The sequence below is a fragment of the Chitinophaga sp. genome, from assembly GCF_017745275.1.
In the GTDB taxonomy this organism is placed as follows: Bacteria; Bacteroidota; Bacteroidia; order Chitinophagales; family Chitinophagaceae; genus Chitinophaga.
In genome coordinates this window covers 57,672-519,044 of the sequence record NZ_JAGHZS010000010.1, presented here as the reverse complement: position 1 = coordinate 519,044, position 461,373 = coordinate 57,672, and the positions used below count along the sequence as shown (strand labels likewise).

The window sequence follows — 461,373 nt, the reverse complement described above, 5'->3', positions numbered from 1 at the left end:
GTCCTACTGTTCCTATCATTTCGAGTGCAACCCCCAGGAAGCCTCGTCCGGCCCACCATAGATACTCCGTGGAAGTAGTGAGACTGGCAAACTTTTCCGGTTCCAGGTCCGCTTTAAAAATTACGTTCTCCTGGTCGATCAGGAGATCACCGAAGGCAAAAATAAGCCCCCCTATCCCTAAACAGCATAGGGATGCTACGATTCTTTTTTTCATATGTGTGTTATTGTATTACGCTATAGGAAGATACCAGTGAATAAACAGGTTATTGGGGTTGGAAGGATCCGGCATGGTGTCGAATTTAAAGTAAGAAACGCCGTGCCGGTGTTGTATAGCGGCCTGTTGTGCCAACGAGGTATTAACTTCAGTACTTACGGCTTCGTAGTCCTGTACTTTACTGCAAAAATTGAATTTGATATATTTTCCCTCCAGGACTTTTGCCTGGAGAAAGGGATCTGCCGGCAACTCAAAACCTTTGGGAACAATGGCGGCGTCATACCTGCATGCTCTGTCTCCGGTGAGATGCGGGCATTCATGTAAAATAGCGTAGTGATCAAAGTCTTGCGGCGTTTTATCAATTGCCTGGATATAATCGGCTACTTCCTGCCATATGGCATATATATCTTCCGAAAAATAATTTCCGCGGGAAGCAAACACCCTGGCTGTTTGCGGGCTCTCTTTACTGATTACACCATTGGTGGAAATATACCGGGATGCCTGCAGGGGAACCGCCTGCTGGCATTTCAGCGACTTCCGGTACTGGAGAGGTGACACCTGGTATACTTTCTTAAATGCCCGTCCAAAGGCACTGTTGTCCTCAAAGCCTACCAAATCTTTTATTTCATCCAAAGGCAACCTGGTTAATGCCAGGAAATAGGCAGCAGTATGTAATCGCTGGTTTTGTATATACTTCCCCAGGCTGGTGCCCAATTCCGCGCTTAGCTTTCTGTGCAGGTGAAAAGGGGAATACCCGGTCACTTCTGCCAACAGCTCTAACGTAATTTTACTATCCAGGTGATTATTGATGTATACAAGCACTTCGCTGGTCATTATTCGTTTCTTTTACGCTACAAATGTAATAAGCGGGTGTGAAACGAAATGTGCAGTTCTTGCGGTAGCGTTGAAATGGACAGTGCGGAACGTTGGCAATAACTAATGCCGCAAATTAAACACCCTGATACATAATGGGATCAACCCTATAGATACCGCCATAAAAATAGCGACCCGGATATAGTTGAGCATTTGCCAGCGGGCCGTTTTATCTGCCAGCCCGGCTATCACTTCATTGGAGATGGCTATCTTCTGAAAATTGATGATGTTAGGCGCAAAATACGCCAGGGTCCATACTCTTACGGCAAAGTGAATAGCGAATAAGATGAGCAGCCAATTCCTGGCCATATCTATTTTCCAGCAAAAAACAATGGCCAGCAAAAACGTTACCTCATGTATAGAATGAAAAACGATCCAGAAGTTTTTAAGACTGGCGCCATGGCCATCCAGTAATAATTTGAAATTCGCTGGCGGCGCATCCGTCCACCTGGGAACAAATACCAGCGTTTCAAATATCTGTGCACCATTCATTAAAAAGTAAATCAACGTGGTGATATACAACCAAAGCTCCGCCCTGTTGAGATAACTGGTAGTAATAGTATTCATGTCAGTGTTTTTAGCAGATATGTATTTATATCGTTTTCGTCTTATTAATAATTAAAAAACATCTATTTCGATACAAATATAGGGCAAAAGTATTCCCAAACAAACCATTTCAACTGTTTAACACTATATTTACATCGAATTCGATATAAATCATGAGTGAACTGGTAAAACTTATTAGCGCCTGGGAGGAATACGCGCAAAAGAATACAACTACATCTGCCCTGGAATTTTGTATGTATTTTTTGGCGAAAGAAAGTAACAGCCAGTTGTTCAGCGGGCTGACACCGCCCGACCTGAATACGGTATTTGCAAAGCTGGTAGGGCGACTGGCGGCGATGCAAACCGCTTATTCCAAAATGGCATTACAGGAAATTCCGGGGTTTGAGCTGGATTGGTTTTATTATTTAAATGCGATCCTTCATTTTAAAGAGGTAAGGAAAACTCAGATTATCCAATATAACTTCACGGAGCAAACCACCGGCATCGACATTTTAAACAAGCTGAAAAAACTGGGATATATTGCGGAGAGAAGCGATCCGGATGACAAGCGGGCCAAGCTTGTACGCCTAACTGCGGCAGGTGAAAAAATCCTGTACAAAGTATATCCGCTGCTGGATAAATCCACCCAGTTGATGTATAGTAATATTGATAACACGGATAAACAGGTAATCATTAATTTACTCAAAGACACAGAACGTCAGCACCAGTTGCTGTTTTCCAACTCCCGTAACAAATCGCTGGATGATTTGCTGGTAGAGGTATTGGGAGAAGAAAAGATAGCGCAGATGGAACGGGAACAGAAAAAAAGAGCCGCTGATTTTCAGGCGGCCAAACGTCATCACAAAAAGTAAGAAACAGGGCATGTAATGGCTGCTCTTATCAATATCATTTTTCCTGTAGTATTTTATTTCCTTTCCCAATCATCATTGTGCCGTAAAGGGATGTGGCGATGGCACAACCGATGCTAACAACGGGAGTAGTCACCGCGGTAGCATATCCTTTGCTGAGTAGTACAAACCCGGCTATTGCCACGAGGCAAACGAATACGCCCATATAATAATCGAACTTCCGGTTAAACACTTTGGCCAGCGGGAAAAAGTGCAGGCCTACAATTAATGCGACGCCGGGAAGGAACCAGTCATCGCATCCGATATTCACCAATACATTTTTCAATATCAATATCCCTGCACCTTCGGCGATAAAAATATAGATAAATCTTTTGCTCTTTTTCTGATCTTCAGTGGCTACGGCTTCCGCGGCGGGCAGTTGCTTTGTCGCCTTCTGAAACCTGGCATAAAAGGTTAGAAACGCTATTACAATCCCTGCAAATAAAACACCGATGAGCCAGTAGTCCCGGCCATGCAAAGCTATTTCACCGACGGTTGTCCATCCCAGTGTGTTGAGGATCATGAATGATAGTCCGGCTAAAACGCTTTGGAGCTGTTCTTTTGTAGGGTTGACTGTTGTTGAATATTCCATAGTAAAGGGAGTCTTACAATAATTATCAAGCTGTAAACATAGCAAAAAAAACCACTTCCTCAACCGTCACAAAATTATCATAGAAATATTTATATCTTTCTATATAATTTTTTACTACCTTTACACCGGAATAAATTTGTTGTTGCAAATGGACAATAAAAAATTTGAGAAAATATCCCGTGCACTGAGTGATGCCAGCAGGATTACGATCTTGCAGGAAGTCCGTAAGAAGCAGGAATGTATGTATTGTGCAGAGATCACCGATATGTTGGACCTGACCCAGCCCTCCGTTTCCCACCACCTGAAGCAATTGGTAGACGCCGATTTGCTGATATCAGAAAAAGAAGGAAGGAATATTAAGTACCTGTTGAACCAGGACGTCCTTGCTGCGTATATTGATCGCCTGAATGAGTTAAGGAAATAAATTTTTTATAGAGAAGATTACCTGTTTGTTGTTGTCTTAATTATATCGAATCATTTAAATATTCAAATCAATTTAACTAATGAAAAAGTCAATATACGCAATGGCGCTGGGAGCCTTTGGCATTATTACCACCGAATTTGGCGTTATAGGTGTACTCCCTAATCTTGCCCAGGTGTTTGATGTTTCCCTGGAAACGGCAGGATGGCTACTGAGTGCCTTTGCGCTGACGGTAGCCGTATCTTCTCCATTTATCACGGCGCTGACCCGCAACATCAACCGGAAGCTGTTGATGAGTTCTGTGCTGGGTATTTTTGTGCTATCCAACCTGCTTTCAGCCTTCTCTCCTAACTTCACGGTACTGATGATTGCCCGTGTTTTGCCGGCTTTCCTGCATCCGTTGTTCTGGAACATATCGTTGGCTGCTGCCTTCAAGGAATCGGGCAGCAAAGCGGTATCGGTGGTAATGTCGGGAGTGAGCATTGCTACGGTAATGGGCGTACCGATGACGACCTACGCTGCTGAATTTTTCAACAATTGGCAGGCATCCTTTTTCCTGGCCAGCTTCATCAGCCTGATCGCATTTACCGGCATGCTGTTGTATGTGCCTTCAATGCCGGCCGCTAAAAAAGCAGCAGGGAACAGTCAACTGTATGTACTGAAAAATCCGCAGCTGTGGCTTAATCTTACCTCCACTATCCTGATGCTGGCGGGTATGTTTTCCAGCTATGGCTACCTCGCAGCCTATCTGGAAAAGGTGACGCACATGAATGGCGCGCAAATCAGTGCTATGTTGCTCTTATTTGGCGGTATGGGTGTATTGGGTAACTGGATCATTGGTATCACTATCAGTAAAAACGTGATGCTGGTGACCCGCATATTTTTTACTTCACTGATACTCATCCAGGTGCTCGCTTACTTCTTTGGTGGCATCTTTACGCCGATGGTGATCGTTCTTTCTATCTGGGGCGCCATCCATACCGGTGGATTTTTAATCGGTAATATCCGCAGCACGCGTTCCGTACCACATCATGCATTGGAATTTGTGAACAGCCTGCTCACCTCCTGCTATAATATCGGGATATCACTGGGTACCATGCTGGGCGGTATTATTATCGCCAACTATGGCGTACATAATGTGGTGTGGATGAGTATAGGATTGCTGGCAGCCAACCTGGCACTGAGCTTTGTGACCTTCGAGCAAAAACAGCCGGCCACCGTAGAAGTGCCGGTAACGGAAGAAGAACTCGCCGCCCGCATGATGCATGCTTAAAACAATCATTGGTCAGTTGCGCTATCTTAAAGAAAGAAGTACTGGCTGATCATGCCCTATAAACTACAAAGCTTGATACATCTTTCAGAAAGATGTATCAAGCTTTCTTCATTTTATTAATGCTAACTGCAAGCTGGCTTCTGTTTCAACTTCCGAATCATTTTATTCGCAAGTTCCCTGTTTTCAGGAAGCAACACTTTCCCGGAGAGCTCGTCTAAATACTTATCCATCCTGACTTTCACGCCCAATGCAGACGTTCCGTTTAATACTTTCTTTGCTTTCATAATGATATGTTGATAGATGCACAATCATTCCATGATACTGTTTAATCCTTTATAGTCTCCTTGTATAACGGGGATTCAAATATAAATTAAGCAATTGCTGGTATTATTTTACCTGCAGACCAAAAATTGTCACGGGCAATATTATTTATTATATAACTTCCTGTTATTGCCCGGTAAAAACAAGTTTATGTTGCAGCCTACAAATTCCATTTCCACGCGGGCGCCGTTATGTGTCATTGAAAAACGTGCCGACAGCTGTAGTCAACAGGCGCTCTATTATAAGCAAGCAAACCGATTTTTTAACTTATAAACTGTAGTACTTTTTTTTATCACTGATAATGCAAACGATTGCATAAAATATTCCACCAAACATCGATTCACGTTAAAAACCACATTATGAAAAAGGACCACGAATGAAGAAAATTCAGGTAGTTCCTACTGCCTAAAACTACTTTATCCCATCACAGCTAACAACCAAAAAATCGTTTTATGAGAGTAACAGGGAAATTAACTATTGTGATCATTCTCACGCTCTGTACTGCATTTATTCAATCTTACGCACAGAACAACACCGGCAGCGTAAGCGGTACTGTGGCGGATCAGGGAGGATCTCCACTGCCCGGCGCCACCATTGAAGCATCCGTCAACGGTAAACGCGTAAATATTGCCATCTCCGATAGTATCGGGAAATTTGTGTTCAAAAATTTACCGGCCGGCAGCTATTCTTTTAACGTGCGTATGATTGGATACGACACCAAATCCTTTGCCGGATATAAAATAGTTCCGGGACATAATACAACGCTATCGTTTGCAGTAACCTCTACTGTAAGTGAACTGAGCAGCGTTGTCGTGATCGGATACGGTACCCGAAAAAGACAGGACGTCACCGGCGCTGTAACCAAAGCCGACCTCCAACTACAAAAACAATCGCCTAACGCCAACGTGATGTCGTCTTTACGGGGCACTGTTCCCGGGCTCACCGTAGGACAGGTAACCAAAGCCGGCACCGACCCTACCCTCATGGTACGTGGCAGAAACTCTATATCCGGTACCACTTCCCCGCTGATTGTAGTAGATGGTTTGATCTACCGGGGATCTCTCACCTCCATCAACCCGGCCGACATTGCCAGCATCGACCTGCTGAAAGACGCCAGCGCAGCGGCTGTATACGGCTCCCAGGCATCTAATGGCGTGGTACTGGTGACCACCAAAAGCGGATCCGGAGGCGTCGACAAACTCACCGTTGATTACAGTGGCGCCTATTCCATACAGGAGATGACCCGGAAAGATATGAAACCCGCTACCGGCGCTCAATACATTGAAAAGCTGGGCGACTGGTACCTCTCTGAAAGCCGGGACCCCAACGATATGACCAAAATGAATCCTAACTGGGACCCCACTACGAAAATGCCAGGCATTGAAGGCGATAACTACAAAGCCGGCTATGAAGCTAACTGGTGGGACCTGATGACCAACAAAACCCCAAGGATACAGAACCATAATATTGGCCTCAGCGGTCGCTCCAAAAAAATCCGCTTCTACCTCGGCTATGGCTACTTTGATCAGATCAACCTGATTAAAAATGATAACTACCGCAGGAACAGCGTTAGAATCAACGTGGAAGCCAAACCTGCCGACTGGATCACCGTAGGCGCCCAGACAGGACTTTCCATCAACGACTACAGCGGCGTTTCTCCTACGTTTTCCGACATCATGCAGTTGAAACCATACAACCTGCCCTTTGATCCCAAAACAGGCAAAATGCTGGAGTTCTACGCGCAAACCACTACACCTACGGCATTGGAAGTATTGAAAAGATCAAGGGACTTTGATCGTAACCTGAATATTTTAGGCAACTTCTTCGTAAGTGTAGATATTCCATATATCAAAGGGTTGAACTACCGCGTTAACTTCGGCAACAACTATATCTACAAAAACCGCTTTAATTACAATGCACCTAACCAGGAAGCCACCGCCTATAAAACTTATATGACGGATTACTTCCTCACGCTGGATAATATCCTGACGTACAAAAGAGATTTTGGAAAGCATGGTGTGGACCTCACCTTGCTATATGGTGCGGAAAAAAATATTCATGATGGCAGCAGAACTACCGCCGGTGGTATTACCAACGGCTCTTTATCATACAACCGCCTCGATGTGGGAGATCCCTCACGGCTTGTTGCGTCCAATGACCTGGACATTCTCCCGTGGCAGGAACAGGCGCTATACCAGATGGCCAGGCTTTCCTATTCTTTCGACAAAAAATATATTATCACGGGTACAGTGAGAAGAGATGGATTCTCCGGTTTCTCTGCGCTCAACAAATGGGCCACCTTCCCTTCTGTGGCTTTTGCATGGCGCATGAAAGAAGAAAAATTCCTGAAGCCTGTCAGCTTCCTCGATGACCTGAAACTGAGATTGTCTTACGGATCTACCGGTAACAGAACCGTAGGCCGTTATCAAACGCTTGCCCAGATGAACGTTGGTTTAGCAAACGGTTACCTCTATGGCAGCTCCGGTGGTGCGCAACTGGGCACTTACCTGAACCAGTTACCTAATACCGGCCTGCGTTGGGAAACAACTCATTCCTTTAACACCGGTGTCGACTTCTCCTTTTTCAACAACCGCCTCTTTGGTTCACTGGACCTGTATTTCTCTAATTCAGAAAACCTGCTGAACTCCCGGGCCACGCCTACTATCACCGGCTTCAACAGCTTCCTGATCAATATCGGGAAAATCCAGAACAGGGGACAGGAGTTGAACATCACGGGCGTACCGGTTAGCAACAAAAACTTCAAATGGGAAGTCACGGCTAACTTCTTCCGCAACCGGAACAAAGTACTGGATATTGACGGTACTAAAAATGACCTGATGAATGGAGCTGACCCCATTTTAAGTTACTTCATCGGTCAACCTTATGGCGTGGTATACGACTACAAAATTACGGGCATGTATCAACTGGGAGAACAAATCCCTGCCAGTCTTGCTGCACAAGGTTTTAAAGCCGGTCAATACAAAATTGACGACAAAAACGGTGACGGACAAATTACTCCGGCAGATAAACAAATACTCGGTAAACTGGATCCCTCCTACAGCCTGGGTATTTCCAACAGCTTCCAGTACAAAGCATTCCAGTTGAAATTCTTTATCAATACTATCCAGGGGGGTAAAAACAGCTATATGGGTGCGCCAGGTATTATGCTGCTCAATCCGGATAACATCAGGAACAACAATGGTTTTGTATACGACTACTGGACGCCTAACAATCCAAACGCCCGCTACAGAAGCGTTGCCGCTTACGTAGCCACGTTGGGTGAAAACTTTGGCCCTTATGTATCCCGGAGCTTTATCCGTTTGCAGGACATCACCCTTACCTATATGCTGCCAGAAGGAGTATTGAGCCGCTTAAAAGTAGTAAAGGCAGCCAGTGTATACGTGAATGCACAAAACCTGCTGACTATCACCAAATGGGATGGATGGGATCCTGAATCCAATCCACCTTCAGACCAGCGGTCGTCATTGGGCCTGAGAATGCCGGGCGGTCTCGGACTTGACCAGAACGGCTATCCCGTGATGAAAAACTTTTCACTGGGCGTAAACGTGACCTTTTAATGCTTCACCCGTAAATTGAAAGAAATGAAAAAAAGAATCTTCATATATCTCTTCGGCATTGGTACGGTGTTATCTTCCTGCAGCAAAAGCTTCCTGGATGAAGAACCACTGTCGATCTATACGCCGGACAACTCCCTGCAAACAGCGATCCAGTACCAACAGGCTACCAACAACCTGTACAATGGCCTCCGGAACATCTACATGGGCAATATGAACCTGGATACCTATTTCGGATTATATTATGCCACCGACTTCGCCTATAATGGCACCGACTATGATCCGGCAGCGAAACTAAACGCCTACAAAGCAACCATGGTGCCCAGCTATTTCATTCCGCAGGGCATCTGGACCGCCTACTATAAAATCATCACCAATGCGAACCTGATCATTGCCGAACTCAATAAGTCCAACAAGCTGAGTGATGCAGACAAAAACAATTTCCTGGGTCAGGCATTATTTTTCAGAGCATATTCCTACAACGTACTGGCGAACCTGTTTGGTGGCGTGCCAATTGAACTGAATGAATTACAGGCGCCACGTTACGACTATGTACGCGCCAGCAGAGACGAAGTATATCAGCAATGTAAAAAGGACCTGCAACAAGCGATCGGTCTATTGTCAGATATTAGCCAGGTGCCTGATGGAACAGTGAACAAACAGATCGCGAAACATGTCCTCACGGAAGTACTCATCTCCCTGAAAGATTATGATGGCGCCATCAGCACAGCCACAGAAGTGATCAACTTTTCCGGCGTATCCCTGATGACCGGCAGGTTTGGCAGGAGAGCCAGTTTACCGGGCGATGCTTACCGCGACTTGTTTGAATACAACAACCAGAACTACAGCACCGGTAACCACGAAGGCTTACTGGTGATACAAACTGCACTGAACAATTCTGCTGCAGTAGGTGATCAAACTGCATGGGCCGTAGTGCCGAGCCTTGGTGGCGTAAGGATCGTGGAATCTACCACTAAAACTAAAATGTCTATCCTCTTCAATGCAAAATTTGTTGACAGTGTTTCTTCCAATGGTATCGGCTGGATACGCCCTACCTCCCACTTCTTCTACGAGATCTGGACACCCGGCGATATCCGCAATTCTTCCTATAACATTGTGAGAGACCTGCGCATTTCCGGTGTGCCTGCTACTTCTCCCGATTATGGCAAATGGTACGTAAAAGATGGTTATAAAGACCAGGTAAAACCGGCAGACTACAGGGATACTATCCGTAACTTTTATCCGGTGATCAGGAAGATGTCGCCATCTGCGGGTGACTTCGTATCTGCAGCCGGACCAGCGATTCTTTCCAATATCACCAATCCCTTCGGCGGCCTTTTGCTGAACGGCGCTTCCCGCCTGTTTATACCGAAATATATGGCGCGCCTGGCAGAAACATACCTGCTCAGGGCAGAAGCCTATCTCGGCAAAGGACAAAAACAACTGGCGGCAGATGATATCAATGTGCTGCGTAACCGCGCACAAACCACGCCGGCCACTGCTGCCGACATCAACATAGATTATATCCTGGATGAACGCTTACGCGAATTGTATATGGAAGAATTCCGCGCAGTAACGCTTACCCGCTTAGGACTGTTGTACGACCGTGATAAAAGATATAATCCCAAATCCGGTTTAACGATTGAAACATATCATAACCTCTGGCCGATACCTACCACTGAAATAACACAGAATACAGGTGCGGTATTGCAACAGAACCAGGGTTACTCCAATTAAATAAAGGATCAGTAAAAAAGCCTTGCAGGAAATTTCCCTGCAAGGCTTTTTGATTTTAAAAATAATCTTACTCAGGTATTGGCTACCAGGAACACTTCTCCGCTGGCCGGCAGCAGGCCATCCATTCTTCCCTTGAAATAACGGTCTGCCATATCTTTTGTAGCAACGGTTTGAATATTTTTCAGCCCCACTTCTGTAGCGAGTGCGATAATTTCCTCTTCTGAAAAAAAGCTAACAAACGGCGTCCCTGCCGCGGCGGCGCCTTTAACAGACATTTCCATGAGTGGCTGATCTTCCGGCTCCAGTAATGCTACCGGCAAATAAAAAGCGATAGCAATAACAGACCCGGATGCCAGCAACATCATTTTCCGGAGGGTGTCTGTAATCGCCTCGCGGGTAAGATAAAGTGTTACACCAGTGCAGGAAACAAAAGCCCGTTGTTGCACATTAAAGCCGCTGCGTAACAGCTCTTCCCACCAGGAAGATATTTCAAAGTTGACAGGCACAAAATGAAGATTGGCGGGGATGGGATATCCAGTCTCACGAAGCCGTTCTGCTTTCCAGGTAAGTGTATCCGGTTGGTCTATTTCGTATATGGTTACCTGTTTGCTCACATCCGTATTTCTCTGTGCAAACGTATCCAGTCCTGCGCCGAGGAGCACATACTGTTGTACGCCTTTGGCGATCTGTTCTTTCGCGAGGTCTTCAATAAAGCGGGCACGGGCTACAATAGAGGCCCGGAGCCGCTTTGTATACTTCATATCCGGGCGTTCCTGCCAGTCGTCAGGGGGTGCTATTAACTGCCACCCGATTTCATCTTCCAGCACATGCGGCTTTGCATCCACCTGTACATGTAAGGCTCTCCATAAAGCGGTCCGCAGTGCGGTGTTGTCGGGCTGTATTGCTTTATTTGTTTCCATAATGCTTGTTGTTGATGCCACAAAATTAGGGCGCCTTCTATTGAACGAATTGTATAAACCCGACAGCACTGTATTTAAACACTAAAATCAGGGAATCGTTCCTTTGCGTCCTGCAAAAAAGCACCAGGTGTAGTACCAGCAAAAAATTTGAAGTCCCTGATAAAATGCGACTGGTCAAAATAATTCTCCAGGTAGGCCAGCTCTGTTAACGACGCTACCGGGGTGGTACGCAATGCTTTCAACGTAGCCTGGAAGCGGCATATCCTGGCATATAATTTAGGAGACAAGCCCACATGTTTTTTAAACATCCGCTCCAGCGAACGCTCTGATATTTGCAGCGCTGTTTGCACCTGTTTTAATTCACCGCCTTGCTGAAACTGCCTAATGGCATATCTTACCTGATCATCTTCGCTTTTACTATTCGCGGTAAGCCGCAGGAAGAACTGCTCCAATGCAGCAATACGCCCAGTAGTAGATGACTCATTCATGAGCTGCTCACTGATACTGGTATACAGGAGATCGTTGAGATCGATATGCCGCTGCGTTAATTCGCTGGCCGCCACTCCAAAAACAGGCTGTAATGCGGTGGGCTGAAAGCTAACGCCAATATTCCGAAAATGTCCCCTGGCGCTCATCTCCAGGTATTGCGTGGCTTGTCCGAATAAAAAAGAGGTGGGTAGTGTTTGATTATCTTTATATACTACAGCAGGATTTTCCTGGAAAACCAGTCCTGGCGCCCCATCCGGAATGACTTTAAATTTCTCAATGATATCGGCACTGTTATTTTCCAACAGCCAAAAGAAACGAATATATTTTCGAAGCGGCGCTACGGGCAATATGATCCTGGCATCCATCTTTGCGTAAAAGTAAAGTGATCAGTATTTATCTTCCTATACTCAAATTTATCAAATTTAAAGACTAGGTAATGAAAGGCGCATTAACCCACTTTCAATGGCTTTACAATGCTATATCCCGCCAAGCGTTTGGCATTCTCTTCTGCAGCAGACATCCGCTCCTGCTTTAAAAAACTAGTCTATTAAATCCTGTTGTTTTAAAAAATCAAAAATCAACTTATCTACTTCAGAGACCTTGTCTTTGTCGGCATACTTTAACCAGCTAAAGTTTTCTATTTCTGCACTTTCTTTTAATATTCCCTTGTAACTGGCGCTGTAGCAGGTCATTTTCACATACACTCCTTCCGGATGCCCGTCTGCCTGTGCCTCAAATGTTCCTATGAATTTCAGTGATGGCACCTCCAGTTCAACACTCAATTCTTCCAGTACTTCGCGGCATATGGCCTGTTCATCACTTTCGTTCTCCTCCCTTTTACCGCCAGGGATATAATATTTTTGTTTCCCAAAAGATTTGGTAGATAGTATCTCCCTGTTTACTATTTCTATCCAGGCAAGTTTGTCAATGACTTTCATATGATTTATTTAAGCGATGGTCGCGCCAAAATTAACAAGTTGACCGAAATGTACCGGGAATTATTTTATCTGTTAAACTAGCTGCTTTGAAAAAAGCAATGTTTTATGTAGCTTATTGTTTTAAGCTTTATATAGTTATCTACATATGAAGACCGGATTAAAAATTCTTATTGCGCTTATCTTTTTATCACATTACTGCAACGGACAGCAAGTAGATACGGCATCTCTCATTAAGAGCAATAACCCATTGAAAACGCCGCTCGATAGCTTAGTGCAACAGGCTGCAGAACATTATCTGCAATCTCCCGTCACCTTTGATTTGTCGATTGGTATCATTCAAAATGGTCAACCGCATCAGTATACCTATCATCGTGGAGCTGGCGCTGTACCTCAAAATACGCAGTTCTATGGGTTAGGCTCCATCGCAAAAACGTTTGTTGGTGTAATGCTGGCACAGGCGGTACTTGACAGGAAAATGCAACTCACCGATGATATCCGTAAATATTTACCCGGCAGCTATCCTAACTTGCAATACCAGGGGCATCCGGTTCGGGTGGTGGACCTGGCCAACCACACTTCCGCATTACCTGTAATGTCCAGGGCATATGATGACAAATATCTTGACAGTGTGACGAAATTAAAACCTTCCGCATTCAGGGATTTCTACAGCAGTTATACGGCGGACAGTTTGTTCCGTGATATGCACCAGTTTACATTGGATACCATTCCCGGCACCAAATATCGTTACAATGGCAACGGCATGATGGTACTGATCGCTATTTTACAGCGTGTTTATCATGTGTCGTACCAACAACTGGTTACTTCGTATTTGAAAAAGCAACTGCGTATTACCAACACCACTCCTTTGCTGACGTCAGCGGAAGAAAAACAATTGCTTCCGGGTCACGACGGGAAAGGCAAGGTATTACCCTTTATTCCTGATAATGGTTTCAGGGCAGCTCCGTCTATGTTTTCAACGCCGGCGGATATGCTAACATATGCAGCCGCAAACCTCAACAAACAAAACACCGTTATTCAACTCAGCCATAAAATTACTTTTACAACACCGGATGGCATGAGTATCGGTTTGAGCTGGATGTTAGATAAGGAAGATAATGGGGTACCTTTTATTATGCATACCGGCAGGGATGGCTGTGGCTTTACGTCGCTGTGCTACCTTTACCCGGATTATAATGCCGCCATTATCCTATTGGTAAATGATAGCAACGGCCAGGACAGATTAGCTGAATTAAAAAATGATCTCCTTTCAAAGCTATTGTAATCACGGGTGTGATCAACAAAAAAGCGCACCGTAGTGCGCTTTTTCTGTTTTATATGCCAAACAACTCTTTTAGTTTTTTCTCTATTTCTCCATCCCCCGCTTCCCCGAATCCAATTTGCTTCATGATTATTTTTCCCTCCGGGCTAACCAGGTAAGCGGTAGGAACAGCCGTTACCGCGAAGTTATTTACTGATATCTTTTTAGTATCCAACACCTGTGGCCAGGGCAATTGTTGCTTTTTCAATTCATTGAGCCAGGCGTTTTTATCGTGATCAATGGAAATGCTGAGCACTTCAAATTTATCACTGCGATACTTTTGATATAACTCCTTCATACGCGGAAAGGAGGCTTTGCAGGGCCCGCACCAACTCGCCCAGAAATCAATCAATATATATTTACCGCGAAAGCTATGAAAGGCCACCGATTGATCCTCCGGTGTATTCAACACGAAATTGGCCACCTCGAAACCGGGTGTCTCATTTTTTATTCCCTGCAAACGGGCCGCTACTTCTTTGCCCTGATCGGAACGTTTTTGTTTCGGAGTCAGCTTATGATAGATCCTTTCCAGGTCTGCCGGTGGTAATATGGACTGATAACGGCCAAGGATAAACGTACCTACATAATCATCTGCATGCGCCTCTATAAAATTGCAGATATAAGGAATCATCCGCGTTTGTACCAATTCCTGTAGAGCCGCGCCCCTGGCAGAATCGGCGGAAGACTTATCCGGGAAACGTTCCTTCAGTGCATTCGTCATTTCCGTACTCACCAGGTGCCGGCCGGCTTCAAACTCCTGGAAGGTAACCGCCGCGCGGCTTCCACGGATCTTTGCGGATCGAAGCCCCCGGGCAGCATCTGCTACGTTGAGGTAAACAGTACCCGGACCTTCCGTTAGCAGCTGCAGTGCTGGCGGCATGGGCTTCAATTTGGTTTCGTATGCTGCGCGAAGTACCGGTGCTGCACCTTTTACCCAGGGAAGACTAATAGAGAATTGGCCATCTTGTATTTCAACAGAATCCTTTTTTTTCCCATCTTCCAATACATATATTTTATGATACCCCTGCAGGTCCCCTTTCACAGTTCCTTTGATCACCATCTTTGACTGGGCTACTACGCTGGCAGCACATCCCAACATGAGTAACACTGAAAATAACTTTTGCATATTCATTCATTAAATGGTTAGTAGGAACGGGTTTCGAGCGGAATGCCCCACTGCGGATTAAACCGCAGCACCACATTACTAATGGGCACAATAAAATCTTTAGAATCGATGGTAGCGGTATAAGTCTGACTGCCTACTTTATGTGTGATCTGTGATTTAGACCAGGGCTTACCGTTTTCCAATGCAAAGCGTTTCAGGTCGAGGAATCTTTTGAAACCACCCACCGGCAGCTCGCGCCTCCTTTCTTCGAGCACTTGCTGAATCACTTCGTCCTGTGTGCCCACGGTCAGCGGAGGTGTACCGGTTTTAAAACGGTATTGACGCAAGGTGTTCAAATCAGCCACTGCCAGGTCCAGCCTGTTTGTTCTGGCATATCCTTCAGCGCGCATGAGCAATACTTCCGGCCAGGAGAAGCCATCGGTCATTTTTGTTTTCCGGAAACGGTAGGTGCTGATGCGCATACCATCGTCAAAGCCGCCACCGAGCGTTGTTTTGTAACCGGGCGCATTGAGAAAGAAAAAGCTGAACCGGAGATCATTGGCCCGGTCATACAATGCCAGTAACTCCGCGGAAGGATAAGACAATGACGCCGCCACGCCTGCATCCCTGTCGGTAGCCCTGTAAAACAACATCTCCCTGCTATTTACCAGGTTAATAAATCCATCCTGGGAACTCACCAGCAGCGAAGTAAGCGGCCGGGAAGGATCTGCAAATTTTATTTTATTGTAATCGTATAACACAGCAGATGGGTTACCAGCCGCAGTCCAGGCCAGGTTGGCATAATATGCCACGCTATCATACTGATGTGTAAAAAGATGGTAGTAAGCCAGCATCGCATGACCGGTAGCCTTACCTGCGCGGGAAGGCCAGGTAGCCCGTACCGGCAGATCCGGTAAGGCTTCATGCAATTCACGGAGTACCCGTGTGGCCACTTCTGCTGTAGTAGATAGCTCAGGAATGGGCTTGTTCACATCTACATCCACAACATAAGGAATGGTTTTGGTGGCGTTGGCCGTACCAGGTTTGTATACAGGTCCGTATATCATATTAGCATTGAAATAGCACCATGCCCTTGCCACTATAGCCTGTGCCACCGAAGTTTTACCTAAGGTTTCTTCTTCCGGTGTTTTTGAGCCAATACCGCGAATGCCTTCAATCACGTTGTTGAAATAGGATACCTGGGGATAGATACCCAATGACCCGGAACTCCAGAATTGATCATCTACATTGGGATTTTTATAAGGCTGACGGAAAATGTGTGCATAGTAACGCTCCACATTAGGATGACTGTTGAGTACAAAGCCTACTTTACCCTGTCCTTCTGTTATTTCAAGGTTATCGCCGAGGGTAGCTAATATAGATCCTTTATTACCATCCAGGAAATTAAGATCTACTGTACTGGTATTATCCAGCAGGTGATCATAGTCGGCTACGGTGGATGGAATCAGCTTCCCTTTGGGCTTTACATCGAGGTATCGTTTACAGGAGCTGGCCAGTAAAGCGGCTGCAATGAGTATAATATATTTCTGATTGATCATAATAATAAGATTAGAGATTTACGGAAAATCCGATATAGAACTCGGGTCTCATAGGAAGCCCTCTCTTAACAGGGAAGCTCGTCACCTGCTCCAGGGTTTCCGGATCTATCCCTACTTTGTTGGCTGTTAGCATCAACAAGTTGCGACCCTGGAAATAAATCCTGGCATTGTTAAGTCCTGTATTGCCCCACATTTTATTGTTGAGCCGATAGGCTAATGTTACATCCCGGAGTTTCACGAAATCTGCTTTTTCTACCATCATAGATGTGTATGGGAAATACCAGGCGTCTGTGTTGAAAGCAGCGAGTTTCGGATAAATGGTATTATTCTCATCGCCTGGTTTGCGCCAGCGCAGCACAGCATCTTTATGATCCAGGTTATCTCCGTTATAAGTATCCCTGCGGAACACGCCTCCCAGTTGCCCGATCACCATAAAGGAGAGATCAAAGCGTTCATAAGTGAAGGTGTTGGTCTGGCTCAATATAAATTTAGGTCTGGCTGTTCCGGTATACACCATGTCTTTCACTGCGAGGTCGTTTCCATATATTTTCTTTCCCCCTGCTGAATAGTATTGTGGTGTACCTGTATTATCCAGTCCTGCAAACTGGTAGCTGAAAATACCGTCGAGTGGATACCCGGTTCTCAATACTGCGCCGCCAGCATTGCTTCCCAATATGGTATTGGAAAATGCAAAGGTCAGGTAGTTAGGACTTGGATAGTCGTAGTTAAATTGTAATACCTTGCTTTTATTATAGCTGCCATTGAAGAAGATATTCCAGCCGAATTTATCTGCTTTCACCACATCAGATTCCAGCGACAGCTCAATACCGGTATTCCTTGCGGATCCTGCGTTCCGGGTAATCATTGCCCTTCCGTAAGTTGGGTCAATAAAATCAGGCGCCAACAGATCTTTACTGAGCTTATTGTAATAATCGATGGTAAGGTTCAATCTTCCATTCAGCAAACGTACATCTGTACCGATATTGGAGATAATGGTACGTTCCCAGCGCAGGTTATTATCCGGCAGAGAGGCTATGCTATAAGGAATGCCTCCGGTAGTAGCAGAGTACTGTGCCGGTGTTACCAATAAGAACGGACCTTGCGTAAAGGAGATATTTCCGTTGATACCGTAGGAACCACGTATATCCAGTTTATCTATCCATGGCACATGAAAGAATTTTTCCTGGCCCAGTTTATACGTTCCACCTACAGACCAATTTGGTTTATACCTGTATTTAGGATTGGTACCAAACAGGTTGCCCTGGTCGATACGCGCACTACCACTCAGGATAAAACGATTATCATATTCATAGGAGCCGTTGGCGTATACGGAGAAGAAACGGTTATCACGCAGTGCATACGATCCATAGCTAATGGTTTTCATACCTGCGGGGAATAGAAAATCTGCGGCATATGCATTGCTGTTGAAATCCTGGTAATTGAAGGGGGCAAAAGTTCCTGCCTGATCATTATAACCTACCTTGCCAGGCACCACGTTATTATCGACCATGTCTTTATTTACCTCGCTACCGGCAATAAATGAAACCCGGTGTATGCGATTCAATGTTTTATTGTAGTTCGCCTGTGCCCTCAGGGTGTACGCTTCGCTCTGGCTACGGGTTTCATTCAATATAGCGCCTTCCGGCAGGTAATGTTTACCCGGGCTGGAAATAGAAGAAGCCGCATTGTAAAGTGACCTTACATAGAAGGAATTAGCCTCGCGCAGGCTACGCAGGATACCGCTTCCGCGGGTCCATGAGCCGCCAACTTCCGCACTTAAGCCATCCACGATATCTACAGCCAGGCTGGCGCCCAGTCGTACCTGGAAAGCCTGGTTCCTGGTGGTAGCCAGTCCCAGGTCGTTCAGTGGGTTGTATTCCATCGATTTAAGGCTGCCGTAATTGGTGTAGCGATCGCGAAGATCTGGTCTTGTTGCAGGAATATTTTGTGGATTCCCGGATGGATCAACGAGATTATAATATGGCTTCATGGTTTTCCAACTGGTGTAATCAAGCATATCAGCGGCATCCATGGGGGCCTTGTTGTTATTGAAGTTGATGTTAGAGAACATTTTAACGGTGACCCGCTTCGCTGGCTTCCAGTCGTTTTTGAGATCGAGAATCAGCCGGTCGCTGTTATTCCCTTTCATGTTGCCCTGGTTGGTAATGTAACGGATAGCTGCATTGGTAGAGAATCTATCTGTGCCGGCGGAAATAGAAAGGTTATGTTGCTGTGTTAAACTTCTCCGGAATAGATAGCGTTCCAGTTGATCCTGGGTATTATTTTTTCTCAGCAGGTCGAGTTCTTTATTCACTTCCGCTTCTGATATCAATCCCTGGTCCTTCATGATCATTAACTGTGTAACGCGGCCATAGGAAGTATTGGCTTCGTAATCCTCGAGGATACTGGCTGCATCGCTGTTGTAGTAATCTATTTCAGCGTCAACATAATCTGCCGCACTGGCTTTATGTAGGTAAGATAATTTTGGACGAAGCGTTACACCCATACTTCCTTTATAGCCTACCTGCAGCTTGCCTTGTTTGGCGGTTTTGGTAGTGATAACGATGACACCATTGGAAGAACGGGCGCCATAAATAGAAGCAGCTACCGCATCTTTTAATACCGTGAGCGTTTCAATATTATCCACGTTCACGGACTCTAATCCGCCGGGGGCCGGAAATCCATCAATCACCACCAATGGGTCGCCATTCGCCAAAAAAGTAGACCGGCCGCGTACCTCCACTTTACCCTCTTTCGTAACAGCTACGCCGGCCGCCTGCCCTTCCAGCATTGTTAGCAGGCTGGGTTGCAATTTGCCTTCGAGTCGCTTTGTTTGTATGGAGGAATAGGCACCCGTCATTCTTTCCCGGGAAATAGACTGGTACCCGGTATTGACTACCGTTACCGCTACTTCATCCAGTTTGGTAGACGCCTGCGCCAACTTCACCGTTAATGCAGGTTGTCCCTCTTTCAGCATTTCTGCCGTCACGGTGATTTCACGGGAGGTATATCCCACATAGGAGAAACGGAGCGTATGCCCTTCGCTGACGTTCACCGAAAAGCTACCATCGGATGCAGTGGCGAGACCTTTTTGTGTTTCCTTCACCTGTATACTCACGCCGGGCAACGGTGTGCCCTGCATATCCGTAACCCTGCCGGTAATCACTTTTACAGGCGCCGGCGCAGCAGTTGCGGCGGCAGGAGCATTGGAAGGTTTGCCGGACAGGATAATTGTTTTTCCCTGCAGCACGTAACCGAGGTCCTGGTCTTTCAACACCAGGTCCAGTACCTTGGTTAAAGGAACATCTTTTACGGCAAGGGAAACGGTTTTTGATCCCGCCAGCAATTCTTTATTGCTAAACAGCACATAGCCTGTTTGCTTTTCGATAACCGCAAATACTTTTTTCAGGGGAAGGTTCTTTCCTGAAAGCGTTACCGATTGGGCAGAAACAGCCGCCTTCACGGAAACCAGGGCCGTGATCAGAAATACAGGTAGCAGCCTCATTACTTTTGAAATTTGTGCCCGCAGCCTGCTTCCCTGGCGCGCAGGGAAATACAGGCCACCGTAAGCAGTTTTTTGCATAACTTGTGACTCATTTTGGTTGTGAATAAAAAGCGGTTTGCGAAACCTTTTATAATCAACTAAAATACCGCCGGAAACGAGGCCAATCGGTTCCGGCTTTTTATTTCAGTGGCATAGTGTCAGGGCATGACAATCAGCGTTCTGCCCTCGAGACGAAAATGAACATTTGATTTTTCCAATGCAATCAACAACCCATTCAGGGGAATATCCCGCGTCATTTTCCCGACAAACTCAATGTCAGGCACGCCGGACTCATATTTAACATCGATATCGTACCATCTTTTTAACTGGCGCATGACCTCATCAATTTTAGCATCTTCAAAATCAAACACTCCATTCTTCCAGGCCATCACCTTCCCGATATCACCCGCTTTGACCACCATGTTGTTTACCATGTCACCGCGCATGGTCAGCATCGCCTGGTCGCCGGGGCGCAATATTATTTGCTGCTTTCCTTCCGGCCGCTTCATAGTCACGGCCACTTTACCTTCCAGCAGCGTGGTATTCAGTGTGGGTTCGTCCGTATAGGCATTCACGTTAAAATGTGTACCCAATACCGTTACCTCGAACCGGTTATCCGCATTCACGATAAAAGGCACTGCCCTCCCTGCTTTTACCATGGAAGCCGCTTCAAAGTAAACTTCGCCGCTGATAGCCACCCGGCGGACATCCTTCGTAAACTGTGTGGGAAACCGAATGGAGCTGGCAGCATTTAACCACGCCATAGTACCATCCGGCAACTGAATTTTAAATTGCCTTCCCTTGGGTGTCACCAGCGTATTAAACGTTTCTTCGCCGGAAGATTTCCCGGCAGTGGTGTATTCAAGTTCACCATTCTTCACTGACAATACCGCCCCGCCCTGTTGGGCTACAATGCCGTTTCCTACGGAGTCCAGCAGGATCTTTGAGCCATCTGCCAATGTAAGAATAGCCCCCTCCTGTCCTGGCATAATTTGTTGCACGACAGTGGATGCAGGTAGACGCTGCACCTTATTTTTTGCCGGCCAAAAGAACCAGGCGCCTGCGGCCAGCAACAATACCGCTGCTGCATAACGGGTCCAGGAACGGCGCAGGAAATGGATACGGGAAATAGGTTCCGCTATTTCCGGCTCCTGCAAATGTTGCCGGTGGAATGCTTCCAGTTCTCCTGTGGCAGCGGCTTTGAAGGCAGCATATTCCTCATTCAGCTGGGAAAGGCCACCACCTTCATTCAGCCAGGTTCGCCATTCTTCGTGCTGCGACTTTTGCCGCAGCCAGGTGGTTAATTCCACCCGTTCTGCCTCCGTTAACTGGTCCAGCTTTTCGTAGGCCGTTAGCTTCGCAGCCCGCAGCAGCGCAGATAAATCATCCTCCGGGATATCGGCATCATTCATCATGAAACAATCGCTATTTACTATAAGACAACAGCCGTGTACCGGATTTGACTTCCCCGGTAACTTTTTTTTAATTTTTTTTGAGAGATGAGTTAATCAGCGAGTAACAGGCTGATAAGCGCCATGCCAGGCGCAATTTTTTCCCGTAATAACCGGATAGCCCTGGCTTTCTGGTGGCTGACCGCCGAGGGAGAAATGCCCAGTTGCTGCGCGATTTCGTTGGTAGAAAATCCTTCGATATTTAATTGCACCACTTTGGTGCATTCAGGGGGCAGGGTTAATATGGCCGCGTGTAACACGCGAATGGTTTCGGCATTAAACACATGCTGCAAAATATCCTCATACGTTTTTTCTTCCAGCTGCTCTTCGTAAGCCTGTTGGGCTTTCTTCTCCTCGCGCTTTTGTTTTTTCAGGTAGTTTAAAGAGCGATTACGCGTGGCTACGTACAGGTAAGCTTCAATATTCTTTACTTCCGGCAGGGATGTCCTGGTTTTCCATAACTGCAGAAAAATCTCGGAAACAATATCTTTTGCCATTGCCTCGTCGCTTACAATCCTGTTTGAGAGCAGACAAAGCGCGGGATACATCTCTATAAAAAGTTGGTCGAATGCCGCTACATCACCATCTCCTATACTCAAAATCAATTCTTTCCCGCTATGTAATTCACTATTTTGCAATACGCATACAACTTTTAGCCTACAGATACCTTTCAAAGATAAAATTTACTTCAGGATAATCAAAGGATGGAAAACTCTCGTGTATAGGCTTTGGCCGGGATGGCGTAAATGTGCAGGTATCTTTTTTACGTTTAGGGCTGATCAACGCCGGTGGTAATGGTATTGATCAGCCCTGCCAGGTAAATTGAAAAAGCGGTTTGTTAGTGCTGCATCACTTTGTCGAGATAGATGGTGAAGTTACCCGCTACTTTTACTTTTTTAGCGCCACAGATATCCGGGTTATACATGGGCATACGGCCGCTGTGGTTGATGCCATCCATGACACAGGCATCGGATTGATTATCCGGGCCATAGGCGGCGTTGTACCTGAACTGCCCTGTTAACTTTAGCAAATTAGCCGTGTCCTTAACCCCGGTAAGCGTCAGATAGGTTTTGCTATTGCTGCTGTTAATGTCGGTTTCGTAGTAGAGGAAATACATCTGGGCGGAGTAACCAACCTGGTTATTTCCGTTTTTCATGGTTACCGAACCGGTAGCCGTTCCGGTTTGTTCATTGCCTGCCTGCAACGCTAATGTCATCAGGCCGGTGGCGGATTCTATTTTGAAACTGCCGTTGCCGTCAGGCACCAAACCTCCCACACTAAATCCTTCCAGGGAAGTTTTTGTAAAATTCAGCAGGGCTACCTGTACATCCTGGCCCCGGGCCTCGATTTTCTGGTTAACCTCCCCTGTTATAGTAACAGAGATGCTGTTCAGGTCTGCCGGATCAGTATCTGCCGGCTTTTCTTTATCTGATTTGCTGCAAGCGGCCATCGCACAGGCGAGTAGCGGCAGATAGATTTTTCTGTAAAACATGGTGCGCAAAAATAGCATACTTTTTTTATCCTGCAACGGACATCCCCCATCACAAACGGAAACGGTTAAACGATGTGAGGGATGTTCTTCCGCATCCGCCATTGGATAGGTGAACTAACCGTAACAACCACCGGGTTATTAAAGCAATTCCAGGTCCAGGTGCTGGTAGGGAGAAAGAAAATGATTATCGGGAGCCAGTTCTGTGATAAGGTAGTTGATGAGGTTAAGGTCGCATACTTTCATCCGCTGAGAAGAGTTTAGTTTTTCTGCGATGCTCATGATGCCTAATTTTTTGGCAGCGCGGATCATGGCTCTTTTCACCTGTACCACTTCCCAATCGGAATCGGTCATACCATCCTGCACGGAGAAGCCGTTGGCACCGAGCAGGCAAAGATCTACTTTAATATCTGCCAACTGGTTGATCACACTTGCGCCCATGTGTACATGTGAGCTGGGAGAAAGCTGGCCACCGATGCTGATAACGGTAAGATTGCGGTGTTCCACCAGTTCCAGTGCCACCAGTGGGCTGATGGTAAAAAATGTGGCGCGGAGGTTTTCGGGGATACTCTTTGCCAGTTCAATCATAGTGGTGCCTCCACCGGTTAATACCACCATATCATTTTTCAGGAGCTTAATGACTTTCTGGGCAATCTGTTGTTTGGCCGACTGCGCATATACGGTGTTATCCGCATTAAACGGATAATGAAAGGAGCGGCCGATAGCGCCGCCATGTACTTTCAGCACCTTTCCTTCTTCCGCCATTTCTTTCAGGTCACGTCGAACCGTGTCTTCTGAAATGCTCAACATCGCGCTGATATCTGTTGACAATACTTTGTTGTGGAGGTTGATCTGCCTCATGATAAAGGCCTGGCGTTCATCTTTCAACATTGGTGGCGAGTGTTTTTAAACGGCACAAATTTAAAAAAAAGTAATCCAATCTGATTATGCGTGTTTTAGCGTGTTTAAATTATAACAAAAACGCGCTTAATCAAAAATTCACATAAAATATCGCATTTGTGTTTTATATTCATGCAATAAAACGCAAATATCTGCAACAAAATTGCGGCTTATTTAGAGTAGAAAGGAATTATGTGACCCGACAAATCTAACTTGTACACAAGCAAAATACTGTAATTCAACCTTTTGTTACCATAATTACTTGTTCAACCAGAAATCAAACCGTCCCAACATGAAAGAAAGGATACTCATCACTTTCGCTTTCCTGCTGTTTTATGCCAGTTCATGGGCCCAACAAATATCAGGAACCGTGGTAGATAAAACCAACCAGGAACCCATTATCGGTGCTACTATTCAGGCGGGTAAAACCGGCGCTGTGACCAATACCGCCGGAAAATTTACCCTGCAAATACCAGCAGGCGTCAGTTCCTTACATGTAACATTTATAGGTTACAAATCACAAACGATTCCATTAACCGGCAGCAATGAATACAGGATCCTGCTGAGCAGCGATGAACATTCGCTGGAACAACTGGTGGTAGTAGGCTATGGCACCCAACGAAAAGCCAATCTGACCGGGGCCGTCACCACCGTGGATGTCGCCAAAACCATGCAAAGCCGGCCGATTACGGATCCGTCCAAAGCCCTGCAGGGAATTGTACCCGGCCTTAACATCACCTTTTCCAATGGAGGACTCACCCAGGCGCCGGCCATCAATATTCGCGGTATCGGTTCTGTCAACGGAAGTGGACGCCCGCTCATCCTGGTCGACAACGTGGAAACGCCCGACCTTACCATGATCAACCCCGATGATATCGAAAGCATTTCCGTACTGAAAGATGCCGCCTCTACTTCTATCTATGGCGCACGTGCCGCCTTTGGAGTGGTATTGATCAAAACGAAATCAGGTGTGCGTAATATGGCCACCCGCGTGCGTTACTCCAACAACTTCGCCTGGAACTCTCCCACCTCCCTGCCCAATTTTGCTGACCCGGTAAAAGAACTCACCGGGCTATACGACGCCGGTGTACGTGCAGGTACTACCTCACCTGAACTATTCGGCATGCAGCTGCTCAAGTTGCGCGACGGCATCAAAAACTGGCAGGAGAAATACGCAAATAACCGCAAAGGCATTGAAATGGTGCCGGGAGAAGATTTTGAAATTGATCCCAATGGCGGCCCCACTTATTTCTACAGGGTATGGGACGCGAAAAATATGTTGATCAGGAAATCTTCCCCGCAACAAATTCAGAACATCAGCGTACAAGGCGGCAGCGAAAAGATCGCCTACTATATGTCCGGCGGATACACCAATACCGGAGGTATCCTGAAAATGAATCCCGACAACCTGAAAAAATATAACATCACCGGTAGCGTCAATGCCTCCGTCACCAAATGGCTGGATATGGATCTGCGCATGATGTACCGCAACTTTGAATACGATTATCCCTACCAATACCAACCCTACTTTCAATACATGTGGCGCTGGGGCGCCTATTTCCCTTATGGTACCTACCAGGGGAAATACTTCCATCACACACCGGGATATCTTGCCAACGCCAATACCAGCACCGTTACCGACGCCTATACCCGCGTAAATCTCGGCGCTACCCTGAAGCTGACAAAAGACTTAAACGTTCGCGCAGAATATACCATCGGTCGCGATAATATTACCCGTCACGAAGTAGGTGGTAAAGTAATGGCCTGGGATTTCTGGAGCGCAGGCATGCCGCTCACCAACATTGCTACCGCCTCCCAGGATGTGGTAGGCTACGCAGCCGGTAACTATAAAGTGAATACGTTTAACCTGTATGCTACCTACGACAAGCAACTGAATGCAGATCATCAGCTGAAATTTATTGCCGGTATCAATGCGGAAGATGAAGATACCCTGAACTTCAGCGCTTACCGCCGCAATCCGTTGGATCCTACCAAAGCAGAAATCCCATTGGCCAGCGGCGACCAGCTCGTAGGAGGCGGTCATCTTGCCAATGCCTATGCAGGATTTTTTGGCAGAATCAACTATAGCTATAAAAATAAATGGCTGCTGGAATTGAATGGCAGATACGATGGCGCCTCTTCTTTTCCACTGGCCGACCGCTGGGCTTTCTTCCCGTCTGCCTCTGTAGGATACCGCCTCACCGAAGAAAAGTTTATGGACCCGCTTAAAAAAGTATTGTCGGATCTCAAGATCCGGGCATCTTACGGTACCCTTGGCAACCAGGACATGGGCGGAAAATGGTACATACCCGCTATGACCACCAATAACCAGGTCAACTGGATGAATGGTGGCAACTACGCTTCCGGTGTAAACGCCCCACGCGCAGTAGCAGCATCCCTCACCTGGGAAAGAGTACGTACCCTCGATATTGGGACTGACATCAGCCTGTTTAATAATCATATAGGCGTTACCGTAGACTGGTACCAACGTAGCACCGACAATATGCTGACCAACAGAGCGGTTCCCGCCACTTTTGGTACAGAGGCTCCCCGTGAAAATAATGGCGCACTCCGCACCCGCGGCTATGAAATTGCAATAGATGCCAATTACAATCTCACGAAAGAATGGGGTGTGTATGGCTCCGTAGCTTTCTGGGATAGCAAAACCATGTTTACAGAATGGAATAACCCCTCCGAATTATTATCACTGAACTATAAAGGAAAAATGCTCGGGGAAATATGGGGTTTTGAAACAGACCGTTATTTTACGAAAGATGATGACCTCACTAAACTACCTGATCAGTCGAAATTATCAGACGGCAACTTCACCTTTGGCCCGGGTGATGTTAAATATAAGGACCTCGACGGCAACGGCGTTATCGATGGTGGAAAGGTGACCCGCAGCAACCACGGCGACCTGAAATTGCTTGGTAACTCCCTCCCCCGCTACCAGTACAGTTTCCGCCTGGGCAGCACTTATAAAGGATTTGATATTGATGTATTGTTCCAGGGTGTAGGTAAAGTAAACTACTGGGGATTGGGCGACATTACCCTGCCCCTGTACCGCGCCGGCGACATCATGTATGAACACCAGCTGGACTACTGGACGCCTACCAATACCAACGCCTACTACCCAAGACCTTATCCCGGTAATGCCAATGGCAAAATCTCCGGCTTACTGTCTGGTGGAAATAACTTTTATCCGCAGTCGAAGTACCTGCTCAACCTCGCTTACCTGCGTTTGAAAAATATTACGCTGGGATATACCCTCCCTGCCAATATTACCAAACAAATTCACCTGCAACGGTTACGCATATACGGCAGCGCACAAAATATCGCCACCATTTCTAACGTAGGTGTACCGCTGGATCCGGAAATCACTACCGGCGAAGGAAATATCCTCGGCAGAACATGGCCATTTCAAAAAACCTGGTCATTCGGATTACAGGTCACCCTCTAAATCAGCAACCCATGAAAAAGCATATATACTTCTCCGTTATATTGACCTGCTTGGTAGCAGGAACCGGCTGTAAAAAATACGTGGACAAAGGTCTCCCTGACCAGTTTGATGACAATACCTTCTGGCGGTCGGAAGATAATATCCGGTCGTACAACTGGCCCTTCTATGAAAATTTCCTGGGCTATGGCAATGGTAACAGCTTTGGTGATTTTTACTTCACCTCCTTTTCAGATGACCAGGCCAGCACCGCTTTCACGAAATTTACGCAAAACGTTCCTGCCAGCTCTTCCTCGTGGAGCTTTAGCGATGTCCGCAAAGCCAACATCATGCTGGAAAGAATAGACCGGGCTCCCATTTCAGACGAAGCAAAAAATCACTGGAAGGGCATTGCACGTTTTTTCCGCGCCCTCATCTATTTTAACCGGGTAAAAGATTATGGAGATGTACCCTGGATAGGAAGATCCACGGATATCAGCGATACCGGCTATATCTATAAATCACGCGATCCCCGCACGGTGGTAATGGATAGTGTACTGGCGGACCTTGATTTTGCTACTACCAATATCCGTATAAAAGACCTGGACAACACCATTAACCGGAATGTTGCCCTGGCACTTAAATCACGTATATGCCTCTACGAAGGAACCTGGCGCAAATATCACAATACCCCGCAACTTCCCGGCGCTGCCAAATTTCTACTGGCTTCAAAAGATGCCAGCGAAAAAGTAATGGCAAGCGGAGCTGTGCTCAATGCCGATTACGTCACCACCTATAATTCGGTGGACCTTGCCGGTAATAAGGAAGTACTGCTTTATAAAAAATATCTCCCGGGATATCTTACCCACTCGCTGATCGGGTATCTTACCAGCAGTACCCCCATGGCAGGGCCCAGCAAATCCGCTATTGACGCATTCCTCTGTTCAGATGGATTACCCATTAAGTTATCCCCGCTTTACAAAGGCGACGATAACCTGGCCAATACCCGCGCGAACAGGGACAAACGACTGCTGCAATCCATCGATACCATCCTGTGCTACAACGGCAACCTGGTTAATGGCCGCAGTAGCAGTACCGGCTATCGCCCTGCAAAGTTCCTGCAACCCGCCGTTGCCAACATACTGGCGCCTTACAACGATACGGACGCGCCTATCTTCTGGCTGGCTGAAATATTGTTAAACTACGCCGAAGCCACAGCAGAGCTGGATGATCTCGGTCAATATAGCTTTTCACAAGCGGATCTCGATAAGTCTGTTAACCTGCTCCGCGTCCGCGCTGCCATCCCTGCCCTTCAATACAAAGGCGCACAACAGGTGGCTGTAAACGGCGCCGCCTATACAGACCCTGCCAAAGATGCCACCGTACCTTCGCTCATCTGGGAAATCAGGAGAGAAAGAAGAACCGAACTATTATTCGATGGTTTCCGCTTCCAGGACCTGATGCGCTGGGCCAAAGGCAGCTACATGAATACCAGCAACAAAGATATCTGGCGTGGCGCAAAAGTTCCCGACAACGGCGCCGTAAAACGGGATGCAGACGGCTATATTATACCTTATACCGCTGCTACTGCCCAACGTACTTTCATCGATCCTAAAAATTATTTCCAGCCGATACCAAGCGGACAAATAGCTTTGTATCCATCCGGTAATTTGTCACAGAACCCGGGCTGGTAGCAGTATACCTCATTAATAAAAACAGCCGTTGCAGACGATTGTCTGCAACGGCTGTTTTTATTTTACACTGCCATTTCAAGGATGAATTACTACTTCACACACTTTTGTACCAGGTTATACTTTCTTCCCGGCTTTCTTAAACACCGTAGGACTTATTTTATGATACTTCTTAAAAATACGGTTTAAATGACTCTCGTCCGTAAACCCCAGCTCATAGGCAATTTCACTCATGCGCATATCACTATGCAGCAACCTGGTTTCTACTAACCTGATTTTATAATGTGTAATATAACTCTGTAATGTTTCGCCGGTTTGCTTTTTGAAATACCTGCCGAGATAATTGTTTGAAATATTAAAATGACGGCTTAGATTTTCAGTTTTAAGTTTCCCGGGTTCAAAAATATTTAGCTGTATATAATTCAATATCTCTAAAATAGGCTCACCAGTATCTTCCTTTATATTTTTCGGCAGTTTTAATGCAATATTCCTGGCCACAACAGTGATGATGGTGCTGATAATCTGTTCTGAAATGCGGGTATAATAGATCTGTTGTTTCGTTTGTTCATCAAGGATGGCGTTTACCAGCGAAAGGATCAGCGGCTTATCAGTTTTATTTTTTAAGATACAACCCGGCCTATGGCTGGCATTTTGTATAATGTACGCTACGTGTGTCACCGTATCCTGATCCTTGCCTGATTTCTCCCTGATATATGATTCATTAAATCGCAAAAAAAAGAAACTGGTTTTTTGATCAATATCAAAGGAGTAGCTATCCTTCGGAGTTAATAAAAATAAATTCCCTTTCCGGTAATTAAACTGGTGGTTATTGACAAACTGCACGCCAGTCCCCTCCATCACGTAGATCAGCTCAAAGAAATTATTGCGTTTAAGCGGCTTTTCGAAATGCTGTAATTCCTTCCATTCGATATCATACTGCTGGTGTAAAGTCCCTCTTCCCATGTTATAAAAATACAAAATAAGCGCAATAATGTACAACAAATACAGTATCTACCTTGTATATTTTTGCCAATACAAATTTGAATCAAATGAAAATTTTAATGATCGGTGCTGGCGGCACCATTGGCAAAATGATGACAGCGGCGCTGCATGGGCATGACGTTATCACCGTAGGAAGAAACACCGGGGCGCTTACGTTTGATATCTCCGAAGACACCGCTGTAGAAAATTTATTCAAACAGGTATCTCCTATTGATGCTATCATTTGTACTGCGGGCGATAGTATGACCACTCACCTGTCGGAAATCAATAAAGCCTCCTTCATGGTAGGTATACAGCAAAAGTTATGGCCACAGATTCACCTGGTACTTTCCGGCATAAAGCATTTGAATGATAATGGTTCAATTACACTGATATCCGGAAAAATGGGTGAGCTTCCTGCCAAAGGCTCATCAGGCAAGGCGTTTGTCAACGGAGCCATCAATAGCTTTGTGATGGCTGCCGCACAGGAAATGCCCCGGGGAATAAGACTGAATGTGATCAGTCCTTCGAAAGCGTCAGATATTAACGAAGCAGACTTAATAGCAGCCTATAAACGCTGCCTTACCACCCCGGTGAATGGAGAAATTATAAGAGTAGGTTATCATCAACAATAATTCAGCATGAAATATATAGCAACGCTCCTCCTTACGATGTCCCTTTCTTTTGCACGAGGACAAGACCATATCCCGCAGCAGTTATGGGGCACCTGGTCGCTGGTCTCGGTTGAAAATATACATACTGATGGCAGTAAAATTTCGCCTTATGGCGAACATCCTGTTGGCATGCTCATTTTTACCAATACAGGCAGCTACGCAATTCAGATATTAAAAGCCAATCGAAGTAAGGTATTGGCCAATGATAAAGATAAAGCCACAGCGGAAGAAAATGCAGCGTTGGTACGTGGAAACAATTCTCATTTTGGCACCTATACCGTTGATGAAAGTAAACAGGTAATTGAATTCCATGTTCAACATGCTTTTTATCCAAATTGGGAAGGGATAACACAGGTGCGTACGTATTCACTGGAGAATAACCTGCTTACGTATACGGTGACTACGCCTACCAATGGGGGCGCTGCTATAGCGAAAGTGGTATGGAAGAAAGATTAGACGGTAGTATATTATTATTATCTTCGCACCTTATGTTAGCAGCATCACATTCTATAAATATCCTTATACCTGCATTTTGCCCGGATGGGCGTGTTTTACTGCCGTTGGCCCGGTTATCTAACCCCGAAGGCTGGCAGTTCAACTATCATTTGCGGGCTAAATCGGTGGAGGATTATTAAACTGATCCTGTTTATCATCCTTTTAACCTTATTAATTATATACTAAAAAATATAATGCAGCATCCGTTAGTCACTATTATCGTTCCTGTATACAACCTGGCTCCTTACCTGCCACGCTGCATAGCAGCACTCTTACAGCAAACATATACCCGGCTTGAACTGATATTTATTAATGACGGTTCTACCGATCGTTCACTGGAAGTATTACAATCCTGGCAGGAACATCCGCAGATAAAAATTATTTCCCGGGACAACGCTGGTCCTGGTCCAGCCAGGAACACAGGACTGGACCACGCACAGGGCGACTATGTGCTCTTTGTGGATGGTGATGACTGGATAGACCCGGAAACTGTAGCCCGGTGTGTGGAAGCTGCCCAGGCGCATGCTGCAGATATAGTTTGTTTTGGTTTCAGGAAAGTTTATCAGCGGGGGGACACATTGGTAGAGGCAGAGCCGTGGATATATGAGCCTGCCAGCTTTAACAGCAGTGATTACATTATTAGCTTTTTTAGCGAAGCCACCCACCGGAAAGATAAGCTGAACACTTCTACCTGGGGAAAATTGTATCTGCGGTCTCTCATTGAAGACCACCAGCTCCGGTTCCGCCAGGCCACTTTTGAAGACTCCCCTTTTTTCCTGGAGGCAGTATATGCTGCCAGTCATATTCATTGCCTGGCAGATACCTTTTACGCTTATTTTATCCAGGAAAAAGATGCGGCCCAGCAGTCCGTTACTTCGGCTCCCATCAATGACCGCAAGATTGCCAGCTTTTATAGTGCTGATGCATTAATGAAACAATTTCTGCTGTCAAAAAACATCTTTGAGAAATATCGTCATTATTACTATGCATACCATAACGCCAGGATACTGCAATATGGTGGTTATATGGACATCTATGTAACAGACAGACCATCACAGGCCGCTGCCTGGCAGATATTTATGGCACAGCTGCAACAACACCGTCACGATCTTACGATGGACCGCAAACGACTGTACAGGGCTTACCGTAAACGAATTGTTGCTTTAAATATCGGCGCTGCCATCAGCCGTGTCAGCGCTCCGATGGCGCACCGTTTTTTTCGTTGGTACGAAAGAACAATGGCCCCAAAATAGTGTCCAGCTGTTCAAAATATCTTTCAATGCCAAATTCAGCTGCCACCTTCCGATGCAGTGTTTCCGGATCTATGGTTGACCTAAAGGTACCTAATATATCGTCGAAGTAAGCCAGCGTGCCCGTATCCGGAGTCTCGCGGTCTTTTTCCCGTAATAAATACACTCCCGGGAAAGGCCGTTTGCTCAATTCCTGTATGGCACCTACGGGGTTACCAATTACGGGTATGCCAGCAGCCAATGCTTCAATCACCACCAGTTCAAACCCTTCAAATCTGGAAGGTAATATGAGCATATCGGCCAGTCCATAGGCTTCGGGACCAATGTTATCGATTAGCAAACCTTCTTTTACCGTGGTATGCGCCAGCCCTTTAAAAGCAGCACTATTAGGAGAGTGATTACAGGCAATCAGCAGTTGCCACTCCGCCGACTGTTCAATGACCGGCGCCAGCTTCAGCAACACATCCATTCCCTTGGGCCCTTCCATCCTGCCTACAAATAAGAGGGTGCGTCTCGTGGTGTCCTTCTTTCCGAATGGGTGAAACTTAGTCGTGTCCACACAATTGTTCAATACCACTATCTTATCGGCCGCTGTATGGTAGTAGTTGACCAGGTCTTCTTTTACCTGTGCCGCTACGGCCACTACCAATTTAGCCATTTTGCAGGCCCGCTGCTGAAGGGCTGCCATACGGCTCAGTCCTGGTGCTGTTCTCCCGTAAGCGACTTCCATACAGTGATAACTGCCATGCAGAAAAGCCACATCTGCCGGGAAAAAAGGCACTGACTCCCCCTGGGAAATCACTACCCGGCCCTGCTTGCGTGTCAGCCAAAGCAAAGCAGAAGTATAACGTGCCAGGTAAATCATTTTACGTTTCTTAAAATGCCGGTACCGGAATAGCTGGTTAAACAACCGGCCAAACAAGGTATGATGAATGAGATACTCCTCATCGATCAACTTTGTTTCAATGCCACGGCTATGCAAATATTCATCCAGGTAATACACAACCCGCTCCACGCCACCAGCATAAGATTTCCCATTAAACGATATTAACCATGCTTTCTTCGGTTTCATGTATTTGCTTTTAGCGTGTAATTCCCATTGCTTTATCCAGTTTCTGATACCCGCTTTCTACGGAAAAGTGTTCTTGAAAATAGGTCTGTCCCTGGCGGCTCAACAATTCATACAATTCTTTATCCGACAATACCTGCTTTATATTCGCCGCAAAAGTTTGCGGGTCATTGGCTAAAAGGCAGCCATTATTAGTTTTATTCGGCAGGCCATCCAGGCCGCGTTCTGAACAAATCACCGGTAAGCCGTGCGACATCGCCTCCACCACTTTTACCTTCACACCTGTACCCGTCAGCATTGGGCAAAGCGCCACCCGCGACCGGCGGTAATAGTCATCCAGGTTATCGGCAAATGGCACCAGCGTAACATTGGGATAATCTTTGCTGATATGCGCCGTAATAACTCCCACCACACAGATTTTAATATCAGCAGGCAACAAGGGATATACTTCTTTAAAAAACCAGGCGGCAGAACGGAGATTATGTGGGTTGTCCGATGCTACATACACAAGGTCAAAGTCTTTATGTGTAGACTCTTTCACCTGCCCGGGCCCTGTCATGATCATCGGAATGTGTTTTACTTTTTCCTTCAGGAATTGTCCGAAGAAATAAGTCTCTTCCGGTGAAATAGCCCATACCTGTTTAAACTGTCCTACCCGGCGCAGCTCATCGCCCAGCGCGGCTCCTTTATCAAAACCAGCATCATGCTGGTGCTGAGAAGCCAGCAGATCATGCGTATCGATGATGGTCATCGCATCTCCTACCAATGGATTATCCCGGATAAAATCCGCCCAGTAAGCGTAGCTGATAATGATATAGTCATATTTCTGCCGGCGCAGGATAGCATCAAATTGCCGGCGCAGGTTCAGCGTGGTATGGTTAGGAAAAGATCCGGGTACATGCTTCAATTTCCGCTCATACAGGATATGCCACAACTTATAGGTGAAGAAATATTTTACCGGGTTGCCTTTCACAGGTTTACGATCCAGGACCCATATATTTTCCGCCAAACCGCTGTCTTCAAAGGCTTTCACGCTTTCCGGCGTGTATTTGCCCCAAACGGACTTCGTAATAAAGTCCACCTTCATGTTCCGTGCTTTAAAATACTTCAGCAGGTGCAAAGCACGGGTCTGACTTCCCCCCTTTTTTTCAACTGGATTTAATGGAAAAAAATAGAGTATCCTTTTCATGTGTTTCTGGTCGTTTTTTAAATAAGGCCGTAAAACTAAGGCTTTTTCCCTAAAGTGGGTTGATACAACCGTATCTGCAAAGACGTAGGATTAAACTTCCTTGTTGAGAACTTTAAATCTTCAGCATTAAAACATACCGCACCATATGATTCATAAAAATTCACCGATTAACTGTAAATTTGGGCGATAGATAAGATTATTATAATTATAATCATTATCATCACTGTACTATCAATTTTGTATACTACACCTGGATATGACTTCATACGCATTTTGTAATAACAAAGGAAGGATTCAATTTCACTTTCCGAATATACGGTTGGCCACTCTACACCTAAAAACTCCACAGCATAGGGATTTTTGACTATATCGTTGGATGATATCTTCTTCATGTTTTGCTCATCCGGTAAAGTAGCGCTCTCATTTTACGTAGATAAAAGCCGTACATAATAGCGTATCTTAATATTACGCACTTGCTGACTTATTCTCCAGGAAATTCAATAATATCATCCACATGGATAAAAATATAAATACTCCCTTAGTAACTGTTTTTATGCCTGCCTATAACGGTGAAGCTTATATTGAAAAGGCCATACAAAGTGTCCTCGACCAAAGCTTTACTAATTTTGAGTTGCTGATTATTAATGACGGCTCTACGGATCGTACGCTTGAGATCATTCGTAAATTTACGGATCCCCGGATTCGTTTGGTTCACAACGATGGTAATAAAGGTCTTACTTTCACCCGTAACCGTGGGATTGAAGAGGCTAAAGGACAATACATTGCCATTCTGGATTGTGATGATATAGCCATGCCTGATCGCCTTAAAGCACAAATCAGTTTCCTGGATTCGAATCCTGACATCGCCTTATGTGGCGGACAAGCCATCACGATTGATGAATCCGGCAAAGAGACAGGAAACTTAAATGTGATAGCCGGAGATAAGAATATATCTCCTGAATTGGTATTTCACAATACCTTTATCAATTCGAGCTTAATAATCAAAAGATCAGCCATGCTTGAGGCAGGTGGCTATAGAGACTTTTCTCCTGCAGAGGATTATGAACTTTCTTACAGAATTGCTTTACGTCATCCGGTAGCAAACCTTAAGGAGGTCCTCGTCGCTTACCGCCTTCACAACAATAACATTTCAAAGGTTCAGCGTGAGAAAATAATCAATGCAGAACTCCGGATCATCGAAAACATCCATACAAACCTGGGTATTCCCAGAAATGAAAATTTAATCCGGATTCATCATGACTACTTCAGTTATCGGCTTTCATCCAGAAGCTCAAAAGAATTCCTACAGGTTTTTGAGGCCTTAAAAAAAGGTAATGCCACCTCCAGGAATTATACTGTCCATATATTCAATGAAATACTCTACAAAAAATGGTTTTCACTGTTAAGATATACAGAAGAAAAAAGCATTCTTCCTTTATTTTTTAAAAGTGAATTATTCGAATGGCAGTTTGTCACTTTTAAGGAATTGCGTAAAGTATTTAAGCAAGCTTTCTTTCGTAATATTCTTTTAAGACGGCGGAGGAAGTAAGCACACCGAATACATTTAAAAGTCCATGTAGTCTTGTGCCTGAGATGCCGGCCACTTTCCGCTAACCGCAATGCGAACTTAATTACGTATAGCCGTTATAGTGGGGAATAATAATAATGAAATATTAAAGCACACTTACCCTTTATAGTAAAATCAACAGCCTGTAAGGGAGTTTAATCCTGTTTCGATAATAAATATTCCTTACCCCATTTCCCAACTAATGCAATACACTAAAACTCTAACCATAAGCAGCATATAAACATTCGTAATAACAAAGTGGGTGATGAGAAGCCCCCGATTTTAGTCCTTGCAACGGAGAAGTCCCCTTGGCGGGTAAATTTTAAATTCCGATGTTATGATTACCACCATTCAACTGCAGCATGCAGGTATCCTTATTTTTTTCTATTTTGCGTAAAATTTCCACAACTATTTACACAGATATTCAATTAACATACGATCGTTTATCCGTACTTACAAAACGACCGAAGCATGCCGAATGATACCAGCCATTATAATGAAAAGGAAGTCCTGGAGAGCGTAGCCGCTTCCAGCGAAGAGGCATTCAAACAACTGTTCGAAGCTCATTATAATAAACTGGCATCATTTATATTACGCCTTACCAGGTCGCACAGTATCACAGAGGAATTGGTACAGGATGTATTCGTAAAGGTATGGCTTCACAGGGCGGAATTGCCTGCTGTTAATAATTTCGATGCCTGGGCCTATGTTATAGCCCGGAACCTCGTATTTAACCACCTGAAAAAAGCGGCCCGTGAACTTCAGCACCACCAGGACTGGCAATATTCCCATCATCCGGAAATTCACGACAGCCGCCAGGACAGCGAACCCGATATTTATGCCGCACTTGAACGGACAATTGAAAAACTCCCCCCTCAGCAGAAAATGATCTACCTGCTGAAACGCCGGAACGGAATGAAAAATGAAGAAATTGCCCGTCAGTTGAAGATCTCCACCGCTACGGTAAAAAAACACTTCAGCCTGGCACTTCGCTTTATTAAAGACCAGGCCAGGCAGGGCTTTGAGATACTCCTGCTGCTATTATTCTTCTTTTTTTAAAAAAATTTTACCCTCCATTACTCCTTTTCTTACTTCCGGTTGTCTGAATAAACAGAAGCATATCTTCAACGCTGAACGATGTGCATCAAACCAAAACTAAATTATGCCCGGTGAAAGAATAAAATATTTACTGGAAGCCTACTTTCAGGGAACAGCCTCCGACCAGGAGGTGAACGAATTGATGCAGCTGATCAGCCAGGACGGCAACGATGAGTCCATGCACCAATTGTTGGATAACCTTTGGAATAATTTTGTCCCGGACGGCCAGATATGGTCAGATGCAAAAAAGTCAGCACTGTTTGCGAACATCACTGCGAAGACAGCCTCCCGGCAGTCACCAGTAGCGCGCCGTTTGCGCACCTGGCACTGGGCGGCTGCAGCTGTTGTGGCAGGCATTATTGCTACCCTTGTGTTTTATCCACGGCAAAACCATACATCCACTCCTTCCGTAGTAGCGGCGGCACAGCATCATGACATTTCGCCGGGGAAAGATCGGGCTATACTCACTTTACAGGGCGGCATCCAACTGGACCTGGACAGCCTGCAGGATAGCAACGCAACCGCCTATGGTTTTAGCAAACAGCAAAATGAAATCGTTTTCAGTCCCGCTGAGCAGCAGGTCACTTATAATACACTTACCACTCCTAAAGGCGGCAAGTACCGGCTAACATTGCCCGACGGCAGTAAAGTGTGGATCAATGCTGCATCCTCCCTGCGGTTCCCCACTGCCTTCCAGGGCAATACCAGGGAAGTTACCTTAACGGGAGAAGCTTATTTTGAAATCGCTCAACAGGCAACGCAGGCTTTCCATGTAAAAGTAAAAGACATGGATGTACAGGTGCTGGGTACACACTTCAACGTAATGGCCTATGATGATGAGGCCACCATCAATACCACCTTGCTGGAAGGTGCGGTAAAAGTATCCCGGGGCGCACAATCCGGTATTCTGAAGGCTGGCCAGCACGCCATAGCAGATAAGCAGGGACAGCTATCCATCGGCACGGCAGATATTGAAGAGGCCATGGCATGGAAAAACGACCTGTTTATATTTAAAGCCTGTGACTTTGCAACCGTCATGCGTCAGATTGCACGCTGGTACGATGTATCCGTTATCTATAAAGGTAAAATACCAGAAGGAAAATACGCCGGCGTAATCGGAAGAAATAACAATATTTCACAGGTACTGAATATTCTCAGGGCTTCAGGCGTATCATTTGAAATCAACAACAACACCATCGTCGTAGAATAACACGTTATCGTATCTTTCTTTTTACTAACACAATTAAAACCAAAACAGCACTCGTTATGAAAATTGGAATCACATAGTTCCGCAACGCACACCTATACACAAAAAAGCCGGAAACGATTGCAGCGTTCCCGGCAAAACGTTTGAATCAAGCCACAAAAGCTGGTAGGCTTTGTAATTGTCTCATCCAAACTTCTCAAAAATATGGAAAATTTTTCCAGGAAAAGTCATGCCTGTATACGAAGGCAATATCAACTAAAACTAATTCGCATTATGAAGGCGACTATTTTTCTGATGGTAGTTGTTTGTCTTCACGTTAGTGCCGCCACCATGGCACAGAAAGTTACTTTATCCGGCAAAAATATGCCGCTGGGAGAAGTATTTAAGGAGATACGCCGCCAGACTGGCTATCAGCTCTTTTTCCGTGACGACCTGATTAACAATGTACCCGCAGTCAATGTAGAAATAAAGGATGTTCCTGTTGAGGAAGCATTAAAACGCTGCCTGGCAGGGTTTCCATTCACTTTTAACATTGTTGAAAAAACGATCGTTATCAAACCAGCCTCACCTCCTGCGGGCAATCAATACCAGCAGGCGATTGAGATTACAGGAACCGTGGTGGATGCTGCCGGCAAACCGGTAGTAGCCGCTAACATTGTTATCAAGGGTACCACTACCGGCGCAACTACTGATGCTGACGGTAAGTTCAGGCTCCGGAGTACTCAGCAAACTGTTACCCTGATGATCAGCTGTGTGGGATACCATCCGCAGGAAGTGGAAGTGCCAGGCAGTCAACAGATCACGGTCGTGCTAAAGGAAATGAATACTGCGCTGAACGAGGTAGTGGTAGTAGGTTATGGTACGCAGAAACGTACAGAGCTAACCGCTGCTGTATCCACCATGAAAGGCAGGGATGTGGCGCTCAAGCCTGTAGCAGATCTTTCCAACAGCATCGTAGGCCGTGTAGCCGGTGTGATTGCTAATCAGGGCAGCGGTGAACCGGGCCAGGACGGATCTACCCTCCGGATCAGAGGTACCTCTACCACCGGCAATGCCGGTCCATTACTGATAGTGGACGGAATACCCCGCTCTTTTTCTCAGCTTGATCCCGCTTCCATCGACAATATATCCGTGCTGAAAGATGCAGCTGCTGTTGCTCCCTATGGCCTGGGTGGCGCCAACGGCGTAATACTGGTAACCACCAAAAAAGGGAAGGCCGGCATCCCAACACTTACCTACAATGGTTATGTTGGCTTTCAGAACCCTACCAGGGTACCCAAAATGGTGAACGCTTATCAGTTTGCGCTATTCCAGAATGAAGCCGCGAAAAACAGCGGCCTTCCTACCCTGCCCTTCACCGCAGAACAGATAGCACAATACAAAAAAACGGTTGACGGCGCTGCCGATGCCAACCCAGACAAATATCCCAACAGCAACGGTATCAGGGACGTGCTGCGCAAAAATGCATTGCTTACCTATCACAACCTGGAACTCAGCGGCGGCGGAGAACGGGTACGGTATTATACCGCGCTGGGCTACACCTCGCAACAAGGACAGTTTAACTCTACCTGGATGAAAAAATATAATGTCACCTCCAGGATTGATGTAAAAGCGACACCTACTACAGACGTATCGCTTTCGCTGATGGGTTATGTAGCAGACTATCACTATGCCGGGAAAATGGACGGCGATGGCTACGCATCTGCCGGAGGAGGCATTATGTACCAGGCTTTCAGAACACCTCCTACGTCTGCTATCTACTATTCCAATGGACTGTGGGGCAGCTATATCGGCCGTTCACTCGTGGGCTACATCGATCACAGTGGCTACGCATTCAATGAAAACACCCAGCTGTATACTACCTTCTCCATAGAGCAACAGCTGCCATTTATAAAAGGACTAAGCATAAAAGGAGTAGCCAGCTATGATCCGAATAATACATTCACCAAAGTATGGCAAACACCGGTACTCTCCTATACTCCCGATTTCTCTGCTGATCCTGTAAAATACAATCCGGTATACAGTGAATTCTCCCAACCTCAGCTCAGTCAGAATACCGGGCAGGGTAAAGCATTCACTTACCAGGGATACCTGAATTATCACAATACCTTCGGTGCGCATGACGTCACTTTTCTTGCAGTAGCAGAAGCGCGAAATGGCAAAAACTGGACGATGAATGCACAGCGCACCTACTTCCCTATCGACATTGATGAACTTGACCAGGGAGGCGTAGGCGCCGGGCAGATGACCAACGGCGGCTCATCATGGAAGAATGCACAGGTAGGATATGTATACCGCCTGGGCTATAATTTCAAACAAAAATACTTTGCAGAACTGGCCGGCCGCTACGACGGACACTATTATTTTGCACCCGGCCACAAATATGGATTCTTCCCATCAGCATCGGTAGGCTGGAACCTTGCGCAGGAAGAGTTCTTCTCCAAAGCCCTGCCTCAGGTGGACCTGCTGAAGATAAGGGCATCGTATGGAGAATCAGGTAACCTTGCAGGCAGTGCCTATCAATATCTTGCAGGCTACGGCACCTACGGCAACGCAGCCATTTTTAATGGCTCACCCACCACAGGCGCATACGAAAACAGTCAACCTAACAAAGACATCACCTGGGAACGCGCCAGGAAATTTGATGTTGGGATCGACGCGTCCATCTGGAATGGGCTCCTCACTATCCAGGCAGACTACTTCTACGAAAAGCGTTCAGACATGCTCGTAAACCCCACCGTAGTGGTGCCGGTGGAATACGGTATATCACTGCCCCAGATAAATGCAGGCGTGATGAGTAACAAGGGTATTGATCTCTCTATCGGAACTTCTCATACTTTTGGGAATGGTCTTCGTATAGACGTAACCGGTAATTTCACCTACGCTCAAAATAAATTACTACAGGTTTTTGAAACCTCATCTACCTATAACAATCCTAACAGACGCCGCACCGGCAGGGCAAATGGCACCCAGTTCGGACTACAATCGCTGGGATTCTTTACACCAGACGACTTTACGCCGGATGGGAAACTGAAACCAGGTATAGCATCTGTACCTGACGCACCGGTACAACCAGGCGATGTGAAATACCGTGATATCAGCGGGCCAAACGGCAAACCAGACGGCATCATTGATGATAACGACGAAACCGTGATCGGCCGCCCCAATGGCAGTCCACAAATTATTTATGGCCTGGCTCCATCCCTCTCCTGGAAAGGGATTGATCTTAACTTCCTGTTACAGGGCGCAGCACAAATCACTTTGCCGGTTGGCGGCAGCCTGGTAACACCTTTCGACCAGCAGGGCTCTGCCACGGCACTTACCTACGCTGAACACTGGACCCCTGCTAACACCGATGCACTTTACCCAAGAGTATATATGCAGCAGCCGGATTATAATGCCAAATGGTCGTCGCTGTGGTTACGCAAGGCAGACTATCTCCGCCTGAGAAGTATGGAACTGGGATACACGCTGCCAACATCCATCAGCCGCAACATCCGTATGCAGCGCCTGCGGGTATATATGGCCGGTCAGAACCTGTGGACATGGACCCCGCATATGAAGGAGTCGCTGGACCCGGAAGCCAGATCTTCCAACGGTCAATATTACTTCCAGCAACGCACCTACTCATTTGGACTGAATGTCACCTTTTAATCACAACCGAAAGTAAAATCATCATGAAGAAAATAAAGATCTATATAGGTTGTATGGCTTTACTGGCATCCGTCTTCACCGCATGCAAAAAAGACTACCTGGAAGTGCCGGCCACCAATTTTGTTTCCGATGAAACCATGTGGGCATCTGCTTCCAATGCCGACCTGTTTCTGAACGACATCTATAATCAACTGCCTAATATCAATGCTGAAACGGAACACCTGGACCAGTACACAGACAACTCCGATGTGGGCGTACTATGGATGTCCGGTTATTCAAGGATTGCAACGGCCCAGATTACACCTACCAACATCCCCGTTGGTCCCTGGGATATGTGGAAATGGGAATCAAATTTCAAGAACATACGCAAATGCAATCTCTTCATTACAAAGGTTTCCGCCTCTGCCCTGCCCAACGATTATAAAACGCAAAGGGTAGCAGAAGCGCGGTTCCTGCGCGTGCTGTATTATCACTGGCTGTGGGCAGCATATGGCGGACTTCCGATTATCACCGTTCCGCTGGACAACCTCACCCAGGGCGATGATATATACAAGCCAAGAGCCAGTGAGAAAGAAACGTTCAAATTTATCACCAGCGAACTGGATACCATCGCGAAAGTGCTGCCGCTGAAAGTTGACCCGAAAGACTACGGACGCCCTACCAAAGGCGCTGCCCTTACGCTTAAAGGCTGGTGTGAATTATATGAAGCCAGCCCGCTGCGTAACCCCGCAGGAGACGTAAGCCTGTGGAAACAGGCCGCTGCCACTAATAAAGCGGTAATAGCACTGGGCGTATATGACCTTTATCCCGACTACATCAATCTCTTCCTCGAAAAAGGTAACAATAGCAGTGAATCTATTTTTGCACGCCAGTATGGCCCTCAGAAAGGATCTCCAATCGAGGGAAAACAAGGTCCTGTACGTAACGCCAACGGAGCCCAGGTGGCATGGGGCAATTTTCAACCCACACAGGAACTGGTAGATGCATTTGCGATGGCCAATGGTAAAGCTATCACGGATGCCAATTCCGGTTACGATCCCTCCCACCCTTATCTAAACAGGGAAGATCGTTTTTATAAAACCATCATCTACGATAGCGCCATCTGGAAAGGCTATGCAGTAACCACCCGCGTTGGCGGCAATAACGCCATTGATCTGGGCTATAGCAGCGATAATACGCACACAGGTTACTATGCACGCAAACGCCTGGATGAATCAAGGAATCCGAGCGACAACTTCACCGGCATCGCCTACCAGAACTATATGTTCTTCCGCTATGCAGAAGTATTGCTCAGCTTTGCAGAAGCTGAAAATGAAGCCAGCGGCCCTACAGCAGAAGTACTGAGCACCATCAATAAAATCAGGGCCAGGGGCAACACGCCTTCAATAGAAGCAACATACGGTAGTGTTTCAAAAGATCAGCTGAGAGAAATCATTCGCCGGGAACGCAGGGTGGAACTATGTTTTGAAGACAAACGCTGGTGGGATGTAATAAGATGGAAGATAGCAGAAAAACAACCAGATGGGACACCAGGTGTACTCAACCGGCCCGAGATAGGGATGCTAATCACCACTGAGGCCAACAATACACTAAAGTATACCCCTACCATCATCCGTAACCGGCTGTTCCTGCCCAAGATGTACCTGATGCCTGTTCCGCAGGCAGTTATTGATCAGAATCCTGCCATTGGCAAACAAAGCGGAACAGATGGCTGGTTGAATGGTCAGAATCCAGGCTATTAATCTCATGCTTCACCACTCATTCTGAAATTATGCACATCATTCACAGATATATAAAAATAGCGCTGATTGTTGCCGCAACTACTGCCTGCCGCAAAGAGCATAGCGAAACGGTATATATGCCGGCTGCCAATAAAACATTGTCACAAATCATATCTATTACAGATCAGCCATATGAACTGAAATTCGTAGTAAGCCTTACCGGCGCCGACTACGCTACCAACAGCCACCTCACGGCTGCAAACGACATATCAGTGAGCCTTGTAGCTGATACCACACTGGTTACCGCCTATAACACGGCTTCCGGTACCAACTACCTGGCGATGCCTGCAGGCTCCTATAATGTACCTGCAACAGCAACGATCAGTAAAGGCAAGGGCATCAGCGATTCCATAGCTATTGTAATTACTGCAAAAGATAAACTGGCATCATTTCAGCCCTACCTGCTTCCGGTAAAGATTACCCAGGTTTCAGGTGCAGCTGCTGATAAATACCAGCAGATATTATACATCGCATTGTCTGGCATTGCAGATGCTGCCAATATTCCATTGTACAACCGTGCCAACTGGAAAGTGACAGCTGTATCAACAGAAGAACCTGCAGAAGGCGGAGGAAATGGCCTTGGAAAATGTGCCATCGATGATAACGCTTCCACTTTCTGGCAATCCAAATGGGCAGGCAGTGAGCCCGGTCCACCACACGACATCACCATAGACATGGGAGAGATCAAAACCCTTCATGGCATAGCACTGATGAACCGGGATTTTTCAGGCAGTTGGGCAACTGATGGCCACGGGCAACCTAAAACTATCAAAATCGCTATCAGCAACGATGGAAGTAACTGGACAGATAATGGAGGGTTCAGCAATCTGCCGCATCCGGAAGGACAACCATTCACCAAATTCTTTTTTTCTACCTACAAAACCTGCCGGTATTTTAAAGTAACGGTAACGGATGTATACGCAACCAACAGTACCAATATTGCTGAATTGGGCGCATTTTAAATATACCTGGATAATCAGATCACTATGCAACGTATTGGAAAAATTTTAACCACACTATTATTGCTAACTTCTATCGCGACCGCACAGCGGGCACCGAAGCCATACGGCCCGGTGCCCAACGGGCGGCAGAAAGAATGGTATAACTGGGAGATGATCGCATTTTTTCATTTTGGGATAAACACCTTCGAAGATTTTGTAAACGAAGGAGAAGGGAAAGTAAGCACCGCCATCTTCAACCCTACAGCACTGGATTGCAGGCAATGGGTAACCACACTGAAAAACGCCGGCATTCCCTGCGGGATATTGGTAGCCAAACATGCCGATGGTTTCTGCAACTGGCCCAGCGCATATACGGACTACTCTGTAAAGAACAGTTTATGGAAAGGTGGTAACGGCGACCTCGTAAAAGAATATACAGATGCCTGTAAAGCACTCGGCATAAAACCCGCACTGTACCTGGGCCCGCACGACAGGCACCAGCATCTCTCTCCTGTTTACAACACCGGCGATTACAGCGATTATTACGCCAGGCAATTGTCTGAACTGCTCCGCAACTACGGCCCCATCTGGGAAATATGGTGGGACGGCGCCGGTGCTGATGAACTAACTACGCCCTTGTATACACGCTGGGCTGATACCGTCAGGAAACTACAGCCCCAGTGCGTAATTTTTGGCACCAAGAATTCCTATCGTTTTGCAGATGTACGCTGGGTGGGAAATGAATCCGGAAAAGCTGGTGATCCCTGCTGGGCCACCATTGATTCTATCTCTATACGCGATGAATCCCAGCATATTCAGGCACTCAACGAAGGCCAGTTAAACGGTAATGCCTATATTCCCGCAGAAACAGACGTATCTATCCGTCCCAGCTGGTTTTACCATAAGGAAGAAGACGATAAAGTGAAAAGCCCATCGGAGCTATGGAATATCTACTGCAACACAGTAGGTCATAACAGCGTATTGCTGCTGAATATTCCGCCGGACAGACGCGGGCTGCTCCATTCTGTAGACTCCTCCAACCTGGTGCAACTGCGTCGCAAAATAGAAAATACGTTTGCCGTAAACCTGCTCACCGGAAGTACCGTTTCTTCTTTGCATCCAAGAGGAAAAAATTACCTGCCGGCCAACCTGACGGATGCCAATGCCGGCAGCTACTACGCCACGCCTGACGGGTACACTACAGACACTGTCACTTTTACACTGAAAGCGCCTGCTACATTCGACTGCCTGATGGCACAGGAAGTATTGGAATTGGGCCAACGCACTACCGGATGGTCTGTAGACTACTCCAGCGATGGTAAAACCTGGACTCCTATTCCAGCCGCCACTAATAAGCAAACTATCGGACACAAATGGATCATCTGTTTTCCGCCGGTGACCGCAAAGAAAGTGCGTTTAAGAATTACCGCAGGCCAGGCCAGCCCTGCCATCCATACTTTCGGCGTATATAAACAGGCAGCGTATGCTGATATTAACCAATAATATTTTCCATGCTTAATAGATTTTTCATTGCCTTGTTGTGCTGTATATGCACAACATTTTACGTCAACGCCCAGCAGGTAAACCCTGCCAGGCTCTATAAAATTTCCACCCCCGCCGGACTGGTGCTTGACAACGACGACAACAACGCTAATGAGGTACAACTGACACTGGCGAAAGACAAGAAAAATGCAGAAGGGCAGGTATGGCAATTAACACCACTGCCAAACGGTTATTATCTCATCAGCAATCCATTTAACAATAAGGGAATTGACAATGACAACAGGCAGGATGGTACCGGTAACCCCGTTATTCAATGGGATAAAAATCCAGGCAACGATAATCAGCAATGGAAGCTGACCATCCTCGGAACAGGAGATTACCTGATAACTCAAAAGGTAAGCAAAATGAACCTGGCCATAGATGGAACAGAAAAAGAAGGCGCAGTGATTTACCAGCTACCGGATCAGCCACAGGCATGGCGTTTAAGGGCCACCTCAATGCAGGCACCAAAAGAAATACAGGCTAAAAAGGGTGTCAATGACTGGGAGAATGAAAACATATTCGCGATCAACAAGGAACCAGGTCATACTACCTATATCCCCTTCCCTGACGTTGAAAGCCTGAAGGCTGATAACTATTTTCAACATCCCTGGGAAACACCGGGTTCCTCCCTGTTTCTATCCCTTAATGGCAACTGGAAATTCAATTGGGTAAAACAGCCGTCAGAGCGGCCATCTAACTTCTACAAACCAGGTTACGACGTATCTGCCTGGAAAGAAATTCCTGTACCGTCTAACTGGGAAATGTATGGATACGGTACACCTATCTATACCAATATTACCTATCCGTTTAAGAACAATCCGCCTTTCATCCAACCCCAAAAGGGCTACACCAATGAAAAAGAACCAAACCCGGTAGGTTCTTACCGCCGTAATTTTACACTGCCCCCCAACTGGAATGGTAAAGAAGTATTTGTTCATTTCGATGGCGCCTACAGCGGTTTGTACGTCTGGATCAACGGTAACAAAGTTGGTTACAGCCAGGGAGCAAATAATGTAGCTGAGTTTAATATCACCAGGTACCTGAAGCCTGGGAACAACACCATTGCCGCCCAGGTATTCCGGTGGACAGATGGCAGCTATATCGAAGACCAGGATATGTTCCGTCTTAGTGGCATCCATCGGGATGTTTTCCTGTTTGCCACACCGGCTACTCACGTGCGCGACTATACGCTAACCGCCGCCTTCCCCGGAAGCGACCTAACACAGGCAACTTTCCAGGCAAAAGTATTCGTACACAATTACGGCCAGCAGGCATCGCAGGCTGTCACCGCAGAAGTTACCCTGCTAAAACCGGATGGCTCAGTAGCAGCGGTGATGTCGCAACAAATACCCAACGTACATCCGGGAGCTGAACACGAAGCTGATCTCACTACAGCTGTGGCCAGTCCGCTGCTTTGGAGTGCAGAGACGCCTGCCTTGTATGACGCTATCATGGTATTAAAAGACAACAAAGGCAATACGCTGGAAGCAATGTCTGCAAAATTTGGATTCAGGAAGATAGAAATAAAAGACAAACGCGTTTGTATCAATAACGAGCAGGTGTTTTTCAAAGGCGTGAACCGGCACGACATCCATCCTCAATTTGGAAAAGCAGTTCCTGTGGCAACCATGATGCAGGATGTGCTGATGATGAAACAATATAACATCAATACCATTCGCACCAGCCACTATCCTAACGACCCAAAGATGTACGCCATGTTCGACTACTTTGGTTTATATGTGATGGATGAAGCGGACCTGGAATGTCACGGCAACCAGAGTATCAGCAATGACCTCAACTGGCTTCCTGCCTTCACCGACAGAATTGTACGCATGATACAACGTGATAAAAATCATCCGGCGGTGATTTTCTGGTCGATGGGCAACGAAAGCGGAAACGGGCAAAACTTCGATTCTCTTTGCAACACTGCACGCAAGCTCGATAGCAGGCCTATTCACTACGAAGGAAAAAGTGAAGCCGCCGATATGGATTCACATATGTATCCCTCTCTGGCTGGAATGTCCAACTACGACCAGGCGCCGTCTGCCCGCCCTTATTTTCTCTGCGAATACGCCCATTCCATGGGCAATGCGATGGGTAACCTGGCCGAATACTGGGACTACATCGAAAATAAATCGCAGCGAATGATAGGTGGATGCATCTGGGACTGGGTAGATCAGGGGATCAATATGAGCGGCCGACCCAGGGAACATTACTACTTCGGTGGCGACTTTGGCGACAGGCCAAATGACTTTGATTTCTCCTGTAACGGTCTTACCACTCCCGACCGCCGCGTTACCGCCAAAATGATAGAAGTAAAAAAAATCTACCAGTATATTAAATCTGAACTACTGGCAGCCAACCCCGCGAAGATAGCGGTCACCAATAAATACGACTTCCTTAATCTGGATCAGTTTACTGCCCACTGGGATCTGCTGAAAGATGGAGTGAAAGTTGAATCAGGCGATCTGGCAGTACCAGGTACTCCTGTAAATAGCCGCACTGTTCTGACCATACCTTATAAGACAAGGCTGGAAAAAGGCAGCGAATATTTCGTCAATCTATATTTCCAGTTGAAACATGATGCTGTTTGGGCGAAAGCAGGACATATCGTTGCGCAGGAACAATTTGCACTGAATGAACGTCAGCCACTGGCTACGCCGGAAATGAATACATCTGCCAAAATTCAGACCATCACACAAGGCAACAATCTCATAATAAGCAGCGATAGCCTGAAAGTTGTTTTCGATACAACCACGGGCATCATGACCTCTCTCCGTTATGCTGAAAAAGAGATGATTTACCAACAGCAGGGATTTGCGTTTAACTGGTATCGTAGTTTCAATAATGATAAATATGTAGATCAGCACTACTACCCTACTGCAATAAACAAAGCCCTGTTTACTTCCCGCATCAGCGACAACGGGAAGAGCATAACAGTGTTGGTGAATGCCAGCGCCATCATTGGTTCCAAAACACCCGTTAATGTACCTTACCTGGTTCGTTATGAGATCTACGCCAATGGTGTAATTGATGTAGATGCTACTTTCAACACGCCAGCCGCCAGGAGTATAGTACATCGCCTGGGCTTACGCGCGGCGCTGACACCTGGCATGGAAAACATCTCCTACTATGGTAACGGTCCATACGAAAACTATTCGGACAGGTTGCAGTCTGCCTTCATGGGAGTATATCAAACCACCGCAACAGGTATGGAAGCAGAACATTACGTGCGTTCACAGAGTATGGGCAACCGTGAGAACATAAGATGGGTAACCATTTCAGACAATAGCGGCACAGGTCTGAAAATCTCAGCAAAAAATCATCTGAGCTTCTCCGCCCTACATCTGACAGATGAGGATTTGTTTCTAAACTCATTGCACGATTTTGAGCTGGAGAAATACCGGAAGCCTCAGATTTTTCTGAACCTTGACTGCCTGCAGCAGGGCGTTGGAAACGCCAGCTGTGGGCCTGAGCCATTACCACAATACACCATACCGCCGAATACAACTATCAGCTATTCATTCAGGATAGAAAAATTAAGATAAAAGGAGGCTGCAGCATAAATACTGTGAGCCTCCATATTGAAGACACCAGGGATATACTTTATTTTTCAGCAAACAATCCTGAATTCATAACGATAGTTCCGCTCTTTGTAAAGCGAGGTAAACCCAGTCGCCAAACAGGATTTTTATAGAGAGAAAAGAGAAGACCTGCATTTAGTGCAGGTCTTCAAATCTTCCAGTGAACCCTATAGTATTACCTGGTCGATACAAAATAGTTCTCCGCCTTGCCCGCTTCGGGAGCTTATCTATTATCTATCCTGTCTTTCTGCTTCCGCTTTTAAATTATTCATCCATGTTTCGAGCGATTGTTCCAGTCCGCGCTGAAACTTTCCCCGCATTAATGAGACCAGCCATCCTTCCATACTTTCTTCAACACGAACTTCCGTACGTTCGCCTATTTGCGTAAATGACCAGTTGTGAATGGCAAAAGCCCCGAATGCTTTACCCGACCAACCGATCCTGGTATAGGGAATGGCTGTATGAATAGTTGAGTGGATGGTTAATCCACCCGATTTCCAGTCGAATGAACTGCCTGCCTGAAATGGACCTTCCAATTTAGGTGACTGTACATCCTTATGCCATTCCGCCCAGTGATCTATCCTGCTCATGATTGTCCAAATTCTTTCGGGCGATGCATGAATGATAATCTTTTTTGTGGTTTGAACGGGGGCATTGGTATTAATTGTAACAGAAGCTTTATATGAAGTGAATAACTCCAATCCTGTTATTAAAAGTGCAACGGCTGCAATGAGCAATACAATACTGAGAATCATCTTTTTCATGTTGTTACTATTATGTTTTGTGAAAATGCTGGTATTTACAGGAGCGTTTCTTCAATAGTTTGCTTAGGTAGATGGTTTAAACTTGCCGCATTAGGATGGGCATAAATAATGAGATGTTTCATTCTTTTTGTTTTTAATAATTGAACAAAACAAAGATAGAATGACAGTGAGCGGCAAAATTGTAAGAAAACGAAAAGGAGTAGAATTACAAGACCATCAACGAAAGATAAAAATGCAGGTTGTGCAAGAATTGCATGTAAAACAATAGGCTAGTCTGTTAAATAGACTGGCCTATTGTTTTACATGCAATGCTTGCACAACAAAAAATAAATCTTATTGCGATGCTAAAGCTGCGAACCTAAAATATGCAACAACTGCTGATAGGATAAAAACTATAATCAACATTGGGAGCATTTTGTATTCCTTCTTTTTGGCGTGAACAAACATGCCTGCCAACATTATTAAGCAAAAGGCCGTTGCTGCCATAGGCGTCAAAATTGGTGCAATGCCTGATAGCCATGGGACTATAATACCGATACATCCTAATAATTCAAGAACGCCTAATATTCTGATTGGTATTATAGAGCTGTTCGATTTCAAATGTCCGTCTGCGACATGTTTTTCTTTACTGCCCGAAATTTTTCCATAACCAGGCATAATAAAAAATGCAGAAAGAAGCCCCTGTATTATCCACAAAATGGTATTCATCTTTTCTTTATGAAGTTAAAAAATAAGCTATTGAAAGCCTTGCTTGATGGGCACAATAAAATACCTTTAAAAATTTCAAGGTTGCGCATCAAAAGGATTTTGCTTAACAAAATCTCTTTATTTTTTACTTCTGACTAACCCTTTTTGGGTTGGTCTAACCAAAGATTAATATCTTCCATTCTATAAATCTATTTGTGGTAAAGTACGTAAAGATAATAAAAGATTATGCCACCAGGGGTATTGCAAAATAACAGGTTTTAATTATCGCTGAACACTTTGTCGCAAATGAAATAATCTTAACACAGGAATTAGAACCAGAAACTACCATGTACTTAAAATCAAAACGTCGTAGGTTAGTATTGACAAGTCAACCCGAATAAAACCAACTACCCACGAATCGCAATTTCGCGCTTTGATAGACTAACAAATAGGTTAAAACAACAAAGCCCGCTCTAAGCGCAGGCTTTGATAATTTCCTGTGATCCCGGCCGGGCAATTCTCGAACCATTTCCTCAAAAATTTAAAGCAATTGGCGGAACTGCTACCATAAAATAATGCACTTTTAAACAAGATCGCCAATTGCATTCTTAGACAACAACGGATAAATCTTAACCTTTAACACTTTAAAGTTTTTTTTAGCAGATTATCTGGATAAATCAATCCGTTTTTCTCAAAACTAAAGAGGGCGTCTCAAAAGTAATTTTGAGACACCCTCTTGTTACGACACAGTATAAATCCTTACCTCAGCATCAGCCTTCAGGTAAGGTTTCTGCGCCATCACAATATCACTGGTTACCGGAATATGCCAGTGTTGCCTTGCTGGTTAGGTGAGTAAAATTGGGAGATGGCACGAGGAAAAGGCTTTAAAGTACCATTTGAGCCGACCTATCAAAATCAGGCCATGTTGTTCCCCTGATTTTAATCAGATGGTATCGGCAGATCATCCGGTTCGGAACAAATACCTTCTTTCCCAGGTCAATATAACATCAAAAGAAATCAATTATTTGAAAGCATTATGATAATGAAACCATTAATTTTAACCCGACTTCTTTTTTTTCGTATGGCAGGCAGGTGAAGAATGGCAAGTTGAATTCCTTCGTATGAATAATCACCATTATAATATATAGGCAGTCTCTTTATAATTTTTTCTGGCATCCCCGGGTGGTAATGACCTAAAAAATCACACTTTAACTATAAGAAGATAATTTCTCTTGAAATGAATTTTAAAATACTTTCCTTATCCATCCTGATCTGCAGCCTGCTCATCCCTCAGTCGCTGGCTGCACAAAGAGACCCGTTAAATGATTACAATGTGCGATGGAATACGCCAGGTATCAACTCACAAGGTTCTATGCCAATCGGGAATGGAGATATAGGTGCTAACTTGTGGGTGGAACCAAATGGCGATCTGGCATTTTATATATCCAAGACTGATGCGTGGAGTGAAATAGGTCGCCTGCTGAAACTTGGTAAAGTTGTCATATCTATCACCCCGAATCGCTTCAATACAGAAACATTTTCCCAGGAATTGAATCTTAAGGATGGTGAAATACTTGTTAATTACGGTGATACCAGGATACGGTTTTGGATTGATGCAAATCATCCTGTTATCCAGGCCGATATAAAAAGCAAGGCCCCTGTTCAGTTAAAAGTAACCTATGAAAGCTGGAGAAGAGAAAAACGCCCCATCCTGGGCGAAGAAGGAAAATCTGTCTGGGGTATCGGACCCACTCAGGTATCTAATGACTGCCTGAAAACTATATACCAGGATGCGGACAGCATTCTTAGCGGAACACACAATCGCATTCTCGCAGTACATCACAATGCCTCCTCCATTTTTGAAAATAATTTGATGGTACAATCGCTATACAAGTATAAGGATAAGATGACAGATCCGATTATGCACCGGAACTATGGTGTAATGATAACTGCCAAAGGGTTGACCAATATATCCGATACTGCAATGATAAGCACAGGAGCAGCTAATAGCTTCCAGGTCCAGGTATTCCCGCTGACCCAAACAGGTACCATTGACGGCTGGGAACAAGGGACACAAAAACAAGCCAGATCAATACAGGCAATAGATATACAAAATCGTATTGCTGCACACAAAAAATGGTGGCATAATTTCTGGGATCAGTCTTTTATTTTTATTTCGGCGCAGGACTCTATTGAAAATCAGAAAGCCCGTACCGTTACTCAGGGATATATTTTACAACGCTACATAAATGCCTGCTCCGGACGAGGTTATTCTCCCATTAAGTTTAACGGAAGTATTTTTACCGTGGATACCTACAAGCGGGATGATCGATTTAAGGGTTTCGATGCCGACTTTCGCATGTGGGGTGGTTGTTATTGGTGGCAGAATACAAGACTCCTTTATTGGAGCATGCTCTACTCGGGTGACTTTGCTATGATGCAACCATTATTCAAAATGTATATGGATGCCCTGCCATTACGCATTGCAGCAACAAAGCAGTATTATCATCATGACGGAGCCTTTTTTCCGGAAACGATGAATTTTTGGGGAACATATGCCGATGGTGACTATGGCTGCGACAGAGACAATCAGCCTGAAGGCTACACAAAAAACCCATACATCCGCTATTATTGGCAAGGCGGGTTGGAACTGTCGTTGTTAATGATCGATTATTATTCTTTTACCGGGCGAACTAAATTTGCAAAGGATACACTGATACCTCTCGTGTCGAACATTCTCCGATTCTATGATCAACATTGGAAAAGGGGTAATGACGGGAAGATCTTCTTTAACCCGGCGATGTCATTGGAAACTTATCACACAGCCATTAATCCGCTGCCGGAAATTGTGGGGATTCACACGGTGGCCGAAAAAATGCTGCAACTTCCCGTGTATCTAACCGGATCTAAAAACAGGACAATGTGGATAAAACTCATCCGCGATTTGCCTCCCATACCGCTTCGAACAACAGCCGGTAAAACCATGCTGGCACCGGCTCATGAATATAGTAACAAAGCTAATTCAGAAAACCCTGAGCTATATGCTGTCTTCCCTTATCGCGCCTATGGTGTTGGAAAGCCTGATTTGCAAGTAGCACTTGAGACATTTAGTCATAGAGTACATAAAGAAAATGGCGGCTGGCAACAAAACTCAATTCAGGCGGCATTACTAGGTTTGACAGAAGAGGCTAAGGATATGGTAGTACAAAGTTTTTCAAGCTGGGATAAAAACTTTCGCTTTCCTGCATTTTGGGGTCCTAACTATGACTGGACTCCTGATCAATGTCATGGAAATGTGGCAATGATTGCTCTTCAACGAATGCTATTACAATGTGAAAACAAAAAAAATATACTTCTGCCCACTTGGCCGAAAGAATGGGATGTGCATTTTAAGCTGAATATCCCATGTAATAAGCAGGTTGAAGGTATATATAAGGACGGGAAGCTGAAAAGTAAAACATTACCAGGATGGAAATAATCAAAAATTCCCTTTCCCATAAATCATATCTTTTGATATCTTATAGTCAGATTCGACTGTCAAAAAAAACGATTTATAATTATCCTCATTAAATCCAAACGACTTGACAGGAGAAATTTCAACATTCTCTATTTCATGAATCATATCTTGGATACAGTAAATTAAAAAATATTACTGTATCCTTTCAGGTTCGTTTGATGTAGTTTACCTTAATATCCTAAAAGCAGAAAAGCCGCGTAAATCTTACGATTTATGCGGCTTTAATTGTCTTTGATATTCTTGTTGTGATCCCCTTGGGATTTCCGATCTATTTCCTAGTCTTACCGCAGATTACTTAAACACGTTCTAAAACGTTGATTTTAAGCATTCTGCAACAGCGAATCGCTTTTCTACTTCTTAACTTTATTAAGGTTGGCCCCACTTTAATAGACTAAAAAATAGACTAGTTATGCTGTTACCTCTTAAATTAGTATGCAAAAGTAGCAAGATTAGGCGCGATGGTACAAGCCTTATTTTTATCCAGTATTGTTACAACTCCGACAAAAGAACATTGTTAAACACAGAAATTGCTATCCCTCCCGCCTATTGGAAACGCTCCCGTATAGCGACAAACCTGCCAGAAGTATTTGGAGATCCTGAAACACTCAACAAAAGGCTTAAAGCTATGTTGCGTGTAGTCGAGGATGTTATCTCCCATGCCGTCCAAAAGAAAATAATAGATGTATTGGCATTCGTCAAGAGTACCTTTAAACCTGACCTAAACCCCGAAACCCTTTCCCCTATGGCAGACCAGATTGCAGACAGACAGCCGGAAACAAACCTGAACTTTTACTTTCAGATAGATGATTACATAAGATGCAAGACCAATAAGGTTACGCCTGGCATGTTGCGGGTTTATAAAAACATGAAAGACCACCTACAGGCATATCAGGACTATCGTAAAGCCATTATTACCTTTAATTGCCTTGACTTTAATTTCTATGAGGGGCTGGTTGATTTCCTGACCTTTGAATATGTCCAGCGTAGGCGCAAGACCGTTACAAAGGGGCTTAAAACAGCCACAGTAGGCAAAACCATTAAACAGCTCCGTATATTCGTCCGGGATAGGGTACGCCGTAAAATCATCCCTCCTATTGACTTATCGGATTTTAAAATACTAAATGAGGATTCGGACGCTATATACCTTTCATGGAAGGAGATAAACCAGATATATAATACTGACCTATCGGATTTCCCCTCCCTCCTTCCCTATCGTGATCTATTTGTCTTGGGATGCCTTACCGGGCTTCGGTTTTCAGACTTTTCCAATATCAAGCCAGAAGATATACGGGAAGGGATGCTCCGAAAAAAACAGGAAAAATCAGACCACTGGGTAGTAATTCCTTTAATGGATGCGGCTAATGAGATCCTTATAAATCGCTTTCAAAGGGTAGTCCCTATCGTAAACAATCCGGATTTCAATGTAAATATTAAAGAAATTGGCCGACTAGCGGGCATTTGCGAACCGGTTAAATTCTCTTATAAGAAGGGCAATCAGGATATTGAGGTGATAAAACCTAAATATGGATGGATAACCTCTCATACCTGCCGGCGTTCCTTCTGTACTAATGAGTTTCTTGCAGGGACGCCTGTAGAGTTAATCATGAAAATCAGCGGTCACAAAAGCTTACAAGACTTTTACAAGTATATCCGTATTAGCCCGGAAGAAGCTGGGAGAAAAATTAAAGAAATATGGGAGAATAGGAATCGAGTTGCGACAACTCCTTCTGTTCAATGAGCAACACTCCTCATAAACAAAATGATCCATATAGTTGTCTTAATATTTCACATAACCAAAATAATCTACAAAACATGAAAAGATTTATCACCCTCGAACACATTCAAACTCTAGGAGGTAAGAAAATTGAGAGCATTACATCTTTCAATGATATCATAATAGTAAATGATGATGGGGCGCAGCCGGAAAGGCTAATATGGTTTTTGAAAACATTAACTGAATATGAATCTCATCAGTTATTGGCCGTTTCAGACCATGAGGGTTCAATTTCATTCTTATGGAGCGACGTTCCCCCAAAATATCAGAAAATACGAGACATAGGAATGCCTGATGGAGACATATGGTCTGTTTACAAAAATTACAATCTTGATCATGACAATCTAATGAGGGAATAATTCAGAACTTAATAACAACGGCGCATGAGAAATCAAGCGCCGTTGTCATTAAGTCCAGATCCTGAGTTTATTTACTTGTTTCCCCGAAAACAGAAGTACGTAGGTTATTGGTAACTTCCTCTGCTATCTCGCGGATTTTTTGCTTTTCAGCGTTACTTAATGCTGGTACCAACTTACCCTCCACACGCTTGTCAATGCCTCTCATTTTCCTGTAAAAGGTTGGAGTGCTATAATTGCATTCCTCGCAGACCCGTTCCCTGAAAAGTAACGCCACATTGGTAAACCCTGCATGAAACGTGAATAAAACATTTGAAGATTTAATACTATTCATCAGTCAATGTTTAATGGTGAATAACGAGCTGCTTACACTTGGTTTGTTCTTCAATATTTAAAGAATGGACCCTCTGAAAGAAAAATTTGAAATGGTTGGCCGCAAACTCGGCTACCTCCTCGTCTACCATGCGCTTTTCTATATTTAGGAGTATCTCCGCGTATTCGTCTATTGTTTTATCAAGATCATCCGCTTCTATGGATGATGCAAATTCCTCCAGCCAATCTAAAGGCTCCGCCAACTCGGTAACTAACTTACTATTGAGATTCGTAACATTGTCCCGGATCAAAGCGTCTTTAACAATAAATACTGCCTCCCCGCATCTGATAAAATACTGAGCGAATAGCATAAAATCATCACGCTGTGTCGAGGTCCAGTTATCCGCTTCTTTACTGGCTATAACCCGGCTTAACGAGTACCAACAAAGGTTTACAAAACTAGTCTTACTAGTGAAGGGGGTGATGTCGCACAGGTTACTTAATAAACTTTCCATAACTTTTTAATTTAAAAAATGATTAAAATGGCTACAGGTCTGATTATGCCAAACAGTTCTCCCTTCCGATCCACATGGATCGGTTAGCTAAACCTTATCATTAAAATCTGAGAAACAACCTAAGCCTGCGGGAAGGGAAAAAGGAAAAGGCGCAGGTACCAACTTTCTCCGCTATAGAGGCCGTAGGAAGCCTGAACACAGATAAGTTGGCCCACGCCTTTATAGCATGAGCCATTCACTTATCACCCTGTGTTCTGAAATTTCCTACGTTTCTATAGCAAGGCAAAAGCGAATTGCTTCAAATTATTTTATTGAAGAATCGCGAAAATATTGATTTTACTTTACAAGTAAAACCAGTTCTATCAATATTTATTCATAGTATGCTTTTTAAAATTCAGATTGTCGGTTTATAATTGACGATACGAAAATAATTAAAATAATGACATATTCGTCATTATTCAGAAAAATATTTAGCCCCATCTTGTACATAAGATGGCGAAGCAAATAAGAAATAATAAGCTGTTAAAGGGAATAGCCGCGATTCTTAAAGAATTACGTGAGGCTAAAGACGTTAGTCAGGAAGAAGTTTATAATGATACGAATATACACGTTGGTCGAATAGAAACGGCCAAAGCTAACCCTACTGTCAGCACACTATCTGCTCTCTGCAAATACTTTGGCATTACTCTCTCTGACTTTCATAAAAGGGTTGAAGAATTATAACTTAACGCAATAAATCTCCTTATTAAGAGCATACTGCGCGTTGTCCAAGATGATTTTTTCGAACATGCCCGGTAGCGAAAAAGCGTTGCAAAAATTATCTTGGACAACGCGCAAGCCCGCGGCAGTAATTTATTTTTCAGCGTCATATTCCCCTTCTAAGCCTTCTTTTTTGCGTCTGTTTCTGATTATTTTCCTGGATTATTTTTTGTAATCCTGCAATGGAAAACTTACGGTCTATCTTACTTCCTTTAAAGCAATAAAGCCCCTTTTTAAAACTAATTCCTTGCAATTCTCTGGTACCTGATTTATACTTATACTGTATATCTATTCCCGATTTAATCAGGCTATCTATTAACCCCGAAAGGCTTCTAGCTAGTTGTAATTTCTTTTGAATAGCGTTGTAAATTTCATAACGAATGGCTTCTTCTGTGTTCAAAGACTCGACATTTGTCAAAGACAAATTTTTCTTTTCAGCCGGAACTAATTGATATCTCATAGTTAGTTCCTGTGCTGCTTTCTTTCCTCGCAACCCGATCCAACTGTCACGAATTGCCTTTCTTTTATTTCCTACAAAGTTGGCTATAATATGCAGGTGCAAGTGTTTTTTGTCGATGTGTTTGGCTATTGCAAACTGCGTATCAGACATACCAATCTTCTCCAGATACTCCCTCGCTATTGTTTCCAGTGCATCATCCGACAAAGATTCTTCTGGATAAAAGCTAAGAATACCATGAAAAACGGCCTTCTTTTTACCCGGTAAATCCTTTCTTTGAGCTTCAAAATCATGGGCCATTAGGCGGTAATCATAGTCCCTTACTCCTTCTGCGGCTAATACTATGGCCCGGTTTTCATCTTCACATATATACCGGCAGCAGCCATAAAAACTACTGCCGGTAATTACCTTACTTATCATTTGTCAACCGGTTTATTAGTTCATCAAACTGCATTCTATACTGTTCAAAGTATAACAAAGCGGCCGCCAGGCCATGCTGGTGAGCTGCTTTTGCCAGTTGATTAATGTTAGAGGCCATGCCTATTAACTGCTTTAGCAGGTGCTTTTCATCTACAGTCAAACGAATTTTAACCTGCCCATTAAGGGCAATTTGCCGGAAGAATACAGTGAGGGAAAAGCCGCTTTCGCGGGCTTTTTCCTTCACTGTATAATACTCTGCCGCTGTAAATCTAACGCTAAACTGTTTCTCTCTCCGAACGGCTTTAGCCGGTCGGCCTCCTTTACCTTTTGGTCTTTGCTCTGATCTCTCCATACGATCTCCGATTTAATCTCCGCTGCATTTCCCCTTTGCGACCATCGGGAGTGAAGGGGCGAGCGGTTTTTGCGAAGCAAAAACACCGCTCGCTAACGGAGCGAAGCCCGTTCCGAATCCGCGAATGGGGTGCCGAAGGCGACCCGTTCAATCTTCGTGGGTAAGGGGCCTGCGTGGAGCAGCCCCTACCCGATCTCCCTGAACTGGTGGCAACGCCGCCGGTTCAATCTCCCGGAACAGATAGCAACGCTGTCTGTTTGATCTCCGCAAATGGGCAGCGAAGCTGAACATTTAATCTTTACTGTCTTGTTTGGGTTGTAATAATTGCTGAATGTCGTTCCAGAGAAAGAAAAGACGAGATTCAATTTTGTAAGGTTTAAGCCTCCCGCGCTCAATCCACTTGTAAATAGTGGGTTTGGTAACCTGAAATAGTTTACAGACTTCTACCAGCTTAAAAAGGGGCTTATAAGTCAATCCAGGAGTTTCATAGACTGGTGGAGTGGATCTATTACTTTCCAGATTAGTAACTTCCTCCCGGATAATAAGCCTTACCTGTTGCCAAAACTGGTTGGGGTCAAAGGGAAACAACATGGGGGTTACAGCTTTTTCAATTTGCACATTTTCTTTCATACACTTACTGTTTTAGCTGACAAACATACGTTTGGAGGCAAGCTAAAAAAAACCAAGTATACTTAACATTGGCACATTATAGCAAAAAGAAGACTATTCTTTCTCCAATTTCTTTTCCAACTCATCTAGTAGGCCAATAGCTGGCGGATGGCCCAATTTTTCAAAGTAAGTCCTTGCAACCGTTATGCCCTTTACTACTTCCGCCCGTTCCTTTGGTGTCAGATTTTTGGGGTGTATAATTCTTCGAAGGTTTTCTTTAATGCTATCTGTATCCACACCGGTTAACCTGTTTAACATCTGGGCAGAAAAGGCATCGGAAGCAATTCTTTCAACACCCGCAGTTTTGAGAAGTATATAAAGGGTAACTGTTAGGGCTGGTATTTTAGATTGCGTTTTAACGCTTTTGGTTTGAGGCTTTTCAACTTGCTTACTTTTATGGTTCGCAATAAGTGTTTCTAGTTGAGGTAGGAAAGAAACGGAAAATAAAGGCAAATAGATAAACAAATAGACCACACCAAAACTTATAGCTCCGATCACAAATAGTACAGACAAGTAAAGTAGATTAAAATAAGGACTGAATGGCGAAATAATTAATAGCCCAATCCCAAACAATATCAGAAAGTGGCAAAGCACATGCTTATACCAATAATAAGCGATTAACTTTCTTCGTGTTCCTTCAATATTCCAATTGTAGACAACCCGCAATTCTTGCTTCTGAATGTTGCGAAGTAATAGCTGGATATATCCAGCATTAAGGGGTAAATCGAAAATGGCAAAGGATGCCAGGCGCCGCAGATTCTTTCTCATACAATATCCTTTTCCTGAATTTACAAAATATCCATGCAAATAAAAAAAATATATTATTTTCCATTGAACAATTAACTGATTAAAGAGTTACATTACTGGTAATCTATTATTTCTGTAAAACACCACAACATTATGGGCAAGTTCCACATCAAAACAGCAAAAGACGGACAACACTATTTTAACTTGAAAGCTGAGAATGGACAAACCATTCTATCAAGTGAAATGTATACCACCAAAGCGGCTTGTAACAATGGCATTGATTCGGTTAAAACAAACGCGCCTAATGATAGCCGCTACGAAAAACTAACCGCTAAAAATGGGCAATATTACTTCAACTTAAAAGCTTCAAATGGGCAGGTAATTGGAACTAGCGAAATGTATGAAGGCACCGCTGGACGTGATAATGGAATTGAATCTGTGAAAAAAAATGCACCTGGGGCCAGTGTTATAGAAGATTAATACATTATAGAGGCAAGCCTTATTCTATCAGCCTTGCCTCTTATTTTTATTTGCAATTTCTTTATTGCAAATTGCTACAATTTGAGTTTGTATAATAACAGCTATCCTGACTTTACTAACAAAAGCCTATATTCACCTTCTTCTCATGTAGTAGGACTGTTTTGCCGCCCCACTGATATTTAATCTATACGCAACCATCTCAACACTTGCATTAAAATGGGTAGCTATGTCGGATTGGCTCATACTCCGCTTTAGGGACCATAACAAACCAGGTTTGGGAAGTTGCAGGGTAGCTCCAAGACATTTTGCTTCCTCTTCTTGAACTTCATCAAAATGTCTCATACCAAAAGGAAGTGGAATATCACGGATTGCTTCATCGACTTCATGTCCACAGATTATATGCGCCAATTCGTGCATTATGTTACTTTGTTGCCGGGGGGCTGAGTGAAATGGGTTATGTATAATTATCCTATTCCCGGCTCCTGTAGTCATTGTTAGGGCACTCCAGCCACAATCACTTCCATTTGTTCCCGAAAGATGGTCCCGTTCGTGCTGTAATGTTAAAAATTCTGTGGCACTATAAATCGGTATCCTTAAATGTTCTGCGAGCTTAAAAGCACAAATTGGCGCGCACGCGTGGAGTTTCAGCTTATCCCTATACTCGATAGCCAGTTGCTCTGCTTGTGCGGGGAAACCACGTTTTAGAATTTTTTTGGGTGCCAATACTTATTATTTTGAAGAGTATGCCAGATCAATCATTTTAATTAGCATATTAACCGTATCTGTACTTAATTCTCTTTCTGCTCTTAAGTGAGCAACAACCTGTTCCCTGTTAGATACTGGACTTGTTTCAGTGTTAGAAATAATAAAAGAATCTGTTGATACTTGTAACCACTTACAAATTTTTATAAAAGTATCGACATCGGGAACTTTCCCTTGTTCAATTCTCGAAAGCGTAGCAGCACTAACCCCACCAATCTCATCAGCAATGGCCCTCAATCCTTTATTCGCCCGTTTGCTTTTAAGCATTCCTGCTAAAAGCTCCGTATTGAGTGTTGATTGCATGTTAATAACTTTTTATTAATAAAACAATGTTGCACTTATGCAACATTGATAAATATCTGTATCTTTGATGCAACAGCCAATCTTATTGTCTTATATATGCAACAAATCTAAGACTAAAACTGATAAATACAATACATATGAGTAAAAAAAATGTACATGTTGTCCCAAATCCCGGTGGTTGGGGCGTAAGAGTTGAAGGGAATGAGAAAAACAGCAAAAATTTCGACACCCAAAAGCAAGCTATTGAATATGGTAGGGAAAAAGCACAGAATAGCAGAGCCGAGCTTCTCATTCACGGGCAGAATGGTAAAATTCGTGAAAAGAACAGTTATGGGAATGATCAATACCCTCCAAAAGGCTAAATCAGAATGACAATGACCGAAAAAAAGAAAAAGTTTACAATACTTTCTATCGATGGTGGTGGCATACGTGGTTTAATCCCGGCAAAAGTACTATCTGACCTGGAAAGAGAATTAAAACGGACTGATCCTGACAAAAAGTTTCATGAGCATTTCAATCTTATCTGTGGAACTTCTACCGGAGCTATTCTAGCTATTGCCATTTCCCTCGGTATCCCCGCTGGTGATTTAGTGGAATTTTACAGGGAAAATGCAAAAGCAATATTCCCTAAATGGTATCTGAGGATAATTCCACGGAAAAGCAGAGCTATTATAACATCCATTTATAGCAACAAAAGTTTACGCAAAAAACTTGAAGAAGTATTTGCCGCTGCAAACAATGGTATACCTCCTTTAATAAATGATTTGAAGACAAATATTTGTATTCCTGTTTTTAATGGAAACGATGGACAGATAAATGTTTTAAAGACCAAGCACCACGAAGAATATATTAGGGACTACAAGCTGCCGGCACATGAAGTAGCTCTTTCCAGTGCTTCAGCGCCAGTTTACTTTCCTCCGCATACGTTTCGCTTCTCAAACGAACATGGGAGTGGTATTAATGTGAATATGATTGATGGAGGAATATTTGCCAATAACCCTTCCCTAATCGGCATATTAGAAGCTACCGAAAAATTAGGATATGAATTTTCCGATATCAGACTATTATCGCTCGGTACTGGAAAGGGAAGACACGTTATCAAAACTGGATGGAAGCCCAAAGACATATGGTATTGGCTATTTCCCCAACCGAGATTATTGGATATCATATTAGATAGTCAGGCGCAAATAACAGAACAGTATATCGCCTTCATAAAAAGGATTGCGGCCAGACAAAATAATGATTTCGATTATCTGCGCGTTCAGTATGACCTAGGGGGGGACACCATTGATCTTAATGCTTCCGAAAAAAAAGACCTGCAAAGATTAGAAGCTATTGGAGATGAATTGTCCAAAAATTATGTTCATAAAATCATAACTCTTTTAAAAAATTAAAACTAACAACTATGGCAGATTGTCACGGCTTATTCCAAAGCTTCCATGAAGAAATATCTATCGGTAAAGCGAAGAAGGATAAAATGATGAACTCTAAAAATGGGTTACGAAGTAGAATCCGAAAATATTTTAAAGAAAATCACCCTGAGTATGAACCTAAATTCTATATACAGGGTTCGTATAAAATGAAATCAGGTATAAGAACCAAAGATGACATTTGTGATCTGGATGACGGTGTTTACTTTTTCCGGGAACCTGATGTTGCCGCAACCACACTTCAAGGGTGGGTTTGGGATGCCGTTAACGGCTATACGGACGCTACCCCAGAGCATCGCAAAAAGTGCATACGGAATATTTTTTCCCACGATTATGAAATCGATAACCCGGTATATTATAAAGTTGATGGTAAAGAATATCAGCTTGCGGTAAAGGGAAATGGATGGGAAGACAGTGATCCTAAGGCAATGGTAGATTGGATTAACAAAAAGAAAGATAAAGAGGGGCGACTCATTCGGAATATAAAATACCTTAAGGGATGGTGTGATAATAAACGTAACAAGATGCCAAGTGGTTTAGCAATGAGTATTCTAGCCGCCAATGCGAAAGATAAGATTGTATTGAATGACAGGGACGATATTACACTTAAAGATATTTTGAATGAAATAAAAAAGGCTCTCAATACAAAATTTGAATGTATTGTGCCAGCGGTTCCAAATGACGATCTATTTGCGGATTATGACAAAACAAGAAAAGAAAATTTCCGCACCGCTTTAAACGAATTCTTGGAAGATGCTGAAAAAGCAATTAAAGAAGATAATCAGTTTAAAGCAAGTAAACTTTGGCGTAAACATCTCGGTGACCGGTTTCCCGAAGGTGAAGACAAAAAAGAAGATTCAAAATTACGATCTGCAGCGGCAATTGGTGCCATAACTTCAAATCCTTGGGGAGAATGAGCAACGGAATTGTAATATTTAAACAAGAGGCTATCACCATCAATAGAGAATTCCCAGACTTGAGCTATTCAGAAGACGAGAATGGTATACCTCTTGTCATTGGGGTATTGAAATTGATTGACCAAAAAGGTAATCTGCTAGATAGTTACAAAATCAGAATCAGTCCGACAGATAGTTACCCTTTACGATTTCCTCATGTGTTTGAAGTTGGCAACAGACTACCTATAAATATTGACTGGCATGTCTTTTCGGATGGTCACTGTTGCATAAAATCAATTCCTGAAGAGATTCTCCTTTGCAGGAATGGGATTACTTTAGCCAGTTTCATTAAAAATGAAGTAATCCCATACTTCTTTAATCAAAAGTTCCGGGAGCTCAATGGATATTTCCTCAATGAACGTTCACATGGCACACAGGGTAATATTGAGTTCTTTGAAGATGTTTTCAAAACCAGTAGTTACACCGAAATAGCAAAAGGACTGATTTATATTTCACAGAGAAAGGAACCATCGCGTGTAAGTGAATGTTTCTGTGGTAGTGGAAGTAAATACAGAAAATGTCATCGAGAGGCATTCCGAATATTAAGCCAGTTTACTAATGAAGAATTGGATTATTATTTTAAAATAATAATATCATCTCCCCGCTATTTGACCGTTTAATTTCTCTGGAAGCCTTCATCTCTGAAGGGCAATAAATATATACAGGATTGACTTAAAAAATTTGTGGAATAAAGGCGAAAAGTTATCTGTATAAAACTAAATAACCCCTAACGCGAATTCGCGACCTAATAGACAAAAAACAAAAACCCGCGCAGCGCGCAGGTTTAAAATTTTCATTGTGATCAATCTTCTTAGGACAACATACTGAGTCAACTCGTAGCAAATCGTTATGCCTCAGATTCAACAGGCGCATTTGGCGCATTGGCTTTAACAGAATTAATTCCATTATCCCGTGCACTTTCAGTTGTATACATCTCACTAGTTCCAATAACTTGTCCATTGCCTGCTTTGAGATTGAAATAAAACGCCCCCCTAAGTGAGGCTAGTTTATCATATCGTGAATCATTTACGGCATTTGTCTTAACAGATGCAATGCCATTATCGCAAGCAGCTCTATTGCTATACATTTCACTAGAAAGAATAATCATGCCATTATCCGCTTTTAAATTGAAATAATATTGATTATTCTGGCTTCTCTTAATTACAAATTTCCCCATGTGATAATCCTATACGGATGATGTTTATTTTTCAAAATTCCAAGATAACTTGCGAAAACTAATGCTATTCGCCTTCCGATTTATCCTTCCTTTTCCAATATTCAGCAAAACCTGAATCTTTAATCGTCTTTATTAACTCTTCTTCCGCATCTACAAGCGCTTTTGACAGATGGACCCCGATCTGTTGGAAAGCATCTGTAATTTTGGTGGTCTTACTATAAATCAATCGACCGGTTCCTCTATGAAAATCCTTACGTAGAAAACTGAAGTTATCGTTGTATGTATTATCTCTTCCAACAAGAATGATATCTTCTTTTAAATTGCTTAAGATAATTTCCCAATTGATCTCATCTCCTATTGAATATTTGTCACTACTTGGAGGATTACCAATTAGTTTCCTTTTTTGAGCCTTGGCTATTATTTCATCAGTTGTATACAGCAATCTATCATTCTTAACCGCTTCATCAGTCAGTTGTTTAAAGGCTGTAGCAACTTTGTCCTTTGAAGGGTCTACTAAGATCTCACGAATGTATGCTGTAATTTCATTTCGCTTAGTTTTGTACTCATTCTGAATAGCGATTAACTCTTTAAACCCTGGATAGTCCTGCAAAAATGAAGAAGAAAAATTTTCGAGCTGAGACTCCTTATCGAAATTTTTTTGAACGTCTCTGATTACCTTTTCTCTTCCGCGCTCAAATTCCTGAATTATCTGGTCGGTAAGAATAATATGTTCACTTTTCTCCAGAATTTCAGTCAATAAATTTAGCCCCTCATTAGTAGAGCGATAAAAATCAAAATATATATTAGTATCAATCAGTATTTTCATTCTTCAAGCAGGATAATAAAAACCAGTACCAAATATAGCAAATAAATCAATATAAATAGACCTAAGTAATATACCACAATGACTATAATACCATCCTTCCATCTGAGGAAGGCAGCTCACCTTATCGCTAGGCGATGCAAACTATTTGCATCTCCTCTTGATTATATACTTTCTATGGTCCTAGTTCCAACAACTACAATAAAAAACTAAAACCGAGATTAACGCAAATTTCTAAAACTAAATATTGTATTTTAGTATAGACAAGTCAACCCGAATAAAACTAAGTAAACCGAAACAGCGCAATCGCACTTTGATAGACTAACAAATAGACCAAAACAACAAAGCCCGCGACTAGCGCAGGCTTTGAAACTCTCCAGTGATCCCCTTGGGACTCGAACCCAAGACCCATACATTAAAAGTGTATTGCTCTACCAACTGAGCTAGGGAATCCGCTACCACCTTCATTGTTAAGGGGATGCAAAAATAGGATTTATCTCATAACCACCAAATTTATTTTCAAAAAAATAAAAATATCTTTCATCCTGTTATGAGAAAATATACTTTACTGTTAGCAATTGCCAGCTTTTCCTATGCCTGCGCACCCACTAAATCATATATTTATTCCCGTGGTGCCGATGGGCAACTCCGTGTACAGGAACATACAGACTACCCCACCAATATTCCCTTAAAAGCCAAGATAAAAAAAAGAGATATTCATCCCACGATCAATTTTGTGGAATCAGTAAAAGAATATCGCCGCACCTTTCATCATTTTCCACAAGATCTCTGGAACCTGCAAAACCTGAACGACAGAAGCAGAAGTGCTTTTAAAGATATGACCGAAATCGGTTTTACGGATCTTCGATTACATTATGTTTACCTGGATTCATTTGTCGTGGCGTTTGTACACAAACCCGTATACGATCCTAAATTAGGAGGGAAAAATTTGGGGAAGGAAGTAGCGGGGAAATTTATTTTTACCTATCAACCCAAAGATTCTACTTTCCTGTACGTTAAGACACTTGACTAGTCAGCGTTTGCAGGGCAGCCATATCTACCTGGCTGCGTTGTGGCACTACCAGTGAGCAAGCCATGTTACCTGCTATCCAGCTAATCGCTTTGTATTGCAGGAAGTGCTGGAATTCAGCCACCATGAAACTACCATTCATGGCAACGGATTTTACATTAAATAGCTCCAGGTCAGTGGTGAAGCCGGTACGTAATACTTTGGAAAGGGCTTCTCTGGCGGTCCAGAGCAGGTAGGTCTGTTCCTCGGAGGTATATGACAGCGGAGCTATCAGCGCTGCCTCTGCGGGCGTTAAAGGAGGTAAAAAACGATCTCCGTCTAACAATTCTATATCTACGGCCATCGGGTGTGCTTCCGGGAAAACCACCGCCATTGCGCTGCCTGCGCTATGGGTGATGCTCACCTGCAGGTTGCTATAACCCGGGCAACTCAACACCGGCTGCCCGAATACACCCGGACGAATACGGATATTATTGGCAGCAACTCCCGTAAAATCAACAGCCGCCAGCTTTGCAGCATGGCGGCCGAGTAAGTAATGATGTTGCTCCGCTCCCTTTGAAACAGCTCGCTCTTCCGGGTGCAGAAAACGACCTAATTGCACCTGTAAGGCAGACAAAGACAATGACGACACTGCCATAAACACCGGGATGGTGTGCCCCTCCCGTGTTACCGTCAATGCCAGGTGATGGCTATTCGTCCATTCCGTCATGATGAGGATCTCCTTTTTCTGTTTTACTGCTGTTAGCCACCAGGGTATTGAGATGATTTACTTCTTCTTTTGTAAAATATCGCCACGAGCCGGGCGCCAGGTCTTTTAATGTCATGTTCATGATGCGGGTGCGCTTCAACGTCACTACCTCATAACCCAGCGCTTCGCACATACGGCGGATCTGGCGGTTCAACCCCTGCGTAAGAATAATACGAAAACGGTTGGGCCCCTCCTGCTGCACAAAACATTTTTGCGTCATCACACCAAGAATACGCACGCCATTGCGCATCGACTTAACAAACTCCAGGTCGATGGGTTTGTCAACGGTAACAATATATTCTTTCTCGTGCTGGTTACCCGCCCGGAGAATTTTATTCACGATATCACCATCGTTGGTCAAAAAGATCAAACCTTCAGAACGCTTATCCAGCCTGCCGATCGGGAATATCCTGCTGGAGAAGTTCACATAATCGATGATATTCGTTTTATCTTTCAGATCTGTTGTACAGGTAATTCCTTTGGGCTTGTTCAGCGCAATATACACGGTAGTTTTTTTCTTCTTCAACGGTTCCCCGTCTACTTCTACCACGTCACCATCTTTAACACGATTGCCTTTGGAAGCGATGTTATCGTTGATCGTTACTCTACCCTGTTCAATATATTTATCAGCTTCGCGGCGACTGCAAAAGCCCGTTTCACTGATGTATTTATTTACGCTTATGTCCATAATTACCGGTTAAAATCAGCTGCAAATTACTTAAAACCGGGCAAAAAATCAGGCAGGGTCCAGGGTGTTACCACGCCCGTTTCCAGGCCCATTACTTTCATTGGGTGCACCAGTACCTGGCGTCCGAAGTAGCTACCAGCAATGCGCCCGCGCATGTAATAGCCCTGCAGGATGTACCGGGGTTCACCGGTGTTGATATCCAGCACAAAATCGGCGCCCCACTCATTGCCTGCTGTAGCGCTGGCACTCACGCAAACCAGCTCCTGGTCTTCTGTTACAAGGATATCGCTGCCAAATATACTCCCGGCGTCATTCCCCATCGCGGAAAAATTCCGTTGCCAGATGGGCCGCAGCTGGTCATCGCAGCACAGCAGGATATTACCGTCCGTCAGCACGAGGTATTGCCGTAGGTCCGCTATATACACCACTTTGTACACCCGGTCGGGGTAAGGCGTTTTCATCACGATACCTGTGAATGTAGCGCCATCTACGGCCAGCCAGGCTTTCTTCTTTTCCAGCGGGAAGTAAAAGGTGTTGGTATGCGGATTAAAAGTTCCAACCGCCAATCGCAGTTCCGGCTTTAGTTCTGCCACTATATCACCGGTAGAAATATTTATCCAGGCTGGTTTTTGATTATATGCTTCCACCAGCAAATGCTGGCCGCTGTTATCAAATACCGCATTGTAATACATATGCCGGTTGGTGCTGAACAGCACTTCCTGTGTAGCCACCCGCATCACTACCAGGTTAGTCACCAGTTTGCGCGCTCCTTTGATCCAGGGAGAATTCAGCACCAACAGGCCGCTGCCTGCATGCCAGGCTACTACACGATAGCCGGGATATTGCGGCCAGGCCTGCACACGGGATTCGTTTACATAATACACCAATGGCGCCATCTCCTTTTCATCATCCCTGGAAAGAAATAATTGCTGGCTTTTATAGTCGGTAATGTTGTTCATTTATTTTTTTTAGGAAGATAAATAACGCAGCAGTGCCTCGGTTAAACAAACAGGTCAACAGGTTCACTGTACGTTGGGTCGCGGCAAAATTAGGTAAAATAATTCTGCTTTGATCTTAAAGGGTAACAATGTAACTTGTTGATGGCTGTCTGTCTGCTACCCGGCTCCCATCATGAAAAGAATACTATGCCTGATCTACGGCCTGTTGTTGCTTCATTTCCGGCTTACAGGTCAAACGTTGCTCCCGTACATACTGAATGGTACCGCTACCCAGCGCACCTGCAACTGCTATGTGCTGACACCGGATCAACAGTTCGCCAGCGGCACCGTATGGAATAAAAATAAGATCAACCTTCAACAGTCGTTCAACTATGTATTTGATGTGAACCTTGGCTGTAAAGACGCTACCGGCGCCGATGGTATTGGTTTCATTCTGCAAACCAAAGGTACCAACCTGGGCGGCACCGGGCAGGGACTGGGATTCAAAGGCATTTCCCCTTCTCTCGGCGTGTTGATAGATACCTGGCAAAACTTCGATGAAAACGATCCTCCTTATGATCACCTGGCCATCCAGATGAACGGCCTCACAGATCATAACGGCCCCGGTAATCTCGCAGGACCGGTGACGGTGATTAAAGACAATGATAACGTGGAAGACTGCCAATGGCACCTGTTCCGGATCAAATGGGACGCGGTATTAATGCACCTGGAAGTAAGCGTTGATAATGAGCTACGCCTTGCGCTCAACAAAGACCTCGTCAATGATATCTTCGGCGGTGACCCCAATGTTTTCTGGGGCTTTGGCGGCTCCACCGGCGGCAGCTCCAACCTGCAACAGTTTTGTGCGGCGCTCCGCCCGGAATTTAACTTTAACCCGCAACAGGTTTTCTGCGATGGTACACCCATACAGTTTAAAGATAATTCCAGTTCTTTCGGGTCCATCACCTCCTGGTGGTGGGATCTGGGAGATGGTACGTATTCTACAGCACCACTCCCTCCTCCACATATATATCCTGCAGCAGGACATTATGAAGTGCGGCTCGTGATCCAGGATAACAGCGGCTGTGAGTCGGATACCCTAAAGGCCCCTTTTACCGTAGGGGCGTACCCGGTAGTCGACTTTGGCCCTTCTACCCTGTGCCTGGGTTCGCAGATGTATATGCAGGATCTTACCACCATCACGGTAGGCACGCTGCAACAATGGGATTGGGATTGGGGCAACGACAGCACTGCCACGGGTGCTAAACCGCTGGCACCTTATACAGCGCCGGGTTCCCACCAGGTACAATTGAAAGTCACTTCTGCCCAGGGATGCAGCAGCAGCCTGGAAAAGTCTATACTGGTGAGCAATACGCCACAAATTAGTGGCAGCGGAGAAAATGTATGCCTGGGTGTTACTACTGATTTTCAGGGGATCAATAATACGCCCAATATTCCTATCGGGCAATGGAACTGGGATCTGGGCAATGGTACCACGCTGCAACAACAGCATGCTGCCTGGCGCTATGCAGACACTGGCTACTACCCTGCACGCCTATACGCTATCAGCACGGATGGCTGCCAGTCAAACACGGTGGACGTGCCCGTCACCGTTACGGCGGTATACGCCCGTGCCGGTGCTGACACCATTGTAGCCAACGGACAACCATTGCAATTACAGGCCGGTTGGATTGACCCTCGGATACGGTACACCTGGTCGCCCGCCATCGGCCTCAACAATCCCTTTATACCTAACCCGGTAGCCATTTTACATAAAGATCAAACCTATCGCCTTACCCTTACCTCCCCGGAAGGCTGCCACAACGAGGACTACATCAACGTAAAAGTGTATGAAGGGCCGGAGTTCTATGTCCCCAACGCTTTCACGCCCAACAACGATGGGCGCAACGACGTATTCCGCGTCATTGCAGCGGGTGTACCTAAACTGGATTTTTTCTGTATCTGGAATCGTTGGGGACAGGAAGTATACCGCAGCACAGACCTCCCCGGTGGATGGGACGGCAACTGGCAAAACAGGCCCGCTCCCGCCGGCACCTACGTTTGGATGGTGCAGGGAGTGGATTATACTGGCAGGCAGTTTAGCAGGAAAGGAACGGTAACGCTTATACGATAATTACACCCGGTAACAAATGGCATTAATATTCATCCCTGCGCCTACAGAAGCAAACAGGATCACATCGCCCGGATGCACCGCCTGATTAGGAATATCGCCTCTTCTTACCATATCATACAATGTAGGCACGGTAGCTACGGAGCTATTGCCCAACACATGAATATTCATAGGCATGATGTCGGCAGGTATCTCCCGGATATCATATAATCCGTAAAATGCCTTGATAATAGCGATATCCATTTTTTCATTGGCCTGGTGGATGAAGATCTTTTTAACATCGCCAATAGGAATATGCCCTTTATCCAGGCAGTCCTTCATCGCTTCAGGTACGCGTTTGAGCGCAAACTCATATACTTTGCGGCCCAACATTTTAATATAACGGATACGTTTATCCACATTTGGGGCATAAGACATCCCCATATTGATATAGTTCAACTCATCAGTTGTAAACGATTGTACGCTGGTACTGATAACACCAGGCGCATCTGCTGCTCCTTCCACCGCTTCCAGCACAACGGCGCCGGCACCGTCGCTAAAAATCATACTATCGCGGTCATATTGATCAATAACACGGCTTAGCGTTTCCGTTCCTATTACCAGTGCTTTCCGCGCCATTCCGGCTTTAAAGAAAGCATCCGCCTGGATCACCCCCTGCACCCATCCCGGGCATCCAAACAATATGTCATAAGGTATACAGGCCGGATTGCGGATACCCAACGCCTGCTTCACCCTGGAAGCCAGTGATGGCACAGCATCCGACTGTATGGTGCCTTGCAAAACATTCCCAAAGTTATGTGCCACTATGATCTGGTCCAGCGTTTCCGGATCTGTACCGGCATCTTTGATCGCTACCAGAGCAGCTGCTACGGCCATTTCCGAAGCATTCATATCTTCATCAGCATATCTGCGTTCACAAATACCTGTTACTTCTTCAAATTTGCGGATAATATCCGCTCCTTCCGATGGTATACGTGTTTGCTTATCACTGAAAAATTCCTGTTGTAAAAAGTCCTTATTCAATTTCTTGTTGGCAGGAATGAAACTACCGGTACCAGTAATAACAGTTCGCATATCGTGAATCATAGTCTGATTTTCAGACCGCCACATGGCAGCCCAGGCTATAAATATACAACATTTGCGCTGGTGCTGTATACCTGCAGGAGAATTACGAATTACAAATTACGAATTACGGATTTGTGGGAAGATGGTAAACGCGAATGATAACATTCGTTATTATCTTCTCACAAATCCGTAATTCGTAATTCTCTCCTACACCAGTTTATCTGCTATTTCGCTCAACAACTTGTAGGAATACAATCGTTCGTCCTGGTCGTAAATATGTGCGGTAGCAATCACTTCATCTACCTGCGTATCGTTCAGGAACTGCTGCAATCCCTTTTGCACGGTATCCGGGCTGCCCATGAAGGAGCAAGCCAGCATACTTTGTGCCTGTGCCGCTTCCAGTTCCGTCCAAACGCCGTCCATGCTATCGATGGGTGGTCCCATTTTGCGCAGGCGTCCGCGAACAATGCCAAGGAACAACTGGTAAAAAGAGGTAGCCAGACGGTTGGCGGCGGCATCAGTGTCTGCAGCAATCACGTTTACACAAGCCATGGTATGTGGTTGCTGTAAAAATTCCGATGGCTTAAAATTCTTCCGGTAAATAGCCAGGGCGGCATGCAGTTGCGCAGGCGCAAAATGGCTGGCAAAAGCATAAGGTAACCCCAGCGCCGCGGCCAGGTAAGCACTGTCGGTGCTGGAACCCAGTATCCAGATCGGGATATCCAACCCTTCACCAGGAATAGCCCGCACCTGCGCGGTATGATTGTCGTAAGAAAAGTATCGTTGTAACTCCAATATCTGCTCAGGGAATTCGTTGACAGCGGCCATACGATCCCGGCGTAAAGCACGGGCTGTGACCTGGTCCGTGCCCGGCGCTCTTCCCAGGCCAAGGTCTATCCGGTCGGGATAAAGTGTAGCCAGCGTACCAAACTGTTCTGCTACTACCAACGGTGCATGATTGGGCAACATAATACCACCGGAACCAACCCGGATCGTTTTTGTACCGCCGGCAATATACCCCAGCAACACTACAGTAGCGGAACTCGCTACACTCGCCATATTATGGTGCTCCGCCATCCAAAAACGATGATATCCTAATTGTTCTACATATTGTGCCAGCCGCAGGCTGTTCTTAAATGATTCGGTAGGTGTTTGTCCTTCCAGTATCGGCGCGAGGTCTAATACGGAGAAAGGACGCTTAGTTCCATGCTTACTCATACTCCTGATATTATGTTGATTCGTTCTTACAAAATTACAACAATCCCGGGGAGGAAACAGGTCGATAACCTGTAGGTTAGCAGGCAGCAGAAAGCAAAGCAAATGAAAACGCCTAGGCCTCCAACAATTGCATGAACGCCATAGCAAAATGATACGCATCGCCCGGCCACCGGGCAGATAAATAATGACGATCCAATACGGTAAAGCCCCTGTGCAGGTGACTGGCATCATCCCTATGCAATGGCAAAGGACCTGGTATAAACTGCCTGGCATCCGCTAAACAGGCCGTTACTTCTGCCTGTACAGTAATGGGATAAGTGAGATAATAATCTTTCAGCCACCACCTGGTAAGACGATAGGCAGTCAGCTCCTGCGACTGCAGCAAGGCGGTGGTGTTATAACCGTGTAATACCGGGGCATTGGTACGGGGATCTTTACTCCGGGCCGCCAGTACTACACCGTGACAAATAGCCCCAACGGGTTGTTGCCTTGCGAAGAAGTCCGCCACAACAGCCTGTAGTTGCGGGGATTCGAGGTATACACGCATTGCTTTATCATGGCCACCGGGCAATAATAAGGCATCAAAATCACCGGGTTGTATGGCCGAATATTTTAACGGATTACAAAACGCATCACTGTTAGACATCTGGTGATAGGCTACCACGGCGTCTTTGCGGGCAGCCAGTAACCATTTCCAAATGCCCAGCCCCGTTCCTTTTAATATCCGCATATCCGCCATACTGCTGTAACCGCGGGGCGTGGCAAACTGCACATCATATCCCTTTGCTGTTAACAGCCACCAGGGGATAGCCGCCTCAGTCGGATCAAAGCCATATTCAGGCAACGGTACCAGCACTTTCTTCATTCATATGCTTTTGGATAATGCAGAGGGTCAGAATAAGAAAGATAGTAAAAAAGATTGAACCCGGGCTGGTAGAACGCCAACGGCGGTTCTTTAAAAGATCAATGCCGTCAGCAGAATAATATAAATCACCAGCTTGATAATCCTCCAGCGATTGGTACGAAAATGCCGGGGACGTGTGAAATCAATATTAATACGCTTCATGAAGTAGCTCAGCTTTCCTTGTCCCATCATGGTTTTAAACATCCCCCACTCATTGCTGCATCTCAGCAACGTCATATAATACCCTACCTTTATTTCCTTAAAGCCCATACCAGCGGCACGGATACAGTTGATCACTATATCAATCAGCGGAATGGCGACCAACAATATCAACCATTTCTGCCAGCTGAGATAAAGAAAAAATAAGGGCGCACTCAATAACGTCAACACAATCCCTTCAACCGGGTTGGGAAATGCATACCAGGTAAACTGTTTGAAGCGCGGCAGCAATAATGCCATCCCTTCTCCATAACGTTCAAAACGCTTGTAGTGTGGTTGCCCGTCATTCCACCATGGATGCGTTACCCGTGCTGCTTTCACACAAGGAAAACGCGCATTGTTACGCAAACAGATCTGCGCCGGCAGATCCACATCTTCCCCACCTCCATTTTTTGGATAAATATCAGGAAAACGTAACTCGCCCATAGCAGCACGACTATACATCATATTGGCCGTTACCCCCCACATAAATTCTTCTTTCCTTTCAGCAATAGTAAAGATGGTGGTTAAACCTGCCGCCGTTAATGCCCGCGTGAAAGTATTCATAGGCGCAGGAAAATCCGTAAGCCCAATAAATCCAATAGCATCTCTGTTACCTTCAATGGCTTTTACATATTCAAACAATAAGTTGTCATCCGCTACAATATCGTCATCGAGAAACAACATCCAGTCACCATTTCCGGCGTTAATCCCTTTATTACGACTTTCTCCCGCGCCTAAATTCACCGGGTTAATAAACAACTGTATCGCTCCTTCTTCTGCTAAACGAAGTATTTCTTTACCAGGTTTTACTTTCGGATTATCTACTACCACGTAATAGTTAAACCGCCATCCATTCGGCTTTGGCAAATGAATCAGCGGTAATAAATATTGTTCATCCAACCGGAAGGAAGGAATGATAATATCGATGGAATTGGAAAATGTTAACATAGTGCGCGAAGATAAATAACATTCTTTTTTGTTTCGCAAGGCGAAAAAAATATATATTTGCGCCCGAATATTTGTTAACCTCGTTAATCAAGCTAACCCAAATGGAACGTAAACTTGCGTCTATCGTAGTAATAGACCACATTGCGCCTATCCCTGGCGCCGACATGATTGAAGTAGCTACCGTAAAAGGATGGAAACTCGTAATCAAAAAACAGGAATATAAAGTGGGCGACCTCGCCATCTACTGTGAAATAGATGCCTTTCTGCCCGTGATTCCCGCCTTTGAATTTCTCCGGAAAAGCTCCTACCGCCAGATAGGCGAAAAGGAAGGATTCCGCCTGAAAACCATCAAATTTCGCGGACAGATTTCCCAGGGACTTTTGTTGCCCATCAGCATGCTGCCCGACATATCTCTGCAACCCGGAGATGATGTAGCGGCACAACTGGGCATCACCAAGTATGAAGCGCCCATACCCGCTGCACTGGCAGGTATGATGAAAGGCGGCTTCCCTTCTTTCATTCCTAAAACAGATGAAGAAAGAATACAGAACCTGAGCGACCAATACGCCACCTACAATGGCGAACTTTGCTATGTCACAGAAAAGCTGGACGGCTCTTCCGTTACCTACTACCACCGCGATGGTGAATTTGGCGTATGTTCCCGCAACCTGGAGCTGCTGGAAACTGCCGACAACACCCTCTGGAAAGTAGCGCGACAACTGGATATCGCTGCCAAACTGGCCGCAACCGGCCGCAACCTGGCACTGCAGGGAGAATTATTCGGCGAAGGCATACAGGGTAATCCGTATGACCTGCGCGGACAAAGCATCCGCTTCTACAATGTATTCAACATCGATAGCGGCGAATACTTTACCATGGCTGATTTCGTTGGCCTGATCCAGGAACTCGGGTTACAGCATGTGCCCATACTGGATAACGCGTTTCAGTTGCCAGGCACCATTGATGAACTGTTGCTCATCGCAGAAGGCGCGTCTGTACTCAGCCCTGCTCATCGCAAAGTGGAACGGGAAGGCCTCGTTATCCGCTCCGCGGATCGACGTATATCCTTTAAGGTTATATCCAATAAGTTTCTCTTAGAGGAGGCTTAAAAGCGCAAGGAAAGGCGCAAAGAAAATAAGCAGCAACGAAAAAATCTTTGCTGCTTATTTTCTTTGTGCTTTTGTTTTTTTGCGAGACCTGACCAAAATCATCCCTCTCCTGACGCGCATCATTCCCCACCTTTCTAACCCGCTGTACTTTTGTGATGTGAGATTGAAACAGTGATAAAAGATTCACAATAAAATATTGAGGTGATGAAACAGGCATTTAGAATCGAACACGATTTTTTAGGTGAAAAAGCCATAGACGACAGCGTTTACTATGGTATTCAAACATTACGTGCAATTGAAAATTTCCATATTACCGGCATACCACTTTCCCACGAACCTATTTTTATCAGGGCACTGGGATACGTTAAAAAAGCTGCTGCCATGGCTAACAGAGACCTCGGTGTACTACCGGCCGATGTAGCAGACGCTATTATTTACGCCAGCAATAAACTGATCAATGGCGCTTATGCTGATCAGTTCCCTACGGATATGATCCAGGGTGGTGCAGGTACTTCTGTGAATATGAATGCTAACGAGGTGATCGCCAACCTGGGATTGGAATACATGGGACATGAAAAAGGGCAGTATGAATTTTTACATCCAAACAATCATGTAAACTGCTCTCAGAGTACGAACGACGCCTATCCTACGGCTTTTCGTATAGCCCTGTACTTTAAGATGAATGAATTTATTTATGCGCTTGATGCCCTGCAGCAATCTTTTGCCGCCAAAGGAAGCGAGTTTGCACCTGTGCTGAAAATGGGACGTACCCAGTTACAGGATGCCGTGCCCATGAGCCTGGGAGATGAATTCAACGCGTTTGCCACTACCCTCCGGGAAGATGTGCAACGCCTGAGGGAAATACAGGCTTTACTTACAGAGGTAAATATGGGTGCTACCGCGATTGGCACCGCCATTAACGCGCCCGCCGGCTATCCTGAACTGGTTACCCAATACCTCGGTGAAATCACCGGTTTACCAATTGTACTCGCGGAAGACCTGATAGAAGCTACTTCCGACACAGGCGCCTTTGTACTGGTATCCGGTATGATGAAACGCACGGCGATTAAGTTATCAAAGATCTGTAACGATTTAAGATTATTATCTTCCGGACCACGGGTAGGCCTACACGAAATTAACCTGCCACAAATGCAGCCAGGTTCTTCTATCATGCCAGGTAAAGTAAACCCGGTGATTCCTGAAGTGGTGAATCAAACCGCCTACTATGTGATTGGTGCGGATTTAACCATCACCATGGCTGCAGAAGCCGGACAACTCCAATTGAACGTGATGGAACCTGTTATTTCCTTCAGCCTGTTCAATATGCTCTCTTACCTGCACCATGCAGTAGATACCCTGCGCGAAAAATGCGTCAACGGTATCACCGCCAACGAAGAAGCCTGTAAGCAAATGGTGATGAACAGTATTGGTATTGTAACGGCACTGAACCCCTTACTGGGTTATGAAGCCTGTGCCGCCATTGCAAAAGAAGCGTTGAATACCGGCAAATCTGTACATCAGATTGTAGTCAGCGAAAAACAATATATCAGCCAGGCACAATGGGATGAAATCTACTCTTTCGAAAACATGATCCATCCCCGGTTTATGAACTAAATACGGCTTAACCAGCATCCTATAAAGTATGAACCGCCTCCTCCGGGAGGCGGGAATTACAAAACAGCAAATCACTTACTAACTGCACCTTGCTTGTTCATAAATAAATGGTATTGCCTGCAAGTGAAGAGGAAAGGCCCGTGAGATTGGTGCAGGTGTGCCTGCAGACCGGTACGTTAAAGCGTACCGGTTTTTGCGTTTAACGGAAAGCGATATCTTCCAGTTTTTCCGCCTCCAGTATCGTGATGCTGCCATTGCGGATGGAGATCAGCTTTTCATTTTTAAAATCACTCAGCGTACGTATCAGCGACTCCGTGGCCGTACCAGCCACCGTTGCCAGTTCTTCCCTGGAAATATTGATCACAAAATTCCGGGTATTGGTTACCTGGTATTTATTACGGAGATGTACCAACGCACTGGCTACTTTTTTACGTAATGTATCATAGGCAATGCCCAGCAAGCGCTCTTCTTTCTCCGTTACATTCTGTGCCAGCATTCTCACGAAACGGGTCACGATATAAGGCGTACGATTAAATATCTCTTCTGCATCTTTCCTGGGTATCAACACAATTTCTGCATCTTCCATCACAACAGCGGTGGCCTTATAAGGCGTTTCTTCCAACAGGGCTACATAACCAAAGAAATCTCCTTTCTTGTAAAGTCCTATCACCAGGTCTTTCCCGTCCTCATGTGTTTTCACCGTTTTCACTTTCCCTTCCCGGATATAATACAGGTAACGGGGCGTGCCCCCTTCTTTGTATACGGTTTCGTGCGCGGCTACACGCATGGTGTTCCTGTTTTCGGTAAACTCGCGGATCAGCTTCTTCAGGTCATGTTCATCTGTGGCTTTCGCGGGGCCGCTCGCCGCTGCCTGGTATTGGTACCGTTGCAGGCGGCTCTCTACTGTCAGCAATAAATCGTTATTGGAAAAAGGTGAAATAAGGTAGTCATCTGCGCCCAGGTTCATAGCGGTCCGAAATAACCGGGCATTGTATTTATCTCCCAAAAAAATCACAGGTACCCGTTCCATCGAAGGATCTTTACGAAGCGTACCCAATACACCTAATCCATCGATTCCATTCATACTCATTTCACAGAGAATCATATCCGGGTGTTGTGCTTGTGCAGCCATGATCCCCGTTTTGCCGTCGGCGGCCTGTATTACGTTGTAGTGATTGAGCAACAATAATTCCCCTATATTCTCCTGCAGTTGTTGAAGGTTTCCTATTAACAGAATTTTTTGCATATTCCAAAAATAAGGGAAATCGCTTACGCATAAAAAAAGGGGTGGTAAGAATACCTCCCCTTTAATATTTTAACCATATCCTATGAAAAACCTGATTCAAAGATATGCTCATCTCCGTTAGTCTCAAACCTTATTTTGTGAACGCATGAAAATCGTATGTGAATGCATGATATTTCCCGATGTTAACCACCGGTTAACAAAAATTAACCCCGTTTTAATTCCCCAGGGTTTTAAGCGCCAGGTAAGACATAAGGCCTGCACCCGTTTCCAGCGCTTTCTCGTCGGCGTCGAAAGTGGCGGTGTGTAACCCGGATTTAATACCCCGGTCTTCATTCCGTACTCCCAACCGGTAAAAGCAGGCATCCGCCACCTGGGAATAGGAAGCAAAATCTTCTGCTGCCATCCAGATGTCGAGGTCTGCTACCTGGTCCGCCCCGAGAAAGTCGATGGCGTGTGCGCGACTGGCAGCAGTGAGTTTATCTTCGTTGATTAGTACAGGATAACCTCTTTCAATTTTAATATCGCAGGAACCCTCCATGCCTTCCGCAATGGAGATGGCCATTTTTTTAATTTTCTCATGTGCCTCGTTCCGCCACTTTTCGTCCAATGAACGGAAGGTACCATCCAGCCTCACTTCATCAGGAATTACGTTGTTGGCACCGTTGGCTATCATTTTACCAAACGATAATACAGATGGCGATAGCGGGTTAGCACGGCGGCTCACAATCTGTTGCAACGCGATCACAATATGACAGGCAATTACCACCGGGTCTATACCCAGGTTGGGCATGGCCCCATGGCCACCTTTTCCTTTTACCACGATGGAAATCTCATCGTTGCTGGCCATATAACGGCCCGAACGAAACCCTACCTTTCCTACCGCCAGTTCCGGCATCACATGCTGCCCCAGGATGTGCGCAGGACGTGGATTCTCCAGTACCCCGGCTTTAATGAGCAAACTGGCCCCGCCAGGAATCACTTCTTCCGCCGGCTGAAAAATAAATTTGACAGTACCCGAAAATTCCGCCTTCATCCGGGTGAGAATACCCGCCACCCCCAACAACGAAGCGGTATGTACGTCATGACCACAGGCATGCATCACGCCTGTATGTTGTGAACGATAAGGCACGTCATTTAATTCTACAATAGGTAAGGCATCTATATCGGCGCGCAGGGCCACCACTTTATCCGATGGCGCTGCACCACCCTGCAATAAAGCAACAATGCCGGTATCAGCCATTCTTTCGTAAGGAATATCCAATGCCCGTAACTTTTCTTCTATAAATACAGCCGTTTGGTATTCCTTATAGGAAAGCTCTGGATAAGTATGCAGGTGGCGGCGATTCGCAGTAGCCTCCTCCAACAGTCCGCTGGCTAATTGCCGGATTCTTTCTTTAAGCATGTAACAACATTTTTTTTATACTGTCCTGTGATAAAAATTCTTTTACAAAAGTATCATCTGCCAGGTGCGGAACAGCAGCAGCTTCCCCGCCCCCCTTATAATCCTCAAGTATACAATTTTTTATCCGGCCAAACAGCCCTTCTTCTTTTTCGGCCCATATGGACCAGAGTACGGAAAAAGCAGCCAATAACAACGCATCCGGTGAGCACAGGCATTAAAAGCCCCTGGACACACCGGTTTACCATCTAAGCCATGGTACAGCCGAAGTATTTCCATCTCTCACATAAAAAAAATAAGTATATTTAGGCAACTCCCCAATTTAAAAACTTATGAGAAAAATTTTCGTACTACCATTACTGTTATCTACCTATTGCTGTTTTAGCCAAACCACTACGAAGGACATTCTGCTGGAACAATTCAAAACCACGCATAATAAAGCCGACTGGTTTGTGCCTGTAAACACCGCCATAGAAGGACTAACAGCCGAACAAGCCAACTGGAAAGACAACAGTGGCAACCACTCCATCGCCCAGCTGACGAATCATCTTATTTACTGGGACCTCGATCAGCTTCGCAAATTCAATGGAGAAACCCCGCCACCTTTCAACGGTGATAATGACGCCACCTTTGCTCCTTCCACACAGGCCGCCTGGGACGGCACCGTAAAAAGAATGGACAGCGTGCTGACCGCCTGGGAACAAGCGATTCAACAGGCTGATGAAAAAACACTATCTTCCCATTATTCCATCATTGCTCATATCAGTGCGCACAACGCATATCATATCGGGCAGATATTATTTATCCGGAAGCAAAAAGGCTGGTGGAACCCGGAAAAAGGCGTGAAATAAAGCACCCGTCGCAATAATGATTTACAGGTAACGGAGCAGCAATTGCTCCGTTATTTGTGGCTGCAAAAACTGATCACATTTAACCAAGTGTATGCTACAACGCGTTTCCCTATCCCTGCTATTCCTTTGCCTTTATGTGGGCGCTGCTGCACAGGACAGCACGCTACAGCAACAAGATTCTCTCCCACGAAAACATTACACCCGATCTGTTGTATGGACTGCACCAGTCAGTAAAAGTACCACTATTAACGGCGTGGCATTGAGTCTGATGACAGTCGTCGATTCATACAAGGATACTTTAGTAGTACAGGGGCTTAACGTTGAAGTAGCGCCCTTACAGGCATTTTTCACGATGTTTGCTATCGCCGGTGGTGCAATAAATCCTTTCGCCAAAGACGAGCCCGGCGACACACTTCACGATACAGATAGCCGGGGAAATGAGCTGGTGAAAGGGCTTTCATTGAGTGCTGGTGGTTTGATGGCAGACATGAAAGGATTGGGTATTAACGGACTAATGACCATGGGTAAACGGACCGATGGTGTACAAATCAGCGGCATCATCAATGCATATAATGTTTCCAACGGCGTTGCAATAGCAGGCCTCTGTAATGCAACCACCACGGGGAAAGGGTTGCAGATAGGATTGATTAATATGGCCAAAGAGGGCCGGTTCGTTCAGATTGGCCTCATCAACCGCATTGGTAAACGCATCATCCCCTTCTTCAACTGCTCACTAAAGAAGAAAACCGTCCGTCCCATCGTCGCCACCACCAGGTAAGTCGCGACAATTCCCGGGATAATCTTTGCAAAAAATCACAGATTCCTTTATATTTAAACCCGGTTTTCACGTTAGCCAATTGCATTTCCTCACCTGTTGCCGCAGGTTTGCCGCTTTCTGCTCCGTTAAAATCTGTTTTTCAAAACTTTATTTTATTACATAAATGTGGATCATTTCCCGTTTTAATACTCAAAATTATCATCAATGGCAGTGAACAGAAGAGCCGCAATCAAGCAATTGCTGTGGGTATCCGCCGGCATGGCCATATTACCAGCCTGCCTGCAACATACTACCAGGGCCTCCCTGGAACTTAAACATATTCAGGTAGACGGCGACCAGGAAAAAATGCTGGCTGAACTCGTGGAAACGATTATTCCTGCTACTACCACTCCCGGTGCCAAAGCACTGTCCGCCCACCTGTTCACCCTGATCATGTTGGACGACTGCTACAAAAAAGAAGACCAGCAACAATGGCTCAAAGGCCTGAAAGCTTTTGAAGCCGCCTGCAAAAAATTGAACGGACATAATTTCCTGGAGTGCACCATTCCTCAGCGGGAAGCGCTGCTCACCAATATGGAAGCCAACCGGGATAACAAAGACGATATTGCCTTCTTTTACAACACCACCAAACGCCTGACCATCCAGGCCTATACCAGTTCTAAATATTTCCTGACCAACGTAAATATCTATGAACTGGTACCAGGACGCTACAAAGGATGCGTACCTCTTAAACCCATTACCCGGAAGATTGCCTAACCCATAACAACATGAGTAATAACAATACCAGCCTGCAAAACCGTACGTTTGATGCCATCGTTATTGGCTCCGGCATCAGCGGCGGATGGGCAGCCAAAGAATTTACAGAGAAAGGACTGAAAACACTTGTACTCGAAAGAGGACGTGATGTAAAACACTTAAAAGATTATCCCACTACCAGCCAGTTCCCCTGGGAGTTTCCGCACCGCGGACAAGTACCGGAAGACATCAAGGCTGCCAATCCTTCTATCAGCCGTTGCTATGCTTTTAAGGAAGACGCTATGCATTTCTTCGTAAAAGATAATGATCATCCTTACGGCCAGCCGAAGCCATTCGACTGGATCCGCGGATACCAGGTAGGTGGAAAGTCGCTGATGTGGGCCCGGCAAACGCAACGCTGGAGCGACTTCGATTTCGAAGGCCCTGCCCGCGATGGTTTCGCCACCGATTGGCCCATCCGGTACAAAGACATTGAACCCTGGTATAGCTATGTAGAAAAATTTGTGGGCATCTCCGGCAATAAAGATGGTATTGCCCATCTCCCGGATGGGGAATTCCTTCCCCCCATGGAACTGAACTGTGTAGAGAATTATTTCAAAGACTTTGTAAAAGCAAATTATAAAGACCGCCACGTGATCTACGCCCGTTGTGCCCATTTAACACAGCCACAACAGGTGCACCTGGATCAGGGCAGAGGACAGTGCCAAAAAAGAGATCTGTGCCAGCGCGGATGCCCGTTTGGCGGCTATTTCAGCAGCAACTCCTCCACGCTGCCCTGGGCGCAGAAAACCGGTAACCTTACCCTGCGTCCTTTCTCCGTTGTGCATTCTATCATCTACGATGAACAGAAAGGAAAAGCCACCGGCGTACGCGTGGTAGATACCAATACCAAAGAAATGATGGAGTATTATGCCAACGTTATTTTCGTGAATGCCGCGGCAGTGAATACCAACCTCATTCTGCTCAATTCTACCTCTCACCGTTTCCCGAATGGGTTAGGAAACGACAGCGGCACCCTGGGCAAGTACTTTGCCTTTCATAATTATCGCGGACATATCTCCGGCCAATATGAAGGTTTCAAAGACAGCACCACTGATGGCAGACGCCCTACCAGCGCCTATCTCCCCCGCTTCCGGAATGTATACAAACAGGAAACAGATTTCCTCCGGGGCTACGCTGCCGGATTTGACGGAGGCAGAGCCTCACATACCGATACCAACGGATTTGGTAAAAGCCTGAAAGACCAGCTCTTCAACAGTCAACCCAATGATACCTGGTATGTAGGCTCCCATATGATGGGCGAAACCATTCCAAAAGAGAAAAGCACTGTTACACTCGATCTGCAACGGAAAGATGAATGGGGCATTCCGGTCATCAACATCGATGTTGATTACGATGATAACGACGAAAAAATGCTGAAAGACTTCTTTGAGCAAATGACAGAAATGTATACCAAAGCCGGCTTCAAAAATATCAGGACCAGCGACTCCAAACAGGCGCCCGGGCTGGATATACACGAAATGGGCGGCGTACGTATGGGATTGGATCCCAAAACGTCTATGCTCAATAAATGGAACCAACTGCATGCCTGCACCAATGTATTTGTAACAGATGGCGCCTGCATGACGTCTACTTCTACGCAGAATCCATCGCTGACTTATATGGCGTTAACCGCCAGGGCAGTGGATTACGCGGTGAAGCAATTGAAGAAAGGAGAGATATAGCTGATTTTAAATAAGCAAAAACGGGTGCTTCTATTAATGGAGGCACCCGTTTTTACTTATTTAAAACTTTTATTCAACTTAACAAGCTTTTTTTAAATATCGTATATATCTTTTCAATAATTAATTTTGCATAAACATTACAACAAATATGTAGCATTGGTAAGACTGGTCCTACCGTTATTTTAAAACCAAACATCTATACCGAGTCCCCTATATAAATATAAAACGATGACAACAAAAAAAATCCTGAAAGTTAGCCTTTGCAGCCTGGCACTTACTACGTTGTTTTCCTGCGGAAAATTACTGGAGCCACCTACACCACCGGTAACCGACTCCATTGGGGGTTTAATCGCCCACTGGCCGCTCGACAGCGTTACCGGAGCAAAAGATATTTCCGGCCACCATCACGACGGTATGCCTTTTAACACCCAGTTTACTACCGACAGATCGGGCAATAAAAACAGCGCGTTTTACTTTAATGGACAGAACGCGTATATCTCCGTTGATGATAAGGCTGATCTCCGTTTAAATAACACCGACTTTACCCTGAATGCCTGGGTGAAACTGGAGAGCTATAATTCCTCCTTTGGGTCCAATATCCTGGGTAAACGTAACAATGACGCCAACGGCGGTTACCTGTTTGCCATAAGGGGAAATAAAGGTTCAACAGCAACGGGAATACTACACTTCGGCCCCGGCGGCGATGATATCAATGCATACGGATCAGAAGTAGTTACCCTTAACGAATGGCACATGGTTACCTGCGTATACAAGCTGGCTCAAAAGAAAATCAGCTTCTACGTAGATGGTGTACTGGATAAAACTGTTATCGGTATATTATCTCCTAATCCACAGGTAGCTATGAAATTGTACATAGGCCGGGATGACATCTACTCTCCTACCAATGGTTATTTCTTCCAGGGTGCTTTAGACGATATCCGGATTTATGGAAAGGCGTTAACTGTGGAGGACATACTGGAACTTTACGGTCCTGCCAATACCCTGAACAACGGTCTGATTGCCTACTGGCCTTTAGATAGCCTCAGAGGAAGCCGTGATATCTCTGGTCATAATCACCACGGTATTATCAACAACGTCACTTATACCACAGACAGCAAGGGTAAGTTCAACGGTGCCTTTTATTTCAATGGCATCAACAGCTTTATCACCGTGAATGATTCTGCTGACCTCCGTTTAACCAATACCAGCTTTGCCGTGAATGCCTGGGTGAAACTGGAAAGTTACAACTCTTCATTTGGTTCCAGCATCCTTACTAAACGTAACAATGCACCTAATGGCGGCTATACGTTTGCAGTAAGAGGATATGCCAGCAAAACAGTACCCGGTGTATTGCACTTCGGCCCCGGTGGAGATGATATCAATGCATACGGCTCCAAAGTAATTACTACCAGCTCCTGGCATATGCTGACTGCAGTATACGACCTGGATACAAAGACAGTAAGCCTGTACATTGACGGCGTACTGGATAATACCAACACTGGTATATTACCTCCTAATGCTCCTGCTACTGTCCAATTATATATTGGCCGCGATGATCCAAATTCTCCTACCAATGGCTACTTTGTTAAAGGTGGCATGGAAGAGATCCGCATCTATGGCAGAACATTGTCTACAAGAGAAATAAAACAGTTGCTTAACCTGAACAATTAATCAATTGTACTAAAAAAGAACGAGGGTATCTCTATTATGGAGATACCCTCGTTCTTTTTTATGCTATACGTTTAACTTTCCGCTTCCACCCGATCCATGTTTAATCCGACCGCCAATGGTATCAACATCAACCCCTGAAACACGATGAACATGGCGTATGCAGGCTTGATATCAAATAACAGTACTGCTCCATCTTTGTACTTATTGAGCAGATAATACGCCAACAGGAGAAATACATAAACCAGGGCCGTGGTAAGATAACCAAACCGTACACCATAACACCTGTCAAATATGATGGTCATAGAGAACGCTACAAAGAAGGAGTTTACCAGGGCATATGGAATTTGGGACGATGGTGAAAAGAACTCCATTACCATCCCGACCGCAAAGGTACCTATCACAAACACTAAATTAGTAGCGATCAACGTAGTGATTAATGCACTTAGTTTTTTCCTGCCCATGCCCCAATATATAGACAATGGTAAAATAAGCAGGAAACCCAGGCTGCTAAGGAAAGAGTGCTCGCTATAGGGTTTGCTGAAGTAAGTCCAGCCGAATGTCCAGCTGGTGGTTAAGACCACAAAAAACACCATTGTCTTAATAAATGCGGCGGTATCAAAGGTTAGCTTATTCATAGGTAACGGAGATAATTACTATGAAGATAACCATCTTTTTTATCACTCCCACTGCAATTAATTGCCCCCCGGCTGCATCTTTTGCTGTAATTTTGCAGCCACAATCAACTTTTTGATGACACGTTACTTTTTTGCTGTTATCAGCATCCTATTGCTATTCCCTGTTATCGTAAATGCACAAATTCGTAAAATGAGACCTTTAAATGAACTGATCAATACAACAGAACCTGGCTGGGCATTGGTACAAGACTGGATTAAACAAGGCAGCAACAAAATAGAAATACTGCCAAAAGATAGCAACCGCGCGGATGAAGCTTTATATCAGATCCAGGTTACTACCCGCTCCCCTATGGGCGCCATAGTATATGAAACCGGCGGGCTGTTGGTAGATAATGGCTGGATCAGGGTGTTAGGCTCCGGTCATGAAAAGCTGGATCGCAGTTTACCTGGCTGGAATAAGGGCAAATCATATACTCAAACAGGGGAACAACCTTCATTTTTGTTGATTGCCGATGATGTACTGGGTGGTTTCTTTGCCATCAATAATGGCGGATTGGCCATGAATGAAGGTATCGGGAGCGTATTTTATTTTGCCCCGGATACATTGGAATGGGAAAACATGGAAATAGGCTATAGTGAATTTATCCGCTTCTGCTGCTCCGGTGATATCGTTGGTTTCTATGAACAGTTTCGCTGGAAAGGCTGGCAACAGGATATCAGCCGCATGAATGGCAACCAGGGTATGAGCTTTTACCCCTTCCTGTTTACCAAAGAAGGAAAAGACCTGGAAAAAGTAAGTAAAAAACCGGTACCGATAGACGAGCTATGGGCGCTACAAATGGAGTTACGCCAACAGGCAGGACACTAATCATCACCTTACCGGATGACGATCACAGACGTGCCGTATAAAAATGTTAAAATTCATCTATGCCGCCGTGGTACGGGAATAATTGCTATACATTTAACCCTTGTAGCAACTGATCATTCACCTAAAACTTTGTCATGGCTCACCACTTATTAAAAGGTAAAAAAGGAATTATTTTCGGTGCACTGGATGAAAAATCCATTGCGTGGAAAACTGCACTATGCTGCGTAGCTGAAGGTGCAGAAATTGTTTTAACCAATGCACCTATTGCTATCCGCATGGGTGAAATCAATGAGCTGGCGCGGCAATGCAACGCCCCTATCATCCCGGCAGATGTAACGAATATGGATGACCTGGAAAATTTGTTCATCAAAACAAAAGAACATTTCGGCGGAGGCGTAGACTTTATCCTGCACTCTATCGGGATGAGCGTTAACGTACGTAAAGGCAACGACTATACGAACCTGAACTACGACTTCATGCATAAGTCGGTAGACATCTCCGCGATGAGCTTACACCGCATGCTGCAGGTAGCTATGAAACATGATGCCATCAACGAATGGGGGTCTGTAGTGGCGCTGACCTTTATTGCCGCTCACCTGGCCTTCCCTAACTACAACGAAATGGCAGACATTAAAGCCATGCTGGAAAGTATTACCCGTAGTTTCGGTTATCAGTATGGTATCAAAAAACATGTACGCATTAATACCGTTTCCCAGTCACCTACCATCACCACTGCCGGACAAGGTATCGCCGGCTTTGATGGATTCGTGAACTATTCAGAAAAGATGTCGCCTCTCGGTAACGCCACCGCTGATCAATGTGCCGCATTTACGGTTAGCCTCTTCTCTGATTACACACGGATGGTGACCATGCAGAATTTATTTCACGACGGAGGCTTCTCCAGCACTGGTGTTACAGAAGCCGTGATACAACAGATGGAGCTGAAAGCATAAAGCAGAAAGCAAAAAGCTATTGTAGCGAATGATTAACGCGAGTAAATAAATTACATATCCGCTTTTATCATTCGCTACAATAGCTTTTTGCTTTATGCTTTCAGCTTACCTAAAGATCCAGTATAGCAAGGCCATCACACCCAGCAATGCTGCAGACAATACTTTATAATTCGCCAGTCCCGGCCAGCCTTTGGCACGCAATGGCGCCAGTGGACTTTCCCAGTATAAGCGGCTTCTTTCTGTAGTATGCTGCATCGGAAACGCCAAAGAAAGCGCCGTCTGCAATAACACACAAACAATAAACAGGTAAAAAGCAACGAGTAAAGGAGGAGTATGACTCAGCGGCCCTTCGGGGTAAAGTTTGCCCGTGAAATATACTACGGCACCCAGGATGGAACCTACCCATAAGGTATACTGCGCTGCAATAGCAGAAGCCTTTTTCCAGAATACGCCTAACAGGAACACACAGGTAATAGGTGGGGCAATATGCGATATAACGTCGTTAATGCCGTTAAAAAGGCTCTCATATTGATTCAACAGGGGTAGCAGGCCAATGGACAGCAACAGCGCCAAACCGGCCGAAATACGGCCCCATTTCACCAGTTGCCGGTCGGTAGCCGCCGGCTGGTACCTTTTGTATAAATCATAACTCACCAGCGTAGCAATGGAGTTCAGCGCGCCGGAAATCTGGCTCATCAAACCCGACAACAACGCCGCTACCAGCACACCCACCAATCCCGGTGGCACCAGTTTGGTAATCATCAGCGAATAAACGCCTTTGGTATGCAGCTTCCCATCTGCCTGTTGCAAGGCACTCAAATCCAGGCCACCCTGTTTGTACAACACATAAGCCAACAGTCCAGGCAAGATAAAAATGAACACCGGCAACACTTTGATAAAACCACAGAACAACGCACCTGTACGGGCATGATTTTCATCCTTCGCTCCTAATACCCGCTGCACAATAGTTTGGTCCGCACACCAATACCAGATACCAATCACCGGGTAGCCAAGGAATACCGCATACCAGGGCAATCCATCCGGATCGCCCGCCGGCCTTAGCATGGAGAGTTTACTCAATTGATGCTGCTCCTGTAATACCGTCATCACCGGCTGCCAGCCGCCTACCTTCCACCACGACAGCACTGTGATGATGATCGCTCCTCCCAGCAACACAACCGTTTGCACGGATTCAGTAACCACCACCGCACGCAAACCGCCAACAATGGTATATGCGCCCGTTACCACGGCAATCAGGATGATGCTCGTAAACATATTGATGCCGAACAACGTTTCCAGCACAATACCTCCTGCCAGGAAAGAAAAAGCAATATGAATGATAATCGCAGATACTACGGATACTATCGCGAGCCAATCGCGGCACGCACGGTTATACCGCCGTTCCAGGAAATCCGGTAAGGTAGCTACGCCGGAACGTATGTAAAACGGGATAAAAAAAAGTGCCAGCAATATCAGCGTGAAAGCAGCCATCCATTCGAAATTACCCGCCAGCAGGCCAGAGTCAAATCCGCTTTGGGCAAGACTTACCAGATGCAAACAGGAAATATTGGTAGCAAACAAGGCCATACCTATCATAGGCCAGCGCAGGGATTTGCCCGCCAGGAAATATTCTCCGGCTTCATTGCTGCCTTTCTTCCCCGACCAGCCGGCCCAGAATCCCAGCAGCACAATAAAGGCCACATAGCAGATGCTGATGATTGTATCTGTTGTAGAAATCATCCGGGAAAAGTATTAAGCGCCACCAAATCACAGCTACTGCCCGGGATCTCAGGCGTGCGGTAAAATCCGCTGCTGATTTCGGCAGGATGCGTGAAATGGGTACGCAGGTGAGGAATGTGCTCCAGGAACAGGGCTTCATGCCCCATACCGATGTGATTAAACAACACCAGGTGCTGATGCAGTTGGCCCATATCGCCTACATGAGGTACTACCGGCACCCCATACTTTTTGCATAACAGGCTTACAGTCAGAAATTCACTGACGCCTCCCACCCTCACGGCATCTACCTGGATAAAGCCCGCACAGCGGGTTTCCAGGTAATTTTTAAAGATCACTTTGTTGGGTACGTGCTCTCCCAACGCCAGTTTCACGGGGTTCAACGCGTCTGCCAATACTTTATGCGCCAGTACATCGTCCGGGTGGGTAGGCTCTTCTATCCAGTAGGGACGGATGTCTGCCAGCCTTTTGCCGATAGCTAATGCCTGCGGGAGGTTCCATTGCTGGTTGGCATCTACCATTACTTTGACAGAATCCCCTACTGTATTTCTTACAATATGTGCTCTTCGTATATCCGTGTCCGGGTCTTTTGCGCCTACTTTTAATTTCAGTGCACTAAAGCCTTTGTCCAACGCCCGTTTGCAGTTGGCTTCCAACTGGTCGTCGGAATAGTTGAACCAGCCTGCCGAAGTATCGTAGGCCGGGTAGCCCGTTTGCAGGATGGCTTCCCGTGAGGTGCGGGAGGGCTGCATGTCCGTTAATAAGGCCACGGCTTCCTCCCGCGGTAATACCTCTTCGAGGTATGACAAGTCCAGCGTATTCACCAACTGCTCCGGCGTAAGGCTCAACAACAGTTGCCATAAAGGCACCTGTTGTTGTTTGGCCCATAAATCGTAGCAGGCATTGGTAACCGCTGCCAGTGCGAGGTGTACCACACCTTTGTGAGGGCCCAGCCAGCGGAATTGTTGCTCGTCAGAACGCAGGCGGAACCATTCGCCGAAAGTGGCCATCACTTCATTAATATCTTTCCCTATCAACTGTTCTCCATAAAACCGGGCGGCCGCACACACCAGCTCATTACCTGCTCCCAACGTAAATGCGAGGCCGGTACCGCAATTGCCTTTGTCGTCGTACAGGCAGGCTACGGCGTATGAGTAAATGGGATTCTGATGTATCGCATCACTGCCGGCACCGCCCGATAAAGGGAAACGGGCATCTTTTACTACGATCTTTTTAATCATTTTATGTTCACTGTTTTTATAGGGGCGATAGCTGCCACTGATTTGTCTGTTTCTAATACAATCACGGTATCATTGGCATCCGGCAATACAGCCGGCAAGGTGAGCGTGATAGCATCATCTGTTTGCTGTAAAGCCACTGCCGCGCCTTTCATCACATAAGCCTTGTTTACTTTCACACCAGGCAGCGCAGGTAGTGTTAATTTTTCTACCGGTTTGAAAATATGCAGGTATACTTTTTTACCACTACGTGTAGCCGCGTACGTATCATTAGGATAATACGGCCCGCCATGGGTATTGTAAACAGCGGCGCCGTATTGCTTCAGCCATTGCCCCATTTCTTTCAAACGTGCTACCTGCGCAGGTTCTATCCGGCCATCGGCACGGGGGCCTACATTAAACAACAGGTTGCCGTTACCACATGCCACTTTCGCCAGGGTTTGCAGGCAGGTGTTTAAGGACTTCATTTTATCATTAGGTTTCCAGGACCATTGTTCACAGATAGTCATGCAGGTTTCCCAGGGTGTGTCCATGTTTAAGCCACCAATACGTTGTTCGGGTGTATCATAGTCACCCAGGAACCTGTCTGTTCCCACCGCTTCGGTACCGGCAAATGTTTTACCCAGGCGGTTGTTGATAATCAGATCTTTCTTCAGCGTTTTGAGATACGTATAAATATCCAGTCCCATAGCTGGTGTCCACGCGGTTTCCCAGGGGCCATCAAACCAAAGCATATAAGGATCGTAGTGAGTTACCAGTTCCTTCAACTGGTTTTTCATATATACCAGGTACTTTTCCATATCCGGCTTTTTCCGTGGATCTTTCGTGGCATCCGTCGTATTATCGAATGGATAGTACTCATTATACCAATCCAATACGGAATAGTAAATACAGAATTTGATATGATATTTTTTGCAGGCTTTGGCCAATAGTCCTACCACATCTTTTTTGAAGGGAGTTGACATAATATTATAGTCGGTATAGGCAGATGGCCATAAGCAGAATCCATCATGATGCTTCGCGGTGATGGTCAGGTATTTCATACCGGCGTCACTGGCAGTTTTCACCCATTCATCGGCGTTAAACAGTACGGGATTAAATGCTTTGTACAAGGTATCATAGTCTGCAGCAGCTACTTCTTTGTGCCGGGACCATCCGATTTCGGTGCCGCGCAGGGTAACGGGTCCCCAGTGGATAAACATGCCGAAACGCAGGTCCATGAACTGATCCATGACGGCTTTGCTGGTCAGTATTTTCGGGTCCAGCTGGGCATTGGTTTGCCCGTAGCTGTTGAACGTCAACAGCATTAAACATAAGATGGCAATACGTTTCATACTTGGGAATTTATAGTGTTCGTTTATAACCTAGTTCGGCGCCGCCGCTCACGGGCATGATAGTGCCGGTTACAAAGCGGGCATTATCGGATAACAGGAACGCACATACGCTGGCAATTTCTGTCGCCTCCGGGCAATAGCCCAGGGCGTGGATTTGGTCCAGGTATTGTTCCATGCGGGATGGATCGGCTTGTTCTTTGTTCCATTGCCGCAGCATGGGCGTCCATACACCTGCAGGCGCTACGGCATTGACCCGTATGCCATATGCGGCGTAATCCAATGCCATCGCTTTGGTAAGCGCATTGACGGCGCCTTTTGTACCTGCATAGGCCGCATGCTGCTCCTGTCCTATTTCCCCTACCAGGCTGCTGGTGTTGAGAATGCAGCCTTTAGTTGCTTTCAGTGCGGAGATGCCGTGGCGGGTAGTATAATAAATGCTGCGGATGTTCACGTTCATCAATAAGTCCCATTCGGCTTCGGTAGTGTCTTCCAGCGGTTTGGCAGGACTGGCAACACCGGCATTATTATGAATGGCGTCAAGCCGTCCGTAAGTTTGTAAGGTTTGTGCTATGGCTGTTTCCACGTCCGTATTGTCTGCTACATTGGCGTTAATAAAGAGGTGGGCATTGCCCAGTTGCGTTTCCATCGCCTGCAGGGCAGTTGCGTCTTTATCGATAACCACCACCGTAGCTCCTTCTGCCACATAATTGAATGCACAGGCGGCTCCTATGCCAGATGCACCTCCGGTGATCAACACTATTTTGTTCTTCAGTATCATCATTCCTATTGTTTCCGTGGAAAATATCCGGCATGCAGGATCAATTAGCATCCGGTTTCAAAAGTAATCATCGATAAGGTAGGTCATCCCCGTGAAATTGACTTAAATAAACACTATTTTGACTTTATTCCTGTTTTTCTCTATTTTACACTGATAATATGAAGCCACTTTTTGCCATACCGGGCGACAAAGCCCTGGAAGAACGTGTATACCAGGTAAAGGAAATTACGCAGCCGTACTTTTCTACTGAGTTTCATTTTCATCATGAATGCCAGTTGGTATATGTGGTGGAAAGCGCGGGCCGCCGCATTATTGGCGACAATGTTGCTTATTTCGACAGCGGGGAACTGATCTTTGTTGGCTCCGGCACTCCTCATGTGTGGCATAATGAACAAAAGTATTTCGAAGTGAAAAATCAGTTGCAGGCACGGTCGCTGGCCATGTACGTTTCGCCGGACTTATTACTGGAGCACCTGGCACCTTTTGGTAATATCAGTCATGTGAAAGCCTGGTTAAAAAAATCGCAGCGGGGCATCGAGTTCTACGGCAAGGCCAAATCGGATATCCTGGCATTGATGCGGCAAATGCTGCAGCAGCAAGACCTTTCACAAACTATCACGTTCATTACGTTGCTACAAACCATGATATCAGCCAAAGAATGCAGGCTACTGGCGAGTCCTAACTACGTGAACCTGTACAATGATAAAGATCAGTCCCGGATGGATGATATCTTCAAATTCATTTTCCGTCATTTCAAAAGAGATATTCCTCTATCCGAGATAGCGGCGGTAGCCGGCATCAATGTGCATTCATTTTGCCGCTTTTTCAAAAGCAGGACCCAAAAATCCTTTACTTATTTTGTGAATGAATTAAGAATTGGCTATGCCTGCAGACTGTTGCAGGAAAAGGAAATGCCTATGATGGAGCTATCGGCCAAATGCGGATATAACAATACCACCCATTTTAATCGCTTCTTCAAAAAAATAAAAGGCAAAACACCCAGGGAGTATAAGAAAGAGGTTTCCCAAATAGATTGATCGAAGCGACTTTTTGCCTGTAAACAGGATTATACTGATTACAGGCAAAAAATCACTTCTATCATTCGCAAACGAGGAAATGTACTATCCTTGTCACTTCCGCCGCATCACCGGTTTCAATGGTGAGGATATGTTTTCCGGGAGCCAGATCATCTCCCAGGACCAGGTACCAGGGCAGATAAAGGCTTTTGCTCCACTGTGTCCTGATATTTTTCGTTTGTACGGGACCGTTATCAATGCGATAGGTGATCACACCAGCATCGGGGCCGGATAACACACTTACGCCAACAGTACGGCCGGTGAATGCAAACGCAACAGTAGCATGGGCTTTCCCGGATACCAGCATTGGTACTTTCACAAAGCCTTCGCGTGTAGGTACATGATCCGTTGGCTCCCATGACTCCGCAACAGTGAAACCATTTTGAGCGGTGGCCCTATGTATATCGGCATAGTTACCTTTTTCATAGTTCAGCGGATCTGCCGGAGCGGGTAGTTTAAATGCCACGGGGCGTTTGGGCACGGGTCTGCTGAATTCACTTTCCAGCAAGCGTTTGATGGCGTTGAAATAAATATTTTGTCCAAAGGGAGATGGATGCAGGTCTTTGAAATCATCCTTCCAGTTAAACTCGCCTGCATCAATGCGGGTGGTCACTTCTTTGGCGAGGTTGATGAAAGGCAGGTGGTACTTTTTGGCGAGATCCTCGTGTACCTGTACTTCCACTGGTATTTTACCGGCGTGGTAGTCCGCCATTTTATCCTCGTCTGCAAAAGCCATCAGCACAATATTGACTTTGGGGTTTGCGCGGAACGCATGGCGGATAATCCCCTCCATGGCGCGGCGTTGGGTGATTTCATTGGTACCGTTCACCCGGTCGTTGACAGCTGCTTCCAGGAAAAGCAAATCCGTTGGCCCTTTATCAGCGACGTCCTGTTTAAAACGGAAGGCATGTGGTAAGCTGCCCAACGACGGGATGCCCGCATTAATATACCGGAAAGCAGTGCCCGGCCAGGCTGCAGATAAGTATTCGCAGACTTTGCCTCGCCAGCCTTCCATATTGGTGATAGAGCCGCCCAAAAAGGTGACGGTGACTTTCCTGCCAGAACTGATGTTATACAGGGCATTGTCAAGATGGCCATAGCTGGTGACAAATGGCTCCTGTGCCTGTGTGGTAACGGTAATGGCTATACTCAGCAGCAGCCATGCGAATATCTTCATAACGGTGAATCTGTTTCGTAAATATAGTTGTCTGGGAGCAGAAAGCATAAAGCAGAAAGCAAAAAGCTATTGGAGCGAATGATTAGCGCGAGTAAATAAATTACTTATCCGCTTTTATCATTCGCTCCAATAGCTTTTTGCTTTCTGCTTTATGCTTTCTGCTAAAACTACTTGCTTCTCACCATCAGCCTGATCTTACGAGATGCTGGCATAGTAGTAGTGTAGCCGTTTACCGCGATATAAGTAAAGATAAACCCGGTTATTTTTTTACTGCGATTTACCCATGGATGGCTGCCAAATAAGCCAGGGCTGCAGTTTTCGATCAGTATATCATCAGGAGTGGTAACATCACGCCAGTTGCCGATACCATACAGGCCTTTGGAAGTGAGCAGTACCTGCGGATATGGAGAGTAGGCGAAGGTGGTAGCATTGCTGGTTTGTGGCTGTTCCATTGCAGCGATAGCAGCTTCAGACAATACTCTTTTGCCATTGGCTGCTACTCCTTTGTTCATGATCATGTACAGGAAAAGCATGTAATCGTCCGGCGAGCTGCTGACACCACCCGCAATTTTCGGATTGCTGCCCAAGCCGTAGCCTGTGTGGGCCATCCCCAGGGGCGTAAAGAGATTTTCATCTGCCAGTACTTTCCAGCTTTTGCCGGATGCCACTTCACAGATGCGGCCTGCAATCTGCATACTCAAACCACCATATTCAAAGGTGGAGCCGGGCGCATATTTCAGCGGCACATTAGCGGCAATATTATTAGCGGCTATTTCCAGCGTAGAGAATCCATCTGACTCATAACCCTGCGCAGATTCGCCCGGGAAACCGGAAGTATGCGAAAACAACTGGGCAATAGTGATGGCGCCCTTCCTGTAAGTGGTAAAAACAGGCAGGTATTTGCCAATGGTATCCGACAATTGCAATTTTCCATCGTCCACCAGGCTCATTAAAACCGCGGCAGATAACCATTTGGAGCAGGAAGCAATCGGTCTGACAGTAGTTGATTCAAATCCACCATAGCCTTTGGAAATAACAGTTTTTCCATCCACCTGGATAATGGCATAGCATTTCCCTCCAAACTCGTTGTTAACAGCATCCGTTAAAACTTTCTCTACATCAGCGTATGACCCGGGAGTAGTAAGCGGAGCGTCTGATTTCCTGGCACAGGATAAGAAGGTAAGAACAGCGCCACTCAGCAGGCAACCAAAAAGTAATTTTTTTTTCATGAGTTCAAAGGAATAAATAAACAGCAGTAAGTTTGGCTATACAACGTCCGCAGGATATATTAAATTGCGATCATGATAAGATATAATAATGTGCTTTTTGACCTGGATGGTACTTTAACGGATCCTAAAACCGGGATCACGAAATCAGTGCAGTATGCGCTGGCAAAAGCCGGGATTGTGGAAACAGACCTGGACCGGCTTATTCCTTTTATTGGACCGCCGTTACAGCAATCGTTTATGAGCTATTATTCCTTCACAGAAGCCCAGGCCTGGGAGGCGGTTCATGCTTACCGGGAGTACTTTAAAGTGACTGGCATTTATGAAAACCAACGCTACGAAGGTATCCCGGAGTTGCTGACCCGTTTGCAACAACAGGGACGCCGCTTATTTATAGCGACCTCGAAACCGACTGTTTTTGCCCAGGTGGTTATTCAGCATTTTGAGCTGGCACCCTACTTCGCCGGCGTTTATGGCAGCGAAATGGACGGCACCCGCGCGGATAAGGGAGAGCTGATCCGCTATGTACTGGATACAGAACAGTTAACACCGGCGAACACGATTATGATCGGGGATCGTAAACACGATATTATCGGGGCACAGAAAAATAATATCGCCTGCATTGGCGTAGGCTACGGTTACGGTAGTACGAATGAGTTAACCGCTGCCGCACCGGATTTTATATTCCATTCAGTAGCGGAATTAAGCGCTGCTTTTTCCTGAGGAAAAAGTTTATTTACTGCGTACCTGTTGCCTTAGCGGCTAACAGCTGCTTTTGCTGCTTCCCATTTTCCGTTCCCTTTCGCAATATCTACATGCTTTTGACCATGAGGGGTCATGAGTCCTGCTGCCAGCAATTTCTCTACCCTTTCCACGTTGGATTTACTCCAATTGCTCTTCGGGCCCCGCGGTGAAAACCGTTGATACCGGCTGTCTTCATCGCGCTTATTAGTCAGGGAGTCGATCCATCCAAAGCAGAGCGCTTCTTCTACCGCTTCCGGATAGCTGACACAGGGTGTGTCGCTGTCTTTTTTGTACAGAATAAGGCAAACTTCCGTTTTGGACTGGCCGTGTTTTTCCAGCCACTGGCGCCATTGTTGCCTGTTTTTGGCATAAAATACTTCCTTCCCTTTATTCGTTTCCATTGTGCAGCAGTTATTGGATGATGGAGAGGGTTTCGTTATTGGTTGGCTTTAGCTGCCAGTATTTCCAGGTAGTGTTTATTGGTCATGATACCGAGGATATTTCCAAAAGGATCTACCACGGAAGCCGTTACAAAGGCGCCTTTACCGCCGCTGCGGTCTGTAATATCATCATACAGTTTAGCACCGGCAGCCAGGAGGCGGTCGAGGGTTCCTTCCAGGTCATCTACGTGCCAGTAGGCAACCGCGCCGGCGCCTGGTGTGGCGGCGCCTGCAGGGGCATATTTGCTATCGATGATACCTAACTCGTGCTGGTAGTCGCCGATGCGGAACTCCGTGTAGCCGGGAACGTTAAAATAAGGTTCCATACCCAGGAAGTCTGCATACCATTTCTTTGCTGCTTCCAGGTCTGCTGCATAAAAGCTGATAGTTGCCAGACCGCGTAATACGGATGATGCTTTCATTTCTACAGGTTTTATAGTTTTTAAAATCCTTGTTTCGTGTTTGATAAGTCAAAGGTATCCGGCGGCTATGACAACCTTATGTCAGCAGTGATTTACTATTTTAAAAAAATTTTGAGGGCTGCTACTACCTGTTATAGGCCCTTAATTGTAAAGAAGAAGGATTCAATACTTTCACGTCTACCCCGGTGGCGGTTAGCAGGCCGGTTTTCGGATGCCGCTTAAACACTACAATGTTGCCGCTGCGTTGGTTGGCGACCAGCAGGAACTTACCGGTGGGGTCAATGACAAAGTTCCGCGGATGTACGCCGCGGGTTGGCTCCTGCCCTACTTTCGTCAGGGTACCCTTTTGCGGATGAATGGCATAAATAAAAGTCATATTGGCATCTTCCCGGGTAGAGGCATATAAAAATTTACCATCCGGGGAGATGTGAATGTCAGCGCTGTTATAGTCCGATGCAAGTGATGGCAGGTGAGCGCTGATACCCTGTATGCTATCTAACCGGCCGGAATGGTAGCGATAGGCAGTCACCATACCACTTATTTCGTTGATGCAATAAGCGTAAGGCAAGGCAGGATGAAATGTAAGGTGACGGGGGCCACTGCCGGGTGCAGTAGTGGTATAAGGCGGCGTTGCCGGTTGCAGAGGAACCGGTTGGTCAGCGAATAGTTCGTATGCCCTGATTTTGTCGGCACCCAGATCAGGGAAAAACGCGTAGTGGTTGTCTGGTGCAAATATGGCAGCATGCACATGTGAGCTCGTTTGGCGGGGCAAAATGCTGCTGTCACGAAATGTGATGGTCTGGCTGGCAGGTGCGATGTGCCCATTTTCCAGCAGCTGAAAAATGGAGAGGCTACCGCCGGTATAATTGGCGCAGAGCAGCCACTTGCCTGCTTTGTCAACGCCCACATAGGCAGGGTTATCTCCACCGCTGTGCTGGCGACTCAGCAGCGTTAATGTTTCATTGGTACTATCGAAGGCCAGGCTGCTGACGCCGCCAATATTGGGCGTTTGTGCTTCCGAGCACGCATAAATATATTTACCATTGGGTGATATAGCCAGAAAGGAAGGATTCAGGATACCTTTCAGCGCATACACGGGCTGCAAGGCGCCGGTATGATCGTTGAAGCGATACAGGTATACCCCGTCTTTTTCCTTATCACGATTATAACTTCCTACAAAAAGGTAATACTGCTGGGCATTGGCCAGCAGGCCTGCTAATAATGCAACGGCAACAAGACAACAAAGTTTACGAAACACGGGCAACAGATTTAAGCGTGAAATGGATACACAAGATACTCATCTCCGGAAAAAATAATAACAGGAGAAATGGCCTGTGATTATTTTTCCTTCATGGTAATACTTCAAGGCAGGCTGTTAAAACAGGGATTTCGAAAGAAGAAAAACAAACTGGTCCCCTCCATAAATAAAATCTGGTCCCCTATCGCTATGAACGCTTGTAATATTTTTGCATATAAATAAGAAAATATGAAAGACTCAATTGGATTTCCTCAATTAATACTGCGCCTGGCGCTGGGATTAGGCTTTATTTTACCGGTAATGGACAGGCTTGGGATGTTAGGCGCCCCGGGAGCGGAAGGGGTGGCATGGGGCGACTGGCCTCATTTTATTGCCTACACAGAAACGATACTCCCTTTCTTGAACAAGCCTTTGGTGAATGTGGCCGGTGCGCTGGCTTCAACAGCGGAGGCGATATTTGGGATTTGCCTGATTATAGGGTTCAAAACCAAACAGGCAGCGTTTGGCAGCGGTGTGCTGACTTTAATTTTTGGCATTTGTATGGCCCTGTTTTTAAATATCCAGGCGCCATTCAAGTACCCGGTATTTGTTTTCGTGGGTGCTGGTTTTGTGCTTTCCGGAGTATCCCGTTTTAAGTGGAGCGTGGATGAATTACTTACTAAAAAGGCGGCCTTAAAATAATAATAGACAAATTTGTCTATTATTATTTTTCTGGTTAGCTTTGTTGCATCATGGCAAGACCAGGTAATCCAAAGGAAAAGATAATGGCCACTGCGGGCCGCCTGTTTTACGAACAGGGCTACAATGCCACCGGCATCAACCAGGTACTGGAAGAAGCCGGCGTTGCCAAAGCGAGTCTTTATACGCACTTTGGTTCCAAGGAGGAACTGGGACTTGCCTACCTGAAGGAAGCCAGGATGCAATGGTTTGCCGCTATCACTGCAGTAGTGGAACAAAAAACGGATCCGGAGGATCGACTGCTGGCCACTTTTGAGTTCCTTGAAAAACAGTTGCCGTTACAGCATTTCAAAGGTTGCCGCTTTATTAATATGCTGGCGGAGATTGGTGATGCACAGCCGGAGATGCAGCAACAGGTGCTGGAACACAAGCGGAAACTAAGACGCTACCTGCATCAGTTGCTTATCGCTATACCCGGACAGGCCGCGGCTGGCACCGCAGATACCATTTACCTGCTGTTTGAAGGCGCTATTGTAGAGAGCAAAATATATAAAGAAATATGGCCGGTAAAAACGGCTAAAAAAACGGTGAAGCGGCTGATCAGCATGGATTAATTACCCGCTCACGACCACCTTATTTTTCAATGCCCGTAGCTACGGGTAATTTTTAAAACTTATTATAGACAAATTTGTCTATAATTAATGATCTAAACGATGAAAACAATATCACCACTCGCCTTAACGGAAGCCCCTGCAGCGGCGCAACCCGTACTTGCCCAGGTAAACCGCCTGCTGGGCCGCGTACCCAACATGTATGGAGTAATGGCCCATTCACCTGCCACCCTCGAAGCCTATGCACAGTTAAGCAACGCCCTTCGCAAGGGTACGCTGGGTGCCTCCATGGCCGAAAGAATTGCCCTTGCCTCCGCGGAATATAACGGCTGTAACTACTGCCTGGCGGCTCACACCTATACAGGCGCCAAAGCCGGTTTGTCTGAAAATGACATCCTGGACGCCCGCAAAATGGATTCCGTTGACCCTAAAGTAAATGCCGGCCTCGCATTTACCCGCCAGTTGCTGGCAGCACCCAACAGCTTATCACCCAACGACATCCAAAGGCTGCAGGAAGCCGGCTATACGGAAGGAGAAGTCCTCGAAATCATTGGTAATGTGGTCCGTAATATTTTCAGCAACTATGTGAACATCGTAGCTGGCACGCCGGTTGACTGGCCCCCTGTTGCTCACCCGTTAAACGAAACTACCCATGAAAACAGATAACATCACCCTGTTGCTGGAGCAGCCCTTTGAAGCGGCACTGTCGCAGGCCAGAACCGCGATCGCCGAAAATGGTTTCCTGCTGCTCCATGAAATCAACCCACAGGCCATCCTGGCCAGCCAGCAAATAGAGATCGGACCGGTGCGGCAATTACTGTTTTTTCACCCGGTATATATGAAACAGTTACTGGACCGGGACCCTACCGCCGTGATTGAAGTACCCCTGAAACTGGTATTGCGGGCTACTGATAAAGGCACTACCCTCAGCTATTTCAATCCGGTGGCGCATTTTGAGGGCTATGAAGGACTGGATGCACTGGGAAAAGAACTGCACCTAAAAGTGGAGCTCATTGTGGCACAGCTCCGGAAAACGGTGTAAAAAGCATCTTTTAGGTAAGGATCACCCATTGCTTCCATCTTACTGAAGAACAACGCGTATACGGGTTTAAATCCGTAAATTTAGGTACCTTATCAATCATTAAAAAAGATGAAACCGATATTTCTTTTAACACTGATCCTGGCTTCGCAGATTGCCTGCCATAGCCAGACGGGCAATAAAGAACCCATGGAAAAGAACCCATATTACTCAAGAACAGACACCCGTAAGCTGCATGTTACCAATGCAGAATGGAAAAAAGTATTGCCCCCGGACCTTTACGCCGTTGCAAGGGAAGCCGCTACGGAAAGACCTTTCACCGGAAAATACTGGGATGCAGACGTAAAAGGCAACTACTATTGTGCCGTATGCGGTAATCCCCTCTTCCGTTCAGATGCCAAGTTTGCCAGCTCATGTGGCTGGCCCAGCTTCTTCGAACCACTGAGGGCCAACAGCGTCATTTATAAAGAAGACAATTCCCTGGGTATGCAACGCACCGAAGTACTCTGCGAACGTTGCGGTTCCCACCTTGGGCATATCTTCGATGATGGTCCACCGCCAACGCATAAACGTTTTTGTATGAACTCTGTTTCACTGGACTTTGAACCAGATCCCGGCGCGCATTGATTTTTTGAGCAGAAAGCTGAAAGCACTAAGCAGCAGGCTATTGTAGCGGGCGACTAAAGCAGATGTTGTCCTGGAACAGCATTAAACTGATTAACTTTTTTTAAATCTTACAAAATCAAAAAAGTTAATCAGTTTAATCCTGCTCTCAGACAAAAAATCGCACTACTCCACAAAATGTTCCAGGAAAGCCTTTGCAAAATCCGACGCATCCAAATGCTTGTTCAGATTGCGTTTGAAAGGACGATAAAATCCCATAGGTCCTACCCGCATAAGATGATAAAAAGGACGACTCAAATCCTGTGAATTAGCCAGTACAATAAAGGTGAGATCTTTCTCCGGCACCTTTACAAAAAGGGCTGAATAGCCGGTCCACCAGCCAGTATGCCACACCACTTTAATTCCTTTATAGCGGCCAATAAACCAGCCCAGGCCATATTGTATGCGTTTCCCTTTTGGCGTTACATAAGGTGTAAATACCTTTTTCCAGGTGGTATCCTGCAGAAATTTTCCATCGTCAATAGCGTTGGAATAAATACCTAAATCAGCTACCGTACTCATGATACCCGCAGCCGGGCCAAATCCGTAACTAAAAGTTACCGGCACCATTTGTCGGTGTTGCCAGTCGTAGGGCTTGGCTACCTGTTGCATAAACGTTGCCTTATCATACCCGGTGAGTGCAAAGTTCAGGCTATCATCTGTGCTGGGGGCGGTATTTTTAAGCGACAGCGGCACCACTATCTCCTTCATCAGCAACTCCCCGAAAGATTCACCGGAAGCCTGCTGAATCACTTTGTCCAGTTGATTGTACCACGCGCCATTATACCGGAATTTATAACCTGGCTTGAATCCATTCAACGTGGTTCCCATAGCCGTATGCGTTAGCAGGTGCTTAATTTTAATTTTCGGATCGCTTCCCCAACGGGCGCCCAGGTTGATTTTGTATTTGCTGATGGGATCATCCAAACTAACTTTCCCTGCTTCCACCTGTTGCATCAGGATAATGGAGCCAAATGTTTTGGTAACCGACGCCACCTGGTAAATAGTATTTTCATCTGGTATCACCTGGTGTTCCCGGTCGGCGTAGCCAAATCCTTTTCTCCAGGCCAGCTGGTGTCCGTTCACAATACCAACGGAGATACCGGGAATGTGATAGTGTTCCTGCAGCCAGGCTATTTTCTTTTCGAAAGCGGTAATGTTGGCAGCGCGCCATACAGTGTCCTGCGGTGTTACTTTGACGGCTGTTACGGGCGTGCGCGTAGCGCGACAGGAAAAAAACAGCACAACGAACAGCAGGTATAAGTCTTTGCGAAATGCGTGGGAGCAATTGATCATGTGAAGAATGGGTTTGCCCACAAAGCTGCATGTTCAGCGGGATTTCACCTACTCATATCCTGATTTGAGCAATGAAAAAGATGGATTTGATTACATCTTCATAGCCGTTTTTCTGAATTCGGAGGGCGACATGCCGGTATGCTGTTTGAATACCCGCTGAAAGGTAGCGGGGGAACTAAAGCCACAATCGTACGCCAACCCGGCAAAGGTGAGTTGCGCCACATCGGCCTGTAATAACTTTTCTTTAAACAGGTTCACGCGGTAGCTATTGACATACTCATTGAAGTTCTTACCCAGGTGTTGATTGAGTACTGCGGATATAGTTTTGGGAGAAAGCCCGGTATGTTCAGCTACCTGCTGCAGGCTAAGCCCGGTATCCAGGTACAGGCGGTCTTCTTCCATGGCTTTTTTCAAAGAGCGCAACGTGGTGTCTACTGTGCCTGCCGGCAAAGGGATATCGCTTTTTTTATCGGTCACCAGTTGCTGATAAGAGATGAGATAGCCACGGATGCCCAACCAATAGATCAGGAGTGTCATGGGTATATAGATAGGATACCAGTTGAAACTATCCAGCATCATATCCGTATAACGCGGGATCACGTAGGGCACCAGGTATACCAGCCATACTGCTGCAAATGCGGCGATCCCGCGGGCAAACTGCCGCAACCACAACCAGCCCGGAGTAACTTTACCGGCGGCCTGGTAACCTGCCAGGTATTTAAGAGAGATATAAGTGTATATCGCTACCGATAACCATCGGGGAATATCTGCGTATACGTTATAGTCGTCAATAAAAGCCCCCCAGGGACCGGGTACATTCTTAATGGTGTTCGTATATACACCGGTAACAAAAATAATGGCTGTTAAAGGCGGCCCCAGGTCAATAATAGCTGGCAGGAACTGTAATCGCTCGCGGCGCCCCAACCTGAATCCCGGTTCCAGGAAAGCGCGGATATAAAAATACATCAGCGGTCCGAATAACATACCGGTGACCAATGGTACAAAGTTAGACAGGAACACCAGCCAATGCGAACCAAACCAGTCTTTAAAACCGGCGTATACCCCGAAGCTGGCCGTAGCCATCAGTAAGATGAAAGTACCCAACAGCCGGTTCGCCAAACGATTATTCGGCGCATAAAAAAGCAATATACTTACGATAATGCCCTGTATCGTTCCCAGTAAAATAATCGTTTGTAATAATCCTTTCATGTGCGTGCTGATCCGGAAAACAAAATACACTAAAAATCTTTGTGTACATGATCCGGGATCTTTCAATCAATTGTTTCCTTATTTTAGACATCTCACCTAATCATCTAAATACCAGTTAAATGGGACATCGTACTTACCTGATTAAATCAAGCCCGGATGCATCAGTGGTGCTGTTTGAGGCTAATAACAGCCTTCCATTTTTCTGGCTGACTTTGATCCGGGAAAAGCACCTGGAACAGGCGGAAAGCGCTATGAGAGAAAGATATGCGGCCATACAGGAAGCAGATGACGATAACTTTCCTGCCGGCTATTCCAATATCCGCATTAACAGGCAGGAGGCGATTACCAACGGCGAAGCCACCTACCCATTTCTGGAAAAATTCTATCCAGCTACTTTGCCTTTATTCCGCGACTTTATCGCCTTCCTTGATAAGAATACTACCTCTCCGGAGGTGTTGGAACTGGATATTTTTGCCCTATCCGGATTTAATGGAATAGACTTTTTCCTGGAAGATCTGCAGGACGACCTGCGGGCACAGGAAATGAATGAGGGAGAAAAAGTATCTGGTTATTTTAGCTATCACGACCTTACCTCGCTGACGGGATATGGAGCCTTCCCTGGAAGCAATGCAGGAAAGTATCACTACAAGCCTGTACAGCAGCCAAGACATGCACCCGTTCTGAAGGCGCCAGCCACAAAGCCATCTATACCCGGATCTATTGGCATCATCCTTATCGGCATTGCTTCGCTGTACATACCTTATCGCGGCTACCAGAAGGAAGGCATTACCTTTACGGTTATCTTCTGCCTGCTGCTGGCACTGGGTGTAATGTACATGGGCTTTAAGCGGCTGGTGGCAGCCATCAGCAAATAGTTAAAAGAATTTCTCTACCGTCAGCCCGTAATTCATCAACAGGTTCTCCCTGTCTGTGCGATTTACTTTGTTATACGTCATAGCCGCTGTAACACTCAGCCAGGAACGGAGCTTAACGGAAAGGCTGTTATTACATTTTATAATATAGTCGTTACTGTGAATGAGTGAATTTTGAAGATAGTTAGATCCTTCCAGCACCACCATATTATTGATCACCCATTTGTAGGATACCCGCAGGGAATTGCGCACCGTTTGATACACATCGGGAATGGTATCCTGCAGGTAAAGGTTACTGGCTTCAAAGAGTACACCATCACTGAGGTTCAGCGTAGCCTGTGCATGATGGATTACATCATAGGCAATACCGCCGCCACCCTGGAAGCGGCTATTGATTTTTAACGAATAACTTTTTTCGAAGTTGGCGAGGCCCCAGTAATAAAATTTCTTCTCTCCCCGGTACACGCTTACATCTGTGGCGGCGGAAATATCGTTGTTGGTCATGCTGTGGTCCTGTTTACCATAAACATAACTGGCCCCGGTATTCATGGTCAGCCGTTTCTTACTGATTTTAAAGCCCAGGTTATTATTTAGCAAGAAAGAATTTCCGTTGTTTGTTCTGTTGATAGAGCCGGTGGAGGCGTATTTCATATAATAATGCACCGAGTCGCTAAACTGTGCAGAGGTGGTCAAACAATAACATAACGACAATAATAGTAGAGTTATTCTCCTCATGATCCGTATTTAAATGCAATTCCCCGCTGCACAATTAACGTGCCTGAAGAATATTCAACAGATTAATTATATTTATGCTATGTTCAAAACATTCACTGGCGCTATTAAGCGCCGTCCATACCATTTATTGCTACTGGCAGCGTTACTGGCATTTGTGCTGTCATTATTTATGTACAATCGCCAGGTAGATATTCATCTTTATGACACTTATATAGTGACATCCGCCACATTTTTGTTATGGCCGCCTATGCTGTTTTTTACGATCATCGGGCTGTTGTATCTAAGCCTCCATCGATTTTTGCCACGTAAAACGCTCACATGGTTACATGTAATACTTACACTGGCCACATTGCCCATCGCCATTATCATCGTTTACTGGTATCAGGAGTTTGCCTCGTCGGCAATAACATTTGTTCAGCCTGCAACAACAACGGCCATACTACTTCAACCACAACAACAACTATTTATTGCTGCCGGCATTGCTTTGGTAATTGTCGGTACACAGCTGATCTTTATTGGTCACCTGATCTATGGCATCACTAATTACTTCCTGAAAAAACAGGCGCTTTAGCATGAAAAAATAAAGAATTTTAGAGATCTTAGCCGCCTGTCACCTGCATAGCAATCATATTGCTATCACCACGTAAAACAACGATATGTCATCAAGAAGGAACTTCCTGTTACAAACTGCCATGGGCATGGCTGCTACTACCATGGCGCCTTTCGCTGCTACCGCCGCCTTTACTGGTAATAAAGAAAAAGGACCACTCGCCGTAGGCATGGCGGGTTACACCTTTGCCAAGTTCGACCTGGACCAGGCCATCGCCATCATGAACCGGGTGAATATTACGAACATCTCTGTGAAGGATATTCATCTTCCCTTAAACAGCACACCAGAGAAAATACAGGAAGTGCTGGGGAAATTTACCGCTGCCGGCATCAAAGTATATGCGGTAGGCGTTATCTATATGAAAACAAAGAAATCAGTAGATGAAGCCTTCGAATATGCCAAACGCGTAGGTGTGCCGTTGATAGTGGGTGTACCAACACCTGACTTGCTGGACTATACCGAAGAAAAAATCAAAGCATATAATATCCGCCTGGCAGTGCATAACCACGGTCCGGAAGATGCATTGTATCCCGGTCCTAAAAACGCCTATGACCTTATTAAAAACCGGGACCCGCGACTGGGATTATGCCTGGATATCGGTCATGCCATGAGAGCCGGTGAAGAGCCTTCCAAAGCTATCCTGGCGTATAAAGACAGGATCTTTGATCTTCACATCAAAGACGTAAGTGCTGCCGCCAAAGATGCTAAAGCCATTGAGATAGGCAGAGGCGTGATCGATTTTAAAAAGCTGGTTACTGCATTGGATAAGATCCGCTACCAGGGTGTATGCAGCATTGAATACGAAAAAGACATGAGCGATCCGCTGCCGGGCATTGCCGAATCAGCAGGCTTTTTCAGGGGAGTGATCCGCACGGTGAACAGCTGAGTTATTTTGTAAGCCGGGAGAATAGGATTAAATTAATGATCTATTTTCTCACGCTCAAAATAACTTTATGAGTTTAATTACTGTGACGGTATACCTGCAGGCATTGGGCGGCAAACTATTGGGTCCCAATGCCTGGAATCCCAACTACAACTCCATCTCCGTGGTTATGAATGTAGGCGGTACGCCCTTCAACTTAAATTATAACGCCAGCAGCAGTATCGATGATGGTAACATCACCCCGTTGGTGAGTGGCCGTACCCCCAACCTGCTACCGATTATCACCCCTGATAATACCAACAGCGGGCAGGTGGATTACCTCGCTACCGACAGCAACTCCGTATGTGGCACGCTCCCGTCGTTCCTGGTGACCACCATGACACCCGCCACCATCACCGCTACCATCCCCTATCCCAACATGGATACACCGATGACCATTACGCAACAGGTAGTGCTTAGTCCCACCCAATCCACGTATACGTATACACTGATAGTGCCGGGACTGCTACTGGAGCAGGATACTGCGTCCTCTCCGTCCCAAGTTGCAGTGTTCGTGAAAATGATGTGTGGCTGCCCCGTAACAGTGAATACCTTCAAAAGTTTCCGGGCGCCGGAAGACTTTGTAGTGACGGCTTACGCCACTTATGGACCAGCTGGCACAGTGGCTTATCCGATGCACTTTGATCCGGCCGCCAATAATTCCTCTTTCATCGCTACTATGGTAGATCCTTCTTATACCAGCATTTACTTTACCGCGCAACAGCGTAGTACCGGCAATTACGGATACCTGCTGGTATCCGGTTCCTGACAACAAAAAGGGACTGCCTCCCTACAGAGACAGCCCCTTTAATTCATCATCTATCAACCTACTTAACGTTTACATGATCGGCGGGCGCATTATCCCTTACTTCTTCGCTGGCAATAGTTACCAGCGTATCGCCTGTATTTAGTTCCCCGAATACTTCTGTTTTCCCTTTTTCGGTACGACCGGTGGTAACGGGTATCCATTTTGTTTTTTTATTTTCAATCTTCACTACATATATGCCTTTCGTGGAATTCAGTATAGCCGTTGACGGTACCAGGAAGTTGCTGGCACTACCGGTCAGCGGAACCGCTACTTCTGCTACCATACCCGGTAACAGGCTTTTATCGTTGTTGGCCACATCAATTTCGATGTGTTGGGCGCGGAGCTTGCGATCCAGCGCACCTGCCAGGCGTATTACTTTTCCTTTAAACTGTTTATCTGCCAGTGATCTCACGGTAAAATTCACTTCACTCTGGTTGTTCAGATAGCTGGTATACGCTTCCGGTACACTCACCACCAACCTCAGTTTCTTTTGTTCCTGTAAGGTAAAGATGGGCAGTTCAGAGCCTTTACCTGAAGGGCCCACATAGGCGCCAGCGCTGACGTTGCGGGCGGTGATCACGCCGCTGAAGGGTGCACGGATTTCCAGGTAATTACGGTTATCACCTATTTCCCGATGTGCGGCTCTGGCGGCCTCCAGTTGTGCCAGGTCTGACTTCTGGCGGGCAAAGGCCACGTCCAGGTCGTTCTGGGAAATGGTACCCGGTGTTTTACTGGTTTCCAGCAGGCGGTCGTAAGTGGCTTTGCTGGATAAATAAATGGCTTCCTGCGACTTCAGCCTCGACTCAGCACCAGATAATTGTGAATTGATTTCCGGCGCTTCCATGGTCACTAATAACTGTCCTGCGGACACTTCACTACCTACGTCCACATTCATTTTTTTCACGAAGCTGTTTACTTTGGCGTAGAGGTCAACCTGCTGGAAAGCGACCAGCTCACCGGGAATTTGTATAGAAGAAGAAAGACTGCCTTTCTCCAGGGAGAAAGCGTCCAGCGCGGGCGCTATTTCAGTGGCGGATGGGTCTTTCGCTTCTTTGGCGCCGGAGGAGCTACAGCTTTGTAGTCCTGCGGTGATCATCATGGCAGACAATAAAGAGAAAGTGATACGGAAACCGCTGTTCATAAAATATATTTTAATAGAAATTAGATGATTATGCTTTTTCGTTTGAAGGAATGTAGTGTATACTGTCTTCATCTCCCGGATGCAATGATACGCTCTGCGTGCCTGCTTTACCCTGTCCCCAGGCAAAAGCCAGCGGCAAGATAAACAATGCAGCGAAAGTAGAGGCGATGAGTCCTCCAACCACCGCGCGGCCTAAAGGAGATGACTGGTCACCCGCTTCTCCCAAACCGCTGGCCATCGGAATCATACCTACCACCATGGCTAACGCCGTCATAAGAATAGGGCGTAAACGCAACGCTGCCGCTTCTGTAGCAGATAACAATGCATCGCCATTATGCTTGCGCAGTTGCTCCGCATTGGTGATCAATAATACCGCATTGGAAATAGATACCCCTACGGACATAATCATCCCCATATATGACTGCAGATTTAAGGTGGAGCCGCATAACATCAACAATGCCAATGAGCCTAACAATACTGCCGGTACGGTGGCCAGCACTACTGCAGATACTTTGAACGACTGGAAATTTGCTGCCAGCATCAGGAAGATCACGACGATGGCTACAATCAAACCACCTTGCAAACTATCCAGCGTTTCTGTGAGGGTACTGCTTAAACCAATCAGTTCCACATTTAAACCACGGGGTAATTTACCCATGGCAGCAATAGCTTTTTTCACATCCACGGCCGCCGAACCAAGGTCTTTATTATTCAGGTTAGCCGTTACCGTTAGTGTGGGCATAGCGCCAAGGTTATCTGCTTCGCCGTAAGTGGTGTCAGTACTCATGTCAGCCACATCGCCCAGTATGGGGCGGGGTGTGTTTTTCAACAGCGGGATCTCTCCTACCTGTTCTTTGCTGGCCATTTTACTTTCCGGCACCTGTACCTGTACACTATAGCTGTATCCTGCTTTTTCATCTACCCATACATTCTTTTCCGTTAAACGTGAAGAGGAGGTAGAGGCGATGAGTGACCGGGAAACGTCGCTCATATCCACGCCCAGCTGGGCAGCGCGAACGCGATCCACTTTAATATTGAGCGCCGGGTATTTAATAGACTGCCCAATCTGCACATCGCGGAGGTAACTGATTTTCTTCAGCTCATCCACCATGATCTGCGCATATTTTTCATTCTGTTTTTTATCGCGGCCGGAAAAGCGCACCTCTACCGGTGTAGGCGATCCCTGGCTGAGAATTTTATCGGTTAATTCAATCGGTTCGAAGGATAATTTCATTTGCGGGTCAATGGATTTGGCACGTGCACGGATCTTATCTTTTAACTCATCCAGGTTAACTTTATAGTGTTCGCTGAGAGTCACCTGTAACACGGATTCATGCGGCCCGGCCATCCAGAGGAAGATAGGGCTGATAGAAAACAGCTGCGGATGCATGCCTACATAAGCGGAGGTGATGTCAACATTCTCTTTTCCAACAATACCTTTAATGCCATCGAGTAACTGCAGCGTTTTCGCTTCTGTGACTTCGATACGTGTACCATCCGGAATCCGCATTCTCACCTGGAACTGGCTACCATTTACTTTCGGTAATACATCGCGGCCAATGGAGCCCAGGAGCAGTGCCACCACAGCGCCTACCAATACCAGGTAGCCAATAACTATAGGCCGGCGATAAGGCATCATGCGCCCTATAAAGCGCAGGTAGCGGTTACGCAGCTTTTCGAAGCCACTCACTTTTCCATCGCGGTTGCTGTCCGCCCGTTCTACCAATACTTTTTTCTGTTCCCACGTATCATGTTCACCGGCACCTGCCAGTCCTGATGCCGCAAATTCTTCTGCATCCGACATATTGGTACCATCGGCTTTTTTGTGGTGCTTTACTTTCATCACCCAGTTGGCCATCACTGGTACAAAGGTTTGCGCCAGGAAGTAGGAAATGATCATGCTAAAGCCAATGGCCAGGGCCAGCGGCAGGAACAGCGAACCGGGGATACCGCCCATGGTGAATGCCGGCGCAAATACCGCGAGGATACAGAACAGGATCAGCAGCTTCGGAAACGCAATTTCCTGGCAGGCATCCCAGATGGCCAGGGCCTTGGGTTTCCCCATATCCAGGTGCTGGTGTATATTTTCAATGGTTACTGTACTTTCATCTACCAGGATACCAATGGCCAGCGCCAGTCCACTCAGCGTCATGATATTGATGGTTTGCCCAAAGAGGTTGAGAAACAGTACCGCTGAAATGATAGAGGTAGGAATGGTGAGGATCACAATCATCGCTCCTCTTGGATCCCCGAGGAAGAGCAGTACCATCAAACCTGTGAGAATAGCGCCGATGGTACCTTCAGTGAGTAAGCTCTTCACGGAGTTGATCACATAGGTGGACTGGTCAAATTCATAGCTCAGCTTCACATCTTCCGGTAGCTGGGCCTGCATTTTTGGAATAGATTTCTTCAGGTTTTGTACTACTTCCCAGGTGGAGGCGTCAGCGCTCTTCGCAATACTCAGGTATACCGAGCGTCTGCCGTTTACCAGTGCATAGCCGGAGGTAATATCCGCGCCGTCTTCCACGGTTGCTACATCGCGCAGATACAGATTTTGTACATCTCCCTTAAACAACGGAATATTTTCAAAATCCTTGATGTTACGGATAGTGGTATTGGCGGAAGCGATATAATTATTATCCCCAATGCGCACATTCCCCGACGGAGCAGTTTGGTTGTTCACGCGCATGGCTTCTACCAACTGATCGGGTGTAAGATTGTGCTGGCGCAGCAATACCGGATCCGCTTTGATCACTACGGTACGCACGTTCCCGCCGAATGGCGGAGAAGCCACCAGACCGGGAATAGATGTAAACGATGAACGTACGTATACGTTCGCCATATCCAGTAATTCGTTGTTGCTGCGTTTATCGCTGCTCAGCACCAGTTGGCCTACCGGCAGCGTGGACGCATCAAAGCGAATAATAAACGGCGGGTTGGAACCAGGTGGAAACGTGGCCTGTATCCTGTTGGAAAACGCACTCACCTCGGCCGCCGCCTGGGCCATGTTGGTACCGGGATAGAAGTTGATCTTCATCAGCGTGAGGCCTTGTATATTCTTGGTTTCAATGCTTTTGATCCCGTTCACAAACAGGAATATGTTGATATACTGTTTGGCGAAAAAGGCTTCCATCTGCACCGGCGTATAACCGCCGAAAGGATGCGATACATAGAGTACCGGCATATCCAGCTTGGGGAAGATGTCGATCTTAATCGTATTGACCGCTTTTATCCCGAAGAAGAACAGGCCGGCAACAAGTACCAGTATGGTAATAGGTTTTTTTAATGCGAAACTGATTAAGTTCATAATAACGACGTGTTGGTAAATAAAGCCATCAATGGCGTCCGTTTAACGAAAGCGATCTGCGCTAGTTTTCAAATATGCTAAAATCTCCTACTGCTGCAGCTTTCAGCAATAAAGCCTGCCACACATTGCTATAGGCGATGTCTTTGTCTGTTTCTGCCCGGATGAGTACATAGAGCGCCTGTGTAACATCTACCAGGTTAGTGAGCCCGTTTTTATACAATACTGATTTCTGGAGATAGGCATCTGATGCAGCTTTCACCTGCACAGGCACTTCCCGGTAGTTATCCAGGGCATTCTTTATTTTGATATCGGAGAGGTCCAGTTGTGCGCGGATCTGCTGACCAGCGAGTTCGTATTCGTATTGTAATCCCTGGCTGATCTGCTGTTGCGCCCTCACCTGCCGGGATATGCGGAATGGTTGTGTGATATTCCAGGTAACGCCTACGCCCAGCAAATAGTTGGTGCGGGTAGGTTTCACGCCATCCCAGTAGTTGTGTGTAAAATCAGTTTGATCGGCTATATAGCCGGCGCCAAAGCCGGAGCCACGTGTCTGCAGTAGTCCTACCAGTGAAAAGGCCGGGTAGTACAGCGTTTTAGCGTACTTCGCCTGTTCATCGCTGAGGGCAATACGGCTTTTATACCATTGCAACAGCGGATGATTATCCGGGTTGAAATTTTGTTGCGGCAGGGCTGGAATACGTGTCATATAGGTAGTATCTACCGTAAATGATTGCGGCGCTACGCCCAGCAGTTGTGCCAGTTGATTGCTTTGTTCCTGCTCAAAATCCTTCGCTTTGGTGAGGGCAATCCTGGCGCTGGAATATTCTGCATTGGCCTGGGAAGAGTCTACACCGGCGATGAGTCCATTCTTCACGCGGGTCACAACTACGCGACGGATCGTATCTGCGCGCTGCAGGTTTTCCTCGTAGGAACGGGTGAGCTGTTGTGCTGCCACGAGGTTTAAATAAGTGGCCGCCACTTTAATTTTGTGCTTAAAAATCTCTTGTTGCCAGTCTTTATCGTTCTGTGTGGCGGCCGCTACTGCCGTTTTCACCTTTTCTTTTGCTCTGCCAAAGGCAAAGAAGTCCCAGTTGATATTAGTAAGGTATAATGCGCCGAAGGCGGCATTCCAATTCTGATGATCGAGCGAGGGTCCGGCTGAAGCGGCGCTTAGTCCTCCAAAGCCGTACAGGGGACCATTCTGGCCGTTGACGGTACCATAATCCTGCTGTACTCCTACATTGACATTCGGCAGGTAATCGCGGCGTGCCTGCGATACCTGTTCCCGTGCAGCCGCCGTATAGCTGGCTTTGGCCTTGATGGTACCATAATTGGCGATGGCGGTATCAATGGCCTGCTTAAGGGTAAACACCTGCTGTGCATTGGCGTTGTAGCCGGCGAGTGTTGTTGTGAACACCGCTGCAAACGTCAACAGGCAATTTTTTTTACTCCACATGAATAACTAGATTTTACGATTGAAATGCCGTTAAGGATATTTCAACCACAAAATGACTGTATCATTTTGAAGTAACTTTGAAGGAAATTCAAAATTGATATTTTTTTAGGGAGATGGATACCTACGCGGGCATCTCCGCCGCTGTGGGCAAGGGTTCGCCGTTCATCACATTTGGCACATCTTCTTTAAAAAAGTAAACATGTATCCTGTGCCAGCCATTGGTATAGGTATAATCAATGGTATAATTACTCACCTCGCAGATTTGCTTTACAATCGCCAAACCCAATCCTATACTGTCACTGCTCTGGTTACTTTTTTTGAATCGCTGGAATAGTTCACTGGTAGGGATCTGCGGCGGCAGGCCGGTATTACTGATACAAAGTTCCCGGTGAGTCAGCAGCACGTCTATTTGCCCGCCATCACGGTTATGCCGGATAGCATTACTCAGCAGGTTATTCATCAGCATCTCTGCCAATGCCGGATGGATGTTCAGTGGTACGGCTTTATCCAGTTGCGTGGACAATTTAATGTCCCGCATCAGGATCCAGTCTTCATAAGTAGCCAGCACCTCTTTGGTAACCCTGCAAAATTTCAGGCTTTCTGTAGTTTTGAATTCCTGGTTTTCCAGCTTGGTGAGCAGGATTAAGGAGCGGTTGATATGCGATAACTTTTCAATGGCATTCTGCATATCTCCTATCAGTGCGGCTTGTGTGCCATCGATATTCGTTTCAGAAAGCAATTCTATTTTGCTGCGGATCACGGCCAGCGGTGTTTGCAGCTCATGTGCTGCATTTTCACTGAACTCTTTCACGGCGGCATAGTCTTCCATGGCTTTATCCGTCATTTTGCGGAGGAAAGCATTCAACTCTTTGAATTCAGTGGTGCTGGTTTCGGGAAGTTGTATCTTCTTTTTTTGTTTCAGATCGAAGCGATGAATGGCTTTCATGGTGCGGCGCAGCGGCAAAAAGATTTTTCCGGAGATGAGCCGTGCCGTCACAGACACCGCAATGGTCAGCAACACTATTTTCCATATCACCGCAGTGAGCATTCCCTGGAATATTTCTTCTGACTTAATTACGTAATTGAAGGAAGAAATTTTATAATGTTGTGCCCCTACTTCATAATAGGAGTTCACGGTAATGCGGCATTCTTTCCGCCCCAGGTCTTCTGCCACATAATTATCCTTGCTGACAGTCACCTTTTCCGCCGGTAAGGTGCCAGGCAGCAGGCTGATTTCAATGGGGCGGCCATGGGTATAACGGTCCGGTTTTTCGCCCGCACGGAGTTGCTGGGCCACCCGGTCGTTAACGGCCTTCATACGCTCTATTTCCGCCTGATCCAGGTGTTTTTTGATATTGTTGCGGGAAATGACCATGGTAATGGGTGTTACCAGCAATACAACACCAATAAACCAAAGCGTTATTTTGTTAAGTAGCTTCATGTTTTGGATGTATTAAACTTATAGCCTAAGCCATATACCGTTTCAATGTAATCTGTTCCTTCCACGGCACTGATCTTTTTTCTCAGGTTTTTTACATGTTGGTAAACGAAATCGAAATTAGCCAGGTTATCGGTATAATCCCCCCAAAGGTGGGCTGCAATAGACTGCCGCGATAATACACGGTTTTTATTGACCACAAAATACAACAATAGGTCAAATTCCTTGCGGGTAACATCCAGCAGCACATCATTCACGGTAGCTTCCACCGTGTCGGTATTGAGTACTATTTCATTGAAGGTGACCAGGTTATTGTTGCTCCCTTCCAGCTTTTTACGGCGGTAAATCGCCCGCAGGCGCGCATGCAGCTCCGGCAGGTGAAAAGGCTTGGTGACATAGTCGTCTGCCCCACCTTCCAGGCCGTTTACCTTATCATCCAGCGCATCTTTGGCAGAAATGATCAGTATCCCGCTATTGATGTTCTCTTTTCGGATATAATTCAGCAACTCCAGGCCATTACCGTCCGGCAGCATAATATCCAGCAGGATACAATCGTAAGAGAAAAGCGACAGCTTTTCCCGGGCTGCTTCGAAGGTGTACGCCAGCTCACAGATATACTTTTCGCCGTTGAGATAATCGGATATCCCGCTGGCCAGTTCCTTGTTATCTTCTACAATCAATACTTTCATAAAAACATACCTGGTGTGAAGGTGCTATGTAAATTTATAGCAATTTTGAAGTTTAGGGAAAGATGGGGGCTCCAAAAACGAAACATCCCCACAGCAAAGGCGCCGCGGGGATGTTTAACAGGTCATAGAATGGCTCAGGAACCAAATATCTCTTTCAATTTCTTATTCATCGCCTCATCATCTTCCCCACCGCCGCCATAGCGGCCAATAATCACGCCTTTAGGATCTATCAGGATCTTGGTTGGCAGCGTATGAATACCGTAATAATCGCTCGTATCTTCAGGATTAGGCAGGTTTTTCTCCCGCTTGCTCCAATCGAGGCCGCGGAGTACATGACGCCAGATACCGATACCATCCTGTGCTACCGCCTTTTTCCAGGCAGCTGGATTGGAATCATCATCTGAGATACCGATGATTTCAAAACCTTTGGCGCTGTACTTACCATACAGCTCTTTCAGGTGCGGATTACCTTTGCGGCAAGGACCACACCAGCTGGCCCAAAAGTCCAGCATCACGTATTTGCCTTTGAGATCAGCGAGGCTAAGGGTTTTTCCGTCGATATCTGTTTTGGTGAACTCGTGTGCAATACTGCCTGGAGAACCCGCCCGCAGGCCGTCCAGCTCTTTTTTAATTTCGAGGCCATCTAAGCTCTGTTGCATGGCCGGTGACATTTTAGCGTAATAGGCCTCTCCTTCTGCCAGCGGCATGCCGCTTACACGGTAACGCAACATCTGAACAGCCGGATAAGCATTGGGATGCTGATCAATGAAGGCCTTATCTATTTTCTCCATTTCGTCATAATACGGCTCCATCTGGTCTTTTATCTTGTCGAGCCTTGTTTTATAGGACTCCAGTACTGCTTCCGGCTTTTTTGCCTTGTGAGCTGCTATGTATTCCTTATTCAGCTTATTGAATTGCTCTGACAGTGGCTTCAGTTTCTTACTTACCGGCGCTTCGGCGGCCGTGAGCAGATCTTTATCTGCCTGCGACTGCGAGCCGGTGAGCTTTGCATCTTTCAGCCTGCCGGTGGCAGATGTCAGCTGCATCGGCGCAGCGTCCATGAAAAAGGAGGTGAAGTCCCCTTCTCCATACATTGCTTCTTTTTTATCGAGGTACATCCTGCCTTCTACGGGCTGAACCAACTGCCCCTGGAAGGTAAACCTGCCATTTTTAGACATTACACTATCGGTCCGGTATTGCTCTGCGCCGGTGGCATAGCTGAGATACACATAGCGGTTAGGTAATCCTTTAATATCTCCCTTCAGGGTAAAAGGTTGCTGTTGTTGCGCCATGGCAGATACCTGCAACAGTACCAGTGGAACGGCGAATAAACTATGTTTCATGGATTTTATTTTGGTGGATTATTATTTAAGTATTTCTGCCAATGCGGTATGCAGCTTAGCGCCTCTTAATTCTTTTGCGATAATGATGCCTTGCGGATCGATCAGGAAAGAACAGGGAATGGCCTGGATACCGTATTCCCGGGCCACTTCATTGCGGAAGCCTTTCAGGTCGGATAACTGCATCCATGGCATGCCATCTTTTGCAATGGCTTCTTTCCATTTGTCGGCTTTATCATCGAGTGATACGCCTACTACGGTGAAGTTTTTGTCTTTGAATTTATTGTAGGCTTTCAGCACATTGGGATTCTCTGCACGGCAAGGGCCACACCAGCTGGCCCAGAAATCGAGCAATACATATTTGCCTTTGAAATCGGATAAGCGCACAGGTTTCCCATTCACATCGGCCTGTGTAAAGTCGATCATAGGCTGACCGATGGCGCTTTTCTTAATTACTGCCAGTCGTGCTGCAATTCGTTTACCCACGGCCGTTTGCCTGGCGGCAGGTGATAGCAATTGGTATACACTGTCTACCGGTGCATATTCTCCAAAGGTGGCCATATCTGATACGAGGCTCAGGCTTACCGGGCTTTCGGGATGTGCTTTAACATAAGCCACAGAACGCGCCCGGTTCTGCGCACGTAAAGCTTCTATCTGGTTTTCCAGTGCCAGTTCAGCAGTATCATTGCCTTGTACCGTCTGGTATTTTGAATAGAGGGTATCGCGCTGCGCGGTAAGATCCTCTATTGATTTTTGGTACGCGGTATACGCATCCTGTGAGGCCGAACCGGTGATCTGCAGCTGATCTACAGAATCGATATTGCCTTTGATCGTCACCGCTGCATTTTCCATGAACAACTCTATATAACGGGAAGAGGTCATGATATAAATTTTCTGTGGTTCTTCGATCTTGCCGGTCCAGGTGAACTGTCCGTCTTTCACCTTAACAGTATCTGACTTAGCAGAATCTGCTACCGGGATAGAAAGATATATGACCGAGTCTTTCAGGCCGGTGATGGTAGCAGTGATGCTGGCAGCGGGCTGCTGTGGCTGGTGACAGGCAACAGCCAGCAAAGCGGCAGCGGAGAGTAGTTTAGTGTGGATCTTCATATTCATATTCATTTTCATTTTTGATAGCCAGGGTTTTGATCTCCAATCGCCGGGTTCGACACAAACTCAGCATGCGGAATGGGCAGGATATATTTGATTGGATCTGCAGCAGTAGGACGCAGTTCCTTTATCAATGCAATGGGAAGCCGCAATAAGGCCATCCACTCCTGTCCGTCTTCAGCCAGCAGGTTCCTGGAGGTTTCCAGGTACAGTTGTTTCAGCATATCCTCTGTGGAGGAAGCATTATCAACAGCAGTAAAATCCGTTACACCGGCATGTGACATGATATTTTTGAGGATACCCCGGGCAGTGGCAATACTACCGCCGCTTCGTACCATCGCTTCTGCTTTCAACAGGTATACTTCTGTTAAACGGAAAGCATAAGCTGTTTCCGAAAGTACGGATGGTTCGTTACCCTCTTTAATATATTTCAGGAAAAAGTAGGTATCATCCAGGTCAGGATTAGCTGAACCAATCATCCACGCGCCGCGGGGGTCGTCCTTCAACAGGTCTTTCAGCGCAGTTTTTGCTATAAACAAAGAAGAAGCACCCGGCCAAAATTGCTTGCTCGTGTTATAGTAGTAGCTTTCCTGGTTTTGCTGTGGTTTGATCCCGAGCATCACTTCCGGGCTGGACAGTCCTTTTACATAAAAAATATCTTTCGTTTGTGGTTCCAGCGTAAATCCGCTATTGAGAATGATGCTGTCGGCAAGGTCAATTACCTTCGTATAATCTGCCTGCTGACCATGGCTCATCAGCACCCGCATCTTCAAGGCCATGGCGGTCCAACGCGTTGCATAAAATACCGGGTTCTTCGCCGGTGCATTAGCAATAGCATCATCAACATCGGCAAGGATAGCCGCATAACTGTCTTTCACAGAACTACGCGCCTTCGATACCCCTTCGACTGTTACAAATTCATCCCGCAGTAAAATACCGAAGCGGCTATTTAAGTCGAACCATTGGCCGAAATAACTCAGCAATTTAAAATTGCTGTAAGCGCGGAGGAAACGTGCTTCTGCCAGGATTTCCTTTTTACGGTTGTTAACAAAGGCTTTATCCTCCAGTGCTGTTACCCCTTTGATAACGCCGTTGGCGGCGTTAATGGTTTGGTAAGAAGGTGCCCAGTAGATTTCTGAGAAAAAAGACCTTGTATAATTATTATTTTCTGCATCATCTTCGCCATAACCATATCCCAGATAGCCAGCGTAGATAGCAGGTCCTACTTCATTGTTTTGCCAATCCGTTACATTTTCTCCGGCATTTACATTGGCAAACCGGTAGTAAACACCGTTGAGCGCAATTTCTGATGTACGCTGATCAATGATGGTATTTCCATCGACCTTTGCATTTTCGGGCAGTTTCCCTAATTCCTTTTTGCAGGACACTCCTGTGATCAACACCGCACCCAGCATTATATATATGATCCTTTTCATAAAATCTTTTTTGTTGTTTTAAAATCCAAAACGAAGGCCGATATTATATTGCTTCGTAGTGGGGAACGTACTCACATCCGAGCTGCCATTAATTAAGCTGTAAGGATTATTACTTACTTCCGGATCAGGACCGGGATAGTTTGTAATGGTGAACAGGTTGGTAGCAGAAGCATACATAGACGCATCGCGGATATGCAGGGAATGCGCTACTTTCACCGGCAGCTGGTAAGTGAGTGTTACAGATTTTAATTTGAGATAAGAACCATCATATACATCGTCGCTGGCAGTTGCACCATAATTTTGTCCCAGTATCAACCGCGGGCGGTCGTTGCTGGGATGCTCCGGTGTCCAGCGGTCTTTAATGCGTGCCCCTCTGTTGGCATAGGAATCGAAAGCTTTGTTTTGAATATCTGCCAGGTAAAGTAATTTTCCGCCGTATGAGAATGTAGTCAGGGTAATCAGGCTGAAATTTTTATAGGTAAAGGTGTTGGTGAAGCCTCCAAAGAACTTAGGTTGGGCCTGGCCAATCACATCGTATTTAGGGAATCCATTGTCCCCTATTTCATACATAGGGTCGCCTATTGCTATGAAAGGCGATAAATATTTGTAGTAGGGATATTCCTTTTTATAGTCAGCCAGTTGCTTATCGTTTTGGATAATGCCTTTGAATTTATAACCATAAAAGAGACCTAATGGTTCCCCCTTTCTTACAATGGAATTTCCCTGCAGATAAGAGTCCGTGCTGCCTGCATTGGTAAAGTCGCTCGTAATATCCATTACTTTACTTCTGTTGCCAGACACATTAATGGCGCCGGTCCACTGGAAATGTTTGTGTTTAATGAAATCCATACGCAGATCCAGCTCCAGGCCTTTGTTATTAATCGTAGCCAGGTTGGAGATTACATTGCTGTAAGAAGAACTGGGTGGCAGTTGTGTAGCCATTAACAAGCCGGTGGTATTTTTTTCATAATAGCCAATCACACCACGCAGCCGGGAACCGAACATTTCAAAATCCAGCCCCAGGTCTTTCTGCAAAGTAGATTCCCATTTGATTTTTTCATTACCCAATTGTGTAGGGACCAGCGCATTTCTCCCGCCATAGGAACCAGGCGTATACAAGGTATAATACAGGTTATCGCCAAAATTCTGTGTACCGGTATAACCAGCGCTGGCTCTCAGTTTCAGCTCATTCAACCAGGTAACGCCTTTCATAAACGGTTCTTCAGAAATACGCCAGGCCACACCACCTGAAGGGAAGTAACCTACGCGGTTATGGGCAGGGAATTTAGAAGACGCATCAGAACGACCCGTGAAGGTAAACAGGTACCTTTCTTTAAAGGCATAGTTAGCGCGTGCATAAAAACTCAGCAGGGAATTCTGCCCGGAGGTACCGGTAGATGGTAAAGTAACTGCAGCGGAGGACAGGTTGTTGAGGTATTTATCATCCGGAAAACCTTGCCCGCTGGCGGAAAAAGAATTAAAACGATATTTCTGCCAGGAAGTACCGCCTAACAAGGTTAACCGGTTGTTTTCATTGAACTGTTTATCCCAGGTGAGGGTATTTTCAAAAAACAGGTTTACCTCTTCTGTTTGCCCCTGTGATCCGGTCCCCCCATTAGAATCACTTACTCCGCTGGAAGAAGCAATCCCGGCTGTACTTGGCACATAGTTCAACTGATGATAGTTGTTATAATTCACTGAAACAGTGGATCTGAATTTCAGGTCTTTCAATACATCATAATCGCCGGAAAGTGATCCCAGCAAAGAGGCTGTTTTTCCCTGGTTAATACCATCCAGCAGGATCAACGGGTTTTGATATCCCTGGTAATCGTATCCCCCAATCTGGGAGCCGAGGAAACGATAGTAAGTGCCATCAGGATTTCGCGCAGGCAAAGTAGGCGGTGCATAAAATGCAGCGGGGTAAATACCGTTGGTGATATTATTTTTAGTGAACCCGTAATCCAGGTTGGTAATGATACGCAGCTTGCTGGTGATTTCGTTGTCCAGGCTTATCTTTCCTGAAATACGGGAAAAATCTGTTCCCAATACCACCCCGTTTTGTTTGTTGTAAGACAATGAAGTATAATAACGGGAACCTGAACCACCGCCACGTACGGAGATGTCCGCATTCTGAGAAGCGGCATTACGCAGTACAAGGCTTAACCAATCGGTATTCGCAGTACCCAGAAAGCTGGGATCATTCAGGATTTGAGTTGCTTTGGGATTGGGTTGACGACCATAAGCCGCCCTGGAGTCGTTTAGGTTTTTAGCTGCTTCTTTCAACAGGGATACATAATCAGCGGCATTGATCAACTTTTCTTTGATAGGACTGCTTACCCCTGCATAGTAGTTCACATCCAGTATAGGCTTCTGGTTCAGCTTCCCTTTCTTGGTGGTGATAATAATCACACCGTTTGCGGCTTTGGAACCGTAGATAGCGGTAGCAGAAGCATCTTTCAGGATGTCGATGCTTTCAATATCATTGATGTTTAAACCAGCAAGACTGTTTAATCCACGGGAAAAGGAACCGGATACCCCACTGTTGCGTTCATCACTACCGCCGCTCTCGATGGGGTTTACTACTTCTGCCTGGTTTTGTATATATCGGTTCTGGATGGTTACCTGTACGCCATCAATGATATACAGCGGATCGTTACCGCCCATCAGCGAGGTACCGCCACGGATACGGATCTTCGCCACACCGCCGGGAGAGCCGTCGGCCTGCGTTACCTGTACACCGGCTGCTTTACCACTGAGCGCCTGATCTATGCTGACAAATGGTACATTCTTCACTTCATCCACATTGACGGAAGCTACCGATCCGGTGAGGTCTTTTCTTTTAGTGCTGCCGTAACCTACTACCACGTATTGATTGAGGTCATCCACTTTTGCATGCAGTGTTATTTCAATCGCCTGTTTACCGCCTGTGTTGAGGCTTTGGGATTCAAAGCCTACACAGGTGATCAGCAATACCGGCCGGGCGCCGGCATTGCGCAGTACAAAATATCCACCCTGATCGGTGATGGCAGCGGCGTCGCCACCTTTCACCCGCACCGTGGCGCCGGGAATCGGCTGTCCTTTGTTGTCCAGGATCCTGCCCCGGATGTCATCGGGTGGCGCCAACTCGTCGCTAAAGTGATTTTCCGGTGCAGGGGTTGCTTTCCGGGAAATAACGATGGTGTTGCCTTCGATGTCGAAACTCAGTGGCTTGTCCTGTAACAACTTAGCCAGCGCCACTTTCAGCGGCATCTCTTTCAGGTTGGCGGATACTGGTGTTACGTCTGATAAGTCTTTGCTCCGGTAAAAAAAGACGTAACCGGTTTGTTGTTTAATGACAGTAAATACCTGCTGTAGCGGCATTTCTTTGCAGGTGACAGTTACCGTTTGTGATACCCCGCTGGCACAAACGTGTAAAGCCAGCACCGTTAATAAAACTGCGGTCATTCTCATTACTCGCCAGATTTTGGTTACATAATCAGTCCCTGGTTGAGGGGACTCGCTTTCAACAAGTGAACCAACCGATTGCGCGGATCTCCCGTGCTGGTTGCGAACAACATTAATTTTCATACCTTAGATTGGTTTTTGGTTGACAAATGTTTCTCACCCACCTTTTACAGGTAGTCGTGAAAAGCTTTCCTAAACAGGGTTAACCACTTTCTAAAACCTGGTGCGGACGCCAATCCTGAGCACCAGGTTTTTTTATGGATGAACATAAGATCTCCGTGTCCGGTGGACCTCATTACTTCATAACATGATTTTACGGATAGTTAATTGTGCGGGCGTTGGTAAGCCCCGTCACATCGTTAGTTTGCTGATATTGGTGGTATCAGCGATGGTTGGTATTTGGTTTAGTTAGATTTTAGTTATGGATAAATAATAATCCGTCTGCCGTCCTCTACTTTAAAGTTTATTTTCGCCTGCGATAAAACTTTCAACAACTGCTCCTGTGTCAAACTTCTTCCTATCTCCCCTGTAAAAGTACCTTCCGGCACTTTGTCGCTATACCGCACTTCTATGTTATACCATCTCGATAATTGTCGCATGACCGTTGGAATATCTGCGTCTTCAAAAGAGAAATAGCCATTTTTCCAGGCAATGGCATTACTGGCCTCCACTTTTGTTACCTCGTTGGTGATGGCGCCCGTTTGGCTTACCCTCGACTGTTTCCCCGGCATCAGCAATTTCGCAGTGCTTCCGGCTCTTACTAACACGGCTCCTTCCAGCAATGTAGTATTGATGGTGCTTTCATCCGCGTAAGCATTGATATTAAAATGCGTACCCAACACCAATACCTCCAGGCGGTTTACTTTCACGGTGAATGCGCGCTCTGCGTCAGAAGCTACTTCAAAGTATGCTTCTCCCGTAATACTTACATTTCTTTCCTTTCCTGCAAAAGCAGTAGGATAAGTGATGGACGAATTGGCATTCAGCCATACATCAGTACCATCCGGCAAGGTAATTTTATATTGCCCGCCACGCGGCGTACGCAGTACGTTGTAAGTGACCCCGGCTGCTGCCGATTCATTATGCTGATACACAATTTGTCCGTGTGTTGTTTTCTCTACTTTGGTGTTCCCCTGCACTGTTAATACGCCGGTACCTACGCTGTCCAGGTTCACCACGGTGCCATCTGCCAGTGTCAGTGTAGCTTTGTCGCCGCCCGGCAAAATGGGCTGTACTTTCTCCACCAGCACGGCTTTGGGCCGATACTGCCAGGCATAAAAACCGATGCCTGCCGATATTAACAGCAAGGCGGCCGCCGCCACTTTCCAGTTGAAGCGCTGCACAGGCACCAGCTTCGGCATTGCTGCGGGCCGTGTAGCTGCGTACAGGCGCTGGCGCATCCGCGCTTCCAGACGGGCCTCCGTTTCGCTATCATCGGCCTGCAGGTGAACGGTGAGCGAATGTTCATCATAGGCATTATACCATTGTAGTAACTGCTCCTTCTCCTCTTCACTAGCTACTCCGGCAAGGTACTTTTTCGATAGTAAAGCCAGTTCGTTTGTGTTCATCCGTGTTTGTGATTTACAGGTGCTATATAGTTAAGTCTGGGAAAAAGGGAGCTACCCTACCTCCGTAGAAAAAAAAATTAAAAAATGGGGGATCCTGCTCAGAACAGGGCATGAAAATAATTCCGGAATTGAAGGCGCAGGCGCTGCAATGCTTTACTGATATGCTTTTCCACGGCTTTCTCAGAGATATTTAATTCCGTGGCTATTTCCCGGTTAGAGAGCCCTTTATTGCGGCTATAGTCAAAAACAATCCTGCATTTTTCGGGCAACTGTTTCAACTGCTCCTGCATTGATTGCTGCAGGAAATGGAGTTCAGCGGTATCATCTGCAACCGCCTGGATGGCTTCCGGCAAGGCTTCCATGTTGGTTACCGGTATCAGTTTGGATAATTGGGTAAAAACAGCATACCGGCTGGCAGTGGCGAGATAGGCGGGTAACGACCGGATAACGGATTGCCCCCTGCGCTGCCACAATCCTGTGAGCACATCCTGAACTACATCTTCCGCCAGCTCACGCGAGCGTAAACGATCATATGCCAGCACATACAGGCGTTTCCAGTACCTGTTATAAATTTCTGTAAAGGCGTTATGATCATCACCGCTCATCAGCTGTACCAGCGTATCGTCTCCATAATGGGCATAATCGGTCATCATCTCCAGCGTAATACTAATGATTGGTTGATCCTATAATGTTCACCTGATACCTCAAAGCTAAGGTTTCATCTAAAGAGAAACAAGCACCTGACCCTGTAATAATACGATTTATAGTGGAAAATATTCATGAAAAAGCCCCCGCAGCAGCATACTACGGGGGCTATCTTTATAAAATATTACTTACCTGATTTCTGCCAGCATCTCTTTCACTGCTGCTTCCAGCTGTGCATCCTCACCTGCCAGGAATTCTTCATAGCGGAGAGGTACGCGGATATCCGGTTCCACCTGTAAATTTTCGGTAGGACGGCCTTCATTACCGATGGTAGCTACCATTGGAATACCAAATACCAGTGTCGGATCTATCTGGGTTTCCCACCATACCGCGGTACCAGTACCTGGTACAGGCATACCAATGAGTTTACCTATTTTCCCTTGTTTGTATACATATGGGAAGATGAATGCATCGCTGTAGTTTCCTTCACTCATCAGCACGCAGCTCGGCGCCTGCCATTTGGTACCAGGTTCTCCCCTGTCGAGTACATGGCCCTGTGGTGCAAATTTCAGGTAGCTTTTACCGCTGAGGAAATGATACAGGTCGTCGTGCAACCATCCACCACCATTGAAACGGGTATCTACAATCAGCGCTTTCTTATCGCGGTTGCGTCCCATGGCATCATCGTATACCGTGCGGAAGCTGGCGTCGTTCATGCCTTGCACATGTACATATCCTACTTTGCCGTTGCTCAGTTTATCTACCATAGCGCGGGTACGGGCTACCCAGCGTTTGTACATCAGTGCATTTTCGTCACCACCGCTGATAGGTTTCACAGTTTCTTCCCAACGCGTTTTGGTATCCGGATTGTAAATGCTTACCAGCACGTTACTGCCTGTTTTACGGTTCAACAGTGCTGCCCAGTCGGATTTGTCCGTAATACTTTCGCCATCTATTTTTTCGATGATGTCGCCTTTCTTTATTTTGCTGCTGGCTTTATCAAACGGACCACCAGGGATCACGTCTTCTACTTTCAGTCCATCCGCTGTGGAAGCTTCATTGTATAACAATCCGAGCGACGCGGTATTGTCGCCATTCACAGGCTGTGGCGAATAACGGCCACCGGTATGAGAGCCATTCAGTTCACCCAGCATTTCACTCAGCAGTTCTTCGAAATCGTAGTTGTTGCTGATAGAAGGCAGGAAACGGGCGTAGTTATCGCCATACATTTTCCAGTCCATATTGCGGAGCGTAGGATCGTAAAACTTCTCTTTCACCTGTTTCCAGGCATGCCAGAAAATATATTTACGTTCTTCTTCCTGGTTAAGCGACAATTCCGTGTTGATAGATACCGGGGTTATTTTTCCGCTGCCGGTTTCCACTTTCACTACGCTGCCCTTGTTGCTGACAAAGAGGGTATTACCATCTTTGCTGAGGGCAATACTGCCGGGAGTACCGCCCAGCTTGGCGAGGATCTTGGTTTCACCTGTTCTCGGTTCTGTTACCCACAGGTCGTATCCTTTTTCAAAAGCGGCCATGTAATATAGCTTGCTGGCATCCTTGCTCAGCACATAATCGGCGATGGAAGCGCTGTTGATGGTGAGTTTTACTTTCCTGTTTTCCAGGTTATTGAAATCTGGCTGGAAACCTTTTTTGGTGTCGGCAGAATCTTTGGCTTTCAGGGTAGAATCTTTGGCCGCTTTACCACCGGTCGCTTCTTTTTCTTTCAGCAGGTTAAATTCATCTTTCGACAATTTATATTTATCATATGCGTCCTGGTCGAAGAATACGCCGAAGATGTCTACTTCGCGGCTGCCCTGGTTGGCGAGTGATTTACGTCCTTCACGGTCGCTGGTCCAGGTGAGCATTTTACCTTCTGCGGCCCATTTAGCGTTGCTTTCTCCGAATCCGCTACGTACCGGGTATACAGACGCTCCTTTTCCATCGGCGGGTATCAGCGCCGCATTGGAGTAAAAGAAATTGCCCTGTGCATCGTCGGCCAGTATCCATTTGCTGTCCGGGCTCCATTCAAAGCTCCAGTCGCCATCCGAATAAGAGTAGTTATGTCCTTCCGGTAGCAGCGTGCGTGTTTTGCCAGACGCGATGTTAAATACTTTCAGCACGTTGCGGTTTTCGACGTAAGCGATTTCTTTGCCATCCGGCGAAAACAGGGGCTGGAATTCTTCCGCTGCCGTAGCGATAACGGGTTCTTCTTTCAGCAAGGTAGCCGTAAAAAAGTAAGGTTCTTCTTTGCGTACCTTAGTGGTTTGGTAGATATCCCAGTTGCCGTTACGTTCCGCTGCATAAATGAGTTTCTTTCCATCGGGCGACCATGCCACCATTCTTTCCTGTTGGGGGGTATTGGTGATACGCTTGGTAGTATTGCCTTCTACGCTGGTCACGAATACTTCGCCACGGGCAATGAAGGCCATTTCCTTGCCATCCGGGCTCATGGCAAATTCGGTGGTATTGCCGTTCACGGGTACATTTTTCACGATGGCACCACGGCCATCATTGAAAATGTTGATGGCCAGCTTACGGGGTTGTTCCCCTTCTTTCAGCGTATATATTTCCCCGTTATAAGTAAAACACAGGGTATTATTATCTGCTTTAGACAGGTTCCGCACCGGGTGTTTGGTAAAATTGGTCAGCTGTTGCATGCTGCCGTTACCAGCCAGGGATGCTTTAAAAACGTTTTGTGAAATACCGCCTTTTTCGCTGAGATAGTAGATATCGTTACCATTACCGAAAACGGGCTCCCTGTCTTCTCCTTCGTAAGGAGATACTTTTTCATAGGTGCCTTTGACTACATCCATTACCCAGATGTCCCTGGTAACAGCGGATACGTGGTGTTTACGCATCGGATCTTCATAACCTTTGCGGTCCTGGAAAATAATTTTGTTACCGGCTTTGTTGTAGTGGGCCACATCTGCACCGGCCGCACTGACCAGTACAGAACGTCCGCCTGTAACGGGTACCGTGTACATGTTCCTGAAAATGCGATAGGGAAACCTTACGCTGGCAGCAGGCGCATTACGGACACTGCCGAAAAGCACCTGTTTGTTATCTGCGGTAAAATCGTACGGATAATCCGGGGCACTGTTGCTGGTTAATCGAACCGGCGTACCGCCGGTAGCGGGCATTACAAACACATCAAAGTTACCGTACCTATCGCTGGCGAAGGCGATATACTTACCATCGTGGCTCCATACAGGCAGCATATCGTGGGCTTCATGGATGGTCAGTGGTACAGCCACCCCACCCTTTACGTCTACCCGGTAAATATCGCCTTTATAGCCGAATGCAATGGTGTTGCCGTCTGGCGATATAGTGGGATTTCTAAGCCACAAGGCATTTTCCTGGGCATAGGCAGTGGCAGCCATCAAAAAGGCGGCGCACCCAAATAAAAGTTTCTTCATAAGCGCTTTCTTTAGTTCTGTTGCTTAACGTAACGGCGTAGTAAGCCGGTACCCAAAGTAAAAAAAAGCGCTGCGCTTTACAAACATCATAAGGACAAGTGGGCGGAAACAGTTGTCGAAGGCGGAAAGCGTAAAGCAGAAAGCATAAAGCTATTGCAGCGGATGATAAACGCGGAGATTAGCGGAACATGGTACCGAAAACCCGGTCCCATAGCGTGGAACTGACTCCGAAGCCCAGGGCTTCGTTTTTATAGTGATGCAGGTGATGATTGCGCCAGAGGGGCTTCAGCCATTTAAAGGGAGGCGACCAGGCATGGATGGCATAGTGCATGCTGCCATATGCCAGGTAGCCGGAAATAAAGCCGGGAAAGAACACAAAAGCATTTTGCCGCATGAGTCCATAAAATACGGTGAACAGGAAGGAAGAAATGATGACACTGGGTACGGGCGGCATAAACAGCCGTTGTTTGTCGCGTGGATACTCATGGTGATTACCATGCATCGTATACGTAATTTTACGGGCTACCGGGTGATCGCTCACCCAATGGAATAAAAAGCGGTGGGCGATGTATTCGAAGAGCGTCCACCCCAATACCGCCAGCAGGTATATTACTGCAATGCGGCCATAACTATATCGCAAAGATGTTTTGCTGTAGTATAACATATAACCGATCACCGGCAGGTACATCCCGAAGATCACCACGGGATGGGTTTTGGTCAGAAACTCCAGGTATCGGTTGCTAAAGATCTGTGCCTGTCCTTTATTATGTATTTTCTCAAACTTCATAGCAGCGGGTTTGATAGCTGGTACAAAATTGTATTCCCTGCGGGATTTAGCCAGCCAATTTCCAATGAGTTGTTGGATTAGGGAGATGAGTTGCAGAAAAAAGACATTTACCTGCAGGTCGTTTGTCCTATTTTCCTTTACATTTGGAAGGCATAACTTTGAGAGATGAAAGCGAAAGAAACCGTTTCAGAATTTTTTGAGTTACATGGACAGGCGCATTCCGGGGAATTATTTACAGTGAACCGGCTGGAAGAATTTGGTTGCAGCGATACCAACCTACCCTCGGGCAGGCGTGACTTCTACAAGATTTCGCTGATCATCCAAGGTGGGGGCACCTTATCGTATGCGGACAAATCGCTGCATATGACAGGTCCCGCCCTTTCGTTTATGAACCCAATGATTCCCTATTCCTGGGAGCCGGATGTGGCGCATCAAACAGGATATTTCTGTCTCTTTCCTGAAACTTTCATCGATCAGCATTTAAAAAATGGTGGGCTCGCGCAATCGCCCCTGTTTAAGGTAGGCGGTAATCATGTTTTCTTCCCGGATGCTGAAAAAACTGCCTTCCTGCAAAACATTTTTGAAAGCATGGTCCGGGAAACCAGCACCAGCTATGCCCATAAACATGACCTGCTGCGGAGCTACGTACAAATCCTGATGCATGAAGCGTTGAAAATGGAAGCGCCGGATACCTATTACCAGGCAGGCAATTCCGCCCAACGCATCAGTGATCTGTTCCAGAACCTGCTGGAAAAACAGTTCCCCGCCAATCCGCCGCACCAGGTAATCCGCTTTAAAAATGCCAATGAATTTGCCGCACAATTATCCGTACATACCAATTCCCTGAACCGGGCATTAAAAGAAACCACCGGTAAAACTACCAGTGAATGGATTGCAGATAAAATCAGCCAGGAAGCCAAAGCGTTACTGTTGCACAGCCACTACGATATCGCGGAAATTGGCTATTGCCTTGGATTTGAGCATGCTTCCAACTTTAACATCTTCTTCAAAAAACAAACGGGACAAACACCTAATCAATTCCGGAAAGCCACTGTTTCCATTTCATAACTAGCTGTTTGATTCGCATAATTTCCCGGTCATAGCGCCCGCTATCTTTGTGTCATAAACAAAACGAATATGACACAAGAGATGTTAAAAGACAAAGTATCCCTCATCACCGGCGGTACAACAGGTATAGGTTTAGCCACTGCAGCTTTATTTCTTAAAAATGGTGCGAAAGTAGTGATTGCGGGTCGCCGGGAGAAAGAAGGCCAGGCCGCCGTAGCCCAATTACAATCTATCAGTCCTGATATTCATTTCATAGCAGCCGATGTGTCCCAAAGCAAGGCCGTACAGCAGTTGATAACGGAAACGGTACAACGTTTCGGCAAACTGGATATTGCGTTTAACAACGCCGGTATAGAAGGCCATTTTGCGACTATTACCGATACTACAGAAGAAGAATTTGACCAGGTGATTGCCATTAACCTGAAGGGGGTTTGGTTATCTGCCAAATATGAAATGGAGCAGTTTAAAAAACAAGGTACCGGTGGCGCCATTGTAAACACCTCTTCCTGGCTGGCGCGTGGCGCCGCCGTTGGTTCTGCCGCCTACTCCGCCAGTAAGGCCGGCCTGGATGGCATGGTCCGCTCACTGGCCCTGGAGGGTGGCCCATCCGGCATCCGCATCAACAATATTCAACCTGGCTATATTCATACTCCTATGTTTGATCGCTTCTTCCCGGCGGAAAATGCAGCCGAGCTGATGGCTCCATTCCTGAAGCATGCGCCGGTGGGCCGTTTTGCAAAACCGGAAGAAGTGGCTGAACTGGTGCTGTGGTTAAGTAGCCCCGCTGCTTCTTTTGTGACCGGGGAAAGCATACTGGTAGATGGCGGGTTAGCCATTGGAGGACAAAGATGGTAAACTCCTTCATTTTGATTAAATTTATAACAGCCAGATCCGGCTGTTATAAATTTATTCCGGATGGCCATTCCGCTACCTTTTATTATTCCATCAAACAACATAGGTCATGGCAGCATATCAAAGTGAAGAGAAAGCAAACCAACAACCGGATGCAGAGAATCCTTATGCATTATTGAATTTGCAGCTAACGCCGGTTGAAAAGTGGGCGGCTGGTATTCCCGCTGTGATAGCGGCCATGACTGACCTGGTGGAAGCCAAAGCCTTTTTCAAAGGCAACAGGGCTTTGCTGAGCATGAATCAGTTCAAAGGATTTGATTGTCCGAGTTGCGCCTGGCCGGATCCGGACGACGAGCGCTCCCCTATCGGCGAATACTGTGAGAATGGCGCCAAAGCTTTGGCAGAAGAAGCCACCTCAAAAAAAATCACACCGGAATTTTTCAGGGAAAATTCGGTATATGATTTATCAAAACTGGACGACTATCACATCGGGAAACTGGGGCGACTAACAGACCCTGTTTATTTACCCCAGGGAGGCACTCATTATCAGCCCATCAGTTGGGACGATGCCTTTAAAAAAATAGCCACGCATCTTAATGCGCTTGAAAATCCTGATCAAGCTGCTTTTTATACTTCCGGAAGAACGAGTAATGAAGCATCGTTTGTATACCAGCTATTCGCCAAAGCGTATGGAACCAACAATATGCCCGACTGCTCCAACATGTGCCATGAAACGTCGGGATCTGCATTACGGCCAACTATCGGCATAGGAAAAGGCACCGTTACGCTGGAAGACTTTTATGACGCTGAAGTAATTGTTATCATTGGTCAGAACCCGGGAACCAACGCACCGAGGATGATGAGTGCCCTGGCAAAAGCGAAAGAAAACGGCGCCAAAATCATTGCGGTTAATCCTCTTCCCGAAGCGGGTTTGATGGGATTTCATAATCCCCAATCTATCAAAGGTGCTATTGGCGGTGGTGTAAAACTGGCTGATTTATACCTGCCTGTGAAGATTAATGGCGATATGGCATTGCTGAAAGCACTGGCCCTGCTGCTCCTGGAGCAGGAAGATAAATTTCCCGGGAAGGTGCTGGACCAGGCATTTATTGCCGGCAAAACAGTAGGCTATGAAGCCTATGTAGCGCATTTTAAAAACGGGCACTATCAACTGGATCAACTGGCGGAGCTTTGTGGTGTTTCAAAAGAAGACCTGTACCAGGCCGCCACCATGCTGGCATTCAACAAAAGGATTATATTCTGCTGGGGAATGGGCCTCACTCAGCAGCCCAATGGCGTGGACATGCTACAGGAAATCCTTAACATCGTACTGCTTAAAGGGAGTATCGGCATCCGCGGAGGAGGGCTTTGCCCGGTGAGAGGCCATAGTAATGTGCAGGGAAACCGTACCATGCTGATTGATGAGAAACCCGGCAATGAACAACTCGACCGCCTCGAGAAATATTATGGTTTTAAAATGCCACGCGAACATGGTTATGACGTGGTGAAAGTGATAAAAGCCATTCATGAAGAAAAGGTGAAAGTGATGTGTTGTATGGGTGGAAATTTTCTTTCTGCAACACCGGATACAACGTATACCGCCAATGCGCTGAGGAAATTGAACCTGTTGGTTTGCGTTTCTACAAAACTCAACAGGGGACACCTGGTTCATGGAAAAGAGGCTTTAATTCTGCCTACCTATGGCCGGAGTGATAAAGACATTGTGAACGGCGAAGTTCAGATCGTCAGCACAGAAAACTCCATGGGCGTAGTGCAGGCTTCAAAAGGTGTGCTGGATGCTGTTTCTAAAAACCTGGTGAATGAAACGCAGATTGTTTGCCGGATGGCCATGGCTACACTGGGCTCAAAATCTGTCGTGAACTGGCAGCTTTATCACGATAGTTACGATGAAGTAAGAAATGCTATTGAACAATGTATCCCTGGATTTGAAAATTATAATACCCGTGTTCGTCAAAAAGGTGGTTTTTATCTTCCGAATAATGCCAGGGATGAGCAACGTTTTGCGCAGGAACTCGGGGGGCGGGCGCCGTTTACAATCACGGAGGTACCTGGCAATCATTTGGAAGAAGATGAGTACATGATGGCTACTACCAGGACCCACGATCAGTTCAACACCACTATATACGGCCTGGATGACCGTTACAGGGGGATTAAAAATGAGCGTCGTGTCATTTTTATGAATCAGCAGGATATAGATAAAGCAGGTTTTAAAGCGGGAGATAAAGTAGATTTGTATAATTATGATGATGGCATAGAGCGTATAGCACCTTTGTTTATTATTGTTTCGTATCGTATACCGCTAAAAAATACGGTTACTTACTTTCCGGAAACCAATGTGCTGGTTTCTATTAATAACGTGGTAAAAGGAAGCAATATGCCTGCTTCAAAATATGTAAAAATAAAGATAAGAAAACATGATCCCGGCGTATACCGGAAACTACCACAGTAGCAGTAACAGGATTTTATAGTATGATTATAAGAAATAAGGAACATTGGTTCAGGATGCTTTTTGTCTGGCATGGCTCAGTATTACCACGATTGGTACCCAGGCTTATCCTGTTGTTTTTATTGTCTGTATTGGTGGTGTATCTCCATGGAACCATCTTCTCTTTTAAGGTTCCGTTGAACCCGGCTCCGCTGACCTTATTTGGTTTTGTACTGGCGTTATTCCTGGGCTTTCGCAATAGCGCCAGCTATGAACGCTTCTGGGAAGGGCGTAAGCTGTGGGGATCTTTACTCAATTATGCACGATCACTTACCCGGCAGGCGCTGACGCTGGGCGAAAGATCCGCACCTGTAATGGATTTCGTACAGTTGCTCAGCGCATTTACCTACGCCCTCAAACACCAGTTGCGGGGAACAGATCCCCTGCCCGATCTGCAAACACGCCTGAATGAACAGCAATTCGCCGTAATAGCCGCCGCAAAATATAAACCGGTTGTATTAACCAAACTTATGGCGGAATGGGTGCAGCAGCAACGCCGGGAGAACCGGATAGACACTATTCAACAAGCCCGCTTTGATGAAAACTTCGACAAACTAGAGGAAATTGTAGGAGGCTGTGAGCGGATTCAGTCTACCCCCATACCTTATAGTTACCGCGTATTATTACACCGCACTGTGTATATTTATTGCTTCCTGCTCCCGTTTGGCCTGGTTGACAGCCTGGGCTGGTTTACGCCATTTATTGTAGCTTTTGTGGCGTATACCTTTGTCGCTTTTGAAGCCATCGCAGACGAGATTGAAGAACCTTTCGGAACAGATGCAAATGATCTCCCACTAAACAATATGTGCGCGATGATAGAACATACCATATATGAACTGGCCGGCGCACCATATGATGCCGCTCAAAAGAGTAACCGGCATATTATAGATTAATTTTGCTGAAGATAGATGCCCGGTAAAACACCGCTGATCGTCATTTTACCGGACACCCATTTCCTGCGCTGTTATATCGCCGACGGCGCTACACCATAGGCCTTTTTAAATGCGAAGGAGAAATGTGAGAGGTCTTCAAATCCTACTTCCAGGTATACATCGGAGGTTTTACGATGCTTTTCCTTGATCAGGTAATAGGCTTCCTGTAAGCGTTTTTGCTGTAGCCATCGACTGGGAGAAGTATGGAATATTTTTTCGAAGTCGCGCTTGAAAGTAGCCAGGCTTCTGCCTGTGAGGTAAGCAAATCTTTTCAGCTCCACATTGAAGTGGAAGTTCTGCTGCATAAATGCTTCGAGGTCTATTTTGCCAGGGATACTAAAATCAAATAGCGTGTCTTTCAATTCCGGGTTGCCTTTCAGCAGCAGCAAAATAGCTTCTTTCAACTTCAGTTTCATCAGCGGCTCATTGCCATCGTTGTTCAAGGCGTCGTAAGGCTGTAGCGACTGCATATATCCCGTATAAAGCGGATTAGGCTTCAGTAGTGTTATTACCGGGGCTTCCGCTTGCCTGCCAGCCGTATAGCCGTATTCCATACTAAATTCGCGGAGTGTGTCTTCATCCAGGTATATGGAGATGGTTTTAAAATCTCCGTTCTCCGGTGGCTGCTTCAGGAACTTCACCAGGCTATTCCGCCGGAAAAAACCGAAGTCGCCTTCATTGAGGACAATGGATTGCTGCCCATCATTGAAAGTGATGGAACCGGAGATCTGGTAGTTGAATACATGCACCGGCACAAACTGCTCTCCTTCCCTGCTCCTGTTCACATAACAGGAATATACTATTTGCTTCGACATACTATTACAAGATACTATTTTTTGACGCCTTCACTTATTGCTTTGCGGTAAATGCCCGTCCTACTTCGGTATCCAGGAAATCAACGGCATCGTCATGGTCCGTTGAAGTGGTTACTGCCAGCCATTCTTCGAATTCTGCTTTTCTTGTTTCGTCGGCTTTCTTTAAAATAGTGGCGGCTTCACTGCCTAATACCAGGTGCACCGGAGGGTTCGGATGATCTGCCAGTTGCACCATTACTCTGGCGGCTTTATCAGGATCGCCGATAGGTGTATAGTTGCCGGTTCTTAAAAATTCATTTATCCAATCTACAGTGGATTCATATCCTTCTACTTTGGGGGCGTAGGTCATGGAAGCGCCGCCCCAGTCGGTCCGGAAGCCACCTGGTTCTATAGCCGTAACACGAATGCCCAATGGCGCCACTTCTTTGGCCAATGCTTCCGTAAAGCCTGCCAGTCCGAACTTGGCCGCCTGGTACATGGTTAACCCGGCATTGCCTACTCTTCCGCCGATAGAACTGATTTGTAAAATACGGCCGGAGCGTTGTTGGCGCATATGAGGTAATACCGCCCTTGTGATGGCAATAGGTGCGTATAAATTGGTCTCCAGCTGACTGCGCACCTGTTCTTCTGTATAGGCTTCCGCCGCACCGGAGATGCCGAAGCCGGCGTTATTTACCAGCACATCTATCCTACCAAAGTGCTTAATGGCGGCGGCTACGGCCTGCCGGATATCTTCGTTATTGGTAACATCGAGTTTTAGTACGAGTAATTGCTCACCGTAAGTAGCAACGAGGTCTTGTAATTGCGCGGTGTTTCTGGCAGTGGCGACAACGCGGTCGCCTGTTGCTAATACTGCTTCGGTGAGGCTGCGTCCGAGGCCGCGGGAACTTCCTGTAATAAACCAAATCTTTGTCATGATGATTTCTTTTTTGTTGAGACAAAGGTCGGGAGGAATGGGGAGCGGGGTTTTGTTGAACGGCTCAAATGTGGTTTGTTGGGTGGCTCAGGAAGGAAGGTTATTATTTGTTGCGCTTTCTTATAAATTAATTTTTTACAATTAAAAATAGATTTTCATCATTATCTTCTATGCGCTGATAAACTATCCGCTCTTCCTTCTCCGTAATTAAAATCCAGGAAAATGGGTTCAAACTATTATCGGCTATCAATACCTCTGTTTTAAGTGCTTTACAAATCAGGTCGGCCAGGTATCTCACATCAAATACCATCTTCGTATACACAAACAATTGAGTGCAAAAGTCTCCTTTGATTCCTGAACAATCGAACAATACATCTTCAATTTGATCCCCATTCATATCAAATGGAGCTACGGACACGCCCATCTCTTTAAAAAACAAGATCAAACATTCTTCAATATCATTTAAACTAATTTTGTTCTTAATAATTAAGCTGTACATGCTATTAAAAGAAATACGTGTTTACAAATAAACCCTTACGCACTAAATTCTTCATAAGATCTAATTGCTAAAAATTCCGCCCGCTCCCTGAAAGTCATATTATCATTGTCAATGATTACCTTCCTATCAGCGGGTATCGCATTTACCAGTGTACTGAGTATATCAAAGTAATGGAAAGTACAGGAAAAAATGTTGAAAGCAGCAAAATGCGATGTAACAATTTCCTGTTCCTTTTTCTCCATCAAATTAAATATGTTGTTATCCAATGAAAGGAAAAAATAACCCCGTTCAACATCTTTTAGGTGAAACGAAAGTTCTTTATTATTTACATACTCAAAATCAAGTATCCCCTCTGTGTATAGTTTAAAATCGGACAGGGAAAACTCAGCATCCGTTATGATAAAGGCACTTCTCATAATGCTTATATTACAACGAAAGATAATTAAATAAATATTTCTCCCTGCATTTGTAACTCTTTTTGTAACCCAATGTTTAGACCCAACAACTATTAGCCCCTACTTTCCGGTAAAAGTGTTGGAGAGTGCAGAAAAGCTAAAAGCCTTTCCCAACAAGAGTTGGCTAAACAAATGAAGACTTCTTATACTATCGTAGGGAAGTATGAACGTGATGAGATGTTGCCCTCCATTGAAGTCGCTAAAAATTTAGCCCGACTCCTGGATACAACCGTGGGTTACTTATTGGGTGAAGCTGCCAACAGTAATACATTTAAAGACCCTGCCATGCTACAGCGCCTTAATGAGATCAGCTCATTACCTGAAGAAGATAAACGCTGTATCTTATATACTATAGATAGTTGGTTACAAAACGCGGAACTAAGAAGGCATTTGCACATAGGTAATAAGACATGGTTGTTGACCAGGTCTTATTATCTATGTATTTAAAACATTATTCGGCGATTCTTATCCTGCTCCATTCAATATCCGCTCCTCTACTTTTTCGGCCAAAATCCAGCCCATTTGCCCAAATTCAGAATCATCTAATTCTGATAATGTCCCTAAAACAATAACACTACCGTCTTTAGAATATGAGATTCCATCCTCTTCCTTAAAATCATCTTTATTTATCGGTTTCCAACCATCGGAGATACTACGCAAAACACATCCATCACAATACTTATCCGTTGAATAAAGCATAACATTACACTATCTATTCTTACAATAAGATATCGCTGATTTCAACTCAGCCATAGATACATCAAATTCTTCTAAAAAATCTTTTATACTTTCTCTGACACTAGCATAAAATACCACACTATAAACAGTCAACCTTCTTCCTAATAATACTGGCTGGCCAAACCCTTTAAATGCATTACGTTCTACAAAATTCATAAAAATTCAAAATTTAAGGATTAGCAAGGGATACTAGACGAAGAAAATTATAAGGATGAAAAGGTAATAGAAATACCAGACTTCAATGAATTTATGCAGATGCTCACCCAGCAATTTCCTTACGTTGCCGTAAGCATCCCTTAATTGCTTTCCTTCAAATCATTTTTAACAAGATCCAGCGCCACCGCCAATTGTATCTGCTTACTTTTACTAAGTTTATGCAAATATTGTTTAACCGTAATCGAATCAATTATTGGCGCGACAAGACTATCATGGCTAAGTTCTACATTCACTATCAGTTCATCATTAATTAATACTTCATAAAGATCCTCCTCCTGTTCAGGGATCGAGCTAATAATATATGCTGTTATCATCTGCGGATAGTGTGCCTTCAAAATAGCTATGAGGCCAGCTCCTCTTTCACCAACAGATATGAGATCAGATCCAAATAGCCATTGATGAGAGCTGACAAGCTACTTCCGATACTCCTGCTCTGCCATACTTCCGATCAGTTTCATACGGTCATATAATTTAAAGTCTCCTTAATCAATTAATTACCCAATAATCGTCTTCTGCCTCCTCTGGAAATCGTATATTCTTCACCGCTAAAGATGCTGATACTATTTTATTATCGTCAATAAAAATACGTACATAAAATTCCGATGAACATTGCTGACAACCCTTTTCCGTAATCCCTTCCACGAGTACGATCGACGCTCCCGGGGCTCCGGTATCATTGCCATTCCATCGCAACTCATCGAATAATTGATATTCAAACTGCCAGCAATCTCCATAATGAAATTGAGCGATCCAGTTTTGCGTATGCTGACAATTAAGGCAAACAACATTCTTCAGATGCAGGGTATTATATATGCCCATTTTTAAAAAATTCATTTAAATTAAATATACCCATCGTCTCTATTGCCGCTACAGTCATCTTCAGGGCTCCTACCCTGAAAGATAAAAAAATTCTCCTCCCTAAAAACAAAAAGCTACTGCTACGCCTAAACGCAACAATAGCTTTCCTCATATCTTCTCCGCTCCTACTCCGCTTTCAATGATCGCACCGGGTTCATAGTTGCCGCTCTCAGCGCCAGGAAGCCTACTGTCAGCAGCGCTATCAGCACCGCCGCCAGGCCTGCCAGTCCAAAAGTCCACCAGTGGATATTTACACGATAAGCGAAACCTTCCAGCCAGCGATGCATGCCCCACCAACCCAACGGAGTGGCAATTAATATCGCTATCAGGACAAGTTTTACAAAATCACCGGACAACAACGCCACGATATTGGAAACAGAAGCTCCCAATACTTTGCGGATACCAATTTCCTTGAGTCGTTTTTCTGTGGAATAAGTGGCCAGGCCAAATAACCCCAGGCAGGCAATGAAGATGGTCAGGCTGCCGAAAGCACCGAATATTTGCCCAAAGCGTACATCCTGTTTGTATTGATCGTTGAACGCCTGATCCAGGAAATTATAGCGGAATGGCCGCTGTGGCTCCATCGCATTCCAGGTACGTTCTAATTCCGCAATGGTTTTAGAAAGGTCGCCGGATTTTATGCGCAGGGATATTTTATTCTTGCCGTTGTCTTCTGCCATGCGGATGGTAAGCGGTTCTACTTTTTTGTGCAGCGACTGATAATTAAAATCTTTCACTACGCCTACAACAGTGCCTTTGCGGCCCCATTGTTCAAAATTTTTGCCGACGATACCCTCCGGCTTAGCATAGCCATACTGCCTCGCAGCAGCTTCATTCACAATCAGGGAGTAAGTGGTATCTCCCGGAAACGCCCTGTCATAAGCGCGGCCCGCCGCCATCTTCATTTCGTAGGCTTTGAAAAAATCGTAGTCTACTTCGTAGATAGCCGGATCAAGCTGTCGCATTTCTCCATTGCTGTTGACAATGCCGGTACCGGCATTGGGGAAGAAATCGCCCGGCACAGCGCGGGAGGCGGTAATGGACTGCACTGCAGGATTTTCTGCCAACCTGGCTTTCACGGTTTCTATGTTCTTATTGACAGTAGCATCGCCGCCGTAATCTATCACCAGCATCTGATCCTGCCGGAAGCCCAGGTTGCGGGTCCGCAGGTGATCCAGTTGTGTATATACAATAGCCGTACAGGCAATCAGGGCAATAGACAAGCTAAACTGAAATATTACCAGCCCTCTTCTCAATTGTATGCCTTTGGTAGAACTATCAAATTTTCCTTTCAACACCAGTGCCGGCTTAAAGCGAGCCAGCACCCAGGCAGGATAGATGCCTGCGGGTATTCCAACCAGCAATGGCGTTACCGCCAGCAACAGTCCCATTTTCCAGTTGAGCAAATCTGCGTACGCCAATGGCTTACCGGACAGCTCCCGCACCAGTGGCAGCAACAACACCACCATCGCCAACGCTGCGATAGTAGCCAATGCCGCAATTAAAACAGCTTCTATCAGGTATTGGAAAATAAGCCCCTGTTGATAAGCGCCTACCGCTTTACGTACACCTATTTCTTTTGCCCTTTCCATAGAGCGGGCTGTTGTCAGGTTAATAAAATTAATGCCCGCAATAAACAGGATGAAAGCTGCTACCAGCGAAAAGATATATACGTTGGCCATACTGCCGGTAGGTCCAGGCTGCCGCATGGCCGCGGAATGCAGGTAGGCGTTCTTCAATGGCTCAAAGGCAATAGTGTAGTTACTTTCTGTTGCACCGGGATGATATTGCTTTAAAAATCCGGGTACTTTAGCCTGCATAGCTGTTATATCGGTATGCTCCGGCACCAGGAAATACGTATAAAAATCTACATACCCCCACTGGTCAAAAATGCCCGGACGTATTTTCCGGAAGGTACTCATCGAGATCAGGGCAGAAAATGTAAAGTGAGAATTGGCCGGCACATCTTCCATCACCCCGGATACTGTCAGCGTAAGATCTTCTGCCTTAAACGCTTTCCCAATAGGGTCTGCATCTCCAAAATATCTCTTCGCCATACTTTGGGTCAGCACAATGTTATAGGGATTTTTAAGCGCGGTGGCCCTGTCGCCGGATAATAACTTCCAACTGAAGATATCGAACGTAGAAGAGTCGGCAAACAGCAGGTTGCTTTCCTGGAAGCGCTTGTCGCCATACTCCATCAACACTGTCAGCGGGCTGGTAAACTGCGTTACTTTTAATACTTCCGGAAAATATGTACTCAGTACGGGGCCTACCGGTGCGCAGCCCCAAACCTGGTACTCTTCCGGAGCCGGAGGGGGCAACTCTTTTCCCCCGGGATTGCGGAATGCCTGCACTACGCGGTATATCTCGTTATAATGCTGATGATAACGATCATAGGAAAGTTCGTCCTTTACGTACAACATGATAAGCACGCAGCAGGCAATACCAACTGTGAGGCCGGTGATATTGATCAGCGCGTAAGCTTTACTCCTCGTAAGGCTACGCCAGGCGATCTTTATATAGTTTTTGATCATAAAAAGTATGATTATAACAATACATGATAAAGGTATGCTTCCGTTAGCCAAAAAAATGCCATTTAGCCACCTCTAATACCATAGCGGGGTTGCTGGTATAACAATGCCGGCAGATGTTCAAATACGGACACTTTATCACAGAAATGGACATCCCGGGCAGGAACAAAATTACCTTTTCCGAACATCCCCCTATTATTATTTGTTTAACCTTATAGGTAGTTGTACATCTAATAAAACACGTATTTATGAAAACGATGCTCATACTGACCGATTTCTCCGAGAATGCCTTCCGTGCTGCGGAATATGCCGCGGAAATAGCCGGGGCTTTGGGGATTCAACGCATCCTGTTATATCATGCCTATCAAACGGTGATTGGTGGAACAGACCTGCCTATCGGTAATTCGCAGGGTACACAGGAGATGTATATAGACAGTATTTCCCAACTGGCCATGGTACAGGACCGACTGAAATCTATGGTGAAAGATATTAAAGTAGACCTGCGCACAGAAGACTATCCCCTGCCCAGCTATATCAGCGAGTTATGTAAGCAGGAAGAGATAGATATCGTGGTAATGGGCGTATCGGGCCGGTCTGGCCTGGAGAAGCTGTTGTTGGGCAATACCACTTCCATGATGATTGAAGAGAGTAAAGTACCGGTATTAATTGTACCTAAAGATACCAATATCGGCCGAGGTATGAAATCGGTGGTCTTTGCCACAGACCTGAAAGATCATACGGCAATTCCCGTGCATCAGTTGTATGAAGTGCTGGATGCTTTCCAGGTGCCCGTACAGGTGGTGAATGTACAAAAAGGGGCGCCAGAGAAATATTCGGAAGAAGCGCGGAATACGATGGCGAGTCTGCATAACATTTTTGAAAAGTATGAAGCCACTTTCGATTATATCAATGATGATAATACTGTAGATGGTATTCTCTCTTACTCCGATCAGCACCACGCTTCCATGATTGTGGTGATTCCACGGAAAACCGGTTTCCTCTCTTCTTTATTTAAAAGTAGTATCTCAAAAAAGCTCGCTTATAATTCCAATGTCCCGTTGTTGTCTTTGCCACCGGTTCCTGGTGGAGATGAAACCGCTGGCGAATAATGCCAGCGGTCTTCTATTTAAATGAGTACTTTATTATCTACTGCACATTTAATCAGCATAGCGGTATTACGTGCATTGAATTTGCCAAGTAAATTCCGCCGGTGGCTGTCCACCGTATCCGAGCTGATAAACAGTTTTTCTGCTATTTCATGATTGGTATGTCCGTTGGCAATAAGCGACAATACCTCTTTCTCCCGCTTGGTAATATGTAAATGCCCTATGCCATCTGTTTTAAGGGCTTGTTTTAATGCTGCTGAGAGATAGGTACGTCCGGAATACACGTCGCGTATGGCTTTCAGCAGTTCTGCTTTATCTGCATTTTTCATCAGGCAACCGCTGGCGCCACTGTCTAACATTTCGGCGATACCGCTGTCGTTTTTATCATAGCTTAATCCCAATACGGCTACTTCGGGATAGCGTTTCTTGATATGGGCGCAAAGCGCTGCGCCACTGATATCGGGTAACAGGGTATCGAGTAACACAACATCTGCGGTATGGTGGTCCAGGAAGTGAAGACAGGAAATACCGTTCCGGGTTTCACCCTCCAGTTGAATATCTGCTTCCAGGCTTAGCAGGGATCTTAGTCCTTCTAAAATCAATGGGTGATCATCAACAAAATATAAACGAATCATGGTTTTTCAGTTTGCTGTAACGTTGGTATGCGATGGCATAATGAAGTTGGGCGAACAAGTGAACTCGTCATTAACCAGGTATCTAAGATAGTAAAAAAAACCGTCGGTTCAACGACAAGACAAGTTTAAACCATCAACATACAGGTGCCCCAGTCAGGTTTAATTTCAGGATCTGCAAAACTGATCAGCGACAGGCCGATTCCGGCAATTCCTTCCAGCACATTATGACTGCTGACATAGTTCGGATGATGATAAAATTTAAATCCGGCGGGACCGTCGGCCCAGGTATTCATTTGTAGTGTGGTATGCAGCCATTGCTGCGATGTATCCAGTAATAGGGAATCTCCGGTGGCTAGTCCGGCTTGCTGGAACAGGTGCGCTATGCCGGCGCTGCCATGGCATAAGCACGCATCATGTACGGCACCATTTTTTACATTCCGGTATTGCGCGATGTGTTGCAACATCGTAGTGGCTTCCTGCTGATAATCTTTCCTTTGGAGGCGTTTGCCGGTATTCAGGAGCATAATGGCAATGCCCAGATCGCCATAACACCAGCCCAGGCGGCTGTGGGATTCTCCCACTACCTGGTTCGCGTTGTCTACCAGTGTGGGGAACAGGGAGTGTCCGGGAGGTGCTGTTTGCCGGATACCCAGCAGCCATTGTATACTTTTTTCTATGAGTGGCAAGGTCGTTTCCCTGGCAATTCCTTTTTCATAACAACGGGCCAGTATATCGATGATGGCGGGGATACCATGCGCGAGGCCCAGGTTAAATATATCCTTATCGGGATTGTCCTGGCTGCGGCTGGAAAAATGATCCTTCCAGGCTATACCACCGGGAACAGGCATGGCACTTTTTTCCAGCTGCTGCACCAGCTTCTCCAACTCGGCCTGAGCAGTGGCAGCGGGCAACCTTTCCAATAAATACAGCGCCGATCCTAGTCCCTGGTGTAGAAAATCATTACGTCCATCAGATAATTCTGTACGCATAAATTCCGCTATCTGTGCATCGATATCCGCGAAGCTGTCAGTTTCCCCATCCGCTTCAATAAATCCCATCTGCGTTAAGTGCTGTATACACCAGGATATCCCTGCAATACCGCTGCAGTGAGAACCATTCATAGGATGCTCAGACATGTCCAGCAGGCATTTTTCTATAATGTCGTATACTTTTCCCATATGTGCTTCATCGCCTGTGAGCTGGTAATAATAGGCGTAAAATAAAGCTACCCCTGTATAGCCTCCTAACAGGCTACTATTGGTATCGGTGATGGTAAACCCATCCAGTTCTGTGCAGATCTTTTGTAAGAGGAGCCTTACTTCTTCCTTATGATTCATAAACTGAAATGCCTTTAATATATAATGGCAAAACATGTATTGCTTAGTGCATACATGTTTTGCCATACAGTCAGGTTGAGAAAGCTGTTAGCCATTAGCTGTTAGCTGTTAGCAAATGCAACGAAGAGCATAATATGTCGATATTCGCTGCATTTGCTAAAGGCTAAATGCTAAAAGCTAATCGCTAGTAGCGGCAGGAATCTACGCTGCAAATAGGAGCGCCCTGGCTCATATTATCAGTGCAGATACGCAGGGAGCACAGCACGGAACAGGTGCCTACTGTTGCAACCATTTCATGCTGGTTTGACACCGCTGAAAGGCTGGCTACTTTTATTTTACCCAAACTTAGTTTTTTTGCTGATAGCTTCTTCATAACAAATGATTTTTAGCAGTACAGTAAATGAAATGATCAGAAAAGACAAATGTCAGCGCTGCACATGGGCGAACCCTGGCTCAGGCAAGTGATTTTTTCACTTGGCACACAACGAAGTGATAGCATGAATGCATCTTCATTGGCATTGACTTTACTGAGATCGGCAACTTTTATTTTACCGAGATGTAATTTTTTTGCTGATAGCTTTTTCATCGTGCCATTTTTTAGAAACAGGTATCTTTTGAAATAGGTGGTGGGCATTTTGCCATCAGGCTGCAACCATTGTAAGTAGGTGCTTTTACATCTGCCTGATCCAGGCTGCTGATGCTCAGTTTGGCAACTTTTAATTTACCCAGGGCTAATTTTTTAGCAGGTTCTTTTCTCATAATAGCAAATTTATGTGGTTGAAAAAATAAAGACTATTCTATTGGCAGGTTGTTAAAATAGGGCCATAAAAAAATACAGGTTTTCATCATCGTTATTACAGGTTATGGTAAAAGTAGGTAGAAACTGTTTAACTCCTACTCACGTAAAAACGTGATTTTTGAAAAGCATGTTTAAACATAAAATTTCCCTGTTTTACGTGATACGCATGTATAGAAGAAACTGCTACCTTCAGCACCTAATGTTGACCTGGGCCATGATTAGAGCAGAAAATTTCTATGTTGTAAGAACGCCACTGTTACCAGTGGATACCATTACCAAACTACAACATATTACCAACGATACACTCGCTGACACCATTAAAGCCATCTTCCGGGATGAATACCTGCAGGAAGCCATCTATATTGCGTCACCTGAATTATATATGGAATTGCAGAAGTGGTGGCAGGGCACTTCCGTGAATGAAAAAGATAACTACAAGCTGGCATCGTCGCTCTATCGCTACCTGCTGCGGATGAGTACCCGCTGCACGCCATACGGGCTCTTTGCCGGTTGTGCCACCGGGGAGCCGGCGGACCATACCAATATTCAACTGCAACCTAAACAGGAACATAAAAAACACGGCCGCCTCGACATGAACTATGTGGCCGAACTGGCAGCTGCCATCACCGCTGTTCCCGAAATCAGGGAACAACTCCTGTATTATCCCAACAACTCATTATACGCTACCGGCAAACAATACCGCTACGCCGCCTATACCGTTAAAAATAAAATCCGCAGCTATTACCTCACTGCCGTGAATCAAAGTCCTTACCTGGACAAAATATTACAAACCACCGCACAGGGAGCAACGTTGGCGGATATACGTAATTGTATCGTCAGCGAAGAAGATGATATCAGCGAAACGGAAGCCGACGAATTTATTACTGAACTGCTCGAAAACCAGCTACTGGTGAGCGAACTGGAACCTACCGTTACCGGAACGGAGTTTTTTGTGCACCTTACCCGGCGGCTACAACAGTTGAAAGGAACAGAAGAATTCACCCACCCGCTTTCCCGCATTCAACAATTGTTGCAGGAACAGCATACCAGCATCGACAAATACACCGTGACGCATGCGCTGGTGAAATCCATGCTCATCAACACCAACAGTAAAGACCTGGTACAAACAGATCTTTTCCTTGCTACCCATGCCAATACGCTGAGTCATACCGTTATCAATGAATTGGCTGCGCAAATCGGGCAACTGTGGAAGCTGTCGCCTGTTAACAGCAACGCGGATCTGCAAAACTTCCGCCAGGCATTCCAGCAACGCTATGAAGAACAGGAAGTACCATTGAGCGTAGCACTCGATACCGAAGCCGGCATTGGCTATGGCGCTCACAGCCAGCACAGCGCTGATCATACCCCACTGGTAGATGACATCGTCGCGGCCCCAAAAGGCCCCGCTACCGGCAGCCCCCGCACCAAAATGCAGGAGTTCCAGTTGCAGCAATTGCATCAATGTTTACAAACCGGTCAAAAGGTGATCCAACTCACAAAAGAACACCTCGATACACTGAAAGACCGCGATGTACCTGCCCTCCCACACAGCCTCTACCTGATGGGAAGTATCCTCAGCACCGATGCTACCGCCATCGACAATGGCAACTACCTCTTTGATATGAACGGCTGTAGCGGCCCTTCCGCCGCTAACCTGCTCGGCAGATTCTGTCATGGCGACGAAGCACTCAGCACCCGGGTAAAAGCCGCACTCGCCGCAGAAGAAGCCGCCGACCCGGAAAAAATTTATGCTGAAGTAGTACACCTGCCCGAATCCAGGACCGGCAATATCCTGATGCGGCCACGGCTACGGCCATACGAAATTGTATACCTCGCCAACAGCCTCGCGCCGGAAGCAGATCAGATACTCCTCTCCGACCTGATGGTCAGCGTACAGCGCGGCAAAGTGGTGCTCCGCTCCAAAAAGCTGGATAAAATTATTATTCCCCGGTTAAGTACGGCCCATAACTATCGCAACGGCCTGCCAGTATATAAATTTCTCTGCGACCTGCAAAACCAGGACCACAACAGCGCCATCGCCTGGCAATGGCAGCTTCCCGGCGAAGTGTCCTTCTTCCCCAGGGTGCAATATGGCCATATCATCCTGAGCAAAAGCAGCTGGATACTCCATAAAAAGAACTATCCCGCACTCCATAAAGCTGCGCCTGCTGACTATATGGAAATTTTCGGGGAGATAAGAAAACAACTGGACCTCCCCCGTTATGTGGTCATCACGGAAGGGGACAATGAACTACCCGCAGATCTCGACAATGAAGTAGCCGTACACCTCCTGCTGACACAACTGCTCAAAAAAGAGCAAATTACCCTGCAGGAATTTCTCCATACACCCGATCAATGCTGGATAACCGGACCCGATGGGAAATATACCAACGAATTGATCATACCACTGCGGTATACTTCTCCCGAAAAAATAAAAAAACAACCAGCTCCTTCAACAGCGGCAGTAACGGATATCCCTGCACGTAAATTTATAACCGGCAGTGAATGGCTATACGTAAAACTATACACCGGCACCCGCAGCGCAGAAAACATCCTGAAAGAAGTACTCCTTCCCCTCACGGCACAACTGATAGCGGAAGACGTAATAGATAAATGGTTCTTTATTCGCTACACCGATCCTGAACATCACCTGAGAATCCGCTTTCATCACGGGCAACGCAAAGATTTCTGGAAAATCGTGCTGGAAAGATTATACGATGCCCTGGCACAGTTGCCTGATAATATTTATCGCATACAAACCGATACCTACGAGAGAGAAATTGAACGCTACGGCGCCGCTACCATGACTTTCAGCGAAACCCTCTTCCACTTCGACAGTGCCTGTGTAATACAGGTACTTAACCTGCTGGATGATGAAGAAGGGGAACATTATCGCTGGCTGCTTTCTTTGCGCGGCATAGACACGCTGCTCGATGATTTTGGCTATACCTTGCCTGAAAAATCGGGGTTGCTAAAAATGTTGCAACAGGGCTTTTACGAAGAATTTGGCGGCGGTAAACCTTTGCTGCTACAACTCAATAACAAATACCGCGATGACATGCGGGAAATCAGTAGTATTCTCGACCCGGCACAGGATGCTGCCAACAACCTGGAAGAAGCTGTGTCTTTCTTTGCCACCCGGTCTCAACAAATAAAAGCACATCTGCCCACGCTTACCCCCGCACAACGGGACGATCTACTGGGCAGTTATATTCATATGTTTCTCAACCGGATGTTATTATCCAACCAGCGCAAACATGAGCTGGTACTCTATCATTTCCTCAGCAGGTATTATGAATCAATGTTAGCAATTGCCAAAAAACAACTCAAAGCTGTATCATAAATATTTTTTTATTCACTTAAACAAAATCGTATGAAAAAGAAAACAGAAAAGAAAATGACATTGGGTACCGTTAAAGTAGCGAAATTAAACGTTGCCAACACGCAAATGGGTCAATACCCTACTACTACTGTTTTTACAACAACTACTCACCACACATTTGATTGCTAAACTCATCACAACATCGCTTTGTATGAAAAAGAAAGCTGAAAAGAAGATGAAGCTGGGCGCCATCAAAGTGTCCAAATTAAATGGTGCCAACGAAAAGGCAGGGAAAACCTACCACACCATCACAACACATGTTAGCTTAAACTGCACTGACTTCTGCTAACTCCAACTACCATTAACCTCTGTCAATAGCAAATTAAGAGCACATTTTTTTATCAATTAAAAACAGCTTGTATGAAAAAGAAAATCGGGAAGAAAATGACATTGGGCTCCGTAAAAGTTGCCAGGTTAACTGCTATTAATGACGCAGGTAAAAAAGGTCACACCATCTTCACAACAACGACTCATCGTACGTTTGACTGCTAAAAATTAAATTACCGGGTAGCCTGTTTACTTACTCCTACAGTAGACAAGTTACCCGGTATTTTTATTATTCCGGTATAAACAACACCGCATCAGCCACTACAGCTCCATCAGCTCCACGGCTACTGATTTCCACAAAAGCATTTTTACCCGCTTTCAACTGATAAGTACCGAGATCCACCCATTCTCCGGAAGTTTGCCCTTCTACTTTCACTGACGCAGATAATAAAGGGACTGCTTTCACTGTTTTTCCATCGTTGACACTAATGGCAGTACTGGTAGCATGAGATGCCACCCGTGGCACATAGGTATACACGTGATAACGGCCGCCTTTTTTAATCACCGGTGTAAAGCGTACAAACTTTTCACTGCCATCTTTCGCATCAGCGGTAAGCATAGACGGACCATAGCCGCCCCAGGTGATACGTTGCCAGTTTCCCGTTACAGTTACCTGCTTTGCATCGTCATTGTCTACCAGGATTTCTGGTGTGCTGTGATTAGCCAACGGATTATCGGCCAATTGTTGTTGTACTTTCTTCACATCTACCGTTTGCACGGTGGCTTTACTGTTAATGGCTACCACAGCGGCAGTGGCAGCAGATTGGGCCAACACCATGAATACCGGTTCCATGCGGATAGAACCATACGCAATGTGAGAAGCAGATAAACAAACCGGCACCAACAGGTTTTTACAATCGGCTGCCTGGGGAATGATAGAACGATACGAAACCGGGTATGGGCCAAATCCACCTACCTGTACATCTCCCTCATTTTTCACCATACCATTCACGACTAAACGTTGTGTATTGTGGGAATCCATAGTATAAGCAGCCATCCCAACACCATCGGTGACGGTTTCCTTTCCTTCACAGTTGGCCTGCGTCATCACATAGGCGCCCACCATGCGGCGCGCTTCCCGGATATAGAGTTGCGGCGACCAATGGCCACTGTTCACATATTCATCTTTAGGATAGCCCCAGGTCTGCATTTCCTGGCGCAGATGCAATGGCATACGTTCATCATGACCAATAAAATACAGGAATCCTTTTGTGTATGATTCGTGATCAGCAATAATTTTTTTCCGGGTGGCAGCGTCTCCATCCGGGTAGTCGTAGTTCATACCGATCATATCTGTGGAAAAGGCGCCTTTGTTATTGATATCTGTTTTACCATTAGGCATTTTGCTAATGATAAGCACATCATTGAGGACTTTGGCGTCAATCTTTTTTACGACACGCAGCAGTAGTTCATACCGTGTAGAATCGTAATCCGCCGGCCGGGTGATGGGTATCCTGTTATCCGGCTGATTGGTTAAACAGATCCTGTAATTATAGGCCTGTACTTTTTTATCACCGGTGCCGGGCGCTTCCAGGGTAGCCGGGCTAATGCCCCATAGCAATCCACTTTCCGGTTTGCCTGGTATCTTGTAGGGATCTATGCCATCGGGAAACTGGTGTTCTTTTTTTAACTGTACACCGTTGTAGGTTTCGTGATAAAGGTTGTTGGCTTCACGGCCTACGGTATATGCCACACCGGCCTTTGCCATCAGGTCTCCTTCATAGGAGCAGTCGATGAACATTTTGGCTTTCACCACCTGGTCACCCAGTTGTATTTCCGTGATGTAGCCCTGTTCTTTTTTAACGTTGCTGAGCTGGGCATCATACAGCACGTCGACCTTTCCTTCCCGGATATATTGCTGAAAGGTTTCGCTGGCTACGTGGGGTTCAAAAATCCATTGTTCGAACTTTCCGTAATGACGTCCTATGCGGCGATAAAAATCGCGGGAAATACCGGAAATAGCGGATTTATTGCCGATATCGGTATAGCCTAAACCGCCGGCACTGAGCCCGCCGAGTTGCTTCTCCGGTGAAACCAGCAATACGGTTTTATTGAGTTGCTTCGCCGTATAGGCGGCGATGACACCGGCGGAAGTACCGCCGTATACACAAACATCTACTTCTTTAGGAGTGCCTGCGTGGACCAGGCTGGCTGACAGTAACAGGACGCCAGGGAGCGTCATAATTTTTTTCAGAAACATAGTAGTATTTACTGTTGATGAAAACAGATCAATATACCGCTCATTACGTAAAAAAGGAAATGCTGTTATTTTTAAATTACAACAACACTAATTTATTTAGTATTTCGTAAAAACGAAGAAGCCTCAAACACCACTACAGCATGGCATTTAAGACTTCTCCGCATTATTCATTTGCTTTCTGCTACAAAAATACTAATATTTTTAGTAAAAACAAATCTAATTTTTACTTTTCATCAGGCATATAAATCATGCTTTGTCCAGATCAATGCATCGGTATCATAGCCCAACGCCTCCGCTTTATCCAGGAAGCGTTTTTTTGTCAGTGCCGGGATTGAAGTGGTGCGGGATAATATCCAGAGATATTTCCGGTTGTTGCCTGCCACCAATGCATGTTTATAGTGCTCATCGATATCGATGATGTTATACCCGGCATAAAAGGGTCCAAAAAAAGATACTTTCAGGCGGGCCACATCCGGCGCTTCCACAAATTTGGCGATGCCGGAAGCTTCTTTCCACTGCTGTTTATCCGGCATAAATCCTTTATTGTTTACTTCCAGCTCTCCGTCCTCATTCAGCGTATAGGTAGCTGTTACATTGGTCAGGGTACGTTCAAATCTATCATCCAGCCGGGCAATTTCAAACCAGGTACCCACGTATCTCCGCACATCAAAGGGCGATACTGCCCTGGCGCCGCGGGGAATAGATACTTTAAAGCTATTGTATAAAATAATAGCTGCAGCGGCAGATACGCCCGCTGTTACCGCAATGGCAAGCAACTTTTTGTTATTCATACAGATCTCCGTTTTGTCGATGTATGTATGCAAATACATTGCCTCTACCCGATCCCGCTACTAGCGGGCCCTGACAATAAACCGCCCGGCATTACTGTGGCATTTCTGCTACATTCCGGGGATATTATTTTATCCGACGGTATTTATCTTCCTGTACCAAATTCTACTTCATTGGCCCAATGGGCTTTCCAGTCCGGATGAAATGCCCGCGCATTCCGTTTCGACACACTCCGTTCTTTCGCCAGCTCCATGCAACTCCCCGGCGCGCCGTTGTCGTTAACACGAAACGATAACTTCACCCGTTGTCCTTTATCGATGGCCGCTTTTACATCGGGCAATTCCGCCCAGGGAATGGCGCATTCCGTAATAAGGGTATTCCCTTCCCTGCGGATGACCAACTGGCCGCCTTTCACCGGCCCTTCTCCGGCCGATTTAGGCTGCCGTGGAAAGAAGTGCTTCCGGTTGAGCCCCGGCGCCAGGAGCCGCCATATTTCCGTTCCACCGCCATATTCCGGTGCTACCTGGTTAAAAGCATATTCATAGTCGGTGCATTTATAACCCGTGAAGCGGGGCATGGTGCCAGGCGGACAAGCTATCATCCCATCCTTTCCTTCGGGCAATACGTTAAAAGCTAATAACACGTTATCATATGAGTAGCCCAATCCTGAATTATCCGGCGTTACCGGGTTTTTGCGATAGGTATAATGACGCACGCCGGCAGGCCATACCAGCGGCAGCTTCACGGGCTCCTCCACCACATGCAGTTGTACTCCGGCTGGTAATGCAGGCGTAGTTCCCACAATGTAGTGTCCCGTTTTCCCGTACACGCCTTTCCAGTTACCGCGGGTGTCCAGGTCTTCTTTCACAAAAGGACCGGCGCCCGGCGCGGCGTCATCGAAGAGCAGGGCCCCTAGTTTCACAGCATACCACCAATCGCGGCTGCGCAATACAATCCTTACTTTCCCGGATAGCTGTAACACTTCCCAGGCCCCATTCCACAGATCAGGAACCATCCGTTGCAACAGTTGCTTACCACCACTGTATACTTCCAATGTGACATTCGGTACACGGAGATTGGGCAGGTATAGCGCCACCTGCGCGGGCGTGGGCAGATCCAGGTCGATAGCAAAAGCATTGGTATTGTCGCTGCTTTCCAGGTAATGCATCGTACGCCCGTTGCCGTTAGGCAGCTGCAAAGCGCTGCTATCTGTTGCCGGCACACTGCTTTCTTTACTGAGTAATGCGCGCTGCATATCCATGGCATAGGCGGTATCCGGGTAAAAGAAATCATCATCAGGCCGCGATGCAAACCGGTAAGTGCCGGGATGAGGCGTACTGTCGGCTACCTTGGCTGCAAAGTAAAAGTAATGATCATCATAGGCTACGTAGCCATTGGCATAGCCATTAGCGTTGGTGTCAAAATTTTTGAACGGATACCAGGCGGCTTCCGTGAGGGTAACCGATGCTGCGCCGCTACTGCTCACCGTTTGGGGCAATGCAGTTTTCCAATCGTCCAACTGCCCATCTACGTGTATGCTTAACCGTGAGATTACATTTACATGCATATTTTCGCGGTGCATGGCCACCCCATCCTCCCCGGCATCTAAATGAACCGATAGCGGGTAAGTATTGTTCACGGTGGCTTCCCCGCCGGTTATTTTCACGGGTACCATGCTCGTTTCATGCGGAGCTAGTTTCACCCGGGCCGGGAATTGTAATTGTAATGCGCCTAAGCTAACACGCAGTTGCCCCTGGACCGGCCGATTGAGGATATTCGTCAATTGCAGCATCATCACCGGCTGTTGGGCGATAGGTGCGGTCATATCTTTCGCAATAATTTCCACCGGCTCATAACCTTCTATCCGCGCGGTATCCAGTGCTGCCAGCAGCCGGGCAAAAGATCCTTTTGATCCATTGGTACGTAAAAAATATCCCTGGCTGTTCAATGGCACCGTTAGCCTGCCAGCTACCGGCGGCAACTGGTTCCCGTAAAAATCGTACAACTGAAAATTAGCGGCGGGCAGCACCAGGCGGCCACCGGTAAGCGGTGGATACCCATCTGCCAACTGCTGTCCCAACCCTCTTACACCGCGAAACAGTACCTGCTCCGGCCCAAAGGCTTCCCCGATGTCACCGCTGATTACTACTGTACCATCATCTGCCTGCTGCCGCAAACCGTCAAATACCATGATCCAGGGCAGCCCGTTGGTGAACAACAGGCGGTTAAAATTCCTTTCTCCCACCAGGTGTTGCACTGCTCCCAAAGCGGCGGCGGGCGACCAGGTAGCCGGAATCCGGTCTATCACTTTTACACCACCTGGTGTTTTGATCTGCTGTGTATAATGTTCACTGCCCCTCCCACCGGAGTACATATAACCTGCATAAATGCCCATCGAACGGTCATATCCGGCGGCACGGTTGGTGGCTACGGTGAGGCCTATACGATCATCGGTATTGCCTACCCAGCTTTCGGTATCCCATATTTTCACGCGGCCTCTGGGGGATTTGCGGTTTACCCACTCGGGGTAAATAGCCGGCGACTCCATGCCCTGGTAATGAATGGAACAAAAATCGAAGATGGGCAGGAATGTCATTTTCCCATCTGCAAACAATTTATCCCAGGCATTGGAATTAGAGTCGCCGCCACCTACCAGCACATCCGCCCCTTTTTTGCGCGCTTCCAGTACGGCCGCTGCCATCACCGTATATATTTCGCGATAACGTGGAATATCCGACTGCCAGCCGGAAATAGATAATCCCTCCCAGGGCTCATTCCATAACGACACCGCCGTTACGGGCCCCCGGGGCCAGCCATGCTTTTCACATAGCCGTTGTACAAATGTTTTGAAGTCACCGTCAGATGAAGGCAACCACACATAATCCAGTTTTGTTTTTTTCATCACGCCGGCGGTGTCGAGAAATGACCGGGGCCTGTCCAATGGCTGCGGACCTGTACCCGCACCAAACATCAGTAATACGGTAATATTGCGGCGATTATATTCAGCTAATTTGCGGTCAATGGCCGCCATTTTTTCCGCATAGTCCGGTGCGGTAACCGGCGTGTAATCCACGCCCATGCGAATGGCCTGTACACCTACCCGCTGGAGAAAGTCGGGCCCCATGTCGTCGAGCGACTGCTTCGGATATTGTATCCGTTCAGGATTGGCTTTGAAAGTACGTACCAGGCTGGTGATAAAGCGGCGACCATGTTTACCTAAATCCAGCACCAACGCGTAACCTCCGAAACGGGCAGGTATCTCCGGGGAACTGTCAAGGTTCACATATCCTTTGGGCGCAATATTCACCTTTACCGGGTACGTATGAATGGTAGCAAATTTCTCCATTTCCGGCAGCCAGATATCTCCGGGGCGTCCTTTGGTGCCGTAGCTGATCAGCTCAATATTTCCTTCCGCTACCAGCGGCCCGTTCAACTGGTTTACCACCTGTATAGTATACCTGGGCTGCTCTCCCGGCCACAGCACATTGGTAGGTTCCGTGGCATGTACCAATGCTACGGAGTAATCGTATTGCCGAAGATGATTTCGTACCCCCATCACCGTTTCATAGTTCACCCATTCTTCCGGCGCCTTCATTTGTGCCATAGCATTGCCTGCACTGATCAGTATCAGCGCTATTATCCATCTGTATTTCATTACTTATTGCTTTATAAACTTCGACTGTCCAAACATCCTTGTGTTGGCCGCATCTGTGATCACCAGGATATAGGCATTGGCAGGTAACTGGCTGATATCTATTTTCAATGGCGAGGTACTTTTTGCCGACACCTGTTTTACTATTTTACCATTCAGATCGAAGATGCTGACCAGGCAAGGTTTTGCGCCGGCTACTTTCAAATCCGCATACAATACGTTCCCTACCGGGTTCGGATATACGCGCAGTGCCGGCTTAGCAGTAGCTAACGCATGTAACGGCGATACTGCGGGTGTCCAGATATATAGCACCACCTTGTTACCATTGTAATCATCTTTGGTGATGTAGTACTCCCCAGTGCTGCGATGGTAGGCTTTGATACCATACTGGGAATCCACGTCATTGCCTACATACACAGCAGGATTGCTGCTGTTCATCGTCAACACCAATGCGCCTGTGCTCAAATCAAATACATCTATATCCGGAATGGCATAGTAGCCTACGAAAAGATAGTTGCCGGCGGCAGACATCGACTTGGCCTGGGCGCGACTGAGCGTAATAACGGTATTGGGTACACGATTACCGGCCACCCAGCCCCGGTAAACTTCTATGCGGTTGCCAATCAGTGTCCAGTCAGTGTTTCCGCCCGCCAGCACCATCATATCGCTGGCAGGAATATATTCCAGCCGGTTCAACCGGGCAATAGAGGTGGGTGTTGGTGTGGAAATCACGGGCCCCCAGATAGGTTTGCCATTGGCCGCAAAACCGGTTAACGGGTAATGCTGAATGGCATTGGTTTTATCCTGCGAGATCCAGATATCTCCCAATGAATCCAGACAAAAGCCGTTACGTACTTTTGAAATGGTATCTCCCGGAATAGCAATGTAGCCATCCGTAGCAGGATTAAAGTAGTACGTATAAAACACATCAGCATTCTGGTTATTGGCCACCAGTATACGATGCCCGCCAACATTAGCCAGGTGCCCGAAATGCTCTCCCCGCCCATGATCGCCCCATTGTATGCGTGCATCCTGCGGATAACGGTAGGGATCTACCGTATTGGCTACATAAGTGCCGCCATCTGTACCGGTATAGGAATAGATAAGATTGCCGCTGTATAATAATTGTCCATCGGTACCCGCATCCGCTGCGGCAACGCCTTCAAAATTCAGTGCCTGCAATGTCCACAACAAACTATCGGTAGTGCTATAGCAATGGATATCGGTAGCGCCGTTACGACCCAGGTCCCAGGTACCTCCCCAGGGATTGTTCAGTACATACAACTTACCGGCGGCATCCCGACCAATACCCACCACCCTTGTAAAGCGCTTGTCGCCCGTAGCTCCGCGAATACCGCTGCTCTCATCCAGGTAACCACCTGTTACACCAAAAGTACCGCTTAGTACAGGCGTTCCCGTTAGACCCGTGTAAATTTTGATATTCATATCGGGGCCCTGATCTCCTACCAGCAACTGCCCGCGGGCGCTGTCGGCGTACAGGGCAGACGGACGGGCCGTTGCTCCCATGGAGATCACGGTGCCGGCTATACCGGTACTGTCATAACGCCGGATCAGACCAGCATTCAACTGCGCCACCCATACGGCACCTGCACTGTCTACCGCAATAGCGCCCGGACTGCTCACGGGCCATTGACGGATCAATGCGCCGCTGGTGGTAAACACCGCTACCCGGTTACCGGCAGAATCACTGACAAATACCCGGCCTCCCGCTACTGCAATACCTTGTATTGCATCTGCTGTACCGGCGCTGGCGGTAAACAGCAGGTCACGGGTTTTGGTAGCCCGGTTATAGCGCCCTATTTTGCCATAATTGGGGGCCTGCTGCGCCGTGAATATATGCGTAGCATTTCCACCAATAGCACTGCCCTGCGATTCCTTGTTGCCACCCATAGATCCCAGCGTAGCGGCGTTTTGATAAATGCCAATATTGCGTCCTTTCTCGTCCCACATCGAGGCCGTATATACGATCCCCTCCGGCGACACCCACATAGAACGGGCGCAGTTGCCAACATGATTGGCCACATCCGGAAATGTATTGCCTACCCAGGTGGTAGTATACTGTGCATGGGCTGTACCCACACAGGTTAATGCTGCGATAATGGTAATAATCGTTTTCATTGAAGTTATTTTTGAGAGATGTTAATAGCCATGATTCTGCTCCAGCCGCGGATTACGCCCGATCTCACGTAATGGAATGGGCCACAAAGCCTGATCTTCTGTAATCCCCAACACTGCTGCGGCTCTGCCTGTACGTACCAGGTCATAGAAACGATGACCTTCAAAAGCCAGTTCTTTAAACCGTTCATTTTCGATAGCTAACGCCAGGTTGGTTTCTGCTGCCTGAGGATAATCGTGCGGAGAAGCGGCATCCAACGGCAAGGCAAATGCACGGCGACGAATCGTATTCAACAGGGCAATGGCATCAGCGGTCTGGCCCAGGTGGTCCAGCGCTTCCGCTCTCACCAGCATAATATCCGCCAGCCGCAGCGCAATGATGTTCGGTTCTGTACCATTGCTTAAACGGGTATACTTATTTACATAAGGCAGCGCAGGTGTAGCAGTGCTGAAGGCCAGCGCTGCGCTTTTCCGGATATCCCCTTCTTCATAGGCGCCAATGATTTTATCAGTAGGCGCTACCTGGTAGCTCCCCGGCTGCAAGCCCGCCGGAATGCCATTTACCGGCACATAAAAACTAAACAGGCCATTGCTCTGTGCGGATGCACTTACGTACTGTATTTCAAAAATGGATTCCGTACTGTTTTTGCCGCTGGTAGCAAACATGCCACTATACGCCGCACTCCCGCTTACCAAACTATACACCGGGCTATTTATCACCTCCAATGCTTTGGCTGCCGCTGCATTATAATCCTTTATACTCAGGTAAGCCTTCGCCAGTAACGCTTTGGCGCCGCCTTGACTGGCCCGCCCACGCGTAGATACCGCTGCCGCAAACGTTGGCGGCAACATCGTTTCCGCTAATTTGAGATCCGAAATAATTTGTTTGAAAACGCTGTCTACCGAACTGCGGGGAGCGGTGAAGTCCGCGTTAAAAGAGGTATACGGCTCCAATACCAAAGGCACACCACCATAGGCTTTCACTAGGTTGAAATAAAAATACGCCCTTAAAAAATATGCTTCTCCCAGCAGCTGTTGTTTACGTTCCGGTGCAAACAAGCTGTCTTTCATAGCTGGTACATGTTTCAGCAAATCATTGGCCCGGCCGATACCGGTATAATTATTTTGCCAATACGCCGCTACAATGGCATTATCTACCGGGATACCGTGATTTGTAAACGGGCTATAATTGATCAGCAGTGCCGTAGTAGCATCCGATGCCGCATCAAAGGCGAGCGGAAACTGTTGCGCCAAACTTTGTGCAGCGGGGTAAATGCCTACTGCAGCAGCTTCTGCGTCGTTGCCGGTTTGCCAGAAATTTTCATCCGCAATGGTATACTCCGGCACCTGGTCCAGTACTTTTGAACAGGAAGCAAATAATATCAGGATATAGATGAGTCGTAAATTTTTCATAGCAACTACTTTTAAAAGTTCACATTTAATCCAACGAGGAAAGTACGGGGCTGTGGTTGTACTGCCCAGTCGATACCCAACTGCGAATTCTTCACCGACTGGTTCTGCGACTCCGGATCAAGACCGGAATAATTGGTGACCAGGAAAAGATTTTGTGCGCTCACATACACCCTGGCGCTGCTCATCCGGGCTTTTTTCATCAGGGAAGATGGGAACGCATAGCCGAGCGTAATATTCTTCATACGAATGAACGATCCATCTTCTACAAAACGATGTGATACCTCACCGTTGGTCAGGCTACCCGGTACGGTAGGATCATTGAAAACCGCTTTAGGCACATCGGTGATGGTATTTTGTGGCGTCCACCTGTTGAGCGTACGTACGTCGCCGTTATTGTAGCTGCTCATACGCTCCAGCATACTCCGTGTTTGATTATATACTTTGTTGCCATACGACCAGTATAAAAAAAAGCTGAAGTCGATGCCCTTATAGCCAAAGGTGTTGGTGAGCCCACCGGTATAATCCGGCAACGCATTTCCTAAAATCACGCGATCTGCTGCCGTTATTTTTCCATCTTTATTAATATCATCATACATCATGTTCCCTGTAGCCGGGTCTACCCCTTTACTACGATAGCCAAAGAAAGAACCAACAGGTTCGCCTACACGAAAAATGCTGGTAGGCAAACTGGTGGAGAAAGAACCCGGTAAGCTCTCTGTGAAATCAGAGCTGGAAGGGTCACCGGCAATAGTTTCAGGGAGGCTCGTAATTTTATTCCTGTTGAAGTACAGGTTAAAATTGGTGCTCCAGGTAAACTTGCCCCGGATATTATCGGTGTTGATGGCAATCTCCAATCCTTTGTTCATAAGTTGCCCGATATTGGCACCATTGGTACGTGCAAAGCCAGAGCTATAGGGAAGATCCAGTTTAAAGATCAGGCGGTTGGTTAACTTACGGTAAGCATCTACTGTTACATTAATCCTGTTGTCCAGGAAGCTGACATCGAGGCCCAGGTTGGTAGCTGTAGTGGCTTCCCAGCTCAGGTCCACGTTAGATAAAGAGGTAGCAGCAATCCCGGCTTCTGTGCCGTAATTATACCCGGTAGAATAAGTAGCCAGCGAGGGGAAATCGTTGCCCAACCCTTCGTTATTACCAGTAACACCAATACTGGCCCGCAGTTTCAGGTCGTTGAAAAAGCGTTGCTGCTTCATAAAATTTTCATTGATGATACGCCAGCCGGCGGATATGGAAGGAAAAAAGCCATATCTCTTATTGGCGCCAAAACGGGAAGAGCCATCCGTGCGCGCCACTCCTTCCAGCAGGTAACGATCGTCATAGTTGTAGCTCAGCCTGCCGAAATAAGATACCAGTCCCCACTGCGAGCGGTAGTCTATGGGTGAAGAAAGCGACGTAAACCCGGTAACAGCTTGTATAATATCTGTAGAGTTGGTATTGCCGGATACCCCGATCCTGCGTACGCTGGCCTCTTGTGCGCTTTGTCCGAGCAAAGCGGTTAATTTATGTTTTCCTTTTAGCTTCGGCACATACGATAGGGTATTTTCATTCACCCATAAAAACTGTGTAAATACAGATACAAAGCCGGTAGCAGCGGAGCCATTGTTCACCAGTTTGGACTGGTAGCGATCGTCGGTCACCTGTTGATTGTCGAAGCCCAGGCTGGTTTTAAACTTCAGCCCCGGTAAAATGGTGTATTCTCCAAACACGTTGCCGATATAGCTGTTGACGATCGACTGAAAACGCAGGTTGTTCGCAATCATGACAGGGTTAGTCCACCGCCGGTTGGGATCCGTATAGTAGGTACCGTTAGGATTGTAAATCGGGTCATTGGGGTTTTCAATCAGCGCCAGTGCCAGCACAGACTGTCCCGAAAAGCTGTTGTCCATGCGGTTATTGATAGAGCGTACGCCTGTAAGGTTGACGCCAATCTTCAGTTTATCAGAAGCGGCAAAATCGAAATTCACGCGTGCGTTGTAGCGTTTGAAATGCTGTACCCCCACAATAGTACCTGTTTGATCCAGGTAGCCTAATGATACGTAGTGCGACATTTTACCATTACCGCCGGAGATAGATAAATTATAATTGGAAACAGGCGCAGATCTGAAAATAGCGTCCTGCCAGTTGGTATTACGACCGGTATTCACGATGGCCGGATCGGGCGCCAGTCCGGCATTTACCCGCGATTCTTTAAACAGCTCCACGAACTGTTCTCCATTGAGCAATGGCAACCGTTTGGGAATATCTGCCACGCCGGTGTACATGCTGAAATTAAAACGTGACTTCCCTTCAGTACCTCTTTTAGTGGTGATGAGAATGACCCCGTTGGCGCCACGGGAGCCGTAGATGGCGGCGGCGGCCGCATCTTTCAAAATTTCCACCGATTGTATATCATTGGGATTAATGTTATTGGTGGTGGTAATGCGTTGCCCATCCCCGGAGATGCCATACTGTGCGGCGGGCAGGTTGCTCATGGGCACACCATCGATCACATACAAGGGGCGGTTTTCCCCGAACAGGGAGCCGTTACCACGGATACGGATATACGTTTCATCGCCGGGTGCACCGGAATTCTGTACTACCTGCATGCCGGCTGCTTTTCCCTGCAGGGCTGCATCCAGGTTGGTCACTGCCACACCTGCCAGCTCACTTCCTTTCACGGAGGTGATAGCGGAAGTGACATTCTTTTTTTGCTGGGTACCGTAACCCACTACTACCAGGTCATTCAGCGACGCGCTTTGTGGCTTCAGCACAATACGCAGGGATTGAGATCCAATCACGATAACTTCTTTTGATTCAAAGCCTACATAGGAGCATACCAGTATACTGTTTTCACCGGGAACGGCCAGCGAAAAATTTCCCTGTCCGTCAGTGGTGGCGCCAATGGCGGTGCCTTTTACACGAATGGTTACACCGGGTAAGACCTGTCCTTTTTCATCTGCAATGCTACCCGATACCGTGAGGCGCTCCCCTTCACTTTTATTGGATGCAGGCGTTTCTTTCTTCGTTACCACAATAATTTTATCCGCCACTTCATATTGCAAAGAAAGCTTGTCCAGGAAGGGTTTCAGCACCTGCTGCCAGGGTTCATTCTTACATTCCAGCGATACACTGTTGAGTGCCGGAGATGCTTGTCCTCTCCAGATAAAAGAGTAACCGGTTTGTTGTTTAAACAGGGAGAATACTTTTTCCAGCGGCACATTTTTAACGGCAATGGTAACATTTTGCGCATCGCTGCAAAGGGGCAGCAGTGCTACGATCAGCATTATCCATAGCGATTTGGCCGGCAGTCGCTTTATCACAGCGCACATACCAAGGGTAAGGAACTTCATATTTTTCGGTCGTGGATTTAAACGTTAGTAATCATAACTCGTGGAAGCGGTTAGCATGCTATTCCCCTGCCGAGGGCCCTCAGCACGGTTTTTCAGCTAGCGTATACGTGGTGTATGCTTGCAATAATCAGGTCATGGATTATTTCATTTAGATGATCATTTAATTGGCAGCCTCGTAAGGCAATACAGTTATTACTTTTCCCTGCATCTTAAAACGAACGATTTTGGTTAGTGCCAGTGCTTTCAACAATTGTGGAATCGGTGCGCTGCGGGCAATGATACCGGACAGTTGTACAGAAGACAGATCTCCTTCGTACTTCACTTCCACATCATACCAGCGGGCAATTTCCCGCATAATGCTGCGGATATCGGTTTCGCGGAAATAAAACTCTCCATTCTTCCAGCCCAGTGTTTCGGCCATATCCGGCTGACGCACCTGTAACTGACCGGAAACGCTGTGCCATACGGCCTGTTCTCCCGGATGCAGCAGCATGCTGGCATTTATTTTTACGGCCCCCTGTACCAGGGTGGTTTTTATGGTTTCTTCATCGGCATAGGCCATTACGTTAAACGCGGTACCTAACACCTGTATGTCCATGCCTTTGGTAGCCACGACAAATGGTTTCTTATCATCTTTTGCCACATCGAAGTAGGCTTCTCCCGATACTTCCACTTTCCTCGTATCTGCTGTAAAAGCGGCAGGATAGCGGATGGAGGAAGCTGTGTTGAGCCATACTTCTGTACCATCAGGTAAGGTAAGATGATATTGGCTACCATGGGGCGTTTGCATTGTATTAAACATGGTGGCGCCATCCTGGCCTGCAGCAGCATGGTAAGCTAATGCACCGTTGGCCAGCTTCACTACCTGCGTGTTGCCCTGTTGTGCAATAGTGCCTGTACCGGCACTATCAAGCGATATGCGGGAGCCATCTCCCAAAATCAACACCGGATGATTGGAAGGCAAAGTTTGCCCCGCCAGCACTGGTGTACGGCCTGGCTTGCGTGAAGACCATCGCCAGCTCATCGTAAATATCAATCCAAAGAGGACGGCGGCAGCCGCGTATTTAAACCAGGAACGCGAAATTAATGGTGCTTTCAAACGGTGAATCACCGGGTTCATTGCTTCCTGTTGCCGCACCTTTTCGATAATCTCAGCAGCCATTTCTGCGGCATCATAATCTGCCCGCTCCGCAAATGCAGGATCAGTAAAAGCATTTTGCAGCAATTGCGATAACAACGCCTTATTCTCCGGCAGCATGGCCATGGCCCTGAACTGTCGCAGCGCTTCGGCAGATAACCCGCCGTTCATATATTGATGGAATAATGCTTCAAATGTTTGGTCAGACATACGTGGTGGCAGATTTTAACGACGCCGTAACTTCCCCTCTCCTATAAGGACGAAAAATAAAACAGGGGTAAGACAGTCATCCTAAAAAATAATTTGACAGGAAAAGTAACAAGATAAAAACGCCCTCCGCATGATGGCGCAGGTACTCCCGGATACTACGTAAAGCCCGGACAATATAGGTTTGGGAACTGACTACGGAAATATTCAGTTGTTGGGAGATCTGTACATGGCTCAGGCCATTAAAACGATGCAATACAAATACCTGCTTTACTTTTTCCGGCAGCTCTTCAATGGCAGCCAGCAGCATTTTCTCCAGCTCTTTGTATTCCAGGCTGCTCTGTGCATCGCTGAAAGATACTGTTGCCAGGTGATCCGTCAGCATGTCGAGGTTATCCGTATGCAACACTTTTTTCCGCACATGATCCATGATCAGGTTGCGGGCACACACATATATAAAGGTGCCGGTGTTTTCCACTTCCGGTAGCTTCTCACGGCTATTCCATAATTTCACGAAGATATCCTGGGAAAGGTCTTTGGCCTGCTCCGGTGACCGGGTAAGCCGGAGGGCTGTACCATACACCTGCGGCCAGTATTGCTGTACCAGCACCTGGAAGCTCCGCTCATCTCCGGCTGCAACGGAGAGCAATAATGCCTTTTCATTAGCGTGGATCAATGGTTGTAGCAGTTAGTCATACGGGTAGTAATACATGAAAATAATACAACCGTCGCTAATTTGCAAAACGCTTTTACGCTTTTACGTTTTTGGGGCTAAAAACGTTGTCACTGGCGATCCAGCTGCTCCTGGAAAATTTCCAAGAACTGCCCTACATGATAACCATCCATCAGCGCATGATTTACATGTACAGATACGGGCATTACCTTCCGCCCGTGTTTGGCAGTCATCTTCCCAAAAGCAATTTTCGGGCAGCTATCTTTAAAAGAAAAACTACGGGCATGAGATACGGAAGTAAAATTAATCCAGGGCATAGAAGAATAATGGATCACATTTTCACCGGATACCGCAGGTACCAGGCCGGTGCTGTTCCGTACCCGTTCTGTTTCCCGGGTGCTGTGTAGCGCAAACTCATTAAAATCTTTATAGTAATCCATGTAGGCAAACCCAAAGGTGCCATCCGGGCGGTTAATAGTAGGCGATGCATGTACATCGTCGTATACCCATACGGCATCATCAACGATCCGGTAACGAAAGGGCGTTACTTCATTAGCCGCCACCAGCGATTTATGCAGGTACCACAGAAAAAAGGAGCTATTCGTGGCTTTTGCCTGCTCATAGGCCACCGTTACATCTACTTCTGCACAAACGCCAAAAAAGGGTTCTTCAAAATGGCCAAAGAATTGAAAATGATCTTTCCTTGGCCAGGTATCCAGGTTTAATAATTGTTTCATGCTATTAACTGTGGCAATAGTTCTGTTACCGTGGTAAATTGATAAAAACGGGGATCTTCAATAGTGGCATCCACATGCTCATGTGCCCAGGTGGTATGAAACGGAATATGTACTGCATGGCCCCCGATAGCCAGTACCGGCATCACATCCGACTTCAGTGAATTGCCGATCATCAGGAATTCATCCGGACGGCAATCCAGGTGCTTCAGCAATTTGGTGTAATCCGCCTCTTTTTTGTCGCTCATAATTTCTATGTGATGGAAATAATGTTCGAGACCGGACTTTTTCAACTTGCGTTCCTGGTCTAACAGATCACCTTTGGTAGCCACTACCAGCCGGTATTTCCCCGACAATGCCTGCAATACGCCTTCTATTCCATCCAGTAATTCTATGGGCTTGTTCAGCATTTCCTGGCCGTATTCAATCACCTTATGCAATATCTCCGGACGGGCCGTGTTTTCTGTTACCCGCAGCACCGTTTCTATCATACATAACATGAAGGCTTTAATGCCATAGCCATACAAAGGCAGGTTAGCCATCTCCGTTTTAAATAATTCCTGCGACACGGTATGATGCGGCAGGTAGTCTTCCAGCAGGCTGCAAAAGCGGGCTTCTGTTTCCTGGAAATAAGGTTCATTTACCCAAAGTGTATCGTCGGCGTCAAAGGCGATGACGCTAATATGATTGATCATTGTTATTTTTACATTTTACGGATGCAAAAATAAACCGCACCACTGAATTAAACGGGACAATTGTCCCAACCCGGAGATATGTTACGTACGAATCAGGAATTTTTAAATTTTATGGAAACATATGCCGTCAATAACCCGGCGGTAGTACAAAAATCCTTTGCCCCCGGTGCGCGGCTGATCCGGCAGGGCGATACCATCCGGCATGTATATATGATTCTCGATGGTATCACCAAGTGTTACATAGCAGAAGATAACGGGAAAGACTATATTTTCGAATTCCTGGGTAAAGGAGAAATCACCGGAGAACTGGAAGCGATCAACAAAGGTGCCTGCCTGTGTAATATTGAAGCTATTACACCGGTACAGGCATATGCCATTCCGCATTCCCAATTCGCGGCGCTGGTACAAAACAACCCTACTTTCAACCAACTGCTGTTGCAGGAGCTGGCCACGCGTATCAGTCAAACCTGCATCCGCGCCTCCTATCAGCAACTATACCCCCTGGAATACGCCCTGCTCCGGCTGCTCACCCTGGAAGCCGATCAACATCTGCTGCTGGCCAAGAGAGATATGGCTGCCTACCTGGGCATTTCTGTCAGAAGCTTTAACCGTACCCTGAAAGAATTAAGAGAACGGAACATCATGCATACCACCGGGTTACATATCGATTTAACCAAACAACAACTGGAAAATATTTTAAAACGGTTTGAAGAATAACCGTTCTACCCCACCTGCCATAATCCCGCCATCGGTTGCATAAATATTCCCGAAATTAATTTTGCCAGGTCATAAAAATGACCTTATTTTATTTCACCCAAGTAACACCAGGACCACTCAAAATAACCACTCAAAACAAGTGTCATGAACACCCTTTTGTGCCCCTGACCGGCAACCTGAAAAGCTTTCTACGCTCTCATTATAACCAATAACTACCTACTTCTTATGCAAAGTAACTATCAACGTTTCCTTGGCCCGGTTTTCAAAAGAGCGCAAATTGCCGCACGCCGGGCGGAAATAAAACGACAATCCGCACTCCTCGGAGGAAAGGAAGGATTCCAAACTTTTCTGACAGAAGAAATTCTGGCCGACGAGCAACCCGTTACCATTCCGCCGGAATTTAACGGGAAAGATTATGTGACCTTTCTGCTGCACATAGATGCGGAAATTGAGCATGGGCTGATGCTGCAATACCTCTACGCCGCCTACAGCCTGGGTGGCCCACAGGTGCCGGAAAAATACCGGGACCAGGTGAGCGCCTGGCAGGAAGTGATCCTGGGCATTGCGAAAGAAGAAATGGGACACTTTGTATCTGTACAAAATGTATTGAAACTCATTGGCGCCCCATTGCATTTCGAAAGACAAGATTACCCCTGGGATACGCCATTTTACCCGTTCCCTTTTAAACTGGAACCACTGACCCTCGACTCACTGGCCAAATACGTATATGCCGAAGCACCCGCCAGCTTCATTGAAAGCAATGATCCGCTGGCCGTAGAGATCAGGGACCGCGTACATGCAGAGGTAGCAAACCCTAATACGGTAGGCGCCCTGTTTCATGTGTTGCTGCAACTGATACAGGACCCTAAAGTAATCAGTGATGCGGTATTCCAGGCCGACACCTATCCTTTCCAGGCCAAATTTGATGAATGGGGCCGCGGATATAAAGGCGGGCAAAGAGGCAATACCCGCCATGGCAATCCTGCCGGCGCACCGGATGTACTGGTAATGCCACTGGCCAGCAGGGATGATGCATACGATGCCCTTAATGCCATTGCAGAACAGGGAGAAGATAATACGACGGAATCCGGCGAACCTTCGCACTTTATCCGCTTTAAAAAAGTGTATGAAGAAATGAGCGCGGTGATAAAGGAATCCGGCGGCGCCTGGAGCCCGGCCAGGCCCGTAGCCGTGAATCCTTATATACCCTCCGATACAGACGACGAAAGCGCCGATCCTTCCGAAGGACAAACATCCGACGAAGAACGCGATAAAATCACCAATCCGGAAGCACAAAACTGGGGACACCTCTTTAACCTGCGTTACCGGATGCTGTTGAATTTCCTCACACACAGTTTTGTACTGGAAGATGGATTAAACACCGCCGGTGACATGACACCGAGAGGGCTCATCATTAATTCTACTTTTGGAGAAATGTATAACCTCCGGAGCATCGCTACCGCTATGGTACAAATGCCATTGCACACCGGTGGAAGCAATAAAACTGCCGGACCGCCTTTCCTTACCCCTTACACGCTGGCATTGCCCACCGGAGAACATAACCGCTGGCGTACACACGCTGACCTGCTCCAGGCTTCCGCTACCATCATCCAAACGTTGCTGATGATAACACCAGAACAAAATCACCGCTACCTCTATGCGTTGAAAGAAGCAGATCATAAGCTGTTACACATCATCAAAGACATGCTGGCCGTTAACGCCTGATATTCACGCTAAAATTACTGTTATGAAAATCACTGAAGTTCGCATACTGCCCCCATTTGCCATTGCCCGGCTGGGTTCATCTCCCACTCCCGTAGCGGCATACGACCTGGAAGTACCTGCACACAAACCTTTGGGCTTCCGCAAAATTGTACCTCAACCTACTTTTACCATAGATCCCACTACACATGAGTTAAGTGTGGATACTCCTAATGAGATTATTTTTAAAGATGCCCTCAGCACCACAGATACCAGCGGTACGATCCGCCCGGTAGCGCCTTTCCTGGAAGTGTTTGCCGTTACCGATACCCAACCGGGTGTGCTGATACCACTCACCCCTGCCCTGCTGCAACAGGCAGGACTTAGCCTCGAAGACCTGAAATGGGAAGTACACCTGCACAACTCCAAGATCATGCGCAGGACCGGTGACCCGGATGATAACATCACCGCCAGCGCGGTGATTCAAAATGATTTTGCACCACAAAAAATATATGGGCGGTGTAAGAATTTCATCGAAGGGGCGCGGCTACCACTGGGAACCTTACAGTTCATAAAGCCTTCCTCCCAATTTCCGGGTATCCGTTTCCGTTATACTCCCGGTGGCGGTAAAGTATACGGTGCCTCCCAATATAGCATCAAAGCAGAAGGACAGGACCCTACCCCTGATCCCAATATCAAAAACTCGGCGTATGTGATATATAACCCCGATAAACCCTGGGCCCATTATAGCGAGTCTCCCAACTTCAACCCGAAGTATACCATGCCGGCGCAGATCTTTGCCGGCTACTCCGACAGCGCCGGTAATCAGCATAGCTGGGGTTATATCGATGATGAATGTGACGGTACGGTTAGCGTTACCGTAGGCCCTGGCCTGGTAGCCAGTGCACACGTATGTGCCGGGCCGCCAGCCTTTGCGCCGGATATACTCCCTATCCGCGCCATCTCCGATGAACTGGAACTAATCCTGCTGGGCACAGACAGGGACGGTGAAGTGTCTATTGAGGAAGCAGAAGAAATCGTACGTCGCGCCTTTGAATCCATTTCCCTCATGAATACCGCCGTGATGAACGGCAACCCGATTAACGGCAGATGGAATGTGGCCAGCACCATGGTACGGCAGGACACCAACGACTTTGGCCGCTTATACGAGCCTATCATGGCAGGTTCTATTGTAGACAACCTGGCATTGCAAGCCCTGCATGAACGCGTATTCAACGGACTCAGTACCGGCATGGCCGCCTGGTTTGCAGATGCATTGCGCCGCCCCGACAAAATCGGCGACCTGTCCGACAAAGAACGGCGTAAAATGCCGGGCCTGATGCGGGGCGCCGATGGCCGTGGTTTAACACTCACCTGGCGCATGATCAATACGGTGATAAAAGCAGCCGCTAATGCCATGTTTGAAGACAATAACGTGAACGGACATACGCTAACAACATCCTATAGCACCGGCATCCCGATCAATGACTTCTCCTCTCAAATACATTACCGCGGCGAAGGCAACCCATACAGCGTACTTTCCAGGGCGGCTATCTCCAACTGCTTCCCCGGACTGGAATCTGATTTCAGAAACCTCTGGCGCTATATTTTTGAAGGGCTAACCATCAGCGAAAATGATAACTATGTGCTGGAAGAAACACCGGCCCTGAAAGGATTGGCGGGTCGCCGTATCGTTGGCATCAATGGCAGGCCTACCATGGTAAAGGGAGAAGGACCTGTATTCCCCGGCGGCGATAACGTGGCGCTTACTACCACCGACAACCCCAATGGTGCTGCGTTCATGGAGTGGTCGAACTTCATTGCTTCCCTGGGTCTGAAAGCCGGTGATACGGTTACCCTGCACTTCACTCCCGGCGAAGCCAATCTCCCGGTGCTGGTGACCGCAAAACAACTGGAGAATACCACTAACTTCCCCACCTTCCCCTTTGTGGTCAGGGAGATTTTCACCCACAATACGGCTGCCATTTCACCGGATATGCTTCGTCCCGGAGAGCTCACACAAGGGTTGTGCGCACCGTGGCAAAACGACTACCGCGAATGCGCCTGTTACTACTGGGCCGCCACCCGGCCGGACTACGTAAACATTACTCCCGGCGAAAATGGACTCAGCAAAGGAGATATGTGGCTGGCGAAAAGACGCACCGGCGAATATATACCGGATAACCGGGTAGACAGCCGACTGTTTTCCTACAACGACTTATTCCAGAACTGGGAAGGTGAACTCAATTTTATCATCAATGGTCGCGATGCCCTCAGTAGTGGCATTACCCCGCACATGCCCACTGATGGCCATCACATTGCCGGCGGCGGAGCAGATACCTTCCCCTGGAAGAAGAAAGAACAACAACAGGAGGTTACCACGGATAAACGAAAAAAACAATAATCATGTCTGCTCCTTCTCCCTCAAATACGACCAAACATCCACTTAACATGATTGCCAGGGAACTGGCATTGCAGATAGCCCGGCAATCTTTGCCGGGCTCTTCCCAGATACACATCGTACCATCTACCGGCCGTACGCAGTTACTGGTAAGCAATGGCAGCCGCCTGCACATCATCTCCCCGGAAACAGCCCAATATTTTCAGCAACTCATCGCAGAACAGGATGAACACGGGATTGAGACAGCATTAACGCATTTCGGCTTCCGGCAACCCGCACTGATTGATGATACCCCGCTGAGTAGTCCGCCGGTATACGCACTTTCCCTTGCCATTGCACAGAAATGCAACATGGGCTGTACCTATTGCTACGCCGACCAGGGCGACTTTGGCGGACCCGCGAAAAATATGCAACTGGATACCGCGCTGCAATCCATCGACTTGCTGCTGAAAGATGCCGTGCCCGGAGGCAAGGTACAACTCACCTTCCTCGGCGGAGAGCCATTAATGAACCGTGCTTCCCTGCGGGCCGCCACCTTATACGCCGCCAACGCCGGCGCGAAAAAAAATGTGCAGGTCAATTTTTCGCTGACCACCAACGGTACCCTGCTCCGGGAAGAAGATGCCGCTTTTTTTGAAGAACATGGCTTTGCCGTCACCATCAGCCTGGATGGTATCGGCGCACAACACGATCAGCAACGCCCCATGAAAAACGGCGCCGGATCGTACCAGCGCATCATCGAAAAAATACAACCGCTGCTGGCGTTACAGCAACGGATGCAGGTATCCGCCAGGGTCACGGTAACGCCTACCCAAAAAGATCTGGGTAATACGTTGCTGGAGTTTGTTCAAATGGGCTTTCACAGCGTTGGCTTTTCACCGTTACTTCGCGCTGCCAACGGCCGCGATGAAATGACAAAGCAGGACCTGGAAATAATGCTGGAAGGCATGATTGCCTGCGGGCTACTGTTTGAACAACATGTGATGCAGGGTAAGCGCTTTCCATTCTTGAACATGATCAATGCATTAAAAGAAATCGCCAAAGGCACACACCGCCCTTACCCATGCGGCGCAGGAGCCGGGTACATGGGCGTTTCCGCCGATGGAGACCTGTTTGCCTGTCACCGTTTTGTGAACGAAACCGCCGGCAGCATGGGTAATATCCGCGATGGTGTAGATGCCACGCTGCAAAACAACTGGCTGGCCTCCCGGCATGTACACCAGCAACAGCCCTGCAATAGCTGCTGGGCCAAATATTTGTGCGGAGGTGGATGCCATCATGAAGTACTGGAAAAAGGCCGCCACGCCTGTGATTACATCCGTGGCTGGTTACATTACACCATGCAGGCCCACGAACGGTTAAGCCGGCTGGCGCCTGACTGGTACAAATAGCTACATTATCACTTACATGGAAGTATATGACATCCTGATCATCGGGGCCGGAGCTGCCGGCAACTGTGCTGCATTGCGACTGTTATCACTGGGCTACCGCGTAGCGCTGGTGGAAAGCAGCGTATTTCCGCGGCCACAAATTGGTGAGTCGTTGTCGCCCGGCATTCACGGAATTTTCGACTACCTCGGGGCCAGCAACCTGCTGTCAGCGCCTCATTGTCAGCATCAGTTGCCGGCGGAAATCATCTGGGAATCACAGCAACCGCTTTTACTAACACCGCAAACACGCGGCCACGGCGTGATGGCAGACCGGGGCCTGCTCGATAAAGATTTACTGCAACTGGCCACTTCCCGCGGGTTGCAACTATTTCAGCCAGCCAGGTACGAAAGCAGCCGGCATAATGGCGCACACTGGGAAGTAAACATCCAGCCATATGGCAAAGACGCCCTGTCCCTGCGAGCCCGGTTTATATTGGATGCACGGGGCAGAAAAGCTATACGGCAGCAACAACGCCTGCTCACCGCACCATCTATGGCAGCTATCTGGGCCTATGTACCCGCCTCGCGGATGCCGGCCCATACCTGCGTAGAAGCTATACCCGATGGCTGGATATGGGGCGCCCCGCTCTATGACGGGAGATACCGGATCATTACTTTTGCGGCGGCCAACACCATCAAACGGAAACACCTACACGATATTTACAACGGGCTGTTACAACAGTCTGTTTTGTTCCGGCAAAATAAAGAGTTACATCCTTTACAATCCTGCGCGGTAACAATGTATGCACATACACAACCCTGGCAGGATTACCGGTTGCAACTGGGCGAAGCCGCATTTGCCATTGATCCGCTTTCTTCTACCGGCGTTGAAAAAGCCATGCGCTGTGCCTTACAGGCCGTGATTGCCGTAAATACCATTTTGAAAGGCGGAGATATACAACTGGCTCAGGAATTTTATGAGGATCGGATCATCAAATCGGTGGTGAGTCACACACACTGGACACGGCAATACTATGCACAGGCATGGCCGGGAACTGCCCACTGCTTCTGGCAGGAACACGGCGGTAGTTATCTCCCGGAAAAACATATATCCAACTCCTTCACGGAAAAACTAAGCAGCGCACTGCAGGAAGAAAAACCGGTAACACCACCACCTGCTGAAAAAGCTATCGACATCAATTATGTATTGCAGCAACTCTGGAACGGAAAACCAATGGTATCTCCGGCGATCAGCTATGTCCCCTCTTCCTGTGTGGTGAATGATTGCCTGGAAATAAAAACGGCGATTAAACATCCTAATTTGCCGGGCACCATGGCCTTCCTCGAAACAGTGGAAATATATCCACTGTTGAAAATGGCGGCACACACCCCTACTTTCGGGAGCCTGGTAACCGCCTGGAGCCAGTTGATGCCATTTCAGAAGGCCGCCAAAATGGCCATCTACCTATGGGATAAAAAGGTACTTCTGCCACAATAAAAACATGCGCAGGCTACACTACGCACGTTTCCTTTTATTTACCTGTTATGGCTTTACAGGTGCAATATCCGCGGGCAAAGCACCCAGCGATTGTAAAATCCCGAAACGATCTACGTGCGCATCTACCGTAACTATTTTCCCATTTTTTAATTCGTAGATCGATACGCCATTACCCGTAATCACTTTGCCGGTGGCCGGTACATTACGGAAAACACCCTTGTGCGTACCCGTCCATTTCCAACGGACTACTACTTTATCGCCCTCGCTTACCAGGGTGACTAATGTCCATTGAAGGTCGGGGAAGCCATTGTACAGGGACCGGAACGGGTTCCTGAAGCCCTCCACACCTGTTCCTCCCGGTCCTTCAAACGTATCAGCCACGAAGTCCAGTAATAATTCAAATTGTTGGTTGTTCAGGACTGTTTCATATAATTTTTTTACGATCGCTTTATTGTTTTCCATGGTCGTTGTTTTAGTAGTGGGAAGAAATTTGTTGGTTTGCTGTGCTGCTGCTATTTGTGGTATCATCATACCGGCTAATAGCAGGGATACCTTTATGGTGCTTGTTTTCATCGTTTTTATTTTACACAAAAGTAGCCCGGCATTCCGACCAGGAATTGTAAAAAATCATTGATTTAGGTTGAATTCAAATGAGCAGGAAGCGTGTTAAGATGTGGACGGCAGGAGGAAGTAATGCTACAATCCAGCACCAGGATTAATTACGCCGATAATAACACCAAATTTGCCATCTGCCTGTAACATATCTTTCGCAGGGTAATACATCTGCGAAATAGCACCATCCAGGTATAAGGCATTCTTACAACCCTGTTCTTTAAAAAACAGGGCAAAATCATAGAAGTTAATGGGATCCCTGGAGATAGCAAACAATACACTGCCATCCGGTAAAATCCCTACCCCGTTCCTGATGTTCAGGTTGGTGGAACCTGCTTTAAAAGCAGGATGAATAGCGCCGTCGATCACCAGCATAGGCCCCGACTGTGTGGCATAACGGATATGACCATCGTTATGAAAAGCGGCAGTGATACATACAACGCCCACATTTTCTGTAGTAAGATAAAACACACCATTGGGTTGCATGCCGAAGTTGCCGGTTTCAGAAGTAGTATTTAATGGCGTGATCACCTGTTGCCGCCTGATATACAATCCTACCGGCGAATAATCCGGCTTAAACATGCCTCCATTCATGGCAAAAACCAGGGTATCTTTTTTTGCTGCCACATGTGCCTTTAATTGCTCAATAGTGCTGAATGGCTGCGTTGGTGACAACTTCCAGTAAAAGTGAATAGATTGCTGATTGGTTACACGGTAGGAAATAATCTTGTCCTGGGCCAATGAGGAGAGGCTCACAAGAGAAAGCAGCGCCAGTAGAACAACTTTCATGATAACCTGTTTTGCTCATCTAACGTACTATTTATTCCGGACTCCGCAATAAAATTTTTAGACTAACCAGATAAACATCTGATCATGCACTACCGCTTATCCTCTTTTTTACCACGCTACCTGTGAGATTTATTACTTTGGATCGATACTCAATTTTTGATATAAATTCCATGATAGTTGAAATTGTTTTTCCCGCTGCTCCTATGCAGCCTTACATGTAGCCATGTTTATGCCCAGTCAACCCTTTCAGGAACAGTGAACAGTAACAATGAACCAAAGTTCCCGGGAGCCATTATCAGTATTCAACGTGAACACAGTTCCTCGCCACTAAGGGTGCAAACCGACAGTGCCGGGCATTTCCAGTTCCGCCATCTGAAGGCCGGACTTTATGAAGTAAAAGCTGAATTGATAGGATTTGACCGAGTCACCTTTCCACTCACGTTGACGAAAGACACGGCCATCACTATCTCTTTACGCTCACATGCCACTGAGCAGGATTTGAATGAAGTAGTGGTATCCGCTGCCAAACCAGCTATCAACGACAGTCCTGATAAGTTGGTGTACAACGTATCTTCCAGCGTTACCGCCACCGGTGCCGATGTGTTGACAACGCTCGCTAAAGTACCCGGCGTGAAAGTGAACGACAATGAAATCAGCATTGCCGGCAAGGGCGCACTGAAGGTGATGATCAACGACCGGTTGGTACAACTATCCGGGCTGGAATTGATTCGTTACCTGAAATCGATGTCTGCCAACCAGGTATCGAAAATTGAAGTGCTCAAAAATCCTGGCGCCCGCTACGATGCAGAAGGCAATGCAGGGCTGATTAACATTACCACCAAACAAAGTAAAAAACAGGGCTACTCCGGCAACATACAAGCCAATGGCAAGTATATGCTGTACAGTCCTGCAGAAGCCTTTGGCACCCGTAACTACGAAGCAGCCAACCTGAGCGCCAACCTGCAGTACAACACTACCCGCTGGTCGGCCTATGGCAGTGTGAACCTGGACCAGGATCATCACCTGGAAGGTTTTGAAACCACGCTTAGCTATCCCCGTCAAACCTGGATGCAGGGCGACACCGGCGATTATAAATATCGCAATATTAACGTGGTGGCAGGCGTAGATTACCAGGTCAATAAAAACCTGGCCATCGGTATCAATTACCAGGGCGCTAAAAATGTATACGACGGATCAGATCATGTCCACAATCCCATCTACAATAATAAAAACGGGAACCTGGACTCCGTACTGAGAACGTATGCTACCTACTACCCGGAGGCCAGCAGTAATTCTATTAACCTGCATTCCCTGATTAAACTGGATAGCAGTGGCAGCAAGCTATTACTCAACGCCGATTATATCAACTACTACCGCACTGATAAATCTGATTTTGAAAGTCATAACTATCCTGGCAGCGATTTACAACATCCATTCCGCACCACCCGCTATTACGATAACAACAAACAAAACTTCAACATCTATACGTTCAAAGCGGATGCAGAGATACCAACATCTTTCGCCAAAATCATGTTCGGCACCAAACTGAGTTTCATTGATAACTACAGTAACGCTTTCTACTATAAAAAGGGTCCGCAGGGAGAACTGACCTACGATACTGACCTGAGCAATGAATTTGATTACAAAGAAAATACACAGGCCCTGTACCTTAGCCTGAATAAAGAAGCGGGCAAATGGAAGTATGAAGCGGGCCTGAGAGGGGAATTAACCCAAACCAAAGGCTACTCCCATACACTTGATCAAACCACGGTGAATAGATATTTCCGGTTGTTCCCTTCCCTGTCGGTATCTTACCAGGCCAATACTGATAACAGCCTGGCGCTGACTATCGGAAAGCGCGTGAACCGGCCTTCCTTCTGGAACCTGAATCCGTTTAAATCGTTGTATACGGCGTATAGCTATGGAGAGGGCAATCCATACCTGAACCCGGAATATAGCACCAACTTCGAGGTATCACATACATATAAGAATATGCTGACGTCGGCGCTGTTTTTCAATGTAACCAACAATGGATTCAACAACCTGATCATTGCCAGCGTAGACACCAATCTCGTATATACGAAGCCGTTAAATTTCCTGAGAACCTACCGTTATGGTATTTCAGAAAATATTGCCCTGCAGTTGTTCTCCTGGCTGGATAACAACAACCAGGCTACTTTTTACTATACACAGGCGCAATCGACCCTTCCGTTTATTAAGGATATAAATGGCTTTGGACTGTACCTGGCTACCAACAATAATATCTGGCTCAACAAAAGCAAAACCTTTGCAGCAGCGGTAAACGCGTGGTACCAGTTCCCTGAAGTAGATCATATCGGTAAAGCGGATGCCTATTACAAAGTAGATATGGGGCTGAAAGCATCTGTGATGAAAAAGAAGATGGACATTGCGTTAACGCTGAATGATATTTTCCTGACCAGTGCCAACACGGTAACCTCTACTATTAATGGCGTACCGCAAAAGTTTAGCAACTTCCAGTTAAACAGGTTCTTGTTGCTGGGGCTGACTTATCGCTTTGGCAGCAGCGAACATAAGGAGGTGAACAAGGATACCGGCAATGAAGAGGAAAGAGGCAGGATTCACTAGTGTGAATTACGAATTACGAATTACGAATTACGAATTACGAATTACGAATTACGAATTACGAATTACGGATTACGGATTTGTGGGGAGATGGTAAACGCGAATGATAACATTCGCTATTGTCTCCGCACAGATCCGTAATTCGTAATTCGTAATTCGTAATTCCTATCCTGTAAATCCCGGAAAACTCTGCAGGTTCCTTTTATACGTGGCCCCATTCTCTTTACTGTCTCCTACTGCCCATACCGCCATGGCAAATAATACGGGTTTCAATGCTTCCCCGGCTTTCGTTAAACTATAGGTTACATGCGGCGGTACCACCGGCAAAGCTTTCCGCAATATCAAGTCGTCAGCTTCCAGTTGTTTTAAATGCTGGATCAATACTTTCTCTGTAATAGTGGGAATAGCTTTTCTCAGATCGCTGTAGCGCTTATTACCAGATAACAACTGGAACAGGATGATCGGTTTCCAATAGCCGCCAATCTTTTCCATTACATATGTTACCGGGCATTCCTGGAAGGCGTTCTTCTTATTTTCCTGGATCGTAGAGTTCTCTTTTGTTTTTGTCATAGATACATACTTTAGGGTAAGTACTTGTACAAAAGTAAGTACTGATTTACTTTTGTCAAAGAAAATTTTAAAACATCATTTTATGAACATCACTATTACAGGTTCTTTAGGAAACATCAGCAAACCACTGGCACAACAACTCATCGCAAAAGGCCACCAGGTCACTATTATAAGCCGTCAACCAGAGAAGGCTGCCGCTATAAAAGCACTCGGCGCCATCCCTGCTATCGGCTCCATAGACGACACAGACTTTTTACTGCAGGCCTTCGCCAACGCAGACGCCGTATATATCATGATCCCGCCTGATTACCAGGCCAGCGATATCCGCGGATATATGAAAGCAACAGGTGAACGTTATGCCAACGCCATTAAACAAAGCGGTGTAAAATATGTAGTGAACCTCAGCGCTATCGGCGCCCATAAAGCGGACGGCCCGGGTCCTAACAGCGCCAACTACTATATAGAGCAGCTCTTAAATACCCTGGAAAATACCAACGTACTGCATGTACGCCCGGGGATGTTCTACTCCAACTTCTATGGCGCCATAGAGATGATCCGTCACCAGCACATCATTGGCAATAACTTCGATGCCGCTACCACTATCGTGATGTCGCATCCCGAAGACATTGCCACTGCCATTGCTACAGCACTGGATCGTCTTGATTTTAACGGCAAAACGGTTCGCTATGTAGCCAGCGATGAAAAAACCGGTGGTGAAATTGCAGCTATTCTTGGCAACGCCATCGGCCAACCTAACCTGGCATGGATAGGTTTCTCCGACGATGACCTCCTGCATGGCATGCTACAAAGTGGCATGAGTGAACAAATGGCGAAAGTATACATCATTGAAATAGGCGTGGCTTTAAGAGAAGGCACCCTGTTCAACGACTATCGTCAACATCAGCAACAAACTTTTGGAGAAAGAAGCTTCCATGACTTTGCAAAAGAATTTGCATTCGCCTATAATGGTCACAACTAAGTAGAGCAGAAAGCAGAAAGCTGAAAGCAGAAAGCAAAAAGCTATTGTAGCGAATGATCAGCGCGAGTATTTAAATTTACTGATCCGCGTTAATCAATCGCTACAATAGCTTTTTGCTTTTTGCTTTCTGCTTTCAGCTTTCTGCTATTTTACTGGTATCTCTTTCAGTATCTCCAGCAGATAACCATAGAACCTGCCAACAGAACTAATCTGCACGGTTTCATCGGGCGAATGCGCCCCGTGAATAACAGGCCCGAACGAAATCATATCCAGCTTACCACCGAAGTGGCCATTCAGGATACCGCATTCCAAACCTGCATGACAGGCACCTACTTTAGGTTCATGCGTGAAATGATTTTTGTATAAGGAAAGTACTAAACGGAGAATTTCAGAATCAGGATTTGCTTTCCAGCCAGGGTACGCGCCACCTTGTGTCACTTCACAACCGATATTGGCCAGGGCTGCACCTACCGCAGCAGCCACATCTTCTTTGGTGCTTTCCACGCTACTGCGCTGCAGCGATTGCGTAATGAACTCACCGTCTTTCACAATCACCCGCGCCAGGTTGGAAGAGGCTTCCACCAGGCCGGGGATATCGGGACTCATGCGGAACACACCGTTAGGCAGGGCGTAGATGGCACGCAGTAACTGCGTGAAATAAGCCGGGTCCATCACTTTAGCGGGAACAGGTACTTCGTCGGCCACTATCTGCAAATCTTTTTCGACAGACTGATACTCCGCTTTCAGCACTTCGCGGAAGTCCTGCAGGAAAGCGGTGAATGTTGCGTTATCTGCGGCCGGCAATGTTACAACAGCTACCGATTCACGCGGAATAGCATTGCGCAGGCTACCACCATCTATGCTCACCAGTTGCAGATTTACGGATTGAGTGGCCTTATACAGCAGGCGGTTCATCAGCTTATTGGCGTTGCCGCGGCCTTTATGAATATCCATGCCGGAGTGTCCGCCCAGCAAGCCTTTGATACGGATGCTGTAAGCGATACTGCCGGCAGGAGCTGGCACTTCGCTATAAGTGGCTTTGGTATTAGTATCAAGACCACCAGCGCAGCCAATGGTCAGTTCATCTTCTTCTTCTGTATCCAGGTTCAGGAGAATGGTACCAGTAAAGAGCGATGGATCCAGTTCTTTGGCGCCGGTCATACCGGTTTCTTCATCAATGGTGAACATGGCTTCAATAGCAGGATGTGCCAGGTTGGTAGCTGACAACACTGACATGATAGCTGCTACCCCGATGCCGTTATCCGCACCCAGCGTGGTACCACGGGCTTTTACCCAATCGCCGTCTACATACATATCAATCCCCTGTGTGGCGAAATCAAAATTTACATCGCTGTTTTTCTGATGCACCATATCGAGGTGTGATTGCAGTATCACTGTTTTTCGATGTTCCATTCCTGGTGTAGCGGGCTTCTTAATCACCACATTGCCAACAGCATCCCGGCTGGTTTCCAACCCCAGGCTTTTACCGAAGTGCAGCATGAAGTCAATAACAGCCGCTTCTTTTTTGGAAGCGCGGGGTACCGCATTTAATGCGGCAAAATGCTGCCATAATGGTTGTGGAGATAAATCCTTTAATTCCATCTGTAACGTGTTTATTAGAGATGGCAAAGTATACAAATCATTTCAAACGGTCAAAAAAGGTGGGATGTCAGCAGGATTCAGTATCGGCCGTTTTTGAATGCGGTGCTGTCGCTTGCCACCCATTTACCTCGCAGCAGATGGTAAGTGATATCAAAGCTATCCGTTCGCATCGGTGCTACACCGGCTACTACGGTATAATGTACTTGTACACTGTCGCCCTGCACATTCACCACTGAAGACACACCATGAATAGCCGGATCAGCGGCGTTGCTGCCCATCCAGTACCACTCTGAAACAGGTTGCTGCGCTTCCTGTGCCAACGCAGTTTTAAACAAATACAGCTCACTGGTACACATGGAGGTACCGGTACCGCAGGTTCTCACAAAAAAATAATTACCCATGCGCCCGAAGCCATCAAATGCATGCATCCAGCAGCAATGTGCAACGCCATAATAATAGTGAAAGGATTTCGTGACGGCTCCCCGGGAATTGGTTTCAAACAGTAGTAAATTTTCTCTTCCATCGCCCGTGTAGTGCAATATGCAGGCGAGATAAGTAACTTCATCGTTCAACCTGTAATATTTACCAATGGTGTCGGTATCATTTATATAACTCCAGTCTGTGGTCAGTGTGGTATCAATCAACTTTGCTGCTATGAGATAAGGCCACGCAGGCTTTTTAATGATCACCCCGGAATCTCCTTTAAACACCGCACCATAGCCAGGTGTCTTTAAAATTTTTATCATAACGTGCTGCGGTTTTTGTTTACAGGCAGCAAAAAAAATAGCGCAAAGGGACGTGAAGGTATAGGCATACCAACGGTTAGGGCGTAGCATTAAAGTGAATTGTGATTCAAAGTTCGTTCGTATTTCGATGCAAATATTTATTCATGTTAATAATATTTTTCGAGAGATAAGTTCGCATACTATCCTCATGAAATACAATGCTACTGCCGTTTTTTCGATGACTTTTTTATATGTATCTGTTGAAAACACCCGGCTGTTTTTTCAACAATTGTTTTTGTTTAACTTTATACGGTCATGAATTTTCCTCCTGCTTCTTCGAAAAGAGCACAGGCATTACGCCGGCAGGATTTCAGCAGCGACGATCAAAAAATGTTTAACCATAAAAACATCTCCATATGAAACCCAAAAGAATATGGGCCAATTTCGGCGTCAGCGATTTAGCGCGTACTACCCGATTCTATCAACAGCTCGGATTTAAATCCAACGGTTCATCAGCTCAACTAACCAGCTTCTTCTTTGGCGACAAGGAATTTATCATCCACTTCTTTTTGAAAGAAGTGCTGGAGCCTGCCATGAAAGGGCCTCTCAGTGATGCCAGTGCGGGGAATGAAATTATCTTCACGCTTTCTGCAGATACGCGGGAAGAAGTAGATGAGTGGGAGAAGGCTGTGGAAGCGGCCGGAGGCACCCTTGTTTCAAGGCCCGAAGCTTTTGGAGAAGGCTACTATGGTTTTGTATTTGCAGATCCTGACGGGCACAAGTTTAATGTATTTCAGATGTAGTGCCTCCTTTCATCCGGCAGGCGAGGTATTGGCGCGCTTGTCTGCCGCCACTACAAGCAGTGCTACTATCAGCAGGAAGCTGTACTCGCAACCACCGGTGCCGTGCTCCCCTACAAACCAACCCCGCTCCGCATGTATTAATCCAATCCCGATCAGTAACAGCCCTATAAAGCCTGCTGTTACCCAACGCGTGTAATACCCCAGCGTTAACAAGATACTCCCTCCTATTTCATACACGGTAATGCCCCATACCAGGGCCGTTGCAAAAGGCAGACCTTTACCGGTCAGGAACTCCGCAAAGCGGGGAATGGTACCATAGCCGATTCTTACCAGCGCATGGGCCAGGAATATAATGGCGATGGCTATACGAAGTAGCAGCAACGTTTGCTTTAACGACAGAAAAGGATACTGTTTCATACAGGTGAGGGTTTAGTAGTAAATATAAGGAGGTCCTCCGTGGAAACCATACCCTGAAACGGGTATTTTTCAGTACCGCCTAAAACAAACAACCTCCGGATCTGTTGATCTGAAGGCTGCCTGATCTTTATCACCCTATGCTTCTGTTACCGCAACACCCTATTGACGGCAACATGGCAAAAGTAAGGAGGGTAACGGCATCAGCGCTTAGTAAGACAACGTAGCTTTATAATTCAGTAGTACTACTGATCCATCAAAAAATGGTTTTTATGGAGTGGCGGCAAGTGCGAAATAATCGGCATAAATCGTTAATTTACATTAACCTTACAGTATAACTATAAAAAAATATATCAAATGTGTCCATCCCCGCAATGTTGGCGTGTTATACTGTTTTACAACAATTAAAACTTAAAACCATGAAAGATTTCCTGTTTGTGTACAGAGCTGACCGTAGTGTAATTGCTCAACGTTCTCCTGAAGAAGTACAGATCAACACCCAAAAATGGATGGATTGGATTGGCAGCATTGCTGCACAGAACAAATTAGTGGATGCGGGTAACCGCCTGTACCCTACCGGCAAAGTATCAAGAGGTAACCAGGTAGTGACTGATGGTCCGTTCACAGAGCTGAAAGAAACGCTGGGAGGATATTCATTGATTAAGGCCGATTCCCTGGATGAAGCAGTTGCATTATCTCAAGGTTGTCCCATTTATGAAGCGGGTGGCAGCGTAGAGATCAGGGAAATCCACGCCATGTAATGAGCAGAAAGCTAAAAGCAGAAAGCAAAAAGCTATTTTCGCGAATGATCATTGCGGATATTAATATGCTTTGATCATTCGCGAAAATAGCTTTTTGCTTTCTGCTTTTAGCTTTCCGCTCATTACAAAGGCTTTTATTTTATGGAGAAAAATCAATTGATACCACACCTGTTCAGAACCGAATACACGAAAATCACAGCCGTGTTGTGTAAGTTGTTTGGCTTTGAACATATCGGTGTGGCCGAGGATATTGCCAGCGACACCTTTTTAGCCGCTCATGAAACATGGGGATTAAAAGGATTACCGGAGAATCCCACCGCGTGGTTATATACTGTTGCAAAAAATAAAGCCAAAAACTACCTGCGGCATGAAGCGGTGTTCCGGCAGAAAGTTGCCGGCGAATTAAAACGCGGCACTACGGAAACGGATATACCGGAAATTGATCTCTCCGCGCAAAATATCCACGACAGCCAATTGCAGATGATGTTTGCAGTTTGTCATCCGGCAATTGTAGCGGAAGCGCAGATCGGGCTGGCCCTGCGCATACTCTGCGGATTTGGTATCGAAGAAATAGCTACCGCTTTTTTATCCAACAAGGAAACCATTGCCAAAAGATTACAACGGGCAAAAGACAAGCTAAGGTCCGAACAAATAAAAATCGAATTTCCCGGCAAACCGGAAATCAGCAACCGGCTGGATAATGTACTTACTACGCTTTACCTGCTTTTTAATGAAGGCTATTATTCCAGTAACCACAACACCACGCTGAGGAAAGATCTCTGCCTGGAGGCCATGCGCCTGACGTTTCTGCTCACAGAAAATGAAAATACCAATCAGCCTGTGGTACATGCCTTACTGGCGTTGATGAGCTTTCAGGCCTCCCGGTTTGATGCCAGGATGGATGATGCTGGTGAAATGATTCTTTATAACGACCAGGATGCCAGTCGCTGGGACCAGGCCCTTATTCAGCAAGGCAAAGACTTCCTTGCCCGGTCTGCCAGCGGACCTAAAATTTCCCGCTTCCACCTCGAAGCATGTATCGCTTACGGACATACGAACAAAGCGGATACCCCGGAAAAATGGAATAACATCCTGCAGTTGTACAACCACCTGCTGGCCCTGGAATACTCTCCTATGGCAGCACTCAACAGAACCTATGCTTTATCCAAAGTCAAAGGAAAACAGGTGGCGCTGGAAGAGGCATTGAAATTAAACCTCGGTACCCATCATCTCTACCACGTACTGTTAAGCGAATTATACACCGGCTCCGACGATGCACAGGCGCTCGCATCCCTGAAAACCGCCCTCCACCTCGCCCACTCTCCTGCTGATAAAAAAATCATCGAACAAAAAATACAAGCCCTTACACCTCCCGCCCAGCCGTAACTTTTTTTGTTCAAAGTTGTTTTCCCCCGGAACGACCGGAATGAAAAAATAAATTTGCTAAACCAAATGGTTATATATAATTTTACTAAACCAAATGGTTATGTATTTTTAAACAACAAGGAATGAAAGCTAGAAGAGACGTGTTCCAGGCGATTGCAGACCCAACCCGACGGGCTATCATAGGGCTGTTAGCAAAACAAACCCAAACGTTGAACACAGTGGCGGAGAACTTTAATATGAGTCAGCCGGCGGTTTCCAAACATATGCGTATCCTCACGGAATGCGGTTTGGTGGTGATCGTTAAACAAGGCAGGGAAAGGCATTGCAGCGCCAATTTCCAGGCATTGGAAGAAGTAGCGCGCTGGGCAGAGCAATACCGTTCATTCTGGAACGCGCGACTGGATACACTCGAAAATTTATTGAACGAAGAAGACTAACTATTTCTTACTCCACCATAAACTATGCAACATGGCAAAGCAAACACCCGAAGTAACAGCGCAAATGCGCATCAGGAAGCCAGTAAGCATTGTATTTGATGCTTTCATTGATCCGGAAAAAACGAAACACTTCTGGTTTACCAAAGGCAGCGATAAACTGGCCGCAGGAAAAACGGTGACCTGGGAATGGGAAATGTACCAGGTAAGTACCCCGGCAGTGGTAAAAGAAATTATACCCAATAAAAAAATTGCGGTCGACTGGGGCGAACCCGCTACCGCAGTAGATTTTGAATTTGAAGATCTGGGAGATGGAACCACCTACGTTTCTATTTCTAATTACGGATTTACGGAAAAGGGCGATGACCTGATACGTAAAATCAACGACTCCACTGGCGGCTTTACCACCGTGGTAGATGGACTGAAGGCTTATCTCGAACACAATATAAATCTGGGCCTCGTCGCAGATAAATTTCCAAAACGATAAATCAATTTTTTATGGAACAATTTGGTCGCATTACGTCGCCGGGCACCCTCCGGCTAGAACGTTCCTTGCCCGGTCCCATCCAGAGAGTATGGGCTTATCTCACGGAATCAGAAAAGCGTGGTAAGTGGCTGGCAAAAGGAGAAATGGAACTTTTTGAAGGAGGAAAAGTACACTTGTCTTTCCTGCATAAAGAGTTAAGTCCGCTGCCAGACACGATCCCGGAGAAATATAAAGATATGGAAGAAGGACATGAATTCACAGGCACCGTTTTACAGATCTCCGCCCCTAATTTATTATCATTCACCTGGGGAGGCGGTTCGGAGGTAACTTTCGAATTAGCAGAACAGGGCGACCGGGTACATATGATCATCACGCACCGCAAACTGGGCGATAAGAAATCCCAGCTGCTGAGTGTTGCCAGCGGATGGCACAACCATGTAGGCATCCTTATTGCCAACCTGGAAGGTACCACACCACAACCTTTCTGGAAAACACATGAGCAACTGGAAGCGGCTTACAAGGACATCATATAGATCGAATTTTTCACGCAAAGGCGCAAAGCAGGTAAGTAGCAAAGTAAAATGATATTTGCTGTTCACCTGCTTTGCGCCTTTGCGTGAAAAACTGTTTTTGGGCGCCTCTCTACTCCCCGTTCGGATTTGATGACAACACCTCACTCATGTAATCGAAAAGGGGCCGCATATGCCGGAATGTATCGCTGGCTTCTTTTAAAAATGTTTCACTCAACACTGCTTTATCTGAAAAAGGCCGGATGAGCAAAAACTGTTTGTAGCGCAACAGATCAATGGCCTCATGATCTGCCTCAAAGCCTTTAGGCGCACTTTTCAGTTGCTCTCCTTTCAGGGACTCAAATGTATTGATGAAGGTTTTACTGTTAATTATTTTCCGCAGTGGTGCTGCATCAAAAGCAATATCATCGCGGATCAGTTTCAGATCAGCCGGTGACGGTCCCCAGAAGCCACCGCCAATAAAGCTGTTGCCCGGTTCTATATGAAAATAATAACCTCCCCTGCGGCTTTTGGTTGCCCGTTTGAAACTACCGCTCCAATGGGTTTTATAAGGCGTTTTATCATTCGAAAAACGGATGTCGCGGTAAATACGGTATAAACTCTTTTTGCCGGAAGGCGTTTCTATCAGATCGTGGGCAGACAACTGTTCCAGTAGTCCTTCTGCAAAAATCTCTACCTGCTGTTGCTCCTCCTGGAAACGGGCTTTATGTTCATTAAACCATTCCCTGTTGTTGTGCTGCTTCAGCTGATTCAGAAAATCAAAGCTGGAAGCGGGTATCTGTGCCGGTGCTATTTTTTTAGCCATGGATAATTTTTAAAGACACCGCAAATATAACCTATTGACCACTCACCCGATAATTAGTGAAATATGAAATAATCCGTGTATTTTCCTGCACTATAAATCACAGTGAATGGTGAAACGCAGAAATTTCCTGAAGCAACTGGGCTTGTCAGGCACCGGCTTTTTAATGGCTTCTAATGTTTGGTCTGTTCCTATCAGCCAGCCTTCCGCAACAGGTAAAAAATTACGCATAGGTGTTATCTCCGACCTGCATCACCTGCAATTCGGCAAACCTGAAGTAGCCCGCCTCACCACTTTTATGGATGCGGTGATGAAAGAGCAACCGGATTTCATTATTCAATGCGGTGATTTTTGTCGCCCTAAACAATCCGAAGAAATCATGTTGCAATGGAACCGGTTTGCCGGTCCCAAATATCACGTACTTGGCAACCACGATATGGATGTTTGCGACAAAGCCACTATCATGCAACTATGGGGCATGGAAAAACCATACTATTCCTTCGACCAGGGCGGGTATCATTTTGTGATAATGGATAGAAATTTTTTACGGAGAGAAGATAAAACACTGGAAGACTATAATACCAGCAATTGGGGCCCATTGCCCGCGCCTATGCGGAGTTTTACCGATCAACCGCAGCTCGACTGGCTCAAGCAAGACCTGGCCAACGCCCAATACCCGGTCATTGTATTTATGCATCAACCCGTTTTCCTGAGCGATTTTTTCCAGGAGCTGGGGAATGCCGATGAGATCCTTGCGATCTTTGATGAAGCCAACCTTGCCGCCCAAAATGCGGGTAGCCGTGCCCGTGTGTCAGCTGTATTTATGGGACATGATCACGACGACCGCTACGGAGAAAGAAATGGCGTACATTATTTTCTGTTGAACAGCGCTTCCTACGTATACACGCAATCCGGCGCGCACTACTACAAGGAAGCGCTGTTTGCATTCATCACCCTGGATCCTTCGGGCTGGCTACATATCAGCGGACGTCGTACCTCCTACCGGGACGCGGTTCCTGACAAGGTCAAAGCCCGGTTCCCAACCAGTATCAGCAGCCACAACATCCGGTTATAGCCTGCAAAAATTATTTACTGGTGCCGGGATGGGCTACCATCAGGCCCTGCTCCGGCACATACTTATCATACTCCATGAGTTGCGCAATACGCAACGCTTCCTCCCCGCCTCGTAATTTGGCCACCAAATGCAGCGCCCCGTCAATGCCGGCGGAAATACCTGCCGTAGTGATCACCCGTCCATTATCTACATACCGCACCTGCTGCAATACTTTTGCTGCAGGCACTGTCCGCTGCAGACCGGGAATAGCGCTGTGAAAAGTAGTAACCGTCAACCCATCCAGCAGCCCTGCCTTACCCAGTACAAAGGCGCCGGTACAAACAGAAAAATAGTGGGAAACGGATGCATCCCGCGATTTAATCCAGTTGATCACTTCAGGGTCATCTGCCGCCACCTGGGCTTCGCCACCAAAAACAGCGAAGATGTCGGCTGCCGGCGCATCCTGGATGCTGTAGTCCGGCATTATTTTCAGTATGCCCTGAGATACCAGCGGTGCACGGGTTTTAGCTACTGTAAATACTTTGAATCCGGCATAGGAAAATACTTCCATCGGACCTGCAAAATCCAGCACCTCTACTCCCTCATAGAGATAAAAGCAAATCGTGATCTTTTTATTGCTGGCCGTGTCTTTGGTAATCAGCTCCATGCCGCAATGCGGACACTTGCCCGGCTGATGAAACAACAGCGTATCACAGCGGCCGCATGGCGGACAAACATATAACAAGGAAGGTTTTTGTGCAAAGGCAATACAAGGCAATAATAACAGGAATAAAAAGAATGGTTTCATAAGTGCAATTTATAGCGCAAAGCTAACGGGTAGCACGCATATTAATCGGGACAAGTGTATTACTAAACGGGACAAGACCGGCGGAAGCACTATTAACAATACCCCAAAAAGAAACCCCGGTATACTTTCGCATACCGGGGAGCCTCCTGTTGATAGATACAATTTTATTTTCGTCCGGCTGAAAGCGGTGCTATCTTATACAACCCTGCTCCATGCTGATTAATTTCCGGCGCAAACTCTCCACTAACATTTTCTGATACTTTCCCGGACCAAAGATCTGTTACCTGGCAGTTCCCGTTTAATCCAAGCGCCGATAATTGCACCGCAATACTTTTTTTCCCCGTGTCGCCGGTATTAAAAACAGCGAGGTACTTTGCGCCGGTGCCAGGTTCTTCGGCCATCCAGGCAACTTTTTCGGCTTCTGTAAACAGTGGCTGATTGTGGGTACTTTCATTGAGTACTTTCAGCACGCGCCGGTTGGTGAGCAGCGAAAGGGTAAAGGCATCATTGTCCGGAAGGTTGCCGCCAAACATCAGGGGCGATTTAAAAATGCTCCACAGCGTCATCAGCGTATATTGCTCGTCGCGGGTGAAGCCACTCGCACGTGGATTGCCTACCTCCGCACGGATACCGATACGTCCCAGTGGAAGCATGTCGCCGTCAGGATAGGCGCCATAGGCGCGCCATTTATTCCAGCGTTCAAACACGGCAAAATGTTCTTTCAATTGTGCCCATCTATCCCAGAAATCACCTACGGTGCGCCACATATTGGCGTGTTGTTGTACATGCTCCGCATGTGCAATAGGTGTTTCTCCCGGGGAAGTACTTAATACAATTTTACGCCCGGTACGATCGATGGCCTTCCGGATCATCTCAATTTCTTTTTCAAAGTATATGGGGGACGACAGGTCATCTACCTTTACAAAATCCAGTCCCCAGCTGGCGTACAGCTCAAAGAGAGAATTATAATACTCCTGTGCACCCGGCTTCTCCGGCACAACGGTATACATGTCGTGCAGCCAGCGGCATTGATCCTTCTCCGAGTAAATATCCCGGGCTGTTACCGATGTGCCTTTCACCGGCAGGTTACGTTTTACCGCCTGCACCGGGATCCCCCGCATGATATGAATACCGAACTTCAGCCCTTTGCCATGCAGGTAGTCGGCCAGTGGTTTAAATCCTTTGCCGCCTTCGGCAGATGGGAAACGATTGGTTGCCGGTAAGAAACGTCCGTATTCGTCGAGCACATAGTCCGGGTTGGTTTCATTATAGCCGTGGGCTTTGTCGTTGCCCACATACCAGCGGATGTCGACTACTATGTAATTCCAGCCATAAGGTTTGAGGTACCGCGCCATGTAGTCGGCATTGGCTTTTACTTCTGCTTCTGTTACTGTAGGCCCGAAACAATCCCAACTGTTCCAGCCCATAGGAGGTGTGGCGGCCCAGCTGTGAAATTTTGCTGTCGTTTGTGCCTGCAGGTGCGCCGTTATCAGGAGGAAGCCGGCTACCAGCAAATATCTTGTTACGCTCATTTTTATATGCTTCATATGGTGGCTGACGGGAAACAACGGCACATGATACCGGCATAGTGATTCATGTATTTCACAACCTGGAATTATTACCGCCCGTTCCCTATTTTAAATAGGATACTTTCTGCTCTAAAACTACATCTTTTTTATTAATCGTCAAATTGACAATTATTATCACCGGTTAGCAAATGTTATTCATCTTCCAAAAAAATAAAAGCAGATGCCGGGAGACATCTGCTTTTACATGGCTATTCTATTGTCAACTTAACTTACCATTGGTAAGTACTTCTGGCGGTTCTCAATGATCACCCAGATATTAACGAGGAATAAAATCCCTGCAATCGGTAAACCGGAAGGGGCCTGTAATATGTTGGTCAGCAGCACGCCCACCATCACTGGTAAGATCACCAGCGCGCCCAGCGCCCTGGTTTTCGGGAAAATAAACAGTAAGCCTCCTATCACCTCAGCCACGCCTACCAAAGGCATAAGCCAGCCAATGGTCATAAAAGCGCCCATCACTTTCAGTAAGTTTTCAGGCATGTCTTTCGGCACTGGCATGTAGTTAAAGAATTTGTTGAGCCCTGCATTGATAAACATCAAACCAAAAAGGAGGCACACGACAAATAGAATCTTGTTTTTCATAGTGATAAAATTTATCGCAAAAATACATTTTATTTTGTCGATTCAATAAATGCACACCTAAGCTACCGGCACCTCTTTTTTTACCGGCTTCTTCACCAGCCATTTTTTAATGAGGAATCGCCTTACAGGTTCATCATAAAAGCGCATCACCAAATAGGCCAACACCAGCAACGCTACAATCAGCACACTCACTACCACGTATAAACGTAATCCGGACGGTTTGTATTTAGCGTAGTAATCACCGAAATTCCACACCACAAAAATATGCGTCATATACAGCGGGTAACTCAGGCGCCCAATAAAAACACACAACTGTTTCATCCAGCCGGAAACGCTGGCACCCGCACCTACAGCCAGTAACAGCGGGAAGTAAAACAATACAATGGCCGCCTCTGTGAGCCCGTCCTGTTTGATATGCGGGAAAAAGAAAGCACCCAGCAGTAACAGTCCCAGCCAGGCAAAATTCAACCGGTTTTTAATCCTCAAACCAAACCGGAACACCAACAGCCCCGCGAGAAAAGAATAACTGATACGCGCAACGCCATCTACCCAGGTAGGCGCGTCCCAACCACCAATCAACCATCCCTGCTGATGACCTACCACACACAACCAAACCGCGGCTGCAACAGCCACCGGCACCAGCCACAACCGTTTCATTCTAAATAACAGCAACGCATAAACGATATTGGCGAGATACTCCATCAGCAACGACCATGCAGGAGAATTGAAAGGAAACAATGCCCCCGCCCGGTGAGGTAAAACCGGGTACGGAACCAGGAAAATAGAACTGATGAAGGCGGTGATGACCTTCGCCCCTCCTGCCAGTGTCCAGCCATTAACAAATGGATTACATACATATCCTACCAGCCCCAATACACTCCCCATCAGCACCAATGGATGCAAACGGATTAACCGGTTCCTGAGGAAAGCAACCAGGCCAATCTGGCCAATCCTGTCATCATACGCATACCCGATCACAAAGCCGGACAGGCAGTAGAAAAAGTCGACTGCCAGGAAACCATGTCCCAACGGGTTAATAGCATAATCTGCATAAATCATTTCCATAAAGTGAAATACCAGGATAGTAATAGCGGCGATACCTCTCAGGCCATCCAATACTTCAAAATGCTGCTTCGATCCGGGCAGGGCAATCGTTTGTTGATACATGACAGTCAGAATTGGTTGATAATATTCCTTTAGTTCAACAATATAGCAACAACCCGTTAATATAAATAGGATGATTTGCTCAAATGCTTATGTTATTTTGGCCGCCATTTGCCTGGTGGTGGGCATTACAACAAAGAGACCAGTACGCCGTGGCGTACTGGTCTCCTACATTTTAAAAATGTCTTCTGCACGACCCTGTGTGCAGGAAATTTTATGGACCCGGCCATTACGGCGCTAGCGTCATAACATGGAAAATTAAAAATAACGTGGAACTAAAATGCAGCCCCCCGCCTTCGACGGGAGGGCGAATTGAATGCTATTACAAATAATTATTGATAATGTTCTCTATATACTCTTGTCTGCCGCTCTTCGTAGCTGGTTCACCGTTAGCTACGGCAAAGTCGCGCAGGCTTTCCAGTGTTGCTTTTCCGGCTTCGAAAGATTTTGCTGCCTCGCTATCGAAAGACGCATAGCGTTCCTGGCGGATGTTGCGGTAGGCGCTTTTCTCCAGGATGGCATCTGCGGTAACCAACGCGCGGGCGAAGTTGTCAACGCCACCAATATGTGCATGGAAAAGATCTGCTGCATCAGTGGAGTTTCTGCGGATCTTAGCATCGAAGTTAATACCACCTCCTTTGAAGCCGCCGCCTTCCAGGATAATCAACATAGCTTCGGTCAGCTCATTGAGATTGGTGGGGAACTGATCGGTATCCCAACCGTTCTGGTAGTCTCCGCGATTGGCGTCGATGCTGCCGAGCAGCCCTGCATCAACAGCTACCTGCAGTTCATGCTGGAAAGTATGGCCTGCCAATGTAGCGTGGTTTACTTCAAGGTTGAGTTTAAAGTCGTTCAGCAGGTCGTACTGACGCAGGAAACCAATAACTGTTTCTGCATCGTAGTCGTACTGATGTTTAGTTGGTTCACAAGGCTTTGGCTCAATAAAGAACGTACCGGTAAATCCATTTTTGCGGGCATAATCCCTGGATGCCTGCAGGAATCTCGCCAGGTGTTCTTTCTCCCGTTTCATGTTGGTATTCAACAAGCTCATATACCCTTCACGGCCTCCCCAGAAAACATAGTTCTCACCACCTAATGCAATGGTGGCATCCAATGCGGCTTTCACCTGTGCAGCGGCATGTGTGAGTACATGAAAATCAGGGTTAGTAGCGGCACCATTCATATAACGGCGATGGCTAAACAGGTTAGCAGTACCCCATAACAGTTTCACGCCACTTTCCTCCTGCTTTTGTTGCAGGTATTGCGTCAGCGTTTGCAAACGCTTGTCGTTTTCGTTAATATCGTTGGTATAATCTACTACGTCCACATCATGGAAGCAATAGTAAGGCAGGTTTAACTTGGTGATCATTTCAAAAGCTGCATCGGCTTTATCTTTTGCGCGTGTAATGGGATCCGGGTTTTTGTCCCATTCAAAGATGTGTGTTGCTTCTCCAAAAGGATCGGCGCCGGTGCCGTTGAAAGAGTGCCAGTAAGCTACTGCGAAACGCAGCCATTCTTTCATAGATTTGCCCGCTACTATCCTGTTTTCATCATACCAGCGGTATGCCAGCGGGTTGTCACTTTGTAATCCCTCATATTTAATGGCCGGAATGCCGGCGAAGAATTCTTTCTTTCCTGTAACTATTTTCATAATCGTGCTTTAGTACCGCAAATATTGACCGATTTTAAAGAGTTTGCAACCGCTATTTTTGAAAGAAAATATGCTATCTTATCAAAATTTACTAATAATTAGTAGTTTGCATGATAAAATGAGCCATTTGTCGGGGTATGAAAACAATTCTTCAGAAAATTACCAATGATGCCAGCCAGAGTTTTGCCTGCCGTGTATATCAAACGCCTCAGTTTGAAACCAACTGGCATAAGCATCCGGAATATGAGCTGATCCTCATATTAAAAGGCCATGGTACGGTGATGATAGGTGATTATGTGAGCGACTATTCCGTTAACGATCTTTTTTTTATTGCCGGCAACCTCCCCCACTGGTTTAGAAAAAATCAGCCTAAAATGACCGGGGCCGCACTGGTTATCCATTTTACCAATGACTGTTGGGGAGATGGATTACTGGAAATGGCGGAGATGAAAGCGATCCAATCCCTGTTGCAAAAGAATAACGGGTTGCAACTGGAGAAGGGGCTAAAAAAAGAAATTGCAGAAAGCATGCAGCTGATGCAGCGTAAAAAAGGATTTGAGAAATTGATGTTACTCCTGCAATGCCTGCACCAGATAGGCCTTTCCTCACAATATAAAATTCTGACAGAAGACTTCACGGATGCCGGCCACGTGGTAAATCCCATCATCGAAAAAATTATTGACTTCTCCTTTAAACACTACCAGGAAAAAGTAACACTGGAACAGGTAGCCGCCATGGCTAATATGAGCGTACCCAATTTTTGCCGTTTCTTTAAGAAGAATATCAAGAAAACGTATTTCGATTTCCTGAGAGATCTGCGGATCAGCCACGCCTGTAAATTACTTACTACTACCACCCAACCCATACTGGATATCTGCTATGAAAGCGGGTATAAAAGCTGGGCGCATTTTAGTAAGCAGTTTAAAGACGTAAAGCAGCAAACGCCCAGCCAGTTCCGGAAAATGTATTTGCCTTAAAAGTGATGTAACATGTGGTCAAATCTTTACTTGTATTATGAAATAAGAGGCAGCAGTGACTATAGTCAACAACTACATACCGATATGGTATTGAAGGTATTGGAGAATACTGGTGTGTTAGTAAAGGTAGCGCCCCGGCAGTTCTGTAACATCGATACTTTCCCCTGGATGAATATCACGGCCATTTATACGAAGGATGGTAACTACGGCAGACCGGAAAGCTTTAACAGCAAATGGGTCACTATGTTGGCGATAACCGCCTCTAAATCTGATCCGGAGCTGGAAGCTGTATACGTACAGCTATTGTCTGATATTGCTGCAAAGCTGCACTGGGAGCTAATACTGGAAATGGATGACGAGGGCAACGAAGATGTAATTCTTTATAAAAGCTAAAAACGAAGACATATGGTTTTAGTTAAGGTAATGGAGTAGCGTGTCCATCCTGTTCCAGGAAATTAAACAACGCTACCATCGCTTTTGTTAGGATCAGTTCCACATTTACAGAACACCCTGTTATCGCTTTATACCTTTGAAAGCGCCGCATTGATAAATGCCATTTCAGCGGCGGTTAGTTGTATATCCATTGCTTTGGCATTGGCAATGGCCTGTTCCACATTACGGGATCCGGCCAACACTACGGTGATAGCGGGTTGCAGACTGGTCCAGCGTAACACCAATTGGGAGAGGGTAGCATTTTTATCTGCTGCTATCGGGGCGATGGTGTCCAGGAAAGTTTTTACTTTGCTGGCATCAAACTGTTGGAAATAGCCATTGCGGTGGTCAGTATCTTTCAGTTTGCTATCTTTAAAATACTTGCCGGTCAGCAATCCTCTTTCCATTGGGCTGTATACAATAATGCCCAACTGCTGTTCCAATGCATAGGGCACCAGGTCGGTTTCTATGGCGCGGTTCAGCATACTGTAACTTACCTGGTTACTGGCGATGTTAACCGTTTTTCTTGCTTCGGCTACCTGTTCTACACTGTAATTACTTACCCCTGCTGCACGGATTTTCCCCTGTTGCAAAAGCGAGGCAACAGCTTCTATGGTTTCGGCTATGGGTGTGGTATTGTCGGGCCAGTGGATCTGCAACAAATCAATATAATCTGTTTGCAGGCGTTGCAGGCTTTCTTCTACTTCCTTGATTACATTGGCTTTGGAAGCATATTTATAAATTGGAATTTGTTTTCCGGCTTCTTCGGCGTCAAAAAAATATTCTCCTTTGCCCTGGTTGCTGCCATCCCATACCAACCCAAATTTGGTGAGCAGTTGAATTTTGCTGCGATCGTATACTTTAATGGCTTCCCCGATCATTTCTTCACTGAGGCCAAATCCATAAAAAGGTGCGGTGTCAATGGTAGTCATGCCATGATCGATGGCTGCCTGTATGGAGGCGATGGAATCCTTTTTCTCATTACCACCCCACATGTTACCGCCAATGGCAAATGCGCCGTAGGCAATGGCAGACAGTTGGAGGTCGGTATCTCCTAATTTTCTATATTCCATTTCTATAATTTTTTAGTTAGATAAATCTGAGGTGCTTCCTGTAGCTTTTCGCCGGCCAAAGCGGCAAACTCCAGGATGTACGGTTGTTGCCCGTGGCTATCCAGTCCTTCCTGGTTTTCCCATATCTCATAGAAAACAAACACGTTTTCATCGGTGATTCCCTGGTGAAGGTCGTATTGAATGTTGGCAGCTTCTTTTCTTGTTTCGGTGACCATATTTTGCAATACGGCTAATACTTCATGGCGGTATGCTGATTTTGCTTTGATAACCGCGGTCAGATAGATGTTCATAATAATTGTTTTTCAGTGGTCAATACAGCGTTCAGGTGTTGTAAATATTCGTGGTGGTAGTTGTCTATCCGTTCCTGTGTGGCGTTCTTTTCCAGGTCGTGGAAATGGAAACCGTTGATCCGGTCCATGCCTACAAACTGGTTCATTTTATGAAAACCGAATAACACGCCGTTGTCTACCGATGTCTGCTCAAAAAATTCCCCGGGAAGGGTAAAGGCGGTATCGGGTGCATTCCAGGTGGTGGTTACCATGTATTTTTTACCCTGCATGAGTCCACCGGTGCCGTAGTTGATCGCGGGATTCTTCCTGCTGCGGCCGTCGCTGGCATACATGCCATTCTGATGTCCGGCGGTAAATACTTCATCTATATATTTCTTCAGGCCATAAGGTACCTGGAACCACCAGATGGGAGTATGGTAAATGACCAGGTCGGCCCATTTGAAGTGTTCTACTTCGGCAGCGGGGTCAAAGTCGTGGCTGGCATTTACCACGCGATATTCGTGTCCCTGGGTGATAAGAAAGCTGATGGTCCAGTTGGCGACGGTTTTATTAAATGTGCCGCCTGAATGAGCCATTGCCTGTCCTCCGTTTATGATAAATACTTTCATTTCTATTATTTTTATGATTGATAGTGCAAATTTCCATCAGTTTTTTATATCACACAAATAACTTAACTTGCACCTATCTATCATAAAAATTATAGTTATGCAATGGAATCTGGAATGGCTGAGAACGTTTAAGGCCATATATGAAACAGGAACGCTTTCTGCGGCAGCGCAGTCGCTCTTTATCTCCCAGCCTGGCGTAAGCCTCCATTTGAACTCACTGGAAGCCTATACCGGCAATAAGCTGTTTGACCGTGCCGCAAGGAAAATGGTGCCTACAGAAAAAGGAAAGATCTTATACAACTATATATTGGAGTCGCTCAAAAAACTGGAAGCAGGAGAAGAGGAATTTTATAAACGTGCAGAAGATGAACGGGTAACCATTAGCCTGGGCATGTGCTTCGAAACCTTCCAGTATACACTGGAAGAACATATTTCCAGTCTGCCGTTTAACCTGATCATCAAATTCGGCGACTATCCGCAAATGCAACATGACCTGGACACCGGTTCCCTGGATCTTATCATCACCCCACAAACAGGGAATCAACAAAACATCGCCTACGTTCCATTCTCCAAAGAAAAGATTGTATTGATTGCCGGTAGCAAAACACCTACTTCCGAACTGGAAGCCCTGCTGGCGAAAGGCAAACTGAAAGAAGCCACCAGCATACTGAAACAACAGCGCTGGTACAGCACTGCGGCAGACATGGAACACCTGAAAGGTTTCTGGGTAAAACAATTTGGAGAACATCCGGACTTCAGACCCAACTTTATCGTGCCCAATATCTGTTCTATTATCCGCTGCCTGAGCGATAATACCGGCTTCTCTTTAGTACCTGATTTTCTATGTGCTGACGCGATCGCCGAAGGAAAGATAAAGGTAGTATGGGAAGGCACTACGCCCGTGGAGAATACGCTGCATTTCGGTACCCGGAAAAAAACTATGTACCAAAAGGAAATTGCTCAGCTGGAAACGCTGCTGAAAGAAAAATGGCAGCGTGAGGAGCAGAAGAGCAGAAAGCAGAAAGCAGAAAGCAAAAAGCTATTATAGCGGATGCTTAAAGCGGATTTTTGTTTTTATAGGATTTTAAAAGATGATGGGAGAAAGAAGCTGATACTGGCTTCGATCTCCCATCATCTTTTAAAATCTTATAAAATCAAAAAAGTAAAAATCAGTATAATCAGTTTAATCCGTACAAAAACAAAAATCCGCTTTAAGCATCCGCTATAATAGCTTTTTGCTTTTTGCTTTCTGCTTTCTGCCTCTCAATAGCCTTTATTCTGAATCAGGTTCTTATTCAATGAAATTTCATTATTGGAGATTGGCAAAAACATGAATTTATCTTTGTTATAGCCGTTCGCAAACTTTGTTTCAATCAATCCACCATCTGCACCACGTACTTCAATGGGATAAATATCCGGCCCTATTCCCCAACGTCTTACATCATCCCAGTACAGTCCTTCCAGTGCAAATTCTATTCTTCTCTCGTGGCGTAACTTAGCCCGCGCATCGGCCTGTGATAAATTCAATGGCAGCGCCTTAATTTTTACATCAGTGCGGGAAGTACGAATCTGGTTGATCAACTGCAGCGCCTGTGGAATATCTGTTCCTTTTTCAATCAACGCCTCTGCTCTCGACAGCAGCACATCGGCATAGCGGAAAATGATGAAGTTCAACGGCTCCTGCCCTGCTACCACCTGCTGCGTTTCAATTGTATATTTCCGGATACCGAAACCTACTTTCTGGCCGGTATGATTTTTAATATCCACAGGGTATAGTTGTCCCTGGAAATATGCGCCCGGACGCAGAATAGTGAAATCCAGCCGTGGGTCTCGGTTTACATACGGCGCTGCCGGATTCACCGGCGTTCCGTCGATTGTTTCATATGCATCCACCAGGTTTTGAATGGGCGCTACCGAATTAGATCCATCGATACCATATTTCATGTTCTGTGGCTGCCAGTGACGATCAAAGAAACTACCCTGCTCAAATGGGCCATCCATATATTCCACATCAAACATTACTTCCGCATTGTTTTCGTTTGCCAGTTGAAACAGGCCGTGGTAGCTGGGGAACAAGCTGTACTTCTTCAGTGCATCTATTTTATCCGCATACTCCAGCACTTTATCCCAGTTAGCTTTATAAAGATAAGCCCGCAATTTCATAGCATATGCTGCACCCAGTGTAGCCCTGCCCGTTATTGGTGCAGTTACACCCAAACGTTTAATGGCCTCGTCATAATCGGTATGTACCTGCGTCCAGGTTTCCTCTTCTGTGTTGCGTTTTAACATACGGGCATCATCTGCCGAAATGGTTTTGGTAAACACCGGTACGCCACCGTAGGAATTGGCCAGCAGCGCATAGAATACGCCTCTTAAAAAAAATACTTCTCCCGTCATCTGTGTTTTCAGTGCGCTATCCATCGGCACCTTGCCGATGTTCTCCAGGAAGTTGTTGGCGCGGTTGATACCGGTATAGCATTGTTGCCAGCGGCCACTTACAATACCACCATCATTCGCGGAGATGGTACCATTCCCCACCTGCTTCTCCATTCCTTCCCAGTAAGCCCATTGATACGCATTAGGTGAGCAGGCGTCAAAACCGCCGCCATAGCCATATACAAATGATTCATGCAAAGTATTGTAAACACCATACAAGGCCAGGTTAGCATCCGATTCTCCTGCCCAGAAATTGCTGGTGGTGATACGATCATCGGGAGTTCTTTCCAGGAATGATTTGGAACAGCTGGCCGTCAGTAACACCATGGCGCTGGCTATCAAAAATATATATCTCATAGTCCGTTTTGTTTAGAGTTGCAGATTAATACCAAATGAAGTGATGAAAGGAGTTGGGTACACGGTAGCACCATTTCCGAAAGTGTCCTGCTCAGGATCGAAGCCGATGTATCCTTTTGTGGTAAAGGATGGCAGGTTCTGCGCATTGATGTATACACTGCCGCCTTTGAAACGGATCCTTTCCAGCAGCGCCTTTGGCAACGAATAGGACAACTGGATATTCTTAATTTTGAAGTAACTCATATTCTGTACCCAGAAAGAAGATTCATAACGATTCCAGGTATCATTCACCACAATGCGCGGCATGGTATTGCTATGGTTTTCCGGTGTCCATGCGTCTTTCCAGCGGGTGAGCAGGGTGCCTCCGGAAATGCCCAGTGGCGTAGTCCAGGCGCTTTGATTATAACCATATATGCCTGCCATACCCTGGGTGACGATGTTCAGGCTCCAGTTTTTATAGTTCGCCCCGAGGGTAATGCCGTAAGTGTACCTGGGCAAGGTGTTACCCAGTGATTGTTTATCGTTGAAATCGAGTTTGCCGTCGCCGTTTACATCTTCATACTTTAAATCACCGGCCTTTGGAATATATCCGTTGTTCTTCATGTAGTCGCTGGCTTCCTTATCTGATTGGAAAACGCCGATAGACTTAAAGCCATACAACATTTTATAAGGAACTCCTTCTCTCACCAGCCATAACTGATCCGGTGCATTCGCGCGGAACCTGGTCACTTCGTTTTTAATATAGGTAACATTGGCGCCTACGTTATAGCTGAAGCCGGAGCGATGTTCCGGTGAATGATAGTTCACAGAAAACTCGAAGCCATTGTTACTCATTTTACCAATATTTTGTATTGGTGCGGTAACTTCTCCCAAAGTAGTAGAGATCGGCAACTGAACCAGGATCTTGTCGGTTTTCTTACTGAAGTAGTCTAATTCAAAAGACAGCGCATTGTTAAACAACCCGATATCCAGCCCAATATCAGTACTGGTAGTGGTTTCCCAGCTAATATCCGGATCTACCAGGGAAGTGATGGCGGCGCCGGGTGCAAACTGTCCGCCTACCGTATAGCTGGTACCGTTAGACTGTGTAACGGCGCCAATATAGGGATAGTTGTTGTCCTTGATATTCTGGTTGCCGAGCTGCCCCCAGGAAGCGCGTAACTTCAGTTGGCTGATAGCGGCAACAGGTTTGAGGAACTCCTCTTTCTCCATAGCCCAGCCGGCCGACACGGAGGGGAAATAACCCCAGCGGTTGCCTTGTTTGAAGCGGGAAGAGGCATCAGCACGGAGATTACCTTCCAACAGGTATTTTTCTTTATAGTTGTAATTCAATCTTCCAAAATAAGCCAGCATGGCCCACTCCGTGGTATTACCGGAAGCCTGTAAATTGCTGGTACCCGCATCTACCTCATTCAAGCCGGATTTCGGCGGATCAGATTTTCCGGCGTACATCGATTTCAGTTGACTGGCTTCCGATTGCGTACCCACGATAGCGGAGAAATTATGTCCGCCGCTCAACGATTTCGTATAGTTGAGGGTGTTATAGAATACCCAGTAAAACTCTTCATTATTGGCACGATACGGCGATATCTGCGAAGGATAGTCCAATACCTTGTCCTGCACACCACCGGCGGTATACACATAATTCATCTGGTTGTATTTATCCTGGCGGTTGTTATTAAACTGCCCGGTAAACATTGTTTTAAAGGTCAGGTCTTTCGTGATATTGGCGGTGGCGTTAAGGTTGGCCCTGAAAAAGTTGTTGGCAAACTGGCTTCTGCCATTGTATAAATCCGGTAGCGGATTGCGGGAATCTACGATGGGCGAACCATTGGGCTTCAGCGCCTGCGTAGCACCAAAGCGGCCATCCTTCGTATAAGGCGCAATAAACGGATAGGCGCCGTTGGACATGATATAGTACACACGGTCAATGCCAGCAACCGGGCTGTTGGTGATTTTGCGTGTGATCTGCACGCGGCCGCCTACTTCCAGCCAATCCTTTATTTTATTATTGAGGGAGAAGTTTACCCCATATCGTTTGCTGTCTGTTTCCCTGATAATACCCTGCTGGGAAAGATAGTTGGCAGATAAATAAAAGTTCTGCCTGGAAGAGCCACCTTTTACAGAAATATTATGTTCTGTTATAGGAGCAGTGCGAAATATTTCTTTATAAAAATCGGTGTTCGGGTAGAGATAGGGATCGTGATTGTTGCTGAAGTCGTCGATCACATTTTTAGGGAACAGGGGATCACCGCCGCTATTAACCACAGCGGTGTTCCACATGTTCATAAATTGTACACTGTTATTGATACGGTCGTATTTTCTGCCCAGCTGTTGCAGGCCGTAATAGCCGTTATAAGAGATCACGGGATCCATATTGTAATTACCTTTTTTGGTAGTTACCAGTACGATGCCGTTGGCAGCGCGCGAACCATAAATAGAAGCAGATGCCGCATCTTTCAGGATGGTGATACTGCCTATATCTGCGGGGTTGAGTTCTGCCAGTTTGCCTTCAATACCATCAATCAGGATCAGGGGATCAGTATTGTTAAGGGTTCCGAAACCGCGGATACGTAAGGTAGCGCCATCACTGCCGGGAGAGCCGGAATTCTGGCTCACGAACACGCCGGCTACCTTACCTGCCAGCGCCTGGCTGGGATTAGTGATAGGCCTGTTTTCCAGGGCTTTGTCGTAGTTGATGGTGGCTACGGCGCCGGTTAAGTTAGCGCGTTTTTGGGTACCATAACCTACCACCACTACTTCTGATAATTTATCGGAAGATGTTTTAAGCGTTACCGTGAGTGGCTCCGCTGATGTTACCACAATTTCCGTTGGGCTATACCCGATAAATGAAAAGATCAGTGTTTCACCGGATGCTGCTTTGATACTGAAATGTCCTGCATCATCGGTAGTGGTACCGGTTTTGCCACTTTTCGTTCTTACAATCACACCGGGTAGTGGATTGCCATCTTCTCCCAGCACTTTACCGGTAATAGTTATATCCGGTGCGGTAGCCAGGTTGCCATCCATTAAGTTGGCTACTGGTTTTTCTTTAATAGCAATTACGTTTTTCTCGATGCTATAGGTGAGCACCTGGTTTTTAAAGATGTTGTCCAATACCTGCAAAATATCCTGATTGTTCACTTTGAGTGTTACGCGTTGTGCTTTTTTGAGCACATCCATTTTGTACCAGAAAACATAATTTGTTTTCGCTTCAATTTTCCTGAATACTTTATCGAGTGGTTGATCATATACATCCAGGCTGATTTTGGTAACCTGCTGTTCGGCCATGATGCTGCTGTACAGGCAGGTCAATATACAGGTAAGCAGTAACAAACGTTTATGGACATGACGTCCCATTAAAAGAAATCTTTTTACAGGTAGTTTCATACTTTCCTTATTTAAATTTGAATGATAAAGCCGTTGATGAGCTATCGCAATGCCGTGGCGCAATGATGGCTACTCTACGATGATTTTGGTTCCGTTGAAGGTAAACCGGGCGCCGTTTACTTCCAGTCCGCGCAGGATTTCCGGCAGGGTCATGCCGGGATATACTTTTCCGTGGAAAGATCCCTGCGGGGATGTTCCTTTAAAAATGACTTCCACATCGTACCAGCGTGCAATTTGTCTGAAAACTTCTTCCAGCGGTGTGTCGTCGAACTGGAGATAGCCTTTTTTCCAGGCGGTTACTTCTTCAAGATTTGGTTGCGCTACCGACAGTTGGCCGGTATGATTTAATTGTGCCTGTTGGCCAGGCCTGATTTGTATTTTTTGTTTATTGGTTTTCACCTGTACACTTCCTTCCAGCAAGGTTGTTTTTACAGCCGGTTCATTCGTATATGCGTTAATGTTAAAATGCGTCCCTAATACCAGCACTTCCACTTTCTCTGTAGCCACACTAAATGGCTGATAGTTACTGCCATTGGCTGTCAGCTGTTTGGCCACTTCAAAGTATGCTTCCCCGGTGATCCCCACTTTCCTGCTATTCCCTGCAAATGCAGCAGGGAAGCTGATAGACGACCCGGCATTGAGCCATACCTTTGTGCCATCGGCCAGCACTACCGCGTACTGCGATGATTTAGGCACCGTTAACTGGTTGGTACCCGCTGTTGGTGGTAATTCCCCTCCTGTTACCTGGTACCTGATTTCGTTGGTATCTGTTTTAGAGATAGTTATTGCTCCTACCTGTATTGCCTGCCCGATGGCCAACGTTTCCAACGTTATTTGCTGTCCGTTGAAAAGCGCCAGCATTGCCCTGTTACGGGATACAGGCTCCTTTTTCTGTCGCATCGCTACCGGCTGTACCGGCGATAATTTTCTCCACTGGTAACCCACTATCGCGATAGCACCCAACACTGCCGCCGCTACAGCTACCCGCAGCGCTACTACCCGCCAGTTGCGGCGAGGCGGTACCTCCGGCTCTTCGTAGAGTTGCATCTGCTCCAGCACCGCAGTCTTCGCGGCTTCCCGGTACATCACTGCATCGGGCGACTCTTCCTCCTCAAACAAAGGGGCATTCTCTCCCGATTCGGCCAACCATGCTTCTATGATTAGCTGCTCCTCCGGAGATGCAGTACCATCCAGGTACTTACTTAATATTTTGATATCTATCTTATTATTCAAAATATAAATCCTATCCCAATATTTTTTTCTTACCTATCTATAAACGAACAGAAAAGAAAAGACCGCTATTGCATTTGTGATTTTTTTTTGAGTATTTTTATTCCGCACGTGAACAACAACATGAAGCCGTATTCCAACATCACCGACAGCGATCTGTTCCGGTTACTAAAAGAAGGGGATATTACTGCATTCGAAGCCATTTACGATCGTTACTTCATCCGCTTATTGAATACCGCCTATAAGCTGCTGGGTGACAGAGAAGATGCGCTGGAAGTGGTGCAGGATGTATTTGTCAGGCTATACACCAAACGTGCGGGAATAGAAAATACCGATCACCTCTACGCCTATCTGCAAACCATGCTGAAAAATGGCATGGTTGACCGCTACCGGCAACGGCTGTTACGACAAAAACAATATGCCGCCTTAAAAGAACAGGCACAATATCAATCTGCTCACCCCGGTGAACCAGCTATCGACAGTAAAAAGCTGGAGGAAAAAATTCATTATATCATCAACGGGCTACCTGAGAAATGCAGGGAAGCATTTATCTTAAGCCGGATGCAGTACTTATCGCACCAGGCCATTGCTACCAAAATGAGTATTTCTGTGAGTACGGTAGAGAAGCATATTGTAAAGGCCCTGCATGTATTACGGCAGCAACTGAAAGAGCAATAGCATAAAGGGCAAATTATAGTATGAAGTTTGTGGGAGTGTTCTGACATTATTTATGTTAAAAGATGATGCTATGAAACCTCCCATTCAACACAATCCTGCACATAGCCGAAGAAGTTTCATTGAAAACGGCCTGAAAACAACGATTATCACCGGCATTGCCGGCATAGCCCTGCTACCAGGCTGCGGCAATAAAGAAGAAGATGAAATAAGTCCCCCGGAAGATCTCATGCGTGAGCACGGCATCCTCAACCGCGTATTACTCGTATACGATCACTTCCTGAAAATGCTGGCCTCCAGTCAACCCATTCCGCCGCAACTACTCACCGATGCTGCTAATATCATTCGCACTTTTATAGAATCGTACCACGAGAAGCAGGAAGAAGATTTTCTATTCCCCCGATTTGAAAAAGCGCATAAACTAACAAACCTCGTCCAGGTATTACGGGCCCAGCATCAACAGGGGCGCCTGATTACCGACCAGGTACTGCAATTAGGTAAACAAGCGCAAATCTCCACTGATGGTGATAAAGAGCAACTGGTTCGCCTGCTCACGTCCTTTATTGATATGTACCGGCCCCATGAAGCGAGAGAAGATACGATCCTCTTTCCGGCTATCCGGGATATCGTGAGTAAACATGAATTCGACAGCCTGGGAGAAGACTTTGAAAAACGGGAACATCAACTGTTTGGAAAAGGCGGATTTGAATTGTTTGTAGATAAAGTAGCGGGTATAGAACGGCAATTGGGGATTTATGATCTGGCGCAGTTTACGCCGAAGCTATAAATTAAAAGACACAATATCTTTATAGGTATTCATCACCCCCTGCTATTAATCCGTAACGCAAACACGCGGCCGCTGGAAATATCTGCCTTGACATTCCAGTAGTGCGTACCTCCATCTTCTACCTCGATGATTTGTTTTGCCAGGTTACGCTCATGCTCGTCATCCGGCCAGAGGAAATTTATCCAGATAATTTTCTTACCATTTTCACCGATAAATCCAACATACTGCCGGTAGTAAAAATTCCAATTATCCCTGAGGCTGATTAAGGTTTTATTATTGATCTGCTGCAACTTTTTCCTGACAACTTCTTCTGCACGCCTGGCTTCTGCAGCAGTAGGCGTAAATCTGCCCGTTGCCTCAGGATATATATTTTTACCTGCTTTATAAGTGGCGGGAAATATATGGCTTAAACTCCCTGTTTGCGCCGACACAGTTTGAAAACAACATAAGCCGGCCAACACTATCATTAATATAAAACGATGCATAAATGATATTATAAAGTAATTATCCCTCTCTAAACTGTGTAGGCGTAATCCCTGCCTGCGCTTTAAAGAAATTAGAAAAATATGCGTGATCCACAAACCCCAGTTCAAAAGCGATTTCTTTGATAGAAAGCGCCGTAGTTTGCAACAGCCGCTTGGCTTCCAGCAATACGCGCTGCTGAATCAGTTTAGTGGCAGATACATGCAAATGGTTTTTACACAAAATATTTAAATAATTAGCGGAGATATGCAGTTGGGCAGCATAGAATCCCACCAGCTTTTCCTGCTTGTAAAATTTATCAATCAGCATATTGAATTTTGCAAGCCGGGGGTTCGATTGGAATACTTTCAGGTCTGTAAAAATGTTCTCCGCTTCTTTACTTACAATAGCGGCAATCACAGCGGCTCTGGCAGCAATCACCTCCTGTACGGATTCAGGAGAACTTAGTTCATCCCTGATGGCATCAAATTCATATTTCAGCAACTGAAAGTTTTCATTGGTTAATGGAATCACCGGGTGATTCATATAATTTGAAAACGAATAGCGGAAAAAAGACGCAAATCGTTCGAAGAAGTGCTGCTGTATCATCAGCTGGTAACCGGTTGTATTGGGCTTTATACTCCAGGTATGCACCTGGCCGGGAAACAATATATGCACCTGCTTATTGCCGATGGGATAGTCGTGGAAGTCGATATTATGTACCCCCTTGGCGGATTCAAAGAGGTTAATAATAAAAAAATCATGTTTGTGCGGCTTCTCAATATGCCGTTCACCATGCAGTTCATTAAAGAGGAATTCTTCCCTGCCAGCCAACTGGCCTTTCCTGAATTCCTGTAGCCCCAGAACAGGGATATAGCCGCTGTCGTCATAAATCATCATATCCGCGGATTAAGTAGCCATTGAACCTGTAAAATATGACAATTTATCGCAAAAAAAATGGATTGGCGATAGGCCAATCCATTTTTTATAATAAGATCATGCGATTACTTCTTAGGCTCTGCGTGTGTTGTTGGTGTGTGGATAATGTCGAAGTAAACGGTTTTGTCGTTCGCATTAGGATAAATGCGGTAAGTAAACTCCAATTTGGTCAATACCGTGATATCCACTACACGGGTGAATAATACTTTACCATCTGCATCTTTTGCCACTACGGTGCGGGTTTTCCCATCTGCAGAAACGGTCCAGTCGCCATGCATTTTTGGAGAATCATCCAGGTTGTACATGGTAAAAGTACCATCTGCTTTAAAGTAAGCGAAGCCTACGAAGTTAGATACATTAGCATCGCTCAACACTACCTTTTCGCCTTTATTATTTCTTGCGTTGGTAGTTTCCCAGGGAGTGCTGGCAAGCGTTTCGCCGGGTGTCAATTGCTTTGGTTCAGGATCTTTGTCTTTGCTGCAGCTAAAGAAAAATACGCTACAGAGTGTCAACAAAAGAGCGGCGGTTACTTTTTTTACGTTCTTCATACCAGTTAAATATTTAGGCATTACAAAGGTATCTGCCCCGTATGACGATACTTTGCGTTTTTCATCCCAAAGCTTGTAACATTTATCACGGGGCAGATAACGGGCATTTATCAGAATACAATATTTCCTTTATGCACCAGTGACTTCACCGGTGAAACCCTTGATACTGCTTCGGCAGAGCAGGATGCCTCCAGGAATACCAGGTTAGCATCATTGCCCGCTTTAGGCCACTGCTGGTTACCTTTATCATCCAAAGGCAACACGTACCGGGTAGCAAATCCCAGTGTTCTCGACAGCGCCCATTCAGAGCTATAGCCATACAGCCCGGCAATGAGTTTCGCCTTCTGCAGCATGTGTCCCGGGCCAAAGGTATTCCAGTGATCCTGGATATTATCGTTGCCAATCAGTACTTCTACCCCATGCTTTCTCAGTACAGGAATAGGCATAATAGTACGACCGAATGGTACGGAAGACACAATACCAACGCCGGCTTCTCCCAGTCGGGCTGCTATGCGCTCCGTTTCCACGGCAGACAGATGCCCCAATGCAAACGCGTGGCTTACAAAGGTTTTACCCCGGAGCACCGGGTTTTCATTTGCCTTGTTGATCAGGTATTCAATGGTTTTGATACCGGTTTCCCCTGCTTCATGCAGGTGAATATCAATACCTTTTTGGTGATCAATCGCCAATTGTGTGGTGAGGTCCATCGTTTTTTCGATGCTGCCATCGATAGAATAAGGATCTACACCGCCAATAAAATCGATGTTCATTTTCACCACTTCTTTCAGCAGCGGGGCAGTATCGGTGTAAAACACGCCATGCTGCGGAAAGGCCACCAGCTCTGCTCCTACTGTTTTTTCCTTATTCTTCAGCGCTATTTCCAGGTGCTTCAGGGAGTCGAAACCGGAGGTAGGATCCACATTGAAATGGGAACGAATAAAATGAGTACCGTTAGATTGCAAAAATTCAATCAGCTTTTCAGTCCGCGGTATAGAAGTTTTCAGCCATTCCGGAATCATCTTTTGCTCATATGCAATCTGGTCTTTCACTGTTTTCCTCTTCGAAGAAACTGCCTGCCAGGGCAGGCCATACAGCATTTTATCCAAATGGGCGTGCATATCCTTAAAGGCAGGCAACATCAGCCAGCCTTTTGCATCAATGGCAGGCTTAGAAGGATCATTTGGCATGATGGACTTAATACTGCCTGCTGCTACTTCCACGCAGAACAATGCGGTCTTCGTTTTCACCACTTCTTCTCCATCATACTCAAAGCCTGTTTCCAGCAATACATTCTTAAATGTATAGTGACTATCGCTTGTTATTATATCCATTGGTCCATTTTTTTATTGTCAGATAACTACGGCAAAGTAAGTGGTTAATATCTCCGGAACTTTGTACTATCTATGCAGATGCTTGAAAGATTTATAACTACTTCGGAAATTGTTATAAATCTTTCAAGGCATATCATGAATCCTTCACACAAATAAAGGATACGAATATTAGCTTTGTAAAAAAATGACTGGGACTATGAAGAAAACGGAAATATCCCGCAAGGAATTTATCAGGATGTCCGGATTAGGGATGGCAGGCGTAGCCTTTGCCTCCGGCTTACTGGGATCAGCAACGGCATTTGCCGGCGAGATAACAGGGAATGGCGGCAAAAGCTACCTGTTGAAAAACGTACGACTGGAAACAGGATTTGTATATGAAGAAGGAGAGGTAGTCCACACCAACACTGAATTATTCTGCGTAGAAATCAAAGACGGAAAAATCAGCAACGTTTCCGCCAATAAGCCGAACGACGCCAAAGCCATTGATGCCAAAGGCTGGCTGATGTTGCCTGCCTTCCGGGACATGCATATCCATCTCGATAAAACATTCTATGGCGGCTTCTGGCAGGCTACCCGGAGAGGCCCCGGTGGCGTGAAAGGAATGATTGCCCTGGAACAGAAAATACTTCCGGAAATGCTGAAAACATCCACCTACCGCGCAGAAAAGCTGGTGGAATTACTGCAGTCAAAAGGTACCAACTTCGCCAGAAGTCATGTTAATATTGAGCCTACGTCGAAGTTGCAATCCCTCAACAACCTCCTGAAAGCACTGGACAATAAAAAGAATTCCTTTGGAGCAGAACTCGTGGCCTTCCCGCAGCATGGCGTATTTTATACCGACTCGGTTCCGTATCTCAGGGAAGCGGCCCAAATGGACATCGACTTCATCGGCGGACTGGATCCTTATACCATTGACGGCGCCATCGAAAAAACGATCGACTTCACCGTACAACTGGCGCTGGACAATAAAAAAGGAATTGATATCCACCTGCACGAATCAGGTGAATCCGGGCTGAAAACAGTAGAATATCTCATTAAAAAGGTCAACGAAAATCCGGCGCTGAAAAATAAAACCTTCCTGAGCCACTGCTTTGTGCTGGGAAGAATTGATAGCATTAAACAGGAAGAAATCGCGGAACAATTGGGCGCCGCAGGCATCGGTATCGTTTCCACCATTCCATTTGGCGGTTTGATTATGCCTATACCTACCCTCTACAAGCACAACGTTACTGTAATGACCGGAAACGACAGCATCATTGATCACTGGAGTACTTTCGGATCAGGCAGCGTACTGGAAAAGGCGCATACCATGGCACAGTTATATGGCTACTCCACAGAATTTAAGCTGTCCAGGAGCCTGAAACTGGCTACCGGCAATGTGCTTCCACTAGACGACAAAGGCATACAACAATGGCCTAAAGCCGGCGATACAGCAGATATGGTACTGGTAGATGCCAGCTGCTCCGCGGAAGCTGTATCGAGAATATCACCGGTAAAATCGCTGATTAATAAAGGACAGATCGTATATTAAAGATAATGTGTTGGAAAAAGCCCCGGGGAACATTCGTTTTCCGGGGCTTTTTATTACCTGGAATTTCAAGGCTTTTTACTGTTGTAAGATGTATAAAAATGATCGTTTAATCATCTCCGTTATATAAGTCGATATTTTGTTATTATCGGCGTCATTAAAATTATCAAGTCATCAAAAAATGTAAAGCATACTTGTCTTTTTAAATAGTTTATTTAACTTTAAGATAATTAAACTTAACATCATGCTCAGCAAATCAAAAAGCTTAACCCGGCTATTTATGTTTCAAAAATATGTGGGTATACTCTGCATCCTGGTTGCGTTACCTATCTTCTTCTTTGATACACATAACAACATGTTATTGTTATTGGGCCTCTTCATATTATTTACCGCTCCCGGAAAATATGAAGATGAAAGATCGGTGAGTTTGAAAACTTCTTCCCTTTATTTTTCATTTATACTGTCGTATGTGTTTAAGCTGCTGACAGCCCATCTATCGTTGCCTTTCAACTTAACAGACGTTAATCATTTTATGATATTGGTATTCTCGCTGTCGCTGCTTCTTTACTATATCCGCTTTTATTCTTTCAAATAATTAATGCAACATGACTAATTCAATAAAAGTGGAGCGTGCAAAGAAAAACATTACCCAGGCGGAGCTGGCGGAGCAGGTAAATGTATCGCGGCAAACGATAAACTCGATTGAAATTGGTAAATTCATTCCGTCAACGTTGCTGGCATTGAAGATTGCAAAATTCTTCGACAGCACAGTGGATGAGATATTTAAGCTGGAAAAAAGCGATTTCTAACCTCGTCATACCTTCTATGAAAGATTTACACATCACTTCATCGATTAGTGTCGCTGGTACGCTTCGCCTGGCCATTTATGAGCACTTGCTCGCCGGCGATGCCATAGGATTCAATGAATTACCAGGCATTGGTCCTTTAGATGATGGCGGGAAACGAACCCGTTATTTGCAGTCGCTCGTTTTTGGCAGTCACCCCGGTTATCAATACGCTTATCTTAATAATGTTTTCGATAGCTGGCATCAATTGCAACAACGGCTACACGCACATCCCGTTGATCGTTTAATCATTTGGGCCGGCAGCGATGGGAATGATTATGTTTTCACACGCATGGCTTGTTGGTGGTTAAGAGAGATACCTGTTGATCTTTGGTTAGTGAACGCGCCCACACATGGCGGAAACGACATTGCCAGCTACAATCAGCAGGAACTGGCTTCACTCTTCACGCAAGCCGGACAAATCACCGCCCACACCCTGAACGAACTGGCCAGGGAATATGAAAACATTGCCGCCCGCCCGGAACTATTACGGGAATGTGATGAGAATGGACAACTGCAATTTCTTGATGAAGCAATATACGATGATACTATTTTAGGATACAATAATGACAAACGCTGGATCAGCGCTGTAAGAATTATAGGTCAAATTATAGGATTTAGTGATCGCCGCAATCCAATCAATGAAGTGTTTGCCAGTGGCCGGATTAAAGCACTGGTGGCCGCAGGGAAGCTAAAAGCAAGGGGAGATATGTCTTCTATGAGAACATTTGAACTGAAGCGGGCTAAAGAATAAAAGGCCGCTTTTACGCGGCCCTATTATAACCAAACATGATTAAAGTATCCGTTCATTCTTCTTCTTCCGTTTCGCTCTCTTCTGCTTCCTCTGCTTCTCCGGAGTCTTGTTCCTCCTGTAAATCTGCAGGCTCTGACTGTTCCTGCTTTCCTAAAAGATCCTTCTTTGTAAAGGCTGGATTTGCTTGCTGATCTACCTCTTTATTCTTGTCTTTATCCTGGTCCATAACAAAAATTTTTCTGGTTAAAAATCATGAAAGTATCTCCTGTAATTTTTCAAATCCGGTGCCGGGGCAGACAGGCCCTTGCACATGCATGTGCTATTGTATAATACGGGCGGGAAAACAGCAGGGGCAAGTCATAACGCCCCTTGCAAGATGTGTGGAGTTTTATGCCGCTACTCCCCATAATGCCGTATTTTTTCCCGGGCAGCGTCTGCCGGCGCATTCCGCGGTAACCAATACAGCATCAACGCGACTATCATCAAACAACCAATTCCGGCAATTAATCCATAACGCAATGCGCTGGCATATATCAGCGTATGTTGCTTAGCTTCCAGCACCGCAAAAAATATCCCGCCAATAATGCTGATACCCAGTCCGGAGGCCGTTTGCTGGAAAGTGGAGAAAATACCGGATGCTGCACCCGCATCTTCCACAGGTACATTATCCAACACAATATTTAACAGGAAAGGGAGTACCAACCCATTTCCCAGCCCATATATAGCAATAAACAATACCGTTAGCCACGGACCCGCATCACAAAAAATCTGCGACAGAAAAGCCACCAGGATAATCAATAAACCAGCCTGCAACACACGCTTGCCATACCTTACCAGCAACCGCGACGCCACCACTGACGACAACATAAATAGTAAAGCATGCGGGATAAAACAGGCGCCGCAAGCCAATGCGGAAATGCCCAGCCCATTCTGCAGAAATACCGCCATCATCAACAGGTATGCGGTATGTAACATAAAGTGAAACAACACTGCCAGTAGTCCAATGTTAAAAGCTGGTTGCTTAAATAACCGCAGATTGATCAACGGCATTTCATTTTTTTGTTGTGTATGTATGAAAAAGCGCAACAACACCAATGATAATGCCATTAACCCAAAGCTCCATAACGGCCAGTGCTGCTCACGCCCCTCCGTAATAGCATAAATCAAACACCCCAACGAAGCCGTCAGCACAATGGCTCCCGGATAATCAAATTGCACGTGTGTTACCCTCTCCGTTTCCCGCAAGTAGCATTGAATGGCCCACATAGCCGCCACTCCTACCGGTAGGTTAATGAAAAATATCAGTCGCCACCCGGGTATTATGAAATGTGTTTCCGCCAGATAGCCTCCCAGCATTTGCCCGATGATGGCGGCAATACTCAGCGTGATCCCATACCAGCCAATAGCTTTCGCTCTTTCCGCCGCTACGGGAAACAGTACCTGTATCAACGAAATAGACTGCGTTACCATAAACGCAGAACTTACACCCTGGAGAAAACGGGCGATATTCAACTGCGCCGGCGTTTGACATAATCCACATAAACAGGAGGTCAGCGTAAACCAGCACATGCCCCAGAAAAATACTTTCTTCTTGCCCAGATAATCCCCTGCCCTGCCGCCGATGATTAAGAAACAGGCGCTTCCCAACAGGTAGCCAGCTATCACCAGTTGTACTTCTCCATCCGTAGCATGTAAACTGCTTTTAATAGTGGGAATGGCGATGTTGATAATAAAGATGTCTATCACGTATAACAGTGGCGCCGTAAGGATAATCAACAGCGCAAACCACTTATTGATAGCAATGGAAGAGGTGCTCATATTGTCGGTTTGTTTTATTTACCGACACAAAAGTAGGCGCGCCGTTTGCGGCTGACAACCGGAAAAGCGACAAGTATTTTTTAATGAGGATATTTAAATGAGATGATACTGAAATAACGTTCTAAAGCTGCCCCAGCTTCTTCAATTGCCTGGCAGCACCTTTATGTCCACCATTCCTTGCTTTTTCAAAATAATATATCGTCCAGCGATCGGATTGCGTAACGCCATGACCATGCTTATAACACAATCCTAAATTATAAAAAGCCATCAGATCGTTCTTTCGCGCAGCCCGCTTATACCAGTAAACGGCTTTCCTGTGGTCTTCTTTAACTCCCTGTCCATAAAAATAGGAATACCCTAAATCCCTTTGCGCTTCAGTATCTCCCAGTTTCGCGGCGGCGGTAAAAAGTTTCACCGCTTTTTTGTAATCCTGTTCCACTATTTCACCTTCCCTGTAAAAAAAGCCAATATTATATATCGACTCCATATGCCCCTGACCAGCTGCTTTCAAATACCAGTCAAAAGCTATCGATGTATTTTTTTCAACACCCCGCGCGTGATCATAACAGGTGCCCACATAAAACTGGGCACGTTTATGTCCATTGCTGGCGGCAGCGTACCAAAGCGAAAATATCTTACGCCAGTTCTTCTTCTTTGAGGTTGTTTGAAAGGCAAGCTGATAGCCCAGGAGGAATAGCCGCTGCTGCTCTTTCCTGCTAAGGATGGCTGGCATCGTATATGCTTTAAAATCAAGAAATTTAATTTACTCATCTGCTTCTGCATTCTCAATGCTGTACTCACCATATTCGTTCTTAATCAGTGCTTCGTTTGTAGAGAACAAGTAAAACTCATCTTTTACAAGCATCACTTTCTCAAACTGAAAATCTTTATAGCTTCTTAATTTTCCGTCGTACATTATTTTTTCCGGTACATCCATCAGGTGTGCCTTATAAATTTCATCTTTATGCTTATTGTTCATGACCAGCATATCCAGCCGGTAATATTTCCCGCTTTTACTTTTTCCATTCGAATTAAATGAGGCTTCAAATCCAAACGAGGTTTCAATTTGAATAGTTCTGTCGCTGAGATCCCATTCATAAGAGCAATGGTTGAATTCATTACTGATATAAAACGAATATTTTGGCGGCCCATATTTTTTCCGGAATTCATCCAGGAAATGTGCCCTCAGCCGGGCGGAGTCAAAAGTTGCTGCTGCATAAAAAGCAACGGGCTTCCTGCTTGTATCGGTCAGGGTATAAAGCGTGTTGAAGTAAACATTCCCAAACTTCGCAATGCTATCTATTTCCGGGCTCTTATAAAGGTATCCAAAATCCTTCTGGGGCATCCTGAACTTCATCACATCCGTAATCGTGTTGCTTATTTGGTACTTAAAGGTGGTGTCGGTGATTTTTCCGTCACGGGCACTATCATACTCTATCTCCTCGCCCATCACGTGTTTGGAATATAAGGTCGGCACATCTTCATTGAAAGTTATCTTTTCAATATCAAAACCATAATTCTTCTCCAGTACTTTCGGCAGCGGGACCTGTGGTACCCGGGGTTTGCAGGAAAAAACAACAGGCAACACCAATAACAATAAATTTCTCTTCTTCATCAGCTACATTTAAAATATTACGCTACAATCAGGCAATTGCCTGCCAAGATAGCACTTCCATAGAAATAATGTAACATGATAACTTCTCTGCTATCCAAAGATCTACCTGGTGCATAAATAGCTATAACATACGTAAACGGACCTCCTCCAGGTCGATTTGATATAACTGCCGGCGGATTAACTCTTCATTGATCAAGGGATCATTATTCAATGCGGTAAGATATTGACGCTGACTTTCGAGCGTTTCCAAATAAATGACTTTTATCTTGTCATCCATCCAGTCGTCCTTCTCTGCTTTGGATCTCTCTTCCCAATGCTGCATCATCTTTTGCACACCAACATGATCAGGCAGCTTATGCTCATAATTTTCTTTGAGAAACCGGTAAATATGCTGTTTAAGCCCATGCCTGATCTTCCGGATAGTCTCTTCTTCGGTTTCACCGGCAGTCGCCACAAATACCCGGGAGCGGTTAATCAAATACGGTAATGTAAGTCCCTGTACCACCAATGTAAATAATATCACCACGAACGTGATAAATAAAATCAGGTTGCGTTGGGGGAATGCTACCTGGTTGTAGGTAACAGGAATCGATAATGCAGCGGCTAATGACACTACGCCCCGCATCCCCGACCAACCCAGCACTAGCGGCAATACCAAACGCCCCCGGAGCGTAGTAACCGGCATCACTTTGGGCCGAAAGATCAACGTAGCCACCATGGCGACATATGCACTAACAATCCTTACCAAAATCAGTACAGCCGTTACAATGAGCCCATACCCCATGGCCATGTTTAAAGAGATACCCTCTGATCGCAGTCCACCAACGATTTCCGGGAGATCTAACCCGATAATCAAAAATACCACGCCGTTTAAAATAAATACAAAGTTCTCCCACACGCTATAAGCCTGGATACGGCTTATACTATTTAAGAAAAGTAAACGCTTATTGGACAAATACAAACCACCCGCTACTACTGCCAGTACGCCTGAACTATGCAATTGCTCTGCCACCCAGTACATCATGTAGGGTTCAATAATTGTCAGGGTGATATCTGATGCCGCGTCCGTAGGCAGTCGCCGATGCATCTGTACAAACATCCATCCCAATATCAACCCTATTCCCGCACCACCTACGATCATCCATATAAAGCTGACCGCCGCATCCTGCCAGATAAATTGCCCGGTACCCACTGCTACCAATGCAAAACGGAAAATAATGAGCGCTGAAGCATCATTCAGCAGGCTTTCTCCTTCCAGGATAGTGGCGCTTCCCCACGGAATTTTAACAAACTTCGTAATAGCCCCCGTACTAACTGCGTCTGGCGGAGAAACGATACCACCCAGCAAGAAGCCCAACGCAATAGAAAAGCCCGGAATGAAATAATTAGCCGCAAGCGCCACACTCAGCGCCGTAAAAAACACCACCAGGAAGGCAAAGCTACTGATGATACGCCACCACTTCTTCATCTCTTTAAAAGAAATACTCCATGCCGCCTCAAACAACAAAGGCGGCAGCACCAGGAAAAATATCAGGTTGGGATTTATACGGACAGGTGGCAGCCCGGGGACAAAGCTCAATAAAAGTCCTGCTATCACCAGCAAAATTGGGTAAGCGATCCTTAACCGGGTTGCCAGCATTTCCAATAGTACAATCACGGCAATCATTGCCAGCAGAAAAGGGAGTATCGTATGCATCAGGGGTAATATGTTTGCGCTCACTAAAAATAGGGAAAATCCTGACAAACAAGACGCTTCGTAGCCTCTGCCCAAAAACTTAATCCAGGTTAAGATTGTTTCTTAAACCAGGTTATTGGCCACTCATCCACTTCTTTGCAATTTTACATCATCAATAACAACAACATATGACCAAATATATCTTACATAAAGAAGACAGCAGGCACCATGAAATCAACGACTGGCTGGATAGTAAGAAAACATTCAGCTTCGCGGATTACTATAATCCCAAAAGGATCCAGTTTGGTGCCCTTCGGGTATTTAACGACGATATTGTACAGCCGGGCAAAGGATTTGGCAGACACCCTCACGATAACATGGAGATTATCTCTATTCCCCTGCAGGGAAGCCTGATTCATAAAGACAACCTTGGCAATGAAGGCGTCATCAAAACGGGTGACATCCAGATCATGAGTACTGGCAGCGGTGTTTTTCACAGCGAATATAACTATGAACAAGACCAGGCTACCCGCTTCCTGCAGATATGGATTTATCCGGCCCAACTGAATGTAACGCCACAATACGGCCAGCTTACATTGAACGAGGCCTCCTTCGTTAACCGGTTTGGCACCTTCGTGGCGCCACAGGCAGCCGCCGATACCGCCTGGATCAACCAGGATGCGTACCTGAGCATGGGCAAATTTGCTGCTGATCAGTCGTTCAGCTATGACCTGAAACAAACCGGGCATGGCGCCTATGTATATATCATCGACGGCAGCATCGAAATAGATGGCTATACCTTATCAGCCGGCGACGCACTGGGCATCAGTGATACCAACGGCTTCAAAGGACAGGCTAAAAGCAATAATACTACGGTACTCGTGATTGATGTACCTATGACCATTCAACAGTAATACCATGACCGATAAATCATCATTAAACCTGCTTGCCGTTGGCTATCATACAGAAATCATGGAGGTAGTACACCGCCTGATTAATAAACACGAAGGCTGGACAGGCACTACCGCCGGCTCTTTGTTGGAAGCCCTGGCACTATTGCAGCAGCATCCATACGATGGCATCCTGTTATGTGCAGGGGTCAGCATAGCGGATGAAGCGCAAATAAAACAAGCCGCTGCTGCGCAAAATACCCGCATTATCCGCCACTATGGCGGTGGTAGCGGACTGCTGGAAAACGAAATCCGCATGGCATTTTTCATCTAACTAAAAAAAAATTACTATGGACAATAAAATATTAGGCTTACACCACATCACTGCTATTGCAGGTGATGCACAACGCAACTTCGACTTCTATACCAAAGTACTCGGACAACGGCTGGTAAAGAAAACCGTTAACTTCGATGACCCTGGCACCTATCACTTTTATTTTGGAAATGAACAGGGAACACCTGGTACCATCCTCACCTTCTTCCCATGGGAAGGCATTGGCAAAGGGCGTACCGGTACGGGCATGGCCACAGAGATCACCTACACCGTTCCGGCAGGCAGCCTCGGATTCTGGAAAGAACGCTTTAAACAATTTAACGTTCCTTTCGAAGAAACCATCGAACGACTCGGAGAAAAATATCTCCGCTTCACCGATCCGGATGGACTTCAGCTCAGCTTCGTGGAAACAGTAACGGATACACGTCGCCCATGGATAACTGCAGACATTGCCGAAAATGCTGCTACCAAAGGATTTCACAGCACCACACTCACCCTGAAGGATATTGAGCCTACTGCTAAAATCCTGACTGACATCTTCGGGTATACGCTGCAATCCCAGGAAGACAATCGTTATCGTTTTATCACCAACACGGTAGACAACGCCAATATCATCGACCTGTTAGCGACGCCGAACGGCACTCCCGGTTACAATGCCGGCGGTACCAATCACCACATCGCATTCCGTGTAGCTGATGATAAGGTGCAGATGGAGTTCCGCGAGAAAATTCTCTCTGCCGGGCACCAGATCACCCCTAAAATCGACAGGGATTATTTCTTCTCCCTCTACTTCAGGGAACCAGGAGGCGTACTGTTTGAAATAGCTACTGATAACCCGGGATTCACCGTAGATGAACCGTTGCAGCAGCTCGGTACCGGCTTACGATTGCCCAAACAATATGAGCCAGCCAGAGCCGACATTGAAAAAGTGTTACCGGTATTGAAATAAGTTATCATTCAAAGGCGGATCAGGTATCCGCCTTTGAAAAAAGGAAAGAATATGACACATCAGAAAAATATTATAACGGCCGGCGTGCCATTGGAACAGGCGAAGAAAGCATTGATCATGATCCACGGACGTGGAGGCTCTGCGAGAGATATCATTTCGCTGGCACCGCATCTCAACGTAGCTGACTTTGCGATTGTAGCGCCACAGGCTACCGGGAATACCTGGTATCCACAATCGTTCCTGGCGCCACCATCACAAAATGAACCTTACCTGACCGGTGCCCTGCAACTGCTCACACAGGTGGTAGACGATGTATTAGCCGCAGGCATCTCCAGGGAAAATATTTACTTCCTGGGATTTTCGCAGGGCGCCTGCTTGACACTGGAATTTACCACCCGTAACGCCGCACAGTATGGTGGCATTGTAGCCTTTACCGGCGGCTTAATCGGGGACAAAATATATACAGCAAATTATAAAGGGAATTTTAACCAGACCCCGGTATATATCGGTAGCAGCGATCCAGACTTCCACGTACCTGTTTCCCGGGTACATGAATCCGAAGCTATCCTGCAATCAATGGGCGCAAATGTGACTGCCACCATCTACCCTAACATGGGGCATACCATTACCGGTGAAGAAATCAGCCAGGCCAATAAACTGGTGTTTAAGTAAGTCCATAAGGACTTACTTTTTTTTATGCATAGCACCGCGTACCTTGCTTAAAAACTCCGGTGACACGCCCAGGTAGCGGGCGATCTGATGTTGTGGTACACGTTGTACTATTTCCGGGTACTTTTCTGTAAAAGCGATATACCGCTGCTCAGCGGTCTGCGATACGAGGCTATGGAAGCGGCGTTGCAAGGAAAACAGGGAACGCTGTACCAGCAAACGAAACAGCCTTTCGAACTTGGGGACTTTCTCAAATAAAGCCGTCTTACTTTTATAATCGATCATCAGCAACTCTGAATCCTCCAGTGTTTCAATAAACATATTCGAGGGGGTTTGATCTGTAAAGCTATACAAATCACTTACCCACCAGTTTTCTATGGCGAAGGATAGAATGGTTTCTGTGCCATCCTCACTCAGGAAATAGGTTCTTACACAGCCTTTCACGATGAAGGCTTCAAAATCGCATACCTCCCCTTCCTGTAGCAGGAAAGTGCGTTTACGGATACGTTTTAATTTTAGCAGCGAATGAAAATAGGCACGCTCTTCCGGCGTGAGCTGGATACACTTATCGGCGAATTGATCTATTTGCTCGTACATAGGGGTAAAGATAATATCAATTCTGCTTTTGAGGCAAACATTTATGGTACCTATACCCTGCGCCAGCCTGATGAAACCCTATGGGCATCCGGAATCATTGAGCCTGTGATTCGCGATAAAATATCTTCCCTAAAATAGATACATAGGTAGATTTTAATATAGCCTGCCCTGTGATCATATGTGGGCCATTAGCCAACACTTCCTCCATCTTTCCATCCACGGGCATGATGCGGAGCCGGCATTCCTTTATGTTCAATGGCTCTATTGCCGAAAGATAGCCTGCATACCGTGCCGCAGACTGGTAGCCATTGGCATCTGTTAACAAAATAACCCGGTCGCCGGCGATGTTGTGTGCTGCTATGACACTGCTTACCGTCAATGTGATACCTGATTTTCCAATACTACCTGCTACAGAGAAGGGGATCTTTGTATACACCGGTTGCCTAACCAGTAGCAGCAATGTTAATGGCAACAGGAAAAAAGCACCCAGTAATAAAATAGTCCAGCGATTAATCCAACCGGGGAATGGCTTCGAAAAGCCCGTTGTTGTTGCCTTCGACAGATTTGTGACTGATGCTTCCGCACTTTGCGGAGGATAATTAGTATGAATAACGGTACTTTTCATATTTCTGTTTGTAAAACATCCCTGGCCCCCAGTTCTACCTGGTTTTTCACCAGCGAATAATAACTGCCTTCTGATGCCATTAACTCGTAGTGCGTACCTGATTCTACAATTTTCCCCTGCTCCAGTACAATGATCTGGTCAGCATTTCTGACCGTACTTAAACGGTGAGCTACAATCACCACGGTACGTCCTTTGAAAAAATGCTGCAGATTTTGCATGATAATAAATTCATTTTTGGCATCTAATGAATTGGTTGCTTCGTCAAAAAATATCAGCCGGGGATTCTTGTAAATTGCCCTGGCAATTAGTATCCTTTGCTTTTGGCCATGACTGATGCCAAATCCTTCCTGTCCTATCCTCGTATTATATTGAAGCGGCAATGACATAATAAATTCGTAAATATTGGCCGCTACCGCTGCGTTTAAAAGTCGCTCCGGGTCGGGTTCCCGCTGAAGTGTAATATTATAGGCAATGGAATCCGAGAATATAAAACTATCCTGTAACACAGCTCCGCACTGGCTTCTCCAGCAAGCATTCCGTACATCCTGCAACGGAACATCGCCTACCTTAATCTGTCCCGAAAAATGCGTGTAATATTTCAGCAATAACCTGATTAAAGTGGTTTTTCCACTGCCACTCAACCCAACAATTGCCGTAATCCTATTTTCGGGTATATGAACATTGATGCCCCGGAGCACCTCTACTCCTTCTGTATAACTGAAACGCACGTCCGTTAATTCAAGAGAATGTGCTTCCGGTAGTGTCTCCAGTTTATACGCGCCGGCCACTTCCTCTTCCCCATGCTGATGTACCTCTGCCAGACGGCTCATACTAATCCTTGCCATCTGGGCCGACAGGATAAAATTGATCAGTTGTGTAACAGGCGCATTTAGCTGGCCTGTAATAAATAACACAGACATCATGGTACCCAGCGTCATTTCATGGTGCAAAGCTGCCAGCGCCGAGAAAAATACAATGAGGATGATCTGCAGATAGCCAATGAAACGCGTTCCTCCTTGTTCTACCTGGTTAGTCCTCAGCTTTGCGAGGCTCACACCGAAAAGAGAAGATTGTATTTCCTGCCATTCATTCTTCTTCTCTTCTTCCAGGTTGTTGAACTTTATCTCCTGCATACCAGTAATGATTTCCAGGACTTTGCTATTATCTTTTGCCAGTAATGCAAAAGATTCATAGTCCAACAATTTCAGTTTCCCGAGAAAGAAAAAAATCCACGAAAGTTGAAGTATGGTTCCGCTAACGAAAATGAAAAAAACGGGCAGGCTGAAATAAAGCAGGATACCGGCAAATACCAGCAGGGTGAAAATAGAGAACAGGCTCTTGACCAATGTATCCGTGATAAATTGTTCAATACGCTTATGATCGTTAATACGCTGGGTAAGATCTCCAATGATCTTTGAGTCGAAAAAGCCCACCGGCAGCCGCATTAACTTCGCCAGGAAATCGGATATAATCAATACATTGATCCTGGTGCTCAGATGCATGAACACCCAGGTTCGCATAAACTCAATCCCTGTAGCGCTCAGATACAATACCAACTGGATCGCCAGGATGGCGTATATAAAAGCGCTGTCTGAATAACCAATCCCTTTATCCACGATAGATTGTGTCAGGAAGGGCACCAGTAGCTGGATCAAACTTCCCAGGAACAACCCGAATAAGATTTGCAGTATATTGAGCCGGTAGCTTTTCAGGTAACCAGTAATAAATGGCAGTACGGTGCCAGCCTTAGCTTCCAGCTTTGCATCTGCATGAAAGAACTCCGCGGCAGGCTCCAGCAGCAACACTACGCCCGTATTATCTTCTTCTTCCCTGGATATCCAGCCATCCATAAACCTGGCATGGGAGAGTTTTAATTTTCCTTTTCCGGGATCCGCAATAAAAACATGCGTTGCAGTAATCCTGTAGATCACTACAAAGTGATTCTCTTCCCAATGTACAATAGCTGGCAACGGCGCATTGGAAGCCAGCTTAGAGAAGGTGGTTTGTACACTCAGTGATCTGAAGCCCAATTCAACTGACTTGTTGGATAAACTTTCCAACGACATCCCCTGCCTCGTTAATGCGGTAGTTCCTTTAATTTGTTGCAGGCTTACCGGGCGGCCATAAAAATGGCAAACCATCGCCAGACAAGCAGGTCCGCAATCGGCATGATCATGCTGTTGTATAAAATGAAATTTATCGAACCACAAAGTACGTTTGTTTAATAGTTACTACCCTTCCAATACAATTTTCTTTGCGGCCAGTACCGCATCCACTGTTTCATCCGGCAAACGGATGTCATACTTTTTCCGGATATCATCCAGGTTCAGTGTAGCAAAACCGTTGGTTACAAACTGTAATCTTTTCTTTATCCATTCCTGGTTATACAGGTTATTTTCCCGGGCATACCGCCAGAGATTCCAGATCCCAAACCATACAAACACGGCCTGAAAGTAGCTCCGGATACTCAAACGGTTACCTGACCAGTTGGAAGGCACGCTTATACCTATACGATGAGCATCTGCAACACCAGGCATCCAGGGTCCATGTTCTTCCAGCATATACAATACGGAATGAATAGCTTCATGAACAAACATTTCCGCAATAGGTTCTGCACTCACTACATCCGGATTCATCACGTGCGTTCTGCCAATATAGTAGCCATCTGAACCCGATATGAATGGTTTTTTTCCGTTAGGGTTCTGCTGCTTTTTTACCATGAGTACATTATTGAACAGGCAAATCAACTCATGAAAATTGCTGTTATCTGCCAACGGCAACACCGCATCTTCCAGGTGGGTAAAGATTTGCTCTGCTTCTTCTATGCTATACAGGTCAAATAATGTATGCTGTCCTTCCTGAATTTCTTCAGCAGACAATCCCAGGCAGCAGGGGCTAAAAAAATCTATCGGTACACGCCCGGCTACGCGGGGCGCTTCATATGTTTCGTAGTTTCCGGTATCCTCTTCAGAAGAGATGAGAAAATCACCGTTGGCAGACCAGATACGGCTACCCAGGGCGCTATCATACTTACCCGTTTTCTTTGCCAGGTGGGCCGATAAAGTAAGCAGAAAGAAATCATCTGCGCCGGCCAGTTGCTCATGGTCAAATAACAACCGGTGAGATACTTCCGGTTGCAGCAGGTATTCCACCAGGTTGGGGTCATTCAGCTGACTGGCCAACTGCCTCGTATCATCGGCGCGATATAAATTTGCACCCGCCATCAACGCCTCAAAATTCCTCTTTAAAATAGTAGTAAAAATGGATAACACATTCTTATAAAACGGCAGGTTATCACCTTTATTAAATTGAAAAGGAGTTAATACGGTATATATTCCGCTATCATTATATGTGCCGACCATATCAGTAAATTTTATATCATTAATAGCAGGTCAATATGCTTCCAGTTCTTCAGCAAACCGGGATCCTTCACCGCCGGTTGCTGCTTCTTCCAGTATTTGCAATGCCTCCTCATAGGTGAGCATTGTTACACCGGCTTCCTCCAGCAAGTCCTGGGGCAACTGGCTGATCACCCTGTTCTGAATATGTATGATCAACTTCAGCAAATCATTGCAATAAACTGAAGGATTATTAAAACCATTGGCAGAACTGTAGCGATGTGGCAGGTATCCGCCTCCACAGATTTCACTTACAGGGCAGGCAGCACACTTTGCGCAGATCTTCGTATGACTTAACTGATACAGGTTTGCCAGGGGCGTATTCAGGGCCTCCGTTAATTCATGGGACAAAACGTTGGCATTGTTTTTCGTAAATCCTTCTCCACAGATTTTCAATACATCCAGCGGTTCTATACTGCCATCTGTTTCTATCACCAATACTTCATTATTAGCCGTACCCACCAATTCAGACACTACTTCCCTTCCTAAAATGACATGTATAATTTTCCGGAAATATTGAATGGTCAACCGGCTTTTATCATCAAAAAACCAGGCATCGAAAAGCCGGATCATCCAGTCGGCATAAGGCGTATCACCTGAAAAAGGGCTTCCAGCAGCCGGAGCGGGCGGTAGTTTATCAAAATTAGAATCCGGTAAAAGAAAACTGATATTGTTCACACCAATTTCTTTAAAATGCGTATAAATATCGAGGGGATCTGCATCTATATTAACAACGGATAAAACGCCTGGCTGACTGTTTTTGACGGTGTATTGCTGCGCCAATTTCAGTCCTGCAATAATTTGACGATAGGACCCTCTGCCTGCATGATCAATTCTATATTGATCATTGGCTTCGGGAGTTCCATCCAGGCTCACACCTATCTGAACGCCCCAGGTGTCGAAAAACTCACACCATTCACGGGTCAGTAATGTACCATTCGTTTGCACCAGGTAGGTAATTGTTGCCACACCGGCTAACATGGCATTTGCTTTACTGATAAACCGGATAAAGAATTCTTTCCCTGCCAACAATGGTTCCCCTCCATGAAAAGCGAAATTAAATGACGCTACCCCGTATTGCTGACAATGATTCCTTACTCTCTCCAGCAGTGACTCCACCACTTTATCACTCATCACTTTTGGTTGATTCCTGTAGGTACTGTCACCCATGTTATACATATAGCAGTAGGTGCAGTTAAGATTACATCTGCTGGCTACTTTCAGTACGAGCGTATTACATTTCAGCATTGTCATAAGGTTAAATTCAATATGAGGTTATTAGAGGGATAAGAAATAAAAGCCCCAGGAAAATTCCTTACGGGCTTTTATTGTAATCAGGCTATTATTAAATAGAAGCTGGTTCTTCAACAGCGCTTCTGCTATAGCTCTGAGAATAAGTTCCTTTAGAGTGAGAAGGAACATTACCTCCGAAATAAGATTTAGCTACTTTCTTAACTGTTTCGTTTTTGAAAGCATCGATAGATTTGGCGATCAGTTGCGCCTGATTTGCGTTGAATTTAATTTTCTTTTCCATTTTTTGTAGGATTTAATTAGTTGAAAAAATGCAATTTGAGGCCTCAGAAATGTTCTCACAATTTAGACGAACACATGCTACAAGTCAATAGCAGTAAATGATCTAACTGAAGCCTCTCTTAGCAGAATTCTGCTAACAAGCATTTTGATGAACACGATTTCTCCACTGCATCACATAAGCTACTAACTGACGGTTACTTTGAAGATTCAATTTATTCCTGATCCGTGTTTTGTGATTATTAATGGTATTAATGCTTAAAAAAAGCTCCCTGGCAATTTCACCGGTACTCTTACCTTTCATTACCAGGTTAAGTATTCTGTTCTCCTGTTTCGTGAGGCTGTTATCAGAAAAATCTTTTGCGCTGACACTTTCTATCCGTGATAATTTTTCACGAATATCCCCGCTCATAAAGCGGTAACCTTCATTCAGCAGTTCAAAACATTGCATCAGTTCTTTCAGCGAACAATTGGGAGAAAGATATCCGCTGATATCAAAATGAATGAGAAAATCAAGCTTGAAGTCGTCCGGCTGAATCCGGATCAGGCAATGCGTACGGGGAGAGGTCTTCTTGATGATCCTGGCTACCTCCAAACCGTCTATTCCATCATCTTCCAGGTCTATTAATGCATAATGGTAAACCATTTTCGTCAATTCTCTTCTCACCTCCCCAACGGCGGGAGAAGTTACTGTAACACGGGCCAACCCTTTCTCCATAAGATATTCAGTAAAAATACCGGCATAAGACGCGCCATTCTTCGCAATAATAATACAGTGCATAGCATTAAGGGTTTAACGGTTAATTTCAGATACTTTGGGTTTATCATCGTTGTGCTCTAAATAATCCGGGCCTAACAAAGTGGGTTCCGCGTTAATTGGTGGCGCGTTTTTTTTCGTCCTCATTGGATGTTTTTCTGCTACGTGTAGCGGCAATCTTTTTATTTCCTATTTTATAATTAAAGTTAAGTGTTACAGCGCGCGTATCTGTTTTCTCCCTGAATCCGTTCCGTTGGTTTTCGTAATCAACGTCAATCCTGGAAAAATTACTATAGAAAATATCAGCTACTGAAAGCTGAACACTTCCTTTTCCGCCCCATAACATTTTTCGTACACCAAAGCTAACATCATAGTTAGCGGCTATCCGGTAAATTCCCTGTATACCAGGCGATGCATACCAGGTAGTAATTTCTCCCTTCCAGCCCGCCTTCCGGGAAATTGTAAATGCCTGCGTGAGATTTACATAGGCAAACCAGGTGCTGTAGTTATATTTACTATCCAGGAAACCTGATTTTTCCTTTTTATAAGAAGCTTGTAAAAAAGCATTTATTTCCCACCAGCTGAAAGGGGTATAAGGAATGGTGGCATGCATGCCGGTTTCAAGACTTTGGTTGAGATTCCGCTGTGTATCATAAAAAATATGTTGGGTATTGTCCTGTATAGATATATTACTGAAATAGTCTCTTGTATCGTTATAAAAAAGCGTAATGCTGATATGTTTTTTGAAGGAATATCCTAATTCTATTTCGTTAACAAACGCCGGCCTCAGGTATGGATTCCCTTCCAGGTAGGTATATGGGCTGGTGTAATACCTGAATGGATTTAACCGCCAGTAATCCGGCCGGTTTATCCGCCTGCCGTAGTATGCATTCACCTCATGCTTATCATTGATGGCATAGGTAATAAAAACAGTAGGAAATAGCTTGAAATAATTACGTTCATTCAACAGGTCTTTTGTGACCAGGTAACCGGTTGTCCACGTATACTCTCCTCTAAGGCCGGTTTCTACAGATAGCTTACCAATAGCACCCTGCATATTCACATATAACGCGAGGTTTTTCTCGGTATAGTGAAACTCACTGCTTTTCAGGGTATCATAGTGGGGGATGTTGTTGTCCAGGTTATAAAAACGAAGATCACTTTTGTTAAATGTCCGGTTATACTTAATGCCTGTTTCAAAACGCCAGTCTTTATTCCACTGCTGCGAATAATCTATGCGGCCGGATAAAATGCTGATATCCTGTAGTGACCGGGTATTGTTAACCTCCCTGTACACAGGCCTGCTGCTTTCCGGTTTATAGGAGGCAAAATCTATATCCTGGTTTTTCCGGTTGCGAAAAGGGGAAATATCAACGTCCACATTAATTGTTTTCGTTCCGCCGGTATCCAGCGATCCGCTGTAGTTAAAGTTAACAGACTGCTGGTTGATGGTACTGCCGGTAGTATTGTGTGTGGTGAGCAATGAATCTATCCCCTTAATATCGGGTTGATAAACATCCGTTCGTATGTTTATCGGCCGCTCCCTGTTGCCGGTGGCTCCATCGAGCATAAAGCCTACTACATGGCGGCTATTCACAGCGAAATCAGCTCCCAGTTTATAGGCCACCGTTTCTCCGCGTCGCTGCCCCTCTTTCACTCCTTTCCAATATGAATAGCTGTCCGGCAATCCAAAAACAATGTAATTATCCTCCCGGTAATCTTTCCTGCTGATGTTTCCAGCCAGGCCTCCATACACATTCCACTTCCCTTTCCGGTAGTTGAAATTACTTCCCAGGCGCCCTCCTGTAAGGGCCGATTGTGTAATACCGCCTGAAATCACTGCATTGAGACCACCCGCCAATATTTTCTTTGTGACAATATTAATCACCGCTCCCCCCTGTGCGTCGTAAGATGCAGGAGGATTTACAATCACTTCTATTCGCTGTATATTATCGGCATTTTGCCCCTGCAGGAAGGAGACCAGGTCTTCCCCGGATAAGCGTAGTATCCTGTTATTTATATAAATCACGGCTCCTTTGCCCATAGCAGTAACATTCCCGCCGGTGGTAGTTCTTACCCCCGGCGCCTTTGCCAGGGCCTCCCAGGCAGATCCTCCGCTGGCCATGATACTATTGGGAACATTAAATATAATACGGTCCAGTTTCCGCTCTATTAGTGGCTTTGATCCTGAAATGCTAACTGCAGAAAGCTGGCGGCTCTCTTGCTCCATTACAACCAGTAAGTCGGCGGGAGCCGGTATCGTTACACTGGTAGTGTATATTTTATATCCAATCAGGCTGACTTCCAACTGGTACTTTCCTGCAGGAAGCGATAACAAAAAAGTGCCATCCTGCTCAGATAACCGGGTAGCTATTATCTGAACACTGTCTCGAACGCTGATGCTGGCTAAGGATAACGGCTGTTCCCCACATAACACCCTTCCTTTCACATTGTGCTGCGCACAAAGCATAAAAGGGTACACCAGGGAGAATAGGATAGCAAGGGCTTTCAGCATTCCGCTTAATTTCTTCGAACCTATTATTTTTAAATCTTAAGGGGTGTTAAGATTTGTTAAATAGAGTTAAGTATACAGCTCCCTGAATGATGAAAATTTACTATTTTTAAGGACGAAGCAGATCAGACGTGTTAACCCGGATATACCGACAGGTCCATTGCCCGATCTATCTCAACGATTTTTAAATACCCTGTTTTACCTGCGATAATATGCGCCTTTATCAACCAAAGTACATTTATCATTTCGTAGCGATTTGTATGCTATTATGCTGTACGTTCCAGGCTCTATGGATTCACACTACTTTTCATTCCCAGAAAAAACAATTGAAACAACAACTGGAGAACATTGTAAACGAGGCGTCATTAATATCTATATATCAATCGCTGGGAGGCAGTAATATTGCCAACGAAAGCTTTCGGCAATTCCTACTTTCGCCGCAATGGGGGCAGCTTAGAAATGCCTTTGATAATAGTAAAATCGGAGGCCTAAGAAGTAGTTTCGACTACGATATTACTCCCGACTCCATAGAATTCAGTCTCCGGTTCAAGTTGAAGTCGCACCAGGAGCCGGCATCCAATAAACGGGAAAACTTCCAGGAGCAGGCGTTCCAGAGCCCACAGGATGTGGAGTCACTCCATTTCATGGATTCCCTGATACGGGAAAAGCTGAGCGCTACGGCTAACATTTCCTCTTCCACCTATGCTTTATACAGTTATGGAAAGGATACATTGCTACCTGGCTACCCGCAAAACAATCCGGTTAAAAACGCTGATTTCCGGAGCAATAGTTATTCATACAACTTACATCATTTCGCCAAATACCGGCTCTTCATCCCTTCTCTCAGCATGCCGGTCTGGTATCTGCTCAGGTATTTCCTGCTTTCCAATCTCATTACAACGCTTATCATTTCCTTTGCATTTTACTTCCTGCTTCGCTTCATCCGCCTGCAGCAGCTATTTTCACAGGAACGACTCGGTTTTATCAGTAATATGACCCATGAATTTAAAACACCCGTTGCCACGATATCCGTTGCACTGGAGTCTATTGTTAAATATAAAATGGAAAATAACCCGGAACAGCTCTATGAGTATATACATATGAGCCAGATGGAGTTAGAACGGCTTAACTTCATGATAGAAAAAATATTAAACCTAAAGCCGGAGGAGGGAACTGCACTTACACTTCACATTGAGCCTGTTGATCTGCCACTGTTGATACAGCATGTGATCAATTCTTTAGCGCTCTTACGCCAGAAAAAAAAGGCGACTATTCATTTCGACCCCTGTCAGCAACCCATCATAGTAATGGGCGACCGCATACACCTGGGGAATGTATTCGTAAATGTACTGGATAATGCACTTAAATATACCGAAGAGGCGCCGCAGATCCATATCACCTGCAAAACAAAAGATAGCCGCGTGGTGATATCTGTAAAAGATAATGGAATTGGTATTGCCCCCATCTACCATAAAAAAATATTTGAACGATTCTTCCGGATACCTGACTTCGACGTCCATAACACCAAGGGAAGCGGCCTGGGCTTACATTATGTGAAGGAGATATTACAACAACACGGGGCTACTATTAAGGTACAAAGCAATAAAGGATACGGAAGCACATTTATCATTCAATTCCCGCTGTATGAGGAAATATAAAATAATGTATGCAGAAGACGAACCATTTCTGGCTAAAATTGTCTGCGACGGATTAAAAACAGGCGGTTATGACGTATTGCATATAGACAGTGGCGCGGTCTTTTTTGAGCAATTTACCGCCTGGCAGCCTGATCTTTGCTTACTGGATGTAATGCTGCCAGGAATTAATGGATATGACCTGGCGGGACAGGTAAGAGGCCTGACGAAAGAAATCCCTATTATCTTCCTTAGTGCCAAAGTACAAACGGAAGATATTGTGAAAGGGTTCAGGCATGGAGGAAATGATTATCTCAGAAAGCCCTTCAGCATCGATGAGCTTTTAATCAGGATTGATGCCCTGCTGACGAGATTCAACAACAATGAGGTTACCTCCAAAAGGGAGATCTATCATTTCGGAGCCTGTACGCTGGATACCACACATCAAACACTGATCACTTCCACCAACAGGTTCATCCTCTCTTACAAGGAAACCATCCTGCTGGAGATCCTGGTACTGAATGTTAACCAGATTGTGGAACGCAGTGTACTGCTGCAGAAGATCTGGGGCAATGATGACTATTATACTTCACGTAGCATGGATGTTCATCTCACACAAATCAGGAAACGACTTTCTGCTGAGAAAAATATCAGTATCATGAACCTGAGAGGCATTGGTTATAAACTGCTATTATCTGCAGGATAGGAAATAGTTTATTGGTGGCGATCAGTTCCCGGTAAAGGGAAAATCGCCACCATCATTATAAGTAGGAATAAATACATGCATCGGGGCCCATTCATACAGGATCAGCTACCAGGTCATTGCAAGGCAACGTTACCAGGATATTCCGCCGCATCAGCGTGATCCTTATCAAAATTTTCCGGGTTCCTTTGAACTCTACAATTTCTCCGTAAAGCCCGGTCATTATACCGTCTTTGATCAACACCTGTTTTCCCGGCCGGAAATAAGCATCGGATACCTCTATATCCTGGTCATTTCCTTCTGCCAGTAATAAACGGATATTATGGATCACGGTTTCGCTTACTTTCGCTACTTTATCTCCCGACCGCACATAGTAAAGCGTCCCATTGATGCTTAATGCCCTGTAATATTCATCCAGGTCATTTACATAAATGAAAATATACGACGGAAAAAGTGGTGCGTCAATATTTCTCTTCCTGTCCTTGTATACGCGGAGTGTCTTCAGTGTAGGTAAAAAAAACACAATATTTGCCTGCGATAACTGGACAGCAACTTTCTTCTCATGTCTTGGCCTGGTATAAATAACATACCATCCGGAAATGGGGGTGTTCATACGGAAAAGTTTCAAATAACAGTTTTGTAGATAATAGTTAACAAAGATGTACAGATACCTGTCGGGTCTAAATAACAGCGTAATGAGATACTGCTGCTATAGATGAGATACAGCGGTCGACAATGTGAGTGGTTTCCGGCACATTCTTTAAAATTTCAACTCATTAAAAGCAACATTGGGTTAATTATACGAGCCACATATAATTCAACACAAGGTTTTTGGATAGCATTAACAGTTCTTCATAAATAGTAAGAGGGTCGTTTTTCTGAGGGTTTATATTTTAAATGTTAAAACATACTTCAAGTATTGTTTGATCAAACAATAAACGGCACGGATATCAGTTTTAGGTACATGAAACTAGTGATAATAATTTTATCCATCAAAATAAAACCAATAAAAAATAATTATTAAAAATAATACCGGCCCATCATTATCCAGGAAGTAAAATCCGGTGAAATATAAATGCAGTCGTAAAATCAGCTGATTATTTATACCGGCATTTTTGCTCCCACAAAATCAACCTTCATGAGCGCATATTGATGATGTTTGATATCCGATCCGAAATGACAACTATAATTTTCGAAAACATCCACGGTATTCACATACCACTTACGGCCATCCAGACAAGCTATCTCATTCTCTGCCACATGAAGGGAGGATAATGATAAACTAATACCTCTTCCATCTGCTTTAAGAATCGCTTCCTTTTTTGTCCAGTATTTATAAAAGACTAATTCCGGATCACCAGCGTGTTGAATGTTACACCATTCTTCTGCAGAAAACTGGTTACAATATTCAGCGACCTGGATAGGCGCGTGCATTTCTACATCAATGCCTATCCGGCCGGTAGCACCTACGGCACAAACCACCAGGTGACCGGAATGCGAAATACTAAAATCCGGCATACCAGGAATATATGGGCGGCCATAATTCGTATAGGCGATATTGTTAATTGCCTGCTCACAATTCGCCTTCGCCAGTGCCTGCAATAACAATAATCTGCCCAGGAGGCTCGCATGTGCGTCTTCCCATCTTCTGAATTTGCAGATTTTCTCTCTCATTTGTTCCGGCAGCATCTTCAGCAACCAGGAAAAATGTGCCGCTGGCAATGGCGTATTATAATAAGTATAATAAATAACCGGAGCCGTCTGCTGGATATACATTGCGAACAAAATAATTTCGGCTATAAAGACCAATGGACTATTTTATTATAACAATAAGTACGCCCCCGATCCGATGCCGGGGTGCGTCCTTATGTTCCATCTCCACCAAGAAACAAAAGAATAGACTATTAATTGCCAACAGCCAGGTCAGCATTCACAACGCCCCATCCCAGGGTACCATTCCTATTAGGATAATTGCTGGAAGCGCGCTTCATCCTGGCTACAATACTATCTCTCGGATAAGTAGGATACTTGCTCCATACCAGGGCTGCAATAGCCGAACAACTAGCTGTAGCCACTGAAGATCCTCCCACTGTATTAGGCGCATTGCCGGTTGCAGTAGTGGTAAGTGGGTTAACGCCGGTGCCGGATTTTTCCATGATGATGTCAAAAGCTACCTCTGCTCCGGTGTGGCAATCTTCGCAAGGGGTGATACCGTTATCGGTTACACCTGTTACAGCCTGCACCTGTGGCAAATAAGCAGGATACACTACGCCAATTGCTGAACCCAGTCCTGCGGTGGTAGTACCTGCGGCACAGAACATCAGCTTGCCTTTATTGTATGCATAGTTGATACCATCGGTAATGTGGCCAAAAGCAAAGAGTGTTCCCAGGCTCATGCTGATGATTTTCACATCGGCATTATCACCACCTGCTACGTACGCATCACCCACGCCCTGTACTGTTTCAGTAGACAGGATGATTACATTTTCTGCCGCATGTACTGTTATCAGGTTACTGTTATAAGCAATACCTGCACTGCTGCCGCTCACTCCTCTTGGTGCAGCAATCACACCGGCCATTTTAGTACCGTGACCACATACATCAGCAGGTGTGCCGCCAGGGAAAGTAGCTATTTTTTCTATGGTCCTGCCGGTTGAAGCACCCTGGTTGAAAGCGCTTCCCAGGTTAGCCTGGTCCGGACTTACACCAGTGTCTATCAGCATCACTTTTACATTACTGCCGGTAGATTTGGTCCATGCTTCGGGAATATGATGATAAGCATAGTTCCAGGATTGTTTGGCACCAGGCGTGATGTTTATATAGTCAACACCGGCTACAAGATTAGTTTTAGGCAGATTATCATCACATCCGAAAGTGAGAAACCCTGATTCTGTGTGGGGTGTAGATATGGCGGTACCTCCGCTATTCGTATTCATATACTTTCCATAACCTACCGGCTCCACATAACGCACCAGCTTTGATGCCCGCAGTGCTTTTATGGTTGCCAGGCGGCTTGCTTTCACATAAAAAACAGGCAGCTTCTGAGACTGGTAAGTAACCAGGTTTTCTGCTAACTTACCTGTTTGTTTTTCCTTTTCAGCAATAATGCTTAATACCTGTTGCCTGGCGGCATCCCAGCTCTGGCTGCGGATATCGATTTTATCAATCGTTTGACCAACATTCTGTACGTCAGCAGGCTGGTATCCAACAGATAAAATGCTATCGCCTTGTACCAGTGCACTCCAGGCCACATTATCGCTTACTACTTTCCAGTCGAAGCGGCCGGTTTTGCGCAGTTGTTCGTTGACCGTGGCATTGATCGCAGATTTTGGTATTACTTCCTGTGGGTTGCTATCCGCAGGTGTACTAATCAGCGTTGTTTCCGGTCTGCTACAGGAAACAAATGCTGAAAAGAAAATACCCGCTGCAAATAAATAAGAAATTTTCATGAATAATGATTAAGGGTAAATAAAGAATTGAGTGTTTAACAGGTGTGTTATTCTAATAGTTAAATTGATGGAGAAGATATGATTAAGCAATGCTATGATCTGTTTTGAAAACACGCAATTAATCCGGCATCACTACGCCAATATTCTTTCTAATCGCTTCGTGGTAATAATATCCCCCTATGGCGATATCAAAAATAGCCATGCCCATTGGGTTAAACATTACTACAGCATCGTCCTTTTCTTTCAATACATCCTTACAAACAATATCCGAAATAGACAGGGTATCACTTTTTTCCAATCCCATTACCTTATGCATGTTTTCTATATCTGTATTCTGCCGGCACACTTCTTCCCAGTCATCTACAATCACTACATCCATATGCCTGATCATTTCTACTTTATAATCACGTAAAGAAACATTGAGCTGAAGAGAAGATTTTACCGGGGGCAGATCTACATATGGGGCAGCAGATACCGTACAGGTGATAAAAATATCTGCCACTTTATAGCTGTCCTGCCAGGAATCCACTACTGTTATTTTGCTTCTCAACACCGGGTCCACCTGCGACAGGTCTACCCCATTGATATCATACAATAACACTTTACCTATACGGTTACCTAATATATCGGATACCATTTTCAGGTGCATTCGTCCTATCGGGCCAAACCCGGTAATACCTACTGTAAACTCCTGGTTTGTATTCCGGGTAGCCAGGAATCGCTGTAGTACAACACCGGAAACTGCAGCAGTGCGGATCCCGCTTATGGCAGCAGTATTGATAATACAAAGCGGTATTCCCGAATCATGTTCATTCAAAATAGTCACCGAATGTGCCCGTAACTTGTTCTTGTAAATATTGTCAGGAAAACTGGCGATCCATTTAATACCAGCCAGGGGTAGCTCCCCGCCTACGTATGCCGGCATAGCAATAATCCTGTTTTTCGGATCACCATAACGGAGATAGGGCTTAATCGGTTGGGAATAGTCATTTTCATGAAGTGCTGCAGTAGCGTTGGCAATAACACTGGTTAACTCCTTCCAGTTGATTCCTATTTCATGAATGTGATCCGCGTTGAGATATAGCATAGTTTTACTCTTTTATATTTTAAGCGACGGTAGCAGATTCTAATTTAGCTGCCAGTTGTTCTCCCCATTGCTTATTGTAGATAGTATCCAGGTAAGTATGTCCTTTATCAGGAAAGATCAACAATGACACAGGAGGTATTAAATATGATTTTTCGTTGAAATAGTTTTTAGCTGCCAGGTATACGGCACCGGAAGAAGCACCGGCAAAAATCACCTGTTCATTCAGCAGCTCAAAACAGCCTTTGATGATATCTGTTTGCGATACAATCACCACATCATCGATGCTGGCATTTTTTATAATAGGGGGTACCTGGCTGGCGCCGATACCTGAAATATATCTCTTCACAGGAGGGGCATTAAAAATCACGGAACCTTCCACATCCACCCCGATGATTTTGATATCAGGATTTTTTTCTTTAATACTTTTGGAGATGCCTGTAATAGCACCACTGGAGCTTACTGCCACGAAAACATATTCAACAGGCACAGGGCAACGAAGAATCTCTTCTGATAAGCCATAGTATCCTTTATAATTATTCGGATCGCCATATTGATCGGCGATAAATGAATTTTCCGTAGCAGCATGCAATTTATTTACCGTTTCTATACGGGTTAGCAGGTACCCGCCGGTGCTATCTCTTTCTGTAATTTTCACCACCTTATAGGACAACAGGTTGAGTAATTCCTCATAAGCACTGTTGATATTTGGATCGATCACAGGAATAAATTTCAGGTCGAGCATTTTACAGATGGAAGCCACTGCTATTGCAAGGTTACCAGAGCTGGAGGCGATGATGGTGGTGTTTTCATTAATACGTCCCGACTTGATCCCATTATAAACGATACTATAGCCGGCACGGTCTTTTGAGCTTCCAGAGAAATTGTTGTACTCCAATTTGGCATATAAGGGGGTTCTGGTATTCCTCAGAGACATCAGGGGAGTATTCCCTATAAAAGCGGATAGTTTTTCAAGTTGCTTAAGCATATGCTATTTTTTGGTGTAAAAAAGGAGGAAACCTGCACCTGTGGATAGGTGCAGGTACATAGATCTAACCGCCCCACTGCATTTGCAATGAGATCAATTTATCCATTGGGTCAAATAATGGTTATACCTAATAATCGGGGAGCAAACAATCAGGGGTTAGTATTACTGCAGTTCAGCCGCCAACACTTCTTTCCGGTCGTACAACAGTTCCTTTTCTCCATACAGGCGTTCTGCAATGATACCCCGGGCCTCACACTCTTTTACCAGCTTATTGGATTGAATAATGGGATTAGATTCATCGGTATATTTAATACTGCTGATGAATTCCAGCCACGGCTCCATTCCCATCGCATATACGTAGGCCTCTTTCGGGTTAAAGATATTGACCAGCGCCATTCCTTTTGTACAATCAGATCCGGCCAGGCGACGACTTCCATCCTGATCCCTGGTAATCTTTTTGGTTAACAGCGGGCCATACAGCCAGGTAAGCGGTGCACCATCACATTCCATTCCCAGGAACATGACATCCACATCTCCAATCTGCTGGTGTATATGCTTATAAAGACCAGACTCCACAATCCTGGAATCTGCCAGGAACAATAATTTGAAGCCGCTGATCTGTACCAGGTAGCAGGACTTGGTTTGAATGTTCAAGTCGCTGTGTTCACCGGTAAATGGCAAGCCGGTAATAGTGGTATCAATAAATTCGATGGTTTCCATTTCATCTATTGCCACCACATTGTTGAAGCCTATGTTTTTAAACATGAGTTTCAGATCAGGATCTTCCAGTTTACCACTGCAGGTGCGCGGAACGATCAGGTTCTTAATTTTGTGGCGCAAAGGCAGTAATGTTTCAAACAGGATATGGTCCTGGTGATTATGAGTAATCAGCACATAATCAATAGTATCCGGCAGATCAGCATCAGAGAAGTGTTCGATATCGCTGTCGTATCCGTAGTAGCTGATCAGCGGATCTACCAGGATGCTCACATCCTTTGTTTCCACGAGGATACAGGCATGCCCGAAGTAACGCATACGAATTTTGTCGCCGGTATATTTCTTATACACTGGTGGGGGCGTTTCCGTGAAGAAAGTATCAAACAATGCTTCCTGGTCTGCGGAAATGTTCAGTATTTTCTTAATCTCTGCTAATGAACCACCCCCTCTCTTCATGCGGCTGAGTACATCAATGCCGGCATGGTCGAATGGTATGGGCAGATGAAGTACATCTGGTTCATCCAGCCGGGGCGTACTAAGGCAAAACGGTCTGTGGTCATTATTGGTGATCCACAGCGCAATGCTTTGTGCTTTCTTGTTATAAAACTCGCTTTTATACAGCAGGGATTCAAAAAAGCGAAAATCTGCATTATTGTTGCGATCGTAATAAAGTTCCACGTAGCCTTTCAATATATCCGGTACTTTCTCATACACCGTTTCCAGTCCAAAACCTTTACACTCTGTTGCCAGTATCTTATCCAATTCTTTGGCAGCCTGGGCAAACTGGATCACTTTTTCCTGGCGTTTCAGAATAGTTTCTTTCAATGCTTTCACCTCTGCTACCCGGCCTCCGCCAAAGTCCATGAAGGGACCTCCTTTCATTTTCGGATTCAGGACTGCTTCTGCGTGTATACTGGGATCATCCAGGTAGGAATCCATGATGGTAAGATGCCTTGCAATGGTATTCATGGAAGCGGTTGCCGGAGATATCAGGTGACTCCATGCATACCACCGGTCGTACAATGGTTCCAATACCACGTTGGGTTTGAGGTATACTTTTTTCTCACTCATAATTGATATGATTTGTAATGAACAACTAACTTTTTAGCGATGATCTGAATTATTTCGTAAGGGTATTTAAATATAAAAAAGTGATGACCGGGCATACGTCTGAAGTCGACCGTCATATTAGTTTCTTTCTGCCATAAATGAATCTCCTCCTGTTTCATATTTTCACCGGTACCAGTTATAACGGTCATGGGTATATTAAGCATTCCTTCCCGCAGGTAGTTATAGTTTTCCGACACTTTAAAATCTGCCCGCAAAATAGGTTCAATATATTCCAGCAACTCGTTGTTCTGCAGTATTTCATCAGGGCTTCCATTCAGGCTTCTGACTTCTTCTATAAACGTCTGCTTGTCCATGAGATGCCTTTTCCGTTCTGTCCGCGACGAAGCGGCAGGCCCGGGAGTGCCTGTAATAAACAGGTGCAGGGGCGGCGTTTTACCGTTTTCAATAATTTTCCGGGTCAGCAGATACGCCATTAACCCGCCCATGCTATGACCATAGATAGCATAGGGAGATTGTTCCAACCGGCTTTCTATTTGTGCGTATAAATCAGGTACCAGCTGATCAACATCTTCTTTAAGCGGCTCACTCATCCGGCTCCCTCTCCCAGGGTACTCGAGCGGTACCAGGTTGAGGAAAGACGGTAAATTCTCTTCAAACAACCGGTATGAATATTTGCTTCCGCCGGCAAACGGCAAGCAGAAAAGGTTAATTTTCTCCATTGGATAAAAGTTTCGGCGCGGCAAATGCGCTTTTCAATATTGATAAAGTGATCCCGTTGCCGGAAAGAATATCCCGGCAGCAAACAAATAAAAATGCATTTTGGAAAATTGCTGGCAACAACAAATCAGGTTCCTGCGGATAAAAGGTTAATCACTTTTTACGCCACCAGGATTTTGCATACCTCGGAAGAACACACCAATACGGAGACACATTTCGTCTGATAGCCCCTTCTGATCAATGTTTCAGGCTTCCGGTAAAAAACATATATTTCACGAAAGGTTAAAGCTGTCGCTAATGTGGATGCAAATCTTCCACATCATTTGAAAAAAAATCAATGTACCTGTTTAAATAAACACCTGGGTTACGGCAAAAAAAAGAATTGTTATATAATGGAATTTATCTGGATAGTACTTACTCGGGCTTCATCTATTTCTTAACCGTTGACGTTATTTAAGGGTTTCAGGCTATTCGAGGGATTCAATTAACTATCTATCGTTGTACAAAAACACTTCCCATCAGATCATTAATAATTCAAAAATAGCAAACATATTCAATTCAACAAAAAATCACTTGCAGTATCGTGTGCTTTTTTTTTAGGAAGACTAATAACCTGTTTACAATCATCAAAATAAAAATCTCCCGAAACCCTTTACAACAGGAAGTATCAGCAGATTGCATCCGATTGCGGCAACGAGAAAAAAATTTCAGTGGTGATAATTAATTAATATTAATGATAAAATCTCCCTGATTCCATTGCCAGAAAAAAAAATATACATAACTTTCCAACTGCTGCGAAGCACCATATCCTGTATGGCTTTTACTGCTTCGCATATTCAGCAGATACCCTTACATCAGCTCCAGTAAACCCTTTTACATCATCCAATATTTATCAATGACTGTGCCCTCCTTAACCAGCAACAAGAAAAACAAGTTTGCCAAAACACTGCGATTGTTCAAATACCTTCAACCATACTGGGCAACCATTACCGCAGGTATGTTGTTCCTTTTACTATCCAGCCTGGCAAGCCTGGCATTCCCTGACGTACTTGGCCGGCTAATTGATGCAGGCAAACAGGCAAACACGCGTTCCAACATCAATATAATTGGTCTTGAATTATTAGGCCTGCTAACTATGCAATCGGTCGGCTCATTTTTCAGGACTACACTGTTTATAAAAGCCGCTGAAAGGGCATTGGCCACGCTACGGCAAACGGTTTACAATCACCTGATTCAACTACCTATGAACTTCTTTCTTACGCGACGCGTAGGAGAACTCAATAGCAGGATATCTTCAGACATCACACTACTGCAGGAAACCTTCACTACCACATTGGCTGAATTTATCCGGCAGCTGATTATTATTGTTGGTGGGCTCACCTTCCTGATGCTAACGTCTATCAAGCTGACTATATTCATGCTGGCGATATTGCCGGTGATGGTTATTATTGCGGTGATATTCGGACGGTCTATCCGTAACTTCTCCAGCAAAGCACAGAACCAGGTAGCATCTTCCAGCACCGTAGTAGAAGAAACCTTACAGGGAATATTCAGCGTAAAAGCCTTTGCCAACGAGTTCCTCGAGATGAAGCGCTACCGGGAATGCACCAACGAAGCAGCTAATATTGGTATCCAAAGCGGGAAATACCGGGCAGCTTTGTCGTCCTTCATTATTATGGGCATCTTTGGCGCATTGGTAGCCGTAATATGGAGAGGTGTTATCATCGGAATGGACTCAGGAAAGTTGTTCTCCTTTGTGCTGTACTCCGTATTTATTGGCAGTTCCATTGGCGGACTCACAGAAATATATGCTTCCCTTCAGAAAAGTATCGGCGCTACCGAAAATCTTTTTGCTATACTGGATGAACCTGCCGAGCCCTTATCACCCGTCACTGGTATCGCTAACGAACATGTGCTGCAGGGTGATATCAGTTTCAGGAATGTATCGTTCCGCTACCCGGGAAGAAATGATACCCACGTACTCAGTAAAATGTCTTTTGATGTGAGCGCCAACCAGAAAGTAGCTCTGGTAGGCCCCAGCGGCGCCGGCAAAAGCACTATCGTATCCTTACTGTTACGCATGTACGATCCTTCGGGTGGCCATATTTATTTCGACAAGAAAGAAAATAATTATTTTCCGTTGTCAACGCTCCGCTCACAAATGGCCACCGTACCGCAGGATGTATTCCTTTTTGGAGGCACCATTAGTGAAAACATTGCCTACGGCAAGCAGGATGCTACGGAAGCAGAGATCATTGCTGCCGCCAAAAAAGCAAATGCCTGGGAATTTATTGAACGGCTTCCCCTCGGACTACAAACGATAGTAGGTGAACGTGGCATGCAGTTATCCGGTGGTCAGCGCCAGCGCGTAGCCATTGCCCGCGCCGTATTGAAAGCTCCCCGTATCCTGATCCTCGATGAGGCTACCTCCGCACTGGATGCAGAATCAGAAAGACTGGTCCAGGACGCCTTGAATAAACTAATGGAAGGACGCACATCCATTATCATCGCACATCGCCTGGCTACCATCCGGCAGGCCGATAAAATCATTGTTATCGACAAAGGTACTATCGTAGAAGAAGGTACGCACCATGAACTGGTAAATACTGACTACGGACTGTATAAGAATTTATGTGAGATGCAGTTCACACAATAAAAGCAACAGTTCCCAAAATAAAAAAGCAGCACCGTGTAAAACGATGCTGCCTTTTTTTTGCTATTACTACTATACCTATGAAGTCTGCAATTTCCCCAGCTGTTCTTTCAGGTATGCGGCCAACACCAGCACATTTTCCTCTTCCAGCATGGAGCCGTGATGCCCCGGCACTATGGTTCCTGTTACCGTTTCTGCATATTCCGACCAACCCAGGTGTTCATCCGCTCCACGCCACTGGTTGGCTGCCGCTTTCGCTACTATCAACGGCGTGCTCACTTTCCCGGTGATGGTATAATCCATCGACAGGTTACACCGGTGAACATCTGTTAACCGTAATACAAATTCTATATAGTCATTACTCAGCTTGTCTTTAATGAAATCCAGTACAAAAGGAATCACTTCGGTGGCGGATACTGTTTCCAGGGCTTTGCCCAGATCCCCTACCCATGCCGGATGTGGTACGGAAATGATTTTGTATTGTTCAAAGATCCATACCAGCGATTCAAATACCTCGCCTCCTATCAGTTCCTGTTGTTGCACCCGCTGTTTTACCACTGCCGTAGTATCAAGTATAGCTGCAAATTCCACTTTGTCGCCACTATCCTCCAACTGCCTTACCATTTCATGTACAATATACCCTCCAAAAGAATGGCCCATAAAACGATACGGCCCAACCGGCTGCACTTGTTTCATCCACGTAATATTCTGCGCGGCGATGCTGGCAAAATCCTCAAGGGGTTGCTCCCCTTCAAATATTCCCTGCATATATAATCCATATACCGCGCAGGTATCATTCAATGCCGCCGACAACTGTTCGTAAGCATCACAAAGCCCGATGGCGCCCGGCAACAGGAATACAGGGAAATTCCTCGGTCCTTTATTCAGCAATACAATATGCTGACTGGCAGATGGATCCATCAACAGCGCCTGCCCGTTACTCCGTTCCCATTTTCTGCGTTCATCCAGTACCGCTGCCAGTGAGGCAACTGTAGGGAACTCAAATATTTCCCGGTTGGCGATTTCCACCTGTAATGTTTTTCTGATTGTCCAAACTACACGGACCACCAGCAGGGAATGTCCACCCAACTCAAAGAAATTATCGTATATGCCTATCCGTTGTACCCCCAATAATTCCTGCCAAATAGCGGCAATAGCTGTTTCTGTATCATTGCGGGGAGCTGCATACTTTCCACTCAGCAATTCATCTGCTGCAGGATCCGGAAGTGCTTTTTTATTTACTTTTCCATTGGCCGTCAGCGGCAGATTTTCCATCCCGATCAGGAGTGAAGGCACCATATAATCCGGTAACCTGCTCTTTAGGAAAGCAGTTATTTCATCCCGGTTAAAATGTTCTTCGGGCACCACATAGCCCACCAGCCGTTTCATGCCGTTACTATCTGTTTTGGCTAATACAACAGACTTCTTTACTCCGTTACATTGCTGCAAAATACTTTCCACCTCTCCCAGTTCCACGCGGTATCCGCGGATCTTCACCTGGTCGTCCAGTCTGCCCAGGCATTCTATATTCCCATCAGGCAACCACCGGCCAATATCACCAGTTCTATAAAGGCGGGCTCCCGGTATTTTACTGAAAGGGTCCGGAATGAATTTTTTAGCCGTCAGTTCCGGCTGATGCAAATACCCGTTGGCCACCTGTACCCCGCCGATACACAATTCTCCGATTACACCTCTACCGCAAAGTTCACCGTTAGCATCCAGGATGTACATCGCCACGTTCGCAATAGGCCTACCTATTGGTGGTAAAAACCTGGTTTCAAAATCGGCGGCTTCCACCTCATAAGAGGTGACCACATGCGCTTCCGTAGGTCCGTAGTGGTTATATAATTTTGCGCCGGTATTATCCAGCAGCGCTTTGATGTCATTATCCAGCCGCAGTTGTTCTCCCGCGGTAAATACAGCCTCCAATGAAGCAGGATATAGAGACACCAGTTTTGCATACTCCGCAATACTTTTCAATACCACATAAGGCAGGAACAGGTAATTGATCCCTCCCCTGTCTATCAGGCGTAATAAAGCATCCGTATCTCTCCTTGTATTTTCATCTACCAGGTAGATGGTATTACCAAAGCATAAGGAAGAAAATATTTCCTGGAAGCTCACATCGAAATTCAGGCTGGCAAATTGCAGTATACGTTTGGGTTGTTGTGTGTCGAACTGGGTTTGTTGCCAGAACAACAGGTTAATAGCTGCTGTAGCCGGCATTTCTACACCTTTTGGATTACCGGTGGTGCCCGAGGTATAGAGAATATACATCAACGGTGCGGGCGTTATCTTCCAGGTAACCTTGTCCTGACTTTCTTTTACTATCAAATCCTGGTATGTGTCTATTTCTACTATTGTTGCACCGGGATACAGATCTATTTTGGGTGCACAGGCGCTGCTGGACACGATGACCTTGCCGTCGATATCGTTGAGGATATAACGGATACGGGCTTCCGGATATTCCGGGTCTATTGGTACGTAGGTTCCCCCGGCTTTGAGGATACCCAATACACCCACTATCATATTCAGCGACCGCTCTACACTTATTGGCACCAGTGTACCGGTTGTTACCCCTATGCTTTGCAGGTAGTGCGCCAATTGAGTGGAACGAAGATCCAATTCCTGGTAAGTAAGTGTTTCTTTCCCGGCAACAACTGCTATTTCATTTGGGCAAAGTGCGGCGCGGGTAGTGAATAGTTCCGGCAATGAAACGAGTCCTTCAAAGGCCACCTCTGTGGCATTTAAGGTAGTCAGTAATTCATCACGTTCTGCGGCTGCCAGCATAGGAATTTTTCCGATAGTGGTGTCAGGTGCTTTCACAATGGCCGCTAACAATTGTTCGAAATGCGTTATCAGCCGGTCGATGGTTTCAGCAACAAATAAGTCGGCGCAATATAACACGGTCCCCATCAATCCTTCCGGGCTTTCATCGAAGCTGACCATCATGTCAAACTGCGCGGTGACCCGTTCCACGCCTTCCTGTATCAAAGGCACTTCTCCCAGGCTATGCGACTGTACCTCAGGCGTGTTCTGTAATATAAACATCACCTGGAACAATGGGTGCCGGCTCAGATCACGTTCTTTCACCACTTCTTCCACTATTTTTTCAAAGGGCACTTCCTGGTGTTCATAAGCACCTAAAGTAGTTTCTCTTACCTGTTGCAACAGCCTGGTAAAGGAAGGCTGGTTGCTCAGATCAGAGCGCAAGGCCAGGGTGTTCACAAAAAATCCGATCAACCCTTCTGTTTCCTGTTGCGTTCTGCCGGCAATAGGGCTGCCAATACAAATATCTTCCTGGCCACTGTAGCGATACAACAACACTTTAAAAGCGGCCAGTAATGTCATAAACAAGGTAGTACCCTCCTGCCTCGACAATACCTGCAACTGTGCCGACAACGTTGCAGGAAGTAAAAACCTTTTTGTGGCGCCGCGCATACTTTGCACAGGCGGACGTATAAAATCTGTGGGTAGTTGCAATGAAGTAACACCCGTCAGTTTTTCTTTCCAGTAATTGATTTTTTGCTGTAGTACCTCGCCAGATAAATACTGCCGCTGCCAGATGGCAAAGTCTGCATATTGTATGGGCAATAACGGCAGGTTGGGACTGCGTTTATGCAGGTACGCATCGTACAGCTCTGCCAGTTCCCGCATAATAATACTGATCGACCAGCCATCAGAAACAATATGATGCCAGGTAACCACCAGTAAATGTTCGCCTTTATCCAGTACTACCAGGTGTGCCCGTAGCATATGATCCGCAGACAAATCGAATGGCGTGGCAATGAGTGCCTGTACCAAATGTTCGAGTGCTTCCGGATCATTGATATACTTTTCGTCTTCCACCACCTGCAGCTGCCAGCGGTCCTTTTCTCTTACCTGTTGATATGCCACCCCTTCTTCCGACACCATTACCGTACGCAATACCTCATGACGATTGATCATGGTCTGAAAAGCGTAGGCCAAAGCTTCCCTGTCGGGGTTAGTGCCCAGCCTTAGCACCAAAGGCACGTGATAATGCGTACTTCCCTGGAACTGGTCTATGAACCATAAACGTTCCTGGCTGAATGATAAAGGAATTTTTGCACTACGGTCTCTCGGAACAATGGCCGGCACAGTAGCAGGAACACAGCCTTTCACCTTCTCCGCCAGGAGCTGTATGGTAGGGCTATCAAAAATATCACCGATCTGTACGGCTGCCTGCATCTCTTTTTTAATAGCCGACATCAGTCGTACCGCCAACAAAGAGTGCCCTCCCAATTCAAAGAAATTATCGTATATCCCTACCCGTTCTACCCCCAATAGCTGTTGCCAGATAGCCGCCAGTTGCTGTTCTGTGCTATTGCGCGGCGCAACATAAGCATCCGCCTGCGACAATGCTATATCCGGTGCAGGCAAAGCGCGTTTATCCACTTTTCCATTGGTGGTAAGGGGTAGCTGCTCCAGCGGTATCAACAGCGACGGTACCATATATTCCGGCAAACGGGTATTCAGGTATTGATGAATGCCTTCCCGGTCGAATGAACCGGCGGGCACCACGTAAGCAATCAGCCTGTTATAACTACCGTGTTCATCTTTGCCGGCAATCACTACATTTTGCTGTACCCCTTCGCATGATTGTAACACACTCTCTATTTCGCCCAGCTCTATCCGGTGGCCACGTATCTTCACCTGGTCATCCGTACGACCCATATAAGCGATATTGCCATCCGGCAACCATCTCCCCAGATCACCGGTACGGTATAAACGGACAGTGGTTTGACGATCAAAACTATGCATCACAAACTTCTCTGCTGTAAGTTCCGGGCGATGCAGGTAACCACGCGAAAGCCCTTCTCCACCTACATATATTTCCCCTGGCACTCCAATCGGACATAGTCTTCGACGGCTATCCAGGATATAGGCTACCCGGTTATTCAACGGGCGCCCAACAGGAATGGTATGCGCCAATGCCGCATCATCAATTTCACAGGTCAGGGAGAAAGTCGTATTTTCCGTAGGGCCGTATCCGTTAATCACTATCATATCCGGGTAAGCCTTCCGTATCTTTTCAATGTGTATCTCCGAAAGTTTCTCTCCACCGGCCAATATGGTTTTCAATCCCTTAAATACACTGATATCTGTATCTACCAGTTGATTCAACCAGCTGGCTGTAAACCACATGGTGGAAACACCCCGGCTGCGGATCTCTGCCTTCAGCAAACTACTATCCAGTAAAGTATTTAGTGAACAAAGCACCAGCTGACCACCGTTCAGCAACATGCCCCAGTACTCCAATGTACTGGCATCAAAAGAAGGTGAACCTGTTGACAGCAAAATATCTTTTGGTGTAAGTTTAAGATAAGCTGTTCCCCGTACAAGGCTTACTACGTTATTATTGGTTACCATTACTCCCTTAGGCTGTCCCGTAGAACCGGAGGTATAAATAACATAGGCCAGATTATCCGGCTGTGTACCACTGTCAACCGCTTCTATAGACTCTTTGCTGAGTACCGCCCAGTCGGCCTCCAGGTCTATGATATCCAATGCAGGATTCACTCCCGGCAAAATAGCTTTGGCGGCAGTGTTCCCAACAACAATATGAGCAGCTGTATCTGTCAGCATCCAGGCAATGCGGTCGGCAGGATATTCCGTATCAATAGGCACATAGGCACCTCCCGCCTTCAGAATACCCAGGATACCAACAATTAATTCCAACGACCGGTCCACACAAACAGGTACCATTACTTCCGCTGTTACACCTTTACGCTGCAGGTAGTGCGCCAGCTGATTGGAGCGTTCATCCAGCTCCCGGTAAGTTAAACTCTGGCCTGAAAACGTCAGCGCAATCATGGAAGGAGAAAGCCTGGCCTGTTCGGAAAACAGTGCGGCAATTGTTTTATCCTGTGGATAATCGCTGGCCGTTTCATTAAACGCCCACCGTAGCTGTTTCTGCTCTTTAGGTGTTAACAACTGCAATTCGCTGATGCTTGCAGCAGGGGCATCCACTACCGCACGAAGCAATTGCGTAAAATGCCCCATCATCCGTTCTATTGTTTCCGCAGTAAATAAGTCGGCACAGTACACTACAAATCCATTCAATCCGTCAGGGCCTTCCTGCAGGTACACCGTCAGGTCAAACTTGGCTGCTACTTCTTCCGTGTCCAGCTGCGACATTTGCAATGCGCCCATTTGCAGCGAATCAGCCTCCGGCACATTCTGCAATACAAACATTACCTGGAACAAAGGATGCCGGCTCATATCACGCTCCTTCACTACCAGTTCCACAATTTTTTCATACGGCACTTCCTGGTTTTCATAAGCACTCAGCGTGGTTTGCTTTACCTGGTGCAACAAGGATATAAAAGAAGGATCATCCTGCAGATGGGTACGCAGCGCTAATGTGTTAATGAAGAAACCTATCAATCCTTCTACTTCCTGTTGTGTTCTGCCGGCTATCGGGCTGCCAACACAAATATCTTCCGCACCAGTATAACGGTTGAGCAGCACATTGAATGCCGCCAGCAGCGTCATAAACGGCGTAACACCTTCCTGTTGTGACAGGGCCAGCAAACGTTCTGACAGCGCTTTATCCAGTTTAAATTCGTGGGTATCACCGCGAACACTCTGCACCGCCGGCCGTATATAATCTGTGGGTAACTGTAACGTACTTACCCCGGTAAGCTTTTCTTTCCAGTAGTCTGTTTTTTGTTGTAATACTTCTTCGCTCAGGTGCTTTCGCTGCCAGATAGCGTAATCTGCATACTGCACAGGCAGCACAGGCAACTGTGCCGGTCTGTTTTCCACAAAGGCGGCATATCCTTCTTCCAACTCACGCACCAATATACCGGTAGACCAACCATCAGAAGCAATATGATGCAGGTTAAGCACCAGTACGTGATCTGTTTCACCGAATACCAGCAGATGCGCCCGCAACATATGATCCTGTTGCAGGTTGAAAGGCACATCAATCAATGATTTTATGTAGTCTCTGCATGCATTGGTTCCGGGCCTGAAGCGCAGGTGCTCTATAATGGTCATGTGCCAGCGGTATTTATCCAACACCTGCTGCCAGGCCATTCCATCCTGCTGCACAATAACGGTACGTAATATCTCATGCCGGTTGATGATCAGCTGCAACGCCTGCTCCAGGGCGGGTTTATTGATTTCCCCTTTCAAATGCAGGATATGTGGCGTATGATAATGTACACTTCCTTCCAGCTGATCTATAAACCACAAACGTTCCTGGCTATACGAAAGCGGGATATGTGCGGGTCTTTCCAATGCTACCAGCGGAGGTATCGTACTTTTTTCACTGCCGCCGGTAATTCTACCTGATAAAGCAGCAATAGTGGGATAATCAAATACATCCCCGATACTGATTTCCACTTCCAGCTTTTTCCGGATGGCAGATACCACGCGGATGGCTAACAGCGAGTGGCCTCCCATTGCAAAGAAATCATCATGTACACCTACTTCATCCAGTTCCAGCAATGAGCACCAGATAGCGGCGAGGGCCAGCTCCGTTGGTGTTGAAGGTACTGCTGAAGCGGCGCCCGGGCTGTCCCTGTCGGGATCCGGCAGGGACTTTTTATCTACTTTACCGTTGGCCAGTAATGGAAACTTATCCAATACCACCAACGCCGAAGGAATCATGTATTCCGGCAGGTGCTTTTTCATACCGGCAATAATGGCGGCCGTATCTACCTGGCTGCTTTCCGCTATCACATAACCAATCAAACGCCGGCTGCCACTGTCTTCTCCACGCGCTATCACCACGGCCTGATGCACGGCATCCTGCTGTAGCAAGGCCTTTTCTACTTCTCCCAGTTCCACGCGGTAGCCACGAATTTTCACCTGGTCATCCACACGACCGGCAAACAGGATGTTGCCATCCGGCAGTACCTTTACCAGGTCGCCGGTACGGTATAATTTTGAAGCAGCCGCTCCTACAAAAGGATCTGCAATAAAGCGTTGCGCTGTTAAATCCTTATTATTCAAATAGCCTGCCGCTACCCCCTCACCACCAATGTATAATTCACCCGGAACGCCTACAGGACATAACTTCCCGGCAGCATTCAATACATATACCCTGGTATTGGAAAATGGTTTACCAACCGGGATATGGTGACCATAAGCATCGGTATCATTCACTACATGCAGTAGTTTTCCTATAGTCGTTTCCGTTGGTCCATAGTGATTCACAATGGTGCAGTGGGCGCCATAAGCGCGAATGCTCTTCTCCACGGCTGTTTCCAGCGCTTCGCCTCCGAAAATGAGCAGCTTCTCCGGCAAGAGTAGTCTGCCGGAAGCTGACAGCGCTTTCCAGTGGGAAGCCACAATTTTGATACAATCTATTGGATGAATGGAAAAATAATTACTTAACAATTCACCGTCACTGATCATCTCCTTAGAGAATATGTGCAGCGTTCCTCCTGAAATCAATGGCGGAAATAAAACCGTGTTCCCTAAGTCGGTAGCAATGCTGGAAAGCAATCCGAAGGAGCGGCATTCCTCTACCGGCAGCGCAGCTTTCAATCCATACAGGTAATCCACCAGGTTGCGATGGGTAACGATCACCCCTTTAGGGTTACCCGTACTACCGGAAGTATAAATTACATACAATGGTGCATCCGGTGCAGGTTTACCTGTTGGTTCGGCCACCGGGCAGTTATTGATAGCGGACTCGTCTCCGTCCAGCGTTACCACACGTGCTGTAATCCCTGCAGGCAGCTTTGCCTTACCGGCATTATTACTCACGACAATGTCGGCGCGGGTATCCTCCAGCATAAAGGAGATACGATCAGCCGGGAAATCAGGATCGATAGGTACATAAGCAGCTCCTGCTTTGAGGATGCCTAGTATTCCCACCATCATCTCTGCGGATCTTTCTATATATAACGGTACCAGGGAACCCTCCTTCACGCCCAGGTTACGCAGATAATGGGACAGTTGGTTCGACCGTTCCTCCAGCATACGGTAACTAAGCCTGGTATTATCAAAAATCACGGCCGGCGCGTTGGGACTATATGCGGCTTGCGCAGTAAAAAGATCTATAAATGTTTTATCAGCCGGGTAAGCTACCTGGTGGGAAGATAATAACTGCGCCTGCTCAGCCGCCGTATGCAACTGAATATCCTGTAGCTGCAATGCTTCTTTCTGAATGATCTGTAATAATGCCTGCTTAAAATGACCGGCAATTTTCTCTGCATAAAACGTATCCAGCAGATCACTGTTGTAGCTGAATAACAGGCTTGTTTCTGCACCAATGCCAATGATAATGGTTAAAGGATAATTGGTGTGCGGATGCACTTCTACCTCTGTCACTTTGAGCTGCCACTCCCGGGAAGCCACCACTTCTCCCACCGGGAAATTCTGGAAGGTAATAGAGGTATCAAACAAATCGCCACCCACGGCGGTCCATTGCAGGATATTATTCAGGGCTGTATACTGGTACTCCCTGCTTTGCAGTTGCGTTACCTGCAACTCCCGCAGCCACGCAGCTATTTCCTTTGCCCCGTCTGCATTCGCATACAGTGGCAATGTATTGATGTATAACCCCACCCGTTGTTCCACACCTGCCAGATCTTCCGGGCGCCCGGAAACCGTTACGCCGAAAGCCACGTCGTTGCGACCGGTATAAACCGACAACAGGTAACTCCAGATACCCTGCATCAGTGTATTTGGCGTAATATGCTGTTGCTGCGTATAGTCGTTTATTTTCTCTGTAAGCGCAGCATCTAACCTGATTTTCTCTTCCCTGTATACGCCAACACCTTTTGTACGTGCCGTGGTATCGCCTACAAATGGCAGCAGAGAACCCTCTTCCATGTTTTTCAGATATGCCTGCCAGTAAGCGGCTGCCGCTTCTTTGTCCTGCTGCTCCAGGTAACGGATATAATCTTCATAACGGTCTTCCGCTACTTCAGGCAAACCATTTCCTGCCAGCAATGCTTCATAATTTTCCAGCAATTCCCCAATCAATATCGGTTGAGACCATCCATCCAACAGGATGTGATGCACCGTCCACAATAACCGGTAACGGTCTTCCTCCAACCGGATCAAGGTGATCCTCATCAGCGGCGCTGCTTTAAAATCGAAACCCTGGCGCAGGTCGGCCTCCTCAAATACACGAAACGCCTGTTCCTGTTCCTCCCGGCTTAATCCCCGGTAGTCCAGCTCTAATACAGGTAATTCCACGTCTTTATAAATACATTGTACCGGTATACTCAATTCATCTACATAAAAGGCACTTCTTAAAATACTATGGCGAAGCAATAAATTTTGCCAGGCCTGTTTAAAAGCAACCGGTTGTAAATGCTCCAGTTCACAATTCATTTGTTCTACATAAGTGCCCGACTGCTCATTATACAATCCAAGGAACAACATCCCTTCCTGCAATCCGCTTAACCGGCATAAGCCGGTTAACTGTTCACGTCTTGGTGCGCCGTTATAAGGAGCTTCCAAAAATTTTTCCAGTGCCTCATTGGATACTTCCCTGCCAAGCCCATAGTCAGAAGGAGTATAAACAGGTACCTGTTGTGATATACAATGGGAGATGATTTTTTCGAGATGGGATAAACAGTTGGCCGCCAGCTTTTCTATGGTAGCAGTATCAAAATGTTGAAGACTGAAAGTCCAGTTAAACACCAGTTCTCCGCCTTCTACCATGCTGTTAACAGCAATTTTATCATGCACCGGGAAATCTTCGCCCATCGGCAATCCCGGTGACTCAGACACGCCCGTTAAAACGCCTGCCCTGCTAACGCTGTTATCCAGCTGACCGAGATAGTTAAACACTACCTCCCATGGGTCTTTTTCGGGTAAATAATCTGCCTTGCTGATATATTTCAGCACGCCATATCCGAGTCCTTTATCTGTGACCTGGCGTAATTGTTCTTTAACAGATGGGATCAGTTGTCCTTTCCTTTCATCTGCCGGCACTTCGATCAATACCGGGTAAAGATTAGTAAACCAACCAACGGTACGACTGGTATCTATATCTTTTGTCAATGCCTCCCGCCCGTGTCCTTCCAGCCCAATCAGCACGTTGGGATGGCCATTCCACTCCGCCAAAGTAAGTGCAAGTGCTGTCAGTAACAGGTCGTTTATTTCCGTATGATATGCTTTCGATGCTTCCTGCAGTAAGCTTTTCGTTTGTGCAGATGCCAGTACAGCGGTATGATGTCCCATATCCGCCATAGTGATTTTACCGCTATAGGTTTTATCTACGCGGAGCGGCGTATAACCAGCTGCTACCTGCTGCCAGTATGGTTGTTGCTCCTGCAGGCTACGGCGCCGGCTATACGCTGCCAGCGCGTTATACCATTGACGGTAAGAGCTGCTCTTGGCGCCTAATACTTCCTCTGCTTTTTTGCCGGCATCTTCCTTTAATAATATCTGGAGATCTTCCAGCAGGATGCGCCAGGATACACCATCTACCACGAGATGGTGAACTACCAGCAATAAACGGTTAGTAGCCTCCCCTACTGGTGTCAACATCAATACAGGGCGGATCACGTTGCCCTTACTGATATCCGGGCTTCGCTGCCATTCTTCGCCAACAGCCGTGATCCGGGCGGGTAATTCTTCCGCAGCCGTTTGCTGCAAGTCTACAATTTCCAGCTCACCACTGGCGGTAGCATATTCCTGCGTCCATCCGGCATTAGTATGACGGAATGTAAAACGTAATGCATCATGGTATTCCACCAGCTTCCTGATGGCTGTTGCCAATGTATCTGCTGTTACGCTTTTATCTATTCCCAGCAATACAGACTGATTAAAATGTGCAGAGGTATCGCCGTCTACCAGGTCAAAATACCATTGCTGCACCGGCAGCAACCCGCTTTCGCCGGAGAGGATACCTTGTTCGCCGGTGGCAGCATTATCGCTGCGTCCCTGCAACAGCACCGCTAACCGTTCAATGGTTTGATGAACAAACAGGTCCCGCGGCTGCAATATATATCCTGCGCGCCTCACCCGGCTAACTACCTGGATAGTGATAATAGAATCGCCGCCGAGTTCAAAGAAGTTATCGTATATGCCTACCCGTGCTACTCCGAGCAAGTCCTGCCAGATGCCTGCCAGGGTTTGCTCTATCGGGCTTACAGGCGCTACATACCGCTGCTGCGTCAAGGCTGTGATATCAGGAGCCGGCAACGCTTTTTTATCTACTTTTCCATTTACATTCAGTGGCAACACTTTCATTTCCATGAGGAGAGAAGGCACCATGTAATCGGGTAGTCTTTCCTTGAGGTAAGCAATAATTTTCTCTCTTTCAAATGGGCCCTCAGGAACGATATATCCCACCAATTTGTTATAATGACTATTGTCTTCTTTTTTCACCACTACTACCACCTGGCTTACCCATGGGCAGTTCTGCAGCACACTTTCTATTTCACCCAGCTCAATACGGTAACCCCGCACCTTCACCTGGTCATCGATCCGGCCTGTATACACAATAGTGCCATCTGCCTGCCAGCTAACCATGTCGCCGGTTTTATACCAGCGACCGGGATGACCTTCCAGCGTAATAAATTTCTCCGCTGTAAGACTTTCATTATTAATATACCCGGCAGCAACACCATCGCCGCCGATATATAATTCTCCGTTTACACCTATTGGCACTGGTTTTCCGTGATGATCCAATACCAGCAACTGTGTGTTGGCTAATGGCGCACCAATAGGAATAGTACGCTTCCCGGCTGTTTCATTCACCGGGTAACAGGTAGCATATACCGTGGTTTCTGTAGGCCCATACATATGCACGATCCTGTTGGGTCCTAACAACGACAGGGCACGATCTACGTGTGGTACAGATACCAGTTCACCTCCAAACAACAGCTTACGCAAAGATTGTAATCCACTCAACCTGTTATCGGCAAAATTGTTGAATAGCGCGGTCGTCATGAAGCAGAAGGAAATCTGTTCCCGCTCCATAATGGCCGCCAGTTCATACACATCAGCAGCTGCCGCATCCGGAATCATATGCAGGGCAGCACCTTTCAGGAGTGCGCCATAAATATCATAAGTGGAGCCATCAAAAGCATAATTAGACCATTGCAGTACTTTATCTTCCGGCACAATGGCAATAGGTCCGGGCTCATATACCAGCTTTACAATATTGCGATGGTTCACCGCAATTCCTTTAGGCTTGCCGGTAGATCCGGAGGTGTACATCACGTATACCACGGCATCACTCGTCACATTTACCGCCAGCGCATCTGATTCATAAGACAATGCTCCCGCGATGGGTAACCCCGTTCCTTCCGGTAATTCCAGCGCATCAAATAACTTACTATCTGTATACAGCACATGATTCACACCGGCATCCTCCAATATAGATTTCACCCGCTCTGAAGGATATTCAATATGAACAGGCACATATGCATTGCCACTTTTCAGAATTCCCCATATCCCCACAATCATTTCCAGGCCACGGTAAGACAGCAGGCCTACGTAGTTCCCCTGCCCTGCCCCCTGATCTCTTAAATAATGGGCTACCTGATTGGACCGGTCATCCAATTCCTGGTAGGTAAGCTGCTCTCCCTCATAACTTACTGCGATCGCAGCAGGTTTACTCTTCACCTGTGCCTCAAATAATTCCAGCACTGTTTTTTCTGCAGGATAAACACTGCCTGTAGCATTGAAAACATCCAGCAGCAGTTGTTCTTCTGACTCGCTGATCACAGGCAAGCTACCAATGGCTGTTGACGGCGATTTTACAATAGCCTTTAACAACTGTTCGTAGTTAGCGATCATCCGTTCAATGGTAGCTGCACTAAACACATCCACCCCGTATTCAAGAATACCCGTTAATCCCTCAGGGCCTTCCCGAAGGTTTAATGTGAGGTCCAGTTTAGCCGTATCGTGTTTGATTTCTTCAGTGAAAAGTTGTACGTCGCCTAAGGTAAGATCGGTGCCTTCCGGTATATTCTGCAGGGCAAACATCACCTGGAATACCGGTGTACTGCTCATATCACGATTCTTCACCACCGCTTCCACAATTTTTTCGAAGGGAACATCCTGGTGTTCATAGGCTGCCAACGTTACTTCCTTTACCTGTTGCAGGAGATCTGTAAAGAGAAGATCATCTGTCAACTGGCTGCGTAAAGCCAACGTATTTACGAAAAAGCCTACGAGGTCTTTTACTTCGCGTTCTGCCCTGCCTGCGATGGGACTGCCCACACAGATATCGTTTTGACCGCTATAGCGGTATAACAGCACTTTAAACGCGGCCAGCAGCGCCATGAACATCGTTGCATCCTGTTGGCGCGCCAACTTTCTCAGGGCAGCAGCCAGTTGCTGATCCAGTTTAAACTCCTTCCTGGCACCGCGGGTACTTTGTATAGGTGGCCGTTTATAATCGGCTGGCAACTGCAGCACAGCTACTCCTTCCAACTGCTTTTTCCAGTAGCCCAGTTTTTTATCCAGTACTTCTCCGGAGAGATAACTACGCTGCCAGGCAGCGTAATCTGCGTACTGTACCGGCAATGGCTCCATGCCTGCACTGTGCCCCTCTGTAAAAGAAAGATACCCGGCTACCAGTTCGTGTACAATAATTCCTAACGACCAGCCATCAGCAGCAATGTGATGCAAGGTCACTACCAGTACAAATTCTTCTTCCGCCAGCATTATCAGGTGTGCCCGCAACAGATGATCCGCCGATAAATCAAACGGGATATCTACCAGCGATTTTATATACGCCTGTAGGTCTGTATCCTTTCCGTAATAACTTTTACCATCTTTCACGATCAGCTCCCACCTGTCTTTTTCCTGCACCTGTTGAAAAGCAACACCATCTGTTTGCCAGATGACGGTACGCAACACTTCATGCCGATTCACAATCCACTGCAAAGCTGCTGCCAGCGCTTCCAGGTTCAATTTACCTTTCAGCCGCAATACCGCCGGCATGTGGTATTGTACACTTCCCTCCAGCTGATCAATAAACCATAACCGTTCCTGGTTAAAGGATAGCGGAATACGGGTAGATCCGTTTCTATGAACAGGAATAATTTTCTCATGCCGGGATGTCGTCTCTGTACCCTGTTGATATTTTTGAAAATATTCAACCAGGAATGCTTTATTTTCTTTCAGCTCACTGAGTATCGAGCTGTTAACCGTTTTCTTTTTATCGGTTTTTACAATCAGTTTATCGTTATCGAAAGATACATTAACGCCGTTATCTTTTGCTTTTTCCAACAGGTCAATAATATCCACCAGGTTAAATCCAGGCATCTTTTAATAGTTTAGGTATGAAAAAAGGCAGCTACTCCTGCAACACAATTATCCATTACAACTCTATAATATCTACATCTTCATCTGCCAGCAGTTCCTCCTGCTGTTGTACTTTCAGGTATTTCGCCAGCAATTCCACTGTAGGCAACTGGAAGATGGTTCTAACAGATAGTTCTACCTGGAATTCAGGATTTATTTCTGCAATCAGGCGCATGGCCAGCAAAGAATGGCCACCCAGTGTGAAGAAATTATCGTGTATGCCTACCCGTTCAACACCGAGTAACGACTGCCATATATTGACCAGCTGTTGTTCCCTTTCATCACGGGGAGCAACGTATTCGTATAGTGTTTGCGACAGTGCATCCGGTGCAGGTAAAGCCTGTTTGTCCACTTTCCCGTTTGTGGTCAGCGGTAAAACATCCAGTGCTATCAACCAGGAAGGAATCATGTATTCCGGTAATTTTGCGGCGAGGTATTCCTGTATGCCGGATCTGTCAAACTCCCCGCGTGGTACCACATACCCAATAAGACGATACTGATCCGTATCCACGCTTTTCTGCGCTACTACTACCGCCTGGCTTACATCTTCATGTGCCTGTAATACATTCTCTATTTCTCCCAGCTCAATCCGGTAACCGCGAATCTTTACCTGGTCATCTATACGGCCCAGGTACTCCAGGTTGCCGTCCGGCAACCATCTTACCAGGTCGCCTGTTTTATATAACCTGTTGCCGGCGCCGGGATGGAAAGTATCCCGCACAAATTTTTCCGCGGTTAATTCCGGGCGGTTCAAATAACCACGGGCTACCTGTACACCACCAATATGTAATTCTCCGGCACCCCCTAGCGGTACTATATTTCCGGATTTATCCAACACATATAGCTGTGTATTCGCTACCGGTTTCCCAATCGGAACAATCTTTACATCGTCGTTATTACGGGCCGCATGCCAGTAGGTAACGTCTATCGCTGCTTCCGTAGGGCCGTATAAGTTATACAGTTCGGCTCCCGGTAACTTCTCCCTGAAAGTGAGTACCTGCTGAGGCCTCAATGCTTCCCCGCTGCAGATAACGGTATGCAGGTCCACGCATTCTCCCGCCGTCACATTTTCCAGGAAAACATCCAGCATGGAAGGCACAAAATGCAGCGTAGTAATACCCTGTTGCGTGATGATATTTTTCAGATACCCGGGTTCTTTTTGCCCACCAGGTGTGGCCAGTACCAACTTCGCGCCTACCAGCGACGGCCACAATAATTCCCATACCGATACATCAAAACAGAACGTAGTTTTCTGTAGCACTACGTCAGCACTATCCAGCGCAAAATATTCCTGCGCCCACAACAACCGGTTCACCACTCCGCGATGTTCATTCATCGCTCCTTTTGGTGTACCTGTAGACCCGGAGGTATAAATCACATAGGCCAGCTGGTCTGGTGCCACTACTGTTTTAACCGGAGATATCGGCTCTTTGGAGATTTCCGCCCAGTGCGTATCAAGAGAAACGATGTATTTATTGCCGGCTATCCCCGTCAGCAAAGGAATATGTGTGGCGGTGGTAAGCAGCAGATTTGCTTTTACGTCAGATAACATAAACCGGATCCTGTCTGCCGGATATTCCGGGTCTACCGGTACATAGGCGGCACCTGCTTTCAGGATACCCCATATTCCCACCAGCATTTCAAAAGACCGCTCCAGGCAAACAGGTACCAATGTTTCTTCGCCTACCCCTTTACCAACCAGGTAATGTGCTAACTGGTTAGAACGGTCATCGAGCTCACGATAGGTTAACTGCTGATTTTCAAACACCAGGGCCACTGCTTCCGGCGTACGTTTCACCTGCGCGGTAAAAAAGTCTACCAGGGTCTTATCCGTTGGATATTCTCTCCGCGTATCATTAAATGCCGTCAGCAACTGTTGTGTTTCTGTCGGCGCAAGTATAGATAATTCACTGATGGCGGTTGCCGGCGCTGCTGCTATTGATTCCAGCAGCCGTTCAAAATGCAACACCATCCGTTCAATGGTGGCAGCATCGAACAGGTCAGCACAATAAACAATTTCACCACTGAGGCCATCCGCATCTTCCTGTATGGAAAAAGACAAATCCAGCTGTGCAGTAGAATGCGCTACCCCTTCTTCAGAAAGTGTGGCATCACCTAATCGAAGCTCCGGTGAACCGGGTAAATTCTGCATCGTAAACATGACCTGGAAAAGCGGTGTTCTGCTCAGGTCGCGCACCTTCATTACCTTTTCCACTATTTTTTCAAAAGGTACTTCCTGGTGTTCATAGGCTTCCAGCGTAGTTTCCTTTACCTGTTGTAATAAAGTAATAAAAGATGGATTACCATGCAGATCACTGCGCAATGCCAGTGTATTGATAAAGAAGCCCACCAGTCCTTCCAGTTCCTGTTGTGTTCTGCCGGCTACGGGGCTTCCTACGCAGATATCTTCCTGGCCGCTATAGCGGTACAACAACACCTTGAGGGCTGCCAGTAAGGTCATAAACAAGGTAGTACCCTGTTGCTGCGACAATACCTTCAGCTGGTCTGATAATTTTTTGGAGAAGGTAAATTCCCGGCTGTCACCACGCACCGGCTGTACGGCCGGACGCTTATAATCGGTAGGCAGCTGTAGCGGCGCAATGCCCGCGAGTTTGTTTTCCCAGTAAAGTAACCGGGTAGCCAATGTTTCTGCGGATAAATACCTGCGTTGCCAGATAGCGTAATCTGCATACTGTATCAACAGTGGTGGCAATTCGGCGGAAGCTCCCGCCACACAGGCGTTGTACAACGCAACGAGTTCCCGTATAATAATGCCGGTAGACCAGCCATCCGATGCAATGTGATGCAGGGTAAACTGGAGTATGTATTCTCCTTTTTCCAGCACCAGCAAATGTGCTCTCAGCATATGATCTACAGACAAATCAAATGGCACCTGGAACAAGGAGGCTATTAAAAATTGTTGCGCGCGGAGATCTTTTTTATATGGCGCCATCTGTCTTACATCCAACTGCCAGATATTTTCCGGCAAGACCAACTGGTAAGGCTGCCCTTTCTCTTCCCTGATCACTGTTCTCAACACCTCATGCCGGTTGATAATCGTTTGCAGCGCATATTCCAGTGCTGCAATGTCCAGTTCGCCCTTCAGTCTTAATACAGCCGGGATATGATAAGCCAACGAACCTTCCAGGCGGTCAATGAACCACAAACGCTCCTGGCTATACGAAAGCGGGATATAAGCGGGTCTTTCTTCCGCCACCACCACGGGTAGCTGCAAGCCTTTCTCCTGTTGGCGCAGGTAGGCTGTTTGTGCTGCTACGGTAGGATACAGGAACAACGACCTGATAGACAATTCTGCCTGTAACCGGTTTCGTAAAATGGATATTAACCGGGTGGCTAACAGGGAATGTCCGCCCAGCTCAAAGAAATTATCGTATACCCCTACCCGTTCTACTCCCAGCAGTTCCTTCCATATATTGGCCAGCTGCTGTTCGGCCTCATTACGGGGCGCTACATATTCATTGGCCAGCAATGTAGCGGCATCGGGGTCGGGCAATGCTTTTTTATCTACTTTACCATTAATGGTCAATGGTAAATGATCCAGTTCTACCAGTAACGATGGTACCATGTATTCCGGCAAACGCTCCTTCAGATAAGCGAGTATAGCTGCTTTATCGAAAGTGGCGTTTGGCACCACATATCCCACCAACCGGCTATTGCCGCTATGGTCTGGCCGGTTCAGCACTACCGCTTTACTCACCGCGTCAGATTCCTGTAATACACTTTCTACTTCCCCTAATTCAATACGATAACCACGGATCTTTACCTGTTCATCAATACGACCCAGGTATTCAATGGTGCCATCCGGCAGCCATCGTCCAAGGTCCCCGGTGCGATATAATCTGCCGCCGGAAACAAAAGGATCCGGGATAAATTTCTCCGCAGATAACGCAGCACGGTTCAGATAACCTCTTGCTACACCCATGCCACCTACATATAATTCACCTGCCACACCCACTGGTGCAAGCGACTGGTATTTATTCAGGATATAAGCATGCAGTGTTGGTATTGGCTTACCAATTACGCTCACACTGCTCTCCAGTTGCTCGTCTGTTAACTCCTGGTAAGTTACGTGTACGGTGGTTTCTGTAATGCCGTACATATTAATCAAACGGCAACCGGGATATGCCTGCCTCCAGGGCTTTATCCTGGCAGGGTTCAATGCTTCTCCCCCAAAAATCACATACCGTATAGCCACTGTACGTTCAGTGGCCGTCAGGATATCCTGCAATACATAAAATGAAGACGGTGTTTGGTTAAGGATGGTTACGCCCTCCCGGATTAACAGCTCCGCAAACAGGGCTGTATCTTTGGTCACCTGCTTAGGTACTACCACCAGGCGGCCACCGAAAAACAAGGCACCATACATTTCCCATACAGAGAAGTCGAATGAGAAGGAATGGAACATTGCCCATACATCCTTTTCATTAAAGTTAAACAGCGGGGTATCGGTTTTAAATAACCTCACCACGTTAACATGTTCTATCAGTACCCCTTTAGGCTTACCGGTAGATCCGGAAGTATAAATTACATAAGCCAGTTGCTGGGGTGTGATAATATTATTAACCGGCGCAACAGATTCTTTGCTGATATTTTCCCACTCTTTGTCTACCGCTATTACCTTCAGGGAAGGAGAAGCCTGGTGACATATTTCTATACATGCGCTGCTGCTGACTACAATCGTTGCACTGGTATCTTCCAGTATGTACCGGATCCGTTCTTCCGGATACGTAGGGTCCACCGGCACATATACGCCGCCGGCTTTTAATATGCCGAGTATACCAATGATCATTTCAAGGCTCTTGTCTATACAAACCGGCACCAGCATTTCAGTAGTCACTCCCAGATGTCGGAGATAGCGGGCCAGCTGTGTAGAACGATCATTCAGTTCCTGGTAGGTCAACGACTGATCTTCATACACTACTGCTGTTGCTGCCGGCGTACGCGATACTTGTTCCATAAACAGGTCAACGATCGTTTTATCCTTTGGATAGGCCGTATCATCCGTATTTAATAACTGGTTTAATTCCCGCAGAGAAAAAATATCATTTCTATTTACCGGCGCCTCGTAATGTTCCAGGTAACCGTTGAGTACTGCATCAAAATAGCCCTGCAGCGTTGACAGTGAGTCACCGGATTTGAATTTCCGTTTCAGGGAATTGTTTACCACCAGCTGGTTGCCCGTGATGCTGAGATTGCAGGTGAGGTAAGTATTTACTACGCCATAGCTCAACACATCGTTCAATTCACTTTGTGTTTCTTCTGCCAATCCCTCTTCCATGTTTTTATAGACATGGAAATTGGTGAAATTGAACAGTACATCGAAGAAAGGATTTCCTTCGGAGAAATGTTCGCCGGTAATTTTTATGATTTCAGGAAGACTTACCCGGTCACGCTGTTTCATCTCTACGAGCTTGCTTTCTATTTGTCCGAAATACTTTTTCCAGGTAAATCCGGCTTTATCCTGTTTAAACCGGAAAGGCACTGAATTGAGGAAGCAACCAATCACCTTATCGCCATCTTCTTTCACCGGCCTGCTATTCGCTACCAGGCCTACGGTTACTTCGTCTTCATTGGTAAGCATATTCAGCGCAAATACCATGGCGCCAAACAACAGGCCCTTCAGCGTAATACCATCATCTTTAGTTCGTTGCTGGAGTAATTCCAGGTAAGCTGGTTCGTACTTTGTCACCAATCGCTTATCTTCTGCTTCATGCGTGAAGATGTTCAGTCGTTTGTACTCGTCCAGGTCATTCTTCCAAAACTCCCTGTTTGCCACGTTTCTCTTCTCCACTATATGCGACAGCACATAATCCCTGTAAGTACATTTCAGTGGCGGCAATGGTGGTACGTCTTCTCCTGCTTTTAACCGGAGATACAGGTTATTGAGTTCTGTATTGAAAGAAGCATCACTCCAGCCATCTATGATAGCGTGATGGCACTGGAATAAAAACGCTGAATTATTTTGAAGATTAAACACCGTAGCCCGCCACGTAGGCGCCTTATCCATTTGCAGGGGGCGTGTACGTTCCTCCTTCAGGTAGTTATCGATCTGTATTTTCGCTTCATCATCCGTCAGATGACCATAGTCGAGATAATCCACCTTAACAGGTATTTCCTTATATACAATCTGCAATCCTTCCGTGTGGGAATGCAGGTCAAATGTGGTTCTCAGGATAGCATGCTTTTGCGCCATCATAGACAATGCCTTTTCCAGCACCACCGGATCCAATCCTTTGGTGAGCAGATGCCCCATCTGATCATGGTAAATGCCCAATTCCGGGTTTACTAAAGAAGCATATACCATCCCGCTCTGGATATCACTCATCGGGTAGATGTCTTCTATCAGTGCAGCGTCTGCGCGTACTTTCAGCACTTCATTTTTTAACGCCGTTATTTCGGATTCTACAGCAGTGTATTCATCATTTGTGCTGACAGCTACGGCTTCCGGCTGTGCTACCATCCGTGCAATCTGCTCTACCGTTGGTGTTCCGTATACTTCAAACAATTTAATATCCTGTTCAAAAGCGTCACGCAGGTGTGTTACCAGCGTAATCACCAGGATGGAGTCTCCCCCCAACTTGAAGAAGTCATCGTATACTCCCACACCACTTACTTCCAGCACTGTTTCAAATATCTCCGCTACTTTTTGTTCTACGGGATTGCGCGGCGCCAGCCAGGTGCCTTTCTGCGCACCCATTACATCCGGGTCGGGTAAGGCTTTACGGTCCACTTTACCGCCCGGGGTTAGCGGCATACTTTGTAATTCTACGATCAATGCTGGCAGCATATATTCCGGCAACAGCTTCTTGCCATAGGCTAATATCTCATCCGGGTTAAATTCATCCGCTGGTACTACGTAGGCTACGAGGCGCTTAGTACTATCCTCTCCTTTGGCCAGCACAGCTACCTGGCTTACGAAGTCAGATTGTTGCAGAATATTTTCTATTTCTCCCAATTCAATACGGAAACCGCGGATCTTTACCTGGTCATCCACTCTTCCGAGGTATTCAATGTTACCATCCGGCAGCCACTTTGCCAGGTCACCGGTTTTATACATACTGGCTCCCAGGTTATTACTGAAAGGATTGCTGACAAATTTTGCACTGGTTAACTCCGGTCGTTTTAAATAGCCGCGGGTAAGCCCCACACCACCGATATGCAGTTCACCAGTAACGCCAACAGGAACAGGGTTACCATGACTATCTAACAGGTATACCTGTACGTTAGCCAGCGGGCGGCCTATGGGCAGTGCCTCTGCGTAGCCGGCATTATCTGCGGTATAATGATAGGCGATCGCCGAAATAGTCGCTTCCGTAGGTCCGTAGATGTTATAAAAGTCTACCAGCCCGGTCCATTTCTCTGCAAATACTTTGCGGCAAAGCTCTCCACCAGACACAATCCTTTTAAGGCCTCCATACCTGCCGGGTTTCACATTCACCAGGAAACTGGGCGTAGCCTCTATATGCGTAACCTGTTGATCGGTCAGGAACTGCTCAAACAATGCCATGTCTAATTGTACATCGGTATCCACCAATACCAGTGCTACGCCATTCAGCAAAGCAAAAAATATCTGCTCTACGGAAGCATCAAAAATATAATTAGATAATAGCAGGATGCGTTCTTCTTTCGTGATATTATATACTTTACTCTGGCAGTGGATAAGGTTGATGAGCGATTGTTGTGTGGCCAGCACACCTTTCGGGTGGCCGGTTGACCCTGAAGTATAAATCACATATGCCAGCTGTGTAGCGCTGATATCCGTTGCCAGGGCAGTTTTAGGATATCCTCCTATAATATCATCATTATCCAGCGTTACGATACTGACTGCATGCGTGGTGCTTCTCAGTTTCGCGATAATATTTTCATTGGTAAGAATAATAGTGGCACCGGTATCCGCCAGCATATAATTGATCCTGTCCAGCGGGTATTCGGGATCGATGGGCACATAAGCGCCGCCGGCCTTCAGAATACCCAATATACTAACGATCATTTCCAGTGAACGGTCTATACATATGGGTACCAGTGTTTCTGCCTTTACGCCTTTACCATGCAGGTAGTGTGCCAGTTGGTTGGATCTTTCGTCCAGCTCCCGATAGGTCATGGATGTATTGCCATACACTACGGCGGTGGCGTCCGGAGTATTGGCTGCATGGGCAGCAAAAATACCGGCAATGGTTTCGGTGGCGGGATAGTCCGTTGTGGTATTGTTGAAATCATACAGCAATTGTTGTTCTTCTGCTTCGCTTAACAGCAGCAAAGAACCAATCCTGGTGGCTGGTGCGTTGGCGATAGAACGGAGCAGCTGTTTAAAATGTCCCATCATACGATCGATGGTTGATTTGGTGAACAGGTCAATACAATATTCCACGCTGATGGACAAACCATCATGACCTTCTTCCGTAGTCACCGTCATATCATAACGGGCCATATCCTGCGCTGTTTGTACCGGGGAGAACTGTACATCGCCCAGCCTTAGATCAGGTATTTCAGGCATATTCTGTAATACGAATGCCACCTGGAACAACGGCGGTCTGCTTTGGTCCCTGTTTTCAATAACTGCATCTACAATTTTCTCAAAAGGCACATCCTGGTGGTCATAAGCGCTGAGTGTAGTTTGCTTTACCTGTTGCAGTAAATCAGTGAATGCAGGATTATTGCCCAGGTCGTCACGCAGTACAAGTGTATTGACAAAAAAGCCGATCAGCCCTTCAATTTCTTTACGTGTTCTACCAGCAATGGGGCTACCTACACAAATATCTTCCTGGCCGCTGTAGCGATACAGTAATACTTTAAAAGCCGCCAGCAGCGTCATAAACAAAGTGGTTCCCTGTTGCCGCGACAAGGTGCGCAGTTGCTGTAATAAAGCTTCATCCAGCTTATAACTGGTAGCGGCACCCCTGGCGCTTTGTATGGGTGGACGTGGAAAATCAAGCGGTAACTGCAACGGCGCTACGCCCGTAAGCTTTTGTTTCCAGTAGCCCAGCTGTTCTTCCAACACAGCGCCGGAAAGATGCTCCTGCTGCCAGATAGCGAAATCCGCATACTGCAGCTCCAGGGCTGCCAGCTGCGGTGTACGGTTTTCCAGGTGAGCACTGTACAATTCCAGTAATTCCTGCACAATAATGCCGGCAGACCAGCCATCAGAGGCTATATGATGCAGCGTAACTTCCAGTATATGTTCTTCTGCGCCCAGGATGATCAGGTGAGCCCGCAGCATATGATCTGCGGCCAGGTCAAACGGGGTGTCAATCAATAATTTTATATAGTCCTTCAAGGCTGCCTCATCGGAAATATATCCCGGTTCGTCTACAATAGCCAATTGCCATAAATCCGGCGCCAGGATATGCTGATAGGCTACTCCGCCACGTTGCCTGATCACGGTACGCAGTACCTCATGCCGGTTCACGATGGTGAGTAAAGCATGCTGCAACGCATCACGGTCCAGCTTTCCTTTCAGGCGCAATACCGTAGGTATATGATAAGGCACGCTCCCTTCCAGCTGGTCAATAAACCACAAACGTTCCTGGCTAAACGAAAGCGGGATGACCTGCAATGCTTTTCTGCGCTCCGGATCTATCCTGCCGCCAGGTGTATTGTCGCCGGCACCCTGCCTGGAGGATTTCAGGTAAGCTATTAAATGTGTTTTATGATTTCTCAGCTCATCCAAAAACAATCCGTCTATTTCACGTTCCTTTTCTACCTGCACAATCAGCTCGTTCTCTTCCAGGGATATTTTAATTCCATCCTCATTGGCGCGTTCCAGCAGCGCTATTACGTTAATCAAAGTATGATCAGACATGATTCATGATTTTAGTAGGTTAATGGGGTACCCGATTATAACCGGATCGTTTTTAAGTCCTTTTCAGGGGCAGTAACATCATTCTGAGAAATGTTCAGATGCCTGTTTAATGATTCAATAGTAGGCAGCTGGAATAAAAGGGCTACCGGCACTTCTACCTGTAATGCCTCCCGTATTTCAGAGATCAGCCGCATGGTCAGCAGTGAGTGTCCTCCCAGATCAAAGAAATTATCTTTAATCCCTACACGGGGTACATTTAACAGCCGTTGCCAGATATCTACCAGCACTTCTTCCTGTTTATTGCGCGGGGCTACATATTCGTTGGTCAGTAGTTCTTCTGCCGCAGGATCGGGTAATATTTTCTTATTTACCTTGCCATTGGCGGTGAGCGGTAATTTGTCCAGTCTTACCAGCAGTGATGGTACCATATACTCCGGCAGTTTACTCCTGAGGTAGAACAGAATACCTTCCTTATCAAAAGCGCCTTCCGGTACGATGTAGGCCACCAATCTTTTAAAACCGTTATTATCTGCTTTTGCCAGCACTACCGATTGATTTATCAGCGGGCATTGTTGCAGGATGCTTTCTATCTCGCCCAGTTCTATGCGGTAACCGCGGATCTTCACCTGGTCGTCTATACGGCCCAGGTATTCTATGTTGCCATCCGGCAGCCACCTGGCGAGGTCACCAGTGCGGTACATTCTTGCCTGCGGATGCTGGCTGAAAGGATCTGCCATAAATTTTGCGGCGGTGAGTTCCGGTTGATTCAGGTACCCGTTGGCTACCTGTACGCCGCCGATGTATAATTCACCGCTAATACCTCTGCCCACCAATTCTCCGCGGGTATCCAGTATATACAAGGTGGTATTGCTAATAGGCTTACCAATAGGTGGCAGTAATCTATCTTCGAAGTCGCCGGAGGTTACTTCATAGGAACTTACCACATGCGCCTCCGTTGGGCCGTAATGGTTATACAGCCTGGCCCCCGAATTGTCCAGCAGCGCTTTGATATCAGCACTCAACCGCAATTGCTCACCTGCAGTGAATATAATATCCAGTGAAGCAGGATAAAGCGACATGGCCTTTGCATAGTCTGCTATACTTTTCAATACCACATAAGGGAGGAACAGGTAGTTGATGCGGTGGTTCCTGATTTGCCGCAGCAGCTCACCAGTATCCCTGCGGGTTTCTTCTTCTATCAGGAAAAGGGTATGTCCCAAACACAAAGAAGAAAATATTTCCTGGAAACTAACATCAAAATTCAGGCTGGCAAATTGCAACACCCGTTTGCTGACCGTGGTATCCATTTGCCCCTGCTGCCAGAGCAGCAGATTCACCATAGCGCTGGCAGGCATTTCCACTCCTTTCGGGTTCCCGGTAGTACCAGAGGTATAAATCACGTAAGCGAGAAACGCAGGTGTAATATTGTTGGTTTCGCGCACTGGCTGCGCAACAATCTGTTCCCATTGTGTATCTATCTCTATAATAGTTACTCCCTGCTGTCCGTTTACTTTTTCTACACAATAGCTGCTGGTCAGGATCACCCTGCCACAGGTATCTGCTATCATGTATTGAATACGGGCAGGCGGATATTCAGGATCTATAGGAACATAAGTACCTCCTGCCTTCAGTATCCCCCAGATCCCAACAATCATATTTAACGACCGCTCTATGCATACCGGCACCAGCGATCCTGTCACTACTCCCTGGCTACGCAGATAAGTAGCTAACCGGCCGGAATGTTCATCCAGTTCCCGGTAAGTCAGCTGCTCACCACCCAATACCACCGCTATTGCATCCGGGTGCTTTGTTACCTGTGCGGCAAACAGTTCCATCAGCGATTTTACAGCAGGATATTTTACATCAGTAGCATTAAGAGATGACAACAGGTGATCGCGTTCCTGTTCGCCCATCAAAGACAGGGTATCGATACGCGCCGCCGGCGATATCGTAATGCTGCGCAACAATTCTTCAAAGTGCGCAAATAACTGACGGATGGTTTCTTCTTTAAACAGGTCTGTGCAGTATTCAATATTTACCTGTAGTCCATCGTGATTTTCCGATGCAAAAAAAGTGAGGTCAAACTTAGAAGAGGTATGCGTTATGGCTTCCGGCAGCAACTGCACTTTTGAAAGATAAGGGCTGGCAGTTTCTTTGGTTTCCCATACAAACATTACCTGGAAGATGGGATTGCTGCTGAGATCCCGGTGCCTCACCACGGCTTCCACTATTTTTTCAAACGGTACGTCCTGGTGATCGTAAGCACGCAGGATCGTAGTCCTCACCTCCTGTAACAGCGTGGTAAAGGAGGGATTATCGCTCAGATCACTCCGTAGCGCCAGGGTATTTACAAAAAATCCTATCAGGCTTTCTACTTCCTGCTGCGTTCTGCCGGATACCGGTGTGCCCACGCAAATATCCGTTTGCCCGGTATAGCGGTACAACAACACTTTGAAGGCAGTCAGCAAAGTCATAAACAAAGTACTTCCCTGTTCCTGGCTTAGCTGCAGGAGATGATCTGCTATTTCTTTATTAATGTGGAAAGACCGGAAAGCGCCACGGGTACTCTGAACAGCGGGCCTGGTAAAATCAGCAGAAAAATGCAGCGCGGTTACGCCGGCTAATTTATCTTTCCAATAATCCAGCTTCTTTTCCAGCACCTCACCAGATAAATATTTCCGCTGCCAGATGGCATAATCAGCATATTGTACCGGCAGTGCAGGCAACTGCGGAACAAAGCCATGCACAAAGGCGCCATACTGTTCTGCAAACTCCTGCACCAGGAGACCATGCGACCACTCGTCCGACACCAGGTGATGCAGCGTTAATACCAGGATATATTCATCTTCCGGAAGTGTTACCAGGTGCGCGCGCAGCAGATGATCGGCAGCCAGGTCAAAAGGCTGATCCGTCAGCGTGGTAATAAATGCTTTCAGTTCCTGCGGATCATCTGCGTACTGTCTTCCATCTACTATCGTCAGTTCCCACTGGTCCCGATCCAGGATCCGCTGGTAGGCTGTTCCGCCTTCCTGTGCGATCACAGTGCGCAACACTTCATGCCTGTTTACTGTACTACGCAGGGCATATTCGAGCGCATCCGGCTGCAAAGCACCCTTCATTCTAAGCACAATAGGAACATGGTATTGTACACTGCCTTCCAGCTGATGTATAAACCACAAACGCTCCTGGCTATACGAAAGTGGAATGTGTTCGGGTCTTGCTTCCGGCGCCAGTGGCGGCGTAAGCAAAACATCCGTATTCCCCGATAACCTGTCAGATAACAGGGCAATAGTGGGATAGTCAAATATATCGCCAATGGCCACTTCTACTCCTAACGCCTTCCTGATGGCAGATACCAAACGTATTGCCAGCAGGGAGTGACCTCCCAGCGCAAAGAAGTCGTCATGAAGCCCTACTTTCTCTACCTCCAGCAAAGCAGACCAGGTATTTGCCAACACCTGCTGCAAGGGGGTTTCAGGTGCTACATACCCATCTGCGGCTGCAGAAAAATCAGGATCCGGCAAAGACTTCTTATCTACTTTACCGTTGGCCAATAAAGGAAAACTATCCAATACCACTAAAGCCGAAGGGATCATATAATCCGGCAAATGCTCCGTCAGCCAGGCAGCAATCGCATGCCTGTCTAATGTTTCATCGGCGATCACATAACCGATCAGCCTTTTGCTGCCACCATCATCTCCCCGTGCTACCACCACCGCCTGGTCTACCAGCTCACTACGCAGTAACACCTTTTCTATTTCGCCCAGCTCCACCCGGTAACCGCGGATCTTCACCTGGTCGTCTATACGGCCGGCGAACAGGATGTTGCCATCCGGCAGCAGCTTTACCAGGTCGCCGGTACGATATAATTTTGAAGCAACGGCTCCGGCAAATGGCGCCGTTACAAAGCGGCTCTCCGTTAAGTCCTTATTGTTCAAATAACCGGCTGCCACCCCATCTCCACCAATATATAATTCCCCGGGAACACCCACCGGGCATAACTTCCCGGCAGGATTCAATACATATACCCCGGTGTTGGAAAATGGTTTACCAATGGGAATATGATGACCATACTCCGTGTTATCATTCACCACATGGAGCAGTTTTCCTATAGTCGTTTCCGTAGGGCCATAGTGGTTCACAATAGTACAACGGGAACCATATGCACGGATACTTTTTACGACGGCGGTTTCCAATGCTTCGCCACCGAAAATCAGCAGTTTCTCCGGTAACAGCAGCCTGCCGGAAGCCGACAGGGCTTTCCAGTGCGAAGCAACTATCTTGATACAATCTATTGGGTTGACAGAAAAATAATCATACAACAATTCTCCATCGCTGATCCGCTCTTTAGAAAATACATGTAAGGTACCACCCTGTATCAGTGGTGTAAACAATACCGTATTACCCAGATCTGTAGCGATGCTGGACAGCAACCCGAAAGAACGGCATTCGGCTACCGGCAATGCGGCTTTCAAGCCATACAGGTAATCTACCAGGTTGCGATGAGTAACCATTACCCCTTTGGGATTACCGGTACTGCCGGAAGTATAGATCACATATAGCAGGTCCTTCGGAGCAGGTAAAGTCAGTGTATTTTGGGTATTTACCTCACTGATGAGATGCTGATCTTCATCCAGTGCTATCACTTCCGCAGCGATACCCTTTCCCAGTTGCACCTTGCCGGCACCGTTACTTACTACCACTTTCGCGGCAGTATCTTCCAAAATAAAGGATACCCTATCCAATGGAAAATCAGGATCAATAGGTACATATGCGGCACCCGCCTTTCCAATACCTATTATGCCCACTATCATCGCGGCAGATCTTTCTATATACAACGGTACCAGCGAACCTTTCCGGATGCCCTTCGCATGCAGGTAATGCGCCAGCTGCGTGGCACGTTCGTCCAGCTCCTGGTAAGTCAGTTGTGTATTTTCAAATGCCACGGCTGTTGCCTGTGGCGTTAAGGCTGCCTGTTCGGCAAACAGGTCTATAAATGTTTTATCCTGGGGATAGCTGACAGCCGGATGCGTTAGCGTCTTTTGCAATTGCCCTTCTTCGGAAGAAGACAACATTGGCAGGGCATCTATTTCCTGTGCAGGATTGGCTGCAATCGCCTCCAATAACTGTACATAATGTGCTCCCATCCGTACAATGGTATCTTCTGTAAACAGGTCACTCCTGTATACCGCATTGACATGTAAACCGGTGGCCTCATCGGCAACAAAAAATGTAAGATCAAACTTGGCGGTGGTGATCTCTACCTTTTCCCCCGACCATACTACATCTCCCAAACGCAAATTATCATCTCCCGGCACATTTTGCATCACAAACATCGCCTGGAATAGTGGGCTCCTGCTGGGATCCCGGTCTTTTGCCACCGCTTCCACCACCTTTTCAAAAGGTACGTCCTGGTACTCATATGCATCCAATGTGGTAGCTTTTACCTGCTGCAGCAACGTGGTGAAAGCAGGACGGTTATCCAGGTCGCTGCGTAAGGTCAGCGTATTAATAAAAAATCCAATCAGGTTTTCTATTTCTTCCTGTGGACGTGCAGCCGTAGAACAACCCACACTGATATCGGTCTGGTTGCTGTAGCGATACAATAATACCTTGAACGCCGCCAGCAGCAACATATAAATCGTTACACCCTCCTGCTGTGCCAATGACAATAACTGCGTTTGTAACACCGGGTCTATATGGAATAAAATACTACCCCCGTGAGTAGTTTGTGTAGCCGGACGGACATAATCTGTTGGCAATGCCAGCGGTGTAATACCCGCCAGTTTGTTTTTCCAGTAGTCCAGCTTTTTATCCAGCACGGCGCCCGACAAATAATTTCGCTGCCAGATAGCGTAATCGGCAAATTGTATCTCCATAGGCGCCAGTTGCGCGGTACGGCCTTCCGTATAAGCCGCATACCATTCCATTACTTCGTTTACAATGATGGCAGCCGACCAGGCATCCGCCGCAATATGGTGTATCACTAATACCAGCAGGTATTCATTTTCTGCCTGCACAATCAAATGTGCCCGCATCATATGATCCTCCGACAAATCAAAAGGCGTTTCCATCAGTGATTTTACATAAGCCTGTAAAACAGCCGGATCCTTTTTATACACCGGTTCATCCACAACGGCCAACTGCCACTCCCGCTCCATGATACGCTGGTACGGTACACCTCCTTCTTCCCGGATCACCGTACGTAGCACTTCATGACGCTGCACAATCATTTGCAGCGCATAAGCCAGTGCTGCTATGTTGAGGTTGCCCTTTAATCTTAATGCTTCTGTAATGTGGTAATGGATACTTCCCTCCAGCCGGTCAATAAACCACAAACGTTCCTGGCTATACGACAACGGAATGTGTGGTGGCCTGCTGTAGGCTTTCACCACTGGCAACTGCGTGCTCTTATCAGGTACCTGTTCCTGCAGCCAGTCCGCCAGCTCTGCTACCGTAGGATAAAGGAATAAACATTTAACCGGCAGCTCTACCCCTACTTCCCGGCGAAGCACAGACATCAGCCGCATGGCCATCAGTGAATGTCCTCCCAACTCAAAGAAATTATCGTATATCCCTACCTGTTGTATACCCAGCAATTCCTGCCAGTTGCCGGCCAGTACCTGTTCCAGCCTGTTGCGGGGTGCTGTATAGCTACGTTGTAGCTGTCCGTCGGCAGCAGGTTCCGGCAACGCGTGTTTATCAATTTTACCATTGGGGGTTAATGGCAGCTTTTCCAATTCCATCAGCACCGGCACCATATATTCCGGTAGTCTTTCTTTCACAAAATCCAGCATGGCAGCTTTATCGTATAACTCACCAGGCACCACGTATCCTACCAGGCGTTGATGTCCTTTATGGTCAGGTTTGGCTACTACCACCACCTGTTGTACCCATCCGGATTCTGCTATCACGCTTTCTACTTCTCCCAGCTCAATCCGGTGACCACGTATTTTCACCTGGTCGTCCATGCGTCCCAGGAACTCTATATTCCCATCTGGCAGCCATTTGCCCAGATCTCCCGTTTTGTACATTCTTTGTCCGGGCCGGAACGGATCGGCCACAAATTTTTGCGCAGTTAATTCTTTCAGGTTGAGATAGCCACGCGCTACACCGATACCCGCTACGCAAATTTCACCGGGTATTCCCAGCGGGCATAATTGTTCTTCTTTATCAAGTATATAAATCTGTAAGTTCTGAATAGGTGAGCCCACCGGGATATTAGCCGCAGCAGGTGCTTCATACATGTAATAAAAGCTCACATCATCCGACGCTTCTGCGGGGCCATAAGCATTTACCACCGGGATCTTACCAAAGCGGGGATGGCTGAACCATTCCTGTAATAACTGCCGGGTGACCGCTTCCCCGGTAACCAGTAAGTACTGTAATGCGCTTAACGTTACGTCTGTATGATCATGCAATACCGCCGTAAGATAAGAAGGCACCAGTTGCAGCAAGGTCACCTGCTGTTTATCTGCATCAGCTATCAGCGCGGCAGGATGCAGGATCAGCTGTTGCGGATAAATGATGGTACGGCCACCGCAAATGAACGCATTCAGCATTTGCCATACCGAAATATCAAAGGTATAAGACGCAGTGAACGCTACTACAGCATTGTTATCCATACCAAATTCATCTACCATGGCCAGCAGGTGATTGAGCATTCCCAGATGTTCCACCAGCACGCCTTTGGGCCGGCCGGTTGATCCGGAAGTATAAATCATGTAAGCCAGGTGATGTGGCAACACCCACACAGCCGGCGGCGTACCTGGCTGCTGTTCAATAGTGGCTGCTTCTGCATCCAGCAAAATGAAATCAGCAGTGGTGCCAACAGGTATTTTTTCTTTCGCATAACTACTGGTGACGATCAGTTGTGCATTACTATCCGTGAGCATATAACTGATACGGCTGGCAGGAGACTCCGGGTCAACCGGCACATAAGCACCGCCGGCTTTCATAATACCCAGCACGCCAATGATCATGTTCAAAGAACGCTCTATGCAAATGGGTACCAGCGTATCTGCCTTTACCCCCTTATGGATCAGGTGATGCGCCAGTTTGTTGGACAACACATCCAGTTCCCTGTAGGTCAACTGTGTATCTTCAAATACCAGGGCAATTGCTTCCGGGGTGTCTGCCACCTGCTGCGTAAACAGATCCACAAATGTTTTATCTGTTGGATAAGGTACCGCGGTATCGTTGAACGTATAAAGTAACTGCCTGGTTTCTTCCGGGGTAAGCATATTCAACGCACTGATGCGCGACGCCGGTAACGTTACAATAGCAGCCAGCAATGATTCGAAATGGGTTATCATCCGGGCTATCGTATCCTCCCTGAACAAATCAACCGACCAGGTGACATATCCGCCTATCCCTTCTTTACTGTCGCTGATAGAAAAATTCAGATCAAACTGTGCAGTGGTACGCTCCGCTTCCTGCAGCGATACCTGCAAATCATGCAAGTGCAGGTGCTGTTCTTCAGGGGTACTTTGCAAGTCAAACATTACCTGGAACAATGGCGTTCTGCTCAGTGATCTTTCCGCTACTACCACCTCTACTACTTTTTCAAAAGGCACTTCCTGGTGATCATAAGCGCCTAAAGTAGTTTGCTTCACCTGCTGAAGCAGTGATAAAAAAACGGGATCTCCGTGGAGATCGCTACGCAAGGCGAGTGTATTCACAAAAAATCCAATCAGTCCTTCCGTTTCCCGCTGCGTTCTACCGGCTACAGGCGTGCCTACGCAGATATCTCCCTGCCCGCTGTAGCGATATAATAATACTTTGAAAGCAGCCAGCAAAGTCATAAAGAGCGTGGTTCCCTGCTCATACGAAAATGCTTTTAACTGCTCCGACAATTCCTTTCCCAGCAGGAACTTCCTGCCGGCTCCATCAATACGTTGAATAGCCGGGCGTACATAATCTGTAGGCAGATTTAAAGTAGCCACACCTGATAGCTTATCTTTCCAGTACTGTAATTTTTTCTCCAATACCTCTCCTGCTAACCAGGTACGCTCCCAAATGGCATAGTCGGCATATTGCAACGGCAATGCCACCAACGGTGGCACACGATCTTCCACATAGGCTGCATAACGCTCTGCCAGCTCTTTTATGATGATACCGGCAGACCATAAATCAGAGGCGATATGGTGAATAACGACCACCAGCAGATGTGTTTCTTCTTCCAGCACCACCAGGTTTGCCCGCAACATATAACCGGCAGATAAATCAAAAGGCGCATTTATCAGATCAATGATATGTGACTCCAGCATATCAGCATCTTCCCGGTATACAGGGTCATCTGTTATTATCATTTCCCAGTCGGTCACCTCCCGGATCAGCTGATACGGAATACCTTCGGTGGTAGCAATGACTGTCCGTAATACCTCGTGACGGCTCACGATCGATTGTAAAGCATATGCCAGCGCTGTTCTGTTAAGCTTTCCTTCCAGCCGCAATATGGCAGGTAAATGATATTGTACACTGCCTTCTTCCAGCTGATCTATAAACCACAAACGTTCCTGGCTATAGGATAGCGGGATATGTGCCGGCCTTTCCACTGCTTCTACCGGCGGCAGCTGCACGCCTTTACCGGATGACAGCACATGTGCAGCCAAACCAGCTACTGTTGGATACAGGAACAATGATTTAATAGTCAATTCCGTATCCAGCTCCCGGCGAATGGCAGCTACCAGCCGCATAGCGAGCAGTGAGTGACCACCTATATTAAAGAAATTATCGTATATGCCTACCCGTTCAATACCCAGCAACTGCTGCCAGATACGGGTGATCAGCTCCTCTGTTTCATTACGTGGTGCTACATAAGTAGCCGTCATTAACAGAGACGCATCCGGATCAGGTAATGCCTGCCGGTTGATTTTCCCATTGGCTGTCAATGGTAACTTTTCCATTTCCATCAGCAACGATGGAATCATAAATTCGGGTAACTTATCTTCCAGGTAGTGTAAGATATCATCCCTGTAAAATGGTCCATTGGGTACAATATAACCAATCAGCTTTTTGATACCGTCGTTGTCTGCTTTAGCCTGTACTACGGCCTGGTTTACCAACGGACATTGCTGCAGTACGCTTTCTACTTCTCCCAGCTCGATCCGGAAGCCCCGGATCTTCACCTGCTCATCTATACGGCCCAGGTACTCAATAGTACCATCCGGCAGCCACCTGCCCAGATCACCGGTGCGATACATGCGCGTTCCTGCATCCGGACTAAAAGGGTCCCTGATAAATTTCTCTGCCGTTAATGCCTCCCGGTTAAGATAACCACGGGATACGCCCACACCGGATACACAAATTTCACCGGCAATACCTACCGGGCAAAGCTGCAATACATCATTGAGTATATAGAGATGAAGATTCTGCACGGGCTTGCCCAGCGGTACGTTCAAACCATCCGGCGTGTTCCGCATAATATGATGGCAAATATCATCGGAAGCTTCTGTAGGCCCATAAGCATTTACCACCGGGATAGTACCGAATTGCGGATGCTCAAACCATTGCTTCAGCAGCGGCTGACTCACCGCTTCACCGGTCACCATCAGGTATTCCAACTTCGCGAAACGAACGCCCGTATCTTCCTGCAGCAAAGACGCCAGGTAGGAAGGAACCAATTCGAGTATCGTGATTCCGTCTGCATCAACACGGCGAATAAATGCTGCCGGCTGAAATATCAATTCTTCCGGATAAATAATGGTTTGTCCACCGCAAACCAGCGCCGCAAACATTTGCCATACTGAAATGTCAAAGGTATAGGAAGCATTAAAAGCCAGCTTCGTTTTATCATTGACAAACAGGTCATTTATTTTTGCATACAAATGGTTCAACATACCACGATGCTCTACCATCACGCCTTTCGGCTTACCGGTAGACCCGGAAGTATAGATCACATACGCCAGGTGATGTGGCAATGGCGCCGGCACCGGTACGGAGATACGCTGTTGATCCAGGAGTTGCCTGGCACCATCCAATGCAATAATATGTACGTCGTGTGTTACTGGTAGTTTCTCTTTACCATAGTTGCTGGTCACCACAATAGTAGCATTGCTGTCTTCCAGCATATAGCCAATCCGTGCTGCCGGGTATTCCGGATCCACCGGCACATAAGCGCCTCCCGCCTTCCAGATGCCCAGTATTGCAATGATCATTTCCGGTCCCCGTTCAATACAAACAGGTACCAGTGTATCTGCCGTAACGCCTTTACGCTGGAGATAATGCGCCAGCTGGTTAGAACGTTCTTCGAGTTCCCTGTAAGTTAATATCCTCTCGCCAAACACGAGGGCGGTGGCTTCCGGCGTTTGGCCCGCACGGGAAGTAAACAATGCCGGTAATGTTTTTTCATGCGGATACTCAGTGACAGTATCATTAAAAGTTACCAGCAATTGGTAAGCTTCCCTGGAGGTAAGCATACCCAGCGCACCTATTTTTTCTGCCGGCGATTTTACAATATCCTGTAACAACAATTCATAATGCACCATCATCCGGTCAATTGTTTCTATACTGAACAGGTCCGTGCAGTATACTACCTGGCCACTTATTCCTTCTGCACTTTCTTCCATGGAAAGGGTCAGGTCAAATGGTGAAGTGATCTGTTCCGGTTCTTCCAGCGTCAACTGTAAATTGCCCAGCTGCAATGCCGGTTCATCGGGCACATTCTGCATCACAAACATCACCTGGTACAAAGGATTGCGACTCAAATCCCGCTCCTTTACTGTTGCCTCCACTACTTTTTCAAACGGAACATCCTGGTGTTCATAAGCGCTTAAAGTGGTTTGCTTTACCTGCTCCAGGAGCGACAAAAAAGACAGATGACTATTAACGTCGCTGCGCAGGGTAAGGGAGTTGAGAAAGAAGCCAATCAACCCTTCTGTTTCCTGTTGTGTTCTGCCAGCTATCAGTGTGCCTACACAAATATCTTCCTGGCCGCTATAACGGTACAATAACACCTTAAAAGCCGCCAGCAATGTCATAAACAACGTAGTCCCCTGCTGACGCGACAATGCCTGTAACTCATCAGATAATTCCCTGTTCAACAGGAACCGCCGGGCAGCACCATTGGTACTTTGCACCACCGGCCTGGTGAAGTCTACAGGTAACTGCAGGGTAGCCACGCCCGACAATTTCTTTTTCCAGTAATCTATTTTTCGGTCCAGCACCTCCCCGGATAAATAGTTCCGTTGCCACACGGCATAGTCGGCATACTGGATATCCAATGCAGGTAAGTTCGGAGCGCGATTTTCCAGCGCTGCAGTATATAACGCTATCAGCTCTTTTACAATGATACCGGTAGACCAGCCATCAGATGCAATATGATGGATCACGACCACCAGCGTATATTCCTGCTCTCCCTGCACAACCAGTTGCGCACGCAGCATATAATCCTGCTGCAAATCAAATGGCAGGGCAATAAGCGATTGGATAAAAGACTGTAATGCGGTTGTATTCTCCTTATACAATATTTCATCTGTGATGGTCAACGACCAGTCATCAACAGGTTGTACCCGCTGATAAGCAACCCCTTCATCTTCTGCCAGCACGGTACGCAACACCTCGTGGCGGCTCACAATGGAGCGCAATGCATGCGTTAACGCAGCGATATTGAGCGCGCCTTTTAATTTTATGATAGCCGGTACATGATATTGTATACTGCCTTCCAGCTGATCAATAAACCACAAACGTTCCTGGCTATACGAAAGCGGAACACGCCGCACACTCTCCCGGTCATAAGGTTGTATACCGGTGAGCAATGCCCTGTCTGCATCAGCGGGTTTATGATCTCTGAAATAGGCGATCAGGTATTCTTTATTATCTCTCAGTTTGCCCAGCAAAAGTTCATCTATCTCTTTTTCCTCCTGCATCTGCAACAGCAGTTTATCATTATCAAAAGATAGTCGGATTCCCCTGTCATTGGCTTCCTTTAGCAGATCTATTATACCGGCGAGGTTAGTGTCGAGCATAGTTAAAAATTTAAAAACGAAATGGTTAGCCGATTACAGCGTGATGGTTTTACTCTTCCCAAATTCCTGTTCGGTAAACTCCTGGTTAACAGCTATGTACTTAGCCAGCATAGCGATGGTGGCCAGTTGAAAAAATGTTCTAACTGATACCTGCAACCCGAACTCCTTTTGTACTGCCGCAGCCAACCGCATTACCAGCAGGGAGTGCATACCCAGTTCAAAAAGATTATCGTGTACCCCTATCCGTTCCAGGTTCATTAAACCTTCACAAATAGATGCAAGTATCACTTCTGTAGCATTGGAAGGCGCCACATATACCGTAGACGACAAGGCACTGATATCCGGTTCCGGTAACGCTTTCTTATCAATCTTTCCATTATCGGTCAGCGGTAGTTTATCCATTGCAATCAACATGGCGGGAATCATAAACTCCGGTAACCGTTCCATCAGCCAGGTATAAATTTCCTCCCGGTTAAAGGTGTTCGTGGGAACTATATATGCTACCAGCCGTTTGATACCATCACCATCTGTTTTTGCCAGTACAACCGCCTGATGCACAGCCTTACATTGTTGTAAAACACTTTCTATTTCTCCCAGCTCAATGCGGAACCCACTGATCTTTACCTGTTCGTCTATACGGCCCAGGTATTCAATGGTACCATCCGGGAGCCATCTGCCCAGGTCCCCGGTACAGTACATGCGGGCCTGACTATCCGTGGTAAACGGATCTTTGATGAATTTTTCTGCTGTTAATGCTACTTTATTGAGATAACCACGCGATACTCCCACACCGGCCACACATATCTCCCCGATCACACCTACCGGGCACAGCTGCTTCTTAGTATCCAGCACGTATATACGCAGGTTCTGCACCGGCTTGCCTAATGGCACATTGGCACTCAATGGTGCCTGATGCATGATATGATGACAAATATCATCCGATGCCTCTGTAGGGCCATAGGCATTGACTACCGGGATCTTACCAAATGAAGAATGATTAAACCATTGTTTCAGTAACGACTGGCTCACTGCTTCGCCGGTCACCATCAAGTATTGCAGGGCGCTGGCGTTAACAGTTGTTTTTTCCTGTAAGATAACCGCCAGGTAAGAAGGCACTATTTCCAGTATGCTGATCTTGTTTTCAGCAATAGACTGTAAAAATGCCGATGGCTGGAAGATGAGCTGATTCGTATAGATGACCGTTGTTCCTCCGCAAACAAGTGCGGCAAACATCTGCCAAACGGAAATATCAAAAGTGTAGGAAGCGGTATAGGCTAACCTGGTTTTATCATTGATTTGCAGGTCATTTATTTTGGCAAACAAATGATTCAGCATACCACGGTGTTCTACCATTACCCCTTTGGGCTGGCCGGTAGATCCGGAAGTATAAATCACATATGACAACTGATGCGGTGCCGGCAGGATGGCCGGTGTAGTAACTGGTGCCTGCTGCAGCGAAATACTATCCCCATCCAGTGTTACAATATGTAATCCTTTTTGGGCCGGTAGCTGCGGGCGAAGATCATTAGTAGTAACTACCACGGTAGCGTTGCTGTCTTCCAGCATATAGCTGATACGTTCTGCCGGGTATTCCGGATCCACCGGTACATAAGCACCTCCCGCCTTCATAATACCCAGTATCGCAATAATCATTTCCGGACCACGCGCGATGCAAACCGGCACCAGCGTATCTTCCTGCACACCGTGATGTTGCAGGTAATTCGCCAGTTGATTGGAGCGCTCATCCAGCTCCCTGTAGCTGAGTTGAGTACCTTCAAATGCCAGCGCAACCGCATCCGGGGTATTGGCTGCCTGTTTGATAAAGAGTCCCGGGATGGTTTCTTCTTCCGGCCACGCTACGATGTTATCGTTAAACGTTACCAGCAGCTGTTCTCTTTCTGTAGGTGTCAGCATATCCAATGTGCTGATCCTGGCAGCCGGCGACTGCACCACCGCCCGGAGCAATTGCTCAAAATGAATGATCAGCCTTTGTATCGTTTCCTCCGCAAAGAGATCTTCACAATACATCACCGTTCCCGCTAAACCGGTACTGCTTTCTTCCAGGGAGAAAGTAAAATCAAACTGCGTTGTGGCGGGATCTGTTTTCTCAAGCGATAACTGCAGGTCATCTAACCGTAAGGCTGCATTTTCCGGCACATGCTGTAATTCAAACATCACCTGGAACAGTGGCGTTCTGCTGAGATCACGCTTTTTCACCATTGCTTCCACTATCCTTTCAAACGGCACTTCCTGGTGCTCATAGGCGCCAAGTGTAGTACGTTTCACCTGTTGCAGCAACGTAGCAAAGGAAGGGTCATTACCCAGATCACTGCGCAATGCCAGCGTGTTAACAAAAAATCCTATCAGCGCTTCTGCTTCCTGCTGCGTTCTGCCGGCAATCGGGCTGCCTATGCAGATATCTTCCTGACCGGTATAACGGTACAGCAACACGTTGAATGCAGCCAGTAATGTCATAAAAAGCGTAGTACCCTGTTGCTGCGACAAGTCCTGCAACTGTTGTGACAGGGCTTTGTCCAACTGGAAGCTTTTGATAGCGCCACGGGTGCTCTGAATGGCAGGACGCGGATAGTCTGTTGGGAATTGCAGTGTAGCAACCCCTTGCAGCTTTTCTTTCCAGTAATTTATTTTTTTATCCAGCAATGTTCCCGACAAATGATTCCGTTGCCAGATAGCATAGTCGGCATACTGGATGTTTAAAGGCGTTAGTTCGGCAGTTGTACCGGCTACCCAGGCAGCGTACAATGCCGCTACCTCTTTCACGATGATGCCGGTAGACCAGCCATCGGACGCGATATGATGCAGTGTAAATACCAGCAGATATGCTGCTGGCCCGGTAACTATCAGGTGCGCACGCAACATATGATCTGCATGCAGTTCAAACGGAACAGCCAGCAGCGACTGAACATATGTCTGTAATGCCAGGTGGTCTTCTTTATATATCGGCTCATCTATCACCTGTAACTGCCATCCATCCTTATCCAGCACATGCTGATAAGGGACTCCCCCTTCCTGTAAAATAACAGTACGTAGCACTTCGTGGCGGTTCACAATAGTTTGCAGCGCATCCGCTAATCCCGCAATCTGCAGGTTCCCATTTAATCGCAGTACCGCCAGCGTATGATATTGTACACTACCTTCCAGCTGGTCAATAAACCATAAACGTTCCTGGCTATACGAAAGTGGAATACGTGCAGGGCGTTCATACCTGGCAATAGGCGGAACAGTAGCTGCGTCGGAATGCTCTCCCAGGCGCACCGCCAGCGATACCACCGTAGGATAATCGAATATATCGCCAATGGCCACTTCCACATCAAGTGCTTTCCGGATAGCGGATACTACGCGTATCGCCAGCAGGGAGTGACCACCTAAGGCGAAGAAATCGTCATGCACGCCTACCTGTTCTACCTCCAGCAAAGAGGACCAGATGCCGGCCAATATTTGCTCGGTGTCGCTTACCGGCGCAGTATATCCTGCTGTAGCCCCGGCTTGTTCAGGATCCGGCAGGGACTTTTTATCCACTTTACCATTGGCCAATAGGGGAAAACTGTCCAGCACTACCAATGCCGAAGGAATCATATATTCCGGCAAGTGCGCTCCCAGCTGTGCTAATACCGCTTCACGATCTATGGCTTCTTCCCCGATTACATACCCAACCAGGCGCTTGCCGCCACTGCTTTCCCCACGCGCCACTACTATGGCCTGGCTAACCAGGCCAGTTTGTAGTAACGCCTTTTCTACTTCCCCCAGTTCTACACGATAACCGCGAATCTTTACCTGGTCATCTGCACGACCGGCAAACAGGATGTTCCCGTCCGGCAACATCTTTACCAGGTCGCCAGTACGATATAGTTTCGAAGCAGCCGCTCCATCAAACGGATCCGCGATAAAGCGGTCTGCTGTTAAATCGTCATTATTTAAATAGCCGGCTGATACCCCATCACCACCAATATATAATTCCCCGGGAACACCCACCGGGCATAACTTGCCCGCCGCATTCAGCACATATACCCTGGTATTGGAAAATGGTTTACCAATAGGAATGTGGTGGCCATAGACTGTTTCGTCTCCCACTACATGTAATAATTTTCCTATAGTCGTTTCCGTTGGGCCATAGTGATTCACGATAGTGCAATGAGAACCATAAGCACGGATACTGTTCACCACGGCTGTTTCCAACGCCTCCCCGCCAAAAATGAGCAGTTTCTCCGGCAACAATAACCGGCCGGAAGCCGACAATGCCTTCCAGTGCGAAGCCACTATTTTGATAACATCTATCGGGTGAGCAGCAAAATAATCGCACAGCAATTCCCCATCGCTGATCATCTCTTTGGAAAACACATGCAGGGTACCACCGGTAATCAATGGAGGGAACAGGACCGTATTACCCAGATCAGTGGCAATGCTGGAAAGCAATCCAAAGGAGCTGCATTCCGTTACCGGCAATACGGCTTTCAGCCCATACAGGTAGTCTGTGAGGTTACGATGTGTAATCACTACTCCTTTCGGATTACCGGTACTGCCGGAGGTATAAATTACATACAACGGTCCATCAGGTGAAGCAGCAGCAGCCACTGCTTTCACTTTGCAACGGTCAATTTCCGCGGCATCACCATCCAGTGTCACCACCTGCGCGGTGGTACCAGCAGGTAGTTTGGCCTTACCGGCATTATTGCTCACCACCACCTCTGCACGGGTATCTTTCAACATAAAGGCCATACGATCTGCCGGGAAATCAGGATCAATGGGTACATAGGCAGCACCAGCTTTTACGATACCTAATATGGCCACTATCATCTCTGCGGATCTGTCTATATACAAAGGCACCAACGCACCTGCTTTTACACCCTGCTGACGCAGGTAATGTGCCAGCTGATTTGATTTTTCATTCAGCTCTTTGTAAGTCAGTTGTGTGTCTTCAAATACAACAGCCGTTGCCTTTGGCGTTAGTGCCGCCTGTGCCGCAAACAGTTCCGGGAATGTTTTATCCTTCGGATAACTAATGGCAGCATGTGTTTGCAACTGCCAGACAGTGGAAGGTTTCAGCACGGACAATTCGGATAGCTGATCAATGTTGGCATATGTTATTTGTTGCAATACATATTCAAAATGTGCGGCAATTTCCTGTACATACACCTTATCCAGTAATGCAGCATTATAGGCAAACTCAATACTGGCTTTCTTACCGGGAGTAACCATTACCACCAAAGGATAATTGGTTTGTTCGCTGGTATTAAAGTTGTCAATACGCAAACTCCAGTGATCCGCAAATACTTCATCGCTGATAGGATAGTTTTCAAATACCAGGATGCTGTCAAACAAATCCCCGGTGAAACCAATCATTTGTTGAATCTGGTTAAGCGCAGTGTACTGGTGTTCCCGGCTCCGGCGCTGGCTTGTTTGCAGCTCCTGCAGCCATCCCGCTATGTTTCCTTCTTCCGCTACCTTTACATGCAGCGGCAGCGTATTAATGTATAGTCCTACTCTTTTTTCTACACCCGGTAAATCTTCCGGGCGGCAGGAAACAATAACACCATAAGTAACCGCCTGTTGCGCAGTATAGTTGTGTAACAGGTACGCCCATACGCCCTGCATCAGGGTATTCACGGTAACCTGGTTCTCCAGTGCATATCGCTGGATAGCTTCCGCCAGCGGACCTTCCAGGCTTAATATTTCTTTTTTATAGGTACCAATTCCTTTATTACGGTCGGCGGTGCTGTCAATGAACGGCAACAGGCTACCTGTATCCATCCCCGCCAGGTAATGCTGCCAGTAGTTGGTAGCCACTTCCTTATCACGGCGATCCATATACTGAATATAGTCGCCATAGCGGTCTTCTTCTGCCGGTGATGGTAATGCGGTTCCTTTTACCAACCCTTCATAGGTATTCAGCAGTTCTTCCACCAATACGGCCAACGACCAGCCATCCAACAAAATATGGTGGAAGGTGCAGACCATTTTATAACGGTCTTCTCCCAAACGTATCAGGCCAATACGCAGCAATGGTGCGGCCGAAAAATCAAATCCCTCATTCCGTTCAGCAGCTTCATAGGCAGCTACTGCCAGCTCCTGCGCAGGTCCGCTCAACTGGCGGTAGTCCAGTACTGTTAGCGGCAGCTTCACTTCGTGATAAACACATTGTACCGGTATCACAAAATCGTCGTAATAAAATGCGCTTCGCAGAATACTATGTTGCCGGAACAAAAGCTCCCAGCTTTCCCGGAACAATGTAAGATTCATTTCACCTACACCACAGGTAAACTGATCAATATACCCGCCGGCAGTTTTATCATAGAGGCTATGAAACAGCATTCCTTCCTGCAAACCACTGAGCCGGTATAAGCCGGCTACCTGGTTACGCCTGGGCGCACCCTTGTAGGGTGTATCCAGGAACCTGTCCAGTGCCTCATTGCTGATGACCTGGCTCAATCCATAATCCGCCGGCGTAAAATATGATGTTGTTTGTGACGCGCAATGTGCAATCAGGATGTCCAGGTGATGGAAATATTTGTCTGCCAGCCCTGCTATATCAGCAGGTGCAAAATGCAGCACACTGTATCCCCATTCCAGCACCAGTTCACCCTGTTGTACAATGCCGTTAATAAATAACTTCTCCTGTACCGGATAGCCGGCTCCGGTCATACTGCCGGCTTCTTCGGCTGCTATATTCAGATAGTCGTTAGCGTTAGTGATGTTATCCAGCTGCCCGAGGTAATTGAAGGTGATATCCCAGGGATCCCTACCCTGTAAACCGGCTGCTTTGTTGATGTACTTCAGCACGCCGTAACCAATTCCTTTATCAGCTACTTTGCGGAGTTGCTCTTTTACTTCTTTCAGCAGGTTGCCCGGAGAGCTGTCTGCGGGCAACTGCAGGAGCACCGGATATAAATTGGTAAACCAGCCAACAGTATGGCTGGTATCAATGCCCAGCACGGCATCTTCCCGTCCATGCCCTTCCAGGCCAATGGACACCTCTCCCCTGCCATTCCATTCTGCCAGGGTGAGCGCCAGCGCTGCCAGTAAAATATCGTTGATCTCTGTATGATAAGCAGCAGGTACTTCTTTCAACAGGCGTTGTGTTTGAAGGGCGTTGAGCCGCACCACATGCAAACCGGTATCTGCCATCGTAATCCTACCTTCATAACCAGTAGTGGTGCGCAAAGGAATATATCCCTGTACTATTTGCTGCCAGTAATTGTGCTGGCCCAGCAACCGCTCTTTCCGGCTATACTTCAGCAAGGCGTCATATGCCTGGCGATAAGAGCTGCTCTTTCTTCCCAATACTTCCAACTCATTATTTACGTTGGCCTTCTTTAGCAAAAGCTGCAGATCATCCAGTATAATACGCCAGGACACGCCATCTACTACCAGGTGATGAATCACCAGCAGCAGGCGGTGATGTGATTCACTGGCAGGAGTCAATAACAGGGCCGCCTGTACGAGCTTACCCTGTTTTATATCCAGGCTTCCCTGTATTCTTTCTCCATGCTGATGTATCTGCGCTGCCAATTTCTCCGGTGCAATCGCCTGCAGATCTATGATCTCTACGCTACCTTCCTGCACACCATCCAACTGCTCCCATTCCCCGTTGTTATGCTGGTAAGTATAACGAAGCGCATCATGGTAGCGCGTCAGGGCCGCAACAGCCGCAGATATCCTTGCAGGTACTATCTTTTTATCTACTGTCAGTAAGATGCTCTGGTTGTAATGTGCATCGGTATTATTTTTTCCGAAATACCACTCCTGTATCGGCAATAGCCCGATACTACCTTCCTGCACGGTTTCTGCCTGCGCCACTTCAATACTTTGCTGCGATGCCAGTAACCCTGAAAGCTTTGCAATAGTTGGGTGTGTAAACAGATCTCCTACCTGCAACATGTACCCCAAACGTCTCGCGCGGCTTACCACCTGGATAATAATAATAGAATCGCCCCCGAGTTCAAAGAAATTGTCGTGTATGCCTACCCGTTCTACTCCCAGCAATTCCTGCCAGATACCGGCAATGGCTGCCTGCATCTCATCCTGGGCTGCTTCGTATATGCTGGTACGTGACTCCGTTACATCCGGATCAGGCAACGCCTTCCGGTCGATCTTTCCATTTACTGTTACCGGGAATGCTTCCTGTGGAACCAGTAACGCCGGAATCATATAATCAGGCAGCCAGTCTTTCAGGTAAGCAATGATGCCGGCTTTGTCAAATTCGCCATTAGGAACTATATAACCAATGAGGCGTTTATTCCCTGTATCATCGGCCCTTGCCAATACTACAGCCTGGCTGATCAGTGCACATTTCAACATCACACTTTCTATTTCTCCCAACTCTATGCGATAGCCGCGGATCTTTACCTGGTCATCCTTACGACCGAGGTATTCAATATTTCCATCCGGCAGCCAGCGGCCAAGGTCGCCGGTGCGGTATAACCTGTTGCCCGGTGTATCCCGGAATGGGTTGGGGATAAACTTCTCTGCCGTGAGCTCGTCCCGGTGCAGGTAACCACGCGCCAGGTTTGCACCGCCCACACAAATTTCCCCGGTAACACCTAACGGAGCCAGTCCATCATTGATATCAAGCAGGTATACCTGTACATTGGCTATGGGCTTACCAATCACCACTACATCATTTTCGAGAATAGGTTGGTCTGTAAGACTGGTACACACCGTATTTTCAGTGGGGCCGTAGGCATTGATGAGCCTTACGCCGTCCGACATCATTTCCTTTGCATCTTCCAGCATCATAGCCTCACCGGCAGATACGATGGTTTTTACCGGTCCCAGCACATGTTTGATGGTATGCTGATAAGAAGGCGGTAACGTGACTACTTCTACCTGGTGTTTGTTTACCAGTGCTGCAAAATTTTCTGCAGACAGCAAATCATTTTTTGCAGGTAACACGAGTATACCGCCACTTAGTAAGGTATTGAATATCTCATAGCAGGAAGCATCAAAACCCAGCGATGCAAACTGCAGAGAACGGGTGCCTTCTTTCAGTCGTAATGCTTCCCGTTGACTCAATGCCAGGTTCACCAGGCCCCGGTGTTCAATCATTACGCCTTTTGGCTTGCCGGTAGAACCGGAGGTATAAATCACATACGCAAGATCTTCCGGCCGGAGTACCGTTGCCGGTGAAGTAACCGGGTGTTTTGCTATCAACTCCCGCTCATCTTCCAGGATAATAATGCGTAAAAAATCTTTTACGGGCAGTTTAGCTGCGCAAGCCCTGGAGGTGACCAACACGCTTGCCATAGTATCGTCCAGCACATAACTGATACGGTCTGTTGGATAGTCAGGGTCAATAGGCACATAAGCGGCGCCGGTTTTCATAATCGCCAGGATGGTGACAATCATCTCCAGGGATCGTTCTATGCACACCGGTACCAATGCGCCGGCTTTCACCCCGTTGTGCTGCAGGTGATGCGCCAGCTGTCCCGCCTGCTCATTCAACTGCCGGTAGGTCAGCTTTGCCTCTTCAAACAGCAAGGCTGCTGCATCCGGAATACGGGCAGCCTGTGCTTCAAATAATGCGATCGCTGTTTTATCAGTTGGATAATTAACAGCGGTATTGTTAAACCCTATGGTTAGCAGTTGCTGCTCTGCTGCCGTTAGCATCGGTAATGCTCCGATCCGCTGCTCCGGTGATACCACCACCGCACGCAACAGCTGTTCATAGTGCAGCAGCATCCGGGTGATAGTTTCTTTCTTAAACAGGTCTGTGCAGTATTCTATATTGGCCACCAGCGAACCATCCGGATTTTCCAGTATGTAAAAATTAAGGTCCGCCATCGTGGTGGTTCTACCCAACAACTGCTGCGATAAGGTGGCTTCACCCAGTTTTAATGTAGCAAAGTCCGGGGTTTTCTCCAGCCCGAATATCACCTGCTGTAAAAGGTTCCTGTCCTGCTCCCTGTTCTTCACTACTGCACCTACTATTTTTTCGAAGGGAACTTCCTGGTAGTCGTAAGCAGATAACAACGTTTGTTTCACCTGCTTTAACAATGTGGCGAATGATGGATTATTACTCAGGTCACTACGCAACACCAGGGTATTTACAAAGAACCCTATCAGTTCCTCTTCTTCTTCGCGCATTCTGCCCGCAGTAGGGCTTCCTATACAAATATCTTCCTGACCGGTATAGCGATATAAAAGCACCTTAAAAGTGGTGAGCAATAGCATATATAACGTTACCTCCTGCTGCGGGCAAAGTTTCAATACCTGCTGAATCAATTCCCTGTCCAGCGCCAATGTTACAATGTCTCCATTGGTAGTTTGTATCGCAGGGCGCGCATAGTCAAGCGGTAAATTTATGGGTGATACACCCGCCAGCCGTTCTTTCCAGTAGTTGAGTTTTTCATCCAGCATGGCGGTCACCAACGGAGAACGCAGCCATATGGCGTAATCAGCATATTGCAGGCGTAATGGCGTTAAATTGGTTTTGCTGCCATTGAGATATGCTTCATATAATGCGAGCAATTCCAATAAAACAATGTCGGCCGACAATCCGTCAAACGAGATGTGATGCGCTGTCAGCACCAACAGGTATTCTTCCTCTGAAAAACGTAACAAGTCGCCGCGCAGCATATGATCCTGCTGCAAATCAAAAGGTTGATCTATGAGCGGAGTAATATAAGCAGACAAAGCGCCGGCATCTTCCACATCAAAATCTACATTAGTTATCCTGAGCTGCCAACGGTTTTTATCAAGTATACGCTGTGCTACCTCATCGCCACTGGCATCTATCACCGTTCTCAGGATCTCATGACGGTTCACAATATCCTGTAATGCATAACGCAGCACCCTGGTATTCAGTTTTCCTTTTATCTTCAACAACATCGGAACATGATATTGCACACTACCTTCCAGCAGGTGTACAAACCACAAACGTTCCTGGCTAAACGAAACAGGGATGCGTGCCGGCCGCTGTTGCAGCTTTACCGGTGCGGGCGCGCTATTCAACATCTCTGTGGTTATCTGTGCAGATACCGGTTCGGTGGCCACCGCAGGAGTGGGTAAAAATCCGGCCTGTTGCAGCTCCCGGATACTATCCTTGATAGATCTGGCAATAAAATCAATGTCTTCATCCGAATGGGCATCAGATAAAAAGCAGGTACGTCCTTCCCATATGTACACCCCTTTTTCAAGCAGGTGATAGAAGAACAGATCCATATTAGTGTTGATAGCAAAATAAAACAGGGAGCCAAAACTATGTATCTGTATCGGCACCTGGTTTTCTTCGAAGAAGGCAGATATATCCTGTACCAAACGGGTAGTACGTATATTCAGTTGTTGTTGCAAAGCAGGTCCTCTCCGATCCAGTTCCTGTAGCAATGCCAGCGAGGATGCCATACTCAGCGGATGCTTACAGAAAGTACCAGCAAAGAAAGTAGTGTCTACTGCCGGGTACGAATCATCACCATACTGCCATATACCGCCATCTAATGCATTCATAAAGCGGCTGCTGCCCGCAATGATACCAATCGGTAATCCTCCGCCGGCAATTTTACCGTAAGTAGCCAGGTCGGCTCGTACACCAAAATGCGCCTGTGCACCTCCGGGGTGAATCCTGAAACCGGTGATCATTTCATCAAAGATCAGCGCAACATTTTCTGCTGCCGTCATACTTCGTAACTCATGCAGCAAGGCTTTGGGCTGATACCCGGGACGACGGCTCTGTACCGGTTCCACCACCAATGCCGCCAGCTCGTGCGCATGCGCCCTGATATGTTCCACTACATCCGGATGATGATAATCAAATACCAATACGTCCGCCACCATATTCTCTACAATACCCGGCGCCATCGGTACACCTGCATGGGTTCTTTCCAGGTCCTCGGGTGCAGCCAGCGTACCATCGAAATGACCATGGTAGGCGCCTGCAAAAACCGCGATTTTCTTTCTTCCCGTTACCGTACGTGCCAGCCTGATAGCAGTCATTACTGCCTCTGTTCCGGAGTTATGGAAACTGGCGCGCTCCATGCCGGTAAGCTTTGTTACCAGCGTAGCTGCCTGTCCTGCCAGCGGCGTTTGCGGACCGAGTTGAAATCCCTGTTGTAACTGTTGCTGCAAAGCCGTCATCACGGCAGGTGGACAATGCCCGAGCAGGTCTACTCCAAAACCCATTGCCAGATCAACATACTTGTTGCCATCCACATCCGTAATGGTAGCGCCCTGGGAGGAGGCTGCCAAAATCGGGTATACCAATTCTTTTGTAGAGAAACGGAACCCTGCTGAAGCGCGGTTATCCGCCAGCACCGGCCGGTATTGTTGTGTAAGCGCTTTGGACGTTTTTGTTTTTGCATTATAGCGTTGAATGAAAGCATCCAGGTATGCCTGTTGAGCTGCACTATACCCTGTTTGTCCCGGCTTCTTTTCCATTTTGGGAAAAATGGATGCATGCTTTTTAGGCGCTTCGCCAATCGTTCCGTTTTGTGGCAATGCAACAGTTGCCCTTACAGGGGTCGTATTATTTGCCAATGCAGGTGCGGGAACGGGTACAGGCAACGACACTGCAGGCAGCGGCTGGGCAGTTCCCAACTGTGCAGACAACAATTGCAGCTGCTGCTCTACGATATTAAAAAGACGCTGTGTCAGGGAAGGATCTGTGTTAGCAGCAACAACGGGAGCATTCACCGCCGGTAACGATGCCACTGCAGGCGCCGTATTCACCACCGATGTTACGGGCGCTGCTACTACTGCTACTTCCGGCGCAGGTAGGTTGCCGGAATGTTCCATAATATAGCCGGCCATCAGATCCAGGGAAGTTATGGTTTCGAACAACTGGCGGATCGTAAAATTCAGGCCATACTTCTTTTCTATTTTGCGTACCGCACTGGCCAGTATCAGGGAGTCTGCTCCCAGTTCCAGGAAGCGGGTATTAATATTAATTTCTGCAGGCGGTATTTTAAGGAGACTACCAAATATACCAGCTACATCCGCCAATACAGCTGAACGCTGATCTGCAGGCGCTTGTTTTGTTTCCGTCATAACCGATGATTTATGTGTAGGAGGGGCAGGGAGAGATGGATGCGTTGCTGCCACATCAATCCAGTAAGGTTGCCGGTGAAAAGCATAAGTAGGTAAGGATACCTTCCGGTAACCCGGGCTATCGTAAAACGCAGGCCAGTTAACCGGTATTCCTTTTGTATAGAGCGACATCAGGCAGCGCAACATGGTGCTCCACGAAGATTTGTCCATGTGCATGGCAGGCAACAGGCAATCTTCCTCATAGGAAGCCGATAACTGCACCATCGATAGCAGGTTAGGTTGCGGACCTAATTCCATCAGCACCTGCCCACCCAGGGCATTAATAGTTTGGATACTCTTGAAAAACTGAACCGGTAAAACAATATGCCGGCACCAATAGTCGGCATGGGTCACTTCATTGGTCACCACATTACCCGTTACGTTTGATACCAGTTGCAGGGAAGGCTGATGATACCTGATCGTTGTGGCTACCTCCCGGAATTCTTTCAGTATCGGCTCCATGAGTGGAGAATGAGAAGCATGTGCAATCAGCAGTTCCCGGGCATTAACGCCGGCTTGTTGCAGGGATTGCAATGCAGCGCCGATCGCTTTTTTCTTGCCGGAAATAACGGTGAGCGCCGGACCATTTACTGCGGCAATAGTGAGGTCATTTTCGTAAGGCCGGATCGCTTCCGACACCATCTCTTCTGTGGCAAAAATGGTAGCCATTGCGCCCGGCTCTTTCACAGACTGCATTAGCCTGGCTCTTTCTGTTACCAGTTTCAGGCCGTCATCCAAGCTAAATACGCCTGCCACATAAGCCGCAGCATATTCACCCACACTATGTCCCGCCACTATATCCGGGGTAATGCCCCAGGATTTCCATACGGCAGATAATGCACAGGAAATCGCGAAAATAGCCGGCTGGAAATAGGTCATCTGTAATAAAAGCGTGTTGGCTTCGTCTTTATCTTTTTTATACAAAAGATCTGTTAATGACATGCCCCAGCAGGTTTTCAGATAGCCGTCACAGTGATCAATAATATTTTTAAAGATGGAATTGTTTTCATAAAGGTCGCGCCCCATACCCCAGTATTGGGAGCCACCACCGCTGAATAACCATACCAGTTGTCCCGGTGGCTGGTGTGTATTTCCTGTTACCACCTGGCTGGCAAAAGGATGGGCGATAAAAGCCTGCAACTGCTCCCGCGCCTGCTGCGGATCGGTAACTGCCAGTGCAGCCCGGTGAGGGAAATGCTCCCGGGTGAATGCACTGCTGTAAGAGATGTCCGCTATATCTGCCAATGATCCCGCTAAAAACGTATCATATTTGCCGGCAAGTTCTTTCAGCGCTGCCGGTGTTTTAGCAGACAACAGCAATGGATATGCCGGTCGTACAACTTTCTCCGGCTGAACAGCTGTTGGGGTAACCGCTTCCTCCAGGATCACATGCACATTGGTACCACTTAATCCAAATGAGCTGACAGCGGCCCTTCTACCAGCAACGCCGGGTTCCCAGGCTATTGATTTGTCAACCACTTTCACGGAAATATCCTTCCAGGGAATAAAGCGATTAGGCGTATGATAATTCAATATAGCCGGCAATTGTTGATGCTGCAGGCTTAATACCGTTTTTATAAATCCGGCAATACCGGCAGCAGCTTCCAGGTGCCCGATATTTGTTTTCACCGCCCCGACCAGCAATGGCTGGCCTGCAGAACGGGAACGGCCATAAACCGCGTGGAGCGCCTGTACTTCTACCGGGTCTCCCAATTTAGTGCCGGTACCATGTGTTTCTACATATTGCACTGTGTGCGCAGCAACGCCTGCGTGCTCCAATGCCTTTTCTATCAGTTGCTGTTGTGCAATACCATTGGGAGCAGTAAGCCCGTTGCTGGCGCCATCGTGATTCACCGCCGAACCACGGATCACCGCCAGAATATTATCCCCATCTGCCAGGGCCTTATCATAGCGCTTTAACACTACGATACCTGCGCCCTCTCCTCTCACATAACCATCTGCACTATCATCAAAAGTTTTACATTGACCGGAAGGCGACAATGCCTTCATCCGGCATAAGCGGATACTGGTTTCCGGTGCCAGCATCAGGTTTACACCGCCGGCAAGCGCCACCGAACATTCTCCCAGCAACAGGTGCTGACAAGCCTGGTGTATACTCAGTAACGAAGAAGAACAAGCGGTATCTGACTGCACCACCGGGCCGTGAAAATCCAATACGTATGCCAACCTGCCTGCTGCGATACTTCTTTCCAACCCAAGACTGCTAAATGCATCTTCAAATAATGCGGGCGGAGTATGTTGATGAACAATTTGCTGATAATCATCCGTACCCATTCCAATGAAAATACCGGTGTTGCTGCCTTTCAGCGCAGATGGCTGAATACCTGCATGTTCCAATGCCTCCCAGCACACCTCCAGCAATAAACGTTGCTGCGGATCCATGCCCACCGCTTCTCTTGGAGAGATACCAAAAAACAAGGGGTCAAACTGATCTACCTGGTCTATAAAACCACCGGTACGGGTATACATCTTCCCCAACGCCTCTTCATCACTACTAAAATAGTCGTCCACATTCCAGCGATGTTGCGGTACAACGGTAACGCCACTACGCTGTTCAGACAATAAGTTCCAGAACGCTTCCGGCGTATCTATACCGCCGGGAAAACGGCACCCGATCCCCACTACTGCCACCCTGTTGTCTGTTACTTCAGGAACATCATTTGTTGCTGCTTTTTTGATCACCGGCACTTTTCCGGTGGCAGCAAGGTGCTGGGATAAAGTGGCCACGGTAGAAAAATTATAGATGACTGTTTTATCAACAGGCGCACCCAATAAAGTTTCCAGATCTGCGGCCAATAGAACCGCCTGCATAGAGGTAACACCATACTCTGCAAAAGATCGTTCTGCGGCAATATCTGCGGCAGTGAGCTTAAGTCGCTCTTGCAGCCACTGTATCAGCCATTGGCGGATAACCTTCACCTCCTGCTGACTAACGGCCGGTGCAGCAACCGGTACTGGTACTTCCTCCTGTACCAGTTTGCCCTCCGCTGCTATTTCGCGCAAAACGTCATCGTATACCCCTTTCCGGTAGTCTTCCACAAAAAGGTAGCGTTTTACTTTACCACTGGTTGTTTTAGGTACTTTTCTTACCGGCAGTACATGTTTTACTTCGAGCCCCAGTTTGGCAGCAACAAATCTTTTTACCTGGCCAATAACAGGCAGGAACTTCCGGACAGAAGATTTGTGTAACAGAAATACCACGATAGCTTCTGTCCCTGTTTCTTCATCCGGTACGCCACAAACCACTACTTTACCAGTTTCTATGCCTTCAAGCTGTTCAAGTGTAGTTTCTACATCATGTGGATACACGTTGCCTCCATTGACAAAAATGATATCCTTCACCCGGCCAATAACGAATAAATCACCCTTCAGGAAAAAGCCGGTATCACCGGTATTCAGCCACCCATCCTTTGAGATGGTTGCTTTTGTGGCCGCCTCGTTGTTGTAATAACGACGGGTCACGGCATCTCCCCGGATCCATAGGATACCCATGTGGCCATCCGGCAGTTCTTTTTCCTGTTCATTACAAACACGCACTGCCACGCCATCAATCACATATCCCATGTTCACAATTTCCACACTGTCTTTAATATTTTCATTTGACCGTTGTACAGTTACAGATTGCCCTATTGTCAAAGCATCCCGCTGAACAGTGATCGTCTTTAATGGCTTGCGTAAACCTGGCCAGGTAACTTCCAGCGTAGCCTCCGCCAGTCCATATCCTGCACACATTGCCAGTGGATGGAGTTGAAATGGCCGGAGTGTATCCATGAACGTGCGGCATAATGCTGCAGACACCGGCTCGGCGCCATTCAGCAAGGCCTTCACACAGGAAAGATCCAATCCTTTCCCTTTCTCAGTTGTAAACTGATTCAGGTAATATTTATATCCGAAGTTGGGAGAACAGGTAATCGTTACCCGGTGCTCAGACACTTTCTGCAACCATAACAATGGATTCCTTATAAACAAATCAGTAGGCATGAGATATTGATCCACGCCGATGCCAATGGGGTAAAGATGAAAACCAATCAATCCCATATCATGGGTGAGCGGCATCCAGCTAAGATGACTGTCGTTTTCATTTAGCTGCTGTGCAGCGGTAGCGGCGTAAATATTGGTGACCAGGTTTTTGTGGGTAAGCACCACCCCCTTGGGGTTGCCGGTTGACCCGGAAGAAAATTGCAGAAAAGCAATCGTATCCGGCGTTGCCGGGTATATTTCCCCGGTACCGGTATAACCCTCCAACTCTTCCGCAAACAATACTTTTTCAAAACGATGCTCTTCAACGGTATTATCTGCAAATGCTGTGGTAGTTAGTTTTTCGTGGTGAACAGCGTTTGTAAATAAGGTGGGGTTATTTAAAAACGTGCGTATTTTAAACAGTTTCTGTGCATTTTCACCTTGATAGGTAACTGCTACCGGCACCGGAATAATACCACCCAGGATGCTAGCCCAAAAGATCTGTAAAAATGTTTTATGGTCTTCTATCTGTAACACCAGTTCATCACCGGGTTTCAATCCGCTGTCCTGCAGAAACCCCAGCCAGGATACCGCTTTTGTATACAGCTGCTGATAAGAAAGAAATTCTTCGTTATTACTCCCCGAAATAAAAGTGATGCCTTTCTCTTTAACATCCTTTCTCCGCAATAATATCTCGGGCAACGTTTGGGGTCGCGGTAATTTCTCCATAAAGTACGGCAATTTATTATCTGTGTTTGTGATCTATTATTGTTGTAAACAGCATAGCGCAATCGTTGAGTGGGTCTGTTATTGCGCTGCTACAAGGTTTTCTTTACGTTCATACAGTAATTCCTTCTCTCCATATAACCGCTCCGCTATCATTCCCTTTTCCTGGCAGAGCTTCACGAGCCTGTTGGATTGAATAATAGGATTGGATTCATCTGTATACTGAATACTACTGATAAATTCCAACCAGGGTTCCATTCCCATGGCATATACATATGCCTCTTTTGGTTTGAATATATCTACGAGGGCCATTCCCTTGGAACAATCAGAACCTGCCAGCCTGCGGCTGCCGTCCTGTTCGCGGGTGATTTTCTTTGTCAGCAATGGACCATACAACCAGGTAAGTGGTGCACCATCGCATTCCATCCCAAGAAACATGACATCCACATCGCCGGTTTGCCGGTGAATGTGTTTGTATAATGCCGATTCAACAATCCTGGAATCAGCCAGGAACAACAACTTAAAGTCGCTGATCTGCACCAGGTAACAAGCTTTTGTCAGAATACACAGGTCACTGTGTTCCCCTGTAAAAGGCAGACCTGTAATAGCAGTATCTGCAAACTCAATGGTTTCCATTTCATCTATCGCCACTACATTGTTAAAGCCAACGTTATTAAACATCAGCTTCAGGTCCGGATCTTCCAGTTTACCACTGCAGGTGCGTGGTACAATCAGGTTTTTGATTTTATGCCGTAGCGGTAGTAATGTTTCGAATAAAACGTGGTCCTGGTGATTATGTGTAATCAGCACGTAGTCTATCACATCCGGCAAGTCGGCATCGGAGAAATGTTCCAGGTCTGAATCATATCCATAGTAGCTCACCAGTGGATCTACCAGGATACTTACATCTTTTGTTTCTACCAGTATACATGCATGCCCGAAATAACGCATGCGGATTTTATCGCCGGTATATTTTTTATATGCCGGCGGCGGTGTTTCCGTAAAGAAGCTGTTAAACAAGGCTTCCTGTTCCGGCGCAATCTTTAAAATATCCCTGATGTAGCTGATTGTTTGCGGGGTACGCTTCATTTTAGCCAATGCATCAATCCCCGGATGTTCAAAAGGTATCGGGAGATGTAATACATGGGCATCATCCAGGCGGGGAGTGCTGAGGCAAAACGGGCGGTGATCATTATCTGTAATCCAGAACGCCATACTCTGGGCTGATTTGTTATAAAATTTACTCTTATACAAGAGAGATTCAAAGAAGCGAAAATCGGCGTTATTGTTACGGTCATAATATAATTCTACCAGCCCTTTCAATAACGACGGCACTTTTTCATATAATGCTTCCAGTCCAAACCCGGTAGCTTCCGCAGCTAACAACTTATCCAACTCCTTCACTGCTTTTGCAAACTGGATCACCTCTTCCTGGCGACTGAGGGTTTCAGCTTTTAGCTGCTTCACTGCTTCCAGTTTTTCTGCAGGTATGTCCATGAACGGACCACCTTTCATTTTAGGGTTGGCTACTGCTTCCACATGGATGGATGGCGCCATGATAAAAGAATCGATGATAGAAAGATGTCTTCCTAATACATTCATGGCAGTAGTAGCCGGAGATATTAAATGGCTCCAGGCATACCATCTGTCTACCAATGGTTCAAAAACAACGTTGGGCTTGAGATAAAATTTTTTTTCACTCATGGATAATAAATTATGATTTGAGCAGGCATATTTTCCCTGTTTACACCTGTTCTATCCGATCAGATGTATTATAACTATTACGACTATACGAATAATTATCCCTGGCAGAGCGCTCGCTCTCCTTCGGGTGCAAAACTCCGGTGCAACAAACCGTACTATCGGTTTATTTTACACGGCATCAGTAATTTAAAAGGAATCCGGCCTGCGGGTAGCAGTCCGCGTAAACGCCTGGTAAGGCTGGTTATCGGTAATCAGTTTGGGTTTCAGTTAAAAAATTTATTGATTATTTGAGTATTTGGATAGTAACTTATTTTCGTTTTATCGGGTTTCACCAGGATTAACTATCACACTATCGTTCAGAAATTATGCTCAGAAAAATACACAATAAAGATAATGAAATAATTAATTGGGAGTAAACAAAAACAAAATGTTCATATTCCTTTAACGAGGGATAACATTCAAAACTATTGCTATCAATTATAGCACAACACCTTTTAACCGTTTACCGGAAACTGCGATATGTTGTGTTACGGATTGCTTTATTATATTGAGTGCATCGTCCAGCACCTCGTCTTCAATAGTTAATGCAGGCAATAGTTTTAGCACTTTATCTTCCCTTCCTACACATTCCACTATCAATTGTTTTTCGAAGCAGTCTTTCGCTATTTTCCTGGTTAGTAAGGGATCCTCGAATGAAGAAAAGTCGATACCCCACATCATGCCAATTCCTCTGATGTGAATCCTTTCATCTATTGTTGCCAGTTTTCCGAGAAAGCTGCGGATATAGGCAGATTTTCGTTTAACTTCGGTTTCCAACCCGGTGGACTGTCTGAATTCCAACGCGGCTTTTCCTCCTGCAAATGCCAGCTGATACCCCCGGAAGGTGCCGTTATGTTCGCCTGGCTTCCAGATATCCAGTTCAGGTTTTATGAGCAACATCGCCATGGGCAGGCCATATCCGCTTAAAGATTTTGACAGGATCACGATATCCGGTGTAATACCCGCACGCTGAAAGGAAAAAAAATCACCCGACCTGCCGCAGCCAATTTGAATGTCGTCGCAAATGAATAATATCTGGTGTTGTTCACAAATACTTTTCAATGCTTTCAACCATTGTGGCGAAGCTACATTTACCCCGCCTTCAGCCTGCACTGTTTCAAGAATAACCGCGGCGGGTTTTTCAATACCCGAATGTGTGTCTTCCAGGATCATCCTCAGATAAGCCAGACCGTCTGTATGTTGCGGATGATTGCTATCAAAAGGAATAAAGGTCACGTTATGCAGCCCTATGCCGGCCGCTTTCCGGTGATACTCATTGCTGGTAATTGCGAGACTCCCCTGCGACAGGCCATGATATCCTCCCATAAAAGAAATAACATTGGAACGGCCGGTGTAGTTACGCGCCAGCTTAAGCGCCGCTTCTACTGCATTGGTACCGGTAGGGCCACAGAACTGGAACTTGTAATTAAGCGCCAGTGGTTTCAACAGCAAATCATTAAAAGCATTAATAAATTCGCTTTTGGCTACTGTAAACATATCCAGGCCCTGCATAATATAATCATGCTGCATATATTCCAGCAGCCGTGATTTAATAAAGTCATTATTATGCCCATAATTTAATGCCCCCGCTCCCATCAGAAAATCAATATAAGGTTTTCCGTCCTGTGCATAGAGAAAAGCATTTTTAGCTTTTTGGAATACTACCGGGTATGACCTGGAATAGCTGCGCACATTTGATTCAAATGATTCAAAAACATTAACTGTCATAAGCTTGTTTTTAAGAAAAAACGGGTTTGAATAAATAAAGATCGACAATACATAGCCTGCATGACTCCCACGGTCCGGGTGGAAATAATGTGCTTACCTGAAAAAATTGATCATTACCAGATGTGCTACGGATTCCTGAGGGTATGGCTGTCGCCCCGCTAACTCCGCGTTAGCGCTATCACAATGGTATGCAGTTCAAATAAATGGAAAGAAAGGTTAAACTACAAAGAAGTTTTCATGTCACCAAAAATATAAGTTACCAATGCGATAAAATTGCAGTTGCAATTTTTAATAATAACATCATTAAAATAAAATTCCCTTACCACGCATTGGTGTATTGACTGGCACCTGACGCACAGATAGCAGCCGTTTTGCTGTTTAGAGGAATGAGGCGGCTGTTGGGTGTTATACCAGCGCAGCCGGCGGATCCACCTGGCCTGGTTGGTTAAATTGAGCATATTGATATAAATAAATTATTTGGACGCCAAATTAAATTACAACACCACAACAGACCAACAACCCATCAAACATTCCGACATATTATACTGTTGTAATTCCGACAACGGTTTATCCGTCATCTTTTCATCTCAAAATATATGTTATGCCTTACTCTCCATTATTAATTAAACCATTCAGGGAAGAACTTACAGAGGTTGGCGTTCAGGAGCTCCTGACAGCAGCAGATGTAGACAAAGTTATGGGTCAAAAAGGCACTACACTTATTGTTATCAACAGTGTATGTGGGTGTGCAGCGGGCATGGCGCGGCCTGCCATTAGGAAACTGATGGAAGATGGCTCCCTGAAAAAGCCCGACAAAGTTGTAAGTGTATTTGCAGGGCAGGATCTGGAGGCCACCGCACGATTCCGGAGTTACATCCCGGATATCCCCCCTTCTTCTCCCAGCTTTGCCATTTTCAAAGACAGGGAACTGATTTATTTTGTTCCCAAATTCCGTATCGAAGGGCGGGATGCTAACCTGATAGCTAATGATCTGTCGGGAGCATTGGAAGATGCCGTATCATGATGCTATCGTGAAAATTTACAGGTTTGTTTTTCACTACCTGTATTTCCTTTCGCGGGGAATAAAGATTCCGCTGGGCGTCTTCTAATGGGAAGACGCCTTTTCATTGAATATTGCGGCTCTTTTTACTGATGTTCCTTATTAATAACCGTGCAACCACCTTTCCGTCGCAATTCACCCCTAAAGTTGTCGCTTTTGCACCTGATAAAATTCTGAAATGATTGACATCTTTGTCTTGTCAAATTCACTTACAATATGAAAAACTTATTTAAATCAATACTCATAATCATCATCGTTATGTCAGCAGCACTTCAGTCAGACGCGCAAAACCTGAAACCTTCCGGCAGTGGCTATGCCCCTGTTAATGGCATCAAAGTTTATTATGAAGTATATGGCGAAGGCAAGCCCATCATACTACTCCATGGCGCCTTTATGACCATCAGCAGCAACTGGGGCCAGTACATCCCGGAGCTGTCCAAAACCAGGAAAGTAATTGCTATTGAATTGCAGGGACATGGGCATACCCCTTATACAGACCGGCCACTGTCACATGCTACCTTAGCCAGTGACGTAGAGCAAGTAATGGACTACCTGAAAATCGACAGCGCGGATGTGCTGGGATATAGCTTTGGTGGCGCCATAGCTTATCAGTTTGCGATACAAAGCCCCAAACGGTTAAGGAAGTTAGTCATTATCTCCGCTACCTATAAAAGTACCGGCTGGCTCCCCGAAGTAAACAGTGCATTTAAATCCATGAAACCTGAATTTTTTGCCAACACACCAATGCACACCGCATATGATGCAGTGGCTCCTGATAAAACCGCCTGGACAAAATTCCTGGACCAGATGATTACCTCTGCTAAAATGCCGTTCGACCTGGGTGATGACAATATTGCCAAAATTACCGCTCCGGTATTGATTATATCCGGTGATAATGATGGCCTGGATAAAATTGAATTGATTAAAACGTATAAATTATTGGGCGGTGGAGTGAGCGTTGATATGGGCGCAAAACCTCAATCGCAGTTGGCGATTCTGCCCGGCCAGGGGCATGTGACGCTGATGATGCAGGCACCAACGATCTTGAACTACGTGGAGAATTTTTTAAAGTAACGATCACCTCACCATCCGTCGTGATATTACGTATGTGTAACAATGGCGCTTCCAGATATCCGCTCAAAAGCGCGCCCATGAAAGAACCGGAGATATTTATTCAGACCATGGCTTCTGGTGGCATCTACTTTGAAGAAGGCTTACAGCTGGTGTTGAGTAACCTGGCAGCTGATATACTCAAGTAGATGCCACATATTATCACTCGTCGTGAAAAGTTGGTACGGTGGTTGACCCAGGGACTTAGTTCGGCTAAGGCGCCGTTTCAAACCTCACCTCATAAGGCTTTAACGGATACCCTTCTGCTGACCGGAAAGATCTGTCTGTCATAATAAACCCATACCGGGTGCCAGGTTTTAAATCTACCCGGATAATCACCGACTGCATGTCCGGACTAAATCCCTGCACGGCTTTAATTGGATATTGCAGCGTGGTATCGGCAGAACGACTGATAGAATAACCGTTATCACTCATCTTTAGAGAGAAATCTATTTTAAGCAGTGTATCCGCTGCATGTATGCGTGCCTTTCCTTCCATTGACGCTACGTTAGTGACTACAGGCATTTTTCTTTCCAGTGCTGCCAACAGTTCCGCCTTGTTAAAACCCTCCGGGTAGTAGGCTGATTGCTGAAGAAAATTTTCAATCATGGTACTGTCCTGGAAATTCAGGCCAATGATTTCCTGCACTGCCTGTGTTTTATTTTTTACCTGTTGATAGAACGATTGGCAGATACGATATCCGATAAAGTATCCCAGGTCTGCCACTGTAGACGCCCTCCCACCGTTATACAACCAAGTATCCCACGAATCGCCAAACATTTCAATCTTGAATTTTCGCTTCAGATCGGCCTCTTCTTTTTTACCATAATCCATGTAAGGCAACGGAATTTTCTTACCAGTTACCAGTTCCGTAATAAAGTCGCAAGCGCCTTCGCACAGGCACTGCGACAGCAGGTTATAACCATAATTGGGTTGTTGCGTATGTACGTATTCGTGAATATTCAGCAATACTACACTTTTGAATGGATCAGTGCCGTAATAGCCCGCCAGCCATTTACGGGTCTTTTCGGGCAACTCGCTAACATCTGTCTGAGCATTGCCGGTCACCATTTCCGCACCGATAAGCACCATTCCTGGCTGGGCGGTTCCCCCTGACCGCATTCCCCCGATAGTGAAATAAATAGTAGCTGGCTTGAGCCCGGGATATATCCTTCTGAATTCTTTTATACCTGGTTCAAATTCGCCGGCAATCTTTTTTACTTTAAGCGTATTGGAACGGATACTATTCCAGTAAGCAGGATATTTCCGGATCAGGCTTACATACCCGGCTGCCGTGTATCCTTTTAATTTCATAAATGCCAGCAATCCTGGTGTACCCTTGTCAATATAAAGCCGTTGAATATACTGTAGCTGTTGCAGGCTATCTGATGTACTACGTATACTGTCGTATGCTTCCCAGAAATGATCTATATCAGCGGTAACAACAGTTTTGGGAGCCTGCGCAAACAGGGAAACGGAGAATAAAAGGATCGCGAAAAGCAATACCAGTTGTTTCATAGAAAGATGTTATCTCATAAAAATAAACATCTTATCCGCTATTTATTTGTACCATGAAAAATAATTGGCAGATACTAATCATGATTGGTCATTTGCCAGTACAACTTCAAGGTTCCATCTGGTTCCTTCCGCCAGATATTAATGCTTTTCCCGGTTACCAACCCTTCATGTTCACCGGCTCTCCAGTTTACGCGATAGTAGCCGTTGGCAAGGAAATAGTTTCCTGCCGGCAACAGGCGCGACATGCTGATCTGAACAGCATCAATATGTACGTTAGGACCCTCGTGTACGAGGTAGTATTGATGAATACTATCTCTGCCAATAACCATAGGCATATAATAGGGCATATAAATCGCATCTGCGGTATAATATTTTGCGAAACCGGCGCCGTTACGGGATTTGACCAGTTGTGCAATCTGTCGGTTAATGTTATTGATGGTATTGGCTGCTGCGCTATCAGCCGGCAATACGGGATCTATCCGCATGCGATTATTACTATCTGCCGCCAGTGGCGGCAACGTTGCGCGATCAAAATTATCAGCCGCGCCCCAGATCTCTGAAACCATTGCCAACTCTTTATTTCTGCCGATCCGCCAGATGTGGATATACTTGCCGGAATACTTAGACGGTTGCCTGTCTGAAAAAGTGAAAGTATGTGTGAAATTCCCGCTTTCCAACACATACCCATTGGCTACCATTATAGCATAAATGCTTCGCTGATAACGGTTGTTGCGCGTAGTAGTCAGCCATTGCTGAAAATAGTGATGGATAGCACTGCGACTAAACAGCGTTGGATGATGCTCGGGCATGGCTACTGCATCTGTTGCATAATAACGGAGCATAGCTGGTACATCCCCCGTTTCCAGTGCCTGGGAAAATTGCCGGTTCAGCATTTCTACCTGCGTTCTTACGGCGCTGGTATCAATTGCAAATACCGACATCGAAAAGCCTAAGAAGATGATCAGCAAAGATTTGCGGGGCGAGAAACATTTACCTGGTATCATATCCTGAGCAAGATTTCTGAAATAATAATTTCGCAATTATAGATGGTGGAGCGAAGTTCTCTTTCTACAGTTACCTATTTCTATACCTGGTATCTTATGCTATAAGATAGTTATCCCATCGTTTACCAATATTACAGATAAAGAATTAAACTTCTTAATTAATTCCTGCACAGGCCAGGTCTTATAATATCTGTTTACCCGAACTGGCGGAAAATTGCTGTTGATAACTAATCATGTTCAATCATCCTGGTAAAGGGTCCCAATGATACTAAGCGGAAAATGGATGTAGGTTATTATTCCTCCTGATGTGCTGATAAACTACATGGCTCTGCAAAAAGACCTTTCGTATATCCGGAGAAATATCTATCTGTGAGAATCACAAAAAAAGTCGCTGTAAAAAACGCATAGCCTGATAATAATACAAAATTAGAATACTGGCTGGTCCTGTTTTGAGGTCTTTGCTTTAATATTTAATCATTACCGGGTTCCGGTACAATTGGTAAAAATCATGGATTACCAATTGTTGGCAGTTTATTTCCCCCGTCTGGTACAATTGGCAAAATTTATGGATTTCCAATTGTAGGTAGTTTATTTCCACCATCTGGTACAATTGGCAGAATTGATGGATTGCCAATTGTAGGTAGTTTACGTTCTGGCCCCACCGGAAGAGGGGTAGATGCAGGTTGTTCCTCAGGTGATTTTTCCTCTGCAGCGTTATACTTGTGGTCTTCCATAAAATAGGATTTACTTACATGAAGATAAGATTTTTTAGTCATTGAAAATTTGCGGTAAAATCTCAGCGACGCAAATTGAAAAAATAACAGGTGTCATTTCTTTATCCAGGATTGAATGCCGGTTCGTTTTCGATTGCCGTTCACACAAAGTGTAAGTACCTCAGATTCAATATTATAAATAAACATCATGAATATTCCGGTGAGCGGAATAAGCAGATCTTCCGTTTGGCTACTTCCATTAATTGTCATATAAACATTTAATATTTGTTTTTTGGGAAGAAGTTCATTTAATTTATAACCCGCTACGTTGTTAATCGCGGCTATAATTAATAGTATTCCATATGAAAAGTCCACGTTTTTAAAATTTATTAAATGAAAAGGGGAGGTCTGCTTGTTGCAGCAATGCTTTATGTAGCGGTTACTTTTGCTTCACAGGTTAATTTTGTCAGTCTCAATAATACCTATGCCCTTGCCATCAGGGAAATGGCGTCAGTATGCAAGGATGCAGATGGATTCATCTGGGCATCCTCCCGGATGGGGGTATTGCGGGTGGCAGAACCAGACTGCCGGATTTACCGTTTACCTTATGTTTCGGCGGATGTTATTTCTTTGAAACTAATGTATGGTGCCGGCATGCTGGTAGCCTATTCCAATAACGGTCAACTTTTCAGGTTCAATAAAAGAATGGACAAATTTGAGCTGCTGATTGATCTCAGGGGGCCATTGAAAACCGGGCACCTCAGCGTCAATAATGCGGTAATAGACGAGAGTGGGGCTATCTGGGTGGCTTCATCCATGGGATTACACAGGTTTTATGAAGGTAAGCTCCGGGCAATCGGCAGAGAAGCCGACGAGATGTCGCGGGTGGCTATATCTGGTAGCGGTTTGCTCGCCGTAGTCCGCGGAAACGCATTATATACTGTAGACAGGCGTACCTGTGAACAGCAATACATTTGTGGTAATATACCCAAAAACACTTCAGCGCTGGTGTATGATAAAATTTCCAACAAGCTTTGGATCGGCACATTTGCAGATGGACTGATGTATTACGATTTCTCTGTAAAGAGTACCGCTAAAAAGGTGAATGTAGATCTGCCCCGGCAGCCGATCCTGGCGATTGCATTTAACACAGACGCTACAATGCTGCTGGGAATGGACGGACAAGGCATCTGGGAGCTTTCGAGGTCGGGGGAAAAGATACTGCATCACTACAAGGAGGACATGAATGATCCTGAATCACTGAAAGGGAATGGGGTTTATGATATCTTTTGTGATAGCGGCAGGATCTGGATCAGTACCCTCACCGGGGGATTGTCTTACTTCGAACAGCATCCACCAGGCGCAGTACATATTGTGCATCAGATAAACAGCAAAAATTCTCTTGTAAATAATCATGTCAACAGCGTTTTACAGGATCATCTGGGTAATCTTTGGTTTGCTACTAATAATGGTATTTCCCGGTGGAACGAAAAAACAGATAAATGGCAGACCTTTTACGCAGACAAAAAAGAAGCGGTCGGCCCTTTCCTGGTACTGGCGGAAGATAGTACGGGTAAAATATGGGCCGGCACATACGGGGCAGGCGTATATGTACTTGATCCGGCTACCGGCAGGGAGCTGGCGCACTATGCAAAGGAAAAAGGCAGTGACCTGCCTTTTAATAATTATGTATTTGATATTTATGTAGATAGTAACAAGGATATTTGGTATGGAGGTGGCCTGGGTAATATTGTAAGATATGTTACTGCTGAAAATAGTTTTAAAAAATATGAGTATCAGCCTGTCTCTGCTTTCGCTGAGTTAAGCAATCATCAGCTGCTCATGGGATGTACCTATGGATTGGGGGTCATGGACAAACACAACGGTGATAAACAGATCATTGTTGATGGATTCCTGGTAAGCGATATTGTTTACCACAAAAACAAAGTATGGCTGGCAACTGCCGGAAACGGCGTACTGTCCTATGATATGGGCGATAAGTCGATGCGGCATTTCAACATGAATAATGGATTGCCGTCAGACTATGTCAACAGTATCATGGTAGCCGATTCGTTTATCTGGGCAGGTACAGAAGGAGGCATCGCAAAATTAGACCTGCAACGACAACAGGTACAGACATTTGCGCATATTTCACCGCTATACCGACTGGCCTGCAACAGGAATGCGTCTACCATTCTGAAAGATGGCCGCATCCTCATTGGTACCAATAACGGTGCGGTGTTGTTCCCACCAGATATAACACAACCCAATGCCAGCAATGGCAGGATATTTCTGCAGGATCTTACAATCGCCGGCAGGTCAGTACATGATAGCCTTTCGCCATTAAAGAATATCGACCTCTCAACATTAGCCACGCTACAACTTAATTATTTACAGCACGACTTCTCATTTGAACTGGTGATATTGGATGAAGGCGTATCCCGCTCCGCCATTGAATGGATGCTGGAAGGTTGGGATAAAGACTGGAATAAGCCGGGAGAAGGAAGGAAAATAAATTATAGCAATGTTGCCCCTGGAGAATATAAATTAAAAATACATCTCCTGGCCAATGGCGTAATTGTCGCAGAAAAAATAATAGACCTCCGGATAATCCCCCCATTCTGGAAACGCTGGTGGTTTTATTCTGCCGTTCTGCTGCTGCTGGTTACGGTGACATACTTTGCCCTGCGATTATATATTGATAAACTGCAACGCAGACATACCGCAGATAAAATCCGCTTTTTTACCAACACGGCACATGAGATGAGAAATGCGCTCACACTGGTAAAGGCGCCAATAGAGGAACTTAAAAAAGAGATTTATTCAGAGAAAGGCCACCAACACCTGCAACTGGCTACGGAGCAGATAAAAGAACTGACAACGACCGCTTCACGTTTGCTCGACTTTCAAAAAGTAGATGCCGGCAAAGAAAAAGTCAATTTCAGCACGGTGGATATTGTACAGCTAATTGCCGCCAGGAAAGCGTTGTTTGACGCCTGGGCCGCACAGGAAGACATTGTTATCCGGTTTGATACGGATGTCAGTGATTATACATCAGCAGTAGATGTGCTGATGATAGAAAAAGTTATTGATAACCTGGTATCCAATGCGATAAAGTATGCGTACAGGAATAGTACTGTACTGCTCGTTTTTTCCGGTACCCCCAAAAGCTGGACACTGGAAGTAACCAACAAGGGAATAGGGATTGGCAGAAAAGCACAGCGTAGTATTTTCCGGGAATTCTATCGCAGCGAAAATGCAGTAAACGCCAGGATTACAGGTTCCGGTATCGGGTTGCTGCTTACCAAAAGTTATGTAAAATTGCATCGGGGAGAGATCTCTTTTGCCAGCCAGGAAAATGCGGGCGCATTTTTCAAAATTGAAATCCCTTATAATGAGATCGCTTCAGCACCCGATCTGACTCCTCCACGGCAGGAATTAATCCATGAAATCCCCCCTGCCCCTTTATGCTCAGATGTGGATGCACCGGAACCTTTAAGCAAACTACGTATATTCATCACAGAGGATAATGAAAAATTACGGGCCTTTCTCCTCACTGCCCTGCAAACAGAATTCCAGGTATTCACTGCAAATAACGGACAGGAAGCATGGCCTCTCATCCGGAAAGAACTGCCGGACCTTGTAATTTCAGATATATTAATGCCTGAAATGAACGGCCATGAACTCTGCCGGCTCATAAAAGCTACCTTCGAAACCTCACATATCCCATTGATCTTGTTGTCGGCACTCAATTCCCAAACCGACCAGCTTTATGGCCTCGGACTGGGTGCTGATGATTACCTGACCAAACCTTTCGATATACCGTTGCTGGTCCAGAAAATTAAAACCATCGTACGTAACAGAACGGTCATCAGGGAAAAAGCCCTGCGCCTGATTCAACCTGAAAATAATATTCCTATCCTGCAAAATGAGCACAACGACAAATTCGTGAAACAGGCGGTGATGGTAGTCCGCGATAACCTCGCCAACGCAGCGTTTGGAAAAGAAGAGTTTGCCGCTGCCATGTTCGTCAGCTCCTCCCTGCTCTATAAAAAATTGAAAAGCCTGACCGGACAGTCGCCGGTAGATTTCATCAAATCTATCCGGCTTAACCATGCACTCGGGTTACTGCAGTCCAGGCAACATAGTGTAATGGACATTAGCGAATTGTGCGGTTTTTCCAGTGTCAGCTATTTCAGTACTTCTTTCAAGAAATTCTATGGAAAATCTCCTGCAGATGTATAACTGTCATTTTTACAATTAATTTAAAAAGATGCCTGCATTTGGCATAAAACATATAGCCGCTGCTTATTAATTGTCTAAAATACAATTAATTCACTAACAGGCATCATTTCTTTATCCCTGGCTGCATAGATCGTTTATCGACTACAAAAAACTCACTACATTCCGGCAATATTATCTAAAAGTTAAACCGAAATATCTGCTTTTGAATGCTGTTGTTCAGCATCCACGGTATATTTGTTTTATCACCCTCCGGAGGGAATGAAACGTTATGAAATACTTCTGATTTTATTTAATAGTCCCGTTATGAAACTATACGTCTCTCCAGTACGTACCAACTCAGGTATGTATAAAGACCATGCTATAGTGGGGTAAATACAACAATTTATTTTATGAAATTAGTGTTATCCAGCAGCCTGGCAGGCCCAGGTCATGCAAAATTCCAACTGAGGTTTGGTATTTCCACTACCTGCCGCCTGATGCTTGCTGCCTCCGTTTTACTATTGACCAGCAACACACTCCGGGCAGAAGCAGCCTATGCCACGGCACCTGCTGCAAATACCAGCAAGTTCATTGGGATTTCCGGTTCCGTAAAAAATGAAAAAGGAGACCCGCTTGAAATGGCCAACGTCATGGTAAAAGGCACCTCCACGGGCGCCATTACTGACCATGCAGGCAGATTTACGTTGAATGCCCCCAACACACAGGCAACGCTGATCGTTTCCCTCATGGGATATCAAACACAGGAGATATCCCTCAACGGACGTACGGCAGTAGATGTTGTACTGGTAGAAAACACCAAAGCACTGAACGAGGTAATAGTGATAGGATACGGTACCCAGAAAAAAGCCGACCTGTCTTCCTCCATTGCAACAGTAAACCCTAAGGACCTGCTGAAGGTTCCCGGCGGTTTCCAGGCAGCCATGCAAAGCCAGGTGCCAGGCGTACAAATCACCGGCGATAAGATCAGGATCCGGGGAGTAGGATCTATCAACAACACAGACCCACTCTACGTGGTAGACGGCATGATCGGCGGCGCCATGCCGGACGAAAATAACATAGAAAGCATCCAGGTGCTGAAAGATGCCGCTTCCTGCGCCATCTATGGAGCCAGGGGTGCAAACGGCGTTGTGCTGGTAACCACCAAACGAGGCGCCGCCGGCAAAACAAAAATTGATTATAATGGCTATGGTGGTACCAAGGAGATGTCGCATAATGTTGGCCTCCTCAATGGTCAGCAACTCGCAGAACTGATCAACGAAGAAATGTATAACCAAAACCCTTCCCGCACGGACTACCTCCCGGCCCTGTCAGATCCTGCCAAAATCGGGAAAGGATATAACATGGTAGACGCCCTGCTCAGAACAGGAAGCTACCAGAAACATAACCTGGCCATCTCCGGTGGTAATGAAAATGCCCGCTTCCGTATCAATACCAACTATTCTACAGATAAACCTGTTATCATAAAAGATGCTTATAAGAATTATGGCCTTCAGTTCATTTCAGATTTTACAAAGGGTAAGTTAAAAGCCGGCGAAACTTTTTCACTCAGCCGCAACCTCAGAAACTGGAGTAATAAAAATATTCTTGATGCACAGAAATGGTCTTCTACTTTGCCGATCTACGACCCTAACAGCACTACAGGGTTCGCAGGCGCAGGTAACGGTACCGATGTGGCCAGCGCCCTGGCCAATGCCTATCTCAACTCCAACGAGTCTGAAACAATAGGCGCCAATGGTAATGCATGGGTGTCTTATGAGTTTATTCCGGGCCTCCGCTATAAATTCAATATGGGTATCGACTTTTATAGGAACCGTACCCAGAACTATATCTCCGCCTACTCCGTAGGTCAATACCAGAACCACGATCCGGACGAACTGACCATCTCTTCTGCACAAAACAACAGGTACCTCTACGAAAATACCCTTTCATACGACCGCCAGATAAAAAAACATAACATCAGCGCACTGGCAGGTATCACCTCCGAAAATTCCGAATACCGCGCCGTAAATGCCGGCGCCAGATCGCTGCCAAGCCCCGACCTGCTGATCCTGGGCCTCGCTCAGCAGACCTCTTCACGTGTGGTTGGATCAGGTGTAGGACGAACCGCCATGTACTCCGTATTAGGCCGTATCAACTATGCCTACGATAGTAAGTACATGCTCACCGCCAACTTCCGCCGCGACGCTTCCGCAAATTTCGGTAAGGCAAACAGGTACGGTAACTTCCCCTCCTTCTCTGCAGCATGGAGAGTAAGCCAGGAAAGCTTCATGAAATCTATACCTTTCATCTCCGACCTGAAAATCAGGGGCAGCTACGGAAAATTAGGGAACTCCGATATCAGTCCATACCAATATCAGAGTACGGTCAGCTTCGACCATGTATGGTATTATCTCAATGATGTAATGGTTACCGGCGCCCTCCCTGCTACACCGGCCAATCCAAATGTTAAATGGGAAAGCCAGAACTCCACCGACTTCGGTATCGACCTCTCCCTGTTTCATAATAAACTATCGGTAACGGTAGACTATTTCAATAAGAAAACTGCCGACATGCTGGTAAATGTTCCTATCTCCTACACCGCAGGATACCTGGATAATTTCCCGATATTAAACGCAGGTAGTATCAGTAACAAAGGATGGGAATTCCTCATCAACTATAAAAATACAGTAGGGAAATTTACCTATGCCATAGGCGCCAACCTCTCAACAGTAAATAATAAAGTGTTGGGCCTGGGTAATGGTAATGAAATCCTCGCCGGGGGCGTAAACCCTGGCAATGAAAACGTGACCCGCACCGCTGTCGGCAACTCCATCGGTCAGTTCTGGGGATACGTCACCGACGGTTTATACAAAACAAAAGAACAACTGGACGCCGATAAAGCCTTCGCACCGAATGCTGCACTGGGCGACGTTCGCTTCGTAGACCGTAACCACGACGGCGTAATCAATGCTGCCGACAAAGCCTTTATCGGGAATCCTATCCCACGCTTCAGCGGCGGATTTACTACAGATGTCAGCTATGCGTCAAAGGCCGGTACCTTCGATCTCTCTATGGTATGGCAGGGTTCCTACGGCAACGATATCTATAACAACAGCAAATACTGGGGAGAAGGTATGTACCACTACTATAACAACTTCTCCTCTACGCTCGACCGCTACCGCGCCGAAGACCTGGTATTTACCAACCCTGTATCCGGCGTTAAAACCATATACCCTAAAAATACAGCTACCAATATGCCACGTGCGGTATTAGGAGATCCTAATAAAAATCTTCGTGTATCCGACAGGTTTATAGAAGACGGTTCCTACCTCCGGCTGAAAACTCTTACCATAGGTTATACGCTCCCCACATCTTTACTGAACAGGTATAAAATAGATTTCATCCGCTTCTACGTTGGTGGCAAAAATCTGCTGACGTTTACCAAATACTCAGGCTATGATCCTGAAGTGGCCTCCGACAACAGCTTAAGCAATGGACGCTATAACCTGAATCGCGGTATAGATGCACAAATGCCATGGGGACTGACCTTTACCAATACCCGTGAATTTTTCCTCGGTATGCAGGTCTCCTTTTAGTCGTAAACCAATAAATGCTTTAAGATGAAAAAATTCAATGTATATACCTGCGTACTTGCTGCTGCCATGATGACCTACAGCTGCAAACCTGATATGGACCTTAATAACCCGCAGGAGCTTTCCATAGATACTTATTATAAAACACCTGCCCAGCTGGAAGCAGCCGTTATCCCGGCATACCAGGCGCTCATCGGTAAAGTGCAGGGTGGCTACGCCCGCTCTTTTTACTACGAACTGCTGGCTCCTGGCGATGACTTCAACCATACCTTTAAATGGGAACCCATGTACCAGGATACCTATAACACGCCTTCCAGCGATGGTATGGCTTCCGGTAGCTGGAAAGATATGTGGAACGGTATTTTCGCAGCCAATATGGCCATCGACAGGATCAACGCTTTTACAGGGCATATAGATGATAAACAGAAATCAAGATTGTTGGGAGAAGCACATTTTCTCCGCGGCTTACTTTATATGCACCTGGTAATGCTGTTCGGTGAAACAGTTCCCCTTATCAAAACCCCTGTGAAAAGCAGTGCGGATTACTACCCGACAAATTCCAAACCCGGCGAGATCTATGCACTTATCACCAGTGATTTTCAACAGGCGGCAAGCCTTCTTCCACTCAGAAGTGAATTGTACAGCAACGCCGCCTTCATTGGAAGGGCCACTAAAGGCGCTGCACAGTCATACCTGGCAAAGGCTTACATGTACCGCCCTATACTGGAAGTTGGTAAGCCCGCAGAATTTGCAAAGGCACAGGAACAACTGAAAATTGTAATAGATAGTAAAGAATACAGCCTGGTAAATAATTTCCGTGATAACTCCCTGGAAGCAACTGAAAATAATCCCGAATCCGTTTTTGAAGTACAAATGCACAACGGGCCAGGATGGCTGGGCGATGATATGTCCGACTCCTGGAGATGGCAGGAGATCGGTATCTATGACGGTACCGGCGGCGCATGGTGGAACCTCGCTCCCAACAAAAAAACATATAATGAGTTCGAACCCGGTGATCCGCGTAAATATATGACGCTATTTTGCGACAACGGCGCCCATTACACCCAGATCGATGGAAAGGTAACAGATTACGCCTACTGGATGGCACACCTGGCAACAAACAAAGACTTATATGGTACACGTAAATACTGCCCCGATAAACAGGTAGCCGACTTTGATAATGGCATCAACGACCGCCTGTTAAGATATGCAGACGTACTGCTACTATATGCCGAATGTCTCAATGAAGCAGGAAACGCTGCCAGCGCAAAGCAATACATCAATATGGTGAGGCAGCGCGCTAATTTAGTAGTGCCCTCTGAACAACCACAACTCTGGTACCAGCATTCACCAGGTACCATTCCTGACGTAGACGGCCTTCTCGCAAAAGATACTACCATCAATGGTATCAGGCTTAATAATATTAAAAATATTATCCAGCACGAAAGATTTGTAGAATTCTGTGGCGAATACCAGCGCTATTTCGACTTACTCCGTTGGGGCATGGCTGATCCGCAATGGCTGGCACCACTGAAGGCGATAGGATGGACTCCCAAAGCGATGTACTATCCGTTTCCACAGGCCGAATTAGATAATAATAAAAATCTTACTGGAAATTCAATGAATCATTAATAACATGGAAAGCCGGTTTCTCATTAGTGGAGACCGGCTTTTTTATTGATATCTTAATTTATTCTTGTGCCGGCTGTTCTACTGAAGTAGTACTGTTATACTGCTAATAGGGTAATCGGGAAAACCTATATGAACTAGCTTTACCAGTTACAAATACTACTCTACTTCAACCGTCTTTCTAAAATCATCATAGCTTTTCTTTGTAGCGGGGACCTTCTTTTTTAATTGAGCAAAAAGCTTCTGCCACTTTTCCTAAAGGTGGAAGTAAAAGTGAGGAAGAAAAAAGGGCGGATATGTAACTACCCACTTTTATCGATTTAGGGAGCATGTTTATTTCTTTTATTTTAAAAAAAATAATGAGCTTTGTACCAGCCTGAAGAGCTGTATCAACTAAACAGTTCTTATCAGTAGTGTATTGTTCTGAGAATTTAAGCAAGTCTCCAAGACATATTTTAACAATATCCCTGATCTTCCTCTTTTAACTATATTCTTGAATTCCCATCTCTGATTATTTTATTAGGCAGATGACATGTGCTTAGTACTAGCGTACTGCTTCAGTAAGGCTATTTGCGCCACTCATTCGCCTCGTCAACCACGTGTAAGTCATTACACGCGATCAACTTCTTTTGTCGAATACCAAAATCTGTATTTATGAAAGCAGTAAGTTTACCCTCAAGGTTCCAGCGTGCACGATCCTTCTATTGCAGATCACTCGCACTTCTCCTGTCCTTCTTTTTTTTAATCGGAATAAATACTCGCATCAAGGCGCAATCAGCTAACTTAGATCAGGGCGCTAATGGTAAATCCACAGCACCAACCTCTCCGGTTGATTGGGTCAATGGTAATCTAAACAGCAACCAGGCTCACTTTCTAGAGGGATATTCTGTTCCATACCGGGCCATATTGACCAATCTTACTGTTAATAAATCGTATACCCTGGTCATCGGGTTAGATGTAATGAACAGTGGCAAACATGCACTGGATTACATTACCCAGTTTCAGCGATTGTGTTAAACCATGCCGATAGTGAATTTACTCCTGCCAACTATGAGAAATTTGGCATACAACCCACTTCATTAACGGCATTATGGAGCAAGCGAAAACTGCGCCCAACGACATAATTGAAGGTGAATAATATATTGACGTTGTTGAACAGGGCCAGGGCATGGGGATTAACCTGATGTACGAGTAAAGTTTCTGACAATGATTACAGCCATAAAACAGTAAATCCCCATACAGCTAGTTACTGCATGAGGATTTACATTTGTACAGAGAGCAACATGTTCGTTGCCGTTCACCGAAATAAACCGCTATCTTCTTTTACGTCTGATCAGTATGCCTGCTCCCAGCGCCAGCAACATTCCCGGCAATCCCCATAACAGCACTATCTTCTGTATATTCAGTCCACCTTGCGTTACAGTAACTTTATCATCTCTGCCTTCCGGGCGTGTGATATTCATTGGAAATTCACCGCCACATAACCAGCTGAAAAGCGATGTACTGAAAGCGAAGTTGGCTGTTTTCAAATCCGCACGCGCCACCGTCAATTCATTATTGGAGAGAAAATCTGCATCCCCTGCCACAATAATACGCTGCTCTTTACCATTCACTTTCCTGGTAAGACTCAGTGCCAGCGGAACTGACCGCTGTTCATCTCCATCAGCAGCAGAAAATGAGATCTGGCCGGAGTCGGTTGTCAGCATGCCTTTCTTAATCCAGCTATGAGCCACATCAGATACTAACAGGGGCTTTACAGCAAAAGTAGTATTGCTGTCCATCTCAAGTCCTGTTGCACCTGGCATGGATACACGCAAACTATCTTCAGCGTCTTTTGTAGTACTTCCTGTAAGTGCAGCAGCAGCCATCGTTGTATATGGCAATGCCAGGTCCGGTGCCAGATCTTTACTTGGCTGTGCAATGATTCCATCCATGAGGCGTAAACCCAGGCCATTTAATAACGGGTTAAGTACCGCCTGCTTTCCCGGTTCACCCGCTATCAGCATGTTTCCTCCCCGATCGATGTATTGCCGGAGTTTTGCCAATACATTTTCATTGAACGCCTCCCGCGGATCAGCTATTACCAGGGTGGTGACATCTGCCGGAACATCGGCTGCCTGCAGGTTGATGGTATCTACATCGAATCCCTGGTTGATCAGTGACCGTCTGAATACCGGATCAGTGTTCAACTTCTTATACTCCCGTTCTCCCGACTTATAAATACTACGTTCGAACTCACCACTCAGGAATGCTATCCCCGGCATTTTATCACGTTGCAAACGTTTAAAGGCAGCAGCAAACTCTGATTCACCCGGAAACATCATATTGTCGTTGAAAAAGCGGAGAAATGCTGATTTATCTTTATAGCGCAGTTGTACAACAAAGCGATTCAGCTCAGGCTTCAGGTCAATTATCTTCCTTATTTCTTCAGGCGTTTTAAATAGCTTCAGATCCAGGTTTCGGCCCTTTGCTACCTGGGACGCCACCTCATCCAGGCGCTTGCCTTTATAATAACTAAGATCTCCCTTGCTATCATCAAAGGTGCTGTCGTAATAATTCACAAAATGAAAGTTAATATCGGGCTTGAATCTCAAATATTGCTCCCATCCCCGGATATAACTATTACGATATTCCGGGAGCCCTAAATAAGCATATCTGTTAAGCAGGTTGTTGTAAACAGTTACCTCCAGCGGACCTTCCCTGAACTCTTTCGTGATATGCTGCAATTCGGGACTAAGTGTATTGGTTTGTAAAGCGGTGTTGTCATGATAGGCTATCAGGGCCGGTCTAGAACTCACATACCCCAACACCAGTACCAATGCAAATACAACAACATACCGCATCGCTTTTACCATTACCGTCCGGGATTCCATACCGCTTTTCAGTTTGAAATAACTGAAGGAAAGGAACATGCCCGTAACCAACACGAAATAGATAATATCTGCTGAGGAGATTAATCCTCTCAGCATATTACGGGTACGCCCGGCCAGTGACAGGAAATAAGTCAGGTCTCTCACAAAATCAATGCCCTGCCAGAGCGTACCTACATAACTCAGGGCAGCAATGGTAACAAAGGTGCAAACAGCTGCTACCACCTGGTATGTGGTCAGGCAGGACATAAAAAGACCAATAGCCGCATAAGTGCAGAGCAGCAGGTAAAAGCCCAGCGTAGCAGACAACAGCAACCCAACATCCACGGATTGAATATTGTAAACACCTGCTACCATAAAAATGCCGGCTATGGCTACCATGAGCAGACTATATACCATCATGGCAAAATACTTGCCCAGCACAATCTGCCACACCTTTACCGGTGAAGAATACAACAACCGGATGGTACCGCTGCTGGTTTCCCGGCTGATCAATCCCATCGTAAGCAATGGTATATAGAGATAAAGCTTATCCATTACGGTATCAAACAGCGCAGCGCGATCCAGGAAAACCTTCATGGTCAGGTTCTTCAGGTACTCCACTGACTGGCCACCAGACTCCTGGTAACTCAGGTGGCTCTGCAGCGTTCCCATATAGGTGAGGCCACATTGTACCAGGAACGCGATCATCAGGAACCAGACTATAGGCGAATAAAAGAGTGTGCGCAGCTCCGTCTTTGCAATTTTGAAAATCGTTTTCATTTATATCTGTGGAAGAATTAAGATTGAATGGATTTGGCAGATAATTGTTTAAAGATGGTATCCAGTGCTGTTTTATCGAAAGTTATTTCACGCAGGCGCCACCCGTTATGTACCGCTGCGGAGGTTAGTCTTTCCGCTATTTCCTGGTCGCTGTTGAAGTGTACTCTCATCTGCTTTTCAGTAAGGAAGTCTACTTGTGTAACACCAGCCAGCTGAAGGAGCGCCGCTTCCACAGGTGGGTTTTCCAGGTGCATCACTACACTACGTGGCTCCACATAATTATTAAAAGCATCCATGGTATCCGCGAAAACAATTCTCCCATTCTCAATCATTCTGATATCCTTACAAAGTACCTGTACTTCCGTGAGGATATGTGAAGAAAAAATCACCAGGCAGTCTTTTGCTATTTCCCTGATCAATGCCCTGACTTCAATAATCTGGTTAGGGTCAAGGCCGTTGGTTGGTTCATCCAGCACTACGAGGCGAGGATGGTGAATAATAGCCTGGGCAATGCCTACACGCTGCCGGTAGCCACCGGAAAGGTTGCGTAACAACCGCTTGCTGAAATGGCTGATGCTGCAACGCTCCTTCACTGCTTCCACGGCTTTCCGTATTTTGTCTTTCGGCACTTGCCTCAGCCCGGCGCAATAAGTAAGGTACTCATCTACCGTCAGCTCCAGGTGCAGGGGCGCCTGCTGCGGCAGAAATCCTACCTCTTTTTTCGCCAGTTGCGGCTGCTCTCTCATGTTGAATCCATTGATATACACCTGTCCTTCAGTCTGACTAAGCGTTCCACAAAGGATATTCATAGTGGTGGACTTCCCCGCGCCATTAGAGCCAAGCAATCCCACTATACCCGTATGATTGAAATCCATATTGATGTCACGAATCGCCCAGGAAGTAGCATACTTATGGGAGAGGTGCTCAATTCTTACGATACTGTTCATTATATTTTCTCCTATTGATAGTATTATTTATGGGTTATTGGGCATGTCCGGATTGTATTGCAGGAAATTGTACGGCAACTGCATCACCAGGCGGTCTGGCTGGCGCAGTGTGTACACGGTTGTACTACCATCTTTCATATACAGTGTATGCGTAAACGTTATCCCTGCAAACAGCGGGTCTACTGAAAGGCGGCGCATGTCGAACCAGCGGTATCCTTCCATGGCAAATTCCCGGATACGTTCATCAATAATAAATTTGACCAACGCAGTGCGATCAGCGGCTACAGTGCCCGGTACCGCTGCCGATGCAGCCGGCATGCGATGTGTGCGCAACGCTTCCACATCGGATACCGCCCCTGTCAGATCATTGAGTCGCGCTCTGCATTCCGCACGCAACAGGTATAATTCGGAAAGTTCCAGACCATACCTGCTATATTGTATACCATATTTCCTCAGGCGGCCACCGGCATTTGGAGATCCATCCGGATTTTTATCGGTATACAATTGCAGCCGAAGGTCGGAGGTGTCGAAAAGCGCTGCTGCCTGTGGCGTCAGCACCAATCCGTTATTGCCATACATATTCCCGTTAAATCCACCGTTATAGTATAGCTTGAAGAGCACGGACTCTGTAAGGTCCGTAAAACTATTCCCTGGTCCGTTGGTGGGACCAATGTTACGGTTTATAGGCAGAAATGCACCACCGGTACCTAATGTCTGATTGTAATCATATAATTTCACACTACTTGTTCCCAGATCATTGAAGGCAGCGTTGAGTAAAGGCAGTGCATCATTATATCTTCCCATGAAGAGATATATTTTCCCGAGAATGCCTTCCGCTGCGGCCTTAGACATACGCGTGCGAATGATAGGATTTACCGGCAGATCAGGAATGGCCTCCGTCAGATCACGGATAATAAAATCATACATTTCCTGTACGGTGCCTCTTTTAAAATTGTTCACTGAAACATCCGCCTGTGTAATAATGGGGAATCCCGGATCAGTACCTGCAGTGGCAGCCACATATGGCTTTGCATACAGGTTGATGAGTTGAAAATTACTCCAGGCACGGGTAGCTCTCGCTTCTGCACGAATACTCTTTCTTTGCAGGTCAGTACCTTCCGTGGAAGTCAACACTTCATTGATAATTTTATTTAACTGGTATTGACGGCTGGTAAGACTCTGCAGCAGTAGTGGCGGGCGCTGATATGCATCATTCGGATAATATACCACATCCTGCCACTGGAATAACCGCGTCATATGTTGGGAAACAGTACCAAACAGCCCATCTTCTGCTGCCAGATCATCTTCCATTAATGCAACTTCCTGCCAGCCTCCCGCAAAACGGTCAAGATAGAAAACAGGACTATTCATTAATTTATCATAGTCAGCCGTAGTAGTTGCCACCTGAGAACCCAGGGGCACTACCTCCAAAAAGCTTTTTCGACAGGCCGTAAAGGCCAGCGGAACAATTATAATAAGCAGGAGATATAATAGTTTCTTCATTATGCTGTGTGATTTATAAGTGTATTACAACGTAACCCTAAGGCCCAGACTATAACTGTGTTTAGAGATTGGATTGAAGTAGCTTCCCACACTGGGGTCTGCATTGTATTCCGGGTCAATATCATAATGGTTGGCTTTCCATACCATAAAATTGCTGGCCTGTACAAATACACTGGCACGCTGTAACTTTAAATACTTTACCAGATCCGGCTGAATATCATACGTAAGAGAGATATCACGCAACTTGATGTAAGAAGCACTGACAACATTGATATCTGCATAGTTGTAGTAATCCATATTTCTCCTGGTGAAGTCCACCGCAGGACTGGATACATAAGAGGGAACCTCTGTAATTGCTTCGTCACCAGGCTTTTGCCAGCGGTCAAGAAAATTTGTGCGCAGATTACCTCCGAAATAAGCACGATCTGAAAGACGGCCGGAGCTTTTGAAACTCACATTTCTACGCATCACATGTCCCAGATTATAAACGAGATTAGCCGATAGTGAAATTCCCTTGTAAGTAAAAGTATTGGTTAGACCACCATTGAATTTTGGCTGTGTTGTACCCATATAAACCACATCGTTTGCTGTTGCAATGGATGGATTCTTTGATACCTTTCCGTTTGCCAGCAATATCCGTGGATCCCCCAGGCTGTCCAGCCCCGCATAGCGGTATGCAAACAACGGACGAATCGGATAACCCGTTACCCAGGAAGTACCAATTCTCGTATATACTGCATTGGATTGCTGGGAACTCCCCCAGGATACCAGTTTATTATTGTTATAGCTAAATACAAAACGGCTGGTCCATCTGAAATTCCTGCTACTGAAGTTCCCGGTGTTCAGTGTAACTTCTACTCCTTTATTGACTGCTTTACCGAGGTTGCCCGTAACTTGTGTAAATCCTGTAAATGGATTGGCAGGAAGATAACTCAGCAGATCAACCGTTGTTTTGTGATAGCCTTCAATACTACCATTGATGCGATTGTTGAATAATGCAAAGTCGATGCCCACGTTAACCGTCTTAACACTTTCCCAGGATAATTTTCTGTTTGCCGGGCGGTTTACATCCAGGCCATCTCCGGCAACACCATTACTTTGCGTTTGCGAGTTGGGATTCAGTACGTCATATAACGTTGCCGCACCTACGAAAGGGGAATTTCCCAGGATGCCGTAGGTACTCCGCAGCGCCAGCGCATTCACCCATCCTATTCCGGACAGGAATGATTCCTTATCCATTCTCCACTTACCACCAATACTCCAGACAGGTTTATTCTGGGAAGAAACATCACTGCCGAAAAGGCTGCTTTGGTCTTGTCGCCAGCTCATGTCCAGGCTATATTTCTGATTAAAGGAATAGCTACCCAATGCGAAATAGGAATTGAATCTTGTTACCGTTTTAGCGATCTGGAAGATGCTGCTGTTCAGGTAGCCCATGCCAGTTACGGTACCCGGTACTCCTCTGGATAAAGTGAGGTAATCCAGCACGGGATAGGTACCCAATGCCTTGTTATAGCCATATACGCTAAGACCGGTATTATAGCTGTATAGTTCCTGTGCTTCCTGTCCTGCCTGCAAAGTCAATGCATCTCTTCCCTCTCTGGGCTGAGCCTCATATACTAATTGGTTACGTACCGTCCAGTTACGCTGATCGTTGTTGATGGCGTTGTAATAGCCGCCCGTTAATGGCAGGTAATAAACAGGCGTAGAGGCGGCGGTTGGCGCCACAGTAAGGCTCAACAATGTTTTCCGCATGTTGAGGCTCTTACTGTCACTATAAATATCATAGGTTCCAGGCGTTTTCTGGTAGCCATAAGCACCATCAAAACGTAATCCTTTCCAGAGCTTTACCCCCACCCGTGCATTAACGTTCATGCTGAGGTTTGTACGCTTGTTCTGCTGGTATTTAATTTCATCCAACGGATAATAATCGAGATTAATACGGCTGCGTGCCTGGTAATCCTGACGCAACGAATCACCATAACCCGTCATATACGGCATGTTGATACTAGCGCCACTGGCATCTCTTAGCTGTTGATATGGCAATACATCATTGGTAATACTCATAATACCATTACTGGTACTAACCGTATTACTTAATCCGGTATTCAGGGTGATACTGATTCTTTTGCCGGCATTCAGCTGCTGCGTGAGATTTAATTTATAGCTATTGTCCTGCTCACCTGTGTGAACACCCTGCATATTCATATATCCAACAGACAGGTAATAAGCGTATATGTTGTTGCCTCCGGAAGCTGACAACGTATGACTGGTAGTGATAGAAGGCTGATAAAACAGCTTCAGCATTTGTGATCTTCCGTCGATACTGCCCAGACTATCAAGACTTTTATCAGCCTGTTCTTCGGAGATCAACCCGCGATACCTGTTATAAAGAATAAGGTCGTGGGGAGCTACATAACCTGTAGAAACACTTGCCCATGGATAACGTACTGGATTGAACAACTCACGGGCCACCTTTATAAACTGCTGACTGTTCATCATTGGATCATGCGCCCACTCCGGCCTGCTCTGCACCGTAACAGAACCGTTGTAATCAATATTCATGCGCTGATTCTTTTTCCCCTGACGCGTAGTAATCACCACTACTCCATTTGCTGCTCTCGCCCCGTAAATAGCAGCGGCGGCGGCATCTTTGAGTATGGTGATATCTTCAATATCATCCTGGTTAATAGCGCTGAAGTCGGCAGCCACCAGACCATTGACCACATACAAAGGTTCGCCATCAATCAACACACTGCTATTACCGCGTATCAGGCTTCTTCTTGTCGTTATCCCATTGGCATTGGACCTGGATCTCATATTATTAAGACCTGCATTGACGCTGAGTCCTGCTACCTGTCCGTCCAGCCGTCCAATAATATCTGTTACATCCCGGCTTCCAACACGGCGTTTGAAGATATCCATATCCGGTTTGGCGAAAGAACCTGTAGCCCTTTCCTTAGTCAGCTGCTGATAACCGGTATTGTAAACCGTTACAGCCGATAGCTGGGATACCTGCGGTTTCATCATCACATTCATCTGTTCACCAAATTTCACGGGTAGCAGCAATGTCTGATAGTTGATACTCCTGAATATAAGTGTATCCCCCTTCTCAGCAGGATATACAAAATATCCGTTTTCATTGGTTGGTACAGCACGATGATCACGCTTTGTCATAACAGTTATACCGGGTAAGGGATTTCCCTGCTCATCAGTGACCAGGCCAAGGGCGCGTGGTACCTCCTGCTGCACGGGTGCCTGATCATTCACAAGTGCATTCTTTTTCTCTGCCTTCTTCCTGATAAAAACTGTTTTACCCTGTATAACAAATTCAAGTGGCAATCCTTCTAAAATCGTCCCCAATGCCTTCTCCAGCGGTACATCTTTAAGTTGCACTGAAACCGGGCCTATCCCGGCCAATGCTTCGTTGGAATAAAAAAACTTATACCCCGTCTGTGCTGAAATATCTGAGAATAGTTTTGCCGGCAATATCTTTCCGGGATAACTTACTTTCTGCGCCTGCGCTGCAAAGCTTACAAGCAGTGATAAAGCGAATAGCAGTACTATGCCGGCTTTACTGAATGGTTGGTTTTTGATTTTCTTACACTCCTTTTGCCGCGAATGCGGGAAGATAGGGATACAATAACCCTTCATTAGCATATTTTGCGAATTTGAGTTGAATAAATAAGCAGTAGTAGTTACTATTCAAGCCTGTTGAAACAAAAAGCCGCGGGCAGGGCGCCCATCTCTGGCACCCGGTTTTTTCATTTTGTCCACAAAACTTGTATCAGGAATTTTCCCTGCTGTTTGATTTTGGTTTAGTTATCGATTCATATTATGGTTGTATGACTAGCTTATTTCCTTTCTCCAAAGTATAATGCAACTCGTTAGAACCCAGTCCCATCAATACCTGCGAGAGCGTCAGCGATCTTTCTATTTCACCGCTGAAAGTAATTGGAGGAATATCTCCCCTAAATTCAATTGTTATATTATACCAACGCGATAGCTGACGCATCACTGTTTTAATATCTGCATTTTCAAAACAGAACAAGCCGTTTTTCCAGGCCATCACAACCTTTATGTTGGCAGTGGACATGGTAGTGCTTCCATCTGCCGTTACTGCCGCCATTTTTCCGGGCGTCAATAATGTACTTTCACGCTGCGTCTGCACTTTTACTGATCCTGATAACAAGGTAGTATTGAGATATTGTTCATCTGCATAGGCATTTACATTAAAGGATGTGCCGAGTACCTGTATCATGGTATGATTCACCTTTACTATAAAAGGTTGCGCCGCATTTACAGCTACCTCAAAATAGGCTTCGCCCGTTACTTCCACCATTCGCTCCTTTCCGGTAAATACTGTTGGATAACGGAGCGAGCTGGCAGCATTTAGCCATACCTTTGTACCATCTGCCAGCACTACCTGGAACTGGCCTTGCTTCGGTGTACTCAACTGATTATAGCTAATACCGGATTCCCGGCCATTTGCTTCATATTGCAAACTTCCGTTGAGTTGATGCACCGCTGCCAAACCTTGTTGTATTACCTGGTTACCGGAGCTATCCAGTGTTATGCTGGAGCCATCTGCAAGAGTCAGCACGGCTTTAGCAGAACCGGGCTGGATATCCGGCAACACGATGCGCGACGGACTGGCCGTTTTATCACCTTGATTAATAAAATACCAGGTTCCTGTAGCCAGTAATCCAACCAGTATAGCCGCCACCCATCCCCATCGGCGCATAAAATGCCTGCGCTGTGGTACCATGGTACGAACAACACCGCCTTTTTGTTTATCGGCCAGGAGTATCAACGCCAGTTCCCCAGCAATAAATTCCCGGCTCAGGTTCTCTGCCTGTCCTGCCTTTTCACTCATCCATGGATCTAATATATCTCCCCAATGTTGCTCATTTCCTTCATCAGTAAAGCGCAACAACTCCTCTCTTTCAACCGCAGAGAGATGACCAGACTTATATTGTTCCAATAAATAATTAAAACGCGATACATCCATAACACAGCATTCAATAATTAAAGTGGCGCGGAGAAAGCAAACGTACTAATCCTGTCAAAAAAAAACTTAAAGCCTCCCTATGTGAGGTGTTTACTCAAAGAAACAGCCAGCAAAGTAGCAGCCATGGCAATGGATAGCCCGCCCGCGCCAAATGATCCCGGATCTGCTTAAGCGCTGTAACCAATGTATTTTTGACAGTACTAACGGAGAGAGATAAATGCACAGCGATTTCAGAAGGCTTCAAACCTTCTTCCCGACTCAGCTGATAAATACGCCGGCGTTGTTCAGGCATCTGCATGACTGCATCCCTGACCAGTTTCGATAATTCAGCGATAGTAGTTGGATCAGATACGGGCGTTGTCTGACTTTCAAACAATTCATTTTCATATACCATATTCTCACTGCGTTGCACTACCAGGTTTTTCCTCAATACAGCCCGGCATTGCCGTGTTGCTATACGCAAAAGCCATCCTCTCATATTCTGGATATCTACCAGCATATCCCGTTGTAACCATACCTGGAGGAAGGTTTCCTGAAGTGCCTCCCGCACATCTTCGTCGTTAAGCGAAAAACGACGAACCAAAGAAAATAACTGTGGATAATAGTAGGAGAAAAATTCAGCAAATGCTGATTCGCTGCCAGACGCTATCTGCAGCACAAACTCTTTTTCGTTATTTATATAATTGGTTGACAATCCCGTTGGCCCCTTTCAATGATCCGCCAAATATATTATCTGTATGCCACCCGGAGCGGAAAGGCAAAAATAGCGGCAATATTGGTCAATATTGCATCACATTGTTACTGGCCTCCACCTTTAATCCCGGTCCTTTATATTTCTTTATAAAATTCCTTGGAGAGAGCCCTTTCAATTCTTTAAAGTGCTTGTTAAAATTGGATAGATTATTATACCCACTGTTATAGCAAGCTTCCGATACGTTGTACATACCCGCCAATATTAATTTCGCAGCATGTGTGATCCGTACTTCCTTGATAGTATCTGAAAGCGTTTTATTAGTCTTTTGTTTAAAGAAGCGACAAAAAGCATTGCTGGACATTGGGACTATCGCTGCCACCTCACGAAGCGTAATTTCGTTCCGGAAATTTTTGTATATATAGTCAAAAACCTTGTTTATTTTCTGTCCGTCAACAGATGTTTCCTCCAGATTAAAGTAAGGAGAAGATAATACTTTGTGGTTCCCGGAGCGCATCAATACATTTAACAACTGCGCCATCCAGGCCATCCTGCCAAATCCTTTTTCACGCAGCATCTGCTGTAAGATAAATCTGGCATGGCCAATTGTATCTCCTGTAAATACAATTCCCCTTGCAGCTGCACATAACAAATCACTCAGTTCTTTGGCTTCAGGTTTTTCCAGCAACTCTTTACCCAGGAAATCAGGAGAAAAATGTACCACACTAGCCATGGGTAACAGGTTGGAATCATGTACGCCACTATACTGCCAATAGTGTGGCAGATACCTGCCAAGTAACACCAGCTCCGGACCTTCAAAATCATCTATATGATCCCCAATAAACCGTTTACCAATACAGTTTTCCAGTAATACTATTTTAAAATTGGCATGACATTTAAATATATCGGTCTCTTTCATCTCCAGTATCTCTGTTCTGATAGTCAAAGATTGATCTGCAGGAGATGTGAATTTTTCATACAAATACTTCATTAGCTATAAATTAACATTAACGGCTGCGAACAAAATAATGCCCCAAAAAACCTTTACACTTCCGGCGTTCCAATTCCTACTGACCTGATGAAGAATTGTCGCCAGCTACATGAAGAGGATCATAGATTACCGGGAAAAACTTTCCTTCCATTTTGTGGCCAACAGCAACGGGTGATACGCCTTTCAATACAGGTTCATCAGTATCTGACACTACCCCATCTGCAAAAACATTCAATACAAATGCCCGCCGGCTGCGGTCTGAAAAATTTTCATACGACCCATGCACCAATAATGGATGATGAAACGAAGCATATCCTTTCTTCATTTCAATGGGTACCGGATGAAACGCCTGCTTTTGCGCTTCACTCAACATTCCCTTTAAATCATCCATTTCTCCTGTTAAAACGGGTCTTTCCAGCAACCCCCAACGGTGGCTTTGCGGAATATAATGCAAACAACCATTCTCTCTGGATGCATCATCAAGCCCCACCCAACAGGTTAAATGATTCATAGGAACTGTTCTTGTCCAATAAGAATAATCCTGATGCCATGCCACCACTCCTCCATGTTTAGCTGGTTTACAAAATAACTGATCATGCCAGAAGCGGACAGCTACATTCCCCAGCAACTGACTTGCCGCCATTACAAATGCCGGATTCCATAGTATATCGTGAAAACCAGGTGTAATCCTCCAATGACCAAGGGAATGAAAAATCACTGTATTCGGATCTGTCGACTCATTCGAATGAAATTCATAAAACAAATCGTGTTTGGGATGTTTCGGGTCCTGGATCTCCGCCAACTCCCGGTTCAGCCAATCTACCTGCCACTCATCAAGTAATTTAACATTGGAGAGATAACCATACTCGTTAAAATAAGATACTTGTTCGGCTGTCAGCTTGTAAGACTCCCATTCTTCGAGGGACTTTGGCGCTTCAAATAAATCCGACACCAAATAGTTGTAATCAGCAAGATCTCTGGACAAACCCATATGTTTCGAGTTTTATTTTTAATTTTATTCCACACGAAATTAACCGGCTCTCTTTTAAAAAGAGGCAACTATTATAACCAAATTGTATCCTATTTTGTCATCGCAACAAAAGCCAGGGTAATCACGTATATGAAAGCACAGTTCGAACATATCTCACCTCCGAATGGGTACTCCATTCATGCATTTGAATACCGGGACAAAGCATTTGATGCCCCCTGGCATATTCATCCCGAGAATGAATTAACCTACATCGGAAGCAGCAAAGGTTTAAGGTATGTTGGAAACCAGGTAAATACCTTTGAAGCCGGCGATTTTGTACTTCTTAAAGGAAATGTACCCCACTGCTGGATAAATCCGGATAACCATGTTGATATAGCTCATTCAATAGTCATTCAATGGAATGACAGCCTGTTTCCCGATTTGCCGGAATTCCAGGCAATTACTGAATTATTAGCCCGTTCCAGCCGGGGCATCCTATTCGATGCCAGCTTGTTTACCGGCCTGGAACAGCGGCTCCTTACCATTGTTCATTCGGATCCGCTCAGCAGGTACATCCTGTTGCTGGATTTGCTGAAAGAACTATCCCGCTCACCTGCACAACGTATTTGCGAACTAAGCTTCGCCGATGAGTTTAATACGCAAACCAATCAGAGAATCGAAAAAATAATCGGCTATGTTAAATCTCATTATCACCAACCTATCACGCTTCTGGAAGTATCTACCCTGTGCAACATGCGGGAGGAATCATTCTCCAGGTTTTTTAGTCAAACGATGAAAAAAGCATTTTTCACCTATCTTACAGAGTATCGTCTTACTATGGCCTGCAAACTTCTTATTGACAGTAGCATGTCTGTTTCTGAAATTGCCTATTCCTGTGGATTTGGGAGCCTGGCCTTCTTTCACAGGAAGTTCAAGCAATACCATCAATCATCTCCCTCTCAATACAAAAAAATGTTTTTACTCAATACTGCCCGGCTAAAATAGAATACCACAGTAGCTTATCTGATATGCGATCTTCTGATTCAATTTTTTCGAGATATGCTTACCAAACCTTTATGCTTTGTTTTCCGGTGCCTGTTATTTCAAATGGTCCGGGAGATGGATTTCCAGCATTCCGTTTCTTCCCGGTAAAATCGGTGTCTATACGTAGTACAGAACCATCCGTGTTTTCGAAAGGGAGATCCGGGACAACAGCCTTCGTAAGCGTAGTAGTGGTTATAACAGTTCTCTTCTGCGAAAGCCATTCTTTATCTGTCGAAATTTCCAGGAAAAAATCCTTCCCTTTCTGCTGCAGAGAAACACCTGGATCGAATTCGCTTTTCACCAGGATATCCGTTTCAGCAGCAGGCTGTGCTTTGTAACGCTTCAACAGCTGCTTTGCATTTTCATTCATCTCCCCTTTGCTTTTCTCCCCTTTCAGACCAGTAGCCCGAACTGTACCTTTAGTATATACATTTCCTTTGAAAACAACCGGCAGGAATGCCTCGGAATACTGGCTTACATTGGCCTGTCCTACAAACAGGTTGTTTAAAAACTGTACATCACCACCGGGATTATCATGCAGGTTTGCCATATAGGTGGAGTGCGGAAGCTGATACGGCGTCAATCTTCCATCATAACTAATGGCTCCTATCTCACCGCTAAAAAGATTATGTACTAAGGCTATACCACTGGAATTCAGGTAAACATTCTGTTTGGATAACAGGATATTATTGCTCACTAAAGTAGGACCATGACATACCTCAATGAAAATATCATTTTCATTGTCGTGCATCAGGTTCGATTTAATCTGCGCTCCCTGCGCCATCCAATCCAGCCAAATTCCCAGGCAGCTGCGATAGATGTGGTTCCCTGAAATTTGCACATCAATTGCCCCGTGAAATTTTATGGCTGCCATCTCCGCGCCGGTAAACAGCTTACGTACATGGATATCATGAATACTGTTGCCCGTAACAGTACTGAATGAGCAACCCATACTTCCTACAATGCCCGCCTGCTCACAGTAGGCAACATGATTATTCCGCACCAGGTGGCCACCTACGGTACCTTTGTTCCAACCGAACGACAGCGCACGTTTAATAGTCCCCACATAACCTTCCGCCGATTCGGTATCACGATTATCAAACTCGTCTCCATACTTACCCAGCGAAATGCCTACACATTTTGAATATTGCACTGTATTATTTTCTATGATCCAGCCCCTGCTCCAATGCGTTCCAATTAAACCCATTTGTCCTGCTGTAGGCGGCGCCCAATTGGTAGCTGCATGTTCCATAATAAAACCTCTTACTGTGATGAAATTGATAAAAGGTTTATCGGGGTAGAATACGGTTTGTCTGACATTAACTTCTACCATCTCCCTATTTGGATCAACGTCTTTGAATTGCGCACGGATGGTAGTGGTAATACTGTCCACATCTCCCCACCACAACTGGTTCTTTTTATCAGCCGGCTTCATTACTTCATCTGCAGATGCAGCCTCCATTAACCAGTCGCCATTCAAATAAACGGCCCCCCGGTGGTATTTTCTTTCCTTTGGCGTTGGAGTGAACCAGTCGCCGCTGATGAGCGCTTTAAATGGATTGAATTTTCCGAAGAAGCTGTTAGGTAGCTTCAGTTCCCAGGTATCATTCGTAAGTTTCTTCCAACCTTTGACAATTTCTGATCCCTTTATTTCTACCTTCTCACCTTTTGCCGCAGCGTAAGTGATTCTCTCGTTCTCTGCGCTGCCACCACGCGGCGGTACAATTTCTTCCCGGTATACACCACCATGAACGGTAATAACATCACCAGGCATTGCTGCACTGGCAGCCATCATAATTGTCTTAAATGGTTTATTAATGTCCCCATCATTTGAGTCACTCCCATTTACAGCTACATGGTATTCCCTGCCTTTATGGCCAGCTGACTTCTGTGCATCAGCATTCGTTACAATCACAGCCAACAACAGCACAACAATTAATCTTTTCATACTTTGCCCTATTTGGATCAAATTTTACGGTAAACTAATAATAGCGTTCTTTCAGAAAATTCATCATATACACGTTCACCATCCATTGGTCCGCAACCGGACGTCCTGTTACCGGGTCGTGAACCATATAGGGATACGGTCCAAACTCAGGTGCAATGGTCAAAATTTCATTTTCCTGCTTCTTCCTGTCAACTACTTTATCCCACCAATGCAAATGCCGGTTCAAGGCATACTCCCACTCTTTTATTCTGGGATCGGGTACCTGCGGCCCTTCCGGGTATCCTACCCTCGCATGGAGGTGATCCGTTCTTTCTGTTGCAAGCTGCATCACGGCTTCCTGGTCTTCCAGGTATGATTCTGCTACACATACCCAATGAGAAGCATCCAGCGTAATCCGGAGTTCAGGTAACTGCTCCAGGTAGGTACGGGTGATATGAGCGGCGAATGTAAACTTATTCCGGTGCGTTTCATGAAGCACAGGCTTGTTCGATGCAGCAGCGGCGGCAATTAATTTACAATTCTGTTCAAATGAATAATAGTCCTTACCAGTTTGAGAATTCACCTTCACCGCCGGATAAGGTTCAATTTTCGCAATCCATTCGCAATAACGGTCATAGTGCCGGGAGAAATCAGATTCCACTGTATCGTAGTGCTGGATAATAATTTTCATATCCAGCTTCTCCGCTACATTCCAGGCTTCATCCAATTCAGCGGTGGCAGCGGTAACCGGAACACCGTATTCAATCCCATCATAGCCTTCCTCCTTCGCCTTCTGACAGAATGAACTAATCGATAATGTTTCACTTCCCCATCTTGGACAATAAAATTGAATCCGCTTCATTATTTACAAATCATTTGCTTTGATTCTTAAAATTTCAGGTCGTAAATATGGTTGATTTACATCCGTGATGCCTTTCCAGGCATATGGATCTTCGCCCGCAACAAGAATAATATCCCTGAGATCTTCTGTTGGCGGCAATTTCCCATCCTGATCCCAGGGCAACATAGATTCTGCACTCATATAATGGTTTACCAAAGCGGTACGAAAACAATCTGTTGTTTTATTCCTCCGGGAGCTATGCAACGTGTACCCATTAAAAAACACAACCGCTCCACTCCTGACTTCCACAGGTATCATTTGATCGCTATATGCCGTCACATCCACCGTATCTACATCTGCATATTCATTGTTATCATTTTTCACACGTGGCATGATAAAGCCTGGTCTTCCGGGAATAATCCACAAACAGCCATTTTCTACCGTGGCATCATCTATCGCTATCCATGCCCCGATCAGCGATCTGTCGCGTGTTGGAATGTAGTATTCATCCTGGTGCCAGGACTGTCCTGCTTTTCCCGGCCCTTTCACAAACAACATAGATTGCATGCATTTTAAATTAGGGCTGACGATGTTGGACAAAATACCGGTGATTCGTTCATGAAACAAACTATCGCGTATAACAGTTGAAATCTTATGCGGAAAATGGATCGCGACATATTTCTTTAAAATATCCTCTGCACTTTCATCTTTATTAATAGCCACCAGTCCCTCCACATGCCCGCGCTCACCGCGGAAAATGGCAATCGTTTCCTTTCGCAATGCATTAATTTCTTCTACAGAGAGCAAAGCATCCGCCACCAGGAAGCCGTAAGCTGTATAAAATGCGCTATTTTCCTGGCTTACCCTGCCATCGTTCACCATTGCATGATCCTTATTCATGAGTTGAATTATTTTTGAGTAAACATAGTCCCGATATCCTCGAGTGTACGGCCTTTGGTTTCTTTTACCCGGAGAAACATAAAAATAAAAGCACACACACATAAAAGGGCATAGCAAAACATCGTGTAGGATGTTCCCAGGTGCTTCGTCATAACAGGAAAGGTGAGTGTAACCAGGAAGTCAGCCAGCCACAAAGCAAGGGTAGCAACAGACAGCGCCAGCCCCCGGATTAAATTGGGGAATATTTCCGCCAGGTAAACCCATACCACTGCGCCCAGCGTACAACCAAAAGACGCCACATACAATAACATAAACACCAGTACAATGTAATGATCAAAATACCGGTACTGAAAACACATACCTATTGCAACAAGTGAAATCCCCATCAGCAACGCCCCCATCAACAGCATTTTTTTTCGCCCTATCCTGTCTACAAGCCCGATAGCTGCAAAAGTTGCCAGGATATTGACTACGCCAATAATGATCGTTTGCATTAATGAAGACGAGCTATTCAGTCCCGTTTCCTTAAAAATTACCGGTGCATAATAAATGATAGAATTGATACCCGTAACCTGTTGAAAAACGGCGACAAGGATACCTGCAAACAGTACCTGTTTATAACTGCTGCTAAATAATTGTTTTAATGTAGCATGATCATCGGCTGCAAAACTACGGCTGATTACCTCCAGCTCTGCTTCAACTAACCGGGCAGCAGATACTTTACATAGAATGGTTCTGGCCTCATCCTTCCTACCCCGCATCATCAGCCACCTGGGAGTTTCAGGTACCAGGAATAACATCAAAAAAAACAGAAGTGCAGGAGCTGCCTGTGAGGCGAACATCCATCTCCAGTTATGGGCTCCCATTCCATCAAAGATATAGCTGGAAAAATAGGCAATCAATATTCCAAATACGATGGCAAGCTGATAACATGCCACCAGACGGCCTCTCCAGCTTGCCGGAGCCATTTCCGCAATGTACATAGGCGATACCATTGCGGCCGCCCCCACGCCAATACCACCAATCAGACGAAAGATGATGAACATAGACAAATTGGTAGACAAACCCGCGCCAACGCCGGAAATGGCAAACAATACCGAACATAAGATGAGCGTATATCGCCGGCCATACTGATCCGCCAGTTTTCCGGCAACCATTGCTCCGCCGGCGCAACCTATCAGTACAGCGCCTACAGCCCAGCCCAGCCAATATTCATCCAATAAAAAATAAGAAGTGATATATGGTATTGCCCCGGATATGATGGCAGTATCAAAGCCGAACAAGAGCCCTCCGAGTGCCGCCACTACACTTACAAGCAGAACGAATCTTATATTGACTTTTTCATGGATCATCTCTTGGCCCTTCACAGGCGTATAACTATCCCGGGCAGCACTGTTTGTTGCTAAATTTTCCATAACACAATTTGGTACCCCTATTAATATATATTCCGGAAGCGATAAACGTGAAACTATATATAGGCAAATTATGAAACACAATCCCGATACCGCCTGTCATTATGCGAATAAAAACTGTCAATTTGCGAACGGCCCGTACATCGTAGTATACCTCTTATCTGAATTGGTTGCGGTAGTCTCTTGGGGTTAACCCTACGTGTTGCCGGAAGTACCTGGTAATATTATCGGAGTTATTGAAATTCATATCAACAGCAATTTGTTGAATAGTAAGGTCAGAATTTTCCAGCAGGAACTTAATTCTCCTAATCCTCACTTTCCTGATTTCATCAAGGATAGAGGATTTTATAACCTGTTGAAAACGCTTCTCCAGCCCGCGTCGGGATAGCGTGGTTACATTAACTACGTCCTCAACTGATATATCCTTTGAAGAAGCTGTGGTGGCAATATAGTGAAGTGCATTGCGGGTCTGTTCATCATCTATGGCCAGCCCGCTGGTAGAATTCCTGGTAATCACCGTTGCGCCCCCTACGATAATATCGCCGGCCGGCTTCTCACCGTATTCCATCCACCGGCTGAGTGCCATAGCAGCTTCAAACCCTGACTGGTGCACATGATGCTCAATACTGGATAATGTTGGATTGGCCATCTCACAAATCAGCACATCATTATCCACCCCCAGTACAGACAATTCATCCGGCACCTTTACATCCAATTCTTTTGCTGCTGCCAACAAGTGGATATTCAGGTCATCCGCTACGGAAAATACAGCGCATGGCTTCTCTAACAGCGGCAACCACGCTGTTAATTTAGCGGATAAATGCTCCCATAATGAAGCCTTGCTGTCGAAAATATGCGATTGCACACTATACCCGGCTTCGTTGACCCGGTTAACAAAGGCAGCCTCCCTTTCCGAAGACCATTGAAAGTTTTTAAATCCAAAAAAGGCGTAATTCCTGAAGCCTTTTGATATAAAATATTCAGCCGCCACATTCCCTATTACACAATTGTGTCCCCATAAATTTATTTTGTTCTTGTACAAAGTAGTATGGGGAGCGATGATTAACGGGACATCCAGGTCGAGCAGCTTCTCAAATCCATCAATCTCCCTGGTAATAACACCGTCAGGTTTCCAGGCAATTACCCGTTCTATCAATGCCGCCTGGTCGTTATGCTGAATATATTTAGGTGTGAAGGGGAAGAAGATAAATTTATCGTGGATCTTATTAAAATGGGTAACACCAGCTAACATGTCCCGGTCGTAAGCCCGGGACACATCAGCCAATACAGCTACCTTCAGTTTTTTCTTCACAATTTGAATGATTACTATTTAATGATGTAAGTGAATCAACCCTGTTTAACAGAAAAGATCTTACGCCTTTTACATTTAAACGATGGGTATTTTTTATCAATCGATCTTACGTGCTTCAATTAATAACGCGCTATGGCGCGGCAACGAGCGGATAATATATTCATTTTTAAAATTGCCCAGCTCCTGATCCGTCCATTTATTCACTAACTGGTAAGTTCCCTTTGGCAATTTTATGTGGCGTTCTACCGGTTGTTCTCCCCAGTTAAAAACTGCAAATGCCAGGTGATCAGGTAAAACAATTGTTCCTACCTCAAATTTTTCGTTTTCAAATCGTGCAGCCTTTCCCGTTGGGGGAATCAGTTTCTTTAAAATATTAAGTCTCTCCGGCGTAATTTTTGTCAGATCATCACCGCTGAGAAGCATTCCACCGGAAGCATATACGGTGGTTGCATGAAATAAATATTCGTTTTCAGTGGGTCCTGTTTCTTTTTTTTGTGCATTCACCTGGTTTCCCGCCTGATCCATAATATCATTTGCCCCACCATCTGTCAGTAAAATACAATCCGGATCATTCCACCATAGTCTTCCATTCTGCCATCCTCTGAGCAGGTTTTCCCGTCCAATATCTCTGAAAGATTCCCATTTCCTCCAGGTGTCCATTGAGCTGCGGGAGCCATGAATTAAGCCCAGGGAAGGCCAGATAGGATGGTTACAGCCCAGTACAAAAGCATCACCGGCCCCTTTCAGAATCGCTTCCATTCCACGACGGTAAGCTTCAATCCTGGTAGCTTTTTTATCATAGTGTACACCTCCATGAATAGCTCCCCAGTAGTTAGCATCCAGCTTGAAATAGGAACAGCCCCATTCCTCCCTCATACGTCTGAAAAGCTCCGTCAGGAAGTTCTGTACCTGTGGATGAGTACCATCCAGCACATACCAGGGTCCCAGTCGCCATCCTCCAAAACCGATTTTATCGGAACGCAGCGGCAGGCCATTTTCATCCTTCACAAACCAGTCGGGATGATTCTTAAACAACTGTGATTCCGGACTGGCTACAAATGGAGCTACCCATATGGCCGGCTCCAGTCCTTTCTGCTTTATTTCCTTCAATACGCTTTCCACATCACCACCAAACGCCTTTCCTTTGTCCATCCAATCGCCCATCCATGGCTGGTAGCCATCATCAATCTGAATATATTTAAGTTGCGGCAGGTGGCTGGCAATCCATTCCGTGTTATCCGCTACATTCTTTGCTGTTACCTGTGGACCAAAACAATACCAGGAACACCAGCCCATTGGTACTGGTTCATGTTTTAAACGCGGATGATGTTTTGTGATAGCAGCTGTTAACGCGTCGTATAATTTTTCCCGGTCCGGCCCTGATATAGCCATAAAGTCTTCGAGATTCCAGGTTTCTCCCGCCTGCAGTACCAGGTTTTCACAATCCAAAGAGATCCGTATACGCTTACCATCAAAAGAAAACCTCGATATAAATCTGTTACAGGAGGTGGTAGCTAATAACACACGGTCATGCGGTAGTTGCAGGGTCAGCATGCCGTACGCGGTGCGCATATTTTCAGGCTCCGGAATTTTATAGTGATTACGGTCCGTATAAGTTCCCAGATCCTGCGGCTTTTCCAGCGTACCACCCACCTGGGCTAGTTTTTGAAATCCTTCACCATAGATACCTGTATTACCAGGTAGCTCGTGTTGAAAATCGAATAGGATAATCTCACGGATGCTGAGTGACTCTCCGGAATTATTGCTGACAGACATGATACAAGTCCCGTTATTCCATTTTTGTACCACCGAAACTCCTGATGCCGCCGGCTTCCCGGTTGCCAATATCACCTGGGGAGAACACCGTTGCAGCTTAGCTATTAAAGCCTGACCTGGCAACTGTTGTACACCTGTATTCAATGCCCAGCAACGAAAAATCGCGACCAGGCATATCAATAGTAAAATTACTTTCTTCTTACGCATATTTAAATTTTCCCCCGCCCACCTCAAATGAACGGGGACGTTAATAATTAGCAAATCCCGGCTTCTATTGTTTGAGAAGCATCCACACTGATAGTAGTTGCTGTTTGGTGGATGATATCGGGTACATTGCCACTGTTCACGCTAAATATAGCAAAATTGGCTTCACAAAGTTAGTACTCTGGAATAATTCATCATTCCACCACCAGCCAGGTGCTGCCATTAGCCGGGGAGGATGTTTAGTAGTGCTTTTTTATTGGGGGTTTAAGATAACAGAATGCAGATGTACGTTGCAAATATCTCCGTAGGCTGATGCGTAAATTGAAAGTGAATAATACGGTGGCGTTGTTGAAAAGATGGGGTGATCTGATTTATTGAAAAAAGGATTACTGTGGCGCCATTTCAAACTTAACTTCATAAGGGTTTAACGGATATCCTTCCGCAGACCGGAAAGATCTGTTGGTCATAATAAATCCATACCGGGTACCTGGCTTTAAATTTACCGTTGCTGACGCCACATTAGTAACTACGGAAATTTTGCTTTCCAATGTTGCCAGCAGTGCTGCTTTATTAAATCCTTCCGGATAATAGCCAGATTTACTGAGGAAGTTTTCTATCATAATACTATCCTGGAAATTCAATCCGATGATCTCCTTCACTGCCTGTTTTTTATTTTTTACCCGTTGATAGAATGACTGGCAGATGCGATATCCCATAAAATATCCAAGGTCAGCTACTTCAGTACCATGCCCATTGTTATACAGCCAGGTATCCCAGGGATCACCGAACATTTCAGATTTGAATTTCTCTTTCAGAGAAGTTTCCTTTGCTTTACCGTAATCCATATAAGGCAGCGGTATTTGCTTACCGGTAACCAGCGCTGTAATGAAGTCGGAGGCTCCTTCGCAAAGGGACTGCGACAGCAGGTTATATCCATAATTGGGCTGCGTGTGTACGTACTCGTGAATATTCAATAGCACTACATTTTGAAGGGATCAGTGCCATAATAGCCGGCAAGCCATTTCCGGGTTTTATCAGGAAGTTCGCTCACATCCGTCTGTGCATTGCCAGGCACCATTTCCGCCCCAATAAGTGACCAATTCCACAATTGATGGGACGAATTTACAAAACCGGGGTGGAGGCTATTCCTGATACTTATGCCTGATAGCCCAAAACAATAAAGCCCGCGTTAAGCGCAGGGGTGATACCTGTTTTTTTAATTGAACAAAAGCTTCTGCCACTTTTCCTAAAGGTGGAAGTAAAAGTGAGGAAGAAAAAAGGTGGATATGTAACTACCCACTTTTGTCGATTTAGGGAGCATGTTTATTTTTTTTATTTTAAAAAAAATAATGATCTTTGTACCAGTCTACAGAACTGTATCAATTAAACAGTTCTTATCAGTAGTGTATTGTTTCGAGAATTTAAGCAAGTCTCCAAGTCATATTTTAACAATATCCCTGATCTTCCTCTTTTAACTATATTCTTGAATTCCCATCTCTGATTATTTTATTAGGCAGATGACATGTGCTTAGTACTAGCGTACTGCTTAAGTAAAGCTATTTGCGCCACTCATTCGCCTCGTCAACCACGTGTAAGTCATTACACGCGATCAACTTCTTTTGTCGAATACCAAAATCTGTATTTATGAAAGCAGTAGGTTTACCCTCAATGTTCCAGCGTGCACGATCCTTCTATTGCAGATCACTCGCACTTCTCCTGTCCTTCTTTTTTTTAATCGGAATAAGTACTCGCATCAAGGCACAATCAGCTAACTTAGATCAGGGCGCTAATGGTAAATCCTCAGCACCAACCTCTCCGGTTGATTGGGTCAATGGTAATCTAAACAGCAACCAGGCTCACTTTCTAGAGGGATATTCTGTTCCATACCGGGCCATATTGACCAATCTTACTGTTAATAAAGCGTATACCCTGGTCATCGGGTTAGATGTAATGAACAGTGGCAAACATGCATTGGATTACATTACCCAGTTTCAGCGACTGGAGCCGCATGGAGTATTCCTCCATGCAGCGGAAACGGTGAACCCACTATTGAACATTACAGGTTTTCCGCCAGGCTATTTTACTTCAACGGATGTTGAACCTATTCCGGCGCCATCCAGTGCCGGAACACCAGTGACCGGCCAGCCTACCAACAGCTTCAATGCATTGCCGGCTGCAGAGAGGGTCATGACAGGTTACAACGCAAATATAACCAGTGTGGTGTACGCGTCAGAAGGCAGCCTGACGGCATCCCAATCTGAAACCGTCATCAACATCACCTTTACCGCATTAAAAGAAACAGTAGTACTCGCATGGGGTGGGCATATAGCCAGCGTAGTTGATTGGGGAAAAGATCCCGTTACCGGGGAAACCAACTCCGCTTCTGCAATCAACGGTTCTCCTTACCATATGCGATTAAAGAACTGGATCATCGATGGTAATGTAGTCAGCATCGGCAATCAGGATAGATCCCTGAAAACTGATGCTGTTTTTATTCCTCCTAAATGCACCGTCAGTGGTCCTGCTACAGGTTGTGTAGAAACACCTTCATTGAGCTTCACCTCAACGGTAGACGATCCCGCTGGTCTTACCTACCTGTGGAGTATCATCGGCAGCAATACCGCCAATGCAAAGATTGTCAATAATACAGTGGCTAATATACAGGTAGTCCCAATTGGCGCGGCATTCACAGCTGGTTCATTCAATCTTCAATTGATTGTTACCCGCGATGGGCTCTCTGATACCTGCTACCTCAGCTCCCATACCAACCCTGGCCAGACAGTCACCATCACAAAAGTGGTAGCCAATGCCGGAGCTGACCAGAGTATCACCAATCTTGATACGGCCTATCTCAGCGCATCTGCCAGCGGAGGCACCGCACCTTATACCTTCAGCTGGAGTCCTGTTACCGGGCTCTCAGATCCTGCTGTTTATAATCCGCTATTCATACCAACAGGTACCGGAACATTCCAGTTTATAGTAACGGCTACCGACAACAACGGTTGCTCAGGAAAGGATACCGTTGTGATAACAGTTACGCAACATCCTGTATCACCGTGCGTAATCGACGGGCCTGATCCCGTTTGCCCCGGTTCAATCAATGTTTACAAAGGTCCACTCCCATCGCAGGTGGGCTCCTATAGCTGGAGTATTTCCGGCGATGGCAGCATTACAGGCGCCCTCAATAAAGACACGGTAACTGTATTGGCAGGAAATACCTGTGGCTCCTATAGACTGCTACTGATCACCACAACACCTGATGGCAAGGTAAAAGATACCTGTCAACGTGTATTATATGTAAAAGACACGATTGCACCGGTGCTATCCGGCTCCGCGCCTAACACTTCCATCAGTTGTTCAAAAGACCTGCCACCGGCACCAGTGATTACGGCTACCGATAATTGCCAGCCGAATATGAAAGTGCAGATGAGCCAGCAAAAAACAGACAGCACCTGCGTGAACAAGTACAAACTGGTACGTAAATGGTGGGCGGTAGATGCCTGTGGCAATACTTCAGACACTATTACGCAAATCATTACCGTAAATGATGATGTTAAACCGGTCATTAGCGCCGACTTCAGCAAAGATGTAAGTGTACAGTGCTTAAAGGATATCCCCGCTGTACCTGCACCAACGGCTACAGACAACTGCGACGCCACCATCACACCGGTATATAGTCAAACCGGCAGTGGTACCGCCTGCGACTCTACCATTGTACGCACCTGGATATTTGCAGATGTTTGCGGTAACAGCGATTCTGCTAAACAGACCATCCACATCAAAGACAACATCGCACCAGTACTCTCTGGTTCAGCTCCTGATGCCTCCATCAGTTGTTCAAAAGATCTTCCGGCTGCACCGGTAATTACGGCTACCGATAATTGCCAGGCTGATGTGAAAGTCCAGATGAGCCAGCAAACAACTGACAGCACCTGTGTGAACAAGTACAAACTGGTACGTAAATGGTGGGCGGTAGATGCCTGTGGTAACAAATCAGATACTATTACGCAAACCATCACCGTAAATGATAACGTTAAACCGGTCATCAGTGCTGACTTCAGCAAAGATGTAAGTGTACAGTGCCTGAAAGACATCCCTTCATTACCATCACCAACAGCTACAGATAACTGCGACGCCACCATCGCACCGGTATATAGTCAAACCGGTAGTGGTACCGCCTGCGACTCTACCATTGTGCGCACCTGGGTATTTGCAGATGTTTGCGGTAACAGCGATTCTGTTAAACAGACCATCCATATCAAAGACAACATAGCACCAGTGCTCTCTGGTTCTGCTCCTGATGCCTCCATCAGTTGTTCAAAAGACCTTCCGGCTGCACCGGTAATTACGGCTACCGATAATTGCCAGGCCGACGTGAAAGTGTTGATGAACCAGCACACAACTGACAGCACCTGTGTGAACAAGTACAAACTGGTACGTAAATGGTGGGCAGTAGATGCCTGTGGTAATACTTCAGACACTATTACGCAAACTATTACCGTAAATGATAACGTTAAACCAGTTATCAGTGCAGACTTCAGCAAAGATGTAAGTGTACAGTGCCTGAAAGACATCCCATCATTACCATCACCAACAGCTACAGACAAATGCGTCACCACCATCACACCGGTATATAGTCAAACCGGCGGTGGTACCGCCTGCGACTCTACCATTGTACGTACCTGGATATTTACAGATGCCTGCGGTAACAGCGATTCTGTTAAACAGACCGTCCACATTAAAGACAGCATAGCACCGGTACTCAATGGCAAAGTAACTGACCTTCAGTTAAGTTGTGCGAAAGATGTGCCTGCTCCGCAGTCAATAACAGCCACTGATAATTGCGGTAGCGCAACAGTATACTTCTCTGCTGAAAAAACAGATAGTACTTGTGTAAACAAATTTAGACTGGTACGTAAATGGTGGGCGGTAGATGCCTGTGGTAACAAATCAGATACTCTTAAACAAACCATTGTGGTCAATGACAACATTGCTCCGACAGTGGTATCCCAAGGGAATGATAAAGTGATAAACTGCAGCACTGCCATCACTTTTGACACACCAACATTTACAGATAACTGCGGCAACACATTCAGCGTAACGTTCACCGACAGGAAAGAAGGAACAACCTGTCCGTTCAAATACATCAGGCGCTGGACAGCCACCGACACCTGCGGTAATTCCACTTCCGTAGAACAGGCCATTACCGTCAGCTGTTGCGCAAGCTATTGTACTTATACCCAGGGATTCTATGGCAACAAAGGTGGCGTAGGATGTACTCCTGGAGGAGGCTCCTTTACAGCCCAACAAATGATGGCAAGTGTAGTAGATGCACAGCCAGGTGACTCTGTTATCTTCGGATTGAAATCAACAGCCAGATACTTCACCCTCTTCCTGAGTGATATTACCAATAACAATATTTTCAATATGCTCCCTGGCGGAGGTACTCCGGCTGCATTGAAAGGATATGCCACTTACAGCAAAACTTCCACCTGGTCCAATGTTCCGATATCAACAGCAAAGACCACATCGGGTAAAATTAACAATGTGCTGCTGGCACAAACAATGGCCCTGTTCTTCAATATGGGCGTTACACCTACATTGTCAGGACTGACTATTGAAGGAGATACCCTGCTTACCGCCAAACTCACTACCTGCGGCAGCCATACTCCTGTATCCAGAGTAGATACATTCCTGTTGCCTTCCAGCGTGGTAAACTACCTCTCTACCAGTGGCCAGGCTACCATTCAGGGTCTATTTGCACTCGCCAACAAATACCTGGGAGGACAAACAGTCAATGGAGTAAGTATCTCAGATGTAAATGCGGCAATAGATGCGATCAATAATGGATTTGATAAATGTGCTGTATTGATAAAATGGGGTAAATCCTTAACAACAATCAGCAAAATTACCAATGTGTCCACCATCGCTCCTGAACAGACATTCATCAGTAAGGAACCGGCTCCGCAAAAGTTAATAGTGACTGCATTCCCGAATCCATACTCAGATTTGATTACGTTCCGTTATGTGGCACCAGAAAACGGCAAAGCATTGCTGGCCCTCTATGACCTCGAAGGACGCCTGATACAGGTTGTATTCAATGGAGAAGTGAGCAAAGGCAGTGTACAGCAGGTACAGTATCACGTAGCAGGTAATTCCAGGGTATTACTCATCTATAGATTAACGATAGGGCAATTTACCGCCACCGGAAAAATAATGCCGATACAATAGTTTGCTTGTTTTTAGAATGATAGAAAAAGGAGCTGTCTCAAAGTAATTTGAGGCAGCTCATTTCTTTTGGAGGAATCAATTCAGTTGTACCGGAGATGATAATCCTGACTTACTTTCATAGTCTAGTACGTTTGGGTTTTGGTGTATCAGTTAAACGTATTAAAGGTTAGCATTACGGTTAGCAAAAGCCGCTCACTACTACCAAACACAGATTCTACAAAACATTACAAAGATACTGCTACTCGCCTGTCAATTTACAATTGCAGAAGCTGTTCAGTAATTCTTTTATTTTCAGCGTAATTTATTTGGACAGGCCGGAATCGCTCAAGAAGGCATGTAACTGGCTTTCACTATAGCAGACCGCATAGAAAGCCGTAGCAAACAGCTGAATTACCAAAGGGGACTGGGGCCAATGGCATCTTCATCTTCCAGGTATAGCAATTGTGAATTCAATAAGCTGATACAATAGAAAAGGCACTACCAATATAACTTTCAAGCAGGATAAACGCTGATATTGTGTTCTGTCTGTCGAAGACAACGGAGTAGGATTCCATAACGATATTCCGGAGGAATCAACCTCCCTGGGTATTACTTTATGAAAGGACTGTCCGAACAAATGGATGGCAGGTTTCACCTCACCGGTAGCACGGAAGGTGTTGCTGTAAAATGCAGAGAAAGGAAAAAATTTTGATTGTAGAAGATGAATTTATTGTGGGCAACGACCTGAAGAGGACGCTTCTCAAAAGAGGTTACGAAGTGGCTGGCATTGCCACATTGTTGAACAGGCCAGAATCTTGATTGAGGACAAAAAGCCTAACTGGGTATTATTGGACATCATGCTCTCTATTTTTTCATCTCTGCTTCAAACAATTATTTCATTTATAGAAAATGGAATGATTTCAAAACACAGAATTAGGTTTAAGTGTTAATATAAACAAAAGTACAATTGCCATGCAATCCATCAGTCTGATTGGATATACCTTTGACAAAGGGGTTATCACATATTATACGAAAATACAGCAGTTAAATGATAAAGAATTAGAATGCTATATCCCTTGTCAGATAACTCCCTACTCCGTCCTTCTGCAAGAAGATGATGATGAAAACACGCGTCATCTAGTTGACGGGTTCTTTCACGTGGTAACAAACAATCCAAATGCAATAGTCTTATGTGACTTTTATCTTGAGTTTCTATGGGAACATATACCTTTTCCTGGTCCAGCTACTATAAAAAAATTTGAAAGTTTACTGAAAGCATTGGCAATTTATGGAAATCTTAAATGGTTAGTCCTCTGCTTGTCAATAACAAAGAATATTAAAATCCTACTTGACTTATTAACTAAAAATTCAATACCTTTTGCAATTTTGTCGGAAACAGATAGATTAGAGCTCAAAAAAAATCTTAGAATAAATAATGACTTTGAACTAAAAGAGTTCCAGGAGCAGTACGTGATCTTTTTTAATATACTGTCAAATCTATCAAAACTCGGAATCAATGGTATCATTGTTGACTCCGAAGTACTTTACTTATATATACAACGAGTGAATATAAATATACCAATCATATATACAACCGATGCTCACGTCAAAGAGGTTGTCAATTTCATACATAACAAGCAAAAATAGTCTACAGGCTATTCATAGGAGTATCCCATCCATAATAGCTAATACTAGGGATAGTTTTGCAATTCATTTCAAAAGGCATTAGCTGTCGTCCCCTATCATATATTTGAGCGATTTTTAACGCATCATAAAATCTTTTTGCATCAATTAATTCAATTGATGGAATTTTTATACCTTGATCCCCTACTTTCATAGCCCCTGATTGAAAAAAAGAAGTGGTCACAAAAATACCCCGAGGCAGGTCCCCAAGAAGCAACGCACCAACAAACGCTCTTATTTGTTCAACCTTAATCGCATTTTTATGCCTCTTAACTTGAACTCCTATTTTTCTATTTTTAGAATCAATCATGACAATATCAATTCCACCATCATTCGAATACCCTGTTACCACTACTCCATAACCCAGAGATTTAAAGACGCTCGCAACTAACTCCTCAAATAGTCGAGGATGAATGTTTATCCGTTTGTCATAATTCCTGCAAATGAAATCTCTAACTTCATCAAGCGGAGTCTCTATGTTAAAAACATCTAAATTTCTAAGGCTTCCGGCACATCCAAAATGTAAACTCCAGATTTGCCATGCCTCTGCAGACACGTCAATCCGCTTAATTAATCTCCACCAACCACAAACCCAACAGTAAAATACCTTAACGCTAATTGATTGACTTTCTAGATCAAGATTTAAGTAACAATCTTCAAGGTCATGTACTTCTCTATATCCATCAATTGTGTCCTGATGAACTCTTAAAATCTCATCATTAGATATACTCCAGCTGTCATCAATCTCAGTAATAACAAGAGGACTATTGCAATAGTTACATCTATAAATAAATGGATTATCATTAATATCCTCTCCGTTTAAATAGTCAGAATAAGTAAACATATTCTATAAAATTTAAGATTAGAAAATTAATGCAGTCTAATATGTCGGTATAAATAAAAGAATACTTAGTACAGATAAGTAAAGTAAATTAAAGTAGGGATGGAAGGGCAAAATAATAAGTAACGTAATAACAAACAATGACAGGAAATGATAAAGCACATGCTTGTACCAATAGTAGGCTATTAGTTTTCTTCGAGTTCCGTCAATATTCCAATTATGGACAACCGCTATTTGTTTACTGTGAATTGCACGCAATTGCAGTTGGTTATACCCCAACCTAACAGGGGCATCGAATGTGGCAAAGGATACCAAACGCCGCAGAGTCTTTTTCATAACACAAATCCTTTTCCCTAATTTACGCCATTTTCAGGAAACACGTATATCTCTTTTCCGTAATTTCTGCTATCAAATTTAATACGGTTAAGAATCGCGTACCGAAAAGCCTACGTATATTTGCGTCGCTAAAACTCTTTTAAGGAAAAGAAATAGAGTTTTTCATACCCTTTGATGGCTCCCTGCTTTGTAAGGTCTTCAATATTTTTCTTAAACACCTCTACTGTTTGATAATTCTTTTCCCTTTCTGCAATCCTTAATACTAAATCAACTAATGGCTTATTATTAAGAAATTCAACTGTCATTTTTTTATCAACAAGTTGGGAATAAACTATAAAATTATTATAAATGAATGTTTCATTGAATGCCTTTAGAACGGATAGGTAAAAGCTCATAGGCTCTTTATTTAACATTGTATAGGTCAGTCCTGATTCGATCGAAGCTTCGTCTGCATAACCAGCCAACAATCTTCTTTTAAAAAAATCATTAATAAATGGCGAATTTTGTCCCAATAACATAGCACACACCGTCCTCTCCAAACTACTACTAATTTTTTTCTCGTCAAGCGCAGAAATAATATTTTTAATTTGAGTTTCAGTAAATCGCGTATTAAAATTCAACTGCAATGCAGAAAGGGATCTCCTTTGGATTGCCAAATTACTATTTGCCAATTCTGAAATGAGTTCGTCGACTTTCCTCATTTTAACATCATCTAGTGAATCAAATTTTGAATCTACAATTTCATTTATTCGCGGCTCTATTCTTTCTCTTGCAACATTCTCGACAAAACTTTCGAAATTATTATTCCTAAAGATTTCATCAATTCTATTTCTTGCTTGAGTTGTCGCTACTCCCTGTATACTACCTATTTGTGCGACAGCTAATTCCCTTGTATTTTTCACTTCACTTCCCGTTGTTTCAACTAACTTCAACACTTCTTTTTTCATTTCCTCCTCTTTTTTCAAAAGGTCCATCTCCTGTAATCTCAAGTCACCCTTCATTTCTTTAATCCTTTCCTCCATTTCCTTGCGCTCCTCTTTCATCGCTTGTCTCATCTCCTGTCCATTGTTATAAGCCAACCACCCAATGACAACTCCTATAACTGTGAATACTCCAACACAATATTTGAACAAACTAATTAAAGAATCATAATGGAGTTTTTCCTGACTAGTTGAATTGTTTGGCACCAAGTTTTGAGAGACGTTGGGGTTTGCCGGCGAGGTATTAGGATTTAATGCTTCAGACATGTTAATAAATTTTCAATAGAATACACATATCCAAATATAACAATTGTATCTGTATGAAATATGGATTAATTGCTCAATTGATATTTTATATTGTTGCTATCCGACTGTAATAAGAAACTTTTAATGAGCTCAAAGTCTAAATGTTGTAAATTAGTAAAGACAAGTCAACCCGAATAAAACTAAGTAACCACGAAAGCAATTTCGCACTTTGATAGACTCACAAATAGACCAAAAACCAGCGCAGCGAGCAGGTTTCAAGTTTCTCCAGTAATCCCCTTGGCACCCGCTGTTTTGAATAAAGCATAAAGAGTGACGGTTAGCGCTGGAATTTTTGATTGGGTTTTAGCGCTCTTTGTTTGTGATATTTCAACCTGCGCCTTTTTATGGTCTGCAATCAACGTTTCTAACTGTGGTAAAAAGGCTGAGGAAAAAAAGGTAAATACACGCAGAAGTAGACTACCCCAAAACTTATGGTCCCCATCACACATATTACAGATAAGTAAAGTAAGTTAAAATAGGGGCTAAACGGCAAAATAATTAGTAGTGCTATGCCGAACAGTAATAGGAAGTGATAAAGCACATGCCTATACCAATAATGGTCGATTAGCTTTCTCCGTGTGCCTTCAATATTCCACCAAGGAATAGTTACTTTTTGTTCTTTGTGAATTGTAGTATATTTATTCTCTTTTTATGAGAAAATTATTCGTGAGTTAAAAATATTGTTATATTTAGTTATATAATTTTTAGATATTAATACATAAGGAATATAATCCCCTATATATTTTATGTCCATTCAAATAGACGAAGTAGCAGCTCATGCCCTTGTTGGCAGAACCCTGAAAGGAAAATGGAAGGTACTAAGCAAAGTAGAACCCAAGCAAGGCGGAACCGGTGGCTTTTTTAGCGTCTGTTATATTGTTTCAGACGGAAATCAAAAAGCTTTTCTCAAGGCAATAAACTTCGTGGCATTTTTTAATATGCATAAAGCGAACAATAGAGGAGTAAGCATTGTAGATATTATGCATGAGTTGACTGAAGCTTACAAATATGAAAAAGAGTTATTACTCAGATGCAAAAACAAAAAACTAACAAAAGTTTCAACAATCCTTGATGAAGGAGAAGAATTTGTTTCTGATTTTACTATCGGCAATGTTCCCTATCTAATCTTTGAGATGGCGGATGGTGACATTAGAGCTAAAATTAATTTCAATAATAACCTTGATACAGCTTGGAAACTTAGATCTTTACATCACGTGGCTGTAGGGCTTAAACAACTGCATTATATTGAAATTTCGCATCAAGATCTAAAACCATCTAACGTGCTCATTTATGAAAAAGGAATCCTATCAAAAATCGGTGACTTAGGAAGATCATTATGCGGAGATCTTGAAGCACCACATGAAAATGGAGATAATTTTGTTGGCGACTTTACCTATGCACCACCAGAATATTTATACGGTCACTTTGAAAATGATAGATTAAAACGCTTACGATCAACTGATATGTATTTGATGGGTAGTCTGATTATTTTCTATTTCACTGGAACTAATATGACCAGTCTCATAGGTAAAAACTTGGACCCGAATTTCAGATGGGGTTCATGGGGAGGGACCTTCGAAGAGGTAGGTGAATACTTAGTAGACGCTTTTTATGCCGCCCTAAAGGAGTTTAAAACATCAATTCCAAATACGGAGCTTGCAGATGAGTTATTAAGTTTAATTAATATCTGCTGCTTTCCCTACCCTCAAAAAAGAGGTCACCCAAAATCAATTGCGGAAGGATTTAATCAATACGACCTCCAACGAGTGATTTCGAAGTTGGATATTTTAGCAAAAAAGGCTGAATTTTTTAAATTTAATTAATGGCATTGAAATTTGATATAAAACAGCGGAGGGTAATCCCAAACTGGAGGGATTTTAAACGGACAATGCGGTTAGGAGAATTATCAAATTCAGTAAGCACTCAACGGCCAGACATCTCCGTGTTAAGACCAATTAACGATTGGCAACAGAATAGAAATATTGGCACCGCTGCTGATTTGGTTAATTCGGCTTTCATATCTGGGAAAACAGAATTTCCGGAGTTGAATGAAGCAATTAGCTATATAATTGGAAATAAAGATCAAAGCTCTAGGTCTTTATTTGAATTAGCAACTAGCATTTCAGAAGGTACAAGACAGACACCAAAAAATGACAACATAAATCAAAGCAAACTGATAGATCTGGAAGTAGAAGATTTTGACGATTTCAAGATACATTTGGAAAACAATACTATTTACAAAATAATAAACAAAACAAAGAACAAAATAACCACGCAACCATATAACTCTATTTTATGGGTTGAGTTAGCGAGGCTATATTCCTTTCTTGGAAATGAATCAAAGGCTGAAAAAGCGATGACTGTAGCTTTAGGTTTATCTCCCAATAACCGATTTGTACTTCGTTCTGCTACTAGGATGTTTATACATTTTGACAATTTAGATAAAGCACTTTATTATCTAAGAAAAAGTGACGCTACAAGATTTGATCCGTGGCTAATTTCCGCCCACATTGCAACTTCCTCGTTAATGAAACGTTTCTCCCCATTAATCAAAAATGGTATTTCCATTATTAATTCAAAAAAATTTTCTGAGTATGATCTAACCGAACTTGCAAGTTCAATTGGCACCTTAGAATTAAGTGAAGGGAGATTAAAAAAATCTAGAGAGCTTCTTGAACTTTCTCTAAAATCACCCAACGACAATAGCCTCGCTCAACTAGAATGGTTGGCTCGCATTGAAAAAAAAATACAATTCAATCTACACGATTTTAGAGGGAGAGTAAGTAATACATTCGAAGCCTTCACTCTTGAAAATTTCCAAGGTGAAAATTGGAAAGAATCTCTTGGAAATAGTATTAAATGGTTTCTCGATATCCCTTATTCTAAAAGGCCGGTTCTATTTGGATCATTTGTAGCCAGTGTATTCTTAAAAGATTATGACACCGCTGTATTGCTATGTGAATCAGGCTTAAATGCAAATCCCTTAGACCCATCCATTCTTAACAATCTAGTTTACGCACTAGCATCACAAAACAATATTGAAAAAGCAACTTACTATAGTGAGATGTTTAACAAGGTAAAGTTAAATCAATATCCCGATAGCGAAAAAATCATGCAACTAGCCACATTGGGACTAGTTCACTTTAGAAGTAATAATATCCCAATGGGCAAAAGTCTTTATGAGCAAGCAATTGAAAAAGCAAGAATAATTAAGGATGACTATTTAAGAGATTTAGCAATTGTGAACTATACAAAAGAGTTGATTTTAATAAATGATTCGGAGAAAGACACATTTGTCCAGATGTCTGATAATATATCGGAGTCCGGGCGAAAGGACTTAGTTTTCTTCAAAAATGAAATTAAGGATTTAATAAAAAAAATCGAAAAATAGGATACTTAATTTGCACTTAAGTATAAGTAGCATTGTTGAAATATAAACAATAAAATATGGGGAAATTCTTAGGCATAGATGGGGAATATCACGAAGATGGAAGTTTTCTTGGCATCGATGGCAAATACCATCCTAAAGGTTCATTTTTAGGTATCGATGGCAATTATCATCCTAATGGCTATAAATTGGGGATAGATGGAAAATACCATCCCAGTAAAACTCAATTAGGAACTGACAGGCAATATCATGGTAAGGAAAGTTCACTTGGAAGTGATGGGAAATACCATCCTCATGACAGCTTTCTAGGAAGCGACGGCAAATACCACCCAAAAGGTGCATTTCTTGGTAGTGATGGGAAATATCATCCTAAAGGATGTTTTTTGGGCAGCGATGGAAAGTATCATTATAATGGCTCTTTTTTAGGCACTGATGGAAAATACCACCTTGCTGGAAGCTTTTTAGGTGTGGATGGAAAGTATCATCCTAAAGGGTCATTTTTAGGCATAAAAGGAATCTATGAAGAACCCGCTGGATTATCAAAGAAAGAAAAGGAGAATCAAGGTAATGTAACTTGCTAATACAAACAAAAGAAACCGCTTTAAAGTAATTTTATTTCTATCTTCGTATTGATAAGTCAACCCGAATAAAACTTAGTAACCACGAATCGAATTTCGCACTTTGATAGACTATCAAATAGACCAAAACAACAAAGCCCGCGACTAGCGCGAGCTTTGAAACTTTCCAGTGATCCCGCTGGGACTCGAACCCAGGACCCATACATTAAAAGTGTATTGCTCTACCAACTGAGCTACGGAATCCTTTGCTGTTAAGCGATTGCAAAAGTAATAATATTTTTTTTCCTGCCAAATTTTTCTTCAAAAAACATTCAAACCAGCCACCAGAAAGCAAGAGAAGCAAAAGCGAATGAACATTCCTGTAAATGAAATATAATAAAATGCTATTCCTATTATCTTCTCGCCTATTTTTGTACCGCTTAAAATATACCCATGAAAACATACTTTCAAAACAAAACCATCGTCATCACTGGCGGATCCTCCGGAATCGGTAAAGCCCTTGCGGTAGAATTACTGGCCCATGGTGCCAACGTAGCCGTATGTGGCAGGAAGCAAAGTGCCCTCGATGCGTTACAGCTTGAAATTAATAACAAAGCACTGTATACTTTTGTTGCAGATGTAAGCGTAGAGGCCGACTGTAAAGCATTTATTGAAAGTACGATCGCTAAGTTCGGGAAGATAGATATACTGGTTAATAATGCGGGTATCTCTATGAGGGCGTTGTTTAAGGACCTGGATGTAAAGGTGCTGAAATCGCTGATGGATATTAATTTCTGGGGAACGGTGTATTGTACCAAGTTCGCGTTTGAGTCTATATTAAAGAACAAGGGTACTATTGTTGGTGTATCTTCTATTGCAGGGTATAGAGGTCTTCCGGCGCGTACGGGTTATTCGGCTTCTAAGTTTGCGATGCAGGGCTTCCTGGAGGCGTTGCGTACAGAAAATTTACATACAGGCGTTAACGTGATGTGGGTATGTCCCGGGTTTACGTCTTCTAATATCCGTAATACGGCGTTGGATCCAAAGGGAGAAGCGCAGAGTGAAACGCCGCTGGATGAAGGCAAGCTGATGTCGGCGGAGGCGGTAGCAACGGAGATTGCGAAAGCGATTGTGAAGCGCAAACGCACGCTGGTATTAACAGGACAGGGCAAGCTGACCGTGTTGTTGAGCAGATTATTGCCGGGAGTATTGGATGGTTTGGTATTTAATCACTTTAAAAAAGAGCCAGGGTCTCCCCTGCAGTAATTCACGTTAGCCGTTAACGTTAGTGTGAAAAAATTCCGCTTAAAATACGATCGCCTCGGGTTTTTTGTCTTTATTTGCAGTAAGTTTAGCTCGCATAACCCCCCATGGCATCTTTTTTGAAAGGAAAGCGCACACTTAATTTGCCATGTTGAAGGTGAGAAAGCAATTGGGAGAACTTAGGGAATTGGATTTAGATATTCTGGCATGTCCATTATAACATTAACATCAGACATAGGGATGCAGGATTACCTGGTAGGTGCCATTAAGGGGCAGCTCTGGCAATACTGCCCGGAATGTCATGTTACGGACATCACCCATCATATCAGTCCTTTCAACTTACCACAGGCCACCTACATCTGCAAAAGCGCTTTCGCCTACTTTCCGTTAGGCACTTTCCATTTTGTATTAATCAACTTATTCGATAAACGCCCGGATCATGTGCTGGTAGCGGAACATAACGGGCAATACATAGGCTGTGCGGATAATGGCCTGCTGACGATGATTGCCGGTGGCATGCCGGAGAAGGTGATTAAAATACCGTTGCCACCGGATGCTCCGAAAAATACTTTTACGATTATTCAACTTCTGGCCACTGTGGCCAGAGAACTGAGCCGGGGCAGGGCCCTGGGAGAACTGGGCCCGCTCACCCAGCAGATCCATGTAAAAAACAACCTGCAGCCGCTGGTGGGCGACGACTTCATAGAAGGACAAATCATTCATATCGACAGCTTCGAGAACGTAGTGGTGAATATTACCCGCCAGCAGTTCGACATGCAACGCAAAAACCGTCGCTTCCGGATCTTCTTCCGCCGCGATGAGGTGATCAGCCAGATCAGCGAAACCTACGCCGACGTAGCCGAAGGTACCAAACTGGCCCTGTTCAATGCCGCCGGTTACCTGGAAATAGCGATCAATAAAGGAAATGCTGCCGGACTATTTGGCCTCCAGGGCTTCCGGAGAGACCAGCTCACCCACCCTACCGGGTTCCAGCAACTGTCATACTACCAAACTGTAAGAATAATTTTTCAATGATTAACCGTATCGTTAAAATGGAATTTGACCCGGAAAAAGTAAATACCTTCCGGGCCCTCTTCACACAACAACAGCTGCTCATCCGCCACTTCCCCGGATGTTTGCACCTCGAACTATGGGAACATCCCGCTTCCGGCAACACCTGGTTTACTTTCAGCCAATGGGAATCTGAGGCCGCACTCGAAAACTACCGGGCATCCGACCTGTTCCGCGAAACCTGGGCCGCCACCAAAGTCCTTTTCAACGGGAAACCCGCTGCCTGGACCGTCCAAACCGCAGTTAGCCTGTAGCAATTCCTTATCTATCAGGAAAGTTTAATACCTTTTTAATGTCCCCGCCAACACAAAACGGGCGCATAAAAGCTGGTAGCCAAAAGGCTAACAGCTAAAAAGATATTTACAAAAAGTTAAAACTGTTCACCAGATTAGCATAATTTGCTGTTTTTTATATTTTTGTCGGACCTTAAAACAACCTTATGAATTTTAAAAGGACCAACAACATGGTCGGCTGGGTCATTTGCATCATTGCCTGCTTTGTTTACATTAAAACGATGGAAGCTACAGGCAGCTTGTGGGACTGCGGCGAGTTTATTTCAAGTGCTTATAAAGTACAGATCCCGCATCCGCCAGGAGCGCCATTGTTCGTGTTGCTTGGAAGATTGTTTAGTATGTTCCTGAAACCATCCCAGGCTGCATTGGGCGTAAATACCATGACAGCCCTGGCCAGCGGTTTCACTATCCTGTTCCTGTTCTGGACAATCACCCACTTCGCACGCCGCCTCATGGTGAAAGCCGGGGAAGAAATTTCCCGCGAGAAAATGATCGCTATCATGGGCGCTGGTATCGTTGGTGCACTGGCCTACACTTTTTCCGATTCATTCTGGTTCTCCGCTGTGGAAGGTGAAGTATATGGTATGTCCTCTTTCTTTACCGCCATCGTTTTCTGGGCGATCCTGAAATGGGAACATGAAGCCGACGAACCCTATGCTGACCGCTGGATTGTATTGATCGGCTACCTGCTGGGTCTCTCTATCGGTGTCCATCTCCTCAACCTCCTCACCATCCCGGCAATGGTAATGGTGTACTACTTCAGACGCTTCAAACCAACCGGTTGGGGCACCTTCTGGGCTTTCATAGTAGGTTGTGGTATCACCGGCCTCGTTCAAAAATACCTGATCCAGGATACCGTGAAAGCTTCCGGTTACATGGACGTATTCTTCGTAAATAGCCTCGGAATGGGATACTTCTCCGGATTTATCTTCTATTTCGTGCTGATCATAGCCATCCTGGTGATTGGCTACAGGAAACCGAAATTTGGCCTGTATGCTCCTTTCATCGTGATTGCAACCGTTATCCTGGTACCTGCCTTTAATGATGCCAGCGGTGGGGTTATCTTCTTCAAATTTATACTGGCAGCGTTCTTTGTAGCGATCCCTTACCTCATGAAAGTAGTAGGTATCAAAACAGATTTCGCAAAAGCCACCCATTTCAGCCGTCTCACCATCATGTTCGTGTTGTTCATGCTGTTGGGCTACTCTACTTATATCACTACCATGGTGCGTTCTACAGCTAATCCTTCTGTAGATATGTACAATGTAGATAACCCGATTTCACTGGTAGGTTACCTCGGCCGTGAGCAATATGGCGACTTCCCGCTGATTTATGGCCAGGTGTTCACTGCCCGTCCTACTGAATACAAGGAAGGCGGTAACATCTACGCCCGTGGCGATAAAAAATATGTGGTATCCGGTAAAAAAATGGACCCGGTATATGCTCCGGAAGATATGATGCTGTTCCCACGTGTATGGGATGCAAGCAACGATCAGGGTCATGCCGATTTCTATAAGTCCTGGCTGGGATTACAGCAGGGCGAAAAACCAGGATTTGGCGATAACATCAAGTTCTTCCTGCAATACCAGGTAAACTTTATGTACTTCCGCTACTTCATGTGGAACTTCGTAGGTAAACAAAACGATACCCAGGGTTATGGTAACGTACGCGATGGTAACTGGATCTCCGGTATTCCATTCATCGATAACCTGATCTATGGCGACCAGAGTATGATGCCAGACAGTCTGAAAGACAACAAGGCACACAACACCCTGTTCTTCCTGCCATTCATCCTCGGACTGCTGGGCTTCTTCTTCCAATATAATAATCATAGAAAAGATACCCTCATCGTATCCCTTCTGTTCTTCTTCACAGGCTTTGCCATTGTGATGTACCTGAACCAACCCGGTAACCAGCCACGTGAACGTGACTACGCTTATGTAGGCTCCTTCTACGCGTTTGCTATCTGGATAGGTTTAGGAGTACTGTCGGTATACCGCTTCCTGGCGAAGAAAGTGAAGAGCGCTATGACGCCGGCACTGGCTACCGCCATCTGCCTGCTCGCAGTACCGGTACTGATGGCCTTCCAGGAATGGGACGACCACGACCGCTCTACCAAATACGTAGCAAGAGACGTGGCTAAAGATTACCTCGAGTCCTGCCAGAAAAACGCCATCCTGTTTACCGTAGGGGATAACGATACTTATCCGCTGTGGTACGCGCAGGAAGTAGAACATATCCGTCCGGATATCCGCGTCATCAACCTGAGCCTCCTCGGTGTGGACTGGTACATTGATCAGATGCGCAGAGCCGTAAACGAAAGCCCTGCTATTCCAATGACCTGGTCTGCCGATAAATACCAGGGCGAAACCCGCAACTATATCCGCTTCTTTGATCCGGGTAACATCCCTGCCAACAAGTCCTTCAACCTGGTAGAAATCATGAACTTCATGGGAAGCGATGATCCTAACAGTAAAGTGACTACACAGGATGGCGGTGCGGAGAACTTCCTCCCTACCCGTCAGCTGTACATCCCGGTAGACAAACAGGCAATTCTCGCCAATGGCGTGGTAGCGGCGAAAGACAGTGCGAAGATTTTACCTTCCATGCCTTTCAAAATCACCAAGAACTACCTGCTGAAAAATGACCTCGCCGTTTATGATATCATTGCAGCCAACAACTGGAAGAGACCTATCTACTTTACCAGCCCTACTGATCTTGGCCTGAATGAATACATGCAAACGGATGGTCTGACCTACCACCTGGTGCCATTGCCTAAGCAAACCACACCAGATCCGCTGGGTATGGATATCAATGCCAACGTAGGCGTGATGTATGATAACCTGATGCACAAATTTGAATTCGGTGGCGCTCAAACCCGCGGTACCTACTTCGATGAGCCTAACAGGAAAATGATCATGTACCTCCGCCAGGCATTCACGAAACTGTCTGTAGCCATGACACAGGAAGGTTTGTCGAAAGACAGCGCCCTGAACGTGTTACGTTACATGGATAAAGGCATCCTGGAAACCAACTTCCCTTATGCCATGACCACTCCGGGTAACATGCACAACTACACTTCTATCCAAACCATCTACGCTTACTACATCGCAGGCGATGCGAAAAGAGCGGACGAACTGGCGGATAAAGTGATCAGGGACTGCGAACAACAACTGCGCTACTACGCACAACTGCCGGCCAGCAAAATGACCAACGACTTACAACGCGATGGCCAGAATGCACAGCAGTTCGTTGCCTGGTTACACCAGATGAAAGCAGACTACGGCGTTAATGGCGCCAAAAGAAATAAAGAAGGCGTAATCCAGATGAATACCGAAGATTCCAATGCAGTACCTGCTGCAAGCGATACTTCCAAATAATGGATCACCCCTGAAAATAAAAAGCGGCTGCATTGTTATGCAGCCGCTTTTTATTTTACTCCCCCCATGAGGCATTTGTCAACTATCAGAAGGCATTGTCATCTCCTTTAATGGTATTCCTGATCGTTAAAAATATAATGCGCAGGTCCAGGTACACCGACCAGTTTTCCATGTACCAGATATCATGTTCAATTCTTTTGCGCAGATGTGACTCTTCCGTAATTTCACCACGTAACCCGCTTACCTGCGCCCATCCTGTGATACCGGGCTTCAGGAAATGACGGATCATGTACTGCTGTATTACCCGCGAAAATTCTTCTGTGTGCCGCAGCATATGAGGCCGGGGCCCTACAATCGACATATCTCCCATCCAGACGTTGAGGAACTGTGGCATCTCATCCAGGTTGGTTTTACGAAGAATACGCCCTACCCGTGTAAAACGGCTGTCATGACGCGTAGCCTGTTTGGAATTGGCGTCGTTATTTACATACATACTCCGCAATTTCAGGCAGGGAAAATTCAGGTTATTACGACCAGTGCGGTATTGTATAAAAAATACAGGGCCTTTGGACTCCAGCTTAATCAGCAATGCCAGCAAAGGTATCAGCCAGGTTAATATAAACAGTATCACCAGGCTGCTGAATACAATATCAAATACCCGTTTGCGGATCCTGTTGGCGATATCATCCAGCGGTTCTGCACGCAGGGAAATGATAGGAATATTATTGAAATAGTCTACAAAGATCTGCCTGTTAACGAACAACTTGAAATCCGGTACAAACCGGAAATGGATCAGGTTCATTTCCGCTTCCCGCGCCAATGTATAGAGATAAGGGAATTTCTCCGGCGACAATGTAGAGTATATTTCGCGGATGTTATTGGATTGCGCATAAGGTACGCAAGCCTCCAGGTTGCCGATCACGGGATAATACGATAACTCATGCACGTTGGCAGATTCTTCAAAATAGCCCTCAAATTTCAGGTTACTGTTATCTTCCAGTAGTTTATTTGCCAGCTCCTTCGACAACTCATTATACCCCAGTATCACCACTTTCTTTTCTACCCCCGCCCGGTGCAGGATATGACTGGTTACCCGGTAAAAGATCCAGCGACCCAACAATACCATAGCTATAAACCCGGTGCAGTAAATGAGAATAAATAAACGCGAGTATAATTGTTTGGAAAGAAATAAAAACAATAACAACAACAACAGGTATAACAGGATACTCTGTACAGTTTTGCGCGCAATGCGGTCGAAGGACAACTGCTGACTGAGAAAATAAATACCGGTTGTATACAGGGCTACCATCCAGGAAAGATTGGATACCACCAGGAAAACATCCACGTCAATATCCTGCATGCGGTCATAGCGCTCCAACCATGAGCTGCAAAGAAAAAACAATAGATTCAAACAAATAAAATCCAGTGCAATCAACTGGACACTGCAAATTTTAAGATACCGGTTCAGCATAAAAATAGATATGGTTGAAAAAAAAAGGGTTACGCTACCTGCTCTTTAAATCGTGTCATAACACCCGAAACAGATAGGTGGGCGGCAGCATAGGCACGCGCGTTATTGGCAATTTCTGCGGTATTATCCCACACGGCCCTGCCTATGCCGGCTTGCAACGCATCCTGGTTTTCTGCATCTACCAGGATACCCATATTGTATTGACTCACCAGTTCATGCAAACCGGTGCCGCTATTGGCGGTAATCAGCGCCACTCCTCCTACCGCCAGTATGGTGGTAAGTTTGGAAGGCATTACCAGGTCGCTGGCATGCGCCTTTTGTATCACCAGGTGCACATCGGCCATATTCAGGAAATTATTGAACTCCTCCGCGGGTTGTAACGGCAGGAACGTTGTATTTTTTAATTGAAGTTGTGCTGCCAACTGTTCCAGCCGTACTTTGTAAGGCCCCGAACCACAGATCAGGAAACGGATCTCCGGATGGTGCTGCCAGGCGGCCGCGGCATGCAGTAATGTTTCCAGTCCCTGCTTTTCCCCGATCGCACCGGAATACAACACAATTTTATCGGTGGCTGCAAATCCAAAAGCTTCTTTCAACGCACCTTTATCCGTTAGCGGATGAAATTGCGTAACATCTACCCAGTTGGGAAAAAGAAATACTTCTCTCCCTGTTTTATTACTTATTTTCCGGATCATGCCATCAGCGATACTGCTTACATGATCTGCCCGGCGCAAAATAGCCATCTCCAGTTTCAGCAGCCAGTTGATCAGCCGTTTGGACTTAATCATTTGTAAGTCGCGCGCAGCCTCGATCTGCAGGTCCTGTACATGGTATACAAATGTGGCGCCCCGCAATTGTTTATATAACACCGCCAGTAATCCCAGGTGAAATGGCGGTGCCACAGTGATTACTACGTCAAATTTCTTATGCCATACCAGTTGCATTACTTTTAAGAAAGCAGCAACTGCGAAAGAGGCATCCTGCAACATCCGCTTCTTACCGGATGGCGTAGCCGGCACATACTGCGGGCACCTGTAAACGGTCACATTTTCTTTCACCTCTTTTTTAAACCAGTTCTTTGCACGGTCATAAGGCGGTTGTACTGCCCATTGCGGGTAATAAGGATAGGTAGTAATTACCGTACAGTCGTACCCGTTATCTGCCAGCCAGTGGATCATTTCACCGTTATATTTTCCAATGCCTGTTGGCTCCGGTGAAAAATTGCCGCCTATCAGTAATATTCGCTTACCCATATACGTTGTATTTAAATTTTATTTCTTCCAGGTCCACAGTACCCCCAACATAAATCCTATATTCTTTGTAAGATCGCCCTGATCTACCGCTACAGCGGCAGTAATTGCCATACCTTTTTCCGGCAGGCCATAGCGCAACTCTTCCAGCGTATACAATTGCTTCTTCATTGGCGTAAAAAGCGCCGGGTTAGTATAAGTACCGTAGTTCTGTGTATAGGTAACCAGTGTTTTGCCCGTTATTTTTTTTGTGAGATGATAAATTAACCCGATGTGCACGCCTGTTATCCGGTTATTGATAATGTTTCCACCACGCCCGCGGAGCGAGTCTTTAGGCGCATTCCAGTCCATCGGTTTCATACCGGGGAAGTACTGCTGTCCACGGTTACGGTCAATGAATAAAGGCGTACCTATAATGCGTTCGTGATAGTCCCATCCGGTCAGGTATACGCCGTTGTTATAATAGCTTTCACGCAGGCGCAGTAAAAAGAAATCATTCGACTGTTTGGTGTAGATAAACTCTGCTGTGATCTTCTCCAGCCAGCGGCCCGTCTTTTTATTAGTATAGGCAACGCCAATCAACCGGTCAATATTCCGGATATCGATACCCTGCCCCGATTCAAAAGGAGTTTGGTTATACAGGTGTAGTGCCAGCTGTTCATTTTCCCAGTCAATACCACCTTCAATAATGCCACGGTGATCGCCTGGCCGGTTGGGTTGTATATCCGTATTCCCTACCGTTCCATCATCTTTCGTTTTCACCAGCAGTACGTCCATGAATCCCTGCCAGTTGCTGGTGATGGCGGGTAAGTCTTTACGGCTGCCACCCCAGACTGCGTAATGCTGTATACCGCCAAATAATTTCAGTTTATTTTTTCCTATCCGGAGATAAAAATTCTTTTCATGCAGCCAGGCATCTTTAATAAACTGATCTTTCCCCATCCAGCCATGGCTCAGCAACCCTTTGAACTGCAGCCAGCCATTCGTAAATGGTACCTTGGTATAGGTGGTTACTGCTATCCCGATTTTGGGTATAGGCAGTGCATTGCCACTAATTCCCATGGAGCCGCTACTCAAATCTCTATCTACTTCCCCGATGATCTCTTCATATCGCCCGCCCCTGATTTCCCAGTTCTTATAACCGGCTTTTACATAGCCCTGCTCTATAAAAAGGTTACCAAAATGGTTGTTGGTGTATACATCCAGTCCATACTTCACATAAAATTTATTTTGCCATACCTGCCGGTTGCTGAAGCCCACATGCACAGCGGCATCTCCTTTACGGTCGCTGATAGCGCCAAACTTATTGGACAGCAGCCATAACGGCTGATACTCCTTACTTGCTACTGTACCCACAACACCTGCATGCAGTTCCAGTGAATCTGTAAACCGGGACTGTGCTGATGCGGTAGCACAAACACACCCAAAGAATATCATCCAGCAATTTTTTTTCATATAGCCGCTGCGTTTAAAACTTTCACCGGCGCTCCTGCTATTTCCCGCTTACGCACGGCCACTGCAGGATTACCGGAATAAATCCACCAGGGCATCAGGTCTTTTGATGCTACCGCGTTGACGGTGAGTACTGCATGCGACCCACAGGTAACACCGGCACAAACCACTGCCATAGCGCCTATCCAGACACCTGATGCTATATGTATTTCTCCCAGCCGGTAAGGAAAATCAGGCTGCTTGTAATCATGGTTACCTGTCAGCAACAGGGCGCCCTGCGAAATACATACATGATCCTCTATAGTTACATCTGCCAGGTTATCTATCCACACATCTTCTCCCAACCAGCAGTGATCACCGATGGTTAACCGCCACGGATATTTGATCCGCACCCTTGTTTTAATAACCAACCCTTTGCCTATACGGGCGCCGAAGAGCCGCAGCAATGCACGCTTCAGCGCAAACGGCCAGGGAAATGCGCTGTAAAGAATATAGTAATTACAAAAGTACCAGGCCAGCACTTTCCACCTGGGACCGGCATAATAGCCACCGGTATTAAAAGCTGCGAGATTGGTTTTCATAAAATATCAGATATGAATGTTATAGTCCTGCTTCAACAATGCCATAATATCTTCCCTGCTTTCATTGCCCTGTAACTTCTGTTGAAATTCCTGTACATTAACGTCCACGAGTAAACGATACCAGTACCCCTGCATAAAGTGGAACAAAAAGCCCTTATATCCATCCAGGAAACCGTAACGCAGCACATAGCGGAACAGGAAGTACATAGATGCACGGGCGCCTGGCGACAATGCCGCGTATACTTTCTCTTTCAGGAAGCGCTTACGCTTTGCCTGCGAACCTTCTGCTTTCAGTAACCGCTGATCGGTTTCCCAGAAACCGTATCGTATATTCAGTAAATCCACCATTTCCCTGATCGCATAGTTGTTATGCTTGTTCACCCACCAATGAATGGAGTTTAGATTGTCATCCACAATATGCTCTTTAAACATCATGGTAGTACCTTCCGACAATACGATATGCTCATCCATCCAGCGCTGCTCTATGCTACCCAGGCCATTACGCCATATCCTCAGCAACGTGTGCGGATAAAATCCGCCATAACGTATCCATTTACCTTTGAACAATACCTTCCTACGTATATAGATCCCTGTTATTGACGCTGGTATGGCCTGCATGCGGGTATTTATTTCTTTCACCAGGCCCTCCTCCAGGTATTCATCCGCATCCATTCTCATTACCCAGGGCGTGCTGATACCACAATGCTCCAATGCCCACTGAAACTGATCTGCATAGTTGACCCACTTGCGCTGGAATACCTTTGCACCAAAACTCTCCGCAATAGCTACGGTATTATCCGTAGAAAAAGCGTCTACCACGTAGATCTTATCTGTTACCTGCCGGAGGTTTTCCAGGCAGCGCGACAGATGTATTGATTCATTAAAAGTGAGTATCACTACAGCCAGTTCCATTAGTTACATTTTTCGTAAAGTTGTACATAAGAAGATGCCAGGGTAACATCATCAAAATCAGACCGGATCTTTGCAGGGGCTCTCCGGCTGATCTCCTGTCGCCGGGCCTTGTCCCTGTAAGCGGCCGTCAGCTGATCCCCAATAGCATCCACGCTTTCAATCCCAGTTACCCAGCCCATATCATGTTCTTTTACATAGGTGGCCAGCCCTACCTGGTCGCTGATCAGCACCGGCGTTCCTACAAACAATGACTCGATCACCACGATAGCGAAATTCTCATTGCGGGAAGTCAGCGCAAAAAGGTCGGTGGCAGCGAGGAAGTGAAATTTATCCTCACTGCCTTTCCAACCTACCCATTCGACGCTATTATCCATATTAAGCGAAGCAATTAATTCCTTTAACGTTTGTACATAAGCGTTATCTCCTGAACCGGCAATCAGCAGGCGGTACTTAAACGATACGCGGGAAAGCGCCCGTATCAGCAAGTCCAGCCCTTTCTTCGGATCAACACGTGAAAGAAAGCTAATCGTAAAAACATCATTATCCGTACGGGTATAACTGCCGCCAGGTAAGTCCACCAGGTTAAATACCTTTCCGCCCTCCCATCCACTATTCACCTGCTGGCATTCCTTCCATTCCAATTCGGAAGACACATGCAGGTAAGTGTTGCGCAATAACCGTTTGCCTATCACCGTATGAAGCAACTGTTTACTACGGTTATTCCTGGCGGTTAATACATAGTCGCAAAACATGCCGTGCGGCGACAGCAACGGCTTCATCTTCTTCCATTTTAAGATAAAAGAAGCACCCAATACCAGGAAGTTCCACCACGAATGGATATGCACTTTATCAAACTGTTCCGCATTACTCCATACCGCTTTCCACAACGCAGGCGATACATGTGTATGATCGCCGGTGATGCGTTTAAAATAAGTCACTTTTACACCATCCGTTACCAGGGTGGTATTAGCGTCTATATCCAGCTCCTGCCCGCCGTTGGCGGTAGTGGTATATACTTCCACGCCATGTCCCATCTGCACCAGTTGCTCTGCCAACCGCGCTATCACCACAATAGGGCCACCGTATATGTAAGCCGGCTTATAAGAAGGAACAATAAAAAGTATCTTCATAATCGGATATTAATGGTTCATTTCATGCAGTGAATGCAAAGCATTATCCACCATGGCTGTCATAGTCAGGTGCTCCTTTACAAACATCCTGGCCTGCTGCCCCATCTCCCTGATCTCTTCGTCAGGAAGATGATCCAGCAGGTATAAGCACTCATCCATATTTTCAAATATCAGCCCGTTGTAACGGTTACGGATATAACTATATTCCACGCATTGCAGCACTTCTTCCGTGCGCTTAAAAGTACATACCGGCTTACCATAGGCCATGGCCTCCACAGCAGACAATCCTATCCAGCCTGGCTGAAAATAAAGGTCTGCAAGACCAAACAGCTCCTGCTTAACCGCCGGGTCGTATACTGCGCCGAAATCGTGTACATGCGTATAGGAGCTGAAGTCAGGTTTGTACTTACCCGCCCCGATAATAATAAAGGCAAATTCAGCAGGATCAGTTTCTGCTATCAGGTCCAGCAACAGGTCAATACGCCTTCCTGTTTCATTAAAGCGCGCACAATAAATCAGTACCCGCCGCGCATGGATCTGGTACTTCTCTTTCAGCAATGCCTTATCCGGCGCCGGCTGCAGCATAATTTTTTCTACTTCCGAAATAGTATTATTCAAGGCTACCGCATTCATGTCCGGTATTACCTGCCGCCATAACTCCATTTCCTTTGCGGTATAAAACCAGGTGGCATCCGCCAGTTGCATCATCCATTTCAGTAAACGGTTGGGCTGTTGTTCTTCCTGTACATATCTTTTCACAGAAATACCGTGTCCCCAGAGAATTACTTTTTGCTTCAGCAAAGGTTTTAGTAACAGGATCATCCAGGTAGATAAATGTGCGAAGTTGAGCATCAGTACCAGTACCTTATAATTGCGATTGAAAAAGCGCAACGGGTTATATAACACAAACGGCCCTACGCTCCATGCAGGCAATTGCTTCACCGCAGTACTGCCGGCAGACATGTTTTGCTTTTTCAGCGCATCAGCTCCATCATAACAATACAGATCAAATGGCGCCTGCTCGTGCAAACGGTTAAAGAAATGCTCCCTGTAATGTGGCACCAAAGGTTGCAAAATGGCGATCATACCAACACATTTTTATCTGCGTGAACAATGCTACTTACGTCGTAACCATAGATTAGCCGGCGGCCATCGTGAATGGAGTCGAAAGCTACCAGGCTACCATCCCGCTTCCACCGGGGATGAAGATCACAATGCAGGCCGCTGCGGGTGAAGGCCATCTGTTCCAGGGAAAAAGCTTTCAACACACCTTCATCTACTCCCTCCAGCAAAGGGTTCACCAGCTGAAGGTTCGGTTTGGTATCAATCATACGGTAAGTACCCAACGTAGTTTTCTGCTGCGTGCTGTACTGGAACAGAAACAGCGTGCGGATACCCTGTTCATTGGGATAAGTATCACAAATCATCCAGTCCCGGTTGGCCGGGCAAAACATGGGATGTCCATCTTCTGTAATAATATCCCTGGCCAGCATGGAAGGTGCGGCGCCATCTGCATCCGGCAACAGCAGCCAGTTAAAAGGCGCTACGGCCTGCGCTCCCTGTGTACGTGTATACAATAACTTCTTCAGTACTTTTTTTCCATTCGATATGAGGCCCGCGGGCATCATCTTATACAACAGGGAACCTCGTAGCTTTTCAATATTACTTCCTGTTCTACCCCAGATGGCGATATGCGTATCATCTTTCCAGTCGAAATGGCTGAGGAAGCCGGTGGCCAGGCAGCGTAAATCATTGCCATCTGTCCCCACAGTCATCAGCCGGGTAGTTTCACCTCCGTCTTTCAGTTTATAACGGTGTAAAAACGCCAGCCTGTTTTGCATGGGATTCAGCAGCAAATGGGTGATGTAATGATGCTGTCCCAGCGAAGGATTCATTTTATAATTGGCTACCGCTGAAATTGAAAGCAGTAATGCCTGTTCACCCGTATATACATTATGTTTTATAATGCCGGAATCCACAGGCGCATGGATATGCGCCTGTTTATCAGGAAGTCCGGTATAACCATATCCACCTACGCGGAAGAGCCTTGCATAGTCAATTCCGAATGCAATACCATCGTCTGTGATCACATGTGCAGGCAGATGAAGCGTTGACACGCATTTATCTACACTGGCATCATAGATCCTGGCGCCCCATTTATCCCCTACACGATCGTTTACAATAAAAGTATCTGTGTCACCTATCCATTGCTGGCGGGCACCTTGCGGGTAATTATAGGCATACGTATTACCCAGCTCATGAAACTGCTGCGCAGCGTCAAAATAGCCGATAGCGCAGGGCACACGGGGATCCGGTGGCAACGTAATATCCGGCGATTGCAGCGCCAGTAACTTATCCCCGGCAGCATTCCATGCGACCAGGTCATGAAAGCCAAAAAAGAAATCGCCTTCTCCTGCTGATAATACAAATTCCTGTTGCATAGTTTAATGTGTTGAGATGAAGGATGAAGTATCCAGGCTTTTCTCTTTGCGCAGCAGGAAAGCCTGGTCGTAGATCTTATTGTCGATACGCCGTATCACATCTTCTTCTGACAAATAAAATTCAGTAATGCCCTGCAGCGTTTTCAACAAGTCTGCTTTAACGATATCCGGCGCCAGGAATTCAGCGCTGATACGGTTACCAGAGAGTGATTTTATTTTCTGATGCAAAAATGATTTGCGGTATAACTTCACAGCGGTGGCATTGATGTTATATAGATGAATGGCGGCCTGCCAATCCATCCACTTAAATTCAGATACACCACTGCCTTCGGTATGCGGGGTAGACAATACCAACCGGTGCCAGGGCACCCGCAGGGCATCGGCCAGTATAGCGCCATGCATCGCCTCCGCAATAACAAACTGTGATGCCGCGATTTCCTGTAAGGTATGCTCCACCCCTTTCTCCGACCTCGGCGAAATATAGTTGAAACCCAACCTGTAACAGAGACTCTCCCAATTGAAGAAAGGCACTGATTTAAAATAAGGGATGACACTCACCTTATACTTTTTTTTCACCGACAGCAATTTGTCAAATTCAGGCAGTTGACGGATCGCGTAGGCAGCATCTGCCACATAGGGAAACTGGTTATTGAAAGCGTAGGCAGACAAAGGTCCCCGCAGGAAACGGATATCCCAGCTATTATCCAGGTGAAAGGTTTTGTGGGCAGGTCTTACACCTGTACCAAATACAATCTTCCGTTTGTCTGACAGGTCGCGAAATAACGGCGAGCCATCAAACAGAATAGAGCCTATGCCCAGGAATACTTCCGGATCTGTTATGCTGCCCTCTCCAAATAATCTGGGCCATAGCCATCCGTTCAGGTCATCGCCGAAATTACCTTTCGGATCTTTATAATATACATAGTTCACAGTGCCTTCATTTTCAGGTTAGCAATATGTAATACCTTCGCATCGTAATGGTTGCCGGCCCATTCTGTCAGATCAGCCGCCCGTTTGGTCCAGCTGTGCGCGCTCTTATCCAGGGCTGCCGGCGCCAGTTTCCCGGCTGCCAGCCGGCTAATCAATGCCGCCAGTGAAGACGGCGCAGTATTGTCGAAATAATATCCCTGCTCTCCAAATATTTCCAATGGTTCTCCAATGCGGCAGGTAAACACCGGTTTATTAAACGGTATGTACATGTAGATCTTACTGGGACATCGCGCCCAGTCCTGCACCGTATCGTTCAATGGAGAAATAAAAGCAGTGGCTGCAGCGAAATAAGAACTCAGTTCTTCTTCCGCAGTATATCCCAGGAATTGCACCTGGGAGTCCAGCTTTTTTTCTTTGACGAAATCTTTTGCTTCAGCCAGATGCCGTCCTTGTCCCAATAACAACAAGGTGACATCTTTACGTTCCATACTGATCATCTCCATCGCCTGCAACATGGTAAACAGGCCATAGTTGCGCGTCATGGTACCCATATAAATAAGCAGGGTTTGCCCGCGGTAGGTTTCTTCCAGTTCTTTAAAACGGATGCGGGGCGATTCCATCACCTCCTGGTTAAATGCATAAGGCGAATAAAGCACCGGCAATTGCTTACGGAATAATTGCGCTGCTCTTTTCGCATAAGTTTTACAGAGATACCTACTGGCACATAACAAACCATCTGCATACAATACAGACCAGTATTCCAGGGCCAGCATAGCAATTTTACGCAGGCCCCGGTTGTCCGGAATACCAGATGGCAATTCTGAGTGTTCAATAAGGATCGTGGGTTTTAGCTTCAGTTTATTTTTCAGAATGCGATTGCGGAAACTAAAGGAGCAAAACAAAATATAATCTGGTGCAATCTGGTTCACCAATGCCGTTTTTGCCCGTACTTCCTCAGCGGCGGTTCCTTCGGGGTAGTAATATATTTTCACCGCTTCACTGCACTCCATGGCAATACGTTTCCTGTTCTCTTCGCTGTCCTGCACGATGATGGCTACTTCCCACCCCATTGCTAACAGCGGATCAGCCATTCCGATGGCCCTTTTCATGGTGGCAATGAATTTAATATCGCCAAGTGTGATGAAACATATTTTCATAGCTGCTGTTTTTTAACCATTTATATTTTCCCTTCGGGAGAAATGAAAGCCGTAGCGTCGTTTACAGGAATCAGGTCGTCCTCTCCGGCTTTTTCCTGCACACATTCATAATAAGCCCTTAGCAGGATAGCGCCTATCCCCGGTATGTTAAACCGTAACTGCTGTATCGGGGAAAAAAGGAATGTCCAGATCACTCCTATTGTCATAAGTACCAGTACAGGATACAACGCGGTATCTGCGGCATGTCTTACCAGGTAAAAACCCATTCTGAGCAGTAAAATAAATACCACCAGTACCGCTACAAAACCTCCGACGCCACAGTTTACCCAAGCGCCCAGCAGTATAGAATGACTGGGAATCAGGTGATCCGTTGAAACTGCCAGTTGTTCGTTCATCTCCTCATTCTGGTATAACAACAGGATACGGTAGTATTTCAGGTTATCATCTTTGGCCCATGAACCATGACCAAACAACGGTGCATCGCTAATGGCTGCAAGCGCTGCAAATGTTTCGCCCCTTCCCGTCATCAATAATTCCAGCGGGTTATATGGGTTATCGAGGCGGTCTACCTGTTCTGAAGCATGCTCTCCACCTATTTCATGATTCAATACCCCATTTACATAAGTCACATAAGCAAACTGGAATAAGATGGCGCCGGCTAATCCAAACACCAGTAAACGATCGCGGGTCAGGTACATGCCACTGTTGAAGCAGTATATGATGATGGCTCCAATAAAAAATACCATGCCGGTGGACCGCGAATCGCGTGCAAAACAAAGCAGGCAGTATCCTAACAGTAACGCTACCACTAATTTCCACTGCCCGCTACGATATAATAAAAAGGACAGGATGTATACCCCATACGACAAAATAGGCACCATCTTAAACTTGAAGTACGACATATCTGTGTCCGCATTGTCATCTGTCCAGATAATATTTTTAATAAGGGTCATACAGAGAAAGAAGAAAATTACCTTATCATCTTTCAAGGTTTTAAACAAAAAGAGAAAAGACAGGATAGACATAATAATCGCTGCCCATCCCCGCAGAAAATTTTCAGAAGTGCTTTTTACAACAAACAGATCAGTGATCACCTGGAAAATAAATAATGCCGACAGGGCAATAATGATCTTCCGGAACAATGGATAATTTTTGAAATCGCGTACATCAAATACAAATGGCGCAGACAGGATCACGATGATCTCATTCAGCTTGAGCTGTCCTACCAGTGCCATATTCACGCCACTCAGCAAAGTATATGTCGCTATTTTAAGCCGGTTGAACATAGGCAGGCATTTTACCGCGCACAGCGTAGTTAACAATCCGTTGCAGGCGTTGCCGGTTTACTTCCAGGCTGTATTCCGCCTGAAAATCTTCCTGTAACCGGTCGCCTTTATCTGTATCACTGTCAAAGCTGAGCAGTGATTGCTTAAAAGCCGCCGGTTCATCTGCTACGATGAAATGTTTGCTTTTCACACCTTCTACTCCTTTTGCGGTGCTGATAATCGGTGTTCTCAACGCCATCGCCTCCAGGCATTTTAACCGGGTACCACTGCCATGCACCAACGGGATAATAACAGCGCTGGCTACGGAGATATACCATTTCACGTCATCTACTTTTCCAAAAGCAACGATGTTCTGGTATTCGTCTTTACCTGTAATACGCTTCAGGGCTTCCTTAGATCCCCTGCCTACCAGCCACAGGTCGTACTTGCCCGCCAACTCTTCATCCCATACATTTTCTATAAACCATTTCAGCCCGGCGAAATTCATATATACGCCGAAGTTAGCCGTCATCACCAATACCCGTTGCTGCTTTTTGCCGAACAGGTGGTAGTCTTTCTGATCCAGGAAATTAGGTACCGTAAAAACTTTCTGTTTATCCAGGAAGCGGGTATGGTACACGTGATCATCGTCACTCACTACTAAAACGGCAGCAGCCTTTTTAAAATAAAGGCGTTCATGCAGTTTCTCCATGCCAAACAATTGCAGTTTGCGCACTTTATCCAGCAGGTTATTGGATGGCAACTGCCAGGTGATCATAGGCTGCGCATTATGTGTACCCAGTATCACCGGTATATTCCTGTTACTGAAAAAAGAAATATAATGCCCTACATAACCATAATCCAGTATAGCAGCGGATATCGGGTATTCCCGGCATAATTCTTCAAACATATTTATCACCTCGCGTGAACGCTGAAAATACTGCTTGCCGGTAATGCGTGTGACCAGGTCGTAAGGTTTTGCTTCATAAGTATAAAAAGTAACATGAGGGAGATGGTATTGCTCCAGGTTCACCTTTTCCACGTTCCTTACCAGGGCAATTACCTCATACCCCAGTTGCGATAAGGCTTTAATCAGGTAGTAGCTCCTGATCCGTTCTCCCCCGTTCTGCGGAAAAGGAGATATGTCTGTGAAGAAGAGTATATACATATACGTTAGTTCGCTTTTAGTACTATCAATCCAGCCTGTAGTTTTGAAAAGATCCGGTTGAATAATTGTCCCATTTTTGCGGTTTCATCCGGTGTTAACCCGATCAGCCGTATCCATATGGCCATGGCCAGCATACCTGTTAAAGTAGTAACGCCCAGGCGTATAAATCCTTCCGGCAGAAATAGCTGTGGTAAACCTGCAAACGCCGTTGATAATATCACGGGCGTCACGGCCTTTACAATGACTTGCTTCGTGAACAGCACCGGTGATAACCCCGTAATTGCCTTGGCTGCTAACATGCGGTAAATGCCACTTGCCACCTCAATGCCAATGGCGCTGACCAGCACCGTGGCAGCCGGATAGCCTGCCTTGAGCAATAGCCATGCAAGCGGCAGGTTAAGCAGCACCATCGTGCTTACCACCACCTGGTACTTTTTAATTTTGCCAACCGACTGCACGGCTACCTGTATACCGGCAGATAATTGGTTGATGAGCGTAGCAATGATGATCAGGCGGCACATCATGACCGTGTAAGCAGGTACCTGCTTCAACCAGCATTGCAGCACAAAAGGCATTTCAATCATCATAGGGATGGCGAAAAAGCTCAGCAGGAAAAAAGAGAATTTGCTGGCAATCATGGCCAGGCGCAACATTCTTGCCCGGTCGCCACTCCCCTCACTCTTAATGATCTGCGGATTTAACGCCCTCAGCATGGTGACAGAGAAATAACTCAATTGGGCATTCACCTGGTTGGCAATACCATAGGCCGCATTGACAATAGTGCCAAAAAACACGTTCAACAAAAGTGCAATCCCCTGGTTACGGGCCACTACGCTGCCGGCTCCAAACATATTCCAGCCAGCATAAGCAAACATCTCTTTGAGCAAATGCCGGTCGAAGTAGCTGCGAAGCCGGATCCTGGCCTCTTCGTATTTCATGGCGCAGTATACTTGTTTAAAAAGCAGCAGTAATACTGTTAGCAACGCCATCAACCCGCCGTATACAATGAGTTTATCGTAGGCCGTATATTGCAGCATCACTGCAATCAGCAGTTTTCCCAGCGACTCCACCACGCCCAGTATAGCAACCATCACCATGTTTTCCTGTGCAATGAGTGTAGCATCGTAGGGTACAGAAATGATCGTAAAAAAAGCACTGACCACCATGAACTGGAAGATAAGTTTGGCCGCCATTGTACGATCCGCAGGATAATTCAATACATGATCAAACAGGTAGCTGCCGGCTACTTCGAATAAAACAACAAGCGCCAGGCCCAGTATAAAATGCAGCAGCACACTGGAGTTGAATACCATCTTCAGCTTGTTGCTGTCTTTTGTACCCAGGTGAAAAGACATATACCGTTGCGTGCTGATGGTCATCGCGATATTCAAAAACGATAGCATGGCAATAACGCCGCTGATCAGGTTAAACAACCCATAATCTGCTGCCCCCAGTAGGTTCAATACCAGCCGGGTGGCGTACAACGAAATAAAAACGGTAATGAGCATCCGTCCGTAGAGCGCGCCTGTATTCAATATCACCCTGTTTGCTACCTGCATCTTTGTTAAATTATCCGATTAAGTGTTCCAGTTGCGTTACTTCTTTTTTGGCAAACAATTCCACGTCACTGGCCATCATCTCTTTTACCAGCGCCGGTAAATCATAGGCGGGCTCCCAGCCCAGTACCGTTTTAGATTTGGTAGGATCGCCGATGAGCAGTTCTACCTCAGTAGGGCGGAAATACCGGGGATCAATGGCCACCACTTCCTTACCTAACGGCAACGCATATACTTCATTGGCGCAGGCGGTTACCACACCGGTTTCTTCTACACCTGTTCCCTGGAAGGTAACAGTGATACCCAGTTCAGCAAATGACATGCGAACAAATTCACGTACCGTAGTGGTAATACCGGTAGCAATTACATAATCATCCGGTTGATCCTGTTGCAGAATCCGCCACATCGCTTCCACATAATCTTTCGCGTGGCCCCAATCGCGCTGCGCATCCAGGTTACCCAGGTATAATTTGTCCTGCAGCCCTAAAGCGATGGCCGCAGCGCCCCTCGTAATCTTACGGGTTACAAAAGTTTCGCCGCGTAACGGGCTTTCATGATTAAACAGGATGCCGTTGCAGGCATACATACCATAAGCTTCCCGGTAGTTCACAGTGATCCAGTAAGCATATAACTTAGCTACCGCATACGGACTACGGGGATAGAAAGGGGTGGTTTCCTTTTGTGGCACTTCCTGTACCAACCCATACAATTCAGAAGTACTGGCCTGGTAAATACGGGTTTTCTTTTCCAGTTTCAGGATACGCAAAGCTTCCAGCAGGCGCAGCGTACCAATACCATCTGCATTGGCGGTGTATTCGGGTGTATCAAAGCTCACCCGTACATGACTCATTGCCGCCAGGTTATAAATTTCATCCGGCTGCGTTTCCTGTATAATGCGGATCAGGTTGGTGCTATCGGTCATATCGCCGTAATGCAACCGGAAACGAATATTCTCACTATGCATATCCTGGTACAAATGATCAATACGCTCTGTATTGATTAAAGAAGCACGGCGTTTAACACCATGTACCATATATCCCTTACTCAGCAGTAATTCTGCCAGATAAGCGCCATCCTGGCCGGTAATACCTGTTATCAGGGCTACTTTCATACGATCGCTATTTTTAGTGATAAAAAATAAAATGTTACTGCATCAGGGCGTTGACGGTGGTAGCTGCGGCGTTGCCAATGCCGTAGTAAGTAAATCCTTGTTTAACCAGTTGCACGTCGTCATAGATATTCCTGCCGTCAAAAAGTAAAGGTGTTTGCAACAACCCGTGCAGGCGTTGCCAATCCGGCATCCGGAACGTATTCCATTCTGTTACCAATAGTATGGCAGCCGCATTTTCCGCGGCGCTATACATATCATCTGCAAAAGTGACACTACTTCCCAGGTAGGGCAATGCCTCTTTCATAGCAACGGGATCGTATACACTAACCGTGGCGCCGGCGTCCAGCAGGCAGCGGATCAGCACCAGGGACGGCGCTTCCCGCATATCATCCGTATTAGGCTTGAACGATAAACCCCATACGGTAAACTTTTTATCTTTAAGGTCTCCGTCAAAGTGACGAAGCACTTTCCCGAATAATACTTTCTTCTGGTCTTCATTTACCGCTTCCACGGCATCCAGGATGCGTAGCTGGTAGCCATATTCCCGGCCGGTTTGCACGAGTGCCTTTACATCCTTCGGGAAACAGGACCCGCCGTAGCCCATACCGGGATAAAGAAAATGCTTGCCGATGCGTGGATCACTGCCAATTCCTTTACGCACCTGGTTAATATCAGCACCTACCAGCCCGCACAAATTGGCGATATCATTCATATAGGAAATCCTGGTCGCCAGCATGGCATTGGCAGCATACTTGGTCATTTCAGCAGAGGCGATGTCCATAAATAAAATGGGATGGCCGTTGAGCAAAAAAGGACGGTACAATTGCTCCAGCGTTTGACGCGCCCGGGCAGTGTTAACGCCAACAACTATACGATCAGGTTTCAGGAAATCATTTACCGCTGCACCTTCTTTCAAAAACTCAGGGTTGGAAGCTATATCGTAATCTATGATCAGCTGCCGTGCCGATAAACTCTCCTTAACAGCCCTGTTCACCCTAACGGCGGTACCCACCGGCACCGTGCTTTTGGTGACCACTACCAGGTAATTGGTCATCAGCGCGCCTACCTGGTAGGCCACCTGTAATACGTATTGCAGGTCAGCGCTTCCATCTTCGCCAGGAGGAGTTCCTACCGCTATAAATACCACTTCTGCACCAGGCAAAGCGCTCGCCAGATCTGTAGTAAATGACAGGCGCCCGCTTTGCTGATTACGCATCACGATTTCCTGCAAGCCTGGTTCATAAATAGGCAGCTCTCCCCTTTGCAGACGCGCAATTTTTCCGGCATCTACATCTGCACAGATCACGTCTGTTCCTACTTCTGCCAAACAGGCGCCGGTTACTAAACCAACATACCCGGTACCTACAATCACTACTTTCATACCATTGGATTTAAGATTGTAACTTAAACTGATCCTGCTGCAGGAAGTCCCTGTAAGCCATCACCAGCCCTTCTTTCAGGCTGATGCTATGTTTCCATCCCAGGCGGTGCAGGCGTGATACATCCATAAGCTTGCGGGGAGTACCATCCGGCTTGGACGCATCGAAGATCAATTCCCCTTCATAGCAAACCACCTCTTTAATATATTCGGCCAGTTGTTTTATGGTCAGGTCTTCTCCTATGCCGATGTTTACCGGTTCCTTTTCATTATAATGTTGCATCAGGTAAACGCAGGCATCTGCCAGGTCATCTGCAAAGAGAAATTCACGTTTAGGCGTTCCCGTTCCCCATACTGTTACCGATGGTTTGTTATTTACTTTGGCTTCATGAAAGCGACGGATCAGTGCGGGCAATACATGCGCATTTTCAGGATGATAGTTGTCTCCTATGCCAAAAAGATTGGTGGGCATCACACTGATAAAATTGCAGCCATACTGGTCGCGATAAGCCTCGCATAATTTGATGCCGGCAATTTTAGCGATGGCATAAGGTTCATTGGTTTGCTCCAGTAAGCCGGTAAGTAAAAAACTTTCTTTGATCGGTTGGGGCGCCATACGGGGATAGATACACGAACTACCCAGGAATTGCAATTTGGTTACCCCATGTTTCCACGCCGCATGTATTACATTGGCGGCTATCATCAGGTTATCATATAAAAATTCCGCCCGGTAGGTATTATTGGCATGAATCCCTCCTACTTTGGCTGCAGCCAGGAATACGTAGGCTGGCTTTTCAGCAGCAAAAAAATCATCTACTTCCGCCTGCTTACGCAAGTCAAGACTACCGGAATTACGTGTAATAATATGCTGGTAACCCAGTAGCTCCAGCCTCCTTTTAATGGCGCTGCCTACCATTCCCCGGTGGCCAGCTATATAAATCGGATCATTTGCTTCCATACATGTTGATTATAAATGTTGCTGTTTAGAGTAACTCCGGGCGGTTTTCCCTTACCCACTGATGCAATTGTTTAATATCCTGCCCCCTTCCACGTTGCATGATCAGCAACGCACTGGCAGTATTTACTACTACCATGTTCTCCACGCCAACCAGTGCCACCAGTTTATCTTTTCCAATCACCATGTTATTGTGCGGATCACTTTCAATAAATACCGCCTGGTGGTTCCGGTACTGATAATGATGGGAAAGGGCGTCTGCCAGGGCTTCGTAGCTGCCTACATCACTCCAGTCCATTTTCGTAGGCACCACTTTTACAATGTTGCTTTTTTCCAGTACCGCATAGTCAATGCTATCTGATGGAATAGCTTCCATGGTTTCGCGGGAGAGTGTCCCTGTGTTTTTCCATTCTTCCGCGGCAATAGCCGCCGCTTCGTAAATGGCGGGTGCATGCTTTTGTAATTCCTGCAGCATTACACGGGCTTTGCTGCAAAAGATGCCGCTGTTCCAGAGGAAGCCGCCCGCTGCCAACATGGCTTCTGCTACCGGGCGATCCGGCTTTTCCACAAAATGCAGCACATCATGGCCGGAATAACTGATGTAACCGAATCCTGTTTCCGGGTAAGTGGGCACCAGTCCCAACGTAACAATATGATTGCTGGCAGCCAGGATACCCGCAGTTTCTATGGCCATGGCATATCGATCCGGCGTACCGATAAGATGATCTGCAGGCGTGATTAATAAAATAGTTTCAGGATCGGCCACAAATGCCGCCAGCGCAATGGCTGCTGCGGTATTACGGCCCACAGGTTCTGCCAGGCATACCGGTGAGTCTGCCCCCGCCTGCGTTAATTGTTCTGCTACAATTTCTGCCTGCTGCTCATTAACAATCGCCATCACTTTATTACAGGCAAACCTGTTACGCCGGAAAGCCAGTTGCAGGAGACTATAACCATCAAACAGGGTTAATAACTGTTTGGGCGTTTGCTGATTGGACAAAGGCCATAACCGCGTACCGGAGCCGCCGCAAAGAATAATATGCTGCATCATAAGGTTGATTGTTTTATTTAGTAATGATCTCCGTTTACGGCCCTGCTGCCTGTTATCACTGTTATTTCTCTTGACGGTACTTTGGCTACCAGCATACATCCTAAACTGCTGAGTTCCACTTTTACACGGTTCCTGCTCATCTCTATAATTTTGCCTCCACCCACCTGTGTTCTTTCTTCGCCAGCCTTGATAGGAAACGGTTCTACCGCCACCTCTTCATAATCACTCAGGAAACGCCGGATCAACGCAATTTCATGATCGGGTATCACCGCTGGTGAACCCAACCAGTGTACCAGGTTAACAACATTATCCGTTTCCCGCACCACCCAACTTCTGCTTTCAGGAATGTGTACAAATACATAAGAAGGAAAAAGTGGTTCCTGTATAATTTTACGGGCGCGCACCAACTGTTTTACAGGATGGTAGTGTTCCACTTTTTTGCGCGTAAACAGGTCTGCTACTTTTTTTTCGCATTTAGGCCGGGTATAAGCCACATACCAGGCTGATGGTTGTTCATTAAACATAGGAGCCGGTTTTAAGGTGATCGGATAGTTTTGTGTAGAATTTATGAAGGCAGGACGGGCATAGCTTCGCCCGAATATCAAATAAAAAAGGGTTGTTATTACTTTACACCGCGTTTGAATAACCCGGGTTTCTTTGTGACTTCCGTGTAGCCGTATCCGTTAATGTCACCGTATCCGGAACCATATCCGTATCCAGCTACCCCTTGTCGTTTTATACCGTTAAAAACAATATTCAGTTTTCCCAGCTCCCTGTTCTGATACAACTCCTCCACCAGTTTCAGGTAATTTTTGGGTGTACGTTGATGGCGCACCACGTACAGCGTAGCATCACAGAAAGGAGCGATTAACCTGGCATCTGTTACCAGGCCTACCGGGGCAGAGTCAATAATGATATAATCAAAACGTTCTTTGAGTTGATGCAGCAAATGTTCCAGCTGACCATTCAAAATAAGCTCGCTGGGATTAGGAGGCATTACACCGGCAGACAGGAGATATAAAAAGTCATTGTCTCCCACCTTTCGCAGGATGTCCTGTAAAGATGCCTTACCTACCAGGTAGTTACTGATGCCGGGATCTGTACGCATATCCAGCATTTTACTGATCATTGGTTTTCGCAGATCAAATTCCAGCAGTACTACTTTCTTTTTGGCGAGGGAAAGGCTCACCGCCAGGTTCATTGATATAAAACTTTTCCCCTCTCCTGAAATGGACGATGTGACCAGTAACGTTTTGCGGTCGCCATTCAGGCCAATGTAGGATAACGAAGTTCTTAATGCTCTGAATTGTTCTGCCACCGCAGTTCTGCTGTTGTTAATCATCACCAGCGGATCTTTCCCTTCATGATACATTATTTCAGCTGCAATAGGCGCATTCGTCACTTTCTCAATATCCGCACGGAACATCACTTCCCGGTTCATCATATCTTTCACGGAAACAAATCCGGCTACAAGCGCCAGGGCGGCCAGCACGGAGATGCCCAATACCATCGGCTTCTGCGGACTGAAAGGATAAGCGGCAGATTCTGCAGCATCTACTATCCGGCTGTCTGATACCGCAGCAGCATAAGCCAACGCAGTTTCTTCCCGCTTCTCTAACAGAAAGGTGTAAATGTTATTCTTGATCACCTGCTGCCTGCTTACTTCCAGCAAGGCTTTTTCCTTGCCCGGTACACTACGGATGATACCCATATTACGGCTGTTCTCCGTTTGTAATCTTGCCATACCTGCCTGCAGGTTGGCTCGTAAGCTTCCGATATTTTCGGTGATGGCTGGTTTCAACCGATCCATCTGCCGGGTTAAACTGGCCAGCAGTGGGCTGTTTTCGCCGGTTGTTTTACGAAGCCGTTCCAGCTGTAATTCCGTTTCTGATAATTTCGTTACCAGTTCCAGCAATACCGGGTCAGAAAGACCAAGCGTGCCGGGTACAATGTTTCCACCGGGGTTCTGACTGGTAACATATTTTTCAATGGCATCCAATACGGATAACTGCATATTGGCTTCACTGATTTTCCGGTCGTTTTCCTGTACGCTGGCCAGGAACAGTTTACTTTGCTCGCTGATATCTACAATGCCTTCCGCTGTTTTAAAGCGTTCTACCTGTGTTTCTGCCCGCTCCAGTTCCGCACTCACAATACGCAGGCGTTCTTCCACAAAGTTCATGGTGTTGGTAGAAGTCCGGTTCTTATCTTCCACGGCCGCTTTATTATAAACACTGATCAGTTCATTCACAATATCTTCTCCTCTTTCCGGTGCAGCATCTGTATATTCCAGGTCTACTACGCTGCCGGCTTTGGCAGCAGGCATAATTTTCATGGTGGCCAGCAGTAGTTGCATCCATTGCTTTTCAGTCATCAGGTGCAGGGTGTAACTGGCAGTGGTATCCGGGTGTTTGCCCTGCGGTTTTATCACTAATTTCCCCCAGCGGGTTTGCAGGGTATCGCCTACCGGGTAACGTTTTCCATCTATGAATACCTGCCTGGTGGCAGCATTGTAAGTAAATGGCCACATGCCTGTTGCTGCCATTTGTATGGCGTCCGGTTCCAGGAAAACAAATTTCAGCGGGCTATCTTTATACAGTACCACATCCCTGATCTTCCCTTTTTCTATTACTTCTCCATAGAGATTAAGATTTCGTATAACCGCTTTCGTTAGGGTACGCGATTTCAGTATTTCGATTTCATTTTCCATGACGGTTTTACCGCCACCCATCAGGTCGAGCGACTGCAGCATATCGCTGGCAGCAAGGCCATTAGTGGCTTCCTGTACCAGCAGCACACCGGAAATCTTATACAATGGGGTAGCATAGCGAAGATAAAGGAAAGCTCCTGCTACCGCAACTGCCACAGCCACTGCAAACACAGGCCAGTAAGGCAGGTAGCGGGAACGGATGAGTGTAAGTACACTCAATGGCGTTTCACCTTGTTGGGTCTTATTTCCGTTTACTTTTTGCATACACTACTTATTAATAACTAAACGGTCCAGGATAATAACGAGTAAGGACAAGCTGCTGAGTACAATAGGCAGTATTTGCCTGGAACGGTCAGCAGTAGCTATCTTTGATCTGTTAGGTTCCACATATAGTATATCATTGGATTGCAAAAAATAATAGGGAGAATTAAGAATACGCTTGTCGTTCAGATCAATACGGCGTATAATCCGCTGCCCGTCTACTTCCCGGATTAACAAGACATTATTTCGTTTACCGAATACCGTTATATCTCCCGCCATTCCCAATGCTTCAAGTGCTGATATTTTTTCGTTGGTAACGTTTACTACCGTTGGTTTACTAACTTCTCCCAGGATCGTTACCCGGTAATTCAGAAAGCGTATACTGACTACCGGATCTACCAGCAGTTTACGTTCTATTAATTGATCGTGGAGATAAACAGTGAGTGCTTTTTTTGTAAGACCGGTTACTTTTACCGGTCCTATTACCGGGTATTGAATGTATCCCTGTTCATCTACCAGGAAGCCTCCCAGCATGGCACCTGCTCCGGCATTGGCGCCTCCTGCTCCGGAAGCAGAAATCATATTGGATACGTTATAAATTATTACATCCTCCGGGTTAAGACTGCTTACATTAATCTGCAGTATATCATTCTTCTGTATCCTTGGCTCAAAATTGCCATCAACGGGTGATAATATTGTGTCTTTTACATCACTGAAATAAACAGCATTTTTGGTTGACACACAGGAAGTAAACAAACAACTGAAGCATAGCAATCCCCATCCTATCCAGGTTAAGCAGGTTTTCAATATCATCATATGGCGTTTTACATCATCACTTACACTGTCCTTACGTCTCCATACAATATTAGTTCAGTTAACTCTTGCTTTCAATTACTTACTATAGTATAAATTCGGGGATTCCTTCATTTCCTGTTACTCATTAAAGTAGGTCAGCCACAAAATCAGGGAACATATCAATAAAATTAAAATCTGAGAAAAAAGAAGGCATTGTTGCAAAAAAGAGAGCAGTGAATAAATTATTTGATAAAATTTTTGAAATCAACTCTGATTTAGTGGAAACATTCAGCTTCTGATACACTTTTTTCAAATGCTGGTTCACAGTAAATACCGTAACAAACAACTGCTCTGCCATTTCCTTATATGAGTAACCCTCCTTCAGCAGCGTAACACATTCGTACTCCCGTGGGGTCAGTTTATCTTTAATACTTTCCAATGGATCTTTATTCAGATGGCTGATGAGCAGGTGCGCTGCTTTGGGAGATAGGGCGGCGCCGCTTTGCACAGTGTCCATAACAGACTGGTAGATATCACTCAAACGGCTGGTCTTAATAATATAACCGCTGGCGCCTTTTTTAATCGCTTCAATAATATACTGTTTGCTGTCATGTCCTGATAATACAATCACCTTTGTCTCGGGATAAAGCCGTTTTACTTCCTGTATACCATTAATACCTGAAATACCGGGCAAAGTGATGTCCAGCAGGACTACTTCTACATCCGGGTAAACTACCGGCAGGTCTATAAATTCCTCTATCGATTTACAGGCAAATACTACTTTACATTCCTGGAAATCTTCGAGGAACTCACGGTAATTGTTTAATAGAAAATGGTTGTCTTCAATGATTCCAATGTTAATCATACAAAAGGGAGGGTTTTCAGTTGATATGGTACAATAAAATATCTGATAAGTAAATATAGCGGGAAAAGAAATAGAGAGATAGTAAAAAATATTATTAATTTGATTTTCATTTATTTATACATAATATATAGGATTTAGTATCTCAAAACAACAATTTATAAATAATTATATATTTACATTTATACATTCCATATGAAGTATAATTATTCATTTAATTTTTATAAAACTAACTCAAATACAATACTACAAATAGTTTCAAAAGATTATCAAAACATATAATAAATAATACAATATATTATTTGTAAAAACTTCGCTATATTGTGTACGTAACCATATCTGTCCTGTCAACCCATATCCTTTGAAATAAAAACCATATCTGTTCAACCAAAAATACCCGTATGCCGAAACATATCAACAGGCATGCAGTCAGCCAAACATCTCTGATGGAAATGAAAACAGCATACATTTCTATGGCTACGCATGAATTCAAAACTCCCATTACTGCCATTTCTTCTTCAATAGAATTACTGGAAACAAAAATGCAACTCGATGAAATTATGTTACCATTCTATGAAAGGAATATTTCCCGCATCAAAGAAGAAATCATGGTGCTCAGCAATATGGTGGATGACATACTCACCACAGGAAGCATGGTAGCAGGTAATCCTGTCAGCCAGCCGGAAGGAACAGACGTAGGCACGTTTGCCAAAATGATCCGGCAGCAATACTTCCACAAACGAACAGATAAACGTCAGCTGCGGATAAAAATTTCCGGTCGTCCCCAACCGGTAAACATAGACAGGACCCAACTTGCCGGCATCCTGACCAACCTTATCAGCAATGCATTCAAATACTCCTCTGGTCCCGGCCCGTTACTAAGCCTCCATTATGGGAAAGATCAACTACGCCTCAAAGTAAAAGACAATGGTATCGGTATACCGGAGAAGGATATACGCTTTTTATTCACTCCTTTTTTCCGGGCAGGAAATGTTGGCAACAGGGAAGGTACCGGACTGGGGCTGGCAATTGTGAAATCCTTTGTTACCGCCAATAACGGCACTATCACTGTCAGCAGTGGAAAAGAAGGATCGGTTTTTACTGTTACGTTTCCTTATGCACGCAATACACAACCCTGATCATTATACCGCCACAAAGCCCGCTCCCCTCAATACGTTTTAACCCAAATCAATAGCTCTTTTACCGCAATAACATTACTGTACCCTTTAAAACATGTGACTGCTGCCGGCTATCTGTATACGTGCAGATGTATACATAAGCTTGTACTGCTGCGGGGCTTCCTTTAAAAGTCCCGTCCCAGCCGTTTTCCGGTACGGCACCGGAAAAAATCAGTTGCCCCCACCGGTCGTATACCCGTAACCGGTAGTCGTGAATAGCATCATATACTTTTGGCCGGAACACATCATTCTGTCCATCATTATTAGGGCTAAAAGCAGTAGGCATTACTACCAGGCAATTTTTCCAGGGCGATTCCACTTTAGCCATAACCCTCGCCGTAAAACGATGGCTATCCTGTATCTCAACAAAATGTTGCCCTGCCGCCAATGCAGTAAATACACTATCCGCCTGCCATCTCCCATTATCTAACCGATACTGAAAAGGTGATACTCCCCCGGTAACATGTGCTGTAATGCTGCCATCCGTCACTTCCCCGCAACTGCAAGGCTGTGCAACGGCAGTTACAACCGGCAATTCCAGGCGATCCAGCGCCGATAAATTATCTATCAGCAAGGCAATACCATACTGACTTTTATTACAGGGCGTAGTGGGATAGGCTATAAATGAAAGATAGCGGTAGGCGCCGGAGGGCCGGAGCACTGCATCGTAACGCTCCCAGCTTTCATGCGTAAAGTTCCCCGACGACCACAAAAGTTCAGCGGTATCTCCCGGCGCATTGCCGCCGTAAATAGCCAGGTTGCCATAGCAGGCCGGGTACAGGTAATAAGAAGTGTACGCCAGGTCGAAACTCAACACATAGTCCATATGCGCACTCATGGCCAACGGCAACTCCTGCCCGATACCCTCCAGGAACCCTTTGCCGCTGTGCAACCCCACGTAACTTTTTCCCGCCGATGGCAACAACTTTATTCCAAAAACACCGGGCTGTGTATCCGGTGTACCGGCAGCCACATACCAGGGATCGGGCAATATACCTTTACCTGCAGGTCCTTCCAGCGAAGGATTCCGGAGAGGTATATGCTGCGCCTCTACCCGGACGGAGAAGCTTAAAAATAGCCAGCAGCATAACATTCCGTAAATAATACCCGGTTCTGAAAACATTCGTCATATTTACTGCAGTAAAATTACCGGTTATAAAAGTGGTGGCATATACTCATATAAGTAGTTTGTATTCCCTCCGTATTTCTGTTTACCTGGAAAATATATTTCCCCATCATCACGGTTATTATTTCCCCTTCGGGAGATATATACCTCCGCAGGTCCACTCCTCCACCATCATCTCCTCATAATATTATACTACCATATCATCTCCCAAAATCAGTATAATCCTGGAAAAGACAACCCCGCCTCCTGCGGGGCAAAAAAAATCCGGAGATAGCGGTAAACCGCCATCTCCGGACCATAAATGATTTATCTGACTACAGGTTGGAAACCATTGTTCTCCAGAAAGCCGCACTGGCTTTAACTTCTGGCACATTGTAATCCCAGTTGTATTCGTATTCAGCAGAAAATAATCCTTTGAATTTCTGCGCTTTCAATGTTTCCAGCACTTTAGGCATCTGACAAACACCATTGCCCCAAACTACATCATGAGATTCAGGTGATTTATTGTTCAGATCTTTGAAATGCAGGCTCACAATATGACCGTCCAGTTTCTTGATACATTCAACCGGATCCAGTCCTGAGCGTACCCAGTGACCGATATCAGCGCAAGCGCCCATCAGTTTGCTTCTGCCTTTAATAGCCGCCAGCACGATGTCCGGGTTCCAGTAATGACTTGGTTTTGGGTGATCATGAATCGCCAGTTTGATCTGGTATTGATCACACAGGGAAGAAATCAGGTCCAGGTCCTCTTCTTTAGGCTCAGAGGTGATGCTCTGAATACCCATCCTGTTCGCGAAATCGAAAAGCATACGCCATTCTGCAGCAGATTCAGGTACTACTACGCCAAATGCTACCAACACCTTATGCTTGCGTTTAAACAGCGCTTTTACTTTTTCCTGCTGATCAGGCGACATATGGTAATCAAATTTACCTTCAATGCCACCGCCAATGGTTTGGCCGGGAAATGCTTCTACATACTGGATGCCGCAGCTATCCATCTTATCCAGCGCTTCTGCTAATGTAAAATGATTGAAGGTCCAGGCCTGTGCTCCCAGTTTCCAGCCTATTGCATCTGCCCTTGCCTGACCAGCCACGGAATTTGCAAATAATGCAACTGCCAATCCGCCTGCCAGCATCAATGCATTTTTCAGTTTTTTCATATGAATTTTTTTTTGATGATTGAAAGTAGTTGCTTTCAAGATAAAATGCAAGAACATTTTTTGAGCAGAAAGCATAAAGCAGAAAGCAAAAAGCTATTGAAACGACTGAAAAGAGCGAATAAGTCACTAAATATCCGCTTCAATCATTCGCTTCAATAGCTTTTTGCTTTCTGCTTTATGCTTTCTGCTCAAAAAAAAGTGGTAAATTTAAATCAGAAGAAGAGCTATGAGAGGAATACAATTCACCAGGTTCAACCCGGACGACAACAAGAAGCCACCTTTCCAGAAACTACTGGACCTTTTTACCCAACTCCTTACTTACACCAGCGGAGACGTATCAGAAGCCCTGCAATGGCTTACTGAACTGGATAACGAGTATAAGCTGACCAACGAGGAGTATGGGATCGGCGACTTCATTCAAGACCTGAAAGACAAAGGTTATATCCGCGAAAATGAGGAAAGCGGCGGCATAGAAATTACTTCCAAAGCAGAACAAACCATCCGCAAAAATGCACTGGAAGAAATTTTCGGTAAACTGAAAAAATCAGCCACCGGGAATCATAATGTCCGCAAATCCGGCATGGGCGATGAACTCAACGCAGAAACACGCCCCTTCGAATTCGGCGATGGCGTAGATCAGCTCGACATTACCGCCTCCATCCGTAACGCGCAGATCAATCACGGCATCGACAGTTTCTCCATCAGCCAGGACGACCTGGAAGTAAAAGAAACGGACTTCAAAACACAAACGTCCACCGCCCTGATGATCGATATCTCCCACTCCATGATCCTTTACGGGGAAGACAGGATCACACCCGCTAAAAAGGTAGCCATGGCGCTGGCAGAACTCATCACCACGCGCTATCCAAAGGATACACTGGACATCATCGTATTTGGCAACGATGCGTGGCAGATAGAAATTAAAGATCTGCCCTATCTCCAGGTAGGACCTTTCCATACCAACACCGTAGCTGGCCTGGAATTGGCCATGGACCTGCTCCGCCGCCGGCGCAATCCAAACAAGCAAATATTTATGATCACCGATGGCAAACCCACCTGCCTGAAAATAGGATCACAATATTATAAAAACAGCTTTGGCCTCGACAGGAAAATACTTAACCGTACCCTTAACCTGGCCGCACAATGCAAAAAATTAAAAATACCTATCACCACCTTTATGGTAGCCTCAGATCCCTGGCTACAGCAATTTGTACAGGAATTTACAGAAACCAATAACGGTAAAGCCTTCTTTTCCGGTACTGACAAACTCGGACAGTTTCTTTTCCGCGATTTCGAAAGCGGGAAAAGAAAATTCTATTAACAAAAATCGGGAATGACAGGTGGATGTAGTGGTAAACGCTAAGACCATTCTTCCGAATCTCCCCGTCAATCCGTAATTCGTAATTTGTAATTCGTAATTTTTTAAGATGAATACAAGCATAAAAACATTAGGCGAACTCAAAAAAAGTGGCTATAAAACAGTATCAGTAAAAGAAGAAATCAGGCGCAACCTGATCAAAAAATTAAAAAACAAAGACAGCGCCTTCCCTGGCATCATCGGTTATGAAGACACCGTTATCCCGGACACAGAAAGAGCTCTGCTCTCCCGGCATAACATCCTGTTCCTTGGCCTCCGTGGTCAGGCGAAAACACGCATGGCCCGCCAGATGATCGAGCTGCTGGATGAATATATCCCGGTAGTGGAAGGCTCAGAGGTAAATGATGATCCGTTCAATCCATTGTCACGCTACGCACGTGACCTCATCGCGGAAAAAGGTGATCAAACACCCATCACCTGGCTCCATAGCAGCGCGCGGTACGGCGAAAAACTCGCTACCCCGGACGTATCTGTAGCCGACCTCGTAGGCGATATTGATCCTATCAAAGCCGCCAACCTGAAGCTCAGCTACGCCGATGAAAGAGTGATCCACTTCGGTATCATTCCCCGCTCTAACCGCGGTATTTTCGTGATCAACGAACTCCCGGATCTGCAGGCACGCATACAGGTATCCCTGTTCAATATCCTCCAGGAAGGCGATATCCAGATCAGGGGCTTCAAAGTGAGAATGCCACTGGATATCCTGTTTGTATTTACCGCTAACCCGGAAGACTATACGAACCGCGGCTCTATTGTTACACCGCTGAAAGACAGGATCGAGAGCCAGATCATCACCCACTACCCGAAAACCATCGAAAACGCCCTGCTCATCACAGAACAGGAAGCCGATATACACGACGATCAGCTCCAGAAAGTACAGATCACCGACATGGTGAAACGCCTGATCGAACAGGTTTCTTTCGAAGCCCGTGGCAGCGAATACGTCGATAAAAAAAGTGGCGTGTCTGCCCGCCTCACGATTGCGGCCTATGAGAACGCGGTCAGCGCCGGAGAACGTCGTGCCATCATCAACAATGAAAAGGAGACACAGGTACGTATCGCCGACCTCCAGGCCATCATTCCGGCTATCACCGGTAAAATAGAACTGGTATATGAAGGCGAACAGGAAGGCCCGCTGCAGGTAGCACATAACCTGCTCGACAAAGCCATTCGTACCCTCTTTGCCCTATACTTCCCGAACCCGGATTCTTTCAAGAAAAAGAAACAGGGCGCACCCGCTGAAAACCCCTACCGTAGCGTTATCCAGTGGTTCGACAAAGGCAACTCCGTACAACTGTTACAAGACGTTAGCGACAAACAATACGAAGCTACCCTCAGCAAAGTAGAAGGACTGCGGGAACTGATCAAAGCCCGTTTCCCTAAAGCCAATAACAAGGAAGCACTGCTGCTCATGGAATTTGTGCTCCATGGCCTGTCCTCCTACTCGCTCATCAGCAAAAAAGTGGTGGAGAATGAAACGCGCTTCAGTGACCTGCTCGGGACCATGATGAACTTCAGCCTGGGCGGCGATGCAGAAGAACCGGAAGAAGAATAATACAGCGGATGTCGCCTGGGTGGCCGGATTATACTGGTTAAACTGATTTCTATTTTTTTTAAAAGATGAGGGAAGATATGTGCGGATGATTCCTGCATGTTTCTTCCCTTATCTTTTTAAATCTTATAAAATCAACATAAAAATCAGTTTAACCAGTATAATCCGGCCACCCGGACAAAATCCGCTTAAATCCTTATTATTTTTTACTATTTTGTATCTTTAAGTGTCAATTGCACAATTATAAAATTCCACAAACACGTTTTATTACATGAACAATTCCCGTAGAAACTTCATCAAATCGGCCTCCACGTTGATGGCCGGCGCAGGGCTGGTATCTGTCCTACCTTCTTCCCTGCAGGCATTACCACTTCGCACCGTGGCTGCCAGCGACCGTTTGAACATTGCAGCCATCGGTATCAATGGCATGGGCTGGGCTGATTTAACCGCCATGCTGAAAAATCCGGCGGCGCAATGCGTGGCCCTTTGTGACGTAGATAAAAACGTGCTCGATAAGCGCGTAAACGAACTGGCCGGCAAGGGTATCAAAGTCAAAGCCTACAGCGATTATCGTAAGCTGTTGGAAGACAAAGACATTGATGCAGTCATCATTGGTACACCCGACCACTGGCATTGCCTCCAGATGACGGATGCCTGCTCTGCCGGAAAAGATGTGTACGTAGAAAAGCCCATGGGCAACTCCATTATCGAATGCCGCTCCATGGTGGCTGCGCAACAACGGCATAGCCGCGCGGTACAGGTAGGGCAATGGCAACGCAGCCAGCAACATTTCAAAGATGCCATCGAATTTGTACACTCCGGCAAACTGGGACAAGTACGCCTCGTAAAAGCATGGGCCTATATGGGCTGGATGAAATCAATCCCTGTAAAACCCGATGGCACACCGCCTCCCGGCGTAGACTATGATTCCTGGCTGGGACCCGCTACCAAACGTCCTTTCAACGAAAACCGCTTTCACTTTAACTTCCGCTGGTACTGGGACTATGCCGGTGGCCTGATGACCGACTGGGGCGTGCACCTGCTCGATTACGCATTACTGGGCATGAAATCAACTGCACCCAAATCTATTATGGCAGCTGGCGGCAAATTCGCTTACCCCGATGATGCTGCGGAAACACCAGACACCCTCACCACCGTATACGAATTCGACGGCTACAACATCCAGTGGGAACAAGCCATCGGCATTGATGGAGGCCCTTATGGCCGTGACCATGGCATCGCCTTTATCGGTAACAACGGTACCCTGGTACTGGACCGCGGCGGCTGGGAAGTGATCCCGGAAAACGGTAAGATGGAAGCTGTGCCCAGGCAAAAATCCGTCGACAATGGCCTCGATCTGCATACCACCAACTTTGTGGAAGTAGTGAAGTCCCGCAAACTGGACGATCTCCACGCTCCTGTACAGGTAGGCGCGCTGGTAGCTACTACCGCGCAAATGGGTAATATCGCGTATCGCACCGGTAAAAAAATATACTGGGATGCCGGCAAAGGCGCCTTCACCGACAAGGATGCCAACAAACTGCTGGCCGCCCAATACCATAATGGTTATAAACTGCCTAACGTGACCGTATAAACGAAAAATTAGTGCCCTTTTTATCTACCTGAAAAACAAAAATAACACATGCGTACGCTATTTATATCTGCCTGCACTTTATGCTCGCTGGCTGCAACCGCACAAACAAGTGAGCAGATGAAACCCGAAGCCACAGAGGTTTGGGAGCCGGTACCCAAAGTCATTACCCCGGGTAATGAAGTGCTCACAGCCCCTTCCGATGCCATCATCCTGTTCAACGGTAAGAACCTGGACAGCTGGGAATCAGAAAAAGGTGGTCCGGCCCCATGGGAACTAAAAAACGATTTCATGACCGTTGTAAAAGGTACCGGCATGATTAAAACCAAACAACAATTCGAGGATTTCCAGTTGCACATCGAATGGCGCACACCTGCGGAAGTAAAAGGCGAAAGCCAGGGACGCGGCAACAGCGGCATTTTCATGCAGGAATATTATGAACTGCAGGTATTGGATAACTACAACAACCGCACTTACTCCAACGGCCAGGCCGGCAGCTTCTACAAACAAAAAATTCCATTGGTAAATGCCTGCAAAAAACCAGGCGAGTGGCAAACGTATGATGTGATCTGGACAGCGCCCCGCTTTAACGAAGATGGATCACTGAAATCGCCGGCACGCGCTACAGTGCTGCAAAATGGCGTGTTGGTACAAAATAATGTGGAGCTGGCAGGACAAACACAATACATTGGTAAACCGTCTTATGTAAAGCACGGCCCCAAATCTATTGCCCTACAGGATCATGGCAACCCGGTGAGCTATCGTAATATCTGGATCAGAACACTCTAAGAGCAGAAAGCATAAAGCTCAAAGCAAAAAGCTATTGGTGCGTATGATATTAGCGGAAATTCCCGTTTATCATTCGCTTCAATAGCTTTTTGCTTTGAGCTTTATGCTTTATGCTCACACAGTTGCTTCTTCAATATTGAGTGATAAATACACGGCATCACTGATAGGATTATCATAATACGCCGCAATAGGCTGAAAGCCTAATGAAGTATATAACTCAATAGCAGAACGCATATGTGCCAGGGTATCGAGTAAAATACGCTTATACCCCAGTCGTTTACTTTCTTCAATAGCGGCGCTGGCAAGGGCTTTCCCCACACCATGTCCTTTAAAGGCGTCCTTTACAAAAAGACGTTTCATCTCTGCAATACTGTTGTCGAATGATCTCACTGCTACACAACCGGCGATCTTTCCATCTACCAGCGCCAGGAACAAGGCACCTGTAGGAGGTACATATACACCTGGCAAGTGTGCCAGCTCTTCTTCAAATTGCTGAAAACTTAGGTCAACATTTAACCAATTGGCATATTCGCGAAAAAGCAGCTTCACCTGGTCCAGGTGCTTGGAATCTTCGGCGGTTACTTTAATAATCTCTGTCATAACCACTTCTTTTAATTGTATATAAAACGCAAAAAGCCTTCTGCATGCAGAAGGCCTTTTGCTTGGATAGTTGTAAACAACATGGCTTTTTAGTAGTCCTGTTGCCAGATATCTTTATTATCAAAATTACATACGCTGTGATCTATAGCATTAGTATATCATTGATAAATGTCATGCCTTCTGCTTATTCATCCTGCCTAATGCGGGGGATGCAATATAACCTTTTACATCCACATTTTCACCACTTCCTGAATAAATATTTTAGACCACTGAAACCTGCTGGCAGTAAGGGTTTAAATATGCAGTGCATGTACCGCAACAGCTCGTTCTGTCAAATAATGATAAGATAATTGTGAGGTGAGATAAAAAAGAAAAGCCGCGATATACGCGGCTTTTTCTTTTCTTTGGAGGTTCCGAGCGGATTCGAACCGCTGTACGAGGTTTTGCAGACCTCTGCCTAGCCACTCGGCCACGGAACCATTTGTGTTAAAATGTTCGCCTGATTGCCCCACTGGCGTACATTTCATCGTTTTGTGGGATTGCAAAAGTAGTGAATTTCTGATTACCACCAAATATTATTTAAAAAATATCTAAAAAATATTTTGATAATAAGGCAGAAGGAAGGAATATTGACGCTGGAAAACAGGAATTGTTGATTTGTGAAAAATAAAAATTAGTACAATGGATAATCGTATTGCTGAATCAGAACTGATCATCAACAGCCGCGGAGCGGTGTATCACCTGGACGTAAGACCGGATGAACTGGCTCACACCATCATCACCGTTGGCGATCCCGATCGTGTAAGCGCCGTAAGTCAACACTTCGATAAAATAGAAGGTAAATTTCAACACCGCGAATTTGTAACGCATACCGGTTACATCGGTAATAAACGTTTATCAGTAGTATCCACCGGCATCGGTACCGATAACATTGATATCGTACTTAATGAACTGGATGCACTCGTCAATATTGATTTCAATACCCGGCTCGTTAAACCTGATCTTACTTCTTTGCAGATTATACGCCTCGGTACTTCCGGCGCATTGCAGGAAGCCATTCCGGTAGATAGCTTCGTGGTTTCTTCGCATGGCCTGGGCCTCGATAACCTCATGCCCTACTACGCATTTGAAAACACCACCGCCGAAAAACAACTGCTGGAAGCCTTCCGCGGACAGGTATTCCTGCAACCCGGTGGCGCCAATCCATGCCTCTTTGAAGCATCCACCAAATTACACGATCATTTCAGAGATGGTTTTCATACAGGCATCACCGTTACCTGCCCCGGTTTTTATGCACCACAGGGCCGGGTGCTGCGCGGTACCTTATCCAATCCTAACCTGATCGATAACCTCACCGGCTTCTCTTACGAATCACACCGCATCACTAATTTCGAAATGGAAACATCTGCCATTTACGGAATGGGACGCGTACTCGGTCATGAATGCCTCTCTATCAGCGCCATCGTTGCAAACCGCATCCGCAAAGAATTCAGTAAAGACGGCGGTGCAGCGGTAGCCGCCCTGATCGAAAAAGGACTGGGAATCATTGCCGGTATATAAGCCATCGCTTATTTTTTTATCTTTGTCATCATGAACAATATCCACTTTTATAAATACCAGGGAACCGGAAATGACTTCGTCATCATGGATAACCGGGACGGCAAATACGACTGGCTCACAGACGAACAGGTAAATGAATTGTGCGATCGCCGCTTTGGCATCGGCGCAGACGGATTAATGTTGTTGAATAAAAGCGAAGACTACGACTTCGCCATGAAATACTACAATGCCGATGGCCGCGAAAGCTCCATGTGCGGTAATGGTGGCAGATGCCTCGTTGCTTTTGCCCACAAAATGGGTGTAGGCGATGGCAACCTCTACTTCATTGCGGTAGATGGTGAACACGAAGCCACCATGGACGGCGACAGCTGGGTAAACCTGAAAATGTCTGATGTGCATGATGTTGAACATGGTCCCCTCTATTATTACCTGAACACCGGCTCTCCACACTTCGTAAAATTTGTGGAAGACGTACAGGCAGTAGATGTTTTCAATGAAGGCCGTGGCATCCGCTACAATGAACGCTTTGCAGCCGAAGGCACCAACGTTAACTTCGTACAGCCCTTTGAAGGTGGCATTTTTGTACGCACCTACGAAAGAGGTGTGGAAGATGAAACCTACTCCTGCGGTACCGGCGTAACCGCCGCCGCACTAACATTCGCCGGCAAAGAAAACAAAGCATACATTGTACCCGTACAAACTTTAGGCGGACAACTGGAAGTACGCTTCACCAAAACCGGAGAACGTACCTTCAGCGATATCTGGCTCTGCGGCCCCGCTAAACTGGTATTTGAAGGTGATATCACCGTGAAATAATTATATCCGCTTAAAAGCAGAATGCCGGGAATACCGGCATTCTGCTTTATGTCTCCACCCTATCCAATTATAGCAGCCACTTAAATAAACCGGCATGAATTATCACTTAATGGTTGACGATAAGTTTATCAATGACTTCATTCGTGATGCAGAAAAAGTAGCTCCGGGAAAAAATGTCTATCTCATTGATAACTGGAAAAAAAACGCAAAGTTCGTCAAGTCCGACCTGGTAACTTTCGCCCCCTTTTATACACCTGCTTTTAAAGCGATCTTAAAAAAAATCACGAATAAAGATAAAGTATTTGTACACTGGGCCTCAGACCTGGCTGTACAAGCGGTACTTAGTCTGCCTTCCGATGTGCCCACCGGTATGTTCTTCTGGGGTGGTGATGTGGTAGAAGTACCAGCCTCCCGTTTCAAAAAAACGATTTACGGACCTTTGAGCCTCCCCTACTTTGAAAAAACGGAAGGACGGCCAAAGCTGAAGTTCAATCCCATGCGCCCAAAACGGGTACTAACGTCCTTCGCCCAACGTTTTTTCAATTACCAGGGTCCGGAACGCACTATACTCCGCACCCGCGACCTGTTTTTTAAAAGACTTAATTTCTTCCTCCACTGGAGTCATATCGACTACCAATGGCTGCAGAACCATTATACCACACCGGCACAACATAAATATTTCTTTTACGACTGTGGCCAGAAACCGGATGCGGCGGAACAGGCAGTGATCAATGCTGCTGCCAAAAGCAATGGCGTTACCACCATCCTGCTGGGCAACTCAGACACCATTACCAACAACCACCTGGAAGCGTTACAAGCTTTATCAGCTTACAAAGACCAGCCCATTAAGCTGGTAATTCCGCTGAATTATGGCAATACCCAATACGCCGACTTCGTGCAAAGTGAAGCTATCCGCATCTTTGGTGCAGACAAAGTAATGGCGCTACGCAGCTTCCTTGCCCGTGATGAATACTATAAAATGCTGGCACAGGTAGATGTAGCAGTGATGTTCCACTACCGTTCACAAGCTGCCGGCAACGTACTGGCGCTGTTATACAGAGGTAAAAAAATATTCCTGCACAGCAACAGCACCCTATATGAGCTGCTGAAAACAAATGATATCGCCGTTTTTGATTCCAAAGAAATCGGAACCATGGATTTTGAAGAATTTAAAACGCCACTGAATGCGGCTACTATTCAAAAGAACGTGGAAATTGTAGATAGGTTGTTTGATGAGAAAATGAAGATGGAAGCATTGAAGGAAATATTGAATTAACCACTATTTAAATAGTTTATTTATCAAGATGATAGCGGCATAGCCGATTATAATTGCTATGCCTAAAAACACAACGAGGCGGATTACTCCTTCCACACTGGTGCCAACAAAAACACATGTCACTAACACCGTTGTTGAAACCATAACGACTATATTTCGGGGTGCTTTGAACCAGTTGATCAACTTATTTATCATAAAACACTAAAGCCTTCATTGACTAGTGGTATCACAACATGTGATACCACTAAAAACTTACTCCTCCCTTCTTCCTCTTAACTTATTCCACGTGGTATACACAGTACTATTAATATCGCCCGACACCTTGAACACCAGTATCAGCGAAGCAAATATCACCACAAACAAAGCGCTTCTGATGGCAATATCAATAAAAGGATGAATGATAAAAGGAATCCACATGCAGGCAAGATAAGCTACCAGCGATATCGCCAGCGCTTTTACCGTATCCCAGTTAAAAGGTTGCAAACCAAATTTTATCCAGATAAACAAGTACCGGATGAGGTTAAATATAAATATGGAAATCAGCTCGGCATAGCCAGAACCGTCCAGGCCAAAATCATTGATCAGGTAAAAGTTTAGTGGGAAAGAGAAAGCCAGTAACACAATGGAGCTATACAGGTCGTAGCGCCAGAAACGGGAAGTAGCCAGCACCTGGCTATTCAGGCCGGTCCCCATGTCAATCACCCTGGCAATACCAAAATACAGCACCACATATTTTCCGCTGCTATACCCTTCTGGCAACAGCATAAAAAAATTATCGATATTTAACCAGATCACCAGGAAAATGAACATTGCGTAAATCAACTGCAGCAAAGAAGACTTCGTGTATACTTCATCTATCTTCTTCATATCTCTTTCCTTCCAGGCCTGTGCTAATACCGGCAATCCAATAGTAGAAATACTACGCTGTGGTATTAAAATCAACATGGACACGTAAGTCACAATGGTCAGGTAGGCCACATCTCCCAAACCATTCTTGCTCGCCAGGATAAGCGGAGCCAGGTTTTTCGCCAGCAGCGTAAACAACGTAGCACCCAACAGCGAAACCGAATAGGTAAGCATCTGCCGGGACAACCTGCGGGTCACGTTGCTCACCTTAAAAGTGAAATGCAGATAATGGTGCCGGTAAAGATATATCATCAGCACCAGCAATAACGCACCATATAACAAGGAAAAAAGCCAGAGGAAAACATCTAAACTGATCCAACGGAAATAATATGCGCCTATCAACACGGTCGTTAATAAACGCATTACCAGCTCTTTCAGAAAGTTCGGGAACACCGACAAATGACGGGAGGCACTGTAGCTCTCGAACACGCCAAACAGGGCAAATAAAAAAACGTTAGGATATAACAGGTAGAAATAAGTAACGAATAAAGGGGATTTGTCTTTATAAGCATTGATGATCGACTCCCTAAAAAAGATGCTCCCCAACACAAATAAGCTAAACCCTATCAATGTTGCCAGCACCGACCAGGTTAACATATCGTTATCTTTATTCTTTACATGACTGGCATAATAAGGGAAAAAACGGCTGATGGTAGGGACAGCACTCAGGGTACAAATCGGCACGAGGACCATGGCAATTTCTGGCAACAACCGGGTTAATCCGAACTCATTCTTCCCGAATACATGGGGAAACAGGATGACAACATTAATAGCTCCTACCGCAAAACCAATGTAAATCAGCAATGTTGACTTTATACTCTGTTGTTTTATTACGCCCATTTATATATAAATAAAATTAATTATTCCCAATGTGCAATATTACGTAATATGGAAGAGGATTCAACATTTTAACTACCTTTGCGCCCGATGATCCAGTATTTCACAAATATAGATTCCAAAACTGTAGAAATAAAACAGCCTGAAAACGGCGCCTGGGTGAATATTACCCCTCCGCTGAAACAGGCCGAATTTGAACAGTTATCCGAAGAGTTGGATATCCCCCTGGACTTCCTCACGGATTCCCTCGATATCGACGAAAAATCAAGGTTTGAGCTGGAAGACAATGTGAAACTCATTGTACTGAAAACCCCCACCGAAAATAATTCCATCAACGAAAGTGATGCCTTCTATATCACGATCCCGATTGTAATTATCCTGACCCACCACCAGATTATCACGGTCAACTCCTTCGATAATACGGCGATCAAGAAATTCCTGAACACCTTCCATAACCGCTCTCCCGAGAAAAGGAATATGATGGTGCTCAAGATCTTCGAAAAAGTGGTCATCAACTTCCTGGATTATCTGAAAGAAATCAACCAGCGCAGGAACATGCTGGAAGCGAAACTTTATGATTCCAACCGGAATGAAGAGTTATTAGGGATCATGCGGATCCAGAAAAGCCTGGTATACTTCGTGACCGCCCTGCGCAGCAATGAACTCCTGCTGATGAAACTGGAACGTACCAATTTCCTGGGCCTCAATGAAGATGAGAAAGAATTCCTGCAGGATTTGATTGTAGACACTTCCCAGGCGCTGGAAATGGCCAATGTATACACCAATATCCTCAGCAGTACCATGGATGCCTTTGCCAGCATCATCTCCAATAACCTGAACGTGGTAATGAAGCGCTTAACGTCTATTACCATCATCCTTACATTTCCCATGCTGGTAGCCAGTATCTATGGCATGAACGTAGACATTCCCTATCAGCATACCATGCACGCCTTCTATATACCAGTAATCCTTTCCATCGCTATTTCTGTAGTGATCAGCTGGTATTTTATGAAGAAGAAATGGTTCTAACCATTAATTGATACTACCATATGAAAACAGGATTTAACGTAAGAGTATACGGCATCATGATCAATGAACACCAACAGGTGCTGGTCAGCGATGAGTATATCCGTGGGGGTTATTATACCAAATTTCCCGGCGGTGGCCTCGAATTTGGAGAAGGAACCATCGAATGTGTGATAAGAGAATGGCAGGAAGAACTGGGGCAAGATGTAAAAGTTGTGGAGCACATTTATACTACCGACTTCTTCCAGATCTCTGCATTTGATAATGAAACACAAATCATCTCCATCTATTACCTGGTAACACCTACCTCACCATTTACTGCCAACGTCAGCACCAAACCCTTCGACTTTACCGTACCGGAAGGCGTGGAAGAAGTAGAGCGCGCCCGCTGGATCGACTGGCGTGAGTTTTCCGCCGATGCGGTGACTTTACCCATTGATAAAGTAGTAGCGGATATTATTAAGGAAAGATATTAATTGAGCATAAAGCGTAAAGCTGAAAGCAAAAAGCCATCGGAGCGAATGATTAATGCGGATAAATAATATACCCGCTGGTTAATCGCTCTGATGGCTTTTTGCTTTATGCTTTATGCTTTCTGCTAATCACTAACAATCGGGTCAACGAGCGGATGCTCCTTCCCCATTGCCGCTAATTTCATTTTCTTTGCCAGATCATGCCCCAGGAAACGTTCTATCCGGTGTTCCAACAGGTAGATCAACGGCGTAAGCGCTACTGCCAATACAAATTTGTAGCTGTAGTTCACCATACAAATGGCCAACACCCTTTGCCAGCTCCAGTTATTCCCCAGCTTAAAGGCAATAAATAATACGATGAAGCTGTCTACCAACTGCGATACAATAGTGGAGCCGGTTGCCCGCAACCATACGTGTTTATCGCCCGTGCGTTTTTTAATGCGGTGAAATACCGTAACATCCACGATCTGGCTTACCAGGAAAGCGGTTAAGCTACCGAGGATGATCCACATGCCCTGTCCGAAAATACTTGTAAAGGCCGTTTGCATATTGGGAACACCGTCGGCTGCCTTGCTGCCTACCCACCAGCCGTCGGCCGGCACATTGATAGCCACCAGGAACATAATGAACGCATAGGAAATCAATGCCACCGCGATATAAGAAATACGGCGCACCGCCTTCGGACCAAAATATTCATTCACAATATCTGTCATCACAAACTCCAACGGCCATAATAACACCCCTGCGGTTAAAGTATAGGACAGGCCCGACTCTCCAAACAGGGTGAATTTATGCGGCGTCATACCGAATAGCTGTTCCAGCGAAAATAGTTTACCGCCAATACATTCTGCAATCAATGCGTTGGCCACAAAAAAACTGGTGAATATAACGAACAGCTTGGTAGGCTTGTCGTTTAATAACTGTTTGATCATTTAGTAATTAACTATGAGTTGAAATATAAAAATGGCAATGTTGAGCAAATATAACCAGGGAGGCAGTGTCTTCCATTGTATTTTTTTTAACAATAAGAGTACCCCTGTCAACACACACACCAATCCATTCAACGGAAAAGCAATCCCTACACCCAGTACCAGCACATGATTCACGATAGTATCTAACGCATGATCATATACGGTAATACGCAGGATTTCACTGATGAGAAAGCACAGATTGCATATAAATGCAAATTTTAAAAGGAACCGTATCCAGCGCATATTGAAATTTCGGATAAATTACAGTTATTTTTGTTTCTTTAAAACTAAATCCAAAATATCCGATGAAGCAAAACTGGCTAAAAGCCATTCTTCCGCACCTTGCAGCAATAGGTATCTTCCTGCTGCTGGCAGTGGTGTATTGTTCTCCCGTCCTGGAAGGCAAAGTTGTAAACCAGGCCGACATGAAAAATGTGGAGGGAATGGCGAAAGAGGCAAAGGACTTTTATGAAGCAACCGGTGAACGCCCTTTATGGACCAACAGCATGTTTTCAGGCATGCCGTCTTACGTGATTTATACCGGCCCGGGTACCAACCGGGTGGCCTGGATGAACACCATCGCGACCCTGAAAACACCATTCCCTATTAATATGTTGTTCCTGGCCATGTTGAGCATGTACCTGCTCCTCTGTATCCTGGACTTCAAATACTGGATCCGCATCATGGGTGCCGTTGCCTTCACGTTTTGCTCCTACAACGTGATCATTATAGACGTAGGCCATATCACCAAAATGTTCGACATCGCCCTCATGCCGGCTGTACTGGCGGGAATTATTCTCACCTACCGCGGTAAACTGATCACCGGTGCTGCATTAACAGCATTGGCTACCGGCATGCTCATCTATAATAACCACCTGCAGATTATTTATTATACCCTCATCATGGTGGGCTGCCTGGCAATAGGCGCCTTTATTCATGCCCTTCGGGAGAAGCAAATACCACAGTTCCTGAAAGCATCCGGTCTGCTGGCCATTGCCGGCGCACTGGCCATACTTACTTCTATGGACAGCCTGTTGATGCTCCGCGAGTATACCGACTATACCATGCGTGGCAGCAAATCTGAGCTTACCCTCGACCAGGGCGATATTGCACAAAAGAAATCTACCGGCCTGGATATAGATTACGCATACGACTGGAGTTATGGTAAAGCCGAATCAGGTACCTTCCTCATCCCTGGCTACGTAGGTAACTCCTCCGCACAGAAACTGGGCAGCAATTCCAATTTCGCGCAGCAAATGATCAGCCTGGGCGTACCTGCGCAACAGGTAGAACAGTTTGTAGAACAACAGAAATTGCCGGTATACTACGGCGCCCAGGCCAAAGGCACTTCCGGCCCGGTATATGTAGGCGCTATCATCTGCTTTCTTTTCGTATTATCGTTACTGTTAGTGAAAAGCTGGCATAAATGGTGGCTGGTAGGTGTAACTATTGTTGGCTTTATACTGGCATGGGGTAAAAACATGGCATTCATCAATGATTTCCTGTTCTATCATCTCCCCCTCTACAATAAATTCCGCGCGCCTGCACAGGCACTGGTATTACCCTCCCTTACTTTCGTAGTGCTGGGCTGCTGGGGCTTACAGGAGGTAATCGCCAGCAAACTCACCAAAGCAGAACTGCTGAAAAAATTGAAAGAAGCCCTGCTCATTACCGGTGGTATACTCCTCGGCTTCGTACTCATCAGCTACTTCTTCACCGGCTTCAGCAGCGCCAGCGATGCCAACATGCAAGGCTATTTCGCACAGATGATGGGCGGCGAAGAAAACGGCAAACTCCTGATCCGCGCCCTGGAGAAAGATCGCAGCAGCCTCCTCATCAAAGATGCATTCCGCTCCGCTATCTTCATCCTCATCGCTGCCGGCGCTATCTGGGCTTACCTCCAGGATAAAATAAAATGGCAGGCCGCCCTGCTGATCATCACCGGCGCTGTGGCTATCGACCTGTTACAGGTAGATAGAAATTACCTGAATAACGACAGCTTCGTAGATGATCTCAGCTATATGCAGGTATTACAGCCATCACCTGCCGATCAGCAGATCAAGCAGGATCCGGATCCATATTACCGCGTATTTAACGTTACCACCGCACCATTCGATGATGCATCTCCTTCCTACTTCCACAAAAACATTGGTGGCTATAGCCCTGCTAAATTGTGGATCTACCAGGATCTCATCACCCACCAGATCTCAAAACAAAATATGCACGTGCTGAATATGCTCAACACGAAATATTTTATTGTACCAGATCAGAAAAGTGGTCAACCGGTGGCGCAACGCAACCCCGGCGCTTATGGTAATGCCTGGTTTGTAAAAGATATCGTTTGGGCGCCAGATGCCAACACGGAAATGAAAACGCTGGATTACCTGAACACCCGCGATTCTGCCGTGATCGACAAACGCTTCGCCGCACAGATGGGCAATTTCAAAACCAGCGCCGATAGCAGCGCCAGCATCAAGCTCACCAAATACGGCCTGAATAAACTGGAATATGCTTCGCACAACCCCCAGGATGGCTTCGGCGTATTCTCTGAAATATACTACCCTGCCGGCTGGAAAGCATTTATCGATGACAAACCCACCGATATCATCCGCACCAACTACGCCCTGCGCGGCCTTAAAATTCCTGCAGGTGATCATAAAATTGAAATGCGCTTCGAACCTACTACCATTTTCACTGGTTTGAAAATCGCCAACATCTCCTCCGCATTGCTGCTGCTGATAGTAATCGGCGTGTTTGGATGGGAGTTTTTTCAATATCTGAAGAAGGAGCGGAAAGCATAAAGCAGAAAGCAAAAAGCTATTGAGGCGATTGACAAGAGCGAGTATTTGATTACTTATTCGCTTTTGTCAATCGCCTCAATAGCTTTTTGCTTTCTGCTTTATGCTTTCTGCTCCACTAATATCGCTTGGAAAAGATGTATCGCAGTCCAATAAACAAATGATGCGCAAAATTAGGGATATGCCCATAGTAGCGGCTTAATATCTTATACCGCTCTTTCCAGGCCAGTTGCTGATGTTGCTTGGAAGTACCTCCTACCCTGAATCGCGCTACCACTACATGTGTATGGCAAATGTTCCTGGACGCTTTTAAAGTGCGGATCATCCAGTCTATATCTGCACAAACTTTATATTGTAAATCATACAACGGGCTTAAACTCCTACGAATGATGTACGCCTGATGCGATACCACCATGCCATGTTTCAGGCTTTTCCAGGTAAGTTGCTCCGGTACTTTATGCGGCGTTTGTTCAGAACGCAAACCAATGTCAACACCATTTTCATCCATGAACATGGCTTCCCCATAGTACACGTCTGCATGGGCACAGGTGGCAAACATTTTACTCACCACGTCTGTATCTGCCAATACATCATCTGCATTTAAAAACAACAGGTAATCACCCGTAGCCAGCTGCATGCCCTTATTCATGGCATCATACAGGCCCTTATCCTTTTCAGAAATCACTTTGGCAATACGGGAACGGTATTTTTCAATCACGCCCAGTGTATTATCCTTAGAGGCGCCATCCACAATGATATATTCTATATGCGGGTAGGTTTGCGCCAGCACGCTCTGAATCGTGCTTTCTATAAATTTCTCCGCATTAAAACACACGGTGATAATGCTCAATACCGGGTTTGCTGACTGACTCATGTAAATAATTATAGTGGTTCCTTTACCACGGATTGAAACAACTCGTAATACTGTTTTGCTACCACCGGCATACTAAATCGCTGTTCTACGTATTCCCGCGCTGCTTTACCAAATTGCCGGCAGCGCGCCGGATCCTGCAACAACGACAAGGTATGCGTGGCAAATGCCTCCTGGTTACCCGGCGCAATCACATAGCCGGTTTCCCCATGCTTCACTATTTCCCGGCAGCCCCCTACGTCAAAGGTAATACAGGCCGTTTCACAGCTGCTGGCTTCTATCAGCACATTTGGTAAATTATCTGCTTTAGTGGGATAAAAGAAAATATCACTGGCACTATAGCATTGAATCATTTTCTGGGTATCCTTCACGTAGCCGGTGTACACACATTCCAGGTGTTTAAATGTGCCAGGTATGCGATCCCTGCCAATCATCAGCAGGTATACTTTATGCGTTAACTGTTGATCCAGCCGTTGTAAAATATGGAGCAACTCTGCTCCTCCTTTGAACTCGCTGTTAAACAACCGCTCGGATACAAAGGTGATCACAGGTGCATCAGCAGGTAATCCCAATGCCTGCCGTGACGCTGCTCTATCCTGTGGCTGGAAATAATCAGTATCAATTGGATTGGGGATATGATACAACGGTTCCTCCCGGGTGAGTGGACTCTCCATCGTCATATCGTACAGCCATTCGGAAGGAGAAACGATATGCAGGTCGCTGGCGGCATACAGGCGTTGCTTTCTGCGCATCAGGTAATTGCCGGTAGGCAAGCCCATGGCAGGCGAATGCTTGTGCTCTGATTTGCCGGCCCGGCCTGATTTCCAGGCAGTATCCCCAAAGGTATGCGCGGCATTGCCGGTAAGGGCCCACATGTCGTGCAACGTCCATACTACCGGTGCTACAACAGATAACCGCGGTAATAACGTAGCATCGAAGTAGCCGCCATGTATATTGTGCAAGCTGATGATATCCGGCTGAAAAGCGCGCGCAGCACGCATAATAGCGGGCGAAGAAAAAGGAAAATATAAGTATTGTAATCCCAGCTTATTGGTAACTACGTTCAGTCCCCTTTCTATTACGTTGCGTACCATACCGGGGCGGGTAACCGTAACACCGGCAGATGCCCGGTGCGTACCTACCACAAAATGATTTTCGGTATGATAATACTGTGAAAGCCCCGCTGCTATCCGTTGTGCGGCAATCGCGGCACCTCCGCTGTTCTCATATTTATTGATAAAAAGTATTCTCACCCGCTAGTATTTAAAGAACTGTTGCATATGCCTGCGAAACACATCGATGGGCCAGTCGCGTACCAGGATACGGGGCAATGCGTATGGATTACTCCAGCTATGCACCTGTCCGTAGTAATTGGCCGTTACCAGTTGTAAACCCAGTTCCTTACAGGCTTTTATACTATCTGCGTTGTAATATCTTTTGGAACCTAAAAATTTACGGCCGCCAAAAGGATAAGAGAAATGTACCTGGGGGGCGCCCAATGTACCTTCCAATATTTCTTTCGACTTGCCTATTTCCGCCAGTTGCTCTTCATAACTTAACATCCCTACTGCCGGATGCCGGTGGGTATGGCAACCAATGGTAGCATAGGCGGCATTGTTCATGCCTTTCAGCTCGTCCCAGGTCATGAGGCGGTGAGAAGGCCTTCCGGTAGCGTCTTTGCCGGACCATTCGTATAACTGTGCCATTGCAGCATCAATCATATCCGGCTTGCAAAAACGTAATACCTGCTGCAGGGCATAATAGGTTTCCCGTATAGCCATGAGCGTATTGGTAGGATATTGCCACATCCGTCCGTTGATATTGATCTTTAAAACCGGTGGCAGGTTGCTGTCGGTGAGCAGGATACGTTCCAGGTCATCCCACCACAATTCATACGGGGTATTCAGTTTGGAAGTAGTGATATAAAACAGGGCGGGTACCTCGCGTTGCGTCAGTATCGGCAATGCTTCATGGTAGTTGTCGGCGTATCCATCGTCAAATGTAATGAACACGGACCTTTCCGGGAATGCCTTTTTATTTTTCACATGATATAAAAACCGATCGGCGTCCAACACGGTGTAATCGGAGGCCAGGTGGGTGAGCTGTGCATTGAAGTTGACGGGCGTAACAGACAGCTCCTGTGGGTCCTGTTGTAAGGTAGTGACCCGGTGATACAATAATATCACCGCCGGCCGCTGCACTTTGTTCGCTACATAGTGCATCACTGAAAATACTTTTTGACTCACGTTTCCCATCAGATAGTACTTTATAATCGTATCAGGCTTTCTTTGCCCTTACTGCAATAATAATCGGGTATACCGGATCCTGGTAATTCAGCTCTTCCGGTAATAATTCTTCGGCGGAAATGCCTTGCAGAATAGCCGTACAGGTGAGTACATTTCCATATGAAATGACCTCGATATTATCTTTCCCAAAAACTTCACCAAATACTTTTTCTGCCGATTGTACGGTAAAACGCCAATAATCACCCCAGCGCTGCTGATCGTATGCAGATATCTGCGTAGCTCCCGCTAAAGTGGCCAGCAGTACGCCTCCTGGTTTCAACAGGTGATGAGCGCCGGCAATGGCTGTTTTGAAATCATAAATGAAGTTAAAGGTCTGCGTACAAATGAAGCAATCAATTTTATCCGCAGGTAACGAAGCCATATTTGTCAGATCACCTACAATAGTAACATTGGCCCCGTCCTGCACATGCAATACTTCAAAACTGCTTACCTGTGAACCATATTGTTTGGAATAACTGCTTTCTGCAATTTCCAGTACATGACCGTGGATATCGGCCCGATGTGCATCGAGAAAGGCCGCAATATAATGCCGGTCTACCGGAGTGCCCCTGCTCCACCCAAAAGCAGGCGACACAGGTTGCAGCTTTCTTAAATTATCCCAGGATACCGGTGAAATGACCTCCCGCTTCATTTTTCTGATAACATTCCGAATGATTTTAAGCATGGCCGGTTATTTTTTTCCAGTATTTTTTAAGCCTGTTTTTAATTTTTGCCTGGACGGTCATCCCTGCTTTAGCCCGCAGGAATTTCGCAAACAACTTTTCCATTGGCAGGTTATTCCTTACCGGGATATCATCAACCGGAACGGGCGACTGATACACTTCCGTATGTAGCCAGTCTTCCTCTTTATAGTGATGTGTGGCAGAGGCAACATTACCATCATGTCTTACCAATGATTTCACCGGGTACAGGGTCAGCATATCATGCAGATAGGCTGTACCTCTCCAGCGAATGGCCCAGGAACTGACTTTACCATTTTTATGCTGACGTAACATCCTGTAAAAAGGATAAGCTCCCCAGAAGTCGAATGGCCGTTTTAGTCCTTTGGCTTTTATCTGCATCATCACCTTATCAGTATCCGGCTCAAACTTGCTCCAGGCACGGCTCCACGTACCCCATCCGAGACTGCCCGGATCATGTACCAGGAAAGTGCTGTCGGTAAAGCTGGCTGGTATCTCAAAAGGATACAGATAACCATGTACTGCCATCAGCTTTTCTTCATCTGCGTATTTGGTCAGTGCATCGTTCATATATTTCAGGAAGAAGGGCGACAGCGTGAGGTCATCTTCCAAAACAATTATTTTACCATGCTTGCTGATCACTTCTGTTACTCCATCAATCACGGAAGTAGCCAGTCCTTTATTTTTCTCCGCTTCAAAAACCACTACCTTCCCACACCATGGCTGGCTGTGCACTATTTCCCGTACCTGTTTAATCAGCTGCAACTGTTCCGGTGAAGCGCCCGCTTTAGCGCCATCACAGTACACATACAGGGTGCTTTCTTTCGCTTCCTCGTTTTTACGCAGGCACTGCAAAGTATTGAGCGTCAAATCCGGCCGGTTATAAACAAATAGTACGATGGGAGCGAATTCCATAAATGTAATAAGTCCCCGCAAAGCGGGGTGGTTAAGTTAAAACGGTAAAAATCGGATAAAATTAACAATAAAACAAATGTGTAGAACGGGTTCAGAGTCTTCCTCCACCGGCAAAATAACGCTTCCAGTAAGGCTCATTCAGATCACTGATGATCACACCTGCGCTGGTAGATGCGTGTACAAATTTATCGTTCTCGAGATAGATCCCTACATGGGAAATTCGCTTCTTATGAATCCGGAAAAATACCAGGTCGCCTTCACGTAAATCACGTACACTGAGTCTCTTTATCTGCGTATACAAATCCGCAGAATTACCGGAAAGGCCAGACTGGAACACCGCATTCATCAGGGTGTTCACGAATCCGGAACAATCAATACCAGCGCGGGTTTTCCCACCCAACCGGTAAGGAGTTCCCCACCATTCTTCAATAAAGCTATATAGCTTCTGGTTTAACACGTCTTCCACGGGAACATCCAGTAACTGCGCATATTTAAACTGCCAGCTCTGTGCATTCTCAAGATTAGCGCTGCCCCTCGTAATATTTTTACTGATACTGATATCCTTATTGTTAAAGCTGTTACTATTGCGGGGATGCCGGTTTGTGGCGATGCCATCTATAAATTCAACCGGTCTGTTGTTGCCGCTGGTAGCTGGTGTGGTAGTGGTTTTCTTACTGGTCGTACTTTTCTTTAGTGAAGCGCAGGAACTAAGTGACAATGCACAAATCGATAACTTCACAAATAAATGTCCCTTTACTCTGATCATAATCGGCAGGCTAAATTTTCGCTAAAATAATGTAAGATATTTACTTTCAGCCCTTTCTAATGGCTTTTTATTTCTAACGTTCTGCTTTCTGCATTTTTCCCGTACTTTTGTCGCTTGACGAAATAGATTAGCTGATGAATTTCTCCCATTTACACGTTCATACCCAATTCTCCTTACTGGATGGTGCCGCCGATATCAAATCACTGTATAAAAAAGCCATGGCTTCCAATCAGCCTGCCCTGGCCATTACAGACCATGGTAACATGTTTGGCGCTTTTCAGTTTGTGGCAGAGGCATATAATAATAAACTCAACCCGGGCGATCCGAAAGATAAAAGATTAAAAGTTAAACCAATTGTAGGCTGTGAATTTTATGTGGTAGAAAACCGTCATAAACGCGCCTTTACAAGAGAAGAAAAAGATGTACGTTATCACCAGGTATTACTGGCAAAAGATGATGAAGGTTATCGCAACCTGATCAAACTTTGTTCGCTGGGATATATGGAAGGGCTATATGGTAAATATCCCCGTATCGATAAAGAGCTGGTACTGCAATACCACAAAGGACTCATCGCTACTACCTGCTGCCTAGGTGCTTCTGTTCCCAGGATTATTCTTCGCCATGGCGAAGAAGCCGGTGAAAAAGAGTTCCGCTGGTGGCTGGATATTTTTGGAGATGATTTTTATGTAGAGCTGCAACGCCACGGTATTCCGGAACAGGACCAGGTAAACGCCGTACTGTTGCGCTTTGCAGAGAAATACAATGTAAAAGTAATCGCTTCCAACGATTCCCACTATGTAGATCAGGCCGATGCCAATGCACACGACATCCTGCTCTGCATCAACACCGGCGAAAAGAAAAGCACCCCTACCAACAAAGATTTTTCTGACGACGACAGCGCTGGCCCTAAAAAAGGCCGCTTCGCGTTTTATAACGACCAGTTTTATTTTAAGACGACGGAAGAAATGAGCAAATTGTTTCATGATCTTCCGCAGGCCATTGACAATACCAACGAAATTGTAGATAAAGTACAGCTGCTGGATTTAAAAAGAGATATCCTGCTGCCCAACTTCCCTATTCCAAAAGAATTTATTACCCAGGACCAGTACCTGCGGCACATCACCTATGAAGGCGCCCGCAGCCGTTACCTGGAAATGACCGCCGATATTGAAGAACGTATCAACTTTGAATTAGGCGTAATCGAAAACATGGGTTTTGCCGGTTACTTTCTCATCGTGGCCGACTTCATCAAAGCAGGTCGTGAACTGGGCGTATTCATTGGTCCGGGCCGTGGTTCCGCAGCCGGTTCTGCAGTGGCCTACTGTATTGGTATCACCAATATAGACCCCATTAAATACAACCTGCTGTTTGAGCGTTTCCTCAACCCGGAACGTAAGAGCATGCCCGATATTGATACGGACTTCGATGATGAGGGCCGCCAGAAAGTAATCGACTACGTAGTACAGAAATATGGCCGTAACCAGGTGGCGCAAATCATCACCTACGGTACCATGGCCGCTAAAATGAGTATCAAAGACGTTGCCCGCGTAATGGACCTGCCACTGGTAGAATCCAACGGGCTGGCCAAATTGGTACCAGACAAGCCCGGCATCCAACTGGACCGTATCTTCAATGCCCCGCTGGAAGGAGAAAAGAGCCTCGCTGATAAAGAAGGTCTCGCCGGGGAAGATATTGAAAACGTGAAAAAGCTACGGGAACTGATCACCGGCAACGACCTGCAGGGAGAAGTACTCCGCGAAGCCTGCGTATTGGAAGGTTCCGTACGTAATACCGGTATCCACGCGGCTGGTATCATCATCGCCCCGCAGGACCTCTACGACCTCATTCCCGTTTCTACTGCCAAAGACTCTGACCTCCTCGTTACCCAATTCGAAGGAAGCATCATCGAGTCAGCCGGCGTTATCAAGATGGACTTTTTGGGTTTGAAAACCCTTACCATCATCAAAGGTGCGCTGGAACTCATCCGTCAAAACCATGGCATCACCATTGAAATAGACAATATTCCACTGGATGACGCCAAAACATACGACCTCTATCAAAAAGGAGAAACCAACGCAACGTTCCAGTTCGAGTCGCCCGGGATGCAGAAATACCTGCGCGAGCTGAAACCGGATAGATTCGACGATCTCATTGCGATGAACGCCTTGTACCGTCCGGGACCACTGGAGTACATCCCTTCCTTTATCCGTCGTAAGCACGGACTGGAGCCGGTACAATACGATATCGCCGAAATGGAGGAATACCTGAACGATACCTACGGTATCACGGTATACCAGGAGCAGGTGATGTTGCTGAGTCAGAAACTGGCGAACTTCTCCAAAGGTGATGCGGACGTACTCCGTAAAGCCATGGGTAAAAAGCAGATCGCGGTTCTGAATAAGATGAAGGCGCAATTCATGGAAGGCTGCGCCAAAAATGGCCATGATCCTAAAATATGCGACAAAGTATGGACCGACTGGGAAGCGTTCGCATCTTATGCGTTCAATAAGTCCCACTCTACCTGTTATGCCTTTGTGGCTTACCAGACAGCCTACCTGAAAGCCCACTACCCTTCTGAGTATATGGCTTCGGTACTGAACTGCGCCAGCAACATTGAAAAGATCACCTTCTTCATGGAAGAGTCCAAACGTATGGGCATCGACGTATTGCCGCCGGATGTGAATGAATCTTTCAAAGGTTTTGCGGTGAATAAACAGGGCCAGGTACGCTTCGGACTGGGAGGATTGAAAGGCGTAGGTGAAGCAGCCATTGAAAACCTGCTGGAAGAGCGTAAAAAAGACGGTCCTTTCAAGAATATATTTGACTTCATTAAACGCGTGAATCAGCGTGCTGTCAACAAGAAATCATTGGAAGCCCTGGTGATGTCCGGTGCTTTCGACAGCTTCCCTGAATTACACCGTGCACAATACTTCCACAAGCCGGAAGGCGAGCAGCTCAACGGCCTGGATAAAATCGTAAAGTTTGGTCAGCAGGTAAGCGCGGGCTCCTCCAATATCGGTAGCCTCTTCGGCGCAGATGACCTCCCGGATGTAGAGCCCCCAAAAATTCCAAACTGTGATCCGTGGCCGCTGATCATGAAACTGAACAACGAGAAAGATATTACCGGTATCTACATCTCCGGGCATCCGCTGGATGATTATCGCTTTGAAATGAAGCATTATCATATGAATTCGGTGCAGGAGCTGGTAGAATACCAGACTGAGATTGCACAACCCGGCGGCACCGGCGGACGTGCAAGAGAGCGTAACTTCCGGTTGGCCGTATATATTACCAGCGCACAGGAAAGAATTTCCCGCAACAACCGGCAGTTTGGGGTTATGACGATTGAAGATTATACCGGTAAATTTGAATTTGCTTTGTGGAGTGAAGATTTCATCCGCTTTGCGCCATACCTGAAACCGGGATTATGCCTCTTTATCAATGGGGGCTTCAAATCCAAACGTTTCAACGATAACGAATATGAGTTTAAGGTAAATGGTATACAATTGCTGCAGGAAGTGAAGAAAACACATACCAAACAGATTTTTCTGAATACCATGCCGAAGTTCATCAAGCGGGAAACCGTAGACTTCCTGGTAGACAATGTAAACCGCTTTCCGGGCAATAGTACCCTGCATGTACACCTGACAGACCGCGATAATCAAACCCAGGCCAAATTGCATACTTTTAACAGGAATATTGAGATGAATGACGAGCTGGCGGTTTTTCTGCATAAGCAACCCGACATCGATGTGTATATAGAGCTAATCAATAAATAAGTATTGGTAATGCACAAGTATAAACGAAAATGGCAGGAGGCGCTCCTGCCATTTTCGTTTATAGTCCAGGGAGCTAAGCCCCCATCCAATAAAGTAAAATATACACTTTATGCCCTTTGGCGCTGAATCCATTTTACGTTAAACCGGGAAATAAGAACTTTCCCTGTTTTCTTTTAATAATTGGCCAAAATATTTTCTTCACATAAAAAACCTATTTTATCTTTAATTAAGAGGAATACACAATTAGTATCTCTGTTTTACGTTTGCTGGCAACGTTGATAGAGAGTAACAAACCGAATACTTGAACTACTCCTCCATACCTTTTGATAGTTGGAACATTCTTATCGCATATTTTAACCACCTCTTGTGAGAGCATCCTAATGGCGGGTTGTATCACCTCGTAACCGGCACATATGTCATATGTCCTGAAGGATATGCATCTCTCCATCTTATTCATGTAAAATCCAGTTTAGAATCAGGTTGTATTACCTATTAACCGCAGCACATTGACTCCGTAATTATGCATCAACAGATGATGCTATGCTCCTTCATTGTCCACGGCAATAAGTAATCCTTCCTTTTCCAGTACAAAACACACATCATATTTGCTTTCCAGCATGGTTGCATGACCAATAAGTTGGCGATTTACTGAATTAATAGTTATTCGATTCAATGACAGGATGCCTTCAGGCGTCCAGGTAACAGCTGTTTGCGCTTCTCAATCATTTTATCAATTACCTATCAAAACAACAGTCATGAAGTGTAGAATTTTTACGGTGATCTTGTTCTTATTAAGCAACGCCACAGCGTTTGCGCAGTTAAAAGTAGGTTCTAATCCCAGCCAGATCAACAAATCCTCCATACTGGAACTGGAAAGCACCCGCCAGGGGCTTTTACTGCCGAGGATACCAGGCGCCAACCTTACTGCTGCCCCCCTCAATACCGCTCCGGACGGGATGATCATTTATGTGACGGATTCCTCCAGCCTCTTCATCAGGAAGAATGGCTTGTGGCAGAAAATGTCTGTAGACAGTGTGGCAAATAATGGTAACTGGAATACCATTGGTAATGCCGGTTTGGACTCCACTAAGAATTTCCTGGGAACCACTGACCAGCAGGCGTTGGTATTCAAAACAGGTAATGCAGAAAGAATGCGTTTATCCGCCAATGGAAATATTAAAGTAGCAGCGGGTACTATCCCTGATGGTACTAACCAGGTACAGGTAGTGGTGATAGATCCTGCCACAGGTACTCTCCTGCAACGTACCATGGCCGCTTCTGCCTTCAATAACGCCATTGTATCATTAAATGGGTTAAGGGATTCTGTACAAACATTTGCGATTGACAGCACCGCCGCAAAAGACTTCTCCATTACTTCCACCAATGGTGTACATACGCTCAACATCCCTACGCAAAGTGGTACTGGTGTTACTTCCCGCGGTTTACTGTCTTACAACGACTGGCTACGTTTTGACTCATCCGCCAGGTTCCAGATACTGCATACTTTATTTGCTACTGCACCAGACCCCAATGGTATTAGTGTGAATAATGGAACACTGACACTGCACGCAGCCGATGCCACTAATCCCGGTGGCGTTTCAGCAGGCGACCAGACCTTTGGTGGTAATAAAACATTCCAGAACAATGTACATGTTGTGCAAAATGCCACTATTGATGGCAACGTAATACTGACCAATATTAATAGTGCCGCCCCCACTGACAGCAACAATGTGCTGATCAGGCGAACAGATGGCACAGTTGTAAAGAAGTTGCTGAATGACAACGCCTTTAAAACACTGGTCATCGGCAAGAGTGCTGGTACGGTAAATGATATAAATATCGATAGCAGCTCTGCTACACAAACAGTGATCAACGTTCCTGATGCCTCCACTACAGTAAGAGGCGTGATCAATCTCCTTAGCGGTCAAACTTTTGCCGGCTACAAAAGTTTCCGCGATTCACTGGCAGTAGGCGTTGCCGAAGGTACCAAGGCTAATTCCAGCTTCCAGGTAGTAGGTTCCGTAGCTACCAATCTTACCAAAGTTACCAGTAGCTATACTGCCACCGCCGCCGACAATACCATCCTCGCAGATGCCACCAGCGGCGCACTTACCATCACGTTGCCCAGTCCTGGTACTATTGCAGGCCGTATCTATACCATCAAGAAAATTGGTAGCGGCGGCATTGATAAAGAAGTAACCATAGCCACCAGTGGCGGTACTATAGACGGATCCAGTAATTATATTATTTACAACGACTGGACCTTTGTAACTATACAAACAGATGGAACCGACTGGTATGTGATTAAGAAGTAGCGGTTTTCCCCCACTTCTCTCATCATTCAACTAGTTGCTATGAAAAGCATATTGCATTTCCCCCCGCTGGCGGTGTCAATACTGTTATTTCCTTTGTTTTCAGTTGGGCAGCAACTGAAACTGGGTAGTACCCCCAGCATCATTAACAAAGCTTCCGTATTGGAACTGGAAAGTAAAAATCAGGGATTACTACTTACCAGGATAACCGATACCACTGTAGCGCCATTGACTACTGCGCAAGACGGTACCGTTCTCTTTTACAAAGGGGACAACAGCTTGAGAGTGCGTAGTGCAGGCTCCTGGAAGAAAACATTGTTCGCGGTAGATACAATCGATATAGCCAACTTTAGCGTGAAAGTGAGGAGCCTGTTCTCCGGAACGGCTCCTATCACTTACAGCAACGGCGTAATTGGCATCAGCCAGGCTTCTGCTACTACCAATGGATACCTGAGCAGCACTGATTGGAATACTTTCAACAATAAACTTTCCACCATTGATACTACCAATATTGCAAATTTTAGCGTGAAAGTGAGGAGTCTGTTCTCCGGAACGGCTCCTATCACTTACAGCAACGGCGTAATTGGCATCAGCCAGGCTTCGGCTACTACCAATGGATATCTGAGCAGCACCGATTGGAATACTTTCAACAATAAACTTTCCACCATTGATACTACCAATATTGCAAATTTCTACTTAAAAGTGCGCTCATTGTTCAGCGCAGGTAGCGGGATTACTTATGACAAGGTTAACGGTACCATTTCATTTTCAGGCTCCGCAGGCGGTTGGCTGCTTGGGGGCAACGGAGTTGCCGCAGTACAAAACCTGGGTACCACCACCAATTTCGATCTGCCTTTTATTACCAACAACACCGAAAGAATGCGCATTAACGCCACTGGTAGTGTAGGTATTGGCAGTAGTGCCTTTAACGCTACCAATCCGGAACGCCTGCTGGTAGATGGAGGCACCTCTACTTCCACCAATCTTATACGTGGACAGGGAACCGTGAACGGCAGTCTCCAGATGGGCATCACCAATCTGCATGGTGGCCCGAACGCCAGCGTGGATGTAGTAGCCAGTGCCAACAACGGAAGTGGCTCCAACTTCATTGACATGGGTATCACTTCCGCAGGCAATGGCAATGGAACAGTGATCGGCGGCGGTAATACCGCCTACCTGTATGCTACCGGTAACAACTTCGTGATATGTAATAGCACCGCCAATAAAAATATGATGTTCATCACCGGCGGTACTTCCAGCGCCAACGAAGCCATGAGGATAGATGGAACCGGCAACGTGGGCATTGCCAATACCGCTCCATCCGCCAAATTAGATGTAGGAGGCAACTTTAAACTGGGCGCTGCCGGCACTGTAGTGAGCAGCATGATTAAATCCAGCTTTTCACTGTCAGATGGTACCACCAATATCACCACCACCAGCAGTCTCACCAAAACAGCCACTGTTACAGGTGCCAATGTGAATGCGTCCGTAATCGTGAATCCCCGTACCGCGCTGCCACAGGGATTGGCCATTGCTTATTCCTTCATCAGTGCAGTCAACACTATCACTATCAACTTTATCAATACCGGTGCAGGTGCTGGCGGCAACCAGAAACTCGGCACCGTTACTTTTGACATCACCGTTATCAATCCCTGATGCGCTGGTTTACACTCCATATGATCACCTGCCTCTTAACCGGAACACAACTATGCCTGGCACAAACTGGCGTGTATGTTCCCCCCGGAGGAAATATCAGTGTGCACCAGCGTGATACCGTTGCTATTTTCAGCGATGTAAAAAATGAGGGACGGTTTGGTTCGCTAAAAGGAAGTGTGATTAATTTCTACGGCAATAAATGGGAAAACAGCAATGATGCGGCCCTGCCCGATGAAAATGATTATAACAACAATCACCAACCCAATATGGGCGGCATTTTTCGCTTCCTGCAGGTAAAAGGTATTAACACAGGTGTCCAGCATATATACGGAGGCTATAGCGCCAGTGGGAGCACTGGCGCCAGCTTCCCTAACCTGAGCATTGGCAACAGCAATAACATTCATCTCGACGATTTAAGTGATCTGAAGATCCGCTATAACCTGAATTTTGAAACCGGTCATCTGCTGCTAAATGGCTGGAACCTGGTAGTAGGCAACGGCGATCCGGGCACTATCACCGGCTACTCCAACAAAGCCTTTGTGGTAACCGGTAGTCAGCCGGCAGGCGGTTTCCTTTTCAGAGAACAAATCACTACTGCCAGCGGAATGGTGGTATACCCTGTTGGCAGCACCACCGACAGCTACTCTCCTATGGCCGTGAACAACAATAGCAGTAACCCGAAAACTATCCAGGCCAGAGTATTTGATAACGTTTACCAATATGGCCTTTCCGGAGATATGAACACCTCAGGTTATACACTGAAAACCTGGCATGTAAAACAGGACTCCGGCGCATTGAACAATGTGACCGTATTACTCCAGCACCCTGAAGAAAGTGAAACACCCGCGTTTTCCATTAATCGCGACAGCAGCTATGTTACCCGCCTTGCAGGCGGTGTGGCATGGGATACCGTGCCACCTTCAGGAGTGGTTACACCGGGCACACTTAGCACCGGTGCAGCTTTACGCCGCAACTATATTAATAGCAGAACATTCGGGAACGACGGGGAAGTCAACACCTTCTTATCATTAGCCTCTTTCAATAAAGTTACCTCCGATGTGGCACTTTTCTTTGAAGCTTATCGCGAAACCATCCGCTGGGTGGGCACCCATTGGCGTACCACCAAAGAACTCAACCTCGATCATTATGAATTACAGCGCCACCGCGAAAATGAAGACAGCTTTTACACGGTGGCCAGAATTGCGCCGCATAGCCTGAACGGCACCAGCATTGGCGCACTCGACTACAACTACCGTGATGATGACGAGTATGATAACTGGACTTACTACCGTTTAAAAATATTTGGCCGGGATGGCAAAATCGTCTACAGCGCTGTTAAAAAAGTACCGTGGCTGATTGAAATCACCATCAGCCCCAATCCCAACAATGGTAACTTTACTGTAAACCTGGTGGGTATACACCATAAACTGCGCATGGTTACCCACGATGTGTTAGGTCGGGAACGGGATAACCGGCTGCTCAGCGGTAACCATACCTTCGTTTCCAAATCAGATCTGCCGGCCGGGTTGTACATCCTGACATTCTATGATACAGAAGATTCCGACCGGTTAATGATGACGACTAAAATGGTGGTAGTACATTAATGAGGCCAGGCTGGGCATTTCATTTTAATATTAAGATACACGCTGTCATGACATCTTTTCCGTCTTCTACTGCCCGGCTATTGTTTGAAAACGCGCTAATAGCCACAAATTCACTACTTTTACATTTGCTTAATCGATTTGTGTATAGAGATAATCAATAAGTACGGTGTCAAAAATGCAGTAATTTGCACGTGGATTAAGATTTGATAATAAGATAATACAGTTGCAGAAAATCAAAACAATCATTAAATAAAACATTTTAAAACATAGAATATGGCTTTAGAAATCACTGATGCGAACTTTCAAACAGAAGTTCTGAATTCCGATAAATTAACAGTTATCGACTTTTGGGCAGAATGGTGTGGTCCTTGTCGCGCTATCGGTCCGGTAATTGAAGAGTTATCTAAAGATTACGCAGGTAAAGTAAACATTGGTAAAGTGAACGTGGATCAAAATCCCGAATTATCTATCAACTACGGTATCACCAGCATTCCTGCTATCCTTTTCGTAAAAGGTGGCCAGGTAGTAGACAAACAAGTAGGTGCTGTGCCTAAAGCCGTACTGGATAAAAAGATACAGGCCAATATGTAATTTTTATAAAAACTGAGTTTAGGAGCGCGCCGGAATAATCCGGCGCGTTTTTTTTTCCTGCCAAAGATCTTTCCCAAACGGATGTTAAACAATCTTGCATCGATGTGTGTATAGAGATAATCAATAAGTAATGCGTCAAAAAATGCACTACCTTTTACACACAATACAATAGAAAACAATTATTCAATAACACTTCAAAATCAAAATACATGGCATTAGAATTCACTGATGCGAACTTTCAAACAGAAGTTCTTGACTCCGACAAATTAACTGTTATTGACTTTTGGGCAGAATGGTGTGGCCCTTGTCGCGCGATTAGCCCAATCATTGAAGAGTTATCCAAAGATTACGAGGGGAAAGTAAACATTGGCAAAGTGAATGTGGATCACAATCCCCAGGTATCTATCGACTACGGTATCACCAGCATTCCCGCTATCCTTTTCATAAAAGGCGGTAAAGTAGTAGACAAACAGGTAGGTGCTGTGCCTAAAGCCGTACTGGATAAAAAGATACAGGCCAATATATAATTTTTATAAAAAACTGAGTTTAGAAGCGCGCCGGACTATTCCGGGGCGCTTTTTTTTCCCGCAAAGAAACAAAGGAGCCAGGAAGTAAAGGACAGTTTTTTTTGCTCCTTTACTTCCTGGCTCCTTTGTTTCTTTGCAAGCAATTTCGTGTATCTTCATTGCAAATTCTACTTTATTGCGCTATCAGTTTATTATCCTTCTTACCTTTTTATATTGCGCGGGTGCTACCGCACAGCGTAAGTGCGGTACCGCAGAGGCTTTGCAACAACGGGTGCAGAAAATCCCCCGTTTACAGGAACTCCTGCAAAAAAATGAAGCCCTGATGCTGCAGGGTCAGCAACGTCAACGGATGCACGCCCGACCGGAAGGAGCCCGTGCTTCCGTATCTATTCCCGTTGTGGTACATGTGTTATTGGATAATCCCGATGTGGTAACAGATGCACAGATCCAGTCGCAGATCGATGTGCTTAATCGCGACTACAACGCTGCCAATCCGGATATTTCACAGGTGCCGCCGGTGTGGCAGCCTATTACCGGTAATACGCAAATTCATTTCTGCCTGGCGCAACGTACACCAGGTGATGAGCCTACCAATGGGATTGTGCGGGTGAAAACAGCGCCGGGCCAAAGCTTTTCTATTCTCAATGGCGCCGCAGATGCCAAATACGCCGCCACCGGCGGTACGGAGAGCTGGGATCATTCCAAATACCTGAACATATGGGTAACCCGCCTGTCCGGTAATTACCTGGGCGTAGCTGCACCTCCTGGTACTGGTTACCCGGTTGAACAGGAAGGCGTAGTGATACAATACACTGCGTTTGGTACCACCGGCAGCGTAGGCCAGGTATATAACCTGGGCCGTACTGCTACCCACGAAATAGGTCATTATTTTGGTTTAAAACATATTTGGGGAGATGATAATGGCGCCTGTACCATTGATGATGGGATCACCGACACACCCCTGCAGGGCGATAATACCTACGGCTGTCCTTCTTTCCCTAAAACAGACAACTGTTCCTCCTCCTTTCCCGGTATTATGTTCATGAACTACATGGACTATACAGATGATGCCTGCATGCACCTTTTTACAGCCGGTCAGGTAGACAGGATGCGTTTTGTACTGGAAAATATCGTAGAAAGCCTGATGAGCTCCAATGGCTGTACTCCGCCGCTGCTGGTGAACAATGACGCTTCGCTGGTTAGCATTACGGCCCCTGATGGCAAAATATGCGATAACCATATTACACCTGTAGTAGTGCTGCGGAATCGTGGTATCAATCCCCTTACAGCGGTGACCATCTGGTATCAGCTGAATAGCGGCGCGCTTACCTCTTACCAGTGGACAGGCAACCTGCCCAGCTTACAGCAAACAATGGTAACGCTGCCGGGGACAGATGTAGCCATTAACAGCTATAACCTGAAAGCCTATACGCAACTGCCCAACGGGCAACCCGATGGCAACCTGCTGAATGACACAGCAAATATCCGTTTCCGTTATGATGCAGAAGCCAGGCTTCCCCTCTCGCAAGGGTTTGAAGATGATAGCTTCCCGCCACCCGGCTGGGATCTCTATAATCCTGACCGCAGCTTTACCTGGGAACGTTCCCGCGATGTGGGCAGAAACAGTCATGCGTCTGCACTGATCCGCAACCTGGGCTACAATACCAATGACCAGGCAGATGACCTCATTACCCCCGTCATAGATCCTCAGGGCGCTGACTCTGTATTCCTGTTTTTCGACGTGGCAGCAGCAGTATATTCCGATCCGGCTACCACCGGTATTTCCTGGGATACCTTACAGATCATTACCACCAATGATTGCCGTCAAACCGGAACGTTGCTCTATTCCAAATGGGGGCCTAACCTCATTACCAGGGCCAAACCGATACAAACAGAGTTTGTACCCGCGGCCAATGAATGGCGCCGGGATTCTGTGGATCTGACTGCTATAGCACATAAAGGAAAATTTCAAATAGCATTCAGAAACATTTCAAATTCAGAGAATAACATTTATATTGATAATATAAATATTGTCACGAAAGAAGTGAACCCTTCCCTACGGGAAAAAGGTATATTGGTGAATCCTAACCCCACCACCGGCATTTTCTGGGTTACCTTTTACCAGGTACCGGAAGACCTGCAGCAGGTATCTATTTACAATGCGCAGGGACAGCTAATGGGCAGCCAACCGGCATCAGCCATCAGTGCCGGCAACCGGCTTACCTTTAATTTGGTAAATGAGCCAAATGGTGTTTATTTTGTAAAATTAATTTACAGGAACAGGGCCAACACCATCAAATTAATGAAAGTAAGATGACGACGAGAAAAGATAATCCGGCTGTTCAAACGCTCCTTCAGCAACCCAACCTGGACGCAGCACTGAAGCGCATTGCAGAAAAAATCCTTCAAGAGGAAAGAATCACGCCCCAGGATGGGCTGACCTTATTTGAAAAAGCAGATATCGGCCTTGTAGGCGCATTAGCCAACCATGTACGCGAACGCATGCATGGCAACAAGACCTACTTCAACCGCAACTTTCACATAGAGCCTACAAACGTCTGTGTATTTACCTGCCACTTCTGCTCCTATTCCCGCTTGTATAAAAACCGGGAAGATGGATGGGAACTGAGCATAGACCAGATGATGGACATCGTGAAAAAATACGATAACCAACCCGTTACAGAAGTACATATTGTAGGCGGCGTACATCCTAAAATGCAACTGGACTTTTTCGTGGAACTGATCAAACAAATCAAGGCCCACCGTCCGGACCTGCACATCAAAGGATTTACTGCCGTGGAACTGGATTATATGTTCCGCAAAGCCAAAGTAAGCATAGACGAAGGTATGCGTATTCTCAACGAAGCCGGCCTCCAATCCATGCCCGGCGGCGGTGCTGAAATATTTGCACCGGAAGTACGCGCTAAAATATGCCACGATAAAGTAGATGCCGACGGATGGCTCGCCATTCACAAAGCCGCTCACCTCCGTGGTATGCACACCAACGCAACGATGCTGTACGGCCATATAGAATCTTTTGCAGACCGCATTGATCACATGGAACGCTTACGCAGCCTGCAGGATGAAACCGGTGGCTTCAACACCTTCATCCCGCTGAAATTCCGTAACAAAGGCAACGACATGTCGGATATACCGGAAAGCTCCATCGTGGAAGACTTGCGCCTGTATGCTATTGCGCGCCTTTACATGGACAACTTCCCCCACCTGAAAGCCTACTGGCCTATGCTGGGAAGAAATACCGCACAGCTCACCCTTTCTTTCGGGGTAAACGACCTGGATGGCACCATCGACGACACCACCAAGATCTACTCTATGGCTGGTGCAGAAGAACAAAATCCATCTATGAACACGGCACAACTGGCACAACTGATTAAACAGGCTGGCAGAAGACCCGTAGAAAGAGATACCATATACAACGAAATAAAGGATTATACAGACGTCGTTTTTTCTGATGAAGAATTACTGACCAAATAGTACTGCTATCTTATGCAATTACACCTGAAATGTATACTGATTGCCAGTTTATATGTAGCCGGCTGTCACCAGAGTAACACCAGTAATAACAGCAACGCGGTAGAAACCAACACCAGTTCCAATACCGGTACTACCACCGAAGCAGCTACGGTAACCTCTAATGGCACCACCTTCAAAAAACAAGGTACACTTGCTTTCCTGGGAAAATCCGGTGCAGACACGCTGCGCAAAATTGATATACAGCTTGCGCAAACCGACGAGCAACGCGCCGACGGATTGATGTATCGCAAGTCAATGACAGACGATCAGGGCATGCTCTTTATTTTTCCGGACATGGAAGAACGTGCCTTCTGGATGAAAAATACCTACATCTCCCTGGATATTATCTATATAGCAGATAACATGGAAATTGTGTCCATTCAGAAATATGCAACACCACTATCAGAAGAAAGCCTGCCATCCTACAAAAAAGCGAAATACGTGCTGGAGGTAAATGGTGGCTTCTGCGATAAGTACCACGTCGCCTACGGAGATAAAATCGCTTACCAGCAATAATATTAAAAGAGAAGCCCCCGCACGAAGCGGGGGCTTTTTTTGCTCTATGATACATATTTGATCGCTAACACTAATAGCCTCTTTATACTTCAGCAGCATTTACTACTTCGAGAATATGCAACTGCGTTTTTCCTGCAGGTACTTCCCAATCAATTACATCACCCGTGCTATACCCAAGCAGGGCCGTACCGATAGGCGACAGGATCGATAATTTGCCTTCCTGCAAATTGCTCAATGCCGGCAGCACCAACTGTACACTCCTGACCTTTCCGCTGCGTTCATCCCTGAACTGTAACGTTGAATTTACCTGTACTACATTGTCAGGCACTTTACCCTTTCTCACTACCGCCCTGTCCAGCTCTTCTTTGAGCTTGTGGGTAGCCGGTGCTTCGTAGCACAGGGTTTTAAGGATTTCGTAATCATGTAGGGACACAATGATCTGTTTCTTTTTCATGATGACCGGGTTTTAGTAGATTAATAGCTGTTAGCTGCCAGCTTTTAGCTTTTAGCCTCTAACAGCTGATGGCTAATAGCTAAAAGCTGTTTGGGTGCATATATTTCCTGATAAGATCGTACATCCGTTCTCGTTATTCTCCTGAACAGCGCGGCAGGACTCACCTTCTCTGCTGAAGCAAAGCCACAGGCACCCATCAGCTCCGCCAATGCCGCAATGGTGTTGCGGTGATAATTGGCTACACGTACACGCTTGTCGGCCACGTTCACCCCCTGGTAAAGGGTAGGATCCTGTGTGGCTACGCCCACCGGGCAACTGCCGCTATCACATTGCAATGCCTGGATACAGCCCAATGCCAGCATCATTCCACGGGCACTGTAACAGGCATCTGCGCCTATTGCCAGCACCTTCATGATGTCGAAACCGGTAATCACTTTACCACTCGCCATAATGCGGACATGCTGCTTCAGATTGTAATGACGCAGCAAATTCACCACCAGCGCCAACGCATCGTACAAAGGCATGCCGATGGAATCCGTAAACTCCAGCGGCGCCGCACCTGTACCGCCTTCTGCTCCATCTACCGTAATAAAGTCCGGATAAATACCCGTGTTTACCATAGCGGTGCAGATACGCTCAAACTCATCTGCACGGCCCACGCACAACTTAAACCCAACCGGCTTGCCTCCGGAAAGTTTACGTAACTGCTGTAGGAAGGTCAGCATCTCATACTCATTGCTGAAAGCGGTATGCGCGGCTGGCGATAATACGCTGGTTCCCGGTTTTACTTTACGGATCGCCGCAATTTCAGGTGTATTCTTAGCCGCAGGTAACACCCCTCCCTTACCCGGTTTGGCACCCTGGCTCAATTTCAATTCAATCATTTTTACGGAAGGTTCCGCAGCCGCTATCGCAAATATTTCCGGAGAGAAATTCCCCTGTTCATCGCGGCAACCAAAGTAGCCTGTACCAATTTGCCAGATCAGGTCGCCCCCATGCTGCAGGTGATAAGGACTAATCCCTCCCTCTCCTGTATTATGGGCGAAGCCACCTATCTGTGCACCACCATTCAGTGACGCAATGGCTGTTTTACTCAGGGCACCATAACTCATAGCGCTTACATTCAACAGGCTGGCATTGTATGGCTGCGTGCACTGTACGTTACCTATGTTCACCCGTAAATCTTCTGCTTTTACTTTCATGGGAAACGCGGTATGCGCCGCCCATTCATAGCCCGGCTCATACATGTTGTCCAACGCACCAAAAGCCACCGTTTGTTTTACATCCTTCGCACGCTGATACACGACCGCACGCTGACGGCGATTGAATGGTCGTCCATCCGTATCCGACTCAAAGAAATACTGGCGCATCTCCGGCCTGATTTGTTCCAGCAGGTAACGCAACCTACCCAGCAAAGGGTAGTTACGTAACAACGCATGCTTTCTTTGCAGCCGGTCATAAATGGTTAACAACGTGAGCCCCACTGCCACCGGCAACAGGAACCACCCGGTTAAGTATCCACGATAAAGACTTGTAGCGACGCTCACATCGAGCAACAGGCATAAAAGATAAACTGCCCATCGTGCTATCCGATGATTCATAAAACTGTTTTTATAAGATTGTTTTGGAAAAATGCAAATGGAATAAAACTACACAGATACAGGTAGTCATTCCCCCGGGTACAACGCTTTAAATACTAAAAGTTGCCCGGGATTAAGTGTTGAAGTCTTTGGGGCAGGATAAGAATGGCAATAGGAACCCGCAAGTACGCTTACACGCACAGGGAGTGTTTTGAAATAGTAATATGGTAATTGCCGGATTCAATTAATTAATAATTGTAATCCGGCAAATATAAGGGTTTTATTTTCAATAAACTATCATTTTGCTAACTCAGGTGCTGTAAACGGCTTTTGGCGGCCGTTATACTGCTTACGCACCTGTTGTATATCTGCAGCCGTTACCTTATCCGCGTTATTTTTCCATGCACTGCGCAGGTAAGTCAGCAACTGGGCAATATCTGCATCGCTGAACTCATCGCTGCCACCAATACCCGGCATATCGCCATTTATTTCCGGCGCTTTGTATACTTTGCCGTGCACTTCTACCGGCCCTGTTAAGCCGTATAATACAATAGAGATAAAAGCTTTTTTGTTGTCATTCACCCAGTTGCTTTCATTCAGCGGCGGCGCCATCGCGGCAATACCTTCCCCGCTCTTACCATGACAGGTCTGGCAAACTGTGTTAAATATTTTATATCCACGGGGCAATGCTTCCTTCAACGCTTCCATCTTCTTAGCATTGGCTTTGTTATCCAGGTTCTTCATTACCTTTTCCAACTGCCGGCGCAGCGCCAGTGTAGTATCCGGGTTCCAGGCAATAACCTGTTTCAACAAAGCCGGTTCCCTGTTCACTGCATTATTCACCAGGGCAGATGCCACATAACGGTTAGGGGCATACGCTTTCATCAGTTTCTCTTCCAGTCGCGCTGCAGCTGCTTTGTCGGCTTTTCCGAGTGCGGGCAGCAGGTATCCCACTGCCGGTGCCAGGTAAGCATTATCCGATAAGCTGTCTAATGCAGCAGCCACTATTTTGGCGTTACCACTGTTTAACACGGATGGCAATGCGGCCAGCGCCTGCATTTTCAGTACAGCATCGGAGCCTTTCCAAACACCTTCCAGGTCTGCTACGTTGAGCAGGTGTAATCCTTCCAGGGTCCAGAGGGCATGTGTGGCTACAACGGCATTAGTACCCGATTGCAGCAGCTCTCTCAGCGCAGGCAGCACTTCTTTTAACTGGCGGTCAATGATCCATTGTTGCGCCTGATCACGCAGGGTACCATTGGGCGAGCTGAGTTGCTTCACTAATCCTGCGGGACTATGATCTGCCTGCGTTGCGGCAGGCGATGTGCCTGCAGGGATAATACGATAAATACGACCTGCATTCAGCGGCTGTGTGAGCTGCCGCATCTTCACTTCGTTCTTTAAATATTCAGTGATGTACGTTTTGTGTTGCAGGATGCCGCGATACATATCCGCGATATACAGCGCGCCATCCGGACCTGTTTTCAAATCTACCGGGCGGAAACGCTCATCATCGCTGGCTAAAAACTCTTTGCCCTGGTATGCCTGTACCCCCTTCACCATAAAGCTGCTATCCGACAGGATATTTCTTTTGATGAGATTGGCAGATGGTTCGGCCACAAAAGCGTTGCCCTGATAAGTAGCCGGCAACAAGTTGCCCCGGTAAATCAGCGGACCGCAGGCAGCGGTAAAGTTGACGAGCCGCAGGCTATCATCCAGCGTACCTTTCTGATATCCACGGTTTACACCCGGTGTGGGATGTATAGGATAGGTGCGGTTGTCCGGTACTATTCGCTGATCAAAGCCGGCGTCGTTCTGCTGTTGCGGGTTAGTACCGCCTAATCCGGGCGGAAAGTAGTCACCCAGCAGGTTTTCTGAGTTGTTATTATAATAAAGGCGTCCCTGGTTGTCCTGGGTGATGCCCCATTGGCCGCGGAAATGAGTAGATTCCTTCAGCCATTTATTGCCTGCCTTACGGTAACGCCTATCCGATTTTGCGTTGTAGATCCAGTTATCCATGGCTCTTAGTAAGCCGTTGGGCTGGTGTTCTACGTTACCGCCGGCAGCGTATTGGTCATCTACCAGTGTTTTTTTACCGGGTTTGTCGCCGTTAATCTCCACAAACCAGAGCTGTGGCGGTGTGGCCACGAGGATACCGCTCTCTATCAGGCAGATGGCCCTGGGGAGTACCAGCGAGTCGAGGAATACGGTCCTTTTATCCATGACACCGTCGCCGGTGGTATCTTCCAGGATCACCACTTTACCATCGGGTTTCTCTTCCCCGGTTCCCACGGTATCAGGCATAAAGCCGGTCATTTCTACTACCCACATACGCCCGCGGTCATCGAAGGTCATGGCCACGGGGGCCACCACCATAAGTTCCGCCGCTACCAGCTGTACTTTGAGGCCTTTGTCGTAAGTCATGTGACTGATAGCCGTTTGTGCGTCCAGAACAGGTGAGGTAGCATATTGCTTCCGCATGGCCAAAGAATCCTGTTCGTGTTTATTTCCTTGCTGGCGCTCGTCCCGCTGCCCACAGGCAAAGAGTGCGAGACATAACGTGGTCATTAAATAGTAGGTACGCTGCATTGTTTAAATCGATTGCGAAAAGTAAAAGTACATCTCTGAAAATATTTTTTTTTAAAAATTATATGAGATAACAGTTTCACGATTACACCACTTCAAAAAGACTTATCTTCGTCGCTTTATTGCATACATTTTACGATTTATTTGCATTTATGGAACGCTTTCAGGGCATCATAGGCATTGTACTTATCTTGGGCATCGCCTTTTTGTTTTCTAACAACAAAAAAAAGATCAACTACCGGCTGGTATTGAGTGGAATTGGGTTGCAGGTAGCCATTGGACTTTTGGTTTTTAAGGTGCCTCCTATTACCTGGTTTTTTCAGCGCGTAGGTGATGCCATGGGGAAGCTGGAAGCTTTTGCCCGGAAGGGAGCCGCTTTTGTGTATGGTGGTATTGGTATTACCCAACATGATGGCAGTGTAAAAGACTATGCAGGCGGTGGATTTGTATTTGCGTTTAACGTAACCGCCACAATCATCCTCGTATGTGTGCTGGTAGCAGTTTTATATCATTTTGGCATCATGCAGCGCGTAGTGGCGGTGATTGCCCGGGCCATGAACTTCGTAATGCGGGTAAGTGGTGCGGAAGCACTGAGTAACGTAGCCAGCGCCTTTGTAGGCCAGGTAGAAGCGCAGGTAATGATTCGTCCCTATCTCTCCAGCATGACAAAAAGCGAAATACTGGCCTCTATGAGTGGTAGCCTGGCCTGTATTGCCGGTGGTATCCTGGTAGTTTACGTAAACATGGGCTTACAGGCGGGAATGCACATCGCACCTTTCCTGATTACGGCCAGTCTCATGGCGGCGCCGGGTGCCCTGGTCATTTCCAAGATCGTATTTCCTGAAACAGAGGAAAGTGTGACCATGGGCCGTGTGAAAATGGAAGTAAAAAGTAACTATACCAACGTAATCGACGCTATTTCACATGGCGCCGGTGATGGTTTTAAAATAGCCATGAACGTAATTGCCATGCTGATTGGTTTTATCGCCTTTATTGCATTGATCGATTGGCTCCTGGTGCACATCGGGCATATTTTCAACCCTAACTTTAACCTGAGCCTTGACTGGATTTTCGGCAAATTATTTATGCCAATGGCCTGGGCTATTGGTGTACCGCAAAGTGATGTACAGGGTGTGGCTACCTTACTGGGACAAAAGCTCACCATCAACGAATTTGTAGCCTTTAAGAGCATGACCGATAAAACGGTGCCTATTGTAACCGCGAAAGGTATTGCCATTGTAACTATTGCCATTGCAGGCTTTGCAAACTTCAGCAGCGTGGGAATGCAGATTGGTGGTATTGGAGAACTGGCGCCAGACAGAAGATCTGATTTGGCTAAGCTGGGGCTGAAAGCGCTACTGTGTGGTACGCTGGCATCTTATATGTCGGCTGCTATTGCGGGGATATTGATCTAAGTGAGCAGAAAGCATAAAGCAAAAAGCTATTGAGGCGAATGATCTAAGCGAATATTATTTTCCGCTTTAATCATTCGCCTCAATAGCTTTTTGCTTTATGCTTTCTGCTTTATGCTACTCTAAACGCTTCACCAGACCAGCCTGAATAGCTGCCCATGCTTCGCCTTGTCCTTCTCCTTCCCAATAATTCTTCATCTCAGAACCGGCAACAATTTTATTCACTGCAGCAATCGCCTGATTTCTGAGTGCGCGGGTTGCGATGAGGTTTAATACATCCAGTTGATCCAGCGGATCTTCCGGGAAATCCTCGCTAGGTTTACCTACTAATGCTGCCACCAGTTCTGCAGCTGCTAATGCTTCTTCGCAATCCGATACTTCCAGAGTTTCAATGTTGTTAATGATACGTGCCAGTGTATCACTTACCAAACCACCATCTTTGCTGTCAATCACGTCAAATACCCAATCCTGTGATCCATCATTTTCAAAATTCCTGGTGCCCCATGCGCCCATAGTGTTTACGTTTTTTTATTTTTTTCGAATAAAGAATAAAAGTAATCGAATCTTTTTACAACAACCAAACCAACCTGCTAGTTCAAACTCCTGAAATCTACCGGTACCAGTTTGCTGACACCCGGTTCCTGCATAGTTACGCCATAGATCACGTCTACAGCGGCCATAGTCTGTTTGTTGTGTGTAACAATAATAAATTGTGAATTATCAGAAAACTTCCTGATCATGTTGGTAAACTTACCCACGTTGGCGTCATCCAGCGGCGCATCCACCTCATCGAGGATACAGAAAGGCGCCGGCTTAATCAGGTAAATGGCAAACAACAACGCCGTAGCGGTGAGTGTTTTCTCTCCTCCGGACAACTGCGTGATGGCCGCCGGACGCTTACCTTTCGGCTTCGCGATGATTTCAATACCGGTATCAGCCAGGTTGGCGGGATCGCTCAGGATCATGTCGCACTGATCTTCTTCAGTAAACAGCGCCTTAAATACCCGGATAAAATTTTCCTTTACCTGGTTAAAAGTATCGAGGAACTTCTGGTTAGCGGTGGTTTCCACTTCCTGGATAGTAGCCAGCAGGGAGTCTTTCGCGTTCACCAGGTCCGTTTTCTGTTCCAGGATAAACTCATACCTTTTCTTCATTTCCTGGTAAGCTTCAATGGCGGTAGGGTTGATTTCTCCCATATTTTCCATCCGCTTTTTCAGGCGTTCAGCACTACCCTGCAACTCTTCTACCGGGAGTTCGGAGCTGCGTTGTTCATCAATAATTTCATCGATGTTCACTTTGAACTCCACACTGAGCCTTTCCTTCATGGTGGTCAGTTGCAGTTTCAGCTCGTTCACTTTATCCTTAATGGCGTTGAGTTGCTGATCCAGTTGCTCCCTGGCGCGCTGTTTTGTTCTCAGCGTGCTTTCCAGCTCCTGCAGGTGGTTTCGGAAGTTATAGTATTCCTGGTCTTTTTCGTTGAGTGCTTTTTCTTCTTCTTCACGTTGACGGAACAGCTCTACCAGTCCATCGTCTGCGTGGCTCAGTTTTTCAACGGCAGCGGCAATATGGCCTACGGCATCTTCCAACTGCGTTTTATTACTGGTAATCTGTACATGCAGGTCCGACAGTTGCTTGCGTTTAAACTCCAGCTCCTGTTTGAGCGCCTGTACCTTGCTTTGCTGACGGGTATGCTGCAGGTTTTGGTTATTGAACTGCACCGTTGCCATGTTAAACTGCTGCTCGGCTTCCTGCGACATCCGGTCGGCGTCAGCGATGCTGTCCTGCAGTTCGGTCACTCTTTCGTTGAGTCCTTCCAGTTCATCCCTGACGCCGGAAATGCTTTCCTGGTTGGTAGCCAGTGATTGCTGCATTTCTTCGAGGCGTTTATCGCCTGCTTCAATGAGGTGGTGGAAGTTTTCAATCCTGTTTTGGAGACCAAACAGCTGATTGCTCAACTGGTTTACCTTTTCCCGCGCAGCATTGATATTATTTTCGTTGAGTTGGCTGTTGTAGCCTAATACTTCGTCGTGTTTTTGTTGCAGGGCTACTTTCAGGCGGCCTACCACGGCTTCGAGATCTTTGATCTCTACTTCCAGTTTCTCGAGGTTTTTGGCCCGGCCCAGTTTCTTTCCTTCAAAGAGTCCTACAGATCCACCGCTGATATTGTATTTACCGCGGTGCATGCGGCCGGATTTTTCTACCAGCAGCATCCTTTCATCTGCGAGCTGGCTGAATTCCAGGCGGGTCAGGTCTTCCCCGATAAATACTTTCCCCAACAGGTGTTGGCCAAGGCCTTTGTATTTCTCTTCAATTTCCACTACTTCCAATGCCGGGATGGTGCCGGGAGGCGCCAGCAGCGGGGTATTATCTGTACGGAACTGATCGAGAATAAAGAAATTCGCTTTCCCTTTTTTGTTGGCATCGAGCAACTGTATGGCCTGTACCGCTTCGTGTACATTGTTCACCACATAGTAGCTCAAGTATGGCTCCAACAGGTTTTCCACGCAGGTGCGATATTCTTCTTTACAGAAAAATATATCACTCAGGATGGGAGCATTATTATTCCAGTCGGGATTTTTCTTGAGAAATTTAATACTCTCCGGATAGCCTTCGAGGCTGTCTACCAGGGATTTGAGGAGGTCGAACTCGTTCTTTTTGGAATCGAGGGTACGGTTCTCATCTACCAGTTTATCTCGTAATCCTTCAATATCGGATTGGGTGGCAAGGATTTTCCCTTTAGTTTCTTCCTGGAACTGCACCATGGCTTCCAGGTCGGTTTTGCTGGTATTAAGGGTTTGTTGCAGTGCTTCTTTTTCTGTTTCCAGTTGGGCAATTTGTTGAAGACGGCCCACTTTTTCGTCCTGCAGTTGCTGCATACTACGTTGCAGGTTCTGTACGGAAGTATCGGCAACGGCTACTTTCTTTTCCGCTTCAAACTGTTGACGTTGCCAGCGTTGCTGGTCGTTACGCAGGTTTTCGAGGGCTTGTTTCTTCTGGTTAAAACGTTCTTTCTTGTCCTCCACCATATCGCGGAGGGTGTCCAGTTCGTCGGCCATGGTCTCAAACACTTCTCCTTCTTCCGTTACCTGTTTCTCGGTAAATTCGATGGAGGTAGTAAGTCCCTGCAGTTGTCCTTCTGCATTGTTGAGGAAGTCGGTGATGCTTTTCTCGCGTTCCCGCAAATAGGTTAATTGCTGGGTGGCGAGGTTTTTATCATTTTCCTTGGTACGGATGGTAGAAACGAGTTCATTGAAAGATTTCTGCAGGGTTTGCAGTTCTCTTTCTTTGGCCACGAAGTGCAGCTTATCTTGTTCAACGGCAGCTTCGGCTGTCAAGATTTCTGTTTCCAGGGCCAGTTTGCGGTCGCTTTCCGCCTGCTGGGTTTCCGACAGTTCTTTAAAGTTGATGTTGAAGCCTTCCAGGGCGGCTTTCGCCAGTTCTATACTTACTTCGCGGTATTCTTTTTTCACTTCATAGAAGCGTTCCGCTTTGCGGGCCTGGCTTTCCAGTGTTTTGAGGTTGTTATTGATTTCAAACAACAGGTCCTCAATACGGTTAAGATCTCCTTCTGTGGCGTCCAGCTTGGATTTAGCTTCCTTTTTACGGGTTTTGTATATGGAGATGCCAGCCGCTTGTTCCAGCATACGGCGACGGCTGTTTTCTTTATCCTTGATGATATCGTCTACCATGCCCAACTCAATGATGGCATAGGAATCGGTACTCACCCCGGTGTCCATGAAGAGGTTATGAATATCTTTCAGGCGGCAGGCCACATCGTTGAGCCGGTATTCACTGTCGCCGTTTTTGTAGAATTTACGTGTAATCGTCACCGTGGTGAACTCGGTGGGCAGTACATTTTTGGTATTTTCGAAAGTAAGGCTCACTTCCGCCATACCACTTGCGGAGCGGCTTTTGGAGCCGTTGAACACCAATCCCGCCTGGTTATCAGAGCGGAGATTGCTGATTTTGTGTTCGCCGATTACCCAGCGAATGGAGTCGATGATATTACTTTTGCCGCAACCATTTGGCCCAATCACCCCAGTGATCCCCTCATCAAACTGCAAAACGGTTTTATCTGCAAAACTTTTAAAGCCTTTAATTTCTAGTGTTTTTAAGCGCACGTCGTACTCCGAGGTTTTTTAAGGCGTCAAAGATATAATTTTACCCGAATCAAAAAGTAATTTAAGTGAGATGCGATAATATCACCTGATTATTTATACACAATCAGGCGTCATTTACTCCCGCACGCAGCACGCTTCAAAACTGTAATAGACTGGTTATAAATATAGTAAAAAGATCAATTAGAATTAAATTGGGTGTGAGAAAAATACCAAATAAGGGGCAGAAAGCAGAAAGCAGAAAGCAAAAAGCTATTGTAGCGGATGGATCTCAGCGGATTTTGTCTGTGAACAGGATTAAACTGATTATACCCGCTGAGATCCATCCGCTACAATAGCTTTTTGCTTTCTGCTTTCTGCTTTCTGCTCCCTATCTTTGCGCCACAAAACCCATATCGTTTGCGAACAGAACAGGTGATCAACAATATTAAAAACTTCCTTTACAGTTATCATTTCAGCAACGGCATGCGTACCACCATCAGCGTGGTAGTACCATCCCTTGTATTTGCCGGAATGGACAAGCTGGATCTGGGCATTGCCATGTCGATGGGAGCCTTGTGTACGGCGCTCAGCGACGTTCCCGGCACGATCATCCATAAACGAAATGGATTGATCATCAGCACCATCCTCATTTTCATTACAGCCCTGGGTACCGGGCTGCTCATCCCCTACGCCATTCCGATGGCGCTATGGATAATAGGCTGCTGCTTTATGTTCGCCATGTTACTGGTGTATGGCAACCGTGGCGGCAATATCGGTACCGCCGCGCTGCTGGTAATGGTATCCATACTGGGAGAAACACAACTCACCCCGAAGCTGACCCTGCTGCATGCCTCCATGGCGCTATTGGGCAGTATCTGGTACGCCGTACTGGCCCTCACGCTCTGGCAGATCCGCCCGTACCTGAATGTACAACAGGCGTTGGGCGACTGTATTATTCAAACTGCCCGCTACCTGGAAACAAGGGCCAATTTTTATACCCCCGGCGTTAACGTAGCCGACAATTATAAAGCCGTACTGGCGCAACAGGTGATTGTAAACGAAAAACAGGAACAGGTACGCGAACTGCTGCTGAAAAGGCGCTCCGCCCAACAAGGTACTACCAGCATCAACAAAAGCATGGTGCTGATATTCCTCGACATGGTGGACCTGCAGGAACAGATCATGGCCTCACAAACAGATTACAACGCCCTGCAGGCCGATTTCAAAGACCTGGAAATACTGGAAAAATTCCATGCCCTCATCCTCGAATTCACTGCAGAGTTACAAAACATAGGGTTGGCCGTAGCAGCGGGACAACGCTCCCTGCCCAAAACCAACCTGAAATTTGAAATGGAGAAGGTGAAACAGGCCATCGCCGACATTACCCTGAAACTCCCTACCCTCAAGGAAAGAACACGGACTATCCCGCTCACCAATATCCTGCAAAACCTGCAGGACATGGCGCAGCGCATTTATAACCTGCATAGGCTTACCCGCCTGGAACGACTGAAAGACGAGTCCATTGATCCTAAACTGGAACTATCGAAATTCACCACGCGGCAGAAATATGATTTCGAAACGTTCCGCGATAACCTCACATTCAAGTCGCATATTTTCCGCCATGCCATCCGCGTAAGCCTGGCCACAGTATTGGGCTACGGGCTGGGCGTGGTATTGCACCTCGACCGCGTTTACTGGATACTCCTCACTATTGTTGTAATCCTGAAGCCCGGGTTCGGCCTGACAAAATCACGCAGTATACAACGTTTAATCGGCACCGTTACCGGCGCTTTATTCGCCGCCGGGCTGCTATATCTCACACATAACAACACGGTTATTTTTATCGCCATGCTGCTATGTATCCTGGGATCTTACAGCTTTATGAGCTTCCAGTATACACTCAGTGTATTTTTTGTAACGCCTTTTATCATTTTCCTCCTGCACTTCCTGCATCCGTCGGATCTTGCCAACGTAACACAACGGGTACTCGATACCTTCATTGGCGGAGGCATCGCTTTCTTTGCCAATATGCTGCTGTGGCCGGCCTGGGAACATAACTTCCTGCCGGACTACATGAAGAAAATGATGGAGACCAACCGCAAATATTTCGAACTGGTAATGCGGGCTTACTCCAATGAAAAAGTAGCAGTGACTGATTTTAAGCTGGCCAGGAAAGATACCTATGTGGCTTCCGCCAACATGATGGCGGCTTTCCAGCGCATGCTGTCAGAACCTAAGAGCAAACAAAAAAATGCTTCACAAGTCTATCACTATGTGGTGCTGAATCACACACTTACTTCTCATACTGCAGCACTGGCCGCCTACAGCATGCACCATGGCGTACTGTTCCCCAGGCCTGAATACCGGGAAATCACCGACTACCTGCTGCACAATATGGATCAGCTGATGCTGATGATTGATCCTGCCACTAACGCCAGTGCCAGCATTTCGCCACAAGTCCACGCCTTCGACCGCCTGGACGATCACCTGGAATCACTGGTACATAAAAGGCAACAGGAAATCAATGAGGGCATGGGCGCTACGACTACCCGCGATGAAATGCTGGAAACCAAACAGGTTCACGATCAGTTGATAGCCATCCTCTCGCTGATAAGGGATATGGGGAAAGCGCTGACAAGAGCGTAAAAAAAATTACGAATTACGAATTACGAATTACGAATTACGAATTACGGATTTGTGGGTAGATATAAGCGAAGGTAATACTCGCGTTCACTATCTACCCACAAATCCGTAATTCGTAATTCGTAATTTTTTCTCCTACTCTGTTCTTAAGCTCTTCACCGGATTCGTTAACGCGGCTTTCACCGATTGGAAACTAATGGTCGCTAACGTGATTAACACTATCAAAATAGCTGCCGCTATAAATATACCCGGGCCAATATGAATGCTATAGGCGAAGCCCTTCAACCATTGGCTGCTGGCCCACCAGGCCACTGGAAATGCAATGAGAATGGCAATTCCCACCAGCTTCAGGAAATCTTTTGATAACATCACCACGATGGTTCCCTCGGTAGCTCCCAATACTTTCCGGATACCAATTTCCTTCAGCCTACGCTGGGCAGTGAACGCAGCCAGCCCGAATAAACCTAAACAGGAAATCAGGATGGCCAGCCCGGCGAAATAACGGGACAACAAAGACACCTGTTTCTCGGCGGTATACATCTTATCGTAATTGCTGTCAAGAAACCTGTAGTCGAAGGAAAAGCCAGGGTTAAACTGCTGATAGAGCTGTCCTAAGCGGGCAATGGCTGTCTTTTCCTTATCTGCTTCCAGCTTCACTACAAACTTATAAGCGGCGGACTTATCCAGGATAAAAAACAGGGGCTTCACTTTGTCGTGCAGCGATTGAAAGTGAAAATCTTTTACCACTCCGCCAATATGCATTTTCGAGTCCCATAACTCCACCTCTTTGCCAATAGGCTGCCGCATGCCCATGAATTTGATGGCCGCTTCATTGAAGATGATCATGGACGTGTCTGTACCGAAGTCGCGGGAAAATCCCCTGCCCTCTTTTATTTTGATGTCCAGCGTTTGCAGCAGGTCGTAATCAACAGGCACTACCTCGAACTCTGTTTTATCTTTCACATCTTTTCCTTCCCATATCACACCGGAGGTGCCAGAGCTGTGGCCGGTCAGGGAATGCGCTATACTGGAGGCATTGATCACACCGGGAATATTCTTCATTTCCGCCAGGAAAGCATCCTGCGCTTTGGCATTATCCAGCTTCCCTTCTTTGGTAAACGTGATGATATGGTCTGTGTCGTAACCCAGGTTTTTGTTTTGTATAAAGCTGATCTGGCGGTAAATCACCAGCACCGCGATGATCAGGACAATTGAAAGACTGAATTGAAAAACTACCAATCCTTTTCTGACTACCAGTTCTCCTACTGTGCCTCTTAGCTTTCCTTTCAACACCAGCGCCGGTTTGAAGCCGGAAAGATAAAGCGCCGGATAACTGCCTGCCAGCAAGCCGGTTAACAGGGTAATGATCAATACAGATACTATGAAGCCGGGGCCGAGGTGAGACAAGGCCAATTGTTTGCTGGTAATATTATTGAAAGCAGGAAGGGCAAACATTACCAGTACGATAGCGAGCGAAAGCGCCAGGAAGGCCATTAACACAGATTCTCCCAGGAATTGCAGCACGAGTGATCCACGGCCAGCGCCCATGGCTTTCTTCACACCTACTTCTTTGGCCCTGCCGGAAGCCTTGGCGGTAGACAGGTTCATGAAATTAATACAGGCGATGACCAGGATAAAAATAGCAATGAGAGAAAAGAGCCTGACATACTCTATTCTTCCGCCCACCTGCACGCCATTTTCATAGCGCCCATACAGGTAGCGCGTGGAATACTGCTGCAAGAACGGCGTACGGTGGGTGACTTCATTATTGGTATTACGTTTAATAAAATCAGCCAGTTTCGCATTCAACTTCACCGGATCGGTACCGGGCTTCAGCGTCACGTAAGTAGAAGGGCATGTACTTCTCCAGTTATCCAGGTTATCAGCTATCCGTTGATAGGCCATGGCAGGGAGTACAAAATCGAACCGGTCAGACGAATGCACACCCGGCGATTTGAACACACCAGTGACCATGAACTGCTCTTCATGCTGCATCTCCACCGTTTTGCCGATGATATTGCTGGTAGTGCCAAATAGTTTCTCCGCCAACTGGTCAGATAACACAATAGACTTCTTCTCCTGTAACACCTGGCCGGCATTACCCTGGATCAGGTCATAGGAGAACATATTGAAGAAATCTTTGCCGGCATATTTTCCGTCTGCTTTGACGTTCTTTTCATTATTAACAGACAGGGTAGCTCCACCAATCCAATCGGTGACCACGGCCCGTTCCACTTCCGGTATTTGCTTTACCAATGCATCTCCCATGGCAACCGGGGAAGATTGGGCGGTCCAGATACCACTGGCCTGTACCCGGTTTTCCAATACCTGGTAAAGGGTAGCTTCTTTTTTATGAAAACGGTCCATCTGCAATTCATCATTTACCCAGATGTAAATGAGGAGGGCGCAAGCCAGGCCTGTGGAAAGACCAACCAGGTTGAGGAGAGCAAACCGGCGGTCTTTTACGAGATTACGCCAGGCAATCGCTAAATAGTTTTTAAACATAGTGATGTGTTGCTTGCAGCAGGGAGGACAAAGGAAATGCCATGGCCTGCGCTACATCATTAACAATACTGTACAAATTAAAATTATACATAAATTGTTCGATACTGCACAGTGGCCGTTCGCATATGTAACAAGATGAATTTAACGATTAAAACAACATAGCACCGCGGCATGCGGTGCTATGTTGCTTTAAATATCGTATATGAGCTTATTTAGCTGGAATATCCATAATGGTAAACTGATCAGTAACCGGGTCAATGGCCGCCAACACCTGGTCGAAGAAAGCCGGACCTTCGGCAGCGTACCAGGGCAGTAGGTTTTCCTTACGCTCCTGCAAGGAGCCGGCAGGGAACAGTTTATTTTTTAACTGGCGGATCTGGTCTGTTTGCCAGGCAAACTTTTTCTTTTCTGCACGCAGGAATTTATGTTCCAGCTTGCCGATTGACTTCAATGCCTTTGTTCTCTCAGAGCCGGTGGTGGCCACCAGCGTCACATCAATACTGCGGGCCTTGGCTTCAAGTGCATCGAACAACTGCTCTACAGCGGCATATTCATCTTTCAGTACCAGCGAAGCATTGGTATGTTGCTTTACATAGTCATTGACGATATCTTCTGTACGCTTAAACAGCTCGTTGACGTTGATGCCCAGCTTCTGCATTCTTTGGCGCGATAACTCGTCGGTCAACAACAGGGAATTGCGCAATAACAAGATCGGGAATGGTACTTTGTAATGTGCAAATAATTGCTGTAGCTCCAGCCAGTAGGCAATTTCACCACCTCCACCTATAAAGGCCAGGTTAGGCAATATGGTTTCCTGGAACATACCACGCAAAATCACATTGGGACTGAAGCGCTCAGGATGTGCCTCCAGCTCTGCTTCCAGGGAAGCGGCGGTAAAAGTCAACGAGGTGTGTAATACTTTCCACTGATCACCATCGCGTACAATGCGTTCACGCATTCCATCCTGTAAATAAAAAAGATTTATTTCCCGGGGATTGGCCTGCATTTTATAATGCTCCGTCAATTTTGCCAGGGTATCGTTGACGATACCATAAGACACCTGGTTAAATAATTCATCCTTTATAACGGGTAGGTATAAACGCTTTAATGCCGGGCTATCCGGTACCAGTACCACCAGGCCATAGCGGCCAAACAGGGCGTCTACCAGGTACAGGGTGGCTTCCTGTATATTTTTATGCCCGAGATAAGCTTTACGCAGCAGTTCCATCAGTTCATCCGCATGAGGGGCATAACCGATGGCTTTCTTTACATCTGCCAGCATGGCTTCCAGTCCTTCAGGATGCATACGGCCTACTGCGCCCTGCTGGCTGGTATTCCAGGTAAGTGTTTTCCCGTCTATATAAATGCTGCCTAGTTCCTCCAGGTCTGCATCTTCACTACCCATATAATATACCGGCACAAAATTATGCTGCGGAAATTGCTGCTTCAGGGTAGTGCAAAGCTTGATGGTTTGCAGAATTTTATATGCGAAATAAAGATAACCGGTGAAGATATTGGGTTGGTGCGCGGTACATACCGTAAACGTAGTGGGCTGCAACAGGGCGGTGATATTGTCCTGCACGGCTTTGGTGGGTGCAAGCGAAGCATATTGTGCTTCCAGGGCGGCTACCAGCGCGGCTCTCGGTGTATCAAAATTTTGCCTGGCTTTAATAGCTGCGGCAAAGTCCGGATGTACAGGAGAATAGGTATAAAATGGTCTTATCTGCGGATGCTCTGCTAAAAAATCTGTTACCAGCTGGTTAAAATAACCAGTTTTCCCATAAGGAATATACTCCAGCATATTGAGTTTCGAATTACGAATTACCAATTAAAGATCGATGCAGTGCCAATACATCGAAATTTTTGAATGTACGAAGTTAGGTAAATACTTAATTGGTTGGTCAATTTATGGTTGGCCGGTATAGCAGGGCGGATTCACGCAGAGCTGCAAAGCAGCAAAGACGCAAAGGATGAGCCTCAAAGTATTTTTCTTTTGGCGCTTGTTTTGAAAGGGGTAATGGGATGGATGGCTATATGGCCGATAACTTTCATGAAACCCAATATATTATGAAGATAGCGATACTGGCCCCCGTAGCATGGCGTACCCCTCCCCGGCATTATGGCCCCTGGGAACAAATGGCAGGCAACCTCGCAGAAGGACTGGCGGCAAAAGGACTGGATGTAACCCTCTTCGCTACCGCCGATTCCGTTACCACCGGCCGGTTGTCGTCGATCTGCGCCAAAGGTTATGAAGAGGACCCCGATGCAGACGCGAAAGTAAATGAGTGTATGCATATCAGTTACCTCATGGAACAGGCGGGCGATTTTGATATCATTCATAATCATTTCGACTTCCTGCCACTCACCTATTCCCGGTTGATCAAAACGCCGATGATAACCACTATTCACGGTTTTTCTTCTCCCAAAATATTACCGGTATACCAGCGGTATAACGACCGTGTGAGTTATGTATCTATCAGCAACGCCGACCGGGCTCCCAACCTGGAATACGCCGCCACTGTTTACAATGGTATCAACCCCGCAGATTTTGCCTTCGAACCTTCTCCGGATGATTACCTGCTGTATTATGGACGTATTCATCCCGATAAAGGCACCCATGAAGCCATACAAATAGCCCTGCACACCAAACGGCGGTTGATAATTGCCGGCATTGTCCAGGATGAAGCCTACTACCTGGAGAAAGTAAAACCATATATCGATGAGGAACAAATCCAATATATAGGACCGGTAGGCGGCCGGCAACGCAGCGAACTGCTGGGCAGAGCACAGGCTTTATTACATCCCATCCTGTTTAATGAGCCCTTTGGCCTGAGCGTGGCAGAAGCCATGCACTGCGGTACACCGGTGATAGCCTTTAACAAAGGCTCCATGCCAGAGCTGATAGCAGACCGCAAAACAGGATTCCTGGTAAATAATATAATAGAAGCTTCCGCTGCAGTAGAAGACCTGAGCCTTATTACTCGGCGCGACTGTCATTTACATGCCAGTAATAAATTCACGGCGGAAAAAATGGTAGAGGCCTACAGCGCGTTGTATGAGCGGTTAGCTCTTAGCCATTAGCTTTTAGCTTTTAGCAAAATGCAGCGAAGACCATATGATATGATCTCCGCTGCATTTTGCTAAAAGCTAACTGCTAAGAGCTATTCTTATACTCCGTCTGCCTTTATCTGCGACAGCAATTTTTCGAGATTGACCGTTGCAAAACCGGATGCATAGTCGGACAGGCCATACGGAATAATCAATTCATCGTTGTGAATCATGGAGCCACAGGAGTATAATACATTGGGTACATATCCTTCGCGCTCATCTTTATTAGGCATCAGTAGAGGTTCCCGCAGGCGCCCTATTTCTATATTGGGATTTTCCAGGTCCAGCAGGCTGGCACCAATGCAATAGGTACGCATGGGTCCTACGCCATGGGTGATCACCAGCCATCCCTCTGGTGTTTCGATCGGGGAACCGCAGTTACCTACCTGTACAAATTCCCAGGCATATTTAGGGGTATGCAGTATTTGCGGATTCTCCCAGATATTGATTTTATCGGAGTACATGATGTACCCGTTAATACCATCTATCCGGGAGATCATTACATATTTGCCGTTTATTTTGCGGGGAAACAGCGCCAGGTTCTTGTTCTGTGCGCCTTCTCCATACAGGGGCATGATTTTGAAATTGTAAAAATCCTTTGTTTGCAGCAGCTTGGGCTGAATAGTGATGCCATCATACGCAGTATAGGTTGCGTAGTACGTAACGTTACCGTTTTCGCTGGTATATCTTACAAAGCGGGCATCTTCTATTCCCCTGCTTTCTGCATCTGAATAAGGGAAAATAACGCGATCCGACAGGTCCGTGTCCAGTGAAAAATTCAGTTCATAGTAGGAGTCGGCCAGCCAGAGGACTCTCTCCAGGCCTTTCTTCAGCAGGTGATCTACCTGGAAGCGCTGCTGCATTTCCCGGATCACCTTTTTGAGTGCCAGGTATTCGAACTGATCTGGTAAACTGTTTTGTATTTCCTGCATCACAGAATCAGGTAGCCGGATGGATGCCGCGTTCTGAAAAAAAGTATGTTTTTGGTAGATGGAATTGCGGATGATTTCCGCTTCATCCACGTAGTTGCCAGGCGCTATCAGGGATATTTCATTGTGCTTGTCTACGATCCCGGATCTGAAGGCAATAGAAGAAACGTGCCCTTCTCCAACTGCGCGAAAGCTCATGATCACCCGCTTCTCTCCTTCTTCCAGTCCACTCTGATCTATATCTTCAATCAGAGAAGGGTTGAAGAATGCAGCAGATTCGATAGAATATTCGTTGGTAAAAAAGGAACCGGTAAGTAGTTTTCTCTTCCGTGACCAATCGTCGTAATCAATCTGCAGGCTGGGGAACAAGTGCCGTAGCCGGTCTGCGTGTCTTTCGAAAATCCGGGTAATATTCCGGTGGCGCCGCGAAAATTCTCTGAGTATAGGCATGATCGTTATATCGACCTCGGCATCGCTCATCGTCGCCACCTGTTGGATAATAGATCTGGCCCTGGCCTCACCGTTGAAAAAAAACCTCGCTACAACGCGTTTCAGGTCAGGGTAAATCTTAGTGGATTTCCGCTCTATTGACAATCGCATGTTTTACGTTTTGTTAAATACTGAATCCGTCTTCCAGGACCACGCCTTTTTTAACAACAACAATGCCGTCTTTCACCGTATATTTTTCAAAGTCGCCATCGGCCAGATGCTTGCCGCCATTTATGTGTACGCCATTCCCGATGCTGCAGTTTTTATCAATGATGGCGTTATTGATGATGCAATTCTCCCCGATGCCCATCGTAGGACGTCCGGCTGCTCTTGCCTTTTCGATTTCGTCGAGCGTTTGGTAGTAGTCGCTCCCCATGATATACGCATTACTGATTTCCGAACCTTTACCGATCCGCGTACGTATACCTATCACCACTCTTTCAAGACGGTTTGCCATTATAATACAACCATCAGCGATCATTGTTTTCTCCATATGGCCGGAAATTTTTGCCGGAGGCAACATTCTGGCCCTGGAATAGATGGTTTGTGATTCGTCGAAGAGGTTAAATAAAGGAATTTCATCGGTGAGGCCGATATTGGCTTCAAAGAAGGATTCAATGTTACCGATGTCTGTCCAATAGCCTTCGTACTGGTAGCTGTAAATTCTTCTTTTAGCTTCAATGGCCTGTGGAATAAGCTGTTTACCAAAGTCGGCGGCTTCCGGCTGGTCGTTGAGCATATCAAAAAGCACCTTCCGGTTAAAGATATAGATCCCCATACTGGCCAGGTAAATGCGGCCTTCTTTCTGCATTTCCTCGCTTACTTCTGATGCCCACGGCGGTAGCACTGCCTGCGATGGCTTCTCAGTAAAAGATACAATAGCGCCTTTCTCATCTTCCTTTAATATCCCAAAATCAGAAGCATCCCTGGCACTCACGGGAATAGTGGCAATAGATATTTCCGCGCCGGTGTCAATATGGTGGCGGATCATCTTTTTAAAATCCATCTGGTACAACTGGTCACCGGATAAGATGAGTACATACTCAAACTCGAAGTTCTCCATGTGATGAATACATTGGCGTACAGCATCTGCGGTACCCTGGTACCAGGTGGGATTATCGGGCGTTTGTTCCGCCGCCAGGATGTCTACAAAACCCTTATCAAAATTGCTGAAGTGATAAGTGTTCTTAATGTGTTTGTTCAGGGAGGCCGAATTGAACTGCGTGAGTACAAAAATGCGGTTCAGTTCAGCATTCAAACAATTGGAGATGGGAATATCCACCAATCTGTATTTACCGGCCAATGGCACCGCTGGCTTGGAACGGCGACGGGTAAGCGGATACAGGCGGGTGCCGGCCCCTCCTCCGAGAATAATGGATATTACATCGTTAGTCATAATGGGAATTGGTTTTTAATGTTTCATCATTCAATATTCTAAACTATTTCATACTGTTGTACATGTCGATATAGTGCTGTGCTGCACTACCCCAGGAATGATCAATGTTCATGCCTCTTAAACGTACTTCGGCGAGGTGATGGGGATCCTGGTACAACTCGATGGCTCTTTTTACAGAGTAACAAACATCCCAGACGCCGGCATGATTGAAACGGATGCCTACACCATCCTTATCTCCAAAGTCGACCACCGTGTCTTTCAGACCACCTGTACTGCGTACCATTGGCACAGTACCATAGCGCAGGGCATACATTTGATTCAGCCCGCAGGGCTCTACCCGGGAAGGCATGAGCAGGAAATCGCTGCCCGCATAAATTAAATGGGATAACGATTCGTCATAACCGATGTGTACATTAAAACCATAGCTTACCACCTGGCGGGTTTGTTGCAACGACCACTCAATATGTGGTTCGCCGCTCCCCAATACCAGGAAGTTGACTTCTCCCGGCAGCTCATGAAGCGAGCGACCAATGATTTCGGGCAGCAGGTCGGCGCCTTTGTCGCCCACCAACCGGCCAATGAAGGCAATCAGCGGTAAGGAAGCATCCAGCCCGAAGCGCTCGCAGAGGCGTTGCTTGTTTTCCTTTTTGCCGGCATCCACGGTATCCTCATCATAGTTTTGCACCAGCATATGATCTGAAGCGGGGTCCCACACCTGCGTATCAATGCCGTTCAAAATGCCTACCATCTTGGCCTTTTCCTGGCTAATGAGACTTTCGAGACCATTGGCATTGCCAAACAGTTCCTCCATATAACCGGGAGATACTGTGGTAACCCGCCATGCGCATTTGATAGCCGCGGCCAGCGGGTTAATGGCACCGCCCCAGTCCAGCAGACCGGACTTCCACAGGTCGAAAGAAGGGATCAGGTATAGCTTATCCCATCCAAACTGGCCCTGGTATTGAGCATTGTGAATAGTTAGTACCGAAGGGATCTCTTTTAAGCGGCCATATTTATAACCATAGCTCATCAGGAAAGGGATCAACCCTGTATGATGGTCATGGCAATGGATCACATCCGGCTGGTGCTGCCATTCGTTGATCCAGTCCAGCACCGCCACCTGGAAGGCCAGGAAACGTTCGGTATCGTTGGGGTATCCATATACGCCCGGAGTGTCGAGCAGGCCGGGAATATCCACAAGATACAGGTCAAATCCCAGCTCATTGCTGCGTTCTTTCAATACATTGAAATGATACCAGTTGTGTCCCAGCCACATGCCCGCCTGGTGCACCACGTCGAATTCATGGGTATCATAATATTTGGTCCGGTAAGCAGGAACCACTACTTTGGCAAAATTTCCTAACTGGTGCTGATATTTGGGCAAAGCTCCCACCACATCACCTAGTCCGCCTACCTTGGCTACCGGGTAACATTCCGCGCTAATGTGTAAAATCTCCATGCTAAATAATTGATAATGCTTTATTAAGTTAAAGTGTAAAAACAAGAAAACAAAGGGACAGGCAGAATTTATTTTATAGAGCAGAAAGCAGAAAGCATAAAGCAAAAAGCTATTGTAGCGGATGATTGGAGCGAATTTTTGTTTGTGGGCAGGATTTAGGGAAATATAAGCTGATAATCGGCATAATCAATCTAATCGGGGAAATCCGCTCCGCTCATCCGCATTCATCATTCGCTTCAATCATCCGCTACAATAGCTTTTTGCTTTCTGCTTTCTGCTTTATGCTTTATATATTTGTAATCACTATTGTCATGTGTTCATCCTCTAAACATACCAGTTATGGATTTTGGTCGCGTTTCTACTCCTGAACTATCAGAGATCGACTTTAAGCTGCCTGCCGAACCTGTATTTAATAAGAAGGTATTAAAAGGCAAGCGGGTAAAAAATCCCCAGGCCTGGCTGGGCTGCGCTAAATGGGGCCGTAAAGAATGGATCGGGAAAATTTATCCCAAAGGCACCAAAGAAGCCGACTTCCTGGGCGAGTATGTGAAACACTTCAACAGCATAGAGCTCAACGCTACCCATTACCAGATCTATGGCCCTCCCACCATTGCCAAATGGGACGCCAAAGCCGCCGGGATGGATTTTAAGTTTTGCCCCAAGGTACCTCAAAGCATCAGCCATTTCAGCACCCTGATCAATGCAGGCGATAAAACCACGTCCTTCCTGGAGGGCGTACTGACGTTCGGAGAGCACCTGGGACCTATCTTCCTGCAATTAAGCGACAAGTTTAGCCCTGCCAGGCGGGATAACTTATACCAGTACCTGGCTTCCCTGCCGAAGGACCTCCAGTTTTTCGTGGAATTACGCCACCCGCAATGGTTTGAAGATGAAGCGGTACGGATAGAACTATTCGATAAACTGCTGGAGCTTAATGTTGGCGCCATTATTACCGACACTGCCGGCCGCAGAGATATTGCCCACATGCACTTAACCGTTCCTAAAATATTTATCCGTTTTGTGGGCAACAGCCTGCACCCAACGGATTATACCCGTATCGACGACTGGGCCAACCGTATCAAATACTGGTTGGACAACGGTTTGGAAGAAGTGTATTTTTTCATGCACATGCATGATGAGGCTACTTCGCCGGAACTGGCGCTGTATATGACGGAAAAATTCGAGGCGGTATGCGGTATACCAGTAAAGAAGCCGGTGTTTGTGACCGGGGAAGCGCCCGCAAAGACGCAAAGTAGCAAAGCAGCTAAGAGCGAACCTGCGAAAGCGCCTGCCAAAGACAAAAGCAGCAAAGCGGCTAAAAGCGAACCTGTGAAAGCGCCTGCCAAAGCCAAAAGTAGCAAAGCAGCTAAGGGCGAACCTGCTAAAGCGCCTGCCAAAGCCCAAAGCAGCAAAGCGGCTAAGGGCGAACCAGTGAAAGTGCCTGCCAAAGCCAAAAGCAGCAAAGTGGCCAAAAAATAAACACCCTTTGCATCTTTCCCCCTTTTGCGCCTTTGCGGGAGAAAAAACCGAAAAAAGCCGGACTGAAATATTAATTTCGCCCTTTCAAAACCGGTACATAAAATGATGCGCGACAAGCTAGAGCAATTGGCCCAGCAACTGGAAGGCAAGCTTTATACAGACGATACCATGCGAACACTCTATGCCACTGATGCGTCGGCATACCGTGAAATGCCGCTGGCAGTAGCTATTCCACAGCATATCGATGATCTGAAAACACTGATCAGCTTTGCACGGGAAAATAAAACGTCGCTCATACCCCGTACCGCCGGTACTTCGTTAGCCGGACAGGTAGTGGGAAACGGCATCATTACCGACGTATCCCGCACCTTTACCAATATATTAGAACTGAATAAAGAAGAAGGCTGGGTACGCGTACAACCCGGTGTGATCCGCGATGAACTGAATATGTTCCTCAAACCACACGGCCTCTATTTCGGTCCGGAAACTTCCACCGCCAACCGCGCCATGATAGGCGGAATGGTGGGCAACAACTCCTGCGGCTCCAATTCCGTGGTATATGGCAGTACCCGCGAACACCTGCTGGAAGTAAAAGCCCTGCTGAGTAACGGCGAAGAAGTGACCTTCGGCAGCATGGATGCCGACACCTTCCACCGGAAATGCGAAGGCCCCGATACGCTGGAAACAAAGATCTATCAGCAAATCCGGAGCACCCTTAGCAATCATAACTACCAAAGTGAAATCAGGAAAGAGTTTCCCAAGAAAAGCATTCCCCGCCGCAATACCGGCTATGCGGTAGACATGCTGCTGGAAACCAACCCTTTCACCGCTGGTACAGAAGACTTTAACTTCTGTAAACTGATCGCCGGCTCTGAAGGAACCCTGGCCTTTCTCACAGAAATAAAACTGCATGTAGATCCCCTACCTCCAAAAGAAACAGGGCTGGTGTGCATCCACTTCAATAATGTTGATGAGTCGCTCCGCGCCAACATCCTGGTGATGGAATACAAACCCAGCGCCAGCGAACTGATTGACCACTACATCCTGGAATGTACCAAAGACAACATCGAACAAAGTAAAAACCGTTTCTTCGTACAAGGCGATCCCGGTGCCATCCTGGTAGTAGAGTTTTGCCGCAATACCCGCGAAGAAGTAGTGGAGATCGCCGGCAGGCTGGAAGCCACGCTGCGCGCCGCCGGACTGGGATACCACTTCCCGCTCCTCTTTGGCGACGACAGTAAAAAAATATGGGCACTCCGTAAAGCTGGTCTGGGCCTGCTCAGTAACCTGCCCGGCGATGAAAAAGCCGTACCGGTAATTGAAGATACCGCCGTAGCAGTGGAAGATTTACCAGACTTTATCCGCGACTTCAACAACATCCTCAAACAATATAATCTCTACGCCGTTCACTACGCCCACGCCGGCAGTGGTGAAATACACCTGCGCCCGATCATCAACCTGAAAACGGAAGAAGGCAACCATTTGTTCCGTAAAATTGCCGAAGAAATTGCCACCCTCGTTAAAAAGTATCATGGCTCTCTCAGCGGTGAACACGGCGATGGCAGGCTGCGCGGCGAGTTTATTAAACAGATGGTGGGCGACAAAAACTACGAACTGCTGCGGCAAATTAAATATACCTGGGACCCTGAAAACATTTTCAATCCCAACAAAATCGTAGACACACCGTCTATGAACAGCATGCTGCGCTACGAACCGGGACAAAAGGTGCCGGCCATCAATACTATTTTCCATTTCCCACAGCAAACCATGCTGCAACATGCCGAACAGTGCAACGGTTCCGGCGACTGCCGCAAAACGCAACTGAGTGGTGGTACCATGTGCCCCAGCTACATGGCTACCCGGAATGAAAAAGATACCACCCGCGCCAGGGCCAACATCCTCCGCGAATTCCTGACACATAGCCCCAAAGAAAACCGCTTCGATCATAAAGAAATTTATGATGTACTGGATCTGTGCCTGGCATGTAAAGGATGTAAATCGGAATGTCCGTCCAACGTGGATATGGCCAAACTGAAAATGGAATTCCTGCAGCATTACTACGATGCCAACGGTGTACCGCTGCGCGCAAAAATGATCGGCAATTACTCCAAATTATCTGCACTGGCCGCCATTGCGCCAGGGGTATATAATGCAATGATCAATAACAACTTCACGGGAAGCATCATCCGTAAGTTCTCCGGCTTTGCCGCCAAACGCTCATTGCCTGGCCTTTACAGCACCACCTTACGGAAATGGTTCAACGAAAAATGGCCGAAGGAAAAACAAGGCGCTGCCGGTAACAAAAAAGTGTACCTTTTCTGTGACGAGTTCACCAATTATAACGATACCGCTATTGGTATCAAAGCGGTGCAACTGTTGCACCGCCTGGGCTACGACGTACAAATGATCGACCACCCGGAAAGCGCCCGCGCTTATATGTCGAAAGGACTGCTCCGGAAAGCAAGGGATTATGCAGAAAACAATGTTCGTATATTCAGCAACGTTATCAACGATAACGTTCCGCTGTTGGGTGTAGAACCCTCTGCCATCCTGAGCTTCCGTGACGAATACCCGGACCTGGTGCGGGAAAATCTGCGTACACAAGCCAAAGCACTGGCGAAGCATGTATTCCTGATTGATGAGTTCCTGGCCGCGGAAGCAGATAAAGGACATATCACAGCCGCACAATTTACCAGCAACAAACAACATATTAAGCTGCATGGCCACTGTCAGCAGAAGGCGTTGTCGTCTGCACTGCACAGCAAAAAGATGTTATCGCTGCCACAGAACTATTCCGTAGAGGTAATCCCTTCCGGTTGCTGCGGTATGGCGGGCTCTTTTGGCTACGAAAAAGAACACTACGACCTGAGTATGCAAATTGGTGAAATGGTATTATTTCCGGCCGTGCGCAATGCGGCGGAGGGCACTATTATTGCCGCGCCTGGCACCAGTTGCAGGCACCAGGTAAAAGATGGTACCGGCGTGAAAGCCTTGCATCCGGTAGAGATATTGTATAACAGTCTGGTATAGTATAGCTTTTAGCTTTTAGCAAAATGCAGCGAAGATCACATAATATGATCTTCGCTGCATTTTACTAAAAGCTAATGGCTATACTTTCCCTATATACAACATAGTTTCATAGTGAAATTTCACCATGCCTTGCTCCTGGTACTTCTCAAACAAATCTTCGAGCGCCCTTATCATGTCATCATATACGGGATGGCCTTTCTCGGGCGCGTAAGACGATGACAGCAACCGGCCTTTCAGCGCAGGAAAATCGAAGATCTGCGCGTTCTGAAACGATTTCTCCTGCATGGTGCCGGGTTGAAAAAAGCCGGCTAACTGCGACGCACCAACGTTTCTGTGCTGCATATCTTTATAATCGGTTCCAAACTGGTGCAGGAGTTTTTCGTAGCCTTTCTCAAAGGGCAGTTCTGCCTGCCGTACGTTCCACATCAGCACCACGTAAGCATCTTTACGGCCAATGCGCCGGAATTCTGCAGCCGTGGCAGCCTGATCAAACCAATGAAAAGCAGTACCTGCTACAATGAGGTCTACAGAAGCATCCGGCAGGGTGGTATGCTCGGCAGAACCGGCGAGTGCAGAAAAACCGGGATAGCGCTGCAACAACTGTACTGACTTCTCCCTCATTTCTGTATTGGGTTCTACGGCATATACCTTATTACCATTATCCAGGAAAGGCTGGGCAGAGATACCTGTGCCGGCACCAATATCCGCTACAATGGTAGCACGAGTTAAGCCGGTAGCAGTGGCCAGATAAGGAATAATGGCCACAGGGTAATGTGGCCGGTATTTTACATAATTATCCACCCGGGTGCTGAAACGTTCGGTATTTTTCATGGTGCTGAAGTTAAGGTTATTCTCCTAAACCTTTAGGTTGCTTGTCTTCATTACCATGTGCTTCCAGATCCGCCAGTTTCTTCTTACCGTAAGCCATCTTGGTGATGAGTACATACAACACCGGTACAGTGAAAATACCGAGCAGCGTAGCGGCCAGCATCCCTCCCACTACGGTAAAGCCTATATTAACACGGGAAGCGGCACCAGCGCCTTTCGCGAGGCACAGGGGCACCACGCCAAGGATGAAGGCGAAGGAAGTCATGAGAATTGGGCGCAAACGCAATTTTACTGCCTCTAAAGTAGCATCCAGCAAAGGCATCCCCCTGTCAACACGTTCTTTACAGAACTCTACAATCAGGATGGCATTTTTCGCAGCCAAACCAATGAGGGTGATCAAACCTATCTGGGAATATACGGAGTTGGCCTGCTTTGTAAGCGACAGCGCCAGGATAGAGCCGAATAACGCAATGGGAACCGCCAGCAGCACCGAAAAGGGCACCGACCAGCTTTCATATAAGGCAGTGAGCAGCAGGAATACGAACAGGATAGACAAAGCAAAAATCAGGACACTGCTGTTACCCGCCTGAATTTCCTGCAGCGATACGTTGGCCCACTCAAAACCGAAGTTCTCCGGCAACGTTTTGGCAGCTACTTCTTTCAATGCCTCGATAGCGTCACCACTACTATAGCCCATTTTACTATCCCCATCAATTTCCACGGAGCGATACAGGTTGAAGTGGTTGATCACGGGGGCACCGGCAGATTTTTTCGTGGTGATGAGGGCGCTGAGTGGCACCATCGATCCCGTATTATTCCTGACGTAATAGGTGCTCAGGTTATTGATGCTGGTACGATACATGGAATCGGCCTGTAATACCACCCTGAAGCTGCGGCTGAATTTGGTGAAGTCGTTTACATACAATCCACCCAGGAAAGTTTGCAGCGCATTGAATACATCGCTCACGGCTACACCGAGTTGTTTACATTTATCGCGGTCTACTTCCACATTAAACTGTGGCGTATTGGCGCTGAAGAAAGCGTATGCCCGCGCAATTTCCGGCCGCTGGTTGGCAGCCATCAGGAATTGTCCCATCACCTGCAGGAACTGGTTGATATCCGGGTTGCTGCGTTGTTCCAGTATAAACGAGAAGCCCCCGGAAGTACCCAGTCCACGCAGTGTTGGAGAAGGGATACAGATAATATTGGCACCAATAATTTTCATGGTGGCCATTTGGATACGGCCTAACACTGCGTTGATATTATCGCCATGTTTATAGCGTTCATCCCACGGCTTGAGACTTACGAAGAAGGTACCAGAATTGGGCTTGGTGGCATTGGCCACGAAGTTGATACCAGTGATACCGAAGAAGTGCGCTACGGCACTGTCTTTCGTTAAAATATCGCTGACTTCCGCCACCACTTCTTTGGTTCTTTGCGTAGATGACGCTTCGGGAAGTTCCAGTGCAATGAACAAAGCGCCCATGTCTTCCTGGGGCACGAAGGTGGTCGGTGTTTTCTTGAATAAGTAGAAGGCTGCCACAAAAATGCCGGCCATGATAATGAGCACTACCGGTGTTTTCCGGATAGAAAACATCACTGCTTTTCCATAACGATTGGTAACCCTGCCAAACCATTCATTAAACTTAAAGAAGAGTTTATTGAGCCCATGGGATTTTTGGGTAAGATGTGCGGGCCGCAGTAAGATCGCCGTTAATGCGGGCGTAAACGTCAGGGCCAGGAATGCGGACAATAGCACCGAAAATGCGATCGTTAATGCAAACTGCTGGTACAGGCGTCCGCTCACACCAGGAATGAAGGCCACTGGCACAAACACGGCTGCGAGGATGAGGGCGATGGCAATTACCGGTCCCTGTACCTCCGACATAGCTTTGAAAGTGGCGTCCCGCGGCGACATCAGGTCTGCATCAATATGATGCTGCACCGCCTCCACCACCACAATGGCATCATCCACCACAATACCGATCGCCAGCACGAAGCCGAACAGGGTGAGGGTATTAATGGAGAAGCCCAATAGCTGGAAAAATATAAACGTTCCAATCAGGGAAATAGGAATTACCAGGATGGGAATGAGGGTAGCACGCCAGTTTTGAAGAAACACGAATACCACGATGATCACCAGCACCATGGCTTCAATAAATGTCTGGATTACTTCATCAATAGAGATCCGCACAAAGGACGTAGTTTCAAAAGGTACCAGCCACTGCACATCTTCCGGAAAATTCTTTGCCATTTCTTTCATCTTGGCCATTACCCGGTCGTTTACGTCGAGGGCATTGGCGCCGGGAGAGAGATAAATGGCCATGCCGCTACCGGTTTTACCATCTGCTTTTGCGTCGATAGCATAGGTAAAAGAGCCGAGGTTGATGCGGGCAACATCCCGGAGCCTTACCAGGCTACCGGTTTTGCTGGTGGCCACTACCACGTTGCCAAACTCTTCAGAAGTGGCGAGGCGGCCTTTTACACTTACCGTATATTCAAATGCCTGTTGTTTACCCATAGGTGGAGCACCTACGCTACCTGCCGGCACCTGTTGGTTTTGTTCGGTAATGGCCCTGGCAATGTCGCCCGCAGTGAGGCCAAGGGCGGCCATCTTATCGGGATTGAGCCAGATGCGCATACTATAGTCCTGTGAGAAGGCGTTCACATCCCCTACTCCGACAATGCGCGCTAATTCAGGTTTCAGGTAAATGTTGAGGTAGTTATCGAGAAACTCGCGGGAGTGTCTTCCCTGCGGCGAATTGAGCGCAATTACCATTAACATATCGTTGGAGCGCTTCTTCACCGTAACGCCTACACGCCGTACTTCATCGGGGGTACTGGGCAGCGCCAGGCTCACGCGGTTTTGTACGTCGAGTGTAGAGATATCAGGGTTGGTGCCGAGATTAAAGGTGACAGTAATACTCATGGAGCCATCGTTGGCGCTCACAGACTGTATATACATGGCGCCGGGCGTACCGTTTACCTGGTTTTCTATGGGCGTGGTCACTGTTTCTTCTACCGTGGTGGAGTTGGCGCCCACATAATTGGCCCTTACATCCGTTACTGGTGGTGCAATATCCGGCAACTGTGCAATGGGAAGGTTAAACATGCAGATGAGCCCTACAATCACAATTATGATAGCAATTACGATAGTAGTATTCTTACGCTCTATAAAGGTTTTTGAGATCATACTGTGATAGTGATTTATTATTATTGTTTTCCTGCCGCGCCTGCTCCTGCTGCTCCTGCAACATTTACGGTGTCACCGGGTTTCACCCGTTGTATACCTTCCACTACGATACGGTCGCCGGCTTTCAGGCCATTGAGTACCAGCAGCATGGTATCTGTAATAGCGCCGGGCACAATATCTTTGGGCGCTACCACATTATCCCTGGTAAGCGTGTATACACTGGTTTCAGAGAGATTCTGGATAATTGCTTTCGCGGGAATAGCGAGCTGGGTAGCGGGTGTGCCATATTGCATGACCACTACAATGCTCAT

General features: G+C 46.1%; 330 protein-coding genes, 3 tRNA genes and 1 pseudogene (2 of these 334 running past the window's edge). 130 read left to right on the top strand and 204 right to left on the bottom strand.

Translation table 11 applies throughout. From position 1 onward, the window contains the following. The 3 genes from J7623_RS28675 to J7623_RS28665 all read right to left on the bottom strand — a co-directional run. Positions 1–214 carry the 5' end (the start) of a hypothetical protein gene (locus tag J7623_RS28675; RefSeq protein ID WP_291927725.1) on the bottom strand. 413 nt of this gene lie to the left of the window's left edge, so only the first 214 of its 627 coding nucleotides appear in the window; its start codon is at positions 212–214; its stop codon lies off the left edge, out of view. 15 nt (positions 215–229) lie between these two features. Beyond that, the gene (locus J7623_RS28670; RefSeq protein WP_291927723.1) at positions 230–1,048 is read right to left on the bottom strand and encodes an AraC family transcriptional regulator; all 819 of its coding nucleotides are present in this window, start codon (positions 1,046–1,048) and stop codon (positions 230–232) included. 102 nt (positions 1,049–1,150) lie between these two features. Next, on the bottom strand, positions 1,151–1,654 hold the full coding sequence (locus J7623_RS28665) for a transposase (RefSeq protein WP_291927721.1): 504 nt from the start codon (positions 1,652–1,654) through the stop codon (positions 1,151–1,153). 152 nt (positions 1,655–1,806) lie between these two features. On the opposite strand from J7623_RS28665, the gene J7623_RS28660 reads away from it, so the two are divergent. Beyond that, positions 1,807–2,505, top strand: coding sequence for a MarR family winged helix-turn-helix transcriptional regulator (locus J7623_RS28660; RefSeq protein WP_291927718.1), 699 nt, complete (start codon positions 1,807–1,809; stop codon positions 2,503–2,505). Positions 2,506–2,539: 34 nt separating this feature from the next. On the opposite strand, the gene J7623_RS28655 is transcribed toward J7623_RS28660, so the two are convergent. After that, positions 2,540–3,133 (bottom strand): hypothetical protein, encoded by a 594-nt coding sequence (locus J7623_RS28655; protein ID WP_291927715.1) that lies wholly within the window; start codon positions 3,131–3,133, stop codon positions 2,540–2,542. 148 nt (positions 3,134–3,281) lie between these two features. On the opposite strand from J7623_RS28655, the gene J7623_RS28650 reads away from it, so the two are divergent. The 4 genes from J7623_RS28650 to J7623_RS28635 all read left to right on the top strand — a co-directional run bounded on the left by J7623_RS28650 (position 3,282) and on the right by J7623_RS28635 (position 10,460). Continuing rightward, a complete protein-coding gene (locus J7623_RS28650) occupies positions 3,282–3,557 on the top strand; it encodes a metalloregulator ArsR/SmtB family transcription factor (protein WP_291927712.1) in 276 nt (91 codons plus the stop codon). A 79-nt stretch (positions 3,558–3,636) separates the two neighbouring features. Next, complete coding sequence (locus J7623_RS28645) at positions 3,637–4,827, top strand: MFS transporter (protein ID WP_291927708.1); 1,191 nt, start codon at positions 3,637–3,639, stop codon at positions 4,825–4,827. A gap of 773 nt (positions 4,828–5,600) precedes the next feature. Beyond that, on the top strand, positions 5,601–8,726 hold the full coding sequence (locus J7623_RS28640) for a SusC/RagA family TonB-linked outer membrane protein (protein ID WP_291927705.1): 3,126 nt from the start codon (positions 5,601–5,603) through the stop codon (positions 8,724–8,726). Between the two features lie 24 nt (positions 8,727–8,750). Next, entirely contained in the window at positions 8,751–10,460 is a 1,710-nt protein-coding gene (locus J7623_RS28635) for a RagB/SusD family nutrient uptake outer membrane protein (RefSeq protein ID WP_291927702.1), read from the top strand. Between the two features lie 71 nt (positions 10,461–10,531). Here the strand turns inward: J7623_RS28635 and J7623_RS28630 are convergent, their stop codons facing one another. The 3 genes from J7623_RS28630 to J7623_RS28620 all read right to left on the bottom strand — a co-directional run bounded on the left by J7623_RS28630 (position 10,532) and on the right by J7623_RS28620 (position 12,807). Further along, complete coding sequence (locus J7623_RS28630; protein WP_291927697.1) at positions 10,532–11,380, bottom strand: class I SAM-dependent methyltransferase; 849 nt, start codon at positions 11,378–11,380, stop codon at positions 10,532–10,534. 74 nt (positions 11,381–11,454) lie between these two features. Then, entirely contained in the window at positions 11,455–12,234 is a 780-nt protein-coding gene (locus J7623_RS28625; protein ID WP_291927695.1) for a helix-turn-helix domain-containing protein, read from the bottom strand. 174 nt (positions 12,235–12,408) lie between these two features. Further along, positions 12,409–12,807 (bottom strand): NUDIX domain-containing protein, encoded by a 399-nt coding sequence (locus J7623_RS28620; RefSeq protein ID WP_291927693.1) that lies wholly within the window; start codon positions 12,805–12,807, stop codon positions 12,409–12,411. A 145-nt stretch (positions 12,808–12,952) separates the two neighbouring features. On the opposite strand from J7623_RS28620, the gene J7623_RS28615 reads away from it, so the two are divergent. Next, entirely contained in the window at positions 12,953–14,089 is a 1,137-nt protein-coding gene (locus J7623_RS28615) for a serine hydrolase domain-containing protein (protein WP_291927690.1), read from the top strand. A 49-nt stretch (positions 14,090–14,138) separates the two neighbouring features. Here the strand turns inward: J7623_RS28615 and J7623_RS28610 are convergent, their stop codons facing one another. The 7 genes from J7623_RS28610 to J7623_RS28580 form a co-directional block, all read right to left on the bottom strand. Then, positions 14,139–15,251 carry a TlpA disulfide reductase family protein gene (locus J7623_RS28610; RefSeq protein WP_291927689.1) on the bottom strand — a complete coding sequence of 371 codons (1,113 nt, stop codon included), beginning with the start codon at positions 15,249–15,251 and terminating at the stop codon, positions 14,139–14,141. Between the two features lie 17 nt (positions 15,252–15,268). Further along, complete coding sequence (locus J7623_RS28605) at positions 15,269–16,789, bottom strand: RagB/SusD family nutrient uptake outer membrane protein (protein ID WP_291927686.1); 1,521 nt, start codon at positions 16,787–16,789, stop codon at positions 15,269–15,271. A gap of 10 nt (positions 16,790–16,799) precedes the next feature. Then, positions 16,800–20,372, bottom strand: a complete 3,573-nt coding sequence (locus J7623_RS28600; RefSeq protein WP_291927683.1) for a SusC/RagA family TonB-linked outer membrane protein — start codon at positions 20,370–20,372, stop codon at positions 16,800–16,802. Positions 20,373–20,491: 119 nt separating this feature from the next. Beyond that, positions 20,492–21,748 (bottom strand): FecR family protein, encoded by a 1,257-nt coding sequence (locus tag J7623_RS28595; RefSeq protein WP_291927680.1) that lies wholly within the window; start codon positions 21,746–21,748, stop codon positions 20,492–20,494. 89 nt (positions 21,749–21,837) lie between these two features. After that, positions 21,838–22,383 (bottom strand): RNA polymerase sigma-70 factor, encoded by a 546-nt coding sequence (locus tag J7623_RS28590; protein WP_291927676.1) that lies wholly within the window; start codon positions 22,381–22,383, stop codon positions 21,838–21,840. Between the two features lie 239 nt (positions 22,384–22,622). Next, positions 22,623–23,276 (bottom strand): hypothetical protein, encoded by a 654-nt coding sequence (locus J7623_RS28585; protein ID WP_291927674.1) that lies wholly within the window; start codon positions 23,274–23,276, stop codon positions 22,623–22,625. A gap of 138 nt (positions 23,277–23,414) precedes the next feature. Then, a complete protein-coding gene (locus tag J7623_RS28580) occupies positions 23,415–24,164 on the bottom strand; it encodes a DeoR/GlpR family DNA-binding transcription regulator (RefSeq protein ID WP_291927670.1) in 750 nt (249 codons plus the stop codon). Between the two features lie 301 nt (positions 24,165–24,465). Between J7623_RS28580 and J7623_RS28575 the strand changes: the two genes are divergently transcribed. Together J7623_RS28575 and J7623_RS28570 are read left to right on the top strand one after the other, a co-directional pair. Beyond that, a complete protein-coding gene (locus tag J7623_RS28575) occupies positions 24,466–27,633 on the top strand; it encodes a TonB-dependent receptor (RefSeq protein WP_291927668.1) in 3,168 nt (1,055 codons plus the stop codon). Positions 27,634–27,644: 11 nt separating this feature from the next. After that, entirely contained in the window at positions 27,645–29,303 is a 1,659-nt protein-coding gene (locus J7623_RS28570; protein ID WP_291927665.1) for a RagB/SusD family nutrient uptake outer membrane protein, read from the top strand. 114 nt (positions 29,304–29,417) lie between these two features. Here J7623_RS28570 and J7623_RS28565 read toward each other — a convergent pair whose 3' ends face one another. Beyond that, positions 29,418–30,263, bottom strand: coding sequence for an AraC family transcriptional regulator (locus J7623_RS28565; RefSeq protein ID WP_291927662.1), 846 nt, complete (start codon positions 30,261–30,263; stop codon positions 29,418–29,420). Positions 30,264–30,349: 86 nt separating this feature from the next. Here J7623_RS28565 and J7623_RS28560 point away from each other — a divergent pair, with 86 nt between their 5' ends. The 3 genes from J7623_RS28560 to J7623_RS28550 all read left to right on the top strand — a co-directional run bounded on the left by J7623_RS28560 (position 30,350) and on the right by J7623_RS28550 (position 32,703). After that, entirely contained in the window at positions 30,350–30,916 is a 567-nt protein-coding gene (locus J7623_RS28560; RefSeq protein WP_291927659.1) for a short chain dehydrogenase, read from the top strand. 6 nt (positions 30,917–30,922) lie between these two features. Further along, positions 30,923–31,411 (top strand): lipocalin-like domain-containing protein, encoded by a 489-nt coding sequence (locus tag J7623_RS28555; protein WP_291927657.1) that lies wholly within the window; start codon positions 30,923–30,925, stop codon positions 31,409–31,411. A 233-nt stretch (positions 31,412–31,644) separates the two neighbouring features. Next, positions 31,645–32,703, top strand: coding sequence for a glycosyltransferase family A protein (locus J7623_RS28550; RefSeq protein WP_291927654.1), 1,059 nt, complete (start codon positions 31,645–31,647; stop codon positions 32,701–32,703). Here the strand turns inward: J7623_RS28550 and J7623_RS28545 are convergent. After that, entirely contained in the window at positions 32,642–33,772 is a 1,131-nt protein-coding gene (locus tag J7623_RS28545; protein WP_291927651.1) for a glycosyltransferase, read from the bottom strand. The two genes, J7623_RS28550 and J7623_RS28545, sit on opposite strands and share 62 nt — an antisense overlap. Positions 33,773–33,782: 10 nt before the next feature. Continuing rightward, positions 33,783–34,856 carry a glycosyltransferase gene (locus J7623_RS28540; RefSeq protein WP_291927650.1) on the bottom strand — a complete coding sequence of 358 codons (1,074 nt, stop codon included), beginning with the start codon at positions 34,854–34,856 and terminating at the stop codon, positions 33,783–33,785. Positions 34,857–35,472: 616 nt separating this feature from the next. Here J7623_RS28540 and J7623_RS28535 point away from each other — a divergent pair. From J7623_RS28535 to J7623_RS28500, 8 genes are all read left to right on the top strand, one after another. Beyond that, the gene (locus J7623_RS28535) at positions 35,473–36,507 is read left to right on the top strand and encodes a glycosyltransferase family 2 protein (protein WP_291927647.1); all 1,035 of its coding nucleotides are present in this window, start codon (positions 35,473–35,475) and stop codon (positions 36,505–36,507) included. Positions 36,508–36,996: 489 nt separating this feature from the next. Next, positions 36,997–37,584 (top strand): RNA polymerase sigma-70 factor, encoded by a 588-nt coding sequence (locus J7623_RS28530; protein WP_291927644.1) that lies wholly within the window; start codon positions 36,997–36,999, stop codon positions 37,582–37,584. A 103-nt stretch (positions 37,585–37,687) separates the two neighbouring features. Then, a complete protein-coding gene (locus J7623_RS28525; RefSeq protein ID WP_291927641.1) occupies positions 37,688–38,833 on the top strand; it encodes a FecR family protein in 1,146 nt (381 codons plus the stop codon). Positions 38,834–39,103: 270 nt separating this feature from the next. After that, a complete protein-coding gene (locus J7623_RS28520) occupies positions 39,104–42,484 on the top strand; it encodes a TonB-dependent receptor (protein ID WP_291927639.1) in 3,381 nt (1,126 codons plus the stop codon). Between the two features lie 23 nt (positions 42,485–42,507). Then, positions 42,508–44,226, top strand: a complete 1,719-nt coding sequence (locus J7623_RS28515) for a RagB/SusD family nutrient uptake outer membrane protein (protein ID WP_291927637.1) — start codon at positions 42,508–42,510, stop codon at positions 44,224–44,226. Positions 44,227–44,255: 29 nt separating this feature from the next. Further along, positions 44,256–45,227: a DUF1735 domain-containing protein gene (locus J7623_RS28510; RefSeq protein ID WP_291927634.1), complete on the top strand. Its 972-nt coding sequence runs from the start codon at positions 44,256–44,258 to the stop codon at positions 45,225–45,227. Positions 45,228–45,251: 24 nt separating this feature from the next. Beyond that, positions 45,252–46,709 (top strand): alpha-L-fucosidase, encoded by a 1,458-nt coding sequence (locus J7623_RS28505; RefSeq protein WP_291927631.1) that lies wholly within the window; start codon positions 45,252–45,254, stop codon positions 46,707–46,709. Positions 46,710–46,717: 8 nt separating this feature from the next. Next, positions 46,718–50,299 carry a glycoside hydrolase family 2 TIM barrel-domain containing protein gene (locus J7623_RS28500; RefSeq protein ID WP_291927629.1) on the top strand — a complete coding sequence of 1,194 codons (3,582 nt, stop codon included), beginning with the start codon at positions 46,718–46,720 and terminating at the stop codon, positions 50,297–50,299. 266 nt (positions 50,300–50,565) lie between these two features. Here the strand turns inward: J7623_RS28500 and J7623_RS28495 are convergent, their stop codons facing one another. Together J7623_RS28495 and J7623_RS28490 are read right to left on the bottom strand one after the other, a co-directional pair. After that, positions 50,566–51,099, bottom strand: coding sequence for an SRPBCC family protein (locus J7623_RS28495; protein WP_291927626.1), 534 nt, complete (start codon positions 51,097–51,099; stop codon positions 50,566–50,568). Between the two features lie 333 nt (positions 51,100–51,432). Beyond that, positions 51,433–51,807 carry a DoxX family protein gene (locus J7623_RS28490; protein WP_291927623.1) on the bottom strand — a complete coding sequence of 125 codons (375 nt, stop codon included), beginning with the start codon at positions 51,805–51,807 and terminating at the stop codon, positions 51,433–51,435. Between the two features lie 1,216 nt (positions 51,808–53,023). On the opposite strand from J7623_RS28490, the gene J7623_RS28485 reads away from it, so the two are divergent. The 3 genes from J7623_RS28485 (at position 53,024) to J7623_RS28475 (ending at position 57,436) form a co-directional block, all read left to right on the top strand. After that, positions 53,024–55,264: a DUF5703 domain-containing protein gene (locus tag J7623_RS28485; protein ID WP_291927622.1), complete on the top strand. Its 2,241-nt coding sequence runs from the start codon at positions 53,024–53,026 to the stop codon at positions 55,262–55,264. 550 nt (positions 55,265–55,814) lie between these two features. After that, positions 55,815–57,041, top strand: coding sequence for a site-specific integrase (locus J7623_RS28480; protein ID WP_366839978.1), 1,227 nt, complete (start codon positions 55,815–55,817; stop codon positions 57,039–57,041). A gap of 74 nt (positions 57,042–57,115) precedes the next feature. Continuing rightward, positions 57,116–57,436, top strand: a complete 321-nt coding sequence (locus J7623_RS28475) for a hypothetical protein (RefSeq protein WP_291927618.1) — start codon at positions 57,116–57,118, stop codon at positions 57,434–57,436. Between the two features lie 67 nt (positions 57,437–57,503). On the opposite strand, the gene J7623_RS28470 is transcribed toward J7623_RS28475, so the two are convergent. Both J7623_RS28470 and J7623_RS28465 read right to left on the bottom strand, forming a co-directional pair. Next, positions 57,504–57,767 carry a hypothetical protein gene (locus J7623_RS28470; protein ID WP_291927615.1) on the bottom strand — a complete coding sequence of 88 codons (264 nt, stop codon included), beginning with the start codon at positions 57,765–57,767 and terminating at the stop codon, positions 57,504–57,506. 10 nt (positions 57,768–57,777) lie between these two features. Continuing rightward, entirely contained in the window at positions 57,778–58,260 is a 483-nt protein-coding gene (locus J7623_RS28465; RefSeq protein ID WP_291927614.1) for a hypothetical protein, read from the bottom strand. 492 nt (positions 58,261–58,752) lie between these two features. Here J7623_RS28465 and J7623_RS28460 point away from each other — a divergent pair, with 492 nt between their 5' ends. Continuing rightward, on the top strand, positions 58,753–58,983 hold the full coding sequence (locus J7623_RS28460) for a helix-turn-helix transcriptional regulator (RefSeq protein ID WP_291927611.1): 231 nt from the start codon (positions 58,753–58,755) through the stop codon (positions 58,981–58,983). A gap of 142 nt (positions 58,984–59,125) precedes the next feature. Here J7623_RS28460 and J7623_RS28455 read toward each other — a convergent pair whose 3' ends face one another. The 4 genes from J7623_RS28455 to J7623_RS28440 form a co-directional block, all read right to left on the bottom strand. Then, entirely contained in the window at positions 59,126–59,896 is a 771-nt protein-coding gene (locus J7623_RS28455) for a relaxase/mobilization nuclease domain-containing protein (protein WP_291927609.1), read from the bottom strand. Beyond that, positions 59,886–60,248, bottom strand: coding sequence for a plasmid mobilization relaxosome protein MobC (gene mobC, locus J7623_RS28450; RefSeq protein ID WP_291927607.1), 363 nt, complete (start codon positions 60,246–60,248; stop codon positions 59,886–59,888). Before mobC ends, J7623_RS28455 begins: the two co-directional genes overlap by 11 nt. A 291-nt stretch (positions 60,249–60,539) precedes the next feature. Continuing rightward, entirely contained in the window at positions 60,540–60,878 is a 339-nt protein-coding gene (locus tag J7623_RS28445; RefSeq protein WP_291927605.1) for a helix-turn-helix domain-containing protein, read from the bottom strand. A gap of 93 nt (positions 60,879–60,971) precedes the next feature. Next, positions 60,972–61,685, bottom strand: coding sequence for a hypothetical protein (locus J7623_RS28440; RefSeq protein ID WP_291927603.1), 714 nt, complete (start codon positions 61,683–61,685; stop codon positions 60,972–60,974). A 132-nt stretch (positions 61,686–61,817) separates the two neighbouring features. On the opposite strand from J7623_RS28440, the gene J7623_RS28435 reads away from it, so the two are divergent. Beyond that, the gene (locus J7623_RS28435) at positions 61,818–62,144 is read left to right on the top strand and encodes a YegP family protein (protein ID WP_291927602.1); all 327 of its coding nucleotides are present in this window, start codon (positions 61,818–61,820) and stop codon (positions 62,142–62,144) included. A gap of 132 nt (positions 62,145–62,276) precedes the next feature. Here J7623_RS28435 and J7623_RS31805 read toward each other — a convergent pair whose 3' ends face one another. Both J7623_RS31805 and J7623_RS28430 read right to left on the bottom strand, forming a co-directional pair. Then, the gene (locus J7623_RS31805) at positions 62,277–62,636 is read right to left on the bottom strand and encodes an ImmA/IrrE family metallo-endopeptidase (RefSeq protein WP_366840012.1); all 360 of its coding nucleotides are present in this window, start codon (positions 62,634–62,636) and stop codon (positions 62,277–62,279) included. A gap of 237 nt (positions 62,637–62,873) precedes the next feature. After that, positions 62,874–63,209 (bottom strand): helix-turn-helix transcriptional regulator, encoded by a 336-nt coding sequence (locus tag J7623_RS28430; RefSeq protein WP_291927600.1) that lies wholly within the window; start codon positions 63,207–63,209, stop codon positions 62,874–62,876. A gap of 137 nt (positions 63,210–63,346) precedes the next feature. Here J7623_RS28430 and J7623_RS28425 point away from each other — a divergent pair, with 137 nt between their 5' ends. The 4 genes from J7623_RS28425 to J7623_RS28410 are packed head-to-tail and all read left to right on the top strand — an operon-like array spanning position 63,347 to position 66,215. Next, complete coding sequence (locus J7623_RS28425; protein WP_291927599.1) at positions 63,347–63,571, top strand: DUF2188 domain-containing protein; 225 nt, start codon at positions 63,347–63,349, stop codon at positions 63,569–63,571. A gap of 12 nt (positions 63,572–63,583) precedes the next feature. Then, on the top strand, positions 63,584–64,603 hold the full coding sequence (locus tag J7623_RS28420) for a CBASS cGAMP-activated phospholipase (RefSeq protein ID WP_291927597.1): 1,020 nt from the start codon (positions 63,584–63,586) through the stop codon (positions 64,601–64,603). An 11-nt stretch (positions 64,604–64,614) separates the two neighbouring features. Next, complete coding sequence (locus tag J7623_RS28415; protein WP_291927596.1) at positions 64,615–65,556, top strand: cyclic GMP-AMP synthase DncV-like nucleotidyltransferase; 942 nt, start codon at positions 64,615–64,617, stop codon at positions 65,554–65,556. Continuing rightward, positions 65,553–66,215: a hypothetical protein gene (locus tag J7623_RS28410; protein WP_291927593.1), complete on the top strand. Its 663-nt coding sequence runs from the start codon at positions 65,553–65,555 to the stop codon at positions 66,213–66,215. The genes J7623_RS28415 and J7623_RS28410 overlap by 4 nt, the downstream gene beginning before the upstream one ends. 227 nt (positions 66,216–66,442) lie before the next feature. Here the strand turns inward: J7623_RS28410 and J7623_RS28405 are convergent, their stop codons facing one another. The 3 genes from J7623_RS28405 to J7623_RS28395 form a co-directional block, all read right to left on the bottom strand. Further along, positions 66,443–66,772 carry a YegP family protein gene (locus J7623_RS28405; RefSeq protein ID WP_111580360.1) on the bottom strand — a complete coding sequence of 110 codons (330 nt, stop codon included), beginning with the start codon at positions 66,770–66,772 and terminating at the stop codon, positions 66,443–66,445. A gap of 64 nt (positions 66,773–66,836) precedes the next feature. Then, positions 66,837–67,598, bottom strand: a complete 762-nt coding sequence (locus J7623_RS28400) for a PIN domain-containing protein (protein WP_291927587.1) — start codon at positions 67,596–67,598, stop codon at positions 66,837–66,839. 377 nt (positions 67,599–67,975) lie between these two features. Further along, positions 67,976–68,048: transfer RNA gene (locus tag J7623_RS28395), tRNA-Lys, on the bottom strand. Positions 68,049–68,145: 97 nt separating this feature from the next. Here J7623_RS28395 and J7623_RS28390 point away from each other — a divergent pair. Further along, positions 68,146–68,628 (top strand): hypothetical protein, encoded by a 483-nt coding sequence (locus J7623_RS28390; protein ID WP_291927585.1) that lies wholly within the window; start codon positions 68,146–68,148, stop codon positions 68,626–68,628. Here J7623_RS28390 and J7623_RS28385 read toward each other — a convergent pair. The 3 genes from J7623_RS28385 to J7623_RS28375 are packed head-to-tail and all read right to left on the bottom strand — an operon-like array spanning position 68,612 to position 71,020. Next, positions 68,612–69,334 (bottom strand): 4'-phosphopantetheinyl transferase superfamily protein, encoded by a 723-nt coding sequence (locus J7623_RS28385; protein WP_291927583.1) that lies wholly within the window; start codon positions 69,332–69,334, stop codon positions 68,612–68,614. The genes J7623_RS28390 and J7623_RS28385 overlap by 17 nt on opposite strands. After that, complete coding sequence (gene rluF, locus J7623_RS28380) at positions 69,315–70,061, bottom strand: 23S rRNA pseudouridine(2604) synthase RluF (protein WP_291927579.1); 747 nt, start codon at positions 70,059–70,061, stop codon at positions 69,315–69,317. Before rluF ends, J7623_RS28385 begins: the two co-directional genes overlap by 20 nt. A gap of 26 nt (positions 70,062–70,087) precedes the next feature. Further along, on the bottom strand, positions 70,088–71,020 hold the full coding sequence (locus tag J7623_RS28375; RefSeq protein ID WP_291927576.1) for a hypothetical protein: 933 nt from the start codon (positions 71,018–71,020) through the stop codon (positions 70,088–70,090). A gap of 172 nt (positions 71,021–71,192) precedes the next feature. On the opposite strand from J7623_RS28375, the gene J7623_RS28370 reads away from it, so the two are divergent. Then, positions 71,193–73,133, top strand: a complete 1,941-nt coding sequence (locus tag J7623_RS28370) for a PKD domain-containing protein (RefSeq protein WP_291927573.1) — start codon at positions 71,193–71,195, stop codon at positions 73,131–73,133. Here the strand turns inward: J7623_RS28370 and J7623_RS28365 are convergent, their stop codons facing one another. The 4 genes from J7623_RS28365 to J7623_RS28350 all read right to left on the bottom strand — a co-directional run bounded on the left by J7623_RS28365 (position 73,134) and on the right by J7623_RS28350 (position 77,466). Then, complete coding sequence (locus J7623_RS28365) at positions 73,134–74,204, bottom strand: 3-oxoacyl-ACP synthase III family protein (protein WP_291927570.1); 1,071 nt, start codon at positions 74,202–74,204, stop codon at positions 73,134–73,136. Between the two features lie 198 nt (positions 74,205–74,402). After that, positions 74,403–75,413: an LLM class flavin-dependent oxidoreductase gene (locus J7623_RS28360; RefSeq protein WP_291927567.1), complete on the bottom strand. Its 1,011-nt coding sequence runs from the start codon at positions 75,411–75,413 to the stop codon at positions 74,403–74,405. A 112-nt stretch (positions 75,414–75,525) separates the two neighbouring features. After that, positions 75,526–76,278, bottom strand: coding sequence for a type 1 glutamine amidotransferase domain-containing protein (locus J7623_RS28355; protein ID WP_291927564.1), 753 nt, complete (start codon positions 76,276–76,278; stop codon positions 75,526–75,528). Between the two features lie 90 nt (positions 76,279–76,368). Beyond that, positions 76,369–77,466 carry a glycosyltransferase gene (locus J7623_RS28350; RefSeq protein ID WP_291927559.1) on the bottom strand — a complete coding sequence of 366 codons (1,098 nt, stop codon included), beginning with the start codon at positions 77,464–77,466 and terminating at the stop codon, positions 76,369–76,371. A 101-nt stretch (positions 77,467–77,567) separates the two neighbouring features. Here J7623_RS28350 and J7623_RS28345 point away from each other — a divergent pair, with 101 nt between their 5' ends. Then, positions 77,568–78,575, top strand: a complete 1,008-nt coding sequence (locus tag J7623_RS28345; RefSeq protein ID WP_291927556.1) for an RNA ligase (ATP) — start codon at positions 77,568–77,570, stop codon at positions 78,573–78,575. A 204-nt stretch (positions 78,576–78,779) separates the two neighbouring features. Further along, positions 78,780–80,189, top strand: coding sequence for an aspartate ammonia-lyase (gene aspA, locus J7623_RS28340; protein WP_291927553.1), 1,410 nt, complete (start codon positions 78,780–78,782; stop codon positions 80,187–80,189). A gap of 199 nt (positions 80,190–80,388) precedes the next feature. Here aspA and J7623_RS28335 read toward each other — a convergent pair whose 3' ends face one another. Together J7623_RS28335 and J7623_RS28330 are read right to left on the bottom strand one after the other, a co-directional pair. Continuing rightward, positions 80,389–81,435: a cyclic nucleotide-binding domain-containing protein gene (locus J7623_RS28335; RefSeq protein WP_291927550.1), complete on the bottom strand. Its 1,047-nt coding sequence runs from the start codon at positions 81,433–81,435 to the stop codon at positions 80,389–80,391. A gap of 214 nt (positions 81,436–81,649) precedes the next feature. Beyond that, entirely contained in the window at positions 81,650–82,837 is a 1,188-nt protein-coding gene (locus J7623_RS28330) for a M20 family metallopeptidase (protein WP_291927547.1), read from the bottom strand. A 329-nt stretch (positions 82,838–83,166) separates the two neighbouring features. On the opposite strand from J7623_RS28330, the gene J7623_RS28325 reads away from it, so the two are divergent. The 5 genes from J7623_RS28325 (at position 83,167) to J7623_RS28305 (ending at position 88,614) form a co-directional block, all read left to right on the top strand. Further along, on the top strand, positions 83,167–83,685 hold the full coding sequence (locus J7623_RS28325) for a DinB family protein (RefSeq protein WP_291927544.1): 519 nt from the start codon (positions 83,167–83,169) through the stop codon (positions 83,683–83,685). Between the two features lie 91 nt (positions 83,686–83,776). Then, complete coding sequence (locus J7623_RS28320) at positions 83,777–84,463, top strand: hypothetical protein (RefSeq protein ID WP_291927541.1); 687 nt, start codon at positions 83,777–83,779, stop codon at positions 84,461–84,463. Between the two features lie 204 nt (positions 84,464–84,667). Further along, positions 84,668–85,219, top strand: a complete 552-nt coding sequence (locus tag J7623_RS28315) for a gluconate 2-dehydrogenase subunit 3 family protein (RefSeq protein ID WP_291927538.1) — start codon at positions 84,668–84,670, stop codon at positions 85,217–85,219. Between the two features lie 11 nt (positions 85,220–85,230). Then, positions 85,231–86,943 carry a GMC family oxidoreductase gene (locus J7623_RS28310; protein WP_291927535.1) on the top strand — a complete coding sequence of 571 codons (1,713 nt, stop codon included), beginning with the start codon at positions 85,231–85,233 and terminating at the stop codon, positions 86,941–86,943. A gap of 228 nt (positions 86,944–87,171) precedes the next feature. Continuing rightward, positions 87,172–88,614, top strand: a complete 1,443-nt coding sequence (locus tag J7623_RS28305) for a LamG domain-containing protein (RefSeq protein ID WP_291927532.1) — start codon at positions 87,172–87,174, stop codon at positions 88,612–88,614. Between the two features lie 71 nt (positions 88,615–88,685). Here the strand turns inward: J7623_RS28305 and J7623_RS28300 are convergent, their stop codons facing one another. After that, positions 88,686–89,249 (bottom strand): hypothetical protein, encoded by a 564-nt coding sequence (locus tag J7623_RS28300; RefSeq protein WP_291927530.1) that lies wholly within the window; start codon positions 89,247–89,249, stop codon positions 88,686–88,688. Between the two features lie 190 nt (positions 89,250–89,439). Here J7623_RS28300 and J7623_RS28295 point away from each other — a divergent pair, with 190 nt between their 5' ends. Next, on the top strand, positions 89,440–90,117 hold the full coding sequence (locus tag J7623_RS28295; protein ID WP_291927527.1) for a DUF2625 domain-containing protein: 678 nt from the start codon (positions 89,440–89,442) through the stop codon (positions 90,115–90,117). A 134-nt stretch (positions 90,118–90,251) separates the two neighbouring features. After that, on the top strand, positions 90,252–91,070 hold the full coding sequence (locus tag J7623_RS28290; RefSeq protein WP_291927523.1) for an SDR family oxidoreductase: 819 nt from the start codon (positions 90,252–90,254) through the stop codon (positions 91,068–91,070). A 105-nt stretch (positions 91,071–91,175) separates the two neighbouring features. Here J7623_RS28290 and J7623_RS28285 read toward each other — a convergent pair whose 3' ends face one another. The 4 genes from J7623_RS28285 to J7623_RS28270 are packed head-to-tail and all read right to left on the bottom strand — an operon-like array spanning position 91,176 to position 96,160. Then, a complete protein-coding gene (locus J7623_RS28285) occupies positions 91,176–92,810 on the bottom strand; it encodes a sodium:solute symporter (RefSeq protein ID WP_291927520.1) in 1,635 nt (544 codons plus the stop codon). Continuing rightward, positions 92,807–94,048, bottom strand: coding sequence for an enolase C-terminal domain-like protein (locus tag J7623_RS28280; RefSeq protein ID WP_291927517.1), 1,242 nt, complete (start codon positions 94,046–94,048; stop codon positions 92,807–92,809). The genes J7623_RS28285 and J7623_RS28280 overlap by 4 nt, the downstream gene beginning before the upstream one ends. Beyond that, positions 94,045–95,379: an alpha-L-fucosidase gene (locus J7623_RS28275; RefSeq protein ID WP_291927515.1), complete on the bottom strand. Its 1,335-nt coding sequence runs from the start codon at positions 95,377–95,379 to the stop codon at positions 94,045–94,047. Before J7623_RS28275 ends, J7623_RS28280 begins: the two co-directional genes overlap by 4 nt. 10 nt (positions 95,380–95,389) lie before the next feature. Next, entirely contained in the window at positions 95,390–96,160 is a 771-nt protein-coding gene (locus tag J7623_RS28270; protein ID WP_291927512.1) for an SDR family oxidoreductase, read from the bottom strand. Positions 96,161–96,315: 155 nt separating this feature from the next. Between J7623_RS28270 and J7623_RS28265 the strand changes: the two genes are divergently transcribed. Next, on the top strand, positions 96,316–97,194 hold the full coding sequence (locus J7623_RS28265) for an AraC family transcriptional regulator (RefSeq protein ID WP_291927509.1): 879 nt from the start codon (positions 96,316–96,318) through the stop codon (positions 97,192–97,194). A 61-nt stretch (positions 97,195–97,255) separates the two neighbouring features. On the opposite strand, the gene J7623_RS28260 is transcribed toward J7623_RS28265, so the two are convergent. Together J7623_RS28260 and J7623_RS28255 are read right to left on the bottom strand one after the other, a co-directional pair. Continuing rightward, entirely contained in the window at positions 97,256–98,410 is a 1,155-nt protein-coding gene (locus J7623_RS28260; RefSeq protein WP_291927508.1) for an SGNH/GDSL hydrolase family protein, read from the bottom strand. A 167-nt stretch (positions 98,411–98,577) separates the two neighbouring features. Continuing rightward, positions 98,578–99,639: a serine hydrolase domain-containing protein gene (locus tag J7623_RS28255; protein WP_291927505.1), complete on the bottom strand. Its 1,062-nt coding sequence runs from the start codon at positions 99,637–99,639 to the stop codon at positions 98,578–98,580. A 72-nt stretch (positions 99,640–99,711) separates the two neighbouring features. Here J7623_RS28255 and J7623_RS28250 point away from each other — a divergent pair, with 72 nt between their 5' ends. After that, complete coding sequence (locus tag J7623_RS28250) at positions 99,712–100,359, top strand: HAD family hydrolase (RefSeq protein ID WP_291927501.1); 648 nt, start codon at positions 99,712–99,714, stop codon at positions 100,357–100,359. Between the two features lie 32 nt (positions 100,360–100,391). Here the strand turns inward: J7623_RS28250 and J7623_RS28245 are convergent, their stop codons facing one another. From J7623_RS28245 to J7623_RS28235, 3 genes are all read right to left on the bottom strand, one after another. Next, a complete protein-coding gene (locus J7623_RS28245) occupies positions 100,392–100,781 on the bottom strand; it encodes a hypothetical protein (RefSeq protein ID WP_291927499.1) in 390 nt (129 codons plus the stop codon). 35 nt (positions 100,782–100,816) lie between these two features. Then, positions 100,817–101,242, bottom strand: coding sequence for a VOC family protein (locus J7623_RS28240; protein WP_291927496.1), 426 nt, complete (start codon positions 101,240–101,242; stop codon positions 100,817–100,819). A gap of 124 nt (positions 101,243–101,366) precedes the next feature. Then, positions 101,367–102,500, bottom strand: a complete 1,134-nt coding sequence (locus J7623_RS28235) for a lactonase family protein (RefSeq protein ID WP_291927493.1) — start codon at positions 102,498–102,500, stop codon at positions 101,367–101,369. A gap of 228 nt (positions 102,501–102,728) precedes the next feature. Between J7623_RS28235 and J7623_RS28230 the strand changes: the two genes are divergently transcribed. From J7623_RS28230 to msrB, 5 genes are all read left to right on the top strand, one after another. After that, positions 102,729–103,181 (top strand): hypothetical protein, encoded by a 453-nt coding sequence (locus J7623_RS28230; RefSeq protein WP_291927490.1) that lies wholly within the window; start codon positions 102,729–102,731, stop codon positions 103,179–103,181. 50 nt (positions 103,182–103,231) lie between these two features. After that, the gene (locus J7623_RS28225) at positions 103,232–103,792 is read left to right on the top strand and encodes a TetR/AcrR family transcriptional regulator (protein ID WP_291927487.1); all 561 of its coding nucleotides are present in this window, start codon (positions 103,232–103,234) and stop codon (positions 103,790–103,792) included. Between the two features lie 99 nt (positions 103,793–103,891). After that, entirely contained in the window at positions 103,892–104,455 is a 564-nt protein-coding gene (locus tag J7623_RS28220; protein WP_291927485.1) for a carboxymuconolactone decarboxylase family protein, read from the top strand. Next, on the top strand, positions 104,442–104,831 hold the full coding sequence (locus tag J7623_RS28215) for a DUF302 domain-containing protein (protein WP_291927482.1): 390 nt from the start codon (positions 104,442–104,444) through the stop codon (positions 104,829–104,831). Before J7623_RS28220 ends, J7623_RS28215 begins: the two co-directional genes overlap by 14 nt. 108 nt (positions 104,832–104,939) lie before the next feature. Then, the gene (msrB, locus tag J7623_RS28210) at positions 104,940–105,455 is read left to right on the top strand and encodes a peptide-methionine (R)-S-oxide reductase MsrB (RefSeq protein ID WP_291927479.1); all 516 of its coding nucleotides are present in this window, start codon (positions 104,940–104,942) and stop codon (positions 105,453–105,455) included. Positions 105,456–105,617: 162 nt separating this feature from the next. Here the strand turns inward: msrB and J7623_RS28205 are convergent, their stop codons facing one another. Then, complete coding sequence (locus J7623_RS28205; protein WP_291927476.1) at positions 105,618–106,787, bottom strand: serine hydrolase domain-containing protein; 1,170 nt, start codon at positions 106,785–106,787, stop codon at positions 105,618–105,620. A 90-nt stretch (positions 106,788–106,877) separates the two neighbouring features. Beyond that, the gene (locus J7623_RS28200) at positions 106,878–107,996 is read right to left on the bottom strand and encodes a helix-turn-helix domain-containing protein (RefSeq protein ID WP_291927473.1); all 1,119 of its coding nucleotides are present in this window, start codon (positions 107,994–107,996) and stop codon (positions 106,878–106,880) included. A 119-nt stretch (positions 107,997–108,115) separates the two neighbouring features. On the opposite strand from J7623_RS28200, the gene J7623_RS28195 reads away from it, so the two are divergent. Further along, positions 108,116–108,871: a hypothetical protein gene (locus J7623_RS28195; RefSeq protein WP_291927471.1), complete on the top strand. Its 756-nt coding sequence runs from the start codon at positions 108,116–108,118 to the stop codon at positions 108,869–108,871. On the opposite strand, the gene J7623_RS28190 is transcribed toward J7623_RS28195, so the two are convergent. Next, positions 108,872–109,603, bottom strand: a complete 732-nt coding sequence (locus J7623_RS28190; RefSeq protein ID WP_291927468.1) for a DUF481 domain-containing protein — start codon at positions 109,601–109,603, stop codon at positions 108,872–108,874. Positions 109,604–109,682: 79 nt separating this feature from the next. Between J7623_RS28190 and J7623_RS28185 the strand changes: the two genes are divergently transcribed. From J7623_RS28185 to J7623_RS28175, 3 genes are all read left to right on the top strand, one after another. After that, positions 109,683–110,174, top strand: a complete 492-nt coding sequence (locus J7623_RS28185; protein WP_291927466.1) for a hypothetical protein — start codon at positions 109,683–109,685, stop codon at positions 110,172–110,174. 85 nt (positions 110,175–110,259) lie between these two features. After that, complete coding sequence (locus J7623_RS28180; protein ID WP_291927463.1) at positions 110,260–111,099, top strand: sugar phosphate isomerase/epimerase; 840 nt, start codon at positions 110,260–110,262, stop codon at positions 111,097–111,099. A 67-nt stretch (positions 111,100–111,166) separates the two neighbouring features. Further along, positions 111,167–111,904 carry a hypothetical protein gene (locus tag J7623_RS28175; protein WP_291927461.1) on the top strand — a complete coding sequence of 246 codons (738 nt, stop codon included), beginning with the start codon at positions 111,167–111,169 and terminating at the stop codon, positions 111,902–111,904. A 58-nt stretch (positions 111,905–111,962) separates the two neighbouring features. Here the strand turns inward: J7623_RS28175 and J7623_RS28170 are convergent, their stop codons facing one another. The 13 genes from J7623_RS28170 to J7623_RS28110 all read right to left on the bottom strand — a co-directional run bounded on the left by J7623_RS28170 (position 111,963) and on the right by J7623_RS28110 (position 133,723). After that, positions 111,963–113,084 carry an efflux RND transporter periplasmic adaptor subunit gene (locus J7623_RS28170; protein ID WP_291927458.1) on the bottom strand — a complete coding sequence of 374 codons (1,122 nt, stop codon included), beginning with the start codon at positions 113,082–113,084 and terminating at the stop codon, positions 111,963–111,965. A gap of 28 nt (positions 113,085–113,112) precedes the next feature. Further along, positions 113,113–116,391 (bottom strand): efflux RND transporter permease subunit, encoded by a 3,279-nt coding sequence (locus J7623_RS28165; RefSeq protein WP_291927455.1) that lies wholly within the window; start codon positions 116,389–116,391, stop codon positions 113,113–113,115. A gap of 61 nt (positions 116,392–116,452) precedes the next feature. Beyond that, positions 116,453–117,847, bottom strand: coding sequence for a TolC family protein (locus J7623_RS28160; RefSeq protein WP_291927453.1), 1,395 nt, complete (start codon positions 117,845–117,847; stop codon positions 116,453–116,455). A 121-nt stretch (positions 117,848–117,968) separates the two neighbouring features. Then, complete coding sequence (locus J7623_RS28155; protein WP_291927450.1) at positions 117,969–119,288, bottom strand: HAMP domain-containing sensor histidine kinase; 1,320 nt, start codon at positions 119,286–119,288, stop codon at positions 117,969–117,971. Next, positions 119,285–119,974, bottom strand: coding sequence for a response regulator transcription factor (locus J7623_RS28150; protein ID WP_291927448.1), 690 nt, complete (start codon positions 119,972–119,974; stop codon positions 119,285–119,287). Before J7623_RS28150 ends, J7623_RS28155 begins: the two co-directional genes overlap by 4 nt. 134 nt (positions 119,975–120,108) lie before the next feature. Further along, positions 120,109–121,317: a TlpA disulfide reductase family protein gene (locus J7623_RS28145; protein ID WP_291927444.1), complete on the bottom strand. Its 1,209-nt coding sequence runs from the start codon at positions 121,315–121,317 to the stop codon at positions 120,109–120,111. Between the two features lie 21 nt (positions 121,318–121,338). Beyond that, a complete protein-coding gene (locus J7623_RS28140; RefSeq protein WP_291927442.1) occupies positions 121,339–122,424 on the bottom strand; it encodes a TlpA disulfide reductase family protein in 1,086 nt (361 codons plus the stop codon). A 14-nt stretch (positions 122,425–122,438) separates the two neighbouring features. After that, complete coding sequence (locus J7623_RS28135) at positions 122,439–123,860, bottom strand: RagB/SusD family nutrient uptake outer membrane protein (RefSeq protein WP_291927440.1); 1,422 nt, start codon at positions 123,858–123,860, stop codon at positions 122,439–122,441. Between the two features lie 18 nt (positions 123,861–123,878). Then, positions 123,879–127,310 (bottom strand): TonB-dependent receptor, encoded by a 3,432-nt coding sequence (locus J7623_RS28130; RefSeq protein WP_291927437.1) that lies wholly within the window; start codon positions 127,308–127,310, stop codon positions 123,879–123,881. 413 nt (positions 127,311–127,723) lie between these two features. Beyond that, positions 127,724–128,872 carry a FecR family protein gene (locus J7623_RS28125; protein WP_291927432.1) on the bottom strand — a complete coding sequence of 383 codons (1,149 nt, stop codon included), beginning with the start codon at positions 128,870–128,872 and terminating at the stop codon, positions 127,724–127,726. A gap of 98 nt (positions 128,873–128,970) precedes the next feature. Further along, positions 128,971–129,525, bottom strand: coding sequence for a sigma-70 family RNA polymerase sigma factor (locus tag J7623_RS28120; RefSeq protein ID WP_291927429.1), 555 nt, complete (start codon positions 129,523–129,525; stop codon positions 128,971–128,973). Positions 129,526–129,705: 180 nt separating this feature from the next. Further along, the gene (locus J7623_RS28115; RefSeq protein ID WP_291927426.1) at positions 129,706–132,936 is read right to left on the bottom strand and encodes a S41 family peptidase; all 3,231 of its coding nucleotides are present in this window, start codon (positions 132,934–132,936) and stop codon (positions 129,706–129,708) included. A gap of 178 nt (positions 132,937–133,114) precedes the next feature. Continuing rightward, positions 133,115–133,723, bottom strand: a complete 609-nt coding sequence (locus J7623_RS28110; RefSeq protein ID WP_291927423.1) for a sterol desaturase family protein — start codon at positions 133,721–133,723, stop codon at positions 133,115–133,117. Between the two features lie 165 nt (positions 133,724–133,888). Here J7623_RS28110 and J7623_RS28105 point away from each other — a divergent pair, with 165 nt between their 5' ends. The 4 genes from J7623_RS28105 to J7623_RS28090 all read left to right on the top strand — a co-directional run bounded on the left by J7623_RS28105 (position 133,889) and on the right by J7623_RS28090 (position 139,042). Continuing rightward, entirely contained in the window at positions 133,889–134,791 is a 903-nt protein-coding gene (locus tag J7623_RS28105; RefSeq protein ID WP_291927419.1) for an AraC family transcriptional regulator, read from the top strand. Positions 134,792–134,860: 69 nt separating this feature from the next. After that, a complete protein-coding gene (locus J7623_RS28100) occupies positions 134,861–135,646 on the top strand; it encodes a glucose 1-dehydrogenase (protein ID WP_291927416.1) in 786 nt (261 codons plus the stop codon). A gap of 106 nt (positions 135,647–135,752) precedes the next feature. Beyond that, positions 135,753–138,113 carry an FdhF/YdeP family oxidoreductase gene (locus J7623_RS28095; protein WP_291927413.1) on the top strand — a complete coding sequence of 787 codons (2,361 nt, stop codon included), beginning with the start codon at positions 135,753–135,755 and terminating at the stop codon, positions 138,111–138,113. Positions 138,114–138,133: 20 nt separating this feature from the next. Beyond that, positions 138,134–139,042: a bestrophin family ion channel gene (locus J7623_RS28090; protein ID WP_291927412.1), complete on the top strand. Its 909-nt coding sequence runs from the start codon at positions 138,134–138,136 to the stop codon at positions 139,040–139,042. 71 nt (positions 139,043–139,113) lie between these two features. Here J7623_RS28090 and J7623_RS28085 read toward each other — a convergent pair whose 3' ends face one another. The 4 genes from J7623_RS28085 to J7623_RS28070 all read right to left on the bottom strand — a co-directional run bounded on the left by J7623_RS28085 (position 139,114) and on the right by J7623_RS28070 (position 141,727). Then, on the bottom strand, positions 139,114–139,896 hold the full coding sequence (locus tag J7623_RS28085) for an AraC family transcriptional regulator (RefSeq protein ID WP_291927410.1): 783 nt from the start codon (positions 139,894–139,896) through the stop codon (positions 139,114–139,116). Positions 139,897–139,930: 34 nt separating this feature from the next. Then, positions 139,931–140,812 carry an oxidoreductase gene (locus J7623_RS28080; protein WP_291927407.1) on the bottom strand — a complete coding sequence of 294 codons (882 nt, stop codon included), beginning with the start codon at positions 140,810–140,812 and terminating at the stop codon, positions 139,931–139,933. Positions 140,813–140,939: 127 nt separating this feature from the next. Further along, positions 140,940–141,257 carry a hypothetical protein gene (locus J7623_RS28075; RefSeq protein ID WP_291927404.1) on the bottom strand — a complete coding sequence of 106 codons (318 nt, stop codon included), beginning with the start codon at positions 141,255–141,257 and terminating at the stop codon, positions 140,940–140,942. 89 nt (positions 141,258–141,346) lie between these two features. Further along, positions 141,347–141,727, bottom strand: a complete 381-nt coding sequence (locus J7623_RS28070; RefSeq protein WP_291927401.1) for a hypothetical protein — start codon at positions 141,725–141,727, stop codon at positions 141,347–141,349. Between the two features lie 135 nt (positions 141,728–141,862). On the opposite strand from J7623_RS28070, the pseudogene J7623_RS31800 reads away from it, so the two are divergent. Beyond that, positions 141,863–142,213 (top strand): annotated as a pseudogene (locus tag J7623_RS31800) (helix-turn-helix domain-containing protein); the annotation flags it as partial. An 18-nt stretch (positions 142,214–142,231) separates the two neighbouring features. Here J7623_RS31800 and J7623_RS28065 read toward each other — a convergent pair. The 5 genes from J7623_RS28065 to J7623_RS28045 form a co-directional block, all read right to left on the bottom strand. After that, positions 142,232–142,465 carry a hypothetical protein gene (locus J7623_RS28065; protein ID WP_291927398.1) on the bottom strand — a complete coding sequence of 78 codons (234 nt, stop codon included), beginning with the start codon at positions 142,463–142,465 and terminating at the stop codon, positions 142,232–142,234. A 9-nt stretch (positions 142,466–142,474) separates the two neighbouring features. Continuing rightward, on the bottom strand, positions 142,475–142,660 hold the full coding sequence (locus tag J7623_RS28060) for a DUF433 domain-containing protein (RefSeq protein ID WP_291927395.1): 186 nt from the start codon (positions 142,658–142,660) through the stop codon (positions 142,475–142,477). A gap of 140 nt (positions 142,661–142,800) precedes the next feature. After that, positions 142,801–143,034 carry a hypothetical protein gene (locus tag J7623_RS28055; RefSeq protein WP_291927392.1) on the bottom strand — a complete coding sequence of 78 codons (234 nt, stop codon included), beginning with the start codon at positions 143,032–143,034 and terminating at the stop codon, positions 142,801–142,803. A 172-nt stretch (positions 143,035–143,206) separates the two neighbouring features. Further along, the gene (locus tag J7623_RS28050; protein ID WP_291927391.1) at positions 143,207–143,554 is read right to left on the bottom strand and encodes a hypothetical protein; all 348 of its coding nucleotides are present in this window, start codon (positions 143,552–143,554) and stop codon (positions 143,207–143,209) included. A 149-nt stretch (positions 143,555–143,703) separates the two neighbouring features. Continuing rightward, entirely contained in the window at positions 143,704–146,115 is a 2,412-nt protein-coding gene (locus J7623_RS28045; RefSeq protein ID WP_291927388.1) for an ABC transporter permease, read from the bottom strand. A 245-nt stretch (positions 146,116–146,360) separates the two neighbouring features. On the opposite strand from J7623_RS28045, the gene J7623_RS28040 reads away from it, so the two are divergent. After that, positions 146,361–147,221: a universal stress protein gene (locus J7623_RS28040; protein ID WP_291927385.1), complete on the top strand. Its 861-nt coding sequence runs from the start codon at positions 146,361–146,363 to the stop codon at positions 147,219–147,221. A 17-nt stretch (positions 147,222–147,238) separates the two neighbouring features. Here J7623_RS28040 and J7623_RS28035 read toward each other — a convergent pair whose 3' ends face one another. The 5 genes from J7623_RS28035 to J7623_RS28015 form a co-directional block, all read right to left on the bottom strand. Then, positions 147,239–147,853: a response regulator transcription factor gene (locus J7623_RS28035; RefSeq protein WP_291927383.1), complete on the bottom strand. Its 615-nt coding sequence runs from the start codon at positions 147,851–147,853 to the stop codon at positions 147,239–147,241. A gap of 125 nt (positions 147,854–147,978) precedes the next feature. Beyond that, positions 147,979–149,190, bottom strand: a complete 1,212-nt coding sequence (locus J7623_RS28030) for a lanthionine synthetase C family protein (protein ID WP_291927380.1) — start codon at positions 149,188–149,190, stop codon at positions 147,979–147,981. 184 nt (positions 149,191–149,374) lie between these two features. After that, positions 149,375–149,563 carry a hypothetical protein gene (locus J7623_RS28025; RefSeq protein ID WP_291927378.1) on the bottom strand — a complete coding sequence of 63 codons (189 nt, stop codon included), beginning with the start codon at positions 149,561–149,563 and terminating at the stop codon, positions 149,375–149,377. 36 nt (positions 149,564–149,599) lie between these two features. Then, positions 149,600–149,776 carry a hypothetical protein gene (locus J7623_RS28020; protein WP_291927376.1) on the bottom strand — a complete coding sequence of 59 codons (177 nt, stop codon included), beginning with the start codon at positions 149,774–149,776 and terminating at the stop codon, positions 149,600–149,602. 11 nt (positions 149,777–149,787) lie between these two features. Beyond that, positions 149,788–149,949: a hypothetical protein gene (locus J7623_RS28015; RefSeq protein WP_291927373.1), complete on the bottom strand. Its 162-nt coding sequence runs from the start codon at positions 149,947–149,949 to the stop codon at positions 149,788–149,790. Between the two features lie 254 nt (positions 149,950–150,203). Here J7623_RS28015 and J7623_RS28010 point away from each other — a divergent pair, with 254 nt between their 5' ends. The 4 genes from J7623_RS28010 (at position 150,204) to J7623_RS27995 (ending at position 153,863) form a co-directional block, all read left to right on the top strand. Further along, positions 150,204–153,332, top strand: coding sequence for a lantibiotic dehydratase (locus J7623_RS28010; RefSeq protein ID WP_291927372.1), 3,129 nt, complete (start codon positions 150,204–150,206; stop codon positions 153,330–153,332). Positions 153,333–153,362: 30 nt separating this feature from the next. Continuing rightward, a complete protein-coding gene (locus J7623_RS28005; protein WP_291927369.1) occupies positions 153,363–153,500 on the top strand; it encodes a hypothetical protein in 138 nt (45 codons plus the stop codon). 22 nt (positions 153,501–153,522) lie between these two features. After that, positions 153,523–153,660, top strand: coding sequence for a hypothetical protein (locus J7623_RS28000; protein ID WP_291927366.1), 138 nt, complete (start codon positions 153,523–153,525; stop codon positions 153,658–153,660). A gap of 71 nt (positions 153,661–153,731) precedes the next feature. Then, the gene (locus J7623_RS27995) at positions 153,732–153,863 is read left to right on the top strand and encodes a hypothetical protein (protein WP_291927362.1); all 132 of its coding nucleotides are present in this window, start codon (positions 153,732–153,734) and stop codon (positions 153,861–153,863) included. A gap of 64 nt (positions 153,864–153,927) precedes the next feature. Here the strand turns inward: J7623_RS27995 and J7623_RS27990 are convergent, their stop codons facing one another. From J7623_RS27990 to J7623_RS27945, 10 genes are all read right to left on the bottom strand, one after another. Further along, complete coding sequence (locus J7623_RS27990) at positions 153,928–155,898, bottom strand: FAD-dependent oxidoreductase (protein WP_291927359.1); 1,971 nt, start codon at positions 155,896–155,898, stop codon at positions 153,928–153,930. Between the two features lie 233 nt (positions 155,899–156,131). Further along, on the bottom strand, positions 156,132–156,689 hold the full coding sequence (locus J7623_RS27985) for a lipocalin family protein (RefSeq protein WP_291927355.1): 558 nt from the start codon (positions 156,687–156,689) through the stop codon (positions 156,132–156,134). Positions 156,690–156,832: 143 nt separating this feature from the next. Beyond that, positions 156,833–160,342 (bottom strand): hypothetical protein, encoded by a 3,510-nt coding sequence (locus tag J7623_RS27980; RefSeq protein WP_291927354.1) that lies wholly within the window; start codon positions 160,340–160,342, stop codon positions 156,833–156,835. Positions 160,343–160,345: 3 nt separating this feature from the next. Beyond that, entirely contained in the window at positions 160,346–162,478 is a 2,133-nt protein-coding gene (locus J7623_RS27975; RefSeq protein ID WP_291927352.1) for a T9SS type A sorting domain-containing protein, read from the bottom strand. A gap of 21 nt (positions 162,479–162,499) precedes the next feature. Further along, on the bottom strand, positions 162,500–163,888 hold the full coding sequence (locus J7623_RS27970) for a RagB/SusD family nutrient uptake outer membrane protein (RefSeq protein ID WP_291927347.1): 1,389 nt from the start codon (positions 163,886–163,888) through the stop codon (positions 162,500–162,502). 11 nt (positions 163,889–163,899) lie between these two features. Next, positions 163,900–167,235, bottom strand: coding sequence for a TonB-dependent receptor (locus J7623_RS27965; RefSeq protein WP_291927344.1), 3,336 nt, complete (start codon positions 167,233–167,235; stop codon positions 163,900–163,902). A 160-nt stretch (positions 167,236–167,395) separates the two neighbouring features. Next, positions 167,396–168,583, bottom strand: coding sequence for a FecR domain-containing protein (locus tag J7623_RS27960; protein WP_291927341.1), 1,188 nt, complete (start codon positions 168,581–168,583; stop codon positions 167,396–167,398). A gap of 76 nt (positions 168,584–168,659) precedes the next feature. Then, a complete protein-coding gene (locus J7623_RS27955; protein ID WP_291927338.1) occupies positions 168,660–169,256 on the bottom strand; it encodes a sigma-70 family RNA polymerase sigma factor in 597 nt (198 codons plus the stop codon). 107 nt (positions 169,257–169,363) lie between these two features. Continuing rightward, positions 169,364–169,990, bottom strand: coding sequence for a chloramphenicol acetyltransferase (locus J7623_RS27950; RefSeq protein ID WP_291927335.1), 627 nt, complete (start codon positions 169,988–169,990; stop codon positions 169,364–169,366). Continuing rightward, entirely contained in the window at positions 169,987–170,682 is a 696-nt protein-coding gene (locus J7623_RS27945) for an HAD family hydrolase (protein ID WP_291927332.1), read from the bottom strand. Before J7623_RS27945 ends, J7623_RS27950 begins: the two co-directional genes overlap by 4 nt. A 111-nt stretch (positions 170,683–170,793) precedes the next feature. Between J7623_RS27945 and J7623_RS27940 the strand changes: the two genes are divergently transcribed. From J7623_RS27940 to J7623_RS27920, 5 genes are all read left to right on the top strand, one after another. Beyond that, entirely contained in the window at positions 170,794–171,399 is a 606-nt protein-coding gene (locus tag J7623_RS27940; RefSeq protein WP_291927329.1) for a Crp/Fnr family transcriptional regulator, read from the top strand. A 225-nt stretch (positions 171,400–171,624) separates the two neighbouring features. Continuing rightward, entirely contained in the window at positions 171,625–173,124 is a 1,500-nt protein-coding gene (locus J7623_RS27935) for a ferritin-like protein (protein ID WP_291927326.1), read from the top strand. 22 nt (positions 173,125–173,146) lie between these two features. Continuing rightward, positions 173,147–175,504, top strand: coding sequence for a hypothetical protein (locus J7623_RS27930; RefSeq protein ID WP_291927323.1), 2,358 nt, complete (start codon positions 173,147–173,149; stop codon positions 175,502–175,504). A gap of 2 nt (positions 175,505–175,506) precedes the next feature. Next, on the top strand, positions 175,507–176,892 hold the full coding sequence (locus tag J7623_RS27925) for a radical SAM protein (RefSeq protein ID WP_291927320.1): 1,386 nt from the start codon (positions 175,507–175,509) through the stop codon (positions 176,890–176,892). Between the two features lie 16 nt (positions 176,893–176,908). Further along, positions 176,909–178,369, top strand: coding sequence for a tryptophan 7-halogenase (locus J7623_RS27920; RefSeq protein WP_291927317.1), 1,461 nt, complete (start codon positions 176,909–176,911; stop codon positions 178,367–178,369). A gap of 45 nt (positions 178,370–178,414) precedes the next feature. Here J7623_RS27920 and J7623_RS27915 read toward each other — a convergent pair whose 3' ends face one another. Both J7623_RS27915 and J7623_RS27910 read right to left on the bottom strand, forming a co-directional pair. Beyond that, a complete protein-coding gene (locus tag J7623_RS27915) occupies positions 178,415–178,942 on the bottom strand; it encodes an ester cyclase (RefSeq protein WP_291927314.1) in 528 nt (175 codons plus the stop codon). Positions 178,943–179,065: 123 nt separating this feature from the next. Next, positions 179,066–179,770, bottom strand: a complete 705-nt coding sequence (locus J7623_RS27910; RefSeq protein WP_291927311.1) for a phosphodiester glycosidase family protein — start codon at positions 179,768–179,770, stop codon at positions 179,066–179,068. Positions 179,771–179,947: 177 nt separating this feature from the next. Between J7623_RS27910 and J7623_RS27905 the strand changes: the two genes are divergently transcribed. Then, positions 179,948–182,377 carry an outer membrane beta-barrel family protein gene (locus J7623_RS27905; RefSeq protein ID WP_366839942.1) on the top strand — a complete coding sequence of 810 codons (2,430 nt, stop codon included), beginning with the start codon at positions 179,948–179,950 and terminating at the stop codon, positions 182,375–182,377. Positions 182,378–182,539: 162 nt separating this feature from the next. On the opposite strand, the gene J7623_RS27900 is transcribed toward J7623_RS27905, so the two are convergent. Beyond that, positions 182,540–182,944: a helix-turn-helix domain-containing protein gene (locus tag J7623_RS27900; protein ID WP_291927309.1), complete on the bottom strand. Its 405-nt coding sequence runs from the start codon at positions 182,942–182,944 to the stop codon at positions 182,540–182,542. Between the two features lie 82 nt (positions 182,945–183,026). Here J7623_RS27900 and J7623_RS27895 point away from each other — a divergent pair, with 82 nt between their 5' ends. Beyond that, positions 183,027–183,923, top strand: coding sequence for an NmrA family NAD(P)-binding protein (locus J7623_RS27895; RefSeq protein WP_291927306.1), 897 nt, complete (start codon positions 183,027–183,029; stop codon positions 183,921–183,923). A gap of 144 nt (positions 183,924–184,067) precedes the next feature. Here the strand turns inward: J7623_RS27895 and J7623_RS27890 are convergent, their stop codons facing one another. Both J7623_RS27890 and J7623_RS27885 read right to left on the bottom strand, forming a co-directional pair. Further along, positions 184,068–185,525 carry an aminoacyl-histidine dipeptidase gene (locus J7623_RS27890; RefSeq protein WP_291927304.1) on the bottom strand — a complete coding sequence of 486 codons (1,458 nt, stop codon included), beginning with the start codon at positions 185,523–185,525 and terminating at the stop codon, positions 184,068–184,070. Between the two features lie 77 nt (positions 185,526–185,602). After that, positions 185,603–186,271 (bottom strand): hypothetical protein, encoded by a 669-nt coding sequence (locus tag J7623_RS27885; RefSeq protein ID WP_291927302.1) that lies wholly within the window; start codon positions 186,269–186,271, stop codon positions 185,603–185,605. A gap of 395 nt (positions 186,272–186,666) precedes the next feature. On the opposite strand from J7623_RS27885, the gene J7623_RS27880 reads away from it, so the two are divergent. Then, complete coding sequence (locus J7623_RS27880) at positions 186,667–187,053, top strand: VOC family protein (protein ID WP_291927300.1); 387 nt, start codon at positions 186,667–186,669, stop codon at positions 187,051–187,053. Positions 187,054–187,062: 9 nt separating this feature from the next. Here J7623_RS27880 and J7623_RS27875 read toward each other — a convergent pair whose 3' ends face one another. Beyond that, positions 187,063–187,470, bottom strand: coding sequence for a DoxX family protein (locus J7623_RS27875; protein ID WP_291927298.1), 408 nt, complete (start codon positions 187,468–187,470; stop codon positions 187,063–187,065). Between the two features lie 416 nt (positions 187,471–187,886). Here J7623_RS27875 and J7623_RS27870 point away from each other — a divergent pair, with 416 nt between their 5' ends. From J7623_RS27870 to J7623_RS27850, 5 genes are all read left to right on the top strand, one after another. After that, positions 187,887–188,228, top strand: a complete 342-nt coding sequence (locus J7623_RS27870) for a YciI family protein (protein WP_291927296.1) — start codon at positions 187,887–187,889, stop codon at positions 188,226–188,228. Positions 188,229–188,369: 141 nt separating this feature from the next. Further along, positions 188,370–189,614, top strand: a complete 1,245-nt coding sequence (locus J7623_RS27865; protein ID WP_291927293.1) for a DUF6596 domain-containing protein — start codon at positions 188,370–188,372, stop codon at positions 189,612–189,614. 122 nt (positions 189,615–189,736) lie between these two features. Continuing rightward, complete coding sequence (locus J7623_RS27860; protein ID WP_291927291.1) at positions 189,737–190,051, top strand: metalloregulator ArsR/SmtB family transcription factor; 315 nt, start codon at positions 189,737–189,739, stop codon at positions 190,049–190,051. Between the two features lie 31 nt (positions 190,052–190,082). Continuing rightward, positions 190,083–190,535, top strand: a complete 453-nt coding sequence (locus J7623_RS27855; RefSeq protein ID WP_291927289.1) for an SRPBCC family protein — start codon at positions 190,083–190,085, stop codon at positions 190,533–190,535. Between the two features lie 11 nt (positions 190,536–190,546). Beyond that, complete coding sequence (locus J7623_RS27850) at positions 190,547–191,068, top strand: SRPBCC family protein (protein WP_291927286.1); 522 nt, start codon at positions 190,547–190,549, stop codon at positions 191,066–191,068. A 109-nt stretch (positions 191,069–191,177) separates the two neighbouring features. On the opposite strand, the gene J7623_RS27845 is transcribed toward J7623_RS27850, so the two are convergent. Next, positions 191,178–191,870 carry a DUF2461 domain-containing protein gene (locus tag J7623_RS27845; protein WP_291927283.1) on the bottom strand — a complete coding sequence of 231 codons (693 nt, stop codon included), beginning with the start codon at positions 191,868–191,870 and terminating at the stop codon, positions 191,178–191,180. Positions 191,871–191,976: 106 nt separating this feature from the next. On the opposite strand from J7623_RS27845, the gene J7623_RS27840 reads away from it, so the two are divergent. After that, positions 191,977–192,942 (top strand): metallophosphoesterase, encoded by a 966-nt coding sequence (locus J7623_RS27840; protein ID WP_291927281.1) that lies wholly within the window; start codon positions 191,977–191,979, stop codon positions 192,940–192,942. 10 nt (positions 192,943–192,952) lie between these two features. On the opposite strand, the gene J7623_RS27835 is transcribed toward J7623_RS27840, so the two are convergent. From J7623_RS27835 to xylA, 5 genes are all read right to left on the bottom strand, one after another. After that, complete coding sequence (locus J7623_RS27835; protein ID WP_291927278.1) at positions 192,953–193,729, bottom strand: DJ-1/PfpI family protein; 777 nt, start codon at positions 193,727–193,729, stop codon at positions 192,953–192,955. Positions 193,730–193,893: 164 nt separating this feature from the next. Then, positions 193,894–195,261: a glycoside hydrolase family 27 protein gene (locus J7623_RS27830; RefSeq protein WP_291927277.1), complete on the bottom strand. Its 1,368-nt coding sequence runs from the start codon at positions 195,259–195,261 to the stop codon at positions 193,894–193,896. Between the two features lie 261 nt (positions 195,262–195,522). After that, positions 195,523–195,900 (bottom strand): DoxX family membrane protein, encoded by a 378-nt coding sequence (locus tag J7623_RS27825; protein WP_291927274.1) that lies wholly within the window; start codon positions 195,898–195,900, stop codon positions 195,523–195,525. A 57-nt stretch (positions 195,901–195,957) separates the two neighbouring features. Then, positions 195,958–197,067 carry an acyltransferase gene (locus J7623_RS27820; protein ID WP_291927272.1) on the bottom strand — a complete coding sequence of 370 codons (1,110 nt, stop codon included), beginning with the start codon at positions 197,065–197,067 and terminating at the stop codon, positions 195,958–195,960. 319 nt (positions 197,068–197,386) lie between these two features. Next, positions 197,387–198,715 (bottom strand): xylose isomerase, encoded by a 1,329-nt coding sequence (gene xylA, locus J7623_RS27815; RefSeq protein WP_291927270.1) that lies wholly within the window; start codon positions 198,713–198,715, stop codon positions 197,387–197,389. 137 nt (positions 198,716–198,852) lie between these two features. On the opposite strand from xylA, the gene J7623_RS27810 reads away from it, so the two are divergent. Together J7623_RS27810 and J7623_RS27805 are read left to right on the top strand one after the other, a co-directional pair. Then, entirely contained in the window at positions 198,853–199,692 is an 840-nt protein-coding gene (locus J7623_RS27810; RefSeq protein WP_291927269.1) for an AraC family transcriptional regulator, read from the top strand. A 12-nt stretch (positions 199,693–199,704) separates the two neighbouring features. Beyond that, positions 199,705–200,085, top strand: a complete 381-nt coding sequence (locus tag J7623_RS27805) for a hypothetical protein (RefSeq protein WP_291927268.1) — start codon at positions 199,705–199,707, stop codon at positions 200,083–200,085. Positions 200,086–200,213: 128 nt separating this feature from the next. Here J7623_RS27805 and J7623_RS27800 read toward each other — a convergent pair whose 3' ends face one another. From J7623_RS27800 to J7623_RS27790, 3 genes are read right to left on the bottom strand one after another with little or no spacing between them, the layout of a single operon-like run. Continuing rightward, entirely contained in the window at positions 200,214–201,197 is a 984-nt protein-coding gene (locus J7623_RS27800) for an aldo/keto reductase (RefSeq protein WP_291927267.1), read from the bottom strand. Positions 201,198–201,199: 2 nt separating this feature from the next. Beyond that, positions 201,200–201,487 (bottom strand): putative quinol monooxygenase, encoded by a 288-nt coding sequence (locus J7623_RS27795; protein WP_291927266.1) that lies wholly within the window; start codon positions 201,485–201,487, stop codon positions 201,200–201,202. Continuing rightward, on the bottom strand, positions 201,484–202,095 hold the full coding sequence (locus J7623_RS27790) for an NAD(P)H-dependent oxidoreductase (RefSeq protein ID WP_291927263.1): 612 nt from the start codon (positions 202,093–202,095) through the stop codon (positions 201,484–201,486). Before J7623_RS27790 ends, J7623_RS27795 begins: the two co-directional genes overlap by 4 nt. Before the next feature lie 97 nt (positions 202,096–202,192). Between J7623_RS27790 and J7623_RS27785 the strand changes: the two genes are divergently transcribed. Further along, the gene (locus tag J7623_RS27785; RefSeq protein ID WP_291927262.1) at positions 202,193–203,143 is read left to right on the top strand and encodes a LysR family transcriptional regulator; all 951 of its coding nucleotides are present in this window, start codon (positions 202,193–202,195) and stop codon (positions 203,141–203,143) included. A 215-nt stretch (positions 203,144–203,358) separates the two neighbouring features. On the opposite strand, the gene J7623_RS27780 is transcribed toward J7623_RS27785, so the two are convergent. From J7623_RS27780 to J7623_RS27770, 3 genes are all read right to left on the bottom strand, one after another. After that, positions 203,359–204,888 carry a RagB/SusD family nutrient uptake outer membrane protein gene (locus J7623_RS27780; RefSeq protein WP_291927260.1) on the bottom strand — a complete coding sequence of 510 codons (1,530 nt, stop codon included), beginning with the start codon at positions 204,886–204,888 and terminating at the stop codon, positions 203,359–203,361. 12 nt (positions 204,889–204,900) lie between these two features. After that, complete coding sequence (locus tag J7623_RS27775; protein WP_291927258.1) at positions 204,901–208,278, bottom strand: TonB-dependent receptor; 3,378 nt, start codon at positions 208,276–208,278, stop codon at positions 204,901–204,903. A gap of 69 nt (positions 208,279–208,347) precedes the next feature. Next, positions 208,348–209,511, bottom strand: a complete 1,164-nt coding sequence (locus tag J7623_RS27770) for a FecR family protein (RefSeq protein ID WP_291927257.1) — start codon at positions 209,509–209,511, stop codon at positions 208,348–208,350. 120 nt (positions 209,512–209,631) lie between these two features. Here J7623_RS27770 and J7623_RS27765 point away from each other — a divergent pair, with 120 nt between their 5' ends. Next, positions 209,632–210,186 (top strand): RNA polymerase sigma factor, encoded by a 555-nt coding sequence (locus J7623_RS27765; protein WP_291927256.1) that lies wholly within the window; start codon positions 209,632–209,634, stop codon positions 210,184–210,186. Between the two features lie 70 nt (positions 210,187–210,256). Further along, positions 210,257–210,970 carry a hemerythrin domain-containing protein gene (locus J7623_RS27760; RefSeq protein WP_291927255.1) on the top strand — a complete coding sequence of 238 codons (714 nt, stop codon included), beginning with the start codon at positions 210,257–210,259 and terminating at the stop codon, positions 210,968–210,970. A 32-nt stretch (positions 210,971–211,002) separates the two neighbouring features. Here the strand turns inward: J7623_RS27760 and J7623_RS27755 are convergent, their stop codons facing one another. The 4 genes from J7623_RS27755 to J7623_RS27740 form a co-directional block, all read right to left on the bottom strand. Then, positions 211,003–211,455, bottom strand: coding sequence for a hypothetical protein (locus J7623_RS27755; protein WP_291927253.1), 453 nt, complete (start codon positions 211,453–211,455; stop codon positions 211,003–211,005). Between the two features lie 19 nt (positions 211,456–211,474). Next, the gene (locus J7623_RS27750) at positions 211,475–212,332 is read right to left on the bottom strand and encodes a helix-turn-helix transcriptional regulator (protein WP_291927251.1); all 858 of its coding nucleotides are present in this window, start codon (positions 212,330–212,332) and stop codon (positions 211,475–211,477) included. Between the two features lie 104 nt (positions 212,333–212,436). Beyond that, on the bottom strand, positions 212,437–212,919 hold the full coding sequence (locus J7623_RS27745; RefSeq protein WP_291927249.1) for a DUF4822 domain-containing protein: 483 nt from the start codon (positions 212,917–212,919) through the stop codon (positions 212,437–212,439). A 110-nt stretch (positions 212,920–213,029) separates the two neighbouring features. Next, entirely contained in the window at positions 213,030–214,250 is a 1,221-nt protein-coding gene (locus J7623_RS27740; protein WP_291927247.1) for an amidohydrolase, read from the bottom strand. A 196-nt stretch (positions 214,251–214,446) separates the two neighbouring features. On the opposite strand from J7623_RS27740, the gene J7623_RS27735 reads away from it, so the two are divergent. From J7623_RS27735 to J7623_RS27720, 4 genes are all read left to right on the top strand, one after another. Continuing rightward, positions 214,447–215,781 carry an amidohydrolase gene (locus J7623_RS27735; RefSeq protein ID WP_291927246.1) on the top strand — a complete coding sequence of 445 codons (1,335 nt, stop codon included), beginning with the start codon at positions 214,447–214,449 and terminating at the stop codon, positions 215,779–215,781. 277 nt (positions 215,782–216,058) lie between these two features. After that, positions 216,059–216,373: a hypothetical protein gene (locus tag J7623_RS27730; RefSeq protein WP_291927244.1), complete on the top strand. Its 315-nt coding sequence runs from the start codon at positions 216,059–216,061 to the stop codon at positions 216,371–216,373. 10 nt (positions 216,374–216,383) lie between these two features. After that, a complete protein-coding gene (locus tag J7623_RS27725) occupies positions 216,384–216,587 on the top strand; it encodes a helix-turn-helix transcriptional regulator (RefSeq protein ID WP_291927242.1) in 204 nt (67 codons plus the stop codon). 16 nt (positions 216,588–216,603) lie between these two features. Beyond that, complete coding sequence (locus tag J7623_RS27720) at positions 216,604–217,377, top strand: DUF3658 domain-containing protein (protein ID WP_291927241.1); 774 nt, start codon at positions 216,604–216,606, stop codon at positions 217,375–217,377. A 52-nt stretch (positions 217,378–217,429) separates the two neighbouring features. Here J7623_RS27720 and J7623_RS27715 read toward each other — a convergent pair whose 3' ends face one another. The 5 genes from J7623_RS27715 to J7623_RS27695 form a co-directional block, all read right to left on the bottom strand. Next, positions 217,430–217,603 carry a hypothetical protein gene (locus tag J7623_RS27715; RefSeq protein ID WP_291927239.1) on the bottom strand — a complete coding sequence of 58 codons (174 nt, stop codon included), beginning with the start codon at positions 217,601–217,603 and terminating at the stop codon, positions 217,430–217,432. Between the two features lie 170 nt (positions 217,604–217,773). After that, positions 217,774–219,195 carry an MFS transporter gene (locus tag J7623_RS27710; protein ID WP_291927236.1) on the bottom strand — a complete coding sequence of 474 codons (1,422 nt, stop codon included), beginning with the start codon at positions 219,193–219,195 and terminating at the stop codon, positions 217,774–217,776. A 121-nt stretch (positions 219,196–219,316) separates the two neighbouring features. Further along, on the bottom strand, positions 219,317–219,928 hold the full coding sequence (locus tag J7623_RS27705; protein WP_291927235.1) for a tetratricopeptide repeat protein: 612 nt from the start codon (positions 219,926–219,928) through the stop codon (positions 219,317–219,319). 30 nt (positions 219,929–219,958) lie between these two features. Further along, positions 219,959–220,810 carry a hypothetical protein gene (locus tag J7623_RS27700; RefSeq protein WP_291927233.1) on the bottom strand — a complete coding sequence of 284 codons (852 nt, stop codon included), beginning with the start codon at positions 220,808–220,810 and terminating at the stop codon, positions 219,959–219,961. Positions 220,811–220,931: 121 nt separating this feature from the next. Further along, positions 220,932–222,506 carry a Na+/H+ antiporter gene (locus J7623_RS27695; RefSeq protein WP_291927231.1) on the bottom strand — a complete coding sequence of 525 codons (1,575 nt, stop codon included), beginning with the start codon at positions 222,504–222,506 and terminating at the stop codon, positions 220,932–220,934. Between the two features lie 167 nt (positions 222,507–222,673). On the opposite strand from J7623_RS27695, the gene J7623_RS27690 reads away from it, so the two are divergent. The 4 genes from J7623_RS27690 to J7623_RS27675 are packed head-to-tail and all read left to right on the top strand — an operon-like array spanning position 222,674 to position 225,330. Beyond that, entirely contained in the window at positions 222,674–223,399 is a 726-nt protein-coding gene (locus J7623_RS27690; RefSeq protein ID WP_291927230.1) for a pirin family protein, read from the top strand. 4 nt (positions 223,400–223,403) lie between these two features. Beyond that, positions 223,404–223,709, top strand: a complete 306-nt coding sequence (locus tag J7623_RS27685) for a hypothetical protein (RefSeq protein WP_291927229.1) — start codon at positions 223,404–223,406, stop codon at positions 223,707–223,709. A 16-nt stretch (positions 223,710–223,725) separates the two neighbouring features. After that, positions 223,726–224,658: a ring-cleaving dioxygenase gene (locus J7623_RS27680; RefSeq protein WP_291927227.1), complete on the top strand. Its 933-nt coding sequence runs from the start codon at positions 223,726–223,728 to the stop codon at positions 224,656–224,658. Positions 224,659–224,709: 51 nt separating this feature from the next. Then, positions 224,710–225,330 (top strand): dienelactone hydrolase family protein, encoded by a 621-nt coding sequence (locus J7623_RS27675; protein ID WP_291927226.1) that lies wholly within the window; start codon positions 224,710–224,712, stop codon positions 225,328–225,330. Positions 225,331–225,342: 12 nt separating this feature from the next. Here J7623_RS27675 and J7623_RS27670 read toward each other — a convergent pair whose 3' ends face one another. From J7623_RS27670 to J7623_RS27635, 8 genes are all read right to left on the bottom strand, one after another. Beyond that, positions 225,343–225,924: a Crp/Fnr family transcriptional regulator gene (locus tag J7623_RS27670; protein ID WP_291927225.1), complete on the bottom strand. Its 582-nt coding sequence runs from the start codon at positions 225,922–225,924 to the stop codon at positions 225,343–225,345. 94 nt (positions 225,925–226,018) lie between these two features. Continuing rightward, positions 226,019–226,549, bottom strand: coding sequence for a hypothetical protein (locus tag J7623_RS27665; protein ID WP_291927224.1), 531 nt, complete (start codon positions 226,547–226,549; stop codon positions 226,019–226,021). Continuing rightward, on the bottom strand, positions 226,546–228,759 hold the full coding sequence (locus J7623_RS27660; RefSeq protein ID WP_291927222.1) for a peptidase domain-containing ABC transporter: 2,214 nt from the start codon (positions 228,757–228,759) through the stop codon (positions 226,546–226,548). The genes J7623_RS27665 and J7623_RS27660 overlap by 4 nt, the downstream gene beginning before the upstream one ends. A gap of 21 nt (positions 228,760–228,780) precedes the next feature. Then, entirely contained in the window at positions 228,781–229,911 is a 1,131-nt protein-coding gene (locus J7623_RS27655; RefSeq protein WP_291927220.1) for a hypothetical protein, read from the bottom strand. Positions 229,912–229,941: 30 nt separating this feature from the next. Further along, the gene (locus J7623_RS27650) at positions 229,942–231,195 is read right to left on the bottom strand and encodes a radical SAM protein (RefSeq protein WP_291927218.1); all 1,254 of its coding nucleotides are present in this window, start codon (positions 231,193–231,195) and stop codon (positions 229,942–229,944) included. Positions 231,196–231,292: 97 nt separating this feature from the next. Further along, the gene (locus J7623_RS27645; RefSeq protein WP_291927217.1) at positions 231,293–231,481 is read right to left on the bottom strand and encodes a hypothetical protein; all 189 of its coding nucleotides are present in this window, start codon (positions 231,479–231,481) and stop codon (positions 231,293–231,295) included. A 132-nt stretch (positions 231,482–231,613) separates the two neighbouring features. Then, complete coding sequence (locus tag J7623_RS27640; protein WP_291927215.1) at positions 231,614–232,258, bottom strand: response regulator transcription factor; 645 nt, start codon at positions 232,256–232,258, stop codon at positions 231,614–231,616. A 91-nt stretch (positions 232,259–232,349) separates the two neighbouring features. Continuing rightward, positions 232,350–234,749: an outer membrane beta-barrel protein gene (locus J7623_RS27635; protein WP_291927213.1), complete on the bottom strand. Its 2,400-nt coding sequence runs from the start codon at positions 234,747–234,749 to the stop codon at positions 232,350–232,352. A gap of 323 nt (positions 234,750–235,072) precedes the next feature. Here J7623_RS27635 and J7623_RS27630 point away from each other — a divergent pair, with 323 nt between their 5' ends. Continuing rightward, positions 235,073–236,404, top strand: coding sequence for a HAMP domain-containing sensor histidine kinase (locus J7623_RS27630; RefSeq protein WP_291927210.1), 1,332 nt, complete (start codon positions 235,073–235,075; stop codon positions 236,402–236,404). Next, positions 236,391–237,086 carry a response regulator transcription factor gene (locus J7623_RS27625; RefSeq protein ID WP_291927208.1) on the top strand — a complete coding sequence of 232 codons (696 nt, stop codon included), beginning with the start codon at positions 236,391–236,393 and terminating at the stop codon, positions 237,084–237,086. The genes J7623_RS27630 and J7623_RS27625 overlap by 14 nt, the downstream gene beginning before the upstream one ends. A 91-nt stretch (positions 237,087–237,177) precedes the next feature. Here J7623_RS27625 and J7623_RS27620 read toward each other — a convergent pair whose 3' ends face one another. From J7623_RS27620 to J7623_RS27590, 7 genes are all read right to left on the bottom strand, one after another. After that, entirely contained in the window at positions 237,178–237,696 is a 519-nt protein-coding gene (locus tag J7623_RS27620) for a UpxY family transcription antiterminator (RefSeq protein ID WP_291927206.1), read from the bottom strand. 488 nt (positions 237,697–238,184) lie between these two features. Then, a complete protein-coding gene (locus J7623_RS27615) occupies positions 238,185–238,859 on the bottom strand; it encodes a 4'-phosphopantetheinyl transferase superfamily protein (protein ID WP_291927204.1) in 675 nt (224 codons plus the stop codon). A gap of 128 nt (positions 238,860–238,987) precedes the next feature. Beyond that, positions 238,988–240,532: a S8 family serine peptidase gene (locus tag J7623_RS27610; RefSeq protein WP_291927202.1), complete on the bottom strand. Its 1,545-nt coding sequence runs from the start codon at positions 240,530–240,532 to the stop codon at positions 238,988–238,990. 118 nt (positions 240,533–240,650) lie between these two features. Next, positions 240,651–241,619 carry a 2,3-diaminopropionate biosynthesis protein SbnB gene (locus tag J7623_RS27605; protein WP_291927201.1) on the bottom strand — a complete coding sequence of 323 codons (969 nt, stop codon included), beginning with the start codon at positions 241,617–241,619 and terminating at the stop codon, positions 240,651–240,653. Positions 241,620–241,638: 19 nt separating this feature from the next. Then, positions 241,639–242,604, bottom strand: a complete 966-nt coding sequence (locus J7623_RS27600) for a pyridoxal-phosphate dependent enzyme (RefSeq protein ID WP_291927199.1) — start codon at positions 242,602–242,604, stop codon at positions 241,639–241,641. Positions 242,605–242,766: 162 nt separating this feature from the next. Beyond that, positions 242,767–244,392 (bottom strand): MBL fold metallo-hydrolase, encoded by a 1,626-nt coding sequence (locus J7623_RS27595; RefSeq protein ID WP_291927198.1) that lies wholly within the window; start codon positions 244,390–244,392, stop codon positions 242,767–242,769. After that, a complete protein-coding gene (locus J7623_RS27590; protein WP_291927197.1) occupies positions 244,389–245,111 on the bottom strand; it encodes a thioesterase domain-containing protein in 723 nt (240 codons plus the stop codon). The genes J7623_RS27595 and J7623_RS27590 overlap by 4 nt, the downstream gene beginning before the upstream one ends. A gap of 893 nt (positions 245,112–246,004) precedes the next feature. Between J7623_RS27590 and J7623_RS27585 the strand changes: the two genes are divergently transcribed. Next, positions 246,005–247,765 (top strand): ABC transporter transmembrane domain-containing protein, encoded by a 1,761-nt coding sequence (locus J7623_RS27585; protein WP_291927194.1) that lies wholly within the window; start codon positions 246,005–246,007, stop codon positions 247,763–247,765. A gap of 75 nt (positions 247,766–247,840) precedes the next feature. Here the strand turns inward: J7623_RS27585 and J7623_RS27580 are convergent, their stop codons facing one another. The 6 genes from J7623_RS27580 to ectB all read right to left on the bottom strand — a co-directional run bounded on the left by J7623_RS27580 (position 247,841) and on the right by ectB (position 307,021). Then, on the bottom strand, positions 247,841–262,981 hold the full coding sequence (locus J7623_RS27580) for a non-ribosomal peptide synthetase (protein ID WP_291927190.1): 15,141 nt from the start codon (positions 262,979–262,981) through the stop codon (positions 247,841–247,843). A 55-nt stretch (positions 262,982–263,036) separates the two neighbouring features. Continuing rightward, positions 263,037–272,840, bottom strand: a complete 9,804-nt coding sequence (locus J7623_RS27575; RefSeq protein WP_291927187.1) for a non-ribosomal peptide synthetase — start codon at positions 272,838–272,840, stop codon at positions 263,037–263,039. 35 nt (positions 272,841–272,875) lie between these two features. Then, entirely contained in the window at positions 272,876–285,808 is a 12,933-nt protein-coding gene (locus J7623_RS27570) for a non-ribosomal peptide synthetase (RefSeq protein ID WP_291927185.1), read from the bottom strand. A 33-nt stretch (positions 285,809–285,841) separates the two neighbouring features. Beyond that, positions 285,842–303,553 (bottom strand): non-ribosomal peptide synthetase/type I polyketide synthase, encoded by a 17,712-nt coding sequence (locus J7623_RS27565; protein ID WP_291927182.1) that lies wholly within the window; start codon positions 303,551–303,553, stop codon positions 285,842–285,844. Positions 303,554–303,631: 78 nt separating this feature from the next. Next, a complete protein-coding gene (locus J7623_RS27560) occupies positions 303,632–305,254 on the bottom strand; it encodes an MBL fold metallo-hydrolase (protein WP_291927179.1) in 1,623 nt (540 codons plus the stop codon). 477 nt (positions 305,255–305,731) lie between these two features. Continuing rightward, entirely contained in the window at positions 305,732–307,021 is a 1,290-nt protein-coding gene (ectB, locus tag J7623_RS27555; RefSeq protein WP_291927177.1) for a diaminobutyrate--2-oxoglutarate transaminase, read from the bottom strand. 601 nt (positions 307,022–307,622) lie between these two features. Between ectB and J7623_RS27550 the strand changes: the two genes are divergently transcribed. Together J7623_RS27550 and J7623_RS27545 are read left to right on the top strand one after the other, a co-directional pair. After that, positions 307,623–308,045 (top strand): BrxA/BrxB family bacilliredoxin, encoded by a 423-nt coding sequence (locus tag J7623_RS27550; RefSeq protein WP_291927174.1) that lies wholly within the window; start codon positions 307,623–307,625, stop codon positions 308,043–308,045. Between the two features lie 294 nt (positions 308,046–308,339). Next, positions 308,340–309,155, top strand: a complete 816-nt coding sequence (locus J7623_RS27545; RefSeq protein ID WP_291927171.1) for an alpha/beta hydrolase — start codon at positions 308,340–308,342, stop codon at positions 309,153–309,155. Between the two features lie 249 nt (positions 309,156–309,404). Here J7623_RS27545 and J7623_RS27540 read toward each other — a convergent pair whose 3' ends face one another. The 3 genes from J7623_RS27540 to J7623_RS27530 form a co-directional block, all read right to left on the bottom strand. Then, complete coding sequence (locus J7623_RS27540; protein ID WP_291927170.1) at positions 309,405–310,709, bottom strand: hypothetical protein; 1,305 nt, start codon at positions 310,707–310,709, stop codon at positions 309,405–309,407. A 74-nt stretch (positions 310,710–310,783) separates the two neighbouring features. Beyond that, positions 310,784–311,713, bottom strand: a complete 930-nt coding sequence (locus J7623_RS27535; protein WP_291927167.1) for a DUF4440 domain-containing protein — start codon at positions 311,711–311,713, stop codon at positions 310,784–310,786. Between the two features lie 563 nt (positions 311,714–312,276). Beyond that, positions 312,277–312,447, bottom strand: a complete 171-nt coding sequence (locus tag J7623_RS27530; RefSeq protein WP_291927160.1) for a hypothetical protein — start codon at positions 312,445–312,447, stop codon at positions 312,277–312,279. Positions 312,448–312,819: 372 nt separating this feature from the next. Between J7623_RS27530 and J7623_RS27525 the strand changes: the two genes are divergently transcribed. From J7623_RS27525 to J7623_RS27515, 3 genes are all read left to right on the top strand, one after another. Beyond that, positions 312,820–316,671, top strand: coding sequence for a hybrid sensor histidine kinase/response regulator transcription factor (locus tag J7623_RS27525; RefSeq protein ID WP_291927156.1), 3,852 nt, complete (start codon positions 312,820–312,822; stop codon positions 316,669–316,671). 389 nt (positions 316,672–317,060) lie between these two features. Further along, the gene (locus tag J7623_RS27520) at positions 317,061–320,246 is read left to right on the top strand and encodes a TonB-dependent receptor (RefSeq protein ID WP_291927152.1); all 3,186 of its coding nucleotides are present in this window, start codon (positions 317,061–317,063) and stop codon (positions 320,244–320,246) included. A gap of 24 nt (positions 320,247–320,270) precedes the next feature. Then, positions 320,271–321,875 carry a RagB/SusD family nutrient uptake outer membrane protein gene (locus J7623_RS27515; protein ID WP_291927150.1) on the top strand — a complete coding sequence of 535 codons (1,605 nt, stop codon included), beginning with the start codon at positions 320,271–320,273 and terminating at the stop codon, positions 321,873–321,875. Between the two features lie 1,310 nt (positions 321,876–323,185). On the opposite strand, the gene J7623_RS27510 is transcribed toward J7623_RS27515, so the two are convergent. The 8 genes from J7623_RS27510 to J7623_RS27475 all read right to left on the bottom strand — a co-directional run bounded on the left by J7623_RS27510 (position 323,186) and on the right by J7623_RS27475 (position 335,638). Then, entirely contained in the window at positions 323,186–325,504 is a 2,319-nt protein-coding gene (locus J7623_RS27510) for a DUF4350 domain-containing protein (protein ID WP_291927147.1), read from the bottom strand. Between the two features lie 17 nt (positions 325,505–325,521). Further along, positions 325,522–326,451, bottom strand: a complete 930-nt coding sequence (locus J7623_RS27505; protein ID WP_291927145.1) for an ABC transporter ATP-binding protein — start codon at positions 326,449–326,451, stop codon at positions 325,522–325,524. Positions 326,452–326,478: 27 nt separating this feature from the next. After that, complete coding sequence (locus J7623_RS27500) at positions 326,479–327,954, bottom strand: RagB/SusD family nutrient uptake outer membrane protein (RefSeq protein ID WP_291927142.1); 1,476 nt, start codon at positions 327,952–327,954, stop codon at positions 326,479–326,481. Between the two features lie 24 nt (positions 327,955–327,978). Beyond that, positions 327,979–331,608 (bottom strand): SusC/RagA family TonB-linked outer membrane protein, encoded by a 3,630-nt coding sequence (locus J7623_RS27495; protein ID WP_291927140.1) that lies wholly within the window; start codon positions 331,606–331,608, stop codon positions 327,979–327,981. 181 nt (positions 331,609–331,789) lie between these two features. After that, on the bottom strand, positions 331,790–332,965 hold the full coding sequence (locus tag J7623_RS27490; RefSeq protein ID WP_291927137.1) for a FecR family protein: 1,176 nt from the start codon (positions 332,963–332,965) through the stop codon (positions 331,790–331,792). Positions 332,966–333,059: 94 nt separating this feature from the next. Beyond that, on the bottom strand, positions 333,060–333,659 hold the full coding sequence (locus J7623_RS27485) for a sigma-70 family RNA polymerase sigma factor (protein WP_291927134.1): 600 nt from the start codon (positions 333,657–333,659) through the stop codon (positions 333,060–333,062). An 85-nt stretch (positions 333,660–333,744) separates the two neighbouring features. Further along, positions 333,745–334,647 carry an AraC family transcriptional regulator gene (locus J7623_RS27480; RefSeq protein ID WP_291927132.1) on the bottom strand — a complete coding sequence of 301 codons (903 nt, stop codon included), beginning with the start codon at positions 334,645–334,647 and terminating at the stop codon, positions 333,745–333,747. 76 nt (positions 334,648–334,723) lie between these two features. Continuing rightward, positions 334,724–335,638 carry a phytanoyl-CoA dioxygenase family protein gene (locus J7623_RS27475; RefSeq protein WP_291927129.1) on the bottom strand — a complete coding sequence of 305 codons (915 nt, stop codon included), beginning with the start codon at positions 335,636–335,638 and terminating at the stop codon, positions 334,724–334,726. Positions 335,639–335,767: 129 nt separating this feature from the next. On the opposite strand from J7623_RS27475, the gene J7623_RS27470 reads away from it, so the two are divergent. Next, positions 335,768–336,622, top strand: a complete 855-nt coding sequence (locus tag J7623_RS27470) for an AraC family transcriptional regulator (RefSeq protein WP_291927126.1) — start codon at positions 335,768–335,770, stop codon at positions 336,620–336,622. Between the two features lie 58 nt (positions 336,623–336,680). Here the strand turns inward: J7623_RS27470 and J7623_RS27465 are convergent, their stop codons facing one another. The 7 genes from J7623_RS27465 to J7623_RS27435 form a co-directional block, all read right to left on the bottom strand. Next, complete coding sequence (locus tag J7623_RS27465; protein WP_291927123.1) at positions 336,681–338,609, bottom strand: right-handed parallel beta-helix repeat-containing protein; 1,929 nt, start codon at positions 338,607–338,609, stop codon at positions 336,681–336,683. 34 nt (positions 338,610–338,643) lie between these two features. Then, positions 338,644–339,450, bottom strand: a complete 807-nt coding sequence (locus J7623_RS27460; protein ID WP_291927120.1) for a sugar phosphate isomerase/epimerase — start codon at positions 339,448–339,450, stop codon at positions 338,644–338,646. Between the two features lie 3 nt (positions 339,451–339,453). After that, entirely contained in the window at positions 339,454–340,329 is an 876-nt protein-coding gene (locus J7623_RS27455; protein WP_291927117.1) for a phytanoyl-CoA dioxygenase family protein, read from the bottom strand. 8 nt (positions 340,330–340,337) lie between these two features. Beyond that, a complete protein-coding gene (locus J7623_RS27450; RefSeq protein WP_291927114.1) occupies positions 340,338–341,744 on the bottom strand; it encodes a sugar porter family MFS transporter in 1,407 nt (468 codons plus the stop codon). A 154-nt stretch (positions 341,745–341,898) separates the two neighbouring features. Further along, the gene (locus tag J7623_RS27445; RefSeq protein WP_291927111.1) at positions 341,899–343,053 is read right to left on the bottom strand and encodes a XylR family transcriptional regulator; all 1,155 of its coding nucleotides are present in this window, start codon (positions 343,051–343,053) and stop codon (positions 341,899–341,901) included. A gap of 96 nt (positions 343,054–343,149) precedes the next feature. After that, positions 343,150–345,036, bottom strand: a complete 1,887-nt coding sequence (locus J7623_RS27440) for a glycoside hydrolase family 36 protein (protein ID WP_291927107.1) — start codon at positions 345,034–345,036, stop codon at positions 343,150–343,152. A 383-nt stretch (positions 345,037–345,419) separates the two neighbouring features. Then, positions 345,420–346,007: a hypothetical protein gene (locus J7623_RS27435; protein WP_291927104.1), complete on the bottom strand. Its 588-nt coding sequence runs from the start codon at positions 346,005–346,007 to the stop codon at positions 345,420–345,422. 922 nt (positions 346,008–346,929) lie between these two features. Here J7623_RS27435 and J7623_RS27430 point away from each other — a divergent pair. Then, positions 346,930–351,264, top strand: a complete 4,335-nt coding sequence (locus J7623_RS27430) for a hypothetical protein (protein ID WP_291927101.1) — start codon at positions 346,930–346,932, stop codon at positions 351,262–351,264. Between the two features lie 951 nt (positions 351,265–352,215). Next, the gene (locus J7623_RS27425; protein ID WP_291927098.1) at positions 352,216–352,890 is read left to right on the top strand and encodes a hypothetical protein; all 675 of its coding nucleotides are present in this window, start codon (positions 352,216–352,218) and stop codon (positions 352,888–352,890) included. Between the two features lies 1 nt (position 352,891). Here the strand turns inward: J7623_RS27425 and J7623_RS27420 are convergent, their stop codons facing one another. Together J7623_RS27420 and J7623_RS27415 are read right to left on the bottom strand one after the other, a co-directional pair. Then, positions 352,892–353,770 carry a restriction endonuclease gene (locus tag J7623_RS27420; RefSeq protein ID WP_291927095.1) on the bottom strand — a complete coding sequence of 293 codons (879 nt, stop codon included), beginning with the start codon at positions 353,768–353,770 and terminating at the stop codon, positions 352,892–352,894. Between the two features lie 461 nt (positions 353,771–354,231). Then, positions 354,232–355,350, bottom strand: coding sequence for a hypothetical protein (locus J7623_RS27415; protein ID WP_291927092.1), 1,119 nt, complete (start codon positions 355,348–355,350; stop codon positions 354,232–354,234). A gap of 785 nt (positions 355,351–356,135) precedes the next feature. Here J7623_RS27415 and J7623_RS27410 point away from each other — a divergent pair. The 3 genes from J7623_RS27410 to J7623_RS27400 are packed head-to-tail and all read left to right on the top strand — an operon-like array spanning position 356,136 to position 359,358. Continuing rightward, the gene (locus tag J7623_RS27410) at positions 356,136–357,212 is read left to right on the top strand and encodes a protein kinase (protein WP_291927089.1); all 1,077 of its coding nucleotides are present in this window, start codon (positions 356,136–356,138) and stop codon (positions 357,210–357,212) included. Continuing rightward, positions 357,212–358,780 carry a hypothetical protein gene (locus tag J7623_RS27405; protein ID WP_291927087.1) on the top strand — a complete coding sequence of 523 codons (1,569 nt, stop codon included), beginning with the start codon at positions 357,212–357,214 and terminating at the stop codon, positions 358,778–358,780. The genes J7623_RS27410 and J7623_RS27405 overlap by 1 nt, the downstream gene beginning before the upstream one ends. 56 nt (positions 358,781–358,836) lie before the next feature. Further along, positions 358,837–359,358: a hypothetical protein gene (locus tag J7623_RS27400; RefSeq protein ID WP_291927084.1), complete on the top strand. Its 522-nt coding sequence runs from the start codon at positions 358,837–358,839 to the stop codon at positions 359,356–359,358. Between the two features lie 167 nt (positions 359,359–359,525). Here J7623_RS27400 and J7623_RS27395 read toward each other — a convergent pair. Continuing rightward, positions 359,526–359,598: transfer RNA gene (locus J7623_RS27395), tRNA-Lys, on the bottom strand. Between the two features lie 189 nt (positions 359,599–359,787). On the opposite strand from J7623_RS27395, the gene J7623_RS27390 reads away from it, so the two are divergent. From J7623_RS27390 to J7623_RS27375, 4 genes are all read left to right on the top strand, one after another. Continuing rightward, positions 359,788–360,600: an SDR family oxidoreductase gene (locus J7623_RS27390; RefSeq protein ID WP_291927082.1), complete on the top strand. Its 813-nt coding sequence runs from the start codon at positions 359,788–359,790 to the stop codon at positions 360,598–360,600. A gap of 204 nt (positions 360,601–360,804) precedes the next feature. Continuing rightward, positions 360,805–361,632, top strand: a complete 828-nt coding sequence (locus tag J7623_RS27385; RefSeq protein ID WP_291927081.1) for an SAM-dependent chlorinase/fluorinase — start codon at positions 360,805–360,807, stop codon at positions 361,630–361,632. After that, the gene (locus J7623_RS27380) at positions 361,629–361,922 is read left to right on the top strand and encodes an antibiotic biosynthesis monooxygenase family protein (protein ID WP_291927079.1); all 294 of its coding nucleotides are present in this window, start codon (positions 361,629–361,631) and stop codon (positions 361,920–361,922) included. The genes J7623_RS27385 and J7623_RS27380 overlap by 4 nt, the downstream gene beginning before the upstream one ends. 185 nt (positions 361,923–362,107) lie before the next feature. Then, positions 362,108–365,341: a DUF2723 domain-containing protein gene (locus tag J7623_RS27375; RefSeq protein ID WP_291927076.1), complete on the top strand. Its 3,234-nt coding sequence runs from the start codon at positions 362,108–362,110 to the stop codon at positions 365,339–365,341. Positions 365,342–365,426: 85 nt separating this feature from the next. On the opposite strand, the gene J7623_RS27370 is transcribed toward J7623_RS27375, so the two are convergent. The 21 genes from J7623_RS27370 to J7623_RS27270 all read right to left on the bottom strand — a co-directional run bounded on the left by J7623_RS27370 (position 365,427) and on the right by J7623_RS27270 (position 389,780). Beyond that, on the bottom strand, positions 365,427–366,812 hold the full coding sequence (locus J7623_RS27370) for an undecaprenyl-phosphate glucose phosphotransferase (RefSeq protein ID WP_291927072.1): 1,386 nt from the start codon (positions 366,810–366,812) through the stop codon (positions 365,427–365,429). A 29-nt stretch (positions 366,813–366,841) separates the two neighbouring features. Further along, positions 366,842–368,065, bottom strand: a complete 1,224-nt coding sequence (locus J7623_RS27365; protein ID WP_291927069.1) for a WcaI family glycosyltransferase — start codon at positions 368,063–368,065, stop codon at positions 366,842–366,844. An 18-nt stretch (positions 368,066–368,083) separates the two neighbouring features. Next, a complete protein-coding gene (locus J7623_RS27360; RefSeq protein WP_291927066.1) occupies positions 368,084–369,517 on the bottom strand; it encodes a capsule assembly Wzi family protein in 1,434 nt (477 codons plus the stop codon). Further along, positions 369,514–370,095, bottom strand: coding sequence for a WcaF family extracellular polysaccharide biosynthesis acetyltransferase (locus J7623_RS27355; RefSeq protein ID WP_291927063.1), 582 nt, complete (start codon positions 370,093–370,095; stop codon positions 369,514–369,516). Before J7623_RS27355 ends, J7623_RS27360 begins: the two co-directional genes overlap by 4 nt. 6 nt (positions 370,096–370,101) lie before the next feature. Next, the gene (locus J7623_RS27350; RefSeq protein ID WP_291927060.1) at positions 370,102–371,007 is read right to left on the bottom strand and encodes a glycosyltransferase family 2 protein; all 906 of its coding nucleotides are present in this window, start codon (positions 371,005–371,007) and stop codon (positions 370,102–370,104) included. After that, positions 371,007–372,137 (bottom strand): XrtY-associated glycosyltransferase XYAG1, encoded by a 1,131-nt coding sequence (locus J7623_RS27345; RefSeq protein WP_291927057.1) that lies wholly within the window; start codon positions 372,135–372,137, stop codon positions 371,007–371,009. The genes J7623_RS27350 and J7623_RS27345 overlap by 1 nt, the downstream gene beginning before the upstream one ends. Positions 372,138–372,146: 9 nt before the next feature. After that, positions 372,147–373,223, bottom strand: a complete 1,077-nt coding sequence (locus tag J7623_RS27340) for a glycosyltransferase (RefSeq protein ID WP_291927054.1) — start codon at positions 373,221–373,223, stop codon at positions 372,147–372,149. Beyond that, positions 373,220–374,578, bottom strand: a complete 1,359-nt coding sequence (locus J7623_RS27335) for a hypothetical protein (protein WP_291927051.1) — start codon at positions 374,576–374,578, stop codon at positions 373,220–373,222. Before J7623_RS27335 ends, J7623_RS27340 begins: the two co-directional genes overlap by 4 nt. A gap of 3 nt (positions 374,579–374,581) precedes the next feature. Next, positions 374,582–375,508: a polysaccharide pyruvyl transferase family protein gene (locus J7623_RS27330; protein WP_291927049.1), complete on the bottom strand. Its 927-nt coding sequence runs from the start codon at positions 375,506–375,508 to the stop codon at positions 374,582–374,584. Next, positions 375,505–376,665: a glycosyltransferase family 4 protein gene (locus J7623_RS27325; RefSeq protein WP_291927046.1), complete on the bottom strand. Its 1,161-nt coding sequence runs from the start codon at positions 376,663–376,665 to the stop codon at positions 375,505–375,507. The genes J7623_RS27330 and J7623_RS27325 overlap by 4 nt, the downstream gene beginning before the upstream one ends. A gap of 20 nt (positions 376,666–376,685) precedes the next feature. Next, positions 376,686–377,951 (bottom strand): O-antigen ligase family protein, encoded by a 1,266-nt coding sequence (locus J7623_RS27320; RefSeq protein WP_291927043.1) that lies wholly within the window; start codon positions 377,949–377,951, stop codon positions 376,686–376,688. Then, complete coding sequence (locus tag J7623_RS27315) at positions 377,935–379,098, bottom strand: glycosyltransferase family 4 protein (protein ID WP_291927039.1); 1,164 nt, start codon at positions 379,096–379,098, stop codon at positions 377,935–377,937. Before J7623_RS27315 ends, J7623_RS27320 begins: the two co-directional genes overlap by 17 nt. Before the next feature lie 5 nt (positions 379,099–379,103). After that, a complete protein-coding gene (locus J7623_RS27310; RefSeq protein WP_291927036.1) occupies positions 379,104–380,657 on the bottom strand; it encodes a hypothetical protein in 1,554 nt (517 codons plus the stop codon). Between the two features lie 10 nt (positions 380,658–380,667). After that, complete coding sequence (gene gmd / locus J7623_RS27305; RefSeq protein ID WP_291927033.1) at positions 380,668–381,765, bottom strand: GDP-mannose 4,6-dehydratase; 1,098 nt, start codon at positions 381,763–381,765, stop codon at positions 380,668–380,670. 34 nt (positions 381,766–381,799) lie between these two features. Further along, the gene (locus J7623_RS27300) at positions 381,800–383,146 is read right to left on the bottom strand and encodes a UDP-glucose/GDP-mannose dehydrogenase family protein (RefSeq protein WP_291927030.1); all 1,347 of its coding nucleotides are present in this window, start codon (positions 383,144–383,146) and stop codon (positions 381,800–381,802) included. A gap of 10 nt (positions 383,147–383,156) precedes the next feature. After that, positions 383,157–384,101, bottom strand: a complete 945-nt coding sequence (locus tag J7623_RS27295) for a GDP-L-fucose synthase (protein WP_291927025.1) — start codon at positions 384,099–384,101, stop codon at positions 383,157–383,159. A 25-nt stretch (positions 384,102–384,126) separates the two neighbouring features. Beyond that, positions 384,127–385,149 carry a sugar phosphate nucleotidyltransferase gene (locus J7623_RS27290; protein WP_291927022.1) on the bottom strand — a complete coding sequence of 341 codons (1,023 nt, stop codon included), beginning with the start codon at positions 385,147–385,149 and terminating at the stop codon, positions 384,127–384,129. Positions 385,150–385,166: 17 nt separating this feature from the next. Then, positions 385,167–385,673: a transcription termination/antitermination NusG family protein gene (locus tag J7623_RS27285; protein WP_291927019.1), complete on the bottom strand. Its 507-nt coding sequence runs from the start codon at positions 385,671–385,673 to the stop codon at positions 385,167–385,169. 98 nt (positions 385,674–385,771) lie between these two features. After that, entirely contained in the window at positions 385,772–388,123 is a 2,352-nt protein-coding gene (locus J7623_RS27280) for a polysaccharide biosynthesis tyrosine autokinase (protein WP_291927016.1), read from the bottom strand. Between the two features lie 3 nt (positions 388,124–388,126). Continuing rightward, entirely contained in the window at positions 388,127–388,936 is an 810-nt protein-coding gene (locus tag J7623_RS27275; protein WP_291927014.1) for a polysaccharide biosynthesis/export family protein, read from the bottom strand. A gap of 124 nt (positions 388,937–389,060) precedes the next feature. Next, complete coding sequence (locus J7623_RS27270; protein ID WP_291927011.1) at positions 389,061–389,780, bottom strand: response regulator transcription factor; 720 nt, start codon at positions 389,778–389,780, stop codon at positions 389,061–389,063. A gap of 398 nt (positions 389,781–390,178) precedes the next feature. On the opposite strand from J7623_RS27270, the gene J7623_RS27265 reads away from it, so the two are divergent. Next, positions 390,179–390,916 carry a HAMP domain-containing sensor histidine kinase gene (locus tag J7623_RS27265; RefSeq protein ID WP_291927008.1) on the top strand — a complete coding sequence of 246 codons (738 nt, stop codon included), beginning with the start codon at positions 390,179–390,181 and terminating at the stop codon, positions 390,914–390,916. Between the two features lie 61 nt (positions 390,917–390,977). On the opposite strand, the gene J7623_RS27260 is transcribed toward J7623_RS27265, so the two are convergent. Together J7623_RS27260 and J7623_RS27255 are read right to left on the bottom strand one after the other, a co-directional pair. After that, positions 390,978–392,078 (bottom strand): gliding motility-associated C-terminal domain-containing protein, encoded by a 1,101-nt coding sequence (locus tag J7623_RS27260; RefSeq protein ID WP_291927005.1) that lies wholly within the window; start codon positions 392,076–392,078, stop codon positions 390,978–390,980. Between the two features lie 317 nt (positions 392,079–392,395). Continuing rightward, positions 392,396–393,241 (bottom strand): sugar phosphate isomerase/epimerase, encoded by an 846-nt coding sequence (locus J7623_RS27255; protein ID WP_291927002.1) that lies wholly within the window; start codon positions 393,239–393,241, stop codon positions 392,396–392,398. Positions 393,242–393,467: 226 nt separating this feature from the next. On the opposite strand from J7623_RS27255, the gene J7623_RS27250 reads away from it, so the two are divergent. The 4 genes from J7623_RS27250 (at position 393,468) to J7623_RS27235 (ending at position 398,551) form a co-directional block, all read left to right on the top strand. Continuing rightward, positions 393,468–394,562 carry a VWA domain-containing protein gene (locus J7623_RS27250; protein WP_291926999.1) on the top strand — a complete coding sequence of 365 codons (1,095 nt, stop codon included), beginning with the start codon at positions 393,468–393,470 and terminating at the stop codon, positions 394,560–394,562. A 106-nt stretch (positions 394,563–394,668) separates the two neighbouring features. Beyond that, positions 394,669–396,174, top strand: coding sequence for a sigma 54-interacting transcriptional regulator (locus J7623_RS27245; RefSeq protein ID WP_291926996.1), 1,506 nt, complete (start codon positions 394,669–394,671; stop codon positions 396,172–396,174). A 268-nt stretch (positions 396,175–396,442) separates the two neighbouring features. After that, the gene (locus J7623_RS27240) at positions 396,443–397,765 is read left to right on the top strand and encodes a Gfo/Idh/MocA family oxidoreductase (RefSeq protein WP_291926994.1); all 1,323 of its coding nucleotides are present in this window, start codon (positions 396,443–396,445) and stop codon (positions 397,763–397,765) included. Positions 397,766–397,813: 48 nt separating this feature from the next. Then, positions 397,814–398,551 carry a DUF1080 domain-containing protein gene (locus J7623_RS27235; RefSeq protein ID WP_291926991.1) on the top strand — a complete coding sequence of 246 codons (738 nt, stop codon included), beginning with the start codon at positions 397,814–397,816 and terminating at the stop codon, positions 398,549–398,551. Positions 398,552–398,665: 114 nt separating this feature from the next. On the opposite strand, the gene J7623_RS27230 is transcribed toward J7623_RS27235, so the two are convergent. Further along, entirely contained in the window at positions 398,666–399,151 is a 486-nt protein-coding gene (locus J7623_RS27230) for a GNAT family N-acetyltransferase (RefSeq protein ID WP_291926989.1), read from the bottom strand. A gap of 405 nt (positions 399,152–399,556) precedes the next feature. Further along, positions 399,557–399,630 (bottom strand) — tRNA-Cys (locus tag J7623_RS27225). A 202-nt stretch (positions 399,631–399,832) separates the two neighbouring features. Here J7623_RS27225 and J7623_RS27220 point away from each other — a divergent pair. From J7623_RS27220 to J7623_RS27210, 3 genes are all read left to right on the top strand, one after another. Continuing rightward, positions 399,833–400,711 (top strand): nucleoside phosphorylase, encoded by an 879-nt coding sequence (locus J7623_RS27220; RefSeq protein WP_291926987.1) that lies wholly within the window; start codon positions 399,833–399,835, stop codon positions 400,709–400,711. Between the two features lie 30 nt (positions 400,712–400,741). Further along, entirely contained in the window at positions 400,742–401,527 is a 786-nt protein-coding gene (gene dapF, locus J7623_RS27215) for a diaminopimelate epimerase (RefSeq protein ID WP_291926984.1), read from the top strand. Positions 401,528–401,621: 94 nt separating this feature from the next. Further along, positions 401,622–402,803: a TDP-N-acetylfucosamine:lipid II N-acetylfucosaminyltransferase gene (locus tag J7623_RS27210; protein WP_291926980.1), complete on the top strand. Its 1,182-nt coding sequence runs from the start codon at positions 401,622–401,624 to the stop codon at positions 402,801–402,803. A gap of 252 nt (positions 402,804–403,055) precedes the next feature. Here the strand turns inward: J7623_RS27210 and J7623_RS27205 are convergent, their stop codons facing one another. Further along, on the bottom strand, positions 403,056–404,549 hold the full coding sequence (locus tag J7623_RS27205) for a lipopolysaccharide biosynthesis protein (RefSeq protein ID WP_291926978.1): 1,494 nt from the start codon (positions 404,547–404,549) through the stop codon (positions 403,056–403,058). Between the two features lie 87 nt (positions 404,550–404,636). Between J7623_RS27205 and J7623_RS27200 the strand changes: the two genes are divergently transcribed. Beyond that, on the top strand, positions 404,637–405,575 hold the full coding sequence (locus tag J7623_RS27200) for a magnesium transporter CorA family protein (protein WP_145670833.1): 939 nt from the start codon (positions 404,637–404,639) through the stop codon (positions 405,573–405,575). A 20-nt stretch (positions 405,576–405,595) separates the two neighbouring features. Continuing rightward, entirely contained in the window at positions 405,596–406,048 is a 453-nt protein-coding gene (locus J7623_RS27195) for an NUDIX domain-containing protein (protein ID WP_291926967.1), read from the top strand. Between the two features lie 122 nt (positions 406,049–406,170). On the opposite strand, the gene J7623_RS27190 is transcribed toward J7623_RS27195, so the two are convergent. Beyond that, a complete protein-coding gene (locus J7623_RS27190; protein WP_291926964.1) occupies positions 406,171–406,977 on the bottom strand; it encodes a queuosine precursor transporter in 807 nt (268 codons plus the stop codon). Positions 406,978–407,321: 344 nt separating this feature from the next. Here J7623_RS27190 and J7623_RS27185 point away from each other — a divergent pair, with 344 nt between their 5' ends. Next, complete coding sequence (locus J7623_RS27185) at positions 407,322–409,817, top strand: YfhO family protein (protein ID WP_291926961.1); 2,496 nt, start codon at positions 407,322–407,324, stop codon at positions 409,815–409,817. A 115-nt stretch (positions 409,818–409,932) separates the two neighbouring features. Here the strand turns inward: J7623_RS27185 and J7623_RS27180 are convergent, their stop codons facing one another. The 6 genes from J7623_RS27180 to J7623_RS27155 form a co-directional block, all read right to left on the bottom strand. Continuing rightward, a complete protein-coding gene (locus J7623_RS27180) occupies positions 409,933–410,688 on the bottom strand; it encodes a glycosyltransferase family 2 protein (RefSeq protein WP_291926957.1) in 756 nt (251 codons plus the stop codon). A gap of 8 nt (positions 410,689–410,696) precedes the next feature. After that, positions 410,697–411,938, bottom strand: coding sequence for a glycosyltransferase (locus J7623_RS27175; RefSeq protein WP_291926954.1), 1,242 nt, complete (start codon positions 411,936–411,938; stop codon positions 410,697–410,699). 3 nt (positions 411,939–411,941) lie between these two features. Beyond that, positions 411,942–412,940, bottom strand: a complete 999-nt coding sequence (locus tag J7623_RS27170) for a polysaccharide deacetylase family protein (RefSeq protein ID WP_291926951.1) — start codon at positions 412,938–412,940, stop codon at positions 411,942–411,944. A gap of 22 nt (positions 412,941–412,962) precedes the next feature. Next, entirely contained in the window at positions 412,963–413,655 is a 693-nt protein-coding gene (locus tag J7623_RS27165) for a methyltransferase domain-containing protein (protein ID WP_291926948.1), read from the bottom strand. Beyond that, positions 413,648–414,586 (bottom strand): hypothetical protein, encoded by a 939-nt coding sequence (locus J7623_RS27160; protein ID WP_291926945.1) that lies wholly within the window; start codon positions 414,584–414,586, stop codon positions 413,648–413,650. The genes J7623_RS27165 and J7623_RS27160 overlap by 8 nt, the downstream gene beginning before the upstream one ends. 91 nt (positions 414,587–414,677) lie before the next feature. Further along, complete coding sequence (locus J7623_RS27155; RefSeq protein ID WP_291926942.1) at positions 414,678–415,352, bottom strand: C40 family peptidase; 675 nt, start codon at positions 415,350–415,352, stop codon at positions 414,678–414,680. Between the two features lie 134 nt (positions 415,353–415,486). On the opposite strand from J7623_RS27155, the gene dnaE reads away from it, so the two are divergent. From dnaE to J7623_RS27110, 9 genes are all read left to right on the top strand, one after another. After that, positions 415,487–419,131, top strand: a complete 3,645-nt coding sequence (gene dnaE, locus J7623_RS27150; RefSeq protein WP_291926940.1) for a DNA polymerase III subunit alpha — start codon at positions 415,487–415,489, stop codon at positions 419,129–419,131. A 755-nt stretch (positions 419,132–419,886) separates the two neighbouring features. Further along, positions 419,887–421,446 carry a hypothetical protein gene (locus J7623_RS27145; protein ID WP_291926937.1) on the top strand — a complete coding sequence of 520 codons (1,560 nt, stop codon included), beginning with the start codon at positions 419,887–419,889 and terminating at the stop codon, positions 421,444–421,446. Positions 421,447–421,485: 39 nt separating this feature from the next. Next, on the top strand, positions 421,486–423,099 hold the full coding sequence (locus J7623_RS27140) for a hypothetical protein (RefSeq protein ID WP_291926935.1): 1,614 nt from the start codon (positions 421,486–421,488) through the stop codon (positions 423,097–423,099). Further along, positions 423,099–424,703, top strand: a complete 1,605-nt coding sequence (locus J7623_RS27135; RefSeq protein ID WP_291926932.1) for a T9SS type A sorting domain-containing protein — start codon at positions 423,099–423,101, stop codon at positions 424,701–424,703. Before J7623_RS27140 ends, J7623_RS27135 begins: the two co-directional genes overlap by 1 nt. 273 nt (positions 424,704–424,976) lie before the next feature. Next, positions 424,977–425,294, top strand: a complete 318-nt coding sequence (trxA, locus tag J7623_RS27130; RefSeq protein WP_291926929.1) for a thioredoxin — start codon at positions 424,977–424,979, stop codon at positions 425,292–425,294. Between the two features lie 209 nt (positions 425,295–425,503). Beyond that, positions 425,504–425,821 (top strand): thioredoxin, encoded by a 318-nt coding sequence (trxA, locus tag J7623_RS27125; protein ID WP_366839896.1) that lies wholly within the window; start codon positions 425,504–425,506, stop codon positions 425,819–425,821. Positions 425,822–425,996: 175 nt separating this feature from the next. Beyond that, positions 425,997–428,138, top strand: a complete 2,142-nt coding sequence (locus tag J7623_RS27120; RefSeq protein ID WP_291926926.1) for a M43 family zinc metalloprotease — start codon at positions 425,997–425,999, stop codon at positions 428,136–428,138. Next, positions 428,135–429,316, top strand: coding sequence for an aminofutalosine synthase MqnE (mqnE, locus tag J7623_RS27115; RefSeq protein ID WP_291926923.1), 1,182 nt, complete (start codon positions 428,135–428,137; stop codon positions 429,314–429,316). Before J7623_RS27120 ends, mqnE begins: the two co-directional genes overlap by 4 nt. Positions 429,317–429,328: 12 nt before the next feature. Next, positions 429,329–429,871 (top strand): DUF192 domain-containing protein, encoded by a 543-nt coding sequence (locus J7623_RS27110; RefSeq protein ID WP_291926920.1) that lies wholly within the window; start codon positions 429,329–429,331, stop codon positions 429,869–429,871. 82 nt (positions 429,872–429,953) lie between these two features. Here J7623_RS27110 and J7623_RS27105 read toward each other — a convergent pair whose 3' ends face one another. The 3 genes from J7623_RS27105 to J7623_RS27095 all read right to left on the bottom strand — a co-directional run bounded on the left by J7623_RS27105 (position 429,954) and on the right by J7623_RS27095 (position 434,494). Then, complete coding sequence (locus tag J7623_RS27105; RefSeq protein WP_291926918.1) at positions 429,954–430,325, bottom strand: GreA/GreB family elongation factor; 372 nt, start codon at positions 430,323–430,325, stop codon at positions 429,954–429,956. A 44-nt stretch (positions 430,326–430,369) separates the two neighbouring features. Next, a complete protein-coding gene (locus tag J7623_RS27100; RefSeq protein WP_291926915.1) occupies positions 430,370–431,926 on the bottom strand; it encodes an FMN-binding glutamate synthase family protein in 1,557 nt (518 codons plus the stop codon). Between the two features lie 276 nt (positions 431,927–432,202). Beyond that, the gene (locus tag J7623_RS27095; protein WP_291926912.1) at positions 432,203–434,494 is read right to left on the bottom strand and encodes a c-type cytochrome; all 2,292 of its coding nucleotides are present in this window, start codon (positions 434,492–434,494) and stop codon (positions 432,203–432,205) included. Between the two features lie 149 nt (positions 434,495–434,643). Here J7623_RS27095 and J7623_RS27090 point away from each other — a divergent pair, with 149 nt between their 5' ends. Next, positions 434,644–435,906: a nucleoside transporter C-terminal domain-containing protein gene (locus tag J7623_RS27090; RefSeq protein WP_291926908.1), complete on the top strand. Its 1,263-nt coding sequence runs from the start codon at positions 434,644–434,646 to the stop codon at positions 435,904–435,906. A gap of 114 nt (positions 435,907–436,020) precedes the next feature. On the opposite strand, the gene J7623_RS27085 is transcribed toward J7623_RS27090, so the two are convergent. Further along, complete coding sequence (locus J7623_RS27085) at positions 436,021–436,416, bottom strand: DUF4259 domain-containing protein (RefSeq protein WP_291926906.1); 396 nt, start codon at positions 436,414–436,416, stop codon at positions 436,021–436,023. A gap of 77 nt (positions 436,417–436,493) precedes the next feature. After that, positions 436,494–440,024 (bottom strand): chromosome segregation protein SMC, encoded by a 3,531-nt coding sequence (gene smc / locus J7623_RS27080; protein ID WP_291926903.1) that lies wholly within the window; start codon positions 440,022–440,024, stop codon positions 436,494–436,496. 396 nt (positions 440,025–440,420) lie between these two features. Here smc and J7623_RS27075 point away from each other — a divergent pair, with 396 nt between their 5' ends. Then, a complete protein-coding gene (locus J7623_RS27075; protein ID WP_291926900.1) occupies positions 440,421–442,649 on the top strand; it encodes an FUSC family membrane protein in 2,229 nt (742 codons plus the stop codon). Positions 442,650–442,781: 132 nt separating this feature from the next. Here the strand turns inward: J7623_RS27075 and J7623_RS27070 are convergent, their stop codons facing one another. Then, positions 442,782–445,151, bottom strand: a complete 2,370-nt coding sequence (locus tag J7623_RS27070) for an ABC transporter permease (protein WP_291926898.1) — start codon at positions 445,149–445,151, stop codon at positions 442,782–442,784. 208 nt (positions 445,152–445,359) lie between these two features. Continuing rightward, positions 445,360–446,952, bottom strand: coding sequence for a bacillithiol biosynthesis cysteine-adding enzyme BshC (bshC, locus tag J7623_RS27065; protein WP_291926896.1), 1,593 nt, complete (start codon positions 446,950–446,952; stop codon positions 445,360–445,362). A gap of 266 nt (positions 446,953–447,218) precedes the next feature. Between bshC and J7623_RS27060 the strand changes: the two genes are divergently transcribed. Beyond that, positions 447,219–448,232, top strand: a complete 1,014-nt coding sequence (locus tag J7623_RS27060) for a glycosyltransferase family 4 protein (protein WP_291926894.1) — start codon at positions 447,219–447,221, stop codon at positions 448,230–448,232. 86 nt (positions 448,233–448,318) lie between these two features. On the opposite strand, the gene J7623_RS27055 is transcribed toward J7623_RS27060, so the two are convergent. Genes J7623_RS27055 through J7623_RS27045 form a run of 3 tightly spaced genes read right to left on the bottom strand, consistent with a single transcriptional unit; the run spans position 448,319 to position 452,532 of the window. After that, positions 448,319–449,788, bottom strand: coding sequence for a glycoside hydrolase family 130 protein (locus J7623_RS27055; protein ID WP_291926891.1), 1,470 nt, complete (start codon positions 449,786–449,788; stop codon positions 448,319–448,321). 13 nt (positions 449,789–449,801) lie between these two features. Next, positions 449,802–451,073, bottom strand: coding sequence for a glucose-1-phosphate adenylyltransferase (locus tag J7623_RS27050; protein ID WP_291926888.1), 1,272 nt, complete (start codon positions 451,071–451,073; stop codon positions 449,802–449,804). 43 nt (positions 451,074–451,116) lie between these two features. Continuing rightward, positions 451,117–452,532: a glycogen synthase gene (locus tag J7623_RS27045; protein WP_291926883.1), complete on the bottom strand. Its 1,416-nt coding sequence runs from the start codon at positions 452,530–452,532 to the stop codon at positions 451,117–451,119. Positions 452,533–452,871: 339 nt separating this feature from the next. Between J7623_RS27045 and J7623_RS27040 the strand changes: the two genes are divergently transcribed. Further along, positions 452,872–454,011 (top strand): DUF72 domain-containing protein, encoded by a 1,140-nt coding sequence (locus J7623_RS27040; RefSeq protein WP_291926880.1) that lies wholly within the window; start codon positions 452,872–452,874, stop codon positions 454,009–454,011. A 105-nt stretch (positions 454,012–454,116) separates the two neighbouring features. After that, positions 454,117–457,041, top strand: coding sequence for an FAD-binding and (Fe-S)-binding domain-containing protein (locus tag J7623_RS27035; RefSeq protein WP_291926877.1), 2,925 nt, complete (start codon positions 454,117–454,119; stop codon positions 457,039–457,041). Positions 457,042–457,119: 78 nt separating this feature from the next. On the opposite strand, the gene J7623_RS27030 is transcribed toward J7623_RS27035, so the two are convergent. The 3 genes in view from J7623_RS27030 to J7623_RS27020 are tightly spaced (at most 20 nt apart) and all read right to left on the bottom strand, a layout consistent with a single transcriptional unit that may run on beyond the window. Next, positions 457,120–457,872 (bottom strand): class I SAM-dependent methyltransferase, encoded by a 753-nt coding sequence (locus J7623_RS27030; RefSeq protein ID WP_291926874.1) that lies wholly within the window; start codon positions 457,870–457,872, stop codon positions 457,120–457,122. A gap of 16 nt (positions 457,873–457,888) precedes the next feature. After that, entirely contained in the window at positions 457,889–461,062 is a 3,174-nt protein-coding gene (locus tag J7623_RS27025; protein WP_291926871.1) for a multidrug efflux RND transporter permease subunit, read from the bottom strand. Between the two features lie 20 nt (positions 461,063–461,082). Then, positions 461,083–461,373, bottom strand: partial view of an efflux RND transporter periplasmic adaptor subunit gene (locus J7623_RS27020; RefSeq protein ID WP_291926868.1) — the 3' portion only. 849 nt of this gene lie beyond the right edge of the window; 291 of the gene's 1,140 nt are visible here — the last part of the coding sequence; its start codon lies off the right edge, out of view — the gene reads right to left on this strand; its stop codon occupies positions 461,083–461,085.

Excerpts from the sequence above, each read along its gene's own strand:
- J7623_RS28670 (WP_291927723.1), bottom strand. The coding sequence starts at position 1,048 with ATGACCAGCGAAGTGCTTGTATACATCAATAATCACCTGGATAGTAAA.
- J7623_RS28665 (WP_291927721.1), bottom strand. The coding sequence starts at position 1,654 with ATGAATACTATTACTACCAGTTATCTCAACAGGGCGGAGCTTTGGTTG.
- J7623_RS28660 (WP_291927718.1), top strand. The coding sequence starts at position 1,807 with ATGAGTGAACTGGTAAAACTTATTAGCGCCTGGGAGGAATACGCGCAA.
- J7623_RS28655 (WP_291927715.1), bottom strand. The coding sequence starts at position 3,133 with ATGGAATATTCAACAACAGTCAACCCTACAAAAGAACAGCTCCAAAGC.
- J7623_RS28650 (WP_291927712.1), top strand. The coding sequence starts at position 3,282 with ATGGACAATAAAAAATTTGAGAAAATATCCCGTGCACTGAGTGATGCC.
- J7623_RS28645 (WP_291927708.1), top strand. The coding sequence starts at position 3,637 with ATGAAAAAGTCAATATACGCAATGGCGCTGGGAGCCTTTGGCATTATT.
- J7623_RS28640 (WP_291927705.1), top strand. The coding sequence starts at position 5,601 with ATGAGAGTAACAGGGAAATTAACTATTGTGATCATTCTCACGCTCTGT.
- J7623_RS28635 (WP_291927702.1), top strand. The coding sequence starts at position 8,751 with ATGAAAAAAAGAATCTTCATATATCTCTTCGGCATTGGTACGGTGTTA.
- J7623_RS28630 (WP_291927697.1), bottom strand. The coding sequence starts at position 11,380 with ATGGAAACAAATAAAGCAATACAGCCCGACAACACCGCACTGCGGACC.
- J7623_RS28625 (WP_291927695.1), bottom strand. The coding sequence starts at position 12,234 with ATGGATGCCAGGATCATATTGCCCGTAGCGCCGCTTCGAAAATATATT.
- J7623_RS28620 (WP_291927693.1), bottom strand. The coding sequence starts at position 12,807 with ATGAAAGTCATTGACAAACTTGCCTGGATAGAAATAGTAAACAGGGAG.
- J7623_RS28615 (WP_291927690.1), top strand. The coding sequence starts at position 12,953 with ATGAAGACCGGATTAAAAATTCTTATTGCGCTTATCTTTTTATCACAT.
- J7623_RS28610 (WP_291927689.1), bottom strand. The coding sequence starts at position 15,251 with ATGCAAAAGTTATTTTCAGTGTTACTCATGTTGGGATGTGCTGCCAGC.
- J7623_RS28605 (WP_291927686.1), bottom strand. The coding sequence starts at position 16,789 with ATGATCAATCAGAAATATATTATACTCATTGCAGCCGCTTTACTGGCC.
- J7623_RS28600 (WP_291927683.1), bottom strand. The coding sequence starts at position 20,372 with ATGCAAAAAACTGCTTACGGTGGCCTGTATTTCCCTGCGCGCCAGGGA.
- J7623_RS28595 (WP_291927680.1), bottom strand. The coding sequence starts at position 21,748 with ATGATGAATGATGCCGATATCCCGGAGGATGATTTATCTGCGCTGCTG.
- J7623_RS28585 (WP_291927674.1), bottom strand. The coding sequence starts at position 23,276 with ATGTTTTACAGAAAAATCTATCTGCCGCTACTCGCCTGTGCGATGGCC.
- J7623_RS28580 (WP_291927670.1), bottom strand. The coding sequence starts at position 24,164 with ATGTTGAAAGATGAACGCCAGGCCTTTATCATGAGGCAGATCAACCTC.
- J7623_RS28575 (WP_291927668.1), top strand. The coding sequence starts at position 24,466 with ATGAAAGAAAGGATACTCATCACTTTCGCTTTCCTGCTGTTTTATGCC.
- J7623_RS28570 (WP_291927665.1), top strand. The coding sequence starts at position 27,645 with ATGAAAAAGCATATATACTTCTCCGTTATATTGACCTGCTTGGTAGCA.
- J7623_RS28565 (WP_291927662.1), bottom strand. The coding sequence starts at position 30,263 with ATGGGAAGAGGGACTTTACACCAGCAGTATGATATCGAATGGAAGGAA.
- J7623_RS28560 (WP_291927659.1), top strand. The coding sequence starts at position 30,350 with ATGAAAATTTTAATGATCGGTGCTGGCGGCACCATTGGCAAAATGATG.
- J7623_RS28555 (WP_291927657.1), top strand. The coding sequence starts at position 30,923 with ATGAAATATATAGCAACGCTCCTCCTTACGATGTCCCTTTCTTTTGCA.
- J7623_RS28550 (WP_291927654.1), top strand. The coding sequence starts at position 31,645 with ATGCAGCATCCGTTAGTCACTATTATCGTTCCTGTATACAACCTGGCT.
- J7623_RS28545 (WP_291927651.1), bottom strand. The coding sequence starts at position 33,772 with ATGAAACCGAAGAAAGCATGGTTAATATCGTTTAATGGGAAATCTTAT.
- J7623_RS28540 (WP_291927650.1), bottom strand. The coding sequence starts at position 34,856 with ATGAAGGTGGACTTTATTACGAAGTCCGTTTGGGGCAAATACACGCCG.
- J7623_RS28535 (WP_291927647.1), top strand. The coding sequence starts at position 35,473 with ATGGATAAAAATATAAATACTCCCTTAGTAACTGTTTTTATGCCTGCC.
- J7623_RS28530 (WP_291927644.1), top strand. The coding sequence starts at position 36,997 with ATGCCGAATGATACCAGCCATTATAATGAAAAGGAAGTCCTGGAGAGC.
- J7623_RS28525 (WP_291927641.1), top strand. The coding sequence starts at position 37,688 with ATGCCCGGTGAAAGAATAAAATATTTACTGGAAGCCTACTTTCAGGGA.
- J7623_RS28520 (WP_291927639.1), top strand. The coding sequence starts at position 39,104 with ATGAAGGCGACTATTTTTCTGATGGTAGTTGTTTGTCTTCACGTTAGT.
- J7623_RS28515 (WP_291927637.1), top strand. The coding sequence starts at position 42,508 with ATGAAGAAAATAAAGATCTATATAGGTTGTATGGCTTTACTGGCATCC.
- J7623_RS28510 (WP_291927634.1), top strand. The coding sequence starts at position 44,256 with ATGCACATCATTCACAGATATATAAAAATAGCGCTGATTGTTGCCGCA.
- J7623_RS28505 (WP_291927631.1), top strand. The coding sequence starts at position 45,252 with ATGCAACGTATTGGAAAAATTTTAACCACACTATTATTGCTAACTTCT.
- J7623_RS28500 (WP_291927629.1), top strand. The coding sequence starts at position 46,718 with ATGCTTAATAGATTTTTCATTGCCTTGTTGTGCTGTATATGCACAACA.
- J7623_RS28495 (WP_291927626.1), bottom strand. The coding sequence starts at position 51,099 with ATGAAAAAGATGATTCTCAGTATTGTATTGCTCATTGCAGCCGTTGCA.
- J7623_RS28490 (WP_291927623.1), bottom strand. The coding sequence starts at position 51,807 with ATGAATACCATTTTGTGGATAATACAGGGGCTTCTTTCTGCATTTTTT.
- J7623_RS28485 (WP_291927622.1), top strand. The coding sequence starts at position 53,024 with ATGAATTTTAAAATACTTTCCTTATCCATCCTGATCTGCAGCCTGCTC.
- J7623_RS28475 (WP_291927618.1), top strand. The coding sequence starts at position 57,116 with ATGAAAAGATTTATCACCCTCGAACACATTCAAACTCTAGGAGGTAAG.
- J7623_RS28470 (WP_291927615.1), bottom strand. The coding sequence starts at position 57,767 with ATGAATAGTATTAAATCTTCAAATGTTTTATTCACGTTTCATGCAGGG.
- J7623_RS28465 (WP_291927614.1), bottom strand. The coding sequence starts at position 58,260 with ATGGAAAGTTTATTAAGTAACCTGTGCGACATCACCCCCTTCACTAGT.
- J7623_RS28460 (WP_291927611.1), top strand. The coding sequence starts at position 58,753 with ATGGCGAAGCAAATAAGAAATAATAAGCTGTTAAAGGGAATAGCCGCG.
- J7623_RS28455 (WP_291927609.1), bottom strand. The coding sequence starts at position 59,896 with ATGATAAGTAAGGTAATTACCGGCAGTAGTTTTTATGGCTGCTGCCGG.
- mobC (WP_291927607.1), bottom strand. The coding sequence starts at position 60,248 with ATGGAGAGATCAGAGCAAAGACCAAAAGGTAAAGGAGGCCGACCGGCT.
- J7623_RS28445 (WP_291927605.1), bottom strand. The coding sequence starts at position 60,878 with ATGAAAGAAAATGTGCAAATTGAAAAAGCTGTAACCCCCATGTTGTTT.
- J7623_RS28440 (WP_291927603.1), bottom strand. The coding sequence starts at position 61,685 with ATGAGAAAGAATCTGCGGCGCCTGGCATCCTTTGCCATTTTCGATTTA.
- J7623_RS28435 (WP_291927602.1), top strand. The coding sequence starts at position 61,818 with ATGGGCAAGTTCCACATCAAAACAGCAAAAGACGGACAACACTATTTT.
- J7623_RS31805 (WP_366840012.1), bottom strand. The coding sequence starts at position 62,636 with ATGACTACAGGAGCCGGGAATAGGATAATTATACATAACCCATTTCAC.
- J7623_RS28430 (WP_291927600.1), bottom strand. The coding sequence starts at position 63,209 with ATGCAATCAACACTCAATACGGAGCTTTTAGCAGGAATGCTTAAAAGC.
- J7623_RS28425 (WP_291927599.1), top strand. The coding sequence starts at position 63,347 with ATGAGTAAAAAAAATGTACATGTTGTCCCAAATCCCGGTGGTTGGGGC.
- J7623_RS28420 (WP_291927597.1), top strand. The coding sequence starts at position 63,584 with ATGACCGAAAAAAAGAAAAAGTTTACAATACTTTCTATCGATGGTGGT.
- J7623_RS28415 (WP_291927596.1), top strand. The coding sequence starts at position 64,615 with ATGGCAGATTGTCACGGCTTATTCCAAAGCTTCCATGAAGAAATATCT.
- J7623_RS28410 (WP_291927593.1), top strand. The coding sequence starts at position 65,553 with ATGAGCAACGGAATTGTAATATTTAAACAAGAGGCTATCACCATCAAT.
- J7623_RS28405 (WP_111580360.1), bottom strand. The coding sequence starts at position 66,772 with ATGGGGAAATTTGTAATTAAGAGAAGCCAGAATAATCAATATTATTTC.
- J7623_RS28400 (WP_291927587.1), bottom strand. The coding sequence starts at position 67,598 with ATGAAAATACTGATTGATACTAATATATATTTTGATTTTTATCGCTCT.
- J7623_RS28390 (WP_291927585.1), top strand. The coding sequence starts at position 68,146 with ATGAGAAAATATACTTTACTGTTAGCAATTGCCAGCTTTTCCTATGCC.
- J7623_RS28385 (WP_291927583.1), bottom strand. The coding sequence starts at position 69,334 with ATGACGGAATGGACGAATAGCCATCACCTGGCATTGACGGTAACACGG.
- rluF (WP_291927579.1), bottom strand. The coding sequence starts at position 70,061 with ATGGACATAAGCGTAAATAAATACATCAGTGAAACGGGCTTTTGCAGT.
- J7623_RS28375 (WP_291927576.1), bottom strand. The coding sequence starts at position 71,020 with ATGAACAACATTACCGACTATAAAAGCCAGCAATTATTTCTTTCCAGG.
- J7623_RS28370 (WP_291927573.1), top strand. The coding sequence starts at position 71,193 with ATGAAAAGAATACTATGCCTGATCTACGGCCTGTTGTTGCTTCATTTC.
- J7623_RS28365 (WP_291927570.1), bottom strand. The coding sequence starts at position 74,204 with ATGCGAACTGTTATTACTGGTACCGGTAGTTTCATTCCTGCCAACAAG.
- J7623_RS28360 (WP_291927567.1), bottom strand. The coding sequence starts at position 75,413 with ATGAGTAAGCATGGAACTAAGCGTCCTTTCTCCGTATTAGACCTCGCG.
- J7623_RS28355 (WP_291927564.1), bottom strand. The coding sequence starts at position 76,278 with ATGAAGAAAGTGCTGGTACCGTTGCCTGAATATGGCTTTGATCCGACT.
- J7623_RS28350 (WP_291927559.1), bottom strand. The coding sequence starts at position 77,466 with ATGTTAACATTTTCCAATTCCATCGATATTATCATTCCTTCCTTCCGG.
- J7623_RS28345 (WP_291927556.1), top strand. The coding sequence starts at position 77,568 with ATGGAACGTAAACTTGCGTCTATCGTAGTAATAGACCACATTGCGCCT.
- aspA (WP_291927553.1), top strand. The coding sequence starts at position 78,780 with ATGAAACAGGCATTTAGAATCGAACACGATTTTTTAGGTGAAAAAGCC.
- J7623_RS28335 (WP_291927550.1), bottom strand. The coding sequence starts at position 81,435 with ATGCAAAAAATTCTGTTAATAGGAAACCTTCAACAACTGCAGGAGAAT.
- J7623_RS28330 (WP_291927547.1), bottom strand. The coding sequence starts at position 82,837 with ATGCTTAAAGAAAGAATCCGGCAATTAGCCAGCGGACTGTTGGAGGAG.
- J7623_RS28325 (WP_291927544.1), top strand. The coding sequence starts at position 83,167 with ATGAGAAAAATTTTCGTACTACCATTACTGTTATCTACCTATTGCTGT.
- J7623_RS28320 (WP_291927541.1), top strand. The coding sequence starts at position 83,777 with ATGCTACAACGCGTTTCCCTATCCCTGCTATTCCTTTGCCTTTATGTG.
- J7623_RS28315 (WP_291927538.1), top strand. The coding sequence starts at position 84,668 with ATGGCAGTGAACAGAAGAGCCGCAATCAAGCAATTGCTGTGGGTATCC.
- J7623_RS28310 (WP_291927535.1), top strand. The coding sequence starts at position 85,231 with ATGAGTAATAACAATACCAGCCTGCAAAACCGTACGTTTGATGCCATC.
- J7623_RS28305 (WP_291927532.1), top strand. The coding sequence starts at position 87,172 with ATGACAACAAAAAAAATCCTGAAAGTTAGCCTTTGCAGCCTGGCACTT.
- J7623_RS28300 (WP_291927530.1), bottom strand. The coding sequence starts at position 89,249 with ATGAATAAGCTAACCTTTGATACCGCCGCATTTATTAAGACAATGGTG.
- J7623_RS28295 (WP_291927527.1), top strand. The coding sequence starts at position 89,440 with ATGAGACCTTTAAATGAACTGATCAATACAACAGAACCTGGCTGGGCA.
- J7623_RS28290 (WP_291927523.1), top strand. The coding sequence starts at position 90,252 with ATGGCTCACCACTTATTAAAAGGTAAAAAAGGAATTATTTTCGGTGCA.
- J7623_RS28285 (WP_291927520.1), bottom strand. The coding sequence starts at position 92,810 with ATGATTTCTACAACAGATACAATCATCAGCATCTGCTATGTGGCCTTT.
- J7623_RS28280 (WP_291927517.1), bottom strand. The coding sequence starts at position 94,048 with ATGATTAAAAAGATCGTAGTAAAAGATGCCCGTTTCCCTTTATCGGGC.
- J7623_RS28275 (WP_291927515.1), bottom strand. The coding sequence starts at position 95,379 with ATGAAACGTATTGCCATCTTATGTTTAATGCTGTTGACGTTCAACAGC.
- J7623_RS28270 (WP_291927512.1), bottom strand. The coding sequence starts at position 96,160 with ATGATGATACTGAAGAACAAAATAGTGTTGATCACCGGAGGTGCATCT.
- J7623_RS28265 (WP_291927509.1), top strand. The coding sequence starts at position 96,316 with ATGAAGCCACTTTTTGCCATACCGGGCGACAAAGCCCTGGAAGAACGT.
- J7623_RS28260 (WP_291927508.1), bottom strand. The coding sequence starts at position 98,410 with ATGAAGATATTCGCATGGCTGCTGCTGAGTATAGCCATTACCGTTACC.
- J7623_RS28255 (WP_291927505.1), bottom strand. The coding sequence starts at position 99,639 with ATGAAAAAAAAATTACTTTTTGGTTGCCTGCTGAGTGGCGCTGTTCTT.
- J7623_RS28250 (WP_291927501.1), top strand. The coding sequence starts at position 99,712 with ATGATAAGATATAATAATGTGCTTTTTGACCTGGATGGTACTTTAACG.
- J7623_RS28245 (WP_291927499.1), bottom strand. The coding sequence starts at position 100,781 with ATGGAAACGAATAAAGGGAAGGAAGTATTTTATGCCAAAAACAGGCAA.
- J7623_RS28240 (WP_291927496.1), bottom strand. The coding sequence starts at position 101,242 with ATGAAAGCATCATCCGTATTACGCGGTCTGGCAACTATCAGCTTTTAT.
- J7623_RS28230 (WP_291927490.1), top strand. The coding sequence starts at position 102,729 with ATGAAAGACTCAATTGGATTTCCTCAATTAATACTGCGCCTGGCGCTG.
- J7623_RS28225 (WP_291927487.1), top strand. The coding sequence starts at position 103,232 with ATGGCAAGACCAGGTAATCCAAAGGAAAAGATAATGGCCACTGCGGGC.
- J7623_RS28220 (WP_291927485.1), top strand. The coding sequence starts at position 103,892 with ATGAAAACAATATCACCACTCGCCTTAACGGAAGCCCCTGCAGCGGCG.
- J7623_RS28215 (WP_291927482.1), top strand. The coding sequence starts at position 104,442 with ATGAAAACAGATAACATCACCCTGTTGCTGGAGCAGCCCTTTGAAGCG.
- msrB (WP_291927479.1), top strand. The coding sequence starts at position 104,940 with ATGAAACCGATATTTCTTTTAACACTGATCCTGGCTTCGCAGATTGCC.
- J7623_RS28205 (WP_291927476.1), bottom strand. The coding sequence starts at position 106,787 with ATGATCAATTGCTCCCACGCATTTCGCAAAGACTTATACCTGCTGTTC.
- J7623_RS28200 (WP_291927473.1), bottom strand. The coding sequence starts at position 107,996 with ATGAAAGGATTATTACAAACGATTATTTTACTGGGAACGATACAGGGC.
- J7623_RS28195 (WP_291927471.1), top strand. The coding sequence starts at position 108,116 with ATGGGACATCGTACTTACCTGATTAAATCAAGCCCGGATGCATCAGTG.
- J7623_RS28190 (WP_291927468.1), bottom strand. The coding sequence starts at position 109,603 with ATGAGGAGAATAACTCTACTATTATTGTCGTTATGTTATTGTTTGACC.
- J7623_RS28185 (WP_291927466.1), top strand. The coding sequence starts at position 109,683 with ATGTTCAAAACATTCACTGGCGCTATTAAGCGCCGTCCATACCATTTA.
- J7623_RS28180 (WP_291927463.1), top strand. The coding sequence starts at position 110,260 with ATGTCATCAAGAAGGAACTTCCTGTTACAAACTGCCATGGGCATGGCT.
- J7623_RS28175 (WP_291927461.1), top strand. The coding sequence starts at position 111,167 with ATGAGTTTAATTACTGTGACGGTATACCTGCAGGCATTGGGCGGCAAA.
- J7623_RS28170 (WP_291927458.1), bottom strand. The coding sequence starts at position 113,084 with ATGAACAGCGGTTTCCGTATCACTTTCTCTTTATTGTCTGCCATGATG.
- J7623_RS28165 (WP_291927455.1), bottom strand. The coding sequence starts at position 116,391 with ATGAACTTAATCAGTTTCGCATTAAAAAAACCTATTACCATACTGGTA.
- J7623_RS28160 (WP_291927453.1), bottom strand. The coding sequence starts at position 117,847 with ATGTGGAGTAAAAAAAATTGCCTGTTGACGTTTGCAGCGGTGTTCACA.
- J7623_RS28155 (WP_291927450.1), bottom strand. The coding sequence starts at position 119,288 with ATGAAGCTACTTAACAAAATAACGCTTTGGTTTATTGGTGTTGTATTG.
- J7623_RS28150 (WP_291927448.1), bottom strand. The coding sequence starts at position 119,974 with ATGAAAGTATTGATTGTAGAAGATAACAAGGAACTGGCCAGCGGGATA.
- J7623_RS28145 (WP_291927444.1), bottom strand. The coding sequence starts at position 121,317 with ATGAAACATAGTTTATTCGCCGTTCCACTGGTACTGTTGCAGGTATCT.
- J7623_RS28140 (WP_291927442.1), bottom strand. The coding sequence starts at position 122,424 with ATGAAGATCCACACTAAACTACTCTCCGCTGCCGCTTTGCTGGCTGTT.
- J7623_RS28135 (WP_291927440.1), bottom strand. The coding sequence starts at position 123,860 with ATGAAAAGGATCATATATATAATGCTGGGTGCGGTGTTGATCACAGGA.
- J7623_RS28130 (WP_291927437.1), bottom strand. The coding sequence starts at position 127,310 with ATGAGAATGACCGCAGTTTTATTAACGGTGCTGGCTTTACACGTTTGT.
- J7623_RS28125 (WP_291927432.1), bottom strand. The coding sequence starts at position 128,872 with ATGAACACAAACGAACTGGCTTTACTATCGAAAAAGTACCTTGCCGGA.
- J7623_RS28120 (WP_291927429.1), bottom strand. The coding sequence starts at position 129,525 with ATGATGACCGATTATGCCCATTATGGAGACGATACGCTGGTACAGCTG.
- J7623_RS28115 (WP_291927426.1), bottom strand. The coding sequence starts at position 132,936 with ATGAAGAAACTTTTATTTGGGTGCGCCGCCTTTTTGATGGCTGCCACT.
- J7623_RS28110 (WP_291927423.1), bottom strand. The coding sequence starts at position 133,723 with ATGAAGTTTGAGAAAATACATAATAAAGGACAGGCACAGATCTTTAGC.
- J7623_RS28105 (WP_291927419.1), top strand. The coding sequence starts at position 133,889 with ATGAAAGCGAAAGAAACCGTTTCAGAATTTTTTGAGTTACATGGACAG.
- J7623_RS28100 (WP_291927416.1), top strand. The coding sequence starts at position 134,861 with ATGACACAAGAGATGTTAAAAGACAAAGTATCCCTCATCACCGGCGGT.
- J7623_RS28095 (WP_291927413.1), top strand. The coding sequence starts at position 135,753 with ATGGCAGCATATCAAAGTGAAGAGAAAGCAAACCAACAACCGGATGCA.
- J7623_RS28090 (WP_291927412.1), top strand. The coding sequence starts at position 138,134 with ATGATTATAAGAAATAAGGAACATTGGTTCAGGATGCTTTTTGTCTGG.
- J7623_RS28085 (WP_291927410.1), bottom strand. The coding sequence starts at position 139,896 with ATGTCGAAGCAAATAGTATATTCCTGTTATGTGAACAGGAGCAGGGAA.
- J7623_RS28080 (WP_291927407.1), bottom strand. The coding sequence starts at position 140,812 with ATGACAAAGATTTGGTTTATTACAGGAAGTTCCCGCGGCCTCGGACGC.
- J7623_RS28070 (WP_291927401.1), bottom strand. The coding sequence starts at position 141,727 with ATGAGAAGTGCCTTTATCATAACGGATGCTGAGTTTTCCCTGTCCGAT.
- J7623_RS28065 (WP_291927398.1), bottom strand. The coding sequence starts at position 142,465 with ATGCTTTATTCAACGGATAAGTATTGTGATGGATGTGTTTTGCGTAGT.
- J7623_RS28060 (WP_291927395.1), bottom strand. The coding sequence starts at position 142,660 with ATGAATTTTGTAGAACGTAATGCATTTAAAGGGTTTGGCCAGCCAGTA.
- J7623_RS28055 (WP_291927392.1), bottom strand. The coding sequence starts at position 143,034 with ATGATAACAGCATATATTATTAGCTCGATCCCTGAACAGGAGGAGGAT.
- J7623_RS28050 (WP_291927391.1), bottom strand. The coding sequence starts at position 143,554 with ATGAATTTTTTAAAAATGGGCATATATAATACCCTGCATCTGAAGAAT.
- J7623_RS28045 (WP_291927388.1), bottom strand. The coding sequence starts at position 146,115 with ATGATCAAAAACTATATAAAGATCGCCTGGCGTAGCCTTACGAGGAGT.
- J7623_RS28040 (WP_291927385.1), top strand. The coding sequence starts at position 146,361 with ATGAAAACGATGCTCATACTGACCGATTTCTCCGAGAATGCCTTCCGT.
- J7623_RS28035 (WP_291927383.1), bottom strand. The coding sequence starts at position 147,853 with ATGATTCGTTTATATTTTGTTGATGATCACCCATTGATTTTAGAAGGA.
- J7623_RS28030 (WP_291927380.1), bottom strand. The coding sequence starts at position 149,190 with ATGAATCATAAGGAAGAAGTAAGGCTCCTCTTACAAAAGATCTGCACA.
- J7623_RS28025 (WP_291927378.1), bottom strand. The coding sequence starts at position 149,563 with ATGAAGAAGCTATCAGCAAAAAAACTAAGTTTGGGTAAAATAAAAGTA.
- J7623_RS28020 (WP_291927376.1), bottom strand. The coding sequence starts at position 149,776 with ATGAAAAAGCTATCAGCAAAAAAATTACATCTCGGTAAAATAAAAGTT.
- J7623_RS28015 (WP_291927373.1), bottom strand. The coding sequence starts at position 149,949 with ATGAGAAAAGAACCTGCTAAAAAATTAGCCCTGGGTAAATTAAAAGTT.
- J7623_RS28010 (WP_291927372.1), top strand. The coding sequence starts at position 150,204 with ATGATTAGAGCAGAAAATTTCTATGTTGTAAGAACGCCACTGTTACCA.
- J7623_RS28005 (WP_291927369.1), top strand. The coding sequence starts at position 153,363 with ATGAAAAAGAAAACAGAAAAGAAAATGACATTGGGTACCGTTAAAGTA.
- J7623_RS28000 (WP_291927366.1), top strand. The coding sequence starts at position 153,523 with ATGAAAAAGAAAGCTGAAAAGAAGATGAAGCTGGGCGCCATCAAAGTG.
- J7623_RS27995 (WP_291927362.1), top strand. The coding sequence starts at position 153,732 with ATGAAAAAGAAAATCGGGAAGAAAATGACATTGGGCTCCGTAAAAGTT.
- J7623_RS27990 (WP_291927359.1), bottom strand. The coding sequence starts at position 155,898 with ATGTTTCTGAAAAAAATTATGACGCTCCCTGGCGTCCTGTTACTGTCA.
- J7623_RS27985 (WP_291927355.1), bottom strand. The coding sequence starts at position 156,689 with ATGAATAACAAAAAGTTGCTTGCCATTGCGGTAACAGCGGGCGTATCT.
- J7623_RS27980 (WP_291927354.1), bottom strand. The coding sequence starts at position 160,342 with ATGAAATACAGATGGATAATAGCGCTGATACTGATCAGTGCAGGCAAT.
- J7623_RS27975 (WP_291927352.1), bottom strand. The coding sequence starts at position 162,478 with ATGAAAACGATTATTACCATTATCGCAGCATTAACCTGTGTGGGTACA.
- J7623_RS27970 (WP_291927347.1), bottom strand. The coding sequence starts at position 163,888 with ATGAAAAATTTACGACTCATCTATATCCTGATATTATTTGCTTCCTGT.
- J7623_RS27965 (WP_291927344.1), bottom strand. The coding sequence starts at position 167,235 with ATGAAGTTCCTTACCCTTGGTATGTGCGCTGTGATAAAGCGACTGCCG.
- J7623_RS27960 (WP_291927341.1), bottom strand. The coding sequence starts at position 168,583 with ATGTCTGACCAAACATTTGAAGCATTATTCCATCAATATATGAACGGC.
- J7623_RS27950 (WP_291927335.1), bottom strand. The coding sequence starts at position 169,990 with ATGAAACAATTATTAAACCTGGATACCTGGCCAAGGAAAGATCATTTT.
- J7623_RS27945 (WP_291927332.1), bottom strand. The coding sequence starts at position 170,682 with ATGATCAATCATATTAGCGTCATCGCCTTTGACGCCGACGATACACTT.
- J7623_RS27940 (WP_291927329.1), top strand. The coding sequence starts at position 170,794 with ATGGAAACATATGCCGTCAATAACCCGGCGGTAGTACAAAAATCCTTT.
- J7623_RS27935 (WP_291927326.1), top strand. The coding sequence starts at position 171,625 with ATGCAAAGTAACTATCAACGTTTCCTTGGCCCGGTTTTCAAAAGAGCG.
- J7623_RS27930 (WP_291927323.1), top strand. The coding sequence starts at position 173,147 with ATGAAAATCACTGAAGTTCGCATACTGCCCCCATTTGCCATTGCCCGG.
- J7623_RS27925 (WP_291927320.1), top strand. The coding sequence starts at position 175,507 with ATGTCTGCTCCTTCTCCCTCAAATACGACCAAACATCCACTTAACATG.
- J7623_RS27920 (WP_291927317.1), top strand. The coding sequence starts at position 176,909 with ATGGAAGTATATGACATCCTGATCATCGGGGCCGGAGCTGCCGGCAAC.
- J7623_RS27915 (WP_291927314.1), bottom strand. The coding sequence starts at position 178,942 with ATGAAAACAAGCACCATAAAGGTATCCCTGCTATTAGCCGGTATGATG.
- J7623_RS27910 (WP_291927311.1), bottom strand. The coding sequence starts at position 179,770 with ATGAAAGTTGTTCTACTGGCGCTGCTTTCTCTTGTGAGCCTCTCCTCA.
- J7623_RS27900 (WP_291927309.1), bottom strand. The coding sequence starts at position 182,944 with ATGACAAAAACAAAAGAGAACTCTACGATCCAGGAAAATAAGAAGAAC.
- J7623_RS27895 (WP_291927306.1), top strand. The coding sequence starts at position 183,027 with ATGAACATCACTATTACAGGTTCTTTAGGAAACATCAGCAAACCACTG.
- J7623_RS27890 (WP_291927304.1), bottom strand. The coding sequence starts at position 185,525 with ATGGAATTAAAGGATTTATCTCCACAACCATTATGGCAGCATTTTGCC.
- J7623_RS27885 (WP_291927302.1), bottom strand. The coding sequence starts at position 186,271 with ATGATAAAAATTTTAAAGACACCTGGCTATGGTGCGGTGTTTAAAGGA.
- J7623_RS27880 (WP_291927300.1), top strand. The coding sequence starts at position 186,667 with ATGAAACCCAAAAGAATATGGGCCAATTTCGGCGTCAGCGATTTAGCG.
- J7623_RS27875 (WP_291927298.1), bottom strand. The coding sequence starts at position 187,470 with ATGAAACAGTATCCTTTTCTGTCGTTAAAGCAAACGTTGCTGCTACTT.
- J7623_RS27870 (WP_291927296.1), top strand. The coding sequence starts at position 187,887 with ATGAAAGATTTCCTGTTTGTGTACAGAGCTGACCGTAGTGTAATTGCT.
- J7623_RS27865 (WP_291927293.1), top strand. The coding sequence starts at position 188,370 with ATGGAGAAAAATCAATTGATACCACACCTGTTCAGAACCGAATACACG.
- J7623_RS27860 (WP_291927291.1), top strand. The coding sequence starts at position 189,737 with ATGAAAGCTAGAAGAGACGTGTTCCAGGCGATTGCAGACCCAACCCGA.
- J7623_RS27855 (WP_291927289.1), top strand. The coding sequence starts at position 190,083 with ATGGCAAAGCAAACACCCGAAGTAACAGCGCAAATGCGCATCAGGAAG.
- J7623_RS27850 (WP_291927286.1), top strand. The coding sequence starts at position 190,547 with ATGGAACAATTTGGTCGCATTACGTCGCCGGGCACCCTCCGGCTAGAA.
- J7623_RS27845 (WP_291927283.1), bottom strand. The coding sequence starts at position 191,870 with ATGGCTAAAAAAATAGCACCGGCACAGATACCCGCTTCCAGCTTTGAT.
- J7623_RS27840 (WP_291927281.1), top strand. The coding sequence starts at position 191,977 with ATGGTGAAACGCAGAAATTTCCTGAAGCAACTGGGCTTGTCAGGCACC.
- J7623_RS27835 (WP_291927278.1), bottom strand. The coding sequence starts at position 193,729 with ATGAAACCATTCTTTTTATTCCTGTTATTATTGCCTTGTATTGCCTTT.
- J7623_RS27830 (WP_291927277.1), bottom strand. The coding sequence starts at position 195,261 with ATGAGCGTAACAAGATATTTGCTGGTAGCCGGCTTCCTCCTGATAACG.
- J7623_RS27825 (WP_291927274.1), bottom strand. The coding sequence starts at position 195,900 with ATGAAAAACAAGATTCTATTTGTCGTGTGCCTCCTTTTTGGTTTGATG.
- J7623_RS27820 (WP_291927272.1), bottom strand. The coding sequence starts at position 197,067 with ATGTATCAACAAACGATTGCCCTGCCCGGATCGAAGCAGCATTTTGAA.
- xylA (WP_291927270.1), bottom strand. The coding sequence starts at position 198,715 with ATGAAAATAGTTACAGGAAAGAAAGAATTCTTCGCCGGCATTCCGGCC.
- J7623_RS27810 (WP_291927269.1), top strand. The coding sequence starts at position 198,853 with ATGAAAACAATTCTTCAGAAAATTACCAATGATGCCAGCCAGAGTTTT.
- J7623_RS27805 (WP_291927268.1), top strand. The coding sequence starts at position 199,705 with ATGTGGTCAAATCTTTACTTGTATTATGAAATAAGAGGCAGCAGTGAC.
- J7623_RS27800 (WP_291927267.1), bottom strand. The coding sequence starts at position 201,197 with ATGGAATATAGAAAATTAGGAGATACCGACCTCCAACTGTCTGCCATT.
- J7623_RS27795 (WP_291927266.1), bottom strand. The coding sequence starts at position 201,487 with ATGAACATCTATCTGACCGCGGTTATCAAAGCAAAATCAGCATACCGC.
- J7623_RS27790 (WP_291927263.1), bottom strand. The coding sequence starts at position 202,095 with ATGAAAGTATTTATCATAAACGGAGGACAGGCAATGGCTCATTCAGGC.
- J7623_RS27785 (WP_291927262.1), top strand. The coding sequence starts at position 202,193 with ATGCAATGGAATCTGGAATGGCTGAGAACGTTTAAGGCCATATATGAA.
- J7623_RS27780 (WP_291927260.1), bottom strand. The coding sequence starts at position 204,888 with ATGAGATATATATTTTTGATAGCCAGCGCCATGGTGTTACTGACGGCC.
- J7623_RS27775 (WP_291927258.1), bottom strand. The coding sequence starts at position 208,278 with ATGAAACTACCTGTAAAAAGATTTCTTTTAATGGGACGTCATGTCCAT.
- J7623_RS27765 (WP_291927256.1), top strand. The coding sequence starts at position 209,632 with ATGAAGCCGTATTCCAACATCACCGACAGCGATCTGTTCCGGTTACTA.
- J7623_RS27760 (WP_291927255.1), top strand. The coding sequence starts at position 210,257 with ATGAAACCTCCCATTCAACACAATCCTGCACATAGCCGAAGAAGTTTC.
- J7623_RS27755 (WP_291927253.1), bottom strand. The coding sequence starts at position 211,455 with ATGCATCGTTTTATATTAATGATAGTGTTGGCCGGCTTATGTTGTTTT.
- J7623_RS27750 (WP_291927251.1), bottom strand. The coding sequence starts at position 212,332 with ATGATGATTTATGACGACAGCGGCTATATCCCTGTTCTGGGGCTACAG.
- J7623_RS27745 (WP_291927249.1), bottom strand. The coding sequence starts at position 212,919 with ATGAAGAACGTAAAAAAAGTAACCGCCGCTCTTTTGTTGACACTCTGT.
- J7623_RS27740 (WP_291927247.1), bottom strand. The coding sequence starts at position 214,250 with ATGGATATAATAACAAGCGATAGTCACTATACATTTAAGAATGTATTG.
- J7623_RS27735 (WP_291927246.1), top strand. The coding sequence starts at position 214,447 with ATGAAGAAAACGGAAATATCCCGCAAGGAATTTATCAGGATGTCCGGA.
- J7623_RS27730 (WP_291927244.1), top strand. The coding sequence starts at position 216,059 with ATGTTTCAAAAATATGTGGGTATACTCTGCATCCTGGTTGCGTTACCT.
- J7623_RS27725 (WP_291927242.1), top strand. The coding sequence starts at position 216,384 with ATGACTAATTCAATAAAAGTGGAGCGTGCAAAGAAAAACATTACCCAG.
- J7623_RS27720 (WP_291927241.1), top strand. The coding sequence starts at position 216,604 with ATGAAAGATTTACACATCACTTCATCGATTAGTGTCGCTGGTACGCTT.
- J7623_RS27715 (WP_291927239.1), bottom strand. The coding sequence starts at position 217,603 with ATGGACCAGGATAAAGACAAGAATAAAGAGGTAGATCAGCAAGCAAAT.
- J7623_RS27710 (WP_291927236.1), bottom strand. The coding sequence starts at position 219,195 with ATGAGCACCTCTTCCATTGCTATCAATAAGTGGTTTGCGCTGTTGATT.
- J7623_RS27705 (WP_291927235.1), bottom strand. The coding sequence starts at position 219,928 with ATGCCAGCCATCCTTAGCAGGAAAGAGCAGCAGCGGCTATTCCTCCTG.
- J7623_RS27700 (WP_291927233.1), bottom strand. The coding sequence starts at position 220,810 with ATGAAGAAGAGAAATTTATTGTTATTGGTGTTGCCTGTTGTTTTTTCC.
- J7623_RS27695 (WP_291927231.1), bottom strand. The coding sequence starts at position 222,506 with ATGCATACGATACTCCCTTTTCTGCTGGCAATGATTGCCGTGATTGTA.
- J7623_RS27690 (WP_291927230.1), top strand. The coding sequence starts at position 222,674 with ATGACCAAATATATCTTACATAAAGAAGACAGCAGGCACCATGAAATC.
- J7623_RS27685 (WP_291927229.1), top strand. The coding sequence starts at position 223,404 with ATGACCGATAAATCATCATTAAACCTGCTTGCCGTTGGCTATCATACA.
- J7623_RS27680 (WP_291927227.1), top strand. The coding sequence starts at position 223,726 with ATGGACAATAAAATATTAGGCTTACACCACATCACTGCTATTGCAGGT.
- J7623_RS27675 (WP_291927226.1), top strand. The coding sequence starts at position 224,710 with ATGACACATCAGAAAAATATTATAACGGCCGGCGTGCCATTGGAACAG.
- J7623_RS27670 (WP_291927225.1), bottom strand. The coding sequence starts at position 225,924 with ATGTACGAGCAAATAGATCAATTCGCCGATAAGTGTATCCAGCTCACG.
- J7623_RS27665 (WP_291927224.1), bottom strand. The coding sequence starts at position 226,549 with ATGAAAAGTACCGTTATTCATACTAATTATCCTCCGCAAAGTGCGGAA.
- J7623_RS27655 (WP_291927220.1), bottom strand. The coding sequence starts at position 229,911 with ATGGTCGGCACATATAATGATAGCGGAATATATACCGTATTAACTCCT.
- J7623_RS27650 (WP_291927218.1), bottom strand. The coding sequence starts at position 231,195 with ATGCTGAAATGTAATACGCTCGTACTGAAAGTAGCCAGCAGATGTAAT.
- J7623_RS27645 (WP_291927217.1), bottom strand. The coding sequence starts at position 231,481 with ATGGAAAAGAAAATTAAATTCAACGCAAATCAGGCGCAACTGATCGCC.
- J7623_RS27640 (WP_291927215.1), bottom strand. The coding sequence starts at position 232,258 with ATGCACTGTATTATTATTGCGAAGAATGGCGCGTCTTATGCCGGTATT.
- J7623_RS27635 (WP_291927213.1), bottom strand. The coding sequence starts at position 234,749 with ATGCTGAAAGCCCTTGCTATCCTATTCTCCCTGGTGTACCCTTTTATG.
- J7623_RS27625 (WP_291927208.1), top strand. The coding sequence starts at position 236,391 with ATGAGGAAATATAAAATAATGTATGCAGAAGACGAACCATTTCTGGCT.
- J7623_RS27620 (WP_291927206.1), bottom strand. The coding sequence starts at position 237,696 with ATGAACACCCCCATTTCCGGATGGTATGTTATTTATACCAGGCCAAGA.
- J7623_RS27615 (WP_291927204.1), bottom strand. The coding sequence starts at position 238,859 with ATGTATATCCAGCAGACGGCTCCGGTTATTTATTATACTTATTATAAT.
- J7623_RS27610 (WP_291927202.1), bottom strand. The coding sequence starts at position 240,532 with ATGAAAATTTCTTATTTATTTGCAGCGGGTATTTTCTTTTCAGCATTT.
- J7623_RS27605 (WP_291927201.1), bottom strand. The coding sequence starts at position 241,619 with ATGCTATATCTCAACGCGGATCACATTCATGAAATAGGAATCAACTGG.
- J7623_RS27600 (WP_291927199.1), bottom strand. The coding sequence starts at position 242,604 with ATGCTTAAGCAACTTGAAAAACTATCCGCTTTTATAGGGAATACTCCC.
- J7623_RS27595 (WP_291927198.1), bottom strand. The coding sequence starts at position 244,392 with ATGAGTGAGAAAAAAGTATACCTCAAACCCAACGTGGTATTGGAACCA.
- J7623_RS27590 (WP_291927197.1), bottom strand. The coding sequence starts at position 245,111 with ATGGAGAAAATTAACCTTTTCTGCTTGCCGTTTGCCGGCGGAAGCAAA.
- J7623_RS27585 (WP_291927194.1), top strand. The coding sequence starts at position 246,005 with ATGACTGTGCCCTCCTTAACCAGCAACAAGAAAAACAAGTTTGCCAAA.
- J7623_RS27580 (WP_291927190.1), bottom strand. The coding sequence starts at position 262,981 with ATGCCTGGATTTAACCTGGTGGATATTATTGACCTGTTGGAAAAAGCA.
- J7623_RS27575 (WP_291927187.1), bottom strand. The coding sequence starts at position 272,840 with ATGTCTGATCATACTTTGATTAACGTAATAGCGCTGCTGGAACGCGCC.
- J7623_RS27570 (WP_291927185.1), bottom strand. The coding sequence starts at position 285,808 with ATGCTCGACACTAACCTCGCCGGTATAATAGATCTGCTAAAGGAAGCC.
- J7623_RS27565 (WP_291927182.1), bottom strand. The coding sequence starts at position 303,553 with ATGGAGAAATTACCGCGACCCCAAACGTTGCCCGAGATATTATTGCGG.
- J7623_RS27560 (WP_291927179.1), bottom strand. The coding sequence starts at position 305,254 with ATGAGTGAAAAAAAATTTTATCTCAAGCCCAACGTTGTTTTTGAACCA.
- ectB (WP_291927177.1), bottom strand. The coding sequence starts at position 307,021 with ATGACAGTTAATGTTTTTGAATCATTTGAATCAAATGTGCGCAGCTAT.
- J7623_RS27550 (WP_291927174.1), top strand. The coding sequence starts at position 307,623 with ATGCCTTACTCTCCATTATTAATTAAACCATTCAGGGAAGAACTTACA.
- J7623_RS27545 (WP_291927171.1), top strand. The coding sequence starts at position 308,340 with ATGTCAGCAGCACTTCAGTCAGACGCGCAAAACCTGAAACCTTCCGGC.
- J7623_RS27540 (WP_291927170.1), bottom strand. The coding sequence starts at position 310,709 with ATGAAACAACTGGTATTGCTTTTCGCGATCCTTTTATTCTCCGTTTCC.
- J7623_RS27535 (WP_291927167.1), bottom strand. The coding sequence starts at position 311,713 with ATGATACCAGGTAAATGTTTCTCGCCCCGCAAATCTTTGCTGATCATC.
- J7623_RS27530 (WP_291927160.1), bottom strand. The coding sequence starts at position 312,447 with ATGGAAGACCACAAGTATAACGCTGCAGAGGAAAAATCACCTGAGGAA.
- J7623_RS27525 (WP_291927156.1), top strand. The coding sequence starts at position 312,820 with ATGAAAAGGGGAGGTCTGCTTGTTGCAGCAATGCTTTATGTAGCGGTT.
- J7623_RS27520 (WP_291927152.1), top strand. The coding sequence starts at position 317,061 with ATGAAATTAGTGTTATCCAGCAGCCTGGCAGGCCCAGGTCATGCAAAA.
- J7623_RS27515 (WP_291927150.1), top strand. The coding sequence starts at position 320,271 with ATGAAAAAATTCAATGTATATACCTGCGTACTTGCTGCTGCCATGATG.
- J7623_RS27510 (WP_291927147.1), bottom strand. The coding sequence starts at position 325,504 with ATGAAAACGATTTTCAAAATTGCAAAGACGGAGCTGCGCACACTCTTT.
- J7623_RS27505 (WP_291927145.1), bottom strand. The coding sequence starts at position 326,451 with ATGAACAGTATCGTAAGAATTGAGCACCTCTCCCATAAGTATGCTACT.
- J7623_RS27500 (WP_291927142.1), bottom strand. The coding sequence starts at position 327,954 with ATGAAGAAACTATTATATCTCCTGCTTATTATAATTGTTCCGCTGGCC.
- J7623_RS27495 (WP_291927140.1), bottom strand. The coding sequence starts at position 331,608 with ATGAAGGGTTATTGTATCCCTATCTTCCCGCATTCGCGGCAAAAGGAG.
- J7623_RS27490 (WP_291927137.1), bottom strand. The coding sequence starts at position 332,965 with ATGGATGTATCGCGTTTTAATTATTTATTGGAACAATATAAGTCTGGT.
- J7623_RS27480 (WP_291927132.1), bottom strand. The coding sequence starts at position 334,647 with ATGAAGTATTTGTATGAAAAATTCACATCTCCTGCAGATCAATCTTTG.
- J7623_RS27475 (WP_291927129.1), bottom strand. The coding sequence starts at position 335,638 with ATGGGTTTGTCCAGAGATCTTGCTGATTACAACTATTTGGTGTCGGAT.
- J7623_RS27470 (WP_291927126.1), top strand. The coding sequence starts at position 335,768 with ATGAAAGCACAGTTCGAACATATCTCACCTCCGAATGGGTACTCCATT.
- J7623_RS27465 (WP_291927123.1), bottom strand. The coding sequence starts at position 338,609 with ATGAAAAGATTAATTGTTGTGCTGTTGTTGGCTGTGATTGTAACGAAT.
- J7623_RS27460 (WP_291927120.1), bottom strand. The coding sequence starts at position 339,450 with ATGAAGCGGATTCAATTTTATTGTCCAAGATGGGGAAGTGAAACATTA.
- J7623_RS27455 (WP_291927117.1), bottom strand. The coding sequence starts at position 340,329 with ATGAATAAGGATCATGCAATGGTGAACGATGGCAGGGTAAGCCAGGAA.
- J7623_RS27450 (WP_291927114.1), bottom strand. The coding sequence starts at position 341,744 with ATGGAAAATTTAGCAACAAACAGTGCTGCCCGGGATAGTTATACGCCT.
- J7623_RS27440 (WP_291927107.1), bottom strand. The coding sequence starts at position 345,036 with ATGCGTAAGAAGAAAGTAATTTTACTATTGATATGCCTGGTCGCGATT.
- J7623_RS27425 (WP_291927098.1), top strand. The coding sequence starts at position 352,216 with ATGCAATCCATCAGTCTGATTGGATATACCTTTGACAAAGGGGTTATC.
- J7623_RS27420 (WP_291927095.1), bottom strand. The coding sequence starts at position 353,770 with ATGTTTACTTATTCTGACTATTTAAACGGAGAGGATATTAATGATAAT.
- J7623_RS27415 (WP_291927092.1), bottom strand. The coding sequence starts at position 355,350 with ATGTCTGAAGCATTAAATCCTAATACCTCGCCGGCAAACCCCAACGTC.
- J7623_RS27410 (WP_291927089.1), top strand. The coding sequence starts at position 356,136 with ATGTCCATTCAAATAGACGAAGTAGCAGCTCATGCCCTTGTTGGCAGA.
- J7623_RS27405 (WP_291927087.1), top strand. The coding sequence starts at position 357,212 with ATGGCATTGAAATTTGATATAAAACAGCGGAGGGTAATCCCAAACTGG.
- J7623_RS27400 (WP_291927084.1), top strand. The coding sequence starts at position 358,837 with ATGGGGAAATTCTTAGGCATAGATGGGGAATATCACGAAGATGGAAGT.
- J7623_RS27390 (WP_291927082.1), top strand. The coding sequence starts at position 359,788 with ATGAAAACATACTTTCAAAACAAAACCATCGTCATCACTGGCGGATCC.
- J7623_RS27385 (WP_291927081.1), top strand. The coding sequence starts at position 360,805 with ATGTCCATTATAACATTAACATCAGACATAGGGATGCAGGATTACCTG.
- J7623_RS27380 (WP_291927079.1), top strand. The coding sequence starts at position 361,629 with ATGATTAACCGTATCGTTAAAATGGAATTTGACCCGGAAAAAGTAAAT.
- J7623_RS27375 (WP_291927076.1), top strand. The coding sequence starts at position 362,108 with ATGAATTTTAAAAGGACCAACAACATGGTCGGCTGGGTCATTTGCATC.
- J7623_RS27370 (WP_291927072.1), bottom strand. The coding sequence starts at position 366,812 with ATGCTGAACCGGTATCTTAAAATTTGCAGTGTCCAGTTGATTGCACTG.
- J7623_RS27365 (WP_291927069.1), bottom strand. The coding sequence starts at position 368,065 with ATGGGTAAGCGAATATTACTGATAGGCGGCAATTTTTCACCGGAGCCA.
- J7623_RS27360 (WP_291927066.1), bottom strand. The coding sequence starts at position 369,517 with ATGAAAAAAAATTGCTGGATGATATTCTTTGGGTGTGTTTGTGCTACC.
- J7623_RS27355 (WP_291927063.1), bottom strand. The coding sequence starts at position 370,095 with ATGAAAACCAATCTCGCAGCTTTTAATACCGGTGGCTATTATGCCGGT.
- J7623_RS27350 (WP_291927060.1), bottom strand. The coding sequence starts at position 371,007 with ATGGAACTGGCTGTAGTGATACTCACTTTTAATGAATCAATACATCTG.
- J7623_RS27345 (WP_291927057.1), bottom strand. The coding sequence starts at position 372,137 with ATGAAGATACTTTTTATTGTTCCTTCTTATAAGCCGGCTTACATATAC.
- J7623_RS27340 (WP_291927054.1), bottom strand. The coding sequence starts at position 373,223 with ATGATCGCCATTTTGCAACCTTTGGTGCCACATTACAGGGAGCATTTC.
- J7623_RS27335 (WP_291927051.1), bottom strand. The coding sequence starts at position 374,578 with ATGCAACAGGAATTTGTATTATCAGCAGGAGAAGGCGATTTCTTTTTT.
- J7623_RS27325 (WP_291927046.1), bottom strand. The coding sequence starts at position 376,665 with ATGAAAATATGTTTCATCACACTTGGCGATATTAAATTCATTGCCACC.
- J7623_RS27320 (WP_291927043.1), bottom strand. The coding sequence starts at position 377,951 with ATGTTCAACCGGCTTAAAATAGCGACATATACTTTGCTGAGTGGCGTG.
- J7623_RS27315 (WP_291927039.1), bottom strand. The coding sequence starts at position 379,098 with ATGTATATACTCTTCTTCACAGACATATCTCCTTTTCCGCAGAACGGG.
- J7623_RS27310 (WP_291927036.1), bottom strand. The coding sequence starts at position 380,657 with ATGCAGGTAGCAAACAGGGTGATATTGAATACAGGCGCGCTCTACGGA.
- gmd (WP_291927033.1), bottom strand. The coding sequence starts at position 381,765 with ATGAAAGTAGCCCTGATAACAGGTATTACCGGCCAGGATGGCGCTTAT.
- J7623_RS27300 (WP_291927030.1), bottom strand. The coding sequence starts at position 383,146 with ATGAAAGTAGTGATTGTAGGTACCGGGTATGTTGGTTTAGTAACCGGC.
- J7623_RS27295 (WP_291927025.1), bottom strand. The coding sequence starts at position 384,101 with ATGGAAGCAAATGATCCGATTTATATAGCTGGCCACCGGGGAATGGTA.
- J7623_RS27290 (WP_291927022.1), bottom strand. The coding sequence starts at position 385,149 with ATGATGCAGCATATTATTCTTTGCGGCGGCTCCGGTACGCGGTTATGG.
- J7623_RS27285 (WP_291927019.1), bottom strand. The coding sequence starts at position 385,673 with ATGTTTAATGAACAACCATCAGCCTGGTATGTGGCTTATACCCGGCCT.
- J7623_RS27280 (WP_291927016.1), bottom strand. The coding sequence starts at position 388,123 with ATGCAAAAAGTAAACGGAAATAAGACCCAACAAGGTGAAACGCCATTG.
- J7623_RS27275 (WP_291927014.1), bottom strand. The coding sequence starts at position 388,936 with ATGATGATATTGAAAACCTGCTTAACCTGGATAGGATGGGGATTGCTA.
- J7623_RS27270 (WP_291927011.1), bottom strand. The coding sequence starts at position 389,780 with ATGATTAACATTGGAATCATTGAAGACAACCATTTTCTATTAAACAAT.
- J7623_RS27265 (WP_291927008.1), top strand. The coding sequence starts at position 390,179 with ATGCCGAAACATATCAACAGGCATGCAGTCAGCCAAACATCTCTGATG.
- J7623_RS27260 (WP_291927005.1), bottom strand. The coding sequence starts at position 392,078 with ATGTTTTCAGAACCGGGTATTATTTACGGAATGTTATGCTGCTGGCTA.
- J7623_RS27255 (WP_291927002.1), bottom strand. The coding sequence starts at position 393,241 with ATGAAAAAACTGAAAAATGCATTGATGCTGGCAGGCGGATTGGCAGTT.
- J7623_RS27250 (WP_291926999.1), top strand. The coding sequence starts at position 393,468 with ATGAGAGGAATACAATTCACCAGGTTCAACCCGGACGACAACAAGAAG.
- J7623_RS27245 (WP_291926996.1), top strand. The coding sequence starts at position 394,669 with ATGAATACAAGCATAAAAACATTAGGCGAACTCAAAAAAAGTGGCTAT.
- J7623_RS27240 (WP_291926994.1), top strand. The coding sequence starts at position 396,443 with ATGAACAATTCCCGTAGAAACTTCATCAAATCGGCCTCCACGTTGATG.
- J7623_RS27235 (WP_291926991.1), top strand. The coding sequence starts at position 397,814 with ATGCGTACGCTATTTATATCTGCCTGCACTTTATGCTCGCTGGCTGCA.
- J7623_RS27230 (WP_291926989.1), bottom strand. The coding sequence starts at position 399,151 with ATGACAGAGATTATTAAAGTAACCGCCGAAGATTCCAAGCACCTGGAC.
- J7623_RS27220 (WP_291926987.1), top strand. The coding sequence starts at position 399,833 with ATGGATAATCGTATTGCTGAATCAGAACTGATCATCAACAGCCGCGGA.
- dapF (WP_291926984.1), top strand. The coding sequence starts at position 400,742 with ATGAACAATATCCACTTTTATAAATACCAGGGAACCGGAAATGACTTC.
- J7623_RS27210 (WP_291926980.1), top strand. The coding sequence starts at position 401,622 with ATGAATTATCACTTAATGGTTGACGATAAGTTTATCAATGACTTCATT.
- J7623_RS27205 (WP_291926978.1), bottom strand. The coding sequence starts at position 404,549 with ATGGGCGTAATAAAACAACAGAGTATAAAGTCAACATTGCTGATTTAC.
- J7623_RS27200 (WP_145670833.1), top strand. The coding sequence starts at position 404,637 with ATGATCCAGTATTTCACAAATATAGATTCCAAAACTGTAGAAATAAAA.
- J7623_RS27195 (WP_291926967.1), top strand. The coding sequence starts at position 405,596 with ATGAAAACAGGATTTAACGTAAGAGTATACGGCATCATGATCAATGAA.
- J7623_RS27190 (WP_291926964.1), bottom strand. The coding sequence starts at position 406,977 with ATGATCAAACAGTTATTAAACGACAAGCCTACCAAGCTGTTCGTTATA.
- J7623_RS27185 (WP_291926961.1), top strand. The coding sequence starts at position 407,322 with ATGAAGCAAAACTGGCTAAAAGCCATTCTTCCGCACCTTGCAGCAATA.
- J7623_RS27180 (WP_291926957.1), bottom strand. The coding sequence starts at position 410,688 with ATGAGTCAGTCAGCAAACCCGGTATTGAGCATTATCACCGTGTGTTTT.
- J7623_RS27170 (WP_291926951.1), bottom strand. The coding sequence starts at position 412,940 with ATGGGAAACGTGAGTCAAAAAGTATTTTCAGTGATGCACTATGTAGCG.
- J7623_RS27165 (WP_291926948.1), bottom strand. The coding sequence starts at position 413,655 with ATGCTTAAAATCATTCGGAATGTTATCAGAAAAATGAAGCGGGAGGTC.
- J7623_RS27160 (WP_291926945.1), bottom strand. The coding sequence starts at position 414,586 with ATGGAATTCGCTCCCATCGTACTATTTGTTTATAACCGGCCGGATTTG.
- J7623_RS27155 (WP_291926942.1), bottom strand. The coding sequence starts at position 415,352 with ATGATCAGAGTAAAGGGACATTTATTTGTGAAGTTATCGATTTGTGCA.
- dnaE (WP_291926940.1), top strand. The coding sequence starts at position 415,487 with ATGAATTTCTCCCATTTACACGTTCATACCCAATTCTCCTTACTGGAT.
- J7623_RS27145 (WP_291926937.1), top strand. The coding sequence starts at position 419,887 with ATGAAGTGTAGAATTTTTACGGTGATCTTGTTCTTATTAAGCAACGCC.
- J7623_RS27140 (WP_291926935.1), top strand. The coding sequence starts at position 421,486 with ATGAAAAGCATATTGCATTTCCCCCCGCTGGCGGTGTCAATACTGTTA.
- J7623_RS27135 (WP_291926932.1), top strand. The coding sequence starts at position 423,099 with ATGCGCTGGTTTACACTCCATATGATCACCTGCCTCTTAACCGGAACA.
- trxA (WP_291926929.1), top strand. The coding sequence starts at position 424,977 with ATGGCTTTAGAAATCACTGATGCGAACTTTCAAACAGAAGTTCTGAAT.
- trxA (WP_366839896.1), top strand. The coding sequence starts at position 425,504 with ATGGCATTAGAATTCACTGATGCGAACTTTCAAACAGAAGTTCTTGAC.
- mqnE (WP_291926923.1), top strand. The coding sequence starts at position 428,135 with ATGACGACGAGAAAAGATAATCCGGCTGTTCAAACGCTCCTTCAGCAA.
- J7623_RS27110 (WP_291926920.1), top strand. The coding sequence starts at position 429,329 with ATGCAATTACACCTGAAATGTATACTGATTGCCAGTTTATATGTAGCC.
- J7623_RS27105 (WP_291926918.1), bottom strand. The coding sequence starts at position 430,325 with ATGAAAAAGAAACAGATCATTGTGTCCCTACATGATTACGAAATCCTT.
- J7623_RS27100 (WP_291926915.1), bottom strand. The coding sequence starts at position 431,926 with ATGAATCATCGGATAGCACGATGGGCAGTTTATCTTTTATGCCTGTTG.
- J7623_RS27095 (WP_291926912.1), bottom strand. The coding sequence starts at position 434,494 with ATGCAGCGTACCTACTATTTAATGACCACGTTATGTCTCGCACTCTTT.
- J7623_RS27090 (WP_291926908.1), top strand. The coding sequence starts at position 434,644 with ATGGAACGCTTTCAGGGCATCATAGGCATTGTACTTATCTTGGGCATC.
- J7623_RS27085 (WP_291926906.1), bottom strand. The coding sequence starts at position 436,416 with ATGGGCGCATGGGGCACCAGGAATTTTGAAAATGATGGATCACAGGAT.
- J7623_RS27070 (WP_291926898.1), bottom strand. The coding sequence starts at position 445,151 with ATGTTTAAAAACTATTTAGCGATTGCCTGGCGTAATCTCGTAAAAGAC.
- bshC (WP_291926896.1), bottom strand. The coding sequence starts at position 446,952 with ATGCTGGAGTATATTCCTTATGGGAAAACTGGTTATTTTAACCAGCTG.
- J7623_RS27060 (WP_291926894.1), top strand. The coding sequence starts at position 447,219 with ATGAAGATAGCGATACTGGCCCCCGTAGCATGGCGTACCCCTCCCCGG.
- J7623_RS27055 (WP_291926891.1), bottom strand. The coding sequence starts at position 449,788 with ATGCGATTGTCAATAGAGCGGAAATCCACTAAGATTTACCCTGACCTG.
- J7623_RS27050 (WP_291926888.1), bottom strand. The coding sequence starts at position 451,073 with ATGACTAACGATGTAATATCCATTATTCTCGGAGGAGGGGCCGGCACC.
- J7623_RS27045 (WP_291926883.1), bottom strand. The coding sequence starts at position 452,532 with ATGGAGATTTTACACATTAGCGCGGAATGTTACCCGGTAGCCAAGGTA.
- J7623_RS27040 (WP_291926880.1), top strand. The coding sequence starts at position 452,872 with ATGGATTTTGGTCGCGTTTCTACTCCTGAACTATCAGAGATCGACTTT.
- J7623_RS27035 (WP_291926877.1), top strand. The coding sequence starts at position 454,117 with ATGCGCGACAAGCTAGAGCAATTGGCCCAGCAACTGGAAGGCAAGCTT.
- J7623_RS27030 (WP_291926874.1), bottom strand. The coding sequence starts at position 457,872 with ATGAAAAATACCGAACGTTTCAGCACCCGGGTGGATAATTATGTAAAA.
- J7623_RS27025 (WP_291926871.1), bottom strand. The coding sequence starts at position 461,062 with ATGATCTCAAAAACCTTTATAGAGCGTAAGAATACTACTATCGTAATT.